426 protein-coding genes, 9 tRNA genes, 1 rRNA gene, 1 other RNA gene, 2 pseudogenes and 1 riboswitch (1 of these 440 only partly in view) are annotated in these 461,373 nt (G+C 64.7%); of the genes and pseudogenes, 262 read left to right on the top strand and 177 right to left on the bottom strand.

Annotation, left to right across the window (positions count from 1 at the left end; translation table 11 throughout):
- Positions 1-97: ribosomal RNA gene (rrf, locus tag CH294_RS18550) — 5S ribosomal RNA — on the top strand; the annotation flags it as partial.
- Positions 98-866: 769 nt separating this feature from the next.
- Here the strand turns inward: rrf and CH294_RS18555 are convergent.
- Positions 867-2,456, bottom strand: coding sequence for an adenylate/guanylate cyclase domain-containing protein (locus CH294_RS18555; protein WP_032402505.1), 1,590 nt, complete (start codon positions 2,454-2,456; stop codon positions 867-869).
- Positions 2,457-2,498: 42 nt separating this feature from the next.
- Between CH294_RS18555 and nucS the strand changes: the two genes are divergently transcribed.
- Both nucS and CH294_RS27875 read left to right on the top strand, forming a co-directional pair.
- Positions 2,499-3,170 (top strand): endonuclease NucS, encoded by a 672-nt coding sequence (gene nucS, locus CH294_RS18560; RefSeq protein WP_032375951.1) that lies wholly within the window; start codon positions 2,499-2,501, stop codon positions 3,168-3,170.
- 41 nt (positions 3,171-3,211) lie between these two features.
- On the top strand, positions 3,212-3,529 hold the full coding sequence (locus tag CH294_RS27875; protein WP_032375952.1) for a hypothetical protein: 318 nt from the start codon (positions 3,212-3,214) through the stop codon (positions 3,527-3,529).
- Positions 3,530-3,557: 28 nt separating this feature from the next.
- On the opposite strand, the gene CH294_RS18570 is transcribed toward CH294_RS27875, so the two are convergent.
- Positions 3,558-4,508 (bottom strand): hypothetical protein, encoded by a 951-nt coding sequence (locus CH294_RS18570; protein WP_094738795.1) that lies wholly within the window; start codon positions 4,506-4,508, stop codon positions 3,558-3,560.
- A gap of 59 nt (positions 4,509-4,567) precedes the next feature.
- Positions 4,568-5,044 (bottom strand): methylmalonyl-CoA epimerase, encoded by a 477-nt coding sequence (gene mce, locus CH294_RS18575; protein WP_032376025.1) that lies wholly within the window; start codon positions 5,042-5,044, stop codon positions 4,568-4,570.
- Between the two features lie 111 nt (positions 5,045-5,155).
- Here mce and CH294_RS18580 point away from each other — a divergent pair, with 111 nt between their 5' ends.
- The 3 genes from CH294_RS18580 to CH294_RS18590 all read left to right on the top strand — a co-directional run bounded on the left by CH294_RS18580 (position 5,156) and on the right by CH294_RS18590 (position 7,777).
- Positions 5,156-6,346, top strand: a complete 1,191-nt coding sequence (locus CH294_RS18580) for an acetyl-CoA C-acetyltransferase (RefSeq protein ID WP_032402285.1) — start codon at positions 5,156-5,158, stop codon at positions 6,344-6,346.
- Between the two features lie 67 nt (positions 6,347-6,413).
- On the top strand, positions 6,414-6,785 hold the full coding sequence (locus CH294_RS18585) for a DUF3817 domain-containing protein (protein ID WP_170944783.1): 372 nt from the start codon (positions 6,414-6,416) through the stop codon (positions 6,783-6,785).
- A gap of 104 nt (positions 6,786-6,889) precedes the next feature.
- A complete protein-coding gene (locus tag CH294_RS18590) occupies positions 6,890-7,777 on the top strand; it encodes a tetratricopeptide repeat protein (protein ID WP_094610108.1) in 888 nt (295 codons plus the stop codon).
- 5 nt (positions 7,778-7,782) lie between these two features.
- Here CH294_RS18590 and CH294_RS18595 read toward each other — a convergent pair whose 3' ends face one another.
- From CH294_RS18595 to CH294_RS18605, 3 genes are read right to left on the bottom strand one after another with little or no spacing between them, the layout of a single operon-like run.
- On the bottom strand, positions 7,783-9,231 hold the full coding sequence (locus CH294_RS18595; RefSeq protein WP_032375956.1) for a metallopeptidase: 1,449 nt from the start codon (positions 9,229-9,231) through the stop codon (positions 7,783-7,785).
- The gene (gene glgB / locus CH294_RS18600) at positions 9,232-11,433 is read right to left on the bottom strand and encodes a 1,4-alpha-glucan branching protein GlgB (RefSeq protein WP_032376027.1); all 2,202 of its coding nucleotides are present in this window, start codon (positions 11,431-11,433) and stop codon (positions 9,232-9,234) included.
- An 11-nt stretch (positions 11,434-11,444) separates the two neighbouring features.
- Complete coding sequence (locus CH294_RS18605) at positions 11,445-13,451, bottom strand: alpha-1,4-glucan--maltose-1-phosphate maltosyltransferase (RefSeq protein ID WP_094738960.1); 2,007 nt, start codon at positions 13,449-13,451, stop codon at positions 11,445-11,447.
- Positions 13,452-13,656: 205 nt separating this feature from the next.
- Here CH294_RS18605 and glgP point away from each other — a divergent pair, with 205 nt between their 5' ends.
- Complete coding sequence (gene glgP, locus CH294_RS18610; protein WP_094610030.1) at positions 13,657-16,179, top strand: alpha-glucan family phosphorylase; 2,523 nt, start codon at positions 13,657-13,659, stop codon at positions 16,177-16,179.
- A gap of 11 nt (positions 16,180-16,190) precedes the next feature.
- On the opposite strand, the gene CH294_RS18615 is transcribed toward glgP, so the two are convergent.
- Both CH294_RS18615 and CH294_RS18620 read right to left on the bottom strand, forming a co-directional pair.
- Complete coding sequence (locus CH294_RS18615) at positions 16,191-18,239, bottom strand: ATP-dependent DNA helicase (protein WP_094738796.1); 2,049 nt, start codon at positions 18,237-18,239, stop codon at positions 16,191-16,193.
- 50 nt (positions 18,240-18,289) lie between these two features.
- Positions 18,290-19,546, bottom strand: coding sequence for a nicotinate phosphoribosyltransferase (locus CH294_RS18620; protein ID WP_230592419.1), 1,257 nt, complete (start codon positions 19,544-19,546; stop codon positions 18,290-18,292).
- 150 nt (positions 19,547-19,696) lie between these two features.
- On the opposite strand from CH294_RS18620, the gene clpS reads away from it, so the two are divergent.
- The 8 genes from clpS to CH294_RS18660 all read left to right on the top strand — a co-directional run bounded on the left by clpS (position 19,697) and on the right by CH294_RS18660 (position 25,548).
- Positions 19,697-20,056 carry an ATP-dependent Clp protease adapter ClpS gene (gene clpS, locus CH294_RS18625; RefSeq protein WP_170944785.1) on the top strand — a complete coding sequence of 120 codons (360 nt, stop codon included), beginning with the start codon at positions 19,697-19,699 and terminating at the stop codon, positions 20,054-20,056.
- Positions 20,057-20,096: 40 nt separating this feature from the next.
- Positions 20,097-20,666 carry a DUF2017 domain-containing protein gene (locus tag CH294_RS18630; protein WP_094738797.1) on the top strand — a complete coding sequence of 190 codons (570 nt, stop codon included), beginning with the start codon at positions 20,097-20,099 and terminating at the stop codon, positions 20,664-20,666.
- Positions 20,667-20,675: 9 nt separating this feature from the next.
- Positions 20,676-21,761 carry a P1 family peptidase gene (locus CH294_RS18635; RefSeq protein WP_094610031.1) on the top strand — a complete coding sequence of 362 codons (1,086 nt, stop codon included), beginning with the start codon at positions 20,676-20,678 and terminating at the stop codon, positions 21,759-21,761.
- Between the two features lie 59 nt (positions 21,762-21,820).
- Entirely contained in the window at positions 21,821-22,450 is a 630-nt protein-coding gene (locus CH294_RS18640; RefSeq protein ID WP_032402509.1) for a rhomboid family intramembrane serine protease, read from the top strand.
- Positions 22,451-22,562: 112 nt separating this feature from the next.
- A complete protein-coding gene (locus tag CH294_RS18645) occupies positions 22,563-23,321 on the top strand; it encodes a cyclic nucleotide-degrading phosphodiesterase (protein WP_176457261.1) in 759 nt (252 codons plus the stop codon).
- A 21-nt stretch (positions 23,322-23,342) separates the two neighbouring features.
- Positions 23,343-24,128, top strand: a complete 786-nt coding sequence (gene rph / locus CH294_RS18650; RefSeq protein WP_032375961.1) for a ribonuclease PH — start codon at positions 23,343-23,345, stop codon at positions 24,126-24,128.
- Positions 24,121-24,735 (top strand): RdgB/HAM1 family non-canonical purine NTP pyrophosphatase, encoded by a 615-nt coding sequence (gene rdgB, locus CH294_RS18655; protein WP_094738798.1) that lies wholly within the window; start codon positions 24,121-24,123, stop codon positions 24,733-24,735. Before rph ends, rdgB begins: the two co-directional genes overlap by 8 nt.
- 3 nt (positions 24,736-24,738) lie before the next feature.
- Positions 24,739-25,548 carry an alpha/beta fold hydrolase gene (locus CH294_RS18660; protein ID WP_094738799.1) on the top strand — a complete coding sequence of 270 codons (810 nt, stop codon included), beginning with the start codon at positions 24,739-24,741 and terminating at the stop codon, positions 25,546-25,548.
- Between the two features lie 2 nt (positions 25,549-25,550).
- On the opposite strand, the gene CH294_RS18665 is transcribed toward CH294_RS18660, so the two are convergent.
- From CH294_RS18665 to CH294_RS18680, 4 genes are all read right to left on the bottom strand, one after another.
- The gene (locus tag CH294_RS18665) at positions 25,551-25,904 is read right to left on the bottom strand and encodes a DUF3817 domain-containing protein (RefSeq protein ID WP_032375964.1); all 354 of its coding nucleotides are present in this window, start codon (positions 25,902-25,904) and stop codon (positions 25,551-25,553) included.
- Complete coding sequence (locus CH294_RS18670; protein WP_032375965.1) at positions 25,901-26,302, bottom strand: glucitol operon activator; 402 nt, start codon at positions 26,300-26,302, stop codon at positions 25,901-25,903. Before CH294_RS18670 ends, CH294_RS18665 begins: the two co-directional genes overlap by 4 nt.
- An 88-nt stretch (positions 26,303-26,390) precedes the next feature.
- Complete coding sequence (locus CH294_RS18675; RefSeq protein ID WP_094738800.1) at positions 26,391-27,050, bottom strand: maleylpyruvate isomerase family mycothiol-dependent enzyme; 660 nt, start codon at positions 27,048-27,050, stop codon at positions 26,391-26,393.
- 71 nt (positions 27,051-27,121) lie between these two features.
- Positions 27,122-27,203, bottom strand: a tRNA-Leu gene (locus CH294_RS18680).
- An 83-nt stretch (positions 27,204-27,286) separates the two neighbouring features.
- Here CH294_RS18680 and CH294_RS18685 point away from each other — a divergent pair.
- Positions 27,287-28,075, top strand: a complete 789-nt coding sequence (locus CH294_RS18685; RefSeq protein WP_094738801.1) for a TetR/AcrR family transcriptional regulator — start codon at positions 27,287-27,289, stop codon at positions 28,073-28,075.
- Here the strand turns inward: CH294_RS18685 and CH294_RS18690 are convergent.
- On the bottom strand, positions 28,042-28,773 hold the full coding sequence (locus CH294_RS18690; RefSeq protein WP_141216527.1) for a hypothetical protein: 732 nt from the start codon (positions 28,771-28,773) through the stop codon (positions 28,042-28,044). The two genes, CH294_RS18685 and CH294_RS18690, sit on opposite strands and share 34 nt — an antisense overlap.
- Positions 28,774-29,206: 433 nt before the next feature.
- On the opposite strand from CH294_RS18690, the gene CH294_RS18695 reads away from it, so the two are divergent.
- On the top strand, positions 29,207-38,509 hold the full coding sequence (locus CH294_RS18695) for a type I polyketide synthase (RefSeq protein ID WP_094738803.1): 9,303 nt from the start codon (positions 29,207-29,209) through the stop codon (positions 38,507-38,509).
- On the top strand, positions 38,509-38,901 hold the full coding sequence (locus CH294_RS18700; RefSeq protein ID WP_032375969.1) for a holo-ACP synthase: 393 nt from the start codon (positions 38,509-38,511) through the stop codon (positions 38,899-38,901). The genes CH294_RS18695 and CH294_RS18700 overlap by 1 nt, the downstream gene beginning before the upstream one ends.
- A gap of 75 nt (positions 38,902-38,976) precedes the next feature.
- On the opposite strand, the gene CH294_RS18705 is transcribed toward CH294_RS18700, so the two are convergent.
- Positions 38,977-39,696: a TetR/AcrR family transcriptional regulator gene (locus CH294_RS18705; RefSeq protein WP_032402295.1), complete on the bottom strand. Its 720-nt coding sequence runs from the start codon at positions 39,694-39,696 to the stop codon at positions 38,977-38,979.
- 271 nt (positions 39,697-39,967) lie between these two features.
- On the opposite strand from CH294_RS18705, the gene CH294_RS18710 reads away from it, so the two are divergent.
- A complete protein-coding gene (locus CH294_RS18710) occupies positions 39,968-41,296 on the top strand; it encodes a hypothetical protein (protein WP_249305383.1) in 1,329 nt (442 codons plus the stop codon).
- Between the two features lie 74 nt (positions 41,297-41,370).
- Positions 41,371-42,735 carry a dipeptidase gene (locus tag CH294_RS18715; RefSeq protein WP_094738805.1) on the top strand — a complete coding sequence of 455 codons (1,365 nt, stop codon included), beginning with the start codon at positions 41,371-41,373 and terminating at the stop codon, positions 42,733-42,735.
- Here the strand turns inward: CH294_RS18715 and bcp are convergent.
- A complete protein-coding gene (bcp, locus tag CH294_RS18720) occupies positions 42,724-43,197 on the bottom strand; it encodes a thioredoxin-dependent thiol peroxidase (RefSeq protein ID WP_094738806.1) in 474 nt (157 codons plus the stop codon). The genes CH294_RS18715 and bcp overlap by 12 nt on opposite strands.
- A gap of 77 nt (positions 43,198-43,274) precedes the next feature.
- Between bcp and CH294_RS18725 the strand changes: the two genes are divergently transcribed.
- Both CH294_RS18725 and CH294_RS18730 read left to right on the top strand, forming a co-directional pair.
- The gene (locus CH294_RS18725) at positions 43,275-43,496 is read left to right on the top strand and encodes a DUF3618 domain-containing protein (protein ID WP_032375974.1); all 222 of its coding nucleotides are present in this window, start codon (positions 43,275-43,277) and stop codon (positions 43,494-43,496) included.
- A 92-nt stretch (positions 43,497-43,588) separates the two neighbouring features.
- Positions 43,589-43,662, top strand: a tRNA-Lys gene (locus tag CH294_RS18730).
- Between the two features lie 200 nt (positions 43,663-43,862).
- Here CH294_RS18730 and CH294_RS27540 read toward each other — a convergent pair.
- Both CH294_RS27540 and CH294_RS18735 read right to left on the bottom strand, forming a co-directional pair.
- Positions 43,863-44,027, bottom strand: a complete 165-nt coding sequence (locus CH294_RS27540; RefSeq protein WP_170944786.1) for a hypothetical protein — start codon at positions 44,025-44,027, stop codon at positions 43,863-43,865.
- A gap of 24 nt (positions 44,028-44,051) precedes the next feature.
- Complete coding sequence (locus CH294_RS18735; protein ID WP_094738807.1) at positions 44,052-44,291, bottom strand: DUF6461 domain-containing protein; 240 nt, start codon at positions 44,289-44,291, stop codon at positions 44,052-44,054.
- 90 nt (positions 44,292-44,381) lie between these two features.
- Between CH294_RS18735 and CH294_RS18740 the strand changes: the two genes are divergently transcribed.
- Positions 44,382-44,855, top strand: a complete 474-nt coding sequence (locus CH294_RS18740; protein WP_094738808.1) for an SRPBCC family protein — start codon at positions 44,382-44,384, stop codon at positions 44,853-44,855.
- Positions 44,856-45,000: 145 nt separating this feature from the next.
- On the top strand, positions 45,001-45,471 hold the full coding sequence (locus CH294_RS18745) for a hypothetical protein (RefSeq protein ID WP_094738809.1): 471 nt from the start codon (positions 45,001-45,003) through the stop codon (positions 45,469-45,471).
- 152 nt (positions 45,472-45,623) lie between these two features.
- On the opposite strand, the gene CH294_RS18750 is transcribed toward CH294_RS18745, so the two are convergent.
- A complete protein-coding gene (locus CH294_RS18750) occupies positions 45,624-46,808 on the bottom strand; it encodes a DUF6461 domain-containing protein (protein ID WP_094738810.1) in 1,185 nt (394 codons plus the stop codon).
- Positions 46,809-46,946: 138 nt separating this feature from the next.
- On the opposite strand from CH294_RS18750, the gene CH294_RS18755 reads away from it, so the two are divergent.
- From CH294_RS18755 to CH294_RS18785, 7 genes are all read left to right on the top strand, one after another.
- Positions 46,947-47,948, top strand: a complete 1,002-nt coding sequence (locus tag CH294_RS18755; RefSeq protein WP_094738811.1) for a barstar family protein — start codon at positions 46,947-46,949, stop codon at positions 47,946-47,948.
- 57 nt (positions 47,949-48,005) lie between these two features.
- Positions 48,006-48,749, top strand: coding sequence for a DUF6226 family protein (locus CH294_RS18760; protein WP_094738812.1), 744 nt, complete (start codon positions 48,006-48,008; stop codon positions 48,747-48,749).
- 27 nt (positions 48,750-48,776) lie between these two features.
- The gene (locus tag CH294_RS18765) at positions 48,777-49,259 is read left to right on the top strand and encodes a GNAT family N-acetyltransferase (RefSeq protein ID WP_094738813.1); all 483 of its coding nucleotides are present in this window, start codon (positions 48,777-48,779) and stop codon (positions 49,257-49,259) included.
- A 143-nt stretch (positions 49,260-49,402) separates the two neighbouring features.
- Entirely contained in the window at positions 49,403-49,735 is a 333-nt protein-coding gene (locus CH294_RS18770; RefSeq protein ID WP_094738961.1) for an antibiotic biosynthesis monooxygenase family protein, read from the top strand.
- Between the two features lie 60 nt (positions 49,736-49,795).
- Positions 49,796-50,977, top strand: coding sequence for an alpha/beta fold hydrolase (locus CH294_RS18775; RefSeq protein WP_094738814.1), 1,182 nt, complete (start codon positions 49,796-49,798; stop codon positions 50,975-50,977).
- A gap of 352 nt (positions 50,978-51,329) precedes the next feature.
- Positions 51,330-51,500 (top strand): hypothetical protein, encoded by a 171-nt coding sequence (locus CH294_RS27545; protein WP_170944782.1) that lies wholly within the window; start codon positions 51,330-51,332, stop codon positions 51,498-51,500.
- A gap of 83 nt (positions 51,501-51,583) precedes the next feature.
- Entirely contained in the window at positions 51,584-52,612 is a 1,029-nt protein-coding gene (locus CH294_RS18785; protein WP_094619775.1) for an LLM class flavin-dependent oxidoreductase, read from the top strand.
- A gap of 7 nt (positions 52,613-52,619) precedes the next feature.
- Here the strand turns inward: CH294_RS18785 and CH294_RS18790 are convergent, their stop codons facing one another.
- Together CH294_RS18790 and CH294_RS18795 are read right to left on the bottom strand one after the other, a co-directional pair.
- The gene (locus CH294_RS18790) at positions 52,620-53,327 is read right to left on the bottom strand and encodes an enoyl-CoA hydratase-related protein (RefSeq protein WP_094738816.1); all 708 of its coding nucleotides are present in this window, start codon (positions 53,325-53,327) and stop codon (positions 52,620-52,622) included.
- Positions 53,328-53,386: 59 nt separating this feature from the next.
- Positions 53,387-54,505 carry a hypothetical protein gene (locus tag CH294_RS18795; RefSeq protein WP_094738817.1) on the bottom strand — a complete coding sequence of 373 codons (1,119 nt, stop codon included), beginning with the start codon at positions 54,503-54,505 and terminating at the stop codon, positions 53,387-53,389.
- A gap of 112 nt (positions 54,506-54,617) precedes the next feature.
- Here CH294_RS18795 and CH294_RS18800 point away from each other — a divergent pair, with 112 nt between their 5' ends.
- Entirely contained in the window at positions 54,618-54,899 is a 282-nt protein-coding gene (locus CH294_RS18800) for a Rho termination factor N-terminal domain-containing protein (RefSeq protein ID WP_032379277.1), read from the top strand.
- A 1-nt stretch (position 54,900) separates the two neighbouring features.
- On the opposite strand, the gene CH294_RS18805 is transcribed toward CH294_RS18800, so the two are convergent.
- The 3 genes from CH294_RS18805 to CH294_RS18815 form a co-directional block, all read right to left on the bottom strand.
- Positions 54,901-55,389, bottom strand: a complete 489-nt coding sequence (locus CH294_RS18805) for an SRPBCC domain-containing protein (RefSeq protein ID WP_094738818.1) — start codon at positions 55,387-55,389, stop codon at positions 54,901-54,903.
- Between the two features lie 96 nt (positions 55,390-55,485).
- Complete coding sequence (locus CH294_RS18810; protein WP_249305386.1) at positions 55,486-56,421, bottom strand: ABC transporter substrate-binding protein; 936 nt, start codon at positions 56,419-56,421, stop codon at positions 55,486-55,488.
- A gap of 59 nt (positions 56,422-56,480) precedes the next feature.
- Entirely contained in the window at positions 56,481-58,169 is a 1,689-nt protein-coding gene (locus CH294_RS18815; protein WP_094738820.1) for a nitroreductase family deazaflavin-dependent oxidoreductase, read from the bottom strand.
- A 112-nt stretch (positions 58,170-58,281) separates the two neighbouring features.
- On the opposite strand from CH294_RS18815, the gene CH294_RS18820 reads away from it, so the two are divergent.
- Both CH294_RS18820 and CH294_RS18825 read left to right on the top strand, forming a co-directional pair.
- The gene (locus tag CH294_RS18820; RefSeq protein ID WP_249305388.1) at positions 58,282-58,875 is read left to right on the top strand and encodes a TetR/AcrR family transcriptional regulator; all 594 of its coding nucleotides are present in this window, start codon (positions 58,282-58,284) and stop codon (positions 58,873-58,875) included.
- Between the two features lie 98 nt (positions 58,876-58,973).
- Positions 58,974-60,587 (top strand): MFS transporter, encoded by a 1,614-nt coding sequence (locus CH294_RS18825; RefSeq protein WP_249305389.1) that lies wholly within the window; start codon positions 58,974-58,976, stop codon positions 60,585-60,587.
- On the opposite strand, the gene CH294_RS18830 is transcribed toward CH294_RS18825, so the two are convergent.
- The 3 genes from CH294_RS18830 to CH294_RS18840 all read right to left on the bottom strand — a co-directional run bounded on the left by CH294_RS18830 (position 60,580) and on the right by CH294_RS18840 (position 63,074).
- Positions 60,580-61,476: a glucose 1-dehydrogenase gene (locus CH294_RS18830; protein ID WP_037151112.1), complete on the bottom strand. Its 897-nt coding sequence runs from the start codon at positions 61,474-61,476 to the stop codon at positions 60,580-60,582. The two genes, CH294_RS18825 and CH294_RS18830, sit on opposite strands and share 8 nt — an antisense overlap.
- 112 nt (positions 61,477-61,588) lie before the next feature.
- Positions 61,589-61,951, bottom strand: coding sequence for an STAS domain-containing protein (locus tag CH294_RS18835; protein ID WP_032402344.1), 363 nt, complete (start codon positions 61,949-61,951; stop codon positions 61,589-61,591).
- 193 nt (positions 61,952-62,144) lie between these two features.
- Positions 62,145-63,074 (bottom strand): aldo/keto reductase, encoded by a 930-nt coding sequence (locus CH294_RS18840; RefSeq protein WP_094738822.1) that lies wholly within the window; start codon positions 63,072-63,074, stop codon positions 62,145-62,147.
- A 153-nt stretch (positions 63,075-63,227) separates the two neighbouring features.
- Between CH294_RS18840 and CH294_RS18845 the strand changes: the two genes are divergently transcribed.
- Genes CH294_RS18845 through CH294_RS18870 form a run of 6 tightly spaced genes read left to right on the top strand, consistent with a single transcriptional unit; the run spans position 63,228 to position 69,384 of the window.
- Positions 63,228-64,244: a LacI family DNA-binding transcriptional regulator gene (locus CH294_RS18845; protein WP_094738823.1), complete on the top strand. Its 1,017-nt coding sequence runs from the start codon at positions 63,228-63,230 to the stop codon at positions 64,242-64,244.
- Positions 64,241-65,248 carry a 2-hydroxyacid dehydrogenase gene (locus tag CH294_RS18850; protein ID WP_094738824.1) on the top strand — a complete coding sequence of 336 codons (1,008 nt, stop codon included), beginning with the start codon at positions 64,241-64,243 and terminating at the stop codon, positions 65,246-65,248. The genes CH294_RS18845 and CH294_RS18850 overlap by 4 nt, the downstream gene beginning before the upstream one ends.
- Complete coding sequence (locus tag CH294_RS18855; RefSeq protein ID WP_249305391.1) at positions 65,245-65,388, top strand: hypothetical protein; 144 nt, start codon at positions 65,245-65,247, stop codon at positions 65,386-65,388. The genes CH294_RS18850 and CH294_RS18855 overlap by 4 nt, the downstream gene beginning before the upstream one ends.
- 4 nt (positions 65,389-65,392) lie before the next feature.
- Positions 65,393-66,910, top strand: a complete 1,518-nt coding sequence (locus CH294_RS18860) for a mannitol dehydrogenase family protein (RefSeq protein ID WP_094738825.1) — start codon at positions 65,393-65,395, stop codon at positions 66,908-66,910.
- Positions 66,911-66,963: 53 nt separating this feature from the next.
- Entirely contained in the window at positions 66,964-68,328 is a 1,365-nt protein-coding gene (locus tag CH294_RS18865; protein WP_094619788.1) for an MFS transporter, read from the top strand.
- 6 nt (positions 68,329-68,334) lie between these two features.
- On the top strand, positions 68,335-69,384 hold the full coding sequence (locus CH294_RS18870; protein WP_094738826.1) for an L-idonate 5-dehydrogenase: 1,050 nt from the start codon (positions 68,335-68,337) through the stop codon (positions 69,382-69,384).
- Between the two features lie 15 nt (positions 69,385-69,399).
- Here the strand turns inward: CH294_RS18870 and CH294_RS18875 are convergent, their stop codons facing one another.
- The 10 genes from CH294_RS18875 to CH294_RS18920 all read right to left on the bottom strand — a co-directional run bounded on the left by CH294_RS18875 (position 69,400) and on the right by CH294_RS18920 (position 81,320).
- Positions 69,400-69,984 carry a hypothetical protein gene (locus CH294_RS18875; protein ID WP_032402346.1) on the bottom strand — a complete coding sequence of 195 codons (585 nt, stop codon included), beginning with the start codon at positions 69,982-69,984 and terminating at the stop codon, positions 69,400-69,402.
- Between the two features lie 107 nt (positions 69,985-70,091).
- Positions 70,092-71,177 carry a glycosyltransferase family 4 protein gene (locus tag CH294_RS18880; protein WP_094738827.1) on the bottom strand — a complete coding sequence of 362 codons (1,086 nt, stop codon included), beginning with the start codon at positions 71,175-71,177 and terminating at the stop codon, positions 70,092-70,094.
- Between the two features lie 39 nt (positions 71,178-71,216).
- Positions 71,217-72,482, bottom strand: a complete 1,266-nt coding sequence (locus CH294_RS18885) for a hypothetical protein (RefSeq protein ID WP_052058440.1) — start codon at positions 72,480-72,482, stop codon at positions 71,217-71,219.
- Positions 72,469-73,578 (bottom strand): glycosyltransferase, encoded by a 1,110-nt coding sequence (locus CH294_RS18890; protein ID WP_094738828.1) that lies wholly within the window; start codon positions 73,576-73,578, stop codon positions 72,469-72,471. The genes CH294_RS18885 and CH294_RS18890 overlap by 14 nt, the downstream gene beginning before the upstream one ends.
- The gene (locus CH294_RS18895; RefSeq protein ID WP_094738963.1) at positions 73,568-74,800 is read right to left on the bottom strand and encodes a hypothetical protein; all 1,233 of its coding nucleotides are present in this window, start codon (positions 74,798-74,800) and stop codon (positions 73,568-73,570) included. Before CH294_RS18895 ends, CH294_RS18890 begins: the two co-directional genes overlap by 11 nt.
- 276 nt (positions 74,801-75,076) lie before the next feature.
- The gene (locus CH294_RS18900; RefSeq protein WP_094738829.1) at positions 75,077-76,603 is read right to left on the bottom strand and encodes a flippase; all 1,527 of its coding nucleotides are present in this window, start codon (positions 76,601-76,603) and stop codon (positions 75,077-75,079) included.
- On the bottom strand, positions 76,603-77,655 hold the full coding sequence (locus tag CH294_RS18905) for a glycosyltransferase family 1 protein (RefSeq protein ID WP_037151095.1): 1,053 nt from the start codon (positions 77,653-77,655) through the stop codon (positions 76,603-76,605). Before CH294_RS18905 ends, CH294_RS18900 begins: the two co-directional genes overlap by 1 nt.
- On the bottom strand, positions 77,565-78,938 hold the full coding sequence (locus CH294_RS18910) for an O-antigen ligase family protein (RefSeq protein WP_094738830.1): 1,374 nt from the start codon (positions 78,936-78,938) through the stop codon (positions 77,565-77,567). The genes CH294_RS18905 and CH294_RS18910 overlap by 91 nt, the downstream gene beginning before the upstream one ends.
- 40 nt (positions 78,939-78,978) lie before the next feature.
- On the bottom strand, positions 78,979-80,457 hold the full coding sequence (locus CH294_RS18915) for a sugar transferase (RefSeq protein WP_170944787.1): 1,479 nt from the start codon (positions 80,455-80,457) through the stop codon (positions 78,979-78,981).
- A gap of 155 nt (positions 80,458-80,612) precedes the next feature.
- Positions 80,613-81,320 carry a GAF domain-containing protein gene (locus tag CH294_RS18920; RefSeq protein ID WP_094738831.1) on the bottom strand — a complete coding sequence of 236 codons (708 nt, stop codon included), beginning with the start codon at positions 81,318-81,320 and terminating at the stop codon, positions 80,613-80,615.
- A gap of 147 nt (positions 81,321-81,467) precedes the next feature.
- Between CH294_RS18920 and CH294_RS18925 the strand changes: the two genes are divergently transcribed.
- Positions 81,468-82,580: an endo-1,4-beta-xylanase gene (locus CH294_RS18925; RefSeq protein WP_094738832.1), complete on the top strand. Its 1,113-nt coding sequence runs from the start codon at positions 81,468-81,470 to the stop codon at positions 82,578-82,580.
- A gap of 36 nt (positions 82,581-82,616) precedes the next feature.
- Complete coding sequence (locus CH294_RS18930; protein WP_094738833.1) at positions 82,617-83,540, top strand: alpha/beta hydrolase; 924 nt, start codon at positions 82,617-82,619, stop codon at positions 83,538-83,540.
- On the opposite strand, the gene CH294_RS18935 is transcribed toward CH294_RS18930, so the two are convergent.
- On the bottom strand, positions 83,534-87,700 hold the full coding sequence (locus tag CH294_RS18935) for a bifunctional nitrate reductase/sulfite reductase flavoprotein subunit alpha (RefSeq protein WP_094738965.1): 4,167 nt from the start codon (positions 87,698-87,700) through the stop codon (positions 83,534-83,536). The two genes, CH294_RS18930 and CH294_RS18935, sit on opposite strands and share 7 nt — an antisense overlap.
- 261 nt (positions 87,701-87,961) lie before the next feature.
- On the opposite strand from CH294_RS18935, the gene CH294_RS18940 reads away from it, so the two are divergent.
- A complete protein-coding gene (locus tag CH294_RS18940; protein WP_094610116.1) occupies positions 87,962-89,155 on the top strand; it encodes an Ig-like domain-containing protein in 1,194 nt (397 codons plus the stop codon).
- Positions 89,156-89,174: 19 nt separating this feature from the next.
- Here the strand turns inward: CH294_RS18940 and CH294_RS18945 are convergent, their stop codons facing one another.
- From CH294_RS18945 to orn, 3 genes are all read right to left on the bottom strand, one after another.
- Positions 89,175-89,936, bottom strand: a complete 762-nt coding sequence (locus CH294_RS18945) for a M23 family metallopeptidase (protein ID WP_037177223.1) — start codon at positions 89,934-89,936, stop codon at positions 89,175-89,177.
- Between the two features lie 315 nt (positions 89,937-90,251).
- Positions 90,252-90,327, bottom strand: a tRNA-His gene (locus tag CH294_RS18950).
- A gap of 78 nt (positions 90,328-90,405) precedes the next feature.
- A complete protein-coding gene (orn, locus tag CH294_RS18955) occupies positions 90,406-91,017 on the bottom strand; it encodes an oligoribonuclease (protein WP_080730668.1) in 612 nt (203 codons plus the stop codon).
- 94 nt (positions 91,018-91,111) lie between these two features.
- Here orn and CH294_RS18960 point away from each other — a divergent pair, with 94 nt between their 5' ends.
- The gene (locus CH294_RS18960) at positions 91,112-92,836 is read left to right on the top strand and encodes a helicase HerA-like domain-containing protein (RefSeq protein ID WP_037151309.1); all 1,725 of its coding nucleotides are present in this window, start codon (positions 91,112-91,114) and stop codon (positions 92,834-92,836) included.
- On the opposite strand, the gene cmrA is transcribed toward CH294_RS18960, so the two are convergent.
- Genes cmrA through CH294_RS18975 form a run of 3 tightly spaced genes read right to left on the bottom strand, consistent with a single transcriptional unit; the run spans position 92,833 to position 96,229 of the window.
- Positions 92,833-93,636 (bottom strand): mycolate reductase, encoded by an 804-nt coding sequence (cmrA, locus tag CH294_RS18965; RefSeq protein ID WP_094738834.1) that lies wholly within the window; start codon positions 93,634-93,636, stop codon positions 92,833-92,835. The genes CH294_RS18960 and cmrA overlap by 4 nt on opposite strands.
- Positions 93,637-93,659: 23 nt before the next feature.
- Positions 93,660-95,705 carry an NADPH-dependent 2,4-dienoyl-CoA reductase gene (locus tag CH294_RS18970; RefSeq protein ID WP_094738835.1) on the bottom strand — a complete coding sequence of 682 codons (2,046 nt, stop codon included), beginning with the start codon at positions 95,703-95,705 and terminating at the stop codon, positions 93,660-93,662.
- On the bottom strand, positions 95,702-96,229 hold the full coding sequence (locus CH294_RS18975) for a PadR family transcriptional regulator (RefSeq protein ID WP_032402359.1): 528 nt from the start codon (positions 96,227-96,229) through the stop codon (positions 95,702-95,704). The genes CH294_RS18970 and CH294_RS18975 overlap by 4 nt, the downstream gene beginning before the upstream one ends.
- Before the next feature lie 83 nt (positions 96,230-96,312).
- Here CH294_RS18975 and CH294_RS18980 point away from each other — a divergent pair, with 83 nt between their 5' ends.
- The gene (locus tag CH294_RS18980) at positions 96,313-97,635 is read left to right on the top strand and encodes an MFS transporter (RefSeq protein ID WP_094738966.1); all 1,323 of its coding nucleotides are present in this window, start codon (positions 96,313-96,315) and stop codon (positions 97,633-97,635) included.
- On the opposite strand, the gene CH294_RS18985 is transcribed toward CH294_RS18980, so the two are convergent.
- Both CH294_RS18985 and CH294_RS18990 read right to left on the bottom strand, forming a co-directional pair.
- Positions 97,632-98,450: an alpha/beta hydrolase gene (locus CH294_RS18985; protein ID WP_032402526.1), complete on the bottom strand. Its 819-nt coding sequence runs from the start codon at positions 98,448-98,450 to the stop codon at positions 97,632-97,634. The two genes, CH294_RS18980 and CH294_RS18985, sit on opposite strands and share 4 nt — an antisense overlap.
- 35 nt (positions 98,451-98,485) lie before the next feature.
- Complete coding sequence (locus CH294_RS18990) at positions 98,486-99,136, bottom strand: TetR family transcriptional regulator (protein WP_230592413.1); 651 nt, start codon at positions 99,134-99,136, stop codon at positions 98,486-98,488.
- Between the two features lie 171 nt (positions 99,137-99,307).
- On the opposite strand from CH294_RS18990, the gene CH294_RS18995 reads away from it, so the two are divergent.
- The 3 genes from CH294_RS18995 to CH294_RS19005 all read left to right on the top strand — a co-directional run bounded on the left by CH294_RS18995 (position 99,308) and on the right by CH294_RS19005 (position 101,926).
- Positions 99,308-100,420, top strand: coding sequence for an FAD-binding oxidoreductase (locus tag CH294_RS18995; RefSeq protein ID WP_032402360.1), 1,113 nt, complete (start codon positions 99,308-99,310; stop codon positions 100,418-100,420).
- A gap of 61 nt (positions 100,421-100,481) precedes the next feature.
- Positions 100,482-101,666 carry an acyl-CoA desaturase gene (locus tag CH294_RS19000; protein ID WP_032402361.1) on the top strand — a complete coding sequence of 395 codons (1,185 nt, stop codon included), beginning with the start codon at positions 100,482-100,484 and terminating at the stop codon, positions 101,664-101,666.
- Between the two features lie 23 nt (positions 101,667-101,689).
- Positions 101,690-101,926, top strand: coding sequence for a hypothetical protein (locus tag CH294_RS19005; RefSeq protein WP_032379604.1), 237 nt, complete (start codon positions 101,690-101,692; stop codon positions 101,924-101,926).
- A 55-nt stretch (positions 101,927-101,981) separates the two neighbouring features.
- Here the strand turns inward: CH294_RS19005 and CH294_RS19010 are convergent, their stop codons facing one another.
- The 3 genes from CH294_RS19010 to CH294_RS19020 form a co-directional block, all read right to left on the bottom strand.
- Positions 101,982-103,091, bottom strand: coding sequence for a class I SAM-dependent methyltransferase (locus CH294_RS19010; protein ID WP_094738967.1), 1,110 nt, complete (start codon positions 103,089-103,091; stop codon positions 101,982-101,984).
- A gap of 13 nt (positions 103,092-103,104) precedes the next feature.
- Complete coding sequence (locus CH294_RS19015; RefSeq protein WP_094610057.1) at positions 103,105-104,247, bottom strand: N(5)-(carboxyethyl)ornithine synthase; 1,143 nt, start codon at positions 104,245-104,247, stop codon at positions 103,105-103,107.
- 74 nt (positions 104,248-104,321) lie between these two features.
- Positions 104,322-105,785: an MFS transporter gene (locus CH294_RS19020; protein WP_032402363.1), complete on the bottom strand. Its 1,464-nt coding sequence runs from the start codon at positions 105,783-105,785 to the stop codon at positions 104,322-104,324.
- A gap of 95 nt (positions 105,786-105,880) precedes the next feature.
- On the opposite strand from CH294_RS19020, the gene CH294_RS19025 reads away from it, so the two are divergent.
- Complete coding sequence (locus tag CH294_RS19025) at positions 105,881-106,480, top strand: helix-turn-helix domain-containing protein (RefSeq protein ID WP_032402364.1); 600 nt, start codon at positions 105,881-105,883, stop codon at positions 106,478-106,480.
- 61 nt (positions 106,481-106,541) lie between these two features.
- Here CH294_RS19025 and CH294_RS19030 read toward each other — a convergent pair.
- Positions 106,542-106,614 (bottom strand) — tRNA-Arg (locus tag CH294_RS19030).
- A gap of 145 nt (positions 106,615-106,759) precedes the next feature.
- Here CH294_RS19030 and CH294_RS19035 point away from each other — a divergent pair.
- Both CH294_RS19035 and CH294_RS19040 read left to right on the top strand, forming a co-directional pair.
- Positions 106,760-107,917: an XdhC family protein gene (locus CH294_RS19035; protein ID WP_094738968.1), complete on the top strand. Its 1,158-nt coding sequence runs from the start codon at positions 106,760-106,762 to the stop codon at positions 107,915-107,917.
- Between the two features lie 44 nt (positions 107,918-107,961).
- Positions 107,962-110,025 (top strand): cytochrome c oxidase assembly protein, encoded by a 2,064-nt coding sequence (locus CH294_RS19040; RefSeq protein WP_037151078.1) that lies wholly within the window; start codon positions 107,962-107,964, stop codon positions 110,023-110,025.
- 10 nt (positions 110,026-110,035) lie between these two features.
- Here CH294_RS19040 and CH294_RS19045 read toward each other — a convergent pair whose 3' ends face one another.
- On the bottom strand, positions 110,036-110,461 hold the full coding sequence (locus CH294_RS19045) for a MarR family transcriptional regulator (protein ID WP_032402367.1): 426 nt from the start codon (positions 110,459-110,461) through the stop codon (positions 110,036-110,038).
- A gap of 98 nt (positions 110,462-110,559) precedes the next feature.
- Here CH294_RS19045 and CH294_RS19050 point away from each other — a divergent pair, with 98 nt between their 5' ends.
- The 8 genes from CH294_RS19050 to CH294_RS19085 all read left to right on the top strand — a co-directional run bounded on the left by CH294_RS19050 (position 110,560) and on the right by CH294_RS19085 (position 122,070).
- Positions 110,560-112,356, top strand: a complete 1,797-nt coding sequence (locus CH294_RS19050; RefSeq protein WP_094610058.1) for an ABC transporter ATP-binding protein — start codon at positions 110,560-110,562, stop codon at positions 112,354-112,356.
- 10 nt (positions 112,357-112,366) lie between these two features.
- Positions 112,367-112,999 (top strand): YigZ family protein, encoded by a 633-nt coding sequence (locus CH294_RS19055; RefSeq protein ID WP_170944788.1) that lies wholly within the window; start codon positions 112,367-112,369, stop codon positions 112,997-112,999.
- Positions 113,000-113,168: 169 nt separating this feature from the next.
- On the top strand, positions 113,169-113,654 hold the full coding sequence (locus CH294_RS19060; protein WP_032402368.1) for a single-stranded DNA-binding protein: 486 nt from the start codon (positions 113,169-113,171) through the stop codon (positions 113,652-113,654).
- A 126-nt stretch (positions 113,655-113,780) separates the two neighbouring features.
- A complete protein-coding gene (gene ettA, locus CH294_RS19065) occupies positions 113,781-115,460 on the top strand; it encodes an energy-dependent translational throttle protein EttA (RefSeq protein ID WP_032402531.1) in 1,680 nt (559 codons plus the stop codon).
- Position 115,461: 1 nt separating this feature from the next.
- Entirely contained in the window at positions 115,462-115,887 is a 426-nt protein-coding gene (locus CH294_RS19070) for an acyl-CoA thioesterase (protein ID WP_032402369.1), read from the top strand.
- Between the two features lie 126 nt (positions 115,888-116,013).
- Positions 116,014-120,867 carry an NAD-glutamate dehydrogenase gene (locus tag CH294_RS19075; protein WP_094738836.1) on the top strand — a complete coding sequence of 1,618 codons (4,854 nt, stop codon included), beginning with the start codon at positions 116,014-116,016 and terminating at the stop codon, positions 120,865-120,867.
- A 56-nt stretch (positions 120,868-120,923) separates the two neighbouring features.
- On the top strand, positions 120,924-121,388 hold the full coding sequence (locus tag CH294_RS19080; RefSeq protein WP_052058437.1) for a thioesterase family protein: 465 nt from the start codon (positions 120,924-120,926) through the stop codon (positions 121,386-121,388).
- Positions 121,381-122,070: a hypothetical protein gene (locus CH294_RS19085; RefSeq protein WP_094738837.1), complete on the top strand. Its 690-nt coding sequence runs from the start codon at positions 121,381-121,383 to the stop codon at positions 122,068-122,070. The genes CH294_RS19080 and CH294_RS19085 overlap by 8 nt, the downstream gene beginning before the upstream one ends.
- Here the strand turns inward: CH294_RS19085 and CH294_RS19090 are convergent.
- A complete protein-coding gene (locus CH294_RS19090) occupies positions 122,067-123,650 on the bottom strand; it encodes a glycoside hydrolase family 13 protein (RefSeq protein WP_094610060.1) in 1,584 nt (527 codons plus the stop codon). The genes CH294_RS19085 and CH294_RS19090 overlap by 4 nt on opposite strands.
- 211 nt (positions 123,651-123,861) lie before the next feature.
- Between CH294_RS19090 and CH294_RS19095 the strand changes: the two genes are divergently transcribed.
- Positions 123,862-124,326 (top strand): cupin domain-containing protein, encoded by a 465-nt coding sequence (locus tag CH294_RS19095; protein ID WP_032402373.1) that lies wholly within the window; start codon positions 123,862-123,864, stop codon positions 124,324-124,326.
- A gap of 12 nt (positions 124,327-124,338) precedes the next feature.
- On the opposite strand, the gene CH294_RS19100 is transcribed toward CH294_RS19095, so the two are convergent.
- On the bottom strand, positions 124,339-124,734 hold the full coding sequence (locus CH294_RS19100; RefSeq protein WP_032402374.1) for a globin: 396 nt from the start codon (positions 124,732-124,734) through the stop codon (positions 124,339-124,341).
- Between the two features lie 63 nt (positions 124,735-124,797).
- Complete coding sequence (locus tag CH294_RS19105; protein WP_094738969.1) at positions 124,798-125,757, bottom strand: mechanosensitive ion channel family protein; 960 nt, start codon at positions 125,755-125,757, stop codon at positions 124,798-124,800.
- 231 nt (positions 125,758-125,988) lie between these two features.
- Between CH294_RS19105 and CH294_RS19110 the strand changes: the two genes are divergently transcribed.
- The 3 genes from CH294_RS19110 to CH294_RS19120 all read left to right on the top strand — a co-directional run bounded on the left by CH294_RS19110 (position 125,989) and on the right by CH294_RS19120 (position 127,448).
- Positions 125,989-126,651, top strand: a complete 663-nt coding sequence (locus CH294_RS19110; protein ID WP_170944789.1) for an HNH endonuclease — start codon at positions 125,989-125,991, stop codon at positions 126,649-126,651.
- Positions 126,652-126,733: 82 nt separating this feature from the next.
- A complete protein-coding gene (locus tag CH294_RS19115; RefSeq protein WP_032379229.1) occupies positions 126,734-126,985 on the top strand; it encodes a hypothetical protein in 252 nt (83 codons plus the stop codon).
- Positions 126,972-127,448: a DUF5130 family protein gene (locus CH294_RS19120; RefSeq protein WP_032402376.1), complete on the top strand. Its 477-nt coding sequence runs from the start codon at positions 126,972-126,974 to the stop codon at positions 127,446-127,448. Before CH294_RS19115 ends, CH294_RS19120 begins: the two co-directional genes overlap by 14 nt.
- Before the next feature lie 90 nt (positions 127,449-127,538).
- On the opposite strand, the gene pepN is transcribed toward CH294_RS19120, so the two are convergent.
- Complete coding sequence (gene pepN / locus CH294_RS19125; RefSeq protein ID WP_094738838.1) at positions 127,539-130,112, bottom strand: aminopeptidase N; 2,574 nt, start codon at positions 130,110-130,112, stop codon at positions 127,539-127,541.
- 157 nt (positions 130,113-130,269) lie between these two features.
- Between pepN and CH294_RS19130 the strand changes: the two genes are divergently transcribed.
- Entirely contained in the window at positions 130,270-130,887 is a 618-nt protein-coding gene (locus CH294_RS19130; RefSeq protein ID WP_032402378.1) for a DsbA family protein, read from the top strand.
- 62 nt (positions 130,888-130,949) lie between these two features.
- On the opposite strand, the gene CH294_RS19135 is transcribed toward CH294_RS19130, so the two are convergent.
- The gene (locus CH294_RS19135; protein WP_080734395.1) at positions 130,950-131,612 is read right to left on the bottom strand and encodes a DUF429 domain-containing protein; all 663 of its coding nucleotides are present in this window, start codon (positions 131,610-131,612) and stop codon (positions 130,950-130,952) included.
- Positions 131,613-131,628: 16 nt separating this feature from the next.
- On the opposite strand from CH294_RS19135, the gene CH294_RS19140 reads away from it, so the two are divergent.
- Together CH294_RS19140 and CH294_RS19145 are read left to right on the top strand one after the other, a co-directional pair.
- Positions 131,629-132,108 carry a ribose-5-phosphate isomerase gene (locus tag CH294_RS19140; RefSeq protein ID WP_032379225.1) on the top strand — a complete coding sequence of 160 codons (480 nt, stop codon included), beginning with the start codon at positions 131,629-131,631 and terminating at the stop codon, positions 132,106-132,108.
- Positions 132,109-132,903 (top strand): DNA-formamidopyrimidine glycosylase family protein, encoded by a 795-nt coding sequence (locus CH294_RS19145; protein WP_094738839.1) that lies wholly within the window; start codon positions 132,109-132,111, stop codon positions 132,901-132,903.
- On the opposite strand, the gene CH294_RS19150 is transcribed toward CH294_RS19145, so the two are convergent.
- Entirely contained in the window at positions 132,900-133,721 is an 822-nt protein-coding gene (locus CH294_RS19150; protein ID WP_094738840.1) for a hypothetical protein, read from the bottom strand. The two genes, CH294_RS19145 and CH294_RS19150, sit on opposite strands and share 4 nt — an antisense overlap.
- Positions 133,722-133,831: 110 nt before the next feature.
- Positions 133,832-133,905 (bottom strand) — tRNA-Gly (locus tag CH294_RS19155).
- Between the two features lie 170 nt (positions 133,906-134,075).
- On the opposite strand from CH294_RS19155, the gene CH294_RS19160 reads away from it, so the two are divergent.
- From CH294_RS19160 to clpX, 5 genes are all read left to right on the top strand, one after another.
- A tRNA-Pro gene (locus tag CH294_RS19160) sits at positions 134,076-134,149 on the top strand.
- A gap of 113 nt (positions 134,150-134,262) precedes the next feature.
- Entirely contained in the window at positions 134,263-135,642 is a 1,380-nt protein-coding gene (gene tig, locus CH294_RS19165; protein WP_032379222.1) for a trigger factor, read from the top strand.
- A 100-nt stretch (positions 135,643-135,742) separates the two neighbouring features.
- Complete coding sequence (locus CH294_RS19170; protein ID WP_032379221.1) at positions 135,743-136,375, top strand: ATP-dependent Clp protease proteolytic subunit; 633 nt, start codon at positions 135,743-135,745, stop codon at positions 136,373-136,375.
- Positions 136,376-136,421: 46 nt separating this feature from the next.
- Entirely contained in the window at positions 136,422-137,063 is a 642-nt protein-coding gene (locus tag CH294_RS19175) for an ATP-dependent Clp protease proteolytic subunit (protein ID WP_008715342.1), read from the top strand.
- A gap of 294 nt (positions 137,064-137,357) precedes the next feature.
- Positions 137,358-138,638 carry an ATP-dependent Clp protease ATP-binding subunit ClpX gene (clpX, locus tag CH294_RS19180; RefSeq protein WP_032379220.1) on the top strand — a complete coding sequence of 427 codons (1,281 nt, stop codon included), beginning with the start codon at positions 137,358-137,360 and terminating at the stop codon, positions 138,636-138,638.
- A 68-nt stretch (positions 138,639-138,706) separates the two neighbouring features.
- Here clpX and CH294_RS19185 read toward each other — a convergent pair whose 3' ends face one another.
- From CH294_RS19185 to CH294_RS19195, 3 genes are all read right to left on the bottom strand, one after another.
- Positions 138,707-139,504, bottom strand: a complete 798-nt coding sequence (locus tag CH294_RS19185) for an N-acyl homoserine lactonase family protein (protein WP_032402381.1) — start codon at positions 139,502-139,504, stop codon at positions 138,707-138,709.
- Positions 139,505-139,510: 6 nt separating this feature from the next.
- Complete coding sequence (locus CH294_RS19190) at positions 139,511-140,872, bottom strand: MFS transporter (protein WP_052065833.1); 1,362 nt, start codon at positions 140,870-140,872, stop codon at positions 139,511-139,513.
- 174 nt (positions 140,873-141,046) lie between these two features.
- Positions 141,047-141,724 carry a TetR/AcrR family transcriptional regulator gene (locus CH294_RS19195; RefSeq protein WP_032402382.1) on the bottom strand — a complete coding sequence of 226 codons (678 nt, stop codon included), beginning with the start codon at positions 141,722-141,724 and terminating at the stop codon, positions 141,047-141,049.
- A gap of 110 nt (positions 141,725-141,834) precedes the next feature.
- On the opposite strand from CH294_RS19195, the gene CH294_RS19200 reads away from it, so the two are divergent.
- Both CH294_RS19200 and CH294_RS19205 read left to right on the top strand, forming a co-directional pair.
- On the top strand, positions 141,835-142,734 hold the full coding sequence (locus CH294_RS19200; RefSeq protein WP_094738841.1) for a shikimate dehydrogenase: 900 nt from the start codon (positions 141,835-141,837) through the stop codon (positions 142,732-142,734).
- A complete protein-coding gene (locus CH294_RS19205) occupies positions 142,731-144,620 on the top strand; it encodes a sugar phosphate isomerase/epimerase and 4-hydroxyphenylpyruvate domain-containing protein (protein WP_094738842.1) in 1,890 nt (629 codons plus the stop codon). The genes CH294_RS19200 and CH294_RS19205 overlap by 4 nt, the downstream gene beginning before the upstream one ends.
- Before the next feature lie 34 nt (positions 144,621-144,654).
- Here CH294_RS19205 and CH294_RS19210 read toward each other — a convergent pair whose 3' ends face one another.
- Genes CH294_RS19210 through pcaH form a run of 6 tightly spaced genes read right to left on the bottom strand, consistent with a single transcriptional unit; the run spans position 144,655 to position 150,563 of the window.
- Positions 144,655-145,866, bottom strand: a complete 1,212-nt coding sequence (locus tag CH294_RS19210; protein WP_094738843.1) for an acetyl-CoA C-acetyltransferase — start codon at positions 145,864-145,866, stop codon at positions 144,655-144,657.
- Entirely contained in the window at positions 145,859-146,680 is an 822-nt protein-coding gene (locus CH294_RS19215) for an IclR family transcriptional regulator (RefSeq protein ID WP_094738844.1), read from the bottom strand. The genes CH294_RS19210 and CH294_RS19215 overlap by 8 nt, the downstream gene beginning before the upstream one ends.
- On the bottom strand, positions 146,677-147,846 hold the full coding sequence (pcaD, locus tag CH294_RS19220; protein WP_094738845.1) for a 3-oxoadipate enol-lactonase: 1,170 nt from the start codon (positions 147,844-147,846) through the stop codon (positions 146,677-146,679). Before pcaD ends, CH294_RS19215 begins: the two co-directional genes overlap by 4 nt.
- Positions 147,843-149,192 (bottom strand): 3-carboxy-cis,cis-muconate cycloisomerase, encoded by a 1,350-nt coding sequence (gene pcaB / locus CH294_RS19225; protein WP_094738846.1) that lies wholly within the window; start codon positions 149,190-149,192, stop codon positions 147,843-147,845. The genes pcaD and pcaB overlap by 4 nt, the downstream gene beginning before the upstream one ends.
- 23 nt (positions 149,193-149,215) lie before the next feature.
- Complete coding sequence (pcaG, locus tag CH294_RS19230) at positions 149,216-149,854, bottom strand: protocatechuate 3,4-dioxygenase subunit alpha (RefSeq protein ID WP_094738847.1); 639 nt, start codon at positions 149,852-149,854, stop codon at positions 149,216-149,218.
- Entirely contained in the window at positions 149,847-150,563 is a 717-nt protein-coding gene (pcaH, locus tag CH294_RS19235) for a protocatechuate 3,4-dioxygenase subunit beta (protein ID WP_032402390.1), read from the bottom strand. Before pcaH ends, pcaG begins: the two co-directional genes overlap by 8 nt.
- Positions 150,564-150,671: 108 nt before the next feature.
- Here pcaH and CH294_RS19240 point away from each other — a divergent pair, with 108 nt between their 5' ends.
- Positions 150,672-151,421: a CoA transferase subunit A gene (locus CH294_RS19240; protein WP_170944790.1), complete on the top strand. Its 750-nt coding sequence runs from the start codon at positions 150,672-150,674 to the stop codon at positions 151,419-151,421.
- Entirely contained in the window at positions 151,418-152,065 is a 648-nt protein-coding gene (locus CH294_RS19245; protein ID WP_032379210.1) for a CoA transferase subunit B, read from the top strand. The genes CH294_RS19240 and CH294_RS19245 overlap by 4 nt, the downstream gene beginning before the upstream one ends.
- Here the strand turns inward: CH294_RS19245 and fdhD are convergent.
- Together fdhD and malQ are read right to left on the bottom strand one after the other, a co-directional pair.
- On the bottom strand, positions 152,042-152,887 hold the full coding sequence (gene fdhD / locus CH294_RS19250) for a formate dehydrogenase accessory sulfurtransferase FdhD (protein ID WP_094738848.1): 846 nt from the start codon (positions 152,885-152,887) through the stop codon (positions 152,042-152,044). The two genes, CH294_RS19245 and fdhD, sit on opposite strands and share 24 nt — an antisense overlap.
- A 60-nt stretch (positions 152,888-152,947) precedes the next feature.
- Positions 152,948-155,098: a 4-alpha-glucanotransferase gene (gene malQ, locus CH294_RS19255; protein ID WP_094738971.1), complete on the bottom strand. Its 2,151-nt coding sequence runs from the start codon at positions 155,096-155,098 to the stop codon at positions 152,948-152,950.
- A gap of 183 nt (positions 155,099-155,281) precedes the next feature.
- On the opposite strand from malQ, the gene CH294_RS19260 reads away from it, so the two are divergent.
- The 12 genes from CH294_RS19260 to proB all read left to right on the top strand — a co-directional run bounded on the left by CH294_RS19260 (position 155,282) and on the right by proB (position 171,054).
- Complete coding sequence (locus CH294_RS19260) at positions 155,282-155,713, top strand: anti-sigma factor (RefSeq protein WP_032379208.1); 432 nt, start codon at positions 155,282-155,284, stop codon at positions 155,711-155,713.
- Positions 155,713-156,495 (top strand): SigB/SigF/SigG family RNA polymerase sigma factor, encoded by a 783-nt coding sequence (locus CH294_RS19265; RefSeq protein WP_032379207.1) that lies wholly within the window; start codon positions 155,713-155,715, stop codon positions 156,493-156,495. The genes CH294_RS19260 and CH294_RS19265 overlap by 1 nt, the downstream gene beginning before the upstream one ends.
- Positions 156,496-156,519: 24 nt before the next feature.
- Positions 156,520-158,511, top strand: a complete 1,992-nt coding sequence (locus tag CH294_RS19270; protein ID WP_094738849.1) for a prolyl oligopeptidase family serine peptidase — start codon at positions 156,520-156,522, stop codon at positions 158,509-158,511.
- A 9-nt stretch (positions 158,512-158,520) separates the two neighbouring features.
- Positions 158,521-161,190 (top strand): valine--tRNA ligase, encoded by a 2,670-nt coding sequence (locus CH294_RS19275; protein WP_094738850.1) that lies wholly within the window; start codon positions 158,521-158,523, stop codon positions 161,188-161,190.
- Positions 161,191-162,621: a folylpolyglutamate synthase/dihydrofolate synthase family protein gene (locus tag CH294_RS19280; RefSeq protein ID WP_052077517.1), complete on the top strand. Its 1,431-nt coding sequence runs from the start codon at positions 161,191-161,193 to the stop codon at positions 162,619-162,621.
- Positions 162,618-163,007 (top strand): DUF4233 domain-containing protein, encoded by a 390-nt coding sequence (locus tag CH294_RS19285; protein ID WP_094738851.1) that lies wholly within the window; start codon positions 162,618-162,620, stop codon positions 163,005-163,007. Before CH294_RS19280 ends, CH294_RS19285 begins: the two co-directional genes overlap by 4 nt.
- A 67-nt stretch (positions 163,008-163,074) precedes the next feature.
- The gene (gene ndk / locus CH294_RS19290; RefSeq protein ID WP_094738852.1) at positions 163,075-163,488 is read left to right on the top strand and encodes a nucleoside-diphosphate kinase; all 414 of its coding nucleotides are present in this window, start codon (positions 163,075-163,077) and stop codon (positions 163,486-163,488) included.
- Positions 163,489-163,990: 502 nt separating this feature from the next.
- A complete protein-coding gene (locus tag CH294_RS19295; protein ID WP_094738853.1) occupies positions 163,991-167,419 on the top strand; it encodes a translation initiation factor IF-2 N-terminal domain-containing protein in 3,429 nt (1,142 codons plus the stop codon).
- A gap of 234 nt (positions 167,420-167,653) precedes the next feature.
- Positions 167,654-167,965 carry a 50S ribosomal protein L21 gene (gene rplU, locus CH294_RS19300; protein ID WP_032394581.1) on the top strand — a complete coding sequence of 104 codons (312 nt, stop codon included), beginning with the start codon at positions 167,654-167,656 and terminating at the stop codon, positions 167,963-167,965.
- Positions 167,966-168,024: 59 nt separating this feature from the next.
- A complete protein-coding gene (gene rpmA / locus CH294_RS19305) occupies positions 168,025-168,288 on the top strand; it encodes a 50S ribosomal protein L27 (protein WP_032379202.1) in 264 nt (87 codons plus the stop codon).
- 172 nt (positions 168,289-168,460) lie between these two features.
- Complete coding sequence (obgE, locus tag CH294_RS19310) at positions 168,461-169,912, top strand: GTPase ObgE (protein WP_032368196.1); 1,452 nt, start codon at positions 168,461-168,463, stop codon at positions 169,910-169,912.
- A 2-nt stretch (positions 169,913-169,914) separates the two neighbouring features.
- The gene (gene proB, locus CH294_RS19315) at positions 169,915-171,054 is read left to right on the top strand and encodes a glutamate 5-kinase (protein WP_170944791.1); all 1,140 of its coding nucleotides are present in this window, start codon (positions 169,915-169,917) and stop codon (positions 171,052-171,054) included.
- Here the strand turns inward: proB and CH294_RS19320 are convergent.
- From CH294_RS19320 to CH294_RS19350, 8 genes and pseudogenes are all read right to left on the bottom strand, one after another.
- The gene (locus CH294_RS19320; protein WP_094738973.1) at positions 171,027-171,893 is read right to left on the bottom strand and encodes a Sir2 family NAD-dependent protein deacetylase; all 867 of its coding nucleotides are present in this window, start codon (positions 171,891-171,893) and stop codon (positions 171,027-171,029) included. The two genes, proB and CH294_RS19320, sit on opposite strands and share 28 nt — an antisense overlap.
- A 97-nt stretch (positions 171,894-171,990) precedes the next feature.
- Complete coding sequence (locus CH294_RS19325) at positions 171,991-172,389, bottom strand: ectoine synthase (protein WP_032379201.1); 399 nt, start codon at positions 172,387-172,389, stop codon at positions 171,991-171,993.
- Positions 172,390-172,429: 40 nt separating this feature from the next.
- A complete protein-coding gene (gene ectB / locus CH294_RS19330) occupies positions 172,430-173,707 on the bottom strand; it encodes a diaminobutyrate--2-oxoglutarate transaminase (RefSeq protein WP_052058464.1) in 1,278 nt (425 codons plus the stop codon).
- 48 nt (positions 173,708-173,755) lie between these two features.
- Positions 173,756-174,328, bottom strand: a pseudogene (ectA, locus tag CH294_RS27880) (diaminobutyrate acetyltransferase); the annotation flags it as partial.
- A gap of 103 nt (positions 174,329-174,431) precedes the next feature.
- Positions 174,432-176,549: a DEAD/DEAH box helicase gene (locus CH294_RS19335; RefSeq protein ID WP_094738974.1), complete on the bottom strand. Its 2,118-nt coding sequence runs from the start codon at positions 176,547-176,549 to the stop codon at positions 174,432-174,434.
- 72 nt (positions 176,550-176,621) lie between these two features.
- Positions 176,622-177,026 carry a VOC family protein gene (locus CH294_RS19340; RefSeq protein WP_032402394.1) on the bottom strand — a complete coding sequence of 135 codons (405 nt, stop codon included), beginning with the start codon at positions 177,024-177,026 and terminating at the stop codon, positions 176,622-176,624.
- A gap of 9 nt (positions 177,027-177,035) precedes the next feature.
- A complete protein-coding gene (locus CH294_RS19345) occupies positions 177,036-177,503 on the bottom strand; it encodes a helix-turn-helix transcriptional regulator (RefSeq protein ID WP_094738854.1) in 468 nt (155 codons plus the stop codon).
- Positions 177,500-178,327, bottom strand: coding sequence for a ribokinase (locus CH294_RS19350; RefSeq protein ID WP_249305410.1), 828 nt, complete (start codon positions 178,325-178,327; stop codon positions 177,500-177,502). Before CH294_RS19350 ends, CH294_RS19345 begins: the two co-directional genes overlap by 4 nt.
- 137 nt (positions 178,328-178,464) lie before the next feature.
- Here CH294_RS19350 and CH294_RS19355 point away from each other — a divergent pair, with 137 nt between their 5' ends.
- The 9 genes from CH294_RS19355 (at position 178,465) to CH294_RS19395 (ending at position 191,220) form a co-directional block, all read left to right on the top strand.
- The gene (locus CH294_RS19355) at positions 178,465-179,730 is read left to right on the top strand and encodes an aminotransferase class III-fold pyridoxal phosphate-dependent enzyme (protein WP_037151288.1); all 1,266 of its coding nucleotides are present in this window, start codon (positions 178,465-178,467) and stop codon (positions 179,728-179,730) included.
- Complete coding sequence (locus CH294_RS19360) at positions 179,727-182,639, top strand: FAD-binding and (Fe-S)-binding domain-containing protein (RefSeq protein ID WP_094738855.1); 2,913 nt, start codon at positions 179,727-179,729, stop codon at positions 182,637-182,639. Before CH294_RS19355 ends, CH294_RS19360 begins: the two co-directional genes overlap by 4 nt.
- Positions 182,636-184,099 (top strand): NAD-dependent succinate-semialdehyde dehydrogenase, encoded by a 1,464-nt coding sequence (locus CH294_RS19365; protein WP_037151033.1) that lies wholly within the window; start codon positions 182,636-182,638, stop codon positions 184,097-184,099. The genes CH294_RS19360 and CH294_RS19365 overlap by 4 nt, the downstream gene beginning before the upstream one ends.
- A 15-nt stretch (positions 184,100-184,114) precedes the next feature.
- Entirely contained in the window at positions 184,115-184,828 is a 714-nt protein-coding gene (locus CH294_RS19370; protein ID WP_230592415.1) for a GntR family transcriptional regulator, read from the top strand.
- Between the two features lie 224 nt (positions 184,829-185,052).
- Positions 185,053-186,231, top strand: a complete 1,179-nt coding sequence (locus tag CH294_RS19375) for a Xaa-Pro peptidase family protein (protein WP_170944802.1) — start codon at positions 185,053-185,055, stop codon at positions 186,229-186,231.
- Between the two features lie 2 nt (positions 186,232-186,233).
- Positions 186,234-187,526, top strand: a complete 1,293-nt coding sequence (locus CH294_RS19380; RefSeq protein WP_249305393.1) for a PLP-dependent aminotransferase family protein — start codon at positions 186,234-186,236, stop codon at positions 187,524-187,526.
- On the top strand, positions 187,523-188,719 hold the full coding sequence (locus CH294_RS19385; RefSeq protein WP_094738856.1) for a M20 family metallopeptidase: 1,197 nt from the start codon (positions 187,523-187,525) through the stop codon (positions 188,717-188,719). Before CH294_RS19380 ends, CH294_RS19385 begins: the two co-directional genes overlap by 4 nt.
- A 114-nt stretch (positions 188,720-188,833) precedes the next feature.
- Positions 188,834-190,261 (top strand): MFS transporter, encoded by a 1,428-nt coding sequence (locus tag CH294_RS19390; protein WP_230592416.1) that lies wholly within the window; start codon positions 188,834-188,836, stop codon positions 190,259-190,261.
- A 2-nt stretch (positions 190,262-190,263) separates the two neighbouring features.
- Positions 190,264-191,220 carry a D-2-hydroxyacid dehydrogenase gene (locus CH294_RS19395; protein WP_094738857.1) on the top strand — a complete coding sequence of 319 codons (957 nt, stop codon included), beginning with the start codon at positions 190,264-190,266 and terminating at the stop codon, positions 191,218-191,220.
- Between the two features lie 4 nt (positions 191,221-191,224).
- On the opposite strand, the gene CH294_RS19400 is transcribed toward CH294_RS19395, so the two are convergent.
- Positions 191,225-192,343, bottom strand: coding sequence for an NADH:flavin oxidoreductase/NADH oxidase (locus CH294_RS19400; protein WP_037151282.1), 1,119 nt, complete (start codon positions 192,341-192,343; stop codon positions 191,225-191,227).
- A 113-nt stretch (positions 192,344-192,456) separates the two neighbouring features.
- Between CH294_RS19400 and CH294_RS19405 the strand changes: the two genes are divergently transcribed.
- From CH294_RS19405 to holA, 11 genes are all read left to right on the top strand, one after another.
- A complete protein-coding gene (locus tag CH294_RS19405) occupies positions 192,457-193,737 on the top strand; it encodes a glutamate-5-semialdehyde dehydrogenase (RefSeq protein WP_032402400.1) in 1,281 nt (426 codons plus the stop codon).
- Between the two features lie 44 nt (positions 193,738-193,781).
- Entirely contained in the window at positions 193,782-194,663 is an 882-nt protein-coding gene (locus CH294_RS19410) for a MoxR family ATPase (RefSeq protein ID WP_032379195.1), read from the top strand.
- Position 194,664: 1 nt separating this feature from the next.
- Positions 194,665-196,080: a VWA domain-containing protein gene (locus CH294_RS19415; RefSeq protein WP_032379194.1), complete on the top strand. Its 1,416-nt coding sequence runs from the start codon at positions 194,665-194,667 to the stop codon at positions 196,078-196,080.
- Between the two features lie 98 nt (positions 196,081-196,178).
- Complete coding sequence (gene nadD / locus CH294_RS19420; RefSeq protein WP_254925422.1) at positions 196,179-196,901, top strand: nicotinate-nucleotide adenylyltransferase; 723 nt, start codon at positions 196,179-196,181, stop codon at positions 196,899-196,901.
- Positions 196,898-197,287 carry a ribosome silencing factor gene (gene rsfS, locus CH294_RS19425; RefSeq protein ID WP_032379193.1) on the top strand — a complete coding sequence of 130 codons (390 nt, stop codon included), beginning with the start codon at positions 196,898-196,900 and terminating at the stop codon, positions 197,285-197,287. The genes nadD and rsfS overlap by 4 nt, the downstream gene beginning before the upstream one ends.
- Positions 197,284-197,937, top strand: a complete 654-nt coding sequence (locus CH294_RS19430) for a histidine phosphatase family protein (protein WP_032402402.1) — start codon at positions 197,284-197,286, stop codon at positions 197,935-197,937. Before rsfS ends, CH294_RS19430 begins: the two co-directional genes overlap by 4 nt.
- Entirely contained in the window at positions 197,924-198,694 is a 771-nt protein-coding gene (gene octT / locus CH294_RS19435; RefSeq protein ID WP_037151028.1) for a diglucosylglycerate octanoyltransferase, read from the top strand. Before CH294_RS19430 ends, octT begins: the two co-directional genes overlap by 14 nt.
- Complete coding sequence (locus tag CH294_RS19440) at positions 198,691-199,539, top strand: DegV family protein (protein WP_094738858.1); 849 nt, start codon at positions 198,691-198,693, stop codon at positions 199,537-199,539. Before octT ends, CH294_RS19440 begins: the two co-directional genes overlap by 4 nt.
- Positions 199,540-199,648: 109 nt before the next feature.
- Positions 199,649-200,524, top strand: a complete 876-nt coding sequence (locus tag CH294_RS19445; RefSeq protein ID WP_094738859.1) for a ComEA family DNA-binding protein — start codon at positions 199,649-199,651, stop codon at positions 200,522-200,524.
- Positions 200,521-202,113 carry a ComEC/Rec2 family competence protein gene (locus CH294_RS19450; protein ID WP_094738860.1) on the top strand — a complete coding sequence of 531 codons (1,593 nt, stop codon included), beginning with the start codon at positions 200,521-200,523 and terminating at the stop codon, positions 202,111-202,113. Before CH294_RS19445 ends, CH294_RS19450 begins: the two co-directional genes overlap by 4 nt.
- 71 nt (positions 202,114-202,184) lie before the next feature.
- On the top strand, positions 202,185-203,153 hold the full coding sequence (gene holA / locus CH294_RS19455; protein ID WP_032379576.1) for a DNA polymerase III subunit delta: 969 nt from the start codon (positions 202,185-202,187) through the stop codon (positions 203,151-203,153).
- Positions 203,154-203,264: 111 nt separating this feature from the next.
- Here the strand turns inward: holA and rpsT are convergent, their stop codons facing one another.
- A complete protein-coding gene (rpsT, locus tag CH294_RS19460) occupies positions 203,265-203,525 on the bottom strand; it encodes a 30S ribosomal protein S20 (RefSeq protein ID WP_027497522.1) in 261 nt (86 codons plus the stop codon).
- 356 nt (positions 203,526-203,881) lie between these two features.
- Here rpsT and CH294_RS19465 point away from each other — a divergent pair, with 356 nt between their 5' ends.
- From CH294_RS19465 to CH294_RS19475, 3 genes are read left to right on the top strand one after another with little or no spacing between them, the layout of a single operon-like run.
- Positions 203,882-205,453: a circularly permuted type 2 ATP-grasp protein gene (locus CH294_RS19465; RefSeq protein ID WP_249305414.1), complete on the top strand. Its 1,572-nt coding sequence runs from the start codon at positions 203,882-203,884 to the stop codon at positions 205,451-205,453.
- Complete coding sequence (locus tag CH294_RS19470) at positions 205,454-206,428, top strand: alpha-E domain-containing protein (RefSeq protein ID WP_032379188.1); 975 nt, start codon at positions 205,454-205,456, stop codon at positions 206,426-206,428.
- Positions 206,429-206,436: 8 nt separating this feature from the next.
- Positions 206,437-207,267, top strand: coding sequence for a transglutaminase family protein (locus tag CH294_RS19475; protein WP_032402405.1), 831 nt, complete (start codon positions 206,437-206,439; stop codon positions 207,265-207,267).
- Positions 207,268-207,316: 49 nt separating this feature from the next.
- Here CH294_RS19475 and CH294_RS19480 read toward each other — a convergent pair whose 3' ends face one another.
- On the bottom strand, positions 207,317-207,886 hold the full coding sequence (locus CH294_RS19480) for a type II toxin-antitoxin system PemK/MazF family toxin (RefSeq protein WP_037151026.1): 570 nt from the start codon (positions 207,884-207,886) through the stop codon (positions 207,317-207,319).
- Between the two features lie 156 nt (positions 207,887-208,042).
- Between CH294_RS19480 and lepA the strand changes: the two genes are divergently transcribed.
- Together lepA and CH294_RS19490 are read left to right on the top strand one after the other, a co-directional pair.
- Positions 208,043-209,884: a translation elongation factor 4 gene (gene lepA / locus CH294_RS19485; protein ID WP_032379185.1), complete on the top strand. Its 1,842-nt coding sequence runs from the start codon at positions 208,043-208,045 to the stop codon at positions 209,882-209,884.
- 144 nt (positions 209,885-210,028) lie between these two features.
- Positions 210,029-211,036: a nitronate monooxygenase gene (locus CH294_RS19490; protein ID WP_032402407.1), complete on the top strand. Its 1,008-nt coding sequence runs from the start codon at positions 210,029-210,031 to the stop codon at positions 211,034-211,036.
- Positions 211,037-211,067: 31 nt separating this feature from the next.
- On the opposite strand, the gene CH294_RS19495 is transcribed toward CH294_RS19490, so the two are convergent.
- Positions 211,068-213,113, bottom strand: a complete 2,046-nt coding sequence (locus CH294_RS19495; protein ID WP_032402408.1) for a glycoside hydrolase family 15 protein — start codon at positions 213,111-213,113, stop codon at positions 211,068-211,070.
- A gap of 93 nt (positions 213,114-213,206) precedes the next feature.
- Here CH294_RS19495 and CH294_RS19500 point away from each other — a divergent pair, with 93 nt between their 5' ends.
- From CH294_RS19500 to CH294_RS19520, 6 genes are all read left to right on the top strand, one after another.
- The gene (locus CH294_RS19500; protein ID WP_032402409.1) at positions 213,207-213,440 is read left to right on the top strand and encodes a hypothetical protein; all 234 of its coding nucleotides are present in this window, start codon (positions 213,207-213,209) and stop codon (positions 213,438-213,440) included.
- Between the two features lie 176 nt (positions 213,441-213,616).
- A complete protein-coding gene (locus CH294_RS28085) occupies positions 213,617-213,706 on the top strand; it encodes an Ms4533A family Cys-rich leader peptide (RefSeq protein WP_310180897.1) in 90 nt (29 codons plus the stop codon).
- 203 nt (positions 213,707-213,909) lie between these two features.
- Positions 213,910-214,932, top strand: a complete 1,023-nt coding sequence (locus tag CH294_RS19505; RefSeq protein ID WP_032379181.1) for a sulfate ABC transporter substrate-binding protein — start codon at positions 213,910-213,912, stop codon at positions 214,930-214,932.
- A gap of 6 nt (positions 214,933-214,938) precedes the next feature.
- Positions 214,939-215,832 carry a sulfate ABC transporter permease subunit CysT gene (cysT, locus tag CH294_RS19510; RefSeq protein ID WP_212709818.1) on the top strand — a complete coding sequence of 298 codons (894 nt, stop codon included), beginning with the start codon at positions 214,939-214,941 and terminating at the stop codon, positions 215,830-215,832.
- Positions 215,829-216,629, top strand: coding sequence for a sulfate ABC transporter permease subunit CysW (gene cysW / locus CH294_RS19515; RefSeq protein WP_032379180.1), 801 nt, complete (start codon positions 215,829-215,831; stop codon positions 216,627-216,629). Before cysT ends, cysW begins: the two co-directional genes overlap by 4 nt.
- Positions 216,629-217,678, top strand: coding sequence for a sulfate ABC transporter ATP-binding protein (locus CH294_RS19520; RefSeq protein WP_032402411.1), 1,050 nt, complete (start codon positions 216,629-216,631; stop codon positions 217,676-217,678). Before cysW ends, CH294_RS19520 begins: the two co-directional genes overlap by 1 nt.
- Here CH294_RS19520 and CH294_RS19525 read toward each other — a convergent pair.
- From CH294_RS19525 to CH294_RS19545, 5 genes are read right to left on the bottom strand one after another with little or no spacing between them, the layout of a single operon-like run.
- Entirely contained in the window at positions 217,606-218,379 is a 774-nt protein-coding gene (locus tag CH294_RS19525; RefSeq protein WP_094738861.1) for a sirohydrochlorin chelatase, read from the bottom strand. The genes CH294_RS19520 and CH294_RS19525 overlap by 73 nt on opposite strands.
- Complete coding sequence (locus tag CH294_RS19530) at positions 218,376-219,680, bottom strand: GTP-binding protein (protein ID WP_032379177.1); 1,305 nt, start codon at positions 219,678-219,680, stop codon at positions 218,376-218,378. The genes CH294_RS19525 and CH294_RS19530 overlap by 4 nt, the downstream gene beginning before the upstream one ends.
- Positions 219,680-220,624, bottom strand: a complete 945-nt coding sequence (gene cysD, locus CH294_RS19535; protein WP_032402552.1) for a sulfate adenylyltransferase subunit CysD — start codon at positions 220,622-220,624, stop codon at positions 219,680-219,682. The genes CH294_RS19530 and cysD overlap by 1 nt, the downstream gene beginning before the upstream one ends.
- On the bottom strand, positions 220,621-221,331 hold the full coding sequence (locus tag CH294_RS19540) for a phosphoadenylyl-sulfate reductase (RefSeq protein ID WP_032379572.1): 711 nt from the start codon (positions 221,329-221,331) through the stop codon (positions 220,621-220,623). The genes cysD and CH294_RS19540 overlap by 4 nt, the downstream gene beginning before the upstream one ends.
- A complete protein-coding gene (locus CH294_RS19545; protein WP_094738977.1) occupies positions 221,328-223,046 on the bottom strand; it encodes a nitrite/sulfite reductase in 1,719 nt (572 codons plus the stop codon). Before CH294_RS19545 ends, CH294_RS19540 begins: the two co-directional genes overlap by 4 nt.
- A gap of 368 nt (positions 223,047-223,414) precedes the next feature.
- On the opposite strand from CH294_RS19545, the gene hemW reads away from it, so the two are divergent.
- Positions 223,415-224,626 (top strand): radical SAM family heme chaperone HemW, encoded by a 1,212-nt coding sequence (hemW, locus tag CH294_RS19555; protein ID WP_094610087.1) that lies wholly within the window; start codon positions 223,415-223,417, stop codon positions 224,624-224,626.
- A gap of 64 nt (positions 224,627-224,690) precedes the next feature.
- Here the strand turns inward: hemW and CH294_RS19560 are convergent, their stop codons facing one another.
- Positions 224,691-224,996 carry a type II toxin-antitoxin system VapB family antitoxin gene (locus CH294_RS19560; protein ID WP_008715485.1) on the bottom strand — a complete coding sequence of 102 codons (306 nt, stop codon included), beginning with the start codon at positions 224,994-224,996 and terminating at the stop codon, positions 224,691-224,693.
- A 133-nt stretch (positions 224,997-225,129) separates the two neighbouring features.
- Here CH294_RS19560 and hrcA point away from each other — a divergent pair, with 133 nt between their 5' ends.
- The 8 genes from hrcA (at position 225,130) to era (ending at position 232,981) form a co-directional block, all read left to right on the top strand.
- Positions 225,130-226,173, top strand: a complete 1,044-nt coding sequence (gene hrcA, locus CH294_RS19565) for a heat-inducible transcriptional repressor HrcA (protein WP_032379171.1) — start codon at positions 225,130-225,132, stop codon at positions 226,171-226,173.
- A 98-nt stretch (positions 226,174-226,271) separates the two neighbouring features.
- Positions 226,272-227,429: a molecular chaperone DnaJ gene (gene dnaJ, locus CH294_RS19570; RefSeq protein WP_032402415.1), complete on the top strand. Its 1,158-nt coding sequence runs from the start codon at positions 226,272-226,274 to the stop codon at positions 227,427-227,429.
- 3 nt (positions 227,430-227,432) lie between these two features.
- The gene (locus tag CH294_RS19575) at positions 227,433-228,206 is read left to right on the top strand and encodes a 16S rRNA (uracil(1498)-N(3))-methyltransferase (protein WP_094738863.1); all 774 of its coding nucleotides are present in this window, start codon (positions 227,433-227,435) and stop codon (positions 228,204-228,206) included.
- A complete protein-coding gene (locus tag CH294_RS19580; protein WP_094738864.1) occupies positions 228,203-228,958 on the top strand; it encodes a prolyl oligopeptidase family serine peptidase in 756 nt (251 codons plus the stop codon). The genes CH294_RS19575 and CH294_RS19580 overlap by 4 nt, the downstream gene beginning before the upstream one ends.
- 94 nt (positions 228,959-229,052) lie before the next feature.
- Positions 229,053-230,096, top strand: a complete 1,044-nt coding sequence (locus CH294_RS19585; protein ID WP_032402418.1) for a PhoH family protein — start codon at positions 229,053-229,055, stop codon at positions 230,094-230,096.
- A 47-nt stretch (positions 230,097-230,143) separates the two neighbouring features.
- The gene (ybeY, locus tag CH294_RS19590) at positions 230,144-230,686 is read left to right on the top strand and encodes an rRNA maturation RNase YbeY (RefSeq protein WP_094738865.1); all 543 of its coding nucleotides are present in this window, start codon (positions 230,144-230,146) and stop codon (positions 230,684-230,686) included.
- Positions 230,687-230,726: 40 nt separating this feature from the next.
- Positions 230,727-232,049, top strand: coding sequence for a hemolysin family protein (locus CH294_RS19595; RefSeq protein WP_094738978.1), 1,323 nt, complete (start codon positions 230,727-230,729; stop codon positions 232,047-232,049).
- Between the two features lie 17 nt (positions 232,050-232,066).
- Positions 232,067-232,981 carry a GTPase Era gene (era, locus tag CH294_RS19600; protein ID WP_032379164.1) on the top strand — a complete coding sequence of 305 codons (915 nt, stop codon included), beginning with the start codon at positions 232,067-232,069 and terminating at the stop codon, positions 232,979-232,981.
- Positions 232,982-232,999: 18 nt separating this feature from the next.
- On the opposite strand, the gene CH294_RS19605 is transcribed toward era, so the two are convergent.
- On the bottom strand, positions 233,000-234,421 hold the full coding sequence (locus CH294_RS19605) for an amidase (RefSeq protein WP_094738866.1): 1,422 nt from the start codon (positions 234,419-234,421) through the stop codon (positions 233,000-233,002).
- 73 nt (positions 234,422-234,494) lie between these two features.
- On the opposite strand from CH294_RS19605, the gene recO reads away from it, so the two are divergent.
- From recO to CH294_RS19625, 4 genes are read left to right on the top strand one after another with little or no spacing between them, the layout of a single operon-like run.
- Positions 234,495-235,328 carry a DNA repair protein RecO gene (recO, locus tag CH294_RS19610; protein WP_008715506.1) on the top strand — a complete coding sequence of 278 codons (834 nt, stop codon included), beginning with the start codon at positions 234,495-234,497 and terminating at the stop codon, positions 235,326-235,328.
- Positions 235,285-236,103, top strand: a complete 819-nt coding sequence (locus CH294_RS19615; protein WP_094738867.1) for an isoprenyl transferase — start codon at positions 235,285-235,287, stop codon at positions 236,101-236,103. Before recO ends, CH294_RS19615 begins: the two co-directional genes overlap by 44 nt.
- Positions 236,096-236,518, top strand: coding sequence for a hypothetical protein (locus tag CH294_RS19620; RefSeq protein ID WP_094610093.1), 423 nt, complete (start codon positions 236,096-236,098; stop codon positions 236,516-236,518). The genes CH294_RS19615 and CH294_RS19620 overlap by 8 nt, the downstream gene beginning before the upstream one ends.
- A gap of 49 nt (positions 236,519-236,567) precedes the next feature.
- Positions 236,568-237,560 (top strand): iron-siderophore ABC transporter substrate-binding protein, encoded by a 993-nt coding sequence (locus CH294_RS19625; protein WP_094610094.1) that lies wholly within the window; start codon positions 236,568-236,570, stop codon positions 237,558-237,560.
- 7 nt (positions 237,561-237,567) lie between these two features.
- Here the strand turns inward: CH294_RS19625 and CH294_RS19630 are convergent, their stop codons facing one another.
- Both CH294_RS19630 and CH294_RS19635 read right to left on the bottom strand, forming a co-directional pair.
- Entirely contained in the window at positions 237,568-238,008 is a 441-nt protein-coding gene (locus tag CH294_RS19630; protein ID WP_032402421.1) for a Fur family transcriptional regulator, read from the bottom strand.
- Positions 238,005-238,343 (bottom strand): metalloregulator ArsR/SmtB family transcription factor, encoded by a 339-nt coding sequence (locus tag CH294_RS19635; RefSeq protein WP_032379570.1) that lies wholly within the window; start codon positions 238,341-238,343, stop codon positions 238,005-238,007. The genes CH294_RS19630 and CH294_RS19635 overlap by 4 nt, the downstream gene beginning before the upstream one ends.
- A gap of 325 nt (positions 238,344-238,668) precedes the next feature.
- On the opposite strand from CH294_RS19635, the gene CH294_RS19640 reads away from it, so the two are divergent.
- Positions 238,669-240,054: a glycine--tRNA ligase gene (locus CH294_RS19640; RefSeq protein WP_094738868.1), complete on the top strand. Its 1,386-nt coding sequence runs from the start codon at positions 238,669-238,671 to the stop codon at positions 240,052-240,054.
- A gap of 65 nt (positions 240,055-240,119) precedes the next feature.
- Here the strand turns inward: CH294_RS19640 and CH294_RS19645 are convergent, their stop codons facing one another.
- Positions 240,120-242,150: a TPM domain-containing protein gene (locus CH294_RS19645; protein WP_249305395.1), complete on the bottom strand. Its 2,031-nt coding sequence runs from the start codon at positions 242,148-242,150 to the stop codon at positions 240,120-240,122.
- Positions 242,151-242,272: 122 nt separating this feature from the next.
- Between CH294_RS19645 and CH294_RS19650 the strand changes: the two genes are divergently transcribed.
- Genes CH294_RS19650 through dnaG form a run of 7 tightly spaced genes read left to right on the top strand, consistent with a single transcriptional unit; the run spans position 242,273 to position 249,755 of the window.
- Positions 242,273-243,187 (top strand): ABC transporter ATP-binding protein, encoded by a 915-nt coding sequence (locus CH294_RS19650; RefSeq protein ID WP_094738869.1) that lies wholly within the window; start codon positions 242,273-242,275, stop codon positions 243,185-243,187.
- On the top strand, positions 243,184-243,987 hold the full coding sequence (locus CH294_RS19655) for an ABC transporter permease (RefSeq protein WP_094738870.1): 804 nt from the start codon (positions 243,184-243,186) through the stop codon (positions 243,985-243,987). The genes CH294_RS19650 and CH294_RS19655 overlap by 4 nt, the downstream gene beginning before the upstream one ends.
- 46 nt (positions 243,988-244,033) lie before the next feature.
- Entirely contained in the window at positions 244,034-245,143 is a 1,110-nt protein-coding gene (locus tag CH294_RS19660; protein WP_094738980.1) for a sensor histidine kinase, read from the top strand.
- The gene (locus tag CH294_RS19665; RefSeq protein ID WP_094738871.1) at positions 245,140-245,748 is read left to right on the top strand and encodes a response regulator transcription factor; all 609 of its coding nucleotides are present in this window, start codon (positions 245,140-245,142) and stop codon (positions 245,746-245,748) included. Before CH294_RS19660 ends, CH294_RS19665 begins: the two co-directional genes overlap by 4 nt.
- A gap of 55 nt (positions 245,749-245,803) precedes the next feature.
- On the top strand, positions 245,804-246,520 hold the full coding sequence (locus CH294_RS19670; protein ID WP_032402426.1) for a YdcF family protein: 717 nt from the start codon (positions 245,804-245,806) through the stop codon (positions 246,518-246,520).
- Position 246,521: 1 nt separating this feature from the next.
- A complete protein-coding gene (locus CH294_RS19675) occupies positions 246,522-247,796 on the top strand; it encodes a deoxyguanosinetriphosphate triphosphohydrolase (protein WP_094619871.1) in 1,275 nt (424 codons plus the stop codon).
- Positions 247,797-247,838: 42 nt separating this feature from the next.
- Complete coding sequence (gene dnaG, locus CH294_RS19680; protein WP_032402428.1) at positions 247,839-249,755, top strand: DNA primase; 1,917 nt, start codon at positions 247,839-247,841, stop codon at positions 249,753-249,755.
- Here dnaG and CH294_RS19685 read toward each other — a convergent pair.
- Positions 249,752-249,997, bottom strand: coding sequence for a hypothetical protein (locus CH294_RS19685; protein ID WP_032379567.1), 246 nt, complete (start codon positions 249,995-249,997; stop codon positions 249,752-249,754). The two genes, dnaG and CH294_RS19685, sit on opposite strands and share 4 nt — an antisense overlap.
- Positions 249,998-250,146: 149 nt before the next feature.
- Between CH294_RS19685 and CH294_RS19690 the strand changes: the two genes are divergently transcribed.
- Positions 250,147-250,219: transfer RNA gene (locus CH294_RS19690), tRNA-Asn, on the top strand.
- A 224-nt stretch (positions 250,220-250,443) separates the two neighbouring features.
- The gene (locus CH294_RS19695) at positions 250,444-251,358 is read left to right on the top strand and encodes an AfsA-related hotdog domain-containing protein (protein WP_094738872.1); all 915 of its coding nucleotides are present in this window, start codon (positions 250,444-250,446) and stop codon (positions 251,356-251,358) included.
- Here CH294_RS19695 and CH294_RS19700 read toward each other — a convergent pair.
- Positions 251,336-251,977: a ScbR family autoregulator-binding transcription factor gene (locus CH294_RS19700; RefSeq protein ID WP_032379151.1), complete on the bottom strand. Its 642-nt coding sequence runs from the start codon at positions 251,975-251,977 to the stop codon at positions 251,336-251,338. The two genes, CH294_RS19695 and CH294_RS19700, sit on opposite strands and share 23 nt — an antisense overlap.
- Before the next feature lie 231 nt (positions 251,978-252,208).
- Between CH294_RS19700 and CH294_RS19705 the strand changes: the two genes are divergently transcribed.
- The 3 genes from CH294_RS19705 (at position 252,209) to CH294_RS19715 (ending at position 254,453) form a co-directional block, all read left to right on the top strand.
- Positions 252,209-252,676: an NUDIX domain-containing protein gene (locus tag CH294_RS19705; RefSeq protein WP_032402432.1), complete on the top strand. Its 468-nt coding sequence runs from the start codon at positions 252,209-252,211 to the stop codon at positions 252,674-252,676.
- A 75-nt stretch (positions 252,677-252,751) separates the two neighbouring features.
- Positions 252,752-252,931 carry a hypothetical protein gene (locus tag CH294_RS19710; RefSeq protein ID WP_141216528.1) on the top strand — a complete coding sequence of 60 codons (180 nt, stop codon included), beginning with the start codon at positions 252,752-252,754 and terminating at the stop codon, positions 252,929-252,931.
- Positions 252,932-252,986: 55 nt separating this feature from the next.
- Complete coding sequence (locus CH294_RS19715) at positions 252,987-254,453, top strand: MFS transporter (RefSeq protein ID WP_094738874.1); 1,467 nt, start codon at positions 252,987-252,989, stop codon at positions 254,451-254,453.
- A 10-nt stretch (positions 254,454-254,463) separates the two neighbouring features.
- On the opposite strand, the gene CH294_RS19720 is transcribed toward CH294_RS19715, so the two are convergent.
- Positions 254,464-255,186 carry a GAF and ANTAR domain-containing protein gene (locus tag CH294_RS19720; protein ID WP_094738875.1) on the bottom strand — a complete coding sequence of 241 codons (723 nt, stop codon included), beginning with the start codon at positions 255,184-255,186 and terminating at the stop codon, positions 254,464-254,466.
- A gap of 114 nt (positions 255,187-255,300) precedes the next feature.
- Here CH294_RS19720 and CH294_RS19725 point away from each other — a divergent pair, with 114 nt between their 5' ends.
- From CH294_RS19725 to CH294_RS19740, 4 genes are all read left to right on the top strand, one after another.
- Positions 255,301-255,768, top strand: a complete 468-nt coding sequence (locus CH294_RS19725) for a universal stress protein (protein ID WP_032379146.1) — start codon at positions 255,301-255,303, stop codon at positions 255,766-255,768.
- 104 nt (positions 255,769-255,872) lie between these two features.
- On the top strand, positions 255,873-257,663 hold the full coding sequence (locus CH294_RS19730) for a TIGR03767 family metallophosphoesterase (protein ID WP_094738876.1): 1,791 nt from the start codon (positions 255,873-255,875) through the stop codon (positions 257,661-257,663).
- Entirely contained in the window at positions 257,660-258,010 is a 351-nt protein-coding gene (locus tag CH294_RS19735; RefSeq protein ID WP_094738877.1) for a hypothetical protein, read from the top strand. Before CH294_RS19730 ends, CH294_RS19735 begins: the two co-directional genes overlap by 4 nt.
- A complete protein-coding gene (locus CH294_RS19740) occupies positions 258,007-258,591 on the top strand; it encodes a hypothetical protein (RefSeq protein ID WP_141216529.1) in 585 nt (194 codons plus the stop codon). The genes CH294_RS19735 and CH294_RS19740 overlap by 4 nt, the downstream gene beginning before the upstream one ends.
- 30 nt (positions 258,592-258,621) lie before the next feature.
- Here CH294_RS19740 and CH294_RS19745 read toward each other — a convergent pair whose 3' ends face one another.
- From CH294_RS19745 to CH294_RS19755, 3 genes are all read right to left on the bottom strand, one after another.
- On the bottom strand, positions 258,622-259,242 hold the full coding sequence (locus CH294_RS19745; protein ID WP_094738879.1) for a YdeI/OmpD-associated family protein: 621 nt from the start codon (positions 259,240-259,242) through the stop codon (positions 258,622-258,624).
- Positions 259,243-259,371: 129 nt separating this feature from the next.
- Positions 259,372-259,448: transfer RNA gene (locus CH294_RS19750), tRNA-Ile, on the bottom strand.
- 69 nt (positions 259,449-259,517) lie between these two features.
- A complete protein-coding gene (locus tag CH294_RS19755; protein WP_094738981.1) occupies positions 259,518-261,653 on the bottom strand; it encodes a molybdopterin-dependent oxidoreductase in 2,136 nt (711 codons plus the stop codon).
- Positions 261,654-261,736: 83 nt separating this feature from the next.
- Here CH294_RS19755 and CH294_RS19760 point away from each other — a divergent pair, with 83 nt between their 5' ends.
- The 3 genes from CH294_RS19760 (at position 261,737) to CH294_RS19770 (ending at position 263,734) form a co-directional block, all read left to right on the top strand.
- On the top strand, positions 261,737-262,540 hold the full coding sequence (locus CH294_RS19760; protein WP_094738880.1) for a serine hydrolase domain-containing protein: 804 nt from the start codon (positions 261,737-261,739) through the stop codon (positions 262,538-262,540).
- 144 nt (positions 262,541-262,684) lie between these two features.
- A complete protein-coding gene (locus CH294_RS19765; RefSeq protein WP_094738881.1) occupies positions 262,685-263,197 on the top strand; it encodes a DUF3145 domain-containing protein in 513 nt (170 codons plus the stop codon).
- A gap of 90 nt (positions 263,198-263,287) precedes the next feature.
- Positions 263,288-263,734, top strand: coding sequence for a cold shock domain-containing protein (locus CH294_RS19770; protein ID WP_094738982.1), 447 nt, complete (start codon positions 263,288-263,290; stop codon positions 263,732-263,734).
- A gap of 160 nt (positions 263,735-263,894) precedes the next feature.
- Here CH294_RS19770 and CH294_RS19775 read toward each other — a convergent pair whose 3' ends face one another.
- The 6 genes from CH294_RS19775 to aceE all read right to left on the bottom strand — a co-directional run bounded on the left by CH294_RS19775 (position 263,895) and on the right by aceE (position 272,487).
- The gene (locus CH294_RS19775) at positions 263,895-265,328 is read right to left on the bottom strand and encodes a carboxyl transferase domain-containing protein (RefSeq protein WP_032379132.1); all 1,434 of its coding nucleotides are present in this window, start codon (positions 265,326-265,328) and stop codon (positions 263,895-263,897) included.
- 131 nt (positions 265,329-265,459) lie between these two features.
- A complete protein-coding gene (locus CH294_RS19780; RefSeq protein WP_032403883.1) occupies positions 265,460-266,710 on the bottom strand; it encodes a KasA/KasB family beta-ketoacyl-ACP synthase in 1,251 nt (416 codons plus the stop codon).
- Between the two features lie 8 nt (positions 266,711-266,718).
- Positions 266,719-267,063 (bottom strand): meromycolate extension acyl carrier protein AcpM, encoded by a 345-nt coding sequence (gene acpM, locus CH294_RS19785; protein WP_052058428.1) that lies wholly within the window; start codon positions 267,061-267,063, stop codon positions 266,719-266,721.
- Positions 267,064-267,148: 85 nt separating this feature from the next.
- Positions 267,149-268,057 (bottom strand): ACP S-malonyltransferase, encoded by a 909-nt coding sequence (locus CH294_RS19790; protein WP_032379130.1) that lies wholly within the window; start codon positions 268,055-268,057, stop codon positions 267,149-267,151.
- A 128-nt stretch (positions 268,058-268,185) separates the two neighbouring features.
- Positions 268,186-269,580 carry a helix-turn-helix domain-containing protein gene (locus CH294_RS19795; RefSeq protein ID WP_230592530.1) on the bottom strand — a complete coding sequence of 465 codons (1,395 nt, stop codon included), beginning with the start codon at positions 269,578-269,580 and terminating at the stop codon, positions 268,186-268,188.
- Between the two features lie 87 nt (positions 269,581-269,667).
- Positions 269,668-272,487: a pyruvate dehydrogenase (acetyl-transferring), homodimeric type gene (aceE, locus tag CH294_RS19800; RefSeq protein WP_032404031.1), complete on the bottom strand. Its 2,820-nt coding sequence runs from the start codon at positions 272,485-272,487 to the stop codon at positions 269,668-269,670.
- Between the two features lie 258 nt (positions 272,488-272,745).
- Between aceE and CH294_RS19805 the strand changes: the two genes are divergently transcribed.
- The 4 genes from CH294_RS19805 to CH294_RS19820 all read left to right on the top strand — a co-directional run bounded on the left by CH294_RS19805 (position 272,746) and on the right by CH294_RS19820 (position 275,069).
- Positions 272,746-273,168, top strand: a complete 423-nt coding sequence (locus CH294_RS19805) for a DUF3052 domain-containing protein (RefSeq protein ID WP_032379129.1) — start codon at positions 272,746-272,748, stop codon at positions 273,166-273,168.
- Positions 273,169-273,199: 31 nt separating this feature from the next.
- A complete protein-coding gene (locus CH294_RS19810; RefSeq protein ID WP_032379128.1) occupies positions 273,200-273,661 on the top strand; it encodes a peroxiredoxin in 462 nt (153 codons plus the stop codon).
- Between the two features lie 87 nt (positions 273,662-273,748).
- Positions 273,749-273,820, top strand: a tRNA-Val gene (locus CH294_RS19815).
- Positions 273,821-274,085: 265 nt separating this feature from the next.
- Positions 274,086-275,069: a helix-turn-helix domain-containing protein gene (locus CH294_RS19820; RefSeq protein WP_094738882.1), complete on the top strand. Its 984-nt coding sequence runs from the start codon at positions 274,086-274,088 to the stop codon at positions 275,067-275,069.
- A 61-nt stretch (positions 275,070-275,130) separates the two neighbouring features.
- Here the strand turns inward: CH294_RS19820 and CH294_RS19825 are convergent, their stop codons facing one another.
- The 3 genes from CH294_RS19825 to CH294_RS19835 form a co-directional block, all read right to left on the bottom strand.
- Complete coding sequence (locus tag CH294_RS19825) at positions 275,131-275,901, bottom strand: SDR family oxidoreductase (protein WP_094738883.1); 771 nt, start codon at positions 275,899-275,901, stop codon at positions 275,131-275,133.
- A gap of 27 nt (positions 275,902-275,928) precedes the next feature.
- Complete coding sequence (locus CH294_RS19830; protein ID WP_094610135.1) at positions 275,929-276,360, bottom strand: nuclear transport factor 2 family protein; 432 nt, start codon at positions 276,358-276,360, stop codon at positions 275,929-275,931.
- Positions 276,361-276,600: 240 nt separating this feature from the next.
- Entirely contained in the window at positions 276,601-277,992 is a 1,392-nt protein-coding gene (locus CH294_RS19835) for an LLM class flavin-dependent oxidoreductase (protein ID WP_032404032.1), read from the bottom strand.
- Positions 277,993-278,162: 170 nt separating this feature from the next.
- Here CH294_RS19835 and CH294_RS19840 point away from each other — a divergent pair, with 170 nt between their 5' ends.
- From CH294_RS19840 to CH294_RS19855, 4 genes are all read left to right on the top strand, one after another.
- Positions 278,163-279,170, top strand: coding sequence for an ATP-binding cassette domain-containing protein (locus tag CH294_RS19840; RefSeq protein WP_094704677.1), 1,008 nt, complete (start codon positions 278,163-278,165; stop codon positions 279,168-279,170).
- Positions 279,167-279,871, top strand: a complete 705-nt coding sequence (locus CH294_RS19845) for a methionine ABC transporter permease (protein ID WP_094738884.1) — start codon at positions 279,167-279,169, stop codon at positions 279,869-279,871. The genes CH294_RS19840 and CH294_RS19845 overlap by 4 nt, the downstream gene beginning before the upstream one ends.
- 26 nt (positions 279,872-279,897) lie before the next feature.
- Positions 279,898-280,785: a MetQ/NlpA family ABC transporter substrate-binding protein gene (locus tag CH294_RS19850; RefSeq protein WP_094704678.1), complete on the top strand. Its 888-nt coding sequence runs from the start codon at positions 279,898-279,900 to the stop codon at positions 280,783-280,785.
- Between the two features lie 96 nt (positions 280,786-280,881).
- On the top strand, positions 280,882-281,556 hold the full coding sequence (locus CH294_RS19855; protein WP_037150945.1) for a nitroreductase: 675 nt from the start codon (positions 280,882-280,884) through the stop codon (positions 281,554-281,556).
- On the opposite strand, the gene CH294_RS19860 is transcribed toward CH294_RS19855, so the two are convergent.
- Complete coding sequence (locus CH294_RS19860) at positions 281,553-281,981, bottom strand: hypothetical protein (protein ID WP_094738885.1); 429 nt, start codon at positions 281,979-281,981, stop codon at positions 281,553-281,555. The two genes, CH294_RS19855 and CH294_RS19860, sit on opposite strands and share 4 nt — an antisense overlap.
- Before the next feature lie 44 nt (positions 281,982-282,025).
- Positions 282,026-282,967, bottom strand: a complete 942-nt coding sequence (locus CH294_RS19865) for an NAD(P)-binding protein (RefSeq protein ID WP_094738886.1) — start codon at positions 282,965-282,967, stop codon at positions 282,026-282,028.
- Positions 282,968-283,080: 113 nt separating this feature from the next.
- Between CH294_RS19865 and CH294_RS19870 the strand changes: the two genes are divergently transcribed.
- Entirely contained in the window at positions 283,081-284,490 is a 1,410-nt protein-coding gene (locus CH294_RS19870; RefSeq protein ID WP_032379118.1) for an amino acid permease, read from the top strand.
- Here the strand turns inward: CH294_RS19870 and CH294_RS19875 are convergent.
- Both CH294_RS19875 and CH294_RS19880 read right to left on the bottom strand, forming a co-directional pair.
- Positions 284,487-285,653 carry an iron-containing alcohol dehydrogenase gene (locus CH294_RS19875; RefSeq protein ID WP_032403893.1) on the bottom strand — a complete coding sequence of 389 codons (1,167 nt, stop codon included), beginning with the start codon at positions 285,651-285,653 and terminating at the stop codon, positions 284,487-284,489. The two genes, CH294_RS19870 and CH294_RS19875, sit on opposite strands and share 4 nt — an antisense overlap.
- Positions 285,654-285,686: 33 nt before the next feature.
- The gene (locus CH294_RS19880; RefSeq protein WP_094738887.1) at positions 285,687-287,180 is read right to left on the bottom strand and encodes a CoA-acylating methylmalonate-semialdehyde dehydrogenase; all 1,494 of its coding nucleotides are present in this window, start codon (positions 287,178-287,180) and stop codon (positions 285,687-285,689) included.
- A gap of 112 nt (positions 287,181-287,292) precedes the next feature.
- Here CH294_RS19880 and CH294_RS19885 point away from each other — a divergent pair, with 112 nt between their 5' ends.
- The 3 genes from CH294_RS19885 (at position 287,293) to CH294_RS19890 (ending at position 289,521) form a co-directional block, all read left to right on the top strand.
- On the top strand, positions 287,293-288,189 hold the full coding sequence (locus CH294_RS19885; RefSeq protein ID WP_032403895.1) for a LysR family transcriptional regulator: 897 nt from the start codon (positions 287,293-287,295) through the stop codon (positions 288,187-288,189).
- Between the two features lie 191 nt (positions 288,190-288,380).
- A complete protein-coding gene (locus CH294_RS28020) occupies positions 288,381-288,506 on the top strand; it encodes a hypothetical protein (RefSeq protein ID WP_254925408.1) in 126 nt (41 codons plus the stop codon).
- A gap of 46 nt (positions 288,507-288,552) precedes the next feature.
- Complete coding sequence (locus CH294_RS19890) at positions 288,553-289,521, top strand: cobalamin biosynthesis protein (protein WP_094738888.1); 969 nt, start codon at positions 288,553-288,555, stop codon at positions 289,519-289,521.
- Here CH294_RS19890 and CH294_RS19895 read toward each other — a convergent pair.
- Genes CH294_RS19895 through CH294_RS19905 form a run of 3 tightly spaced genes read right to left on the bottom strand, consistent with a single transcriptional unit; the run spans position 289,462 to position 291,560 of the window.
- Positions 289,462-290,379 (bottom strand): SURF1 family protein, encoded by a 918-nt coding sequence (locus tag CH294_RS19895; RefSeq protein ID WP_094738889.1) that lies wholly within the window; start codon positions 290,377-290,379, stop codon positions 289,462-289,464. The two genes, CH294_RS19890 and CH294_RS19895, sit on opposite strands and share 60 nt — an antisense overlap.
- A gap of 18 nt (positions 290,380-290,397) precedes the next feature.
- The gene (locus CH294_RS19900; RefSeq protein ID WP_170944794.1) at positions 290,398-290,871 is read right to left on the bottom strand and encodes a low molecular weight protein-tyrosine-phosphatase; all 474 of its coding nucleotides are present in this window, start codon (positions 290,869-290,871) and stop codon (positions 290,398-290,400) included.
- Positions 290,868-291,560, bottom strand: coding sequence for an HAD-IA family hydrolase (locus CH294_RS19905; RefSeq protein ID WP_032403898.1), 693 nt, complete (start codon positions 291,558-291,560; stop codon positions 290,868-290,870). Before CH294_RS19905 ends, CH294_RS19900 begins: the two co-directional genes overlap by 4 nt.
- A gap of 56 nt (positions 291,561-291,616) precedes the next feature.
- Between CH294_RS19905 and cobC the strand changes: the two genes are divergently transcribed.
- The 4 genes from cobC to CH294_RS19925 all read left to right on the top strand — a co-directional run bounded on the left by cobC (position 291,617) and on the right by CH294_RS19925 (position 295,792).
- Complete coding sequence (cobC, locus tag CH294_RS19910) at positions 291,617-292,678, top strand: Rv2231c family pyridoxal phosphate-dependent protein CobC (protein ID WP_094738890.1); 1,062 nt, start codon at positions 291,617-291,619, stop codon at positions 292,676-292,678.
- Between the two features lie 14 nt (positions 292,679-292,692).
- Complete coding sequence (locus CH294_RS19915) at positions 292,693-293,814, top strand: Nif3-like dinuclear metal center hexameric protein (RefSeq protein ID WP_094738891.1); 1,122 nt, start codon at positions 292,693-292,695, stop codon at positions 293,812-293,814.
- A 125-nt stretch (positions 293,815-293,939) separates the two neighbouring features.
- Positions 293,940-294,677 (top strand): C4-type zinc ribbon domain-containing protein, encoded by a 738-nt coding sequence (locus CH294_RS19920; protein WP_032403901.1) that lies wholly within the window; start codon positions 293,940-293,942, stop codon positions 294,675-294,677.
- Between the two features lie 5 nt (positions 294,678-294,682).
- A complete protein-coding gene (locus tag CH294_RS19925; RefSeq protein ID WP_094738892.1) occupies positions 294,683-295,792 on the top strand; it encodes a bifunctional RNase H/acid phosphatase in 1,110 nt (369 codons plus the stop codon).
- Here the strand turns inward: CH294_RS19925 and CH294_RS19930 are convergent.
- Positions 295,726-296,652 (bottom strand): helix-turn-helix domain-containing protein, encoded by a 927-nt coding sequence (locus CH294_RS19930; RefSeq protein WP_094738893.1) that lies wholly within the window; start codon positions 296,650-296,652, stop codon positions 295,726-295,728. The two genes, CH294_RS19925 and CH294_RS19930, sit on opposite strands and share 67 nt — an antisense overlap.
- A 119-nt stretch (positions 296,653-296,771) precedes the next feature.
- Between CH294_RS19930 and CH294_RS19935 the strand changes: the two genes are divergently transcribed.
- Positions 296,772-297,470 (top strand): SDR family NAD(P)-dependent oxidoreductase, encoded by a 699-nt coding sequence (locus CH294_RS19935; RefSeq protein ID WP_249305397.1) that lies wholly within the window; start codon positions 296,772-296,774, stop codon positions 297,468-297,470.
- Between the two features lie 97 nt (positions 297,471-297,567).
- Positions 297,568-298,041, top strand: coding sequence for a GNAT family N-acetyltransferase (locus CH294_RS19940; RefSeq protein ID WP_212709819.1), 474 nt, complete (start codon positions 297,568-297,570; stop codon positions 298,039-298,041).
- Between the two features lie 274 nt (positions 298,042-298,315).
- On the opposite strand, the gene CH294_RS19945 is transcribed toward CH294_RS19940, so the two are convergent.
- Together CH294_RS19945 and CH294_RS19950 are read right to left on the bottom strand one after the other, a co-directional pair.
- A complete protein-coding gene (locus CH294_RS19945) occupies positions 298,316-299,566 on the bottom strand; it encodes an SLC13 family permease (RefSeq protein ID WP_094738895.1) in 1,251 nt (416 codons plus the stop codon).
- Entirely contained in the window at positions 299,563-300,087 is a 525-nt protein-coding gene (locus CH294_RS19950; protein ID WP_094738896.1) for a DUF1697 domain-containing protein, read from the bottom strand. The genes CH294_RS19945 and CH294_RS19950 overlap by 4 nt, the downstream gene beginning before the upstream one ends.
- An 88-nt stretch (positions 300,088-300,175) precedes the next feature.
- Here CH294_RS19950 and CH294_RS19955 point away from each other — a divergent pair, with 88 nt between their 5' ends.
- The 5 genes from CH294_RS19955 to CH294_RS19975 all read left to right on the top strand — a co-directional run bounded on the left by CH294_RS19955 (position 300,176) and on the right by CH294_RS19975 (position 304,276).
- Positions 300,176-300,736: a TetR/AcrR family transcriptional regulator gene (locus CH294_RS19955; RefSeq protein ID WP_094738983.1), complete on the top strand. Its 561-nt coding sequence runs from the start codon at positions 300,176-300,178 to the stop codon at positions 300,734-300,736.
- The gene (locus tag CH294_RS19960; protein WP_094738897.1) at positions 300,733-302,136 is read left to right on the top strand and encodes an MFS transporter; all 1,404 of its coding nucleotides are present in this window, start codon (positions 300,733-300,735) and stop codon (positions 302,134-302,136) included. The genes CH294_RS19955 and CH294_RS19960 overlap by 4 nt, the downstream gene beginning before the upstream one ends.
- A 25-nt stretch (positions 302,137-302,161) precedes the next feature.
- Positions 302,162-302,603: RNase P RNA component class A (rnpB, locus tag CH294_RS19965), an RNA gene on the top strand.
- Positions 302,604-302,660: 57 nt separating this feature from the next.
- Positions 302,661-302,843, top strand: coding sequence for a hypothetical protein (locus CH294_RS19970; protein ID WP_032379104.1), 183 nt, complete (start codon positions 302,661-302,663; stop codon positions 302,841-302,843).
- Between the two features lie 2 nt (positions 302,844-302,845).
- On the top strand, positions 302,846-304,276 hold the full coding sequence (locus tag CH294_RS19975; protein WP_094738898.1) for an RNB domain-containing ribonuclease: 1,431 nt from the start codon (positions 302,846-302,848) through the stop codon (positions 304,274-304,276).
- On the opposite strand, the gene pip is transcribed toward CH294_RS19975, so the two are convergent.
- The 4 genes from pip to CH294_RS19995 form a co-directional block, all read right to left on the bottom strand.
- Positions 304,266-305,222, bottom strand: a complete 957-nt coding sequence (pip, locus tag CH294_RS19980) for a prolyl aminopeptidase (protein WP_032403908.1) — start codon at positions 305,220-305,222, stop codon at positions 304,266-304,268. The two genes, CH294_RS19975 and pip, sit on opposite strands and share 11 nt — an antisense overlap.
- 1 nt (position 305,223) lies before the next feature.
- Positions 305,224-305,673: a hypothetical protein gene (locus CH294_RS19985; RefSeq protein WP_032379101.1), complete on the bottom strand. Its 450-nt coding sequence runs from the start codon at positions 305,671-305,673 to the stop codon at positions 305,224-305,226.
- 31 nt (positions 305,674-305,704) lie between these two features.
- Positions 305,705-306,556 (bottom strand): 3-methyl-2-oxobutanoate hydroxymethyltransferase, encoded by an 852-nt coding sequence (panB, locus tag CH294_RS19990; protein ID WP_032379100.1) that lies wholly within the window; start codon positions 306,554-306,556, stop codon positions 305,705-305,707.
- A gap of 118 nt (positions 306,557-306,674) precedes the next feature.
- Positions 306,675-308,405: an NAD+ synthase gene (locus tag CH294_RS19995; protein ID WP_094738984.1), complete on the bottom strand. Its 1,731-nt coding sequence runs from the start codon at positions 308,403-308,405 to the stop codon at positions 306,675-306,677.
- A gap of 83 nt (positions 308,406-308,488) precedes the next feature.
- Here CH294_RS19995 and CH294_RS20000 point away from each other — a divergent pair, with 83 nt between their 5' ends.
- The 3 genes from CH294_RS20000 (at position 308,489) to CH294_RS20010 (ending at position 314,692) form a co-directional block, all read left to right on the top strand.
- Positions 308,489-310,057 carry an alpha/beta hydrolase gene (locus CH294_RS20000; RefSeq protein ID WP_094738985.1) on the top strand — a complete coding sequence of 523 codons (1,569 nt, stop codon included), beginning with the start codon at positions 308,489-308,491 and terminating at the stop codon, positions 310,055-310,057.
- A 102-nt stretch (positions 310,058-310,159) separates the two neighbouring features.
- Entirely contained in the window at positions 310,160-311,500 is a 1,341-nt protein-coding gene (gene glnA / locus CH294_RS20005) for a type I glutamate--ammonia ligase (RefSeq protein ID WP_032379097.1), read from the top strand.
- A 144-nt stretch (positions 311,501-311,644) separates the two neighbouring features.
- Positions 311,645-314,692: a bifunctional [glutamine synthetase] adenylyltransferase/[glutamine synthetase]-adenylyl-L-tyrosine phosphorylase gene (locus CH294_RS20010; protein WP_037150910.1), complete on the top strand. Its 3,048-nt coding sequence runs from the start codon at positions 311,645-311,647 to the stop codon at positions 314,690-314,692.
- A 13-nt stretch (positions 314,693-314,705) separates the two neighbouring features.
- Here CH294_RS20010 and CH294_RS20015 read toward each other — a convergent pair whose 3' ends face one another.
- The 6 genes from CH294_RS20015 to glnA (CH294_RS20040) all read right to left on the bottom strand — a co-directional run bounded on the left by CH294_RS20015 (position 314,706) and on the right by glnA (CH294_RS20040) (position 320,980).
- Positions 314,706-315,689: a glycine betaine ABC transporter substrate-binding protein gene (locus CH294_RS20015; RefSeq protein ID WP_094738899.1), complete on the bottom strand. Its 984-nt coding sequence runs from the start codon at positions 315,687-315,689 to the stop codon at positions 314,706-314,708.
- A gap of 35 nt (positions 315,690-315,724) precedes the next feature.
- Entirely contained in the window at positions 315,725-316,708 is a 984-nt protein-coding gene (locus tag CH294_RS20020) for a glycine betaine ABC transporter substrate-binding protein (RefSeq protein WP_094738900.1), read from the bottom strand.
- Positions 316,708-317,463 (bottom strand): ABC transporter permease, encoded by a 756-nt coding sequence (locus tag CH294_RS20025; protein ID WP_032379555.1) that lies wholly within the window; start codon positions 317,461-317,463, stop codon positions 316,708-316,710. The genes CH294_RS20020 and CH294_RS20025 overlap by 1 nt, the downstream gene beginning before the upstream one ends.
- A gap of 50 nt (positions 317,464-317,513) precedes the next feature.
- On the bottom strand, positions 317,514-318,713 hold the full coding sequence (locus tag CH294_RS20030; protein ID WP_032379093.1) for an ATP-binding cassette domain-containing protein: 1,200 nt from the start codon (positions 318,711-318,713) through the stop codon (positions 317,514-317,516).
- Entirely contained in the window at positions 318,706-319,356 is a 651-nt protein-coding gene (locus tag CH294_RS20035) for an ABC transporter permease (protein ID WP_032379092.1), read from the bottom strand. The genes CH294_RS20030 and CH294_RS20035 overlap by 8 nt, the downstream gene beginning before the upstream one ends.
- A gap of 187 nt (positions 319,357-319,543) precedes the next feature.
- The gene (gene glnA, locus CH294_RS20040; protein WP_032368128.1) at positions 319,544-320,980 is read right to left on the bottom strand and encodes a type I glutamate--ammonia ligase; all 1,437 of its coding nucleotides are present in this window, start codon (positions 320,978-320,980) and stop codon (positions 319,544-319,546) included.
- A gap of 167 nt (positions 320,981-321,147) precedes the next feature.
- Between glnA (CH294_RS20040) and CH294_RS20045 the strand changes: the two genes are divergently transcribed.
- On the top strand, positions 321,148-321,612 hold the full coding sequence (locus tag CH294_RS20045; RefSeq protein WP_032403913.1) for an RDD family protein: 465 nt from the start codon (positions 321,148-321,150) through the stop codon (positions 321,610-321,612).
- Positions 321,613-321,654: 42 nt separating this feature from the next.
- Here the strand turns inward: CH294_RS20045 and CH294_RS20050 are convergent, their stop codons facing one another.
- From CH294_RS20050 to sucB, 5 genes are all read right to left on the bottom strand, one after another.
- Positions 321,655-322,410, bottom strand: a complete 756-nt coding sequence (locus CH294_RS20050) for a DUF4191 domain-containing protein (RefSeq protein WP_032403914.1) — start codon at positions 322,408-322,410, stop codon at positions 321,655-321,657.
- Between the two features lie 61 nt (positions 322,411-322,471).
- On the bottom strand, positions 322,472-323,485 hold the full coding sequence (lipA, locus tag CH294_RS20055; protein ID WP_170944795.1) for a lipoyl synthase: 1,014 nt from the start codon (positions 323,483-323,485) through the stop codon (positions 322,472-322,474).
- Between the two features lie 10 nt (positions 323,486-323,495).
- Positions 323,496-324,275, bottom strand: coding sequence for a lipoyl(octanoyl) transferase LipB (gene lipB, locus CH294_RS20060; protein WP_094610153.1), 780 nt, complete (start codon positions 324,273-324,275; stop codon positions 323,496-323,498).
- Positions 324,276-324,296: 21 nt separating this feature from the next.
- Positions 324,297-325,187, bottom strand: a complete 891-nt coding sequence (locus tag CH294_RS20065; protein WP_032379087.1) for a TIGR01777 family oxidoreductase — start codon at positions 325,185-325,187, stop codon at positions 324,297-324,299.
- A gap of 150 nt (positions 325,188-325,337) precedes the next feature.
- Positions 325,338-327,113 (bottom strand): 2-oxoglutarate dehydrogenase, E2 component, dihydrolipoamide succinyltransferase, encoded by a 1,776-nt coding sequence (gene sucB, locus CH294_RS20070; protein ID WP_037177409.1) that lies wholly within the window; start codon positions 327,111-327,113, stop codon positions 325,338-325,340.
- Positions 327,114-327,498: 385 nt separating this feature from the next.
- Between sucB and CH294_RS20075 the strand changes: the two genes are divergently transcribed.
- Positions 327,499-327,834 (top strand): oxidoreductase, encoded by a 336-nt coding sequence (locus tag CH294_RS20075; protein WP_230592541.1) that lies wholly within the window; start codon positions 327,499-327,501, stop codon positions 327,832-327,834.
- A gap of 49 nt (positions 327,835-327,883) precedes the next feature.
- Here CH294_RS20075 and CH294_RS20080 read toward each other — a convergent pair whose 3' ends face one another.
- The gene (locus CH294_RS20080; RefSeq protein WP_094738901.1) at positions 327,884-329,407 is read right to left on the bottom strand and encodes a leucyl aminopeptidase; all 1,524 of its coding nucleotides are present in this window, start codon (positions 329,405-329,407) and stop codon (positions 327,884-327,886) included.
- A 129-nt stretch (positions 329,408-329,536) separates the two neighbouring features.
- Here CH294_RS20080 and gcvT point away from each other — a divergent pair, with 129 nt between their 5' ends.
- Both gcvT and CH294_RS20090 read left to right on the top strand, forming a co-directional pair.
- The gene (gcvT, locus tag CH294_RS20085; protein ID WP_032403919.1) at positions 329,537-330,637 is read left to right on the top strand and encodes a glycine cleavage system aminomethyltransferase GcvT; all 1,101 of its coding nucleotides are present in this window, start codon (positions 329,537-329,539) and stop codon (positions 330,635-330,637) included.
- 40 nt (positions 330,638-330,677) lie between these two features.
- The gene (locus CH294_RS20090; RefSeq protein ID WP_032403920.1) at positions 330,678-331,781 is read left to right on the top strand and encodes a branched-chain amino acid aminotransferase; all 1,104 of its coding nucleotides are present in this window, start codon (positions 330,678-330,680) and stop codon (positions 331,779-331,781) included.
- Here CH294_RS20090 and CH294_RS20095 read toward each other — a convergent pair.
- The 4 genes from CH294_RS20095 to CH294_RS20110 are packed head-to-tail and all read right to left on the bottom strand — an operon-like array spanning position 331,778 to position 334,873.
- Positions 331,778-332,539, bottom strand: a complete 762-nt coding sequence (locus CH294_RS20095; protein ID WP_094704694.1) for an adenosylcobinamide-GDP ribazoletransferase — start codon at positions 332,537-332,539, stop codon at positions 331,778-331,780. The two genes, CH294_RS20090 and CH294_RS20095, sit on opposite strands and share 4 nt — an antisense overlap.
- Before the next feature lie 2 nt (positions 332,540-332,541).
- Positions 332,542-333,594: a nicotinate-nucleotide--dimethylbenzimidazole phosphoribosyltransferase gene (gene cobT, locus CH294_RS20100; RefSeq protein WP_249305416.1), complete on the bottom strand. Its 1,053-nt coding sequence runs from the start codon at positions 333,592-333,594 to the stop codon at positions 332,542-332,544.
- Between the two features lie 44 nt (positions 333,595-333,638).
- A complete protein-coding gene (gene cobU, locus CH294_RS20105) occupies positions 333,639-334,208 on the bottom strand; it encodes a bifunctional adenosylcobinamide kinase/adenosylcobinamide-phosphate guanylyltransferase (protein ID WP_052077712.1) in 570 nt (189 codons plus the stop codon).
- 5 nt (positions 334,209-334,213) lie between these two features.
- On the bottom strand, positions 334,214-334,873 hold the full coding sequence (locus tag CH294_RS20110) for a DUF3043 domain-containing protein (protein WP_094738903.1): 660 nt from the start codon (positions 334,871-334,873) through the stop codon (positions 334,214-334,216).
- A gap of 101 nt (positions 334,874-334,974) precedes the next feature.
- Between CH294_RS20110 and CH294_RS20115 the strand changes: the two genes are divergently transcribed.
- The 3 genes from CH294_RS20115 to CH294_RS20125 all read left to right on the top strand — a co-directional run bounded on the left by CH294_RS20115 (position 334,975) and on the right by CH294_RS20125 (position 337,558).
- Positions 334,975-336,048, top strand: coding sequence for a glycerate kinase (locus CH294_RS20115; RefSeq protein WP_094738904.1), 1,074 nt, complete (start codon positions 334,975-334,977; stop codon positions 336,046-336,048).
- A gap of 66 nt (positions 336,049-336,114) precedes the next feature.
- Positions 336,115-336,480 carry an iron-sulfur cluster assembly accessory protein gene (locus CH294_RS20120; protein ID WP_032403924.1) on the top strand — a complete coding sequence of 122 codons (366 nt, stop codon included), beginning with the start codon at positions 336,115-336,117 and terminating at the stop codon, positions 336,478-336,480.
- 103 nt (positions 336,481-336,583) lie between these two features.
- Entirely contained in the window at positions 336,584-337,558 is a 975-nt protein-coding gene (locus CH294_RS20125; protein WP_094738905.1) for a carbohydrate kinase family protein, read from the top strand.
- Positions 337,559-337,648: 90 nt separating this feature from the next.
- Here CH294_RS20125 and asnB read toward each other — a convergent pair whose 3' ends face one another.
- Complete coding sequence (asnB, locus tag CH294_RS20130; RefSeq protein WP_094738906.1) at positions 337,649-339,577, bottom strand: asparagine synthase (glutamine-hydrolyzing); 1,929 nt, start codon at positions 339,575-339,577, stop codon at positions 337,649-337,651.
- A gap of 224 nt (positions 339,578-339,801) precedes the next feature.
- On the opposite strand from asnB, the gene CH294_RS20135 reads away from it, so the two are divergent.
- Together CH294_RS20135 and CH294_RS20140 are read left to right on the top strand one after the other, a co-directional pair.
- Positions 339,802-340,881, top strand: a complete 1,080-nt coding sequence (locus CH294_RS20135; RefSeq protein ID WP_032379552.1) for a cytochrome c oxidase subunit II — start codon at positions 339,802-339,804, stop codon at positions 340,879-340,881.
- Between the two features lie 18 nt (positions 340,882-340,899).
- Positions 340,900-341,316 carry a cytochrome c oxidase subunit 4 gene (locus CH294_RS20140; protein WP_094738907.1) on the top strand — a complete coding sequence of 139 codons (417 nt, stop codon included), beginning with the start codon at positions 340,900-340,902 and terminating at the stop codon, positions 341,314-341,316.
- Between the two features lie 165 nt (positions 341,317-341,481).
- On the opposite strand, the gene CH294_RS20145 is transcribed toward CH294_RS20140, so the two are convergent.
- The 5 genes from CH294_RS20145 to CH294_RS20165 form a co-directional block, all read right to left on the bottom strand.
- Positions 341,482-341,757, bottom strand: coding sequence for a helix-turn-helix transcriptional regulator (locus tag CH294_RS20145; RefSeq protein WP_032379074.1), 276 nt, complete (start codon positions 341,755-341,757; stop codon positions 341,482-341,484).
- A gap of 235 nt (positions 341,758-341,992) precedes the next feature.
- Positions 341,993-343,762 carry a cytochrome bc complex cytochrome b subunit gene (locus CH294_RS20150; protein WP_094738908.1) on the bottom strand — a complete coding sequence of 590 codons (1,770 nt, stop codon included), beginning with the start codon at positions 343,760-343,762 and terminating at the stop codon, positions 341,993-341,995.
- Positions 343,759-344,937, bottom strand: coding sequence for a ubiquinol-cytochrome c reductase iron-sulfur subunit (locus CH294_RS20155; protein WP_052065861.1), 1,179 nt, complete (start codon positions 344,935-344,937; stop codon positions 343,759-343,761). The genes CH294_RS20150 and CH294_RS20155 overlap by 4 nt, the downstream gene beginning before the upstream one ends.
- Entirely contained in the window at positions 344,934-345,782 is an 849-nt protein-coding gene (locus tag CH294_RS20160; RefSeq protein WP_052058424.1) for a cytochrome c, read from the bottom strand. Before CH294_RS20160 ends, CH294_RS20155 begins: the two co-directional genes overlap by 4 nt.
- Positions 345,783-345,865: 83 nt before the next feature.
- The gene (locus CH294_RS20165) at positions 345,866-346,477 is read right to left on the bottom strand and encodes a heme-copper oxidase subunit III (RefSeq protein WP_032379071.1); all 612 of its coding nucleotides are present in this window, start codon (positions 346,475-346,477) and stop codon (positions 345,866-345,868) included.
- A 151-nt stretch (positions 346,478-346,628) separates the two neighbouring features.
- Here CH294_RS20165 and CH294_RS20170 point away from each other — a divergent pair, with 151 nt between their 5' ends.
- Positions 346,629-347,105: a hypothetical protein gene (locus CH294_RS20170; protein WP_037150887.1), complete on the top strand. Its 477-nt coding sequence runs from the start codon at positions 346,629-346,631 to the stop codon at positions 347,103-347,105.
- 50 nt (positions 347,106-347,155) lie between these two features.
- Positions 347,156-348,217, top strand: coding sequence for an anthranilate phosphoribosyltransferase (trpD, locus tag CH294_RS20175; RefSeq protein ID WP_094738909.1), 1,062 nt, complete (start codon positions 347,156-347,158; stop codon positions 348,215-348,217).
- An 11-nt stretch (positions 348,218-348,228) separates the two neighbouring features.
- Here the strand turns inward: trpD and CH294_RS20180 are convergent, their stop codons facing one another.
- Both CH294_RS20180 and CH294_RS20185 read right to left on the bottom strand, forming a co-directional pair.
- Positions 348,229-348,504: an Lrp/AsnC ligand binding domain-containing protein gene (locus CH294_RS20180; protein ID WP_032379068.1), complete on the bottom strand. Its 276-nt coding sequence runs from the start codon at positions 348,502-348,504 to the stop codon at positions 348,229-348,231.
- 122 nt (positions 348,505-348,626) lie between these two features.
- Positions 348,627-350,342: a DEDD exonuclease domain-containing protein gene (locus tag CH294_RS20185; protein ID WP_094610236.1), complete on the bottom strand. Its 1,716-nt coding sequence runs from the start codon at positions 350,340-350,342 to the stop codon at positions 348,627-348,629.
- Positions 350,343-350,513: 171 nt separating this feature from the next.
- On the opposite strand from CH294_RS20185, the gene CH294_RS20190 reads away from it, so the two are divergent.
- The 5 genes from CH294_RS20190 (at position 350,514) to CH294_RS20210 (ending at position 355,561) form a co-directional block, all read left to right on the top strand.
- Positions 350,514-350,795 carry a hypothetical protein gene (locus CH294_RS20190; protein WP_032403930.1) on the top strand — a complete coding sequence of 94 codons (282 nt, stop codon included), beginning with the start codon at positions 350,514-350,516 and terminating at the stop codon, positions 350,793-350,795.
- A gap of 115 nt (positions 350,796-350,910) precedes the next feature.
- Positions 350,911-351,071, top strand: a riboswitch (cyclic di-AMP (ydaO/yuaA leader).
- A gap of 18 nt (positions 351,072-351,089) precedes the next feature.
- Positions 351,090-351,644, top strand: a complete 555-nt coding sequence (locus tag CH294_RS20195; protein WP_032403931.1) for a C40 family peptidase — start codon at positions 351,090-351,092, stop codon at positions 351,642-351,644.
- 387 nt (positions 351,645-352,031) lie between these two features.
- The gene (locus tag CH294_RS20200) at positions 352,032-353,009 is read left to right on the top strand and encodes an NlpC/P60 family protein (RefSeq protein ID WP_155291132.1); all 978 of its coding nucleotides are present in this window, start codon (positions 352,032-352,034) and stop codon (positions 353,007-353,009) included.
- Between the two features lie 30 nt (positions 353,010-353,039).
- Positions 353,040-354,413 carry a hypothetical protein gene (locus tag CH294_RS20205; RefSeq protein WP_094738910.1) on the top strand — a complete coding sequence of 458 codons (1,374 nt, stop codon included), beginning with the start codon at positions 353,040-353,042 and terminating at the stop codon, positions 354,411-354,413.
- Between the two features lie 23 nt (positions 354,414-354,436).
- On the top strand, positions 354,437-355,561 hold the full coding sequence (locus tag CH294_RS20210; protein ID WP_032403934.1) for a glycosyltransferase family 4 protein: 1,125 nt from the start codon (positions 354,437-354,439) through the stop codon (positions 355,559-355,561).
- A 25-nt stretch (positions 355,562-355,586) separates the two neighbouring features.
- On the opposite strand, the gene CH294_RS20215 is transcribed toward CH294_RS20210, so the two are convergent.
- Positions 355,587-357,395: a long-chain fatty acid--CoA ligase gene (locus CH294_RS20215; RefSeq protein ID WP_094738911.1), complete on the bottom strand. Its 1,809-nt coding sequence runs from the start codon at positions 357,393-357,395 to the stop codon at positions 355,587-355,589.
- 203 nt (positions 357,396-357,598) lie between these two features.
- Here CH294_RS20215 and CH294_RS20220 point away from each other — a divergent pair, with 203 nt between their 5' ends.
- The 6 genes from CH294_RS20220 to CH294_RS20245 all read left to right on the top strand — a co-directional run bounded on the left by CH294_RS20220 (position 357,599) and on the right by CH294_RS20245 (position 362,306).
- Positions 357,599-357,991, top strand: coding sequence for a hypothetical protein (locus CH294_RS20220; protein WP_032379061.1), 393 nt, complete (start codon positions 357,599-357,601; stop codon positions 357,989-357,991).
- Between the two features lie 134 nt (positions 357,992-358,125).
- Positions 358,126-358,560: an SRPBCC family protein gene (locus CH294_RS20225; protein WP_032379060.1), complete on the top strand. Its 435-nt coding sequence runs from the start codon at positions 358,126-358,128 to the stop codon at positions 358,558-358,560.
- Positions 358,561-358,592: 32 nt separating this feature from the next.
- Positions 358,593-359,834 carry an ArsA family ATPase gene (locus tag CH294_RS20230; RefSeq protein ID WP_249305418.1) on the top strand — a complete coding sequence of 414 codons (1,242 nt, stop codon included), beginning with the start codon at positions 358,593-358,595 and terminating at the stop codon, positions 359,832-359,834.
- A gap of 73 nt (positions 359,835-359,907) precedes the next feature.
- Positions 359,908-360,360, top strand: coding sequence for a hypothetical protein (locus CH294_RS20235; protein WP_094610172.1), 453 nt, complete (start codon positions 359,908-359,910; stop codon positions 360,358-360,360).
- Positions 360,361-360,424: 64 nt separating this feature from the next.
- The gene (locus CH294_RS20240) at positions 360,425-361,399 is read left to right on the top strand and encodes an ROK family protein (RefSeq protein WP_032404044.1); all 975 of its coding nucleotides are present in this window, start codon (positions 360,425-360,427) and stop codon (positions 361,397-361,399) included.
- 178 nt (positions 361,400-361,577) lie between these two features.
- Positions 361,578-362,306 (top strand): lysophospholipid acyltransferase family protein, encoded by a 729-nt coding sequence (locus CH294_RS20245; RefSeq protein ID WP_032379058.1) that lies wholly within the window; start codon positions 361,578-361,580, stop codon positions 362,304-362,306.
- Between the two features lie 5 nt (positions 362,307-362,311).
- On the opposite strand, the gene CH294_RS20250 is transcribed toward CH294_RS20245, so the two are convergent.
- A complete protein-coding gene (locus CH294_RS20250) occupies positions 362,312-363,508 on the bottom strand; it encodes a glycosyltransferase 87 family protein (protein WP_249305420.1) in 1,197 nt (398 codons plus the stop codon).
- Between the two features lie 179 nt (positions 363,509-363,687).
- Between CH294_RS20250 and CH294_RS20255 the strand changes: the two genes are divergently transcribed.
- Entirely contained in the window at positions 363,688-364,179 is a 492-nt protein-coding gene (locus CH294_RS20255; RefSeq protein ID WP_032379547.1) for a polyadenylate-specific 3'-exoribonuclease AS, read from the top strand.
- A gap of 45 nt (positions 364,180-364,224) precedes the next feature.
- Positions 364,225-365,610, top strand: a complete 1,386-nt coding sequence (locus CH294_RS20260) for a class II 3-deoxy-7-phosphoheptulonate synthase (RefSeq protein ID WP_032379057.1) — start codon at positions 364,225-364,227, stop codon at positions 365,608-365,610.
- A gap of 19 nt (positions 365,611-365,629) precedes the next feature.
- On the opposite strand, the gene pknB is transcribed toward CH294_RS20260, so the two are convergent.
- Positions 365,630-367,612, bottom strand: coding sequence for a Stk1 family PASTA domain-containing Ser/Thr kinase (gene pknB, locus CH294_RS20265; protein ID WP_094738913.1), 1,983 nt, complete (start codon positions 367,610-367,612; stop codon positions 365,630-365,632).
- 203 nt (positions 367,613-367,815) lie between these two features.
- On the opposite strand from pknB, the gene CH294_RS20270 reads away from it, so the two are divergent.
- The gene (locus tag CH294_RS20270; RefSeq protein ID WP_032403938.1) at positions 367,816-368,187 is read left to right on the top strand and encodes an Rv2175c family DNA-binding protein; all 372 of its coding nucleotides are present in this window, start codon (positions 367,816-367,818) and stop codon (positions 368,185-368,187) included.
- Here the strand turns inward: CH294_RS20270 and CH294_RS20275 are convergent.
- Together CH294_RS20275 and CH294_RS20280 are read right to left on the bottom strand one after the other, a co-directional pair.
- Positions 368,184-369,149, bottom strand: coding sequence for a phytoene/squalene synthase family protein (locus CH294_RS20275; protein ID WP_094738914.1), 966 nt, complete (start codon positions 369,147-369,149; stop codon positions 368,184-368,186). The genes CH294_RS20270 and CH294_RS20275 overlap by 4 nt on opposite strands.
- Before the next feature lie 10 nt (positions 369,150-369,159).
- Positions 369,160-370,716: an alpha-(1->6)-mannopyranosyltransferase A gene (locus tag CH294_RS20280; RefSeq protein WP_242640170.1), complete on the bottom strand. Its 1,557-nt coding sequence runs from the start codon at positions 370,714-370,716 to the stop codon at positions 369,160-369,162.
- Between CH294_RS20280 and CH294_RS27885 the strand changes: the two genes are divergently transcribed.
- Positions 370,706-370,855, top strand: coding sequence for a hypothetical protein (locus CH294_RS27885; RefSeq protein ID WP_242640169.1), 150 nt, complete (start codon positions 370,706-370,708; stop codon positions 370,853-370,855). The genes CH294_RS20280 and CH294_RS27885 overlap by 11 nt on opposite strands.
- A gap of 108 nt (positions 370,856-370,963) precedes the next feature.
- On the opposite strand, the gene crtI is transcribed toward CH294_RS27885, so the two are convergent.
- Positions 370,964-372,547, bottom strand: a complete 1,584-nt coding sequence (gene crtI, locus CH294_RS20285; RefSeq protein ID WP_249305399.1) for a phytoene desaturase family protein — start codon at positions 372,545-372,547, stop codon at positions 370,964-370,966.
- An 11-nt stretch (positions 372,548-372,558) separates the two neighbouring features.
- Positions 372,559-373,668, bottom strand: a complete 1,110-nt coding sequence (locus tag CH294_RS20290) for a polyprenyl synthetase family protein (protein WP_141216530.1) — start codon at positions 373,666-373,668, stop codon at positions 372,559-372,561.
- A 197-nt stretch (positions 373,669-373,865) separates the two neighbouring features.
- On the opposite strand from CH294_RS20290, the gene metF reads away from it, so the two are divergent.
- Positions 373,866-374,792 (top strand): methylenetetrahydrofolate reductase [NAD(P)H], encoded by a 927-nt coding sequence (gene metF / locus CH294_RS20295; RefSeq protein ID WP_032403941.1) that lies wholly within the window; start codon positions 373,866-373,868, stop codon positions 374,790-374,792.
- 5 nt (positions 374,793-374,797) lie between these two features.
- On the opposite strand, the gene CH294_RS20300 is transcribed toward metF, so the two are convergent.
- The 5 genes from CH294_RS20300 to CH294_RS20320 are packed head-to-tail and all read right to left on the bottom strand — an operon-like array spanning position 374,798 to position 379,831.
- Entirely contained in the window at positions 374,798-375,967 is a 1,170-nt protein-coding gene (locus CH294_RS20300; RefSeq protein WP_094738916.1) for a glycosyltransferase, read from the bottom strand.
- Positions 375,964-376,719 carry a DUF3153 domain-containing protein gene (locus CH294_RS20305; RefSeq protein ID WP_179278358.1) on the bottom strand — a complete coding sequence of 252 codons (756 nt, stop codon included), beginning with the start codon at positions 376,717-376,719 and terminating at the stop codon, positions 375,964-375,966. The genes CH294_RS20300 and CH294_RS20305 overlap by 4 nt, the downstream gene beginning before the upstream one ends.
- Positions 376,720-376,746: 27 nt before the next feature.
- A complete protein-coding gene (locus CH294_RS20310; RefSeq protein ID WP_032403943.1) occupies positions 376,747-377,604 on the bottom strand; it encodes a carotenoid biosynthesis protein in 858 nt (285 codons plus the stop codon).
- Positions 377,601-379,208 (bottom strand): NAD(P)/FAD-dependent oxidoreductase, encoded by a 1,608-nt coding sequence (locus CH294_RS20315; protein WP_094738917.1) that lies wholly within the window; start codon positions 379,206-379,208, stop codon positions 377,601-377,603. Before CH294_RS20315 ends, CH294_RS20310 begins: the two co-directional genes overlap by 4 nt.
- Before the next feature lie 5 nt (positions 379,209-379,213).
- Entirely contained in the window at positions 379,214-379,831 is a 618-nt protein-coding gene (locus tag CH294_RS20320) for a GNAT family N-acetyltransferase (RefSeq protein ID WP_094738918.1), read from the bottom strand.
- 196 nt (positions 379,832-380,027) lie between these two features.
- Between CH294_RS20320 and CH294_RS20325 the strand changes: the two genes are divergently transcribed.
- From CH294_RS20325 to CH294_RS20440, 25 genes are all read left to right on the top strand, one after another.
- Entirely contained in the window at positions 380,028-380,483 is a 456-nt protein-coding gene (locus tag CH294_RS20325) for an SAV_6107 family HEPN domain-containing protein (RefSeq protein ID WP_094704713.1), read from the top strand.
- Between the two features lie 227 nt (positions 380,484-380,710).
- Positions 380,711-381,148 carry a DUF3040 domain-containing protein gene (locus CH294_RS20330; RefSeq protein ID WP_032379047.1) on the top strand — a complete coding sequence of 146 codons (438 nt, stop codon included), beginning with the start codon at positions 380,711-380,713 and terminating at the stop codon, positions 381,146-381,148.
- Between the two features lie 516 nt (positions 381,149-381,664).
- A complete protein-coding gene (gene mraZ, locus CH294_RS20335; RefSeq protein WP_027497352.1) occupies positions 381,665-382,096 on the top strand; it encodes a division/cell wall cluster transcriptional repressor MraZ in 432 nt (143 codons plus the stop codon).
- Between the two features lie 219 nt (positions 382,097-382,315).
- On the top strand, positions 382,316-383,347 hold the full coding sequence (gene rsmH / locus CH294_RS20340; RefSeq protein WP_094738919.1) for a 16S rRNA (cytosine(1402)-N(4))-methyltransferase RsmH: 1,032 nt from the start codon (positions 382,316-382,318) through the stop codon (positions 383,345-383,347).
- 131 nt (positions 383,348-383,478) lie between these two features.
- On the top strand, positions 383,479-384,165 hold the full coding sequence (locus CH294_RS20345; RefSeq protein ID WP_249305422.1) for a hypothetical protein: 687 nt from the start codon (positions 383,479-383,481) through the stop codon (positions 384,163-384,165).
- Positions 384,162-386,018, top strand: a complete 1,857-nt coding sequence (locus CH294_RS20350; protein WP_094620020.1) for a penicillin-binding protein 2 — start codon at positions 384,162-384,164, stop codon at positions 386,016-386,018. The genes CH294_RS20345 and CH294_RS20350 overlap by 4 nt, the downstream gene beginning before the upstream one ends.
- A 159-nt stretch (positions 386,019-386,177) precedes the next feature.
- Entirely contained in the window at positions 386,178-387,779 is a 1,602-nt protein-coding gene (locus tag CH294_RS20355; protein ID WP_094738920.1) for a UDP-N-acetylmuramoyl-L-alanyl-D-glutamate--2,6-diaminopimelate ligase, read from the top strand.
- Positions 387,776-389,281, top strand: coding sequence for a UDP-N-acetylmuramoyl-tripeptide--D-alanyl-D-alanine ligase (gene murF / locus CH294_RS20360; RefSeq protein WP_094704716.1), 1,506 nt, complete (start codon positions 387,776-387,778; stop codon positions 389,279-389,281). The genes CH294_RS20355 and murF overlap by 4 nt, the downstream gene beginning before the upstream one ends.
- Positions 389,278-390,363, top strand: coding sequence for a phospho-N-acetylmuramoyl-pentapeptide-transferase (mraY, locus tag CH294_RS20365; RefSeq protein WP_032379042.1), 1,086 nt, complete (start codon positions 389,278-389,280; stop codon positions 390,361-390,363). Before murF ends, mraY begins: the two co-directional genes overlap by 4 nt.
- Positions 390,364-390,366: 3 nt before the next feature.
- Complete coding sequence (gene murD, locus CH294_RS20370; RefSeq protein ID WP_094738921.1) at positions 390,367-391,827, top strand: UDP-N-acetylmuramoyl-L-alanine--D-glutamate ligase; 1,461 nt, start codon at positions 390,367-390,369, stop codon at positions 391,825-391,827.
- Positions 391,824-393,440, top strand: coding sequence for a putative lipid II flippase FtsW (ftsW, locus tag CH294_RS20375; RefSeq protein WP_094738922.1), 1,617 nt, complete (start codon positions 391,824-391,826; stop codon positions 393,438-393,440). Before murD ends, ftsW begins: the two co-directional genes overlap by 4 nt.
- Positions 393,437-394,579, top strand: a complete 1,143-nt coding sequence (gene murG / locus CH294_RS20380) for an undecaprenyldiphospho-muramoylpentapeptide beta-N-acetylglucosaminyltransferase (RefSeq protein ID WP_170944797.1) — start codon at positions 393,437-393,439, stop codon at positions 394,577-394,579. Before ftsW ends, murG begins: the two co-directional genes overlap by 4 nt.
- 66 nt (positions 394,580-394,645) lie before the next feature.
- Positions 394,646-396,151 carry a UDP-N-acetylmuramate--L-alanine ligase gene (gene murC, locus CH294_RS20385; RefSeq protein WP_052058421.1) on the top strand — a complete coding sequence of 502 codons (1,506 nt, stop codon included), beginning with the start codon at positions 394,646-394,648 and terminating at the stop codon, positions 396,149-396,151.
- Between the two features lie 71 nt (positions 396,152-396,222).
- A complete protein-coding gene (locus CH294_RS20390; protein WP_242640167.1) occupies positions 396,223-396,942 on the top strand; it encodes an FtsQ-type POTRA domain-containing protein in 720 nt (239 codons plus the stop codon).
- 172 nt (positions 396,943-397,114) lie between these two features.
- Positions 397,115-398,368: a cell division protein FtsZ gene (ftsZ, locus tag CH294_RS20395; RefSeq protein ID WP_032403952.1), complete on the top strand. Its 1,254-nt coding sequence runs from the start codon at positions 397,115-397,117 to the stop codon at positions 398,366-398,368.
- On the top strand, positions 398,365-399,132 hold the full coding sequence (pgeF, locus tag CH294_RS20400) for a peptidoglycan editing factor PgeF (RefSeq protein ID WP_037150826.1): 768 nt from the start codon (positions 398,365-398,367) through the stop codon (positions 399,130-399,132). Before ftsZ ends, pgeF begins: the two co-directional genes overlap by 4 nt.
- A 19-nt stretch (positions 399,133-399,151) precedes the next feature.
- Positions 399,152-399,910 carry a YggS family pyridoxal phosphate-dependent enzyme gene (locus tag CH294_RS20405; protein WP_094738989.1) on the top strand — a complete coding sequence of 253 codons (759 nt, stop codon included), beginning with the start codon at positions 399,152-399,154 and terminating at the stop codon, positions 399,908-399,910.
- Between the two features lie 82 nt (positions 399,911-399,992).
- Complete coding sequence (locus CH294_RS20410) at positions 399,993-400,640, top strand: cell division protein SepF (protein ID WP_094738923.1); 648 nt, start codon at positions 399,993-399,995, stop codon at positions 400,638-400,640.
- A gap of 82 nt (positions 400,641-400,722) precedes the next feature.
- A complete protein-coding gene (locus CH294_RS20415; protein ID WP_032379036.1) occupies positions 400,723-401,010 on the top strand; it encodes a YggT family protein in 288 nt (95 codons plus the stop codon).
- Between the two features lie 159 nt (positions 401,011-401,169).
- The gene (locus tag CH294_RS20420) at positions 401,170-402,021 is read left to right on the top strand and encodes a DivIVA domain-containing protein (protein WP_032379035.1); all 852 of its coding nucleotides are present in this window, start codon (positions 401,170-401,172) and stop codon (positions 402,019-402,021) included.
- An 81-nt stretch (positions 402,022-402,102) separates the two neighbouring features.
- Entirely contained in the window at positions 402,103-402,279 is a 177-nt protein-coding gene (locus tag CH294_RS27550; RefSeq protein ID WP_032379034.1) for a hypothetical protein, read from the top strand.
- Positions 402,280-402,564: 285 nt separating this feature from the next.
- Positions 402,565-405,702: an isoleucine--tRNA ligase gene (gene ileS, locus CH294_RS20425; protein ID WP_094704795.1), complete on the top strand. Its 3,138-nt coding sequence runs from the start codon at positions 402,565-402,567 to the stop codon at positions 405,700-405,702.
- Positions 405,703-405,713: 11 nt separating this feature from the next.
- A complete protein-coding gene (locus CH294_RS20430; RefSeq protein WP_249305400.1) occupies positions 405,714-406,373 on the top strand; it encodes a peptide deformylase in 660 nt (219 codons plus the stop codon).
- A 2-nt stretch (positions 406,374-406,375) separates the two neighbouring features.
- Positions 406,376-407,743: a DNA polymerase IV gene (locus tag CH294_RS20435; protein ID WP_283164516.1), complete on the top strand. Its 1,368-nt coding sequence runs from the start codon at positions 406,376-406,378 to the stop codon at positions 407,741-407,743.
- 145 nt (positions 407,744-407,888) lie between these two features.
- Positions 407,889-408,431, top strand: a complete 543-nt coding sequence (locus CH294_RS20440) for a hypothetical protein (RefSeq protein WP_249305402.1) — start codon at positions 407,889-407,891, stop codon at positions 408,429-408,431.
- A 97-nt stretch (positions 408,432-408,528) separates the two neighbouring features.
- Here CH294_RS20440 and CH294_RS20445 read toward each other — a convergent pair whose 3' ends face one another.
- Together CH294_RS20445 and CH294_RS20450 are read right to left on the bottom strand one after the other, a co-directional pair.
- On the bottom strand, positions 408,529-409,272 hold the full coding sequence (locus tag CH294_RS20445) for a hypothetical protein (RefSeq protein ID WP_094738925.1): 744 nt from the start codon (positions 409,270-409,272) through the stop codon (positions 408,529-408,531).
- Positions 409,269-410,240 (bottom strand): hypothetical protein, encoded by a 972-nt coding sequence (locus CH294_RS20450; RefSeq protein ID WP_249305404.1) that lies wholly within the window; start codon positions 410,238-410,240, stop codon positions 409,269-409,271. The genes CH294_RS20445 and CH294_RS20450 overlap by 4 nt, the downstream gene beginning before the upstream one ends.
- 88 nt (positions 410,241-410,328) lie before the next feature.
- Here CH294_RS20450 and lspA point away from each other — a divergent pair, with 88 nt between their 5' ends.
- From lspA to dnaE, 4 genes are all read left to right on the top strand, one after another.
- The gene (gene lspA / locus CH294_RS20455) at positions 410,329-410,961 is read left to right on the top strand and encodes a signal peptidase II (protein ID WP_094620031.1); all 633 of its coding nucleotides are present in this window, start codon (positions 410,329-410,331) and stop codon (positions 410,959-410,961) included.
- On the top strand, positions 410,958-411,884 hold the full coding sequence (locus CH294_RS20460) for an RluA family pseudouridine synthase (protein ID WP_032379030.1): 927 nt from the start codon (positions 410,958-410,960) through the stop codon (positions 411,882-411,884). The genes lspA and CH294_RS20460 overlap by 4 nt, the downstream gene beginning before the upstream one ends.
- The gene (locus tag CH294_RS20465) at positions 411,884-412,543 is read left to right on the top strand and encodes a hypothetical protein (protein ID WP_094704725.1); all 660 of its coding nucleotides are present in this window, start codon (positions 411,884-411,886) and stop codon (positions 412,541-412,543) included. Before CH294_RS20460 ends, CH294_RS20465 begins: the two co-directional genes overlap by 1 nt.
- Before the next feature lie 147 nt (positions 412,544-412,690).
- Complete coding sequence (gene dnaE, locus CH294_RS20470) at positions 412,691-416,227, top strand: DNA polymerase III subunit alpha (protein ID WP_094738926.1); 3,537 nt, start codon at positions 412,691-412,693, stop codon at positions 416,225-416,227.
- Here the strand turns inward: dnaE and CH294_RS20475 are convergent.
- A complete protein-coding gene (locus CH294_RS20475) occupies positions 416,198-416,518 on the bottom strand; it encodes a hypothetical protein (RefSeq protein WP_349290437.1) in 321 nt (106 codons plus the stop codon). The two genes, dnaE and CH294_RS20475, sit on opposite strands and share 30 nt — an antisense overlap.
- A 114-nt stretch (positions 416,519-416,632) precedes the next feature.
- Between CH294_RS20475 and CH294_RS20480 the strand changes: the two genes are divergently transcribed.
- Together CH294_RS20480 and ilvA are read left to right on the top strand one after the other, a co-directional pair.
- Positions 416,633-417,067 carry a nitroreductase family deazaflavin-dependent oxidoreductase gene (locus CH294_RS20480; RefSeq protein WP_037150812.1) on the top strand — a complete coding sequence of 145 codons (435 nt, stop codon included), beginning with the start codon at positions 416,633-416,635 and terminating at the stop codon, positions 417,065-417,067.
- A 69-nt stretch (positions 417,068-417,136) separates the two neighbouring features.
- The gene (gene ilvA, locus CH294_RS20485; RefSeq protein ID WP_037151214.1) at positions 417,137-418,492 is read left to right on the top strand and encodes a threonine ammonia-lyase IlvA; all 1,356 of its coding nucleotides are present in this window, start codon (positions 417,137-417,139) and stop codon (positions 418,490-418,492) included.
- Position 418,493: 1 nt separating this feature from the next.
- Here ilvA and CH294_RS20490 read toward each other — a convergent pair whose 3' ends face one another.
- Positions 418,494-419,018 (bottom strand): TetR/AcrR family transcriptional regulator, encoded by a 525-nt coding sequence (locus CH294_RS20490; protein WP_032404059.1) that lies wholly within the window; start codon positions 419,016-419,018, stop codon positions 418,494-418,496.
- A gap of 137 nt (positions 419,019-419,155) precedes the next feature.
- Here CH294_RS20490 and CH294_RS20495 point away from each other — a divergent pair, with 137 nt between their 5' ends.
- Positions 419,156-420,703 carry an MFS transporter gene (locus CH294_RS20495; RefSeq protein ID WP_094738927.1) on the top strand — a complete coding sequence of 516 codons (1,548 nt, stop codon included), beginning with the start codon at positions 419,156-419,158 and terminating at the stop codon, positions 420,701-420,703.
- Here CH294_RS20495 and treZ read toward each other — a convergent pair.
- Genes treZ through CH294_RS20515 form a run of 4 tightly spaced genes read right to left on the bottom strand, consistent with a single transcriptional unit; the run spans position 420,676 to position 429,325 of the window.
- On the bottom strand, positions 420,676-422,466 hold the full coding sequence (gene treZ / locus CH294_RS20500; protein WP_283164517.1) for a malto-oligosyltrehalose trehalohydrolase: 1,791 nt from the start codon (positions 422,464-422,466) through the stop codon (positions 420,676-420,678). The genes CH294_RS20495 and treZ overlap by 28 nt on opposite strands.
- Positions 422,463-424,838, bottom strand: coding sequence for a malto-oligosyltrehalose synthase (treY, locus tag CH294_RS20505; protein WP_094738928.1), 2,376 nt, complete (start codon positions 424,836-424,838; stop codon positions 422,463-422,465). Before treY ends, treZ begins: the two co-directional genes overlap by 4 nt.
- A gap of 3 nt (positions 424,839-424,841) precedes the next feature.
- A complete protein-coding gene (glgX, locus tag CH294_RS20510; RefSeq protein ID WP_094738929.1) occupies positions 424,842-427,133 on the bottom strand; it encodes a glycogen debranching protein GlgX in 2,292 nt (763 codons plus the stop codon).
- Positions 427,134-427,189: 56 nt separating this feature from the next.
- On the bottom strand, positions 427,190-429,325 hold the full coding sequence (locus CH294_RS20515) for an acyltransferase family protein (protein ID WP_094738930.1): 2,136 nt from the start codon (positions 429,323-429,325) through the stop codon (positions 427,190-427,192).
- A gap of 257 nt (positions 429,326-429,582) precedes the next feature.
- Here CH294_RS20515 and CH294_RS20520 point away from each other — a divergent pair, with 257 nt between their 5' ends.
- The gene (locus CH294_RS20520) at positions 429,583-430,791 is read left to right on the top strand and encodes an MFS transporter (RefSeq protein ID WP_094738931.1); all 1,209 of its coding nucleotides are present in this window, start codon (positions 429,583-429,585) and stop codon (positions 430,789-430,791) included.
- A 529-nt stretch (positions 430,792-431,320) separates the two neighbouring features.
- Here the strand turns inward: CH294_RS20520 and CH294_RS20525 are convergent.
- Positions 431,321-432,124, bottom strand: coding sequence for a MerR family transcriptional regulator (locus tag CH294_RS20525; protein WP_094738932.1), 804 nt, complete (start codon positions 432,122-432,124; stop codon positions 431,321-431,323).
- 69 nt (positions 432,125-432,193) lie between these two features.
- On the opposite strand from CH294_RS20525, the gene CH294_RS20530 reads away from it, so the two are divergent.
- Complete coding sequence (locus CH294_RS20530) at positions 432,194-433,141, top strand: diguanylate cyclase (protein ID WP_094738933.1); 948 nt, start codon at positions 432,194-432,196, stop codon at positions 433,139-433,141.
- Positions 433,142-433,144: 3 nt separating this feature from the next.
- On the opposite strand, the gene CH294_RS20535 is transcribed toward CH294_RS20530, so the two are convergent.
- A complete protein-coding gene (locus CH294_RS20535; protein WP_094610198.1) occupies positions 433,145-433,741 on the bottom strand; it encodes a CHAP domain-containing protein in 597 nt (198 codons plus the stop codon).
- A 47-nt stretch (positions 433,742-433,788) separates the two neighbouring features.
- Here CH294_RS20535 and CH294_RS20540 point away from each other — a divergent pair, with 47 nt between their 5' ends.
- Complete coding sequence (locus tag CH294_RS20540; protein WP_283164518.1) at positions 433,789-434,568, top strand: NAD-dependent deacylase; 780 nt, start codon at positions 433,789-433,791, stop codon at positions 434,566-434,568.
- A gap of 48 nt (positions 434,569-434,616) precedes the next feature.
- Here CH294_RS20540 and CH294_RS20545 read toward each other — a convergent pair whose 3' ends face one another.
- From CH294_RS20545 to CH294_RS20560, 4 genes are all read right to left on the bottom strand, one after another.
- Positions 434,617-435,678, bottom strand: a complete 1,062-nt coding sequence (locus tag CH294_RS20545) for a hypothetical protein (RefSeq protein ID WP_094704731.1) — start codon at positions 435,676-435,678, stop codon at positions 434,617-434,619.
- Entirely contained in the window at positions 435,675-436,535 is an 861-nt protein-coding gene (locus tag CH294_RS20550) for an ABC transporter ATP-binding protein (protein ID WP_094704732.1), read from the bottom strand. The genes CH294_RS20545 and CH294_RS20550 overlap by 4 nt, the downstream gene beginning before the upstream one ends.
- Positions 436,532-436,933: a GntR family transcriptional regulator gene (locus CH294_RS20555; protein ID WP_032403970.1), complete on the bottom strand. Its 402-nt coding sequence runs from the start codon at positions 436,931-436,933 to the stop codon at positions 436,532-436,534. The genes CH294_RS20550 and CH294_RS20555 overlap by 4 nt, the downstream gene beginning before the upstream one ends.
- Before the next feature lie 81 nt (positions 436,934-437,014).
- Positions 437,015-437,596: a TetR/AcrR family transcriptional regulator gene (locus CH294_RS20560; RefSeq protein WP_094738934.1), complete on the bottom strand. Its 582-nt coding sequence runs from the start codon at positions 437,594-437,596 to the stop codon at positions 437,015-437,017.
- A gap of 76 nt (positions 437,597-437,672) precedes the next feature.
- Between CH294_RS20560 and CH294_RS20565 the strand changes: the two genes are divergently transcribed.
- The 3 genes from CH294_RS20565 (at position 437,673) to CH294_RS20575 (ending at position 441,023) form a co-directional block, all read left to right on the top strand.
- Positions 437,673-438,245, top strand: coding sequence for a dihydrofolate reductase family protein (locus CH294_RS20565; RefSeq protein ID WP_032403972.1), 573 nt, complete (start codon positions 437,673-437,675; stop codon positions 438,243-438,245).
- 74 nt (positions 438,246-438,319) lie between these two features.
- Positions 438,320-440,623 carry an accessory Sec system translocase SecA2 gene (gene secA2, locus CH294_RS20570; protein WP_094738935.1) on the top strand — a complete coding sequence of 768 codons (2,304 nt, stop codon included), beginning with the start codon at positions 438,320-438,322 and terminating at the stop codon, positions 440,621-440,623.
- Entirely contained in the window at positions 440,616-441,023 is a 408-nt protein-coding gene (locus CH294_RS20575; RefSeq protein WP_052077718.1) for an META domain-containing protein, read from the top strand. Before secA2 ends, CH294_RS20575 begins: the two co-directional genes overlap by 8 nt.
- A 12-nt stretch (positions 441,024-441,035) precedes the next feature.
- Here the strand turns inward: CH294_RS20575 and CH294_RS20580 are convergent, their stop codons facing one another.
- Positions 441,036-441,623 carry a TetR/AcrR family transcriptional regulator C-terminal domain-containing protein gene (locus tag CH294_RS20580; protein ID WP_032404063.1) on the bottom strand — a complete coding sequence of 196 codons (588 nt, stop codon included), beginning with the start codon at positions 441,621-441,623 and terminating at the stop codon, positions 441,036-441,038.
- A 123-nt stretch (positions 441,624-441,746) separates the two neighbouring features.
- Between CH294_RS20580 and bioB the strand changes: the two genes are divergently transcribed.
- Genes bioB through CH294_RS20595 form a run of 3 tightly spaced genes read left to right on the top strand, consistent with a single transcriptional unit; the run spans position 441,747 to position 443,580 of the window.
- Entirely contained in the window at positions 441,747-442,739 is a 993-nt protein-coding gene (gene bioB, locus CH294_RS20585; RefSeq protein WP_094738994.1) for a biotin synthase BioB, read from the top strand.
- A gap of 22 nt (positions 442,740-442,761) precedes the next feature.
- Positions 442,762-442,986: a hypothetical protein gene (locus CH294_RS20590; RefSeq protein ID WP_032403974.1), complete on the top strand. Its 225-nt coding sequence runs from the start codon at positions 442,762-442,764 to the stop codon at positions 442,984-442,986.
- Between the two features lie 6 nt (positions 442,987-442,992).
- Positions 442,993-443,580, top strand: coding sequence for a DUF2567 domain-containing protein (locus CH294_RS20595; protein ID WP_094738995.1), 588 nt, complete (start codon positions 442,993-442,995; stop codon positions 443,578-443,580).
- Between the two features lie 13 nt (positions 443,581-443,593).
- Here the strand turns inward: CH294_RS20595 and CH294_RS20600 are convergent, their stop codons facing one another.
- Positions 443,594-444,292, bottom strand: coding sequence for an NUDIX domain-containing protein (locus CH294_RS20600; RefSeq protein ID WP_094738996.1), 699 nt, complete (start codon positions 444,290-444,292; stop codon positions 443,594-443,596).
- A 79-nt stretch (positions 444,293-444,371) separates the two neighbouring features.
- Between CH294_RS20600 and nadA the strand changes: the two genes are divergently transcribed.
- The 5 genes from nadA to CH294_RS20625 all read left to right on the top strand — a co-directional run bounded on the left by nadA (position 444,372) and on the right by CH294_RS20625 (position 448,528).
- Positions 444,372-445,430 (top strand): quinolinate synthase NadA, encoded by a 1,059-nt coding sequence (gene nadA, locus CH294_RS20605; RefSeq protein ID WP_052065879.1) that lies wholly within the window; start codon positions 444,372-444,374, stop codon positions 445,428-445,430.
- Positions 445,427-446,995, top strand: coding sequence for an L-aspartate oxidase (locus CH294_RS20610; protein ID WP_094738936.1), 1,569 nt, complete (start codon positions 445,427-445,429; stop codon positions 446,993-446,995). The genes nadA and CH294_RS20610 overlap by 4 nt, the downstream gene beginning before the upstream one ends.
- Position 446,996: 1 nt before the next feature.
- Positions 446,997-447,872, top strand: a complete 876-nt coding sequence (nadC, locus tag CH294_RS20615) for a carboxylating nicotinate-nucleotide diphosphorylase (RefSeq protein WP_094738937.1) — start codon at positions 446,997-446,999, stop codon at positions 447,870-447,872.
- A 32-nt stretch (positions 447,873-447,904) separates the two neighbouring features.
- On the top strand, positions 447,905-448,279 hold the full coding sequence (locus CH294_RS20620; protein WP_037150788.1) for an RNA-binding S4 domain-containing protein: 375 nt from the start codon (positions 447,905-447,907) through the stop codon (positions 448,277-448,279).
- Between the two features lie 66 nt (positions 448,280-448,345).
- Positions 448,346-448,528, top strand: coding sequence for a hypothetical protein (locus tag CH294_RS20625; RefSeq protein ID WP_094738938.1), 183 nt, complete (start codon positions 448,346-448,348; stop codon positions 448,526-448,528).
- Between the two features lie 53 nt (positions 448,529-448,581).
- Here the strand turns inward: CH294_RS20625 and CH294_RS27890 are convergent.
- From CH294_RS27890 to CH294_RS20635, 3 genes and pseudogenes are all read right to left on the bottom strand, one after another.
- Positions 448,582-449,262: pseudogene (locus CH294_RS27890) on the bottom strand (DUF222 domain-containing protein); the annotation flags it as partial.
- A gap of 267 nt (positions 449,263-449,529) precedes the next feature.
- Complete coding sequence (locus CH294_RS27895; RefSeq protein WP_249305405.1) at positions 449,530-450,378, bottom strand: DUF222 domain-containing protein; 849 nt, start codon at positions 450,376-450,378, stop codon at positions 449,530-449,532.
- Between the two features lie 79 nt (positions 450,379-450,457).
- Entirely contained in the window at positions 450,458-451,441 is a 984-nt protein-coding gene (locus tag CH294_RS20635; protein ID WP_094738939.1) for a LysR family transcriptional regulator, read from the bottom strand.
- 105 nt (positions 451,442-451,546) lie between these two features.
- On the opposite strand from CH294_RS20635, the gene CH294_RS20640 reads away from it, so the two are divergent.
- Complete coding sequence (locus tag CH294_RS20640; protein WP_170944809.1) at positions 451,547-451,936, top strand: DUF5997 family protein; 390 nt, start codon at positions 451,547-451,549, stop codon at positions 451,934-451,936.
- Here the strand turns inward: CH294_RS20640 and CH294_RS20645 are convergent.
- From CH294_RS20645 to rhtB, 3 genes are read right to left on the bottom strand one after another with little or no spacing between them, the layout of a single operon-like run.
- Positions 451,933-452,316: a YchJ family protein gene (locus tag CH294_RS20645; RefSeq protein ID WP_094738940.1), complete on the bottom strand. Its 384-nt coding sequence runs from the start codon at positions 452,314-452,316 to the stop codon at positions 451,933-451,935. The two genes, CH294_RS20640 and CH294_RS20645, sit on opposite strands and share 4 nt — an antisense overlap.
- Positions 452,313-452,462 (bottom strand): hypothetical protein, encoded by a 150-nt coding sequence (locus CH294_RS27555; protein ID WP_155289322.1) that lies wholly within the window; start codon positions 452,460-452,462, stop codon positions 452,313-452,315. Before CH294_RS27555 ends, CH294_RS20645 begins: the two co-directional genes overlap by 4 nt.
- Before the next feature lie 11 nt (positions 452,463-452,473).
- Entirely contained in the window at positions 452,474-453,100 is a 627-nt protein-coding gene (rhtB, locus tag CH294_RS20650; RefSeq protein ID WP_032403982.1) for a homoserine/homoserine lactone efflux protein, read from the bottom strand.
- An 81-nt stretch (positions 453,101-453,181) separates the two neighbouring features.
- On the opposite strand from rhtB, the gene CH294_RS20655 reads away from it, so the two are divergent.
- The 11 genes from CH294_RS20655 to hisF all read left to right on the top strand — a co-directional run.
- Positions 453,182-453,649, top strand: a complete 468-nt coding sequence (locus tag CH294_RS20655) for an SRPBCC family protein (protein WP_032403983.1) — start codon at positions 453,182-453,184, stop codon at positions 453,647-453,649.
- A gap of 21 nt (positions 453,650-453,670) precedes the next feature.
- The gene (locus CH294_RS20660) at positions 453,671-454,189 is read left to right on the top strand and encodes a DinB family protein (protein ID WP_094738941.1); all 519 of its coding nucleotides are present in this window, start codon (positions 453,671-453,673) and stop codon (positions 454,187-454,189) included.
- Between the two features lie 89 nt (positions 454,190-454,278).
- Positions 454,279-455,631, top strand: a complete 1,353-nt coding sequence (hisD, locus tag CH294_RS20665; protein WP_032403985.1) for a histidinol dehydrogenase — start codon at positions 454,279-454,281, stop codon at positions 455,629-455,631.
- A complete protein-coding gene (locus CH294_RS20670; protein WP_094738942.1) occupies positions 455,628-456,758 on the top strand; it encodes a histidinol-phosphate transaminase in 1,131 nt (376 codons plus the stop codon). The genes hisD and CH294_RS20670 overlap by 4 nt, the downstream gene beginning before the upstream one ends.
- On the top strand, positions 456,755-457,378 hold the full coding sequence (gene hisB, locus CH294_RS20675; RefSeq protein ID WP_032379000.1) for an imidazoleglycerol-phosphate dehydratase HisB: 624 nt from the start codon (positions 456,755-456,757) through the stop codon (positions 457,376-457,378). Before CH294_RS20670 ends, hisB begins: the two co-directional genes overlap by 4 nt.
- Before the next feature lie 61 nt (positions 457,379-457,439).
- Positions 457,440-458,558 (top strand): MFS transporter, encoded by a 1,119-nt coding sequence (locus CH294_RS20680; protein WP_094738997.1) that lies wholly within the window; start codon positions 457,440-457,442, stop codon positions 458,556-458,558.
- The gene (hisH, locus tag CH294_RS20685) at positions 458,555-459,184 is read left to right on the top strand and encodes an imidazole glycerol phosphate synthase subunit HisH (RefSeq protein WP_032403988.1); all 630 of its coding nucleotides are present in this window, start codon (positions 458,555-458,557) and stop codon (positions 459,182-459,184) included. The genes CH294_RS20680 and hisH overlap by 4 nt, the downstream gene beginning before the upstream one ends.
- Positions 459,181-459,387, top strand: a complete 207-nt coding sequence (locus CH294_RS20690) for a hypothetical protein (protein ID WP_032403989.1) — start codon at positions 459,181-459,183, stop codon at positions 459,385-459,387. Before hisH ends, CH294_RS20690 begins: the two co-directional genes overlap by 4 nt.
- A 56-nt stretch (positions 459,388-459,443) precedes the next feature.
- Positions 459,444-460,178: a bifunctional 1-(5-phosphoribosyl)-5-((5-phosphoribosylamino)methylideneamino)imidazole-4-carboxamide isomerase/phosphoribosylanthranilate isomerase PriA gene (gene priA, locus CH294_RS20695; RefSeq protein ID WP_037150780.1), complete on the top strand. Its 735-nt coding sequence runs from the start codon at positions 459,444-459,446 to the stop codon at positions 460,176-460,178.
- 6 nt (positions 460,179-460,184) lie between these two features.
- A complete protein-coding gene (locus tag CH294_RS20700; RefSeq protein WP_032403991.1) occupies positions 460,185-461,015 on the top strand; it encodes an inositol monophosphatase family protein in 831 nt (276 codons plus the stop codon).
- Positions 461,012-461,373, top strand: partial view of an imidazole glycerol phosphate synthase subunit HisF gene (gene hisF, locus CH294_RS20705; protein ID WP_032378996.1) — the beginning only. 412 nt of this gene lie beyond the right edge of the window; only the first 362 of its 774 coding nucleotides appear in the window; the start codon lies at positions 461,012-461,014; its stop codon lies off the right edge, out of view. The genes CH294_RS20700 and hisF overlap by 4 nt, the downstream gene beginning before the upstream one ends.

Raw genomic sequence — 461,373 nt, forward strand, 5'->3', positions numbered from 1 at the left:
GGAAACGCCCGGTCCCATTCCGAACCCGGAAGCTAAGCCCTCCAGCGCCGATGGTACTGCACTCGACAGGGTGTGGGAGAGTAGGACACCGCCGAACACAACTTGGACCAGACAACCCCCGACCATCACGGTCGGGGGTTGTTTGCATTCGAAACCACTTACAGTCACAACAGTATTCGTGGCCTTGTCCGTCGTCGGTATCCCTGAATTCCAGGGCTCCGACATCTGCACCGCAAGTCCCATCATTGCGATGCGGCCGCGTGTCTGGCCCCCACCCGGGTCGCACACGCGAGCGCACTCGCCAGACGCGAGTAGAACAGCGACACCAGACCGCGCGCACCTGACAAACGCACGCGCATTCGCATAATCCAGAGGTGTCAGCACCGCCGGTTGCCTCCGATGGTGTCGGCCGTCGACTCGTCACTGTCACCCCCCCGTCGCACACGCGAGCGCATTTCCCGCAAACAAAGGGAATCAGTGATGCCCAGCTGGGTCGGCCGCCTGACTTGTCATTGCCAACCTCGGTCACAAACGCGCGCGCATTTGCGAGACGCGAGCAGAACAGCGTCACCAGACTGAGCGCACCCGCAAACGCGCGCGCGTTTGCGGGCCCCCGAACCGGACTGAACCCCAACAAGTCGAGTACTGCTATCGAAGCTTGGCGATCGAGGTTGGCGGGCTTACGCACACCTGGATTCTGCAGACGCGCTCGCCTTCGCGAGGCGCGCGCAGAATCGTCAGCGATGTGGTGAGCGTTCGACAAACGCGAGCGCGTTTGCGAGGGGACCGGGAAAGAACGGCCAAGTCGTCAGTGATGAAAACGGCAGGGACGCAGGGCACTACACCTTCTGAGCCCAACGATCGGGTCAGGCGTGAACAGCTTCGTGCTCATCCGCCTCGACCTTGACGTCCTTCGGATTTGCAAGAACTGTTTCCGCAGAGCGTCCGCGAAGAGTGACTGCATCACCGAATTCCCAACGATGTGCTTCCTCGTCAGCAGCACCGTCGACGGCAGTCTTGGAGGCGAGGATGGCTCCGGGCGCATTCTTTGCCAGTTCGGAGAGACGAGCGGCCTCGTTCACCGGGTCTCCGATAACGGTGTACTCGAATCTGGACTTTGCACCGACGTTGCCGGCAACCGCCCGTCCGGCAGCGACGCCGACGGCGGCGCTGCATTCGGGCACTTCCACCAACAACCGTCGAGAAATTGCTCGTGCTGCAGCAAGTGCGGAGCCGCAGTGGTCGGAAATTTCGTTCGGGGCCCCGAAGATAGCGAGCGCGGCGTCTCCCTCGAACTTGTTGATGAAGCCGCCGTGTTCGTCCACCTCGTCGACCACGACTGCGAAGAATCGGTTGAGTAGGTCCACGACCTCGGTAGGGGGCCGGGATGCTGCCAGCTCCGTCGATCCCACCAGGTCGATGAAGAACACTGCGACATCACGTTCTTGTCCGCCGAGTTCGCTGTCGGACTGCAACGCTTTCTCGGCAACTTCGTGTCCGACATGTCGTCCGAACAGGTCGCGGATCTTCTCTCGATCGCGCACACCGTCGGCCATACGGTTGAAGCCGCTCTGCAGTTCGCCGAGCTCGGTGCCGTCGTACACCGCGAGGCGGACGTCCATGTTGCCCTTCTCCACCTCGGCCATGCCCGCGCGGACATTGTTGATGGGTGAAGTGGTCGCGAAGCCGCCCAGCACGGTCAACGCGAGCCCGAACACGATCGTGATGCCACCCAACGCGAGGATGGAGATGGCCAACTGAGTCGATGTGGTTTCGGGGTTGATGAAGCGGAAGATCGCGATGATCATCAAGCCGCTGACCGGGACGCCCGTTCCCAGTAGCCACGACAGGATGGAGCGGCCCATGACTCCTGCGATACGAATTCGTCGAGGATCACCGGCTTCGAGGGCCCGAGCGGCAGCGGGACGAAGCGCGAATTCACTGAGTAGGTAACTGAACGCACAGACGACGGTGCCACCTGCGGCGATCGTGAAGGCAACCTTGGGAATCGACGCCGGGTCGATGATCCCGTCGATCGTGGGGAGCAGCAGCAAGGCTCCGATCCACAGCAGAATCTGGATTCGCGTCAGTCGCCAGGGCATAGCGAGCGTCGCGACCTGCTCCTCGCGGCTGGGTTGACGGTCCTCGATTGCCCACCGCAAGCTTCGCAGGGCGTGCGTGGTGCCCCAGACAGCACCGACGACGAATGCCACGAACACGTAGACCGGTACGACGATGTAGTTGACCCACCAGTACTTGCTCGGATCGAGCACGTCCGGCCCCGGCACGACAACGCTGATCAACACACCGACGATGACGGCGCCGATCAGGTTCGACAGGATGAGGAAGACCGTCAACAGCAGCTGAATGCGAACCCGTCGTCGGCGCGGGGACTCGGAGGTGTCGCCGAGCAGTCGGGAACCCAGGGGAGCGGCGGATCGTCTCAATTGCGGCATGGTCGTCACAGACTAACGGGGCGCCTGCCTTATGGTGGTCGAGTGCGTTTAGTTATTGCTCGTTGCCAAGTCGACTACGTCGGCCGTCTCACCGCACACCTTCCGTCCGCTCGCCGTCTGTTACTCGTGAAGTCCGACGGATCGGTCAGCGTGCATGCGGACGACCGCGCGTACAAGCCGCTCAATTGGATGTCTCCGCCGTGTTGGACGGTCGAGACCACCGAAGACGAGACGATCAAATGGGTCGTCACCAACAAGGCGGGCGAGGAACTTCGCATCACCATCGATGACGTCGAGCTCGACTCGAGTCACGAGCTGGGCATAGACCCGGGTCTGGTGAAAGACGGTGTGGAGGCACATCTTCAGGAGCTGTTGGCCGAGCACGTCAGCACCTTGGGCGACGGATACACCCTCGTCCGACGCGAATACATGACGGCTATCGGCCCGGTGGATCTGCTGTGCCGCAACGCTGATGGCGGAACAGTGGCCGTCGAGATCAAGCGACGTGGTGAGATCGACGGCGTCGAGCAGTTGACCCGTTACCTGGAGCTTCTCAATCGTGATCCGCTGCTGGCCCCGGTGAGCGGAGTCTTCGCTGCCCAGGTCATCAAGCCGCAGGCGAAGACGCTGGCCACAGACCGCGGCATTCGTTGTCTCACACTCGACTACGACGTCCTACGGGGAACCGACAGTACCGAGTTCCGTCTTTTCTGACGACTGTCGGCACGAGTCGGCCTGTTCTCTACACTGGACGGGTGCCCCGTCGTAACCAACCCCGCCGACCGAATCGGAGCGGCCCGAGTGATCTCGGTCCGGCAACCGACTCGGTGCTGGGTGGCAACCGGGTCGAGGTCGGTCCGGATGGAGACACGTACACGACGCGGATGATCCCGGGTGCCAAGGCCGTCAAGACGTATCGCTGCCCTGGCTGCGATCACGAGGTGCGGCCGGGCGTCGCGCATATCGTCGCGTGGCCGTCGGACGATTTCGGGGGCGCGGACAACCGCAGACATTGGCACACCGGATGTTGGAGCGGCCGAAACACACGAGGCCTCACCCGCAGGTGGTCGTAGCGGGGGAGGCCCAGCGTGTACTGCGAAATCAGGACGCCGAGTCGGCCGATTCCTTCTCGTCCTCGGCCTTCGCGGCTGCCTTCTCTTCTTCCTTCTTGAGGATTGCCGTCGGGTCGGAATTGTCGAGCAGTTCGCTCTCGCGGTTGACCGAGGCGAGCATGGCCGGAACCGAATCGAGCTGGCCACGGATTCCGAGCAGCTGAGCGAGCACGCGGCTGCGCAGCACACGCAACTCCTCGGCCAGTTCCTTGGAGTGGGCGATCCGCCGTTCGGCTTGTTCGCTGGCGGATTGAAGCCGTCGAGCAGCCTCGGTGGTTGCCTCCTCGATGCGGCGGGCAGCATCGGCCTTGCTCGACGCTTCGAGTTCTTCGAGCGCGGTCAGCACCTTGGTGCGGCGCTCGGCCATCGTGATCTCGAAATCTTCCTGAACCTCGGCGCGCTTGGCCTCGGACTCGGCGGCCAGCTTGTCGCGCTCGGCCTGCGCGGCCTCGACCACCCGGGCTGCCTCGGTGCGCGCCTGAGCCATCGTTTGCTGGTGCTCGGTCTCGAGCGCCGTCCGACGCTCTTCGAGTTCGGCCACCAGTGACTCGTGCCGTCCCCGCAGTCGCGCACTCTCTTGCTGCGCAACCGAAATCATTTCTTCGGACTCCGAGTGCGCCTTGGCGCGTACCTCGGATGCCTCGTCGGAGGCCAACCGCAGCATGCGCGAGATGCGATCACTCATACCCTCCGCTGTGGTGGGCGGAACCGACAGGCGATCGATGTCCTTGCGCAGTTCGTCGATCTCGTCACGCGCGTCGTCGAGTTGCTTGGCCAGATCACGAGCCTGGGCTGCGGCCGCATCACGATCAGCGGTCGTCAGCCGGAGCTCGGCGTCGAACCGCTCGAAGTAGTTGGTGACTTCGTCGCGATCGAACCCCTTCCGGACGATGGAAAAGGGAAGTTGCACCGCGGAAGTGCGCTCATGATCGATGGCCATGGCCGTCAATTTACCGGTGAGTCAAGTAGAGAGCCATACGGCTCGTTCACAGAGTTCGATCAGTGCGCGTCGGGGTTCGGCTCGACGAGTTCGATGAGCACGCCACCGGCGTCCTTGGGATGGACGAAGTTGATCCGAGAATCGGCAGTGCCCCGGCGCGGGGCGTCGTACAGCAGCCGAACGCCGCGGGCGCGCAATTCGGTCGAGATCTCCTCGATATCGGTGACGCGGTACGCCAACTGCTGTAGTCCCGGTCCGTTGCGTCCGATGAACTTGGCGATGGTGGACGACTCGTCGATCGGGGCGAGCAACTGCAGTGCAGCGGACTTCTCTCCGGCACCGGGGAACGAGAGCATCGCCTCGCGAACGCCCTGTTCTTCGTTGATCTCCTCGTGCACGGCGACCATGCCGAGGTGGTCGGTGTACCAGGCGATGGCGGCGTCGAGATCGGGCACCGCGACACCCACGTGGTCTATAGCCGTCACCAGGTCGGAGCGCAGCGGGGCTCCCGTGTAAGACTGCGTGCTGGAGGTCATGGCCATGACGTTAGCGCTAGCTGCGTTTCGGTGCTCCGCCCGGCCGGTATCGGTAGGGGGCGTCGGAGCGTTGATCTCGACAAGGCCGTCTTCACACTTTCGGAGGAAATCGTGACCACAACAGTCATCGTTGCCGGTGCTCGTACGCCCGTCGGGCGCTTCTCGGGCGCACTCAAGGACTTCTCGGGATCGGACCTCGGCGGAATCGCCATCAAGGGTGCCCTCGAGAAGGCCGGTGTTGCGCCGGATCAGGTCGACTACGTCATCATGGGACAGGTTCTGACCGCCGGAGCCGGCCAGATTCCGGCCCGTCAGGCTGCCGTTGCCGCCGGCATTCCGATGACCGTGCCTGCACTGACGATCAACAAGGTGTGTCTGTCCGGTGTCGACGCCATCGCGCTGGCCGATCAGCTCATCCGCGCCGGGGAGTTCGAGATCGTCGTCGCCGGTGGGCAGGAGTCGATGACCCAGGCTCCGCACATGCTCGAAAAGTCGCGCGCCGGGTTCAAGTACGGCGACGTCACGATGCGTGATCACCTCGCGTACGACGGTTTGTACGACATCTTCACCGACCAGGCCATGGGCGCACTCACCGAGCAGCGGAACCAGAGTGCCGAAGCCATCAGCCGCGAGGAGCAAGACGCTTTCGCTGCCGCGTCGCATCAGAAAGCCGCAGCCGCCTGGAAGAACGGCGTATTCGACAACGAGGTTGTCCCCGTGTCCGTTCCGCAGCGCAAGGGCGATCCGATCCAGGTCACGGAAGACGAAGGCATCCGCGCCGACACCACGGTCGATTCCCTCGGAAAGCTTCGACCCGCCTTCGACAAGGCCGGAACCGTCACCGCGGGATCGGCGTCGCAGATTTCCGACGGTGCTGCCGCCGTCGTCGTGATGAGCAAGGAAAAGGCCGAGTCGCTCGGTTTGACCTGGCTCGCCGAGATCGGTGCCCACGGAGTGGTGGCAGGGCCCGACTCCACGCTGCAGTCGCAGCCGGCCCGGGCGATTGCCAAGGCGTGCGCGAAGGACGGCATCGATCCGAAGGACCTCGACGTCGTCGAGATCAACGAGGCGTTCGCGGCGGTCGGAATCGCCTCGACACGCGAGCTCGGCATCGATCCGGAGATCGTGAACGTCAACGGTGGCGCGATCTCCATCGGACATCCCCTCGGCATGTCCGGTGCCCGCATCGCGTTGCACTTGGCCCTCGAGCTGCAGCGACGCGGCGGCGGAGTCGGCGCAGCCGCACTGTGCGGCGGCGGTGGACAGGGCGACGCCCTCATCGTTCGAGTACCGAAGAAGTAGGACCGCGGTGGCTCTGGTCGGGAGTGAGACCAGAGCCACTACGTTCTGTCGTAGCAAACCGGGCACAATGGCTGGCATGACCAACTTCTTCAACCTGAGCAGCACGGCCACCCGTTTCCGTTTCATCGCTGTACTCGAAGCGTTCACCTGGCTGGGACTGCTGATCGGAATGGCGTTCAAGTACATCCCCGCCGATGGCAACGAAATCGGCGTGAAGATCTTCGGGCCGATCCATGGCGGCGTGTTCGTCGTGTACCTGGGCATCGCGGTGCTGACGGCAGTGAAGTTGAAGTGGGACGTCAAGGCAACACTGCTGGCGCTCGTCGCAGCGTTCCCACCGTTCGGCACGGTGATCTTCGAGATCTGGGCCGCGCGCACCGGACGCCTCGCCGAGCTGAGCACAGGCCGACCCGTAGCCGACGCGAAGGTCCTGTCCTGACTGCCCGCCAGTGGATGACGCATCGGGTTAGTGACAAACTGTAGAACGTGACTCGACCCGGTTCCCGTCCTCCCGTCCGCCCGTCAGCTGCCGTCCCCGCCTCGATCGCCGGTGCTGTCGACCTGTCCGTTCTCAAGGACCGTCCGGCACCTGCTCCCGCGGCCGAGCCCGCCGGTGAATCCGGGGGACTCGCACCGATCGTGGACGTGACCGCGGCGACGTTCGAGGCCGAGGTTCTGCAACGATCCACTCAGGTCCCGGTGATCGTCGATCTCGGTTCGGCCCGCTCCCCGCAATCGCAGGCGTTGACGCGACAGCTCGGCCAATTGGCCGTCGAGGCAGGCGGCACGTGGGTGCTGGCCCGCGTCGACGTCGATTCCAATCCACAGATCGCGCAGGCGTTCGGTGTGAAAGCCATTCCGACTGTGGTTGCCGTTGCAGCCGGTCAGCCACTGGCCGACTTCGAGGGAACGCAGTCGGACGAGCAGCTGCGTCAGTGGCTACAGGCCGTCGAGCAGGCGACTGCGGGAAAGCTCACCGGGCCTCCCGGGGCGGCTGCTGCAGAACCGGAACCCGAGATCGAGGACCCCAGAATCGTCGCTGCCGAGGAAGCCATCGACGAGGGCGACTTCGACAAGGCGGCGGCCGCATACCAGGCGATCATCGACGCCGAACCGAAGAACACCGACGCCGTCGCGGCGCTGCGTCAGGTCAGGTTCTTGGCTCGGGTGCAGAACATTGCACCTGACGCCATCGAGATCGCCGACGCCGATCCCGCGAACGTGCAGGCCCGGATCGCGGCCGCAGACGCCGAGATGGCTGCTCAGCAACCGGAGCAGGCTTTCGCTCGGTTGATCGACGGCATCAAGATCAGTGCGGGCGACGACCGGACCGCACTGCGCACTCGGCTCCTCGAGCTGTTCGAGTTGTTCGACGCAGCCGATCCGCTGGTGGTGTCCGCGCGGCGCAAACTCGCGTCCGCTCTGTACTGAGTTCCTCAGCTGTAGCGCGAGTCGCACAGCTCCTTGCCGCCGAGAACTCCCGATCGGAAGGCGTCGACTCGGGAGAATCCGGATGGCAACGTCGTTCCGTTGACGTCGCTGGCTGCGAGTCCGTCGCTGAGTAGGCCCGACACCGCCTCGTCGAGATCGCCTGGGGAGAGAAAGACTTCGAGGCCCGTCGAACCGTTCTCGGCGCTCATCGCCGAGGTGATGACCCCGGACAGGCACGCCGAACGCAGAGCGGTCTGCGGGTCGTCGAGGGTCTGGCCGGCTTCCTTCTGCACCGCGAGCGTGTAGCGGGAGGCGAACAGCACGTACGCGCTGTAGTCACCGGAGACGTTGAGCGGCAATATGTCTCCGCGCTGCGGGGTCTCGGGCTGTCCGACTTCGGCCAGGGCCTCGACGTCGACGCCGATGGTATTGGTCGAGGGGCAGTACGACACCGGCGCAGTGGCTTCGGCGTCGGCGCATCCGACGTCCGAACCGGTGTAGTCGACGGCCGGGGGAGCTGTGACGGGCAGTACCTGCTCGAAGGATCGAGTGAAGGCGTCGAGGGAGTCCTCGGTGACCGGTAGTTCACCCGAGTCGTCCGGATCATCGAACTTCTGCGGCAACGATGCTCGACGCGAGTCGATTTCGGCCTCGTCGATGCTCGTGCAGGCCCCGGCACCGTCGGTGAAGCCGATCTGCACAGCCGTGACGCGCTCGAAGGCCGAGCCGTGCACCGATTCCGGATCGTTGGGATCGACATCGCGAACGGCGACGGTCGCGGCGAGAACGCCGTTGAGTCCGTCGGAGGTATTGATGGTGAAGTGCGGCGAATCGTCCTCTGCGACATGGCGAATGAACGCGCCGGCAAAACAGTCGGCCTGTTGCTCGGCCACGATGGTGGGAGTGTCGTCTCCGACCAGTCCCGATTGATGCTGGATGGCGTGACCGTATTCGTGGGCGATCACCATCACCACCGACATCGGTCCGAATGCGTCGACCAGAGCAGGAAGCAGAATGGTGCGATCCCACCCGATCGAGTCGTCGCGCGTGCAATACGCGGCATTGGGGATACCGCCGGTTCGATCCCCGCAGAATCTGACGCCGGATCCCTCGTCCTCGGACGCGTCCCACGAGACCACGTTCGAGATCGGCGTGAACGAGCCTTTGAAGAGGGCTGGGTACTGCTCGGCCCAGAACTGTTGAATGTCGTCGATCGCGTTGGTGGCGAGGATATCGGAGTCGGTGCCCTCGGCGTTCTCGACCTCGATCGTCGAATCGGGGACACCCGGTCGTGGCCCGCTCGGTCCGCTCGTGACCGGCAGTCCGGCGACGGTGAACGGGTTCTCGTAGATGGACACGGCGTTGCCGCCGACAGTCTGTGCGCACGAGGCGAGGAGAAGGAGTCCTGCAGTGGCGGCCGCGGCCAGTAGTCGGGGTGTGCGGCCGCCACTCATCTATCGCTCCAGTTTTATCCAGATCGCCCCGTTGGCGGGAAGTGCAACCTGGCCTGACGCCGGTCGACCGTGCCACGAGTGCGATGTTGCCGTCACTTCACCCAGGTTGCCCATTCCGGAGCCGCCGTATTCCGTTGCATCGGTGTTCAGGATCTCGATCCAACGGCCGGGTTCCGGTAGTCCCACACGATAGCTGCCGTGCTCGGAACCGGAGAAGTTGAAAATACACGCGATGACCGAACCGTCGGACCCGTACCGCAGAAAGCTCAGCACGTTGTTCTCGGTGTCGTTGGCGTCGATCCACGAGTACCCGCTCGGCGAGGTGTCGAGTGTCCACAGTGCCGGATGCGACTTGTACGTCGAGTTCAGATCGGAGACAAGGGATTTGACGCCGTTGTGCAGGGGCTCCTCGTCGATCTGGTACCAGTCGAGGCCGCGTTCCTCGGACCATTCACGGGTCTGGCCGAACTCCTGGCCCATGAACAGCAGTTGCTTGCCCGGGTGCGCCCACATGTAGGCGAGCATGCCGCGCAGCCCTGCTGCCTTGGTGTAGTCGTCACCGGGCATCCGAGTCCACAGCGTCCCCTTGCCGTGCACCACCTCGTCGTGGCTGATGGGCAGCAGGTAGTTCTCGCTCCACGCGTAGACGAGGGAGAAGGTGATCTCGTGGTGGTGGTAGCTGCGATGGATCGGATCACGCCCGAGGAATCCCAGGGTGTCGTGCATCCAGCCCATGTTCCACTTCATGTTGAAGCCGAGTCCGCCGACGTTCGTCGGGCGGGTGACGCCGGGCCATGCCGTCGACTCCTCGGCCACGGTGACCACGCCTCGGTGCTTCTTGTGCACCGTCGCGTTCATCTCCTGCAGGAACGTGACGGCCTCGAGGTTCTCCCGGCCGCCGTAGATGTTCGGCGACCAACCGCCCTCGGGGCGGGAGTAATCCAGGTACAGCATCGATGCCACGGCGTCGACACGGAGGCCGTCGATGTGGAACTCGTCGATCCAGTACAGCGCGTTCGCGACCAGGAAGTTGCGCACCTCTCGGCGGCCGAAGTCGAAAACAAGTGTGCCCCAGTCGAGTTGCTCGCCGCGCTGTGGGTCGCCGTGTTCGTAGAGCGGGCCTCCGTCGAATCGAGCGAGGGCCCATTCGTCCTTGGGGAAGTGCGCAGGCACCCAGTCGACGATGACGCCGATTCCGGCGCTGTGCAGGTGGTCGACGAAGTAGCGGAAATCGTCGGGGCTGCCGAAACGTGATGTGGGTGCGTAGTAGGACGTGACCTGGTAGCCCCACGACCCGCCGAAGGGGTGCTCCGCGACCGGGAGGAGCTCGACGTGGGTGAACCCTGTCTCGGTGATGTACTCGGCTAATTGCTCGGCCAGTTCGCGGTAACCCAGGCCCGGTCGCCACGACGCCAGATGGATCTCGTAGACACTCATCGGTGCCTGCGTTGGCTCGATTCCGGCCCTGGTGTCGAGCCACTTCTCGTCGTTCCACGTGTACGACGACGCGGTGACGACCGATGCGGTCGACGGCGGAACCTCGGTGGCGAAAGCCATCGGGTCTGCCTTGTCCTTGACCGAGCCGTCGGCACCGTTCACTCGGAACTTGTACAGGGCACCCGGCGCGATGTCGGGTACGAACAGCTCCCACACTCCGGTCGAGCCCAGAACACGCATGGGCCAGCTGCGGCCGGTCCAGCCGTCGAAGTCACCGACGAGGGTGACGCCCTGTGCTGCGGGGGCCCACACTGCGAACGAGGTGCCGACCACCGGACCGTCCGGCGTCGCGTACGACTGCTGATGCGCGCCGAGGATGTCCCACAGCCGCTCGTGCCGACCCTCACCGAACAGGTGTAGATCGAGCTCACCGAGAGTGGGGAGGAACCGGTATCCGTCGGCGGATTCGGAGACGTGCCCGCCGGGCCACGTCACGACGAGCCGATAGTCGATCAGGTCCTCGAACGGCAGCAGCGCCGAGAAGACTCCGTGCGCGACGTGAGTCAGCTCGTGGTCGACACCGCCGACTCGGGCGACGACCTTCTCGGCGTCGGGCTTGAGCGCTCGGATGGCCGTTCCGCCGGGTACCGGATGGGCACCGAGAACGGAATGCGGGTTGTAGTGCCGACCCGCCGCGATGAGTTCCAGATCGTTGTCGGACGGGGCTGCGACGGTGTCTTCGGGCGTCGTCGGATTCTTGGTCACGTTGAATCCACTCACTTTCGGTTGCCGCGGTAGGCCAGTTCGATTCGTGCCGGGTAGGGAATGTGGGGGAGCGTGAAGATGTGCGCCACCGACGTCCAGGGCTCGAGTCGGACGAAATTGGTGTGGCCCCAGTCGTAATGAACGCCGCTCACCTCGTCCTTGATCGTGAGGGTGTCCTGCCAGTCGTGGCCGAGGGCAGGCATGTCCAGATGGATGGTGCCTTCCTCGGCACCGAACGGGTTGAGGTTGATCACCACCAGGATCGAGTCGCCGGTCTGCGGGTCGAACTTCGAGTACCCGATCAACGCTTCGTTGTCGATCGTGTGGAAGTGGATGTTGCGGAGCTGCTGCAGCGCCGGATGCGCGCGCCTGATCGCGTTCAGCGTGGTGATCCAGGGCTCGAGCGACTCGCCTCGGGCGAGCGCACCCTCGAAGTCGCGCGGACGCAACTGGTACTTCTCCGAGTCCAGATACTCCTCGCTGCCCTCACGCACGGCCTGGTGCTCGAACAGCTCGTAGCCGGAGTAGACGCCCCAGGTGGGGGCCATCGTCGCCGCGAGAGCTGCCCGGAGAGCGAACATTCCTGGCCCACCGTGCTGCAGGCTCTCGTGCAGGATGTCCGGGGTGTTGACGAACAGGTTGGGCCGCGCGTCGTCGGCGCGTCGCGCATGCTCCTCGGCGAACTCGGTCAGCTCCCACTTGGCGGTACGCCAGGTGAAGTACGTGTACGACTGGGTGAACCCGCGCTGTGCCAATCCGTACATGCGCACCGGACGGGTGAAGGCCTCGGCGAGGAACAGCACGTCCGGGTCGGTCTTCTTGACCTCGGCGATGAGCCATTCCCAGAAGTCCGGTGGCTTGGTGTGCGGGTTGTCGACTCGGAAGACCTTGACCCCCAGCGAGATCCAATACCGGACCACGCGCAGTACCTCTTCGTAGATGCCGCGTCGGTCGTTGTCGAAGTTGACCGGGTAGATGTCCTGGTACTTCTTCGGTGGGTTCTCGGCGTAGGCGATCGTGCCGTCCGGCAGCACGGTGAACCACTCGGAATGCGTTGCTGCCCAAGGGTGATCGGGAGCGGCCTGCAGGGCGAGGTCGAGCGCCACTTCGAGGCCGTGCTCCTGTGCGGCAGCGAGAAAGGCGCGGAAGTCGTCCTCGGTTCCCAGTTCGGGATGGATGGCGTCGTGCCCGCCGTCCTTGGATCCGATCGCCCACGGCGACCCGACGTCCTCGGGGCCCGGAGTCAGCGTGTTGTTCGGGCCCTTGCGGTTGATGGTGCCGATCGGGTGGATGGGCGGCAGGTAGACGATGTCGAATCCCATCCGCTGGATGCGAGGCAACTGCTCGATCGACGTTGCGAACGTGCCGTGCCGCGGCGATCCGTCCTCGTTCCACCCGCCGGTCGATCGAGGGAAGAACTCGTACCAGGCACCGTTGAGAGCGAGATTGCGATCGACCCAGATGTTGACCGCGCGCGAGCGTGTCACCAGCTCGCGCAGCGGGTGCGCGAACAGCAGTTCGGCGACCGACGACGCGAATGCCGACGACACTCGGGCCGGCAGCGGTCGGTCGGTGTCGCGCAGCGCGGCAGCGACGTCGGCCAGCAGTTGCCTGCTCTCGGCAGGAACCCCGGTGGCGGCGCGCAGGAACAGCCGCGCCCCGATCTCCAGATCGTTCGCGAGTTCGTGCGCGCTCTGGCCCACTCCGAGCTTGGCTTCCACGGCATGGCGCCAGGTGCTGATCGGATCGCTCCACGCTTCGATGCGGCAGATCCAGTAACCCGGCCGAGAGGGGACGAACACCGCGTCGAACGTGTCGGGTTCGCGGCCCGGTGTCATCGGGATGCGTTCGAGTTTGCCTCCCGGTCCGCGCACCGACAGTGTCGCGGCCACCGCGTCGTGACCCTCGCGCCAGACGTCGGCGGAGACTGGAAACGTCTCGCCCACCACCGCTTTCGCGGGGTACTTCCCGGTCGTCGTATCTGGAAGGACATTGTCGATACCAAGTCGACCTGTCACTTCACACTCCATTCTTCGCTAGAGGTATGGCTGCGCGGGCGCAACCTCTGATCGAACCGATATTGGTGTGCTTCTATTCGTCAACCGTAATGCAGCAATGCAGATGGCGCGTGCGCCGACGCATACTGCCCGCGACGGGCACCGCGGAGCAGATTTCGTGCAAGCCGCCCATCGACACAGGTGTCCGTGGGTAGGGTTCGATCCTGTGAAAGCTTTGCGCCGATTCACCGTCCGAGCCCATCTTCCCGCCCGCTTGAATGCCCTCGCCGAGCTCTCGACAAACCTCAGGTGGTCGTGGCACTCGGCGACGCAGGATCTGTTCGAGCACATCGATCCACTGTTGTGGACCGAACTCGAGCGCGATCCGGTGGCTGTACTGGGAGCCGTCGCACCCGCGCGGCTCGAGGAACTCGCGGCCGACGAACGTTTTCTGGCCGAGCTGGACGCCGCCGAGGCGGATCTGCACGACTACCTAGCCCGTCCGCTCTGGTACCAGAACGAGCTGTCGAAGGGGCGGGCTCTGCCGTCGGGCATCGGGTATTTCTCCATGGAGTTCGGTGTCACCGAAGTGTTGCCGAACTATTCGGGCGGGCTCGGCATCTTGGCCGGGGACCACCTCAAGGAGGCCTCCGACCTGGGCCTGCCGTTGATAGGCGTCGGGTTGCTCTATCGCTCGGGGTACTTTCGCCAGTCGCTGACTGCCGACGGCTGGCAGGCCGAACGCTATCCGTCCCTCGACCCGCACGGTCTGCCGCTGCGGTTGCTCACCGACGACGGCGATTCTCCGGTGCTGATCCACGTGTCGATGCCGGGATCTCGCGTTCTGCGGGCGCGTGTGTGGATCGCCCAGGTGGGGCGCGTCCCACTGTTGTTGCTCGACTCCGACATCGCCGACAATGATCCCGAGCTGCGCGGGGTGACCGACCGGTTGTACGGCGGCGACCAGGATCACCGCATCAAACAGGAGATCCTCGCCGGTATCGGCGGAGTACGAGCGATCCGGGCATACACCCGTGCACACGGACTTCCCGACCCCGAGGTGTTCCACATGAACGAGGGCCACGCCGGCTTCTTGGGCGTCGAACGCATCCGCGAACTCGTCACCTCGGGAACTCTCGATTTCGACGCAGCGCTGGCTGCGGTGCGGGCCGGCACCGTCTTCACCACCCACACCCCTGTCCCGGCCGGAATCGACCGGTTTCCGGCCGATCTGGTGCGGCACTACTTCGGAAGTGCGGACGGCGGCGCGGACTCGGCGCTGCTGCCGGGTTTGCCGATGGATCGAATCCTCGCCCTCGGCGGCGAGAGCGACGCCTCGGTGTTCAACATGGCGCACATGGGATTGCGGCTCGGCCAACGAGCCAACGGTGTGTCGAAACTCCACGGCATCGTCAGCCGCGAGATGTTCAACGGTCTGTGGCCGGGATTCGATGCGTCCGAGGTGCCGATCGGATCGGTCACCAACGGCGTCCATGCCCCGACGTGGTCTGCTCGGGAATGGGCACAGGAGGGGGAGATGTCCTCGGAGCGCGTGTGGTCCACGCGTAACGCTCTGCGTGCGCAGTTGGTGGACGAGGTACGCCGCCGAGTGCGGCGGTCGGCACTCGAACGCGGTTCCACGCAAGCCGAGATCAATTGGACTGCAAGTGTTTTCGATCCGAACGTGCTGACCGTCGGTTTCGCTCGTCGCGTACCGACGTACAAGCGACTGACTCTGATGCTGCGCGAACCCGAGCGACTGCGGGCGATGTTGCTGGACCCGGAACGACCGGTCCAACTCGTGGTCGCAGGCAAGTCGCATCCGGCCGACGACGGCGGAAAGGCGCTCATACAGCAGATCGTCAAGTTCGCCGATCAAGCCGACGTGCGGCACCGCATCGTGTTCCTGCCCGACTACGACATGTCCATGGCGCGCTTCCTGTACTGGGGATGCGATGTATGGCTGAACAATCCGCTGCGGCCGCTCGAAGCGTGTGGCACCTCGGGCATGAAATCGGCACTCAACGGCGGCCTCAACCTCTCGATCCGCGACGGCTGGTGGGACGAGATGTACGACGGCGAGAACGGCTGGGCCATCCCGACGGCCGATGGTGTCACCGACGACAATCGACGGGACGATCTCGAAGCAGCTGCTCTGTACGAGCTGCTCGAACAGGCTGTGCTGCCCAAGTTCTACGACCGCGGCGAGGACGGCGTGCCCGGTCGATGGATCGAAATGGTGCGGCACACCCTCGAACAGCTGGGCCCGAAGGTGTTGGCGTCGAGAATGGTTCAGGACTACACGCTCGGCTACTACGCGCCTGCTGCCGAGTCCGCTCGCGCGGCGTCGGCCGACGGTCACCGCGGTGCCACGGACGTGGCGTCGTACCGTCGCCGCGTCGAACAGGCCTGGGGCGCAGTGAAAGTCACCCGCGTCGACAGTGAGGGGCTACCGGATACTCCGGTGATCGGTGCGGAACTGTCGCTGCGCGCGAACGTCGATCTCGGCGGCTTGGACGCGGCGGACGTCGTGGTGCAGGCGGTGGTCGGTCGCGCCGATGACGAGGAGAACCTCACCGACATCTCCGCGACGCCCATGACACACGTGGGCACGGAGGGCGGTGAGCACGTCTATGCCGGCGAGAGCACGCTGCCGCACAGCGGCGCAGTGGGATACACCGTGCGGGTGCTGCCGCATCACGACGGCCTGGCCTCGGATGCCGAGCTCGGATTGGTGTCCACTCCGTAGCGGTAGTGGCGCTACTTTCCCGCCAGCCGGGTGAGCGCCTTGCGCACCACCTCCGGGTCCGAGGTCTCCCAGAACGGAGGCAACGAGGCTCGGAGGTAACCGCCGTAGCGGGCAGTGGCCAGACGTGAATCGAGAACGGCGACAACGCCTTTGTCGTCCACGCTGCGGAGCAACCGGCCGACGCCCTGCGCGAGCAGCAGGGCGGCATGGTTGGCGGCGACAGCGAGAAACCCGTTGCCGCCGCGGGATTCCACGGCCTGCTGACGGGCTACGAGCAGCGGATCGTCGGGCCGCGGAAACGGAATCCGATCCAGAATCACCAGACTGAGCGACGGGCCCGGCACATCCACTCCCTGCCACAGCGACAACGTCCCGAACAGGGAGGTGGCCTCGTCGTCGGCGAACTTCTGCACCAGTGCGCCGGTGGAATCGTCGCCCTGGCACAGGATCGGCGTATCGAGTCGCTCGCGCATTTCCTCCGCGGCGGCCTTGGCGGCACGCATCGACGAGAAGAGTCCGAGTGTGCGTCCTCCGGCTGCGCTGACCAGAGACTCGATTTCGTCGAGGTAGGACTTGGAGAGGCCGTCGCGTCCGGGCGGTGAGAGGTGCTTGGCGATGTACATGATGCCGGCCCGGGCATGATCGAACGGTGACCCGACGTCGAGCGAATTCCACCGGATCGACCCGGTATCGGACGGCGGTTCCACACCCGACGCCATCGCGGTATCGCTCCGGGACGGCGTCTCCGCAGGCAGGCCCCAGTTGACGGCCAACCCGTCGAACGACCCGCCGACGGTCAAGGTTGCCGACGTCAGGACCACGGTGGACTCGGCGAACAGGCGCGCTCGGAGCAGTCCGCCGACCGAGAGCGGGGCGATACGGACCGTGCGTTTGACGTTGCCGCGGAAATCGTCGACCGCGTGCCAGACGACGTCCCTGCGTTTGGCCGGATCGGGTTCGTCGAAGGCCGTGAGAACTCGAACGGCGCTGTCGTGCACCTCGTCGACCGCGACGAGTGCAACGCTGCGAGCCGCGGCAGCCTCGGGGTCGCTTGCCGCCATGCCCTGCTTGTTGGGGCCGATCGCGGTGCGCACTGCCCAGGCGGCGTCGCGGATGGAGGCGAGGGCCGGCCCGACGCCGTCGGGCAGAGATTGCCAGCGACTCGGGGGCAGCTCGTCGAGAATCGCGGCCCAGTTCTCGGCTGCACCTTCGAGCTGGTCCACCGTCTCTTCTTCGATCAACTTCGCGCTCCGGCGAGCGGCAGCGGTGACGGTTGCTGCCGACAGCTCCTCTGTTGCAACGCCCGTCACTCGATCGACCAGTTCGTGAGCCTCGTCGACGACCACGACGTCGTGCTCGGGCAGGATCTGGATGCCGGTGATCGCATCGATCGCGAGCAGCGCGTGATTGGTCACCACGACGTCGACCTGGGCGGCCTCGGTGCGGGCGCGCTCGGCGAAGCAATCCTCGCCGACGGGGCACCGGGACTTGCCGAGGCATTCGCGCGCAGTGACGCTGACCTGGCGCCAGGCCTGATCGCTGACTCCGGGCACGACGTCGTCGCGGTCGCCGGTCTCGGTCTCGGACGACCACTTGGTCAGCCGCACCACCTCTCGGCCCATGCGCGAGACCGCGAACGGGTCGAACAGTTCTGCGTCCGGTGCCTCCTGCGCGGCACCGGTGTGGATCTTGTTCATGCACAAGTAGTTGTTGCGGCCCTTGAGGATCGCGAACTTCGGTCGTCGACCCAGAGCCTCGGTCAGTGCGTCGGACAGGCGCGGCAGGTCGCGGTCGACCAACTGCCGCTGCAGTGCGATGGTGGCCGTGGAAACGATGACGGTCTTTCCGGAGTCGACCGCGTGCCTGATGCTCGGGACGAGATAGGCGAGGGACTTTCCGGTACCGGTGCCTGCCTGCACCGCGAGATGCTCACCGGTATCGATCGAGTGCGCCACCGCCGACGCCATCGTCAGCTGATTGCTCCGTTCCTTGCCGCCCAGTGAGTGCACCGCTACCTGCAGTAGAGCGGGAACGGTTGGCAACTCGGTCTTCGACGGCACCGAAGAAGACTACTGCCGATTGCCCACCGGGTTCGGCATCGACACCGCCCCTAGCCTTCGACGAAGCGGGTGGGTATCGCCGGTTCGCCCTGAGACAGTTTCAGGCCCTCCCACGGGAGGCTGACCAGGCGCCCGGCCAGTAGTTCACGGCCGTCGGCCAGCGTCGGCAGGCCGGGGACGCGCTCGCCGCCGCGGACCAAAGGCGTGGTCAACGTCTCCACCGTCATATCGTCGCCGATGGTCGGGGGAGAGTCGAAGGGGTGCACGATCTCCTCGACGGCGGTGCCGGTGCTGCGCGCCGTTCGCACCGCGGCCTTGGTGCCCCCGCGCGATTCTTTGTGACTGCTGCGCTTGGCGACAGGGATGCCGTCGACCGTGACCAGCTTGTAGACCATGCCCGCCGTCGGGGCACCGGAACCGGTGACCAGTGACGTGCCGACGCCGTAGGAGTCCACTGGTTCGGCCCGCAGCGCGGCGATGGCGTACTCGTCGAGGTCGCCCGAAACGACGATCCTGGTCTTCGGCGCACCCAGGGCGTCCAGCTGGTCGCGAACCTGCCGCGCGAGCACTCCGAGGTCGCCGGAATCGATGCGCACCCCGCCGAGTTCGGGCCCGGCGACCTCGATGGCGTTGGCGACGCCCTGGGTGATGTCGTAGGTGTCGACGAGCAGCGTGGTGCTCACGCCGAGTGCTCGTACCTGCGCCGCGAATGCGGACCGTTCGTCCGGGCCGTCGACGGTGGTGTGCAGCAGGGTGAACGCGTGAGCCGATGTGCCGGCTCCGGGGACGCCGTGCCGGCGGACGGCTTCGAGATTGGACGTCGCGGTGAACCCGGCGAGGTACGCCGCACGCGATGCGGCGACGGCCGCTTCCTCGTGGGTTCGACGCGATCCCATCTCGATGATCGGCCTGGACTTCGCGGACGCCACCATCCGTGCTGCCGCCGATGCGATCGCGCTGTCGTGATTGAGGATCGAGAGCACGAGTGTTTCGAGGACGACGCACTCGGCGAAGGTTCCGCGGACGGTCAGCACGGGGGAGCCGGGAAAGTACAGCTCCCCTTCGCGATAGCCGTCTATGTCGCCGGTGAATCGGTAGTTGCGCAGCCACTCGACGGTGTCGGCGTCGAGAAATTCGGCCACGATGCGTAGCTCGTCCGGGCCGAAACGAAAGCGCGCGATGGCGTCGAGGATGCGGCCGGTGCCCGCGAGAACTCCGTACCGGCGGCCCGCAGGCAGCCGTCGCGCAAAAACCTCGAAGCTGCAGACACGATCTGCGTTACCGCTGGCCAGAGCGGCTGAGAGCATCGTGTACTCGTACTGATCGGTCAGCAGCGCGGTACTGACGTCGTCGGTGAAAATCGCGTGATCTGTGGTCGCGTCGTTGCTCACCTCGCCCACACTACGAGCGCAGGGGCGAGCGTGTGACGCTGGCCCGACACGCCGTACCCTGTGGACATGCCTTGGTTGACGGTGGATGGAACGCTTCTGCCCGTGGACGGCGTCTCGGCAGGTGATGTTGTCGCAGCATCACCGCAGGCGGTTCCGGCCCAGACCGAGGCCGTTGCTGCCGACGAGTCACACGACACTCCATGGGTCACGATCGTGTGGGACGACCCGGTCAACCTGATGCACTACGTGACCTACGTGTTCCAGAAGCTCTTCGGCTACAGCAAGGCCAAGGCCACCGAGCTGATGATGCAGGTGCACTCCGAGGGCAAAGCCGTCGTGTCTAGCGGCGAGCGCGACGCGATGGAGAACGATGTTCGACGCCTGCATGCGGCTGGTCTGTGGGCCACGATGCAGCAGGACAAGTAGTAGCTCACCACCTCTACGTCAGAGAAGGACATCAGCAACAGTGCGCACGTGGACGAGACGGAATTCGCTGTCCGGGGTCAAGATCAAATCCGAGATCGACGCGCGTGAGGCGGCAGTGCTTCGGTCTCTCGTCGGCTCGGTACTGGGACTGCTGCGCGACCGATCCGCCGACGCACCCACCGACGAGCTGGCCGCACTGACCGGTCTGCGTACCGGCCACAACACTCCGCCCGACGATGCCGCGCTGGCGCGGCTGCTTCCGGACTTCCACCGCGCCGATCCCAGCCGCGACGAGGAGGATCCGACCGACCTCAACGGCGCTCTGCGTGGCCTCCACGAGCCCGAGATCATCGACGAGAAGTTGGCGGCCGGATCGATCATCCTGGCCACGCTTCCCGAGTCCGGTGGCAAGATCGTGCTGACCCAGGAGCAAGCGGATGCATGGTTGACCGGACTCAACGACGTGAGGCTGGCGCTCGGCACGACGCTGGGGATCAGTGCGGACACACCGGACGTCCTCGACGAGGGTGATCCTCGCGCTCCGCATCTCGATGTGTACCACTGGCTGACCTGGATGCAGGATTCACTCGTACAGGTCCTCATTCCCTAGGACGCGCGCGTGACCGCAGCCTTCTCCAACCCCGGACCGCGGGACTCTCTGACCGACGTGGCAGGTCTTCTGGTCGGTCACCATCACGAACTCGACGACGACGCCACGATGGGATCCGGCTCGGCCACCGGTGCCACCGTGGTGCGTGCACTCGGTGGAGCGACGGCCGCAGTCGACGTCCGCGGCGGCGGGCCGGGAACGCGCGAGACCGATCTGCTCGATCCGAGCCATTCCGTTCAGCACGTCAACGCGATACTGCTGACCGCGGGCAGTGCGTACGGGCTCGCGGCCGCAGACGGAGTCATGCGATGGCTGGAAGAGCACGGTCAGGGCATTCCGATGGGCAGTCCCGATCACGTCGTTCCGATCGTGCCGGCTGCGGTGATCTTCGATCTTCCGGTCGGTGAGTGGACGGCGCGTCCGACCTCGGAGTTCGGCTATCTCGCGGCGGCAGCAGCGGCGGCCGAATTCGCGACGGGATCGGTCGGAGCAGGAGTCGGTGCTCGTGCCGGAGTGCTCAAGGGCGGCGTGGGCACCGCGAGCACGGTGATCGAAGGCGGTCCGGCCGACGGGGTGACGGTCGCGGCGCTGATGGTCGCCAATCCTGTGGGCGCGGTATTCGACCCCCGCACCGGATTGTTGTGGGGCACCGGCACACTCGGGCCCGCAGCGTTCGGCATGCGCAAGCCCGACGTCAACGAGGTGTGGACCGCCTCGGCGCTCGAACCCAAGGGCACTGCCCTGAACACCACGATCGGTGTGGTCGCCACCGACGCGACACTGTCGTCGGCGTCGTGCAAGAGGATTGCCGTCGCGGGTCACGACGGTCTTGCTCGGGCCATCCGGCCTGCGCACTCGCCCCTCGACGGCGACACGATCTTTGCCGTGTCCACGGGCACCCGAGCCGTCACTGCCGAGTCCTCGGTCCCCGCCGCGTTCTCGGCGGAGCTACCGGTCCTGGCGGCGGTCACCGAAGCCGCGGCGATCGTCGTCGAGCGGGCCATCGTGCGTGCCCTGCTCGACGCCACCTCGGTGGCCGGCATCCCTACCTACCGCCAGATCTTCCCGTCGGCGTTCGCCGCGTCGCGCACCTGAGGGCAGGTCTCGACCCGTCCCTGGCCGGTACCGTGGAGGAACCGAGGTTGGAGGCCACCATGAGTGATATCGGCAAGCTTCCCGGCAAGCGTGAGCGGCCGGTCTGGATGCAGGCCGCCGTCTACGTCGGGGCATTCACCGCTCTGCTGTGGATCATCGAGATCATCGATGTGGCCAGCGGGTCGAGGCTCGAACGCAACGGCATCGAGCCGCGTTCGGTCGAGGGTTTGTGGGGCATTCTGTTCGCGCCCGTGCTGCACGACGACTGGCAGCATCTGATCGCGAACACCGTGCCGATCATCGTGCTCGGGTTTCTGGTGTTGCTCTCCGGACTGGCGCGTGGGCTGGCTGCCACCGGGATCATCTGGGTGGTCGGCGGGTTCGGCACCTGGCTCACCGCCGGCTCCTACTCGAACACGATCGGTGCGTCGATTCTGATCTTCGGGTTCATCGCATACCTGTTGGTGCGCGGCTTCTTCACGCGCAAGCTCGGGCAACTCGCGATCGGTGTGGTGGTGTTCGTGCTGTACGGCAGCGCCCTGTGGGGCGTGCTCCCGAGTGATCCGAACATCTCGTGGCAGGGACATCTGTTCGGTGCGGTGGGCGGAGTGATCGCGGCTCGACTGTTGTCGGCCGACGCGCGCGCCGAGAGGTCGCGCGCGAAATCGCTCGATCGGCTCACTCCGTAGGTGCGAGGTAACTGCAGACACACCTGTCGTCGCTGGTGAATTTCGCCGACTCGCGCTGTGAATACTGCCCGAACGTTTCTGGTGATGCTCTCGGCGTGGCAGCATGGCTTTCATGCGAATTACCGTCCTGGGATGTTCGGGCAGCGTGTCCGGACCCGATTCACCCGCGTCGGGCTACTTGCTGGAAGAAGAGGAGACCGCTCCGGTCGTTCTCGACTTCGGTCCCGGCGTGCTCGGGGCGTTGCAGCGTTACGCCGACCCGGGGGATGTGAGTGTTCTGCTCTCGCATCTGCACGCCGATCACTGCCTCGATGTTCCAGGTCTGCTGGTGTGGCGTCGCTACCATCCGAACCCGCCGGAGGGTCGAGCGATCGTCTACGGGCCTAAGGACACGGCGTTTCGGCTCGGAGTCGCCTCGGCCGAGTGCGGCGGGCAGATCGACGACATGTCCGACACGATCGACCTGCGACGCTGGGTGGACGGCCGCACCGTGGAGTTCGGCAAGCTGTCGATTCTGACGCGGCAAGTGTTCCATCCGCCGGAGTCGTACGGCATGCGGATCACCACCGGTGAGGGCCGCACCTTCACGTACAGCGGCGACACGGGAATGTGTCAAGCGGTGCGGGATCTGGCGCACGGAGCCGATGTGTTCCTGTGCGAGGCATCGTGGACCGACAGTCCCGAGCGACCCGAGGGCGTGCACTTGTCCGGAACCGAGGCCGGCCGAATCGCTCGCGAGGCCGGGGTCGGAGAATTGCTGCTGACCCACATTCCGCCGTGGACGTCTCGCGAGGACGTCATAGCCGAGGCCAAAGCGGAGTTCAGTGGACCGGTGCATGCCGTTCTTCCGGGGGACGTATTCACCGTCTGAGGACGCGCTAGGCTTCGAGTCGTGTCCAGACGAGAAGACGGCAGGGCGGACGACGAGCTCCGCAACATCAAGATCACCCGTGGATTCACCAGCCATCCGGCAGGGTCGGTGCTGGTCGAGTTCGGCAATACAAGGGTGATGTGTACGGCCAGCGTCGAGGAGGGCGTGCCGCGTTGGCGAAAGGGATCCGGCCTCGGTTGGCTCACCGCCGAATACGCGATGCTTCCGGCCGCGACGCATACCCGCAACGGCCGCGAGTCCGTCAAGGGCAAGGTCGGCGGACGTACCCAGGAAATCTCTCGCTTGGTCGGACGTTCACTGCGTGCCTGCATCGATCTGGCCGCCATCGGTGAGAACACCATCGCACTCGACTGCGACGTACTCCAGGCGGACGGCGGCACCCGAACTGCTGCCGTCACCGGAGCGTTCGTGGCGCTCAACGACGCCGTCACCTACCTACGGGCAGCGGGACGCCTGGCCGATCCGCAGCCGATTTCGTGCATGATCGCCGCGGTCAGCGTCGGCGTCGTCGACGGACGGGTACGTCTCGACCTGCCGTACGAAGAGGATTCGCGCGCCGAGGTCGACATGAACGTGGTCGCCACCGACACCGGCACCCTGGTGGAAATCCAAGGCACCGGAGAAGGCGCGACCTTCCCGCGCACCACACTCGACAAGTTGCTCGACTCCGCGTTCGTCGGCATCGAGAAGTTGTTCGAGGTTCAGAAGGAAGCTCTGGCGCTGCCGTACCCGGGGGATCTGCCCGAGCCGGCCGCCGCGGGATCGAAGAAGAAATTCGGTGCCTGATACCAAGCTCCTGGTCGCGAGTCGCAACGCGAAGAAGTTGCGTGAACTGCGGCGAGTTCTCGACGCTGCCGGGCTCGTCGGCATCGAGTTGATCGGTCTCGACGAAGTGCCTCCCTTTCCCGAGGCACCCGAGACCGGAGCGACCTTCGAGGACAACGCGCTGGCCAAGGCTCGCGACGGAGCCGCCGCCACCGGATTACCTTGTGTTGCAGACGATTCCGGAATCGAGATCGATGCACTCAACGCGATGCCCGGGGTGCTGTCGGCTCGCTGGTCGGGTACACACGGGCAGGATGAGGCCAACACCGCGCTGGTGCTGGCTCAGTTGACGGACACGCCCGACGAGCGCCGCGGGGCGGCATTCGTATCGGCATGTGCGCTGGTGCTGCCGGGCGGCCGCGAGACCGTGGTCCGCGGGGAATGGCGGGGGGTCGTTGGGCGAGAGCCCATGGGGGAGAACGGTTTCGGCTACGACCCGATCTTCGTCCCCGAGGACGACGGCCGCAGTGCAGCGCAGCTGAGCCCGGACGAGAAGGACGCGGCCTCGCATCGCGGCCGCGCGCTCCGCAAACTTGTTCCCGCGCTCGAAGAACTGACGGGGCGGTAACTCGTGGGGGCGCGCGCAGTGCTGGGGCGTACGTCGGTTGCGCTCGCCGGCGTCGCGGTGGTTCTGACTGGTATCCCGGCCTCGGCCACACCTGCGGCAGGCTCGTTCGCCGAGGCTTTCGCGTATTCGATCGCGCACCCCGGAGTGACGCCTCCGGGCTCGAACGACTACTCGTGCGTCCCCAGTGCGCAGCACCCGGAACCGGTGGTACTGGTGCACGGTTTCCTGGAGAACTCGTACGACAACTGGGCGTCCTTGTCGCCGAAGTTGGCCGATGCCGGGTACTGCGTGTTCGCGATCGACTACGGCAACACCGGGCCGGTGCCCGCGCTCGGAGCACTCGAGTCCATCCCCGAGAGTGCTGCGGAACTGTCGACGTTCGTCGATTCCGTCCTCGCGGCAACAGGAGCCGAGAAGGTGTCGATCGTCGGCCACTCGAAGGGTGGCACGGTGCCCCGCTACTACGCGCGCTTCCTCGGCGGGGATCGCACGGTGGCACGGATTGTCGCGTTGTCGCCGCCGAACTATCCGACTGCGGGCCCGCCCGTGCAGGACGACGTGCTGCAGAGACTGAACGAGGGGAGCGACACCGTCACGGGGATCGAGTACACGACGATCGTCACCCGCTACGACCAGATCGTCGTTCCGTACACCGCGTCACTGCTGACCGGTGCAGGAAACACGAACGTGGTGTTGCAGGACGTATGCCCGGCCAACGTCGTCGAGCACACAGGGATCTCCTACGATCCGCTCGCCCAGCGGCTGGTGCAGAACGCACTGGATCCGGAGAACGCGCAGCCGATCAGCTGCTGACGTCAGACGGCGAAGTCGGCTTTGACCTGCTTGGTGCGCTTGTGCTCGATGTAGAACGACAGGAACGGGATGGTGCCGGCCAGTAGCGTGCCGATGGTGCGGCCGGCGGGCCAGCGCACCTTGATCGCGAGGTCGATCGTCAGGATCAGGTACACGAGATAGACCCAACCGTGCACGACGGCAATCCAATTCGGCACGTTCTCGGCCTTGAAGATGTACTTCGCGACCATCTCGGCCACGAGGACCAGCAACCAGATACCGGTGGCATAGGCCAGAACGCGGTAACGCAGCAACGCGGATGCAATCTTCTGGGTCTTGTTCGCAGATGCCTGCGCCTTCTCCGGTGCCGAACTCACGTGGTGCTCCTGTCGGTCCCGCGGGATTCGTTCAGCTCCGCGAGGTAGCTGTTGTATTCGAGTAGTTGCCGGGCCTCGGGATCGTCGAGATCGCTCGTATCCGCCGCCGGGGCATGCCGCTGGGGAAGCAGGTCGAGGGGCACCTCGGTGGGACCGTCGGGTCGCGCGGCTGCCGCTTCGTCCGGATCCTCGTCCTCGAGTCGGACGAATTTGCGGTAGGCGTACACCACGAACGCGGCGAACAAGGGCCACTGGAACGCGTACCCCAGGTTCTGGCCGTTGCCACCGACCGACTCGAAGCGTTCCCACTGCCACCAGCCGAGGCCGAGACAGACCGCCGCTGCCACCACGACCAGCGCGATCAACGCAGGTCGACGGTTCGGGCGGGAGGTGGTCACGCTTCGACGGTACCGGAGGTACTACTACTGGAGGTAGTCGCGTGCTGCGGCCCGGCGGTGATTCTCACCATGAACGGCCCTGGTGTTCCTACGATCGTCGCCGACTCGCCCGCGCCGCCGCGAGTCGGTCCGCACCCGGGCCGGTGACGTCGGCGAGCGCGCTGCTACGTCCGGTAAGAATCAGCGCCAGCGTGCCCGCCGATCCTTCGATGATCGGACCGTCGCCGCGGGTCCAGTCGAGATCGGTTGCGCGCCACTGCAATCGAAGCTCGGGGCCTTTGAACGGTGCCGCGCCGGTTGCGGGCACCAGGAAATCGAGCATCGTGATCATGCGGTGGTCGGGAACGTGGTGCTCGATGCCCAGCGGCCGACACATGTCCAATCCGTGCACGATGACGTCGGACAAGGGAGCCATCGGCCCGTGTCCCGGCGGGGTGAACTTCTTGTCTGCGTGAGCTGTGAGGAGCGTGGGTAATTCGGCGCCGTGCTTGCGACGCACACGCTGGGTCATCAGCTGATTGGCCCGGTCGAAGTTGCCTCGGGTTCGTGCCATGGCGAGGCCGAATTGCCAGAGGGGGACGATCAGCGGGACCACCAGATGGGCGGCGACGTCGCGCACAGTCCAGGCGTCGCACAGCGACGGGGTGTCCCATTGTTCGGGGGTCAAGGTCTCGAGTGTGCGCGCGATGGAGCGTCGTTCTTCGGAAATTTCGGCGAAGATCGCGTCGTCGTCGGGATCGCTGGGCATACGAGCCACCTTCACACGTCGGAACCTGCAAACCTGGGAGTCTCGAGAAGAGCCGGGCCGAACGACCGTTGTGCGCGAGGGGGGACTTGAACCCCCACGTCCTGAGACACTGGAACCTAAATCCAGCGCGTCTGCCAATTCCGCCACTCGCGCGTGCCGGTGAAGTCTACAACCGATGCTCCTGCGCGCGCGACGCGGTTCTTCGAGCCAGGTCGACCTCCGATTAGGCTCGCCGGGTGGTGAAGAAGGAGAACTCGTTCGACCCGGCGCGCATCCTCGAGTTGCTGTGGCGGGTGGGGGCGAAGCCGAGCCGAACAGGGCTGAGCGTGGACGCGATCGTCGACGCCGCCATCGAGCTGGCCGACGCGCACGGCCTCGAGTCCGTGTCGATGCGCAACGTGGCCGAGCATCTCGGGGTCGGCGCAATGTCGCTCTACACCCACGTTCCGGGTCGAGAGGAGTTGGCGGATCTGATGATCGACCGATCCCTCGTCGGCCTCTACTCGCATGTCGACGAACCGTCCTCTGTTCCCGGCGGGTGGCGTCCTGCTCTGCGGTTCGTCGCACAGCGCAATTGGTCTCTGTATCAACGGCATTCGTGGCTGCTGGAGGCGGAAGGGGCGCGGCCGGTGCTGGGTCCGCACACCAACGACAAGTACGAGGCCGAACTACGCCCCCTGGTCGGCACCGGCCTGACCGACATCGAGATCGACTCCGTGCTCACACTCGTACTCACGCACGTCTCCGGTACCGCGCGTGCCCTCGCGGGCGTCGTGCGGGTGAAGGAGCAGTCGGGAATGACCGACGCCCAGTGGTGGGCGGCCACTGCTCCGATCATCGAACGGGTGATGGACCGTGAGCGTTTTCCGGTGTCGTCTCGGGTCGGAACGGCCGCGGCGGCGTCGTACGACGCCGCCAGCGACCCTGTGCACGCCTACCGGTTCGGGTTGGAGTGCATTCTCGACGGTGTGGAGGCGCTGATGTCTCGCGGTCAGCCTGCCGATCGCAATTCCGCTTCGGAGTGACGCTGCTTCGCCCTGCGTGATTTGTGCTGGTATCGCCACACCGCGTGCTCGAGCGAGGCGAGGTCGGTGCCGAGTGCGTTCGCTGCCGCTGTGAGGATCGCGGGGGAGCGGTCTTCGGCAATTCCAGCGGCGAGGTTCTGGCGGAGGGGTTCGAGTGCGTCGGCGACGAACGAGTTCAGATGTGCGGTCGCCTTGTCGGTGCGCACCCCGAGATGCATGAGCATGCACTCCCAGGTGGTCTCGCCGAGGCCGGGGATCGCGCGGAACGCATCGAATTGTTCTTTCGTGTGCTGCTCGAAATCGGTCGAACAGCTCAGCCCCACCGAGATCAACGTCTGTGCCGCCACGGTTGCAGCTGCTGCCTTGGTTCGACTGTTGCCCGGAACGAACTGACGGTTGGACAGAATCTCGACGAGTACACCCGGGTCCGAGGTCAGTTCTGCGAGTGTTGTCAAGTCGTCGAGTCGGTTATCGCCACGATGCGATCGCCATCGCGCGAGCACTGCGCGGACCCCGCTGGTCGGTCCGCCGTACGGGGCGCGGGCGGAGAACAGTGCATCGAGCAGCGCGACCTCGCTCTCGCCGCGCCACCCGGGTGTCCAGTGCGGCGAACGTGATTGTGACGCAACCGATTCGATGTGCAGCAATACTGCGTCGAGTTCGTTCGGTGTGTAGATGTCTGTTACCGATGAATACATGAATTCCCCCCGAATTCTGTCGACCACCCTCGTGAGGAGTGGTTCGAGTGACGAAGCTAGAGGACCCCACCGACAGGATTGACTGGAGCTGATCTGTGCTCGAGATCACATCACGAAAAGATAACGAAAAATACGAGGGTTTCCTCATGTTCTGCGCGCCGAGGCGATCCCCTCGCCAGCGTGAATGTGGGTTACCGACGAGTTGGGTAAACAAAAAGTAATGCCGCGCGGCGGGGCGTACTCGCTGGTAGCACTCGGACGTCCGAGCAAACCTGAGGATTTCCTCATGATTTTGTGTCAATCTTGAGCAGCGCGGAGAGACCTGTCGACGACGACCGGCTCACTGCTTCTGCCTGTAGCCCACGACGCACTCGGGCAGCCATCACAGCGAGCGCCCCGACCCCCGAGGCGCCCACGAGAGGAATCTTCAGCCTTGACGATCAACGAGAGCACACCATCACACGGACGCGGCACGCGGGGCAACGGCAACGCAGGCAAATCCCCTAGAAGCAATGGCGGCTCTCGGACTCTGGCAGATCGTTTCGCCGCGGGTGAGCCCTACGCTCTGGCATTCGGTGGCCAGGGTGCACCGTGGCTCAGCTCCCTCGAAGAGCTGGCCCGCGACTCCGCACTCGAGCCCGAACTCACCGATCTCGTCAACGAGGCTGCAGCCGTACTCGCGCCCGTCTCCGACGAGCTACTGGTCGTCCGTTCCGTCGGATTCGACCCCATCGGCTGGATGCTCGAGCAGGATCTCGCCGACGACGACACCGTCGGCTCGTACGGACCGTCCGAGGCTGCGCTGACCTCAGCCGCAGTTTCGCTTCCCGGAGTGTTCCTCACCCAGGTCGCAGCACTGCGTGCGCTGAAGCTGCAGGGACTCGATCCCTCCCAGACTCCTCCCGTCAAGGTGGTCGGACACTCGCAGGGGCTCATCGCTGCCGAGTCCGTCGCTGCGGACGGCGCGCAGGATGCGAACTTCCTCGCGATCGCCCAGCTCGTGGGTGCAGCAGCGGGTCTCGTCGGCCGCCGCCGCGGAATCATCGGAGCCGGCGACCGTGCGCCGATGGTGTCGGTCGCCAACGTCGAGCCCGAACGCCTCCAGGCCATCATCGCCGAACTCGAGATCGTCGGAGCGCCGGAGCGATCCGCCGCGCTCGCCATCCGCAACGGTCGTCGTCGCGTCGTACTCTCGGGACCGCCGGCCCAGCTGGCCCGCGTTCAGGAGAAGTGCGAGCAGATCGCTGCCGAGGAAGAGCGTGAGCGCGACGCCAAGAAGCGTGGCGGAGCCGTGTTCGCTCCGGTCTTCGAGCAGCTTCCGGTCGAGATCGGCTTCCATCACCCCGCTCTCGAGGACGCTGTCGAACTCGTCAGCGCCTGGGCTCAGCGCTGTGGACTCGACGTCGAGCTTGCTCGCGGTCTCGCACAGAAGATCCTGGTCGACTCCGTGGATTGGGTCGACGCCATCGACGGCGTTGTCGACGCCGGTGCCGATTGGATCCTCGACCTCGGTCCGGGCGACCTGCTCACCCGCATGACCACTCCGGCACTGCGCGGACAGGGCGTCGGCATCATCGCCGCATCCTCACGCGGGGGCCACCGGAATCTACTCACTCCGGGAGCCGCACCCGAGGTGCAGCCCGCATGGTCTGCCTTTGCGCCCAAGCCGGTCACGCTGCCCGACGGCCGCGTTGTGGTCGAGACCTCCTTCACCAAGATGACCGGACGTTCACCGATCCTGCTCGCCGGCATGACGCCGACGACGGTCGACGCGAAGATCGTTGCCGCAGCGGCCAACGCAGGCCACTGGGCCGAGCTCGCCGGTGGCGGCCAGGTCACCGAGGACATCTTCACCGATCGCGTCGCGGAGCTCTCCACTCTCCTCGAGCCCGGCCGCGCCATCCAGTTCAACTCGCTGTTCCTCGATCCGTACCTGTGGAAGCTGCAGCTCGGCGGTCGCCGCATCGTGCAGCGCGCTCGCGCAGCAGGTGCCGCCATCGACGGCGTCGTCGTCACGGCAGGAATCCCCGAACTCGACGAGGCAGTCGCTCTCATCGAAGAGCTGTCCGAGGCGGGCATCAGCTACGTCTCGTTCAAGCCCGGCACCGTCGCGCAGATTCGCGCCGTCATCCGCATCGCCAACGAGGTGCCGTCCTACCAGGTCAACGTCCACATCGAAGGTGGCCGCGCAGGCGGGCACCACTCGTGGGAGGACCTCGACGACCTGCTGCTGACCACCTACGCGGAGCTGCGGTCGCGGCCCAACCTCGTCATCTGTGTCGGCGGCGGCATCGGAACCCCCGAGCGCGCAGCGGAATACCTCACCGGCACCTGGTCGGCCGTTTACGGCTACCCCAAGATGCCGCTCGACGGAATTCTCGTCGGCACCGCTGCCATGGCCACCCTCGAAGCCACCACGGCACCCGAGGTCAAGCAGCTTCTCGTCGACACACCGGGAACTCCCGACTGGGTCGGGGCCGGAACCGCCACCGGCGGAATGGCTTCGGGCCGTAGCCAGCTCGGTGCCGACATCCACGAAATCGACAACGCGGCATCGCGTTGCGGTCGACTGCTCGACGAGGTCGCCGGCAACGCCGACGCCGTGGCCGAGCGCCGCGACGAGATCATCGCCGCACTCGACGGCACCGCAAAGCCGTTCTTCGGTGACGTCGCCGAGATGACCTACCAGCAGTGGCTCGCCCGCTACCTGGATCTGGCCATCGGTACCGACTCGCGCAGCGACTTCGATTGCGGCGGTGAGTTCACCGATGCCGTGACCGAGGCACGTGAATCGGTATGGCTCGACATCACCTGGCGCACCCGCTTCCTGGAGATGTTGCAGCGCGCCGAGGCTCGTCTGCACCCGGTCGATCGCGGACCCATCCCCACCCTGTTCGCCGACGCCGAGGTTCTCGAACGTCCGCGCGCAGCACTGAAGTCGCTGCTCGCGCAGTTCCCCGACGCCGCCGATGTGGTGCTGCACCCGGCCGACATCACCTTCTTCACCTCGCTGTGCCGGATGCCCGGCAAGCCGGTCAACTTCGTCCCCGTCGTCGACGGTGACGTGCGCCGCTGGTGGCGCAGTGACTCGCTGTGGCAGGCACACGACGCCCGCTACTCCGCCGATCAAGTCTGCATCATCCCCGGAACCGTTGCCGTCGCCGGCATCACCCGCGTGGACGAGCCGGTCGGCGAACTGCTGAACCGATTCGAGAAGGCCACTGCGGATCAGCTCCTCGCCGAGGGTGTCGAGCCGGCGGCCATCGCCAGCCGTCGCCACGCCGAGATCGCGCCCGGACTGCTGGGCATCGTGCTGGCAGCTCCCGACGTCACCTGGGCTTCGCGTATGACGCAGAACCCCGTTGCACGCCTTGGTGATCCGGCCGAGTGGACCGTCGATTCCGATTCGGTCGCCTCGCATCCGCAGACCGGCTCCTCACTGACCGTGCTCGATGCCGAGCATGTGGAGCTGCTGGTTCCTCTCGCTCCGGGCAAGGAAGTACGCATTCGTCTGACGGTGCCCGCCTCCACGATCGACGGCGGCGCTCCCGTCGTCACCGCACAGGATGCCCAGCAGGCCATGTCGGCACTACTCGGAGTTGCTGCCGGCCAGGAGCTTCCGGCCGTCAAGGGCGGCGTTGCGCGGCTGAACATCGCGTGGATCCCCGACCTGATCGCCGACCACGCCGGCGTCACCGGTTCCGGACTGCCCGACACACTGACCGTCAGCGGCAAGGCCGTTCCCGACGTTCTGGTCGGTGCCTGCTGGCCCGCCGTCTTCGCCGTCCTCGGTGCTACCCGCAACGCCGAAGGCATCGACGTCATCGAGGGCATGCTCGACCTGGTGCACCTCGATCACAGCGTCAACCTGGTCGGTGAATTACCTACCGACACTTCGATTCTCGTCGTCAAGGCGGCTGCAGGAGAGGTGCTCGACACCGACCTCGGTCGCGTCGTCGAGGTCACCGTCGAGATCGGTGCCATGCTCGGCGAGGGCCTCGATGCTCCTTCTGTCGCAACCCTGGTGGAGCGCTTCGCGATTCGTGGACGCACCGGCAAGGGGGAGCTGTCCGATCCGGCTCGCGCCGGCGGATCCCTCAGCGCCGATGCCAAGGACACCCCGCGTCGTCGTCGCCGTCAGGCCACCATCGTGGCCCCGCGCAACATGGCGGCGTTCGCTCAGGTCTCGGGTGACCACAACCCGATTCACACCTCGGACGCCGCAGCACTGCTCGCCGGTCTCGGCAGCCCGATCGTGCACGGCATGTGGCTCTCCGCGGCTGCCCAGCAGACGGTCACCGCAGTCGACCACGCGGACACCAAGACTCCGCCGCGTCGCCTCACTGCATGGACGGCACGCTTCCTCGGCATGGTTCGTCCAGGAGCCGAGATCGACGTTCGCGTCGACCGCACCGGGTTCGACCAGGGTGCAGAGCTCGTCGAGGTGTCCTGCCGTGTCGCAGGCGAACTAGTCATGGTCGCCACTGCTCGCACCGCTGCGCCGAAGACCGTCTACGCATTCCCCGGCCAGGGCATCCAGCGCCCGGGCATGGGACTGGACGCACGGGCTCGGTCGAAGGCCGCACGTGAGGTGTGGGAGCGTGCCGACAAGCACACCCGCAGCGCACTCGGATTCTCGATTCTCGCTGTGGTGCGCGACAACCCGACAACTCTCAAGGCGCGCGGCGTCACGCACAAGCATCCCGACGGCGTGCTGCACCTGACCCAGTTCACCCAGGTCGCGATGGCCGTTCTCGGTGTCGCACAGGTTGCCGAGCTGCGCGAATCCGGTGCGTTCGTGGAGAACTCCATCCTCGCCGGCCACTCGGTGGGTGAGTACAACGCACTCGCCGCTGTCGCCGGTGTGCTTCCGCTCGAAGCCGTCCTCGAGGTCGTCTTCCAGCGTGGCTCGGCCATGCACGCACTCGTTCCTCGTGACGAGAACGGCCGCAGCGACTACCGGATGGCAGCCATTCGCCCGTCTCAGATCGGCCTGGCCGACGAGGACGTGCAGGGCTTCGTCGCCGGTGTCGCAGCAGAATCCGGTGAGTTCCTCGAAATCGTCAACCTCAACCTGCGCGGTTCGCAGTACGCCATTGCAGGCACGGTCGCCGGCCTCGGCGAGCTCGAGAAGAAGATCGCGATTCGACGGGCAGAATTCGGTGGCAAGGCCGCCTACATCATGGTTCCCGGCATCGACGTGCCGTTCCACTCGACCGTGCTGCGCGGGGGAGTCGACGACTTCCGCAACCGCCTGCAGACCCTGCTGCCCGAGCAGCTGGATCCGGCGATCCTGGTGGGGCGCTACATCCCGAACTTGGTGCCCAAGCCGTTCTCGCTCGACCGCGAGTTCGTCCAGGAGATCGCCGATCTGGTGCCGTCCGAGCCGCTGAACACCGTTCTCGCGGACTTCGATTCGTGGGCCGCACGGCCGAGCGACCTGTGCCGGGTGATTCTGACCGAGCTGCTGGCATGGCAGTTCGCCAGCCCGGTTCGATGGATCGAGACGCAGGACCTGCTGTTCGCGGACGAGTCCGACGGCGGCATGGGCATCGAACGCTTCGTCGAGATCGGCCTCGGTGCAACGCCGACCGTCGCCAACCTCGCGTCGCAGACCCTCAAGCTGCCCGGCCGCTTCGGTCACCCGGTCGAGGTGCTCAACCTCGAACGTGAAGCCGCGATCGTCTACGGCACCGACACCGACCCGGCTCCGGCCGACGAGGACGAGGCAACTCCCGCTCCCGAGACCGCCGCTCCTGCAGCCGCGGCTGCTCCGGCGGCAGCACCTGTTCCGGCAGCTGCACCGTCGGGCGGACCTCGCCCGGACGACATCGCCTTCGTCGCTGCAGACGCGACCAAGATCCTCATCGGCCTGTGGACCAAACTTCAGCTCGATCAGATCGGGCCCGCCGACACCATCGAGGCACTGTGCGACGGCGTCTCCTCACGTCGTAACCAGCTGCTCGTCGACCTCGGCTCCGAGCTCTCGCTCGGTGCCATCGACGGCGCAGCCGATGCCGACATGGGCGCGCTCTCGGGCACGGTCAACAAGCTGGCTCGTACGTACAAGCCGTTCGGCCCAGTGCTCAGCGATTCGATCAACGATCACCTCCGCAAGGTCTTCGGCCCCTCGGGTCGACGCCCGGCCTCGATCGCCGATCGCGTCAAGAAGACCTGGGAACTGGGCGACGGCTGGGCGCATCACGTCACCGCCGAGGTCGCTCTCGGCACACGTGACGGTGCCTCGGTCCGCGGCGGTGCACTCGGCGGCCTGGCCGACGGCGCTCTCGCCGACGGCACTGCTGTCGACAACGTCATCGATGCGGCAGTAGCCGCGGTGGCCGCACGTCGCGGCGTCGCAGTCTCGATGCCGCAAGCAGGCGGTGGAGCCGGCGGAACCGTCGACGCTGCTGCTCTGGGTGAGTTCACCGAGCACATCACCGGCCGCGACGGCGTTCTCGCCTCCGCAGCCCGGTTGGTGCTCGAACAGCTCGGACTGGCCGATGCCCCCAACTCGCTGCTGGCCGAGGACCCCGACGCCGCTCTGGTCGAGCTGGTCTCCGCCGAACTCGGATCGGACTGGCCCCGCCTGGTCGCTCCCGCGTTCGACGCCAAGCGCGCCGTGCTGATCGACGACCGGTGGGCAACTGCCCGTGAGGATCTGGCCCGGTTGTGGCTCGGTACCGCAGGCGATATCGCCGTCGAGTCCTTTGCAGGCGCAGGCAATGCTGTTGCAGCTCAAGCACAGTGGTGGAAGGCCAAGGCCGACTACGAGAACAAGACCGTGCTCGCCGAGACCTTCGGACGCATCGCGGACATCGCGGTCGCATCCGAGGACAAGGGCCAGTGGGCCGACGAGGTCGCTGTCGTCACCGGTGGCAGCAAGGGATCCATCGCAGCAGCGGTGACCGCCAAGCTGCTGGCCGGGGGAGCGACGGTCTTCGTCACCACCTCCAGGCTCGACGACGAGCGGCTCGGCTTCTACCGGGCGCTCTACCGCGACAACGCACGTAGCGGAGCGTCGCTGTGGGTGGTTCCGGCCAACATCGCGTCGTACACCGACGTCGAGGCTCTCATCGAGTGGATCGGCAGCGACTTCATCGACACTGCCGGTGGCGCAAAGACTCTGGTCAAGGCCGCCACCACGCCGACGATGCTGTTCCCGTTCGCCGCACCCCGGGTCATGGGCGAGATGTCCGACGCCGGTGCTCGCGCCGAGATGGAAATGCGCGTGCTGCTCTGGTCGGTCGAGCGTCTGATCACCGGACTGGCGAAGGTCGGCTACGACACCGACATCGACACCCACCTGCACGTGGTGCTGCCGGGATCGCCGAACCGCGGAATGTTCGGTGGCGACGGTGCCTACGGCGAGTCGAAGGCTGCACTCGATGCGGTTGTCGCCAAGTGGGGCTCGGAGAAGAACTGGGCCGAGCGGGTGTCCATCGCCCACGCTCACATCGGGTGGGTGCGTGGCACCGGCCTGATGGGTGGCAACGATCCCATCGTCGAGGCCGTCGAGGCCGAGGGTGTGCGCACCTGGTCGACCGAGGAGATGGCGACCGAGCTGCTCGAACTGTGCACACCTGCCGCTCGTCGTCAGGCTTCGCAGGAACCGATCACCGCCGATCTCACGGGCGGCCTGGCCAACACCAAGCTCAACCTCGTCGAGCTCGCTCGGGACGCAGCTGCGGCCGCGGCCGAGAAGACCGAAGAGGCAGTGGACAACTCGGTGATCGCGGCACTGCCCGCACCGCCGCGGCTGTCGACGTCGACCACGGCTCCGGCATGGCCGACCCTGGATGTCGATCCGAAGGACCTGATCGTCATCGTCGGTGCAGGTGAGCTCGGACCGTACGGTTCGGCGCGTACCCGCTTCGAGATGGAGGTCGACGAGCAGCTCTCTGCCGCAGGCGTTCTCGAACTCGCATGGAACACCGGCCTGATCGCCTGGGAGAACGATCCCAAGCCGGGTTGGTACGACATCGAGTCCGGTGACCTGGTGCCCGAGGAAGACATCGCCGACAAGTACCACGACATCGTGGTCGAGAAGTGCGGTATCCGCACCTACGGCGACGACGGTGCGATGGTCGGCAACACCGCTCCGCTGATGACCTCGATCTTCCTCGACAACGACCTCACCTTCGTGGTCGGAACCGAGATCGATGCCCGGTCGTTCGCGGCAGCGGATCCCGAGCACACGCTGATCACACCGGTTCCCGATTCGAGCGACTGGCAGGTCACCCGCAAGGCAGGCACCGAGATTCGCGTTCCGCGCAAGATGAAGCTCACCCGCACCGTGGGTGGACAGATTCCGACCGGATTCGATCCCACCAAGTGGGGCATCTCGCCCGACATGGCCAGCTCGGTGGACCGTGTTGCCCTGTGGAACATCGTCACCACGGTCGACGCGTTCATCTCCTCGGGCTTCAACCCGTCGGAACTGATGCGCTGGGTGCACCCGACGCTGGTCGCCAACACGCAGGGCACCGGCATGGGCGGCATGGAGTCCATGCGCTCGCTGTACATCGATACCCTGCTCGGTGATGCTCGTGCGAACGACATCCTGCAGGAGGCTCTGCCGAACGTCGTTGCTGCGCACGTGGTCCAGTCGTACATCGGTAGCTACGGCGCGATGGTTCACCCCGTTGCCGCCTGTGCCACCGCTGCAGTCTCGGTCGAGGAAGGCGTCGACAAGATCAAGCTGGGCAAAGCTCAGCTCGTGGTCGCCGGCGGATTCGACGACCTGAGCACCGAAGGTATCATCGGCTTCGGCGACATGTCGGCCACCGCGGACTCGGCAGCGATGTCCGCCAAGGGAATCAGCGATCGACGCTTCTCGCGGGCCAACGACCGCAGGCGCGGTGGATTCGTCGAATCGCACGGCGGCGGAACGATTCTGCTCGCCCGCGGCGATCTGGCACTCGAGATGGGCCTTCCGGTTCTGGGAGTCGTTGCCTACGCACAGTCGTACGGCGACGGAGTGCACACCTCCATCCCGGCTCCGGGACTCGGCGCGCTCAGTGCCGGTCGCGGAGGCAAGGATTCAGCCCTGGCGCTCTCGCTCAACGCACTCGGCGTCAGCGCAGACGACGTGGCCGTGATCTCCAAGCACGACACGTCCACCGCAGCCAACGACCCGAACGAGGCGGAACTGCACACCCGCCTCGCCAAGGCCATCGGCCGTTCGGACGGCGCTCCGCTGTTCGTCGTCTCGCAGAAGAGCCTCACCGGACACTCGAAGGGTGGAGCGGCTGCCTGGCAGCTGATCGGCCTGTGCCAGGTGCTGGCCAACGGCGTCATCCCGCCGAACCGCAGCCTCGACTGCGTCGACGACAAGATGACCGGCTTCGAGCATCTGGTGTGGGCACGGGAGCCGCTGCGCTTCGGCGACTCGGTTCCGCTCAAGGCGGGTCTGCTCACCTCGCTCGGATTCGGGCACGTGTCCGGACTCATCGCTCTGGTGCACCCGCAGGCGTTCATCGAGGCCGTTCCCGCGGATCGCCGTGCGGAGTACATCGCCAAGGCGAACGAGCGTCGAATCGCCGGTCAGCGCAGGCTGATCTCCGCAATGGTGGGAGGCGACTCCCTCTACGAGCGGCCCGACGATCGACGGCTCGGACATGACGGGACGCCGGCCAAGGCGTCGCGCGAACTGGAGGCAAACGTGTTGCTCAACGAGTCCGCTCGCCTCGGCGAGGACGATGTCTACTCCTCCGGTCTGCCGGGTGCCATCTGATGGCGATTCTCGGAGTGGGTTTCGACCTGGTGACGGTGTCCGACTTCGCCGAGCAGATGGAGAAGGTCGGCACGACGATGATTCGCGACAGCTTCACCGCGGGTGAGCGTCGACATGCCGCGACGAAGAGTTCCGATCCGACCCGCCACTACGCAGCACGGTGGGCCGCCAAGGAAGCAGTGCTGAAGGCATGGGCGACATCGCGATTCGCTCGGCCGCCGCAGATCGGTGACAACCCGTACCCGTTGATCGAGGTCGTCAACGATGCGTGGGGCCGTCCGTCCATCAAGCTGCACGGCATCGCGCAGGAGTTCCTGCCGACGGTCAAGATTCACCTGTCGCTGACGCACGACGGCGATATCGCTGCCGCGGTGGCGATCCTGGAGGAGTGAGTCTCCGCTGAAACGAGTAAGGCCCGTCCGATCCACGAGATCGGGCGGGCCTTTCGTCTGTGCGGGCTCGGTTGCTCAGGCCTGCTCGTTATCGGTCGCCGAGCCGCCGGAGCGCCTGCTCTCCTTCTCGGCGACGAGCAGATAGGCCATCATGATGCGTTTGAGTTCGGCGACGGCGTCTTCGTGGCTCTGGCCGTCCTGCACGGAGAAGTTGAGCATCGAGTAGACGATGTGCACCAGCACCTGAGCCATCAGGTTCCTGCGGTGCCGTGGTGTGCGCGGAGTCAACGGCCCGAGCATGCGCGAGACCTGATCGGCGAACTCTCGCTCGTGGATGACTCCGGTCGCACGCGTCGACGGCGTCGACTGCATGGCGAGCCACACCTCACGGCGCGACGGGTCGGTCATCCACATGCCCGCCATGTGGTCGACGAAGTTGTTGAGGAACCGCACCCAGTCCAGCGACGGGACCTCGCCGTCGAATTCGGCCAGCTCCTGTTGTACTCCGACGAGGTCCTGGCGATTGAGCTCGCAGACGATGACGTATTTGTTGGCGAAGAATTGGTACAGCGTGCCGATCGGCAGTTCGGCGCGCGACGCGACTTCCTCGCAGGTGAACGACTCGAACCCCACGTCGCTGAGCAACTCACGCGAGGCCTGCAGCAGGGCGTCGAATTTGCGTTGACTGCGTTCCTGGGTGGGTCGGCGGCGCGGCATCAGTTCCTGCGTCTGTGCCGTCGACTCGAGCGCGGCGTCGAGACGGCGCGAGGACTGAGCACGAGCAGAGGATTCCACCCGGTCAGGCTATCCGGCGGACGGGCCCGGTAGCCACACCTGGTCCGCTACCTGCGGGTCGGCAGCCGAGAGTTTCGAACGAACATGGGGTTGACGACAACGGCCGGTTCCAATCCCTGTGACAAACTCCAAGACTGATCTGGACCAATTTAACCGTCAACAGGTATGGTTCAGGGAACAGAATCAATTTCCGTGCAGGGTGATCGTCGTTCGGATCCGCTGGATGACGTTCATGGTCGGGTGCCTCCACCCTGAGCACAGGGAGACTGCCATGGCAACTATTGGTATAGCGATCGAATCTGGCTCGATGCAGACAATTCTTGTCGAGCCGACCTCAGGCGAGGTACTCGCCGATCGGACGACGCCACTGCACCCCGACGCGGCCACCGTACTGACCGAAGCGATCGAGATCATGCGTGCCGAGGCCGCGACCCTCGATACCGACGTCGACGCAGTAGGCGTGGTGTATCGATCCGAGGCGGAACGCGCCGAATTCAGCGGTGCTCTCGGCGACGAACCTGTGACGTTGTGTTCGGCGTCCGAGTCGTTCCTGACCTGGCTGGCCCAATCGGAAGAACTCGCCGACGCGAAGACAGTGCTCCTGTACTACATGGGTGAGGCTGGCGTCTCCATCTCTCTTGCGGATGCCGCAGAGGCATCGTTCACCCCTACGAGAACCGCCGAGCTGGATTCGATGTCGCCCGAACGCATCGGCAGCACCATTCCACTGGCGTGGGACGTAGTGGATCACTCCGGCAAGAAGCCCGAGTTCGTGGCCCTGTTCGGCGACTCGTCGAGCAATCGCGACCTCGTCGACATCCTGGCTCTCGGACTCGGTGTTCCCGTGGTGCGAGTGGGAGATGCCGATCAGATCGCCGCACGAGGGGCTGCGCTACTGGCGCTCGCGGACGGGCCGGCCCCAGTGGAAGAGGCAGTCGCAGCGCCGGCCGTCGCGCCGGTGGAGCCGTTGTCCGCCGAATCGGAGCCGGAGCAGACTGCCGAACCCGACGAGGCCGACGCTCAGGACACTGTCGCGACGCCACTACTCGTGACCGCGGTTTCTGCGTCCGCAGTGCCGACGGTTGCCGACTCGAAGCCATCACAGGCCGGGAGCTCCGGTCGCAAGCTCGTGTTTGCAGCCGTGCTGTTGGCGGGCGTGCTGTCGGCAGGTGTTGCGGTTGCTGCCACGTTGCCGGGTGACTCGGAATCCACCGCGGAGCAGAGCGTCGACCAGCGTGATGCCGGTGCCGATCTGGCCGGGGCAACCCGTTACGTGGACCCGATGACGACGACCGACCCGGCTGCCCTGGCCGCACCGGCCCTTGCACCGCTACCGGAGACGATTCCTCCGATCGTGGATCCGGCAACCGCTGCCACACCGGCACCGACAACGGACGCGTGGGCCACGCAGGATGCGCCGCAGGCCGTGGTCGCTCCGCAGCCGGTTCCCGCTCCGACGAAGGTCGACCCTCCGCAGTTCACCGTCCCTGTCGTTGTGCCGGAGCCGGGAAAGTCGCAGGAGCAGCTGGAGCAGGAAGCGTGGGATCGACACTGGCAGCAGACCGGTGAGTGGATTCATCAGGAGTTGGCCGGGGGCTGACAGCGGGCGCTCCGCGCTACGAGTGATGACAGACTGGCGAGAGCCTGTCTGTCATTTTCTCGTTTGGAGGACTCATGCCTGCCGATGCACCACCCGTGGACGTTCGATCTCACATCGAAGCGGCGATGCCCCGAGCGAAAGCGGAGTTGGCAGAGCTGGTTCGGTTCACGTCGGTACACGATCCCCGACAGTTTCCGGTCGAGGAATGCTTCGGTGCGGCGCGCTGGGTGCAACAGGCTTTCGTGGACGCGGGTGTTCCGGACGTCCAGTTGATCGAGACGGTCGACGGCTCACTGGCCGTTGTCGGCTCGCGTCCGGCACCCGTGGGAGCGCCGACCGTTCTGCTCTACTCGCACTACGATGTTCAGCCTCCGGGAGATCGAAGTCTCTGGGACAGTGAACCTTTCGAGCTGACCGAGCGCGACGGTCGGTGGTACGGGCGAGGCTCGGCCGACTGCAAGGGCAACGTGATCATGCATCTGCTGGCGCTTCGGGCGCTGGGGGAGTCCATCGGCGTGGGCGTTCGGATCGTCTGTGAGGGTTCGGAAGAGACGGGCACGGGTGGGCTCGAAGCGCTCGTGGAGCAGCGACCGGAATTGTTCGCCGCCGACGTGGTCGTCATCGGCGACACCGGGAACGCGCGGGTAGGCCTGCCGACGGTGACGACCACTCTTCGCGGTATCGCCAATGTGGTGGTACACGTGGAAACACTTGCAGGAGAGGTTCATTCCGGCATGTACGGCGGTCCAGCTCCCGATGCGCTTGCCGCGTTGGTGCAGGTGCTCTCCACCCTGCGCAATGAGCAGGGTGACACCGTGGTCGACGGTCTCGACGGAGTGCAGACTTGGGACGGAGTCGCGTACGAGACGGAGCAGTTCCGCTCCGATGCCGGGGTGCTCGACGGCGTCCGGCTGGCGGGCTCGGGCACTGTGGCCGACGCGGTGTGGGCGCGGCCCGCTCTGACCATTCTGGGTATCGACTGCCCGCCCGTCGTGGGGTCTGCGGCGGCGATCTCACCGCGTGCGTCCGCGAGGCTCAATTTGCGCGTACCGCCGGGAATGGATCCCAAGACGGCTCAGGATGCTTTGGTGGCTCATCTCGAGGCGCGAACGCCGTGGAATGCGCGCGTCACCGTTGAGCGTGAGGCTGTCGGATCGCCCTTCCGGGCCAGGACCGACGGACCGGGCTACGCAGCACTGTCCGAGGCGCTGGAAGCGGCGTTCGGGCATCCGATGGGGACGGCCGGGCAGGGCGGGTCGATTCCGCTGTGCAACGCGTTGGCTCAGGTGCTGCCGGACGCCGAGATCGTGCTGATGGGCGTCGAGGAACCTCGGTGCCGGATCCACGCTCCCAACGAGAGCGTGGACCCGACGGAGATCGAGAAGATGGCCGTCGCCGAGGCGTTGTTCCTGCAGCGGCTGGCCGGGTCAGACGGCTAGATCGCGGCGGAGCTTGGCGACGTGGCCGGTGGCGCGGACGTTGTACTGCGCCACCTCGATCTTGCCGGCCTCGTCGACGAGGAACGTGGAGCGGATGACGCCCTCGTAGACCTTGCCGTAGTTCTTCTTCTCCCCGAATGCGCCCCACGACTGCAACGTCGTCTTCTCCTCGTCGGAGAGCAGGGGGAACGTCAACTCTTCTTTGTCGCGGAACTTGGCGAGCTTGGCGGGCTTGTCGGGGGAGATGCCGATGACCTCGAGGCCTTCGCCGTTCAACTCGGCGAGACTGTCGCGGAAGTCGCAGGCCTGCTTGGTGCAGCCGGGGGTGCTCGCGGCGGGGTAGAAGTACACGATCACCTTCTTGCCTGCATAGTCGGCGAGGGAGACGTCGTTGCCGTCGGCATCGGGCAGGGTGAACGCCGGAGCGGTGTCGCCCGGCTCGAGCTTGCTGTATTCGGTCACCGCACGAGACTATCGAAATATCGTCGTGCTCTAGGCTCGACTGCGACCGAGACTATTTGCAACAAGTTGGAGGACACGTGGCCAAGGACACCGACCGAATCGAGCGCGAGATCGAGGCCGCTCGCAATCAGCTCGCCAGCACCCTGGACGAGCTGAGCGTCCGTGCCAGCCCCAAGAACATCGTCGCCAACACCAAGCAGTCCGTGGTGGCAAAGCTCAACGAGCCGGCAGTGAAGTTCACTCTGCTCGGAGTGGGCGCAGTGGTGGCAGTTCTCGTGGTTCGCAGGATCTTCAACTGACGCAACAGGCGCTTTGACCAGCCGATTTCACATCTGGCGGCATCTGCTGTTAATGTTTCTCCCGCACCGCAGAGAACACGCGGTGCGGATCGGCGCCATTAGCTCAGTTGGTTAGAGCAGCTGACTCTTAATCAGCGGGTCCGGGGTTCGAATCCCTGATGGCGCACACTGAAACGCCCGTTCACCAGAACCATCTGGTGAACGGGCGTTTTTTGTTGGGTGGCTGCCCAGTCGATTCGTCTCGGACGTATCCACCGACGAGTGCTTGGATTCAGTCGGGTATGCCGGTGGTCCGTTGGATGTAGTGCTTCGCCGCTGAGCGGACTACTCCTCGGTGGAGCTCGCGATACCTCGCATCAAGTTCCACTATTCGAGGGAGTCACCTATCTGAAACTGCGCGCTGCGCACGAGCTCCCGAGTCAGTTCGACGCCAGTGTGGTTGACGATCATCGCCAAATAGACCTCCGGCGTATGAAACAGGCCGTCGGGCATGGGGTCCTCGGTATCGGGGGCATCGCCGACGTCACGCATGCGATCTCGCCAGGGGCTGTCGAGTTAATCGAAACCCGGCCCATCCTTCAGCAGCGCATCGAACATCGCCGTTCGTACGCCGTCGACCCACTGGGCAAAATTGCTTTGACCCAACTGAGTCGCGAAGGTGAGGGCCTCGCCACCGACCGACAACGGTGCCATCAATTCATGGGCCAACCCTGCAACCGACGGTGCGACCACCAGAACCCAAGCACCCACCTGAACGACGCCAACGACCTCGACATCGGCATTGACACCCTCCAAACCGGTAACCGTGCCGGTCCTCGACGTACCGGATTCCGCCTGTGTGGAAGGCCGTCTGGATCAGCGAGAGTGTCCTGCGAAGCTGTGCGGATGTCTTTCATCATCAGGCTGACGACGTCGATCGACGCGGACCCGGCAGTGGTGTTCGATCTGGAATCGGATGCTGTCGTTCACGCCGAGTCTCAGGGTTCGTTCGATGAGAGTGTGCGGGTCGACTCGGGTCGAAGTGTTCTTCGTTCGGGCGATGAAATCGAACTCCGTTCCAGGCACCTCGGTGTGTGGTTCACCTTGACCAGTCGCATGACGGAGTACGAGCCCTCACGATATTTCGTGGATGAGCAGGTCACCGGCCCCTTTGCCTCCATGCGTCACGAGCATTTGTTTCTCGCACGACGTGAACACACGCACATGGTCGACATCATGTCGGTGACATTCCCTGGCGGACGACTCGGCGCTGTGATCCTGGACGTCCCCGGCAAGCTGTATCTTCGGCGCGTCCTGCGCGTTCGGAATGCATACATCAAGAAGCGTGCAGAATCGGAGCAGGGAACTGGTGGACGGTAGACGTCTGCAATCTGACACCGACACAACGGTTCTCGATCCTGTTTTGTGCGACCTCAGGCTGCATTCGGTTCGAAAGATGCTGATCGGTATTTTTTGAGGCAGACTGTCGAACCGGACGTAGTTCGCTCGAACGAGGAGAATTGCCATGCAATCGACCAGCCGACTTCTGCTCGGGGCTCTACTCTGCGCCCCAGCACTATTGGTGTTCCCCGCGACGGCATCGGCGGCGCAGTCGACAGATGTGACGTACGCGTTCGAGGTCGACGGGTCGACCGTGACAAACACGATTACCAACAATTCCGGTAGCGAACTGACTTGCGGCACATCGTTGGCTCCCGCACCGGGCGGAGTGCTGCCTCCAGTGTGGGAGGTCGTCGGCAACGGTCAGTCGCTGTACTCGACCGACGACGCGGGCCAGGTCGGAATCAGTACCCAACACGTCACCGATATCCCGGCCGGCACCTATGTTGCGCTCGCATCGTGCGTTACCGAAGGCACCGATCCCACAACAGCGTGGGTCTCGGACTACCCCGGCCTCCCCGATGTCCTCGCAACCCTGCCATGGACCTCGTACACCGTGCAGCAGGCTTCTCCCATCGTGACGATCGAAGAGTGAGTGCCCGAACCTGATTCGGTCCTCGGCCCTCGGATCGGGGAGGAAGACTGCCACGGTTGTGGTGGCAGGGTTCCGAGGTCTTTCGACGAGCGCGGCAAAAAGAGGGCAATGCCGTTTCCGGTTCGCGACAAAAGCCCGCGGTGGGTCTGTGATCAGTCTCCGGTGAAAAGCTCGTCGGCCAATTCTGTTCCGACGTCGAGGTGGGTGAACTCGACGGTCTGGAACGCCGTGTGCCATCTCAGCGCAATGCCGGTCTCGGAATCGAAGGCGACAGAACCTGGAAACCCCTGCCAGCCAGGCGGTAGTTCGAACTGCCATGCCGGCCTTCCGTCGATCTCGACAGCCGTACCCTCCGTCACGTCGTCAAGCAGAGTGCCGAAGTCGACATCCCAATTCTTGTGTGCCTCGACCAGCGAATCAGGATGAACCTTCAGACCCATCGGTGGAGCGTCCTTCATCAGAACTCCATCCACGCGTGACCAGATGTTCTGGCGGTAGTCGCTGATGTACCGGACTCCGTACTCGTCTTCGAGTCGGTACGAGCGAAGCGGGCGATACCAGAACCGAACCTCCGCTACTTCATCTGACCTTGTTTCCACCGCCCGCCCACGCCGCGACAGCCGGTACGAGTTCTCGTAACGGTCGACGACCGCGCCCCATGATGATTCGGAGTCGAACTTTCTAGCCTGAGCTGGCGGAAGAGCGGGACCTGTCCGAACCACGACTACTGAGAAGACGCCTGTCGCCAAAATTTCTGGACCTACTCGGGACTGGGTCAGATGGTCTGCCAATGCGAAAGACCCTGCCACGGTGGGAAAACCCTCGTTTCGAGGCGGCGGGCCATCGATTCCCACTCCGCCGATGGCGCGCGCGGCGTCGATTACCGACGCCGGTGCAATCCCTTCCTCGGGGTCGTAGTGGTACGGATCGAAGTCTGCTACGACCTGCCCATCCGACCACCATACGAACCGTTCCCCTGATCCAAGACTGCTGTGCGACAGAATGTCTCGGCCTGCGAACAATGGTGCCAAGTAGGACTCCGTCGCTGCTACATACTGGGAATTCTGCTGCACGAGGAGAACCTTGTCGTCACCGAGATCGATGACGCCGACGAGTTGCGTATCCAGGCCATCGGTTCTGTGGGCTGCGTCAAGATCCCATTCGGCAAACACGAGATCCCTGACGCCCGATGCGGTGACGCGTTCACTGTCGTCGGCTCGAAGCGCTCGAATGACGTCGGATGGTGATGCTGCGCAAACTATTGTCGAGACGTATCCGTTTCCGATCCAGCCTTCGTACTGAGCAGGGATGAACATGTAATCCTCGTACGAGCGCATACCGCACGGTCTCATGGATCAGGCAGTCGGACAATCCAAATCGAGAAATCGCGTGCCGACGCGCGAAAGTTGCAGACGCTCTGTCTATCGACACCAACACATCACGTCGGTCTTCGGGGCACATGAGATGCTCACATCATGCCCATGCCCCCAAGGCGGGACCAGCCGGCCAACACCTTCTACAAGCCTGCTCTCAGTAGAGGTCGTTCGGTCATCTTCGACCCAACCGATCACGAACTGTTCGTGGCACAGCAACAAGGCTTCGATTGGCAGTTACTTCAGAACGGGTCCGTTCATCGCTACGCGGATCGATTCAGCGTCGAAACGGCTACCGGACATCTGTCCGACCTGAATTATCGGATCCATTCGTTCGACGCCGGATCGTGGGGTGCCGTCTCCCAGATGTACTCGGCATTCGCAGCGAGCATGTCGTTTCCCGATAACTACGGCCAGGGCTTGGACGCCTTCAACGATGTGCTCAGCGACATCGGTAGCTATCGGTACGGGAGCGACCCGAATTGTCGTGGAACAGTATTGGCGATTGCCGACTTCGATTCTTTAGCTGAGCTCGATCGACACACCGCCATTGCACTGCTGGATATCTTCGCCCGCCAAGCTCGGTTGGCGGCGTTGTACGGACACGCAATGTTGTGTCTGATCGAGAGCGCAGACGAGAATCTCGGTCGCGTCGGAGGATCGGACGTTCATGCGGCCCGCGTGTTCGAGTTACCGCCTGATCCACCGGAGCCGTTCGACGAGTCGATCATCGTCGAGTTCGGCTTTCAGTTCTACGCAACGGATTCCGAATCCCGATCGATTGCAGCTGCTGTGGCATCTGCGGCGGTACCCGTGCTCGAGGAGGTGGGGCGCTACGAGACGCGGACCGCCTCGACCTCGGAGCGTGCAGGCCAATTCGACGAGATCCACTCCAGTTCTGGGCGTCGGCGACGCCCCGGGCAGCATCTGTTCGACATCAACATTGCCGTACGCGGGCGAGGTGACCGAAGTACGCTCGGGGAGGCCGTCTTCCACGCGGTGACCGCCGCAAGGCTCCCGTTCGAGCAGATGTACGAGACGGCCTTCAGCGGCCACACGTTGGACGTCGCATCGAAGCGTTACCCGTTGCTCGCGCTGCCCTGAGAAGTCCACAGACGCTTCGCGACCCAGGAGAGTAAAGCGCCAGGTAACGTTGGCTAGGTGGCCACAGAACTCGAAGAGCCCTGGTGGGTCCGATACAACAACGATATCAATGGTGTGATCGAATCCGGTTGGAATGAGAAGGCATCGTTACTCTCGCCCGAAATTTGCGTCTTGCTCGCAGAAGTGGACGCTGAATCCGCGGCCAAAGGTGGGGACTCTCGGGTTTGGCCGAACCCGCATGCGGATGGCACGTACTCGGACGAGTCGGAATTCGGACGCTGCCCCGATCCGAGCAAATTCTTGCTCGTCGCGATCCGTGCGCAGGCATGGGTGTCGGTACTACTCGAACGGGGTTGGGCCACCGTTACTTCCGACGTGGAGTGGGCACTCCCCCCGCTCGAGTCCGGGGGAGCGGATCTGGTGCTCGCACCGCTGGCTGACGGTGCCGTTCCGTTGGTATTGACGACGCACCAACCGTCCACCACGGAGCGCCCTGTCAACATCTCGGTAGCCGCCGGCAACCCTGCGGTCAGCCTGGCCTCGATTCCGGACTGCGCGTGCGACGGATGTGACGGCGGATCCGCAGCGTTGATCGAGGAAATCGACACGTGGATACTCTCTGTTGTCGACGGATCGATTTCCGTAGTTGCTTCGTTCGAGCACTATTCCTGCCGCACGTCGTTCCATGGCCAGAGCGGAACCGTCCAACACCTCGACAGGTCTGCGACATTCACCGCTACACCTTGGCCACAGAACTGGAGTGCGCGATCGCTGGTGGCCGAGCGACCTGATCAGCGTTGACGGCTATCGGTGCGGGATACTGGATCGATGGTGGTCGTCCGATCGAGAGATCCAGCTGACCTGCCGCGGTGTGTGGAGGCGCTGATCGACGTCCACAAATCCGACGACTATCCGCATCGTTGGCCACACGATCCGGCTGACTGGTTGACGCCCGAGAACATGGCGGCCGCGTGGGTTGCCGAGCATGAGAATCGCATCGTCGGACATGTCGTCATCGTCGACAAGGCGGGTGCCCTCTGGGTGTCCCGACTCTTCGTGCGACCGGGACACCGGGGCTCGCTCGTCGGAGATGCGCTGTTGCGGCAGGCGCGAATTGGAGGTGCGTCGATGCTCGATGTCATCGAGCGCTCCGGCAAAGCGATCGAACTGTACGAACGCACCGGCTGGACGCTGGTCGACAGGCGTCCGGCAGAGTGGATCATGTCTGACGGTCGTAGGCCGGTCGAGCGAATCTACCGCGCGGATTCGCACTCGACCGAGCACAACTCGACGGGCCCAACACTCCGATGATCGTTTTCGATGCCCGATCAGGAGCGTACTGGGATGCCTGGGGCTGATCGGACCGACTCACGGCCCTCTCACTCCACAGTCGAATGTCCGACCCATGGTGCATGATCGCGGGCATTGGATGCGTCAGCCGAAAGGAAACCGAGATGTCAACAGAACCCGAGGCCGGCTCCGGCGTCACCGTGGTCGTCTCTCACACGACCCTGCCGAACCAGCGCGACGCTGTCCGAGCCCTGTGGGAAAAGCACATGGCTCCGGCTGTGCTCGACAATCCCGGGCATCTCGCTTACTACTACTGTCTCGATTCCGACGATCCCGATCGCATCACTGCGTTTCAGCACTACCGCACCGCCGAGGATGCGGTCACATTTCTCCAGCATCCCGCTTATCGGGAGTACGAACGTGAAGTGGCACGGCTGTTGGCCGGCGCACCACAGGTACGCACCCTTGTCCCGACATGGATCAAGCCGGGAAAGTAGCGGGAAGACGGCAAACAGCGAATGCGGATCAGCACTCGGGGCCGCATACTTGGCCGCGAGATGAGACTCCTTTCCGTCACCTTCGCCCTCTCCGTCCTTGTCGGGTCCCTCGTTCTGTCGGCCGCACCCGTCTCGGCGGCACCGGGTAGTGCCGATTTCTACGGTGCTCCCGTTGCCGATTTGGAGGCGTACGCACCTGGGTCCATCGTGCGCCGAGAACCCGTACCGCAGCTCGACCTTCTGGGATCGCACACCGAGCGCATTCTGTACCGATCGGCCGATCCCCGTGATCGAGCGGTGGCGGTGTCGGGGCTTCTGGTCACACCCACCCGTGCGTGGACAGGGCCCGGACCCCGGCCCGTGATCGCTTATGCGCCGGGCAGTTACGGGATCGCCGACCGCTGCTCGGGCTCCTCCGAGTTGGGACTGACAACGACGATGCCGGCGCTGTTGCCGCTTCTGGCACAGGGGTATCAGGTGGTCACGACCGACTACCAAGGGCTCGGTACCCCCGGCGAGTACGAGTTCCTTGGCCGGGTCGCCAGCGCACGTGCCCTGCTCGACTCGGCGCGGGCCGCGGCACGTGAGACCGACGCGCCCGTCGTCCTTTACGGCTACTCGGCGGGCGGCGTCGCGTCGGCTGCCGCCGCAGAGCTCGCCTCCACATACGCGCCCGACGTTTCCGTGGTCGGGGCCTTCGTCGGTGCCGCACCGACCGATCCTGTGGTCCGCGTCGAACGCCAGGACGGCTCCGCGTGGGCCGCGACAATGCTCTATACGATCGACGGCCTGATCGGCGCGCACCCCGACCAGGCCGACCGAATCCGCGCTCTGTTCAATGATCGCGGACGGGCAGCTCTCGATGCGGCACTGGATTTCTGCAACACCGACGCGCTCGGGTACGGATCACTGCGGTCCGAGGACCTGACTGCGGACGGCACGTCGCTGAGCGCGCTGATGCTGGGTCCCGTACTGGGCCCACTGACGGCGGCGAACACCGTTGGATTCACCGCGCCCGTCGCGCCCGTGATGATCGTTCACGGCATCCACGACCGTTCTGTCGAGATCGAGCAGAGCCGACTCCTGACGCAGCGCTGGCGCGCCGCCGGAGGTACCGACATCACCGTTCGGGAGTTCGACTTCGGAACCGATCTCGTTCCCGCAGTCGACCATACGGCCACCAACATCGCTGCTTACCCCGAGTTGCTCGAGTGGATCGACCGACTTGTCGCGCAGGCCTAACGCGGTACCCGGTTGATAGTCAGTGATGTAGATCACACGTGAGCGATGTGTGCTTGCTCGTGTTCGAATCGACTTACTCGGCGCAGCTACCAGGTACAGGGCGTACCGGAAAGCCAGCTGCTTCCGAGAAAGGACCAACAGAACATGATCACCACTGGAAACAAGGCCACACTATGAGCAGCCGCAGAAGTCTCTCCAGCCGACTCTTCGAGGGTCTCGGCCGCATCACATGGGGCTACGGAAAGCGAAAGCTGGACGAACGGCGCGCACGTAAGCGCGGCGGGCGATAAGCCGAACGGCGAGTGTGCGTAGGTTGTCCGATTCCGGCAACCTCGATCGGTACGGTGCAGGGATGGACGGATTCGGAATAGGCGACGGCGTGACACCACTGAGTGGGCCCATGAGTGGTGTCTACGGAACCGTGGTTTGGTTCTACGAGGAGAAGCACCAACTGTTGGTTCGCTTCGGTGCCAGTCAACAGATGTACTTCGCGGGGGACGAGTTGAAACGCTGGGGAGAATAGACGCCCCTTCTGGTCTGCCGCGGAATAATTGAAGTTTCACCTACGCTGACGAATACGTCCACCACCGATCGAAAGGTCCCACCGTGCATCTGGGCGTCGACAGTTTCGTTTCTTCCGTGACCGACCCGACGGACGGCCGGGTGATCGCTCCAGAGGAGCGGATGAGTCACCTGCTCGAGGAGATCGCACTCGCCGATCAGGTTGGGCTGTATTCGTTCGGCATCGGCGAGCATCATCGCAGTGAGTACTACGACTCGGCCCCGTCGATCATCCTGGCTGCCGCTGCTGCGCGAACCCAGAACATCAGGCTCGGTAGCGCCGTCAAGGTACTCAGCGCAGACGATCCGGTGCGGGTGTTCCAAGAGTTCGCCACCCTGGACCTGATCTCGAAAGGGCGGATCGACCTGGTCGTGGGTCGCGGTTCCTTCACCGAATCGTTCCCGCTGTTCGGCCTGGATCTGGCCGATTACGACTCGCTCTTTGCTGAAAAGCTGGACCTCCTACTGCAGATCCGCGGCAACGTGGAAGTCACCTGGTCGGGTCGGCATCGTCCGGCGCTCAACCGGCAGGGGATCTATCCGCGCCCACTGCAGGACCCGTTGCCGATCTGGGTCGGTGTAGGTGGCACCCCTGAATCCTTTGCTCGCGCAGGACTTCTGGGACTCCCTCTGATGATCGCCATCATCGGCGGCGAGCCACGCCAGTTCGCTCCGCTCGTCGACCTCTACCGCCGCGCCGGCGCGCAAGCGGGCCACCCGCCCGAGCAGCTGAAGGTGGGTCTGCACGTGTTCGGCTTCGTCGCCGAGACAACCCAGGCTGCAGCCGACACCATCTATCCCGGCTGGAACGAGATGTTCACCAAGATCTCCCGTGAGCGTGGATTTGCCCGACCGAGCCGGCAACAGTTCGACGCCACCTCCGGTCCGAACGGCGCGTTCTTCATGGGCGATCCGCAGACGGTGGCAGACAAGATTCTGCGAGTGGGTGAGCAACTGGGCGGTGTGGATCGACTGTCGCTGCAGATGACCAATCCACGACTGGCGCACAGCGATCTGCTTCGCGGCATCGAATTGCTCGGCACTGAGGTCGCGCCCCTCGTGACTGGAAAATGAGGCCTACCTAGTTCGAGGCCCATTCCATCTCGTCGACGCCGGCAACCGGGTTGAGCAGTGACCGAATCTCGTTGGCGTACATCGTTCGCTTGATCTCGCCCAGAACGTCGCCTCGCGTTCCGGCCAGTTCGCCGGCGCGAGCGACGGCGTCGTCGAGTAGTGAGTCGGCGGGCGATACAGCATCGACCAGCCCGAGTGCCATGGCGTCACCTCCGCCGTAGCGGCGTCCGGTGGTGAGTGCCTCGTGGAACGCATGGGGTGCCAGTCTCGCTCGCACCATGTCGACGGTTCCCGGGCTGTAGGTCGCGCCGATGTTGACACCGGGGAAGCAGAGGAAGCCGCGATCGGATCGCATGATCCGGTAGTCGTGCGCCATCACGAAAAATGCGGCACCACCGAAAGTGTGTCCCTGCATGGCCGCGACTGTCTGCATCGGAAGCGTCAGAAAGCGCACCAACATCTCCTGAACGGTGCCGATGAATCGGTTGATCTGGTCGAGATTCTCCGCACCCCACGACAGGTCCACTCCGGTGGAGAAGTACTTGCCTGTCGCTGTCGTGACGAGCGCAGCGGCACCGGAACTGGCCTGGACTTCGTCGAGCAGAGTATTGATCTCGGCAACCCAATCCGGACTGATGCGGTTTTCGGTGTAGTCGACACCTCGGCTTCCGAGGTTCAGTACGAAGACATCGGCAACTCGTTCGAGATATGGCATATCCCGAACGTACCCACATCTGGTTGTTCTCACTCACAACGCCGAGGGTTCGACGGTCGTTACGAGGACGCGCTGGCCGACTCTCGACGAATCAGTTCGCGGTGACCGTAGGTGGCACCGAGAATGTCCTCGCGATTTGCCACGGAGGAGCCGACTGCGCCTGCCACCGTACCCAGCGAAGCGGCGAGCCATGCGAGGGAGAGATAGTCGCCAAAAGTCGCGTCGCGACCGATCTGTGTAGTCAGGAAGTCCGGCGAAATGACCACCGCTGCCGAGAACAGTACGACTGCGAACAGCAGCGCGTACATGCAGAGCGCACCGGCCAGGACCGTTCCGAGGGTGGCTGCGTTGTACATCCATCGGTCGATCGTCGAGCTTCGGAACGATCGTTTCTCCCACAGCCCGTTGGGGAAGACGACCCACACCGTCATGGCGATCACCGCGGTGACTCCGATCATTGCCAGTCGTCCTAGGCTCATCGACGCCGCCATCTGCCAGATGCTCGCGTAGAACACACCGAAGGCGGACGCTGCGCTCGCGGCTGCAAGCGCGCTCGACAACGTGGGAACCAATCGCCACGGACGATTGCATCGAATCATTCCCGATACCAACCTGATTCGCCCGAATATGCTCGACGTCAGGAGAACTTCGGCACCCTCCCCGGAATCACTCGGAGCCCAGCGAGAGCGAGAGTATCTCCGTGGTTGCCGTGAGGGGTCGTCGGCTTCGATCAACTCGTGCAACACCGCCAGTGCGGCCGAGACAGCGCGTCGCCGGACCGCCAGTGTTCCGAAGGAGGGCACGTACAGCGCGCCTGTCGTACCCCCGCGAATCTCGGCGATCACCGGGCGCGACCCGAGACGGCGAGGAACCTCCGACACACACAACACGATGTCGTAGTTGTCGGTGGCTTGCACCGATGCCAGCCACTGACCGAGTGGGGCGGCACCGGTTGCGGTGGGTGGGAGCGGAACCGATGCTCCGGACACCCGCAATTCTCGCCGGTGCCCGTCGATCATCGCGTGATCGGGCAACTTCTCGATGATGGCGGACGCGACGGTCGACGCAAAGCCGTCGTCACTGACCACGCCGACCGAGAGGGGCGCGACGTCTGCGTCGGTGGCATGTGTGTTGTCGGTGGTATCCGGGCCCGCTGAGGCCGGTCGATCCAAGTGCATCCAGTTCGCTTACCCGATGCCATCTGATGCACACCACGTCTAGATGGGTTTGTCGTCCTGCACACCGGGTAGGGCTCCGACAATCGATGTAGTCCAGCGAGAGGGAGTTCCGATGCCGGCGAAGAACAACGAAACCGACGACCAGCCGCAACTGAAGGATCAGGGCCTGTACGAGAAGCTTCGCGAAGAAGGCAACTCGAAGGAAAAGGCTGCTCGAATCTCGAACGCAGCCGCGAAAGAGGGCAGGGAGCAGATCGGTGAGAAAGGTGGGAAGTCCGGATCCTACGAGGACTGGACCGTGGACGAATTGACCGACAGAGCCAAAGAACTGGGCCTCGAGGGTTACTCGAAACTGAAGAAGGAGGAGCTCATCGACGCGCTCCGACACCACTGATTCACTGCGGGCGCAGCGATGAGTAGTACTCCTGCTGGGATGGGTAGTAGTCGTCGAAACTCGGGAGTGGGTCGCCGCTTCCGGCCGCGATGAACATGTCCAGGTAGTACTCCCACCCCGGTCCGATGTCGCCCAGACCGTCCGTGCTTTCGCAGCTGTGTACGAGCACGAGAAGGGTCGCTGTGCCTCTCTCGGTCAGGCGGACCTCGAGTGGCCACTGGCCCTCGCCGGTCATCCGTACTGCCAGGAGGCCCGGTGCCTCACACGTTTCGATGGTCATGTCCGAGGCCGGCTCGCCCTCCTCGAAACTCATGGTGACCCGAATGGTGTTGTCTGAAACGCGCTCCCATGGACCGAACCACAGTGCCGTCCGGGAAGATTCGGTGAGGTGTGCCCACACGTCCTCGCGTGGTGCCGAGATGGTTCTGCTCAATTCGAGGGCGAAGCCGGTGTCGGTGGTTCTCAGTGTCCCCGTGGGTATCGGTGCCATCGGGTGATTATGCGACTCCGGCACCACTGCCGTCGAGCACCATCGTCATTGCCGTTGCGCGGGCACGGTGCTCGATGAACTCGAGCGAGCAATCGATCAGCTCGGGGCGTAGAGCTTCTCCACCAAGCCGAGGGCCCACATGGCGGTGAGGGGACCACCGTCGTTGGTGAACTTGTCGGTCCGCACGATCCGGTCGCTGCGCACCGCCGGTAATCCGGTCCACAGTGGGTTGGCGTTCATCGCCTGCAGATCCTCCTCCGATGTGATCGCGGCGATCATTGCCACTGCGTCGGATGCGGCGGTGACGTTCTCGGGTCCGTATTCGATCTCCGGGGTGGCGGCGGTCCAGGCGGAGCCGAAGCGCGCTCCCACATCCTCGAGCGCGATGGATGTCACGCGGTCGCGTCCAATCGAGATCCCGCCTTGCTCCGATGTGCTGACCGGCAGGACGACGGTATCAGCGATCGCGCTGCCGTACTGCGTCGTGAGTTCGTCTGCGCGAGTGCTGTATTCGTCGACTATCGTTCGGGCCTCGTCCTGCAGATTCAGTGCCGCGCCGATCGTTGTCACGTCCTGCTGCCAGCTGACTCCGGTGCCGGTGGAGCCCACCGGCAGTACCGGCGCGATGTGGCTGAGCTGGTCGTAGATTTCTTCGATCACCTCGTCGCGCCCGATTATGAGGTCGGGATCCACGCGTGCGATGGCTTCGAGATCGACCGTGTTTCGCGGATACAGCTCGGGAACACCGTCTGCAAGCAGCATCCTGGTGGGCTCGGTCAGAGGACCCGGTATTTCGGGCGGAGCTTCGGTTTCCACCGGCATTCCGGCGATGGGCAGATCGAATGCCAGGGCGATGTCGAGGTCGCGTCGTCCGTCGATCACGACGACCGACTCGATTCGATCCGGTACCTCCACGGTGCCGAACTGCGTGGTGACCGCGTGGGTCGCCGGGTATTTCGCCGCCGGCCCGGTGTCCGAACCGCAGGACGAGATCAGGGCGGCAGCAAGGACCGCGCCGAGGGCGACGGACAAGTGGGGGAGTCTCTTCACAACTTAAGTAAACCAAACCTAAGTAAATTGCGAAGAACTGGTCAAACGTCGTACTCGACTCGCACCGAAACGGGGTCGGTCTGCAACGCACGGAAGCCGGCTCCGATGATACGTCCGAGTATCGGATTGTTCGAGAAGGATCGTGCTCGGAGGGCAACGTCGTCGTCGGGCGCGAACGTTGCTGTTCCGGTGCGCCACCGGCTACCCACGCGAATGCGGATCCTCGGCTCGTCGGTGATGTTGGCTCCCCAGCCGGATCTGGTTCCGTGTTGGGATATCAGCCACGCGCCGGAGTCGTCGAAGGACGCCGACACCGGCACGCGCCGGGCGAGTCCGGTTCTACGGCCCACTGTCTCGATGTCGGTCACCAGCGAAGTGGTCACACCGATGGATGTCAATCCGTTGACGATGGGATTCGCGACGTATTTGCCGATCAAGCGCTCGCGTCGAAACTTCGCAGCACTGGTAGCGCTGGTGGGATTGCCCGTGCCGCGACGGTTGCGGAACGCGTCCCAGCCGTTGCGCTGCACCATCGTGGCCGCAGTCTTCCACGCCGGACGACTCGAATTCGGTTGCCGCCCAGCACCGATGAGCTGCAACTGGTCGGTGTGCCACTGCAGATCGAGAGCGCCGTTGATCTGCTTGAACGCGCTGGACTTCGACGGGACGCGCAGAGCCACGCGCGGCGACTCGACCCGATCCAGCGTGCCGTCGACCAGAGAGTTCGCGACGGCCGGATCGAGGGCCGTGGGACGGCCGAGACCCACCATGTCGCACTCGCCCGACTGGACCGCCGAACTCATCACCGAACGGGTGCGGAATCCTCCGGTCACGGCCAGTGGCACCGTTCCTGCAGCGTCGCGTACCGTCCGCGCGTATTCCAGGAAGTAGGCCTCGCGCTCTCGGGTACTCGAGGTGCCCATCATTGCGGGGGATTCGTAACTACCACCACTGATTTCGATCAGATCGATGGATTCTCGGACCAGATGCTCGACGGTGATCCGCGATTCTTCTTCGCTGAACCCGCCGCGCTGGAAGTCTGCCGAATTCAGTTTGATTCCCACGGCGAAGCTGGGGGACACCGTTGACCTGATGGCGCGGACCACTTCGAGAACGAACCGCATTCGCCCGTCGAGGTCGCCGCCCCAGGCATCGTCGCGTTTGTTGGACAACGGCGACAGGAACTGAGACACCAGGTAGCCGTGTGCGCCATGGATCTGGACGCCGTCGAAGCCGGCCGACTCGGCCACAGCTGCTGCCGTGGCGAATCGATCGATGATGTTGCGAATCTCGTTCTCGCTCAACGCACGCGGTGCCGGAATGCCCGGGATGTTGGGGGCAATGGCGGACGGTGCGACGGGCTTGGTGCGGGTGACGATCGGATTGGCCTGCCGGCCCGGGTGATTGAGCTGCATCCAGATGGGTGCGCCGCCGTCGGATGTTGCCTTTGCCCACCGAGCAAGTGCGTCGCGGTCGCGGTCGTCTTCGATGACGACGTTGCCCGGTTCTCCGAGATGGGATCGGTCGACCATGACGTTGCCGGTCACCACGAGGCCGTAGCCGCCCGCACCCCATCGGCGGTACAGCGTCTCGAGGCGGGAGTCGGGTGCATGCTCGGCCGTCGCCAGTCCCTCGCTCAGAGCCGACTTCATCACGCGGTTCGGCAGGATCTGCCCGCAGGCGAGTGTGAGAGGGCTGCTCAGGTCGATGACCTCGGTGTCGGGGGACATGGCGTTGCTCCGATTCCAGTGGATAGCCGTTGCGGGTTATGCTCAGCAGCATAGACAACGCGACCCTAGATGTAACTCCGCGTTACGTCAATAACGGTCGAGGAGGGTTCGAATGGCCAATCGGAGTAGCGCGCGGGCAGACATGCTGCGCAGCGCCGCGCAATTGTTCCGTCGGCGTGGAGTGGAAGCCACCTCGTTGGCCGACGTCATCGATCACGCGGGGGCGCCGCGTGGCTCGATCTATCACCATTTCCCTGGCGGGAAGCCTCAGCTGGTGGAGGAGGCAACGCGAAACGCGGGTGCCGCGATGAGCGCGATGATCTCGGCCGGCCTGGCTTCGGCCGGTCCGGCGGCAACCGTCCGGGCGATCATCGACGGATTCCGCAGCGAGCTGCTGGCGACGGATTACGTTGCAGGGTGCCCGGTCGCGCCTGCTGCGCTCGAGGGGCTGCATGCGCCGGCCGCTGTCGCGGCGGCAGGTGAGTCCTTCTCGTCTTGGGAGGACGTGATCGCGGCGTCCCTGTGGCAGCGCGGATTGGCCCGCGAGCGGTCCTACACGTTGGCGACTATCTCGATCGCCGCCATCGAAGGCGCGCTGATCGTGGCCAAGGCGCAGCGATCCACCACCGCTCTGGACCGGACGGAAACCGAACTGTTGGCCCTGCTCGGAGCGGTACTGGACGCGTCGAACCCTCCTCGTCCATGAGTCGGTAGCGGTTGGTCCTGTTGCTATAACGCTCAGTTACAGTTACTTTTCCTTCGGGAACTATGCCGATCGTCATAGTCGAAGGGATCCTGATGTCGTTGCCTACAACTTCCCGTCACCGAGCAGATGCCCCGCCGCGGAGTCGGCGATACCTGGCGCTGCTCGTCATCTGCGCAGCCGAGTTGCTCGTCGTTCTCGACAACACCGTCGTCAACGTTGCGCTGCCCTCCATGGGGTTGCAGCTTCGTGCCGATATCAGCGGGCTTCAGTGGGTGGTCGACGCGTACACGCTGACGTTTGCCGGACTGTTGCTCGCATTCGGTCACCTCGGTGATCGCTATGGCCGCAAGAGAGTAATGATCTTCGGGCTGGCCGGTATCGCGGTCATGTCCGTCGGCGGCGCTCTTGCCGCGGATCTAGGGCAGGTCGTCCTAGCTCGGGCGGCGATGGGTGTGTGTGCGGCAGCAGTGTTCCCGGCAACGCTCGCGCTGATCATCAATATCTTCACCGACGCCAAGGAGCGGGCGCTGGCCATCGCCGCCTGGACCGCGATGGCAGGTTTCGCGATCGCTATCGGTCCCACAGCAGGCGGTTTTCTGCTCGAGCACTTCTCGTGGCACTCGGTGTTCTGGATCAATGTTCCTGTGGCGCTGTCGGTTCTGATAGCCGCTGTGTGGTGTGTTCCGGAATCGCGGGCCGAGCACGTCGGGAAATACGACCCGCTGGGTATCGCGCTGTCGTTGGCCGGTATCACGGTGCTGGTGTGGGCGATCATCGAAGCGCCGCACAATGGATGGTTGTCTGCGACGAGTGTCGTTGCCTATGTTGCCGGTGCCGTCGCCCTTGCCGGGTTCGTCTGGTGGGAGCTCCGGACACCATCCCCGGTGCTGGACCTGAATCTGTTTCGGAACAGGCGGTTCTCGTTGCCGGCCTTGGCAATTGCCGTCGCCTATTTCAGTATGTTCGGGTTCCTTTTCATGATCACCCAGTACTTCCAAGGCGTGATGGAGCTGACGCCGCTGCAGTTCGGCATCCACTCGTTGCCCTTCGCGGTGTCCATCGCGATCGGCGCACCCATGGCCACGGTGATCGCACAGCGCATCGGAACTACGGCCGTGATCGTATTCGGCTTGGTAGTGATGAGCGTCGGGATGTTCATCGCCGGCCAGGTGAAGGTCGAAACCCCTTATCTGGGACCGGTTGTGGTGTCGATGGTGCTGATGGGCCTCGGTTTGGCAATCGTGCAAGGCCCGGCCACCGAATCGATCATGTCTTCGGTGTCGCTCGACGAAGCAGGTGCCGGCTCCGCGGTGAACGACACCACCCGGGAGGTCGGCGGAACCCTCGGAGTTGCCGTCCTCGGATCCATCGTCGCGTCGATCTACACCGCACAGGTGAGTCCGAAGATCGACGCGATACCCGACGCGATCATGGAGCCGTACCAAAAAGCGTTCGCTCGCGAAACGGTTGTCAGCGTCATCGAGATCGTCAAAGCGCCCACCAACCCGATCTTCGCGACGCAGAAAGCGGACCTGATCTACGCGATGAAGGCGGCCTCGTTGGAAGGCTTTCAGCTCGCATCGTTCGTCACCGTCGGGGCCGCCCTGACGTGCGCGATCGCTGTTGCGCTGTTCCTGCCCTGGCGACGGCCCGAGGGTAGCGGTGTGCTTCTGGCGTGGCGCGACCACACCGGCGCCGACGGGGTCAGTTGAAGGGCGTGCCGCCGGTGACGGCGATGGTCTCGCCCGTGATGTAGCTCGACTCGTTCGATGCCAGGAACACGTACGCCGGAGCCAGCTCCGCGGGGTGGCCGGGTCGTCCGAGAGGAACGGTTTCGCCGAACTTCTCGTACTTCTCGGCCGGCATCGTGGCCGGGATCAGTGGGGTCCAAATCGGTCCTGGCGCAACGGCGTTGACTCGAATCCCACGTGGTGCCAGGTCGCCGGCGAGACCCTTGGTGAAGGCTACGATTCCCGCTTTGGTGGTGGCGTAATCCATCAGCTCCGGAGATGGATTCGATGCCTGAATCGAGGTGGTGTTGATGATGGTCGCGCCTGCGTCCATCGTTTCCGCAGCGCGTTTGGAGATCCAGAACAGAGCGTACAGATTGGTCTTGAGTACGCGATCGAACTGCTCGGTGGTGATGTCGGCGATGCCGCCCATCTGAGCCATCTGAAACGCGGCGTTGTTGACGACGATATCGAGTCCGCCCAGAACGTCGGACGCGGTGTCCACCAGCTGGACACACTGATCTTCGTCGGTCACGTCACACGCGATCGCCCTGCCTGCTCGGCCTGCACTCTCGATCAGGTCGACGGTGGCCTGAGCGTCAGGACCCTCGGACTCGAGATGAGCGATGACGACATCGGCCCCTTCGCGAGCAAAAGCCAGTGCGACGGCCCGCCCGATTCCCGAATCGCCGCCGGTGACCAGGGCCTTACGACCGTGCAGACGGTCCGATCCCCGGTAGGAGTTCTCGCCGTGATCGGGGGCGGTCACCATGTCGCGCGTCAGCCCGGGGTGGTCCAAGCGATTCTGCTCTGCCCGCTCCGGCATCGGGAATGCGGAAGTGGGGTCGGTCTTGCTGAACTGGTCGGACATTGTCGATCCTCGCCTCGGTGCATGAAGTGCTCCGGACGGCGATACGACAGCCGCCCCGGAGTCGCTGTCCACCGAGGGTTTGCCGGATGCGGCCTTCTGCAAACCTGGGCCGTCAGTACCGACGCGGATCCGTCACGATCGCCGCCGCGCCCAGGGCTTCGAGAATCATGCGCGCCGGCCGCGTCGGCGCGAAGACTTCGAGCCGGCCGGCGCTGCGGGAAGCGGCGTCGATGATCACGCTGGCTGCGCCGGAGTAGATGAACGACACCGCCGACAAGTCCAGCAGCACAACGGTTTCCTTGTGCAGGGCCTCCCGGATTGCGTGTTCCAGATCGGCACGGGAGTTCAGCTCGAGATCGCCGGTTGCCCGGACGACAGTCAGGTCTGCCGAGTACGACTCGGTCGTGATCGAGTAGCCGGGACGGCTGCGAACGATGGGTGCGATTCGAGATTCGAGGTGGTCGGTGACAGTCACGGTGCGAACCTCTCAGTTCGGATGGCCTAGCGACCGGCATGCTCTGGGTGGAACCCGAGGGCTACAGGTTCCTTCGTATGCCGTGCGGCAATCCTGACAGCGCAACGTCACCGAATCGAGGCCTCTCCATCACGGAGCGATAGCGAGTGAGTAACGAGATGGTAACGGTGGATGTGAGGCAGCTGAGCGACGCTCAGGGCAAGGTGTGACCTGCGGCGATGAAGAGCCGATACCACTCCTGCCTGGTCAAACGCAGGTCCGAACCAGCGGCGGCCTCGACCACTCGATCGGGATTCGTGGTACCCAGCACAACCTGGATGTTCGCGGGATGCCGAGTGATCCACGCTGTCGCGATCGCCGACGGGGTCGAGCCGTGCGACTCGGCAATCTCATCGAGTGCGGTGTTGAGTTCTGGATAGTTCACTCGGTCTCCTACGAAGACGCCGGAGGCGCTACCGCTCTGAAAGGGCGACCACGCCTGCAAGGTGATGCCGCGCGCCCTCGCGTAGTCCAACAATCCGTTGTCGCGATCGATCGATTGATCCTCCGAGCTCATGTTGGCGGTCAGGCCGGCCGCGATCAGGGGGGAATGAACGATGCTCAGCTGCACTTGATCGAACAGAATCGGTTGTTCCACAGCGGTCTTCAGTAACTCGATCTGTCCGGGTGTGTGATTGGAGACGCCGAAGGTCAGGACCTTGCCCGACGCGTGCAGCTCGTCGAACGCCGCCGCCACGTCCTCCGGTTCGACGAGGCTGTCCGGTCGATGCAGCAGCAACGTGTCCAGATGATCCACACCCAGTGCAGTGAGGGATTCTTCGACCGTGGTGACGATGTGATCCTTGGAGAAATCGAACCAGCCTTCGCGAATGCCAACCTTGCTCTGAATCTCGACGCGCTCGCGCTGGGCCGGAGTCAGCTTCACCGCATCTCCGAATCGCTTCTCGCACGTGTGCGGGGTGCCGCCGTAGATGTCGGCGTGGTCGAACACGGTGACGCCCACGTCGAGGGCGGTGTCCACCAGCCTTCTGATCTGGTTCTCGTCCAGATCGGTGATGCGCATGAACCCCAGCACGATGCTCGAGACGCTTGCGCCGGTCTGGGGGAGGGGAAAGGTGCGCACGGTGGATCTCCTGTTCGCCGGTCGAGCTGTCGGGTCGAGTCTGTCAAAGACGGGCGGGCCGCTACCTCCAGGCTTTTGCGCAAGGTGTTGACAATATTGCGCAATACCTGCAACTGTTGTGCTCAGCATCACAAACAACATCCGAGGTGAACCATGGCACCCACCCTCACACAGGTGGCGCAACAGGCAGGTGTGTCGTTGTCGACGGCGTCGCGCGCCTTCAGCAATCCGGACCGTATCGGTGCAGACACGCTGGCCCGGATCATCGCCGTCGCCGACGAGATCGGCTACGTCGCGGCCTCGGGCCGATCGTCGGACACCCGTGTTGCCGCGACCACAGTTGCTGTCGTCGTGCCCGATATCGGCCACACCGTCTTCGCGAGCTTCGTCAAGTCCGCTCAGGCTCAGGGCTGGCATCGTAGGCAGACGATCGTTCTGACCGATACCGACGGAAGCTCCGATCGAGAGCGCGAGGTGATCGGGGAGCTGCAGGATCGGGTCGACGCGCTGATCGTCTGTGCGCCGCGGCTGCCCGCGGAGGACATCGTGCAACTTGCCGGCGATACCCCGCTGGTGCTGGTCAACCGATCCTCGGAAGAATGCGACTGCGTCGTGGCCGATTCGGAGGATGGAATTCGGCAGGCCGTGGACTACCTCGCAGCTCTGGGTCATTCGCATCTGGCGTACGTCCAGGGTTCACCGCGGTCCTGGTCCAACGAGCGACGCGTCGAGGCCGTCGAACAGTTCTGTGCGGCAAGAGGAATCGTGCTGGACGTTCTGGGTTGGCAGCAGGAAACCCTGGCGGGCGGTCACGCTGCCGCTGCCAGCGTCGTCGCCACTGGAGCCACCGCGGTCATGACTCACAACGACCCCATGGCCATCGGCGTCATGAACGGAGTCCGGTCGATGGGTCTGACGGTTCCCGGGGACCTCAGCGTCATCGGCATCGATGATTCGCCTCTCGCCGAGCTGTCGCATCCTGCGCTGACGAGCATCAACGTTCCGATGGGCCGTGCGGGCCTCGTCAGCTCCGATCTGGTGTTCCAACGCGCGGCCGAGCCCGATTCCCCGGCGCGCACCATTCATCTCCCCACCCAACTCGTGGTCCGGGGCTCGTCCGGCCCCGTCCACAACCGCACTCTCGTTCCAGGAAAGGACGATTCGAAGTGAAGGTCGTCATCGCAGATTCCAACCTTCTGCCTCATCGCGGACGATTCGAGGATCGGGTCGCCCCCGGCGTCGACCTGTCCTGGCACGACAGTTTCGACATCGATGCGATTGCTGCCGACATCGCCGATGCAACCGTGTACGTCGGCGGGAAGTTCCCGGCCGCCCTGGCCGAGGCATCGCCTGAGCTGCGGTTGGTGCATGTCGCCGGAGCCGGCACCGACGGCGTGGACTTCGACGCCCTGAGTCCGCACACCCTGGTGGCCAACACCTTTCACCACGAACGTTCGATTGCCGAGTACGTTGCCGCAACGGCAGTACTGCTCCGACGCGGATTCCTCGAGCAGGACCGGCAACTGCGAGAAGACCGATGGTCGTCGCCGGTCTACGACCGGACACTTCGGCAGTCCAGTTCGTTGGGTTCGGCTACCGTCGGATTCGTGGGCTTCGGTCACATCGGCGCTCGATCGTGGGCCTTGCTGAGGGCGTTCGGGTGCACTGGCATCGCGGTCACCGGCAGTGGATCCGTGAATGCGGCCGAGAACGGATTGGCCTGGGCTGCATCGACGGACCGCCTCTCCGATCTCATGACCGAAGCAGACGTCGTCGTGGTGTCCGCGCCGCTGAACGAGCGCACCACCGGCATGATCGGTGCCACGGAACTCGCTTCCCTCGGACCCGACGGGGTACTGATCAACGTCGGACGTGGCCCGCTCGTGCAACAGGACGCGTTGTTCGAGGCGCTGTCCACCGGATCGCTCGGCAGTGCCGCCATCGATGTCTGGTACGACTACCCGTCGCCCGACGGCATCGGTGCACCCTCGCCGCGTCCGTTTCACACCCTGCCCAACGTCCTCATGACACCCCATTCCTCGGGCATCACCGGTGAAACATTTCAGGGCAGGGTCGACGACATCACTGCCAACATCGGTCGACTCGCAGCGAGCGAACCCCTGACCAATGTGGTTGCCGGAGAGAACTTCACCGCAGAGGCGCCGCGGACGTGATCGTTCACCTCGGAATGGCGACCCCGAACTTCGGCATTCAGGAATACATGGGCTACGACCCGCTGGCGGCGAGATACGCGTACGAGTCCGCATATCTACCGGTTGCGCGTCGCCTCGACGGCTCCATGACGGATTGGTGACGAGATGATCGAACCGAGGCTGTCCCGTTCGGCGCTCGCCGGTTCGGGACTCGTTCCCGTACGGCCGGACGGAACCGGAATCGTGCACCTGGGACTGGGCAACTTCCACCGCGCTCATCAAGCCGTGTACACCGCCGCGGCAATGGAGCGAGATGGTGGATCCTGGGGAATCCTGGGAGTCGCCAACAGATCTCGTACGGTCACCGATGCCATGCTCGCGCAGGACCTGCTGTACGGGGTCGTCGAGATCTCGCCGTCCGGCTCGCGGGTCGGTGTCCCCGGGGCACACACCGGAGTCATGGTCGCGGCCCACGACCCCGCCGCCGTCGTGGCTGCCATCGCGGACCAGAACGTCCGGATCGTCACGATCACCGTCACCGAGTTGGGCTACACTTTCTCGTCCAAGACGGGCGCGCTCGATCTGGAATCGAGTGCAGTGCAACAAGATCTGTCCCGGGCGGAGACCCCGACCACCACTATCGGACAGCTGGCGCGGTCCCTGGCGGTACGGGCTCGAACTCACGGTGCTCCGATCACGGTGGCCAGCTGCGACAACCTGCTGGGAAACGGTGATCGCACCGCCGCTCTCGTACGCCAATTCCTCACCCGGTGCGGTGCGGACGACGTGATCGACTGGCTGGCAACGGCGGTGACGTTCCCCAATTCCATGGTCGATCGCATCGTCCCGTCCAGCAGATCGTCGTACGACGCCGAGTCCACCGCCGGATTGGGCGCTGTGGACACCATTGCCGTACCGGCGGAGCCGTTCACGATGTGGGTGATGGAGGACAAATTCGCCGCGGGACGTCCCCGGTGGGAAGCCGGCGGTGCCGTGTTCGCCGAAGACGTCGAGCCGTACGAACTGATGAAAGTTCGACTGCTCAATGGAACCCACTCTCTCATCGCATATCTCGGCGCACTCGACGGCTGCGCGACGATTCCGGACTCGATCGGTCGCCCTTTCGTCGAGGCCGCGGCCCGAGCAGTGCTGGTCGACGAGTATCTCCCGACCGTGCCCGTGCCGGACGGGGTGGACATCGACGACTACATCGCCCAGCTGTTCGTGCGATGGTCCAACTCGGCTCTGGGGCACAAGACCGCACAGGTCGGTTCCGACGGCTCGGCGAAGCTCGCGCAGAGAATTCCGACCCCAGCGCTCCACCATCTGCGCAACGGTGCTGTACCGCAATATCTCTCATTGACCTTGGCTGCGTACCTCTGCTGCATGTGCCCGCCGGACGGTTTCGATCCAGGCCCGCACGCCCGTGCGATGGCCGACCCTGCACGTGCGCGTTTGGCAGGACTTGCCGCCTCGGCAGCGTCCAGTGAGGATTTCGTCCGTTCGGTTCTCGAGCGCGGCGACATTCTCCCCATCGAGTTGACGGAGTTTCCCGAATTCATCACACGCACTGCGGAATTGGTGGATACTGTTGTTCGTCACGGTCCGATGGCCGCAGTGGTCGAAGCAGCGAGCTCTTCGCTCCGCCCCGTCGGCACGGCATCCCGGACCACACTCGACTGAACCATTCTCCTTCCTTCGTTCGGCCGTGGCCGAAACTTCACCCGAGGACAATCATGGACACAACCACAGAACCGTCGGACTCTCCCCGAATCGCTCCGGCCAAGCACGATCCGTCTGCCGTACGACGTGCAGCGTGGGCCGGTCTCATCGGCACCACACTCGAGCAGTACGACTTCGTCATCTACGGCACGGCGTCGGCGCTGATCTTCAACAAACTGTTCTTCCCCAACATCTCTCCGGCCGCGGGCATCATCGCGAGCTTCAGCGCGTATGCCGTCGGCTTCCTTGCTCGCCCCCTGGGCGGACTGTTCTTCTCCCGATACGGCGACCGCCTCGGCCGCAAGTGGGTTCTGGTCGCAACACTGATGCTGATGGGTGGCGCGACGATGGCCATCGGACTGCTGCCGACCTTCGAGCAGGTGGGACTGCTGGCCCCGGTGTTGCTGGTGCTGTGCCGGTTCTTCCAAGGCTTCGGTGCCGGTGCCGAACAGTCAGGTGGCGCAACCCTTCTCACCGAGACTGCCGAGATAGGTAAACGCGGAAGACTCGCGGCCCTCGTCATGACCGGTGCGGCCCTCGGCACTGCGCTCGGAGCCATCGCCTGGATTCTGGCCCAATTGCTTCCCGACGATCAGTTGATGTCCTGGGGTTGGCGGATGGTGTTCCTCAGCAGCATTCTGGTCACCATTGCCGCGTTCATCATCAGACGCAAGCTCAACGAGTCCCCGGTCTTCCAGGAACTCAAGGCAGCTCAGGAGCGCCCCAAGGCACCGGTGAAGGAAGTGTTCACCAACGGCAAGCGCCCGCTGTTCATCGTCATGTTCATGACCGTCGGAATCAGTGCGCAGTCCTACACCTATCAGGTGTTCATGGCCTCGTACATGAAGAACGACATCGGCGTCGATGCCACGTTCATCCCGAAGGTATTGCTCATCGGCGCGATCTGCGGCGGCATCGCGGCGTGGGGCTTCGGCTGGCTCTCGGACAAGGTCGGCCGCAAGCCGGTGTACATCGGCATCGTCAGCCTGCTCGTCGTCCTGCCGATCCCCACCTTCATGGCACTGAACACCGGCTCGCACACGTTGATCACCCTCGTGATGATCATCGGATTCATCCTGGCGTGCCAGGGCGCAGTCGGAGTCACGATGAGCTACTTCCCCGAGATGTTCGGAGCCCGATACCGTTACGCCGGAGTGACTTTGGGCCGTGAGTTCGCATCGGTGTTCGGCGGCGGCATCGCTCCGCTGCTGTGTGCGGCTCTGATCACCGCATTCTCCGGATCCTGGGTTCCCGTCGCCGTCTACATGATGATCATGGCGATCTCGGTGCTCGTGGCCGCGTCGTTCGCTCCGGAAACCCGAGACAGGGACCTGACCGATCCGGCCAATGCAACCGATCCCGTACTCGGCAAGGTCTGAACCCCGATGACCGAAGCAGTGCAGGTTCCGGAGAAGACCGTTGCCCTGATTGCCCACGCCGCCGACGATCTTCGTCTCGACACCGTGGTCGTGACACCCGCGGCACCGAACGAGGCCGTCATTGCCGTCGCCTACGGCGGGATCTGCGGCTCGGATCTCCACTACTGGCAGCACGGTGCGGCAGGACAATCGGTGTTGAAAGCGCCGATGAGGTTGGGCCACGAGGCATCGGGAACGGTGGTTCGCCGTGCCGAGGACGGTAGCGGACCCGTCGAGGGCACCACGGTGACGGTCCACCCGGCAACACCGGGCGGAACGGGCGCGAAGTATCCGGCGGATCGTCCGAACCTGTCGCCCGGGTGTCGGTACATGGGCAGTGCCGCGCAGGTACCGCACAACGACGGACTCTTCATCGGGCACGTCGCCGTCCCGACACGGATGCTCAGAGCATTGCCCGAGGGACTCGATCTGAGGATCGCAGCGTTGGCCGAGCCTGCGAGCGTCGCTTGGCACGCCGTCGAGCGCGCCGCCGACGTCTCGGGCAAGACCGTCCTCGTCGTGGGCACCGGTCCGATCGGTGCCCTCATCGTGGCGGTCGCCGCGCGGGCGGGTGCGGCACACATCGTGGCGGCCGACCTGACGGAGTTCTCGCTCGACGTGGCACGTGCACTCGGGGCGCATCGAACTATCGATGCTCGCGAGTCCGCAGCGATCGCCTCCGTGGAGGCGGACGTCACGTTCGAGTGCTCGGGCAACCACCGCGGCCTCGCTTCGGCGATCGACGGCACCATGCGCGGCGGGCGAGTGGTCATGGTCGGGCTACCGCCGGCGGGGGATCAGCCGGTGCCGGTGTCGCTGGCGATCACCCGCGAGATAGACCTGGTCGGTTCCTTCCGTTTCAACGACGAGATGGACGATGTCATCGAGGCTTTGGCGGACGGCTCGCTCGACGTCGAAGCCGTCATCACAGCGGAGTATCCCGTTGCGGAGGCGCTCGACGCCTTCGCGCTGGCTGCGGACGCGTCTCGATCGAGCAAGGTCCTACTGACTTTCTGATCGAGTGTCCGGTCGTTACTCGAATTCCAGGCGCATGGATTGCGTCGTGGCCTGGAGTATCACCACGAAGCCGGTCAGCGTCACCACGATCGGTGCCCACAGAACAACCGCGACGAATATGTCCACGTCTCGCTCCATCACGATGAACACCGCAACGATGGACGTGCCGGCCAAGCACAGTGCGATGTGCGCGGCCAAACGCCACTTGTCGAAGAAGAAGCCGGCCAGCATTCCAATGGGGATGAGGAACGTGCATTTCCCGAGCGTGACCTCGGGTGCGAAGTTCGCTGTGATGGTGGCTCCGAAGATCGCGATGTCGGCAATGACGACGAAGGCGAACGCTTGCCCGAGTGTCGGCCACGGGCCGAACCACCAGAACGCGCCCATTATGTACGCGGCGATCATGGACGTCCATTGCACGATCGACGGGAGCGGTGTGGTGGCGCCGTAGCCGTATGCCAGCTCGAGGGTGACCACAAGGGCCATGGACAGAGCAGCCGCCGAGACGATGCGTTTGACCACAGTGGTGATGGCGAGAGACGTCATCACCCCGACGCCCCACTGATAATGCTCGTTCGATCTGGTCGCAGCGCGAGTCATTTCGGCCCCTATCGTTCCAATCGGCAACCGATTGAAACACAGCCGTGATTGCCGGGGATCGACTTTCGCCGAGTCCCCACTCGTATCCTGTCCGTTCGGTTTTTCGGTCAGCTGGTCAAGCGTGCCAATAGTTCGGGGAGCGTCTCACCGATGTCGTGGCGGCATGCGACTCGGTATCTCGCGGCGCTGCCGAGAGCGCGACGTCGATCCGAATCGCCGATGACGGTCGAGATTGCACCGGCGAGGGCGGCAGCGTCACCGGGTGCGACGAGAATCCCGGCACCGTCGGCGAGGAACTCGTGGGTGCCACCGTGGTCGGTTCCGATCACCGGAAGTCCGTACGACATTGCTTCGAGCACCGACAACGGACCGGCCTCCGGTGACGTACTTGCCGAGACGACCACATCCCATCTGCGCAGCGCCGATGGGGCGTCGGTGTGTCCGAGGAACTCGACACGGCCCGCGAGGTCGGGTCGAGATGCTCGCTCGTGGAGCTCCGCGACGTACTCGCGGTCACCGGGGAAGCTCCCCCCTGCCAGTTCGACACGAATATCGGGGAGGGTGGCCACGGCGTCGAGCAGTACTCGATGGCCCTTCCACGGCGTGAGGAGGGCGAGTATGCCGACAACCGGCGGGGAATGCAGCTCGCCGCCGAAACGCGGTACCGGCCACGCGACTCCGTTGTGTGAGACCACGACCGGAAGGCCGGCCGCACGGAGAGGTACCGCAGTGGCTTCCGATACGGAAACCGCTACCCGAATTGCGGAGCGGGCGTAGCGAACTACCAGACGTTGCTTGAGGGACGTCATGGTGTCGTGGACCAGCCATGAGGCACCGTGGGGCGGGCGGGACAATGCGGCGACCGGGAGGGCGAAGAGCGAGTTGACGACAGTGGCCGTACCCGGCGCGCGGGCAATTGTGCGCACCGAACGTGATGCGATGACCCACCTCGCGAACATGCGTATCGCCGCGATACCTCTGGCCGCTCCTCGTTCGCCACCCAGACCGAGTTCGCCGATGGGGATGTGTCGCGTCGTCCTGGGGACGCGATCGGCCAGTGGGCCGTTCGGACACGCGATCACAGTGTCGTGGCCGCGGCGCTCGGCCTCGTCGATCAAGTCCAGCAGGACCTTCTCGGCGCCGGAGACCTGCCCGGTGTGGGCCAGGAACAGCACTGTCGATTCTTCGGTCATCTGTAGGCCCGTCTGTGCAGCGAAGGTCGTTCCGGCAGATCAATACACATCGCGGAGCAGCGCCACTGGGTCTTCACACATTCTCCGCAGCGCTGCATCCATGACCGACACGTCGACCATCTTGCTGCAGAACGAGGCCGTGTAGGTTCGCCCACCGGCAACTTCGGCGATGAGCATCGTGCAGCCGTCCGGGCCGTCCGGTTCGAGTGATGCGGCCATCTGCGGGGGTCTGCCGTCATCGGTCCAGTCGAGGTGATCGAACACTCGCACTCGGCCGAGGTCACTGACGGCCAACCGCAACGTCTCTGGAACCTCGACGACCGAATTCTCGTAAGGCGACTGCGCCGAACGTCGAATACGCGACGCCACATCGCGGAGATGCGACATGCCCAGTACTGCGATGGGCCAGCCGGATTCGATCACCTCGCGCATTGCCGTAGCGATGGCGACGGGAGTCGTGCTGGCGGGGAGGTGAAGTGGAATGCCGACGGCAAAGTTCCCGTGCGAACTCTGCTGCGCCGGATCGAGATAGCGCCTGCTGTTGAACAACACCATGATGTGATCGTCGACGTCGACGGCTTCTGCTCGAAGTGCAGCGCTCCACAGGGCAATCGATATCGACGCAGGGGTCGCTCCAGGCAGGTTCTCGGCCGTCCAGTGCTTGAGTTCGTCGACTACGGCTCTGCTCATGTACCCGGCTCGGCTGACTTTTCCGGCTTCCCAGTTCTCGATCCGGCGCCGGGGACCGGACCCGCCGTTGGTCTCCGACCGATGGCGAGCGCGCAGTGCCCAGAAGTCGGCCAGTGTCTTCGGATTTCGAGAGTAGTGACGCCACAGAGCTTTCCATGTCGTGCTCGGCGGCAAGCCTGCGGCCAGTCCAGGAACCAATGACCCGTCGGCATCGTCGCAGAATGCCGCCAACATCAGGACGCCGATCTGGCCGTCCCCGATTCCGTGCGAATAGTCGACAGCGAGATGGTCGTCGAACACGACCACTTCGAGTGGACCGCGGGTACCTCTTCGAGATCGAATGTCGGTCAGCATCTGCCCCAGGTCTTCGGTGGGGCTGCTGCTCGAGATGACATTGTCGCCGGCGATGTCGCTGCGGTACCGCCACCGTCGGGCATCCGACCGCGGTTCCAGCGCGATGTGCGGTGCCGCGTCGACGTGTTCGGCGGCGGTGAGCGTTCGACGCGTGCGCTCGATGTCGAGTCCGCGAACGGGGCCGACCGCGGTGACTATTCGGGTATCGGCGAACACGCGATCCAGCGCGGTCGAGCGGTAACTACGTTCAGCGGACGGCATCGACGACCTCCTGCATACGACTGCGGAAGTTGGCACGCGAGAAGCCCTCGGCCCATGCGCGAATCTCACTGCGGTCGAAGTCTTCTGGAGTGAACGACCGCATGGCGTCGGCGAACCCGGCGACGACTGCCTCGTCGGTGCCCGGCTGCACATGCAGGCCGGTCTTGCCTGGAATCACGGAGTCCATGGCACCGCCGTCACCCAACGCGATGACCGGGGTTCCGGTTGCCATGGACTCGACGGGGACGATGCCGAAGTCTTCTACTCCGGGCATCAGAAGGGCACGCGTCGTTCGATGAAGTTCGAGGAGCTTCTCGTGTGAAACCCGTCCCAGGAAGGTCGTTCTCGGGCCGGCCAGCTCTCGGCAGGCGTCCATCGCACGGCCGTCTCCCGCCACCACGAGGGGCACGTCGGCCTCGGCGGCAGCGCGCACCGCGATGTCGGGACGCTTGTAGGGGACGAGTCGACCGGCGAGCAGGAAGAAGTTCTCACGCTCGATCGACGGGTCAGGAGTGAAGCCCTGGGTGTCCACCGGCGGATGAACCACCACGGCGTCGTCGCGGCCCCACCAGTCTTCGATCCGACGAGCGACCGCAGTCGAGTTGGCTACCACGGTCGTCAGTTTCGGTGCGGCAGCGATCTCGCATCGACGGGCCACGGCCGACAGCGCCGTCAAGATCGCCGCTCCGGCTCTGCCGCCGCCTTCGCCTGCGCGCAGTTCGGGGTCCCAGGCCCACCGTGCTGGGCTGTGTACGTAGGCGATCACCGGGGAGTCGGTGGCGAACACGGCCTGTGTCGCGAAGGCGTGATGGCTCACCACCACTGCATCGAAACCGCGGAGCGGCATGCGGCGAAAGGCCAACGGCATCAACGGAAGAACAGGTGCGTACGACCGTTGGCCCAAAGCGCTGTACACGCGATCGAGGCCGGACGTGTGCGGCTCGTGGCTGATTCCCGACGGAACCCCGGACGGCCGGGAGATGGGTGCGAACACCTCGGCCGCGGGCCAGTGCAGGGCAAGTTGTTCGATGACGTGCTCGGATCCGGCGATTTCGGTGAATCGTTCGTGAACGACGGCAATTCTGTCAGCTGGCATTGCGTTGGCCTTCCGGCGCGATCGTCTGCGAGGTCTGTTCCGCTCGTCGGGTCGAGGTCTTGTTCTGCAATACCAGGTGTACGGGAATGGCGAAGTCGCCCAGTCGCCGTAGCGCCGCAGTTGCTGCCTTCTTGTCTCGTCCACGTTTCGACACCAGCACCACGACGGTCTCGACATCACCCACGTCGGTGTCCTGCCACCACTGTTCCGACAGGCCGAATGCCGCTGTGGCTTCGTGATGTCCGGTTGTCGGCCCCTGACCCCGTGTCGACTCGAAGACCGCACCGTCCCCGACCAACAGGAGAATCACGCTGTCGCCCTTGGGAGCAGCGTGTCGCGCACTTCTGGACGCAGGCCGGTCGCCGCGCTCGATGGCCGCAATCCGTGAAGCGACGACGGGGGGCATGGTGTCGCCGGCTGCCTGGTCGAAGTGTGCACCGTACTTGCGGGACACGCGCCGCGCCCAGGAGCGAGAGGGCGTGCGGCCGAGTCGTCCTCGAAGCAACACGATCAGTTCGGCCGCGACGATGAGGGCAGCGAGAGCTGCGACGAGTGCCTCCGAGACCGGTTTCGGTGAGACCGGAGTGGTGCTCTGCTCGGGGTTCGACAACACAACCAGTCGATCTCCACTCGCAGCGGCCTCGAGTTCACTCTGGCGGGTGCGTAGTTCGGCCAGCTCGGACAGTGATGCAGCCCGATTGGGATCGTCGGCGGGGAGAGCGTTCACCTGCGCCTGTTTCGCGTCGATGGCGGACTGTCCCTCGTCTGTTCGCTCCTGCGAGTCGCGGATCGCATTGTCCGAGGCGGTACTTGCCATCGTCGACACCATCGCCTCGGCAAGATCGGCGGCGAGTTCGGGGGATCGGGTCGTCACGGTCACGGTCAGCAGCGCAGGCGAGGTACCGGGAGAGAGTTCTACGCTCGAGGCCAGTTCCGCCGCGTCCATACCGGCGTCCACCTGTGAGAGGACCTGATCGAGCACGCCGCGATCGGTTGCCAATTCGATGAACGGTGCACGCATCTGCTCGATGAACGCGTCACCGGGAACGAGGGCCTGGACCGGTTCGATCTCGGCGACGATCGACGCGGCGTACTGCTTGTCGGTGAGCTCGCTCCTGAGGTAGAACACGCCCGCACCGACCAGCGCCGCAATGATCACGGCGGGCAGCAGTGCCCGGCCGAGCTCACGCATGTGTCCCGCGAGGTCGATCGGTGGGGGCACGTCGCCCCGGTGTACGGCATCGTGGACGGACATCAACCGCGTACCCTTCCGTCGTCGATGCGAGCGGATGTACCGCTTCGGTGATTCGTGGAGCCGATGGGCTCGATGATAGCCGGGCACCGGCGCTGTTCGCGTAGCCGTGCCGTTCGTGAATGGAGCTGCATATCAACAACATTGGAATAACATGCGCAGCGGTCCGAAAAAATCGTGAAACCGAACTTCGACTCCGCAGCGCGCGGACCGAATCGGGTGATGTGTCCGATGTACCTGCCGGCCTCACTGGGAGCGTGCACGGTGTCGTCCTTTCTCGGCGGATCCCGGCAACGGTGACTCGACGAGTCCGATGGCGACGAACGCGTACAGCGAGATCGCGACCAGTAGGGCTGCCGCAACGGAAACGAGCAGCCACAGACCGGGGTAGTGCTGTACCAGGAACCAGCCCCCGACCGTCGTGGCGACGGTGATCACGACGACGATCGAAATGGACTGCAACGGAAACAGTCTGGGGACAGGCATGCTTCGAGCAATCACGATCCACAGCAGGACGAGGGTGGTTCCGATCGTCGCGACCGTGGACACAGCAGCTCCGTCGTACGACATCCGCGGGATCAATACGAGGTTCAACCCGATGTTCAGGGCCAGACCGACCAACGCAACCACGGGGTAGTGACGTTGCATTCCGGCCGATGCGAGCAGAAATATGCCCAGCATCACCAACGACATCAGCGCTGCGCCGATCACGAGCAGACGGGCAGCGTGAGCACCGTCGACGAATCTGTCGCCGTACAGCAGACCGATCAACGGCTCGGCCGACGGTACGAACGCCGCGACAGCCATCGCGCCGAACAGCGCGAACAGCAGTGCGGCCGAACGTGAGCGAGCTCGGAATGCTGTGGTGTCGTGGGGCCACGACGCGACGAGCAAAGTGCTGATCGGTGCCACCGCCGCCAACACGAAGGTGTCGATCATGTCGGAGAATTTGTAGCCGATGGAATACAGTCCCACGGCCTCGAAGGTGTCGAGGAGGCTGAGCATCAGCATGTCGATCTTGAGCATGGCGATGGTGAGGGCGAAGCCGATCGCCAGCGGCACGGCCTCTCGCAGATACGGCCCCCAGCGGCGCACTTCGATGTGTCTCGACGGTCGCAACCCCATGGAACGGTTGCCAATACCGAAACCCTTCGTGACCAGCTTGAACACTTCGTTGACCACTGCTGGAAGCACGAAGATGAGCAGGGTGGGGGCCAGCACGGCCGCCAGCACGGTCAAGGCCAATTGTATTGCCTGGCCCGCACTTTCGGCCACGGCCACCAGCACCAGGCGGTGACGGCTCTGGAAGAGGACGCTCAAGGCGTGGCCCGGTGTGGCGAACACGACGACCAATCCGCCGAGCGCTGTTGCGAGCACCACCTCCGCCGGATACTGCAGTAGGAGAACGTACGCGACTGCCAGCACGTACCCCACCAACCCGAGGACGGTACGCAGAGCCAGGAACGACGACGCCGTTCGACCGATCTCTTCGGGATCGTCGTCCATCAGTTTCGCCAGCACGACGCGTCCGACTCCCAGATCGGTGACGACGGACATCAAGCCGAGCAGTGCGAAGACGAAGCTGAACTGACCCCAGTCGTCCGGTCCGAGGGATCGCGCGATGACGACGCTGCCTGCCCATCCCAGGGCTGCGATGATCACTCGGCTGATCAGGACGGCAATCGTGGCTTTGGCCGCAGCTTTCGGATCCGCGGCGACTGCGCGGTAGTCGGGGGGCTGCTCGGTGCCGTCTAGTGCGAGGTCCTCGGCCATCAGACCGCGCCTGCGGCTCGATACGCGTCGGCAGTGAGTTCCGCTGTTCGACGCCAGCTGATCCGGCGTGAGGCTTCGGCCGCAGCTCCGACGAGGGCGGCGCGGGCGTCCTCGTCGAATGCGATGGGCCGCATGGCCCGTACCCAGTCGTCCACGTTCTCCGACTTCACCAGAACGGCACCGTCACCCACGACATCGGGTAGGGCTCCGACTGCGCTGGCGACCACGGCACCGCCGCACGCCATCGCCTCGACCGGTGGGAGTCCGTAACCCTCGTACCGAGAGGCGTAGGCGGTCACGGTCGCAGCAGCGTAGAGCGCCGGGAGGTCCGTGACGTCGACGTAGCCCAGACCGTGCGAATTGTGCGGGGCGCTCGGCCCGGTGGAACCGGCACCGGCCAACACGCACGGTAGTCCGATCTCCTCCGCCGCATCGGCCACCAGTCGAACGTTCTTGCGTGGCTCCACTGTTCCGACCTGCAGGACGAATCGATCCGGCAGAGCGAACTTGTTGCGGACGGCGTCCACCTCGGCGTCGGTGGGAACGGCCGCCCATGCGGCCGGTGCCAGCCCGACGACAGTGGCTTCGCGGCCGCTGACTGCTTCGATCCGATCGGCGGTGAATCGCGATACCGCTATCAACAGATCTGCACGACGCAGCGCATGGCGAACCAGCCGCTGTTCACCCGCCGCCCTGAATCGGCTCGATGCCGACGGCATGTCGATGACGGAAAGGTCGTGCACCGTCGCGACAGTGAAGGCTTTCGTGAGCAGTGGGAGATCGACGTCCAGCCCATGAACCACATCGCACGCTCCGAGGGGGAGTGCTCCGAGTACTGCCCGAGCCGCACCGCTCGAGACGGGTCGCTCGATCGGCCGCACCGAGGGCGGGAGCTCGCTCACTGCGTCGCGCTGCACCGATGCGGCGAGGTCGGCATTCGGCAGGCAGTGCGGTAGCTCGTTCAGTAGTTCGCGTATGTAGGTCTGTACGCCGCTTCCGCCCGGTCGGAGGGCGAGCGCCCCGAAGACGATTCGTGTTGCGCTGCTGCGCATCCCACCACTCCTAACAAGAGCCAGAAATAGACATCGATCGGAAAGATCTCGAAGTACGTCGAGACGAGACTGGCGAACATGGCTGCGACGATCGACGCACCGACTCCCAGCGCCAGTGCGCCGTCACCACCGGGCAGTGTCCGCGACAGGCGCGTGCACCACAGCAGCGACGTGACGAGTAAGGCGACCACGACCCACAGACCGATGGGGCCGAGTTCGAGCAGCGCCTTCACGTAGTAGTTGTCCGGCTGATAGTTGGTCGACAGACCGGATTGCGTGAACGCCGTGCCCTCGGCAGTGGAAATACGGTCTGCCGCAGAACCACTCGATCCCAGTCCTGTTCCGAAGGGATGAACCAAGATGCTCGCGATGATGTTGGCCCAGCCGTCTCCACGCTGACCGAGGCTGCTCGACGAGAAGAAGACCGACGTTATCTTCGGTACGAAGGGAACCGTGACCGCCACGGCCAGTGCCGCCAGAGCAAGAGGTGCAGCGAGGTAGCGGAAACGCACAGCGATCAAGTAGATGGCCCCGACCGCGAGCCCGAGAATTGCTCCTCGCACGATCGAACTGGACATGGCGACCACCATCATCGGAGTCGCCCAGAGGAACAACATGTTTCGGCGTCGGCGCGGATCGGCCAGGGCAACGGCTCCGCCCACGAGCAAGGCCAGCATCACGTACAGCCCGAACGGGAAGGGCAGGTTGAACGTGCTGAACGTTCGGAGCAGGCCGCCCGAGGTTCGCACTTGCGTGCCGTACTCGTACCCGAGCGACACCAGCGCAGCCGGTCCGGCCACAAGTTGTGCGATGCCCACCGCCGAGGTGAACACACCCATACCCATCAGGATGGAGACGAGGTGATCGCGATCCTTCGCGTCGAACGGTGCGAACCACATCACGGCAACCAGCAGAACGTAGAAGAACGTCACCTTGATACCGAATATGCCGACGATGCCGAACGTGGCGAACGCGGAGATGCTGCCGAGTACGACGAACAGGGCCGCCGCCGGCCACCACGGCATGAACACCCGAGGCGTCGAGCCACGGACGTGTCGCGGTCGGCGCAACCACGCACACAGAACCGTGAAGACGACAAGCCCCTCCTTCCAACCGGACACCACGCCGGGCAGGGGAACGAGAACCAGAAGGCCGTGCAGTGGAACGAATGCGGCGAGCAACAGTATTCCGCGCTGGGGTCGCCGGTAGATCGTCACAGCAACTGCGCAACCGAGCGCGACGACCACTACCGCGCCGAAACCGATGGCGACGTACGTGATCACGGGGTGACCCGAACGTGGCCGTATTCGGCGTAGACCACGATCAGTCCTCGGCGCGTTTCAGAACGGCCAGCACTGTGAGGAACAGGATCTTGATATCGAGCCAGACGGACCAGTTCTCGATGTAGTAGTTGTCCCACTCCGCGCGGTCCGCAATGGAGGTCTGGCCGCGAAGGCCGTGAACCTGAGCCCATCCCGTCACACCGGCCTTGACTCGGTGGCGTTCGCCGTATCGACGGATCTGCATTTCGAACAGGTCCACGTACTCGGGTCGTTCCGGCCGAGGGCCGACCAGACTCATGTCACCGCGAATGACATTGATCAGCTGGGGAAGTTCATCCAACGAGGTCTGTCGCATGATCTTTCCGATACGGGTGCGCCGATCGACTCCCTCGACGCCACCGGGCGCGTCCCCTGCCTTTCGCTCGAACGCGGCGTCCGATGCGCGCGGGGGCCGCATGGAGCGAAACTTCAGGCAATCGAAGGGCAATCCGTCCCGCCCGATCCGCTCCTGCGCGAAGAAGATCGGGCCGGGGGAGCTCAGGCGCACGAGCAGCATCAGCGTCAGAAAGACGGGGGAGAGCAGCAGGAGACCGAATGCCGTCAGGACTCGATCGAGAACACCTTTGAGGGCGAACTGCCACCCCTTGGGGTTCACGTGCGGCAGCACCATCAATGGCAGGCCGCCGATGTGCTCGACGCGAGTGTTGACACCGACGGCGTCGTACAACCTGGGCACCACCCACACCCGCATACCGAGCCGATGCGCAGTTCTGATCGCTCCGACCAGGACTCGGTCTTCTGTCGGAGCGAATGCAACGATCAGTTCTTCCGCACCGGTCCTACGCGCAACTGCCTCGAAATCGCCCGGCAGCCCTAGGTGTGGCAGATCGGGTAGCTCGCTTTGCGCCGAGACGTCGGCGACCGGGGCATCGCCGACGTAACCGACCGGAGCAAGACCGTACTCGGGAAATTGTCTTGTGCGAGAGACGAGTTGATGTGCGATCGGATCGTTGCCGAGCACGATGGCCGGCGCTGCGGATCCGAACTTGGTGCGAAGCAAGCGCTGGACGACGACGCGGATCAGGCGGGCGATCGCAATCGTGAGCGCGCTCAGCAACCACAGTCGCAGCACGACCGCGCTGGGCCGGTAGTCGGTGTCGGCCAGGAACATCACGACCGTCAAAGCGAGCGATGCGAACGCAACAGCCGTTTCGGCCGGCCCTATCTCGTCGAGGAAGTTGCGACGTAGGCTGCGCCGGTACATCGACTTGCCGGCCATGATTCCGATGAGTAGTGGCAGGAACAGCCATGGGAGCCAGCCGGTGTCGGTGAGACTGCCCGAATGCCACAGTAGCGCTCCGATCAAAGCAACGGCACCGGCGAGCACATCCACCGCGACGGTGATCGCGGTGTTGAGCGGATCGACCCGTAGTCGGTCCACCAGTGTGCGGCGGACCGCAGCGGTGTCGGGCTCGACAGACCGCGGGCGAGTGTGCGGTGATTCGAGTGTTTCGGGCACAGCTTCTTCCCGGTGGCTAGTTTCGGATGGGTAAGTCTTTGATATCCCATTGAATGTATACCGCTGAGAAAGAGGTCACCCGGTCGACTTCATGAAAAAAACCCGAGGTCGGTTGTAGGCCGAGAAAAGCTATTAGCAGTTGAGGAAAGTGGCCTTTATTCGAAAACTCGCTCGCGAATAATCCAGGCCAAGTCCTGCAGTATCTGAACGTGGCCGGTGGTCCACTGCCGCGGCTGTCGATCCCACACGCAGAGGGTGCCCACGGAATGGCCGTCGTCGTCGACGAGCGGAACTCCGAGGTAGGAAACGAACAGATTGCTCTGGACCGACGGATGATCCTTGAGTGCGTCGTTGAGTCTCGCGTCCTCTACCACCAGCGGCTGGCCCAGATCGATCGCATAACGGCAGATGGACGCGTCGAGAGGAACCTCCTGCGCGCCACCGAGTTCCGACGGAAGTCCGAGTGCACTCTTGAAGTACTGACGTCTGTCGTCGAGAAGCGAGAATGCGGCCGACGGAGCGTCCAATGCATCGGCGACCATCGCGACGATCCGGTCGTAGCCGGCGTCGGATCCGGTGTCCATCAACCCTGTCCGAGTCACTGCTGCCAGCCTCTCGGGGTCGTCGATCGGGGTACCGAATGCCCGCGTCACCTCGACCGGGTCGACGCCCTTCTCCGAGGCGGCCTGCAAGGCCCGCAGCAACGCACCCACGTCGGAGTCCTGGTCGTCGGACAGTTCGCGAACGAGTCGGTCCACCACTGCGCGCCGAATGAATTCTTCGGTGGAAAGACCGGATTTCTCCGCTTGCCGGGCGAGTAGCTCGTTCAGACGCTCGTCGAAACCGGGAAAGCCTGTAGTCATTGGGCAAATGGTAGTACAGGCAAAGTTGTCGTACCGATGACTGCCGCAAGAAGATATTTTTCGATTCTGAAACACGCCGCCTTTGCGACAATGCGTATGACAATCCATTCGTGAATGACTGCGCCCCGTTGTTGCTAGCATCTGTCGATGAGAAGGAATTCGACGCGACGAGCGAGTGCCGCACTGGTGATCATGCTGTTGGCGTTCGCTGCCGGGTCGGTACCCGCTGCTGCATCTGCTCTGCGGTCCCAGCAGGCCGAAAGTCCATTGTGTGCTCGGCAGTCCGATGCAGTTCGGATCGGGGTATCGCCGGGCGCGTCGATAGGCACACTGTCTCCGGCGGATCTGGATCGGGAACTCACTCTTGCTCGAGACGCCGGGGCTTTCGCCGTTCGTGTCGACATCGATTGGTCCGCAATCGAATCGACTCGGGGCCGCTTCGATTGGAGTCGCACGGACCGAGTTATCGACGCCGTTGTGGCCCACGGGATGTGCCCGCACGGCATAATCGCCTACACCCCGAGATGGGCACGAGTGGCGGCTGCCATCAACGATTCGCACTCCCGACCTGCCAATGCCGCCACCTTTGCTGCGTTCGCCAAGACCGTGGCGCAACGGTACTCGAGCCGAATCGGCATCTGGGAGGTGTGGAACGAGCCGAACATCGTGACGTTCTTCAAGCCGGCCCCCGATGTGACGGCGTACTCGGCGCTACTGCGCGCCAGCTATACCGCAATCAAGCAAGTGCAACCCGCATCCACGGTGCTGGCGGGTGGGATGGCGCCCTCCGAGGACACCAACGGAAACATCTCCGGTACGTCGTTCCTGTCGCAGATGTACGCGCAGGGGTCGAACAAGTACTTCGACGCCTTCAACGTCCACCCGTACACATGGCCGTATCTACCCAACGACCCCAGCACCGCGTCGTGGAACACCGCCATGAAGATGTGGTCCATGCGAGACACCATGATTGCCGGTGGTGACAGTGCCAAGCAGATCTGGATCACCGAGTTCGGTGCTCCTACCGGAACATCTCCCAACAGCGTCAGTGAGCAGGTGCAATCGGACAGCATCGGGATCGTGCTCGATGCTGTCCTCGGTAACGATTGGCTCGGGCCTGCCTACGTCTACAGCCTCCGCGACGCCGGTTCCAACACCGCCGACACCGAACAGAACTTCGGATTGGTGCACAGAGACTGGACGCCCAAGATCGCCTACGGACGCGTCGACGCATATGCCGCGGAGCACTCCGGTCGATGATCGACCGATTCTCCTGGTGTGGGCTACTGTCTGCCCATGACGTCGCAGCCGGGGGGCTCGTTTCCTGATCGTGTAGAGGTCTCGTTCGATTCGCATGGGGATTCCTGCGCGGCGTGGCTCTATCTTCCGAACGACCCGCGCCCAGCTCCGGTGATCGTCATGGCGCACGGTCTCGGCGGTACCCGGGAGATGCGACTCGACGCCTATGCCGAGCGCTTCTGTGCCGCCGGGTACGCCTGCCTGGTGTTCGACTATCGCTACTTCGGGGCCAGCGGCGGCGAGCCGCGCCAGTTGCTCGATATCGAGTCCCAGTTGCAGGACTGGGCTTCGGCCATCGCCCATGCGCGTTCGCGTACCGATGTGGACAACGGTCGAATCGTGTTGTGGGGCTCGTCGTTCGGCGGGGGCCACGTCATAGTCGCTGCCGCCCGAGACCAACAGGTCGTGGCCGTCGTGGCGCAGTGCCCGTTCACCGACGGCATTGCGTCGGGGCTGGCGTCGAACACGTGGACCTCGGTGAAGCTGTCCGGCCGGGCCTTGGCAGACCTCGCGGGATCGGTGATCGGGCGCCCGCCGCTGATGGTGGCGACGGCTGGGCGACCCGGGACGACCGCGCTGATGACCTCACCCGACAGTTACGACGGCTATCTGGCCCTCGCTCCTGACACCGACGAATCGTTCCACAATCGGGTAGCGGCCAGAGTCGCGCTGCAGATCGTGCGGCACCGGCCCGGACGTCGAGCCGAGGATGTTCGATGCCCCATTCTGTTCGTCGTCTGTGAGACGGACTCGGTCGCGCCCGCAAAAGCAACCCTGCGGTACGCACGGAAGGCTCCGCTCGGCGAGATCAGGACCTACGACGCCGGTCACTTCGAGATCTATCTGGGAGAGGCGTTCGAGAGGGTGGTGGCAGATCAGCTCGAGTTCCTGACGCGCACCGTGCCACTGCACCGTCAGTAAACGTCGCGCACGTAGCGCTTCTCGGCAGCAAGAGCTTTGACGTAGGCCTCGGCACTGCTGGGAGCGAGCTTTCCGTGCTGGGCCACCACGCCCTTCAGCGCAGCATCGACGTCCTTGGCCATTCGCGTTGCGTCGCCGCAGACGTAGAAGTGGGCGCCACGAGCAATCCAGTTCCACAACTCGGCCCCGTGCTCACGCATCCGATCTTGAACGTAGACCTTGTCTTTCTGATCGCGCGAGAAGGCAACGTCCAGGCGGCTGAGCGACCCGTCCCGCATCATCTCTGTCAGTTCGTCGCGGTAGTAGAAATCTGTATCCGCATGTTGCTCACCGAAGAACAGCCAATTCCGGCCGGTGTGACCCAGAGCCCGACGCTCGTGCAGGAACGCTCTGAACGGGGCGACGCCCGTGCCGGGGCCGACCATGATCATCGGGGTGGCGGGGTCGTCCGGTGGCTTGAAATGCGAGGACTTCTGCACGAAGATCCCCACCTCGTCGTTCGCCGCGTGGTCGGCCAGATACGTCGAGCACACGCCGCGTCGCGGAACTCCGTGCACGTTGTACCGTACCGCCGAAACAGTCACCTGTACCTCGTTGGGATTCTCCTTCGGACTCGAGGAAATCGAATACAGGCGCGGCTGCAGCGGTTTGAGAACTCCCAGCCAGTCTTCTACCGACGCCCTGACCGGATGGGCAGCGAGGACATCGATCGACTGGCGACCCCACATCCAGTCGAGCAACGCATGTTTGTTGTCGGGATGCAGCATTGCTTCGAGATCGTCCACCGCGGTCCGGCGGTGAATGAATTTCAGTAGATCCGGTGTTGCACGGGCGATCTCGAGGTGGCTGCGCAGTGCCGTGTGCAATGTCATGGCACCGGTGCCGCTGAGATCGACATTCGTGTCGCCGTCCAGTCCGGTTGCCAGCAACCACTCGTCGACGAAAGCATCGCTGTTGCGCGGCCAGACTCCGAGCGCATCGCCCACTTCGTAGTCGAGTGTTCCGTCGGGTAGGTGAAAGCCGAGTTGACGCACGTCCTTCATCGATCCGCGCGAATTCAGTACTCGGTTGCGTACGACAGTCGTCACGAGCGGAGACTTCTTGCTGAAGCGCGCCGGGGCGGCATCGTGTGTTGTCTGTTCGATAGGTCGTGTCTTCTCCACCGTCGTCGGCGCGACGAGGCCACCTGTGTTCGAGGGGCTGGCGGTGTCATCGTTACGAAGGCAGACCACCACCGCGTCGAGCCACGATGCGGCCTCGTCTTCGTAATCGGGTTCGCAGTCCACTCGGTCGAGGAGCCGGGTAGCACCCAATTCGGAGAGACGCTCGTCGATCCTGCGGCCGTGGCCGCAGAAGTCGGCGTAGCTCGAGTCGCCGAAAGCGAGTACTGCGTAACGGATTCCATTCAGACCGCGCACCGACTCGGCGACCAGGCTGTCCCAGAACGTCGCCCCGTTGTCCGGAGCTTCGCCGTCACCGGTGGTACTGCTGACGATCAGCACATCTGCCTCGGCGGGCAGTCGATCGACGGTGAAGGAGTCCATCGAGTGCTCCGCGACGGTCAGCCCTGCTCCCTTCAGATGTGACAGGCAGGTCTGCGAGTACTCCTCGGCAGTCCCGGTCTGCGAGGCCCACAGCAGAAGAAGCGGCCGCCCCGACGAGTCGGGGGAGAGGTCCGGTGCCGTGGTCGGCGCGCCGTCGAAGTCGATTCTGCGCGAAAACAATCCGGCGAGAACTCCGTCGAGCCAGGCGTGAGTCTCGGGGGACAGGGGTGTCTGCGCCGGCAGGGTGGGAGTTCCCGCGGCCGCACGGCCTGCCGCGCTACCCAGACCCTCCAGCAACCCGGCGATGTAGCTCTGCTCGACCGCGGTGAACGGTGCCGACGGGCGGGCGGGTCGGCCGACCATCTCGGCGAGTGCGTCGATCGGATCCTCGGTACCGTTCTCGACCACAGGCGACGGTGGCTCCACTGCAGCAACTTTGGTGAGTGTGACTGCGCACGCCTTGAACTCGGGTTGCTGGCTGTACGGATCGACCGCATCGTTGGTGACCGCATTGATCGCCAGATTTTCGCCGAACTCGTCGTTCCAGTGAAACGGAGCGAAACAGTTGCCCGGGAGAACTCGATCGGTGACGACTGCCGGGAGTACCGCTCGGCCCCGTCGAGATACGATTTCCACACTGTCGCCCTCGGTGAGACCGAGACGGTCGGCATCGATGGCATGTACCTCGACGAACGGGCCGGGATCGAGCTTGTTCAGCTTGGCGACCTTGCCGGTTTTGGTCATGGTGTGCCACTGATGGGGCAGGCGACCGGTATTGAGAACGAACGGGTAGTCGTCGTCGGGCATCTCGGCCGGTGCCATGCTCGGCCTGGCGAAGAACTGTGCTCGTCCGGTGGGGGTGGGGAAGGACAGTGCGGGAATCGATCCGTCCTCGCAGATGCGTTGTCTCTGGCTGACCCCGTCGTTGAGGTAGCGGATCGGGTTTCTTGTGGTCGTTGCATCGGGCGGGCACGGCCACTGGAGTGGATTCTCGCGCAGGCGCTCATAGGTGACACCGCGGATGTCGTAGCCGGTGTCAGGGTTCGAGAATCGCTTGATCTCCTCGAACACCTCCTCGGCGCTCGAATAGGTGAATGCCTCCGAATATCCCAGCGCGCAGGCCATGTCGGCGATGATCTTCCAGTCCGGCAGAGCCCCGCCCGGTGCCTCGACTGCCGGTTGGAACAGCGTCAGGTTGCGCTCGGAATTGACCATCACGCCCTCGGCTTCGGTCCACAGGGCCGCGGGAAGCATGACATCGGCGTAGCTGTTGGTCTCGGTATCGGCGAATGCATCCTGAGTGATCACCAACTCGGCGCGTTCCAGGCCGTCGATCACTGTCGTTCGGTTGGCCACCGAGGCAACCGGATTGGTGCAGATGATCCAGCAGGCCTTGATGTCCCCTGCGGCGAGCTTGGAGAACATCTCGATGGTTCCGCCGCCGACGTCGGTGCGGAGCGTCCCCTCGGGGATGCTCCATCGATTCTCGACGAATTCACGGTCGGCATCGCTGATCACCGATCGCTGCCCCGGGAGTCCCGGGCCCATGTAGCCCATTTCTCGTCCGCCCATGGCGTTCGGTTGCCCGGTCAAGGAGAAGGGTCCGCTTCCGGTCTTGCAGATGGCACCGGTCGCCAGATGAAGGTTGCACAGTGCGTTGGTGTTCCAGGTTCCGTGCGTCGACTGGTTGAGGCCCATGGTCCAGCAGCTCATCCAGTTGTTCGCATCACCGATCATCGCGGCCGCGGCGCGCAGGTCCTGCTCGTCGAGACCTGTTGCAGCACAGACTTTGTCCAGGGTGTAGTCGGCGAGGAATTCCGGCATCGCGTCCCACCCGTCGGTGAATTTCGTGATGAACTCGGGGTCGGTGTTGCCGTCCTCGACGATGAGCGCCAGCAACCCGTTGAGTAGGGCCAGGTCCGAGCCCGGCTTCAGTTTCAGATGCAGGTGGGCCTTGTCTGCGGTCGCGGTACGTCGAGGGTCGACGACGATCAGCTTCGCGCCGGCCTTGACTCGGTCCATCATCCGCAGAAACAGAATGGGGTGGCAGTCGGCCATGTTGGAGCCGATGACGAAGAAGACATCGGCGTGGTCGAAGTCCTCGTAGGATCCGGGCGGGCCGTCGGCACCGAGCGACTGTTTGTATCCGGTTCCCGCGCTTGCCATGCACAGGCGCGAGTTGGATTCGATCTGGTTGGTGCCGATGAACCCCTTGGCCAATTTGTTCGACAGATACTGAGCTTCGATCGACATCTGCCCTGATACGTACAGTGCCACTGCATCGGGACCGTGCTCGTCGATGATAGTGCGGAGCCGCCCAGCGGCGTTGTTGATCGCCACCGCGGTGTCCGTGCTTTCCGCGCTCTCGCCGCGGCGATGCCGAATCTGCGCTTTCTCGAGTCGACCGGGACCGGCCAGCATGTCTGCAGTGGTCGTTCCCTTGGTGCACAGGCGGCCGAAGTTGGCCGGGTGAGACTTGTCGCCGACGGACTTGGTGACGACGGACCTGGTGACGACGGGGCGTGCGTCCGCCGACGTCGAGAGGCCGCCGACCTGGAGCACCATGCCGCATCCCACACCGCAGTACGCGCAGAGTGTCTTCACCGTGGTGACCATGGATTCCACAGTGCCCGGCCCAAGGTGCGCGGCCATTACACGTCAGTTAGCCCGATATGACGTTGTCCTCACCGTGCTGTGCGGGGCTCGGTGATCTGGTGTCGTGAAGCGCATCGCATTGGGTGAGGAGGTAACACGAACTTTACGCCTCGCGATTGGTACTCGAACGTTATTCATCGAACGGGCTGTCGAGTGGAATGTGAAGATTCTCCGCTGGCACAATCGTGCGAGTCGGGCTCGAAGTGGGAAGTGGTGTGGTTGATGAGGGTGAATCGCGGATTCGTACTCGCCGCGGTGGGAGTCGTCGCTTCGGTGGCGGTCCTGTCGGGATGCAGCTCTGCGTCGGACATTTCCGAGCCCTCGGTGCCCATCGACTCCAACCCGATGACCGAGCTGATGAAGCCGAAGTTGACGTCGAGTGTCCTCGACGGAGCAGTCGGATTCTCGCCCGCCGACCCGGTGACCGTCTCGGTGGCCGACGGCAAATTGTCCTCGGTGACGATGCTCAATCCGGCTGGAGAGCCGGTGTCGGGGGCAATCGCGCCCGACGGTTTGTCGTGGACCAACACCGAGCCGCTCGGCTACGACCGCGAGTATCGCGTGCAGGCCGACGCATACGGACTCGGGGGAGCGTCGAGCACGATCACCAGCTTCACCACCAGCCAGCCCGGTAACTTCACCAAGCCGTACGTTCTGCCGAATCCCGGTGACGTCGTGGGTATCGGGCAGCCCGTCGCGGTCCAGTTCGACGAAGCCATCACCGACAAGCTTGCTGCACAGAACGCGATCACGGTGACCACGACGCCTGCCGTCGAAGGCGCGTTCTACTGGGTCAACAACAAAGAGGTTCGCTGGCGACCACAGAATTACTGGGCACCGGGCACCAAGGTCGACGTGGCGGTGAACGTGTACGGGCGCGACCTCGGTGACGACATCTACGGTCAGGAGAACGCGACGACGTCGTTCACGATCGGTGATGCCGTCATCGCCACAGCCGACGACAACACCAAGCAGGTGACGTTCAACGTCAACGGCCAGGACGTCATCACCATGCCGACGTCGATGGGCAAGGACAGCACCCCGACCGACAACGGCGTCTACATCATCGGTGACCGTTTCGAGCACCTCGTGATGGATTCTTCGACGTACGGCGTGCCGGTGAACTCGTCCACCGGATACCGAACGCCCGTCGATTGGGCGACGCGAATGTCCTACAGCGGCATCTTCTTCCACTCCGCACCGTGGTCGGTGGGGCAACAGGGGTACTCGAACGCCTCGCACGGTTGTCTGAATCTGAGCCCGACCAATGCCAAGTGGGTCTACGACAACACCAAGCGCGGCGACATCGTCGTCGTGAAGAACACCGTCGGTGGAACGCTGTCGGGTACCGACGGCCTCGGTGATTGGAACATCCCGTGGGACGAGTGGAAAGCGGGCAACGCCACCACGGTCTGATCGGTTTCGATCGGGTGGGTCAGCTTCGATCGCGGGTTTGATACAGCGAAGGATCTATGCCGAGTGTCTTCAGGTACGCCACCGGTTCGATGCTCGAGCCGTTGTTGCGTACTTCGAAGTGCAGATGCGGTCCTGTCGAATTGCCGGTGCTGCCGACTGCGCCGAGTACGTCTCCCGGTGCCACCTCGTCGCCGACCGACACCGCGAGGCTGGACTGATGGCCGTAGTAGGTCTCGGTATTGCCGCTCTTGACCCGAACGAGCTTGCCGTAGCCGTCGCCCGCGTCTCCGGCCTGAACGACGGTTCCGCCGGTCACCGCATGGATGGGGGTCCCGCTGTCGGCGGCCAGGTCCACGCCCTGGTGGTACTGCGCGCCGTTGCCGGTCGGGTTGTTGCGTCCGCCGTAGCCGGAGGTGATGCGGTATTTGCCTGCATCGATCGGCAGCACGGCACCGCCGAGACCGACGGTCGGCGGTGCGGTCGGTAGTTCGATCTCGGGAACATCGACAGTGCTCGGAGCGTCCGGCGAATCCGGTACCGACAGCACGTCGCCGTCGAGAACGATCGCCGCGACCTGGTTGATGAGAACACCGGTGGCGTCGAGCACCGCGGCGAGAATCGCGGCCCGCTGTTGGGCATCGGGCTGGGGGATCGGGATCTGAGGTAGTTCGATCGTGGGTTGAGCGGTGGCCACCGCTGGGCTGAGCAAGCCGGTTGTGCCGATGCACAGTGCTGCCGACAAGATCGAACCCGCTATGACTCTGTGCATTCTGCGACCCACGAAAAGCCTCCTCGTCTGCGTCCTCCGCGCACCGTCGGATGGGTGCGCGCAGGACGTAAGAACATGTTCGGTGACGCTTCGGGGCACGCTGAACTCACGTAGCAAAAAACACATGAATCACATTGGTACTTTTCTTCCCCAAAAGTGCCATTAGTAACCGTACGTCACATCAACCCCACAGGAAACCTGAAAGTTGAATTACAACAACGTAATTCGAGGTCAGGGTGGGTGCCTCGGCACCTCCGGCCGGTCTGAGACGTGTGAAATGAACGCACGAAAAAGGCCGGTCTCACGAGGAGACCGGCCTTCTTCGTATGGGGTGAGCGACGGGACTCGAACCCGCGACATCCAGGATCACAACCTGGTGCTCTACCAGCTGAACTACGCCCACCATTGCACGCGTCCGCAGAACCTTTTCGGGCTCTGCATCAGCAGCGTCGACAATACTAGCGGGTTGAATCCGCGGTTGCTAATCCGCCCCCGGTTGCGTGTCGAGATCCTGAACAACGGCCGCGATGTCGCTGGTAGACGGCCCCGGCGGAGCCACGAAGGCCGTCCGGCGGTAGTACTGCAGTTCTTTGATCGACTCCTTGATGTCCGCCAGGGCACGGTGCGCAAGGCCCTTGGCCGGCTGTCCGTAGTAGATCCGCGGGTACCACCGTCGGGAAAGTTCCTTGATCGAGCTGACGTCGATCATTCGGTAGTGGAGGTAGGTGTCGAGCGCGGTCATGTCGCGAGAGATGAATCCACGATCGGTCCCGATGGAGTTTCCCGCGAGCGGAACCGTGCCGGCCACCGGGACGTGCTCCTTGATGTACGCCAGTACGCGCTGCTCGGCTTCCTCCAGCGTCACCGTCGATGCGCGCACTTCGTCGGTCAAGCCCGACTTGGCGTGCATGTCGGTCACGACGGCAGGCATGTTCGCCAACGCGTCGTCATCGGCGTGGATGACGATGTCGACACCCTCTCCGAGGATGTTCAGCTCACTGTCGGTCACCAGCGCCGCAATTTCGATCAACTTGTCCTTGCTCAGGTCCAAGCCGGTCATTTCACAGTCGATCCACACGAGTTTGTCCTGCACGCGCTCCACACTAGTGCGAGCTGTGATGCCACTAGGGTTTGCGGTGGCGATCGAACCAGTTCAGCACCAGCACACGTTCACGGAGGACGCGGACATGACAGTCGACCCGACCCAGCCGGCACCCACACTCAGCCCTGCCGAGAGGGCGAAGGCGGCCAAGGCGGCGGCCGTCGAAGCCGCACGGGTGGCTGCCGAAGCTCTGGCTGCAGCGGACGCCGCCGAGGCCGAGGCGCTTGCCGCGGAACAAGGGTCGACACCGACAGCGAACGGCAAGGCTGCCGAGATTGCCGCCGGCTACGCATCATCAGGTGCCGCACTGGAACTGGGAACCGTGGTTCTCGACGGCGTCACCGACCCCGCTGCTCGCATCCGAATTCCGTTGGCCACGTTGAACAGGCACGGTCTCGTTGCCGGGGCCACCGGAACCGGTAAGACGAAGACGCTGCAGGGGATTGCCGAACAGCTCTCTGCGGCAGGGGTTCCCGTCGTCATGGCCGATGTCAAAGGCGATCTGTCGGGACTGTCCGCGCCGGGCGAGGACAACGAGAAAATTCGGAGCCGCGCTGCGGACACCGGGCTCACGGACTGGGCTCCGGCCGGACACCCGGTGGAGTTTCTTTCTCTCGGCACCGAGGGAATCGGAGTGCCGGTCCGTGCCACCATCACGGCGTTCGGTCCGATCTTGCTGAGTAAAGTGTTGGGGCTGAACAATACTCAGGAATCCACCCTCGGTCTGATCTTCCACTGGGCCGACTCCCAGGGGCTCGCCCTGCTCGACCTCAAGGACCTGCGGTCGGTGATCATGCACCTGACCAGTGACGAGGGGAAAGCAGATCTCAAGGGCATCGGCGGGGTCTCCTCGGCCACCGCAGGAGTGATTCTGCGCGCGCTGGTCAACCTGGAGGCAGACGGAGGAGACACCTTCTTCGGTGAGCCGGAACTCGAGACCGAGGACCTGCTTCGCGTCGGACCGGACGGCAGAGGGGTCATCACTCTGTTCGAGCTCGGGGCGCAGGCGTCGCGGCCGGTGATGTTCTCCACGTTCTTGATGTGGGTGCTCGCCGACCTGTTCCAGACGCTTCCCGAAGTCGGTGACATCGACAAGCCCAAGCTGGTCTTCATCTTCGACGAGGCACACCTGCTGTTCGCCGATGCGTCCAAGGCGTTTCTGCAGCAGGTGGAACAGACCGTCAAGCTCATTCGCTCGAAGGGCGTCGGCGTCTTCTTCTGCACGCAGTTGCCAACCGACGTTCCCAACGACGTGCTCTCACAACTGGGCGCACGTATTCAGCACGCTCTGCGCGCCTTCACGCCCGATGATCAGAAGGCGTTGAACAAGACGGTGCGCACGTACCCCAAGACCGACGCGTACGACCTCGAAAAGGCGCTGACGTCGTTGGGGACCGGCGAAGCAATCGTGACGGTGCTCTCGGAGAAAGGCGCGCCGACACCGGTGGCGTGGACGAAGATTCGTCCGCCCCGCTCACTGATGGACACCATCGGCAACGACGCCATCGCCGCGGCCGCATCGTCGAGCACCCTGTCCGCGAAGTACCGTGAAACGATCGATCGCGAGTCGGCCTACGAGCGGATGAACGCGCGCGTGGCGAACGTGCCCGCTCCGGCCGAGAAGTTCGACATCCCGCCGCTGCCTGCCGATCTGCCCGACCTTCCCCCGAGCGAGCCTGACGGCCCGTCGGCTGCCGAGCGCATCATGGGCAACCCGGCGGTCAAGAGCTTCCTGCGATCGGCTGCTTCGGCTGCCGGGCGGGAAATCTCGCGCAGTATCTTCGGAACCGGACGCCGGCGCCGGCGCTAGCTGCCGAGCTTCTTGTAGAAGCTGCCGATGATCGGTGCGGAGATGCTGCGTGGGCTGTACTGCCCGGCGACCGACATACCCTTGCTCAGCAGGCCCGGGACGACGCGCATCTTGTTCTTCGCGAGGCCGTCGAGGGACAGCTTCGCGGTGTAGGCGCTGTCGATCCACAGGAAGCCGGGAACCATCTTGTCCACGATCGAGGCATCGGCCGGGTCGGGTGTCTCGGTGCGGACCGGGCCCGGAGCGAGAAGCGTGACGTTGACGCCGGTGCCCGCGAGCTCGCCGCGCAGCGACTCGGAGAAGGTGTTGACGAAGGCTTTCGTCGCGGCGTAGGTCGCGTTGTTGGGGATGGCCATGTTGCCCGCCGCAGATCCGGTGATGAGGATTCCGCCTGCTCCGCGACCGATCATGCCGGGCATGACCGCGAGCGTGAGGTCGTGTACGGCAACGGCATTGAGCTCCACCTGATCGCGCTCGTACGCCGGGTCCAGACCGGCCACCGGTCCGAACGTCGCGATGCCCGCGTTGTTGCACAGGATGGAGATCTCGCGCTCGGACAGCTCGGTGACCAGTGCCTGCCGCTGCTCACGATTCGACAGATCCGACTGACGCACCTCGACGGCAACGCCGTGTTCGGCCGTGAGCTTCGCAGCCAACGCCTCGAGCAGCTCGCCGCGTCGAGCCACCACGATCAGCGAGTGACCACGGGCGGCGAGTTCGGTGGCCAGGGCTTCACCGATACCGGAAGAGGCTCCGGTGACGACGGCGCGGGCATCGGGGTTGGGCTTGGGCAGGCTCACGGTGAGACAGGCTAGCGGACAGATCAGATCGTCGCCGCGAGCCGGGTGCCCTGCTCTATCGCTCGTTTGGCGTCCAGCTCGGCCGCGACGTCCGCACCGCCGATGATGTGCGTGGTGGTACCCGCGGCCTTCAGCTCGTCGACCAGATCGCGAACCGACTCCTGGCCCGCGCAGATCACGATGGTGTCGACCTCGAGCAGACGCGCGCGCTCATGCTTCTCGCCGAACGAGATGTGCAGGCCCGCGTCGTCGATTCTCTCGTAGTTGACGCCTGAAAGCTGATGCACGCCTTTGGCTTTGAGGGCCGCGCGGTGAACCCAACCCGTCGTCTTGGCCAGCCCTGCGCCGATGCGTCCCGGCTTGCGCTGCAGCAGATACACCTCACGCGGTGACTGCGCGGGCACCGGTGTGGTCAACGCTCCTGGCGCGGCCTCGGGCTCGGTGACGCCCCACTCCTGCTTCCATTCCTTCAGGTCCAGCGTGGGGGAGGCGTCGGTGGTGAGGAACTCGGAGATGTCGATGCCGATTCCGCCGGCTCCGATGACCGCAACCCGATCACCGACCGGCTTGCCGTCCCGAACCAGTTCCGCATACGACAACACCGAGGGGTGTTCGATGCCGGGGATGCTCGGAATCCGGGGAGTGACGCCGGTAGCCAGCACCACCTCGTCGAATTCGCCCGCAATCAGCTCCGCGGCCGAGACTCGGCTGCCCAAGTGGACGGCGACGTCGGCGGTGCGGAGCGCGCTGGAGAAATAGCGGATCGTCTCCGCGAATTCTTCCTTGCCGGGAATCAGCCGCGCGATACCGAACTGACCGCCGATCTCGGTTCCGGCCTCGAACAGGCTGACCGCATGGCCGCGTTGCGCGAGATTGAGGGCTGCGGCCAAGCCTGCGGGCCCGGCTCCGACGACAGCGACCTTCTTCGTCTTCTTCGTCGGCAGCAATTGCAGGTCGATCTCGCGGCCCGCACGGGGGTTGACCAGGCACGAGACCTTCTTGTGGACGAAGGCGTGGTCGAGGCAGGCCTGATTGCAGGCAATGCAGGTGTTGATCTGGTCCGCGGAGTCGGTGGCTGCCTTCTGGACCCAGAACGGATCGGCCAGCATCGGCCTGGCCATCGCGATCAGCTGTGCGTCTCCGCGGGCGAGAATGTTCTCGGCGATCTCGGGCATGTTGATGCGGTTGGATGCCGCAACGGGAATGGTGACGTACTTCTCCAGCTTGCCGGTGATGTCCGCAAACGCTGCTCGCGGAACCGAGGTGACGATGGTCGGCACCCGCGATTCGTGCCAGCCGATGTCGGTATTGATGATGTTCGCGCCTGCAGCCTCGACATCCTCCGCCAGGGCAACGATGTCGTTCCAGCTCTGGCCCTGTTCCACCAGGTCGGCCATCGACAGCCGGAACACGATGAGGAAGTCCGGGCCCACTGCAGCCCGCGTCTGTCGCACGATCTCCACGGCCATCCGACGGCGATTCTCCGCCGAACCGCCCCACTCGTCACGCCGCTTGTTGGTGCGCTCGGAGAGGAACTGATTGATGAAGTATCCCTCGCCGCCCATGATCTCGACGCCGTCGTATCCGGCGCTCTGTGCGAGCCGGGCGCAACGCACGAAATTGCGGATCTGCCAGCGGACGCCCCTCGACGTCAACCGCCGCGGCCGAAAAGGGTTGATGGGGGCCTTGATCGAGGAAGCCGACACGCTGAACGGTTGGTACGAATAGCGACCGGCGTGCAGGATTTGCAGCGCGATCTTGCCACCCTCACGGTGTACCGCCGCGGTGATCCGGCGGTGCCGACGGGCCTCGAGACGATTGGTCAGCTTGGCTCCGAACGGCAGGAGCCAGCCGGTGCGATTGGGGGCGTAGCCGCCGGTGACGATAAGGGCGACGCCGCCGCGGGCTCGCTCGGCGAAGTAGGCCGCCAACCGGCCGGTGTCGCGGGCGCGATCTTCGAGGCCGGTGTGGATCGAGCCCATGATCACCCGGTTCTTCAGCGTGGTCGCACCGACGTCCAACGGCGACAACAGAATCGGATACGGGCCTGCGGTCTGCTCGGTCTTCACAGCTTCTCCAATACTTCGGTGCACCACTCGGTGAATCCTTCTTCGACGCGAATTCCGCCGCGTAGCACCAGGTATTGATGCAACGCGGTGCCGGTGAGGGCAGCGGGATCCGGAAAATCCTGCTTCTCGATCAGTCGGTAGACGTCGAGTCGGGTGGCATGAACATCGCGATGGCGGGCGACCTCGATCTTCAACGCGTCGATGTCACCGTTGGCGGCACCGCGAATCTTGACGGCGAGCTCCTCGCGTAGCTGCGAGGGGTCGGTCGGCGCAGCGATCCAGCGATCGAGCTCGGCGCGGCCCGCGGCGGCGACCGAGTAGACCTTCTTGTCGGGACGGCCGTCCTGTGCGACGGCCTCACCGGTGATCCACCCGGCCCCGTCCATCCGCGTCAGCGTCCGGTAGATCTGCTGATGTGTTGCGCTCCAGAAGAAGCCGATGGACTTGTCGAACCGTCGGGCGAGCTCGTACCCCGAGCCACTGAGCTCGGTGAGGGAAACCAGGATCGCGTGTTCCAAAGCCACAACCGAGAGTATGTATGCAACGTGGTGACTATGCAACTAGGTGCACCAAAGAATTCGGATTCCGCGGTCTAGTGTTGGCAATCATGGGAACCCAGCCGGAGGCCGCTGTCGTCGGAGTCGCAACCACTCGTAAACAGGTCACCGCCTGGGGATTCTGGGATTGGGGCTCGGCTGCGTTCAACGCCGTGATTCTCACGTTCGTGTTCTCGGTGTATCTCACCGACGCCGTCGGCGACGACCTGCCCGGCTCGATCTCGGCCACCACCTGGTTCAGCTGGTCCATCGCGCTGTCGAGCGTCGTCATCGCGCTCCTCGCGCCGGTCTGCGGGCAGTACTTCGACGCGCGCGGCAAGCGAAAATGGTTGCTGGGAGTGTTGACCGGACTGACGGTCGTGGCCATGGCCGGGCTGTTCTTCGTCAAAGATGACTACCACTATCTGTGGCTCGGCCTGCTGCTACTCGGTCTCGGATCCATCATGTTCGAGTTGGCCAGCATTCCGTACAACTCGATGCTGCGGCAGGTCTCCACTCCGGAGAACATCGGTCGCGTATCCGGATTCGGTTGGGCGATGGGCTATTTCGGTGGAATCGTGCTGCTTCTCCTGTGCTACCTGGGCTTCATCGTCGGCGACGGCGACACTCGGGGTTTGCTGGGGTTGACCACCGACGGTGGCCTGAACATCAGACTCGTCGCCGTACTCGCGGCCGTATGGTTCGCGGTCTCGGCCATCCCGGTGATGTTCGCCGTTCCCGAAGTGCCCAGGGCCGTTGCCGATCCCACGGCTGCGCAGGCCGGGTTCGCGGAGTCCTATCGCGTTCTCTTTCGCGATGTGCGCGAATTGTGGAGTGCAGACCGGCGCGCCGTCTACTACCTGATCGCCAGCGCACTGTTCCGTGACGGACTGGCAGGTGTCTTCACCTTCGGGGCCGTTCTCGCCGTCAGCGTCTACGGCATCGGCGCGGCGGACGTACTGCTGTTCGGCGTCGCCGCCAACGTCATCGCCGGCCTCGGTGCCATCGTCGCCGGCCGGTTCGACGACAGAATCGGACCCAAGAAGGTCATCGTCTTCTCGCTCACGTCCATGATCGCGGCCGGCACCGTTCTGCTGTTCGTGTCGGGACCGACGATGTTCTGGATCTTCGGGCTGATCCTGTGCCTGTTCGTGGGGCCCGCACAATCCTCTGCGCGTACCTTCCTGGCCCGACTGGCACCTCCCGGGCGAGAAGGTCAGTTCTTCGGACTGTTCGCGACAACGGGTCGTGCCGCGTCGTTCCTCGCGCCGTCCCTGTTCGGCCTGTTCGTGTGGATGTTCGACGCCGACCGGGCAGGTATCGCCGGGCTGATCATCGTCCTTGCCGCCGGTCTGCTGGCGTTGCTGAAGGTGCGGGCTCCGGAGCAGGTCTAAGCGGAGTCGATACGGGCCAGGATCTCGGTCGTGAGTTCCCCGGGGGCTTCCTCGGGGATCCAATGGGAGATGCCGTCGAGTTCGACGAATCGGTACGGCGCATCGACGAATTCGCCGCAGCGCTCGGCACCGGCTCGGCCGATGGCGGTGTCGCCGTTGCTCCAGACGTACGTGGTGGGGACGGTCACCGGAGGGAGGTTCGCGAACTCCCTGGTCATCGCGGCGTACCAACTCGATGCGGCCGTCAGTGCCCCGGGGACGGTGAGATGCCGAACGTACTCGTCGTCGAGGCTCTCGGCACCGAACATCGCGCGCAGACGCTGTGCGTCGTTCTCCACCAGAACTCGCTCGGCCTTCTCCGGCTTCCGGAGCAGGCCGAAGTACTGCGACCGCTCCTGCTGATCCGGATCCTCGCGGATGGCCCAGTTGAACGCCGCCGAATGCGGAACCGATGCCGCGGTGAGCGTGCGGACACGATCGGGGTGCTCGGCCGCCAGGTGCCAGGCAACCACCGCACCCCAGTCGTGTCCGACCAGGTGCGCCGACGGTAGATCGAGCGCGTCGAGCAAACCGAGGATGTCACCGGTGAGCTGCTCGATGCGATAGTGCTCGACCCCGATCGGCCGGGCTCCGGGGGAGTATCCCCGCTGATTGGGCGCGATCACGCGACAACCCGCGGCGACGAGTCCGGGGGTCACGCTGGTCCACGACGCGTTGGTTTGCGGAAAGCCGTGCAGCGCAACGACTGGAACTCCATCCGAGGGGCCCGCCATCGCAACTTCGAATACGTACGCGCCGACACTTACCTCGGACATGAACTTCCCTTCGTGGACGTGTTCTTCTCGAACGGTCAAGCCCGCCGTGGTTCCCATCGGCTCATCCCGAGCATGATCATGCGGATCTGCTTCTCGGTTCGCTCGATCAGATCCTTCTCGTTCTGACTACCCGGTCTGTCGATTTCCAACAGGCCGACCACCGCAGTGAGCATGGTCGAGACGAGCAGATCGGCGGTCATCTCCAGATCGGCGACGTCCCACTGCTCGAGACCGGGCATGCGGGAGAGATCGATCGTCAGCTCACTGACGAACAGTCGCAGCTCGGTGGCGAAGGCACGACGAACCTCGGTGACGCCGCCGTACCGCTCGCGACTGAGAAAACGGAACTGATCCTCGTGGCTGCGAACCTGGCGGACCAGGATGCCGAAGGATTCGGTGGCCGTCTTGGCGCTCGGGTTGCGACGGGCATCACGCAACATCTGCCGCAGCATGCGCATGCTGTCCTCGACGAGAGCGACGCCCAGATCCTCCATCGAGGCGAAGTGGCGGTAGAACGCAGTGGGAACGATGCCGGCCGATCGGGCGACCTCGCGCAGGCTGACACTGGCGAAGGATCGTTCGCGTAGCAGGTCGAGGGTGCCCTCGATGAGGGCTTGGCGCGTGCGCTCCTTGCGCTCGGCGCGGGTCCCCGGTTCTGTCACAACGTCCAGTTTATGGGCGCGCATCCTGTGACCTTCCTTCCGGTTCTACCCGGACCCCCGTCGACGGCCGTTTTTGCTGTGTAACGACGGTCACATAAACGTTGACAGGTACCGGTGTCGCTCTGTCACACTCATGTTAGTGCACAATCGTTCACTGAATGGGTCGTTGGTTTCGATCCGGTTAGGGAGGATGGAATGACGCTTCAAGAACGTCCGTCGCGAACGTCGGGTTCGCGCAAGTTCTCGCTTCTTTCCCTGTTCGAGGCCATGGCCACACCCCACGCGCTCGATCGGTACCTCGAGCTCGTCGATCCTATGACGACGGTTCGCGACCTACGCGGAGAAGTGACCGAGATACACCGGTCCACCGAAGACTCGTTGACGCTCACCATCCGCCCGACACGTCAGTGGAAGGGCTTCAAGGCGGGTCAGTTCGTCCAGGTCGGTGTCGTCATCGACGGTGTTCGGCAGACGCGCTGTTACTCGCCCGCCTGCTCGCAGTACCGCAAGGACGGCCGGATCGAACTGACGATCAAGGCGCATCCCGAAGGCCTGGTGTCGCAGTACCTGCACAAGAACGCGCATGTCGGCCTCGTGGTCAGCCTGTCGCAGGCGGACGGCACGTTCGAGCTTCCCCAACCACGCCCGGCCAAGACGTTGCTGATCAGCGGTGGCAGCGGCATCACGCCGGTGTTGTCGATGCTCAGGTCGCTGCTGGACGAGGGGTACAGCAGCGACCTGACCTTCCTGCACTACGCGTTCACCGAGAACGACGTCGCGTACAAGAAGGACCTGGAGAAGATCGCCGCCGAGCACGAGAACGTGAACATCGTCTTCGCGTACACCGAGCAGAAGACGGGCGGCGACCTGTACGGGTTCTTCGGCCAGGAGCACCTCGATGCCGTGGCACCGTGGTTCGCAGACGCGGACACGTTCCTGTGCGGCCCTCCCGGACTCATGAAGGGCGTGAGGTCCTTCTTCGACGACGCAGGCCTCGGCGAGCGACTGCACCTCGAGGAGTTCACGCCGTCGTTCGCCACCGTCGGCGACGACGTCACCGGAGTCACCACGTTCTCCGGGAGCGATGTGTCCTCGGAGAACGACGGCGAAACGCTGCTCGAGCAGGCAGAGGCCGCTGGTCTCTCGCCGGCCAACGGGTGCCGGATGGGAATCTGCTTCACCTGCACCTCGGTGAAGAAGTCCGGCTGCACCAAGAACATCAAGACCGGCGAGACCGACACCGAATCCGACAAGAAGATCCAGCTCTGCGTGTCCGTCGCCGTCGGCGACGTCGACATCGACATCTAGGTCCACCCAAGACATTTCGACACACAGACCATCTCGACCCGATCGAATTGGAGATCATCAGATGCTCGGAACGATTCTCTCGATCCTGCCCACCGCGGTCCTACCGTTTCGCCGCAACGAGACACTGCCGGACGCGCCTACCGTGCTGACCTACGAACAGGTCGAGGAGCTCGGCCGTGAGCTCGACGACCTGCGTGCCCGAACCGTCGCCAAGCTCGGCGACGAGGACCGCGAATACATCTACAAGATCATCAAAGCGCAGCGCGGCCTGGAGATCACCGGACGCGCGTTGATGTACCTGCCGTTCCTCCCGCCGGCATGGCTCGCCGGTGTCGGTGCCCTCGGCGTTGCGAAGATCCTCGACAACATGGAGATCGGCCACAACGTCATGCACGGCCAGTACGACTGGATGCGCGAGCCCGGTCTGAACTCCGAGGTGTTCGAGTGGGACACCGTCTGCCCCGCAGACCAGTGGAAGCATTCGCACAACTACATGCACCACACCTTCACCAACATCGTCGGTATGGACCGCGACATCGGCTACGGCATCCTGCGGATGGACCAGGAACAGAAATGGAATCCGTACTACCTGGGCAACCCGGTGTATGCGTTCCTGTTGATGACGTTCTTCGAGTGGGGCGTCATGCTCCACGACCTCGAGACCGAGAACATCGTCGCGGGCAAGCGCAAGTGGCACGACGTCAAGCCGCTGCTGCAGGGCATGTGGCGCAAGGCGGGCAAGCAGGCGCTCAAGGACTACGTGATCTTCCCGGCGCTGACCGGACCGTTCTTCGCGTCCACCGTGGTCGGAAACGTTGCTGCGAACCTGATTCGCAACGTGTGGACCTACTCGATCATCTTCTGTGGCCACTTCCCGACCGGAGTCCAGACCTTCAGCCAGGAGGAGACCGCCGACGAGAGCCGCGGCGAGTGGTACGTGCGTCAGATGTTGGGATCGGCCAACATCGAGGGAACCCCGCTGTTCCACATCATGTCGGGCAACCTCTCGCACCAGATCGAGCATCACCTGTTCCCGGACCTGCCCGCGCATCGCTACCCGCAGATCGCGCCCGAGGTCAAGGCGTTGTGCGAGAAGTACGACCTGCCCTACAACACCGGCGGCTTCTTCCATCAGATCGGTTCCGTGTGGGGCAAGATCTTCAAGCTCGCCCTGCCCAATTCGCTCACGGGGTCGGCAGCTCCGGCCAGTGTTATCGTCGAGCGTAAGAAGACCAGCGCAGCGTGACGACTTCGAAGGGGGCGGTCCTGTTGGTGGGAAAGTTCGAGCGCAACAAGGACACCGTGCAGGAGTTCACCGAATCTGCCGCCAATCACGTCGGCCGGATCGTGGTGATCATCACCGGAGCCGTCCGCGATGTCACCCGTGAAATCGGAGACCTGATCACCGATGGCATCGAAATGCGGGAAGCGGCGAAGAAAGCGGAGCGTGACGCCCCGCTGGGCACCGTGATCAACGGAGAGTTCGAGACTCGCGACCGTCGTTGAGGTAGAGCACTATCGACAAAGCCGCCCGAGTAATGCTCGGGCGGCTTCGTCGTATCTAGCGGCGGTGCAGTCTCCACAGTGACGTCGTCTCGCGCGAGCGGGCCTCGTGCAGCACATCGGAGGAGTCGGTGACTCGCGAGTGCGTCGGTGTGGTGTCGCTACGGTCGACAACCACCAGCCCTGCAGCGGCGAAAGCCCCGAGAAGGTCTGCGCGCGTGACCAATCCGAGCAGTTCGGCGAGATCGGACAGAACCAACCATGCTTCGCCGTTCGGTGTCAGGTGCCCACCGAGGCGGCTCAGGAACGACTTGAGCATCCGCGAGCCCGGGTCGTAGACCGCGTGCTCGATGCCCGACGTCGGCTTCGTGGGAATCCAGGGCGGATTGCACACGATCAATCCCGCGCGCCCGGTCGGGAAGATGTCGGTCTGCACCACCTCGACTCGATCGGTGCAACCGAGTGCGTCGATGTTCTCTCGTGCACAGGCGACCGCCCGCGGGTCCTTGTCGGTGGCGACCACCGAGCTCACGCCGCGGCGGGCGAGTACTGCAGCCAGAACGCCCGAGCCGGTACCGATGTCGAACGCGCGGTCCGTGGGAGGCAGTGGTGCGTCGGCGACGAGTTGGATGTACTCGCCGCGAATGGGGGAGAAGACCCCGTAGTGCGGGTGGATCGAGGCGTCGAGAGCCGGGACGAAGACGCCCTTGCGACGCCACTCGTGTGCGCCGACCATGCCGAGGAGTTCGCGCAACGAGAGCACGCACGGCGCGGCATCGGGGCCGATGGCCTCCGACACTGCGGCCTGGACATCCGGTGCCCGGCCGAGATCGAGGCGGGCACTCGAATCGAGTTCCACCAGAAGCATTCCGAGCACTCGAGCGCGGCGCGCCTGGTTTTGGCGATGCAGATGAAACTGCTCGGCGGGCGACGCATCGAGCGACCGTTTGGCGGGCGGAACCCGACGGGTCATCGCGGACAACAGTTGTCGCGCATTGTTGTAGTCACCGCGCCACAGCAGAGCTTCGCCGATCGTGGCCAGCTTGTAGGCCACGTCTGCGGTCGTCGAATCGTCGACGATGCGCACCGCACGAGGCGCGGGAGCGCCGTTCTCCGACTGCCAGCGGGAGGTGCGTGCGCTCCCGTCCTCGACCCAGGTGATGCTCATGTCGCGCTGTCGTTCACGCTGCAGTGTGCGGGTACTCCGCACTGCGATGTTGGAAGGCAAGGATATTGGGGTTGACGATGACGCCGCCCCGGATCTCGATCGATCGCTCGATGGTGGAATCGGCGCTCCACGCCGAGGGGCCGTCGAGCACGATCCGCAAGTACGGCAGCAGCGATTCGCTTATCTCCCAGGTGGCCGAATTCCACAGATAGGACGGACTGTGGTCGACGGCGTAGTACCGCACGTTGTCGCCCACTGTGAACATGGGATCGGCGAACGCCGTGGGCTTGGCCCACTCGAATCCCATACCCTCGTCGCAGGAGACGTCCACCACGAGGGTCCCCGGTGCGAGGGTGGGTAGGTCCTGGTTCGTCAGGAACGTCAATGGTGAATTGGTATCCTGTAGAACACAATTGACGATGACGTCATGGTCGGCCAGGAAGTGTGACAGTGGTACTCGACCGTCCGGAGTGAGTGCTCGACTCTGGCGAGGGTCGGCGTCGTCGAGATCGAAATTGACGATGTTGGCCGAATGGATCGGCGAACTGACCGCAGTGACTCCGCGTTGGGTGAGAACGTCCACATCGTGAATGCCGTGGGCGTTGAGTGCGGTGACCGCACCGCGAGCGGTGGCTCCGAAGCCGATGACCGCAGCACGCAACCGGCGGCCGTAGTCGCCGGTGGACCCGATCAGTTGCAGTGCATGCAGCACGGAGCAGTAGCCGGCCAATTCGTTGTTCTTGTGGAAGACATGCAGATTGAACGAACCCTCGTTGGTCCAGTGGTTCATGGCCTCGAAGGCAATCAGTGTCAGCTTGCGATCGACGGCGATCTGCGTGAGCTTCTCGTCCTGCACACAGTGGGGCCAGCCCCACAGTGTCTGCCCTGGGCGTAAGGATGCAAGATCCTCCGCCTGCGGCTTGGGCAACAGAATCACATCGCACTCGGCGATGAGCTCCTCGCGTGTGCGAATGCCTCCTACTTGGCCGGCCAGGTGCTCGTCCGAAATTCCGAACGGTTCGCCGTAGCCGGATTCGACGAACATCCGGGCGAGGATATCGGCGTCGATTCGATCGAAATGCAGTGGATGAATCGGTAGTCGACGCTCATCGGGCTTGCGCGAACGTGAGAGGACTCCGAGAGTGAGCTGATGCACGTGTGACCCTTCGTTACCTCCAAGTCAACCACAGCGAGCTGGGACGGATTACGTTCGCGCTGGTCAGGGCGTAGTCATCGTTCTCGAGTGAGCTCGGGTACCTCGGTTGCGATGACGGTACGCGCTGGTGCCGCACGCAACGTTGGGATGAAACCGGCCAGGACCAAAGACAGTACGGCGGCACCGGCCGCCACGCCCATTGTGACGTGGAAAGCCGCTTCCGACGGAATCTCCCGGCCGCCGGCACTGACGGTGAGCTGAGCCAGAATGACGCCGGCGACCGCGCTGGCGAACGATGTTCCGAGAGAACGCATCAGCGTGTTGAAGCTGTTGGCTGCCCCGGTTTCCGACGCCGGGACCGCGCCCATGATGAGTGCAGGCATCGCGCCGTACGCCAGGCCGATGCCTGCGCCGATCACCAACGAGATCAGGACCAGGAGCCAGACGGCACCGAGCGTGACAGCACCGACGAGGTAGCCGGCCGCGATCACCGCAGCACCCAGCATCAGTGTCGTCTTCGGTCCGCGCGTAGTGGTGATGCGGGCCGACAGCGGCGCGACGAACATCATGACGATGCCCGAGGGGGCCATGACCAAACCCGCGGCGAGAATCGACTGGCCCAGTCCGTATCCGGTCTCGGTGGGCAGTTGCAGAACCTGAGGGAAGACCAGAGACATTGCGAACAAAGCGAATCCGATGGCGATCGAAGACAGGTTCGTGAACAGGATCTGGCGCCGCATGGTCACTCGGAGGTCGACGAGGGGTAGCGGTGTGCGTAGCTCCCACCAACCCCAGAACAGAAACGCAGCGAGGGAGAGCGCGAGCATCCCCATCGTCGTTCCGCTGGTCCAGCCCCAACTCGAACCCTTCGATATCGCGAGAAGCAACGACACGAGCGCGATCGACAGTGCCGCGGCACCGGGGAAGTCGAAGCTGCCCCCCGCTCGTACCGTCGATTCGGGGACGACAAGAACGACGAGAACGGTAACGACGACGCCGAGAGCGGCCGACGTCCAGAACAGGAAGTGCCAGTCGGCGTACTCCGCGATCAACGCGGCGGCCGGCAGGCCGAGCGCGCCGCCGACTCCGAGCGAGGCGCTCATGAGAGCGACGGAACCGGCGAGTTTCTCTCGGGGCAGGACGTCGCGCATCACGCTTATGCCGAGGGGGATCACACCCGACGCGAGACCCTGGAGTACCCGGCCGACGATGAGGGGCAGGACGGTGTCACTGAGCGCACCGACGACAGAACCGAGCACGAGAAGGGCGAGTCCGACCAGGAGTAGGCGGCGTTTGCCGAACATGTCGCCGAGGCGACCCATCACCGGGACGGCAACCGCGCCGGCCAGAAGCGTTGCCGTCACGACCCACGCGGTGTTCGCTGCAGAGGCGTTCAGCAGTGTCGGCAGCTGCGGAATGATCGGAATGACGAGTGTTTGCATCAATGCGACGACGATGCCGGCAAACGCCAGGACTGCAACAATCCCGTTCGTGCCGAGGGTTTTCGGTGCCGTGTCGTCGGGTGAAATTGCAGACATGCCGCTCCTCTGGTAATTGGTTGGTAAAGTATTTAAACCGGCTGACTTAAATAAGTTAAGTCATGTGATTGAACATGGCAAACGGAAGGGTGCACATGCACAGCGACGACACACGCGAAGTGATCCTGGTGGCCGCCGAACGGCTGTTCGCCGAGCGTGGCGTGTTCACGGTGTCCAATCGTCAGGTCAGCGAGAGTGCAGGACAGCGGAACAGTTCGGCCGTCGGCTACCACTTCGGGACCAAGGACGACCTGGTACTGGCCATCGTCGAGAAACATGCGCGGCCTATCGAAGAGCGCCGCGTCCGGATGCTGACGGAGGTCGAGGGGTCTACCGATCTTCGTGACTGGGTGTCGTGCCTCGTCCTTCCCTACATCGAGCATCTCGCATCGATCGGTGAGTCCTCGTCCTACGCTCGGTTCAGTGCGCAGGTGATGACGGATCCGACACTGCGCGGACTGGTCTACGAGACCGCACTGGAATCGCCTGCCCTACGTGGGATTCTGGAGGGAGTGCGGAGCTGCGTCGGCGATCTCCCGGAATCGGTGCGCAGGACGCGCGGAGACATGGTGAGGCAGCTGATGGTCCACATGAGCGCTGAGCGAGAGCGAAGCAACCCCCGCGAGTGGACGGGCTTCGGGACGGATCTGGTGGATGCCATGGTCGGGCTGTGGCGCGCGTCGGTCACCCAGTGACTTCGCTGGGATCGGTCGCAGCGAACCGAAAGTGCGATGTGCATTTCGACTGGTCAGAGTGTGCCCCCGGCAGGATTCGAACCTGCGACCAAGGGATTAGAAGGCCCTTGCTCTATCCCCTGAGCTACGGAGGCTGGCACGTACGGGCGAACCCGCTCGAGCACGGTTGACGAGTGTACCTTTCCGTATACGTCGATCGCGCAGGCATGGGTTGGGCGACGGCCGTAGCGGGAAAGCAAAGGTCTCGGAAACGTTCCGATGCATGTCGAAGGAGGTTCGATGCACGACATCCTCGACGACGCGATGAGCGCATGGAAGTCCGACGACATCGCAGCGGTGGCAACCGTGATCCGCACGTTCGATTCTGCACCGCGTCCCGCCGGAGCGGCCATGCTGGTCGGCGCGGACGGCACGGTTGCCGGGTCGGTGTCGGGCGGCTGCGTCGAAGGCTCGGTCTACGAACTCGCACAGGACGTCCTGCGCACCGGAACTCCGGTTCTCACTCGATACGGAGTGTCCGACGACGATGCGTTTGCCGTCGGGCTCACCTGCGGCGGAACACTCGACGTCTTCGTCGAAGTGTTCTCCCGGCAGACGTTCCCGGAACTCGACTCGGTCGTGGCGGACGTGCGCGACAACATTCCCGTCGCGGTGGCGACCGTGGTGTCGCACACCGATCCGGAACGCATCGGCCGAAGGATGGTCGTCGGAGAGGAGGGCACCCGCGGCTCGCTCGGCAGTGCGCGGGCCGACTCGGCCATCGCTGACGACGCGAAAGGGCTTCTGGCATCGGGACGTTCGGCCGTACTGACGTACGGTCCCGACGGTCAGCGACGAGGTGAGGGCATGGAGGTGTTCGTGTCCAGCCATGCACCGCCGCCCCGAATGCTGGTGTTCGGGGCCATCGATTTCGCCGCTGCGGTGGCGCAGCAGGGCGTTTTCCTCGGCTACCGCGTCACCGTCTGCGATGCGCGTGCAGTCTTCGCCACCCCGCAGCGATTTCCCGCCGCCGAACAGGTCGTCGTCGCCTGGCCGCACGACTACCTGACGGAGCAGTGGTCGGCGGGGGAGTTGGACGCGCGCACTGTTGTCTGTGTGCTCACTCACGACCCCAAGTTCGATGTGCCACTGCTCGAGGTCGCGTTGCGCCTGCCGAGCCTGGCTTTCGTCGGTGCGATGGGCTCACGCCGTACTCATGACGACCGCATGGCTCGGTTGCGCGCAGCGGGGCTGACCGAGTCCGAACTCTCCCGGCTGGCCAGTCCGATCGGTCTCGATCTCGGTGCACGTACGCCTCAGGAGACCGCGGTATCGATCGCGGCGGAGATCATCGCACGTCGCTGGGGCGGCACCGGGGAACCGCTGCGGGCCCGACACGGTCGCATTCATCACGACGCGATCGACGACGGGCGCGGGGGTAAGTACGACGCTGTGTAGGACTCGCCTTTCGAGTATTCCCGATCACCTCCTACTCTGGTGGTATGGCAACACCGGATCTCGAGAAGACCGAACCCTCGACCGCTGAACTCTCGGCGGACGATGTGCGGACCGACGGGGAACCGCGTTCGGCCACCACAACGGTGTTCGTCACTGCCGGCGTGATCGCCGGTGTGGTGGCCGCCCTCATCGTGATGCTCTCCGCGTCCGACGCATTGGTGTTGCTCGGAATCCCGGACCCGGGCCCGGCCACCACCTACGGTCTGCCTGCTCTGCGGGCGATCGGCGAGATCGCGGCCGTCATCGCCATCGGGTCCTTCCTGCTGGCAGCGTTTCTGGTGCCGCCGCAGAAGAACGGCGTCCTCGATGTCGACGGCTACCGGGCGGTGCGCACCGGCTCGGTCGCATCCATCGTCTGGGCTGTGTGCTCGCTTCTCCTCGTGCCCCTGACGTTGTCCGACACCTCCGGTCAGCCGTTCACGGAGGCCATCAAGCCGGCGAACCTGTGGATCGCGCTCGATCAGGTGGAGATTGCCAGTGCGTGGCGTTGGACGGCGATCATGGCCGTGGTGCTGGCGATCTTCTCGCGCACGGTGTTGCGGTGGTCCTGGACCCCCGCGCTGCTCGGGTTCTCCCTCGCGACGCTGCTCCCGATCGCGTTGAGCGGCCACTCGTCGGCGGGCGGGTCGCACGATGTCGCGACCAACAGCCTGATCCTGCACCTGGGTGCTGCATCACTGTGGGCAGGCGGGCTGTTCGCGTTGCTGGCGCACGTACGCAGGGGAGGCGCGCACTCCGACGTCGCGGCGCGCCGGTTCTCCACCATCGCCGGCATCTGCTTCGTCGTCATGGGTATCAGCGGGGTCATCAATGCGCTGGTTCGGGTCTCGATCGCCGACCTGTTCACCACCACCTACGGCTTGTTGATCGTGGGGAAGATCGTCGCGTTGATCGTGCTCGGCGGATTCGGGTGGATGCAGCGTCGGCGGGCGCTGCCCGCACTGGTTGCCGACCCCACTGCACGCGGACCGCTGCTTCGCTTCGCCGGGGCCGAGGTGCTCGTTCTCGCCGCGACCATCGGCCTGGCCGTCGGGCTCGGGCGCACACCTCCGCCGGCCGAGATCGATCCCAACCTCACACCCGCGGAGGCGGCACTCGGATACGACCTGAGCGGACCGCCCACGTTCGCACGGATGGCCTTCGACTGGCGCTTCGACCTGATCTTCGGCACCGCCGCAATCGTGATGGCCGTGGTGTACCTGATCGGCGTTCGTCGTCTGCGGCTGCGCGGAGACGCGTGGCCGGTGGGACGAACCGTCGCCTGGATTCTCGGCTGCCTCACGTTGCTGATCAGCACGTCCTCGGGAATCGGTCGCTACTCCACCGCGGTGTTCAGCGTGCACATGACCGGACACATGATGCTCTCGATGCTGGCACCTGTCCTCCTCGCGCTCGGCGGGGCACTGACGTTGGCGTTGCGAGTCCTGCCCGCAGCAGGCAAGGACGGTGTCCCCGGAATGCGCGAGTGGTTGCTGCTCGGCCTGCACAGTCGCATTTCGCAGTTCGTGACTCACCCACTCGTGGCGGCGTTGATCTTCGTCGGCGGCTTCTACGTGCTGTACCTCGGCGGGATATTCGGAGCCGTGCTGGACAGTCACGGCGCGCACCTGCTGATGAATCTGCACTTCGTACTCAGCGGCTACCTGTTCTACTGGACGGTCATCGGCGTCGATCCGTCGCCGCGCAAGATCGCGCCGGTCACGAAGCTGGCGGTCGTGTTCGGATCACTGCCGTTCCACGCGTTCTTCGGGGTGGCCCTGATGAGCATGAACACCGTCATGGGTGCCTGGTTCTATCGGACCCTCGGACTGGATTGGAACTCCGACCTGCTCGGAGATCAGAAGCTCGGCGGCGGGATCGCCTGGGCAACCGGCGAAGTTCCGCTGGTGCTTGTCATGTTGGCGCTGCTGATCCAGTGGTCTCGGAGCGATGACAGAGATGCCAGGCGCGGCGACCGCGCCGCCGAGCGGGATCACGACGCCGAATTGGCGGCCCACAATGCGATGTTCGCCGAGCTCGCCCGACGAGATCAGACGGGCGGACGCTGACCGAACGGGGTCAGTCGCTCTCGGCAATTTTGCCGAGTAGTCGATTCAGCTCGACGCGTTCGGCCGACTCGAGGCCGTCGAACATCTCGGACGACACCTGACGACGTGCGTCGTCGATCCGGTCCAGCAGTGCGCGACCGGTATCGGTCAGCGTCACCAGCACGGCCCGCCGATCACTCGGATCCGGCTGCCGCATCACCAGCTGCGCCGCTTCGAGCGAGTCGACGATGTCGGTGGCCGATCGCGCCACGATGCGGAGGTGTTCGGCGAGATCGCGCAGACGCATCGATTCCGGCTCGCGGGCCAGGACGTGCAGAGCCCGGCTCTGTGAGGGATTGAGTCCGAACGGTTCGAGCGCACTCATATGGCTGCGCCGGATGCGCCGGGCGACAGCCATGAAACTTTCGCTCAGATTGGTCGAATGTCCGGGATCCATGGAACGGATCATAGCGAGGGTTGCTCGCAACCTCATAGTGAGGTAACCTCTGCATATTGCTTCAGTGACCCTGCTCGTCAACTTCCCCGGAGGTCTACTTGGAAAGCCGACCCGAACGTTCTCTTCCCGCATCCGATCCAGCACCCGTCAGTCGAGTCCTGGCTCTGTTCACGCCCTATCGGCGCAAGATCGCCATCGTCAGTGCGATCATCGTGGCCAGTGCGATCATCGCGCTCGCCTCTCCCTTACTCCTTCGCGAACTCCTCGATCATGCGATCCCCGACCGTGACGTCACTCTCGTCACTCTCATCGCGCTCGGCATGATCGCAGTTGCAGTCGCCACCAACACCCTCGGCGTCGTACAGACCTGGATGTCCAACGGCGTCGGCCAGCAACTCATGCACGACCTCCGCGTACAGGTCTACTCGCACCTGCAGCGGCAGTCCCTCGGATTCTTCGCTCGCACGCGCACCGGTGAGGTGCAATCGCGTATCGCCAACGACATCGGCGGTATGCAATCGGTCGTCACCAACACCGCGACGTCCATCGCTCAGAACGCGACCACCGTCGTCGCGACGGTGATCGCACTCTTCCTGCTCGACTGGAAGCTCGCGACCTTTTCGTTGATCATCCTGCCCGTTTTCGTTCGGGTCGCCCGCCGCATCGGCGACGAGCGTCGCAAAATTTCGACAAAGCGGCAGAAGCTGCTCAGCGACCTCTCGGTGCAGATCGAGGAATCCCTCTCTGTCAGCGGCATTCTGCTGGGTAAGACCACGGGTTCCGCACAGGTGCTGACCCAGAAGTTCGCCGATCGATCCCACGAAGTGGCCGGCGTCGAGCTCGCAGCGATGATGGCAGGAAAGTGGCGGATGGCCACCATCCAGATCAGCTTCGCAGTCATGCCTGCCCTGGTGTACTGGTTCGCCGGCATCACCATCGGCCAGGGGAGCGCGTTGACGATCGGAACTCTGGTCGCCTTCACCGCTCTGCAAACTCAATTGTTCCGGCCCACCATGCAATTGCTCAACACCGGAGTCGAGGTGCAGGCCTCGCTCGCCCTGTTCGGGCGGGTGTTCGAGTACCTCGATCTGCCGATCGACGTAGCCGAGCCGGCGCATCCGGTGGCGCTGCCCCGTGAGGCCGTGCACGGCGACGTCGCCTTCAGCGGCGTCGATTTCACCTATGCCGCGGCGACAGCTCCGACCTTGAGCGACATCGACCTCGAGGTCCCGGCCGGAAGCACTCTCGCCCTGGTCGGTGCCACCGGATCGGGCAAGACGACACTGGGCTATCTCGTTGCGCGACTGCATGATCCGACGTCCGGATCGGTGACCATCGACGGCATCGATCTGCGGGAGATGGCGTCGGAGAACATCGCCGACCTGGTCGGCGTCGTCTCACAGGAGACATACCTGTTCCACGCCACCATCAGGGAGAATCTGCGGTTCGCCAAACCCGATGCCTCCGACGAGGAGATTTTCGCGGCCGCCCGAACGGCGCAGATCCACGATTTCATCGATGGACTCGACGACGGCTACGACACGATGGTCGGTGAGCGCGGATACCGGTTCTCGGGTGGCGAGAAGCAGCGGATCGCGATCGCGCGCACCGTCTTGCGGAACCCGCCGATTCTGGTGCTCGACGAAGCGACCAGTGCCCTCGACAACCGCACCGAACGTGCAGTGCAAACAGCTCTCGACGGTCTGATGGACGGTCGAACGACCATCCTCATCGCACATCGACTGTCGACGGTGCGTTCCGCGGATCGCATCGCAGTACTCGATCACGGGGTCGTGCGTGAAGTCGGAAGCCACGAGTCCCTGTTGGAGCAGGGCGGCATGTACGCCCAATTGGTTCGAGCCGCAGACGATGTCGTGGACAGTGTGGCTGCATGAGTGAGACCGGGTGATCCCGCTGCGGACCATCGCGGGGCGCGTCGAGTGCGAGATCGAGATCAAGAAATCTCGCTTCGTCGCGGTCGTAGATCGTGCGGCCACCGAAGCAGACGCGCGAGTGCTGATCGAACGCGCCCGCAAGGCCGATCCTGCTGCTGGGCATCACTGTTCGGCGTTCGTTGTCGACGCGTCGTCCACCGATCAACGCATCGAGCGGTCCAACGACGACGGTGAACCCGGTGGCACGGCAGGGATGCCGATGCTCGAGGTGCTGCGTGGACACCACCTGACGAACGTCGTCGCAGTGGTCAGCAGATATTTCGGTGGAACCAAGCTCGGCACCGGTGGTCTGGCCCGCGCCTATTCCGGCGCGGTGACCGAGGCGCTGATCGGCGCGGCATTTCTCATCCGGGAGCGACGCGAGATACTGACCCTCGAACTCGATCACGCCGAGGTCGGTCGAGTCGAATCGGAACTTCGCGGGCACGGAGTGCTCGTGGTGGGGACTTCCTATGCAGCCCGCGCGGTCCTGACCGTCGCGGCCGCGGACGCCGATTCGGTTGCGACACTTGTTGCTTCGCTCACTGCTGGACGCGTGGCCCCGGTACGCAGCGGGCACATGTACGTAGAAATTCCGGACTAGCACAGCACACCGACATTCTGGGGTCCGACGAGCCCCGATCCGGGCCGTTCATCCACAGGGCACGCGTCTGTCCACATTTTGCGAACACGTTCACCACGGACGTCCTGCGCGTAGCAGTCTCGAATTCGATCGCAATCACGCGATACTCCAATCGAGAGGGCAGAGAACCATGTACGAAGCACAATGCGCCGTGGTCGGCACAGTCATCACCAACCCCGTCAAGCGGTCGACACCCACCGGCGACGAAGTCCTCAGCTTTCGGATGGCCAGCAACGCTCGGCGTCAGGACCGCAACACGGGTGAATGGACCGACGGCGGAACCCTCTACCTGACGGTCACGTGCTGGCGCCGTCTGGTGCGCGGAGTCGGAGCCTCACTGATGAAGGGCGATCCGATCATCGCCTACGGACAGTTGCGAACCAACGAATACACCAATCGGGACGGAGTCGAGCGCGCCGATCTCGAGATGAGCGCCAGCGCGGTCGGACCGGACCTCGCGCGGTGCAACGTCTCGATCCATCGGACCAAAGCAGTGGTGCCCGAGGCGGCGACGGACGGAGATCCGGGAGCGGCGGAACCCCTCGACCGCGATGGGGAGTCGATGGCGGACCGCGAATCGATCGACGAGGACGTTCGAGAGTCGGTACCTGCCTGAACGACTGCCGGCATCCGCCGTCCACGCTGCAACGGAAGCTGCGATCGAGTGTGGACGACGGATGCGGGCTCGGCACGTTCTCGGGCGATGGTGTTCGGACGCGCTCGCACCGATAAGCTGGGCCTCATGGCTGAATTCATTTACACCATGAAGAAGGTGCGCAAGGCGCACGGCGACAAAGTCATCCTCGACGACGTGACGATGAGCTTCTATCCGGGAGCGAAGATCGGCGTCGTCGGCCCCAACGGCGCCGGTAAGTCCAGCATCCTCAAGATCATGGCGGGAATCGATCAGCCCGGAAACGGTGAGGCGTTCCTCGCTCCCGGTGCATCGGTCGGCATCCTCATGCAGGAGCCGGTTCTCGACGACACCAAGACCGTTCGCGAGAACGTCGAGGACGGTCTCGGCGAAACGATGGTCCAGCTCAAGCGCTACAACGAGATCGCCGAGCTGATGGCCACCGACTACTCCGACGAACTGATGGAGGAGATGGGCGAGCTGCAGGAGAAGCTCGACCACGCCGATGCCTGGGAGATCGACTCTCAGCTCGAACAGGCGATGGACGCGCTCCGCTGCCCGCCGCCCGAGTCTCCCGTCACCAACCTCTCCGGTGGCGAGAAGCGCCGTGTGGCGCTGTGCAAGTTGCTCCTGAGCAAGCCCGACCTGCTGCTGCTCGACGAGCCGACCAACCACCTCGACGCCGAAAGCGTGCTGTGGCTCGAGCAGCACTTGGCCGCCTACGCCGGGGCCATTCTCGCCGTGACCCACGATCGGTACTTCCTCGATCACGTCGCGCAGTGGATCGCCGAGGTCGACCGCGGCCACCTGTACCCGTACGAGGGCAACTACTCCACCTACTTGGAGAAGAAGGCCGAGCGTCTCGAGGTTTCGGGCAAGAAGGACCAGAAGCTGCAGAAGAGGCTCAAGGACGAACTGGCCTGGGTTCGCTCCGGTGCCAAGGCTCGTCAAGCCAAGAGCAAGTCTCGTCTGGCTCGCTACGACGAGATGGTGGCCGAGGCGGAGAAGACCAGGAAGCTCGACTTCGACGAGATCCAGATACCGAACCCGCCGCGCCTGGGCGACGTCGTGGTCGAGGTCAAGAGCCTCGACAAGGGCTTCGACGGCCGCGTGCTGATCAAGGATCTGTCGTTCACGTTGCCCCGCAACGGCATCGTCGGCGTCATCGGCCCCAACGGTGTCGGTAAGACGACGCTGTTCAAGACCATCGTCGGGCTCGAGGAGCCGGACGGCGGCGAGGTGAAGATCGGGCAGACCGTCAAGCTCAGCTACGTCGACCAGAACCGCTCGGGCATCGACTCGAAGAAGACGGTCTGGGAAACGGTCTCCGACGGACTGGACTTCATCACCGTCGGCAGCTCCGAGTTTCCGTCACGCGCGTACATCAGCTCGTTCGGATTCAAGGGCCACGATCAGCAGAAGCCTGCCGGAGTGCTCTCCGGTGGTGAGCGGAACCGTCTGAACCTGGCGATGACGCTCAAGCAGGGCGGCAACCTGATCCTGCTCGACGAGCCGACCAACGACCTCGACGTCGAAACGCTCGGATCGCTCGAGAACGCGCTCGAGGAATTCCCCGGTTGCGCCGTGGTCATCTCGCACGATCGCTGGTTCCTCGACCGCACCTGCACGCACATCCTGGCGTGGGAAGGTGGCTTCGGCGACAACGAGGCAGCGTGGTACTGGTACGAGGGCAACTTCGAGGGCTACGAGGCCAACAAGGTCGAGCGTCTCGGGCCCGACGCGGCGCGTCCGCATCGCGTCACACACCGAAAGCTGACCAGGGACTGACATGTCGGGAAAGACCTTCACCTGCACTCTTCAGGTGCGGTGGGGAGATTCCGATCGCCTCGGCCACGTCAACAACACCAGGTTCGTCGAATACCTCCAGGAAGGCCGCGTTCAGTTCCTGAACGCGGTCTTGGGAGGTTCGGGGCCGCGGGGCGCAGCGGTGGTTCGTAAGCTCACCACCGATTTTCTGCATCCGATACTCGACGACTCGGGACCGTTGACGATCGAACTGTGGGTCACTCGGATCGGGAACACCTCGTACGGCGTCGAGCATGTGGTCACCGACCGCGATGGAACGGTCTGCGCGAGGGCGGAGGCGCTGATGGTCGCCTTCGATCTCGCAACCTCCTCGTCTCGTGCTCTGAGCGAGGACGAGCGACGTCTCCTCACGGAGTATCTCGTCGCCGGAATCGAGTCCCCGGAATAGTTCGCCGCGCTGGGTCTGCAAGGTCACTGCGGTAATCGAGTCTTCGACACTAAGGTCGAGGAGTCATCGACGACCGGCGATCGGCGGGCGTCGGGAAAAATCCTCACGAGGGAGTACTCGAACACCATGCCGCGCTCGCTGGACCTGACCGACAACGCCTGGGCCGACGGGCTCGACGACCGACTTCTGAGCGAGCTGGAGAAGCTGCGCGCCGAGTACTTCGAGCACGTGGACACCACCGCCGTCGGGGCGTCTGCACACGCGCCCGACATCACGTCGTTCCGCCGGCACGTCCGGCTCGCGGCCCAGCGTCGGCCGGAGACTGCGAACGTGGCCGTTCACCGACCGAGTGAGTCGGGTTCGGCAGCGCAGCAGGCCGCCGGAAGCTATCTGCAGATCGTCACGGACGACATGCCGCTCCTCGTCGAATCGATCATTTCGCTTCTTGCCCGTCTCGGCATCGAGTACACCGACGTTGTCCACCCGATTCTGTCGGTCGCCCGCGAGGCCGACGGCGTGCTGACGGGCCTGAGCTCGAGCGGATCGCACGAGTCCTGGATCCACGTTCAGCTCCATCCCTCCACCTCCGAAGATGCGGTTGCCCGGCTCGAGTCGGAGGCGAGCCGCGTACTCGCCGACGTTCGACAGGTCGTCGGCGACACCGATCGAATGCGTCGAGTACAGGCAGAGGTCGCCGATCGCCTGGACGAGGTTGCTCAGCGGGCCGACGCTGCGGATTCCGACGCTTCCGATACCGGCAGTGCCGTGGAACATCGCGACGCAGCAGCGTTGCTGCGCTGGCTCGGCGACGGCCACTACACGCTGCTCGGCTACCGGCGGTACCGCATCGATCAGGTCGACGGCGACCGGACAGCGACCGGCGACGAGTCGAGCAGCCTCGGGGTCCTACGCGACTCGGTGCACCACGTGGACGGCCCCGAACATGTGGGACAGCGCGATCTGGTGACGTTGACCCAAGGAGCAAGCCCGGCCACGGTGCATCGTGCCGTCTACCCCTACTTCGTGAGTGTTCTCGACGACGACGATTCCGCCGAACATCGCTTTGTCGGCGTCTTCACCGTGACTGCGCTGCACGAGAACGTACTCGATATTCCGGTCATCGAGCGGCGGGTGCGCTCGGTGATCTCCCGCGCAGGCCACGATCTCGGATCGTTCTCGGGTCAGGCCATGCTCGAAGTGCTGCAATCGATGCCGCGCTCGGAACTGTTCGCCACCACGGCGTCGTGGCTGTTCGAGACGGCGAGTGCCGTGCTTGCGCTCGGCCGTCGGCGAAAGGTCAAGCTGTTCGTCCGGCCCGACGCCAGCGGCTCGTTCGTCTCCGCCCTGGTGTATCTGCCGCGAGATCGGTACACCACCCGTGTCCGCCTGGCCATCCAGGATCGATTGCTCCGCGAACTCGGCGGAACTTCGCTCGATTACACGGCGCGCGTTACGGAATCGGATCTGGCACTGTTGCACGTCACCGTGCGTCGGGCACCCGGGACTGCGGCGACCGAACTGTCGGCCGAGGACATCACCCGGATCGAGACGGCTCTCACCGAGACCACCAGAACCTGGGAAGATTCGCTCGGCGACGCCGTCTCCCTCGACCGTACGGTCGATCCACTGCGGATTCAGCGGTACACCGACGCGTTCCCGGAGGCCTACAAGCAGGACTTCAGTCCGGCAAGAGCCGTGACCGACATTGCTCGCCTCGAAGCGCTCGGCGACGAGTCGATCGACATGCAGCTCTATCGCAACGAGCAGTCCGCAGTGGGCAGCTGGCGTTTCTCGCTGTACATCGGCGGCGCGGGCGTCTCGTTGTCTCAGGTGTTGCCCATTCTGCAGAGCCTCGGTGTCGAGGTGGACGACGAACGGCCGTACCCGGTGGTGCGACCGGACGGAATGTCCTGCTGGATCTACGATTTCGGGCTGTCGGCCTCGCGAGAGATGCTGCGCTCTGCGATCGACGGCGACATCGATGCAGAGCTGTCCGAGGCGGGTACCGCCGATCGTGAGAGCCGGGTTCAGCACCGCTTCACCGATGCATTCGCAGCGGTGTGGAGCGGTCAGGCCGAGGCGGACCGGTTCAACGAACTGGTGATGCGTGCCGGCCTGCACTGGCGGCAGGCAGTGGTGTTGCGTGCGTACGCGAAGTACTTGCGCCAGGCCGGTTTCCCCTACAGTCAGTTCAACATCGAAGGTGTACTGCTGACGCATCCGCGCACGGCGCGGCTGCTCGTCGGTCTGTTCGAGGCGCAGTTCGACCCCGAGGTGAGCTCGGAGGAGAACGCGCAGGCGATCGGCACCCAGCTGGGGGAGCTGATCGACCAGGTCGTCAGCCTCGACGCCGACCGCATTCTGCGCAGCATGTTCGAGCTGATCCGCGCGACACTACGCACCAACTATTTCGTGATGGGAGCCGACGGCGGCCGTCGTCAGTACCTCTCGCTCAAGTTCGACCCGCAGTCGATCGCCGAATTGCCCAAGCCGAAACCGAAATTCGAGATCTTCGTCTACTCGCCCCGCGTCGAGGGAGTGCACCTACGGTTCGGTGCCGTGGCCCGCGGCGGCCTGCGCTGGTCGGATCGACGTGAGGACTTCCGCACGGAGATTCTCGGGCTGGCGAAAGCGCAGATGGTCAAGAACGCCGTCATCGTCCCGGTCGGTGCCAAGGGCGGATTCGTCGTCAAACGTCCGCCGGTGGTCACCGGTGATGCCGATCGAGATCGCCAGGCATACGCCGAGGAAGGCAAGGCCTGCTATCGGTTGTTCATCGCCGGGCTGCTCGACATCACCGACAATCTCGATCGTGCAACAGGTTCGGTGTCGGTACCCGAGGGCGTTGTGCGCCGAGACGGAGACGACACCTACCTCGTCGTCGCCGCAGACAAGGGCACCGCGACGTTCTCCGACATGGCCAACGACGTTGCCGCGCAATACGGCTTCTGGCTCGGCGACGCCTTTGCCTCCGGTGGGTCGGCGGGCTACGACCACAAGGCCATGGGTATCACGGCCAAGGGCGCGTGGGAAAGCGTCAAGCGGCACTTCCGTGAGCTCGGAATCGACACGCAGAGTCAGGATTTCACCGTCGTCGGTGTCGGTGACATGAGTGGGGACGTGTTCGGTAACGGCATGCTGTTGAGCCGACACATTCGCCTGCTCGCCGCCTTCGATCATCGGCACATCTTTCTCGATCCCAACCCGGAGCGGGAGTCGTCGTTCGCCGAGCGAGAGCGTCTCTTCGCGCTGCCGAGGTCGTCGTGGGCGGACTACGACACCTCGCTGATCAGCGAGGGCGGCGGAGTGTGGGAGCGGACGCGCAAGTCGGTTCCCATCAGCGCGGCAGCACGTACGGCGCTCGGGCTGGGGGACTCGGTCGAGTCGTTGTCTCCGCCGGAATTGGTGAACGCAATCCTGAAGGCTCCCGCCGATCTGCTGTGGAACGGCGGAATCGGCACCTACATCAAGGCATCCACCGAGACCAACGCCGAGGTGGGCGACAAGGCCAACGACGCGGTTCGCGTCGACGGGAGCGATGTACGAGCGGCCGTCGTGGGGGAGGGTGGCAACCTCGGTGCCACCGCACTGGGGCGTATCGAATACGCCGCAGCCGGCGGCAAGATCAACACCGACGCCGTCGACAACTCCGCGGGCGTCGACTGCTCCGACCACGAGGTCAACATCAAGATCCTGCTGGAGACAGCCATCACCAACGGGAACCTGGCACGTGAGGACAGGGACGAGTTGCTCGCGTCCATGACCGACGAGGTGGGTCGACTGGTGTTGTGGGACAACATCATGCAGAACGAGCTGCTCGGCACGTCCAGGTTCGATGCGCCCAGTCTCGTCACCGTGCACAGTCGAGTGATCGAGGATCTGGAAGTACGTCGGGGACTCGACCGTGAGCTCGAGGCCCTGCCGACCGAGGCTGATCTACGACGACGAAAGCAGGACGGTCGAGGACTGACGTCGCCGGAACTCGCCACCTTGATGGCGCATGTGAAACTGGCGTTGGAAGCGGAGCTGCTCGACAGCGAGCTCCCCGACAGCGACGTCTTCGCTCCGCGCTTGCCCAAGTACTTCCCCGAACCACTGCGGGAGCCGTACGCCGAGGCGATCAAGGCGCATCCGCTCCGGCGTCAGCTGGTGGCGACGACACTGGCGAACGAGGCCATCGATTGCGGCGGAATCACGTTCCCCTACAGGCTGACCGAGGATTCCGGTGCGGCGGGCACCGACGCCATTCGGGCGTTCGCCGCCGCCACCGAGATTTTCGGACTCGACGAGGTGTGGAATTCCATCCGTGCCGCGGATGTGCCGACCGCAGTCTCGGCCGAATTGCTGCTCGAATCGCGTCGCATGCTCGACCGTGTGTCGCGCTGGCTGCTCGCCAACCGCCCACAGCCTCTGGCTGTCGGAGCGGAGATCAGTCGGTACGCCGGTCAGGTTCGGGCCCTGCAACCGTCGGTGTCCACGTGGATCTCCGGGCACCAGGCCAGTGATCTGGACGTGCGGTCGGCAGCCGCGATCGAACGAGGTGCACCGGCCGGGCTGGCCAGGCGCATCTACGGCCTGCTCGACGTGTACTGCCTACTCGACATCATCGATATCGCGGACATCGTCGATCGAGACGGAGCCGAGGTAGCCGAGCTCTACTTCGCTCTCGATGCGCACATCGGAATCGACTGGCTGCTGTCGGCCGTCTCCAAACTGGCCCGCGGAGATCGTTGGCACTCGTTGGCGCGCTTGGCTCTTCGCGACGACCTGTATTCCTCGCTGAGAGGAATCACGCAGGCGGTGCTGGCTGGCGGGGAACCGGACGAGTCGGTGGCAGAAAAGATCGCGGAATGGGAATCGACCAATTCCTCCCGCCTGGCGAGGTCGCGTGCTGCGTTGACCGAGATCGCCGAGTCGGGAACCCTGGACTTGGCAACGCTGTCGGTTGCCGCCCGCCAGGTCCGCAACATGATGCCCTGACCCGAATCCGGAGCAAGGGAATCCGCGACACTCGACCGAGAAGAGGAAACGACCACGTGAGTGTGCCCGACGACCATTTGTCCGACAAACGACCTGCAACCGAGCGAGTGGGCTTTCATGCCGCCGTGGACGTGCGGTGGTCGGATATGGATGTCTACCAACACATCAACCATGCCCGGATGGTGACGCTTCTCGAAGAGGCGCGCATCCCATGGCTGTTGGTGGACGGCAGGCCGACGGCAAATCTGCGCCACGGAGCAGTGATCGCGGATCTGCACGTGAAGTATCGAGGCCAGCTTCGGCACGAGGACGGTCCACTGGATGTCTTCATGTGGATCGATGCGGTCCGTGCAGTGGACTTCGTCGTGGGATACGAGGTGCGGGCGCGGGGTGCATCGCTCGATACTCCGGCGGCCGTGGTGGCCTCGACGCAGATCGCAGCCTTCGATATCGATGCACAGCGGCTGCGCCGGCTCACCCCGGAAGAGCGTGCGTTTCTGGTGAGCTGGCAGCGTGTATGAGCGCGTACTGACCGTTCCCGAAGCGGTCGATCGAGAGAATCTGGCGACGTTCTGCACCAAGGCATTGCGATTGGACGAGGCGGCGGTGATCCGTATGCGAACGCGTGCGGGCGGGGCCGTGTCCTGTTGGGCGATCACCGGATTCGATGCCCTGGCGGCGCGGGTCGTCACCGGTACCGTGGTGCCCGACGATACGTGCGCGGGTGCCGACGTGTTGGCTGCCGCGCTGCCGCACGCGGACGACGGCGTGGTGGACCCGGGATTCTCGATGGACTCCGCATGGCGTGGAGCACTGCCCCCGGACGGCGGATTCGAGCATCTCGACGATGTGCCTGCCCGGGTACTGGTCGGGCTTGCGCAACGCGGCGCGGCACTGGCGAAGGAGCACGGTAGCAGCCATGGCCCGCCGAGTTCGCTGCTCGAACAGGAGGTGCTGCACGTGGCCGGCGACGTCGACGAAGTGTCGATCTCGATGCGCACCGTATTTGCCTTGACGGCAATGGGATTCGTGCCCCACAGTGGCAGTGACCCCATGACGATCGACGTCGATCCGGATCGGATCGCCGCCGACGAGGTGGTGCGGGTGCGCATATCACCGGTGTGGTTACGTCTCGACGCCCGCTACGGTTCGGTGTACGTTCGCCGCGCCGGCCACCAGCTGTCGCTGACGGTGGAGCGCTAGACGAGCCAGGCTGCGGCGTTCGCGTCGAGTCGGCCGTTCACCAGTGGGGCACTGGCAAGCAGTAACTCGCCAGGGGGCAGGGGGATCGGTTCGTCGGATGCGTTCAGGGCGCAGATGAGTCCTCCGCGTCGACGGAACGCCAGGCAGCCGGGGGGCGCCCCGTACCAATCGATTCCGGCACCGGTGAATTCCGGACGCAGAGCTCGGAGCTCGAAGGCCGTGCGGTACAGGCTCAGCATGGAATCGACGTCTTCGAGTTGCGCCTCGGCGGTGTGTCCGTCCCACTCCCCGGGCATCGGTAGCCAGGTGCGGTCGGTGGAAGAGAACCCGAACGGGGGTTCGTGTCCTTCCCAGGGCATCGGCACCCGGCAGCCGTCGCGTCCCCGTTCGGCGTGCCCGGAGCGCTCCCACACCGGGTCCTGGAGCGCGCTGTCGGGCAGTTGCACGTTGGGCAGCCCGAGTTCGGCACCGTTGTAGACGAAGATCGTTCCGGGAAGAGCTAATTCGACCAGAATCATGGCGCGGGCGCGGGTGCGGCCGACGTCCCCGCCGCCGTACCTGGTGACCTCACGTTCGACGTCGTGGTTGGACAGCGTCCACGTCGGAGTGCCGTCGACGAGCTCGACGGCGGCGAGTGAGTTGGAGATGGCGTCACGGATGGTCTCGGCGTCGAAATCGACACTGGCCAAACGGAAATTGAACCCCAGGTGCAGCTCGTCCGGCCTGATGTACTCGGAGAACCGAACATTGTCCTGTACCCAGATCTCGCCGACGGTGACCGTTCCGGGAAACTCGTCCATGACCGTTCTGATGCGCCGGTGGAGGTCGTGGACGCGGGGATTGTTGAACCGAGGATCGTCGTCGTCGTTCTTCATGAGCGCGTTGAGTTCGAGACTCATGTCGGCCAGGTCTGCTGGCTTGGCCATGCCGTGCGCCACGTCGAGTCGGAATCCGTCCACGCCGCGGTTGAGCCAGAACCTCAATGTGCGCGCGAAATCCTCGAACACTTCGGGGTTGTCCCAGTTCAGATCCGGTTGCTCGGGCGCGAAGATGTGCAGGTACCACTGCCCGGGGGTGCCGTCGGGTTCGGTGATGCGGGTCCACGCCGGGCCGCCGAAGATGCTCGGCCAGTTGTTCGGCGGTTGTGAACCGTCGTCACCGCGGCCGTCGCGAAAGATGTAGCGGGCACGCTCGGCGCTTCCGCGTGGTGCCGTCAGAGCCGACCGGAACCACGGGTGCTCGACGCTGGTGTGGTTGGGCACCAGGTCCATCGTGACCTTGATGTCGCGAGCATGCGCCTCGTCGACCAGTGCATCGAAGATCTCGAGATTTCCGAACAGTGGGTCGATGTCGCGGGGATCGGACACGTCGTATCCGTGATCGGCCATCGGTGATCGGGTGATGGGGCCGATCCAGACGGCGTCGATCCCCAGCAATTCGAGGTAGCCGAGCTTGTCCCGAATACCGTCGAGGTCACCGACCCCGTCGCCGTTGGAGTCCGCGAAAGACCGGGGATAGATCTGGTAGAAGACGGCGTCCTGCCACCACAACAACTCGGAGCTCTCGATCGGATCGGTCACAAGTGGCAATAGTGCCAAACGACCGGCCGCGTAACGATTCAGGGGCGCTGGGGTCGATCGGACCGATCATTCCCGGTCAACGTCGAGTAAAGCTTTGTGCTCATTCACATGACCGACATGTGCCTGTTGCTTTGGAAAGTGTTGTATGTTCTGCATCGGAAACCAGTAGCGGCTTCAAGCCGCGCCCGACGGTGAGGACGCGACCCACGCCATGACTACGTCGACCATCGAAGCAGTACGGCTCGGAGACATCGCGCTCGACGACAGTCCCATCGAGCCGACGTGGATTCTCGAAGGGAACCCGCACGCACGCGTCGCCGAGTGGTCGAAGAGCATCGACGGCACAACGACCACCAATGTCTGGGACTGCACGGCCGGCCGGTTCCGCTGGTTCTTCGCAGTCGACGAGATCGTGCACATCATGGACGGTTCGGTGACTGTCTCGAGTGACGATCACGCACCGCGCACCCTGGTCGCAGGAGACGCGGCACTCTTTCGTGCGGGCACCTGGACCGAATGGCACGTGGAGAACTACGTGCGCAAGCACGCCATCCTCCGCCAACACCTGCCCCGGCCGGTGAGCTTCGCGCTCAAGCTTGCCGGTGCCCTGCGGAGCAGAGTCAGCAAGCGCAGAACGTCCAGGGGCACCAGTCCGCAGCGCGTCGGGTCGCTGTGACCACCCGCCTTCTCAGATAGCCGAGTTCACCATCGAATTCGCGGCCATGTCCATGTAATCGGTGAGCTGCGCACGGTGTGCAGCGTCCAACACCGACGGGTCGATGGACGCGATCGCGATGTGCATGCATCGAAGCCACGCATCTCGTTCGATCGGCCCGATTCGAAACGGGTTGTGCCGCATCCGCAATCGAGGATGGCCACGTTCGTCCGAGTAGGTCCGCGGACCACCCCAGTACTGTTCGAGGAACATTCGCATCCGCCGTTCGGCCGGTCCGAGATCCTCCTCGGGATACAGCGGGCGAACGATCTCGTCCTTGGCGACTTCTTCGTAGAACTTCGCCGTGAGTAACCGAAACGTCTCGGCACCGCCGACCGCGTCGTAGAACGTCTGCTGCGGTTCGGTCATCACACTCTCTTGTTTCTCGTCGTTTCTGCGGGCTCTCGATCGGCGTCCACCGCTCATTGTCCCTCAGGAGCCGGAGTCGGCCGCGACCCCACCCGGACGCCCCAATGCATACGGCGCTTTGATGTCGGCGTCGTCGAAGGCCTCGAGGATGTCCTGATGAAGGCGGCGCTGGACGGCCCACTGGCGTCCGGGGCGCGTTTTGATCGTGATGCGGATGGTGACGGTGTCTGCGCTGACCGCGTTGACTCCGAGCATCTCGGGCGGTTCGAGGATGTCGTTCTCGAAGTCGCCGGACTTCACCAACGACGCAGTGGTGCGTTCGGCCACCTCGCAGGCGTGCTCGATGTTCGCCGTGTGCGAGATGGGGAGATCGAGAACGGCGACCGCGAAGCCCTGGCTCATGTTCCCCACGCGCAGCACCTCGCCGTTGCGGCAGTACCACACCGTGCCGTTGATATCTCTGATCGTGGTGACCCGCAGACCCACGCTCTCGACGGTGCCGGTGGCCTCACCGAGGTCGACGACGTCGCCTACTCCGTACTGATCCTCGAGCAGCATGAAGATTCCGGACAGGAAGTCTCGCACCAGGTTCTGGGCACCGAAACCGAGTGCGACACCGACGATGCCCGCAGACGCGATGAACGGTGCCACGTTGACGCCGACGACGTCGAGAACCGAGAGCACGAACCAGGTGAGAATCATGACCGAGACGGCCGACTTGAGCACCGAGCCGATCGTGCTGGCCCGTTGTTTGCGACGCTCGTTGAGGATTGCACCCTTGACGGTGCCGGACGAGCGGTCGCGAAGCGGTCGCAGCAGGATCGGCGATTTTCCGCTGCTGTTGTCGGTGAAACGGTTGATCATCCGGTGCAGACACAGGCGCAGCACTATGGCGAGGACCAGATAACCGAGGACCTGCAGCGGCCGATCGACCAGCCAGTCGCGTCCGGTATCCGTCAGCTCGAAGGCTCGGGTGTCGAGCTCCCGCAGAAGCGACGGCTCGGAAAGGGGTGATGCGGACAGAAGGGTTGATACAGACACCCGAAAAGTCTACGGAGACCCAGAATTCTCGCCAGTCATGCAGCGCATGGCGGCGTCGTTCGGCCGTGCCGAGCGTGAGGATGCGAAATGTTCACCGATCGGCAACAGGAAATGCGGAGAAAAAGCCTGTGCGCGGGCGGTGCATTCGTGTTCCACTGTGAATCGTGTTCCACGCAAGCCATGCGCGGGCGCCGACTGCTTCTGGAGTAACGCATGAAGAACTCTCAACATCGCCATCGACAACTCCCGCCCACTGAGGGCCGCAGCGCGCACGACCAGCGTGAGACGGCCTCGGGGGCTTCTCCGCTGCGCGTGGTGCCGACGGCCCACGATGCCACGGGCGACGACGCCGTACCGGCGTGGGTCAAGCGCCGTGTGCTGCTCCTCAACGCCACATTCGAACCACTGACCGCGCTTCCGATGCGCCGGGCGGTGGTTCTTCTCGTTTGTGGGAAGGCCGACGTGGTGCACGACGATCCGGAAGGACCGTTCATTCGATCGGCCGGGTTCTCGGTGCAGGTGCCGTCGGTGATCAGGTTGCGGACCTTCGTTCGCGTTCCGTATCGGGCCCGTGTGCCCATGACACGCGCCGCGCTGATGCATCGCGACCGCTTTCGGTGCGCGTACTGCGGGAGCAAGGCCGAGACTGTCGACCATGTGGTGCCGCGAAGCCGCGGAGGCGGTCACTCGTGGGAGAACTGCGTCGCGTGTTGCGCGTCGTGCAATCACCGCAAGGCCGACAAACTCCTCAGTGAGATCGGGTGGACGTTGCGCGCGCAGCTGGTGCCTCCGAAGGGTCCGCACTGGCGTCTGTTGGCGACGACGAAGGAGTTGGACCCCAGTTGGCTGGCGTATCTCGGCGAGGGTGCGGCCTGACGGTCGACCTGTGTGACCATTTTGGTCACAACACCGGCCCCGACGTGGTCCGACGCGCAATTGTCGACTAACGTCACACCCTGTGAGCATTTTTGAGACCACGCTGATTTTCGGGGTGATTCCGGTTGCGGTGATCGGACTCATCGGCGCGTTGTCCTACCTGACCGACAAGCAGCCCGGTATGGATGTTCCTCCCTACCGACTGACGGACGAGTGGACACGCGAGCCATTGCTGTGGAGCGCAACGGACGAGGTGACTCCCTTCGGAGGCCACGGATCGCACGATGCCGACGCAGCCGACTCGATCGGAGGTGCTGCAAGTGGCAAGTGGTGAACTCGTCCGCAGCGACATCAAGGAAGAAGACCTGCCGTTCGGGGCTGCTGTGACGGCGAGTGGTCGCGTCTCGGCTGCTCACGAGTTCGGAACGGTCAATCCCGAGCACCTGCCTTTTGCGACGCAGGAACTGGTGGCCCTCGACGACGCGCTGACCGAGGCGACTCGGCAGACCAAGATTCGGTTCAACATCTACATCGGTGATCTCGGAGACGATCCGGCCGCTGGTGTCGAATCGGTGTTTCCGGGCACGCCCGACGCTGTTCGATCGATTCTGATCGCCGTCGACCCCAATCGGCACGCCCTGGAGATTCGCAGCGGTAAGCGCGTCTCGAACCGAGCGACCGACCGCGTTGCGCAGTTGGGTGTGACGGCTGCGCTCGGGCCGTTCCGCGACGGCAACCTGATCGACGGTCTCGTCGCTTCCGTGCGGGTGATGGCTGCGTCCATCCTCAGTCCCTAGCGGTCACCACCTGAGCGCGCTTTCACGACCAGGGCCGGTTGTTCCACCTCGCGGTGGAGCAACCGGCCCTGGTCGTATGTGCGGGAGCGATCAGCTCGCGTCGAACTCCCGTGCTGCGAGAGCCCGGACGACGCCTGCCCGTCCCTCGATCACCAGGCGACGGAGTGCCGGAGGCAGTTCGCCCTCCAGGAACCCGTCCGCGGCCGCGAGTGACTGTTCACTGATCGACCAGGAGGGGTACAGCCCGATCACGACGGTCTGCGCCACCTCGCTGGATCGACGAGACCAGACACCCTCGATGGCATCGAAGTAGCGGGCGACGTAGGGCTCGAGCAACTCGCCCTGGCCGGGCCCCGCGAAGCCGCCGATGATCGAGCGCGCCGTGATGTTCGGCACCGAGTCGTCGTCGACGACGGTTGTCCAGGCCTGCTCCTTGACCTCGGCGCTCGGTCGAGCGGCCCGCGCAGCCGCGGCCGACCTTGCCCCGGCGGCGGTGTTGTCCGCGCTCGCTTCTGCATCGATGACCGGCGAATCGAGCCCGTCGGAGTCGATCGCTCCGGCCGCGGCCAGCGCCGTGACGATTCGCCACCGCAGGTCGGTATCGACGCCGAGGCCGGACAGGGACTGACCGTCGGCGTCCCCGTCGAGCAGGGCACGCAGCACGTCGATGTGGCGGTCGTGGAGTTCGGTACCGGTGAGGGCGTTGACGAACGCCAGCTGGTGATCCGAGCCCGCCTCGGCACCGCGTGCCAGTTCCAGCAGTGCGTCGGCGAACTCGGGGGTGCCGTGCTCGGACGCCCAGGCGGGGTCGGCGTAGCTGGTGATGGCGGTCTGTGCCTGCAGCAGAAGGCGTTGCACCACACCCACTTCGGTCTCGCCGCCGATTCCGCGCTGGACGAGGGCAACAAAATCTCGGGCCTTCATCTCGGCCGATCGAGTCATCTCCCACGCTGCCGACCACGCGAGGGTGCGGGGGAGTGGTTCGGCGATGTCGCCGATCCGAGACAGGAGCGTCTCGAGCGAGTCCGGGTCCAGACGCACCGCGCAGTACGTCAGGTCGTCGTCGTTGACCAGCACCAGCTTGCCTCGCGAGACGCCGACCAGCGCATCGACATTCGTCGATTCGGCTGCATCGAGATCGAGCTCCACTCGGTCGGTGCGCACGAGCTTGCCGTCGACGTCGTCGTAGATGCCGACGGCGATGCGGTGGACTCGATGCTCGCCTGCACCCGGCGCGGCACCGCTCTGCCGAACCGCGAAGCGCGTGAACTTACCGTCGCCATCGACGTCGAAGTCCGGGCTCAGAGTGTTCAGGCCGGTGGTCCGCAGCCACTGCGTGCCCCAGTCGGACAGGTCGCGACCCGACGACTTCTCCAGGGCAGCAAGCAGATCCGAGAAGGTGGCATTGGCGAAGGCGTGGTCGACGAAATATGCCCGCAGTCCGGCCAGGAAGTCTTCCTTGCCCACGTAGGCCACCAACTGCTTGAGCACACTCGCGCCCTTTGCGTAGGTGATCCCGTCGAAGTTGACCTCCACCGCGGCCAGGTCGGGGATGTCCGCTGCGATGGGATGCGTCGAGGGCAACTGGTCCTGGCGGTACGCCCATGCCTTCTCGACGTTGGCGAACGTGGTCCATGCGTTCGAGTACTCGGTGGCCTCGGACTGGCAGAGAACAGAGGCGAACGTGGCGAACGATTCGTTGAGCCACAGGTCGTCCCACCACGTCATGGTCACCAGGTCGCCGAACCACATGTGCGCCATCTCGTGCAGCACCGTCTCGGCGCGACGCTCGTACGAGGCCCGTGTCACCTTGGACCGGAAGACGTAGTCCTCGAGGTACGTGACGGCGCCGGCGTTCTCCATGGCACCGGCGTTGAACTCCGGTACGAAGAGCTGGTCGTACTTGCCGAATGCGTACGGGGTGCCGAAGTTCTCGTGGTAGAAACCGAAGCCCTGCTTGGTCTCGGTGAACAGGCGCTCCGCATCCATGTGCTCCGCAAGCGTTGCGCGGCAGTAGATTCCGAGCGGGATAGTGCCGTGATCGTCGGTGTAGGAGTCGGTCCACTCCGCGTACGGTCCGGCGATCAGCGCGACGAGATAGGTACTCATCAGCGGGGTCGTGTCGAACACGTGCTCTCCCGCGGCAGGCTCGGCACCGTGCGCGGCATTGGAGATCACGGTCCAGCTCTCGGGAGCGGTGACCTTCAGGTCGAAGGTGGCCTTGAGATCGGGCTGATCGAAGCAGGCGAACATTCGCTTGGCGTCGGCGGTCTCGAACTGCGAGTACAGGTACACCGAACCGTCCGACGGGTCGACGAATCGGTGCAGGCCCTCACCGGTGTGCGAGTAGAGGCAGTCCGCGTCGATGACGAGCTCGTTGTGTTCGGACAGATTCTCGAGTGCGATACCCGTCGACTCGTCGTAGTTCTCAGTGTCGAGGGCGGTGCCGTTGAGCGTCGCGGAGCGAATCGTGCTCGCAATGATGTCCACGAAAGTCGACGATCCGGCGGTGGCCGCGAACGTGATGGTGGTGAGCGAGCGGAACGTCTTCTCGCCCGGATTGCCTTCGCCGTCGGTGAGATCGAGAACGATCGCGTACTTCGTTTCCCCGATGATCGCCGAACGTTCGGAGGCTTGGTCACGCGTCAGGTTGGGAGCAACCACTTCAGTCGACACCTCTTCGTGTAGTTATGGGTAGTGCTGTCCATCCCATCACGTCACGAGTGGCTCGCGCTGGCCGACCGGTAGTGCGGAATGTATGCGCGGTGGGCGGTTGTTATCGCAAGAAGAGATGTTGACCTCGACTTCCAAGGAGTAGACAGTGGCCGGTTCAGGACAGAAAGACACTGCGGATTTTTGGTTCGACCCACTGTGCCCGTGGTGCTGGATAACCTCGCGCTGGATTCTCGAGGTGCAGCAGGTGCGAGACATCGACGTGAACTTCCATGTCATGAGCCTGGCCGTACTCAACGAGGGCCGCGATCTGCCCGAGGAATACGCCACGATGATGAAGAAGGCGTGGGGTCCGGTTCGGGTGGCGATCGCCGCCGCGAAGCTGAAGGGTGACGAGATCCTCTCGCCGCTGTACACCGCCATGGGTACGCGAATCCACAATCAGGGCAACAAGGATTTCGACGTCGTCATCCGAGAGTCCTTGGCTGAACTGGACCTGCCTGCCGATCTCGCGACCGCAGCCGAGAGCACCGACTTCGACGAGGACCTGCGCACCAGCCATCACGCAGGAATGGACAAGGTGGGCCCCGACGTGGGCACCCCGACCATCCACGTCAACGGAGTCGCGTTCTTCGGCCCGGTGATCTCGCGAATCCCGCGTGGCGAAGAGGCGGGCAAGCTGTGGGACGCGTCGGTGATATTCGCCTCGTACCCGCACTTCTTCGAGCTCAAGCGCACGCGCGACGAGGATCCACAGTTCGACTGATCGCACGAGCATCTCGCGCGTGGAAATTCGTAGCAGGAGGCGAACTTTCACGCGCGGGGTGACTAGGCGACGATGCGATCCGACGCGTCGGCGGTACCGAAAGTTCGGTGCTCGCCGACGTGGAATCGCCTCGCCGACCACGCCGCTGCGGCCGCGTCGAGAAAGTCGTCGACGACCGGCCCGTCCGGGAGGTCGTCCAGGTCGAGATGCTCGCTCCACCGTCCCAGCGCAGCCAACCGCTGTCCGACGCCGCGGCCGCTCTTCTTCGATGCGAACGTCGTCGTCGGTGACATTGCCCGGAAAGAACATTCGGGATGGACCTCGACGTAGATGTCGGGATCGAAGTCCGCCTCGCGCCATGACTGCACAGCAGGCAGGATGTGCCACGTCTGCTTGCTGATCGCTTTGCCGGTGATGCTGCGCGAGAGTGCGCAGGCATGCTCGTATGTCGAGGCGTCGAGAACGTCGACAACGGGCGTGTGGAATATGGAGCTTCGCGCCCGGCCGAGAAACGCCTTCGCCTCGAGTTCGCTGATGCGATAGCCGTCCACCGGCAGAGACAGTGGCATGTCGACGCCCACTCGCGCGCAGTCTCGGGTGTGCTCCAACACCTCGGCCACGGAGGAGCAGCCGGTCCACGTCAGTCTCGAGCCGTCGAAGACTGCAACCACCCATGCACCCTTCGCGCCGTCGACACCGGCGAATTTCTCGGCTCGTGAGTTCACCTGTCAGACTCTAGGCATGCGCGTATACCTGGGTGCCGACCACGCCGGCCTCGAGTTCAAGAATCAGATCATCGAACACCTGACGGCGACCGGGCACGAGCCCGTCGACTGCGGTGCCTTCGACTACGACCCCGTCGACGACTACCCGGCCTTCTGCATCGACGCAGCACGGCGCGTCGTCGCCGATCCGGGCAGCCGCGGACTGGTGCTCGGCGGCTCAGGAAACGGCGAGCAGATCGCTGCGAACAAGGTGCCGGGCGCTCGCTGCGCACTGGCATGGAGCGTCGAGACCGCAAAGCTGGCCCGCGAGCACAACGATGCTCAGCTCATCGGCATCGGTGGCCGTATGCACACGTTGCCCGAAGCCCTCGCCATCGTCGACGCGTTTCTCGGCACTCCGTTCTCGGGCGAGGAGCGCCACCAGCGCCGCATCGACATCCTGTCCGAGTACGAGCGCAGTGGCGAGGCACCCGAGGTTCCGGGAAAGCCCGCGTAGGTGCCCGAAGGCCACACCCTGCACCGACTCGCTCGGCTGCATCAACGACGGTTCGGCGGGGCACCGGTCGAGGCGAGCAGTCCCCAGGGACGGTTCACCTCCGGTGCCGCGCTGATCGACGGGCTCGTGCTCGAAAGAGCGGAGGCCTGGGGCAAGCATCTGCTGCACCGTTACGAGACCGATCTGATCGTGCACATTCACCTGGGCCTGTACGGAAAGTTCACCGAACAGGCAGTGCCACTGGACGATCCGGTGGGCGCAGTACGTCTGCGCATGGTGGGGGAGAAGTACGGTGCCGACCTGCGCGGCCCCACCGCGTGCGAGATCTACACCGAGCAGCAGGTCGACGCCCTTCTGGCGCGGCTCGGGCCGGACCCGCTCCGCAAGGATGCAGATCCGGACGCGGCCTGGATGCGAATCTCCAAGTCGCGCACCGCGATCGGGACACTACTGATGGATCAGAAGGTGCTGGCCGGCGTCGGAAACGTCTATCGCGCCGAAATCCTGTTTCGCCACGAGATCAATCCGATGCGCCCGGGGAAGGACCTCGATCGAGCCGAGTGGGACGCGATCTGGTTCGACCTCGTCGACCTGATGAAGATCGGCGTTCGACGCGGTCGCATCATCACCATCCGGCCCGAGGACGATCACGGAGACACCTACGGTGCCCGTCGACCTCGCTCGTACGTCTACCGCAGGCAAGGCCTTCCGTGCCGCGTGTGCGGGACCGAAGTCCTGCACACGACGATGCAGGCGCGAAACCTGTTCTGGTGCCCGGTCTGTCAGGCAGCCTAGAACCCGCCGAAGTCGCCTCCACCGCCGAAGTCGCCTCCGCCGTCGAACATGCCCCCGCCGCCGTCCATGGCACCGAAGTCGGTGTCGCCGCCGCTGTAGTCGTCGCCGCCGGAACCGTCCCCGCCGGAACCGTCCCCGTTGTAGTCGTCACCGCCGGAACCATCGCCCGAGCCGTCGGCTCCCATGTCTCCGCCCGCTGCCGTCTCGTCCGGCACTCCCGCCATGCCGGAGAACATCGCCGAGAACAGGAACATCGAACCCATTCCCCACGCGCCGGCGACCAGGGCGGGCCGCCACCACGGCTCGGAGTACCAGCCCGCAGGGACCGGACGGCCTGCTACGCGGCCGCCCGGGTAGTAGTTCGGGGTGCGGTCCGACGGATCGGGTGACGCTGCGATCTCGCGGCCCTCGAAGTCGACCTTGCGCTCTTCGGTGACTCGTCCGGCCTGCTGCTGGCCGTCGATGCCCTGCACCTCCGGGCCTGGGTCCATGCCCATGGCCAGGCGTGCCGCGCGGATGTAGTAGAGCCCCTCGAGTGCCGTCTGCTTGGCCAGTCTGGCCTGTTCGGGGGTGGTGGCCTGGTCGATCTGCGACCCGGCGGCGATATTGCGCTCGGACGCATCGGCCAGGGCCTGCTTGGACGGTGTGTCGGTGCCGATCAGGTTGTAGACCTGACCGCCGAGGCGTTCGATCGACTGGCGGGCGTCGGCCTTGGCGTCGGCCAGTGCAGTTTCGGCCGCCGCAGCCGAGTTCTTCTTGCTTCGCAGCACCAACAGGGCCACTGCGGCGATGACGAGGACGATCAGGACTATTTCCACTTCGGGCCTTCCGCCGACGGTGCATGTCCGGTTCGTTCGGACAATTCGGACTCCGTTTCAGGGTACGCGGACACGAAAAAGCCCCGCACTGAAAGTACGGGGCTTTTCGATGGAGCCGATGACGAGAATCGAACTCGCGTAGCCTGTTTGGAAGACAGGGGCTCTACCATTGAGCTACATCGGCGTGCAAACAACAGTCGTGGGATCGCCAGTTCCGTCGCCTGCGTTTCAAGACTGTACCCAAAGCCGTCGCCGGATTCCAAACCGGCATGCCGCGCCGGGTTCGCCCGAACGCCATCGGTGGGGCGCCGATGAGGGGCTACTATCGGTTGCTGTTCAATGGTGTGGGTACGACGGGGTGTGGCGCAGCTTGGTAGCGCATCCGCTTTGGGAGCGGAGGGTCGCAGGTTCAATTCCTGTCACCCCGACAAATGAGGGCCGCAGGCACGGTTCGCCGTGTTTCGCGGCGAGCGAGGTAAGACCGCAAGCCAGCACCGTAAGCACCACCAGCAAGCAAGAATTACCAGAAGGAGCATGTCCCGTGAAGAGCACCGTCGAGCAGCTGAGCCCGACGCGAGTCCGTATCAACGTTGAGGTGCCCTTCGAGGAGCTCAAGCCTGATTTCGACCGCGCATACAAGGCTTTGGCTCAGCAGATCCGCCTCCCCGGATTCCGTCCCGGTAAGGCTCCGGCCAAGTTGCTCGAAGCGCGCGTCGGCCGTGGTGCGGTGCTCGAGCAGGTCGTCAACGACGCTCTTCCCGCCCGTTACTCAGAGGCCGTGACGAACGAAAAGGTCAAGGTCATCGGCCAGCCCGAGATCGAGATCACCAAGATCGAAGACGGTACGGAGCTCACCTTCACCGCCGAGGTCGACGTTCGTCCCGAGATCGCACTGCCGGACTACTCGACCATCAGCGTCGTCGTCGATCCGCTCGAGATCAAGGACGAGGCCGTCGACGAGCAGCTGCAGTCGCTGCGCCAGCGTTTCGGCACCCTGACCGGCGTCGATCGCCCGGTTCAGTCCGGTGACTTCGTCTCGATCGACCTCTCGGCCACTGTCGACGGCGAGAACGTGGAAGAGGCAACCGCGAGCGGACTGTCCCACGAGGTCGGCTCCGGCCAGCTCATCGAGGGACTCGACGATGCGATCATCGGGGTCTCCGCGGACGAGTCGAAGGAGTTCACCTCGACTCTGGTCGCCGGCGAGTACGCAGGCAAGGAAGCTGTCGTCACGGTCAAGGTCGTGTCCGTCAAGGAGCGCGAGCTGCCCGAGGCCGACGACGAGTTCGCCCAGCTCGCCAGCGAGTTCGACACCTTCGACGAGCTGCTCGCCGACCTGAAGACGCGCGTCGAGCGAGTCGCGAAGGTCGAGCAGGCCGGTCAGATCCGCGACAAGGTGCTCGAGACGTTGCTCGAGACGCTCGAGATTCCGGCTCCCGAGGCCGTCGTCAAGGCCGAGGTCGATTCCCAGGTGCACGAGGCCATTCACGGCCTCGATCACAACGAGGAAGCACTCGCCGAGCTGCTCGAATCTCAGGGTTCGAGCCGCGAGGAATTCGACAAGGACGTCAAGGAAGGTGCCGAGAAGTCGGTGCGTACCCAGCTCCTTCTCGATGCGATCGCCGAGGCCGAGAACACGCAGGTCGGGCAGGAAGAGCTCACCGAGCGGATCATCTTCCAGGCGCAGCGCTACGGCATGCCGCCCGAGCAGTTCATCCAGCAGGTGCAGCAGGCCAACCAGCTCGGCGCGGTGTTCGCCGACGTCAAGCGCGGTAAGGCCCTCGCTTCGGTCGTCGAGCGCGTCACCGTGACCGACACCAACGGCGCGAGCGTCGACACGGCCGAGCTGTTCGGTAGCCCCGCCGATGCTCCCGACGAGGTCGAAGCAGCTGATTCTTCCGAGGGCGAACAAGAGAAGTAACGCTCACAGCGAACGACGGCGGTTCCGGGACTCCGGAGCCGCCGTCTTTCGTTAGTGTCTGTGTCAGGAACCAACGATTTGTTATGAAAAGGCAGGTACCGTGACTGTTCAGAATCCGGCGGCTTCGCACGAGCAGAGTCCCGTCATGACTTCGGCCGCAGCAGGGTTGAATCTCAGCGACTCCGTGTACGAGCGTCTGCTTCAAAACCGCATCATTTTCCTCGGTACCCAGGTCGACGACGACATCGCCAACAAGTTGTGCGCCCAGATCCTGTTGCTCTCCGCCGAGGATGCCACTCGCGACATTTCGCTGTACATCAACTCGCCCGGTGGCTCGGTCACCGCGGGCATGGCCATCTTCGACACCATGGAATTCGCCGAGTGCGACATCGCGACCTACGGCATGGGTTTGGCCGCTTCGATGGGTCAGTTCCTGCTCTCGGCCGGTGCCAAGGGCAAGCGGTACGCCCTGCCGCACGCGCGCATCATGATGCACCAGCCCTCGGCCGGTATCGGCGGCAGCGCATCCGACATCGCCATCATGGCCGAGCAGTTCGCGCACACCAAGCGTGAGATGGCCGAGCTCATCGCTCAGCACACCGGCCAGACCGTCGAGCAGATCACCGAGGACTCCGATCGCGACCGGTGGTTCACCGCCCAGGCCGCCAAGGAATACGGGTTCGTGGATCACGTCGTCAGCCGCGCGCAGCAGGCCGGCGGAATCGGCGAGTAAATCGGCCTGTACCGGCGACCTCGATCACTCACATCTTGGAGAAACGATGACAAACCTGTTCGATCCCAACCAGTTGCCGTCCTCGCGGTACATCCTTCCGTCCTTCGTCGAGCACTCCAGCTACGGCGTCAAGGAATCGAACCCGTACAACAAGCTGTTCGAGGAGCGCATCATCTTCCTCGGCGTGCAGGTCGACGACGCGTCGGCCAACGACGTCATGGCGCAGCTGTTGGTGCTCGAGGGGCTCGACCCCGACCGGGACATCACCATGTACATCAACTCGCCCGGCGGATCGTTCACATCGCTGATGGCGATCTACGACACCATGCAGTACGTCCGCGCCGACGTTGCGACCGTCTGCCTCGGCCAGGCCGCCTCTGCCGCGGCAGTTCTGCTCGCCGCCGGTACGCCCGGCAAGCGTGCGGCTCTGCCGAACGCACGGGTGCTGATCCACCAGCCTTCCAGCGGTGGAATCCAGGGCCAGGTGTCGGACCTCGAGATCCAGGCTGCGGAGATCGAGCGCATGCGTCGTCTCATGGAGACCACTCTCGGTCGCCACACCGGCAAGGACCCCGACGTCATCCGCAAGGACACCGATCGCGACAAGATTCTCACCGCGGAGCAGGCCAAGGACTACGGCATCATCGACACCGTGTTCGAGTACCGCAAGCTTTCCGCACAGAAGTAGCACTGCGAGCACCACCGGTCGGGCCGTAGCGGTCCGGCTCGAGTTCCGGCGCCGGGCGCGAGTGAGAAACTCCGCCCGGCGATCGCGATCGACGGCCCGATTTCTGGTACAGACGAAATCGGGTGGCGAATCACCGGAAACAACCCGCCCATGTTCGGCGAACACGGGTAGCGTCGCACCCAAGAACTCGGGCGGTCGATATCGGCACGACGAAAGCCCGGGAAGTAGCCCACGGTGTCTCGGCACAGTCGGACGGCGTGGGGCGTACGCGGACAAGGAAGTAGGAACCTCCGAATGGCACGCATCGGTGACGGTGGCGATCTGCTGAAGTGCTCGTTCTGCGGCAAGAGCCAGAAGCAGGTCAAGAAGCTCATTGCTGGACCAGGGGTGTACATCTGCGATGAGTGCATCGACCTGTGCAACGAGATCATCGAGGAGGAGTTGGCCGAATCGAGCGAAGTCAAGCTCGACGACCTACCCAAGCCCTCCGAGATCAAGGATTTTCTCGAAAATTACGTGATCGGTCAGGACGCTGCCAAGCGCACGCTGGCCGTTGCGGTCTACAACCACTACAAGCGAATCCAGGCCGGTGACAAGGCCCGTGACGTGCGGGGCGAGTCGGTCGAACTGGCGAAGTCCAACATTCTGATGCTCGGACCGACGGGCTGCGGAAAGACGTATCTCGCGCAAACGTTGGCCAAGATGCTCAACGTGCCGTTCGCCATCGCCGACGCCACCGCGCTCACCGAGGCCGGATACGTCGGCGAGGACGTCGAGAACATCCTGCTCAAGCTGATCCAGGCCGCCGATTACGACGTCAAGCGCGCCGAGACCGGCATCATCTACATCGACGAGGTCGACAAGATCGCCCGCAAGAGCGAGAACCCGTCGATCACGCGAGATGTGTCCGGTGAAGGCGTCCAGCAGGCATTGCTGAAGATTTTGGAAGGAACTCAGGCCAGCGTGCCGCCGCAGGGCGGTCGCAAGCATCCGCATCAGGAGTTCATCCAGATCGACACGACGAACGTGCTCTTCATCGTCGCCGGTGCCTTCGCCGGTCTCGAGAAGATCGTGTCCGATCGCGTCGGCAAGCGTGGTCTGGGCTTCGGGGCCGAGGTTCGCTCGAAGGCCGAGATCGACACCCAGGACCACTTCGCGGAGGTCATGCCGGAGGATCTGATCAAGTTCGGCCTGATCCCCGAGTTCATCGGCCGGTTGCCGATGATCGCGTCGGTCACGAACCTGGACAAGGAATCGCTCGTCACGATTCTGTCCGAGCCGAAGAACGCGCTCGTCAAGCAGTACCGTCGTCTGTTCGACATGGACGGTGTGGAGCTCGAGTTCACTGCCGAGGCCTTGGACGCAATTGCCGATCAGGCAATTCTCCGTGGTACCGGTGCTCGTGGACTTCGCGCGATCATGGAAGAAGTGCTGTTGCCGGTGATGTACGACATCCCCAGCCGCGACGACGTGGAGAAGGTTGTCGTCACTGCAGAAACGGTCAACGACAACGTGCTGCCGACGATCGTGCCGCGCAAGCCCGAGCGGCCGGAACGCCGCGACAAGTCGGCCTGACCAGTCGCCGATTCGACGAAAGAGCCCCGATCATCGTAATGATCGGGGCTCTTTCGTCGTTCGGAAGGTCAGCCGAGGCTCACCACGTGGGGCTGTCGATCGACTGCCCTGAATCGTTCGGACACCAGTGGGTCGTGTCCGGGCACGATGTGATCGGGACCGTCGGCCAGTTCCTGGATTCGGTCGAAGGCTCCGAACATGTCCGGAAGGTAATGCAGGATCGCGAACGGGTTGTCGGACTCGATGTTCTCGTAGAAGTGGCTCGCGTCCGACGCCAGCACGATGTTTCCCCGCGCTGTGCGTACTCGGACAATCTGCATGCCGGCGGTATGGCCGCCGACGGAGTGCACCGACAGACCGTCCAGCAGTTCACGATCTCCGTCGACGAGGTCGAGTCGCGTGCTCGCGGCCACGTGATCGATGTCCGGTCTGGAGTGCAACCATCGCTCCTGTTCGATGCGCGTTGCCCACGGACCGTTCCAGTACTCGAGCTCGCGCCGCTGTACGACGTAGCGGGCTCGGGGTAGGTCTGCCACGACCCCGGTGTGGTCGTAGTGCAGGTGCGTCAAGACACAGAGATCGATGTCGCCGGGCGCGATCCCCAGACCGCCGATGATCTCGAGCGGGGAGCCGAAGTAGTCCAGTCCCTGCATTCCTTCGGCGGTGGAGGGGGCGAGCCCGGCGTCGATCAGAACGGTGTCGGTCTGCGAGAGGGCGAGCCACACGTAGTAGGCAGTGGGATGTGGCTCGCCGCCACGGTTATCGTGATAGTGGAAGTGTGTGCTGCGCAGTGCCGTTCGAGTCGCGTACTGCACGGCGAACACTCGCCACAACCCCGGGGTATCAGGCCGTTCTGCGTCGATCATCGACGGTCACTGCGAGTTCGCGGTGGCGGTTGCATCGACGGTACGAGGCTTTGTGCCGAGTTCGTCGGTGGGCGTGCGGAACGTTTCCTTGGACGTGGAGACGATGGCGACGTTGATGGCACAGAACACGGCGGTGACGATGGCGACCGGTAGCCAGGCACCGATCTCGGCACCGGCGATCGCTCCGGCGATGGTGGGCGCGAATCCTGCGATGGCGAAGCCGATCTGGGTACCGAGGGCGGTGCCGGTCAGACGCACCCGAGCCGGGAACATCTCGCCGTAGAACGAGGGCCAGACTCCGCCGGTAGCACTGTGGACGAATCCGAACATCACGATGCCGAAGACGAAGATCAGTGCGTAGCTACCGATCGAGATGGACCAGAGGTAACCGAACATGAGGATGGCGCAGCCGATCGATCCGAACAGGAACACCGGCTTGCGGCCGACGCGGTCGGAGAGCGAACCGAAGAAGGGCAGCGAGAACAGTGCGACCACGTTGGCGAGCACGCCGACCCAGAGCATCGGAGTGCGTTCGAGGCCAACGGTATTGACGGCATACGACAGGGCGTAGACGGTGAAGATGGTGCTGACCGAGGCGATCACAGCGGCGAACATGACGCGAAGAACTGCGCGCCAGTGGTCGGCCAGCAGTTCGGCCAAGGGCAGGCGCTGCGGTTCGTTGGAAGCAACCTCTTCCTCGAACACCGGGGTCTCGTCGAGCGAACGGCGGATGAGGAACGCGGCGACGACGACGAATGCGCTGAGGAAGAACGGGATTCGCCAGCCCCAGCTGAGGAGCTGCTCTTCGGGAAGCATCGCGACGGGGAGGAATACGGCGGTGGCGAGAATCTGGCCGCCCTGGGTGCCGCTGAGTGTGAAGCTGGTGAAGAACGCGCGGCGGTTGTCCGGGGCGTGCTCGAGTGTCATCGAGTTTGCGCCTGCCTGCTCACCGCCGGCAGAGAATCCCTGCGCGAGTCGAAGCAGAACGAGGATGATCGGCGCAGCGATTCCGATGGACTCGTAGGACGGGAGAACGCCGACCCCGAGGGTCGCGACACCCATCAGCAGGACGGTGGCGACCATGACCTTCTTGCGGCCGTAGCGATCACCGATGTGTCCCAGCACCAATGCTCCGAGCGGACGCGCAAGGTAGCCGACGCCGAATGTCGCCAGGGCCAACAGTGTGCCGGTGGCGGGATTCGATCCGGGGAAGAACACGCGGCCGAATACCAGGGCTGCCGCCGTGCCGTAGATGAAGAAGTCGTAGTACTCGAGCGCGCTGCCCACCCATGCTGCGGTGGCGGCTTTGCGCGGGTTCGCACCCGGTCGAAGGGGTGTGGGGGTCGGTCCGGCTGTAACGGGATCCATCGTCGTTCGTCTCTCTTCGTGTGACGGGGGGAGCTGAGGTGCCCTTCGACACTGCGATCCAGCCGACCGGATCGCTAATGTACGAAATAGTTAAAACGAGGCGCTCCTAGATACTGAACGTGATCCATGCCACGTGTCAACCCCGGATGAGATTCGAAGGACTCGGCGAGCGCGTCAGGGGGCCGGTTTGGTGAGAAACGCGATGATCATGTCGCCGAGCATGGAGCGCAGTCGTTCTCGGTGCGCCGGGTCGGTGAGGTCGCGACCGAACAGGGCCTCGAAGGTGTAGCGATTGGACAGCCGGAACACACAGAAACTGCTGATGGCCATGTGGATGTCCAATGCGTCGACGTCGGTACGAAACAGCCCGTCGGCCTGACCGCGCTCGAGAATGCTGGCCAACAGCTCGGCCGCGGGGTTGCCCAGATTGCTCAGTGCCTCCGAGGTGCCGATGTGCTCGCCGCGCAGGATGTTCTCGGTGGACACCAATCGGATGAAATCGGGATTTTGTTCGTGGTGATCGAAGGTGAGGGACGCGATGGCGCGAATGGCCTCGACCGGTCCGAGTCCTTCGACGTCCACGGCTCGTTCTCGCTCGCGAATGCGCAGGTATGACCGTTCCAGAACGGCCTTGTACAGGCCTTCCTTGTCGGTGAAGTAGTAGTACAACATTCGTTTCGTCGTGTGCGTCCGCTCGGCGATCTCGTCGATGCGGGCACCGGCGAACCCCTTGTCCGCGAACTCTTCGGTAGCTACCTCGAGGATGTTGTGCCGGGTCAGGTCGCTGTTGCGGCGCCGTTTGACGGCCGGTCCGCTGCTGTCGTCGGACGAGGCGGTTGCGCGCGGAGGCATGGATCAACTCTATCGCCGTCGATTGTGCGGAAACGGTTGGGCGCGGGGCGACGGCGTAGTACCGTCGATCTAACTCACCAATTAGTACATTAAATAGCTAGGAGATCGAGATGCCGGAATCCGTGCTCTGTGGACTGATCGGGACGGGTATCGGCAAGTCGCTCACGCCCGCGATGCACGAGAAGGAAGGTGTCGAGCAGGGGCTGAACTATCTCTACCGCATCATCGATCTCGACCGACGTGGGCTGACTGTCGAGGATCTGCCCCGCCTGGTAGCGACGGCCGCCGACCTCGGATTTCGTGGACTGAACATCACTCACCCGTGCAAACAACGCGTCATCGGTTGCCTCGACGAGCTCTCCGACGACGCGGCCCGACTCGGGGCCGTCAACACAGTGGTGTTCGCGGACGGCCGAGCCGTCGGACACAACACCGACTGGTCCGGATTCGATCGCAACTTCGGCCGCGGGTTGCCCGGTGCCGACCTCGCCGATGTGGTCCAACTCGGTGCAGGGGGAGCAGGCGCAGCCGTCGCGTACGCCATGGCGCGCCGCGGCGCAGCCACACTCACCTTGGTGGACGCCGATCCTGTTCGAGCGCAGCAACTTCGAGACTCCCTTGCGGCGATCTTCCCCGATGTCGAGATTCTCTCGGCCGGACTCGATCGGCTCGGCGCCGTCCTCGAAACCGCGACCGGGCTGGTGCACGCGACCCCGATCGGAATGGTGGAGCACCCGGGATCGGCCGTGCCCGAGCACCTCCTGGATCCGCGCATGTGGGTGGCCGAGGTGGTCTATCGTCCGGCGGAGACCGAGTTGCTCTCGGCCGCAGCCAGAGTCGGTTGTCGAACGCTCAGCGGAACCGGGATGGCCGTATTCCAGGCCGCCGATGCATTCGAGATCTTCACCGGCCGCACCGCCGATGCGGATCGAATGATCGCCCACATGAGCTCGTTGATCGAGCTGGAGGATCGCCTCGCTGCCACTGCGGTAGCCGGAGCGCTCGCATGAGCGCCGTCGCGACGTCCGTCGCCACGGTCTCGCTCAGCGGATCGCTCGACGAGAAGATGCGTGCCATCGCAGATGCCGGGTTCGACGGCTTCGAGGTGTTCGAGCCGGATCTCATCAGCTCACCCGACCTGCCCGAGGACATCGCGAAGAAGGCCGCCGATCTCGGCCTGACTCTCGATCTCTATCAACCGTTTCGGGACGCAGACTCGGCAGACCCGGATCAGTTCGCCCGCAACCTCGTTCGCATCGAGCGCAAGTTCGACGTGATGGAGCAATTGGGATGCGATCTACTGCTGGTGTGTTCCTCGCCGCTGGCCGGTGCTGTGCGCGAGGACGACCTGCTGATCGAACAGATGGCGATTCTGGCCGAGCGTGCGCACCGGCGCGGAATGCGATTGGCGTACGAGGCGCTGGCCTGGGGCACCCACGTCGATACCTACGGTCATGCCTGGGACATCGTTCGACAGGTCGACCATCCGGCACTCGGCACCTGCCTGGACAGTTTCCACATTCTCTCCCGCGGTGACAATCCCGCGGGAATTCGCGACATACCGGGCGAGAAGATCTTCTTCCTCCAACTGGCCGACGCACCTCACCTGGTGATGGACGTGTTGCAATGGAGCCGCCACCATCGGTGTTTCCCCGGGCAAGGCAACTTCGATCTTGCTCGCTTCGGAGCGGACGTGGTTGCCTCCGGCTACACCGGACCATGGTCGCTCGAGATCTTCAACGACGTCTTCCGGCACTCCGACACCGGGCGAACGGCATCCGACGCCCATCGCTCGCTGCTGTACCTGCAGGAGCAGGTGCGCGCCATCGAAACACCCTCTGCAGAAACAGATCTCTTCTCGCCTCCACCGCCAGGTCCGATCGAGAACGTCGTATCCCTACGGATAGCGGCGGGGCCGGCGAAGGCAGCGCAGCTGGGGACCGTTCTGCGCCAGTTGGGTTTCGACCTGACGGCCGCACACAGCGAACACGGACTGTCGTTGTTCACCCAGGGTCCACTGGCGGTGGCGGTCGACACGACCGTGGACACGTTGTGGACTGCGCCCGGCGTCCCGGCCCACTTGCCCGCGTTGGCTCAGATCGGCGTCCGTAGCGAGCGCCCCGATCTGTGGCTCACTCGGGCCCGCGCTCTCGGCGTCACCGCATCCACCGTCACCATGCCGGGTGTTGCGGACGCGACCGACGCGGTGGTGCGCCTTGCGGTGACCGGCGCAACCTCGCTCGACCTGCGCACCCGAGACAGTGCGGGTGCCTGGCAGTCGGCGTTCGACCTGGCACCTCGGGTGACGGAACGCCATGACGCCTGTGTCTCCCACGTCGACCACATCGCTCTGGCCGTACCCGCCGAGAGCTGGGACGGCGTGATGCTCTTGCTGCGTTCTGTGTTCGGAATGGTGCCCCGCGACGGGCAGGACGTCGTCGACGCGATCGGCCTGGTGCGGAGCCAGGCCCTCACACTGGACACCGCGGGCGGCACGATTCGGCTCTCGCTCAACATGGTTCCCGGCCGGCCGTCCGACTCGGACCCGCTGCCCGCCGCCCGCCGCGGAGGCGTCGGACACGTGGCGTTCGGATGCGAGGACATCTACGCTGCGGCGTCGGCGATGGTCGACCGCGGCCTCACCCCGTTGCGTATCTCTCCCAACTACTACCGCGATCTCGACGCGCGATTCGAACTCGGATCCGACACCTTGGACGCGATGCAACGCCTGGGAATTCTGTACGACGCGGACGCGTCCGGCGGGGAGTTCTTCCACTTCTTCACCGGAACCGTCGGCGACGATCTGTTCTTCGAGGTGGTCCAGCGAACAGGTAGCTACGAGGGCTACGGGGAGACCAATTCCGCGGTGCGACTGGCGGCTCAGCTGCAGGAGTGACGCCCGCAGGCAGCCGGCCGCCCGTCGCCGTGGGTCAGGTGAGGCGCTCGAAGACCGCAGCCAGGCCCTGGCCACCGCCGATGCACATCGTCTCGAGTCCGTAGCGGACCTCGCGGCGATCCATCTCGCGAAGCAGGGTGGCGAGAATGCGAGCTCCGGTTGCACCGACAGGGTGTCCGAGCGAGATGCCGGAACCGTGCGGGTTCAGTCGAGGGTCGTCGGATTCGATGCCCCAGGAACGGGTGACGGCGAGGGCCTGGGCAGCAAATGCTTCGTTGAGTTCGATGATTCCCATGTCGTCGAGGCTCAGACCGAGCCGTCCGAGTGCCTTCTCGCTGGCGGGGACCGGCCCGATACCCATGGTGCGCGGAGCAACTCCGGCGACACCCCATCCGGCCAGTCTGGCCAGCGGCCGAAGACCCAGTGCAGCAGCCTTGTCCGGAGTGGTGACGATCGCAAGCGCGGCACCGTCGTTCTGGCCGCTGGCATTTCCCGCCGTCACCGTCGATTCGGGATCGATCGACGCGCGAATAGCCTTCAGCTTCGCGAGTGACTCCACAGTGGTGTCGGCACGGGGATGTTCGTCGGTGGTGACGAGGAGTGGATCCGACTTACGTTGGGGGACAGTCACACCGACGATCTCTTCGGCGAACACCCCGCTGTTCTGTGCGGCGACCGCGCGCTGGTGGGATTGGACTGCCAGCGCATCCTGATCGGCTCGGCTGATCGAGAACTCGGCGCGAAGATTCTCTGCGGTCTCGATCATGCCGCCGGGCACGGGAAAGTTCTTGCCGCCTGCGGTCACTCGTGCCCGAGCGAGTCGGTCGGACAGGGCCACCGCCTCGGCTTTGACGCCCCAACGCATGCCGGTGGCGTAGAACTCGGTCTGGCTCATGCTCTCGACGCCGCCCGCCAGAACCAGATCGTTGCCGCCGGACTGAACCTGCATGCACGCGTGCAGAATCGCTTGCAGGCCGGAACCGCAGCGCCGGTCGACCTGCATGCCGGGGACGTCGATACCCAGGTCGGCGTCGAGTGCTGCGATACGTCCGATCGCCGGCGCATCGCCGTTGGGCGACGCCTGGCCCAGGATCACGTCGTCGATGTCGGCACCGGAAATGCCGGTTCGGGCAACGAGTTCCGCGATGACCGTGCCGGCCAGGGCTTGGGCGGAGATATCGCGGAACTGACCGCCGAAGCGGCCGACCGGGGTTCGAAGGGGCTCGCAGATCACGGCGTCAGGCATGGTTGTTTCCTCGCTTGTCGTTGGGTCCGGTACTCACCCGGAGCAGGTCGGTCTCGATGGCGCGGGTGGCGTCGAGCAAGGCCGGGAGTAGTTCGGTGCGGACTTCGTCCGCGGAATGACGCGCAGCTTGAGTCGAGACGTTCGCCGCCGCGACAACCACACCGTTGCTGTCGTGGATGGGTGCGGCGATCGATCGCAGACCCTCTTCGAGTTCCTGATCCACCAGACAGAAGCCCTCGGCTCGTACCCGTTCGAGTTCGCGTCCGAGGGCAGCCGCCGAGGTGAGGGTCTTACCGGTCAGTGCAGTCAGCTGGATTCGGTCGAGGTATGCCGCGAGCTCGTCGGCCGGTAGACCGGCCAGCAATACGCGTCCCATCGAGGTGGCGAACGCGGGGAATCGCGTACCGATGTTGATTCCGACGGTCATGATGCGGCTCACCGGAACTCGCGCGACGTACACGACGTCGTCGCCGTCGAGAATCGATACGGAGGACGATTCGCGTACCCGTTCTGCGAGAGCCTCCAGATGCGGTCCGGAGACTTCCGGTAGGGACAGACTCGACAGATAGCTGTACCCCAGTTCGAGCACGCGCGGGGTGAGCCAGAACAAGGAACCATCGGTTCGGACATATCCGAGCTCGACGAGAGTGAGCAGAAACCGTCGGGCGGTGGCCCGCGTGAGTTCGGTTGCCCTCGCGACATCGGACAGTGTTCGACGCGGATGCTCGGCGTCGAACGCTCGAATCACCGCAAGACCACGGCCGAGTGACTGGACGTAGTCCGAGGACGGTGCCGGCGATTCCCCGGAGTTCACGAGCTACCCGAATCGGTCTCGGCGATGGCCGCGTTCGCCAGGCCGAATGCGCTGTTGCTGTTCGGAACTCCCGCGTACACCGCGGTGTGCAGAAACACCTCGGCCAGTTCGTCCGGTGCCAGTCCTGCGCGGAGCGCTGCGCGAATATGCATATCGAGCTCGTGCTGGTTGCCTACGGCCGTCAGAATCGCCAGGGTCAGGAGTCTGCGGGTGTGGTGGTCGAGTCCGGGGCGGCTCCAAATGTCACCCCATGCGGTGCGGGTGATGAAATCCTGGAACGGCGCGGTGAATTCGGTTCGCGCGGAGATGCTTCGGTCGACGTGAGCGTCGCCGAGGACGCTGCGCCGCACCGCCATGCCGGTGTCGTGGGCCGCCGCCCGGCCCGCAGCGTACAGATCCGACCCGATGTGTGCGGCGATCGCTGCGGTGACGGGTCCGGCCTGCTCGACGTTGGCCAAGTGTGCTGCGGGGTCGAGCACTCGGAACGTCGATCCGGTGACACCGTCAGCGATGATCTTCAGATCCTCGGGGGTGGTCGAGGGGTCCTGACGACCTGCGATCACGAGGGTCGGGGAGCTGATTCGACCGAGGTCTGCGCGAGAATCCCAGTCGGACAACGCCTCACAGCATGCCGCGTAGCCCTCGTCGGAGGTGTCGACGATCATCCGCCGATGCCGTTCGACGAGATCGGCGTCGCGACCGGCGAGTTCGGGGGTAAACCACCGGTCGAGTACTGCGTCGGCCAACGAGGCCGTTCCGCCCGCGCGGACCGTGGCCGCGCGATCGAGCCACTGCGCGGGCTCACCGAACTTGGCTGAGGTGCACAGCAACGTCAGAGTTCGCACTCGCTCCGGTCGATGGATGGCGATCCACTGCGAGACGGCACCGCCGAGCGAGAGGCCGACTATGTGAACGCGCTGCAGATCCAATGAATCCAGCAGGGCCAGGACGTCTTCGGCCAGATCCGCGACGGAGTACGGGCCAGGGGGCACCGGGGATGCCCCATGCCCACGGAGATCGACGGCGAGTACTCGAAGCGACGCGGAGAGCGGACCGACCTGCGGGTTCCACATCGATCGATCGGAGCCGAGGGAGCCGATCAGCACGACTGTATCGGCGTCGGTGCCCGGTCCTTCGACGAGTCGGTGAGCCAGTGCGACGGTCATCGTGAGTCCTTCGAGTCTGAGGTGTTGTCGGTGTCGAGAGCGAGCTCGGCCAGGATGGTGTCGACCAGATCGGGTGCGTGGCCGAGATACCCGGCCGGGTCGAGCAATTCGCGCACCGTCGACTGTGCGAGAAAACCGGTGATCGCAGGGTCGGTGTCCAACGGTGCTCCGGCAGCACATCGAGCGGTCACGATGTCCCGGGCATCGTTCGTATGGTGCGACAGGGCTGCCGATACACGTTCGGCGAGAAGCGCTCCGCCCGTCGCGTCGAGATTACGAGCCATCATCTCGGGATGTACGTGTACGCCGCCGAGGCTGCTGGCGATGCGGTGTGCTGCGCCGCCGGTGAGGCGCAGCAGGTCGGTGATCGTCTCCCACTCGGCGTGCCATGCTCCCGCGGCGCGCTGGTACTCGTGATCCATGTTCGAGAGCACCGTCGATACTGCCCCCGGCACGCGGCGGGCCGCGGCGCGAGCCGTGATGGCCGCAACAGGGTTTCGCTTGTGCGGCATGGCCGAGGATCCCCCCGGCGCGTCCTCGGACAGCTCGCCGAGCTCGGTTGCGGACATGGACACGATGTCCCCGGCGATCTTCCCGATCGTCCCGGCGGCCGTGCCCAACGCGCACGCGAGATCCGCGATTGCCGTGCGCTCGGTGTGCCAGGGCGCGACCTGCGGAGCCAGTGACAGTTCGGCGGCCAGCGCGGCGGCTATGGCCGGGCCGTGCGGATACACGGCCGCGAGAGTGCCTGCGGCTCCGCCGTATTGAACCGGACACGCCTGTCGAGCGGCAGTCAGACGTGTGCGCGCGCGGTAGAGCCCCGATGCCCAGTTCGCGGCGACGAGGCCGAACGTGGTGGGGAGGGCCTGCTGGCCGAGAGTGCGCGCCGCCATGGGAGTGGTGCGATGTGCCAGTGCGAGATCTCGTGCAGCGCGGCATGCGTCGTCGAGCGAGGTTTCGATGGCGGCGAGCGCAGTGCTCGAGACCAGCATCAGTGCCGTGTCCATGATGTCCTGGCTGGTGGCGCCGGGATGGACTGCGCTGGGCGGAACTGCAGAGGGTGACACAGCCCTGCGAAGCATCGTCACCAGCGGAATGACGGGGTTCCCGCCGGCGGCCGCATCGAGCCCGAGCTGGGTGATGTCCGCAGACGTCCCGAGCTCTGCTGCCGCAGTGGTGACGACGTCCGCGTGGTCGGCATCGACCAGTCCGACCGAGGCCGCGGCACGCGAGAGTGCGGCTTCCACGTCGAACATCGCTGTCACCCAGGCGCGGTCTCCCACGAGTGGTGCGATGACGTCGCTGCCGAACGTGGGATCGAACAGTGCACCTCGCTCGGATGCCATTGTCCTCCTTCGCGAATCGCTCGTCACAGTTCGAAGAACGGAGTCTCGTCGCCGTCCGGGTCGGTGTTCTGCAGCACGATATCGAGGTGATAGCCGCCGTCGACCGACCGTGCGACGAGTCTGGCACGCTTGTGCTCGGGCAAGGCGGACAACACAGGATCGACGGCATTGGCCTCGGCCTCGTCGGGGAAGTACACCCGGGTCACGACCCGTTCGAGCATTCCGCGAGCGAAGATGCCGACGTCGATGTGCGGCGCCTCGACGGCACCGTTCTCGGCGGGCAACGGTCCCGGCTTGATCGTGGTGATCGTCATCGTCCCGGTCGCGTCGGCGAACGCTCGCCCGAATCCGCGAAAGCCCTCGACTCGTGGCGCAACTGCGCCCCGTGGGTCGTCGGAATGATCGAACCGGCCGTCGGCATCGGCTTGCCAGGTCTCGATCATGGCGTCGGCCATGGGGGTTCGGGAGCCGTCGATCAACGTGAACGTCACCGTGACGGCACCGTCCGTGCCCGGCGGCACCACATGTTCGCCGTCGGGCCACAACAGTCCGATGTGGACGTACGGGCCCACCGTCTGGGACGGGGTCTGTCCGAAGGGGGCGGTGGTGAAGTCGGCTCCGGTGACCACGGGGTAGCGAGGCGCGAATTCTGGGTCAGTCATCGTGGTCGTCTTCCTCGAAGGGGGTGGCGTTTCGGCCGCGCAGCACGATGTCGAATCTGAAGCCGAGTGCCCAGTTCTCCTGCGTTGCTTCGTAATCGAACGTGCTGATCATGCGAGCGCGAGCGTCTTCCGGTGCGGCGTTGTAGATCGGATCCTGGAAGAACATCGGGTCGTCCGGGAAGTACATCTGGGTCACCAACCGTTGGGTGAACGCCTGTCCGAACAACGAGAAGTGAATATGGGCGGGACGCCACGCATTGTGATGATTGCCCCAGGGGTATGCGCCCGGCTTGATCGTGGTGAATCGGTAACGGCCCTGCTGGTCGGTGAGCACTCGGCCGACTCCGTCGAAGTGCGGATCCAGTGGTGCCGGCCAGCGGTCACCGGTGTGTCGGTATCGCCCGCCCGCGTTGGCCTGCCACACCTCGACGAGCGTGTTGGGGATTGCCTTGCCGTCACTGTCGAGTACTCGGCCGTGCACGATGATGCGCTGCCCCTGTGCTTCACCGCCGTTCGCCAGAGTCAGATCGGCATCGGCGGCGGTGATCCGCCCCTCGCCCAGTACCGGTCCGGTGATCTCGGTGAGTCGCTGGGGAAGCAGCGTCAATGGCTGTGCTGGGTGTCGCAGAGCCGTGGTGCGGTACTCGGCGAAGTCTCGCGGGGCGTTGGTGCCCGCTTGATCCCGATAGTCGGGCGGGAGATGAAGCATCGAAGGTTCCTCACGATCGTGGTGATCTACGCAATAGCTACCCTACGGAAGTGTTCGCATAGTGGCAAGGTGTTCACATAACGCACGAATTCGGGTAGCGTGGATCTCATGTTGGACAAAGTCGTGGCCAGCGCCACCGAAGCCGTATCGGACATCCCGGACGGATCCTCGCTCGCCGTGGGGGGATTCGGACTGGTCGGAGTGCCGGAAATCTTGATCGACGCAGTACTCGCGCAGGGTGCCACCGATCTCGAGACCATCAGCAACAACTGTGGAACCGACGGATTCGGTCTGGGAGTTCTGTTGGCACAGCACCGCATTCGTAGAACGATCAGCTCGTACGTCGGGTCGAACAAGGAGTTCGCGAGGCAGTACCTGTCCGGCGAACTCGAAGTCGAACTCACGCCCCAGGGCACTCTTGCCGAACGACTGCGCGCCGGCGGTGCCGGAATCCCTGCCTTCTTCACTCCGGCAGGTGTCGGGACGCAGGTTGCCGACGGTGGACTCCCGTTGCGCTACGACGGCAGCGGCGGAATCGCCCTGGCCAGTCCGCCGAAAGAGACACGCGAATTCGATGGCCTGACCTACGTGCTGGAGCGCGGCATCGTCGCCGACTACGCACTCGTGCACGCGTGGAAGGGCGATCGACACGGGAACCTGGTATTCCACGCCAGTGCGCGAAACTTCAATCCACCTGCGGCAGAGTCGGGGCGGATCACCATCGCGCAGGTCGAGCATCTCGTGGAGCCCGGCGAGATCGGGCCGGACGAAGTGCACACTCCGGGCATCCACGTGCATCGGGTGGTCCACGTCGGACCGGTCGAGGTCGGCATCGAGCAGAGGACGGTACGAGCATGAGCGAGAAGATGACCCGCGAACAGATGGCCGCTCGGGTGGCACAGGAACTCGGTGACGGACAGTACGTGAACCTGGGCATCGGAATGCCCACGCTCGTGCCCAACTACATCGCCACCGACATCTCGGTGATCCTGCACTCCGAGAACGGAGTCCTCGGAGTCGGCCCGTACCCCACCGAGGACGAGCTCGATCCCGAGGTCATCAATGCAGGCAAGGAAACCATCACAGTCCTTCCTGGTGCCTCCTACTTCGACTCCGCGCAGTCTTTCGGAATGATCCGTGGCGGCCAGGTCGACGTGGCAGTCCTGGGTGCGATGCAGGTCAGCGCCACCGGTGATCTGGCGAACTGGATGATCCCCGGGCACATGGTCAAGGGCATGGGCGGCGCGATGGATCTGGTGCACGGAGCGCGGCGCGTGATCGTCATGATGGAGCACGTCTCGCGCAAGGGTGAGCCGAAGATTCTCGAACAGTGCACCCTGCCGTTGACCGGCAAAGGCTGCGTGCACAGGATCATCTCCGACATGGCCGTACTCGACGTCACCGAGAACGGTCTCCGTCTCGTCGAGACCGCACCGGGTGTGTCCGTGGACGACGTCGTGAACGCGACTGCAGCCGAACTACTGGTCGACGTGATCGCCTGACACCAGTACGCGGTCGGTGCAGGAGTAGAGGTTCATCGACCGACCGCGAAGGAATCCGATGACCGTCAGACCCGACTCGGTCGCCAGATCCACCGCCAGAGACGACGGTGCCGACACTGCCGCGAGGATCGGTATGCCGGCCATCACGGCCTTCTGCGCCAGCTCGAACGAGGCGCGGCCACTGACCATCAACACCATGCCGCGCAGCGGAATTCGATCGTTGGTCACGGCCCAGCCGACGACCTTGTCGACGGCGTTGTGGCGTCCGACGTCCTCGCGCAACACCAGCATCTCACCGTCGGCGGTGAACAGCGCCGCGGCGTGCAGACCGCCCGTCGCATCGAAGACTTTCTGCGCAGCGCGCAGTGTGTCCGGCAACCCGGCAAGAGTCTCCGAGGTGACGACGACCGTGTCGGCCGCGGGGGAGTGCTTGGTGCGCAGTCGAATTGCATCCAAGGATCCCTTACCGCACACCCCGCACGACGACGTCGTGTAGAAGTTCCGTTCGACGCCCGTCTCCGGGGGAGCGACGCCCAGGGCCAGCGTGAGATCCAAGACGTTGTACGTGTTCGCGCCCTCGTCGTCGACCCCGTCGCAGTAACGAGCTGCAGCGATGTCTGCTCCCGAGGCGATCACGCCTTCGGTCAGCAGGAAGCCGTGTGCCAGCTCCACATCGTGTCCGGGAGTGCGCATGGTCACGGCCAATGCCTTGCCGTCGACCCGCAATTCGAGCGGCTCTTCCACCACCAGGGTGTCCGGGCGCTCGACTCGGTGCCCAGCTCGGAGGCGGACCACCGGTCTACGAGCAGTGATGCGGCCCATCAGTACCGGCTGTCTTCACGGCGAATGCGGTAGTTCATCCTTCGATTGTGGACCTCGGCGTCATCGGTCCGTCGACTCGGTGGCCATAGCCGCTGCCAACGACACCATCCGGGGATGGTCGACGAGATCCTCGACCAGCACACGCCTGCCGTCTGCGTCGGCCAACGGAACCTTCCAGTTCTCGTACTGGGTTTCGTCGGTTCCTGGCTGGTTCTGAATGCGGTGTTCTCCGACAGCGTCCACGAGTGCGACACCGATCAACAGAGACGGACTCCGCTGCACGAGACGATGCAGAGCTTCCACCGTCCGATGATCGTCGGCGGCGGTGTCGGTGTGAAGCAACCCGCGTTCACGTGCCAGGTCGAGAACCGCCTCGCGCTTGCGTGCATCGACCTCCTTCTCGGCGTCGATGTCGCGTTCGAGCAAGCCCAGACGTGAACGCAGGTCGATGTGCTCACCCCGGAGATACCCGGCTGTGGGTGGTAGGTCGTGCGTGGTCACCGAAGTCAGGCAGAGACTGCGGTACTCCTCGGGCGCGATCGGCCCGGATTCGTCGGCTTCGAACCACAGGATCGAGGTGCCGAAAATGCCGCGTTCGGTGAGGTACTCCTGCACCATCGGTTCGAAGACCCCGAGATCCTCACCGACCACCACCGCGCCCGCACGCTCGGCCTCCAGCGCCAGAATGCCGATCAATGCTTCGTGGTCGTACTCGACATACGTTCCGCCGCCGGCATTCTCGGCCTCCTGCGGAATCCACCACAGACGGAACAGGCCCAGAATGTGGTCGACGCGGATGCCGCCGGCGTGACGAAGGATCGTGCGCAGCATGTCTCGATACGGGATGTACGCCATTTCTCGGAGGCGGTCGGGGTCCCACGGTGGCTGATTCCAGTTCTGGCCCTGCTGGTTGAAATTGTCCGGCGGCGCGCCCACCGTGACACCCGAGGCCAACACATCGCCGAGCGCCCACGCGTCGGCTCCGCCCCGGGCCACACCGACCGCAAGGTCGTGCATGATGCCGATGTCCATCCCCGCCTCGAGCGCACCGCGTTGCGCGGCGGCGAGTTGCTCGTCGCAGATCCACTGCAGCCACATGTGGAAGTCGATGCGATCGGCCAATTTCGCGCGTTGCTCTCGGACGAAGTCGGTTCGTGGATGCGCCGCCCGATCGGTCCAGACCGGATCCTGAGGCCCGAATTTCTCTGCAAGCGCACTCCATACCGCGAAGTCGCGCAGTCCGGTGCCCTCACGCTCGACGAATGCGCGGTACGCGGATTCGCGAGCCGGGCTGCGTTCGACCTTGTGAACGCGTTCGAGGGCACGAAGTTTCGCCGTGAACGTCCGGTCCCGATCCAGCTTCTTGGTTCGTGTGTTCGCCTTGTCGAACCGTCTCGCTGCGTCGTGGATCTTGCCGAATTGTTTCGGCGAGAGTTGTGCGGTCTCGCGAATGTTCTCGACTCGAATGTAGAGCGAGTTGAAGAATCGACGCGTGGTCGGCAGGTACGGGGATGCCTCGACCGGGGTGGTCGGTCGGTCGGCGTGCAGTGGATTGACGAGAAGGTAGTCGAATCCGTGCTCGCGGCCGGCGATGTCGGCCATGTCCTCGAGATCGGCGAGATCGCCGATTCCCCACGATCGTCGCGATCGCACCGAGTACAGCTGGGTGAGCAGTCCGGTCCGCTGTCGATCCGCCAGTTCCGCGTTGGGTGACAACGACTTCGGTGTGACCACCACGACCGCTTCCGATGTACGGACCGTGTTGTCCTCGCTGATCGTCGTCGCGGTCAGACTGTGCCAGCCGAGCGGGGCGTTGCCGGGAACGACGAAGGTGGCGCGACCTATCAGGTGGCCGTCGACCTCCCGTGGATCGACCCAGACGTCGGCCTGGGTGACGTCGATCGACTCACCGTTCTCGGAGACCATCGAGACTTCCACCGGATTGCCGTGCGGCACATGCACCCACACCGCGGAATCGGTGCCCTGCGTGGCCACGACCACCGGTGGTAACAGCCGTCGCCAGGGTGCGTTCTCGATGTCGGCCAGTGCTCGGTCGACGTCCTCGGCCGACTCGGTGGCGTAGCCGCGTGCGGTGAGCACCTGTTGCAGGGTGTCGTCGCTCACTTCGTGTTCGGTGTCGTCCCAGCCCCGATACGAGGTCGAAGTGCCGAGACGTCGGGCGAGAGTGCGAAGTGCCTGCGAGTGATCCACGGTGTCGATCGTGCCAGGTCGCCGCCCGTGCGTCATCCGGGCCACCGGGTCGTTCATCGATCGTTCGTCCGGCTGCGGTGCCGGAAGACCCGGTTCCCGAACTGTGAGGATTGAAACGTGGTCGGCTGGGTAGTCTTGCTCGGCAAACGGTAATTCAGTGCGCGGCGACGATGGGAAGTGCGGATGGCTGGGGTCAGCAAGATCGAAGAACTGGAGCGAGGTTCCGGTGCACCGGTCGAGCTGAGGGTGCGCGCCGAGGCCGACCAGCTTCCGGTGGTACGCGCCGTCGCAGAAACCCTCGTGGTTCTGAGCGACTTCACGCTCGACGACATCGCCGACGTCAAACTGGTCGTCGACGAAGTGTGTTCGCAACTGATCAAGGGCTCGGTGGCGGACTCGGAGCTCTCGTGCCTGTTCTCGGTGAGTGACTCCGGAATCCGGATCGTCGTCACGTCCACGTTGGCTGCCACGTCCGTGCCGAAGAAAGACAGCTTCGGCTGGCACGTTCTGCAAACCCTGACCGACTCCATCGAGCTGCGCGCAGACGACGCAGACGACAGCGATGCGGTTCGCACGGTTGCCATCGACGTGGTCAAGCGGAGGAGCACGATCTAGTGCCGGTGCACGAACGAAGCACGCGGCGAGAGTCCGACGACTACAGCGACGTTGTCGCGCTGATTCAGCAGATGCAGGCGCTCGACGAGAATTCACCGCAGCGCCGAGTGCTGCGCGATCGCATCATCACCCGTTGCCTCCCGCTCGCCGAACACATCGCACGCCGATTCGGCGGTCGTGGCGAAGCCCACGAGGACCTGCTGCAGGTCTCCCGTCTGGGCTTGGTGAACGCAGTCGACCGATTCGACATCGAGCGCGGATCGGACTTCGTCTCGTTCGCCGTGCCCACGATCATGGGCGAAGCTCGCCGCTACTTCCGCGACGCGGGATGGTCGGTTCGGGTGCCGCGGCGCATGAAGGAACTGAACTCGATGATCTCGCAGGCGGTGGGCTCGTTGTCGCAGAAGTTGGGCCGAGCTCCGACAGCCAGCGAGATCGCCGTCGAACTCGGAATCGACGTCAAGGAAGCGTCGCAGGCGTTGCTCGCGCGCAGCGCGTACCAAACCGTGTCGGTCGACTCGGTGGTCAGCGAAGATCGCCTCCCGCTGATGGACACCCTCGGTGCCGACGATCCCGAACTGGAAAAGATGGAGAGCTATCTCGCCGTCCGCCCTGCGCTGGAGAAGCTGCCCGAGCGGGAACGGCGCATCGTGGTGCTCCGCTTCTTCGGGTCGATGACCCAGACTCAGATCGCGGAGAAGGTGGGAATCTCGCAGATGCACGTCTCGCGGATCCTGGCTCGTACTCTCGCCCAGCTCCGAGAGGATCTCGGCGAGGATTGAGCCTGCTTTGGCTAGGCTCGGTGTATGAGTATCTACGACGACGTCGACGAGTACATCGGAGCCCGGCGAGTGACCGATGTGGCCGTGACCGCCGACTTTTCGCGAGCGGTGATTTCCATTGCTGCACTGGATGATTCGCGGACCGAGTACCGAACGTCGTTGTGGGAGCTCGACGTCGACGGCAGTTCACCTGCCCGGCGCATCACCCACGGCGAGTGGGGTGAGAGTGCGCCGGTGTTCACCGCTTCCGGTGATCTGTTGTTCTCGCGTCGATCGAACAAGGACGATCCGGCCAGGCTGTGGATTCTGCCTGCCGCGGGCGGCGAAGCGCGACTGCTCGAGACCCGATCCGCCGGGCTGAGCGGGATCAAGGCCGCTGGTTCGGAGGCCGTACTCGTCGGATTCTCCCCGGTATTCGGCTCGTCGAGCACCGAGGAGGACGACGACGCTCTGCGCACCGAGCGCACGGCCAACAAGGTGAATGCGATTCTGCACACCGGTGTTCCGGTGCGCTACTGGGATCACGATCTGGGTCCGGCGACTCCACACCTTTTCGTGGGATCGGCGGACGGTTCGACAGGACTGCGTGACCTCACCCCGGATGCGCGCACAGGACTGCACGAAGCAGCCTTCGATGTCAGCGCCGACGGTTCGTTCGTCGTGTCCACCTGGGTCGTTCCCGGCCCGCTCGGGACTGTGCGGACAGTGCTGGTGCGCATCGAGATCGAGACGGGGGAGCGGACGACGATCGTCGACGATGCCGATGCCGATCTGGGAGCCCCGGCGATTTCACCCGACGGCGGGTCCGTGGCGTTCGTGCGCGAGTCGATCTCCACCCCCGAGGACGCGCCGCGAATGACATTGCAGCGGTACGACTTCGGCGACTCTTCGGTCTCCGATCTCGCGACCGGTTGGGATCGGTGGCCGAGCGACCCGGTGTGGCTGCCGGACGGATCAGGATTACTGGTGACCGCAGACGACGACGGCCGGTCGCCGATCTTCGTCGTCCGCGACGGTGCGGAACCGCGTCGGCTCACACAGACCAGCGATGCCTACACACATGTGCACGTGTCCTCGGACGGCACCAGGGTGCTGGCGCTCGCCGCCTCGTATCTGGCTGCGCCGCATCCGGTGTCGATCGACCTGTCCGACGGTGCCGTCACTGCATTCGACACCGGCATCGACCACAGTCCGTTGCCCGGAACTCTCACCGAGATGGACACGATCGTCGCCGACGGTGCCCGGGTACGCGGTTGGCTGGCACTGCCGGTCGGGGCATCCGAGCTCGAGCCCGCTCCTTTGTTGCTGTGGGTGCACGGGGGCCCGCTGAGTTCGTGGAACACGTGGTCGTGGCGCTGGAATCCGTGGCTGATGGTCGCTCGTGGGTACGCGGTGTTGCTGCCCGATCCGGCGCTGTCCACCGGTTACGGCCAGGAGTTCGTGCAGCGAGGTTGGGGCGCGTGGGGCAAGGCCCCGTTCACCGATCTGATGGCGTTGACCGACGTTACCGTCGCACGGCCGGATATCGACGACACTCGCACCGCTGCGATGGGCGGGTCTTTCGGCGGGTACATGGCCAACTGGATAGCGGGCCACACCGATCGGTTCGACGCCGTGGTCACCCATGCGAGTCTGTGGGCACTCGATCAGTTCGGACCCACGACGGACGCGCCGTGGTACTGGGCGCGGGAGATGTCTCCGGAGATGGCCGTGGAGAATTCCCCACACCTGTTCGTGGCGGACATAGCAACGCCGATGCTGGTGATCCACGGCGACAAGGACTATCGCGTGCCGATCGGCGAGGGCCTGCGGCTGTGGTACGAGCTGCTCAGCGAGTCGGGTCTGCCGGCCGACGACGAGGGCAACACCGAGCATCGATTCCTCTACTTCCCCGCCGAGAACCACTGGATCCTGAGTCCTCAGCACGCCAAGGTCTGGTACGAGGTCGTGCTGGCATTCCTGGCGCAGCACGTGCTGGGCGAGAGCGCGTCGATGCCGCGAATCCTCGGCCACTAGAATCGCCGCGTGACCAGTTCCGTGCCAGAGACACCCGACAATCCAGCAGACCGCTTGCCCAAGAACTGGGACCCGAGCGAGGTAGAGGCCGAGCTGTACCGTTCCTGGGTCGACGCCGGGTACTTCGAGGCCGATGCCACCAGCGGCAAGCCGCCGTACTCCATCGTGCTGCCTCCGCCGAACGTCACCGGCAGCCTGCACATGGGGCACGCTCTGGACCACACGCTGATGGACGCGCTGAGTCGCCGCAAGAGGATGCTCGGGTACGAGGTGCTGTGGCTACCGGGCATGGACCACGCGGGCATCGCCACGCAGACCGTGGTGGAAAAGCAGCTCGCCGCAGACGGTAAGACCAAGGAAGAGTTCGGCCGCGAGCTGTTCATCGACAAGGTCTGGGACTGGAAGCGCGAATCCGGCGGAACCATCGGCGGCCAGATGCGACGGATCGGCGACGGTGTCGATTGGAGCCGCGAGCGGTTCACCATGGACGACGGTCTGTCCGAGGCTGTGCAGACCATGTTCAAGCGGATGTTCGACGACGGCTTGATCTACCGCGCGGAGCGGCTCGTCAACTGGTCCCCGGTGCTGCAGACTGCCATTTCCGACATCGAGGTCAAGTTCGAGGATGTCGAGGGCGAACTCGTCTCGCTCCGTTACGGCTCCCTCGACGATTCCGAGCCGCACGTGATCGTCGCGACCACGCGAGTGGAGACGATGCTCGGCGACACCGCGGTTGCGGTGCACCCCGAGGACGAGAGGTACAAGGCTCTGGTCGGCACCACCCTCGAGCACCCGTTCACGGGTCGGCAGATCCCGATCATCGCCGACGACTACGTCGATCCCGAATTCGGCACGGGCGCAGTGAAGATCACCCCCGCACACGACCCCAACGACTTCGAGATGGGTGTGCGGCACTCGCTGCCGATGCCGTCGATCATGGACAAGGCCGGCCGAATCACGGACACCGGAACACAATTCGACGGGATGGACCGCTTCGAGGCGCGCGTCAAGGTTCGTGAAGCTCTCGCCGAACAGGGCCGCGTGGTCGCCGAGAAGCGTCCGTACCTGCACAGCGTCGGCCATTCCGAGCGCAGCGGCGAGCCGATCGAACCGCGGCTGTCCCTGCAGTGGTGGGTCAAGGTCGACGGCCTCGCGAAAGCTGCCGGTGACGCAGTGCGCAACGGCGATACCGTCATTCACCCCAAGAGTCAGGAGCCACGCTGGTTCGCCTGGGTCGACAACATGCACGATTGGTGCATCTCGCGCCAGTTGTGGTGGGGACATCGGATTCCGATCTGGTACGGACCCGACGGTGAGACCGTCTGCCTCGGACCGGGAGAGAGTGCGCCCGAGGGCTGGGAGCAGGATCCCGACGTCCTCGACACCTGGTTCTCGTCCGGCCTCTGGCCTTTCTCGACGATGGGGTGGCCGGAAGCCACGGCTGATCTCGAGAAGTTCTATCCCACCGGCGTTCTCGTCACCGGGTACGACATCCTCTTCTTCTGGGTCGCCCGCATGATGATGTTCGGCACCTACGTCGGAGCCGACGACGCGATCACCGCGGGCAAGCAAGGGCCGCAGGTTCCGTTCCGAGATGTGTTCCTGCACGGATTGATTCGCGACCAGTACGGCAAGAAGATGTCGAAGTCGCGCGGCAACGGAATCGATCCGCTCGATTGGGTCGATCGGTTCGGTGCAGATGCGCTGCGCTTCACGCTCGCTCGCGGTGCCAACCCGGGTGCGGACATGTCGGTCGGTGAGGACCACGCGCAGTCCTCGCGCAACTTCGCGAACAAGCTGTTCAACGCCACCAAGTTCGCCCTGATGAACGGTGCGGCACCGGCAGACCTACCCCCGCGTGCCCAGCTGACCGACGCCGACCGGTGGATCCTGGATCGACTCGAACAGGTTCGTGCAGAGGTGGATTCGGCCTTCGACCGCTACGAGTTCAGTAAGGCCTGTGAGGCGCTCTACCACTTCGCCTGGGACGAGGTCTGCGATTGGTACCTCGAGATCGCCAAAGTGCAGTTCGCCGACGAAGCCATCGCCGCCACCACGCGCGGAGTGCTCGGAAACGTGCTCGACGCGTTGCTGCGCCTGCTGCATCCGGTCATTCCGTTCGTGACCGAGACGCTGTGGAAGGTGCTCACCGGCGGCGAGTCCCTGGTGATCGCGACGTGGCCTGCCCCTGCCGCTGAGCCTCTCGATCACGTTGCGGCACAACGGATCGCGGACATGCAGCGCCTGATCACCGAAGTCCGCCGATTCCGCAGCGATCAAGGGCTCAAGCCCTCGCAGAAGGTCGCGGCCCGCATCGTCGGAGTATCCGAGGCGGATCTGGACGGACAGATTTCGGCGGTCACCGCTCTGGCCCGACTGACCGAGCCGGCCGAGGACTTCGCGGCCACGGCGTCGGTCGAGGTTCGACTGAGCAAAGCGACCGTGGTCGTGGAACTGGACACCTCGGGCACCGTCGACCTGGTCGCCGAACGAGCTCGACTCGTCAAGGATCTCGCCGCTGCCGAGAAGGAGTTGGCGCAGACCACCGGAAAGCTCGGTAACGAGGCGTTCCTCGCGAAGGCTCCTGATGCTGTGGTGGACAAGATCAGAACGCGACAGTCCATCGCGCAGGAAGAAATCGCCCGGATCAACGCGCGCATCGAATCGATGGGGAACTAAGTGACCGAGCCCGACGCCGCACTGCCGACGCCGCCGCCGAGTCCGGTCGACCTCGCCGAACTGGCGCTGGTCGAGGCCGAGCTCGACAAGCGTTGGGGCGAAACGAAGATCGAGCCGTCGACGGATCGAATCTCGGCGCTGATGGACCTTCTCGGTTCGCCGCAGAAGGCGTACCCGTCGATTCATGTGGCCGGCACCAACGGCAAGACCTCGGTCACACGCATGATCGATGCTCTGCTCACGGCCTTCCACCGACGCACGGGCCGCACCACCAGCCCGCACCTGCAGATGGCGACCGAGCGGATCAGCATCGACGGGCGGCCCATCTCGCCGCGGCTCTACGTCGACACCTACAACGAGATCGCACCGTTCGTCGAGATGATCGACGCGCAGTCCGAAGCCGCGGGCGGACCGCGAATGAGCAAGTTCGAGGTGGTCACGGCAATGGCGTTCGCGGCGTTCGCCGAGGCACCGGTGGAGGTCGCCGTCATCGAGGTCGGGCTCGGCGGACGCTGGGACGCCACCAACGTCGTCGACGGTGAGGTCGCTGTGATCACCCCGATCGGGCTCGATCACGTCGAATTCCTCGGCGACGACCTCGCGACGATCGCAGGGGAGAAGGCGGGGATCATCAAGAAGGCACCGGAATCGCTCGTGCCGCGGGACACCGTAGCGATCCTTGCGCAGCAGAAGCCCGAGGTATCGGATGTTCTGCTGCGGGCGGCGGTGCAAGCAGACGCTGCGGTGGCGCGGGCGGGATCGGAATTCACCGTGCTCGGCAGGCAGATCGCGGTGGGCGGTCAGCAACTGGAACTGCAGGGGCTCGGCGGGGTCTACACCGACATCTTTCTTCCGTTGCACGGCGAACATCAGGCTCACAATGCGTCCCTCGCGCTGGCGGCGGTCGAGGCGTTCTTCGGTGCCGGCCCGGATCGTCAACTCGATCAGGACACCGTCCGCGCCGCGTTCGCGACGATCGTCAATCCAGGGCGACTCGAGCGGGTCCGCAATGCCCCCACCGTGTTCCTCGATGCCGCACACAACCCGCACGGAGCGGCAGCCCTCGCTGCCGCCCTCAACGACGAGTTCGACTTCCGCAAACTGGTCGGCGTCGTCAGCGTCATGGCGGACAAAGACGTCGGAGCCATCCTCGACGAACTGGAGCCGGTCTTCGACGACATCGTCGTCACCCACAACGGGTCGGCACGGGCGATGGATGTGGACGCTTTGGCCGACATCGCCGTGGCCAAGTTCGGCGACGAACGCGTCGTGGTGGCGTCGACCCTGCCCGATGCCCTCGAGACAGCCATAGGCCTGGCCGAGGAAGTCGCCGAGCCGGGAGAAGCAGTCTCCGGTGCCGGAGTTGTCGTCACCGGATCCGTGGTGACCGTCGGCGCAGCTCGCACTCTGTTCGGAAAGGACCCCGCGTGAGCGAGCCAGAGTTCCGACCGCCCACGAACGACCCGTGGAAAGGCTTCCGCGGGGTCGTGGCGGGAACCCTCGTCCTCGAAGCCATCGTGACCCTGCTGGCGCTGCCGGTGGTGGCGACCCTCGGCGGCGGTGCGACCTGGTTCTCGACGACGTACATCGTGGTGCTGGCCGTCGTGATGATTCTCGCCGCAGGCAAGCAGGGGGAGCCGTGGGCGATGAAGCTCAATCTGATTCTTCAGCTGTTCGTGCTGGCCGGGGCCGTGTTCCACCTCTCCATCGGGGCGGTCGGCCTGATCTTCATCGCGGTCTGGCTGTATCTGCTCTACCTGCGCCGGGACATCACCGAACGGATCCGGCGAGGAATGCTGCCGGGGCAACGGGACTGACAGAGGACGCGCCTGCTTCGGCGATGCGACGCGCGCGCCTGCGCTCGCGTCCATTACTGTCGTCGACGTGACCGACCGCACCCTTGTACTGATCAAGCCCGACGGAGTTGCCCGGCGTTACGTAGGAGAGATCCTCGGCCGCGTGGAGAAGAAAGGTCTGAGCATCGTCGCACTCGAGCTCAAGACCGTCTCCCGTGAACTGGCCGCGGCTCACTACGCGGAGCACGAGAGCAAGCCGTTCTTCCCCGACCTCCTCGAGTTCATCACGTCCGGACCGGTCGTGGCCGCAGTTCTCGAGGGCCCCCGTGCCATCGCCGCGTTCCGGCAGATCGCCGGTGGCACCGACCCCGTGGCCAAGGCGGTCCCCGGCACCATCCGAGGTGACCTCGCGCTCGACGGTCAGCAGAACCTGGTGCACGGGTCGGATTCCGTGGAGTCGGCCGAACGCGAGATCGCGCTCTGGTTCCCCGGCCTGGCCTGACGGTTCCATCCTCGGCACTACAGCAACGCATCCACGCAGCCACGCCGCAACCGCTCGGTACTCGATCGGTGCGGCGTGGCGAGTACGCATCATCGCGTGTGGGATACTCGACGGAGATCGACTCCACTGCACGAGTACGTACAGGTTTCACGCTCCACCGAAGTCAAGGCTTCACCGAAGTTCGCTAGACCGGTGTTGTGGATTCGATCGGATGACTGTCGTCTATCCGCTGCCCGTCATCGCAGATGCTCGAACGAGAGACAGGCTCGTTCGCGTTCTTGCTTGATGATCAGGCGCTCGGATCGCCGAGACACCACCATCCAGCCAGGCACTGCACGCGCTGTCGTCGACCATCGAGAACTCCGACGTGGTCATCGGCTCGGGTGCGGAGCGAGACAGAACAGCTGACGTCCAACCCGACGTGAGTACACAAGGATTGCCCTCGCGTGGCCGCGTCACACCCGACATCGGATGAACGCGCCCGGGGGCCCGAGGAGACTACGTGGCCGATCAAAGCCCGCCCGAAGATGTACAGAACGAGAACGTGGGAGGTCCGGAGCGCGACGAAGCGGTGCCCCCTGTGGAAACAGGTGCGGTGTCCCAGGCGCAACCCGACACCATCGAACTGCCCACCAGGCTGCGCGTACACGCACTGGCCAAGATCCTCGGTGTCACCAGCAAGCAGTTGCTCGTCACACTGGGTGAACTCGGCATCGAAGCGCGCAGTGCCCAGTCGAGCTTGAGCCGCGACGTTGCGGAGTCCGTCCGCGACTCGGTGAACGCGCCTGCTGCACCGGTGGTCGACTCGCCCGCCGAACGGTCCGAGCCGAGCGCTCCGTCCGAGGTGCCCTCCGCGGACGTACCGTCGGCCGAGACCTCGTGGTCCGACCCGCAACTGTTCACCAGTGCACCCGCGGCGGAACCCGAGCCTGCCCAGGCCGCGGCAACGACCGACCAGGCCACGGCAACCACGTTTGCCACTCCGCTCTTCCTGCAGCCCGCCGCCGTGGATGCTGCTGCTCCGGAGTCCACGGAGTCACCGGCAGAGCCCCCGGCCCGCCGTCGACGCAGTCGCAAGGCAGCGCCGAAGGACGAGGCCGCGAACGCCGACAGCACCGAGAACACAGCCACGGTCGAGAACAGAGCCACGACCGAGACCACCGAACCTCGAGCCGACGAGACCGAGTCCGTCGTACCCGCGGTCGACGAGTCGACTGCGTCCGACGGCTCTACCGACGATGACGGCGACGACGATCAGTCCCAGCCACGACGCCGCAGGCGAGGGCGTCGCGGCCGGGGCCGTGGTCGCGGGGAACAGTCCTCGGACGAGAACTCGACCGACGAGAATTCGGACGACGATTCCACGAGTGACTCCGACAGCACCGATTCTGCCGACGCAGAGTCGTCCGACGGGACCGACGCGGACTCGGACGAGTCCTCCGCCGGTGACGACCAGCAGTCGGGCTCGAGCAGGCGTTCGCGTCGGTCGCGCACCCGAAACCGATCCTCGGACCGGCAGAACTCCGACTCGAACGATGCCTCGGACGACACCCGCGCAGCGGACTCCTCGGCCGAGGACAAGGACGACGAGTCGGATTCGGATGCGCAGGACAACTTCGACGACTCCGACAACGGTGGTTCGGAGGGAGACGGCTCCAGCCGCCGTCGCCGCCGTCGTCGCCGTCGTAAGACCGGAGCCGAGGTAGCGGCCGAGGCTGCAGCGTCCGAGGACGACCCGCCGAACACGGTCGTGCACGAGCGGGAGCCGCGGAACAAGAGCCGCGCCCCCAGGGACGAGGTCCAGGGGATCACCGGTTCGACACGTCTCGAGGCCAAGCGTCAGCGACGGCGCGACGGCCGCGATGCCGGTCGTCGTCGACCGCCGATTCTGACCGAGTCCGAGTTCCTGGCGCGGCGTGAGTCCGTGGACCGGGTCATGGTCGTGCGCGAGAAGGCCACCCCTGACCACCCGTTGACCACACAGGTTGCCGTGCTCGAAGACGGCGTGCTCGTGGAGCACTTCGTCACCAGCAGCGCGACCGCGTCCATGGTCGGAAATGTCTATCTCGGGCGCGTCCAGAACGTGTTGCCGAGCATGGAAGCAGCATTCATCGACATCGGCCGTGGCCGCAACGGTGTGCTGTACGCCGGTGAGGTCAACTGGGACGCTGCCGGCCTGGGTGGCAATTCGCGGAAGATCGAGCAGGCCCTCAAGCCGGGCGATCAGGTTCTCGTCCAGGTGAGCAAGGACCCCGTGGGGCACAAGGGTGCTCGCCTGACGACGCAGCTCTCGCTCGCGGGACGCTTTCTCGTGTACGTGCCCGGCGGCAGCTCCACCGGCATCAGCCGCAAGCTGCCCGACACCGAACGCAAGCGTCTGAAGGACATTCTCCGAGACATCGTTCCTCCCGAGGCGGGCGTCATCATCCGCACCGCGGCCGAGGGCGTCAGCGAGGAAGAGCTCGCCCGCGATGTGACGCGACTGCAGGCGCAGTGGGCGAGCATCGAGGAGCGCTCGGCCAATGCCGAGACCGGAAAGGGTGTGCAGCCGCAGACCCTCTACGAAGAGCCCGACATGCTCGTCAAGGTCATTCGTGATCTGTTCAACGAGGACTTCTCGAAGCTCGTCATCGAGGGCGACAAGGCGTGGACGACGACGTCGAACTACGTCGAGACCGTCGCTCCCGACATGGTGGAGCGGCTGCAGCGCTACGAGGCCGACGGCAGTTCTGTCGACGTCTTCGCCGCGCATCGTATCGACGAGCAGCTTGCCAAAGCGCTCGATCGTAAGGTCTGGCTGCCTTCCGGAGGCACCCTGGTGATCGATCGCACCGAGGCGATGACCGTCGTCGACGTCAACACCGGCAAGTTCACCGGTTCGGGCGGCAACCTCGAAGAGACGGTCACTCGCAACAACATCGAGGCGGCCGAGGAAGTCGTCCGTCAGATGCGTCTGCGCGACATCGGCGGAATGATCGTGGTCGACTTCATCGACATGGTGCTCGAATCCAACCGCGATCTGGTGCTGCGCCGACTGACCGAGGCGCTGGGTCGCGACCGCACGCGCCACCAGGTCTCCGAGGTGACCTCGCTCGGGTTGGTGCAGATGACTCGAAAGAAGCTCGGTACCGGGCTCGTCGAGGCGTTCTCCACGACCTGCGAGCACTGCCAGGGACGCGGCATCATCGTGCATCCGTTCCCCATCGACGCCAAGCCGGACAACGACGGCCGCTCCAATTCGTCGCGCTCGGAGTCGAGCAGCTCGGGCACGAGCAGCAGGCGGCGACGAGGCAAGGACAACAAGGCCGACGGGAACGACGGCAGCGAGCGCACCACCTCGAACTCCCAGTCGGGAGCCGCGGACGGGGCCGATCATCCCGCAGTCGACCCGTCGATCAAGAGGGCGCACCCTGTCGCCCTGGCGATGGCGGCACACCACGACGACGTGGTTGCCGACGTCAGCCCCGCCGACGTCGAGACATCGCCTGCGAGTGAGACTTCGGACGCAGGTGCTGTCGTGACGGTTGTCTCCGTCGAGGATGTCGACGTTGCCGCCGCGTCGGTCGCCGATGCGGAGTCGAACGTCGCTCTCGTTGCCGAGACCACCGAGTCGGCAGCCGACCAGCCTGCCGCCGAGCCGCCCGTCGAGGTCGAACCGGTGGCACCGAAGGCTCGGCGTGGACGCCGGGTTGCGCGGAAGGCGGCTGCTCCGACCAGTGCGGCACCGGACGCCGGTGTGGTTCTCGTGGTGCCGGTTTCGGGCGACGCCGCCCCTGCCGGTGCGGCAGAGGCCACCGAAGCCGAGGTGTCGGAACCATTGACGTCGGCGGCCGAGCAGCCCGTCGAGCCGGTGGAGGTGCCGACGGCACGTCCTCGCAGACGGCGCGCAGCAGCGCGGCCTGCAGGTCCTCCGGTGGACATCGATGCCTAGCAGTTCAGGCAGTTTGACCCTGGCCGTCTCTCTGCCGTAACCTTGATAAGTCGCTCCCGGTGACACCGTTCTGCTGTGCCGTAGTGGTCCTGCAGGGAACAACGGTTCTCGAGCGGGTCGAGATGATCATCATCCCGGCCGGCCGATAGGGAGCAAGCAAACACGTTTTACCAGACCAGTCGTGTTGCCATGTGCAACGCGAGCAAGTTCGAAGAAGCAAGGGGTAGCCCTCCGATGGCAACGTACGCGATCGTCAAGACCGGCGGAAAGCAGTACAAGGTCGCTGTTGGTGACCTCGTCAAGGTCGAGAAGATCGAGGGAGCGCCCGGCACTGCTGTCTCGCTTGCTCCGGTCCTCGTCGTAGACGGATCCGACCTGACCACAGATGCAGACAAGCTGGCGAAGATCTCGGTCGCCGGTGAGATCGTCGAGCACACCAAGGGCCCGAAGATCCGCATCCACAAGTTCAAGAACAAGACCGGATACCACAAGCGTCAGGGACACAGGCAGAAGCTGACTGTCCTCAAGGTCACCGGCATCAAGTAACCAGGTCTCACCGGACCCGCGTTCTTTTCAGCTGATTAACCCCGAGGAGGGTATGCAACATGGCACACAAGAAGGGTGCATCAAGCTCCCGTAACGGTCGCGACTCGAATGCACAGCGCCTCGGCGTCAAGCGCTTCGGCGGCCAGACCGTAGGCGCAGGCGAGATCCTGGTCCGCCAGCGCGGCACGCACTTCCACCCCGGCGTCAACGTCGGTCGCGGCGGCGACGACACCTTGTTCGCACTCGCTCCCGGCGCAGTCGAATTCGGTGCCAAGCGCGGACGCAAGACGGTGAACATCGTTCCGGTCGCTGTAGAGGCCTAGTCCTTCTGCAGCGCTCGCGCTCGTAGATGATCCGATCGAGCAGCAACTGCTCGATCGAACATTCACGGCGTACGTTCACAGCTCCCGATAGGGGCGGACCAGGGTCACGAGACCGGTCCGCCCCTATCGCTTTTTTTCTCCCGCTTTTTCTCAGAAAGGATCGAAGACAGCTATGTCACGATTCATCGACCGCGTGGTGCTGCACGTCAGCGCCGGCAAAGGTGGCAACGGCTGCTCTTCGGTTCACCGCGAAAAGTTCAAGCCTCTCGGTGGCCCGGACGGTGGAAACGGCGGGCAGGGTGGCGGTGTCATCTTCGTCGTCGACAGCAACGTCCACACTCTGCTCGACTTCCACTTCTCCAGCCACGCCAAGGCGGGCAACGGAACTCAGGGCATGGGTGGCAACCGAGAGGGTGCCAACGGCGAGGACCTGATTCTCAAGGTCCCCGACGGCACTGTCGTTCTCGACAAGAAGGGGAACGTCCTCGCCGACATGATCGGTGAGGGAACACGTTTCGATGCGGCACCGGGCGGACGTGGTGGCCTCGGCAACGCTGCACTCGCGTCCAAGGCTCGCCGGGCACCCGGATTCGCGCTGCTCGGCGAAGAAGGCATCGAGCGCGAGCTGGTGCTCGAGCTCAAGTCCGTCGCCGATGTCGGTCTCGTCGGTTTCCCGTCGGCCGGCAAGTCGTCGCTGGTCTCGGTGCTCTCCGCAGCGAAGCCGAAGATCGCCGACTACCCCTTCACCACACTGGTACCGAATCTCGGAGTGGTCTCCAGCGGAGACACCACGTTCACCGTCGCCGATGTACCCGGGCTGATCCCCGGAGCGAGTCAGGGCCGCGGTCTCGGGCTGGACTTCCTGCGGCACCTCGAGCGTTGCGCTGTGCTCGCACACGTAGTCGACTGCGCGACACTGGATCCGGGCCGCGACCCGATCTCCGACGTCGACGCCCTCGAAGCCGAGTTGGCGGCATACAAGCCGGCACTGTCCGGCGATGCCAGCCTCGGCGACCTCGCCGACCGACCGCGCATCGTCGTACTGAACAAGGCGGACATTCCCGAGGGTGCCGAGCTCGCGGAGATGGTGACCGCCGAGTTCGAGTCCCGCGGCTGGCCGGTGTTCACCATCTCGGCGGTGACGCGCGCCGGCCTCAAGCCGCTGACGTTCGCGCTGGCGAAGCTCGTCGAGGACTACCGCACAGCTCACCCGGCCCCTGAGCCGCGGCGTCAGGTGCTGCGTCCCGTCGCTCGAAACGACGACAGCTTCAAGGTCGTCAAGGATCCGGACATCCCGGACGGTTTCATCGTTCGGGGTACGCGCCCCGAGCGGTGGGTTCGCCAGACGCAGTTCACCAACGACGAGGCCGTCGGCTACCTGGCGGACCGGCTCGCGCGCCTCGGCGTCGAGGACGCGTTGATCAAGGCCGGTGCTCAACCGGGTGCCTCGGTCACCATCGGCGACGTCTCGTTCGACTGGGAGCCGCAGACACCGGCCGGTGTCGAGATCACCATGACCGGCCGCGGCACCGATGCTCGACTCGATCAGGTCGAGCGCATCGGCGCATCCGAACGTAAGCATGCCCGCCAGGTACGCCGCGGGCTCGATACCGAACAGGAGTAGACGTGGTGTCGGTGCGTGAATCCGATTCGCCCGTAACGGCTCTCACCGATACCCGTCGCACGATTGCCGACGCCAAGCGCATCGTGGTCAAGATCGGATCCTCGGCGCTCACCAGTCTCGACACCGGTCTCGATCTGGGCCGACTCGATCTGCTCGCCGATGCCATCGAGTCGCGGATGCGTAGCGGCACCGACGTGGTGGTCGTCTCGTCCGGCGCGATCGGTGCAGGCATGGCACCGCTCGGCCTCACCAGACGTCCGCGCGATCTGGCAACGAAGCAGGCCGCGGCGAGCGTAGGACAGCTTGCTCTGGTCAACGCCTGGAGTTCGTCGTTCCATCGGTACGGACGCACGGTGGGGCAGGTGTTGCTGACAGCCGAGGACATCGCGCGTCGAATCAATCACCGCAATGCGCAGCGCACGTTGGATCGACTGCGCTCGCTCGGTGCGGTCGCCATCGTCAACGAGAACGACACCGTCGCCACCGCGGAGATTCGCTTCGGCGACAACGATCGCCTCGCAGCTCTGGTGGCACATCTCGTCGGTGCGGACGCACTGTTCCTGCTCTCGGATGTCGACGGGTTGTACGACGGCGATCCCCGCAAGGGTTCCGCCACGTTGATTCCGGATGTCTCGAGCCCAGAGGATCTCGACGGCGTGGTCGCCGGGTCCGGGGGAGCGCTCGGTACCGGCGGAATGGCCTCCAAGCTGTCCGCTGCCCGCCTGGCGGCCGACGCAGGTGTGCCCGTGCTGTTGGCTGCGGCGTCCGACGCTGCCCAGGCGCTGACGACGTCCGAGGTGGGTACCGCATTCGCAGCTCGGCCGACACGGTTGTCCGCTCGCAAGTTCTGGGTGCGGCATGCCGCCGATGCAGCGGGCGAACTGCACCTGGACGCTGGGGCCGTGCGAGCGGTCGTGGAGCGTCGACGGTCGTTGCTGTCCGCTGGGGTCACGTCGGTGACGGGTGCCTTTCACGGTGGAGATGTGGTCTCGCTGATGGACCCGGACGGCACACTGGTGGCCCGCGGGGTCGTCGCATACGACTCGGGAGAACTGGCCGGCATGCTCGGCCGGTCGACGGGGGAGTTGGCCGCGGAGCTACAGCGGCCGGTGGTTCACGCCGACGATCTGGTTCCCGCCTGATCGAGTGTGTCGGCCAGCGCTGTCGCGGTTTCGGAGCAACCCGCATGCACTGTGAGAGAGGCGAATTCGTCGCCGCGAGTGGTCCCGCGATTGACGATGACGATCGGCTTTCCGGTCTTGGACGCGTGCCGGACGAAACGTAGGCCGGACATGACGGTCAGCGAGGAGCCGAGCACCAGCAGTGCATCACTCCGGTCCACCAGATCGTAGGCCTCGGCAACGCGCGGCTTGGGTACGCTTTCGCCGAAGTAGACGATGTCGGGTTTGAGTATGCCGGAACATGTTTCGCAATCGACCATCCGGAAGTGTGCGGTCGAGGAGATGATGGCGTCGGCGTCGGGAGCGATCTCGACACCGTCCGCAGGTGCGACGGTTTCGAGAAAGCCGGGATTGGCGCGATCGAGCCTTCGGGCCAACTCGAACCGCGAGATCAACCGCTCGCAGTTCAGACAGCGCACCCGGGCGTAGACGCCGTGCAGGTCGATGACGTTCCGGCTGCCGGCCTTGGTGTGCAGCATGTCGACGTTCTGGGTGATGATTCCGGTGACGACGCCTGCACGTTCGAGCCGGGCGAGCGCTCGGTGTCCGTCGTTGGGCATTGCGGCGTCCATGTGCCGCCATCCGACGTGGTTGCGGGCCCAGTAGTGACGACGGAACTCGGCGTCGCCGATGAACTGCTGGAACGTCATCGGGTTGCGGGGCGGCGACTGCGGGCCGCGATAGTCGGGAATACCCGAGTCGGTGGACATGCCTGCACCGCTGACGACGGTGATCGTCCGACCGTCGAGCAGCGAGGTGAGTTGCTCGTACGTAGTCGCGGACGCGGTGGGTGCATTCACTTCGTCCAGGGTAGCGACCGATCGCACTACGGGCTACCGACACGAACGGCCCGCACGGACGCGTGTGCGTCGGTGCGGGCCGATGTACGAGTGAGGGTTACGCAGGTACCTCGACGAGTGGGTACACGCCGTTCTCGTCGTGGGTCTCGTTGCCGACGACGGGAGGATTGAACACGCACAGCATGCGCATCTGGGTACGCGGCTCGACCGTGTGGCGCTCGTGTCCGTTGAGCAGGTACATCGATCCTGCACCGAGCTCGTAGGTCTCTCCGGTCTCGCGGTCGGTGAGCGTTCCTTCGCCTTCGATCAGCCAAACGGCCTCGACGTGGTTGGCGTAGTGGAAGTTGTTCACCGTGCCGGCTTGGATCGTGGTCTCGTGGAACGAGAATCCGACCTTGTCGCCGCCGAGAATGATTCTCTTGCTGCGCCAGTTGCCGTCTTCACTCGAGATGTCACGGTCGGTGCCGGTGATCTCCTGTGTGGTGCGAACGATCATACGATGTCCTCCTTCGATATCGGTGTGTGCGAACTGGTCTCTAGGAGAGAACCTTTGCCACTGCACTTTCGATGATGTCCAGGCCGCGGTCGAGCTCGTCGATCGTCGTGGTCAACGGGGGAAGAAGCTTGACGACCTCGTCCTTGGGGCCTGCGGTCTCGACGAGCAGACGCTCGTCGTAGCAGAGCTGAGACACCTTGCCGGCCAACTCGGCGTCGTCGAACACCAAGGCCTGAACCATGCCGCGACCGCGGGTCGAGATGCCGTCGAACTTGGCGCACAGCTTGATGAACCGATCCTGGATGTGCTCGCCCTTGGCGAGGGTTTCCTTCTCGAACTTGTCGTCGGACCAGTAGTGGTCGATAGCTGCCTTCGCCGTCACGAACGACGGGTTGAAGCCGCGGAAGGTGCCGTTGTGCTCACCCGGTGCCCAGACGTCCAGCTCGGGCTTGAACAGTGTCAGCGCCAGCGGCATGCCGTAACCGCCGATGGACTTCGACAGGGTGACGATGTCCGGGGTGATGCCGGCTTCCTCGAACGAGAAGAACTGGCCGGTGCGTCCGCAGCCCATCTGCACGTCGTCGACGATCAGCAGAATTTCGCGTCGCGAGCACAGTTCGGCCAACGCGCGCAACCACTCCGGACGTGCGACGTTGATTCCGCCCTCGCCCTGAATGGTCTCCACGATCACCGCGGCCGGACGGTTGAATCCACTGCCCGAGTCGTCGAGAACGCGCTCGAACCACTGGAAGTCCTCGGTGACGCCGCCGAAGTAGTTGTCGTACGGCATCGGGGTGGTGTGCACCAACGGAATTCCGGCGCCAGCTCGCTTCATCGAGTTGCCGGTGACCGACAACGCGCCGAGTGTCATGCCGTGGAATGCGTTGGTGAAGTTGATGATCGCCTCGCGCCCGGTGACCTTACGAGCGAGCTTGAGGGCCGCCTCGACGGTGTTGGTGCCCGTCGGGCCGGGGAACTGAACCTTGTAGTCCAAGCCGCGCGGGTCGAGGATGTTCTTCTTGAACGACTCGAGGAACTCACGCTTGGCGACGGTGGACATGTCGAGTCCGTGGGTGATGCCATCGCTGGTGATGTAGTCCACCAACGCGCTCTTGATCATGTCGTTGTTGTGGCCGTAGTTGAGTGCGCCTGCGCCACCGAAGAAATCGAGGTAGTCGTTGCCGTTCTCGTCGGTGATGACCGAGTTCTTCGCGGTGGTGAACACGGCGGGCCACTGGCGACTGTAGCTACGCACGCCGGACTCGACGGTCTCGAATACATCGGGCTTCTCTGTTGTCACTGTGTTCTTTTCGGTCATGTTCTGCTTGTTCCTTTCGTAATTCCGCGACGCGTCGGGGCCCACTGTGTAGAGCTCTTCGGCTTCGTGGCTATCAGGGAAATCGTTGGGCGCGAACAAATCCGACCTGACGATGTCGGTGCCTCGCTTGCGTGCGAGGCTCGTGAAGGTTGCGATGGACGCTTCGTTGTCCGGGCTGATCGTCGTTTCCAGATGCGTGATGCCCTGTGGTTCGAGGCGGTCGAGCAGCTCCATCAGCATGCGACCGGCAAGTCCCTTGCCACGCTGGTCCGCATCCACGGCGACCTGCCACACGAACAGTGTGCGCGGGGCGTCCTGGCGGATGTATCCGGTGACGAAACCGACTGCGCGGCCGTCGATATCGGATACGACGGTGGTGGCCGCGAAATCACGGCACCACAACACGTACGAGTAGCTGGAATTGAGATCCAGAACTCGCGAATCTCTTGCGATCTCCCAGAGCCGGACTCCGTCGGAGATCTGTGGCTTACGAAACTTCACTGCGTCCGGCGCAGTGAGCGGGGTACCTCTCAGCAATGCGGGCTTCATAGGAAATACAAACGTAACAACGTTGCCCAGGCATATCGACTGCGCCGGGAAATCGACCCCGGAAACGGACATGCTTCCCCAGGTTAACCGCCGAATGTGATGGTGCTCACACGATCGGTGCCCGGCAGGCGTTACCCAGAAATGCGCGGTATAAACACCGGTTTGCCGAGAATCTCTATTTCGGTGTTGCGAGCGCAAACGGCAACACCGCCGAAGCACCCGCTGACGTCAGAGCAGACGTGGCACAGGTGAACGTCCACCCGGTGTCGGTCAGCAGATCGATCAACAGAATCGGCCCTGGCACGGACGATACGTCCGGAACCTCCCACGAGTCCACCAGCCCGGCGACCCGAAACGCCGAATTGGCGGCCGATACCGGCGGGTGACCGGGCCTGACCTGCATCATCCCCAGATCCTGCAACTTGCCGACGGCTGCCAATCGCGCGGCGATCGACCGCACCAGCAGCGGGTGGGTGGGTGAGTCGAGGGCGAGAACGGCAGCGGGCCGCTGCGTCCAGTCCCAATTGGCCAGCACTGTGATGCAGGCTTTCTCGAGAGCATCGGTGGCAGGGGCATCGGGCGCGTCCAGCAGAGCCCGCAAGCGGCTGCCCCAACCCAGGTCGGTCAAGCGACCCAACACACGTCCCGGCTCGTGTGGATCGGCGATCTTGCCCGAGAGGGATACACCCAGCTTCTTCATGCCGCTCGGCCACTGCTTTCTCGGCTGCAGGTCGATGCCCGGCCGATCCAGCCGTGCTCTTGCCGAATCGACCGAGGCCGCGTCGACGGAAGCGGACAGGTGCTCACCCGTGCAGTTGTCACACCGTCCGCAGCGATCGGACTCGCTGCCCGGTGCGCCGAGGTCGGGATCGTCGAGCTGCCGACGCAGGAACTCCATCCGGCACCCGTCGGTGCTCTGGTAGTCGAGCATGGCCTGCTGTTCGCGGTCCCTCGCTTGTTCGAGGCGCTCGTAACGGTCCGCGTCGTACGACCACTGCTCCCCGGTGACCATCCAGCCGCCACGAACGCGTCTGACCGCTCCGTCGACGTCGAGGACCTTGAGGACCATTTCGAGCCTGCTGCGGTTCAGCTCCACCAGCGGCTCCAGTGCCTGCGTCGACTGAGCCTTCTCGGTGTTCAAGGCCTCTATGACCTGCCGCACCAGATGTTCGCGGGGGAAGGCGACCGAGGCGAAGTAGCTCCAGATCTGCCGATCCTCGTGGCCGGGAAGCAGCACCACGTCGGCTCGTTCCGTAGCGCGCCCGGCACGGCCGACCTGCTGGTAGTACGAAATCGGAGACGATGGAGCCCCCATGTGCACCACGAAACCGAGATCGGGCTTGTCGAACCCCATGCCGAGCGCGGACGTGGCGACGAGTGCTTTGACTCGGTTGGAAAGCAGATCACCTTCGAGCGATTCGCGCTCCGTGGGGTCCGTTTGACCGGTGTACGACGCAACGACGTGGCCCTGATCGGTCAACAGGGCCGCGAGGTCCTTGGCCGCCGACACCGTCAGGGTGTAGATGATTCCGGACCCGGGCAGAGTCTTCAGGTGATCGCCGAGCCAGGCGGCCCGTTCGGTGGCGTTGTCGATTTTCACCACCGCCATGCGCAGCGAATCGCGGGCGAGCCCGCCGCGCAGTACGAGCGTGTCGCCACCGCCGACACCCAGCTGTGCCGCAACGTCGTCCACCACGCGGTCGTTGGCCGTTGCGGTGGTCGCGAGTACGGGAATACCGTCGCGCAGCTCGGCGATCAGGGTGCGGATACGCCGGTAGTCCGGCCTGAAATCGTGGCCCCAATCCGAGACGCAGTGCGCCTCGTCGACCACGACCAAGCCGGCGTCCCCGGCCAGGGACGGAAGCACCTGATCGCGGAAATCGGGGTTGTTCAAACGCTCGGGACTGACCAGCAACACATCGAGCTCACCGGAGTTGACCTGCTGGTGAATGTCGTCCCATTCGGTCATGTTCCCCGAGTTGATCGTGGCTGCCCGAACGCCTGCGCGCTCGGCGGAGGCCACCTGATTACGCATCAGCGCCAACAAGGGGGAGACGATGACGGTAGGACCCAGGCCCTGAGCGCGTAGCAGCTTCGCGGCGATGAAGTACACGGCAGACTTTCCCCAGCCTGTTCGCTGCACCACCAGAGCACGTCGACGGTGCACCACCAGGGCCTCGATCGCCGTCCACTGGTCGTCTCGCAGCACAGCGTCGGGGCCGGCGAGCTCGCGCAACAACCTCTCGGCGTCATCGCGCAAGTTGCCCACGGTCGCGTGCGTCGCTGTCGTCATACCGTCCATCGTGCAGCATCGGTACGACAAGGAACCGTGCTGCGTGCTCCTCGTTCGTTCCGCAGGCTCCAGTCAGGCTTGGCTGACGCGCACCATGTTTCCGGCCGGATCGCGGAAGGCTGCGTCGCGCGCACCCCACGGCTGACTCGTCGGTTCCTGCAGAATCTCGGCGGTACCTGCCGCTCGGATCTTTTCGAACGCTCCGTCGAGGTCATCGGCACGGAAGAGCAAGCCCGGCATTTCGCCTTTGGCGAGCAGAGCCGCGATCTGATCGCCGAGCTCCTGCGAGCGGCCCGCGTGCGGCTGCGACAACACGATCTCGATCTCGGGTTGATCACTGGGAGACAACGTGATCCAGCGATAGCCGTCGTTGGCGACCTCGCTCTTCACCTCGAGACCGAGGGCGTCGCGATAGAAGGCCAAGGAGGCATCGGGGTCGTCGGTGTAGATGTGTACGTGGCTCAGTGAGAGTGTCATGACGCAAGGCTAGAACGCCCCGGTCGTCGTCGCTTCTCCGATTCTGCTCGGTTCGGTGCCGGCGTCGGCTGCAGCGGTGCCACGCATCGGCCGGCCGAGAACCATGGCTCGGCAACTCGGTACCGCTCGGCTGTCGCGGTGATCACGGGCGCGATATGCGCTGGGCGTCTCGCCGACGATCTCGGTGAACCGTGAACTGAAGGAACCGAGGCTGGTACAACCCACCGCGAAGCACGCTTCGGTGACGGTCATATCTCCGCGGCGCAGCAGGGCTTTGGCGCGCTCGATTCTTCGGGTCATCAGGTGGGCGTACGGCGTCTCCCCGTATGCCTCGCGGAAGCGGCGGCTGAAGTGCGCGGTGGACATCAGTGCCGTGCGGGCGAGGGTCGGCACGTCGAGAGGTTCGGCGAAGTCGCGGTCCATCCGATCACGTGCGCGGCGCAACAGTCGGAGTTCGTTCACGTCCGGAGCGTTCATCGAGCGGCCGCATCGCGGAGTGTGTCTATCTCGGCCCGGGTGCCTGACGAAGCGCTCGCCCCGGGTCTCGTGGCTGCGAAAGAACCTGCAGTGGTTGCCCATTCGACTGCCACGCGTGGTCCGGCGGACCACGATGCAGCGAGCGCCCCGGCGAACGCATCTCCGGCACCGGTGGTGTCGACTGCCTCGATCCGTGGTGCCGACACCTCGAACGATTCGGATCCGCGGTACCGGGCACCCTTGGCCCCCAGGGTGGTCACCACTTGATTCACGTCGTCCGCTCGGTGTCCGATGCGGGCTTCCTCGGCCTCGTTGACCACGAGTACGTCGGTGGCTGCAATCAGGGCGTCGGGTAAGTCCTGTACCGGTGAGGGATTGAGCATCGTGATCACACCGCGAGCGTGCGCGTACTCGAATGCGGCGACCACGGTGTCGATGGGAATCTCCAACTGGCACAGTAGGATATCGGCGTCTGCGATGACGGTGCGGTCGTCGTCGGTGAGATCGCGGACGGTGCCGTTGGCGCCGGGGACGACGACGATGCTGTTCTCGGCACGGTCGTCGACGGTGATGGTGGCGATGCCACTCGAACCAGCGGCCGTACGCACTGCAGTGTCGTCGATGCCTGCGGCCGTGAGCGTGTGGCGCAGCGTTACTCCGAATTCGTCGTCTCCGACTGCTCCGAGGAAGGCGACCGACGATCCGGCTTTCGCAGCAGCAATAGCCTGGTTGGCCCCTTTACCGCCCGGGGTGGTGGTGAAGGACGTTCCCATCACGGTCTCGCCCGGATCGGGCAGGGACGGAGTGCGGGTGATCAGATCCATGTTGATGCTGCCGAGAACGACGATGCGGGGGTTCGAGGCGGACACGAACGAACTGTATCTCTCCACGAGTCCGGCTCGATAAAAATGCTAATTGCAGATTGTTGACAATCGGAAAGGCGTGAGTGACGATGGCAGTCATGACAGCGTCGACTCGTACCCACCTCAGCCCGGCACTCAAGCAGGCGACCCCGATCGTCGTCGATCACGGAAAGGGCAGCTGGATCATCGGTACGGACGGGCGCAAGTACCTCGACTTCACCACTGGAATCGGTGTCACCAGTACCGGGCACTGCCATCCGCGCGTGGTCGAGGCCGCGCGTGAGCAGGTGGGCAAGATCATTCATGCGCAGTACACGACCGTCATGCACCAACCGCTACTGGAGTTGACCGACAAACTCGGCGAGGTACTGCCGGCCGGGCTCGACAGCGTGTTCTACGCCAACTCCGGCTCCGAGGCCGTCGAGGCGTCGATTCGATTGGCACGCATGGCAACCGGGCGACCCAACATCATCGCCTTCCACGGAGGATTTCACGGACGCACGGTAGCGGCCGCATCGTTGACCACCGCTGGAACCAAATTTCGCTCCGGCTTCTCGCCGATCATGGGGGGAGTGCACATCGCACCGTTCCCGTACGCGTTCCGGTACGGCTGGGACATGGACACCGCGGTCGCGTTCGCGTTGAAGGAACTCGACTACCTGCTGATGACGATGTCGAGCCCCGCCGACACCGCCGCGTTCATCATCGAACCGGTTCTCGGTGACGGTGGATACCTGCCCACGCCGCCCGAATTCCTCGAGGGACTGCGGGAACGCGCCGACACGCACGGCATCGTCCTGATCGTCGACGAGGTGCAAGCAGGTGTGGGGCGTACCGGAAAATTCTGGGGGCACCAGCACTCGTCGATCACTCCGGACATCGTCATCACCGCGAAAGGGCTCGCCAGCGGTTTTCCGATCTCTGCCATCGCGGCATCGACCGAGCTGATGAGCAAGGCATGGCCGGGTTCTCAGGGCGGAACCTACGGCGGCAACGCCGTCGCCGCCGCTGCCGGCGTCGCCACCCTCGATGTGGTGCGCGACGAGGGTCTTGTCGCCAATGCAGCCGTCCAGGGCAAGGTTCTGCTCGACGGCCTGCTCGCACTGAAGGCAGAGCACTCGGCCATCGGTGATGCACGTGGACTCGGACTGATGCAGGCGCTCGAATTCGTCGACAGTGCAGGCAATCCCGATGCTGCCGCCGCCCTCCGCGTACAGCAGGGCGCGATCGACGAAGGGCTGTTGCTGCTCACGTGCGGGGCGCTCGGCAACGTGGTCCGGATCATTCCCGCGCTGATCGTGAACGACGACGAGATGCGGCAGGGTATCGACGCGCTGTCGCGAACGCTGAAGAACGTGCTGTGACGTCTGCGCCCATCCGATCCGATGTCCCCGCACTCGTGCATCGAGTGCGGGAGACGGGGATCGATATCGACGACTCGCCTCGGCGCCTGGCAGAGTATTCCTACGACGCCTCGAACTACCGAATTCCGCCTGCAGCGGTCGTGTTCCCGCGCAGCGCCGACGACGTATCCACCGTGGTGTCGCTGTGCACCGAGGCCGGAGTCGCTGTGATCGGCCGCGGCGGCGGAACGTCGATGGCGGGCAACGCCATCGGCCGCGGAATAGTGCTCGACTTCTCTCGTCACATGAATCGGGTGATCTCGGTCGACACGGATTCGCGGACCGCCGTCGTGGAACCGGGCATCGTGATTTCGGAGTTGCAGCGTGAGCTGGTGACACGCACGTCGGGGGCCTTCACGTTCGCCCCCGACCCGTCCAGCAAAACACGCGCCACGGTGGGCGGTGCAGTCGGCAACGACGCATGCGGTAACCACTCGGTTCGCTACGGTCGCACCTCGGACCACACGGTGGCGATGGACGTGGTGACAGCCGAGGGGCATCTACTGCGGGTCACCCGTAGTGGCGTGTCGGCCGTGCATGCCGAAGATGCGGCAGCAAGCATTGCGGCCGAACGCATTTCGCACGAGTTGCGCACACTTGCGGCCGACAATCTGGCGCTGTTCAGGGTCGAGCTGGGCCGCATTCCGCGACAGGTGTCCGGATTTCATCTGTCGCATCTGCTGCCCGAGAACGGGTTCGACGTCGCGCGTGCGTTGGTCGGCAGCGAAGGCACCTGTGCAGTGATCGTCTCGGTCACCGTCACGGTCGTGCCCGTACCGCCTGCCGCGTTGCTGCTCTGCCTCGGCTACCAGGACGTGGTCGCAGCTGCAGCCGACGTCATGGCGATTCTGGAATTTTCGCCGGCTGCGGTGGAGGGGATCGACGACAACATCGTGCGGACGATGGAGTACCGGCGTGGGCCGGACTCCGTGCGCGGCTTGCCGGCAGGAAATGCCTGGCTGTACGTCGACCTCGACGGGGCCGACGCGGCCGAGGTCGAGGACAAAGCGGCAAGGCTGCTCGGGGAGCTCGGCCGGCTCGGACGGTTGAAGGAAGGTCTCATCGTCACCGACCCGGCCGATCGAACAGCGCTGTGGCGGGTACGTGAAGACGGAGCGGGCCTGGCCACGCGGATGGCCAGTGGAGTCGAGTCCTGGGGCGGGTGGGAGGACGCCGCCGTGGCACCGGAAAACCTGTCGGCGTATCTCGCCGACCTGAATTCGCTACTGGCCGAGCACGAACTGACGGGAGTGATGTACGGCCACTTCGGTGCCGGCTGCATGCACGTGCGCATCACGTTCGATCAACGCACCGACGCCGGGCGACGGGTGATGTACGACTTCCTTCGCGCCGCAGCGCGGGTCGTCGTCAAGCACGGCGGCAGCCTGTCGGGCGAACACGGAGACGGTCGGGCACGCTCGGAACTGCTGCCGGTGATGTACTCGCCTCGCATGCTCGACGCGTTCGCGCGATTCAAGCGCATCTGGGACCCCAGCAGCATTCTCAACCCGGGATCGATCACCGAGCCCGAGCCGATGATGGACAACCTGATGCTGCAGGGTATTCCGCAACGAGAGTGGAAGACGACGTTCGATCTGCACCAGATCGGAACGCGAGAGGATCTGGATCCTTTCGTTCACGCCACCCAATCGTGCGTCGGTGTCGGTAAGTGCCGCACCACCTCCGGAGGCGTCATGTGCCCGAGCTTCCGAGCGACGGGCGACGAGAAGGATTCCACTCGGGGCCGCGCCCGGGTGCTGCAGGAGATGGTGCGCAGCTCGCCGACCGTCGCCGACGGGTGGGCCTCGAAAGACGTGGCAGAGTCGTTGGACCTGTGCTTGTCGTGCAAGGCCTGTTCCTCGGACTGCCCGGTCGGGGTGGACATGGCGACGTACAAATCGGAGTTTCTCGACCATCACTATGCGGGTCGGTTGCGACCGCTCTCGCACTACTCGCTGGGATGGTTGCCCCGCTGGCTGAAGGTGACGCAGCGAACGGCACCGCTGCTCAACCGTCTGCTCATCCCGCGCATCGCGGCACTGGCGGCTCGACTCGGTGGTCTGACCACCGAGCGGCCGTTGCCGCGCTTCGCGTCGGCGAAGGAACTGGCTCACGAAATACGGATGGGCGGAGGCCGCGCCGCCGACGTGGTGCTTGTCGTCGACACCTTCACTCAGGGCTTTCGCCCCGAGGTCGCGGGCGCGGCGCAGCGCGTGCTCGAGGATTCCGGCCGCAGCACCGAATGCCGGACCGACGTGTGTTGTGGTCTGACGTGGATTTCGACGGGCCAGTTGAAGGCCGCCCGCAAGCACCTCACGAAAGCCGTTGCTGCGCTCGACGACGGTACCGATCGGCCGATCGTCGTCACCGAGCCGAGCTGTGCCGCGGCATTCCGCAAGGACATGCCCGAGTTGGTACCGACGGCTGCTGCGAGAAGGGTTGCGGCGCGGGTGCAGAGTTTCGCGGGAGCGGTGATCGATCAGGCCGCGGCGGGGTGGGTGCCCTCGGCCGAGGTTCCTGCGTCGGTGACGGTCCAGACCCACTGCCACGAATATGCCGTGTTCGGCAACGCGACCCAACGCAACGCTTTGGCCTCCGTCGGTGTCGAGGCAGTGCGGGAAGCCACCGGATGCTGCGGAGTGGCAGGCAATTTCGGCTTCGAGAGCAGTCACTACGAGCTCAGCATGAAAGTCGCCGAACAGGCTCTCGCACCGGCTGTTCGTGCCACCGAGCCCGACACTCCGATTCTGACCGACGGATTCAGCTGCCACATGCAGGTGCGACAACTCACCGGTGAGCTGACCAGTGATGCGTCCGTGCACCTGGCTCAAATACTCGATCCACGTTCGACGAAAGGACCGCGGCAATGACGACCAGCCTCACTCGACCCCCCATGACGACCCCCACCGACCTGTTCATCGGAGGTGTCTGGACAGCCGCAGCCTCGGCTGCCCGGTTCGACGTGATCGACCCTGCCAGCGGTGACGTGATTGCCACGGTGGCCGACGGTGGCATCACCGATGCCGAGAATGCGATGGCTGCGGCAGTCGACGCCGCTGCCGAATGGGCCGCGACTGCGCCCCGTGCCCGCAGTGAAATCCTGCGTAAGGCTTACGAATTGATCATGGCGCGGTCGGAGGAACTCGCCGCGATCATCACCGCGGAAATGGGGAAACCGCTGGCCGACGCGCGTGGTGAAGTGGCGTACGGCGCGGAGTTCTTCCGGTGGTTCTCCGAAGAAGCAGTGCGTATCTCGGGTGATCACACCCTCACCGGAGACGGGAAGAACCGCATCGTGGTCACCCGTGCGCCCGTGGGACCGTGCATCCTCGTCACTCCGTGGAACTTCCCGCTGGCCATGGGAACCCGGAAGATCGGCCCGGCGTTGGCGGCGGGCTGCACCGTGGTGTTCAAGCCGGCCGAACAGACTCCGCTCACTGCCCTGGCTCTGGCCTCGATTCTGCACGACGCGGGTGTCCCGGCGGGCGTCGTCAATGTCGTGACCACCACCGATGCAGCGGGTGTCGTGGGCTCGTGGATGAGCAGCGGTGCGGCCCGCAAGATCAGTTTCACCGGTTCGACTGCAGTGGGAAAGATCCTGCTCGAGCAAGCTGCATCGACGGTGATGCGCACCTCGATGGAGCTCGGTGGCAACGCACCCTTCATCGTCATGGAGGACGCGGACCTCGGCCGCGCCGTGGACGGAGCGATGGTTGCGAAGATGCGCAACATGGGCGAGGCCTGCACCGCAGCCAATCGATTCTTCGTACACCGCAGTGTCGCAGCGCAGTTCGCGGACGAGCTCGCCCAGCGTATGGGTGCGTTGACGGTGGGGGCAGGTACTGCACACGGCACAGAGGTGGGGCCGCTGATCGACGATGCGGGCCGGTCGAAGGTGCAGAGACTCGTCGACGACGCACTCGGTCGTGGCGCGCGTGCGATCGTCGGGGGAGCGGCACCGGACGGGCCCGGCTACTTCTACCCGCCGACGGTGCTCACCGACGTCGACTCGAATTCGGATCTGATGTCGCAGGAAATCTTCGGGCCGGTGGCGGCGATCGTGCCGTTCGACACCGAGGACGAGGTGATCGCGCTCGCGAACGACACCGAATGGGGACTCGTCGGATACGTCTTCACTCAGGACATCGATCGGGCGCTACGGATGGGGGAGCGGCTCGAGGTGGGCATGGCCGGTCTCAACACCGGTCTGGTCTCCAACCCCGCGGCACCGTTCGGTGGCGTCAAACAGTCCGGGCTGGGTCGCGAGGGCGGAAAAGTCGGAATCGACGAGTTCCTGGAGTACAAATACTTTGCCATTCCCCGAGGCTGAAGGAGGCTTTCGATCATGCCCAGTTCGAGAAGACTGACGCCCATCGACGCACGCAACACGTCGATGGTGATTGCCGACCAGATTCGCGATCGCATCATCGACGGGTCCTATGCTCCGGGGGAGCAGATCAACGAGGCGAACGTGGCGGCCGAACTCGAAATTTCGCGGGGCCCGGTGCGTGAGGCGCTCCAGCGCCTCAATCAAGAGGGTCTACTGGTCAGCTACCGCAACCGGGGCGTGTTCGTCGTCGAACTGAGCAGCGACGATGTCACCGAGATCTACGAGTCCCGTGCGGCGATCGAGGTCGGTGCTGCGTGGACGTTGGTACACGGTGATCGCGGCCGGCTGATCACCGCTGCCGACGAGCTCTCTGCCATCGTGATGCAGATGCAGCCGTTCATCGACCGGGCGGACTGGCGAGGTCTGGCCGAACGAGACCTCGCATTTCACACCGCCCTCGTCGCAGCGACGCGCAACAGCCGAATGTCGCGGATGTACGCCACGCTCGCTGCGGAGGCGCGTATCTGTATGGCCAACCTCGAAACCGCGTACTACCGGCCAGAGGCGTTGGTGGAGGAACATCAACTGATCGTCGATCTTCTGCTCGGATCCGATTGGGACGCACTGGAAAAGGGCGTACACGAGCACATGGACACCGCCATCCACGACTTGACCCGGGCGATGGTCGAGGAGCATGCCGAACACTCGGTTCTGGCCACTCCGGGATAGATCGCTCGGCGTGCAACACAGCATTTACATCTGAAGTCTTGCGTACCTCTGGCGTAAGCGCCTAGCCTGATTGTCAACAATCTACTAAATCTCCACGATCGAAGGGGGTGCCCGTGAACGACTCATCCGACTCCGCATACGTCACCGCAATCGGACCCGAAGACACCGCAGGACGGGCCGCTCCCGGCCTGGCGCGGTACCCCGATGTTCCGAACAGCACGCCGATCACGTTCACCGACGAGGAGTACGCCGCCCGGCTCGCTGCCGTCCGTGAGCGGATGGCAGCGCAGAACCTCACCGCACTCATCGTCACCGATCCCGCCAACCTCTACTACCTGCTCGGGTACAACGCGCTCTCGTTCTACACCCCGCAGATGTTGTACGTCCCGCTCGAGGGCGACATGTATTTCTTCGCCCGCGAAATGGACGCCAACGGCGCGTTTCGCACGTCGTGGCTGCCGCAGGATCGAACGTTCGGCTACCCCGAAACGTTCGTGCAGCGCAAGGACACTCATCCCTTCGTCTGGGTCGCCGCGAAGCTGCGCGAACTGGGGCTGGTGAACAACTTCGAGCACGGCCAAGTGGGTCTGGAGATGGACTCGTACTACTTCAGTCCCAAGGCATTCGAAGCTCTGGTGAAGTCGCTGCCCGAGTACCGATTCACCGACTCCTACGAGCTCATCAACTGGGTGCGAGTGGTCAAGTCGCCCGCGGAGATCGCCCTGATGCGCGGTGCTGCACAGGTGTGCGAATCGGCGATGTCGGCGGCCTACCAGTCGATCTCGGTGGGTGAGCGGCAGTGCGACGCGGCCGCGGCCATCATGAACGCACAGGTGCGGGGAACCGCGGACTTCGGCGGCGATCATCCGGCAATCGTGCCGATGCTGCCCACCGGTGCCGGGGCCGACACCCCGCACCTGACCTGGTCGCATCAACCCTTCGTGCGGGGCGAGACCACCGTCGTCGAACTGGCCGGAGTGTTTCGGCGCTACCACATCCCGATGGCACGCACGATCGTGCTCGGAAAGCCCAGTCCGCGTTTGGATTACCTCGCCAAGTCCACCGGGGAAGCATTGAACGACGTGCTCGCAACCGTGCAGGCAGGCGTCACCGCCACCGAGCTGGCGCAGGTGTGGAACACCAGCCTGGCCAAGCACGGACTGCACAAACCGTCGCGCATCGGCTACTCGATCGGCATCGCCTACGCACCCGACTGGGGTGAGCGCACCGTGAGCCTGCGCACCGACGACGAGACGGTGCTCGCCGAGAACATGACATTCCACATCATCGGCGGAATGTGGATGGACGACTACGGATACGAGGTATCCGAGGCCGTTCGCGTCACCGAGACCGGCCTCGAAACCTTCACTGCATACCCCCGAGAACTACTGACGAAGGAGTGAGCATGACCGCATCCACCCAAGGTCGTTCCGCAGGCTCCACTCCTGCCACACAAGGTCGTTCCGTAGGCTCCCCTCCCAGCATTCCGTGGGCCCTGCGAACCGACAAGCTGGTGGGATCGGTGATCGATTCGTCGACATCGCTCCTTGCGGCGCAGAAACACGACATCGTGCGCTTCGCGATGGGATCTCCTGCCGCCGAGACGGTTCCGGCTGCTGCATTCACCGAGATCGCCGCCGGCGTGCTCACCGCGGACGCGTTCGACTACGGTGCCACCGAGGGTGACCCCGGCCTTCTCGACGCATTGCTCGCCTACCTCGAGTCGGTGGGCGAGCCCACGTCCGAGGAGCGAGTGGTGATCACCTCGGGCGGGATGCAGGGCCTCGACATCGCGTGCAAGTTGTTCGTCGATCCGGGCGACCTGGTGATCGTCGAAAGTCCCACGTACACCAACGGAACCGCCACCGTACTCAGTTACGGGGGCGACATCCTCGAGGCCCCGATGGACAGCAACGGTCTCATCGTCGAGGCATTGCCCGAGCTCGTCGAGCGCGCGGGGCGGTTGCCGAAGATGATCTACGTGATCCCCAACTTTCAGAACCCGTCCGGGGTGACCCTGTCGCTCGAGCGCCGTCGGTTGCTCATCGAATTGGCACACCGTTGGGGATCGGTGATTCTCGACGACGATCCCTACGGTCTGCTCCGTTTCTCGGGTGAGTCGATCCCCAGTTTCGGCACACTCAGTCCCAACGACCCGTTGATCTTCTCCGTGCGCACGTTCTCGAAGATGATCGCGCCCGGCCTACGGGTGGGATGGGTGGACGCCGCCCCCGAGGCGCGGCAACTGATCGTCAACGCCAAGCAGGCAATGGACACGTGCACCAACCTGCCTGCGCAGCGGATGGTCGCCGAGTACATCCGGCGCGGACTGCTCGACGAGCACCTTCGGTCGTTGGCGTCGGTGTACCTGCCGCGCAAGGTCGCGATGCAGAACAGCATCGCCAGACACTTCGGTGACTCGATGTCGACGACCGACCCCGAGGGCGGATTCTTTCTCTGGGCGACGTTGCGCGGCAACGACGTCGACTTCTCTACTCAGGACCTGTTCGAGACGGCGCTCGCCGAAGGAGTGGCTTACATCCCGGGACCGGCACTGTCGGTGGGCGGCAAATTCCACGATTCGCTGCGCCTGTGCTTCGCCTCGTCGACTCCCGAACGCATCGACGAGGGAATCAGAAGACTGGCGGTGGCAGTGGAGAAGTCCAAGCACCTGCTCGCCTCCGATCCCACTCGATGACGGTCACGAGTTCCGAACGTGCCCTTCTCGATTCGATCGACGAGCACGAAATTGTCGGTCTGACAACCGCTTTGATCGATGCGGGCGGTGAGAATCCCGGGGACACCGAGGAGAAGACCGCGAAGGTCCTCGCCGAACACTGTCGCGCACTGGGTTTCGATGTTCGGACCGTCGAGGTCGCTCCTGGTCGGCCCAACGTCTTCGTGTCCATCGGATCCGACAAGCGGCCAGGGGTGCTGTTCGTGGGCCACTCCGATGTGGTCCCCGCTGGTACGGGCTGGACCACCGATCCCTTTTCCGCCGTGGTTCGGGACGGTCGCATCGTCGGCCGCGGGTCTTGCGACATGAAAGGCGGCCTGGCCGCGGTGGTGGCGGCCATGGCCGCCGTCCTGCGTTCCGGTCTCGCGGACGAGCACCCCATGACGTTGGCGTGCCTGGTCGACGAGGAGGACACCGGACTCGGTATCCGAGCTTTCGTCGCCGAACCTCAGCACCGCACGTACAGCTGTTGCGTGGTGGCGGAGCCTACGGATCTGGTCACCATCTACGGCTGCAGAGGGGCGGCGAACCTGGAGATCGAGGTTCGGGGCCGTTCCGCGCATGCGGGGCAGCCGCGCAACGGAGCCAACGCCATCTCTGCTGCAGCACGCATCATCGGAATCATCGAGGGCTCCCAGGCGGAATTGGATGCGAACCCCGACCCCGAACTGGGGCCGGCCACCTGGAATGTGGGGACGATAGCGGGAGGTACGGGCACCTCGATGGTCGCCGACCGGTGTGTCGTCACCGTCGACCGCCGTCTGTTACCCGGCGAGAGCGCCGCCCGAGTCGTAGGAGATCTGCGATCCCGCATCGAATCTGCGGAACTCACCGGGTCCGGTATCGATGTCGAGATCGGTATCGCGATGGAAATGCCGGGCTTTCTGACCAGCGTGAACAACGGATTGGTCACTACCGCAGTGCAATCGGTTATGGACAACGGATTTGGCCGTTCCACTGACATCTGGACGGCATCGTGCGATGGTGGTTTTGTGGCACAGCAGATGGGAATACCCACCGTCGTGCTCGGTCCCGGGGAGATCGAAGAACAAGCACATCGGCCGGACGAGTCCGTCGCCGTGCGGCAATTGACCGACAGCGCAAGGGCGTACGCGTTGATCGCCACCAGAATTGCTGCACTACCAGGACTTTAGCGCTGCACGAGGGGGTTGGCCGAAACGTATGTTCTGTATCGCCGTAATGTCGAACGCTGCGAAGTACCACACCGACGCTCCACTTTGTCCACAAAAGCGAGAGGTATTTCGACCGTGACCGAAAATTCAGGGTCGGCAGCATCGCCGACCGGATATCCCCCCAGTACCGACACCCTGAGCCCGGACGAGACCAAGATTCTCCACCGCGCCATCGGCGGATCTGCACTCGGCAACGCAGTCGAGTGGTTCGACTACGCGGTGTACGGCTATCTCGCCGTCTACATCGCCGCCAACTTCTTCCCGTCCGAGGACGGGGGAGCGAGCCTGCTCTCCACATTCGCCGTGCTGGCCGCGTCGTTCATCATTCGTCCCATCGGCGGCATCGTGCTCGGCCCACTCGGCGACCGCATCGGTCGTCAGAAGGTCCTCGTACTGACCGTCTCGATGATGACGTTGGCCACGGCGGCGATCGGTGTGCTGCCGACATTCGACACCATCGGCATCGCCGCACCGTTGCTGCTGCTCGTCTGCCGTTTGGTGCAGGGCTTCTCCACCGGTGGTGAGTACGGCGGCGCAGCTGTGTTCATGGCCGAGTACGCGCCCGACAAGCGGCGCGGATTCTTCGGATCGTTCCTCGAATTCGGCACCCTCGCAGGCACGGTGGGCGGTGCCACCCTGTGCACCCTGCTCAACGTCGGGCTCGGTGACGAGACCATGGAGGCCTGGGGCTGGCGAATCCCGTTCCTGGTGACTCTCCCGTTGGGCATCGTTGCGCTGTGGTTGCGAACCCGGCTCGAGGATTCTCCGGTGTTCGCCGAAGCGAAAGAAGACGGCGGCACGGTCGAAGAGGGTGCAGGCGGAGCCGTCACCTCACTCAAGGCCACCATGACGTACTGGCAGCGGATCCTGATTCTGATGGGATTCGTGCTGCTACTCAACATCGCGTACTACACGGTGCTGACTTTCTTGCCCTCGTACCTGAGCGACACGTTGGGGCACAGCACGACTCAGTCCAACTTCACCCTCGTGGCGATCATGATCATCATGATGGCGATCATCAACCCGATCGGTGCTCTGTCCGACAGGGTGGGCCGAAAGCCGTTGCTGCTGGCGGCCTGCGTCGGGTACTTCGTGTTCAGCGTTCCGCTGTTCCTGTTGATCATCAACACCGGACTGATCGGCCAGAGCATCGGCCTCCTCGGCCTCGGAGTGCTGCTGGTCATCATGTGCTCCTGTGTGTCGTCGACACTGCCCGCACTGTTCCCCACTCAGGTGCGCTACGGAGCGTTCGCCATCGGATACAACGTCTCGACGGCGCTCTTCGGCGGTACGGCACCGCTGATTCTGACGTTCCTGATCGACCGAACCGGTTCCAACCTGATCCCGGGTTGGTACATGATGATCGCGGCTGCCATCGCGTTCGTTCCGATTCTGTTGATGCCCGAGACGGCAGGGCGATCACTGCGCGGAACTCAGTGCCCTGGTGACAACGACGACGAGGTCGCTGCGTCCGGCGTCGAGCTCGTCGGCTACAAGAAGTAGAAGTGGCACCGGTTCTCGTCGTTCTGCACGCCGGCGACCTTCCCGGCGGACTAGAGTCCGTCGCGGAGGTTGCCGACGTCAGGTACGCCACGGCCGACACCCTGGCGGATGCAGTCGACGGTGCCGACGCGTTGCTGCTGTGGGATTTCTTCTCGCCTGCAGTCGAATCCGCGTGGCCGCGCTGCGGGTCTCTGAAGTGGATCCATATCGCCGCTGCCGGCGTCGACTCGTTGATGTTCGACGAGCTGGTGGAATCCGATGTGGTCGTGACCAATTCGCGTGGCGTCTTCGATCGACCGATCGCGGAGTTCGTGCTGGCTCAGATCCTCGCGTTCGCCAAGGACTCCGAACGTTCACGTGCACTGCAGCATTCGAAGATCTGGCAACACCGCGAGACCGAACGTATCGACGGTGCACACGCGATGATCGTGGGCACCGGAGCGATCGGTCGCGCCATCGCCGCTCTCCTGAGTGCAGTGGGAATGTCGGTCTCGGGTGTGGGTCGAACAGCACGAGAAGGCGACCGAGACTTCGGTACCGTGTACGCCAGTGATGATCTGGCGGACGAAGTAGCACGGGCCGACTACCTGGTTCTGGTTGCGCCGTTGACCGAACAGACGAGAGGTTTGGTCGACGATTCCGTGTTGACCGCAATGAAGCCCGGCGCGCGGGTGATCAACGTGGGCCGCGGTGAGCTGCTCGATACCGAGGCACTGTTGAAGCATCTCGGCAGCGGACACATCACCGGTGCCGCGCTGGACGTGTTCGAGACCGAGCCGCTCTCGGCCGACCATCCGTTGTGGACGGCCGAGAACGTGATTCTCACCCCACACATGAGCGGCGACGCGTCGGGGTGGAAGCAGCGACTCGCAGAGGTGTTCGCAGACAACGCACGTCGATACTTCCGGGGCGAACCCCTGCTCAATGTCGTGGACAAGAAGCTCGGCTTCGTGGTGTGAGACCTCAGTAGGCCCGCTCGTACTGCGGTGCCACGGCCGGAGTCATCTCCACACCGAGTTCGCGGGCAGCGCGCCGTGGCCAGTACGGATCACGCAGTAGCTCGCGCGCAAGCAGCACGGCCGTCGCCTCGCCCAGCGAGACGATGTCCTCCGCCTGCTTGGGTTCGGTGATCATGCCGACCGCGGCAGCGGGCATCGTCGTCTCGTTCTGAATTCGCCGTGCGAACGGAACCTGGTAGCCGGGACCGACCGGAATCTTGGCGTGCACGTTTCCTCCGGTGGAGGTATCGACCAGATCCACCCCGTGTTCGGTGAGGATCTGGGACAACGCGACGGTCTGATCGGAGGTCCAACTCGGAGCCTCCAGTTCGGCTGTGCCCTCAGCATTGTCCGGCTCGTCGAGCCAGTCGGTTGCCGACAGACGAACGAACACCGGAAGCTCGGCCGGCCACACCTCACGGACCGCGTCGACCACCTCGATCAGTAGCCGGGTACGGCCGGCGAAGTCGCCGCCGTAGGCGTCGGTGCGGGTGTTGCTCGCAGGCGACAGGAACTGGTGCAACAGGTATCCGTGCGCGCCGTGAACTTCGGCCACCTTGAACCCGGCCTTCAGTGCGCGCTGCGCCGCAGAGCGAAAGTCGTCCACGATCTTCGTGATGTCGTCGTCGGTTGCCTTGCGGGGCGTCGCGTAATCACCGAAGGCGACCGCGCTCGGACCGACGGTCTCCCAGCTACGGGGATCCTCCGCGGGTAGCGACTTGCCGCCGAGCCAGGGAGCAGCTGTGGAACCCTTGCGGCCCGCGTGTGCCAGCTGGATGCCAGGAACGCTTCCGAAGGACGCGATCTCGGCGACGATCTTCGCCAATGCATCGGCCTGGGTGTCGTTCCAGATGCCGAGGTCCGACGGGCTGATGCGACCCTCCGGGCTGACTGCGGTGGCTTCGGTGATGATGAGCCCTGCCCCGCCGACCGCGCGGCTGACCAGATGGGTGCGGTGCCAGTCACCCGCAACGCCGACGTACTGGCCCGCGTCGTCGGCCGAGTACTGGCACATCGGTGCCATCCATACCCGGTTGGGAAAGGTGACCTCGCGCAGGGTCAGAGGCTCGAACAAGGCACTCACAGGTGGTTCCTCCGGTCTGTCGGTATCGACGTCGATGACGTCGGTGATCTCCACGTCGTGCTGCAACGACACGGCGACACCGCTTCATTCCCGGCCCCATTAGTGTGTAGTTCATGACTGCTTCCGTCTCGGCCGAATCGGTGCCCACGACGCTCGACGAGCGTGAGAGCGTGCATGCGGCCGCTCGTCGTGCGCGGATCGCCTCGCGTGCGCTGGCGTTGCTGACGACCGCCGAGAAGGATTCGTTGCTGCATTCCGCCGCCGATGCCGTGGTTGCTGCTGCAGATTCGGTCCTGGCTGCGAACGCGGCCGATATCGAGATCGCGCGGGCAGCGGGTACCGACGAGGGTCTGCTGGATCGACTGCGTTTGACCGCATCGCGCATCGAGGGCATCGCGGCGGGCCTGCGACAGGTCGCCGCGCTGCCGGATCCGATCGGCGGGGTCATCCGCGGTTCGACGCTTCCCAACGGGCTCGAGATTCGGCAGGTGCGGGTCCCGCTCGGGGTGGTGGGCATGGTGTACGAGGCGCGCCCCAACGTCACCGTCGATGCGTTCGGTCTCGCGTTCAAGTCCGGCAACGCGGTGTTGCTGCGCGGTTCGTCCTCGGCGGCACAGTCCAATGCAGCATTGGTCGACGCCCTGCAAGGGGCGTTGCGCGAACACGGTCTGCCCGAGGCCGCCGTACAACTGCTGGGCAGTGCGGACCGTGCCACGGTCACCCACCTGATCCAGGCGCGCGGTCTGGTGGACGTGGTGATCCCGCGCGGGGGCGCGGGACTGATCGCTGCCGTCGTTCGCGATGCCACGGTCCCGACCATCGAGACCGGAGTCGGAAACTGCCACGTGTACGTCCACTCCTCGGCCGATCCGGACGTGGCCGAGAAGATCGTGCTCAACGCCAAGACCCGCCGAGTCAGCGTCTGCAACGCCGCCGAGACCGTGCTGGTCGATGCTGCGATCGCCGACACGATGGTGCCGCGGCTGCTGCAGGCGTTCCAGATGCACAGCGTCACGGTGCACGGCGACCTGCCCGGGCTGGTCCCCGCTCATGACGAGGACTGGTCGCAGGAGTACCTCTCACTCGACATCGCGCTGAAGGTCGTGGGCGGCATCGACGAGGCGATCGAGCACATCGATCGATACGGAACCGGACACACCGAGGCGATCGTCGCATCCGATATCGGTGCCGCGCGCGAGTTCACTCGACGCGTCGACGCGGCTGCCGTGATGGTCAATGCCTCCACCGCTTTCACCGACGGCGAGCAATTCGGCTTCGGTGCCGAGATCGGCATCTCCACCCAGAAGCTGCACGCCCGAGGGCCCATGGGATTGCCCGAACTGACCTCGACCAAATGGACCGTGTGGGGCGACGGACACGTCCGAGATGTCTGACGCCTCTGCCGTACCGGCCAAATCCGATCATCAGGAGTTGTGACGTGGATCGTGCCCTACCGACGACACCCCCGCTGTTCGCGAGCGTGAACGACGTCCTCGAGCGTCTGGCAGAAACGGGCTATCTGGCCGACAAGGCCACGGCCACCTCGGTCTTTCTCGCCGACCGCCTCGGCAAGCCGCTGCTGATCGAGGGCCCAGCAGGTGTGGGCAAAACCGAACTTGCTCGTGCCGTGGCCCAGACGACGGGTGCCGAGCTGGTCCGGTTGCAGTGCTACGAGGGCGTCGACGAGGCCCGCGCCCTGTACGAGTGGAACCACGCAAAGCAGATCCTGCGGATCCAGTCGGGAACCGGTGGCGATTGGGATTCGACCAAGCTGGACGTCTTCTCGGAGGAGTTCCTGCTGGCGCGGCCGCTGCTGCAGGCCATTCGGCGTAGCGACCCCACCGTGCTGCTCATCGACGAGACCGACAAGGCCGACGTCGAGATCGAAGGACTGCTGCTCGAGGTGCTCAGCGACTTCGCCATCACCATTCCCGAGCTCGGCACCATCACGGCGGAGCGCACTCCGTTCGTGGTGCTGACCTCCAACGCCACTCGCGAACTGTCGGAGGCCCTCAAGCGCCGCTGCCTCTTCCTGCACCTCGATTTCCCCGACGCGGACCTCGAGCGTCGCATCCTGGCCAGTCGGGTTCCGGAACTGCCCGAGGCGATCGCCGAGCAGATGGTCAAGACCGTCCGTGTGCTGCGGGGCATGCAGCTCAAGAAGTTGCCTTCCGTGGCCGAGACGATCGACTGGGGTCGCACGCTGTTGGCCCTCGGTATGGACACCCTCGACGACGATGCGGTCCGGTCGACGCTGGGAGTGGTGCTCAAGCATCAGTCCGATCAGGTGCGTGCTGCCGCCGAACTGCGGCTGAACTGACATGTTGGCCCCGCACGGAATTCCCGGGCATCTGGTCGGCTTCGTCGAGGCTTTGAGAAAGCGCGGAATCTCGGTGGGGCCGTCGGAAACCGTCGATGCCGGACGCGTCCTGTCGGTCCTGGATCTACTCGACCGGGAAGCCGTGCGCGAGGGGCTGGCCTGCTCGTTGTTGCGACGACCGACGCATCGCGGGGTGTTCGACGCCTTGTTCGACCTGTGGTTTCCGGTGGCGTCGGGCACGAGGGACTCGGGACAGATCGACACTGCGCTGCCCCGCACGGACGGCGGCGAGGTCGACATCGATGCGCTCCGAGAGTTGCTGGTGGATCTGCTGTCCGACGATTCGGCCGAGGCCGCGGAGTTGACCCAGATGCTGGCGGCGCAGATGGTGGAGGAACTCGGTCAGTACAAATCCTCGAACGGGCCGTCGTTCTCGGCCTATCAGGCCCTGCGCGATGTTGCCCCCGATACGTTGTTGCGCAAGATCCTCGACGGGCTACTCGGCCGCGCCGACGACACACCGGATCGGCCCACCGACGACTACGAATCGGAAGTGGCCAAACGTACTGCAGCGCAACGAATCGCAGACCTTCGCAAGATGGTCGAGAACGAGACGAGGCGGAGGTCGGCCGAGAAGCTGGGCCGCGAGCGGGTGGCGAGTTACGGTGTGCCCAAGCTGGCCGAGGAGGTCGACTTCCTGCGGGCCTCGGACACGGAGATGGCGGCGCTGCGACGCAACGTCACCCCGCTGGCCCGGCTGCTTGCCTCACGACTTGCGGTGCGGCGCAGCAGAAGCAGGCACGGCTCGATCGATCTGCGACGCACCCTGCGCAAGTCGATGTCCACCGGCGGCATTCCGATCGACTTGGTGGAGCGCAAGCCGCGTCGAGCACGCCCCGAATTGGTTGTGCTGTGCGATGTCTCTGGCTCGGTGGCGGGATTCAGTAACTTCACCCTGTTGTTGGTACACGCACTGCGAGAGCAGTTCTCGCGCGTTCGAATCTTTGCCTTCATCGATTCCACCGACGAGGTGACGCGATTCTTCGACTCCGGCTCCGACCTCGGTGCCGCGATGAGCCGCATCATCCGAGAGTCCGATCTGGTGACGTACGACGGCCACTCGGACTACGGACACGCGCTGACGACGTTCGACGAGAAGTACGCGCATGCGGTCACCAGTCGCAGTTCGGTGTTGATTCTCGGCGACGCCCGCACCAATTACCGCGAACCCAAGCTGCCCGCGTTGGCACACATCGTCTCGGTGGCCAAGCATGCGTATTGGCTCAATCCCGAACCGAAAGCGCAGTGGGGATCCGGCGATTCGGCGGCCAAGGTGTACGCCGACGTGATCGCCATGCACGAGTGCCGATCCGCCCAGCAGCTCGCCACCGTGGTCTCACGTCTGCTGCCGGTGTGAGGCGTGTGACGCCCGGCAACGCCGCGGACGTAGAATCGACGGTTGTGCAGCACGAATACGACCCCGGTGACGACACAGGGAAGCAGTCCGTTCGCCGCTTGGGCGTGATGGGTGGCACCTTCGACCCGATACACCACGGGCACCTCGTCGCTGCCAGCGAAGTGGCGAACAAGTTCGGTCTGGACGAGGTCATCTTCGTCCCCACCGGAAACCCCTGGCAGAAGGAAGGGACCTCGGTCAGCCCAGCGGAAGACCGCTACCTGATGACCGTGATCGCGACCGCGTCCAACCCCCGATTCTCCGTCAGCCGCGTGGACGTCGATCGCGAGAAGTCGACGTACACCGTCGACACTCTGCGCGATCTGCGGGCGCAGCACCCCAATGCCGAGCTGTTCTTCATCACCGGCGCGGACGCCCTCGAGTCGATCCTGACGTGGCAGAACTGGGAGGAGCTGTTCGAGCTCGCCAAGTTCGTCGGAGTCTCGCGTCCGGGGTTCGAGCTGGGCGTCGAACATCTGGCCAACCACCTCCGGTCGTTGCCTGCCGGCACCCTCACATTGATGGAAATCCCGGCACTCGCGATATCGTCGACGGACTGTCGACTTCGAGCCGGTGAGAATCGGCCGGTCTGGTATCTCGTACCGGACGGCGTCGTGCAATACATCTCGAAGAGAAATCTCTACAGACCACGAGGCGCGCTGCGCCTCGACGGATCCGTCACCATGTCGGAGCCGGCACCCCAGAAGAAGCAACCGGAAGGGCCGGTCACCAGCGCAATGACCGCGAACCCGAACCATACGAGTGGGAGTACACCCAAGTGACTGCAACAGCCGAAGCCGCCGAGATGGCGCGTATCGCCGCGCTCGCAGCCGACGACAAACTGGCCAGCGACGTGGTGATCCTCGACGTCTCCGACCAGCTCTACATCACCGATTGCTTCGTGATCGCCTCAGCGCCCAACGAGCGTCAGGTCAACTCGATCGTGGACAACATCGAGGATCAGCTGCGTGAAGCCGGACACAAGCCGGTCCGCCGTGAGGGCACCAAGGAAGGTCGCTGGGCGCTGTTGGACTACTCCGACATCGTCGTCCACGTCCAGCACAACGAAGAGCGCAACTTCTATGCCCTCGAGCGGTTGTGGAAGGACTGCCCGACCATCGAGGTTCCCGGTCTCGGACAGCACCCGGCTGCGGAATCGGAGCAATGATCCGACGGCTCATCCTGCTTCGGCACGGTCAGACGGAATACAACGCCACCGACCGCATGCAGGGTCAGCTCGATACCGATCTGTCCGAGCTCGGTCGCACCCAAGCCAAGACGGCCGCTGCCGAGCTGGCGACGCGTGAGCCGATTCGGATCGTCTCTTCCGACCTCCGCCGGGCTCTCGACACCGCCGTTGCCCTGGGCGACGCTGCCGGTGTTTCGGTGACGCAGGACGAGCGCCTGCGCGAAACTCATCTCGGCGAGTGGCAGGGTCTCACCCACACCGAGGTCGACGACATCGCACCCGGCGCTCGGCCGGCATGGCGAGCCGATGCCACCATCGCTCCACCGGGCGGGGAGAGCCGTATCGACGTCGCCCGTCGCAGTGTTCCCCTGGTTCGCGAGCTGCTGAGCGGCGTCCCCGAGTGGGGTGCCGATGGCGACCAGCGGCCACTGGTACTCGTGGCGCACGGGGGCCTGATCGCGGCACTGACGGCAGCGTTGCTCGATTTGCCGACGGACCGGTGGCCGGTGCTCGGCGGGCTCGCCAACACCAGCTGGGTGCAGCTCGGCGCGCACGGAGCGGGCGTTCAGCCGTCCTGGCGTTTGGACGTGTGGAACGCCTCGGCGCGAGTGGCCAGTGACGTCCTCTGACGAGACGGCGGTGCGCCCCACGCTGCTCGTGCTCGCGGACTCGCTGAGTTATTACGGACCCGAGGGCGGGCTGCCGGTGGACGATCCGCGGCTCTGGCCCAATCTGGTTGCAGCCGAACTCGGTTGGACGGTGGATTTGGTTGCGCGCATCGGCTGGACGAGTCGTGACGCATGGTGGGCTCTGACTCAGGATCCGCGAGTGTGGGCCGCGATTCCCCGTGCCGGTGCCGTCGTGTTCGCCATCGGTGGCATGGATTCGCTTCCTTCGCCGTTGCCTACCGCGCTGCGGGAGCAGATCCGGTACATCAGACCGCCGGCTCTGCGACGCGTCGTTCGCGCGGGATATCAAGCGGTGCAACCAGTTCTGTCGCATCTGGGTTGGCCGGTTGCACTGCCGCCGCGGCTCAGCGTCGACTACCTGGAGCAGGCCCGCGCGGCCTTGGCCTACGTACGTCCCGAGCTTCCCGTCGTCGGCACCTATCCGTCGGTGCACCGCTGCGATGCCTACGGGCGGGTGCACTCGGGCCGCGAGCCCGCGGTACGTGCGTTGCGGGCGTGGAGTACGGACAAGAACGTTCCGATGGTCGATCTCGCCGACGCGGTGCGCCCGAACATCGAATCCGAGAACGCGAACCCCGACGGCATCCACTGGGGGTGGGACGCGCACCGTGCGGTGGCAGAGGCGATGCTCGAGGCGTTGCGACCGGTGGCTGCCTCGGCGTCGACCGCGAACCCTGCAGCGACCCCGAAGCCATGACCGTCGCCGTCGTCACCGACTCCTCGTCCTGCCTGCCCGCCACGCTTGCGGCCGAGCGGGGAATCTCGGTGGTGCCCTTGCACGTACTGGTGGACGGAATCGACCATCGTGAGGGTGTCGACGAGATCCCCGAGCACTCCGCCTCGGGAAGTCCGATGACCACCGCCGGCGCGTCACCGGGCGAGCTGGCCGAGGTGTACGCCGCGGCTCTCGAACACAGTCGAGGGGACGGTGTGGTTGCGCTGCACATCTCCCGGGGGCTCTCGAGCACGTGGGAAGCAGCGCGCCAGGCCGCGGACGAGGTCGGCCCTGCCGTTCGAGTGGTCGATTCCGGTTCTGCAGGAATGGGATTGGGCTTTGCCGTGCTGACGGCTGCCGGTTCGGCTGCCGGGGGAGCAGACCTGGACACGGTTTACCACTGCGCCGTCGCTGCGTCGACGACCTCGAGGTGCTTCATCGTCGTCGATCGCCTCGACCATCTGCGACGCGGAGGTCGAATCGGCACTGCCGCAGCACTCCTCGGCACCGCACTGGCCATGAAGCCGGTGTTGCACATCAGCGGCGGTGCGCTCGTGCTGCGGGAGAAGACGCGGACCTCGTCCAAGGCGTTGCACAAGCTGGTCGACGCAGCCGTCGCCGCCGCATCCGAGGTCGGTGACGATTCGGGGGTTGCGCTCGCCGTGCACCATATGTTGTGCGCGGAGCGTGCCGACGATGTCGCTGCGATGCTGACCGCCCGCATTCCGGGCTTGACCAGCATCGACGTGTATCCCTTCGGTGCCGTGCTAGGAGCGCACGTCGGCCCCGGTGCCGTCGGCGTCGTCGTGGCACCGGGACACCGATAGTCGCGCCGATCCCACCGATCATCCACAGGTAGCGAGTTGTGCACAGGGCAATTCGCGACCAGCGTCTCGTGGCGTGTGAGCCCGACCGCCGGAACTAGCGTTCTGATGCATGGGCGGTGACGACGATCGGGCGCACACGGTGGCGCGACTGAATGCCGTGCGCAGACAACCTGATTCCGCACGCCCGGATGGGATACCCGCGCGCGTCGAGACACAGGAATCCAGCCCTGACGTGACGACCCCGGAACCGGATTGGCTGATCTCGAGTTCGCCGAGGCTCGGTTCCCCGTGGTCGTCCGTACTTCCACAGCGATGGCGTTCCGCTCGGGTGGACCCGGGAAGGCAGGGTGCCATCGCCTTGGCAGCAGCCGGAGTCTTTGTCGTGCTCGTCGCGGCATTCGCGGTGTTTCGAGATGCGCCGACGCCTGCACCCGCTCCACCGCTGGCCGTGGTTGCATCCGATACGAAGAATTCGGACGTCCTGGCCAAACCGGTACCGGCAGTGGAAGCCGAGCTGGTCGTGAGCGTCGTCGGCCTGGTGGTACAGCCCGGACTGGTTCGGCTGCAACCGGGTTCGCGAATCGCCGACGCGGTCGCCGCGGCGGGAGGACCTGTCGAGGGTGCCGATCTGTTGGCGCTCAACATGGCCGCGCGAGTGGCCGACGGTGATCAGATCGTCGTCGGTGTCGTGCAGCCACAGGCTGCCCCGCCGTTGAGTAGTACGACCTCGGTAGACGGCCCGGTGACCGCGGGCGGGGCGCAGGCCGCTCCCGAAGGCTCCGCACCGGCCGGGACGGTGGACCTCAATGCCGCCACCGCCGCCGAACTGGACGCCCTGCCCGGTGTCGGACCGGTGACCGCAACCTCGATCGTGAGTTGGCGAGAGACCAACGGCCGCTTCGTCTCTGTCGATCAGCTCGCCGAAGTGGACGGAATCGGGCCCGGGAGGCTGGCGAAGATCCGCGATCTCGTGCACATCGGATGAGCACCGACGCCGCATCGACCGCCACAGCTCAGGCCGAAGAGTTTCTGCCGTTCGATATACGTCTGGTTCCGGCTGTGGTGGTGTGCTGGTCGATCACCGCGGTCGGAATTCTCGGCGGCCCCGGCGCGGCGGTAGCGGCCACGGCGTCGACCTCTGTGGTGGTGCTGCTCGGTTCGCTGGCGCTGCGACGGCTGGCGGCACGATGCGCCGCGTCCGGTCCCAGCTGGGCAGGAGTGGCCACGGTGATCGCACTCGCGCTGTGCTTCGGCGGAGCGATCTGGCTTCAGATGTGCGCAGTAGCAGATCATCCCTTGGTTGCTGCCGCGGAGAAGCGTGCGTGGATCACCGCGTCGGTGCGGCTTGAGGAGGACCCACGACGACTGACGTCCGCAGGACCCTCGATGGTGATGACGAAGGCCGAGTTGATTCGCGTGGACGTCGGAGGTGAGGCGCTGTACGTCGGCGGACGCGTCTCGATCATCGCCCCGGAGTCGAGTTGGTCCACTCTGCTGCCGGGTCAACAGATCACCGTCCGGGGCAGGCTCGGCGAACCGATTCGACCGGACATGACTGTGGCGGTGATCCGCGTATCGGGACCACCCGTCACCGTCGGTGACCCCGGGGCGATCTCTGCCGCAGCCGGCACCTTCCGGTCGAATTTGGCTGCAGTGGCGCAGAATTCGATGCCACCGGATCGTGCAGGTCTGCTACCCGGTCTCGTGGTCGGGGATGTGTCCCGATTGGACGAGACTGTGGCCGAGAACTTCCGGGCGGCCGGACTGACGCATTTGACCGCTGTGTCGGGCGCAAACTTTTCCATCGTGATCGGTGCGGTTCTGCTGGTGTTGCGAAGCATCGGGATCGGACCACGAGCGACGGTCGCAGTTGCGTTCGTCGTGCTCGTCGCGTTCGTGATCGTGGCTCGCCCATCGCCGAGTGTGCTTCGTGCGGCGGTGATGGGTTCGATCGGGTTGTTGGCCCTCGTCACCGGCAGGCGGCGGCAGGCCGTTCCGGCCCTGTGCGGCGCAGTGTTGGGCTTGCTCGCATGGTGGCCGAGGCTGGCGGTGGACGTCGGGTTCGTCCTGTCGGTGTTTGCCACCGCCGGACTCGTCCTGATCGCGCCGATCTGGGTCGACTGGCTCCGAGCCCGCGGCTGGCCGAGGGCAGCCGCGGAGGTATCGGCCGTCGCTGCAGCCGCGCACGCGGTGACGGCACCGGTGGTCGCGGCGATGACGGGAACGATCAGTGTGGTGAGCGTCGTTGCGAACGTGTTGGTGGCACCGGTCGTCGCTCCGATCACGGTGGTGGGCATCGTGACGGCCGTGATCGCCACCGTCAGCACGTCTGTCGCCGAGCTGACGGCGCAGCTGGCGTCGGCACCACTGTGGTGGTTGATCACGGTGGCCGAGCGGGCCGCGTCGGTGCCTGTTGCCGGCATCCGCGTCCCCGACGGTCTCCTGGGTGCAGAACTACACGCCTTGGGAACGGCCGCACTGCTCGTGGCGTTGCGGTTTCGGGTGCTGCGGTGGGGTGCTGCAGTGGTGGCGATAACGGCACTGGCCATGTGGACTGCGCACCTGCTGTGGTGAGTGCTGGGGCTGTGCTGCTCGAAAGGAAGCGGATGCCCGAGCTGTCGGCCCCACATGGCACGATCACGGGTGTGACTTCGAGTGTGGCTCCTCTGCATCTGGTTCTCGGCGACGAGGAACTTCTGATGGATCGCGCGGTAGCGTCGATCGTGGCGCAGGTGCGTGCCAATGCGGCGATTCCGGGGGAGGACCTGCCGGTCACACGGTTGCGCACCGGAGACGCCAGTGCCCCGGAACTTGCCGAACTGCTCAGTCCGTCGCTGTTCGCGGAGGATCGCGTGGTTGTGCTCGAGGCAGCGGCCGAGGCAGGCAAGGATGCTGCAGCTCTGGTGCTCGACGCCGCAACCGATCCGCCCGAGGGCGCGGTCGTGGTGGTCATGCATTCCGGCGGCGGTCGGGCCAAGGCCATGGTCGGTGCTCTGCAGAAGTGCGGCGCTCAGGTACACGAGTGCGTCAAGCTCACCAAGCCCGCCGAACGCATCGACTTCGTGCGCGGTGAATTCCGTGCGGCCGACGTGCGAGTGAGCGGCGAGGTGATCGAGGCTGTCGTCGAATCGGTCGGCAACGAACTCCGCGAATTGGCCTCGGCCTGTTCGCAGCTGGTCTCCGATACCGGCGGCAAGGTCGATCTTGCCGCAGTGCGCCGGTACTACTCGGGCAAGGCGGAAGTCTCCGGCTTCGACGTCGCCGACAAAGCGGTGATCGGAGACAGAGCCGGCGCGCTCGAGGCTGTTCGCTGGGCGATGCATCGGGGAGTGGCGCACGTGCTGTTGGCCGACGCCTTGGCCGATGCCGTCCGCACCATTGCGCTCGTGGGTTCGGCCGGGCGCGGCGACCCGTTCCGAATGGCAGGTGAATTGGGCATGCCGCCGTGGAAGATCAAGAAGGCGCAGGGTCAGGCCCGAGGCTGGAACGGTCGATCCATCGCGCAGGCGTTACGGGTTGTGGCGCAACTGAACGCCGACGTCAAAGGTCAGGCAGCGGACGCGGACTACGCGGTGGAAAAGGCGGTGTCAGAGGTCGCGGGGCTGGGCCGGTAGCGCTCGGGGCCCCAGCGTTGTGACAAGTCCAGGGCACGAAAAATCCCGGGCACGAGAAAGCCCGCTGCCTCCGTGTCGGATGCAGCGGGCTCGGTCGAGCTCAGCGGTGACTCAGAGCTTGTTGACTGCGAGAGCCAGTGCCGACTTCTTGTTGGCAGCCTGGTTCTTGTGGATGACGCCCTTGCTGGCGGCCTTGTCGAGCTTGCGGCCTGCGTCGAGGAGAATCTCGGAAGCCTTGTCCTTGTCGCCCGCAGCCTGTGCCTCGCGGAACGAGCGGATGACGGTACGAAGGGAGGACTTCACCGACTGGTTGCGCAGGCGTGCACGCTCGTTGGTGAGAATCCGCTTCTTCTGGGACTTGATATTGGCCACGCGTAAAATCCTTCTTGTCTTCGTCGGTATTCCGGTCAGGGCGATCCATGCTGGAATGCCCGAAGTCTGCTGCAGAGCTTTGGAGCCCTGCGCCGAAGATCGAGAATACCAGCCCGGCGGGGCAGAACCCAATTGGGTGCACCCGTGACGATGCGTTTCAAGAATTTAACGCTTCTACCGCGCCTAACTCCAGTCTCTGTAGCAACATGACCAGAATGAGTCCGCGATCGGCAACGCATGCCGCCACCAAGGCCAAAGCGACCAAAACCAAGTCAGCGGATCGCGTCGAACCCGAGGTCGACGGGGTGTTCGGGGGTTATTCCGACGTCGGAAAGTACAGTCTCGCCTTCGACGAGATGTTCGACGCGGACGGACGAACCAGGACTCCCTACAAGGGCATTCACACAGCCCTTGCCCCGGCGAACGCGTCCGACCTGGACGCGAGATCCGACGCACTGGGACGCGCATTCGTCGACCAGGGCATCACGTTCTCCCTGTCCGGCCAGGAGCGCCCGTTCCCGCTCGACCAGGTTCCCCGCGTCATCGCCGCAGGGGAGTGGTCACGGCTCGAGCGCGGCATCAAGCAGCGCGTCAAAGCGCTCGAGATGTTTCTCGCCGACATCTACGGCGATCAGGAAATCCTCCGCGACGGTGTGGTGCCGAAGCGACTGATCACCTCCTGTGAGCACTTCCACCGCGAGGCCGTCGGCATCACGCCACCCAACGGCGTGCGCATCCACGTCGCCGGAATCGACCTGGTCCGTGATGCACAGGGCACGTTCCGCGTCCTCGAAGACAATCTGCGTTCGCCCTCCGGTGTGTCTTACGTCATGGAGAACCGGCGCACCATGGCCCGGGTGTTCCCGGATCTGTTCGCCAGCCACCGCGTGCGTGCCGTCGGCGATTACGCCTCGCATCTGTTGCGCGCACTGCGCTCCGCCGCGGCTCTCAACGAAGCCGACCCCACAGTGGTGGTGCTGACCCCCGGTGTGGCCAACTCCGCGTACTTCGAGCACTCGTTGCTCGCCCGGCTGATGGGCGTCGAACTCGTCGAGGGACGCGATCTCTTCTGCCGGGACAACATCGTCTACATGCGCACCACCGAGGGCGAGCGCCAGGTGGACGTCATCTACCGACGCATCGACGACGACTACCTCGACCCGATGCAGTTCCGGCCGGATTCGGTCCTGGGCGTGGCAGGCCTCGTCAACGCCGCCCGTGCAGGCAACGTCGTGATCTCCAGCGCCGTCGGAAACGGCGTCGGCGACGACAAGCTGGTCTACACGTACGTGCCCACGATCATCGACTACTACATGGGCGAGAAGCCGTTGCTGGCCAACGTCGACACGTTCCGGTGCTGGCTGGACGACGAGTGCGAGGAAGTCCTCGACCGCATCGACGAACTGGTGATCAAGCCGGTCGAAGGTTCGGGTGGTTACGGCATCGTCTTCGGCCCCGACGCCTCGCCGAAGGAATTGGCGACCATCAGCAAGAAGGTTCGCGCGGATCCGCGTGGCTGGATCGCGCAACCCGTCGTGCAGCTCTCGACGGTGCCCACCAAGATCGGTGACCGGTTGGTTCCTCGGCACGTGGACCTGCGGCCGTTCGCAGTCAACGACGGCGACGACGTCTGGGTGTTGCCCGGGGGTTTGACGCGAGTTGCACTGCCGGAGGGTTCGTTGGTGGTCAACTCGAGCCAGGGCGGCGGCAGTAAGGACACCTGGGTGCTCGCCACCCGAACCTCGCAGGAGGAGCAGGAACTGGCAGGCGAGGAGATCGTCAGCGTTCCGCCGGAGTCGCCCATGGTCGAACAGGGCCCGGAGCTGACGATGGACCAGCAGATGAATCAGCAGCAGCAGCAACAACAGCAACAACAGCAGCAGCAGCAGCAGGCAACGAACTCGGACTCGAACGGCGGTGGACAGTAAATGCTCGCGCGCAACGCAGAGTCGCTCTACTGGATCGGACGGTACGTCGAGAGAGCGGACGACACGGCCCGCATTCTCGACGTCACCGTCCACCAGCTTCTCGAAGACGCCACGGTCGATCCCGACCACATCTCGCGAGTGTTGTTGCGAGTACTCGGTTTCAAGCACGAGCCGGACGTCTCGCTCGACGTGTGGTCGCTCACCGAGTTGGTGGCCTTCAGCCGTGACGGGCTCGGCTCCATCGTGGACTCGCTGTCGAGTGCACGCGAAAATGCCCGTGGCGCTCGCGAAGTCACGTCGAGTGAGATGTGGGAGTGCCTCAACACCACGTACAACGGACTGAACGAGCGCATCAGGGCGTCCAAGCGCACCGGCCCGGCCGAGTTCTTCAGCTACATCGAGGAACGGGCCGCGATGTTCGCCGGTCTCGCGGATTCCACCCTCAGTCACGACGACGGCTACCGCTTCCTGTTGCTCGGTCGCTCGGTCGAGCGCATCGACATGATCGTTCGGCTGCTGCTCTCGCGCGCCGGCGATCGACCGTCGTCACCGGCCTGGGTCACTGTTCTGCGATCCGCAGGTGCTCACGACACCTACCTGCGTACCTACCGCGGCGCGCTCGACGCCCAGCGAGTTCTCGAATTCATGTTGCTGGACAGGCTCTTTCCGCGTTCGGTGTTCTATGCACTCAACGAAGCGGAACGGTCGCTCGATCAGCTCGACCACCAGCCGAACAGTCGAGTCGGTGCGCGGGCCGAAGCTCAGCGGCTACTGGGTCGCGCGCGTAGCGAACTCGAATTCCTGCGTCCCGGTGAAATTCTCGACGATCTGCAGGAGCGCCTGCTCTCTCTGCAGGAAACCTGCCGTGAACTCGGGGAGGCGATCTCCAAGCAGTACTTCCACGCCGCTCCGTGGGTTGCGTGGACGGACGCCGGCTCCGGAACATTCGAAGATCAATTGGAAGGTGAACTGTGAGCTGGCGTATGCGTGTCGTACACACCACGGGCTATCAGTACGACGCACCGGTGACCTCGTCCTACAACGAAGCTCGGCTGACGCCGCGAAGTGACAACCGGCAGAACGTGATTCTGAACCGAGTCGAGACGAACCCGGTGACGCGGTCCTACCGCTACACCGACTACTGGGGTACGGCGGTGACGGCGTTCGATCTGCACGCACCGCACACCGAGCTCGAGGTCACCGGATCCTCGGTGGTCGAGACCGATCCCTTCGTCTATCCGGACGAGAACGCGTCCTGGGAGGAATTGGCCAGCGAGCCGGTGACCGACCGCTTCAACGAGGTGCTCGACAACACGGTCTACGTGCCGAAGAACCGTCAGCTCGCGTCGGTGGCGAAGAAGCTCTCGAAGGGATTGCCGCCGCAGGAATCGGTGGTCGAGATCTCGAACTGGGTCAACCAGGAGATGTCGTACGTCCCGGGGACCACCGGGGTGCACACCTCGGCCGTCGAGGCGTGGTCGGAGAAGAAGGGCGTCTGCCAGGACTACGCCCACCTGACTCTGTTGATGCTGCGCAGCATCGGTATCCCCAGCCGGTACGTCTCGGGATACCTGCACCCGAAGAAGCAGGCGGCGATCGGCGCGACCGTCGAGGGCCAGAGCCACGCCTGGATCGAGGCGTGGACCGGTGCCTGGTGGGGCTACGACCCGACCAACGCGATCGCCGTCAACGAGCAGCACGTCTCGGTGGGACTGGGCCGCGACTACGCCGACGTGCCCCCGCTCAAGGGCATCTTCTCCGGCGGCGGTTCGACGGCACTCGACGTCGTCGTGGAAATCACGCGACTGGCGTAGCGAAGTGCGCGTTGTGCGTATCCGCGGGTACGCACAACGCGCGCCGAGGTCAGTTCCAGCCGAAGTCTCGACGCAATCGAGCTGCGACGGAGTCGAATTGGGGTTTGCTCAGAATCGCGCCCTCGCGGCGGATGCCGTCCTCGGGCACGTCGAGAACGCGATCCAGACGAATCCAGCTCGGTCGGCCCTCGGCGTCCCAGGAACCGGATCCGATCGACTGCCAGTCGCGGTCGCCGTCGCGACTGCTCTGGCTCGACAGCATCAGACCGAGTAGATCGTTGCCCTCGCGCCCGATGACCAACACCGGGCGATCCTTGCCCTGACTGGCGTCTTCTTCGTATGTCACCCAGGTCCAGACGATCTCACCCGGATCGGCCTTGCCGTCCAGATCGGGGGAGTACTCGATGGTGCGGGCGCGCTGGGCCGTCGGCCTTGTCTGTGACGCCACCGGGCGGCCGGGACGCGGAGCCGGAGCGGACGTGTTCGACGTCGTGCCACTGATTGCGTCCTTGCCCTTCTGCAGGGCGCCGGACTTCTGCAGTTGACGCAGCAGCCGCGGGCCTTCACGCATCGCGATCTTGCCCAGTTCTTTGCCGAATCTGCTCCAGTTGCCAGCCATGCGGCGAGTGTAGCCACCCTGACGTTGCTGCTCACAGCCCAGACCGAGGCGACGTAGAAGCCGGAGTCGGACAGCCGGGGACGGCGCATCGTTCTCGGCGTGGGACGATGGACACACCCGTTCGCTCATTTCGAACACGCCAGCCGAAGGATACGAGTGCCCAGCTTCGCCGACACGACGTTCACCGATCCGTCCAGGATCAGGAACTTCTGCATCATTGCCCACATCGACCACGGTAAGTCGACGTTGGCGGACCGGATGCTGCAGCTCACGGGCGTCGTCGACGACCGGTCGATGCGCGCGCAGTACCTGGACCGGATGGATATCGAGCGCGAGCGCGGAATCACCATCAAGGCACAGAACGTACGGCTGCCGTGGGTCGTCGACGGTGAAGAATTCGTCCTGCACCTCATCGACACTCCCGGCCACGTCGACTTCACCTACGAGGTCTCCCGCGCCCTCGAGGCCTGCGAAGGAGCAGTGTTGCTCGTCGACGCCGCGCAGGGCATCGAGGCGCAGACGCTGGCCAACCTGTATCTGGCTCTCGACAAAGAGCTCACGATCATTCCGGTGCTCAACAAGATCGACCTTCCCGCTGCCGACCCAGATCGCTACGCCGCCGAGATCGCGCACATCATCGGGTGCGAGGCCGACGACGTACTGCGCGTATCGGGTAAGACCGGTGTGGGCGTGGAGGAACTGCTCAACGAGGTCGTCAAACTGGTCCCGGCTCCGGTCGGCAACCCGGACGGCCCGGCCCGCGCGATGATCTTCGACTCGGTCTACGACACTTACCGCGGCGTCGTCACCTACGTGCGAGTGGTCGACGGCGCGCTCAACCCGCGCGAGAAGGTCACGATGATGTCGACCGGCTCGACGCACGAGTTGCTCGAGGTCGGCATCGTCTCGCCCGATCCCAAGGCCACCAAGGGCTTGGGCGTCGGCGAGGTCGGTTACCTCATCACCGGAGTCAAGGACGTCCGTCAGTCGAAGGTGGGCGATACCGTCACGACCTTCCGGAAGGGCGCAACCGAGCCGCTGACCGGCTACCGCGAGCCTCGGCCGATGGTGTACTCCGGTCTCTACCCGCTCGACGGTTCGGACTACCCGGACCTGCGTGATGCTCTCGAGAAGCTGCAACTGAACGACGCGGCCCTGACCTACGAGCCGGAGACCTCCGTTGCTCTCGGCTTCGGATTCCGCTGCGGATTCCTCGGGCTGCTGCACATGGAGATCACTCGCGAGCGGCTCGAGCGGGAGTTCAACCTGGACCTGATCTCGACCTCGCCGAACGTGGTCTACCGCGTCGAAATGGAAGACGGTGCCGAGCACATCGTCACCAATCCGTCGTACTGGCCCGAGGGCAAGGCGCGGGAAGTGTTCGAGCCGATGGTCAAGTGCACCATCATCTCGCCCAGCGAATTCATCGGCTCCATCATGGAACTCTGCCAGGGACGACGTGGCGAACTCGGCGGCATGGACTACCTGTCCGAAACCCGCGTGGAGCTGCGCTACACGATTCCGATGGCCGAGATCATCTTCGATTTCTTCGACATCCTCAAGTCCCGTACCCGCGGATACGCCAGCCTCGATTACGAGGAGATCGGCGAGCAGGCCGGTGCGCTGGTCAAGGTCGACATCCTGCTGCAGGGTGAGGCCGTGGACGCGTTCTCGGCGATCGTGCACAAGGACAATGCCGCGGCCTACGGCAACAAGATGACGACCAAGCTCAAGGAACTGATTCCGCGTCAGCAGTTCGAGGTGCCGATTCAGGCCGCCATCGGATCGCGGATCATCGCCCGCGAGAACATCCGTGCGATCCGAAAGGACGTGCTGGCCAAGTGCTACGGCGGCGACATCAGCCGTAAGCGCAAGCTGCTCGAGAAGCAGAAAGAGGGCAAGAAGCGCATGAAGACGATCGGTCGCGTCGAGGTGCCGCAGGAAGCCTTCGTCGCCGCACTGTCCTCGGAATCTTCGTCGGACAAGCCCAAGAAGTAGCGCAGGGGCCGGAAGTAACCTCACACCCTTTTTACCGACCGCGCGCCCCCGCTCGCATCGGAACGGGGGCGCGCAGTCGTCAACAGGGGCGCGCGGTCCCCACCGAAGCCTGTCGCGAATGGTGGGCGAGTACATTTCGAACCTGTGACTACGCCGATCCTGAAGCAGCTGCGTGTGCCCGTCGTCGGTGCGCCCATGGCGGGTGGCCCGAGTACTCCCGAGCTCGCTCGCGCGGTCTCGGAGGCGGGTGGGCTCGGCATGATCGCGGGCGCATTGCTGACACCTGAAAGCTTTGCAGCGCAGATCGATTCGGTTCGAGGACTGCCGTTCGGTGTCAACCTCTTCCTGCCGGAGGAGCCGTCCGGTGCCGACGTGGCGTCCTATGCCGAACACCTGGCATCCTGGTTCGAGCGGTTCGATGCCGAACCGGGGGAGCTGCTGCGACGAGACGACTTCTACGCCGAGAAGTTCGCCTGGCTGCTCGAGCACCCGGTACCGCTGGTCTCGAGCACATTCGCGACGTTCGATGCGGACGAGGTAGCGCAACTGCACGCCGTCGGGACCGAGGTGTGGGCCACCGTCGCCACCGCGTCCGACGCGTCGGTGGCCACCGCCAACGGCGTCGACGCTCTCGTCGTGCAGGGACCGGAAGCCGGTGGGCATCGAGGTACGTTCGACGGGTCGGCCCCGGAGGAGCCGTTGGCCGAGCTGCTCGTTGCGGTCCGCGAGATCTCGGAGCTCCCTCGTATCGCAGCCGGCGGATTGATGGACGGCAACGACATTGCGCCACTGTTGGATTCGGGTGCAGCTCATGCCGTGCAGCTCGGGACGGCCTTCCTGAACACGCCTGAGGCCGGCACCAAACCTGTGCACCGCGAACAGCTGACACTGGCTCCGAACACCGAAGTGACGAGGGCCTTCTCCGGCCGTCCTGCGCGGGGTCTGGTGAACGAGTTCATGCACGCGAACTCGGACGCCGCTCCGCTGGCGTATCCCGATCTGCACTACCTGACCGCGCCGATGCGCGCGAAGGCCGCAGCAGCGGGCGACCCGTCGGGACTGTCGATGTGGGCCGGGACCGGCCATCGCCGCGCTCAGGCCAAGCCCGCGGCCGAGCTGATCGCCGAATGGGCGAGACAACTCGGCCGCTGAAACCACACGCGGCGACTACCGAACTTCCCGCTCAGGGGTTGGCGTGGGCGGGCTGGAAGTGTCCGGACGCCTGGGCTTCCTCGGCCCGGATGACGTGCACTACTGCGTTGATGAGGGCAAGGTGGGTGAACGCCTGCGGGAAGTTGCCGAGGTGACGGCCGGTGCGGTGGTCGATTTCTTCGGCGTAGAGCTTGAGTGGGCTCGCGTAGCCGAGTAGCCGTTCGCAGAGGTGCTTCGCGCGGGGCAGTTCGCCGATTTCCACCAGGGCAGAGACCAGCCAGAACGAGCAGATCGTGAACGTTCCTTCCTCGCCGGCCAATCCGTCGTCGGTGGTGTCGGTTCGGTAGCGCAGAACCAATCCGTCCTCGGTCAACTCGTCGGCGATGGCGAGCACCGTGGCACGGATTCGCTCGTCGTCGGCCGGCAGGAATCGCAGCAGCGGTGCCAGCAGCAACGACGCGTCCAGCGACGGGTCGCCGTAGCGCTGCGTCAGCACTCCGCGTGAGTCGGTGCCGTTTTCGAGAATGTCGGCCTTGATCTCGTCCGCGATCTCGTTCCACTGGTCGGAGTAGTCCTGCTCGCCGTGGATGTCGGCGAGCTTGGCACCGCGATCGAGCGCGACCCAACACATGAGCTTCGAAGACGTGAAGTGCTGCGGTTCGCCGCGCACCTCCCAGATGCCACGGTCCGGTTTGCGCCAGTTGGCGATCGCTTCCTCGACCTGACGTTTGAGTAGCGGCCACAGGAATTCCGGGACGTGCTCACGCGACTTGACATGCAGGTATACCGAGTCGAGCATGGTGCCCCAGATGTCGTGCTGCTCTTGGTCGTAGGCCCCGTTGCCGATGCGTACCGGCCGCGCGCCGTCGTATCCGGACAGGTGCGGTAGCTCGCTCTCGTCGAGGGTCTTCTCGCCGCCGATGCCGTACATCACCTGCAGCGGATTGACCTCGCCGTTCGCCGTCGTCGCCACATCGGACATGAACGCGAAGAAGTCGTTGGCTTCGCGGTCCAGTCCGAGCGTGTAGAGGCCCCACAGTGCGAACGTCGAATCGCGGACCCAGGTGTAGCGGTAGTCCCAGTTGCGTTCTCCGCCAGGTGTTTCCGGGAGCGACGTGGTCGATGCCGCCAACAGGGCACCGGTGGGCGCGTAGGTCAGGCCCTTGAGTGTCAATGCGCTGCGCTGCAGGTAGCCCCGCCACGGGTGGTCGGGGAACCGGCCGATCGTGATCCACTGCCGCCAACATTCGGAGGTGCGCCACATCTTCTCCGCTGCTTCCTCGAATGTTTGCGGCGCAGGAAGGTCGGACCAGGACAGAGCGACGAAAACATTGTCGCCCTCGGTCATTCGGGTTCGGGCCCGAGCCTCACGGCCCTCGATGCCGATCCGAAGATTGGTGGTCAACTTCAGCGTGGGCTGGTCACCGTCCGCGCTCGCCTCGCAGGTTGCGGTGGTCTCCTCGTATACCTTGCCGGTGTACTCCCAGTTCGCGGGTGCCCGGTGGTAGTCGAAGGCCGGCTCGCAGCTCATCTCCAATTCGACTGTGCCGCTGACGCATTTGATGGTGCGCAGCAGTATGTGTTCGGCATCCCAGTCGCTCGGTGCGCGCTTGTGGGTGCGAGAGCGTTGATCGGTGTTGTGCCACGGTCCCATGATGAGGGCGTCGCGCACGATCAACCAGCCGGTCTCGGTCTGCCATGTGGTCTCGACGATCAGACCGCCGGGCAGATAGCGCCGCGCCGCGGGGACCGACTGACCGTAGGGGCCGACGCGAAAGTGGCCGGCACTGCGATCGAGAATCGCTCCGAAGATGCTGGGGGAGTCCGGCCGGGGCACGCACATCCACTCGACGGATCCGTTTCGCGCGATCAGACAGGTGGTCTCGCAGTCCGAGAGGAATGCGTAGTCGTCGATCGGCGGAAAGGCGCTGCGGTAGGACGTCAGGGTGGACACCGGTGCGTCGGTACTGCCCAATACTCCCTGAACTTCGATCCCGCCCAACTCTGGGTGTCCAGATCCCATCGCGGGCTCGTCGGCCACCGGAGGCACGGGCGAAACATCTTCGAATGCCGTCATGGCGTAATCATCGACTCATCGGTGGCAGTCGTCCACTGCTGGTCGTCGATCGGCGTGGCGTGGGCACCGGACGCGCTGGTTTAAGCTGCGAGGGTGGAACCGGTTGCGCGTTGGTGGGACGGCGTCGAACTGTGGGTGACGGGCCTGCCGTTCGTACCGCAGGCGATCGTCGTGCTGCTGGTCATCGTGCCGACTGCGTTCCTGCTGGCACGGGTGTTCGATCGCCTTCTTGCGGTGGTCCTACGCCTGCTCGGTCGCGACGCGCGCGCTGCTCGCGAGGCGGAGTCGACGGCTGGTGCCTCCACCACGACGAAGGATGGACAGTAATGCCACGGTCTCGGGTAACGCTAGCGCTCATCGCGCTGCTGGTGCTGGTTGTCATCGCCTGGCTGCTCACTCGGTAGGGCCTCGTCGCCACGGCTCGGCCGACGGCTGCGCCGTCGAGTCACCGGGCGCGTCCGCTGAATTAGAGTCCGTCCGAAACCTCTGCTAGATTTCTGACCGTGTCTTCTGCCGCCGAGTACCGCGTCCGCCATCAGTTGGCGTTGATTGCTGTCGGCATGTTGGCAGTCGCCGATATCGACTGTTGTTGATTCTTTCCTCAGTCGAATCGATTCCTCGGGTCGCCTAGGTCTTGCCGTGCTGTGCGCCTGCTCGGGGCCCAGCTCTCCCCGGCCCTGGGCTGGGAGGATTTCTGGAATCTTCGTTGCGGGTTTCGGTCTCGTCTCGGTTCGACAGTCCTCCTGTCCGTTCTTCCCAGTCTCTTCTTCGTCACATCACGAAAGGCCACTCCACAATGAGGCATAGTTCTCGTTACCTTCTGACCACGTTCGCGGCTGTGGGAACTCTGCTACTGACTGCCTGCGGTGGCGGCTCGAGCGATGCTGTCGGTGGCGGATCGGACACCGCCAGCGGTCCTGCCTTGACTCTCGTGGGATACGCCGTCCCCAAGAACGGTTGGGACGCAATCGGTCCCGCTTTCGCAGCCACCGAGGACGGCGAAGGAACCGCCATCAACGCCGACTACGGCGCATCGGGCAACCAGTCTCGCAAGGTGGCCGACGGTGCACCCGCCGACATCGTCAACTTCTCGGTCGAACCCGATGTCACACGACTCGTCAAGGCCGGCAAGGTCGATGAGGACTGGAACCAGAACGCTTACGGCGGAGTGCCGTTCGGGTCCGTGGTGACCATCGTCGTGCGCGAGGGCAACCCGAAGAACATTCGTACCTGGGACGACCTGATCAAGCCCGACGTACAGGTCATCAGTCCCAGTCCGCTCAGCTCCGGCTCGGCCAAGTGGAATCTCCTTGCTCCGTATGCGGCGAAGAGCAACGGCGGCCAGGACAAGCAGGCCGGTCTCGATTTCGTCCGAACCCTCGTCTCCGACCATTTCCCGGTTCAGCCCGAATCCGGCCGCGCGGCAACCGAAGCCTTTCTGCAGGGCCAGGGTGACGCACTGTTGAGCTACGAGAACGAGGCGCTGCTGATCGAGGAACAAGGACAGAAGGTGGAGCACGTCGACGTTCCCGTCACGTTCCGCATCGACAATCCCGTGGCAGTGATCAACAGCAGTGCCAACCTCGATCGAGCCAATGCTCTGAACGATTTCATCTACACCGACGAGGGGCAGAAGATCTGGGCCGAGGCAGGCTTCCGGCCGACGAACCCGGACATTGCTTCGGAGTACTCCGACAAGTTCTTCACCCCCGAAAAGCTCTACACCATCGACGATCTCGGTGGCTGGACGCAGGTCGACGCCGACCTGTTCGGCGACAACGGCGCAATCACGACGATCTATCAGGAAAGTACTCGGTAGAGATCGATGCCATCTTCGACCACCGAAACCGCAGCTGCGGGTTCGCCAGTCCCGCCCGGTACGAGACCTCGGTTTCGTGCCGGGCGGGAAGGCCGAAAGTTCAGGGGCCCTGGGTCAGTGGGGCCGCTCGGTCTCGGGGTCGCCGTGTTGTGGCTCAGCGTCATCGTGCTGCTTCCGTTGGCCGCGTTGACGGTTCAGTCGTTCGACGACGGTCTGGCCGGCTTCTGGGATGCGATAACCGTGCCGCGTGCCCTGGCCACATTCAAGGTCACCCTCTTGGTGTCCGTTGCGGCCGCAGTGATCAATCTGTTCCTGGGCACCCTCATCGCGTGGGTCCTGGTGCGGGACGAGTTTCCGGGTAAACGATTCGTCAACGCCTTGATCGATCTGCCGTTCGCATTGCCGACCATCGTCGCAAGTTTGGTGTTGCTGTCTCTTTACGGACCGGCGAGTCCGATCGGGCTGGTATTCAACGCAACCAAGCCCGCGGTCATTGTCGCTCTGCTGTTCGTCACGTTGCCGTTCGTGGTGCGTGCGGTGCAACCGGTGCTGATCGAGTTGGACAAAGACGTCGAGGAGGCGGCCGCGTCGCTCGGAGCCAACAACTGGACCATCTTCCGACGCATCGTTCTGCCGGTGTTGTTGCCGGCAGTGCTGTCGGGCGGGGGCCTCGCGTTCGCCCGCGCGATCGGGGAGTTCGGCTCGGTGGTGCTCATCGGCGGCAACATCCCCAACGACACTCAGGTGGCGTCGCAGTACATTCGCGAGCTGATCGAGTACGACCGCCCGATCGACGCTGCAGCTATCTCGGTGGTGCTGTTGGCTATTGCGTTTGCAGTGCTGTTCGTGCTTCGCATCATCGGAAACCGGCTGGCCAGACGTGAGGAGCAGCTCTCGTGAAGATCAGCCTCCCGGTCAAACTGTCCCTGCGCACGATTGCGTTGATCTATCTCGCCGTACTCGTGCTCTTTCCGCTCGCCGCGATCCTGTATCGAACTTTCGAGGACGGCGTCGTGTCGTTCTTCGAGCAGATCACCACTCCTGCGGCACAATCGGCCTTGCAACTGTCACTGCTGATCGTTGCCATCGTGGTACCGATCAACGTCGTCTTCGGTGTGGTCACCGCGCTGGCGTTGGTACGAGGGCGGTTCCGCGGTAAAGGCGTACTCGAGGCGATCGTCGATCTGCCTTTCGCGGTGTCGCCGATCATCACCGGTGTCGCGCTGATTCTGCTGTGGGGTGCCAACGGGTGGTTCGGAGGAGTGGAGAGTCTCGGCTTCAAGGTGATTTTCGCACTTCCCGGCATGGTGATAGCGACCATCTTCGTGACGCTGCCTTTCGTCGTCCGCGAAGTGGAACCGGTTCTGTACGAGATCGGCGAAGAGCAGGAAGAAGCAGCATCGACCTTGGGCGCAAGCTCCTGGCAGACGTTCTGGCGCATCACCCTTCCGGCGATCCGATGGGGCCTGACCTACGGTGTCGTACTCACAGTCGCTCGTTCGCTCGGCGAGTTCGGTGCCGTCATCATGGTCTCGACCAACCTCCCCGGCATTTCGCAAACACTGACGTTGCTGGTCAATTCACGCTACGAGGACTTCAATCAACAGGGCGCATACGCCGCGTCCACACTGCTGATGGCGATCGCCGTCATCGTGCTGTTGCTGATGACGGTTCTCGACAAGAAGAGGACGAAGTAATGACCGAGAAATCCTCCGAGATCGAGATCTCCGTTGTCGGTGCCAACAAGCACTACGGCGATTTCGCTGCTCTCGACAACGTCAGCATCGACATCCCCAAGGGATCGTTGACGGCGCTGCTCGGCCCCAGCGGCTCGGGCAAGTCCACTCTGCTGCGCTCGATCGCCGGCCTCGAACAACTCGACTCCGGTCGGGTGGTGCTCGCAGGCCAGGACGTGACGTGGGTCAGCCCGCAGCGACGCGAGATCGGCTTCGTCTTTCAGCACTACGCGGCGTTCAAACACCTCACGGTGCGAGACAACGTCGCGTTCGGTCTGCAGATCCGCAAGCGGCCCAAGGCCGAGATCGCCAAGAAGGTCGACGAGCTGCTCGAGATCGTCGGGCTGGCCGGCTTCCAGAGTCGCTACCCGGCGCAGCTCTCCGGTGGACAGCGCCAGCGCATGGCGCTGGCTCGCGCCCTCGCAGTCGACCCCCAGGTGCTCCTGCTCGACGAGCCCTTCGGCGCGCTCGACGCCAAGGTCCGCGCCGATCTACGGACGTGGCTGCGCCGCCTGCACGACGAGGTGCACGTCACCACGGTCCTGGTGACTCACGACCAGGAGGAGGCCCTCGACGTCGCGGATCGGATCGCGGTGCTCAACAAGGGCCGTATAGAGCAGGTCGGCACCCCGGAGGATCTGTACGACCGTCCGGCCAACAACTTCGTGATGTCGTTCCTGGGCCAGGTCGCGAAGCTGAACGGACTTCTCGTGCGGCCGCACGATATTCGCGTCGGGCGTGATCCGTCGTTGGCGCAGGCCCAAGCCAGTGGTACCGCAGAATCGGCCGGTGTGACGCGTGCCGTCGTCAAGCGCGTGGTGCATCTCGGCTTCGAGGTGAAGGTCGAGCTAGAGAACGCGGCCACGGGTGAACTGTTCGCCGCGCAGATCACGCGCGGTGACAGTGAGGCCCTCGGTCTTCGTGAGGGCGAGACCGTCTACGTGCGAGCGACTCGGGTGCCGACGATCGCCGACGCCACCGATGCGGCGCGGGCAACTGCCGAGTCGTAGCGCCGCGATACCAGTTCGGCCAGAGCTGGGTGAGCTCCGATCACGTCGGCGTGCACCACATCCGGTCGGTCCGACAGTGATGCTTCGATCCGATCGGTGAGCAGTCCCGGAGCCAGGAACCACGGTGCCACGACGATTCGAGTGGCACCCATCGCGCACAAGTGCGCGACGGCGTCCTCGGGGGACGGCTCGACGGACGTGGCAAAACAGGTCACGGCGCCGGCCCAGCCAGTCCCGGCGAGCAATTTCTGGGCGACCACTCGGGTGCGCTGATTCGCCGGTGACACCGAGGATCCGACCGCAGCCAATGCGATGCCCACAGTCGGATCGTCCAGTGCGACACCGGTATCGAGGATGCGATCACGCACCGCCTCGATCAGGAGGCGGTCGTCGCCCAGCACGTCGGCCTGCACGATCGACACGTGCCGATGCCGGGAGCGTGCGTCGGCCAGCAGCTCCGGCAGGTCGACCTTGGCGTGAAAGGCCTTGCCCAGCAACAACGGGACACTGACGATGCGGGTGTGTCCAGCGTCGACCACGGCGTCCACGACGTGCCCGACGCCGGGCTCGGTGAGGTCCAGGAACGCGACGCGTACGTCCAGATCCGGCCGCCGCCGACGGAGGACGTCGACGGCGCGGTGGATCGCCGCGCCGGAGCGCGGGTCACGACTGCCGTGGGCAACCGCGATCAACGCGGTCACGCCGGAACTGCCGACCCCAGCTCGACTGCAGCCAGAGCATTGCCGACGAGCCCGGCGGCCAGGGTGTTGCCGCCCGCAGGATCGATCAGCAAGAAGCTGCCCGTGTGCCGGTTGACGGCGTAGTCGTCTGCCACGATCGGTTCGGCAACCCGCACCGAAATGCGGCCGATCTCGTTGAGCTCCAACGATTCCGGGCTTTCCTGTGCGGTGAGCTGCTGTTCGTCGAACCGCTCGATCAGAGTCCCGACGATGGCCTGGGTGGTGCGGGTTCCGTGCTTGAGCAACAGGCGAGCGCCTGGGCGAAGCGGCTTCTCCGCGAGCCAGCACACGGTGGCCTCGAAATCGCCGATCGGCTCGGGTGCGTCCTGCGGGGAGGCGATGGTGTCGCCGCGCGAGACGTCGACGTCGTCGGCGAGGACGAGTGTGACACTGCGTCCAGCGTGAGCTGTGCGCAATTCGCCGTCCGCAGTATCGATGCGCTCGACCGTGGTTCTGGTACCGGAGGGCAGAATGACGACCTCGTCGCCGACGTCCACGGTGCCGGCCGCCACCTGCCCGGCGTACCCGCGATAGTCGGGGAAGTCGGCTGTGCGAGGCCGGATCACGTACTGCACAGGGAAACGAAGACCGACCCGGTGCGGTTCGGCGTCGACCGGAACCGACTCGAGGTGTTCGATGAGGGTGGGTCCGTCGTAGTACGGGGTCTTGTCGGACTTCACCGCGACGTTGTCGCCGTGCAGTGCGGACACCGGAATCTCGATGACGTCCTCGGTGGACCAGCCGAGCGAGGAGGTCAGCGAATTGAACTCTGCCGAGATCTCGGCGAAGACGGTCGCGGGGTCCTCGACCAGATCGATCTTGTTGACGGCCAGCACCAGGCGCGGAACGCCCAGGAGGGCCAGAACCGCTGCATGCCTGCGGGTCTGGGTGATCACGCCTTTGCGGGCATCGACGAGCAGGATGACCAACTGAGCCGTCGACGCGCCCGAGACGGTGTTGCGGGTGTACTGCACATGGCCGGGAGTATCGGCCAGCACGAAGGAGCGATTGGGCGTCGCGAAGTAGCGGTAGGCGACGTCGATCGTGATGCCCTGTTCACGCTCGGCGCGCAAACCGTCGACCAGGAGGGACAGATCCGGTGTGGCCAATCCCTTGTCCACCGACGCGCGAGTGACGGCGTCGATCTGGTCTGCCAGAACGGATTTGGTGTCGTACAACAGCCGTCCGACGAGGGTGGACTTACCGTCGTCGACGCTACCTGCGGTGGCGAGGCGAAGAAGCTGCGTTCCTGTGCTGCTCATCAGAAGTATCCTTCTCGTTTGCGATCTTCCATGGCAGCCTCGGACACGCGGTCGTCGCCGCGAGTGGCTCCGCGTTCGGTCAGCCTGGACGCGGCGACCTCGGCGAGGATCGCCTGGTTGTCGGAGGCTTCGGACAACACGGCACCGGTAGTGGATCCGTCGCCGACGGTGCGGTAGCGCACCGAGAGCGTCTGCAGCTCCTCGTTCTCGGCCGGTCCGCCCCACACACCCGGGGTCATCCACATGCCGTCGCGCTGGTAGACGGGGCGCTGGTGTGCGTAGTAGATGCTCGCCAGTTCCACGTCGTCACGCGCGATGTAGCGCCAGATGTCGAGCTCGGTGAAGTTGCTGAGCGGGAACACGCGCACCTGCTCGCCGGGGGAATGCCTGCCGTTGTACAGATTCCACAGTTCGGGGCGCTGCTTCTTCGGCTCCCACTGACCGAATGCGTTGCGCAGAGAGAAGATTCGCTCCTTGGCGCGGGCTCGTTCCTCGTCCCGTCGCGCACCGCCGAAGACTGCGTCGAATCTGTTCTCGGAGATCGCGTCGAGAAGAGGCACGGTCTGCAGCGGGTTGCGGATGCCGTCGGGACGCTCGGTGAGGCGGCCGTCGGCGAGGTACTCCTCGACGCTGGCCACGTGCAGGCGCAGGTTGTACTTCGCGACCACGTGATCGCGGAAGTCCAGCACCTCCTGCAGGTTGTGACCGGTGTCGACGTGCAACAGCGCGAACGGGAGGGGAGCGGGCCAGAACGCCTTGATCGCCAGGTGCAGCAGTACGGTCGAGTCCTTGCCGCCGGAGAACAGAATGACGGGGCGCTCGAACTCGCCCGCCACCTCACGGAAGATGTGGATGGCTTCGGATTCGAGTGCGTCGAGGGTGTCGAACCGATCTGCATCGAGATGGGTTCGACCGACGGTGGCCGAGGTGAGATCGAGTGTCATGAGGCGTGCAACCCACATTCGGTCTTGGCCTTGCCGGCCCATCGACCGCTACGTGGGTCGGCGCCGGGGGCTGGTTTGACGGTGCACGGTGCGCACCCGATGGACGGATATCCCTCGTCGACGAGGGGATTGACCAGAATCGAATGTTCGTCGATGTAGGCCTGCATCTGCTCGTCCGACCACGGTGCGATCGGGTTGATCTTCACCAGGCCGAAGGCGTCGTCGAAAGAGATGAGCGGGGCGTTGGCCCGGGTGGGGGCCTCGACCCGACGGATGCCGGTGACCCACGCGCTGTAGTTCGCCAGCTCCTTCTTCAAGGGCGCGACCTTGCGCATCGCGCAGCAGCGATTGGGCTCGCGGGCGAACAGGTCCTTGCCCTCGATCGAATCCTGTTCTGCGACAGTCTTCTCGGCGCGGGCGTTGACCACGTGAACACCGTAGACTGCCTCGACGGCGTCGCGCGTTCCGATGGTCTCGGCGAAGTGGTAGCCGGTGTCGAGGAACAGCACGTCCACACCCGGGTGAACCTGTGCAGCGAGGTGAACGAGAACCCCGTCCTGCATGTTGGAGGCGACGATGAAGTCGTTACCGAAGTTGTCCTCGGTCCACTGCAGCAGCTCCAGTGGGCTGGCACCGTCGAGTTCGCGGGCACCGCGCTCGGCGATGTCCTTCAATTCCTCTACCGTCAAATTCAGCCTGGTACTCATCGCAAATCCGCCTCGTCTGCTCGCACGGCCCACTGAGCGAACCGTTCGCCGTCCTCGCGGTGCTTGTCGAAATTGCGCACCACTCTGTCGATGTAATCTCCCAGCTCGGAGCTGTTGACCTTGTGCTGGCGCAACTTCCGGCCGAACGCACTGTCCAGACCGAGGCTGCCTCCGAGATGAACCTGGAAACCCTCGATCTGATTCCCGGCTCCGTCGTCGACCAACTGACCCTTGAAGCCGATATCTGCGATCTGCGACCGCGCGCACGAGTTGGGGCAGCCGTTGATGTTGATCGTGATCGGAACGTCGAGTCGGCTGTTGATGTCGGACAAGCGCTCTTCGAGCTCGGGGACGAGAACCTGTGAGCGCTTGCGGGTTTCGGCGAACGAGAGCTTGCAGAATTCGATGCCGCTGCACGCCATCAGGTTCTTGCGCCAGTGCGAGGGCCGGGCAGGCAGGCCCAGCGCATCGAGGTCGGAGATGAGCTGATCGAGCGTCTCGTCCGGAACATCGAGGACGATCAGCTTCTGGTACGGCGTGAACCGGACGCGATCCGACCCTGCCTTCTCCGCAGCGTCGGCGACGGCGGCGAGGATAGTGCCGGACACGCGGCCGGCGATGGGTGCAACACCGACGGCGTTGAGCCCGTTCTTGAGCTTCTGGATCCCGACGTGATCACGGGGCCGAGCGGGCTTCTCGGGCGCCGGGCCGTCGATGAGCTTGCGGTGCAGGTACTCGTCCTCGAGGACCTGGCGGAACTTCTCGATGCCCCAGTCCTTGATGAGGAACTTCAGGCGCGCCTTGGTGCGAAGCCGGCGGTAGCCGTAGTCACGGAAGATCGAGACGACGCCTTCCCAGACGTCGGGAACGTCCGCGAGCGGAACCCAGACGCCGACTCGCTGCGCGAGCATGGGGTTGGTGGACAGTCCGCCGCCGACCCACAGGTCGAGGCCTGGTCCGTGTTCGGGATGTACGACGCCGACGAATGCGCAGTCGTTGATCTCGTGCACCACGTCCTGCAGGCCCGAGATCGCCGTCTTGAACTTGCGCGGCAGGTTGGAGTACTCCGGCTTGCCGATGTAGCGCTCGACGATCTCGTCGATGGCGGAGGTGGGGTCGAGGATCTCGTCGACGGCTTCGCCCGCGAGCGGGGAACCGAGCACCACGCGCGGGCAGTCGCCGCACGCCTCGGTGGTCTTCAGGCCGACGGCTTCGATCCGACGCCAGATCTCGGGGACGTTCTCGACCTCGATCCAGTGGAACTGCACGTTCTCTCGATCGGACAGGTCGGCGGTGTCGCGACCGAACTCCTGAGAGATTCCCGCGAGCACACGCAGTTGCTCCAGGTTCAGTGCGCCCGCGTCGCAGCGGATGCGCATCATGAAGTACTTGGCCTCGAGCAAGTCGATGTTGTCGTCACCGGTGAAGGTGCCGTCGTACCCCTGTTCACGCTGGGTGTAGAGGCCCCACCAGCGGAAGCGGCCGCGAAGGTCGCCCTTGTCGATGCTGTCGAAGCCCTGCTTGGAGTAGATGTTCTCGATGCGGGCACGCACGTTGAGCGGGTTGTCGTCCTTCTTGGACTGCTCGTTGGCGTTCAGTGGCTCCCGGTAACCCAGTGCCCACTGGCCCTCGGCTCGACGCTTGGTCGGCCGCGGCGTGCGCTCCCGTGGTGTGGCGGAGGCAGCGTCGGTGGTCGCGTCGCTGGTCGACGACATGCATTGCTCCTGCATCTTCTGTGCTGGCCGGCTTCCGTGCTGGCATCCTTCGGGTCGTCGCGCGAGGCGCTCGCGACACGAGTGGGAAGCCGGTGGATCGAATGGACGTGCTCGAAGGAGGCTGGGTCAGCAGCCGGTCGTGTGTCGACACGACGCGCTGCAGACACGGCCGAGATCGACATGGCGGCGCGCCACGAGTCGAATTCCTGAGTCGGTCACGGGTGCCATTGTGCCACGTCATCGGGGCGACGGAAGACCGCGGCGGCTATTTACCCCGATTTCGGGGTAAATAGGCTGGCAGGGCTGCTGCGATTGCTCTCGGCGGCGGGTGGGGAGAAGGGCCTGCACTCTCTGGGAGACTGGAGACCGTGAATACCGTCGTACCCGTCCCGTCCACCTTCGAGTTGCCGACCGAGGCGTTCGACGGCGTGGGGGACCGGGCGTTCGGGATCTACGTGCACGTTCCGTTCTGCGCCACGCGATGCGGCTACTGCGACTTCAATACCTACACGGCTGGGGAGCTCGGTACGTCGGCGTCGCCGCAGTCCTGGTTGGAGGGCTTGCGCCGCGAACTCGACATCGCCGCGGGTCTCATCGAAGCGGGAACGGGTCGCGTTCCGACGGCCGACACCGTCTTCGTCGGCGGCGGCACACCGTCGCTGCTCGGGGGCGACGGGTTGGCCGACGTACTCGGGGCGGTCCGGTCGAGTTTCGGCGTCACCGACGGCGGCGAGGTGACCACCGAATCGAACCCGGAATCGACGTCTCCGGAGTTCTTCGACCGACTCCGCACCGCGGGCTTCACCCGGGTCTCGCTCGGAATGCAGTCCGCCGCACCGCATGTGCTCGCAGTTCTCGATCGCACCCACACGCCAGGTCGAGCGGTCGCTGCGGCGAAGGAGGCTCGCGCGGCCGGGTTCGAGCACGTCAACCTCGACCTCATCTACGGCACTCCGGGCGAGCGAGACAGCGACCTCGATCAATCTCTTGCCGCCGTGCTCGAGGCCGGCGTCGACCACGTCTCGGCGTACGCGCTGATCGTCGAGGACGGTACGGCCATGGCCCGCAAAGTGCGCCGCGGTGAGCTGCCCGCCCCGGACGACGACGTGCTTGCGAGTCGATACGAACGCATCGACACGGCTCTGAACGCAGCCGGCCTTTCCTGGTACGAGGTGTCGAACTGGGCCACCGATGCCGACGCGCAGTGCCGCCACAACATCGGCTACTGGGACGGCGGCGACTGGTGGGGCGCGGGTCCGGGCGCACACAGCCACATCGGCGGCACTCGGTTCTGGAACGTCAAACACCCGGCGGCATACGCCGATCGCCTGGCCACCGGGGTACTGCCGGTGCACGGCAGCGAATTACTCAGCGCCGAGGATCGACACCTGGAGGAGCTGATGTTGACCGTCCGACTCCGCACGGGAGTGCCGGTGAGCGTGCTCGGGCCGGCCGAGCGCGCCGCTGCCGAACAGGCGGTCGTAGACGGGTTGATGGCGGCGCGGGGGGACCATCTCGTGCTGACCGACCGAGGACGATTGCTCGCCGACGCGGTAGTGCGCAGCATCGCAGCGGCGTAGCGCAGACCTACTCAGGCACTCAGCGCCTACTCAGGCACTCAGCGTTTCCAGGACCTTCGTACCCTCAGGCACCCAGGGCGTCGTAATCGAACACTCTGGCGTGCAACACCGTTCGGTTCCGCAGTGCTGCACGCACGGCTCGGTGCAGGCCGTCTTCGAGATAGATGACGCCGCGGAATTGCACGGCGTGGGGGAAGAGGTCGCCGTAGAAGGTGGAGTCCTCGGACAGCAATCGGTCGAGTTCGAGCACCTTTGTCGTGGTGACGATCTCGTCCAGACGGAGCTGGCGTGGCGGGATTCTCGACCAGTCGCGGATGGACAGGCCGTGCTCGGGGTACGGCTTACCGTCACGAACACCCTTGAAGATCATCGCGAGGCCTGAGCCGCTGGACCGAATCGAAAGAACGTTTCCACCCGGACCACAGTAAGGCCTTGCACGAGCATGCGTGCCTCGGCTACTAGACTCGAGCGACGATTGGAAACGAGAACGGAGGTGGGCACCGATGTCGAGCACCGACGACAGGCGGTTCGAGGTTCTACGAGCGATCGTGGCGGACTACGTGTCCACCCAGGAACCCGTCGGTTCACGGGCGTTGGTCGAGCGACACAACCTCGGCGTGTCGAGTGCCACCGTGCGCAACGACATGGCTGTGCTCGAGGCCGAGGGGTACATCGCTCAACCGCACACCAGCTCCGGACGGGTACCGACCGACAAGGGGTATCGCCAGTTCGTCGATCGGATCGCCGACGTCAAGCCGCTGTCGGCCGCCGAACGCCGGGCCATCCTGGAATTCCTCGAGAACGGCGTCGACCTGGACGATGTACTGCGGCGCGGCGTCCGACTGCTGGCTCAGTTGACCCGTCAGGTTGCCGTGGTGCAGTACCCCACACTGTCGGCGTCATCGGTTCGGCACCTCGAGGTGGTGGCGCTCACCCCGGCTCGGTTGCTGCTGGTGCTCATCACCGACTCGGGTCGGGTCGATCAGCGCATCGTCGAGCTCGGTGACGTCCTCGACGACGAGAACCTGTCGCAGCTGCGTCGCCTGCTCGGCAGCGCGCTGGAAGGAAAGCGACTGGCCGCCGCGTCCGTCGCGGTGGCCGAACTCGCCGAGAACGCTCCGGCCGGGCTACGGGACGCCATGATCCGATCGGCCACGGTGCTGGTGGAATCGCTGGTCGAGCACCCCGAGGAACGCCTGGTACTCGGCGGAACGGCGAACCTGACGCGCAACGCCGCGGACTTCGCCGGCGACGCGGGGTTTCCCGGATCGCTCCGAGCGGTACTCGAGGCGTTGGAAGAGCAAGTGGTGGTGCTCAAACTGCTCGCAGTGACGCAGGACACCCGCACCGTGACCGTGCGGATCGGTGAGGAAACGCAGGTCGAGGAGATGCGTGGAACGTCGGTGATTTCCACCGGCTACGGGTCGGCTGGCATGGTCCTCGGAGGAATGGGTGTTCTGGGGCCGACCCGGATGGACTACCCAGGAACAATTGCATCGGTCGCCGCGGTTGCCAGGTACATCGGCGAGGTCCTGGCCGAGCGCTGAGACGAGCGAGAACCGATCGAAGACCGGCAGCGGGGGCACGGGCCGCCGGCACGCAGCATCAACGAACGAGATTCATCTTCTAGGACGAAAGAGACGACGTGGCACGGGATTATTACGGGACTTTGGGCGTCGGCCAGCAGGCGACTGACCAGGAGATCAAGCGCGCCTACCGAAAACTGGCGCGAGAACTGCACCCGGACGTCAACCCGGACGAGGCCGCACAGGCCCGGTTCAAGGACATCTCCACCGCCTACGAGGTGCTCTCCGATCCGGAGAAGCGTCGCATCGTCGACCTCGGCGGCGACCCGCTGCAGCAGGGCGGCGGAGGCGGCGGCGGTGGGTTCGGTGGAGCCGGATTCGGCGGTGGCCTGGGGGATGTTTTCGAGGCATTCTTCGGCGGCGGTGCCGGTGGGGCCCAGCGCGGGCCCAAGGGGCGTGTGCAGCCGGGAGCGGATTCGCTGCTGCGGACCAAGCTGACCCTCGACGAGTGCGCCACCGGCGTGACCAAGCACATCACCGTCGACACCGCGATCCTGTGCGACCTGTGCACCGGCTCGGGCACCAACGGCGACTCCAAGCCGGTTCGGTGCGAAACCTGCGGCGGTGCCGGTGAGGTGCAGTCGGTGCAGCGCTCGTTCCTCGGCCAGGTCATGACCAGCCGCCCGTGCCCCACCTGCCGCGGTGCAGGCGAGACCATTCCCGATCCTTGCCGCAAGTGTGGCGGCGACGGGCGGGTGCGCTCGCGTCGCGACATCTCGGTCAAGGTTCCCGTCGGCGTGAGCAACGGCATGCGGATCCGTCTTGCCTCGCAGGGTGAGGTAGGTCCGGGCGGTGGCCCCGCGGGAGATCTGTACGTGGAAATCGTCGAACAGCAGCACGAGGTGTTCGTCCGCGACGGCGACGATCTGCACTGCACCGTCCGCGTTCCGATGGTCGACGCCGCACTCGGCACCTCGGTGAACATCGATGCGATCATCGACGGGCCTACCGAGATTTCGATAGAACAAGGCACACAACCGAATTCGACGACCGTGTTGCGCGGGCACGGTATGCCCAAGCTACGTTCCGGTATTCGCGGTGACTTGCATGCCCACCTCGAGGTCATCGTGCCGACCAAGCTGGACAGCAAGCAGACCCAACTGCTCGAACAGCTCAAGTCGATGCGAGATCGCGACTCGGCCGAGGTCGTCACCACCGGTTCCGCACACAGCGGTGGACTGTTCTCGCGGTTGCGGGAAGCGTTCAGCGGTCGTTGATCCATGGCCCCCACGGTCTTCTATCTCTCGCCGCTGCCGAAGGTCGGCGATATCGCCGTGCTCGACGGTAAGGAGGGGCATCACGCCGCGACGGTGCGACGCATTCGCGTCGGAGAGCGGGTGCTTATCGGTGACGGCGCGGGCGGCTTGGCCGATACGGTCGTCGTCGCAGCGGAGAAGAACCGACTGGAACTGACCGTGCAGTCGCGCAGCGAGATGCCGCGTTCCACTCCGGTGGTGACGCTCGTGCAGGCATTGCCGAAGGCGGACCGATCGGAACTCGCCATCGAGCTGGCCACCGAGGCAGGCGTCGACGCTGTGGTGCCCTGGCAGTCCGCGCGATGCGTCGCACGGTGGGAGGGCCCGAAGGCAGCCAAGGGTGTCGCGAAGTGGCGGAGCACCGCAGCGGAGGCAGCCAAGCAGTCGCGTCGGGCATTCATCCCCGAGGTCGCGGAGCTGCACGATTCGCGTGCCGTGTATGCCCTGGTCGGCGCGATCATCGCGCGCGGCGGGGTTGTTGCCGTGCTGCACGAGGGTGCCACCTCGGCGTTTCGGGACCTGCCGTTCGACTCGGTTCCCGAGGTTGCGCTCGTCGTCGGACCCGAAGGTGGCCTCGACGACCGCGAAGTCGCTGCTCTCACCGAAGCCGGGGCGACCCCGGTGGTGCTGGGACCCACGGTGCTGAGGACGTCGACGGCAGGAGCCGTGGCACTCGGCGCGCTAGGGGTGCTCACCTCTCGTTGGACGCAACTGCCTCCGGATTTTCGGAACGCATGAGCGCACGGATCAAGCTTGCCTACGGCGATCATGCCGAGCAATTCGGCCATCTCTACCTGCCGCCCGAGCCCGTCGATGCGTCGACGCCGGTCGTCGTGGTGATACACGGCGGATTCTGGAGCGGGCAGTACGGATCGAACCTCGGCACCCAATTCGCGCGCGCTGTCGCGGCAGCTGGGGCGGTGGCGTGGAACATCGAGTACCGACGCGTCGGCGCAGGTGGACACTGGCCGGAGATGCAGTCCGATGTGACCGCAGCACTCGACGTGGTGGCCGGGGAACTGCAGCACCACGCCCCGGCCGGCATCGACGACGTTCGCGTCATCGGACACTCCGCAGGCGGACACCTGGCAGTGTGGCTCGGCGGCGAAACGAGTACGACAGTGCGGCCGTCGCGCATCGTCTCGCAGGCCGGCGTCCTCGACCTCGAGCCGCGCGGTGCGTCGGGTCGAACCAATCCGGCGGTCGAGGCGTTGCTGCAGGCTCGATACGAGGACGACCCCGCGCTGTACCGATCGGCGTCGCCTGCTGCCCGTGTGCCCATCGGTATCCCGACGATCTGCCTGCACGGGTCCGAGGACGTCCAGGTCCCGGCGGTGCAGAGCGAGCGGTATGTCGAGACGGCAAGAGCAGCCGGAGACGACGCGCAGCTGACGGTAGTCCCGGGCGAGGACCACTTCGCGTTCCTGAATCCGGATTCGCGGTGTTGGGCACTCTCGCTCGACGCCGTGCTGGGCGGGAGCGGCGAGTAACAGGAATGCGCATCGATGCTGCGGCGTTAAACTTCATTCGAACACCGATCCATGTCTCCACAACCGAAACAAGAGAGCAGGCCATAGCCACCACGTGAGTGAACACAGCGAATTTCCCGCCGAGCGTGATGTTCGGTCCACCTTGGAGCTCGCCCCCGAAGCAGTGATGCCTCTGCTGGGACAGTCCGACGAGAACCTGCGGGCGCTCGAGCAGATGCTGACGGCAGACATCCACGTACGAGGAAACGCCGTGACGCTCACCGGAAAAGTGGCCGATGTGGCGCTGGCCGAACGGGTGATCTCCGAGTTGGCCGCGCTCGCCAAGCGCGCCCAGCCGCTGACTCCCGACGCCGTCCGCCGCTCGATCGCCATGCTCACCGAGGGCGTGTCGGATTCGCCGGCCGAGGTCCTGAGCTTGGACATCCTCTCGCGTCGCGGCAAGACGATCCGGCCCAAAACGCTGAACCAGAAGCGGTACGTGGACGCGATCGACTCCAACACCATCGTGTTCGGCATCGGACCTGCCGGTACCGGCAAGACGTACCTCGCGATGGCCAAGGCCGTTCAGGCATTGCAGACCAAGCAGGTCAGCCGCATCATCCTGACGCGTCCGGCAGTGGAAGCGGGGGAGCGCCTCGGTTTTCTGCCCGGTACCTTGCACGAGAAGATCGACCCGTACCTGCGCCCGCTGCACGACGCGTTGCACGACATGATGGACGACGAAGCGATCCCCAAGTTGATGCAAGCAGGGGTCATCGAGGTCGCCCCGCTCGCGTACATGCGCGGTCGTACGCTCAACGACGCGTTCATCATTCTCGACGAGGCGCAGAACACCACGGCCGAGCAGATGAAAATGTTTCTGACGCGTCTGGGGTTCGGCTCGAAGATCGTGGTCACCGGCGACGTCACCCAGGTCGACCTTCCGGGTGGCGCAAAATCGGGATTGCGTGCCGCATCCGAGATTCTCACCGACCTCGACGACATCCACTTCGCGCAGCTCACCAGCAGTGACGTGGTGCGGCATCGCCTGGTGTCGGAAATCGTCGACGCATACGAGCGCTTCGAGTCGGCATCGGAAGGTGTGATTCCCAACCGCGAGCAACGCCGCAGCGGTGGACCGCGTTCGGCGAGAAGATGATTCAGGTGTACGAAAAGACAGGCAACGAGAGCGTGGGTAGTGGCTAGATGAGTATCGAAGTGTCCAACGAGTCGGGGATGGACATCTCCGAACCCGAGCTGGTGTCGGTCGCACGGTTCGCGATCGCCGGCATGGACGTGCATCCCGCCGCGGAACTGTCGATGGTGCTGGTGGATTCGGCCACGATGGCGGACCTGCACATGCGGTGGATGGATCTGCCCGGCCCCACCGACGTGATGTCGTTTCCGATGGACGAGCTCGAGCCGGGCGGTCGTCCCGATGCGCCCGAACCCGGACCGGCGATGCTCGGCGACATCGTGCTGTGCCCGTCGTTCGCTGCGGATCAGGCTGCTGCTGCGGGCCATTCGCTCGAGCACGAGCTCGCATTGCTGACGGTGCACGGAGTGTTGCATCTGCTCGGCTACGACCACGCCGAGCCGGACGAAGAAAAAGAAATGTTCGAGCTGCAGAACCGTCTGCTCGCCGAATGGTACGAGGATGCCAGGCGGGCCGAGCAGGCCGCAGAACAGGCTGCCGCCGATGCACGGTTGCTCGGCAAAGCCGGTTTCGTCGACGGTGTCGATCGGTGATGTCCTTGTTCGGACCGGTCGAAGTGCGGGGTTCCGACGCGTGAGCAGTGCTGTTGCACTCATCGTTTTCGCTGTCCTTCTGGTGCCTCTCGGTGGAATGTTCGCCGCCGTCGATTCCGCGCTGAACACAGTGTCGCGCGCGCGGATCGACGACATGGTCAAGGACGAGCGACCCGGTGCCACTGGCCTCGTCGTTGTGGTCGCCGACCGTCCTCGCTACGTCAACTTGATGGTGCTACTGCGCATCCTGTGCGAAATCGGCGGCACCGTCCTGCTCGCGGGCGGCCTGACACAGCTGATCGATTCCACGACGGCCCTGGTCATCACCGCAGTGGTCATGGTGCTGGTCAGCTACGTCGTGATCGGTGTCGGACCGCGAACCCTCGGCCGGCAGAACGCGTACTCGATCGCTCTTGCGGCAGCGTTTCCGCTGCGCGCGCTCGGTTGGCTCCTCGGACCGATCAGCAGGCTGCTCATTCTCATCGGTAATGCGATCACCCCGGGTAAGGGATTTCGCAACGGCCCGTTCGCATCCGAGATCGAACTGCGCGAGTTGGTGGACATGGCCCGCGAGCGCGGCGTCGTGGCCGACGACGAGCGGCGGATGATTCAATCCGTGTTCGAGTTGGGGGACACCTCCGCCCGTGAGGTCATGGTCCCGCGGCCCGAGATGGTGTGGATCGAGTCGGACAAGTCGGCCGGCCAGGCCACGTCGTTGGCTGTACGCAGTGGACACTCGCGCATCCCGGTGATCGGCGAGAACGTGGACGACGTGGTCGGCGTCGTCTACCTCAAAGACCTTGTGCAGCAAACGTATTACTCCACCGATGGTGGCCGCGGGGTGCAGGTGTCCGAGCTGATGCGTCCGGCCGTGTTCGTTCCCGACTCCAAGGCGCTCGACAGTCTGCTCGCCGAGATGCAGCGCGATCGAAACCACATGGCCCTGTTGGTCGACGAATACGGAGGCATCGCAGGCCTTGTGACCATCGAGGACGTCATCGAGGAAATCGTCGGTGAGATCGCCGACGAATACGACTCCGACGAAGTTGCGCCCATCGAGGAGCTCGACGACGGACGGTATCGGGTGTCCTCGCGAGTGCCGCTCGAAGACCTCGGCGAGATCTTCGGGATCGAGATCGAATCCGAGGAGGTCGACACCGTCGGCGGACTGCTCGGACACGAGCTGGGCCGCGTGCCGCTGCCCGGTGCTCAGGTGATCACACACGGACTGCTGCTGCGCGGTGAAGGTGGGGCCGACCCCAAGGGGCGCGTCCGCATCACCACCGTGCTGGTCGAAAAGATCGAACCCGACGAAGAATCCACCGAGGACGACGACTCGTCGGACGTCACTCACCAACACTGAAATCTGGAGGTGCTCTTTTGTCCGAGCAGAACAACGGTGAGTTCCGATCCGGATTCGTCTGTTTCGTAGGCCGACCCAACACCGGCAAGTCCACCCTGACCAATGCGTTGGTGGGGTCGAAGATCGCCATCACGTCCTCGCGTCCGCAGACGACGCGGCACACCATCCGCGGCATCGTCCACCGCGAGCACGCGCAACTGATCCTCGTCGACACACCTGGATTGCACCGCCCCAGAACGCTTCTGGGACAGCGACTCAACGATCTGGTGCAGGACACGTACTCCGAGGTCGACGTCATCGGCCTGTGCATCCCGGCCGACGAGAAGATCGGACCGGGGGACCGATGGATCCTCGAGCAGGTTCGCCACATCGCCCCCAAGACCACCTTGATCGGCATCGTCACCAAGATCGACAAGGTCAAGAAGGAACGCGTCGTGCAGCAGTTGATGGCGCTGTCGAAGCTCCTCGGCGACTCCAGCCACGTGATTCCGGTATCGGCCGAATCCGGTGAGCAGGTGGAGAAGCTGGTAGATCTGCTGGCGTCGGAACTGCCACCGGGACCCGCGTTTTACCCCGACGGTGAGCTGACCGACGAGCCGGAGGAAATCCTCATGGCCGAGCTCATTCGGGAGGCCGCGCTCGAAGGCGTCCGCGATGAGCTACCTCACTCGCTGGCCGTCGTCATCGAAGAAGTCGTGCCCCGCGAGGGTCATGACAACATGCTCGACGTGCACGCGATTCTCTACGTCGAGCGGTCGAGTCAGAAGGCCATCATCATCGGCAAGGGCGGCTCGCGACTCAAAGAGGTCGGCACGGCGTCGCGATTGCAGATCGAGAAGTTGCTCGGCACCAGGATCTATCTGGACCTGCACGTGAAAATCGCCAAGGACTGGCAAACCGACCCCAAGCAGATGGGCAAGCTCGGCTTCTGACCTTCCCAGGTGAGCAGGCTACGAAGTTTCACTCACCTGGGTCCACCACGGTTCGGGGCGCTTGCGGTGCCACTGCAGCACGTTCTCGAGTTGAGCGGCAACCGACACCAGCAGTGGCTCCGATGATTCGTGTCCCATCAACTGCAGTCCGATGGGAAGGCCGCTCTTCGTCAGACCCGCGGGGACGTTCACGCTCGGCCAGCCCAGGACGTTCCACGGCCACGTGTAGGGGCAGTGCTCGGTGATGACCCGATCGGTGTCGGTGTTGGAGATGCCGTCGATGGCGTCGACCCGCGGCGGGGGAGTTGCCGTGGTCGGGGCGAGCACGATGTCGTAGTCGTCGAAGAACCGGCCGATGCGGCGCCCGATGCGCGGTTCGGCCGCGCGGGCTGCGCGCAACGGGGCTCCGGCGAGGGCCCGGCCGCTCTTGGCGTTGGCTCGGGTCCTTGGGTCGGCGAGGGCCGGATCGGGAAGGCGATCGAGCCACGTGGCAACGCCTGCCAGCGAGCGCGGTAAGAAGTTGAGCCCCAGCAACATTCCGTATGCGGGATCGTCGACGACCACCTGGTGTCCGAGCAATCGCAGCACCGCGGCCATCTCGTACGCCGCGGCCGCGATCTCCGGGTCCAGCGGGGCAGGCGTCGGGATGAACGGCTTGCGCAGGCTCAGCGCTATTCGCAGCGAGCCGGGGTTGCGTCCGACAGCATCCGAGACGGTCAACGGAGCCGGGCGATGCAGATCGCCGTCGTGGCCACCGGAGACCACGTCGAGGAGAAGAGCGGCGTCGGCCACCGTGCGCGCGAGCGGGCCGATGACAGTGATGCCGTTGAAGGCCTCGGCGTCCGGCCACGTCGATATCCGTCCCCGTTGTGGCTTGATGCCCACGAGATTGGTCCACGACGCCGGGATCCGAACCGAGCCGGCACCGTCGGAACCCAGTGCAGCCGAGACCAATTCGGCGGCCACCGCTGCAGAACTGCCACCGGAGGAGCCACCGGGGGTGCGCTCGCGGTCCCACGGATTGCGGGTGTGTCCGAAGGTGCCGCCGGTGAACGGCCATTGGCCAAGCTCGGGGCTGTTGGTCTTGCCCACGATCACCGCTCCGGCCGCGCGCAGTCTGCGCACCACCTCCGAGTCTGCGGTGGCAGGCGGAAAGTGCCCGGCGCAGCCGAAGGCGGTGGGCTCGCCGGTGATATCCACATCGTCCTTGACGGCGATCGGAACGCCGAGCAGGGGCGCGGTTCCACCGGCGGCGCGCAGTCGATCCGCCTCGGCGGCCTCGGTGAGTGCGGCGTCGCGGCGCACTATTCGGAAGGCGTTGAGAGTGGGTTGGCTCTTCTCGATCCGGTCGAGCGATTCGGTGACCGCCTGTACCGAGGTGATGCGACCCGACGCGAGTGCGGCGGCCTGGGCAACGAGAGTCGACCGATGAAAATCCACGTTCGCACAGTATCGACTTCTCTCCAGCGCGGGAAGCGGCCACCGATGCGGCACCCGTGGGAGACTGGAAGCCGTGAGGCCATACCGTGACAACGCAGTCGTCCTGCGCCAGCACAAGCTGGGTGAGGCCGACCGCATCGTCACGTTGTTGACCAGGGAGAACGGTATCGTACGGGCCGTCGCCAAAGGGGTGCGTCGTACCAAGTCCAAGTTCGGTGCACGGCTGGAACCGTTCGCGCACATCGACGTACTGCTCTATCCGGGACGCAACCTCGACATCGTCACCCAAGTGCACACCGTCGACGCGTTCGGCGGAGACATCGTCGCCGATTACGGCCGCTACACCACCGGTTGTGCCGTTCTCGAGACCGCCGAACGGCTGGCGGGCGAGGAGCATGCACCGGCGCAGCGACTGCATCAGCTGACCGTCGGAGCGCTTCGAGCGCTTGCCCAGCACGTCCGCCCTCCCGAGCTGGTGCTCGACGCTTATCTGCTGCGCGCCATGGGCTTCGCCGGATGGGCGCCCGCACTGACCGATTGTGCGCGCTGCGCCGCAGTCGGGCCACATCGCGCATTTCATGTCGCCGCCGGTGGAGCGGTGTGTGTGCACTGCCGCCCGCCGGGATCGGCGACGCCGTCGACCGGGGTCCTGGATCTGATGGTCGCGCTCGAACGAGGCGAGTGGGACTACACCGTCACCACCTCCGATGCGGTTCGCAAGCAGGCCAGTGGACTGGTGGCGGCGCATCTGCAATGGCATCTGGAACGGCAATTGCGCACGCTTCCACTCATCGAACGCTCGCACCCGCATCAGGTGCCGCTGGCGCAACCTGACTCCGTGTTCGCCGATACCGTCGGGCAGGATGGGGACCGTGATTCGACGACGAGAGCCGCAACCCCGGCCTGACGGACAGTCGGCAGTGCGCCCTCCCGATCCGCACCCGTCGGGTGCTCGGCCGCCGATTCTGCAGCCGGAACTGATACCTCGCCACGTCGCCTTGGTGATGGACGGCAACGGTCGGTGGGCGCAGGATCGCGGTCTGCCGCGCACCGCGGGGCACGAGCAGGGCGAAGCGGTGCTCATGGACACCGTCTGCGGATGTATCGAGATCGGTGTGCAGTGGTTGTCCGCGTACGCCTTCTCGACGGAGAACTGGAAGCGCAGTCCCGACGAGGTCAAGTTTCTGATGGGCTTCAACCGTGACGTCATTCGTCGTCGACGCGACGAAATGAACGAGATGGGCGTCCGGGTCCGCTGGGCCGGTCGGCGACCCAGGTTGTGGGGCAGCGTCATCAAGGAACTCGAAGTGGCCGAGGAGCTGACGAAGCACAACACCGTGATGACGTTGACGATGTGCGTCAATTACGGTGGGCGTGCCGAGATTGCCGATGCGACAAGGGAAATTGCCCGACAGGTTGCCGCAGGCAAGCTGAACCCCGAGAAGATCACCGAGGCAACCGTCGCGAAGTACCTCGACCAAGCGGATATGCCGGACGTGGACTTGTTCCTGCGACCGTCGGGGGAGCAGCGAACGTCGAACTTCCTGCTGTGGCAATCCGCATATGCGGAGTTCGTGTTCCAGAAGAAGCTCTTCCCGGATTTCGACCGCCGGGACCTGTGGGAGGCGTGTATCGAATTCGCTTCGCGTGATCGACGATTCGGCGGAGTGAAATATGAGTGACGAAGTACAGGGTATCGACAGCTCCGATCAGTTGACGTTGCAGACGCGTGCTCGGCTGGCGCTGTCGCAGTTCGCCACGGTGACCGTCGGCGAGGAGGGGTCACTCGGTTTCGACTACGCCGGTGCCCTGTGCTCGTTGCGGGCCGTACAGCTCTCGCCCGAACTCGAGGTGCTCTCGCTCACCGCGGTGTTGGCGTGGGACAGACCGCTCAAGGCGGCGCTGCACAAGAAGGTCTCGGACCGCAATGCGGATTCGCAATTCGGCGCGATCTCCGTCAATACTCACGACAAGCTCGCAGATGTGTTGCTGCGCTACACCTTTCCGGCGAACGGGCTGGACGACGAGGCCATGTTGACGATGCTGATCCTGGTGCTCGCCGGCGTCGAGAAAGCACGCGAAGGCCTGCTGCCCTGATCGGTCAGCTAAGGTATGCCTGTACTTACTTCGAGTAGAGGCGGATGCAATGACAATGCGGTCGACCCGAATGCTGACGGCAGTGGTGGCGGTGATCGTCCTCGGTGTATCCCTGACGGCCTGCTCGACCGCAGATACCGGCGAATCGGGTACCCCGTCGGCCGACGGTGTCTTCCCGGTCGTCATCGACCACATCTACGGCAGCACGACCGTTCCGGAGAAGCCCACTCGCATCGTCACACTCGGAGTGTCCGACGCCGACGCCGTCATTGCCCTCGGCACTGTGCCGGTCGGGAACACCGGGTACACCTTCTACGAGACCGGACTCGGTCCGTGGACCGACGAGTTGGTGGGCGACGCACCACTGACACTGCTGGGCTCGGAGTCCGAACCGAACTTCGAGCTGATCGCCTCTCTGGCACCGGATTTGATCACCGGGCTGAACGCCGGCTTCGACGAGGCCACCTACACAAAACTCAGTGACATCGCCCCGACGATCGCTCGACCGGCGGGATCGGCGGCATATGCCGTCGATCGAGAGGTGGCCACCGACACCATCTCGCGCGCGATGGGCGAATCCGAGCGTGGCGAGGAGCTCAATGCGCAGACGACCGCGTTGCTCGAGCAGGTTCGCACGGAACACCCCGAGTTCGCGGGCAGGACTGCCGCCGTGGTGCTTCCCTACGACGGGCAGTTCGGTGCGTTCCTACCCGGCGATGCCCGCGGTACGTTCGTCACCTCGTTGGGATTGAAGGTTCCGGAGCCCATTCTCGCTCAGGACGACGGCACGAACTTCTTCGTACCGGTCTCGCTGGAGAACATCTCGATGCTCGACGCCGATGTGGTGCTGTACCTTGGCACGGGTGAGCCCATCGACGTCGTGGCGGAAAATCCGATCTTCGGGACATTGAAGGCAGCGCGCAACGATGCGATCCTTCCGCTGTCCACCGATCAGCGCGGCGCGATCACGTACAACTCGGTTCTGTCGATACCGTTCGCGATCGACGCGGTGGTGCCTCGCGTGGCCGACGCCCTGACGTGAGCGAGGTTCAGCGACCCGCCGCGCTGCACTGACTGCAGGTGCCGAAAATTTCGATGGTGTGACTCACGTCGGTGAAGCCATTGGACTCTGCGACAGTCTGGGACCACTTCTCGACGGTGGGCCCCTCGACCTCGACGGTGAATCCGCATGCTCGGCACACCAGGTGGTGATGATGGCCCGAGGAGCAACGCCGGTAGACCGACTCGCCGTTGTCGGTGCGAAGCACGTCCACCGTGCCGGCGTCGGCCAGCGTCTGGAGCGTGCGATAGACCGTTGTCAGGCCGATTCCCTCACCGCGCTTACGTAATTCGTCGTGCAGGTCTTGTGCAGATTTGAATTCCTCGATGGTGTCGAGCAAGTCCGAGATCGCACTGCGTTGTTTCGTGGCTCGTACTCCGACCACGACGGGTCGTCTCGGCGTTGCGGTATCGGTGGACTTCTCGGTCACAGGTTCCGGCCTTCCTCGGCGTGGGCCACGGCGTCGACGACGATGTGGGAGAGGTGATCGTCGACGAGTCGGTACAGGACTTCGCGGCCGTTGCGTTCTCCACGCACCACACCCGCAGCCTTGAGTACCCGGAGGTGCTGGCTGATCAACGGCTGCGTGACACCGAGGGCGACCACGAGTTCGTGGACGCATCGCTCGGACTCGCGCAGCTGCAGCACGATCGCGATCCGCACCGGGGCCGCAAGCGCGCGCAGAATGTCGCCGGCCGCGGCCAGGGTCTCCTTCGGTGGAATGTGCGCCGGGGGAGCGGCGGCGAACGGGTCGTTCTCGTGCATCGGATGCTCGGGGTCCTGCCGATCCGACGAATCTGTGTGAACGGCCTGCTCGGTGGACACGGTTGCGGCTCCTTCGGTTGCCGACTCGTTCTCGGCGAACTCTCTCTGCACAATCGATGTCATGGCATCAGGTTAGTGCAGTTATCGCTATTGCAAATCGTATTCATTGTGATATGCACAAGTACGCATGTCAATTCCGAACTCGACCGGTGTTCGGATTCGCCCGCCGAGCCAGATAGTCTGATCAGGGCGAAAACCGCCCGCGTCACCCCTCGAGCGATGTGACCGAGAATCACGATGTAACCGAAGATGGAGAGCTCCGCCAGTGGCACCCAAGTCCAAAGTCGAAACCGTCGCCAACCTCGCCAAGCGCAGAGGCCTCGTCTACCCGTGCGGCGAGATCTACGGCGGTACCAAGTCGGCCTGGGATTACGGCCCGTTGGGCGTCGAGCTCAAGGAGAACATCAAGAAGCAGTGGTGGCGCAACATGATCACCAGCCGGGACGACACCGTCGGGCTCGACTCGTCGGTGATCCTGCCCCGTCAGGTGTGGGAGGCGTCCGGTCACGTCGAGACGTTCTCGGACCCGCTGGTGGAGTCGCTGCACACACACAAGCGGTACCGCGCCGATCACCTCATCGAGGCCTACGAAGAGAAGCACGGCCATCCGCCGGAGAACGGCCTGGCCGATATCCGCGACCCCGAGACCGGCGAGCCCGGTTCGTGGACCGAGCCGCGTGCGTTCTCGGGCCTGCTCAAGACGTTCCTCGGCCCGGTCGACAACGAAGAGGGTCTGCATTACCTGCGTCCAGAGACTGCGCAGGGCATCTTCGTCAACTTCGCCAACGTGTTGACCACCTCGCGCAAGAAGCCGCCGTTCGGTATCGGCCAGATCGGCAAGAGCTTCCGTAACGAGATCACTCCCGGAAACTTCATCTTCCGCACCCGCGAGTTCGAGCAGATGGAGATGGAATTCTTCGTCAAGCCCGGCGAGGACGACGAGTGGCATCAGTACTGGATCGACTACCGCATGAAGTGGTACACCGATCTCGGTATCGATCCGGAGAACCTGCGGCTCTACGAGCACGCCAAGGAGAAGCTGTCGCACTACTCCAAGCGCACCGTGGACATCGAGTACAAGTTCGGTTTCCAGGGCAGTGCGTGGGGTGAGCTCGAGGGTGTCGCGAACCGCACCGATTACGACCTGTCGGTGCACTCGAAGGCGTCGGGCCAGGACCTGAGCTACTACGAGCAGTCCACCGACACTCGCTACACCCCGTATGTCATCGAACCGGCGGCAGGCCTGACGCGTTCGCTGATGGCGTTCCTCGTCGACGCGTACACCGAGGACGAGGCTCCCAACGCCAAGGGCGGTGTCGACAAGCGTGTCGTGCTCAAGCTCGATCGCCGTCTCGCCCCGGTGAAGGTAGCGGTGCTCCCGCTCTCGCGTAACGCCGATCTGACGCCGAAGGCGAAAGATCTTGCGCAGCAACTGCGTCAGTACTGGAACGTCGAATTCGACGACGCCGGAGCGATCGGTCGCCGCTACCGACGTCAGGACGAGATCGGTACCCCGTTCTGCATCACCGTCGACTTCGACACCCTCGACGACCACGCCGTCACCATCCGCGAACGCGACACGATGGCGCAGGAGCGCGTGGCTCTCGATCAGGTCGAGGGCTACATCGCGTCCCGACTGATCGGCGCATAGAGCTCACAACACGACAGGGCCCGATCTCCTCGTGAGATCGGGCCCTGTGGCATATCGGGGTCGAATCAGAAGCGGCCGCCGCCACCGCCGAAGCCGCCGCCTCCACCACCTCCACCGAAGCCCCCACCTCCACCGAAGCCCCCGCCGAAGCCACCTCCGCCGCCGCCGCGCAGCACGCTGTTGATCAGGATTCCGCCGAGCACAGCGCCTGCAACGTTGCCGCCGCTACCGCCGCCGCGTGGACCGTGACGGTTTTCCCAGTTCTGCACGTCGGACTGGGCGATCTGCGACGCGCGCGAGGCCAACTGGCTGGCGGCATGCGCGTGCTTGAGCGCCTCGTCAGGGTTCTCGGGTTCGAGTTGACGAGCCGCGCCGAGATGCCGTTCGGCTTCGGACAACCGCGTTCGAGCATCGGCACCCACGCCGCCGCGCCGCGTCGAGATGTAGTCCGCTGCAGCGGTGATCTGCGCCTGAGCAGCCGCGATATCGCGTTCCAGACGCGCCCGCAGCTGATCCTCGGCGGCCTTCTCCGCCGACGCTTCGTCGACGATCTTCTCGAGTTCGGAATCTGCTGCGGCAAGGGCGGTGTAACTGCCGAGCGGGTCGCTCGACTGCGCTGTCTCCGCATTCTTCAACGCAGTCTGTGCCGCGGCCATCGCCGCCTGCAGTTCGGCACCGCCGTGTTCGGCCAGTCCGCGGGCCTGCTCGATGTCGCGTCGGACGTCGGCGATGGCGTCGGGCAGGGTGGCAATGGCGTTCCCGATGTCGTCGCGGGCGTGGTCGACTCCGTCGAGCAGGGACTTCGCCTGATCGAGGGCTCGTTCTGCGGTCCGAATCGCGGTGACGGCCGGACCCTGCTTTCCCGGCGGCAGCGCTGCGGCCTTGCGGCCGGCTTCGATGTTCTCCTCGGCCAGCGCAACTCGATCCTTGGCCATCGTGACGTTGTCGGCGATCGATTTCAGTGCGGTCTCGGAGAATTCCGAATGCAGCTGAGCGAGTACGGTTTCGGACTGTGGAATGCGCACCGTCAAGCCGATGATGGCTTGGGTGAGCTCGTCGAGATGCGCGCCGGCATTCATCACGAGGTCGCGGAAGCCGTCGAATTCCTCGACCCTGGAGTCGAGCTCACGATCTGCCTGGCCGCACGAGGAGATGATCTCGACGAGCATGGCCCGCCGCTGATCGGGGGTTTCGGGAATGGCGTCGTCGAGGCGCTGACGGATCTCGAAGGCAGAGGCCAAGGCTTTCTTTGCGTTGTCGTACGCGGTGATGAACGGTGCGGCTGCCGAATCGCCGAATTCGCCTCGGGCAAGGGTCAATTCTTCCTCACTCGCCCGCACGGCGTTGTCGGTCTCGATCAGAATTTCCTTGGCGCGGGTGTCGAGAACGTCTATCGGGAACTTGGCCAGTGCGGCCGGGTCGCTCGGGTCGATCATCGCCACGGCGGCTACCTCGGCGGCCACCCTGGCCTTCTTGCGCCGCGAGGAGTAGACGACAGCGCCGCCGCCTGCAACCGCCAACACGCCGACACCGATCAGCAGCGGTGCCGATGACCCACCGTCGCCGCTCGACGCATAGGCCTCGCCGAGGGCGCCGGCAGCCGCTATGGCCGCTCCCGACCAATCCTCTTCGCCCAGTGCGGGTTCGACGTCGTTGACGCGAATGTCGTCCTGCTCGGCCGTGGTGATCTGCGAGAGTCCGGTGTTGACGGCGAGGTAGTACGAGCGATCGACGGTCGCGACTGCGAGCAGGACGTCACGCTGACCGAGGTCGCTTCGTTCATATGTCTGCTTGGCCCAGTTCGTTGCCGACATGTTGTCGAAATCTGCCACGTAGGTGACCCACAGCCTGAGCTGGCTGCTGCTGTAGAGGTCGTCGATGGAGGTCTGCACCTCGGCCAGCGAATCAGGGTCGAGAGCCTGGACGTTGTCGGTGATCTGGGTGGCCAGCCGCGAGGGAGCCTCGGCGGATGCAACCCCCGGTGCGAGCAGGACCGCGGCGAACAGGGTCAGAGCACCCGTAGCGGCGAGACGACGAAATCGATGGACCGACCTACGGACTGTGGCGCTGGGGTGCCGCCGGTGCTGGACTGCCATGCGATGAAATCTACCGGCTGGGTCGTGTCCGAATCGAGCAGGTCGATCCATGACAGTTGTCATCGTGCAATCGTGACGCTCGGTCGAGGTGGATGGGCTCGGACCGCAGCAGAGTAACTGTCATGACCACAACGAAGGCAGTCGAACTGCGAGGCGTGACCAAAACATACGGATCGGTCCGTGCGGTGGACGGGATCGACCTGTCGATCGAACCGGGCGAGGTCGTCGCATTCCTCGGACCCAACGGAGCCGGAAAGACGACGACAATCGACATGATGCTCGGCCTGGCAACACCCACCACCGGGACGGTGTCGGTGTTCGGAGGAACGCCCGCCGACGCCATCGCCCAGGGGCGAATCTCGGCCGTCATGCAGACCGGTGGGTTGCTCCGCGACCTGACCGTCCGCGAAACCGTCGAGCTGACGTCGGCACTGTTCGCCCACACCCGGTCGGTGAAAGAGGTGCTGACCCGGGCAGGCATCGCCGACATCGGCGACCGTCGAGTGGCGAAATGCTCCGGCGGCCAGCAACAGCGACTGCGATTCGCACTCGCTCTGTTGCCCGACCCGGATCTGTTGGTGTTGGACGAGCCGACCACGGGCATGGACGTCGAGGGTCGTCGCGATTTCTGGAACGCCATTCGCCACGACGCGAGTACCGGCCGAACGGTGCTGTTCGCGACGCACTATCTCGATGAGGCCGATGCCTACGCCGACCGGATCGTGCTGGTGCGGCACGGCAAGATCGTCGCCGACGGTAGCGCCGCCGAGGTGAAGAACCTGGCTGCTGGACGCACCGTCACCGCGACCTTGCCCGGCGTCGATCGGTCGATGTTGCTCGCTCTGCCCGGGGTCGACCGCGTGGAGACTCGCGGCGACCGGGTGATCGTGCACGGCCGAGACTCCGACTCCGTGGCCCGGTACCTACTGAACGACGCGCATGCGACCGATCTGGAGATCGTCTCGCGGAACCTCGAGGACGCCTTCCTCGCCCTGACCACCGATGCCGACACCGAACTCGCCGGGAGTATCCGATGACCACCACCACGCAGTCCGCAACCGCCCGCACATCCGCCAGAGCCGTTGCCTGGGGCGGATTCTCGCCCACCTTCCTCGGACTCGAAATCCGCAGACTGTTTCGAAACAAGCGGACGCTGATCTTCACGTTGGTGATGCCGCCGGTGTTCTTCGTCATCTTCGGTACGCAGTCGGACTTCAAGACCGACTACTCCTTCGCGCACGGCAACGTCACGGGATACATCGCTATCAGCATGGCCGTGTACGGAGCCATGCTCGCCACGACCAGCGGGGGAGCGATGGTATCGGTCGAACGGGCGCAGGGGTGGAGCAGGCAGCTGCGGTTGACCCCGCTCAAGCCCGTGGCCTACATCATCACCAAGGTCCTCGTGGCCATGACAATGGGTGCTGCAGCGATCGTCGTGGTATTCGTCGTCGCCAAGTTCTTCGGAGCCGATATGCCGATCTGGGTGTGGCTCGCGTGCGGAGTGATCGCGTGGCTCGGATCTGCGGTGTTCGCCGCATTCGGGTTGTTCATGGGGTACCTGCTGCCCTCGGAGAACGTCATGCAGATCCTCGGACCTGTACTGGCCTTCCTCGCCCTGGCCGGCGGGTTGTTCGTCCCGCTCGGTGACAGCGGCTGGTTCCCGATGCTGGCCAAGTTCACTCCGCTCTACGGCCTGGCCACGGTGGCCAGAGCGCCGTTCACGTCCGCCGACGCGGGCACTCTGGTGATCGCCGTGGTGAACCTGGTGGTGTGGGCCACGGTGTTCGTAGCCGGAGCTGCCCTGCTGTTCCGAAAAGACACCAAGCGTGCCTGACGCAGAAACCACCGGTCATGTCGCCCACGGAGATACCGTGGGCGACATGACCACGTTCACCGCCGACCTGCCGGAGGGGCGGGTCTGGCGATACGGCTGGATGTTCGGAGCCATCTGGCTGATCTACCTGATCTATCCGTTGAACGAGATCCTGGCCTTGGAGTCCGTGACGACCAGGGTCTTGGGGATCGTTGCGATCGTCGGGTTCGGTGTGGTGTTCACGACCACTTTCTGGCGGTTCCGCAACGGTCACCGCCGCGGGCGTCCGCTGCCCACGTCGCAGGCATGGATCGCGCTCGGGGCGATGAGTGTCCTGACCGTCGCGATGAGTGCGCTGATCGACACCACCGGTTTCGGTGCGACCGTCTACATCGCGGTGCTGGCGATGATGACGTTGCCGGTCCGGCAGGCGTGGGGATTGGTTGCGACGATGGTGGTGGTCATCGAAGTGGCACCCCGCGTCATCCCATCCTGGGAGCCCGACAACTTCTTCGCGTTCCAGTTGCTGATCAGCTCGGCCGCCGCCTGGGGCATCACTCAGGTATTTCAGCGCAACCACGAATTGGCCGTCGCCAGGCAGCAATTGGCAGATCTGGCGATCGTCGCCGAACGTGAGCGGATGAGCCGGGACGTACACGACATTCTCGGGCACTCCCTGACAGTCATCACCGTCAAGAGCGAACTGGCCGGACGGCTGCTCGAGATCGATGCCGCCCGAGCGGCAGTCGAGATCGCGGAGGTGGAAACCCTTGCCCGGCAAGCACTCGCCGATGTTCGCAGCACCGTCGGCGGCATGCGCCAGATCGACATCGGCACCGAATTGGCCAGTGCAAGAACAGCACTGGTGGCCGCAGCCATCGATGTCGACCTGCCCGCCGATGCCGATATGGTGCCGCTGAGACACCGCGAACTGTTCGGCTGGGTCCTGCGTGAAGCGGTGACCAACGTGGTTCGACACTCGCACGCGCAACACTGCCGAGTGACGCTGACGCCGTCGAGCATTTCCATCGTCGACGACGGACGCGGACCTGCCGAGGACACCTGCGGAGGAAACGGGCTTCGCGGGTTGGGCGAACGCGTGAGCGCCGGTGGTGGTTCACTGACGGTCGCCCGGGTTCCGGCCGGCGGATTCAAGGTGGAGGTCGCGGCACCATGAGTATCAGACTGTTGCTGGCCGACGATCAAGCTCTGGTGCGTGGAGCCCTCGCAGCACTGCTCGGGCTCGAACACGATCTCGACGTCGTGGCGGAGGTGGGGCGAGGAGACGAAGTGGTCGCTGCCGTGCTCGAACATCGACCCGACGTCGTACTGCTCGACGTCGAGATGCCGGGCAAGAACGGAATCGACGTGGCCGCCGAGCTGACCCTCGTGGCACCCGAGTCGAGAGTGCTGATCGTCACTACGTTCGGCCGCCCCGGATATCTACGCCGCGCGATCGATGCGGGGGCATCGGGTTTCGTGGTCAAGGACACTCCCGCCAAGCAGCTGGCCGATGCAGTTCGGCGAGTGCACATGGGGCTTCGCGTCGTCGATCCGACGCTGGCGACCGAGACCTTGACCGACGGCGTCTCGCCTCTGACCGCCCGTGAGCAGGAGGTTCTCCGCGCAGCAGCGCAGGGTGGGACGGCCGGCTCCATCGCTGCCGCGGTGCACCTGTCGGAGGGAACGGTGCGCAACCACCTGTCGTCTGCAATAGGCAAGACCGGTACCAGTACTCGCGCGGAAGCTGTCCGAGTGGCCGAGGACCGCGGGTGGCTGTAGCTCCTACGAGGCGCGCCGTGACCGAGCCGATGCGCGGGCCTGGCAAACTCGAGGGGTGAATTCAACTCTCGACCGAGACCCGTACGGCGACCCGTACGACGATCGGTATGCCTCGGACCCCGGTCCCGAGCGCCTCGGCTTCTTCGGAACGCTGGGACGCTGGACCGGTCGGCTGGTCGCGGGAGTGGTCCTGATGGCGGTGGTGCTGGTCGCAGGGACTGCGGTCCGGGTGTGGCAGGTTGCTCGCATCGACGACTACTCCAAGGCCGACGCCATCGTCGTACTGGGTGCGGCGCAGTACAGCGGGACACCCTCGACGGTGTTCGAGGCCCGACTGTCCCAGGCCGCGGCGCTGTACGAGCGAGGCATCGCCCCCGAGATCGTCACCGTCGGCGGCAAGCAGGAAGGTGACCTGTTCACCGAGGCCGCGTCGGGGCGCAACTATCTGATCGAGCAGGGAGTGCCGGCGGACGCCATCGTGGCCGTCGAGACCGGCTCGGACACGCTCGAGAGCATCGAGGCCGTGAGCGACACACTCCGCGACGAGGGCAAGTCGTCGGTGGTGCTGGTCAGTGATCCGTGGCATTCGCTGCGCACTCGAACCATGGCGCGTGACGCCGGGCTCGATGCATGGACCTCACCGACGCGTACCGGACCGGCCGTCTACACCAGAGAGTCACAGGCACACGGAATTGCCAGGGAGACAGGCGCACTGCTGTGGTACCAGCTGACTCACTTCACGGCAGACTTCTCCTACACGGCAGGCCAGTGACATGACCGGCACCTACTCGGCGCACGACGTCGAACGATTCGTCACCGAACCCCCGAAGACCGCCGGCCTGAAACCGGGAACGAACAACGCCTCGCATCGAAGTGCTTTCGCGCGCGACCGGGCGCGGGTGCTGCACTGCGCCGCACTGCGCCGCCTCGCGGACAAGACCCAGGTGACCGGGCCCCGGGACGGAGACACTCCGCGGACTCGGCTCACCCACTCGCTGGAAGTCGCGCAGATCGGCCGCAGCATCGCCGAAGGCCTCGGCAGTGACCCCGATCTGGTCGACCTCGCGGGCTTGGCCCACGACATCGGCCATCCGCCCTACGGCCACAACGGCGAACGGGCACTCGACGAAGTGGCCACGGACTGTGGTGGGTTCGAGGGCAACGCGCAGAACCTTCGCATTCTCACCGGCCTCGAGCCGAAGATCCTCGACGCCGATGGGCGCAGCGCGGGATTGAACCTGACCCGAGCATCTCTCGACGCCGCGACCAAGTATCCCTGGATCCGGCCGGCACCAGGCGCGAAATTCGGTGCCTACGACGACGACTCCGCGATTCTGGGCTGGGTACGTGACACTGCACCGGACAAGCACAAGTGTCTCGAAGCGCAAACCATGGATTGGTCCGATGACGTTGCCTACTCGGTACACGATGTCGAGGACGGCGTCATCGACGCCCGCATCGACCTACGCGCGCTGTCCGACCCGATCGAGCAGCGCGCACTCGCCGAACTCGGTGTCTCGGAATTCCGCGGACTCGATGTCGACGAGTTGATCGAAGCTGCGAGCCGGTTGTCGAGGATGCCCGTCGTGATCGCCGTCGGACGCTACGACGGCACCCTCGAAGCATCCGTTGCACTCAAGCACATGACGAGTGAACTGGTCGGGCGCTTCGCGACAGCTGCCATCGAGGGCACCCACGAGAGGTACGGCACCGCGCCGTTGAGCCGGTACGACGCCGACCTGGTGGTGCCTTCGATCGTCGGCTCGGAAGTTGCATTGCTCAAAACCATGGCGCTGAGGTACGTGATGTCCGACGCCGGACACAAGATCCGCCAGGAGCGCCAACGTGACCGAATCCACCGCGTCGCCGAGTGGTTGCTGCGCTCGGCACCGGGGGAGCTGGACCCCATCCTGGTCCCGGCCTGGCAGCGCGCAGAAAGCGACGCCGAACGAACCCGAGTTGTCGTCGATCAGATCGCCTCGTACACCGAAAGTCGACTCGAACTGATCGACAAGCGCTCGCTGGGAGCTCAGGCCAGCTGGGGTTGATCGGCGGGTGTCGGGTGTCTGGTTCGACGCTAGACTGCACACGTGGCCGGCCGAATTCCTGAACGCGACATCGCCGCCATTCGCGAACGCACACGGATCGAAGACATCGTCGGCGACTACGTCTCCCTCAAGCGCGCGGGCGGCGACTCCATGAAGGGGTTGTGCCCCTTCCACGACGAAAAATCGCCGTCGTTCCATGTTCGACCCAATCACGGTCATTACCACTGCTTCGGTTGCGGCGAGGGAGGTGATGCCTACTCCTTCCTCCAGAAGATCGAACACATTTCCTTCGTCGAGGCCGTCGAGCAACTCGCCGACCGGCTGAACTATTCGATCTCCTACGAGGGCGGAGGGCCATCGGTTCAACGTGACCGCGGCACCCGAGCGCGTCTGATCGCTGCCAACGCGGCAGCGCAGGAGTTCTACGCAGGGAGGCTCAGCGGCCCCGACGCCCAGACCGCACGTGACTACCTCACCGAACGTAACTTCGACGGCCACGCTGCATTGGCTTACGGCTGCGGATACGCACCCGACGGTTGGGACACTCTCACCAAACACCTGCTGGGCAAGGGCTTCGAGGCCAAGGAGATCGTGGACGCGGGCCTGGCGACACCCGGCAAGCGCGGCACGCCCATCGACCGTTTCCGACGCCGATTGGTGTGGCCGATTCGCAGTCAGAGCGGCGACGTCATCGGTTTCGGTGCCCGCAAACTGTTCGACGACGACACGATGCCGGGTAAGTACATCAACACCCCGGAAACCATGCTGTACAAGAAGTCTCAGGTGTTGTTCGGTCTCGACCTGGCGCGCAAGGAGATCGCGAAGTCGCATCAGGCCGTCATCGTCGAGGGCTACACCGACGTGATGGCGATGCATCTGGCCGGGGTCAAGACGGCGGTGGCGTCCTGCGGTACCGCATTCGGCGAGGACCACCTGGCCATGCTGCGCCGATTGATGATGGACGACAGCTACTTTCGCGGCGAAGTGATCTACACCTTCGACGGAGACGATGCCGGGCAGGCCGCCGCCATGAAGGCATTCGAGGGTGATCAGAAGATTGCCGGACAGACTTTCGTCGCCGTTGCGCCCGACGGCATGGACCCGTGCGACCTGCGTTTGAAGTCCGGCGACAACGCTGTTCGCGATCTGGTCGCCCGGCGTACCCCGATGTTTGCCTTCGTGGTCAAATCGCTACTGCGAGAACATGATCTGGATACCCCCGAGGGACGTGTCGAAGCCCTGAAGAGAACCGTGCCCGTGGTCGCGCGCATCAAGGACGCGTCGCTGCGGGACGAGTACGCACGGCAGTTGGCCGGCTGGACCGGCTGGGATGACACCGCGATGGTGCTCGCCCGCGTGCGCGACGAGGCGAAGAAGGGCGCTCGGGGCGACACCAGCGGTAAGCGTGTGCCGTTCGAGAAGCGTCAGGCGACGCCGACCGAGGCTCCGGCAGGGCCGCCGCGTCCGAACCCCACCGATCCGTCCTTGTGGCCGCAGCGGGAGGCTCTCAAGGCGGTACTGCAGATGCCTGCGATGGCGGGCACGGTGTTCGACTCGCTCCCGCCGGAGAGCTTTCATCACCCGGCATACGCGGCCGTGCGTGACGCGGTGGCTGCTGCCGGGGGTACAGCCGCGGGACTGGGCGGAGGGGAGTGGGTCGACGCCGTGGCCAAGCAGGCCAAGGACGCCGTAGTGGTGTCGTTGGTGACCGAGCTGGCCGTCGACCCGATGCGTGTGGCCGACGACGCACTCACGCGCTACATCTCGGGTGTACTCGCGAGGCTGCAGGAAGTGTGGGTCGGCCAGCAGGTGGCAGAACTCAAGTCGAAGCTGCAGCGCATGTCACCGGTCGAGAAGCCCGACGACTACAACGCGCTGTTCGGCGATCTCATCGCCCTCGAGCAGTACCGCCGCAGTCTGCTCGAGCTCGCCGTCGGAAGTGTCGCCGAGGTCGGTTAGCGACGTAGCTGATCGCGGGGCACGTAGACCTGGGTCTCGTCGTCGATCGGCTGCATCGGCTCGAGCCGGGGCTGGGTGTTGAGGGAATCGGAGAGCTTCTGACGGCCGACCTCGATGGCCTTCTTGGTCGCCGGAGACGACGCAACGGCGCTTGCCGTCTTGCGAATCTGCTCGTACCGGCCCCGGCCGGCCTTGGCACCGAGCACATATGCAGCTCCAGCCGCCAGTACCAAACGAATCATCAGTGGGTCCTTCCGTAGAGCGTGCGGCTGTAGGTCCATCTTGCCCGACGGAGCTCCGGCGACGCTCGAGCAGGGCGATTTGGTACTCACCAGGGTGTGTGCGCTATTGTTTCCAACGGCTCGCACGAGAGTGTGACGCCGCGAGGTAATCCCCCATAGCTCAATTGGCAGAGCATTCGACTGTTAATCGAAGGGTTCCTGGTTCGAGTCCAGGTGGGGGAGCGCAATCCCCGTCCGGTTCTCCGGGCGGGGATTTTTGTCGTCCGGGTCGGTGGTACCAGGGTCTCGGTCGGTTATCAGATCGTGACTCTCCTGGCTGTATATCGATTGAATGAATCCATTCGACCGATGCCGGTTTTGTCGGTCGTTCGCGACATACTGAACGAGCGGTCCGGGAGGCTCAACAGTGCTATAAAAAACCGGATCGGTCGGTTTTAAGGGGCTTCATGAGTTTGAGTTACGCAGCAACCGTTCCACGTCACCTCGTGCATCGGCGTTCTCCGGCCGACGTGTTGTTGACCGATTACGAAACGGTGGACGGAACCCACCGGGCAGCTGTTCAGTTCCCGACTTCCCATCGGATGTTCGCTCCGGTCCGTCGCACCCACGACTCGTTGATGGTGGCAGAGGCTCTGCGCCAAGCGATCAGCCTCTTCTGCCACGTCAACCACGGAGTGCCACTCGACCACATCGTCTTCATCGAGCACTCTCGCTTCGAGATTCTCGATCCGCTGTCGGTCGACGAGATCGACGATTCGCTCGTCGCCGAGTCGATCACGACCGACGTGACGTTCGACGACACGTCGATGGACAACATGAAGTTGTCGGCCAGGTTGTTGAACGGTGACCGACTCGTTGCGTTCGGAACGGCGTCGGTACGGTCGCTCGGCCCCGAGGTGTACTCGCAGTTTCGCACCTCGTCGATGGCCGACCCCCACTTCCGGTATCTGCCGGCCGGGACCGAAGTGGTCGAGGCCTTTGCGGTCGGACGGCTCGATCCCTCCGACGTCGTGTTGGCACGGCACACCTCCGACGGCTCCATCGTCGTGGCACCGGATCCTCGTAACCTGGCGATGTTCGATCATTCCGTCGAATATCTTCCCGGCGTGACCATGCTCGAGGCCGCGCGTCAGGCCTTGCGTCTGGCGACCGGAACGCCGACGCTGGACTTCACGTCGTGCGAGGTGCGCTTCATGGGGTTCGCCGAGTGGGCGAACCCGTGCTCGGTCATCGTCGACACCGACTCCACGGATGGCGTGCACCGCATCCAGTTCGAGCACGACGGTGCTGTGCTGTCGGCGATGTCGGTCACGGCAACGTCCGAACCGTGGCTGGCTCCTACCGATCGCTCCAGTCGATAACGGGGTCCTCTGCGAGCGCGAGAAGTCGCGGCAGGCGTCGACGCGGGACGACGGCGGGGAGCAATATCTGCCACATCTCGGTCAGTCGCTGCTGGAGATCGGCGCGCCCGGTCACCATTTCCGAGACAGTGTGCACGCCGGTGAACGACGACACGATGTACCGACCCACTGCGGTCGGGTCGACGCCGTCGACGATGTCCCCCTCGGCTTGGGCACGCTCGATCAGATCGCCGATCTTGACGATCCACTCCTCGAACGCCCCCGCGTGTGGACCGTCGGCGATGGCCGATTCCAGCGTCAACCGCATGCCCCCACGCGATATCGACTCGGTCTGCAGCTGACGTCCCAGCTCCTTGGTGACGAGAATCAACGCATCGAGCGCCTTGGGGGTGTGGTCGACAATGACGGCAGTGGCAGTTGCCGCCATCGTCAGTTGCGCGTCGATCACGGCCTGCGCCAACTCTTCCTTGGACGAGAAATGGAAGTACATCGCCCCTTTGCTCACCCCGGCGTGAGCGATGATGGTGCTCAAACTGGCTGTGCCGTAACCGAACTTCTCGAAGCTGGCGGCCGCTCCTTCGAGTACGGCCTGCCTGGTGGACGCTGCACGCTCTTGCATCGGTAGACAATAGCTGTTACGCGGGTTCACGGCACGGCGTGTGGAGTTACCGGCGATTCACCGGTAGTTGGTGTCGGAACCCATGGGGCGAGCGGCCCGCACCTGATCGAGTCGATCCTGAAGGTAGGTCTCGATCCACGCCTTCCGGGGGGCGGGATCGATCGCGAGCCGCGACAACGGTAGTGACGGGAGACGACGGGGAGCAAGCGAATTGATGGCACCCTGTTTGCCATGGTCAATACGAGTGCAGGAATCCTGTTGTATCGCGTGGGTGCCGACGGTCCGGAGGTCCTGATCGCACACCCCGGCGGACCGTTCTGGGCGCGCAAGGACGACGGAGCGTGGTCGATCGTGAAAGGGCTCCCGATCGAAGGCGAAGACCTGTGGACTGCGGCCCGCAGAGAGTTTCGGGAGGAAGTCGGGATGGACGTGCCCGCCGGAGAACACTTCGAGCTCGGCACCGTCACGCAGCGCGGTGGAAAGATCGTCACCGCTTTCGGCGTCGAAGCCGATCTGGACGTCTCGAATGCGGTGAGCAACACATTCGAGATCGAGTGGCCGCCGAAATCCGGTGTGATGGCTTCGTTTCCCGAGGTAGACCGCATCGAGTGGTTCGGGCTCGAGCAGGCGAGAGCGAAGCTGTTGGCGGCGCAGCACCCGTTTCTCGACGCTGTGGAGACGATCGTCGCATCGCGATAGTTTCGGCACGCGGGCCCGGGGTATCCAGCGGCCGGAAATGACGAGATTCGCAGATGCAGGGTGGGGAAGTGGATCATGATGCCGACGGATGCGTCCAGCGCACAGACCATGGTGGAAACGTCTCCGGTGGAAACGGCTGTTGTGGACGCCTCGCTCCTGGAGACACGGTGGGGCGGACGCGTCGTCGCGTCCGCGTTCGTTGTGTTGGCCGCGGGGCTGTCGTGGGTGTTCGCAGCCACCGCCATGATCGGCTAGCCTCCATCGGTCGGTGGGCCGATACTGCTCAGCTACGACTACGAAGGGCAGCACAGTGACCGACCGCAGTGTCTCCGCAACTCCACCGGCGATCGAGGTGCCCAAGCGCGCCTGGCAGGCGCTGGTGGTTCTGTTGCTGGGTATGTTCATGGCACTGCTCGACACCACCATCGTGAACGTGGCTCTGCCGACCATCAGCACCACGTTGGATGCGTCGGAATCGGTTCTGTCGTGGATCATCTCGGGGTACGCACTGGCATTCGGCCTGGCTCTGATTCCAGCGGGCAAGGTAGGCGACCGCGTCGGTCACAAATGGGTGTTCTTCACCGGCCTCGCGTTGTTCACCGTCGCGAGCTTCGCGTGTGGTCTCGCGCAGGACGACCTGCAGTTGGTCGTCGCCAGGGTCGTACAGGGCCTGGCGGGCGGCATGTTCGTACCCGCGGTCACCGCATTCATACAGCTGCTGTTTCCGGGGCCTGTGCGAGGCAAGGCTTTTGCCATCATGGGTGCCGTCATCGGAGTGTCGACTGCGCTGGGGCCCATCGTCGGCGGCCTGATCATTCAGGCGTTCGGCGACGAGAACGGGTGGCGGTTGGTCTTCTGGGTCAATCTGCCCATCGGAATCGTCGGTCTGGTCGCTGCCGCTGTATTGCTACCGAACAAGGATGATTCCACTCCCACGTCCCGCCCCGGAATCGATTGGCTCGGACTGGTTCTCATCTCCGCAGGACTGATAGCCCTACTCGTTCCTCTGATCGAGGGCCAAGAACTGGGTTGGCCGCTGTGGACTTACATGACGATCGCTGCTGGTCTGGGGCTGATCGCAGCGTTCGGGTGGTGGGAGGTGATCCACACCGGCCGTGGACACAGTCCGCTGGTGCCACCGCGGCTGTTCACCCGCCCGGCGTTCACCGGTGGTGTGATCCTCGCCCTCGTCTACTTCGCGGCCTTCACCAGCATCTTCTTCACCATCTCGCTGCTGTGGCAGACCGGACTCGGTAACACTGCCCTGTCGTCGGGCCTGGTGTCGATACCGTTCGCCATCGGCAGCATCATCGCCTCGTCGCAGAGCAACAGGCTGACCGTCCGTCTCGGTCGCACCGTTCTGATACTCGGAGCCTCGCTCGTCTCGATCGGGTTGATCTGGCTGTGGCTCATCCTGGCCACCAGCTCGGCCGACACCATCTCGCACTGGACGCTGTTGGTTCCGCTGTTCATTGCAGGTCTCGGCAACGGCGCATTCATCGCACCCAACGCGCAGTTCATCGTTGCGACGGTAGATCGTGATGACGCGGGAGCGGCGAGCGGAGTCATCTCCACGATGCAGCGTGTCGGCTCCGCGATCGGCATTGCCGTGATCGGCAGCGTCTTGTTCGGGAGTTTGGACATCACCGGGCCCGATACCGTCGGATCGGGATTTCTGCACGGGGCAGCGATGGCGATGGCAGTCAGTGCAGCATTCAGTGTGGTGGCGCTGGCGCTGGTCTTCGCACTCCCCAAGAAGGTTCAGGGTGCGCGCTGAGCACTCTTGCTCAGCTCTTCAAGCCCTTGCTGTGCCGATCGACGACAGACGCTGCGAGGTCGGCAATCTTGACGTTCAGGTCCTGGGAAGACTTACGCAGCAAGGCGAACGCCTCGTCGCCTGACACGTCGTGCAGAGCCATGATCAAACCGATGGCTTTGCCGATCTCCCTGTTGCTTTCGAGTCCGTCACGAAGCGTCGACGCTTCCTGCCCATTCATGACCGCGGCAACGGTGACCGCTGTGAACGCCGTCAGAATGATCGCCTTGCTCGCGCTGTCGGTGTCGAACACGCCCGGCTGGTCGGTGAACAGGTTGAGCGCGCCCACCTTCTGATCGTCCACCTTGAGCCGAAATCCCATGGCACCTCGTACCGGCGTGCGGTTCAACACACCGCGAGCCATCGCAGGCCACTGGGTGGGAGTGCGGAAGTCGGCTTCGAGCTGGGCCGCCTCGCTGGTGATCGCGTCCAGGCACGGGCCCTCGCCGGTAGCGCGCTCGATATCGTCGACAACGCGAGCGATGTCGTCCGAGGCTGCGACAGTGACGGGCTTCCCGTGGCGCATCAGCATCAGGCTGGCGTGATCGCAATGCGGAACGATCAGTACGGCGGCGTTGCAGATCGCGGTGTAGATCGCCTCGGCGCTGCTGCCTCGGTACACGATGTCGGCCAGAGCGGCGAACACAGTTGCCGGGTCGGTCGACGGGCTGTCGTGCTGCGAGACGTCGTTCACTGTGCAACTCCCGTCCTGTGTGATCGTTCGAGCAACCGGTACTCGATGTGAAGCAACCGTACCGCCACCGCATGGGGTGTTCGAACGGGCGGGTACCGGCAGTAGCCTCAGGTCGTGAGCGATGCGCAGGAGTCCACCGGGTTCGAGTACGGCCACGACGGACCGAAATCGATCGTGGTGGGCGTCGATGGGTCCGATTCGTCCTGGCGTGCCGCCGCCTACGCCGCAGGACTCGCGCGTAGACAGCGATCGCTGCTGGTACTGGTGTACGTACAACCCATCGCCACGGCGTCCTGGGGCCAGGCCGGCATCTCACTCGTCGAAACGGGTCAGCAGATCGCAGACGAGTTGCTCGACTACATCAGAACGTCGGCTGCCCGGTTCGGGGATCGAGAGCATGTGCGCTGGGAGTTTCGTACCGCGCAGGGAGATCCGTACAACGGGCTGATCGCCGTGGCAGAACAATTGCGCACCGACGCCGTCGTCGTGGGGGCGTCGGAGAACGCGGGACATCGAATAGCAGGCTCGGTGGCGGTGCGGTTGGTCAAAGCAGGCCGGTGGCCGGTGACCGTGGTGCCCTGAACGAGGCGAAATCGAGCCGATCTGCGGCCTGCCCTGTAAAAATAGGCAGTCACCTCGTCGGATGCGAGGCGCACGTGGTGCCGTTTTCGGATCCGAGGAGTTCCATGACCGGGCTTTCGCGTAGACAATTCGTGGCGCGCGTGGGGACTCTCGCGGCGGTGTGGGGAATCGCACCCCACGTGTTGGGTCAGGCTTTGGTTGCCCGCGCTCAGCCTGCGGGTGCTGCCGCGACCGGAACGCTGGCGCAGACGATTCTTCGATCCTCGAGCGGGCCGGGGCAGTATCGCGTCCTGGGTGCCGGGCCCGGGGAGCCGTATGTGCCTCGGCTGGACATTCTGGGCCGAGCACCCCAGCCGTCACGGGTGCAGTCGCGGCGGTCGTTGCTCTACCTCGGGCACCTGTCGGACATGCATGTCATCGACGCCCAATCGCCCGGCCGGATCGAGCCCATGATCGTCTCCGATCACGTTGCGTGGGGGTCGGCATTCCATCCGCAGGATCCGCTGACCGTGCACGTCACCGCAGCGATGGTGAAGGCCTTCGCCGATGCACGGATCAGCCCGGTCACCGGGGCACCGATGGGAGCCGCGGTGGTCACCGGAGACAGCGCCGACATGCATTCCCATCTCGAACTGCGCTGGTACATCGATGTTCTCGACGGTGTCCCGGTGAGGCCCACGAGTGGCGCGGCGGACGTCTTCGAGGGTGTTCAGGCGTGGCCGGAGGCGCAGTGGGCCTATCGGCCGGGCGATCCGTCGGGAGGGTCGTTCGGCGACTACGGATTCCCGACGCTTCCCGACCTTCTCACCCAGGCGATGTCGGGAACCGTCGAATCGGTGGGACTCCCCGTGCCGTGGTACTCGGTCTACGGAAATCACGACACCCTCTTGCTCGGCACGTTCGATCTGTCCTCGCAACTGCACGCCCTCGCCGTCGGTGGTCGCAAGGCGTACACCCTGGAGGCGACGGCCACCTCGGCTCTCGCCGGCTATGCGTCGACCGCAAGTCCGTTGCAGCGAATGGTCGACGCGCTCGGCGTCGGATCCGGTGCGCGACCGGGCTTTCGGGCGGTGTCGGCCGATCCGGCGCGATACCTGTTCGAGCAACGCGAGTTCATGGAGGAGCACTTCGACACCACCCCGACGCCGGGTCCGATCGGCCACGGCTTCACCCAACACAACCTCGATTCGGGCGAGACCTGGTGGACGGCAGACCCCACCCCGAACATCCGCACGTTCGGACTCGACACCTGCAACGCCGTCGCCGGGCCCGACGGTGCGGTGCCCGAGAATCAATTCGACTGGCTCACCGCCCAATTGGAGCAAGCGCAGGCCGAGAACAAGCTCGTGCTGATCTACACCCACCACAACAGCCTCACGCTGGAGAACCGGGCGCAGCGGCCAGGTCAGTCGGTGAAGCTCTACGGCGCAGACGAATTCGTCGATCTGCTGTTGAAGTACCCGGTGGTGATCGGCTGGCTCAACGGCCACACCCACCAGAACCAGATATTGGCGCATTCCAGCGGCGGACGCGGATTCTGGGAGATCACCACCGCGTCGTGCATCGACTTTCCGCAGCAGCAGCAAGTGGTCGAGATCGTCGACAACCGGGACGGAACCCTGTCGCTGTTCACGACGGTGCTCGATCACGCATCTCCGGTCACGCCCGGAAACAGCGGCGGTTACCTGGATCTGGCGTCGCGCAGCCGTGAACTTGCGGCCAACGACTGGGCCGAGAATCCGCTGATGCGACGAGGATCGCGTCTGGATCGCAACACCGAACTGCTCCTGCCTGCACCGTTCGATCTGAGCAGCATCACCGACGCCGCCCTCGAAAAGCAACACCTGGACGAGCATGCGCGACTGATCGCCTACGAGACGAGGCAGGGCCGATGAACAGTTTTCGCAGGAAGATCCTTGCCCTGTCCGCGGTGATGGTCTGCGCGGGGTGCTCGCAGACCGCAGCGCTTGCGCCGGTCGGCGGAGCCGAGCTCGGAAACCTGCGTTACGCAGTCAACGACGTACTGGTCGAGCAGGATATCGAGATACTGGTCGCGCCGGTGTGCTCGGGTACAGGTGCCGATATCGAATGTGCCGGAAAGACAACCGGTAACGAGACGATTACCGGTTCGGCTACCTCGGACGACGCGAGCACCGTCGAGATCAAGGTCGGTACGAACGTTCTCTACTCGGGCTCCGTGCAGGACGTGCTCGATCGCAATTCGACGGTCGGTGCGCCGTGAGGGGGAGTGTGGTTCTGGCTGCCGTGGTGGTCGTGTCGGCACTGATTCAGGCGCTGACTGTGCTGGGGGATCCGGTTCCGACGTCGTCTCTCGGCTTCGCGGGATTGGTTCTGGCTTCTGTTGCCGCGGTGATACTTGCACTGTGGATCACCGCGTCGACGGCACTCGATGTGGTGGACGGCAACGCATCCGGTGCGCTGAGCCGGGCGTGGCGACGGCCGCTCGCCCTGGTGTGGTGCGTGGTGCTGACCGGGGTGGCCGTTGCGCTCGCAGTCCTCTTCCCGCTGCTCCCGGTTATCGTGATTCTGGTTGCGTTGCTGGTACTTCCGGCCGCGGTCGACGGGCACCGAAATCCGTTCCACGCAGTCTTGGCTATTGTCAGGAGGTCTCCAGGGCGGTGCGCAGTCGCGGCTGTCGTCACGATTCTGGCCTTCGTCCTCGCCTGGGTGGTGGCCCTCGTACTGGGTTTCTTCGTCACCGGTGTGGTGGCGGCGTTCCTCACGTGGTTGTGGTTCGGAACCACTGCCGCTGTGCTGCTGGTCTATTGGTCGCGGCTGTACCGAAGGGCAACGCTGCTGTGACCGCCGGCTTTCGGCCGCTCGGACCCGGATTCAGCCGCGAGCTCGTCGACCTGCCGCGGCCTCGGCGACGACCTGAGTGATTCGTCCTGCGCGAGTGTCGTCTCGCACGGCGCTGACAATCCACCAGAGCATCTGCTTGCGAGCGCTTGGTGGAAAGCCGTCCCAGGTGCTCCGAGCGCTCGGGTTTCGGTCCAGCGCCGTGGTCAGTTCGAGAGGTTCCTGGAGGTCTTCGACCTGATCGGCGATCGTCCACCAGCCGTTGGACTTCGCGGCAGCGATGGCACGGCGACCTGCTTCGGTCATGAGGCCGCTGTCTTCCATATCGGCTGCGCGTTGTCGGTTCAGACGGGTCCACGGGCTCTTGGGCCTGCGCGGCGTGAACAGCTGCAGGCTGCGCTCGTCGTCGAGGTTGCTGCCGGTGGAATCGATCCAACCGAAGCAGATGGCTTCCTCGACGGCATCGGGGTACGGGCAGCGCGGGCGGTCGGTGGTGTTACGCCACGAACACAGCCACATGCCTCGGGTCGAAGCGTGATTGTGTTCCAGCCAGGTGCGCCACTGTGCCCGACTTTCGGCGTGAAAAATCGGGTAGTCGAATTTCCACGTTGCCGGGTGATCGGATGCCGACGAAAAAGATTCCGACGCAGTCACGTGCTCGCGCAATCGACTCGTGCCGGTGTTGCCCCGCTGCAGTTCCGCATTTCCTCAGTGTGCTCGTTGTCGAGGGCGTGTGCTGCCGCATTGTTGGGTGAAGTTCCCGAACACCGGACTTCGACACCGTGGTGGGGCGGGCGGGGCTCGAACCCGCGACCAATGGATTATGAGTCCACGGCTCTAACCGACTGAGCTACCGCCCCATGCGCGTACTAGGTACGAGCCTGCAGAATCGTACAGAATCGCGTCGCCTCGACGGTGCATCGGGGGAGCTATTTCCCCCGGACCTGCACCGGGACGCCGTTGAGGATCGCATTGGCCGAGACGGCATCGACGCGGCCGGGGTCGGTGATGTCGTTGACACTCGGTCCTTGCACCGTCGTCGCGACCGACAACTGGACACCGGGGCGCTGATGACCGAAGCCGTGCGGCATGCTCACCACACCCGGCATCATCTTCTCCGATGCCGCCACCTCGATATCGACGGTTCCGGCAGCGGAGGTGACCGACACCATCGACCCGTCCTCGATACCGCGATGCGCGAGGTCGTCCGGATGCGCCAGAAGCTGATGTCGCGCTTTGCCTTTGGTGAGCCGGGCAGTGTTGTGCATCCACGAGTTGTTGCTGCGTAGGTGCCGCCGTCCGATCATCAACAACTCGTCACCACTCGGAACAGCGCTGGAATGCATCAGGTCCACCAACGCGGGAAGTTCGGTGACCACCACGTCCTGAATCAACTGGACACGCTTGTCCCGCGTCTTCAACTTCTGCGGAAAGCCGGGACGCAGTGGACCGAGATCGATGCCGTGCGGATTTGCCCGAAGCTTGCGCAGCGACAAGCCTTTTCGTCGGCTACGGAGCAAGATGTCCAGAGTACGAGCAGGGGACAGGCGCAGGCGTGCCTCTCCGATGATGCTCTTCGGGCTCACTCGTGCTTTCAGCCGATCGACCGTCGAACCCGCCATGCGGTTCTTGTAGCGGAGCGACAGATCTCGGAAGATCTCCCAATCATGCTTGGCGTCAGCCTGCTTGGGCAGAACCGCGGGCATGTATTTCGCGGTGTTGTGTACCGCGAAAGAATTGAAGATCAGGTCGTAATGATCGCGTTCCAGCGACATCGTCGGCGGCAGAATCACGTGTGCGTGACGCGAGGTCTCGTTGATGTAGAAGTCGAACGACACCATGAAATCCAGTGCCGCGAACGCGTCGTTCAGGGTGGTGCCGCCGGGCATCGACAACACCGGATTTCCGGACAGCACCGCCATCGCGCGGATCTGGTCTTTACCTTCGGTGGTGATCTCGTCGACAAGCGTCGAACAGGGGTATTCGCCTGCGAATTCGGGAAGATCCCGAACGCGGCTGCGCCACTTGTCGAAGTGGCCGCGGCCGACGATGCCCTGCGAGATCAGATCGATCGCGGGATCGGTCACCATCGCACCACCCGGGCGATCGAGATTGCCCGTCACGATGTTCAGCACCTGAATGGCCCACTGACACACGGTGCCGAATTGTTGGGTCGACACCCCCATGCGGCCGTAGGCCACGGCAGATTTCGCTGCGGCGAAATCACGAGCGAGAGTCGAGATCTCGTCCGCCGAGATTCCGACCACGGGGGCGACGGCCTCCGGGGTGAACTCCGAAACGAGATCCGCGAGTCGATCGGCCCCGTCGATGTAGTCGGCCACCTTCACGGCTCCGTCGACAACGATGGTGTGAATCATCGCGAGCAGCAGCAGTGCATCGCTGCCGGGCCGAACGAAGAAGTGAGTGTCGGCGATGTCGGCGGTCTCGGTCTTGCGTGGATCGACCACGACCAGGCGGCCGCCCCGTTTGCGCAGTGCCCGCGCTCTCTTGGCGAAATCTGGCACCGTCATCATGCTGCCGTTGGACGCCATCGGATTACCGCCGAGGACGAGAAAGAAATCGGTTCGATCGATGTCCGGAATCGGTAGCAGCAGCTGATGGCCGTACAGCAGATGGTCGACGAGCTGATGTGGCAGCTGATCCAGCGAAGTGGCGGAGTAGCGATTGCGCGTCCGCAGCAGCGAGGTGAACGAAATTCCGTGCGTCATCGCGCCCATCGAATGCACGTTGGGGTTTCCCTGATAGACGCCGACCGCGTTGCGCCCGTACTTCTTGCGCGTCGACACGAGACCCTCGACGACGAGGTCGTATGCCTCGCTCCACCCGATCTTCTCCCACTTGTCGCCCACCCGCTTGACCGGTGTGGTGAGTCGATCGGTATCGGCATGAAGATCGATCAACGACAGTGCCTTGGGGCAGATGTGGCCGCGTGAGAGTGGATCCTTCTCGTCACCCCGGATCGACACCACTGCGTCGTTCTCCACGGTGAACTCGAGCCCGCAGATCGCCTCGCACAAATTGCACGATCCATACACAACCGACATCGCATCTCCCATTCCTGTGGACCGAGAGTAGCCCGGCGGGGGACCGGGGCACCGTCATCGGCCGACAATTAGGCTCTGGAGTTGTGCCTACCCTCGATCTCACAGCCTCGTGGCCCGTCGATCATGTCAGTGCCGCAGTCGTCACCGACTCCGGTGTTCGGGAGAAAGTCGGCGACGCCGACAGTGTCTACGAACTCGCCTCGGTGACCAAGCTGCTCAGTGCTTACGCGGTCCTCGTTGCCGTCGAGGAAGGCGCGGTGGAACTCGATCAGCCCGCAGGGCCGGAGGGTTCGACGGTGCGCCATCTGCTGGCACACGCATCGGGGTTGGCGTTCGGCGACCGCACAGTCCAGGCACCGGCCGGCACCAAGCGGATCTATTCGAGTTCCGGGTTCGAGGTGTTGGCCGAATTGATCGAAACCGAGGCAGGCATTGCCTTCCCCGACTACCTGGACGAGGCCGTGTGCAAGCCCCTGCAGATGACGAACACGTCGCTGCCGGGATCGGCCGGTCATGGCGGCCGCTCCACACTCGCCGATCTGACGAGATTCGCGACCGAGTTGCTCGCGCCGACGCTCCTGGCGTCGCAGACACTGGCGTCGGCGACGGAGGTGCAGTTTCCCGGTCTCAACGGAATCGTGCCCGGTTACGGATCACACAAGCCCTGCGACTGGGGGCTCGGGTTCGAGCTGCGCGGTGAGAAGACCCCGCACTGGACCGGGAGCAACAACTCGCCGTCCACGTTCGGTCACTTCGGGCAAGCCGGAACGTTCCTGTGGGTGGATCCGGCAGTACGCACTGCGTGCGTGGTGTTGACCGACAGGGCGTTCGGAGATTGGGCCAAACCGCTGTGGCCGGAGCTGTCCGACGCCGTGCTGGCAGGGTGAAAATTGTCTGTTCCCAGATTGCACTGGCGCAACAGGGGCAACTCGGGGCACACTAGTACACACACGCGTTGATTCACTGCAGCCAGCCGAAGCATGTCGAGGTCGTTGGGGAAGACGTCCCTCGTCGAAGCTGGAGGTAGTGCAATGCGTGGATCGAATCAGTTCGCAGAAGCGACGTCGGGTGTTGTGTACATCCACTCGTCGCCCGCTGCTCTGTGCCCGCACGTCGAATGGGCGTTGACCGACGCCCTCGATTGTCGTGCGAATTTGAAGTGGTCTGCGCAGCCTGCCTTCGATGGTCAGCTCCGCGCCACCACCGACTGGGTGGGCCCGGTCGGTACCGGGGCCAAGCTCGCCGGCATCCTGCGCTCGTGGCAGATGCTGCGGTTCGAGGTGACCGAGGACGCCAGTGAGGGCGTCGACGGCGAACGGTTCTCGCACGTACCCGGATTGGGCCTGTGGCGCGGCACTACGAGCGCGAACGGTGACGTGGTACTCGGCGAGATGCGACTGCGCGCCTTGATGGAAAACAACCAGGGGAATTTCACTGCAGCCGTGGAGCATGCTCTCGGCTCGGACTGGGATGCTGCCCTCGAGCCGTTCCGCACCGGTGGTGCCGGAGCGGAAGTGACGTGGTTGAGTCGCGACGTCGGTTAGCCGACCGGGTTGCTGGGGCCTGGGTGTCGCGGTAGTTTCGCGGGCGTGCCTGGGTAGGCATGTGGGAACGACCGTGGAGTGGTGAGTTCGATGCTGTCGACTGGAAAAGTGATTCGATTCGACGAGTTCAAGGGGTACGGATTCGTAGCGCCGGACGAGGGCGGCGAGGACGTGTTCATTCACGTCAACGATCTGGACTTCGACAAGAGACTGTTGGCACCGGGGGTTCGAGTCGAGTACGTCGCCGTAGAAGGCGACCGAGGCCTCAAGGCCACCCAGGTACAGATCATCGACGTTCCGGCATCGACCGCTCTGGTCACCCGACGCAAGCCCGACGTGCCGTTCCACGACATTCCGGTCAGCGAACACCAGCAACTCGAAGACGTCATCTGCGACGTGCTGTCCGAGGGGGACTTCACCGCGGAACTGACCGAGGCTCTCCTGACCGCCAACGGCACCTTGTCAGCCACGCAGATTCTCGACATTCGATCAGCGATTCTGCGACTGGCGCACGACCACAAGTGGATCGAAAGCTGACCGACGCGTAGCCCGCCCACCCTAGAGCCCGCCCGGGCGCTGAATGAATGTGGCTTTGTTGCACTCAGAGCGCCTCGAAGTCGCATTGATCCCAACCGGGCGGGGTATTCGGTGGGGGGCGGGATGCCACCACACGAGGCGGCGGGGCACCCCGAGACGATCAGAGCGGAATGTTCTTGTGGTTGCCCCGTGCCGCGGGGGCAGCAGCGAGTGCTTTGGTGACCGTGCTGCGAGTCTTGCTCGGCTCGATGACCTCGTCGACTACGCCGATGGCAACGGCGCGCTCGACGCCACCGGCGATGCTCTCGTGTTCGACGGTGAGGCGATCGTGCAGTGCCTCGCGCTCTTCGTCGGGCGCGGCGGCGAGTGCCTTCTTGTGCAGGATGCCGACGGCTGCCTTGGCGCCCATCACGGCGACCTCGGAGCCGGGCCAGGCGTACACAGCAGTGGCACCGAGTGCGCGGGCGTTCATGGCGATGTACGCACCGCCGTAGATCTTGCGGGTGACCAGGGTGACGCGAGGAACGGTCGCTTCGGCGAAGGCGTGCAACAGTTTTGCTCCGCGACGTACGACGCCTTCCCATTCCATGCTGACACCGGGCAGGTATCCGGGAACGTCGACGACCACGATGAGCGGAATGCCGAATGCATCGCACAACCGCACGAAACGTGCTGCCTTCTCGGCGCTTTCGGAGTTGAGGCAGCCGCCGAGGCGAATGGGATTGTTGGCGATGACGCCGACGGTGCGGCCACTGATGCGTCCGAGACCGATGACGATGCTGCGGGCCCAGCCGCCCTGGAACTCCTCGAACGTCGATTCGCCTTCGACGTTGTCGAGCAGTTCGTGGACGATCGGGTGCACATCGTATGCGCGACGGTTGGATTCGGGCATCAACGCCCGGAGATCGGTGTCGCCGTGCTCGGCGGCGGCGATGTCGAATTCGCCCTGCTCGCAGAACATCGACACCAGACGGCGGGCGCGGGTGAACGCGTCCATCTCGCTGTCGGCGACGATGTGGCAGACACCGGACTTCTTGTGATGAGTGTCGGGGCCACCGAGCGAGGCCATGTCGACCTGCTCGCCGGTGACGCTGCGGACGACGTCGGGACCGGTGACGAACACGCGTCCCTCGGGAGCCATGATGACGACGTCGGTCAACGCAGGACCGTAGGCGGCACCGCCGGCCGCGAAGCCGAGGACGACGGAAATCTGGGGGACGAGGCCGGACGCTCGAACCATGGCCTCGAAGACGAGTCCTACGGCATGGAGAGCTTCGACGCCCTCGGCGAGGCGAGCGCCACCGGAGTGCCATACGCCGACGAGCGGAGCGCGCTGTTCTATGGCGGTATCGATGGCGGCGACGATGTGCTTGCAACCGTCGACGCCCATGGCACCGCCCATGACGGTGGCGTCGGAGCAATACGCGATGGTGTGGACTCCGTCGATCTCACCGGAGGCCGCGAGAATGCCGGACTTGTCCCGATCGTGCAGGGGGACAGTGGTTCCGGTGTCGAACAGGTTCTCGAGGCGGGCGAGTGGATCGCGGGGATCGGTAGAAGTACCGGATCGAGTGACGGGAGCCAGAATTGTCATCGCTTGTCCTTCTTCAGGGCCCCCGTGGGGGCGAGGCCCGAACCGGGGCCGTTCACGAGGAACGGTTCCCCGGTTCGGATCATGCACTGCGAGAGCGGGATTCGCTGAGTCGAAACGATCGACTCAGTGCATCACGCCTTTCCGAAGGCGAGCGCTACGTTGTGCCCACCGAATCCGAACGAGTTGTTGATCGCGTAATCGATCTGTCCGACGCGGGGCTCGCCCTTGACGACGTCGAGATCGATCTCGGGATCCTGATTCTCCAAATTCAGTGTGGGAGGGATGATTCCCTCACGCACTGCCAGCACCGTCAGAACCGACTCGAGGGCACCGACGGCACCGATCGAGTGGCCGAGAGCGGATTTCGGTGCGTACACCGCTGCGTGATTTCCGACGGCCTTGTTGATTGCCAGCGCTTCGGCAGTGTCTCCGATGGGAGTTGCCGTTGCGTGGGCGTTCACGTGGGTGATGTCGGACTTCTGCAGGCCTGCGGTCTCGATGGCGCGCTGCATCGCACGCGCGGCACCCTTGCCCTCCGGGTCGGGAGCCACGAGGTGGAACCCGTCGGAGGTGATTCCGGCACCGAGCAGGCGGGCGTGAATCGTTGCGCCGCGAGCCTTGGCATGCTCCTCGGTCTCGATGACCATGAGCGCACCCGCTTCACCGAAGACGAAGCCGTCACGATCCTTGTCGAACGGACGTGAGGCACCCTTCGGATTGTCGTTGTTGGTGCTCATCGCCCGCATCATGGAGAAGCTGGCGATCGGGACCGCGTCGATGTATCCCTCGACGCCGCCGGTGACGACCATGTCCGCGTCGCCCATCACGATCATTCGCCATGCGTGAGCGATGGCTTCCGATCCCGAGGAGCAGGCCGAGACAGGAGTGATGACGCCGGCCTGCGCTTTGAGTTCGAGTCCGACGACCGCTGCGGGGCCGTTCGGCATGACCATCTGAACGGCGAGCGGAGACACCTTGCGGTAGCCGCCGGCCTTCATCTTGTCGTTGGCGTCGATCAGAGAATCGCCGCCACCGAGGCCGGTACCGATCGACACGCCGAGACGAAGAGGATCGACGTCGGGGGTACCGGCGTTCTTCCACACCTCGCGACCGAGCACGGTGGCCAGCTGCTCCACGTAGCTCAGGCGACGAATCTCGACCCGTGAGAGCAGGCTCTGCGGGTTCACCGCGAGGTGTCCGCCGATCCGCACGGGCAGGTCGTACTCGGCGACGAAATCGTCTTCCAGAGTTGCAATCCCGCTGTCGCCGTTCAGCAGACCCTTCCACGTGGCATCGACGTCACCCGCAAGTGACGTGGTCGCAGCGAGGCTGGTGACGACGACACTGGGGAAGCGTCCGTTGGCGGTGGATGGGTTGGTCATGGGCCCTGTCACTCGCTCGCGGAGTCGTCGAGCTTGGCCTTGATAGCTTCTGCGGCTTCGGGGTTCTCCGCTTCGAGCTTCTGGATGTAGTTGACGGCGTCACCGACGGTGCGCAGACCTGCGAGGTCCTCGTCGGGGATCTTCACGCCGTACTTGTCCTCGGTCTGCACTGCAATCTCGACCATGGAGAGCGAGTCGATGTCGAGGTCGTCCACGAAGGACTTCTCGATGGTCACCTCGGACGGTTCGATGCCCGTGACCTCTTCGATGATCTCTGCAAGTCCGGCGATGAGGTCTTCCTGGCTGGCCACTGTTGTGGGTCCCTTCTCTTCTGTGTCGAACGCCGAAGTCATGTGCTTCGAGACGCGGTTGTGCATTTCTGCCACTCGGGGAGTGGAAGTAGATCCGCAGTGCTGAGACTGCGGTGTGGTTGCCGAGCTATCCGAGCTCGGCCAGTGCGGAAATGTCCGCCGGTGTCTTCAGGCCGAGGTTGGCGACGCCGCGTAGTTCACGCTTGGCGATGCCGACCAGTGCGCCTGCCGGGGGCAGTTCCACAAGTCCGGTGACCTGCGCGGTGCGCAGGTAGGCGTTGCACAGGTCCCATCGCACGGGGCGAGTGACCTGTGCGGCAAGTTTGTTCAGTGCGTCGGCACCCGAGGTGACCGGCTGACCGTCCGAGTTGGACAGCAGGGTCCGCGACGGCTCCGATGGCGTGATGGCAGCAGCGGCGGCGGCAACGGTGTCGCCCGCCGACGCCATGTACTTGGTGTGGAACGCGCCTGCGACCGGCAGTGCGCGAACCCGGGCCTTTTCGGGCGCGCTCTCGGCCAGCTCGGCAAGCTTGGTCAGCAGGCCGGCTGCGACGATCTGCCCGGCGGCGTTGACATTGGCCGGGGCGAGGTCGAGTTCTTCGAGTCGGGCGAGGACGGCGGCCTCGTCGCCGCCCAGGACGGCAGACATGCCGGTCGGCTCGAGCGCACAGGCCTTGGCCATGGCAGCGCCACGGACCGCGGCGAGGGAGACTGCGTCGTCGGAGGAGATGACGCCGGCGATGGCCGCGGCAGCAAGCTCGCCCACGGAGTGTCCGGCAATGACGGCATCTTCGGGGAACAGGCCGCGGGCTGCGATTTCCTCGAAAGCGAGCAAAGCGGACGCCACGACCAGCGGCTGTGTCACCGCGGTATCGGTGATCTCCTCGGCTGTGGCCGTGGTGCCGAGGCGAACGAGGTCCAGGCCGGAAGCCTTGGACCACAGGGCGAGGCGGTCTGCCGCACCCGGCAATTCGAGCCAAGGCAGCAGCATGCCGGGAGTCTGGGAGCCCTGACCGGGCGCAAGCAACGCAATCACAGGGTTAAGAGAACACTGTCGGGGCCCGTCCGAGTGATGTCGCGCTCGATGAACTCTCGACAAGCAATTTGTGGGAACCCTACAAATCGCCTCGTGGGGATCCGCTATCGCCGGAGGGTGGTTGCTCGTTACGTGACTACTTCTCCGAATGTGACCTGTGTGACAAATGGGGCAGGATGGGGCGGTTCGTGATGGGTTCGAGCCAACCTTCCTACTGTTGCTGCAACTCGGAGCACGTACGCATCGCGCGGGTTGGTGGGATCGCGCCCGGTTACCTCGGCAATGCGCTTGAGGCGATAACGGACGGTATTTGGATGAACAAACAGCTGCCGTGCGCAGGTTTCGACGGCGCCGCCGCAGTCCAGGTAGGCATCGAGCGTGTCGGCCAATCCGGAACCCGCCGCAGCCAACGGAACGACCACATGATCGTTCAGCGCCGATATCGCCGCACCGTCGTTCAGCAGCGCACGCTCGGGTAGCAGCTCGCCCGCATGCACCGGGCGCGGTGCGCCCCGCCAACCCGCCACGGCCTGCATCCCGGCGAACGCCTCGAGGGCGCTCGAGTGCGCCGCTCCCAAAGTGCGGGTGGTGGGACCGATGACGACGGGCCCGTCGGAGAAGTTCTGCAGCATGTCGTCGATGAATGCGTGGTGGGCAGACGAATCGGTGATCTGGCCGCTGACCACCATGACCAACCGCGTCCCCTGAACAACGGCCAGTGCTGCGCGCCCGTGCTTCTGCGCCACCGCGTGCACGGTTCCGACGACGGACACACCCCGATCGTCCGGGGGAGTGCCGACCAGCACAGTGGCGGGCGCGGTGGCGTCCCAGTTCAACGTGGCGGCGCGGGACAGCATGTCCGAGCCGGTATCTCCGCGCACGACGGCGTCGACCACGAGGGCTTCGAGCCGGGTGTCCCAGGCTCCACGGGACTCGGCGGCGCTGGCGTAGACCGATGCGGCCGCGAAGCCGAGCTCGCGTCCGTACCGCAATACGGCCTCGGTCAGGGCCACCAACTGCTGATCGTTACGTGCGAGAGCCGGAAGCCACTGCTCGAAGAACTCCATCGCCACGCGGACCATGTCGACCGTCTGGCGCAGAGTGAGGCGTCGGGCGAGGTCTTGGGGGATGACCTGAAAGGCATCGAGAGAGAAGCGAATGTCGCTGTGGGGATTCTTCAGCCACTCGAGAAAGTTGTCGACGGCTGTCTGAATCAACAACTGCACGCTCGCACGTTGGGCCGCGTCCAGATCGCCGAAGAACGGCAGCTGGCCCTGCATCGTCGTCACGGCCTCGGTCGAGAGTCGGCCGGAGAACTGTTTGACCCGTCGCAGCAGGGCGTCGGGCAAAGGGTCGCGCTTCTGGCGGGAGGGTGCAAGTGAGGCGACCGGAAGGTGCACCTCGTTGTCCGACGTCAGAGAATCGCGAGTCAACGAATCGCGCAACGCTTCGCGATAGGCGTCGCGTCGGGACACATCGCGTGCGGACGCGCTGCCCGGTGGGTCGGGTTTCGCATCGGACATAGGGAGAACCTACGCCCGACCCCCGCCCCTATCGCGACGGACATGCTTCGCGACGTGGGACGGGGGTCGGCCGAACAGGCGTGGAACCTACGCCGAACCGGTATCGGCGAACGACGTCGGAGCTGCAGTGACGTCGTCGATCTTGTACTTCTCCGCGGCCTCGACGGCCTTGGACTTGTCGATCTCACCGGATGCTGCAAGAGCGGACAGCGTGGCGACGACGATCGACTCGGCGTCGACGTTGAACACCCGACGCGCGGCCGGACGGGTATCGGAGAACCCGAAGCCGTCGGTGCCGAGGGTGACGTAATCGCCCGGAACCCACTGGCGAATCTGGTCCGGCACTGCACGCATCCAATCCGAGGACGCGACGACCGGGCCGTTGGCGTCGGCGAGCGCGGAGGTGACGAACGGAACGCGCTTGTCTGCACCGGGATTGCGCAGCGACTCCCGCTCGGCGTCGACGCCGTCGCGGCGCAGTTCGCCCCAGGACGTCACCGACCAGACGGCCGAGCGCACGCCCCACTCCTCGAACAGCAACTCTCGGGCCTTGCGGGCCGAGACCATGCCGACGCCCGACGCCAACAACTGCGCCTCGGGTCCGTCGCCTTCCTGCGGAGCAGCGAACCGGTAGATGCCCTTGAGCAGACCCTCGACGTCGAGGTTCTCCGGCTCGGCCGGCTGCACGTACGGCTCGTTGTACAGGGTGATGTAGTAGAAGATGTTCTCGCCGCCGAAGCCCTCGACACCTTCGGTGCCGCCGTACATCCGTCGCAGACCGTCCTTGACGATGTGCGCGATCTCGTACGAGAACGCCGGGTCGTAGGCCACGGCCGCCGGGTTGGTCGACGCCAGCAGCAGCGAATGACCGTCGGCGTGCTGCAGACCCTCACCGGTCAGGGTGGTGCGACCCGCGGTGGCACCGAGGACGAACCCACGAGCCATCTGGTCCGCGGCAGCCCACAGGCCGTCGCCGGTGCGCTGGAAACCGAACATCGAGTAGAAGATGTACAGCGGGATCATGACCTCGCCGTGCGTGGCGTACGAGGTACCGACCGCGGTGAACGACGATGTGGAACCGGCTTCGTTGATGCCCTCGTGCAGGATCTGGCCGACCGAGCTCTCCTTGTAGGCGAGCATCAGCTCCGAGTCCACCGAGGTGTACAGCTGGCCGTTGCGGTTGTAGATCTTCAGCGACGGGAACCACGAGTCCATGCCGAACGTGCGGGCCTCGTCCGGGATGATCGGCACGATTCGGTGGCCGATCTCCTTGTCTCGCAACAGCTCTTTCATCACGCGCACGAGCGCCATGGTGGTGGCGACTTCCTGCTTGCCGGAGCCCTTGCGGAGCGTCTTGTACGTGTCGTCGCTCGGCTGCGGGAGCGGCTTGACGTCGACGCGCCGCTCAGGGACAAATCCGCCGAGCTTGGCACGCCGATCGAGCATGTACTGGATCTCGGGAGCATCCGCACCGGGGTGGTAGTACGGCGGCATGTACGGATCCTTCTCGAGCTCCTCGTCGGAGATCGGGATGTGCTGAAGATCGCGGAACGTCTTGAGATCGTCGAGCGTGAGCTTCTTCATCTGGTGCGTGGCGTTACGGCCCTCGAAGTGCTTGCCGAGGGTGTAGCCCTTGATGGTGTGCGCCAGGATGACCGTCGGCTGGCCCTTGTGCGACATCGCGGCTGCGTAGGCAGCGTGCACCTTGCGGTAGTCGTGACCGCCGCGCTTGAGGTTCCAGATCTCGTCGTCGGACAGATCCTTGACGAGCTCCTTGGTGCGTGGATCGCGGCCGAAGAAGTGATCACGGACGTAGCTGCCGTCGTTGGCCTTGTAGGTCTGGAAGTCACCGTCTGGGGTGGTGTTCATCAGGTTGACGAGCGCGCCGTCGCGGTCTGCGTGCAGCAACGCGTCCCACTCGCGACCCCAAACGACCTTGATGACGTTCCAGCCGGCACCGCGGAAGAACGACTCCAGTTCCTGGATGATCTTGCCGTTACCGCGCACCGGGCCGTCGAGACGCTGCAGGTTGCAGTTGACGACGAACGTGAGGTTGTCCAGACCCTCGGTCGCAGCGACGTGCGCAAGTCCACGTGATTCCGGCTCGTCCATCTCGCCGTCGCCGAGGTAGGCCCACACGTGCTGATCGGAGGTGTCCTTGATGCCGCGGTCGTTCAGGTAATGGTTGAAGCGAGCCTGGTAGATGGCGTTCATCGGGCCGAGGCCCATCGACACCGTCGGGAACTCCCAGAAATCCTGCATCAGACGCGGGTGCGGGTACGACGGCAGTCCGCCCCCCTCGGTCTCGTGGCTGGCCTCCTGACGGAAGCCGTCCATGCGCTCGGCCGGGATGCGGCCTTCGAGGAAGGCGCGGGCATAGATGCCGGGGGAGGCGTGACCCTGGATGAAGATGTGGTCGCCGCCGCCCGGGTGATCCTTGCCGCGGAAGAAGTGGTTGAAACCGACCTCGTAGAGCGCTGCGGAGGACGCGTACGTGGAGATGTGTCCGCCGACGCCGACGCCGGGACGCTGCGCGCGGTGCACCATAATGGCCGCGTTCCAGCGGATCCAGGCACGGTATCGGCGTTCCATCGACTCGTCGCCGGGAAACCACGGCTCGTTCTCGGTGGGGATCGTGTTGACGTAGTCCGTAGACGTCAAGGACGGCAGCGCGACCCGGCGCTCGCCGGCGCGCTCGAGCAACCTGAGCATCAGGTAGCGAGCGCGGTTGGGGCCGGACCTCTCCAGCAAGCCGTCGAACGATTCGATCCACTCGTTGGTCTCGTCGTTGTCGATATCGGGCAGGTACGACGCGACACCCTCACGGATGACGCGGACCCGGCCGTCCGAGCCCTTCTTGCCTGCAGACGATGTGTTCTGCCGTTCGCCGCTGTTCACTTCGGACAACGTGTGCACTCCTCAATGTGGCGGACGCTCGGTGTGGCGCCCGGTCCCGGTAGACCCGCCCCTGTGACGGCGGTCTACTTTCCTCGGTCTCGTGATTCCTCCCCAATCCTGCTACATCTTGTTGGTTCTGGTAGTACAGAGGTCCAATACCCACCAGTAGAAATTTATGTACTCAATTTCGGCGCGGTCAGCTTGCGCGAACGGCTTCAACACTGTTCGCTTTGTCTACTGCACCCACAATTCAAGGAGGTCACCACCGTGGTCGCCGCGGCGGACGCTCAGAACTACGCTCAGAAACTTGGCATAACTCGCGACATGGTCGTACAGGAGCTGGGCTGGGACGAGGACACCGACGATGATCTGCGCGCCGACGTAGAAGATGCGATCGGTGGGGAGACCCTCGACGAGGATTCCGACGAGGTGATCGATGTTGTGCTGCTGTGGTGGCGCGACGGAGACGGTGACCTGGTCGATGCGCTCATGGATGCGATCGGTCCGCTCTCGGACGATGGCATCGTGTGGGTCCTCAGCCCCAAGACCGGCATGTCCGGTCATGTCGAACCCAGCGAGATTGCCGAATCCGCCCCGACCGCAGGATTGACGCAGACCTCTGCGGCAAATCTCGGCGACTGGATCGGAAGTCGATTGGTTCAGCCCAAGACTCCTGCCACCAAGCGGTAGGCCGATGCTCGACACAGGAAGACGGTTCTAGATGCCGATCGAGGTTGGCGCGGTTGCGCCCGACTTCACCCTCAAGGACCAGAACAACCAACTGGTCACGTTGTCGTCGTACAGGAACGTGAAAAACGTTCTGCTCGTGTTCTATCCACTGGCTTTCACCGGTACGTGCCAGGGCGAGCTGTGCAAAGTGCGCGACGAGCTACCGACGTTCGAGAACGACGACACCGCGATCCTGGCGATCTCGGTGGGTCCGCCTCCGACCCACAAGATCTGGGCTGCAGAACAGGGTTACACCTTTCCGCTGCTGTCCGACTTCTGGCCACACGGTGAAGTGGCTCAGGCGTACGGCGTGTTCAACGACAGCGCCGGATTCGCCAATCGCGGAACGTTCGTGGTGGACAAGTCCGGAATCATCAGATTCGCCGAGATGAACGGTCCCGGGGAAGCCCGAGACAGTTCATCGTGGTCCGAGGCACTCGCACAGGTGAGCTGACCTGCGGAATTGTAGTTAGAGATCAGACACGATAAATTTCTCCAAGCGTTCCGGTGGCCCGGGGTTGTCCCCAGGCCACCGGTACTCGGGCGTATAGCTCAGCGGTAGAGCTCTGGTTTTACACACCAGCGGTCGGGGGTTCGAACCCCTCTGCGCCCACCCTCGATCCAATGGCCACAGGTGTTGTCGTCCCTGAATCGGTCCGCCGGTCATCATCGGTCACAGTCGACCTCGTCCGTATCTACCCGTGTACGGCACGAGCTTTTCACGGCTGCCCCTCCATGCTCACGGTGTTTCACATCCGGTCCGTCGGCTGCGTGAGGTGACGGTTACTCGTCGACGCCTCACGTGCAACGGCCCGGAAACGGCAGCGCCGCATGATCGGTGGGACGAGCGCGAACTTCGATACGGGTGAGGCTTGACCATGGAGCATTGGACGACCGAAGACCTGCCGGTGACCGATCAATTCGGCTACTGGCGCGACGCAATCTGCGACGCGTTCACACCGTTGTTTCCCCGCCGCCCGGCCGCAGACCCGACAGCCTCGTCGACACCCGGCGGGATGAGCGGGTGGGTTCGCGCCGCGCCGGTCGGATCCATTCGGCTTGCGGAAATCGCGTCGGAGCCTCAACTCCATATTCACGGGCGATCAGAGGTAGCGAGAACCACGGAGGACGTGACGTTCGTGAATCTGGTCTTGGAGGGCACCTGTGTCGGAAGTCAGGCAGGCCGGACGTGTGTCGTGAACGCAGGCGATTTCGCGTTGTTCGATGCAACTCGACCGTTCGGACTCGATTACCGGAGCAGGTGGAGAGTGCTGTCGATGAAGGTCCCCAACGGCATGTTGAAACCGTTGATCACGGACTCGAACGGGAGAACCGCAGTATCTTTCTCTCCGGCCAATGCGTCTGCGCACGTAGCCGGTGCCGCGATGACTGCGGTGTGGCAGCGAGCCGATCGAATGGGGCGCGCAGATGTCCTCGCCACCAATTCGGCACTGCTCACTCTCATCGCATCAGCGGCCGGATCGAGCAGAGAAGAAGAGGCCGTCGACGGCCGGAGCATCCGAGCCGAGACGAGAGCCGCCATCAACACCTATGTGGCAGAACAGATTCGATTTGGATCGGTGCCTGCCGAGCACACCGCGCGGCGCTTTTCCATCTCCGTACGCAAGCTCCACCAGCTGTACGAGGAGACCGACCTCTCGTATGCCCGAACTGTCATGAAGTCGCGAGTCGAGGCGTGCGCGGCAGATCTCGATTCGGCGACCCGGCCGACGTCGATGTCCACCCTGGCAGCTCGGTGGGGTTTCGCGGACCTGTCGCATCTCAATCGTGTTTTCAGAACGCACAAAGGTTGTCTGCCTTCGGAATACCTCGGTCGACGAGCCGCGTCTCTGTCGTCATGACATCGACGGACGTGCTCACCGCCCGGTGCACTGTCTGCATCGGGGCGGTGAGCGCCGACGATCACATTCCGGTCATGCCGCCGTCCGCGGTGAAGATGCTTCCGGTGACGTAGGACGCCTTGTCCGAGGCCAGGAAGAGCACAACATTCGCGATCTCCTCGGGCTCGGCGTACCGCTTGATGGCGGTGCTGTCGGCGAACTGAGACTTCGCTGCCTCGGGGTTGTCGGCCGACAGGCCGTTTTCGATTCCGCGCATCATGCGAGTGTTCACCGGACCGGGACACACTGCGTTCACTCGAACACCGCTGTCTGCTGCTTCCAATGCAGCCACGCGCGTCAGGCCGATCACAGCGTGCTTCGAGGCGGTGTACACACCGAGGGCGGGAAAGCCGATCAATCCGGCCATCGACGACGTGTTGACGATGGCACCCGACCTCTGTGTGATCATCGTCGACAGGACGTGTTTGATGCCGAAGAACGATCCCTTGACGTTCACGTCGAGGATCGTGTCCACGGTTTCGGCGTCGGTGTCGACCAGGGCTCCGGTCTTACCTTCCACGCCCGCATTGTTGAAGAAGACGTCGATCCTGCCGAACCGCGTTGTGGCACCGGCGACGTATCCTTCGACTTCACTCTCGCTCCTGACATCGGCTGCGACGAGTAGCAGTCGGTTCTCGGGGAGGCCCAGATCGGCGGCGATCTTCTCGAGCGCCGATAGTGACAGATCCACCAACACCAGCGTCGCACCTTGTTCGGCGAACGCCTTCGTCGCAGCGTGGCCGATGCCGCCGGCTGCACCGGTGATCAGAACTACCTTGTCTTCGAAATCCATGATTGTCCTTCTTCGTTTCGCTAGTGGTCAGACGGATTCGGTGACGGCGGTGAAGTCAGCGATCTTGGTGTGCGCGGTGACGTCCCTGCGCGAGTACTTCCACCCGCTGTCCGTCTTTTCGAGCGCGTCGTTGTATTCGCAGATCGTCCCTTCGGTGCGTCCGTCTTTCGCCGAGAAGAAGAGGAGATAGCACTTCTGAGTGGCTTCGTTGCCGCTCACCGTGATGATCTCGTTGGTCGTGAGGTGGTGCATTCGCCCGAATGCCTCGGTGACGATGGGCATGAAGCGAATCAGTTCCTCTGTGCCAGTCGGGGTCTGGCCCGGAAGGAGGGCGTTGAACACGCCCGTGGAGGTGAAACAGTCAGCCCAGGCAGGACCGTCGGTTTCGTCCACCGCGAAGTTGTAACGAGCGTTGAGTTCTTGGATGGCGTGTACGTCTTCCACCGGTGAGTCGGTCATGGCACTCCTGTCGAAATGGCTGAGCCGCCGATGTGCAGCGGCACTGAGACTCGGAGGGCGACAGTGACCTCGCGAGGTACCCCACGGAGAGTTGTTCTCGGTCGAGTGGGGCGACAGAATTCATCCAAGCCCGAGACGGTTCAACTGCATCGAACGAGCGTGCACATGTTCTGGTACGGATGCGCACACCTCCCGACGCATCCGAGTCGGAAGGTATTCAGGGCCGCGTCCGATCGGGGGTCACGCCTGCGCGCGGTGGCTCTTGACCTCCCGAACGATCTGCTGTGCCCGGTGTTCCTCGGGCAGTCGGTCGCCTCTGCCGAAGAGCTTGTGGCGCAATGTGCCCGGCGTGTACTCGGTGCGGTAGACACCGCGGCGCTGCAATTCGGGGACGACGTACTGCACGACATCCTCGAACGTTCCCGGGGTGATGGCGTACGCAAGGTTGAATCCGTCGACGTCGGTCTCGTCCACCCACTCCTGCAATTGGTCTGCGACTTCGCCGGGGGAGCCGACGATGCGCGGACCGGCACCGCCGATGCCGCCCCACTCGGCGATATCGCGCACCGTCCATTCCTTGCCATCGGCTCCGATCGACTGGAACGACGCAACGAACGACTGAATCGCATTGCTCTCGACATTGCCGAGCGGCTCGTCGAGCGCATACCGCGACAGGTCGACGCCCATCCAGCCCGACATGAACACCAACGCACCCTCGGCACTCGCATACGACCGATACTCGTCGTGCTTGGCGTGGGCGAGTTCTGATGTCTCGTCGGTGACGATGGTGAGTAGCTGATAGATCCGCGCCGAATACGGATCACGGCCGGCATCGCGCAGGGCTCGACGAATGTTCGAAACCGTCTGCGCCAGAATATCCTTGGTGGGTGCGCCGACGAAGATCGCTTCGGCATTCTGCGCCGCGAACCGTACGCCACGCGGCGACGCGCCGGCCTGGAAGATCACCGGCGTCCGCTGCGGTGACGGCTCGGCCAGATGTATACCTGGCACCGTGAAGTGTTTGCCGCGGTGGCCGATTCGATGCACCTTGGCCGGATCGGTGAACACACCGGTCTCACGATCGCGGATCACCGCGTCGTCGTCCCACGACGCCTCCCACAACTTGTAGAGCACCTCGAGGTACTCGTCGGCGTGGTCGTAGCGATCGTCGTGTTTCAGCTGATCGTCGTGTCCCATGTTCTGCGCCGCTGACGGCAGGTAACCGGTGACGACGTTCCACCCGATGCGGCCGTTGGTCAGATGGTCGAGCGTGGAGAGCCGACGTGCGAACGGATACGGGTGCTCGAAACCGGTACCTGCAGTGATGCCGAAGCCCAGATGCTCGGTGACCGCGGCCTGGGCACTGACGAGCAGGAGTGGGTCCGACACCGGAATCTGCGCGCCGTGCCGAATGGCCGCGTCGTGGTTCCCGCCGTACACGTCGTACGTGCCGAGGACATCGGCGATGAACAAACCGTCGAACAGTCCTCGTTCCAACAGCTTCGCCAGATCGGTCCAGTAGCCGAGTTCCTTGTAGCGCCACGACTGATCGAGCGGATGACGCCACAGACCGGGGGACTGATGCGCGACGCAGTTCATGTCGAAGGCATTGAAACGAATCTCGCGTGACACGGGGGAACTCCTTCGGCAGGACGACCTGTCTTCGATATCGACAGCGGTGCGACGCTACCGACGGCCAAGGCCGGTGGGAACAGTTCGGATCGTGATGAGTCGATAGCTGGTCAGCAGCGCCCCGATACCTCAGTGTTGCGCCGTCACATCAGCGAAAAGAGCGTCGGAGCATGATCGAAATAGCGCAATTGACCAAGACGTACGGGACGGGGGAGAACACGACCGTCGTCCTCGACCGGCTGGATTTCACGGTGCAGTCCGGCGAGATCCTGGCCGTCGTCGGCCCCAGTGGTGCCGGCAAAAGCACGCTGGCCCAATGCATCAACCTCTTGACGCGTCCCACCTCGGGCTCGGTGATCGTCAACGGGGACGATCTCGCGCAGTTGAATGCCAAGCAGCTTCGAGTCGCGCGTCGCCGCATCGGCACGGTGTTTCAGTCGTCGAGCCTGCTCTCGCGTCGAACGGTGGCGGAGAACGTCGCCTTGCCGCTGGAGTTCCTCGGGGTCACGAAGGCTGAGACGGCCAGGCGTGTGGGAGAGCTTCTCGACCGAGTAGGTCTGTCCGACAAAGCCGCTCGGTATCCGTTTCAGCTCTCGGGCGGACAGCGTCAACGAGTGGGAATTGCGCGAGCGTTGGCGCTGCGGCCGTCGGTGCTGCTCTCCGACGAGGCAACCTCCGGCCTGGATCCGCAGACCACCGAATCGGTGGTCGAATTGCTGCGCGAACTTCGTCGCGACCTCGACCTCGCCATCGTGTTCATCACCCACGAGATGGATACCGTTCTGCGAGCCGCCGATTCGGTGGCCAGGCTCGATCACGGCCGCATCGTCGAATCCGGGAAGCTGGTCGATCTGTTGACCGACCACACGTCGGCGCTCGGCAACGAGCTGCGCCCCAGGCGAGACGACGCACAGGCGGCAGCCGGCGACGTGCAATGGAACGTCACCTACGACTCGCCCGATGTTCCGCAGGACTGGATCGGGCGGCTGGGCCAGGATCTCGGTGCGCCCGTCGCGCTGTTGGGAGCCTCCGTGCAGGTAGTGGCCGGAGTGGCTGTCGGCAGCGCGTCGATCGGCATAGGTGGCCACTTGAGTCCACGCGTCCCCGGTGCGCTCACGGCTCTCGGATTGTCCGGATCTACGAATACCGAGCAGCCGATCCTGGAGGTCGCGTCGTGATCGCGGTACTCGCGGCAGGCAACAAGGTTCCGGTAGACGAACTGCCGGCTCTGCTGTTGCCCGCGTTGGGCGACACCCTCACGATGGTCGGGATCGTGATGTTCATCGTGGTTCTCGTCGGTGTGCCCCTCGGTGCGGTGTTGTTCAACCTCGGCCTCGGCGGGTTGTTCGAGAACCCGGTGCTCCATGCTCCGATCAGCTGGATCGTCAGTATCGGTCGGTCGTTGCCGTTTCTGATCTTGATGGCTGCACTGGTTCCGGTCACGCGATGGATCACCGGAACAAACATCGGTATCGCAGCAGCTGTGGTGCCGATGTCGTTGGCGGGTATTGCATTCTTCACCCGCATCGTCGAGAACTCACTGCGCTCGGTTCCGACGTCGGTGGTCGACGTTGCCCGGGCGTCGGGTGGCTCCACACTGCAGGTCACCACCACGCAGTTGTCCGAGGCGGTGCCGTCGATCATCGGCGGACTGACCATCAACGTCATTGCCATGATCGAGTACTCAGCCATAGCCGGAACCATCGGTGCAGGCGGAATCGGTTATGTCGCAGTCACATACGGCTACCAACGGTTCGATCACACCGTCATGATCGCCACGATCGTCATCCTGATTCTCACCGTCGCCGCCGTCCAGCTCGTCGGCGATGCACTTGTTCGCTACACCACACCTCATCAGCGTGCCTTGCGCACTGCCTGATCCGCATTCGAAAGGTCCCATCCATCATGACAACGTCCACCGAAGCGCACGGCTTCGAGCTGAAGAACCGTCGAAAAGCGCCCTGGATCATCGGTGCCGTCGTGGTGCTGATCGCACTCGCCGTGGTTGTCCGCATCGCGTTCTTCGGCGACACGGCATCGGCCAACGACACCGAGGGTGCAACGCTCGTCGTTGCCACGGCCGAGGGGAACGCGTCCGAGCAGGCCCTCGTGAATTTCGTTGCAGAGCAGGTCGCTCCAAAGTACGGCATCTCGGTCGAGTTCCGCGGACTCGCAGACAGCAACACCATCAACCGCGCCGTCAGCGAAGGGGAAGTCGCGGCAACCGTCTACCAGCACAAGCTGTGGCTCGGCCAGGTACTCGAATCCAACCCCGACTTTCAGGAAGAAGCCGCAACCCCGGTGTTTCGTTGGGGCTTCGGATTGTGGTCCGAAAAGTACTCGGACCCAGCTCAACTGCCGGACGGCGCAACGGTCTCGCTCTACTCCGATCCGGCCAACGAGGCGCAGGGTCTGTGGGTACTCGAACGGGCAGGTCTGATCACCCTCGACCCCGCCGTCGACAAGTCGACGGCCACGCAGAAGGACATCGTCGGGAACCCGAAGAACCTGAAGTTCACGCTGCTGGACTTCGCTGCGCAGTCACGGGCATTGCCGGATCTCGATGCAGCAGTGGGCTATACCGAGTACTACCTCGCGGCCGGCATCCCCGTCGAGAAGCAGATCTTTGCACCGCCGGCACCGGACGAGTTTGCCGGACAACTCACGATCGGTAGCCGTTGGGCAGATACCGACAACATCAAGAACCTCGTCGCTGCGTTCAAGGACCCTGCGGTGCAGGAATTTCTGGCGACCGACCCTCGGGTGAAGGACATCCTGCTTCCTCTGCAGTGAGCAGTGCCCGCCCGACGGTCCAGCGCATGACCGTCGGGCGTGGCCGTGGTGTTACCTTCGATCCGCACCCGACAGCACTGACACGAGGCGGACGACGTGACCCGGTACGAAGCGCTGACAGAATTACTCGACGAGAGATATTCGTGCCGGCAGTTCCTGCCGAAGCAGGTATCTCGGGAAGTGCTCGAGCAGTTGTTGGCGGCCGCTCAGCGCACTCCATCGTGGTCGAACACTCAGTCGTGGCAGGTCATCGTCACCGAGGGCGATGCCACCCGGAAGTTTTCCGAGGCACTGGTCGAGCACGTCGCATCCGGCGTCCCGCAACCGGACTTTCCGTTCCCGGCCAGCTACAACGCCCTGCACCGCGCGCGGCGACGCGAATGCGGCGGTGCACTGTACGAGAGCATCGGTGTGGTCAAGTCCGACACCGAGGCGACGACGCGTCAGTTCATTCGCAACTACGAGCTGTTCGACGCCCCGCACGCGGCCATCATCACCACCGATGCCGATCTCGGTGTCTACGGGGCTGTCGATTGCGGGTTGTATCTGCAGACCTTTCTGCTCGCGGCGCAGAGCCTGGGTCTCGGGGCGATCGCGCAGGCAGCATTGGCGGCCTACTCACCGTTTCTGCACGAGTGGTTCGACATCCCGGACACCAGGCGAGTGGTGGCCGGCATTTCCTTCGGCTACCCGGACGAGACCCACTCGATCAACGGATTTCGTACCAACCGAGCGCCTTTGGACGAGACGGTGAGATTCGTCAGCAGCTAGGGCGCAAGGTGTGGCCCGAACTTGACTTCGATCTCGGCGAAGTAGGCGTCGGCCAACGCAACGAACCGCTCCTCGTCGAGCGCGATTCGATCGCCGACGGCGTATCCCAGAATGCTCTTGGCAGGATCCAAGTTTATGGTCGGATCGCTGGTCATGATGTCCTCAGCTGCTGTCATCGAGGCGGCGAGCACGCGGACCTCGTTGAGCGGATTGCCGTTCTTCTTCTCCTGCCCACGCATCCGGTGCAAGAAATACACCTCGAGCGTCAGCACGAGATTGTTGAAGAATGCGACGTCGAACGCCTCGTCCGCGTCGGTGGTCGTCGTTCGATTCGATGCGACCGCACGATAGGCGGCAAGCTGAGAATCCAGGCGCGCACGGCAGGCGTCGATGTATTCGCGTGGGTACGACTTGACGGACAGCACGGGGGAGATGTTAATCGGCGTCGTAGGTGGACGCAGGGCAAAAGTCATCCCTGAAGGCGACGAACCAGCTCGGTACCGACATCCGTGCCCGAACGCCATGCGCTTTCCACCCGGGGCGCTCCGGATGCACACCATTGATCGCCGGCGAACCCGACGAGTCGTCCGTCGCGCTGCTCGAGCGCAAAGGTGGAATCGTGCTGCGACGCAGGCTTTGCGAACGTCCATCGATGGGCGTGCGTCCAGCTGGGTGCCGTAGAGACGACCGACAGTTCGCGCAGCGCGTCGAGAACCGGGGCAATCACCGCGTCGGGATCGGCGAGATGCTGCTGTGCACGCTCCGAGGTCGTGTGCACCACCAGCACGGGTGCAGCGTCACCCCGCCGGGCACCGTCGTCGACGACGAACGCGATATCGGGATGATCGTTGACGAAGGCCGCGTCGCGGAACGGCGCATTCAACCCCTCGAATCCGCACGCGACCGCGATGACCGGTTCGTACTCGACGGCGTCGGGGACCGCGGTCAGTCGCGTCGCCTGAGGATCGGGCATCGCCACCACGACGTGGCCGTCAGGTGGGTCGGTCAACTCGGAGGATCCCTCGATGTCGAAGTCTCCCAGCAAGTCTCGTACCAGAGAACGAAGCCCGTTCGGGGTGGCCCAACGAACCGGGCCGGTGGTGGTGCACGGTGCCGTCTCGGGCTTGAGAATGCCGAACGTATTGGCCCACTGGCGCGCCAGCCCCCTCGACTCCCAGTCGGCTACCACCGTCGAGAATTCCTGATCCCGAACGGTGAAGTAGCCGGCACCCAGATCGACGCGTCGTCCGTGCAACTCGGGGGAGGACATCCGTCCGCCGGGAGCGCGTCCTCTGTCGACGATGCGAAACGGCACTGCTGCGTCGTGGAGAACCCGGGCACATGCCGCGCCGGCCATTCCGGCACCGACGATGGTGATCGAGTTCGTGGAGCGCTCAGCGTCGACATTCATGTCGTCAGTATGCCCGGAGGCGGCTTTTCATAAGCTGACCGTATGTACCACTAACTGTCTGGACAATTCGGTCACCCGCTGCGGTATGCCGGACCTTGTGTTGGACTATCTGGATGGCAATTACCGATAAGCCAGATACCGGAGAGCACGGACTCGGCACCAGTCTCAAACCGCGGCACGTAACGATGATCTCGATAGCCGGAGTGATCGGCGCCGGATTGTTCGTCGGCTCCGCCAACGCCATCGCAACCGCAGGACCTGCGGTGCTGTTGGCCTACTTCTTCGCCGGACTCCTGGTGATCCTGGTGATGCGCATGCTCGGGGAAATGGCCACCGCCAACCCCGACACAGGATCGTTCTCCACGTATGCCACACGCGCACTGGGGCATTGGGCCGGCTTCTCCGTCGGCTGGCTGTACTGGTGGTTCTGGGTACTGGTGATCCCCGTCGAGGCGACCGCCGCAGCCGCCATCCTGACCAACTGGTTGGGCGGCGCGCAATGGATGTGGGCACTGATCATCGTCGTTGCCCTCACCGCGACCAATCTGATCAGCGTCGGCAACTACGGTGAATTCGAGTTCTGGTTCGCGCTGGTGAAGGTGGTGGCCATCATCGCCTTCATCGGCCTCGGCATCGCAGCCATCCTGGGATGGCTGCCGAACTCCGAAGTCAGTGGCGTGGACCAACTCTGGGCTTCGGGCGGCTTCATGCCGCTCGGCTTCGGCGCGGTGATAGCCGCAATGCTCACCACGATGTTCTCGTTCATGGGATCGGAGATCGTCACCATTGCCGCGGCAGAATCCAAGGACCCGGCGAAGGGAATCACCCGCGCGACGAACTCGGTGATCTGGCGTATCTCGATCTTCTACTTCGGGTCCATCTTCATCATCGTCGCGTTGGTGCCGTGGAACGAACTGGATCCAGCAACGGGCTCGTACCAGTACGTACTTTCCAAGATGGGAATTCCCCATGCAGAGACCATCATGGACATCGTCATCCTGACCGCCGTCGCGTCCTGCCTGAATTCGGCGCTCTACACCGCGTCGCGCATGTTGTATTCGCTCGGTGATCGAGGGGATGCACCTCGGGCGGTCAAGAAGATCACGTCCAACGGAGTGCCGTGGATCGCAGTGATTGCATCGATGGTGCTCGGGTTCCTCGCCGTTGTCGGTAACTACATCCTGCCCGAGAAGCTCTTCACCTATCTGCTGGCAACCACCGGTGCCGTCGCACTGTTCGTCTACCTCGCCATCGCCAGCAGTCAATTGGTGCTGCGACGTCAACTCGACCGCGACGGAGAACGCCCTGCCGTTCGAATGTGGCTGTACCCGTGGCTCACCTACTTGGCCATCGGGTTCATCGTCTTCGTCCTGGTCATGATGGTGGTGCGGCCGGAGCAGCGTTCTTCGATCCTGCTGTCGGCCGTGCTTGCAGCAGTGACGGTGATCGGTGGAGTCCTCGTTCAACGCCGAAACACGCGGCGCGACACTGTGGCCGCCCGCGTGCCCGGTGACTCGGCCTAGATCCCGGCGTACACCTGGCGGTACAGATCGACGATCTGCTCCGCCGTCGGGACGACCGGATTGTTACCTGGGCTGCCGGAGGCGAGAGCCTGCTCGGCCATCAGTGGCAACAGGTCGTCCCACTTCGACTTGTCGATCCCGAACGTTTCCGGTGTGGGAACCTCGACCTCACGGCACAGGGTGACGATCGCATCCTGCAACTTGCCCCCGGCGACCTGATCCGAATCGCCTTCCGACGCCGCACCGAGCGCGCGAGCACAGTCGGCGTAGCGAGCCGGTGCCCCCGTGATCGAGAACGCCGTGACGGCGGGCAACAGCATTGCGTTCGACAGCCCGTGTGCCACATGAAAATGGGCACCGATCGGCCGGCTCATACCGTGCACCAGACAGACGCTTGCGTTGGAGAACGCCATGCCCGCTTGGGTCGAGGCGTGCATCATCGATTCCCGCGCTTGTCTGTCGTCACCGTCTCGATACGCCCGCAGCAACGACGTGCCGATCGTGCGAATCGCGCTGAGCGCCAAACCGTCGGAGATGGGGTTGGCCTTCTTGCTGACGTATGCCTCGATGGCATGCGTCAGTGCGTCGACGCCGGTATCGGCGGTCAGGCGTGCCGGCATCGACATCGTCAGCTCGAAGTCGATGATCGATGCGATCGGCAGAAAGGACAGGCCTGGGCACAACATCTTCTCGTCCGAGGCGACATCGGTGATGATGGTGAACTGGGTTGCCTCCGAACCACTTCCGGCTGTGGTGGGAATGGCGATGATCGGCAGGGCCGGGCCGGTCGAGAGTACGGGGGCTTTGAAGTCCCGCATCGTCCCGCCCTGCACCGCGAGAATGGCCAGCGCCTTGGCTGTGTCCATGGGACTGCCACCACCGAACCCGATGATCGAGTCGGCCGAATGCTGCCGCACCGCCTCGAGGCCGGCGACCAACGAGTCGGTGGTCGGATCCGGGACGGTGCCCGAGAACAGTGCCGGCGTCTTCCCGGCCTCGGTCATGATCTGCATCAAGCGATCCGCCGATCCGTTGCCCGCCATGAACGCATCGGTGACGAGCAGGGGCCGCGATACGGCGAGATCGCTCAGGACCGTACCCAGCTCTTCGACTGCACCGCCGCCCAGCTTGAGAAACCGAGGAAACGAAATATTGGCAACCATGGTGTGCTCCTTCCGCTCAGCTGTTTTCAGGGCTCAGCTATTTTCAGGGAAACCGAGATTGATGCCGCCGTGGCTGGGGTCGAGCCAGCGGCTGGTGACGGCCTTTCCTCGGGTGAAGAAGTGCACTCCTTCGGTGCCGTGTGCGTGGCTGTCGCCGAAGAGGGAGTTCTTCCAACCACCGAAGCTGTAATACGCCATAGGAACCGGGATCGGCACGTTGATGCCGACCATGCCGACCTCCACCTCGTTCTGGAAGCGTCGTGCTGCGCCGCCGTCGTTGGTGAAGATGGCGGTGCCGTTGCCGTAGGGATTGTCGTTGATCAGCTCGAGCGCGTCGGCGTAGGTGTCGACACGAACGACCGAGAGAACCGGTCCGAAGATCTCGTCGGTGTAGACGCTCATCTCGGGGGTGACGTGGTCGATGAGCGTGGGGCCGAGCCAGAATCCGTTCTCTCCACCATCGGCCTTCACACCGCGGCCGTCGACGACGAGGGTGGCTCCGGCGGCTTCGCCTGCATCGACGTAGGAGGCGACCTTGTCTCGGTGGGCCTTGGTGACGAGCGGTCCCATGTCTGCCCCGCGGGTGCCGTCGCCGGTGACCAGCGGTGTGGTGCGTTCGGCGATCTTGGCCACGAGTTCGTCGGCGATGTTGCCGACGGCGACGAGTGCGGAGATGGCCATGCAGCGTTCGCCTGCGGAGCCGAAGCCGGCGTTGACCATGGCGTCGGCGGCGAGGTCGAGATCGGCGTCGGGGAGGACGACGGCGTGGTTCTTGGCACCGCCGAGGGCCTGGACGCGCTTTCCGTTGGAGGTGCCGGTGGAGTACACGTACTGGGCGATGGGGGTCGAACCGACGAAAGAGATCGACTTGATCTTCTTGTTCTCGAGCAGCTCGTCGACGGCCACCTTGTCGCCCTGCAGCACGTTGAACACGCCGTCGGGCAGTCCCGCCTCGGCCCACAGCTTCGCCAACCAGATGCTGGCACTCGGATCCTTCTCGGAGGGCTTGAGGACCACGGTGTTACCGGCCGCGATGGCGATGGGGAAGAACCACATGGGGACCATGGCGGGGAAGTTGAAGGGCGAGATGATGCCGACGGGTCCGAGCGGCTGACGGATCGAGTAGACGTCGACCCCCGTCGACGCGTTCTCGGTGTATCCGCCCTTGAGCAGATGTGCCATGCCGCAGGCGAATTCGACGACTTCCTGGCCACGCGAGATCTCACCGAGGGCATCGGAGAGAACCTTTCCGTGCTCGGCCGTGATGATCTCGGCGAGCTCGTTCTTCTTGGCGTTCAGCAGCTCTCGGAACGAGAACAGGATGGAGGTTCGCTTGGCCAGAGAGGTGTCGCGCCACGCCGGGAATGCGGCGGCGGCGGCGTCGATGACCGCCCGAGCGTCGCCGGTGTCGGCCAGGGCGAGTGTGCCGGTGACCTCGCCGGTCGCGGGGTTGGTGACGGGGGAAGTCCGGTCGGACTTGCCGGAGTAGGTCTTGCCATCGATCCAGTGCGCAATGACGTCGGTCAACGTTCGATCCTTTCCATCGGTGTGTCTCGAGTCTCACTGGTATCGATGCACATGTCAAAGGCCAAAGTCGCAGATTGCCGTGCACAAATGCACAGAGGGATAAGCTGGACGAGTGTTCAACCCAGACCACCTCCGCTACTTTCTCGAAGTGTCGAGGACGGGACGCCTGACCGACGCGTCTCGCACTCTCGGCGTGGACCACACCACCGTCGGCCGTCGTATCACGGCACTCGAAAAGTCGGCCGGACAGCGGCTTTTCGACCGAACCCCGTCGGGTTGGCGATTGACCGAGGCGGGGCGGCGGCTCGTCGGATACGCCGAAACCGTGGAGTCGACGCTCATCGCGGCGTTCGAGGATCAGACGTCCGACACCGGATCGCTGCGTGGCACCGTCCGCATCGCGGCTCCGGACGGCTTCGGAGCCTTCGTCCTGACACCGAAACTCGGCGTACTGCGAGACAAGCACCCTGATCTCGATATCGAATTGGTCACCGCCACTGAGCACAACTCCTTGGCGACAAGGGAATTCGACATCGCAATCACGCTGGAACGGCCGTCGCCGAGATTTGTCGTCACGCGCAGGTTGGCGACGTACTCGCTCGAGCTCTATGCCGCCGAGGAGTATCTTGCGGCGACGTCGCCGATCCACACCGTCGACGACCTCCGGGGCCACACGCTGATTTCGTACGTCGATGCGCTGCTCGATGTTGCGCCCCTGCGAATCCTGGACTCGATCCTGCCCGAGGGTCGCGCGCAGATTCAGACCAACAACATCACCGGGCAGTGGATCGCGGCGAGATCCGGTGTGGGAATTGCGCCGTTGCCCAGCTACATCGGCGAGCCGGACGTGGCGCTCACGTCGGTGCTGCCCGGCGTCGTCTCGGTCGAGCGGACGTATTGGACGGTGGTGCCGCGAGAGCTGACCGGTTTGGCGCGGGTGAAGGCCGTCGACGAATTTCTGCGCTCGGTCGTGACCGACGAGCAGCATCTCTTTCCTGTGCCGCAGTAACTACGGGAGAACTGCACAGCGCGAGATAGCCGGTGGCCGTTCGATTTTGGACGTTTCGATGAGACGGGCGTCTCGTGACGACCGACACACGTGACGGCCACCTCAAACGAGTAGGAATTGGCCTACTGGCGGGTAACAATCGGGTACAGCCAAGTCCGCACTGCGGATCCACTCGAGATTCTGGGGGAATCATGACAATGTTCGTAATGGCAGCCGTCGGCTTCGTAGGAATGGCAATCGCCCTGCTCAACGACGGAAGCGACATCGACTTCCGCAACCGTCAACTCGCGAGCGCATACCGCCAGCGCTGGGCCTGACACACCGGTTCTCTGCACCGGATGGGCAGTTGGCAAGATTCGTGGGATGTGGACACACCCCCGAGCGATCGGCTTACTGATCGGCTACGGTCTCGATCGCGTGTTCGCAGACCCGAAGCGCTGGCATCCGGTCGCAGGGTTCGGCACTACGGCACTGCACGTGGAACGAGTTCTCTACCGTGACAGCAGAACCGTCGGAGTCATACATGCGTCGACGCTGATCGGTTCGGCGGCCGCTATCGGTATCGCCTCGAGCCGCGCCGCCGCCCGCATGGGTGCACCTGTCGAGACGGTTCTGGTCGCGGCCGCCACCTGGGCAGCGCTGGGTGGAACGTCGCTGTCCAGGGTGGGTGGGCAGATGGCCGATTGTCTCGACAGCGATGACCTGGCGGGTGCGCGCGCACTGTTGCCGTCGCTGTGCGGGCGCGATCCGGAATCACTCGACTCCGACGGGTTGGCGCGCGCCGCTCTCGAATCCATCGCAGAGAACACATCCGATGCCGCCGTGGGTGTCCTGGTGTGGGGCGCGTGTGCCGGCGTGCCCGGTATTCTGGCCTACCGCGCGAGCAACACGCTCGACGCCATGGTCGGCTATCGGTCCGAGAAGTATCTGCGCTTCGGTTGGGCCGCAGCGCGAATCGACGACGTCCTGAATTTGGTGCCCGCCCGGGCCACCGGACTGGCGACGGTACTGGCAGCACCTCTGGTACACGGCTCGCCCGTCGAGGCAGCAAAGATGTGGCGTCGCGACGCGTCGAAGCATCCCAGCCCCAATGCCGGTGTTGCCGAGGCCTCGGCTGCAGGGGCGCTGGGACTGCAACTCGGAGGCAGAACGCAGTATCGACACGGCGTCGAGAACCGCCCGACCCTGGGGGACGGGGCCTCGCCCACAGCGCGCGACCTTCGCCGTGCGGTCACGCTGTCGACCCGGGTGCAAGAACTATCGGTGATCGCGTCAGCGATTCTTGCCGTAGCGATCGGCCAGGCGAGGATCCGACGGCACCGTCGGACGTGACGCAGCGCGCGCTCTGGCGCGCTTCTCGCGTCGGGTGGGAAGACTGAATTCTTCTTCTTCGTCGGGTACGGGCTCGTTGTCGGGAGCGGGATCCGGTTCGCCGGACATCGCGTCGGCCATCTCGGCACGAGACATGCGACGCTCCCTGATCTCGGCGCGAACGAAGTACGCCAGACCCAGCGGTGCCATGATGCCGAACGCCAGCCACTGCAGACCGTAGGAGAGGTAGGGCCCTGCATCGGTCTGAGGCAATTCGATCAGGCCCAGTCCGCCCGGTTGATCGTCGTCGAGCTGGAGGTACCCGTCGATCGCATCGACGCCGACCGCTGTGCCGATCTGTTCCGGGTTGATGTTGTAGACCTGCAGGTGACCGTCTTCCTCGATCGGTTCCCGCGACGTGCCCTCGGCTTGGCGCACACGGGCATTGAGCGTTACCTGTCCCGTAGGTGCGGGCGCGAAGTCGGGTGGTCGTGTGCCCTCCACCGGCAGCACGTACCCGCGGTTGACCAGCACGGTGGGCCCACCGTCGATCTCGAACGGGGTGATGACCTCGTACGCGGGCTGTTCACGAATGCTGCGCAGCCGCACCAGCGCCTCGGAATCGACATCGTAGGAACCCGTCGCGATGACGCGGCGCCATTCGTCGTCGGCCGGGAAGCCGTTGGCGGTGAGGATGTCCGAGATGGGTACCGGATCAGCATCGACCGACCGGGTGATCAGGTCGTTGCGTGCAGAGGTCGAGGTGTTTTTGCCGAGCTGCCACGGAGCGAGCACGCTGAAGCACAGAAATGCGAACGCCAGCGCGACGGCGGCCAGCACCAACCACTTCGGACGCAGCAAGAACCCTAACTTCTCCACCCCACCACGGTAGCCGGGTCAGCCGGGGAGCTGAGACCGTGCCCAGTTCAACAGCCCGGGAACCGCACTTTCGATCTGCTCGCGCACCTCGGTGAACGCGGAGTCGGACGAGTAGTACGGGTCGGCGACCGACGAGTCGTCGGCGTCGGGATCGAACGATCGCAGCAGGGCCACTCGATCGGCCGGCGCGCCGAGCTGCAGCAGCGCCTTCGCGTGGCCGGTGTCGAGCGCGACGATCAGGTCTGCCTCCAGATGGTCCGGTCCGACCTGCGCGGCCTCGTGCTCACCGTCGTAGCCATGGGCAACGAGCTCGGCGACGGTGCGGGGATCGGCACCGTCGCCCACATGCCAGCCGCCGGTGCCCGCACTCGACACCCGCACTTCATCGGCGAGACCGGCATCGCGCAGATGCGCGGCGAAGACCTTTTCTGCCATCGGCGATCGGCAGATGTTGCCGGTGCACACGAATGTCACATGCAGTGGCTCGTTCACTGCCCTGCCACCGTGTTCTGCTCGAGCACCGCAGCCAACTCGTCCATGTTCGATGCGGTGAACGCAGCGTCGTCGCTTTCGCCGTCGATGCCGTAGCCCCACTCCACGTACACCGTGGGAATGCCGAATCGTGCTGCACCGTGCACGTCGTGGTCACGATCACCGATCATGATCACCCCGTCGGTGCCACCGTCCGCGTGTTCCACCGGATCGATGCCGAGATTGGACAACGAGTGCGCGATGACATCGGACTTCGCTCGTCGGGTGCCGTCGTTGCTGGCACCTCCGATGAACTCGAAGTATCGAGACAAACCGAAGTGGTCGAGAATGCGAACGGCGAAGCGCTCCGACTTCGACGTCGCCACACCGAGGCGCACTCCTCGGTCCTGCAATCGAGTCAGCACCGTCTCGATGCCGTCGAACGCGGTGTTCTCGGCCCAGCCCCGCTCGTCGTACCGCTCGAAGTACGCCGCCAACGCGCGCTGTGCGGCGTCCTCGTCCAGACCCAGCCCGCGCAAGGTGTCGATCAACGGCGGCCCGACAACCAGTGACAGCTGCTCTTCGGTCGGCTCGGGGGCGTCCACGGAGGCCAACGCATGGCGAAAACCGGCATGAATTCCCGGTGCGGAATCGGTCAACGTCCCATCGAGATCGAACAGGACAACGGACGCGGGGGTAACGGCAGACATGTTCGAAGCCTATCGGTGCGGCCTGCTCGGGAAAGCCTGCGGCTACGCTCGTCGCGATGTCCGATACAACTGCCGAACCCGACGCGCTCCTCCGTCACAGGCCGGATGAGCTCCTTCGTCACCATGGTGATGTGGAGGTCGAGTCCGGATTCGTAGACTTCGCCGTCAACGTGCGCGGCGACGGCCCGCCGGCATGGCTTCGGGACCGGCTGGCCACGGCACTGAGTTCGCTGGGTTCGTACCCGAGCGCTGCGGCCGAGTACGCCGCACGAGAGCAAGTGGCCGCACACCACGGCCGCTCCCCGGACGAGGTGCTGCTGCTCAGCGGCGGGGCCGAGGGCTTCTCGATGCTGCCGCGCTTGGAGCCCTCCCTCGCGGCAACGATTCATCCGTCCTTCACCGAGCCCGATTGGGTGCTGGAACAGGCGGGTGTACCGGTGCATCGGGTTGTCTTGCCGCCGCCTTTCGAGCTCGATCCGATGCTCGTGCCCGATGCAGCCGACATGGTGATCATCGGCAACCCCACCAATCCGACGTCGGTTCTGCATCCATGCGAAGCGGTCCTGAGCCTGCGTCGGCCCGGCCGAACGGTGGTGGTCGACGAGGCCTTCGCCGACGCAGTGCTCGGTGCCGGAGAATCGGTTTCGTCGCAGCGCTCGGATGACGTGGTGGTCCTGCGCAGCCTGACGAAGACGTGGGCGTTGGCGGGGTTGCGGTGCGGATATGCGCTGGGGCACCCTGACGTTCTCACGAGGATGCAGCGCGGCCGCGCGCACTGGCCGCTGGGGAGTCTGCAAATCGAAGCGATCCGCGCCTGCACAGAACCGTTCGCCATCGATCAGGCACGTGCCGAATCCGAACGAATCGATCGCGAACGATCTGCGATGATCGGCCGACTGGGCGCTCTCGGTTTGGACGTCACCGGCCCGGCCCGAGCGCCGTTTCTGCTGGTGCGCTTCGAGGGTGCCGATCTGGTTCGAGAACGCCTGCGCACGATGGGTATTGCGGTTCGGCGCGGCGACACCTTCCCAGGGCTGGATCGCCACTTTCTACGCGTGGCGGTACGGGACTCGCAGCAGGTCGACATACTGGTGAATGCGTTGAGCACCGTTCTGTGAGGAGAGCAACGAATATGGCAGTGACACTGGCGGACGTCATCCAGGTTCTCGACAATGCCTACCCACCACGGCTGGCCGAGAGCTGGGACTCGGTGGGTCTGGTGTGTGGAGACCCGAAAGCTGTTGTGCAGCAGGTTCTGTACACCGTCGACGTCACCGAGGCGGTGGTCGACGAGGCCATCGCCTGGGGTGCCGATCTGATCGTGGCGCACCACCCCCTCCTGCTCAAGGGCGTCGACACCGTGGCGGCCGACACCGCGAAGGGGTCGGTGATCCACCGTTTGATCAAGGCCGACTGCGCACTGTTCACCGCCCACACCAATGCCGACTCCGCCGATCCCGGCGTCTCCGACGCACTCGCCACCGCCCTCGGCGTGATCGACACCAGGCCCCTCGACCCCATTCCTGCTCCTGCACACGACAAGTGGGTGGTCTTCGTACCGACCTCCGACTCGGCCGCGGTACGGCAGGCCCTGTTCGACGCCGGAGCCGGACAGATCGGCGACTACAGCGAAGCCAGCTGGCAGGCGACCGGTCTCGGCCAATTCCGTCCCGGCCCGAATGCGCACCCGACAGTCGGCATTCTCGGTGAGGTGCACACGGAGACCGAGGATCGCATCGAGGTTGTAGCACCCAAAGCGCAACGCGCGCTGGTGCTTTCGGCTTTACGTCACGCCCACCCCTACGAGGAGCCCGCGTTCGACGTCTTCGAGTCCGCGGCTCTGCCGTCGTGTACAGGACTGGGGCGCATCGGAAAACTGCCGAGTCCGATGACACTCGCCGAGTTCACCGACGTCGTTCGGGACGCGTTGCCGGCTACCAGCTGGGGCGTGCGAGCCGCCGGTGACCCCGACGCCACGGTCTCGGTGGTCGCGATGTGCGGGGGAGCAGGCGATTCGTTCCTGTCTGCAGTCGCGCGAACCGACGCCGACGTGTACGTCACCTCGGATCTGCGGCACCACCCTGTCGACGAACATCTGCGTGCGGGTGGGCCCGCGGTGATCGACACCGCGCACTGGGCGTCGGAGTTCCCGTGGTGTGAACAGGCGCGCACCATCGTCGACGCCGCGTTCGGTGACACGGACGGGTGGAGAAGCAGTGTCACCGATGTGCGCACCGACCCCTGGACGCTGTGATCGGTGACCATCGTGACTTGTGAACCCCTGGCGACAGGCGGTCGGAGTCGATCCGGCTTTCTCGGTTTCGAGCAGCCGGTAGGGTGATCTCTTACCAACTTCCATAGTCGCAGGAGTCATCAAGCGTGAACGTCGATCCCAAAGTCCAGGCCTCGCTGCTCGAATTGGCCGGTGTGGATACCGAACTCTCGCAGATCGCCCACCGCCGCAAAAGCCTCCCCGAGCAGCAGGAGGTGGACAAGCTCGAGACCGAGCGCATCACCCGCAAGGACGCGGCCGTGACGGTGCAGATCTCGATGGACGACCTCGATCGGGACATTCGCAAACTCGAGGGCGAGGTCGACGCGGTTCGTCAACGCGAGGCTCGCGACAAGAAGATGCTCGAGAGTGGCACCATCGCACCGAAGCAGATGACGGAGTTGCAGCACGAGCTCGGCAGCCTCGAACGTCGCCAGGGCATCCTCGAGGAGGAATTGCTCGAGGTCATGGAGCAGCGTGAGGCCAGCGAGCGGGACTACGAGCACGCCGGTGCGCAGCTGACGCAGATCGAGGACGAACTCGTCGACGCCGGCCGTCGCCGCGACGACGCCGTTGCAGACCTCGACACCGCCGAGAAGCGCAGCGCCGAGCGCCGCGAGTCCCTGGCTTCGGGGTTGCCCGCGGATCTGCTTGCTGTTTACGAGAAGCAGCGAGCTCTCACCGGCCGCGGTGCGGCGTTGCTGCAGGCTCGCCGCTGCGGTGCTTGCCGGATCGAGCTCGACCGCAACGAGATCGCGAGCATTGCCAACAAGCCGGCAGACGCTCTGATTCGTTGCTCGGAATGCAACGCAATCCTGGTGCGCACCAAGGAATCCGGAATTTGAGCCAGATGTCGCGGGTTGTCGCCGAGGCCGACGGAGGATCGCGGGGGAACCCCGGGCCGGCTGGATACGGCGCAGTGGTGTTCAGCGCCGATCGCTCGCAGGTGCTCGCCGAGCGTCGGGCGTCGTTGGGGGTGGCCACCAACAACGTCGCCGAGTACAACGGCCTGATCGCCGCACTTAGCGCCGCACGTGACGTCGGGGCCCGTGAGGTTGCCGTCCGCATGGACTCCAAGCTCGTCGTCGAGCAGATGTCCGGGCGCTGGAAAGTGAAGCACCCGGACATGATTCCGCTTCAGCGGAAAGCGGCCGAACTGGCTCGCAGCTTCGATTCCGTCACCTACGAGTGGATTCCGCGCGCGCAGAACTCGCACGCCGATGCGCTGGCCAACGAGGCGATGGACGCCGCGGCCGAGGGTGTGGACCTGTCGGAACTGCCCGATGCCGAGCCGGCCGCGAAGAAGCCCGAGTCGCCCGGGTGGACCGGTGCGATGGGGGAGCCCACGCGCCTGCTGCTGTTGCGGCACGGGCAGACCCCCATGTCGGTCGATCGGCGATACTCCGGCCGCGGCAACCCTGACTTGACGGAACTGGGGCAACGCCAAGCAGATTCTGCCGCAACGGTTCTCGGTTCACGGACAGACATCGACGCCATCGTGGCCTCGCCGCTCGCGCGCGCCCAGCAGACGGCCTCAGCGACAGCCGACCGCCTGGGATTGCCCGTCACCACTGTCGACGGTCTCATCGAGACCGACTTCGGCGACTGGGAAGGACTGACGTTCACCGAGGCCATGGAACGTCACCCTGAGGTCCACAAGGCGTGGCGCGGCGACACCTCCGTGGCACCACCGAACGGGGAGAGTTTCGACGCCGTACGTGTCCGCATCGAAGCGACCCGCGACCAGCTGCTCACCGAGTACGCCGGAAAGACCCTTCTGGTGGTCACCCATGTCACCCCGATCAAGATGCTGCTGCAACTTGCTCTCGACGTCGGCCCGTCGCTGCTGTATCGACTGCACCTCGATCTCGCGTCGCTGAGTGTTGCCGAGTTCTACCCCGACGGCGGGGCCTCGGTGAGATTGGTGAACGACACCTCGCACCTGGCTTCGCCGGCCTGAACCGAGGCTCGGTTCCGTGCACGGGATCCGGGCGACAACAGTGACAACAGTCTGGACTCATCTCGTGAGCCGGGTGCTGCGGTGTAGACGATCACCCGCACGTCGGAGCCTGCCGGCTGGAACACGTCCCCATCGAGGACCATCGACCCCACCAGGGGATGGTCGATGTTCTTGCGTGCTCCCCGGTAGGCGGTAGGCCGAGCGTGGTGCCAACGATCGGAGAATTCGTCGCTGCGCGCTCGAAGGTCATGGACGAGGTTGTCGAGCTCGGCGTCGTCGGGATGCGACATTTGTGCCACGCGGAGGTCGCCGACCAGCGCGTCTCGATACTGTTCCCGTTGCCCGGGGTCGACCCACATGGTCGACGTGTCCTCGGTCATCTCGAACCAGACCTGGTTGCGTGAATGTCCGGACAGGTCCATCGGATTGCCCATCAGAGCGGACCATGCCGCGTTCCATCTCAGCAGCCACCAATCGGCCGCGTACACGGCCGTAGGCCACTCGTCGGCTCGGGCCAGCAGCCGGTCGACGCTATCCGGTACCGATCGATCGACGGCCGACGACGGTGCCGCGAGTCCGGCAGCTCGATACAACACTCCGGCATCGGCGAGGTCGAGGCTCAATGCCCGAACGAGAGCAGCGACCACCGCCGCCGCCGGATTCGACGCGCGACCCTGCTCCAGCTGGACCAGGTAGTCCACCGAGATTCCGGCGAGTGTGGCGAGTTCCTCGCGGCGTAAGCCCGAAGACCTCCGAGGCCTGACGGCCGAGTCGGAGGGGACGGGTGCGCTGCGGTCACGCCAGCCACGGAGCACCGACGAGAAACCCGCCGGCCGGCGTCCCTGCTGCTCTACGGTCATCTCACCACTGTGCCACCTCGGCCACGGGCGTCTTCTCGATGAGGACGTGGGTGGTACCGGCAGACCTACCGACAATCGGCATCTTCTCGATCGGGCCGCCGCGCCTTAGCGTCGACGTCATGAGCACAATCACGATGATCACCGGCGGCAACAAGGGAATCGGCCACGAGACGGCACGGCGCTTACAGCGTGCCGACCACACCGTGGTCATCGGTGCCCGTAACCGTGAGCTGGGTCGCGCTGCTGCCGCCGACCTCGGCGTCACTTTCGTCCAACTGGACGTGACCGATCAGGGCAGCGTCGACGCTGCTGCGCGCCAGGTGCGTGCGGACCATGGACGCCTCGACGTCCTGATCAACAACGCAGGAATCACCGGCGCGTTCGTTCCGCTCGAACAAGGATCGGCGGATGACGCCCGAGACGTCTTCGACACCAACGTGTTCGGCGTCATTCGAGTGACCAACGCATTCGTGCCACTGCTGAAGGTCTCGAACCATCCACGAATCGTCAACATCTCCTCGGGTGTCGGATCCATTCAGGACACCATCGAGCACGACTACTTCGACTGGCAGGTGGTGCCGCCGATCTACGCGTCGTCCAAGACCGCCCTCAACATGCTGACGGTGAAGTACGCGCGCGCTCTCCCGATGATGCGAGTCAATGCCGCCGACCCCGGCTACACCCGCACCGATCTCAACGCAGGCAAGGGTGCACACGACGTCACGCAGGGCACCGACGAAATAGTCCGACTCGCCACGATTGCCGACGACGGACCTACCGGCACCGTAGGAAACAAGCAGGGTCTGCTTCGCTGGTGAATCGTGTACCGAGAACACACAGTGCCGCGGCTCGCCATCACGGTCGTCACCGCGGTAGTGCTTCCGGCGTTGCGGACATCCGCTCTATGGTCGAGGTGTGGGAGATATCGAAATCCGGTTGGCGAGGTCCGACGAAAACGAGACGATCTCGGCACTCGCACTTCGGTCGAAGGCCTACTGGGGATACTCCGAGGACTTCCTGCAGGCATGTCGTGTGGAGTTGACGTACGACTCGGCGGTGTGCGGATCGGGTCGGATGTGGGTGGCCGTCGTCGGCTCGTCCGAGCCTGAAAGCTCCGTCGTCGGTTTCAGCTTGCTCGGGGGTGAAGCCCCCGCCGGTGAACTGACGGCACTCTTCGTGGATGCGAGTTCCATCGGAACCGGCTGTGGTCGAAAATTGCTCGAGCACACGATCAGTGAGGCTCGTGCGCAGGGATTCGAGCGTCTGACGCTCGACGCGGATCCCGGAGCCGAATCGTTCTATCTCCACTTCGGTGCCGTCCGCATCGGTACTGCTGTGAGTGGGTCGATCCCCGGGCGAGAACTGCCACGGCTCGAGATTGTCTTGTGACGAGGAGCGTGCGGGCACCGTTGGCAACAGTCGAGAATCCTCGGCCGGTCGACAACTGAAGATGTAGGCACGGTGCCCCGGCTCGTTGGGGGCCGGTTCGGTCACATCAGCACACCACGGGGCACCTCGATGCGCTCACCCGTTGCCCAGCGGAACTCGTGGGATACCGAGGCCGAAATTGCGTCGTCGATGTCATCCGAGTTGCCGACCCGCCCGAGCGCGGTGTGCTCGGACGACCTGTGCTCCCGGGGATGGCCGGATGGCACGACGAGGCTTAGATCTGCAACGCGAGCCACAGGCCCGCCACTGCGCCGATGATGGTCAGTGGAGTGGTGATGACGCCGAGAACGGTGAAGGTGCGCAGGTCTGCCGGCTCGTCGTTGGCCGATGCGACGCGTCGCCACAGCATGATCGCCAGCGACCCGACGTAGGTGAGGTTGGGGCCGAGGTTCACCCCGATCACCATGGCCAACAACAACGCTGGGGGAGCGTCGGCACCGAACGCGGCCAGTAGCAGCAGGGTCGCGGGCAGGTTGTTGACGATGTTCGACGCCACCGCCGCAATGGCAGCCGCGGCCAGCAGGGACACGAAGGTGGTGTCGGACGGCAGAATTCGCGCCAGCCAGTCGCCGATCGGGCCCGTCGTCACGCCGAGGACGACGATGCCGAGCAGAAAGACGAAGCCACAGAACGGCAGATCGGCACCGCGCAGAATGGCGCGAGGTGTGGTGTGCCGAGCTCGAAAAGCCGGGATCGCGAGCGCAATGGACCCCACCGCAGCCACCCAGAACGGTTCGATGTCGAACAGTCCCGCCACGGCGAAGCCGACGAGTGTCGCACCGAGGATGAGGAGCGTACTGCGAGGTGCGGGCACGTCGTCGGTGCTCTGCGCGGTCGGGGTGTCCGTCGGTGTCGCGGTGCCGGTCAGATCCTTGCGGAAGAAGATCAGGAACACCGCCAGTTCGATGGCGACCGCGAAGATCCACGGCAGTGCCATCAGGGCCGTGAAATGCAGGAAGGTCAGTCCGGTCGCAGCGAAGGCCAGCAGGTTGGTCAGATTGGACACCGGCAGCAGAGTCGACGCCGAATTGGACAGGTGCGCAGTGGCATAACTGTGCGGACGCGGCGACATCCCCAGGATGCGAGCGGCACCGATGATGGCCGGTGTCAGTAGAACCACGGTCGCGTCGAGGCTCAGTACGGCTGTGGTTGCCGCAGCAGCTGCGAACACGAGGGTGAGCAGTCTGCGGGGGCTGCCCTTGGATCCGCGTCGTAGCTTCGCGGCGATCCAGGTGAACACGCCGAGGGCATCCGACAGATGCGCCAGGATCAGGATGAACGCCAGAAAAACGACGGTGGGAGCGAGTTCGAGTACCTGCTCCCGAGCGGCGTCGAGGCTGACGAGCCCGACGAGAAGAACAACTGCTGCCGCTGGAAGTGCGGCGACGATTTCGGGGAGACCGCGCGGGCGAACGATGGCGAAGACGAGAACGGCGGCGACCAGTGCCGCAGCGAGAACGGTCACGCGAGAATTTTCACGAGAGTGCGAACGTTCCGTGTGGTGGTCGTGGCCTTGTACTTCGCCTTCGCCGTGGCTTTCCCGAACGTGCTGTCGGTGGTGTTGCCCTTGCGCACCTCCCAGTAGAGCACGCTGTTCCCCTCGGCAATCCTCTCGAGCTCGGGGTCGAGTTTTCCTGCAAGAGCGGACAATTCGGTCAAATGGGTATCGTCGCTACCGAACACCACATAAGGATGCCAGCCTTCCCGTTCGGCGTCGAACGGGTATGACTCCACCATCGCCCCCAGCGCTGGGACGTCGAGTACGACAACCCAGGCTTGGTAGCCGAACACCTCGGCGAGCGTGCTCTCGACTTGTGCCTTCAAAGCGGCAGCGCTCAGCGGCGACTGCAGCAGTACATTGCCGGTCGCCAGAATCGTGCGGACATTCGTGAAGCCGGCCGAGGCCAAAGCAGCACGGAGATCGACCATCTTGATGTTGATACCGCCGACGTTGATGCCGCGCAGCAACACGACCCATTCACTCATGGACAGAACTGTAGTGATGCGCTCGAGAAAACCATTGAAGTCAGTAGTTAGTAACCAGTAACTTGAAGGCATGGCGCAGCGAGGACGGATGACAGGCCCGCACCGACGGCAGCAAATACTGCGGATAGCGGCAGACGAATTCGCTTCGTCCGGACTGCACGGCGGTTCGACCGACAGGATCGCCCGCGAAGCAGGTATCACCCAGGCCTACATCTTTCGAATATTCGGAACCAAGAAGGCACTGTTCTCAGAACTGGTCGTCGCGTCCTTCGATCGGTTGGCGGACGGAATGCGCGAAGCTGCCGGAACGGACACCGGGCAACAGGCGTTGGCCGCGATGGGGGAGCGCTATTACTCCATGCTCGAGGATCGAACCTCACTCCTGCTTCAGCTGCAGGGGATCGCCGCGTGTGGCGACTCCGAGGTGAGGGACGCCGTTCGAGAGGCATTCGGCCGGATGTGGAACACCGTCGTAGAGGTCACCGGTCTCGACGCAGTGACCGTCAAGGCATTTCTGGCGTTCGGCATGCTGCTCAACAGTGGCGCGGCCATGCAGATTCATGAGGTCGACCAACCCTGGGCGAACGGAGTGGGCACTCGCATCCACGCCGGATTGTTCGACCACATCACCAGCGATACGAACCGATGACCGCGGACGCCGACGGCCGCGGAGAGCGCCTGTTGGTACCCGCGCTGGTGTTCGTCGGAGTGGTCGTCGCTGCTGTCGGTAGCCTCGGTGCCCCGCTGATCACCAGTGTCGCAACCACATTCGATGTCTCGCTGTCGAGTGCACAGTGGACGTTGACGCTGGCCTTGTTGACAGGCGCCGTGACCACGCCGCTGCTCGGTCGGCTGGGTTCCGGTCCGTATCGACGTGCGGCCATCCTCGTCACGCTCGCCGTCGTGTCGGTCGGCGGAGTTCTGACTGCACTGCCGCTGTCCTTCGCTTGGTTGCTCCTCGGCCGCGCGGCCCAGGGAGTGGGGCTGGCACTGACCTCGATGCTGATGGGTGTTGCACGAGATCATTTGTCCAGCAGTCGGTCTGGTTCCACCATCGCGCTGCTGTCGGTTGCATCGACCGCGGGTGTCGGTGTGGGCTACCCGATGTCCGGGTTTCTGACCGACCACGGTGGGATTCGCGCCGCCTACGGATTCGGTGCTGCACTGACGGTCATGGCGCTGGTGGTTGCTCTGAAGGTGATTCCACCCTCGCCGCAGAAGCGCTCGACTGGAATCGACGTTCCAGGTGCACTGCTGCTCGCGGTCGCCCTCTCCCTGGTGCTGATTCTTGTCAGTGAGACTGCGCTGTGGACGAGCCACCCATGGGCGGTGGGGACACTGGCCACAGTCGCGGTCGTCAGTGCGGGCATGTGGGTCCGCGTCGAACTCGAGAGCTCGGCACCGCTCGTCGATCTCCGGTTGCTCCGCCATCGAGCTGTGGTCGGTGCGAATGGAGCGATGTTTCTGGGCGGCATCGGCATGTATCTCCTGCTCACCATCGTGACGCGGTTCGCGCAGACGCCTGCCGGCGCCGGATACGGCTTCGGGCTCGACGCCTTCGCCGCCGGACTGGTCCTGGTTCCGTTCTCGGTGTTCGGGTTTCTTGCGGGCAAGCTGGTTCCCCGCGCATTACGTCGGGTGGGGTCTGCCCACGCTCTGACGTTCAGCGCGCTCGTCGTTGTGGGAGCCCTCGCCCTGTTCGCTGGAACCCGCACCAGCGTCCTGGAACTGTGTGCGGCGATGGCTGTTCTGGGCTTCGGCGTCGGTAGCTTCTCGGCTGCGCTGCCGGCCGTCGTTCTCTCCGTCGTACCTTCTGAGGAGACCTCGAGTGCAATGAGTATCACCCAGGTGGTGCGCAGTGTCGGATTCGCGTTCGGTAGTGCGATCGGTGGGCTCGTGTTGGGCACGGGGACCAGTGCAGGGTCCATCTTTCCCTCGGAGGGGGCCTACACGTCGGCAGCCTGGGTGGGCGCAGCCGTCACCGCTGCCGCGGCCGTCGTGAGTGCCACTGTTCTTCGTGGCCGGGCAGTCGCCGGACATCCGACGTGAGCCGGGTAGAGTACGCAACCGCGAACGAGTTGGCCGGACGGCTGCGGCTCGGAGGACCGGCGGATCAGTTCCGTCGCGCTTCGGGCCGAGGAAAGTCCGGACTCCACAGAGCAGGGCGGTTGTTAACGGCAACCCGAGGTGACTCGCGGGACAGTGCCACAGAAAACAGACCGCCTGCGGATCGGTTCTTCGGAATCGAACTGCAGGTCAGGGTGAAACGGTGCGGTAAGAGCGCACCAGCACCCCAGGTGACTGGGGTGGCTAGGTAAACCCCGCCCGGAGCAAGGTCGAAGGCTGCACCGCGCAAGGGGTGCAGCTGCGCAGGTGCTCGAGGGCTGCTCGCCCGAGCCTGCGGGTGGACTGCTCGAGGTACCCGGCAACGGTGTGCCCAGATGGATGGTCGTCGAAGTCGAACCTGCGAAAGCAGGAACGGCAGACAGGATCCGGCTTACAGGCCGACTCGTTCGCACTCACTTTTCTCGCAGTTCTCCTGCCGCGTCGCTCCATGGGGCACACTGGAAGTCATGACCGACGACGACACCTCCTGGTACTACGACATCAGCACCAAGCAGGTTGTGCAGGGCAAGGAGACCAACGCCCTCGACCGCATGGGCCCGTATCCGGACAAGGCCACCGCAGAGCAGGCGCTGAAGATCGCAGCCGCGCGCAACAAGGCCGCCGACTCCGACGACGACTGGAACAACTGACGGTGCTGCTCACCCGGCTGAGGGCTCCGAACTTCGATTTCGAGGCCATCAGATCCGAGTTCGGTCTGTCCGATGTCTTCGAGGCAGCGGTGTTGCGCGAAGCGCAGGACGCCCGAGATCTGCACGCCGACAACAGGATCGACCGCACCGACATTCCCTTCGTCACCATCGACCCGCCCGGCTCGAAAGACCTCGATCAAGCCGTCCACATCGAGAAGACGTCCAACGGATTGGTGGTGCACTACGCGATCGCCGACGTGGGTGCGCTGGTGATGCCGGGGGGAGCGCTCGACGTGGAAACCCGCCGACGTGGCCAGACGTTCTATCTGCCCGACGGATCTGTTCCGCTGCACCCACGCGAGCTGTCGGAGGGCTCCGGAAGCCTGTTGGAGGGACAGACTCGCTGCGCCGCGCTGTGGACCATCGAACTCGACGACGTCGGCGAAGCAGCTGCCTGGACGGTCACCCGCGCGCTGGTGCGATCTGTCGCCCGGCTGGACTACGCCGGAGTGCAAGCCGACGTCGACGCGGGAACTCCGCATCCCTCGATCGCCGCCTTGGCAGAATTCGGATCGCAACGGGCGAACGCGGCCAGACGCCGCGGAGCAATCGACATCACGCTGCCCGAGCAGGAAGTGGTGCCCGACGGGCCGGGCTGGCGGATCGTCCTGCAACCACGCACGGCGGTGGACGGTTGGAACGCCGAGGTATCGCTGTTGACGGGAATGTGCGCCGCCAGGATCATGCTCGACGCCGGCATCGGCATCGTTCGTACCCTTCCACCCGCCCCGGGCGAGGCCGTCGAAACCTTGAAGAGTACCGCTACTGCCCTCGGAATCGATTGGCCTGCTGGAGCATCTGCGGGCGCGGTACTGGCCGGCCTGCCCGCCGACGAGCCGTCGACACTGGCGATGATGAGCCAGGCGACCGGGTTGCTGCGCGGAGCGGACTACCTCGCGTTCGATCGCACGACCAGCGCTGCCGCCGGTGACGCAACGGTCGAGCATTCGGGAATCGGTGCGCCGTACGCCCACGTGACAGCACCGCTGCGACGGCTGTCCGATCGCTTCGCCACCGAGGTATGCCTGGCCGTCGTAGCCGGATCGGCGGTGCCGGAATGGGCGACGCAGGCCCTACCCGAGCTACCGGCGATCATGCGTGGATCCGATTCTGCAGCGTCGAAGGTCGACCGTGCATGCGTAGACCTCACCGAGGCACACGTACTGAAAGATCGAGTGGGCGAGACATTCGATGCGGTCGTACTTCGCGGTGCCGAGGGCAAGCGAGATGCCGAGGTACTCGTGTCGGATCCCATCGTCATCGGCAAGTGCGACGGCGAACCTCCTGCGGGGGAGTCGGTGACGGTCCGGTTGACCCAGGCCGACACCGACTCGCGCAGGATCGCTTTCGGCTACGCGCCCGTCACGGCCTGAAGCGGTCGGTCGCCTCGACGAGGTGGTGCACGATGCCCGGCTCGGCCGCTGAGTGCCCTGCATCGTCGACGATCACCAGATCTGCACTGGGCCATGCTTTGTGCAGGGCCCACGCACTCGTTGCGGGGCACACGACGTCGTAGCGGCCCTGCACGATGACGCCCGGAATGTCGCCGAGCAGGTGCGCGTCGCGCAGCAATTGATCTTCGTCGAGAAAGGCATGGTTTCGGAAGTAGTGGTTCTCGATGCCGGCGAATGCGCGCGCAAATCGGGGGTCCGAATTGTCCTGCACTGCATCCGGTTTCGGCAGCAAGTAGCTGGTGGCTGCCTCCCAGGAGGACCACGCCACCGCGGCCCTCGTCGCTACCTCTGTGTCCTCGGACATCAGCTGTCGGTGATACGCCTCGACGAGATTGCCGTCGCGCTCGCTCTCCGGAATGGGCGCGAGGAACTGCTCCCACAGATCGGGGAAGATGTTGCCGGCACCGCCGCCGTAGTACCAGTCGATCTCCGACGGCCGTACGAGAAAGATTCCTCGGAGGATCAGTCCGCGCACGCGATCGCGGTGCGACTGGGCGTACGCCAGTGACAGAGTCGAGCCCCACGAACCGCCGAACACCAACCACGTGTCGATGCCCAGATGCTCCCGGAGCTTTTCCATGTCCGAGATCAACCGATCGGTGGTGTTGACCGACAGATCGGCACCGTCGGCGATGTGCGGGGTCGACTGCCCGCAACCCCGCTGATCGAACAACACGATCCGATAGGCCTTCGGATCGAAGTAGCGCCGCTGCAACGGATTGGTGGCACCGCCCGGACCGCCGTGCACGAATACCACCGGCGCACCGTCGGGATTGCCCGATGTTTCCCAGTAGATCCGTTGGCCGTCGCCGACATCGAGGTGGCCGGTCTCGGTGGGGTCGATCTCGGGGTAGAGAGAACGCATCCTAGAAGCCCACCAGACCCGACGCCAGGTCCGGAATGTCGAGCGAACGGATGGCCTCGTCTCGAACGTCCGAACACGTTTCCTTCGTGACGTCGTCGACGATCGCTCGGTTCTGCACCACCTGCAGGTTGATGACGCCACTCTGCGCCGCCCACGTCTGCACCAGAATGTTCAACCCGCCGCGGCCGAGCGTGGGCCCCTGCACGCGCCAATTGGACAGCTGCGCTTCCAGATCGGTGCACAACTGCTGCTTCTGGGCATCGGTGATCACCGCTTCCGCGGGAGTCGTGGTGACCGTAGTGGTCGGCGCGACCGTTGTCGTCGAGGACGACGAACCGGTGTTGGTGGTGTCGGTGCTGCAGGCGCCCACGAGAGTGAGCAGCGCAGCCGCACCGGCCAGTGCGACTGCGCTTCTACCTGCGATGGACGTAGTACCCCGTCTGGTTGTCATGGCCTCGAGTGTGCCATCCGAACCGGAAAGATCAGTAGCTGTGTTCGGGTCCGGGGAACACGCCCGAGCGCACCTCGGACAGGTACGTGGTTGCCGCAGTGCGCAGTGAGTCGCCGACGTCGGCGAACTTCTTGACGAACTTCGCGGTTTTGCCGTTGGTGTATCCGGCCATGTCCTGCCACACCAGGACCTGTGCGTCGCATTCGTTGCCCGCGCCGATGCCGACCGTGGGAATCGTCAGCTTTCGGGTGACCTGACCGGCGATGTCGGCGGGAACCATCTCCATGACGACGGCGAACGCACCGGCCTCCTGAACCGCGATTGCGTCGGCCACCAGCTGCTCGGACGCGTCGCCGCGGCCCTGCACCCGGAAGCCGCCGAGGGTGTTGACACTCTGCGGGGTGAAGCCCACGTGGGCCATCACCGGAATACCCGCAGCGGTGATGGCGGCGATCTGCCCGGCGACGCGCTCGCCGCCTTCGAGCTTGACCGCGCCTGCGAGGCCTTCCTTCATGAACCGAACTGCGGTCTCGAGAGCCTGCTGCGGTGAGGCCTCGTAGGTGCCGAAGGGCAGGTCGGCTACAACGAGAGCGTGCGGCGCACCGCGGACGACTCCGCGGACCAGCGGAAGCAGTTCGTCGACCGTGATCGGGACGGTGGTGTCGTAGCCGTAGACGACGTTCGCTGCGGAATCGCCGACGAGGAGCACCGGAACACCGGCTTCCTCGAAAATGCGCGCACTGGAGTAGTCGTACGCGGTGAGCATTCCCCAGCGCTCACCCTCTGCCTTCATCTGCAGCAGGTGATGGGTGCGGGTCTTGCGGGTCAAACCGGTGGCGGGTACGTCCTGAGAAGAGCCGCCGTACACAGCAGTTTCGGACATCTTTGTCCCTTTCTGGTCCTCGAGGCCCGCTCGGCGGGTCCCCGGGATGGGGTGTGATGACATCGAGAAGTCTGCCACCGCGCACGACCTGCCGGAGCGCTCCGGGCAGTGCAATTCGTCACACTCGATCGGGTTCCGCGTAGTCCCGCCATCCGTTGGTGATCGGCATCCGGCGATCGCGCCCGAAGGCGCGCGAGGTGACCTTGCTGCCGATCGGATACTGACGCCGCTTGTACTCCGACGCATCGACCTTGCGGAGAATATCCGCGACCACCACCGCGTCGAAACCGGCCGCGACGATGTCGTCGAACCCCTGATCGTTGTCGACGTACCTGAACAGGATCGCGTCGAGTTCGTCGTAGTCGGGCAACGAGTCGGTGTCGAGCTGCCCCGGTCTGAGCTCGGCGGACGGCGGCTTGTCGATGCTCGATTCGGGGATAGGAGGAATGTCTCCGCGGTCGGCAGCGGACTTGTTCCGCCACCGCGCCAACTCCCACACGAGCGACTTCGGTACGTCCTTGATCGGCGCGAAGCCGCCGACCGCATCGCCGTAGATGGTCGAATAGCCAACGGCCAGTTCGGATTTGTTGCCGGTGGCCAGAACCAGATGGCCGAATGTGTTCGACAGTGCCATCAGTGTCATGCCGCGGCAGCGCGCCTGAATGTTCTCCTCGGCCAGTCCGGTCAGGTGCAGCTGGTCGACGAAGGAGGCGACCATGTCGGCAATGGGCTCGACGCTGAAGTGGATACCGGTGCGCGACGCAAGATCTTCTGCATCGGTGCGGGAGTGACCCGAGGAGTACGTCGACGGCATCGCGACGGCGTGCACTGCATCGCTACCGAGGGCGTCGACGGCGATGGCCGCAACCACCGCCGAGTCGATCCCACCCGACAGTCCCAGAGTCACCGAACGAAAGCCGTTCTTGTGCACATAGTCTCGCAAGCCGGTCACCAGAGCGCCCCACACCTGTTCCTCCGCGCAGGCAACGTCGGAGAGGAACGGCTCGGCTCGCTGCCAGCCGGTGATCGCGACGTCGGGAAGCGGTACCCGATCGATGCTCCAACCGGGTACAGCTTCGGCGTTCGGACGTGGATCGGTGGGCGCGTCCACGTCGACGATCAGCAGATGCTCGACGAATTGCGGGGAGCGTCCCCACGTGGAACCGTCGGGACCGATGACGAAGCTCGCCCCGTCGAACACCAGCTCGTCCTGTCCGCCGACCACGTTCACGTAGGCGATCGGGACGCCGATCTCGTTGGCCCGGCGCGCGGCGATGGAGTGCCGTACCTCGTTCTTGCCCTGCTCGAAGGGGCTGGCGTTGAGGCAGAGCAACATGTCGACACCCGCTGCCCCGTAGGCCGCTACCGGCCCGCCTGACTGCCAGATATCCTCGCAGACAACAACTCCGAGCCTGAGCTCGTTCACCTCGACGATGCTCAAGCGCGATCCGGGAGCGAAATAGCGGGCCTCGTCGAACACTCGGTAGGTGGGGAGGGAGTGCTTGTCGTAGCGAGTTGTCACCCGTCCGTCGACGATCACCGCGGCGCTGTTCCGCGAGCCCTCGGCATCGCGATCGAGGTAGCCCACCACCACGATGCGGTCGCCGCATCCGGCGGCATCGAGCGCAGTGGCCAATTCGGTGAGTGCTCGGGCGGATGCGGCGGCGAACGACGGCCGCAGAGCCAGATCCTCGACCGGGTATCCCGTCAGAGCCATCTCGGGAAACAGCACCACGTTGGCACCGTCGTGAGCGGCGCGGACCGTCCACTCGACGATTGCGGCGGAGTTCGCCGCGAGATCGCCGACGACGGAGTTCGTCTGGGCAAGGGCGAGTCGGAGGGCCTGCACCACGTAGACGCTAGTGCTCGGCGGCCGTCCCTGCCGGGCAGCGAGAATGGAGTGTGGTCGGAAAGACCTGGCACGATCGTGCCATGAGAACGCGCACCAGGAACACGGCCGTGGCGCTGTCCGCAGTTGCCGTGTTGCTCGCAGGCTGCTCCGGCTCCGAGCCCACCGCCGCACCGGAGTCCTCCGCCGGGCCCGAGGCATCATCGCCGGCATCGGTTGCCGGTCCGGTTCCCGCAGGTCTCGAGGCGTTCTACAACCAGACTCTCCAGTGGGAGTCCTGCGATCGGTACAACACCGACGGTAGCGAGCTGGGCGACTCCGTCGAGTGCGCGATGGTCACCGTGCCGCTCGACTACGCCGATCCCGCGGGCACGACCATCGAGGTCGCCATATCCCGGACCCGGGCGGCAGGCGAGAAGATCGGATCGATCCTGATGAACCCCGGCGGTCCCGGCTCGTCGGGTTTGTATCTGGCCACGCAGGCAGACGGCACCGCCGTTGCGGACCGCTTCGATCGCGTCGGGTTCGATCCTCGCGGAATCGGGGCCTCCGAACCCGAAGTGCGCTGTCTGACGTCCGAGGAGGTCGACGAGGAACGCCGCGAGCCGGACGTCGACGTCAGCCCCGAGGGCATCGCGGCCACCGAGGCCGAGCATCGGGACTATGCCGCCCAGTGCGTCGACCGCACCGGAGCCGATGTGCTCGAGCACGTCGGCACCAGGGAAGTGGTGCGCGACATGGACGTCATCCGGGCAGTTCTGGGGGACGAGAAGCTGACCTACGTCGGCTACTCCTACGGCACTCGCATCGGCACCGCGTACGCCGAGGAATTCCCGTCGAACGTTCGGGCGATGGTGCTCGACGGTGCGCTCGACCCCGATCAGTCACCCGTCGACGAGGCAGTCGCCCAGGGCGCGGCGTTCCAGACCGCGTTCGATCAGTTCGCCGCCGACTGCGCACAGACCGACACCTGCCCGCTCGGAACCGATCCGGCTCGAGCTGTCGCACAGTTTCGATCCTTGGTCGACCCACTGATCGACCGGCCCGCCGAGACGACCGATCCACGTGGCCTCAGTTACGACGACGCGATCACCGGGGCTCAGCAGGCTCTGTACTCGCAGCAGCTGTGGCGGCTGCTGCGGGCGGGATTGAACGAACTACGCGACGGTCGAGGCGATACCTTGCTCCGTCTCGCCGACACCTACTCCGGGCGGCTGGAGGACGGTAGCTACACCAACATCGACGACGCGTTCAATGCCGTCCGATGTGTGGACGGACCGCCGACCACGGACCGAGCAGCGGCCGACGAGGCCGACGCCAGGTTCCGCGCCGCCGCGCCGTATCTGGACGACGGCCGAGCCACGGGCAACGCGCCGCTCGACCTGTGCGCGTTCTGGCCGGTGCCGAATACGAGCGACCCGCACATCGTCGATGTCGAGGGCCTGCCGACGCTGGTGGTGGTGTCGACGACCAACGATCCGGCCACTCCGTATCAGGCCGGAGTGGAACTGGCTGCGCAGCTGCGAGGCAATCTCGTGACCTACGACGGCACCCAGCACACGGTGGCGTTCTCGGGCGTGGGCTGCATCGACGATCCGCTGGTGAATTACCTCGTCGATCTGGTCCCGCCGGGTGACGGATTGCGCTGCTGACCTGCTACCTCACCTGCCGCGATGTGGGCAGAGAGTTTCACGAAGTGAGACTGAATTCACGATGTAACACAGATTTAACTCCGTTTGCTTACTCTCGCGTTCATGGATCGTCAAAAGGAATTCGTGCTCCGGACTCTCGAAGAGCGCGACATTCGTTTCGTCCGCCTCTGGTTCACCGACGTCCTCGGGTATCTGAAATCGGTGGCCATCGCCCCAGCCGAGCTCGAAGGGGCGTTCGACGAGGGGATCGGCTTCGACGGTAGTGCCATCGAAGGGTTCGCTCGAGTCTCCGAGGCCGACACCGTCGCCAAGCCCGATCCCTCGACGTTCCAGATCCTGCCGTGGTCCACCAGCAAGGGCCACCAGCACTCGGCGCGGATGTTCTGCGACATCGCCATGCCCGACGGTTCGCCGTCCTGGGCCGACTCTCGCCACGTGCTGCGTCGCCAGTTGAGCAAAGCCGCAGACCTCGGATTCAGCTGCTACGTGCACCCCGAGATCGAGTTCTTTCTGCTCAAGGATGCCCCGCAGGACGGCTCACCGCCGACCCCTGCCGACAACGGCGGTTACTTCGACCAGGCCGTGCACGATTCGGCCCCGAACTTCCGCAGGCACGCCATCGATGCGCTCGAGTCGATGGGCATCTCGGTCGAATTCAGCCACCACGAGGCCGCGCCAGGACAGCAGGAGATCGATCTGCGGTACGCCGACGCGCTGTCGATGGCCGACAACATCATGACCTTCCGCTATGTGGTCAAGGAAGTCGCCATCGAGGAGGGTGTGCGTGCGACGTTCATGCCCAAGCCGTTCAGCGACCAGGCCGGCTCGGCGATGCACACACACATGAGCCTTTTCGAGGGCGACGCCAACGCCTTCCACAACCCGGACGACCCGATGCAGCTCTCGGAAACCGGCAAGTCTTTCATCGCAGGCATCCTCGAGCACGCCAACGAGATCAGCGCCGTGACCAACCAGTGGGTCAACTCCTACAAGCGTCTGGTGCGCGGCGGCGAGGCACCGACCGCCGCATCGTGGGGACCGGCCAACCGCTCGGCCTTGATCCGCGTGCCGATGTACACCCCGAACAAGGCTTCGTCTCGGCGCGTCGAGATTCGCAGCCCCGACTCGGCCTGCAACCCGTACCTCGCCTTCGCGGTGCTGCTCGCGGCCGGTCTTCGCGGAATCGAGAAGGGGTACACCCTGCCGCCCGAGGCCGAGGAAGACGTGTGGGCACTGACGTCCGCCGAGCGTCGCGCCATGGGATACAAGGAACTGCCGGGCAATCTCGATCAGGCGTTGAACGCGATGGAAGGGTCCGAACTGGTCGCAGAAGCGCTGGGCGAGCACGTGTTCGACTTCTTCCTGCGCAACAAGCGTCGTGAGTGGGAGGAATACCGCAGCCACGTCACGCCGTACGAGCTGAAGGCCTACCTGGGTCTGTAGAGCAGCGGGGTCTTTTGACAGACCGGCGTCGTCATGGGCTACGTTCTACTCGATCGTGAATGTAGTTCCGATGCCGGCGCGGGCACCCTCGCGTCGCATTACCGACGACGGGGTAAAACTGTGGCACGCCGAGGTGGACTGTAGATGGTGCGTCCTCCGACTTCCAGATCCGTCGTTCCTGGACCGGGCCGTCTCGGTTTGGTCGAAGAAACTGCGCCGTCCGATCTGCGCACTCTCGGTTGGACCGATGAGGACAGCCTCGAGCTGCTCTGGTCGCTGTCCCGCGCGCCCAATGCCGACCTTGCGCTCCGCACCCTGGTACGCTTGTACGAGTCGCTCGGTGCCGGTTGGTCGGAGTTCGACACGGCGCTGCGCACGGACAAGGGATTTCGCGGGCGCATCCTCGGGCTCGTCGGCGCATCGAGTGCGCTCGCCGATCACCTCGTTGCAGACGACAGCACCTGGCGTTTGCTGCTGACCAAGGAAGGTCAGGGCACTGGGGTCTCGGCGAAGATCGAACTCCCCAGCAAGGCGACACTGGTTGCGGAGCTCCTCGAGGTGGTCGGGGCCGAGCCCGAGACCGGACCCCATGCCGCACCCGATCTGTACCGGGCGTCGATCACCGGACCGCCCGCCGTGATCGCTCTGCGCAAGAAGTACCGCGACCAGATCATGGTGTTGGCCGCGTACGACCTCGCCGCGACTGTCGAGAACGAGCCCGTCCTGCCGTACACGGTGGTCGGATCGCAGCTCTCCGACATGGCCGACGCGGCCCTCACCGCGGCACTTGCCGTCGCCGTCGCAACCGTGTGCCCCGATGCGCCGTGTCCGACGCGCTTGGCCGTCGTCGCGATGGGCAAATGTGGTGCGCGCGAACTCAATTACGTCTCCGACGTCGATGTCGTGTTCGTCGCCGAGCCGGCAGACTCGCAGGCGAGCCGCATCGCGGGTGAGATGATGCGCATCGGATCCTCGGCCTTCTTCGAGGTGGATGCCGCGCTGCGACCCGAGGGCAAGCGCGGCGAACTTGTCCGCACCTTGGATTCGCATGTGGCGTACTACAAGCGGTGGGCCAAGACCTGGGAGTTCCAGGCTCTGCTCAAGGCCAGGCCGATGACCGGTGACATCGCACTGGGCAACGATTACGTCGACGCGGTCAACCCGATGGTGTGGCTGGCGAGTCAGCGCGAGGACTTCGTTCCGGAAGTGCGCGCAATGCGTCGTCGCGTCGAAGAGATGGTGCCGCCGGAGCTCCGCGAACGCGAGATCAAACTCGGACGCGGCAGTCTGCGAGACGTCGAATTCGCCGTCCAGCTACTGCAATTGGTGCACGGTCGAACCGACGAGTCGCTGCGCGTGCTCGGTACGACCGACGCCCTGACCGCGCTCACCGAGGGCGGGTACGTCGGCCGCGACGATGCCGCGAATCTGACGGCGTCCTACGAGTTCCTCCGACTGATCGAGCACCGCCTGCAGATGCAGCGAATGCGGCGCACACACACCCTGCCTCCGCAGGACGACGAGGAAGCGCTGAGGTGGTTGGCCCGTTCGGCGCACATGCGGCCCGACGGCAATCGCGACGCTCTCGGTGTGCTGAACGCCGAGATCAAGAGGAATGCCCAGCGCATCAGGCGGCTGCACGCCAAGCTCTTCTACCGGCCGCTGCTGGACTCGGTGGTCAAGTTCGACTCCGAGACAGTGCGTCTGACACCCGACGCGGCGACGCGTCAGCTCGCGGCCCTCGGCTACGCGACCCCGCAGAACGCACTGGGGCACTTGCGGGCGCTCGTCGGCTCGGGCACTCGGCGCGGCCAGATTCAGGCCGTGCTGCTGCCGACGCTGCTGGAGTGGCTCGCCGACACCCCCGATCCGGACGCCGGTCTCCTCAACTACCGCCGACTGTCGGAATCGGCAGGGGAGCAGACGTGGTTCCTGCGCGTGTTGCGCGACGAGGGCGCAGTTGCTCAGCGGCTGATGATCGTGCTCGGATCCTCGGCCTACGTACCGGATCTGTTGATCAAGGCCCCCGAGGTCATTCGTTTGTTCGCCGACGGCCCCACCGGTCCGCGCCTACTCGATGTCGAGCCCGAAGAGACCTATCGCGCCATCCTGTCTTCCTCGGCCCGCTACGAGGATCCGGTACGGGCGATCAACGCGGCTCGGGCGCTACGACGCCACGAACTGGCCCGAGTGGCCTCGGCAGACATCCTCGGCATGCTCGACGTGCCTGCGGTGTGCCGGGCGCTGTCGTCGGTCTGGGCCGCCGTCATCAATGCCGCTCTGGCAGCTGCCATCCGGGCCAGCGAGATCGAGCGCGGCGAACCGGCACCGGCAACTCTGGCCGTCATCGGTATGGGAAGACTCGGCGGCGGCGAACTCGGGTACGGCAGCGACGCCGACGTGCTGTTCGTGTGCGAGCCGGTCGATGGAGTCGACGAGACCGTTGCGGTCAAGTGGGCCAACACCATTGCCGACCGCATCCGCAAACTGCTCGGCGCGCCCAGCACCGACCCGCCCCTCGAGGTCGACACCGGACTGCGACCGGAAGGCCGCAGCGGACCGGTGGTGCGCACCCTGTCGTCCTACGCCGCGTACTACTCGCAGTGGGCCCAGGCCTGGGAAGTCCAGGCTCTGCTGCGGGCGCACCAGGTGGCCGGCGACCAGGATCTCGGCATTCGGTTCCTGCTGATGGCAGACAAGGTGCGGTACCCCGAGGGTGGGGTGTCCGCCGACGCGGTCCGCGAGATCAGACGCATCAAGGCGCGCATCGACTCCGAACGTCTGCCCAAGGGGGCCGACCCCTCCACCCACACCAAGCTCGGGCGCGGGGGATTGGCCGACATCGAGTGGACAGTCCAGCTGATTCAGCTCCGGTATGCGCACAAGGTTCTTTCGCTGCACAACACCTCGACCCTGCAGTCGCTGGACGCGATCGGCGCGGCCGAGCTCATGAGCGAAACCGACGTGGAGTTGCTGCGCGAGGCGTGGATCCTCGCGACGAAGGCCCGCAACGCACTGGTTCTGGTGCGCGGCAAGCCGACCGACCAGCTACCGGCACCGGGCGCAGTACTCTCCGCCGTGGCGCAGGTCGCGGGCTGGGAAGACGGCGACGCCGGTGCGTTCCTCGACAACTACCTGCGTGTCACGCGTCGGGCAAAGGCAGTGGTGGAGCGGACCTTCGGCGGCAGCTGATCACTGTCTCCCCCTAATCACTTCCGGCGGTGACGAATCCCTGCTTCACCATCCAGTCGCGCGCGACATCCGCCGGCTCGCGTCCGTCGATGTCCACCTGCCGGTTGAGCTCGGTGATCTCGTCGTTGGTCAAGGCCGCGGAGATCGGAGCGGTGACCTCGGCGATCTCCGGGTATTGCTCGGCAACGGGCGTGCGAATCACGACCGTGGCGTTGTAGCGGGGAAAGAAGCTCTTGTCATCTTCGATCACGACCAGGTTCAGACCTTTGATACGGCCGTCGGTGGTGAACACCTCACCGAATGTGCATTGCGAACCGTCGGCCGTTGCTTGATAGATGATGCCGCCCTGCAACACCTGCCGCGGAACGACGTTGGGGTCGAAGCCGTAGGCAGCGGCCATACCCGGAAACCCGTCCTGTCGTGAATTGAACTCGGTCTCCACGCAGGTCTGTGCCGCTGCCGGATCGGTCGTGGCGAGCGCGGCGTAGTCCGAGAGCGTCTTGATGCCGGTCGCGTCTGCCGTCGCCTGATTCATCGCGAGTGCGTACGTGTTGTCCATCGGTGCAGGGTTGACCCAGGTGAGTCCGTTGGCTGCGTCCTGGTCGCGCAAGGCTTCGAACTGCCCGAGGGCGTCCGGGATGGCGGTTTCGTTTCCCAGGAAGTTGATCCAGGCCGTACCCGTGTATTCGTATGTGACGTCCACCTGGCCGGAGACCATGGCTTGGCGGGTGCTGTTGGACCCCGAAATGTTGGTGAGGTCTCGGACGTCCGCTCCGGCCGCCACCAGCCCGAATTCGAGTATGTAACCCAGGATCACCTGCTCGGTGAATTCCTTCGAGCCGACGATCATTTGTGCGCCTTCGAGACCCGGTACAGGTTGGATGCTGCCGGGTCCCACGGACAGCGGCACCGCACTGCCCGACTGCAGACCGCAACTCGTCACTGCCGTCATCATGACGGCGCACAGGGCAATCAACCCTCGTGTCGTCTGCCGCATCAGCTTCGGTCCTCACGGCTCGGTGTAAGAGACGGCTAATCCGCGCCTGCGGTGACGAAACCCTCTTTGACCATCCAGTCACGTGCGACGTCGGCCGGTTCGCGCCCGTCGACGTCGACCTGCTTGTTCAGTTCGGTGATCTCGTCGTTGGTCAGCTTTGCCGAAATCGGCGCCGTCACCTCGGCAATTTCCGGATACTGCTCGGCGATCGACGAGCGGATCACGACGGTGGCGTTGTACCGGGGGAAGAAGCTCTTGTCGTCTTCGAGCACGGCGAGATTCAGACCCTTGATTCGGCCGTCGGTGGTGAACACCTCACCGAACTTGCATTGCGAACCCTCGGCCGTCGCCTGATAGATGATCCCGGTCTGCAGAATCTGACGGGGAACGGCGTTGGGGTCGAAACCGTACGTTGCCGCCAGGCCGGGAAATCCGTCCTGCCGCGAATTGAACTCGGTCTCCACGCACAACGCCGACGCGGCCGGGTCGCGCGCCACGAGAGCTGCGTAGTCCGACAGTGTCTTCACTCCGGTCTGGTCCGCAGTCGCCTGGTTCATCGCCAGGGCGTACGTATTGTCCATCGGTGCGGGATTGACCCACGTCAGCCCATTGGCGACATCGGCGTCGCGGACCGCATCGAACTGCTCGGTGGCGTCCGTGATGGGACTTTCGTTGCCCTGGTAGTTGATCCAGCCGGTCCCGGTGTATTCGTAGGTGAGATCGACCTGCCCTGAGACCATGGCTTGACGCGTGCTGTTGGACCCCGAAATGTTTGTCAGGTCGCGAACGTCTGCGCCTGCAGCCGACAACGCGAATTCGAGGATGTAGCCCAATACGATCTGCTCGGTGAAGTCTTTGGAGCCGACGGTCAGTTCCGCGCCCTCGAGACCTGGCATCGCTTCGATGCTGCCGGGCTCCACCGACAGCGGCACTGCGCTGCCCGATTGCAAACCGCAACCTGCCAGTGCGATCGTGCTGATCGCGCACAGAGCTATGAGTTGTTGTGTCGAGCGCCGCATCAGCGGAGTCCTTTCGGGCCGAGATAGGCCTCGGCGAGTGCCCCGAGCCAGTCCACGAACAACGCGAGGGCTACGGCGAGAACGCCTCCGACGACGAGGATTAGTGGCTGGTAGAGCTTGTATCCGGTATCGATCAGAACTCCGAGACCGCCCGCTCCCACGAGGAAGCTCAAGGTGGCGGTACCGACGGCGAGCACCAGCGACGTTCGTAGACCGGCCAACATGTACGGCACGGCGAGTGGAAACTCGATACGCCAGAGGATGCCGCTACTCGACATGCCTTGTCCACGTGCAGCATCGATGTAGCTCGGGTCGACCTGCTGGAAGCCGAGCATCGTGTTTCGGAGAACGGGAAGCAGCGAGTAGAACGCGATGGGCAGTACGCCGATCCAGAAACCGGTCTTGCCGGTCGCGAGGAACAGCAACACCAACAGGCCTACCGCCGGAGCAGCCTGACCGATGTTGGCGATACCGATGAAGATCGGTGCCAACTTTCGGTAGCCGTTGCGGGTCAACAGGATTCCCAGAGGAACCGCTATGGCAAGCACGAGCGCCGTGACGACGATCGTGATCAAGACGTGCTCTTTCAACGCCTGGAACAGCGTGGCCGCGTTCAACGTCTCCGCTTGTGTAGCAGTCAGATCGCGGGTGAACGTATAGGCAAGAAGCGCGACAACTACTATCGCGATGAGGGCCGGTTGCACCAGTAGCCGAACACGTTCCGCTCGCTTGGCAGCCTGCTTCGCCGCCTGCACGCCGCTGTCGTCCCCTGCTGCATCGACGACCGAGGAATCCGCAGCGGTCGTCACGACGGACTTCCTGCAGTCACGTCTTCCGCTGAGGTGTCCTTGTCGTGGTCGTGAGCATGCTGCGAACGGATGGTCTTGATGGTGTCGATCAGTTGCTCGATGGTGATCGTGCCGGCGTATTCGCCGCGCTGACCGGTAACTGTGGCGGTCGCGTTGCCCTCGGCGAGAAGCGCTTCGAGTGCGTCCTGCAGCGTCGACTGAGTCGAGACCATTTCGCCCATCGGAACACCGACATCGCGCAGGCTGCCTACCCCCGCGAGATGACGGCGATCGGTCCAACGAATGGGCCGCTTACGCGCATCGAGAATGATTCCCCATGCCTCCGGGTCGTTTCCGAGAGCCGCGTTCATCGACTCGACCGGCTGGTCTTCGCCCATGACAGGAACATCGGACAACTCGATGTCGCGCACTCTCATCAGTGTCAGTTGCTTGAGCGCTGCACCGGCACCGACGAATCCGGCGACCGTCTCGTCGGCTGGGTTGGCCAGCACCGCTTCGGGGGTATCGAACTGCAGGATTCGGGACTGATTGCCCAGCACGGCGATTCGATCACCGAGTTTGACGGCTTCGTCGAAGTCGTGCGTGACGAAGACAATCGTCTTGCCCAGTTCGGCCTGCAGACGCATCAATTCGTCCTGAAGCAAACCGCGAGTGATGGGGTCGACGGCACCGAAAGGCTCGTCCATCAACAGAACCGGCGGATCGGCGGCCAGGGCGCGCGCAACACCGACACGTTGCTGCTGACCTCCGGACAGCTGGCGTGGGTAGCGTTCGCGGTACAACGCTGGATCGAGACCGACGAGATCGAGCATTTCGTCCGTGCGGTCCGAGATCCTCTTCTTCTTCCAGCCGATCAGCCCTGGAACCATGCCGACGTTCTCGGCAATGGTCATGTGCGGGAACAGCCCTGCTTGCTGGATGGAGTACCCGATGGTGCGGCGGAGCTCGTTCGGGTTGATCGACAATGCGTCCTTGCCGCCGATGGTGATGCGGCCCGACGTCGGTTCGATCAATCGGTTGATCATTCGCATGGTCGTCGTCTTGCCGCAGCCCGACGGTCCGACCAATACGACCACTTCGCCGGCCGGGATCGTCATCGACACGTTGTCGACGGCGGCGTCCTTCTGGCCCGAGTAACTCTTGGTCACGTTCTCCAGCACGATTTCTGCACCGGATACGGTCGTTTTCTCACTCACGGATACCCCTCGAGGTGGTCAGTTTGCCGATCACGACGTAGATCCCATCGAGGATCAACGCCAGCAGGACGATGAGGATGGTGCCGGTCAGTGCCTGTGGAACGGCGGTGGGGCTGCCGACCCGTGCGAGCCCGGAGAACAGAAGATTGCCCAGGCCAGGGCCTTTGGCGTAAGCAGCGATGGCCAGGATGCCCATGGCCAGCTGTGTACTGACTCGCATCCCGGTCAGAATGGAGGGCCACGCAAGTGGAATCTCGATGCGCCGCAACACGAGAATGCGGCTCATGCCGATTCCGCGGGCGGCATCGGTTACTGCCGGATTGACCGCGTCCAGGCCGACCACCGTGTTTCGGATGATCGGGAGCAGTGAGTACAGGACCAGAGCGGTGACTGTCGGTCGAACACCCAGCCCCAGGATGGGGATCAGCAGACCCAACAGTGCAAACGACGGAATCGTGAGGACGGTGCTCGCCAGGGCCGTGGCGATAGCGGAGCCGGCCGGACTGCGATAGACGAGCACACCGATGGCGACGCCGATGACGGTAGCGATGACGACGCATTGGATGACGGCCGACACGTGCAGATAGGAGTCGATTGCCAACTGCCTTCGCCGTCCGACGATGAATTCCCACAGTGCATCCATGCAGTTGTCGTCCTCTGTTCGCCGGTAGCGGATAAATATCTTTACCCCGCGTACCACTTATCAAACGCCGACCGGTCTGAATTCTTTGCGTATTGCCGCAAAAGTTGCCGATCGGAAACCATGGAGAACGCACAAACGCCCGGCCGAAAAGATTCGGCCGGGCGTTTTGGGTGTGAAATTTATCGACTCACACGTCGTAGTACAGCGAGAACTCGTACGGGTGCGGACGCAGGTTCACCGGAGCGATTTCCTGCTCACGCTTGAGCGAGATCCAGGTCTCGATCAGGTCGGTCGTGAACACGCCACCCTCGGTGAGGTAGTCGTGATCGGCCTCGAGACGGTCGATGACCGCGTTGAGCGAGGTGGGTGCCTGAGGAATGTTCTTGGCTTCCTCGGGCGGCAACTCGTAGAGATCCTTGTCGACCGGAGCCATCGGCTCGATCTTGTTCTTGATTCCGTCCAGGCCCGCCATCATCTGAGCAGCGAAGTTCAGGTACGGGTTGCCCGAGGAGTCCGGCGCGCGGAACTCGAGGCGCTTGGCCTTCGGGTTGTTGCCGGTGATCGGGATGCGCACCGCCGCGGAGCGGTTGCGCTGGCTGTAGACCAAGTTGATGGGGGCTTCGTAGCCCGGCACCAAGCGGTGGTACGAGTTGATCGTCGGGTTGGTGAAGGCCAACAGCGACGGCGCGTGGTGCAGGATGCCGCCGATGTAGTGGCGTGCCAGATCCGACAGTCCGGCGTATCCGGCCTCGTCGTGGAAGAGGGGCTTTCCGTCCTTCCACAGCGACTGGTGCACGTGCATGCCCGAGCCGTTGTCGCCGAAGAGCGGCTTCGGCATGAAGGTTGCCGACTTGCCGTTCTGCCACGCGGTGTTCTTGACGATGTACTTGAACAGCTGCAGATCGTCGGCCGCGCGGAGCAGCGTGTTGAACTTGTAGTTGATCTCCTGCTGCCCGCCGGTGCCGACCTCGTGGTGGGCACGCTCGAGCTCGAAGCCCGCGTTCTGCAGGTTGGTGGAGATCTGGTCGCGCAGGTCCACGTAGTGGTCGTACGGAGCGACGGGGAAGTAGCCACCCTTGAATCGAACCTTGTAGCCGAGGTTCGGGCTGCCGTCTGCCTCGGTCTCGGCTCCGGTGTTCCACCAACCCGAGGACGAGTCGACCTCGTAGAACGCGCCGTTGGCCTGCGAATCGAAGCGGACGGAATCGAAGATGTAGAACTCGGCCTCGGCACCGAAGTAAGCGGTGTCGGCGATGCCGGTGCTGGCCAAGTACTCCTCGGCCTTGCGAGCGACGTTGCGCGGATCGCGGCTGTATGCCTCACGCGTGAACGGATCGTGGACGAAGAAGTCGATGTTCAGCGTCTTGGCGTTGCGGAACGGGTCGACCTGAGCGGTGGCGTAGTCCGGAAGCAAGATCATGTCGGACTCGTGGATGGACTGGAAGCCGCGGACGGACGAGCCGTCGAACGCGAGACCGTCTTCCAGGGTATCCGCCGTGAACGCCTTCGCGGCGATCGAGAAGTGCTGCTGTGCACCCGGCAGATCCGTGAATCGGATGTCGACGTATTCGATTCCTTCATCTGCGATGAACTTGATGACCTCTTGGGCCGTGGAAAACGCCACGCTTTTGCTCCTTTGTTGAGTCCGTCGAACTGACGGTATGGACTTGGTGTTGCCCGCCCGTCAAGGTCGTGTTTCGCCCGTGTTACGCGTCCTGGTTCACGAGTGGCACGAACAACAGTACGTCCGCGTGTTTTCCCGTGTGTCCGGTCGCGCCTATCCTGGAAATCATGGCACGAATGACAGGGTCCTGGTTGTCCGGACCGGCGGCCGCGAACCCACGACAACCACAGAACTTTCGCGGCGAAGAACTGGGCCTGCCTCAGCAGGGGGTCGGCGCACTGGCAGGTGCAGGCCGCAGAATTCTGGCCCTGATTCTGGACTGGACCATGGCGACCGGCGTCGCGTCGCTGATACTCGGCGGTTACACCACGAGTGGGTTGATCTCGACGATCGTGCTTGCGGTGTGGTTCGCAGTTGGACTGGTGACCGTCTCGCTGTTCTCGTTCACCCCGGGGCAGTTCGTGGTCGGTATCCAGGTCGGTCGCATCGACGCCCATGCCCGAGTCGGCTTCGTCCGGGCGCTGGTTCGTCAGCTGATTCTGCTGTTCGTCGTGCCGGCCGTCATCACCGACATGGACGGACGCGGAATGCACGACCGCGCAACGGGAACAGCCCTGCTGCGGACCCGCTGAGGGAGCGCACCAGGGCTGCTGCTGTGGAGTGTCGATCGGGATCTAGCGGCGCTTCATGGTCCGCTGGACGCCCTTCATCTTGGCCCCGCCGGGAACGGGTCCCTTCGGCATTGCCGGGCCGCCCTTCGTGCCGAGCGCGGAGAGCCGTGACTCGATGGTGTCCATGCGCTTGCCGTCGATGTTCTTGGGCAACTTCGACAGATACTTCTGCAGACCCGACAGAGGAATCTGGTTCTCTTCGTTTCCGACGATGACGTCGTAGATGGGGGTGTCACCCACCAGGCGGGCGGTCTTCTTCTTCTCTTGTGCCAGCAGTGCTTTCACGCGCTGCGGTGCACCCTCGGCAACGAGGATGACCCCGGGCTTTCCGATCACCCGGTGCACGGCGTCGAGGTGAGTGGTGCCGGCGATCGCGTTGGTCACCCGCCACGAACCCTGCAGGTTGTCCAGGGCCCAAGCTGCAGCACCGGCCTGGCCGTCGGCTTTTTTGTACACCGACTTCTGCACCCGGCGACCGAAGATGATGAAGGCGACCAACACGCCGAGCAGCAAGCCGATGGGGAGCAAGAACCACTGGAAGCCGAAGGCGAGGCCGATGAGGAAGCCGACGAGCCCGAGCCCGACCACCGCCCCGATCATCAGCGGAAGGAGAGCCTTGTCGTCCTTGCGCTGCATCTGGAATGCCTGCCACAGCTGACTGCGGCGTTCCTTCGATGCCTTCTTGCGGGCCGCTTTCGCGGCTGCTTTTGCTTCCTTGCTGGGCTTCCCTGCTTTGCCAGCCTTACTGCCGTTCGCCATACCTCACAGGATACGTCCTGTGCCGGCGCTCACGTGCACCCCTCCGGATTGGGAACGAGGATCAGCGAGCGGCCAGACGTGCCATCAACGAACTGGCCTCCTGTGAGGCTTCGCCGCCGTCGGTCAGATGGCTCATGCTCTCGGGCAGTTCGCGACCGTGGTGCGCCATGGCCTGCGCGTACAGGCGCCCGGCACGGTAGGACGAGCGGACCAACGGGCCAGCCAGCACACCGGCGAATCCGACCTCGGTGGCGTAGTCGGAGTGCTCGACGAACTCCTCCGGCTTCACCCACCGCTCGACGGGGTGGTGCCGCGGTGAAGGCCGCAGGTACTGGGTGATGGTCAGGATGTCGCAGCCCGCCTCGTGCAGGTCGCGAATCGCTTCCTGCACCTCTTCGGGCGTCTCGCCCATACCGAGGATGAGGTTGGACTTGGTGACCAAGCCGTCATCGCGCGCCGCAGTGATGACGTCCATCGACCGCTGGTATCGGAACGCAGGACGAATGCGCTTGAAGATGCGCGGCACGGTCTCGACGTTGTGGGCCAGCACCTCCGGTCGCGAGGAGAAGACCTCGGCCAGCTGATCGGGCTTGGCGTTGAAATCGGGGATGAGCAGCTCGACACCGGTGTTCGGGTTCAGCTTCTTGATGAAGCGCACCGTCTCGGCGTACAGCCATGCTCCGCCGTCCTCGAGATCGTCACGGGCGACGCCGGTGATCGTGGAGTAGCGCAGACCCATGGCCTGCACGGACTCCGCCACACGGCGCGGCTCGTCTCGGTCGAGGTCGTCCGGCTTGCCGGTGTCGATCTGGCAGAAATCGCAACGGCGGGTGCATTGCTCACCGCCGATGAGGAAGGTCGCTTCGCGATCTTCCCAGCATTCGTAGATATTCGGGCAGCCGGCTTCCTCGCACACCGTGTGCAGACCCTCACGCTTCACAAGACCTTTGAGCTCGGTGTATTCCGGGCCCATCTTGGCTTTGGTCTTGATCCAGTTGGGTTTGCGTTCGATGGGGGTCTCCGCGTTTCGGATCTCGAGGCGGAGCAGCTTGCGTCCTTCTGGGGCCACAGTCACAGATTCGATGCTACGCGCCGAACCGAACGGTGGTGAACTGCGGGTTGATCGACGCGCCGACTGTCGCCGGATGCTCGATGTCGTGGTCCTGCACCGGCATCGAACCGTCGAGGGCAGCCAGTATTGCGGTGGTGACGGCCGCGAGGACGTCGTCGGTCGTCACGTCACGTCCCAGTTCGAGCGACAGTGACGTGACGCCCGCATCGGCGATACCGCACGGCACGATCGCATCGAACCCGGTCATGGCTGCATTGCAGTTGAGCGAGAAGCCGTGCAGTGTCACCCCGCGCTGGACTCGGACCCCGATCGCGGCGATCTTGCGCTCGGGAAGCCAGATGCCGTCGCGCATTTCGGCTGCAAGCCACACCCCTGAGCGGCCGTCGACGCGTCCGCACACGATGCCGTATCCGGATACGACGGAGATCAGCGCTTCTTCGATACGGCGCACGTACTTAACGACGTCGATGGGCTGCGCGAGCTTCACGATGGGATATCCGACCAATTGGCCAGGACCGTGCCAGGTGATCTTGCCGCCGCGGTCCACCTCGACGACGGGAGTGCCGTCCCGGGGCATGTCTTCCTCGGCGGTGCGTCGCCCCGCGGTGTAGACGGACGGATGCTCGAGCAGCAGCAGGGTGTCGGAGCCGACGCCGTCGGCCCGGGCACCCGCCAGGTCGCGCTGCAAAGCCCATGCCTCGGTGTACTCGACGGTGCCCAACTCGCGGACCACGACAGGCTCGGTGCTCGCGCGTGCCGATGCTCGGACCGACGAAGAGTTCGCGTCACTCATGATTCGGAACGGTACGCCGCGTCAGCTACCCACAGCTACTCGCAGTGCCTCTCCCACGGTGTTGTGCTCGAACGAGTACCCCGCGTCCTCCAGAGCCTTCGGAATGGCGCGCGGGCCGGTGAGAATGGCTTCCTCGGCGAATTCGCCGATCACTGCCTTGAGAGCGAAGCCGGGGACGACCCACGGGGCTGGGCGGTGCACCGCACGGGACATCGCACTGTTGAACTGCGCGTTCGTCACCGGGGTCGGACCCACCATGTTGACCGGTCCACGCAAGGAATCGCTCTCGATGCCGTGGACGATGGCACCGATCTCGTCTTCCAGAGAAATCCACGGGAAGTACTGACGTCCACTGCCGAGCCGCCCGCCGAGGGCGAACAAATACAGCGGTCGAAGTTTGCCGAGCATTCCGCCGCGCTGCGACAGCACGACGCCGCTGCGGAGCATGATCGTGCGTACACCCGCATCGGACGCCGCAGACGTGGCGTTCTCCCAATCACGACACACCTCGGCCAGAAAACCCTCACCGACGGGAGCGGTCTCGTCGACCACTCGGTCGCCCGTGTCGCCGTAGAAGTTGACGCCGCTGGCGTTGATCAATGTCGGTACTCCCGCATCGGCGGCAGCGCCTGCGAGCACCTCGGTGGGAGCGATTCGACTGTCGCGCACCAACTGCTTGTAGGCACCGGACCATCTCTTGTCGCCGATTCCGACACCACACAGGTTGACGATCGCGTCGGCACCGTCGAGGGTGGCCGCGTCGATGCTCCCGCGCGACGGGTCCCACTGCGACTCGTCCGGGCCTGCCGGTGAACGCCGTACGAGGCGGGTGACGTCGTGGCTCCGACCCCGCAGTGCTGCGACCAGGGCTGTGCCGATCAATCCCGATGAACCTGCAATGACTACGCGCATATGAACGAAAGCCTCCTTGACGCAGTCCGGGGCATCATTCGCGAACGAATGATGCCCCGGATGCTCGGTTCGTGCCCCACTTGTCGAGACTCCGATGCGAATGTGTCGCGCTCCTACGAGAATACGTGAGGCGCGAAACTCGCCGGTTGTCTACAGGCCGAGATCGGCCTCGAACGACGCTACTTCGAGACGCTGCTTGATCGTCGTCAGGAAGCGCCCTGCGTCGGCTCCGTCCACCAACCGGTGGTCGTAGGTGAGCGGCAGGTAGCACATCGAGCGAACACCGATCGACTCGTTGCCCGAGTCGTCCTTGACGACCACGGGACGCTTGACGATCGCACCCGTACCCAGCATGGCCGCCTGCGGCGGAACCAGGATCGGGGTGTCGAACAGCGCACCCTGGCTGCCGATGTTGGTGATCGTGAACGTGCCACCGGACAGCTCGTCCGGCTTCAGCCCACCCGAACGTGCGCGGGTCGCGATGTCGTTGATCGCCCGAGCCAACCCGGCCAGCGACAGGTCACCGGCGTTGTGGATGACGGGGGAGAGCAGACCCTGCTCGGTGTCCACAGCAATGCCGAGGTGGACATCGGCGTGGTAGGTGATCTCCTTGGCGTCCTCGTTGATGCTCGCATTGACGTTGGGGTGCGCCTTGAGGGCCTCCACGACGGCCTTCGCGAAGAACGGCAGGTACGTCAGATTGACGCCCTCGTTCTCGGCGAACTTCGCCTTCGCCTTCGTTCGCAGACCGGCGATCTTGGTGACATCCACCTCGAAGGTCTGCGTGAGCTGCGCAGAGGTCTGCAGCGACTCGCGCGTCTTCTTCGCGGTGATCTGACGGATCCGGTTGATCTTCTGCGTGGTGCCACGCAGATGTGCGAGCTCCGGGCGAACACCGGCAGTAGCCGGCGCAGCAGGCTTGGCGGCAGCTGCGGGCGCAGCCTCGGCGGCCGGAGCTGCCGGAGCCTTCTTGGCCTCGGCAGCCGCGAGCACGTCCTGCTTGCGGATACGTCCACCGACACCGGTGCCCTTGACCGTGGAGAGATCGACGTCGTTGTCCGACGCCAGCTTCCGGACGAGCGGTGTGACGTACGGGCTGGAATCACCCGACGGTGCCGACTCCTTGGCCGGAGCGGCCTTGGGAGCCTCCTGCTTCGGCTCGGGCTTGGGCTCGGCCTTCGGGGCTTCCTGCTTGGGAGCCTCCTTCTTCGGCTCTTCCTTCTTCGGCTCTTCGGCCTTCGGGGCCTCGGGCTCCGGGGTGGCCTCGGGCTCGGGAGCCTTCTCGGCGGGCGATCCGGATCCGATGACGGCGAGCTGGCCACCGACGGCAACCGTGTCGTCTTCCTCGGCGGAGATTTCGAGCAGTGTTCCGGCGACCGGAGACGGGATCTCGGTATCGACCTTGTCGGTGGAGACCTCGAGCAGCGGCTCGTCGACTGCAACCTCGTCGCCGACGGCCTTGAGCCATCGGGTCACGGTGCCCTCGGTGACGGACTCACCCAACTCGGGCATCGTCACGGGCGTACCGGATCCTGACGAGTCGGACGATGCACTCGCTGCGGGTGCCTCCTCCTCTGCCTGGGGCTCGGGCTCGGCTGCGGGAGTGGGCTCCTCGGCAGCTTCCTCGGGTGCCGATTCCTCGGCGGGGGCAGCGTCCTCGGCCGGTGCGTCGGACGAGGGGGCCTCGCCTGCGTCACCGATCTGGGCGAGCTCGCCACCGATCTCGACGGTGTCGTCTTCCTGAGCGACGATCTTGGTGAGAACACCGGCAGCAGGCGACGGGATCTCGGTATCGACCTTGTCCGTGGAGACTTCGAGCAATGGCTCGTCGACTTCGACGGTGTCGCCTTCTTGTTTGAGCCACCTCGTGACAGTTCCCTCGGTGACACTCTCACCGAGAGCTGGCATCTGGACGGAGAAGGCCATGTCTGTTGACTCCTCGACAGTTGTATGCGGGTGATGTAGTTCTTACGACTTGTGGTCGCAGACCATTGTGCTGGCGGAACAGGGTTCATGGACGAGAGTTGGGTGATTCGATTCGACGGAGGCACCGGTGCGATCGACACTCACCGAGCATGTTCGGCTCGATCCAGCGCCCACGTCGACACTCCCTCTCGGCAACTCACTTACTCACTTCACGAGCCTTGGTTCACTATCAAGAGAGCTGAACCCTCTACAGTCATCCTTCCATTGTTGTCGCCTCGCCGTTCCCCTAGGGCGCACAACACGCCTGGCAAACTGGCGGGTAACAACATTTCCGGCATCCGTGCCGGCGATCCATAGGCCGTACGAAAAGGATGTTCTCGTGGGATTGTTCGATCGACTCAAACGAAGCGGCGGGGCCGCCAAACGTGGCCCCGAAGGGTCGGTCGCCCAGTACCTGGCCGATTGGACCGCCGCGCGAATCGGTGTCGAGGCCTACGTCGAGCCCAAGACGACGGTGACCCCGCTGACCGTCGTACTGGTCGCGAACGACGGCGAATGGACCCGGCGGCCGCTGGATGAAAAATATGCACGAAAGATCGGACCCGACCTGAAGATCCCGGTGTACGACGTCCGCAAGACCGGGTATCCCCAGCGAATGCGCGACCACGACGCGCGCCAGAAGATCATCAAGAAGCGCGAACAGCAGCAGCGCGACGTGTGATCGAAGTCCGTGCGCGAGGACGTTGCTCCTCGCGCACGGACGGTCCGAATCAGCCGTTCTCGACTATGTCTTCGAGAACCGCGAACATGGTCCGCACGGGAACTCCGGTGCCGCCCTTGCCGGTGTAGCCGAAGGGGCCTCCGGTGTTGTAGGCCGGGCCCGCGACATCGATGTGTGCCCATTCGACGCCGTCGGCCACGAATTCCTTCAGGAACAGAGCTGCTGCCAGCATTCCTCCGGCCCGGCCGTTGGTGACGTTCGCCAGATCGGCCACCTTGGAGTCGAGTTCGCGTCGAATCTCCTTCGGAAGCGGCATGGCCCAGCCGTTCTCGCCGATGGCCTGGGAGATTTCGGCAACCCGGTCGCGGAAGTTGTCGGTACCCATCACGCCCGGCGTTCTGTTGCCGAGCGCTACGACCTGAGCCCCGGTGAGCGTTGCTGTGTCGATGAGGTAATCCGGATCGTCCTCGCAGGCACGCACTATCGCGTCGGCCAGCACCAGTCGACCTTCGGCGTCGGTGTTGATGACCTCGACGGTGATGCCGCCGTACTGCGTCAACACATCGCCGGGACGCTGCGCGGTTCCCGACGGCATGTTCTCGGCCATCGGCACCGTCGCGATGACATCGAGTGGCAGGCCGACCTTCGCGGCGAGGATCACCGTCGCGATGACCGCAGCCGCGCCGCCCATGTCCGAGGTCATGTTCTCCATGCCCGCAGCGGGTTTGATGGAGATGCCGCCGGTGTCGAACGTGATTCCCTTGCCCACCAGGGCAACCTTCTTGGTGCCACGCTTGCCGCCGGCGTGGGTCAGGCGAACCAATCGCGGCAACCGCGAGGATCCCTTACCGACTCCGTGAATGCCGCCGTAACCACCCTTTTCCAAGGCCTTGTCGTCGAGGATCTCGACTTTCAGTCCTGCTGCGGTGCCGAGCGATTTGGCTCGGTCCGCGAATTCCTCCGGATAGAGGTGGCTCGGTGGGGTGTTGACGAAATCGCGCGCCACGGCGACGGATTCGGCAATGGCGACCGAGCGCGCCAGCTCGTTCTTGGCATCCTTCGAGCGAGAGTCGGCAACGAGCAATTCGACGCGGGCGAGGGGAAGACCGTCGGCCTTCGGTGCCGACAGTGCGGACTTGAATTCGGTGAACTGATACGCGCCGAGGAAGAACCCCTCTGCGGCCGCTCCGAGATCGAGTGCGGACAACGTCGTCGCGACCGTATCGACACCCTTGAGCGAGCGTGCCGCGGTACCGGCCGACTGACGAACGCGTTCGCTGTCGATGTCGGCAGCGTTGCCGAGGCCCACTGCCAGGACACTGGAGACGGGCAGTCCGGACGGAGCCGGTATCCGAACGAGCTCGTCGGCTTTGCCGGTGGCACCGACGGATTCGAAGGCGTCGAGGAGTTCTGAAGCAACGGCGTCATCCGAAATGTCATCGGTGATGGCGAGCTCGAGGCCGTCGTCACTGGTACTCAGCGCGACGACGAGAACGTCGACTTTCTTGCCGAGCTTGCCCGCGAGGACCAGGTCGGGTCCGAGAGTGCGGGATAGCGTCGAAGGTGAAGGCACGTGGCTGCTCCTGTAGGGGTTGACGTGTAGGTACCTCGATCCTAATGACGATCGATGGCGCAGCGGACCGAGGGACGAACTCGGTCCGCAGGGCCCGCACGAGCCGTGATGTGAGCTAGCGTGACCGCCATGACCGACACCGACCTGATCGAGGGACCGCTGCACGCCGTACACACCGAATTGGGTGCGACATTCGCGCCTTTCGGCGGTTGGACCATGCCGGTGTCGTACGCCGGTGTGGTCGTCGAGCACACCGCGGTGCGGGAAACCGTAGGTCTGTTCGACGTCGGCCACCTGGGCAAAGCGTCGGTCACCGGACCCGGCGCTGCCGCCTTCGTGAACTCTGTTCTGACCAACGATCTCGGCCGCATCGAGCCGGGTAAAGCGCAGTACACCCTGTGCTGCACGGAATCCGGCGGGGTGGTCGACGACCTCATCGCGTATTACGTCTCCGACGACGACGTCTTCCTGGTGCCGAACGCGGCCAACACGGCCGAGGTCGTCGCCGCGATGGCAGCGCAGGCACCCGACGGCGTGTCGGTGGTGAATCAGCACCGCGAGTTCGGAGTGCTGGCCGTGCAGGGGCCGAAAGCGGCCGAGGTGCTGCAGGAACTGGGCCTGCCGACCGACATGGACTACATGGCGTTCGAGGACGCAACCTGGAATTCGGTGGCAGTGCGGGTGTGCCGAACCGGTTACACCGGCGAGCACGGCTACGAACTCGTTCCACCGGCGGGCGATGTGGAACCGCTCTTCCGCGCACTGCTGGCCGCCGTGCGGTCTCGTGGGGGACAGGTGTGCGGGCTCGGAGCACGCGACACTCTGCGCACCGAGATGGGATACCCGCTGCACGGACACGAACTGTCACTGGACATTTCGCCCCTGCAAGCCCGGTGCGGTTGGGCGATCGGCTGGAAGAAGGACGCGTTCTGGGGCAAGGAGGCACTGACCGCGGAGAAGGCCGATGGGCCGGCGCGAACACTGCGCGGACTGAAAGCTCTCGACCGCGGCGTACTCCGCCCCGGTCTCACCGTGCGGGCGTCGGGTCAGGACATCGGGACGACGACCTCTGGAACTTTCTCACCGTCGCTCAAGGTGGGTATCGCCCTGGCCCTGCTCGACGCCGAGGCAGCTCCGGCGGTCGGTTCGGAGGTCGAGGTCGATGTTCGCGGGCGTGCGTTGCGCTGCGAAGTGGTCGCGCCACCGTTCGTCGCTGCCAAGACCAGGTGACCGCGCGAGAGCGGGTGACCTCCACGATAGGATCTCGGGCATGACAGGTGTTTCCGAATTCGCGTACGTGCAGCATCCCTCGCCCGCTACACCGGCGGAGCGCGACGCCGTGCTTGCCGCACCAGGATTCGGAAAGCACTTCACAGATCACATGGTGTACATCGACTACACCCGAGACCGTGGCTGGCACGACGCGACGATCGCTCCGTACGGCCCGATCGAGCTCGACCCGGCGGCGATGGTGCTGCATTACGGACAGGCCATCTTCGAGGGCCTCAAGATCTACCGTCAGCCGAACGGTGACCTCTCGACGTTCCGGGTGGAGTCCAACGCCGAGCGGTTCCGGTCCTCGGCTCGCCGGCTCGCGATGCCGGAACTCTCGGACGAGCTCTTCGTCGGATCGATCGAGAAGCTGCTCGAACTCGACCACGAGTGGGTGCCCGCGGCCGGCGGTGAGGACGCGTTGTACGTCCGTCCGTACATGTTCTCCACCGAAGCCGGCCTGGGCGTGCGCCCCGCCGACTCGTACCGGTACATGCTGATCGCCTCGCCTGCGGGCGCGTACTTCCCCAGGGGAGTCAAGCCGGTGAGCGTCTGGCTGTCCACCGAGTACGTCCGGGCGGCACCGGGCGGTACTGGAGCTGCGAAGTTCGCAGGCAACTATGCCGCGTCACTCCTCGCCCAGGCGCAGGCCAGCGACGAAGGATGCGATCAGGTGGTCTGGCTCGACGCCACCGAGCGCCGCTACGTCGAGGAGATGGGCGGGATGAACCTGTTCTTCGTCTTCGGCTCGGGCTCCGATGCGCGACTGGTGACGCCATCGCTGTCCGGATCACTCCTCCCCGGCATCACGCGTGACTCGCTGCTGGCGCTGGCGACGGACGCCGGCATCCCCGTCGAAGAACGCCGAATCTCCACCGAGGAGTGGCGCAAGGGTGCCGACTCGGGCGAGATCACCGAGGTGTTCGCCTGTGGCACCGCAGCCGTCATCACCCCGGTGGGCAGCGTCAAGTCCACCGAGGGAGCATTCGAGATCGCAGGCGGTGAGCCCGGCGAGATCACGCTCGCACTGCGAGACACGCTCACCGGCATCCAGCGCGGCACGTTCGCCGATACCCACGGTTGGATGACCACACTGCGCTAGCTCCCGACGAGAATGCCGATCGCGGCCAGGGCGGTGGTGGTCTCGATTCCGGCCCCGAGCACGTCGCCGGAGAGACCGCCGAAGCGTCGGACGCAGTGCCGAGTCAGAACCACGGCAAGGGCGAGCACAACGACGACCACCAGAGGGCCGTGCCACGGGCGGTCGGGCCTGATGTACACGGACATGGCCGTTGCCACGCCTGTCCACAACGCCACGAGTGCGGTCGACTGAGTGCCTGCCACCAGCGCGCCGAAGCCGGTCGGTGCCGCCGCGTCGATCCCTCGGCGGCACGCGAGCACCACCGACACACGTCCGATGACCGAGACGAACACGATGGCCCACCACATGTGCAACTGAGCGAGCTGGCCCACGCTTGCAGCCTGTATCCCCAACACCAGAGCAAGCGCTGCCACTCCGAACGGGCCTGCGCTGCCGGACTTCATGACTTCTCTCGCGCGCTCGGGCGGGCCGTAGCAACCGAGTCCGTCTGCGGTGTCGGCCAGGCCGTCCAGGTGCATCCCCCTGGTCAGCAATGCAGCAGCCGCGACGCCGACCAGTCCGCTGAGCAGCGGCGACAGTCCGACGGTGATCGATGCCCACACCAGCGCCGCGCAGGTGCCGCCGAGAGCGAGACCGACGATCGGAGCACGAGCTATCGCCCGTCCGGCCGCGTGTCGATCGACGTTCTCGGGGCCGCGTACGGGCAGTACGGTCAGCCAGGAGAACGCGAGCAACAGTCCATCGGCTCGCCCGCGCACCGTCAGTGGTCTTCGGTAGTGCTGTCGGCTTCGTTGTCGCCGGTGCTGACACCGGAGTCGGCGAAAGTCGCCATCGAGTTCAACGTGCCGACGCCCGCACGAACCAGAGGCAGTGCCGCGAGGGCACCGGACCCTTCACCCAGTCTCATGGCCAGCTCGACGACCGGTTCGAGACGCAGATGACGCAACGCAAGTGTGTGAGCGGGCTCGGCCGAGCGGTGCCCGGCAACCCACCAGTCCCGTGCCCCGGCCGCGCCGTCCTCTGCCACCAACGCGGCCGCGGTCACCACGAGGCCGTCGAGAATTACCGGGGTGCGACGATGCGCGGCCTGTGCGAGAAATCCGGCCAGCGCCGCGAAGTCGGCACCGCCCGCTACCCGGAGCAGATCGGTTGGGTTCTTGGCGACCGGTCGCGCTCGACGCATGGCATCCCGGATTGCGGCGGTCTTCCTGATCCACCCCGCGTCGTCGATTCCGGTGCCTCGGCCCACGGCCGCAACAGGCTCGGTGTCGGTTAGGATTGCGGTCAATACTGTTGCGGGAGTGGTGTTTCCGATACCCAGATCGCCCGCGATGAGCAGATCCGCCCCACCGTCGACCTCCTCGTCTGCGATGGCTGCTCCCGCGGCGAGCGCTGCTCGAACCTCGGCTTCGCTCAGTGCATCCTCGCGGTCGATCGATCCGCTGGAACGTCGTATCTTGAACGCCGACACCGACGAATCGGTCTCGGCGTCCACCGCGATATCGACTACCCGCACCGTGGCGCCGGCGATGTCAGCGAGCACATTGACTGCCGCCCCGCCGCCGCGAATGTTCTCGACCATCTGAGCTGTCACCTCCGGCGGGTACGCAGAGACTCCATGCGCTGCGATCCCGTGATCGCCGGCGAAGACGACGACGCGCACCCGATCGAGCGAGCGTGGAGGGCAGCTGTCCTGGCACGCCGCGATCCATTCACCGAGCTTCTCCAGGCGGCCGAGGCTGCCGGCGGGCTTGGTGAGTTCACGTTGGCGATCCTCGGCGGCCGAGCGAGCCGAATCGGACGGAGCGGTCACCGGACGAAACGGCGACGACGCCGAATCTTCTGCCGAAAGAGTTGTCACACTTCGCCTTTCGCGGTGATGAAGTCTGCCGGTGGTTCCTTGAGGGTCATCGCGAGTCCCGCGACGACCAGCAGAACCCTGTCACACACTGCGGCGAGTCGAGAGTTCAGCAGTCCGAGCTCGTCTCGGAAGAGGCGTCCGGAATGCGATTCGGGAACCACGGACAGACCTACCTCGGGACTGACCAGCACAAGGGTGGACGTGCAGTCCGCAACCGCCCCGACAAGATCGTCGACGGCCGGCGTGATCGTGCCGCGCGGTCGCTCCCACGCCCGAGCGTCGTCGAGCATCCCCGTCAGCCATGTTCCGAGGTCGTCGACCAAGGTGGTGCCGTCCCAGGGCTCCGAAATCGACGAGGCCAGCGCGGTCACCGTCTCGACGGTGGACCAATGCTGCGGTCTCGACGCCCGATGGAGGTCGATGCGACGCTGCCAATCCTCGTCGGTGTGGTCGCGCCTACCGGTAGCGAGGTAGCGAACCGGCTCCGTGACGGCACACGACTCGGCGTGCGCGGACTTACCGGAGCGGGCACCACCGAGTACGAGGGTTCGAGTCGGTTCACCCACCGACGTCAGACAGCCGCGCCGGCGCTGACTCGCGGCTTGGGTGCGCGCATCTTGCGAATCTGGGACGCGCGGACGAACGCGTACCACCCGATCTTGAAGCCGCCGTCCGTGGTCTCGGGGAATCGGACTCGGATCTTGTTGTTGATCATCTTGCCGAGGTAGATGCCCTCGCCGACCATGAACAGCATCATCACGAACATGCCGAGAGTGACGTACTGCTGCACCGCAGGCTGCAGGAACAGTGCGAAGATCAGGATCAGTGCGAGCGGCATGAACAGTCCGACGAGATTGCGCCGCGCATCGACGATGTCGCGAACGTACGCGCGAACCGGACCCTTGTCGCGGGGGAGTAGGTACTTGTCGTCACCGGCCAGCATGCGCGCACGGCGCTCGGCTGCAGCGGCGCGGCGCTCGTTGGACGCGGCCTTGCGGTCTTCCTTGCTGCCCTTGTTCGCCTTGCGGCGCTCGCGAGCCTCTTTGCTCGTCAGGGGAGCCGGAGCGACCGGACCACGCCGACGGGACTCGGCGTCACGGCGCTTGGGTGTCGGCCGGCCCTTGCCGAGGGACACCGGAGATGCGGCCTCGTTCCCGGACGCAATCGACTCGGATTCGTTCGAGTTCTGTTCGTCCGAATTGTCGGAGTTTCCACGGCGTAGCAGCTTCACGCATCCAGAGTATGGGATGACGTATCGATCTCGAACACCGGCCAGGTCAGCTGGCAGATCAGCAGATGCCGTTCGCATGGTGCGGCCCTAGACTTTCCACGATGCGAGTGATGATTGCGCCCGATTCCTTCGGAGACACCCTGACCGCCGCGAGCGCGGCCCATGCAATCGCGAAGGGATGGGCGTCGGTTCGACAGCAGGACCAACTCGAGCTCGCCCCCCAATCCGACGGCGGGCCCGGATTCGTCGAGGTGCTGGCCTCGCGCATCGGCACTGTGCAGGTCGCCGACGTCGACGGACCGCTCGGCACCCCGGTTCGGGCCCGCTGGCTGCTCGACGGCCAAGCGGCATACATCGAATCAGCGCAGGCGTGCGGGCTGCATCTGCTCGACGGTCCGCCGAGCCCCCTGTCCGCACTGAAAGCCAGCAGTTACGGCGTCGGGCAACTGATCGATGCAGCGATCGGCAGCGGGGCTCGAACGATCTTCGTCGGGCTCGGCGGCAGCAGTTGCACCGACGGCGGCCGTGCACTGATTCGCGCAATGGGTGGACTTGGATCGGCGGTCGCTCGATTGGCGGGAATCGACCTCGTTGCCGCGTCGGACGTGGAAAATCCGTTGTTGGGCGAGTGGGGTGCGGCTCGGGTGTTCGGCCCGCAGAAGGGTGCCGACGCCGAGACGGTCGAAAGACTCGAGGAGCTGAACACCGACTGGGCCGCAGTTCTGTCCGCAGCGGGTCACGACGTGGCGAATCGGCCGGGTGCAGGAGCCGCGGGCGGCCTCGGTGCCGCCCTGTTCGCACTCGGCGGCACACAGCAGCCGGGGGCCGTCGTGGTGGCCGAGCGAACCGGACAGCAAGAACTGCTCGAGACCGTCGATCTGGTGTTGACGGGTGAGGGAAAGTTCGATTCACAATCGCTGCGCGGCAAGCTGGTGACCAGAATCGCGGCCGCCGGTGGCGCGACCGGGGTGGAGACGATCGTGCTCGCGGGACAGGTCACGTTGACCGAGGACGACCTGGCCTCGGCCGGTATCGAGGCCGCACATTCGATCAGCGAGTTCGCGGGATCGGTGGAGTTGGCGATGTCCGATGCAGCCAACCAGCTCGAACTGCTGGCCGCACGTATCGCCGGCGAGGTTGCCGACTCTGCCGTGAATCCGAGGCGGCGAGCGTGAGGAATAGAGGCACCGAGAGTACGGTTGAGTAGTTCACGGGTTTTGTACGACTGATAGGGAGAGCCCATGACCGTTTCAAGCGAGACCACAACAACCGAAACCACGGCGCACAAGGTCACCATGACCGACACCGCGTCGGCCAAGGCCAAGGCGTTGCTGGATCAAGAAGGCCGCGACGACCTCGCGCTGCGCATCGCGGTGCAGCCGGGTGGTTGTGCAGGATTGCGTTACCAGCTCTTCTTCGACGATCGAAGCCTCGACGGAGACCTCGCGGTCGACTTCAACGGCGTCACCCTCGCAGTGGACCGGATGAGCGCCCCCTACGTCGAGGGTGCATCCATCGACTTCGTGGACACGATCGAGAAGCAGGGCTTCACGATCGACAACCCGAACGCCACGGGTTCGTGCGCGTGCGGCGACTCGTTCAACTGAGCTGACCCGTTTTCGACTGTGACCGATACACGCATGCGTGTATCGGTCACAGTCGTGTCTGCCTGTCAGCAAACCAGGACCTCCATTCGAAAGGCTCTCCTTCGTGACTCTCGCGGTATCCGGCTCGATAGCGACCGACCATCTGATGCGATTCTCCGGACGGTTCGCCGAGCAGATCGTCGCCGACCAGATCTCGAACATCTCGTTGAGCTTTCTGGTCGACGACCTGGTCATCCGCAAAGGAGGAGTAGGCGGCAACATCGCCTACGCGCTCGGGGTCCTCGGCGGCTCGCCGCTGCTCGTGGGGGCTGTGGGACCGGACTTCGCCGAATACCGCGGCTGGCTCGAAGAACACGGCGTCGACTGCAGTGGCGTGAGCATCTCCGCAACCGCCCACACGGCGCGTTTCGTCTGCACCACGGACCAGGACATGGCGCAGATCGCATCGTTCTACCCCGGGGCCATGAGTGAGGCTCGCGATATTTCCATCGAAGCGCTGGCGACCCAGCACGACCTGGATCTGGTTCTGATCGGTGCCAACGACCCCGATGCGATGACAGCGCACACCGCCCAGTGCCGCGCTGCGGGCATCCCGTTCGCAGCCGACCCGTCCCAGCAGCTCGCTCGCCTCGATGCTGCGCAGGCAATGGAGATGATCGACGGAGCCGCGTATCTGTTCACCAACGAGTACGAATGGGCTCTGCTCAAGCAGAAGACCGGCATGTCCGACGAAGACATCGCCGCGAAGGTGGATCTGCGTGTCACCACATTGGGCAAGCGCGGCGTGGACATCGTCACCAAGGACGGTGCGCATACCCACATCGGTGTCGTACCGGAAACCAGCAAGGTCGACCCGACCGGCGTCGGCGACGGCTTCCGCGCAGGTTTCCTCACCGCGCATCTGGCGGGCGCAAGCATCGAACGTGCAGCGCAACTCGGCTCGCTCGTCGCCGTTCTGGTGCTCGAAACCACCGGAACGCAGGAGTGGAGCCTGAACCGCGACGACGCGATCAAGCGTCTGAGCGCGGCGTACGGCACCGAGGCGGGCGAGGAGATCGGCGCGCTGTTGCCGGCCTGAGATCGGTCTCCCTCAGCGGGATCAATGCGGCTTTGTTGCAATCTGAGCGACTGGAATCCACATTGATCCCGGGGGAGACGGGTGTACCGGTCAGATGTTGACCGGGTATTCCGGTTCGGCGATCTGCGGCACGATGCGCTTCTCGACGAAGATGCCGTGCCACACCATGAAGATCAGCAGCGTCCACAGACGTCGGCTGTGATCGGATTTTCCGGCGCGATGGTCGTTGAGCATCGCGACTATGGCGGGCTTGTTCAGCAGGTGATCGGTCTGCGAATCGGCGATCTGCTGGCGCGCCCAGTCGAAGAGTTCCGTGCCGCGCAGCCAATGGCGCAGTGGCACAGGGAATCCCAGCTTGGCGCGATGCAGTACGTGACCGGGAACGATTCCCTCGAGCGCCTGGCGCAGAGCGTACTTCGTGGTGCTCTTGGTGATCTTCTGCTCGAGCGGGAGCTTCTCGGCGACCTTGTAGACCTCGGAGTCCAGGAACGGGACTCGCAGCTCGAGCGAGTTCGCCATGGTGATCTTGTCGGCCTTGACCAGAATGTCGCCGCGCAACCACGTGAACAGGTCCAGGTGCTGCATGCGAGCCACCGGATCCCAGCCCTGCGACTGCGCATAGATCGGCGCAGTGACGTCCTGGTGGGTCCATTCCGGTCGGAATTCGCGCAGTACGGACCGCAGTTGTGCGTCGTTGAAGCTGCGAGCGTTTCCGTAGTACCGCTCTTCGAGAGTCATCGATCCACGGTTCAGCAGGCTTTTTCCGCGGGTACCTTCCGGGATCCGCTCGCTCAACGACCCGGCAGCGCGTCTGAGGAATGCCGGAAGCGACTCGAACGGCTTCAGTGACAGCGGCTCGCGATAGATGGTGTACCCGCCGAACAACTCGTCCGCGCCCTCGCCGGAGAGCACGACCTTCACGTGCTTGCGCGCCTCCTTGGCGACGAAGTACAGCGGTACGAGGGCCGGATCCGCCACCGGGTCGTCCAGGTACCAGACGATCTCGGGGATGGATGCTGCGAACTCCTCCGGCCCGACGACCTTGACGATGTGGCGAGCACCGATGGCAGCCGCCGACTCCGCGGCGACGTCGACCTCGGAGTACCCATCACGTTCGAAACCGGTGGTGAAGGTGATCAGATCAGGATTGTGGCGGATTGCCAGCGCCGCGATGGCCGTCGAATCGATACCGCCCGACAGGAAGGACCCGACTGTCACATCGGCGCGCATGTGCTTGGCGACCGAATCTTCGAGCGCCTCGGCGATCTCCTGGTAACGAGCCTTCTCGCTGCCGGGCGCGAACGGTTGGACCGGAAACTTCGGCGTGAAGTATCGGGTGACCTTCGGCGCGGTACCGGGGGAGAGGGTGGCGTAGCAGCCGGATTCGAGCCGACGGATCCCCGCGTGGAGGGTCTCGGGCTCGGGGACGTACTGCAGCACGGTGTAGTGCTCGATGGCGCGCTGATCGAGATCGTCGTCGACCCCGACCAGGTCCATCAACTCGAGCACGCTCTTCTTCTCACTGCCGAATGCGGTGCCTCCCGGGCCGGTGGCCAGGAACAACGGCTTGATGCCGAAGGGATCGCGTGCAATGAACATCTGGCGGGTCTCGGTGTCCCAGACTGCGAACGCGAACATGCCCCGCAGTCGCTGCACTGCGGCAGGACCCCAGTAGTGGAATGCGGCGACGATCGATTCGCTGTCGCCCTCTGTGGCGAACTCTGCCCCATGATCACGCGCCAACTCCGCGCGCAACTCGAGGTAGTTGTAGATCTCGCCGTTGAAGACGAGCGCGTACCGGTTCGGCGACTCGGGCGGACCCCATCGCATCGGCTGATGCGAGTGTTCGATGTCGATGAACGACAACCGGTTGAAGCCGTAGACGACGTCGTCGTCGTGCCACGTGCCGCCGGGCTCGTCCGGGCCTCGGTGTCGCATGCAGTGGGTTGCCGAGCTCACCAGCTCGACTCCGGCGGCGGTCGTTCCGTGAGACGTGAGTACTCCGAGCAGTCCACACACAGCGTCTGCTACCTCTTCTCGCAGTTGGGGACAATGCAGCGGTCCGAGTCTCCGCGAGCGGCGTCAGCGGGACGGCAGATCAGGAACCGAGTATGCCGCAGACACGCACGAGCGTAGGTAACGACCCAAGGATGGCTATCCGTCGGCTTTGGTCTACGCTGCGTAGTACTCGGGCATCTCCATGTGGAAGCCCTTATTCTTCAGTGGTGGGCAATCAGGAAGGCGTGAACGTGGCGCATAGTCGGATCCTTCGGCGAGCGGGGCTGACAGCATTTCTCGGTGTAGCCGCGTTGATGCTGTCGGGCTGTTCCATCAGCAGCGACAACGTACTCAATTTCGGTTTCGCCTCTGGCGTCACTCCTCAGGGGCGACGCATCGGCGACCTGTGGACCTGGTCGGTTATTGCCGCCTTGGTCATGGGCATCGTCGTGTGGGTCCTGATCTTCTGGGTGGTGCTCTTCCACCGTAAGAAGAAGAGCTCACCGGAGTTCCCCCGCCAGACGGCGTACAACGTTCCGCTCGAGCTGTTCTACACGGCCGTGCCGTTCGTCATCATCGCCGTCCTGTTCTACTTCACCGTCGTGGTGCAGAACTACGTCGACGAGAAGCAGGCCGACCCCGACGTACAGGTCGACGTCACTGCGTACCAGTGGAACTGGAAGTTCGGCTACCGGACTATCGACCTCAAGGACGGTGCCGCCAAGTACGAGGGCACCGACGAAGAGCAGCAGGCCGCAGCGGAAGCCGCCGCTACTCCCGGCGAAGGTGCCGAGGGAAGCGAGGACGGTGAATTCGTTCCAGGAGCGATCCATGGAGCGATCCCGCAGGACCTGTCCTACCTGCACTACAACAAGATCGAAACGGTCGGATCCAGCGACGAGATCCCGGTACTGGTTCTCCCGACCGGTAAGCGCATCGAGTTCGTGCTCGCGTCCTCGGACGTCATCCACGGCTTCTGGGTACCGGAATTCCTGTTCAAGCGTGACGTTCTTCCGAACCCCGAGGAGAACCACTCCGACAACGTGTTCCAGATCAGCGAGATCGAACGCGAAGGATCGTTCGTCGGCCGGTGCACCGAAATGTGTGGCACCTTCCACTCGATGATGAACTTCGAGGTTCGCGCTGTGTCACCGGACAAGTTCGAGCAGTACATCGAGCTGCGCAAGCCGGTGTCCGAGGGCGGCGAAGCGCTCACCAATGCGCAGGCGCTCGACGCCATCGGTGAGAGCCCGCTCGCAACGAGTACCTCGCCGTTCGAGACCGATCGCACCGTCCGTACCGCCACTGTCGCCGAAGGCAACTGACCAAGGAAGCATGCTGATATGAAAATCGAAGCCAAGATCTTCGAGATCCTCACTGTCTTCTTCCTCCTGGTCGGCATCGTGTACGCGTTGTTCACGGGCCTGAGCCGCACCGGAGTGGAATGGGCCGGCGTCACCGCGATCTTCCTGTCGGTGGGTCTGACGTTGATCGTCGGTACGTACTTCCGGTTCGTCGCCCGACGCCTCGACACCCGCCCCGAAGACTTCGACGATGCCGAGGTCAGCGACGGCGCAGGCGATCTGGGCTTCTTCAGCCCCGGCAGCTTCTGGCCGATCGTGCTCGCCGGCGCTGCGTCCATCACGGCTCTCGGATTCGCTTTCTTCCAGCCGTGGCTCATCGCTGTGGGCGTCGTCTGCGTCATCGCATCTGCCGCTGGATTGGTGTTCGAGTACCACGTCGGAGCCGAGCGTCACTGACTGCATACACCTGGGAAGGGCCCCAATCGTTCGCGAGAACGATCGGGGCCCTTTTTTGTACCCGTGTGAGATCAAGAGCCTCCGCGACGGCACGTGTAGCGATGACGGCCCAAGAAAGGTGCGCGACGAGGGGTGGGGGGCGACCAGGAGTGGGCGTCCGCGACGTCAGGAGGCGTCGGCCTCGGAGTGTCTCGCTATCGAGTCCGAGGTCGAGTCCGCCAAGGCGTCCAACGAGATGCTCAGCGCCTCGCACAGGGCCGCGACGGTAAAGAATGCTGGAGTCGGTATGCGTCCGGTCTCGATCTTTCTGAGCGTCTCGACCGAGATGCCGGCAGCGTCGGCGACATCGGTCATGGTGCGGCTGCCTCGGTAACGACGCAGTGTTGCGCCGAGCCTGGCACCGCGAGCGAGTTCGCCGGGGGTGAGGGGGATTCGGACCATGTGCCGATAGTAATACCGGTGAGGCCGATCTGTTGCGACCCAGTGGTGCGCTCGCACTGAGACGGTCCGCCGACTGTTCGAGCTCGGCGTGTGGGGACGCCGGAGGCCGGGGGAGGGGAGAGGCACGAAGGTCCCTGTCCGTCGGTGTGGACGCTTCGTCTTGTCCAAGTGCAGTGGACGCAAAGAAGGGCGGCACCGTTGCCGGTGCCGCCCTTCTTTCGTGCTGTGTCAGATATCAGTGATCGCTGTCGCTGTCCTGACGACCCGACGTGATCGCCGCGTCTTCGTACCCGTTGCCATTCGCGTGGCCGTTGCCGTTCCCGTTCGAGTGGCCGTTGCCATTTGCGTGGCCGTTGCCGTTCCCGTTCGAGTGGCCGTTCGAGCCGTTGCCGAGAATTCCCGCCTGGTAGTTGCGGAGCATCGCGAGCTGCTCGTGTTCGCCCTTGTGCAGTGCATCTTCGAGAGCCTTGCTCTGAGCCACCGGGTCCGGGGTGAACAACGATCCGGAGCCGGGCTTACCGGCCGAGCCGAGCTTGTTCATCTTCTTGGGTACCGGTGCGCCCTGGTAGTCGAGCGGAATCGGATGTCCGTGATCGTCGACCGGTCCGAGCGGCTGGTGGATTTCCACGTACTGGCCGTGCGGGAGACGCTTGATGATTCCGGTTTCGATGCCGTGCTCGAGTACCGCCCGGTCGCTGCGCTGCAGACCGATGCAGAACCGGTAGGCAACGAAGTAGGCGATCGGAGGCAGGATCAGTACGCCGATTCGACCGATCCAGGTCATGGCGTTGAGCGAGATGTCGAACTTGTACGCGATCAGGTCGTTGACGCAGGAGAGCGTCAGGACGACGTAGAACGCGATGGACATCGCGCCGATGGCCGTACGGACCGGTACGTCGCGGGGGCGCTGCAGCAGGTTGTGGTGTGCAGTGTCGCCGGTGAGGCGCTTCTCGATCCACGGGTAGGCGATCATGACCGTGAATACGAGGCCCATGATCACTGCCACCCAGAACACGGCCGGGATGGTGTAGCGACCGGCGATGTAGATGTCCCATGCGGGCCAGAGTCGAGCCAGGCCGTCGGTCCACATCATGTAGAAGTCGGGCTGCGAACCTGCCGAGACCTGCGACGGGTTGTACGGGCCGAGGTTCCAGATCGGGTTGACCTGAAGCAGACCACCCATTGCTGCCAGAACACCGAACGTCACGGCGAAGAATGCACCGGACTTGACCGCGAAGACCGGGAGAATACGAACGCCGACGACGTTCTTCTCGGTACGTCCCGGTCCGGGGAACTGCGTGTGCTTCTGGTACCAGACCAGGGCGAGGTGAGCTGCGATCAACGCCAGGATGATTGCCGGCAGCAGCAGGACGTGAGCCACGTACAGGCGAGGAATGATGATGGTGCCCGGGAAGTCGCCGTCGAAGATCAGCCAGTGCATCCACGTTCCGACAATCGGGATGCTCATCGTGATGCCGGAGAAGGCGGCGCGAAGACCGGTGCCCGAAAGCAGGTCGTCGGGAAGGGAGTATCCGAAGAAGCCCTCGAACATCGCCAGGATCAGCAGCAGGCAGCCGATGACCCAGTTGGCCTCGCGGGGGCGACGGAACGCACCCGTGAAGAAGATGCGGGCCATGTGCACGATGATCGACGCGGCGAACATCAGCGCAGCCCAGTGGTGGATCTGTCGCATGAACAGACCACCGCGGACCTCGAACGAGATGTCGAGGGCAGTGGCGTACGCACGAGACATCGTCACACCGTTGAGTGGGAGGTACGAACCGTCGTAGACGACCTCGCTGAGCGACGGATCGAAGAACAGGGTGAGGAAAACGCCGGAGATCAGCAGGATCACGAAGCTGTAGAGCGCGATCTCACCGAGCAGGAACGACCAGTGGGTGGGGAACACCTTGTTGATCTGACGGCGCAGTCCCGGTGCCAAGTGGTAACGACTGTCTACGTCGTCGGCCTGCTTGGCTGCGAGAGTTTGCAGTGAAGGACTCATGAATCACGCTCCGGTCGACGTTCCCAGAAGGCGGGGCCCAGTGCTTCGTGGAAATCGGCTTGTGCCACTAGGTATCCCTCCTCGTTGACTGTGATGGGAAGCTGGGGCAGCGCGCGCGCGGCCGGTCCGAAGATCGGCTTGGCGTACTCGAGCGCGTTGAACTGCGACTGATGGCAAGGGCAGAGAATGCGGTTTGTCTGCTGCTCGAACAACGATGTCGGGCAACCCAAGTGCGTGCAGATCTTGGAGTAGGCGTAGTAGTCGCCGTAGTTGTAGCTTTCCTGGCCCTTGCGCTTGACGACCGTGCTGGCATCGTCGGGACGCAGGCGGATGAGCATGACGGCGTTGCGAATTCCGCGCAGAGACACGAGAAGTTCGTGCTCGCTCTCGCGGTCCGATTCGCGGAACGGGAATACAGTCTCCATGGCACCAGCGTCCAAGTCCTCGGGCCGAACGAGAACGACATCTTCCGGTCGCCCGGTGTCTCGTCGGAGGTAGATGGTCTCTCCATCGTAGCGAGGAGTCCAACCGGATACCCACAACGGAGAATCTTCGCCCTTGGCCCAAGGGTTCTTGATCAGGCCGCCGAGCGGGAGAAGTGCCATGATGCCGAGTGCGCCACCGCCGAAGAACAGGGAACGCTTGATCACCTTGCGGCGACCGATGGTCGACGTGTCGAGAGAGTCGCCCAGTTCGGCCACCAACGTCTTGCGGTCCGTCTCCGACGAACTTCCGTCGTGGCGATCCTGGATGGAGACCTCTTCGGGAATGAACTTCTTGGTGAACTGCACCGCACCGACGCCGACGGCGAGGATTGCCAGACCCATCGTGCCGCCGATCAACGGCGTGTACAGCGAGTAGAGGTGGTAGTTCTCGTCGCCGATTCCGGCGTACTGCCAGGGCCAGAACAGGTAGACACCGATGAACGCGACGGCCGAAAGACCGGCGATGGCGAACCAGATCGCCACACTGCGCTCAGCGCGCTTCTCTGCCCGGGTGCCCTCGACAGCCCAGCGGTTTCTGCGGAAAGCGACGTCGACGCCGTCGAGGTTGGTACCGAGCTCGACCAGCTGGTCGCGGCTCAGTGAAGCCAGTTCCTCGTCGGTGTACTTCTTGTCGGCATCCACACCACTGGTGTTTGCCGCGTCCTTGCGGCCGGAATCGCCGTCGCTCATGACCTAGCTCCGATCCACAGTGTTGCGCCGACGACTGCGGCGATTCCGACAACCCAGAGTGCAACCATCTCGGTACCGGGACCGAAGCCCGCGAGACCCCAACCGCCCGCGGCCTTGGTTTCCTGAGCCGACTTGACGTACGCGATGATGTCCGACTTCTCCTCGATCGTCAGCTGACGGTCGGAGAACTTCGGCATGTTCTGGGGACCGGTGACCATCGCGGTGTAGATCTCCTGCTCGTTCGCAGGACCGAGGTCGGGTGCGAACTTGCCTGAGGACAGGGCACCGCCCTGGCCGGTGAAGTTGTGGCAGGACGCACAGTTCAACCGGAACAGCTCACTGCCACGTGCGATGTCGTCGCCGCGCAGAGATTCCTGGGCAACCTCGCCGTTGTCGTCGAGGATGACCGTGGGTCCGCCGCCGTTGGCCTGAATGTAGGCACCGAGGGCGTCGATCTGCTTGTCGTCGAACTTCGGTGGCTTGCGGAGTGCCTGCGCCTCGTTACGCACAGCAGGCATACGGCCACTGGACACCTGGAAGTAGACAGCCGCTTCGCCGACGCCGATGAGGCTCGGTCCGCGATCCTGAACGCCCTGCAGGTTGGCACCGTGGCACGTCACGCACGACGTGTCGTACAGCTGCTTGCCTTCGCGAATGAGCGCAGCCGAGTCGGTGTCGGCGGTAGCGACCTGCGGAGTCGGTGTGAGGGCCGAAGCGAGGAAACCCGCGCTCAGAAGGCCCATCATCAGAACGAGAGCACCTGTGATGCGTCGGCGCGTCTTACGCTGCCGTCGCGTCTTGGCGGCGGCCTTGTCGACGGATGCTGCTGGGGGAGATGTACTCATCTTCTATCCCTTGTCGTGTCGGGACGGACCGAACGTCGGGGGCTGAATCCGTTCGTTCGTTATCTTTGGCGTGCTGACTGTCACTAGCGGATGAAGTAGATAGTCGCGAAGAGGGCAATCCAGACGATGTCGACGAAGTGCCAGTAATACGAAACGACGATGGCGGCGGTGGCCTGCGCGGGAGTGAACTTACTGACCAGGGTTCTGGTGATCAGGAAGACGAACGCGATGAGTCCGCCGATCACGTGCAGTCCGTGGAAGCCGGTCGTGATGTAGAAGACCGATCCGTACACGCTGCTCGACAACGTCGTGCCCTCGTGCACCAGGTGGTAGTACTCGTACGCCTGGCCGGACACGAAGAACGCGCCCATGGCCAGCGTGATGATGTACCACCGTCGAAGGCCGAAGACGTCTCCGCGCTCAGCGGCGAACACGCCCAGCTGGCACGTGAACGACGACGCGATCAGCACGGCCGTCACCGGTACGGCCAGAGTGAGGTTCAACTCGGTCGGTTCCGGCGGCCAATTTCCGTTCGCCTGGGCTCGCGCGACGAAGTACATCGCAAACAGCCCGGCGAAGAACATGAGTTCACTCGACAGCCACACGATCGTGCCGACGCTGACCATATTGGGACGGTTCAGCGAGTGCACGCGTTGGGTGATTGCCGATCCTTGAGTCCCTACAGCGCTCGTCACAGAAAGAAGTATGACCCGTCGTAGTACGGAAGGCATATCCGGGTCCGCTCTGGGCGCGTCGCAACACAACGAATCCAGGAGCGTCCTTGTTCCCACGCTGGTCAGGAGGGCTGTACGGGCCGGTAGGGTCCAGTCGTGCAAGGCTGGCCTCATGGCAAAGAGCACCGAAGGTGGGTGGTTTCGGCGGCTGTTCTCGCGGTCGACCGCAGAACGTCTGGACCCCACGCGCGAGGATCTGGTGATAGTGGCGAGTTGCTTCGACGACGCACAGGCGTGTTCGGCTGTGCTCGACGACGCAGCCCGAACTCCGCCGGTGTGGACGGCGGCGTCGGATGTGTTGCTTCGGCATCATCTGCTGCTGCCGGCACACGAAGTAGAGGACGCTGCCGCGGTCGCGGCCCAGGACGACTACGAAGTGGGGCCCGCGGCCGAATTGTCGGACATCGATGGATACCGCCCACACGTGGACGACGGCGTTCCTCTGGTTCTGCAGCGCGTGCAGGTGCTCGACGCGCTTCATTGTTCACAGGAGCGATCTCGAATGGCGGGCCTCGCCCAACGCCGGGGTGGCGCTGTGCTCGGGTGGGATGCGCTGCAGCCGGCGCAGGCCGACCCGGCGTCTGGCTAAGCTTCCACCGCACCAAGGCCGCGGCCACGGATCGACGAACGGAACCAGCCATGAACGCACCGACCGCAGACGAGCAGCCACGAACCTGGCGTCGAATTCTCGGCGCGTTGACGACTCGTACCGACCTTTCCAGCGCAGACACCGGCTGGGCGATGGACGAGATCATGGCCGACAACGCGACGGCGGCGCAGATCGCAGCGTTCGGAGTGGCCCTCAGGATGAAGGGGCCGACTCCGGCGGAGGTGAGCGGTCTCGCCGAATCCATGCTTTCGCACGCGGTGTTGGTGGACACCGATACCGACGCCGTCGACGTCGTCGGAACCGGTGGTGACGGAGCCGACACCGTCAACATCTCCACCATGGCCGCCATCGTCGTAGCGGCCAGTGGCATCCGGGTGGTCAAGCACGGCAACCGCGCGGCGTCGTCCAAGAGCGGCACGACCGACGTACTCGAAGCGCTCGGCGTCCGGGTGACTCTGGGAGCCGACGCGGTCGCGGCGAGCGTCGAGCAGGTCGGTATCGGGTTCTGCTTCGCGCCGATGCACCACCCCGCACTGCGCTTCGCCGCGGCACCGCGCAAGGAGATAGGCATCCCGACGGTCTTCAACGTCCTGGGGCCTCTCACCAATCCGGGCCGCCCGCGCGCGGGTCTGATCGGCTGCGCCTTCGAAAGTTTGGCTCCCGTCATGGCCGACGTGTTCGCCGGCCGTGGCAGCTCGGTGCTCGTCGTGCGCGGCGACGACGGACTGGACGAGATCACCCTGTCCACCTCGACAACGGTGCACGTGGTGTCCGGCGGCTCGGTGACCATCGAGACGATCGATCCACTCGACTACGGAATCGACCGGGCACCCATCGAGGCCCTCGGAGGCGGCGATGCGGAGTTCAATGCCGCAGTGGCGCATCGTGTGTTCGCCGGCGAACACGGGCCGGTCCGTGATGCCGTGCTGCTCAACGCCGCCGCGGCCATTGCCGCGCATCAGGGCGTCTCCGGGAACCTACACGAGCGCATCGAAGCCGGATTGGCAACTGCTGCAACGGTTGTCGACAACGGTTCCGCGTCGCGGCTACTCGCCGACTGGGCTCGCTGCACCACTGCATTGGCCGACTGACGAACTGTGCCCTACTCGCCGATCGAGAACCCTGCATCGACGTCGGCGCTCGAATAAGACTGGAACGCAATGTGAGTCGTGGTGCTCCGAACGCCACGCACACGATTGATGTGTCTGGTGACGACGTCGGCGATCGAGGCATGGTCGCGCACTTTGACGATGGCGATCAGATCGACATCCCCAGCGCACGAATAGACCTCCGTCACACCATCGACGTCGGCAACGGCCTGCGCTGCCTCCGGAATCAAATCGGCCTCGGCGTCGATCAAGACGATGGCATTGATCATCTGTGCTCCTCATGCATCTCGAGCTCGATGTACGACGAGCTCCCACCCAACCCTAGTTCCACCGATCATTCCGCGGGCTCCACTCCTGCACTACCGGTCGTTCCGCGAGCTCCACTCCTGCACTACCGGTCGTTCCGCGGGCTCCACTCCTGCCGCGCGGCTTCTCTCGCCGTTCGGCACCAGTCCTCCCACGAACCCGCAGCGCGAGCCGGGCTGCAGTAACCACTGCTGGTGCGCACGATGCGAACCCCATCGGTGCGTAGCCAGGATGCGATGAGGCCGACCTCTTCCGGCGGCGCACCTCGCAGCGGTGTCGGATCGGGCATCACCGTCTCGGCGGACGCGGTGATGGCATCGACGACGGGCATCGGGTGCACTCCGCGGGGAGCCACCGCAGCACCGGCCAGACGGCCGAATCGCACCACGATCAACTCCCATCCTCCGTCCGCGGTCCGTCGCGCCGCCACGAGTTCCGCGATGGCGGCCACGGCCGCCGACCGATGCATCCGGCGTAGCGCCTCCACGGTGATCGCGATCCGGTCGCGCAGGCGCGCGGCAGTCTCGTAGAGCTCCCTGTCCGCGAGTTCGGCGACCCGCCGGCGCATGGAATAGAGGATCGCGTCGTCCTGGCCACACACGAGCGCAAGAAACTGCGCAGGTGCGCCGGAGTACTCGTCGGCCGTCATCGGCCCGGAGAGCGCCGCTGGGCAGCCGCCGACGTCGGTTGCCGGGCAGTCGTCACCGTGCCGAACCGAACGAGCCAGCCGGCGGGTGCACGTGCGCAGACGGCAGAACTCCGCCACGAGCGCCGAAGCCTCCGCGGCGTCACCGCGAACCGAGAACGGTCCGAGACTGTTGGGCGTCGGCGTACGGACTATCGACAGTCGTGGGAACGCCTCGTCGGTGAGGGTGATCCACCAGCCCTTCTTGGGAAACTTCGAGCGACGGTTGTACGGCGGGATGTGCGCCGAGAGCAGGCGCAGCTCTCTGACACCGGCTTCGAGTGCGTGCGCGCACTCGACGTGGTCGACACGCGTGGCGAGGGAGACCATCTCCTTCATCCGGCCCCTGGTCTCGGACCCGGTGAAGTAGTTGCGTACTCGGCGCTTGAGGTTGTTGGAGGTGCCGACGTACAAGACCTCGTCGGACGGGCCGCGGAAGAGATAGACGCCGGGCGTGCCGGGCAGGTGAGCGGCCAGCCCGCGTTTGGCGCGCTGGCCGGCCGACACCGCAGGAAGGTAGTCGACCAACTCGGCATAACTGTGAACGCCCTGATTGCCCACTCGTTCGATGAGGCCGTGCAGAACGTCGACCGTTGCACGGGCGTCGTCGAGAGCCCGGTGAGTCGGCCGGGTGCCGGATCGGAACAGTGTGGACAGCGCGGAGAGTTTGACCGAGGGTGCCTCGTCGCGCGTGAGTACCCGTCGAGCCAGCTTGACGGTGCACAACACCTGGAACCGGGGCCACGCTATGTCGAGACGACTGGCGGCGGCCTTGAGGAACCCGGTGTCGAAGCCCGCGTTGTGGGCCACGAGCACCGAGCCGCGGGCGAACTCGAGGAAACCGGGTAGCACTCGTTCTATCCGAGGCGCGCCGATCAGCATCGCCGACGTGATTCCGGTGAGTTCGACGATGTACGGGGGAATGGACCTGCCCGGATCGACGAGGGTGGCGAATTCGCCGAGAATTTCGCCTCCTCGAACCTTGACCGCACCGATCTCGGTGATGGCCTCCGTGTCTGCGCTGCCGCCGGTGGTCTCGAGGTCGACGACGACGAACGTGGTCTCGTGCAGTGGGGTGTCCAGTTCGTCGAACGTCAGCTGGATGGGCAGGCTCACCGGGACGACGGTAGGTCCGACCTCCGACAAGAACGCGCATGGCGGCGTCGTCGGTGACCGTGTCGTCGCGCCCGGACCGTGAAGTGTCACGAAACCTGTCGGTGGCGCGCGCTACCTTTCGCTCGATCGGCTGATTCGGCCGCCTGAAACAGCAAAGAGACAAGGATCACAATGATCATCGACTGCAGTGACTGCCTGGTCCGTGACATCGCCTGCGCCGACTGCGTCGTGACGGTGCTTCTGGGGCCGCCGGGAATGCCATCGAGGTCGGACGGACGGTGGGTCGGACCACCCTCGCCGATAACGCTCGAGCAGGAGGAACTGGGTGCGATGGGGGTGCTCGCGGATGTCGGTCTCGTCCCTACGCTCAAGCTCGTGACGAACGCGGACGAGACCGCCGAAGTTCCGTCGTTACCGACTCGTGACGCACCGGGGGATCAGCGCGCTGGTTAGCGAAATTCGGGTCGAATTCGGTTGCGTCGGCGCGTTGGGGTCGACACAGGGGTATGCCATTTCGTAACCTTCCTGAGACCTTGCGGAGTCTCGCCAGTCCAAACCGGAGTGGCGTCGCAAGTCACCGCCTAATCGATCACTCGCGAGAGTGTTCGTACCGGGAACCCGATATCTACTGGGGTGAATCCCGCTGAGCCACCCACGGTGGCCGGTGGGTAGGGCTGCTCTTCCCAGCCCGAACCCGTCAGCTAACTCGGTCGGCGGACGATAGGAAGAAACGGAGCACCATCTTTCGTGGCGTCACAACTTTCCAACCGATCATTGCGGCGAGTTCTCGTAGCCGGAGCGCTCACGGCAGGCGTGGTCATTCTTCCCGCTGCACCCGCGATGGCGGCCCCCCTCACCATCCCCGGCGTCGGAACCTTCGAGATTCCCGACATCCCGGGCCTCCCTCCCCTCAACATTCCGGGTATCCCCGCACCGGGCGCGCCGCTGGCTCCCCAGGTCACGCCCGCAGCGAAGGCCGTTCAGGCTGCTGAGTCCAAGATCGGCGCTCCGTACGTGTACGGCGCCTCGGGTCCGGATTCGTTCGACTGCTCGGGTCTGATCCAGTGGGCGTACAAGCAGGCCGGCGTCAGCCTGCCCCGCACGAGCTACGACCAGGCAGCCGCGGGCACTCCGGTTTCGCGTGACAGCCTGATGCCCGGCGACGTCGTCTCGTTCTACGGCGGCTCGCACTCGGGTATGTACATCGGCGACGGCAACGTCGTGCACGCATCCACGTCCGGCGTGCCGGTCAAGGTTGCTCCCGTGGACTCGATGCCGTTCGACGGTGCTCGTCGTTACTGATTCGAGCGCAGACGTTCGCTGTGATCGACCGACAGGGTCGAGCCGTACCCCGGCTCGACCCTGTCGTCGTCTCCGGACACGGCATGCGACACGCCGGTCCGGTGGACAGCGGACGCCCCAGTTCGTAATCTGATCGAGACCTGGTCGATGTTTACTTTGTGACCTGTCACCGACGAACCCCATCGATTTCAGACGGTGTTCACCTCCGCGCCCGCAAGAGCATGGGTATGGTTCGTTTCCGGGCTGCTAATCCAACCGTCGCCTCGTGTAGGCGACAGATGTAAGGACGGAGAGTCGCTTTCCGTGGCGATATCGAGATCGAACCGAGTGTGGCGGCTGGCCCGTAACTCGGTGGTTGCTGTCGCGTTGGCCGCAAGCATCGCCGTAGTGCCGACGCAGACTGCGATCGCTCAACCGGGATTCGACTCGGCGTCCGACGCCCAGACCAAGCTTGCGGAGCTCTCCCGAGATTCCGAGCAGACGAACGAATCTCTGCACAACGCTCAGATCGACCTCGATGCCAAGACTGCGCAGCAGCTCGATGCCCAGGCCGCCGTCGATCGGAGCCGCGCCGCTCTCGACGCAGCGCAGGCGCAGCTGACTCAGCTCAAGCCGGCCATGGACAAGGTAGCCAACGTCAACTACCAGGGCGCGCGTACGAACCGCCTCTTCGCTGTCATGGTCAGCGACTCGCCTCAGCAACTGCTCGACCAGATGTCGGCTCTCGATGTGATCTCGGCCGAGACCGCAGGCCAGGTTGCCCAATTCCAGCAGGCGAGTTCGGATGCCGCTGCGGCCGAACAAGCGGCAACGACGGCCGCGGACCAAGCTCGTGTCGCGGCCGAGCAGGCCAAAGCGGTCAGTGACGATCTCCAGGCCAAGCAGAGCGAACTGCAGGGCCAGATAGCCGAGGTGATGGCCGCCTACAGCGCGCTGTCGTCGTCCGAGCAGCTCTCGCTCGCTGGATCGGCATTGCCCGACGGTTTCGATCCCACGACAATTCTGCAGAATCTGACGCCAGGGTCGGGTACCAGCGCGTTGCAAGCCGGTCTGACGCAGATCGGCAAGCCGTACGTCTGGGGTGGAACAGGCCCGGACGGCTTCGACTGTTCGGGACTGGTGGTGTGGGCGTACAAGCAGGTGGGAAAGACGCTCCCTCGGTCGAGTCAGGCTCAGGCCGAAGGCGGTACACCGGTGGATCAGAAGGATCTGCAGCCGGGAGATGTGGTGCTGTTCTATCCGGACGCCTCGCACGTCGGTATCTATGCAGGTAACGGCAACGTGTTGCACGCGTCGACATTCGGGGTCCCCGTCAAGGTGCAGTCGATGGCATCGTTCCCGTACTACGGGGCGCGTCGATACTGAGGTGTGCCTCGACGATCGACGCCTGCGCGTATGAGCGGGCCGAACCAGCCCGCGGGGATCCGCCTCCTGGTCCGATCGGCGCGGCTTCGGTGGACGGCACTTGTTCTCGTTGCTGCAGTAGCGCTCTCGGTGGTCGTCTTTCACAACGTCTACAGCACTGACGGTGAATCCCGAGCTACGTCGACCGACACGTCCGTCGGCCAGGCCCCGCCGACCTACGATCAGCAGCGCCGCGCCGATGTGACCGTCCTTCTCGACCGATGGGCCGGCGCAGTTCGCGCTGGAGACGTCGACGGTCTGCGGGAATTGATGGATCCGCGGGCCGATCCTGATTTCGTCGAGGCGCAGGTACGTCGGGCCGCGTCGGTTCCGGGCGTACCGTTCTCCGAATTCGGCTACGTCCTGGGCGACGAGCCGGAAACACCGGTTCCTCCTTCGATTGCAGAGCCACTGGACGCCACCGACATCTGGGCACCGCCGGTGTATCTGCGCTACGCCGTGGCGGGGCCGGACGCGTCGCCGACGAGTCGGCCGGTCTCGCTCGTCGTAGCCGAGCGGGACGGTCGATGGCGGCTCGTCGACGATGCGGACCTGCCCGAGTATCGACGCCACACCTGGCGTGGGCCGTGGGACTTCGGATCGTTGACGACACGATCGGTTCCCACAACTTCGGGGACATCGGTGGTCATGGGGCATCCGGACCGGGAGCAGTTCGTCGATGCCCTGGCAGCCGAGCTCCCGTCGGCAATCGATGCCGTCACCGACTTCTGGGGAGACGACTGGGCGCGAGACGGTCTGGTATTCGTTGCATCCTCCGCGGAGGAGTTCGCCGAGCTGACCGGATCCGATCCGTCGACGGACGTGGCTGCGGTGACCGTGTCCGACGCGGTGGCGGGGGACGGTTCGCGTCCGACCGGCCAGCGGGTGGTGTTCGGTCCCGATGCCGCGGCCCGCTTGACGCCGTTCACCGTTCGCTCGGTTCTGCGGCACGAGTTGACCCATGTGGCGGCCAGGGCGCGGACGGCGGACGGTACGGCGTTGTGGGTGGCGGAGGGGTTCGCCGACTACTCCGGGTACCGCAATTCCGGTGCCGATTTTTCGCAGCTCGCTCCTACCCTCGCCGCGATCGTGGCGTCGGGTGGACCGCCGACGGTGCTGCCGAAGGACGAGGATTTCGGTGCCGGAGGGGCACGGTCGAGTGTGGCCTACGAGTCGGCGTGGTCGGTGTTCGCCTTCGTGGCCGATCGGTTCGGCGAGCCGACACTGCGCAGGCTGTACGAGGCGTTGGCGGCTGGGCCTGCCTCGGACGGCTCCACCGATGCCGCCTTCGCGTCGGTACTGGGATTGGACCGCACCCAGTTCGTCGCCTCGTGGGGCAACTGGGTGGCTGATCGGGCGCGCTGACCTCGAGCGCTACGGTTGACGCCATGCGTCGTACTCTTCTCGTGACGAACGACTTTCCGCCTCGCCCGGGTGGAATCCAGTCATACCTGCACAGTTTCGCCTCGCAACTACCCGCAGACGAGCTCGTGGTCTATGCACCGCGGTGGCGCGGTGACTCGCACGAGAAGTTCGATGCCAAGCAGCCGTTCGAGGTGATCCGGCATCCGACGACACTGATGCTGCCGACTCCGCTCGTGGCGCGCCGGGCAGCTCGAATCCTCAAGTCGCATCGGTGCGACTCGGTGTGGTTCGGGGCGTCGGCTCCGCTGGCCGTGATGTCGTCGCACCTGCGCAAGGCTGGGGCAGAGCGCATCGTGGCCAGTACACACGGTCATGAGGTCGGCTGGTCGATGGTGCCGGGCGGACGGGCGACCCTACGCACGATCGGCGAGAACACCGATGTGGTGACCTACGTCAGCAAGTACACCCGGGGTCGGTTCAGCTCGGCGTTCGGTCGGACCGCAGCCCTCGAGCACCTGCCGCCCGGTGTCGATACGGATCGTTTCGTTCCCGATGACGCCGCGCGAGCGGAACTTCGCGCGCGCTACGGCCTCGGCGACCGACCCACCGTTCTGTGTCTCTCGCGGCTCGTACCCCGTAAGGGACAGGACTTCCTGATCCGAGCGCTCCCGGGAATTCGGCGAGCCGTCGACGGTGCCGTTCTGGTGATCGTCGGAGGAGGGCCGTACGAGAAGACTCTGCGCGAGCTCGTTCGATCCACCGGAATGGAGCAGCACGTGGTGTTCACCGGCACGGTGCCGTCCGCGGAGCTTGCCGCCCACCACACCATCGCCGACGTGTTCGCCATGCCGAGCCGCACCCGTGGCGCGGGTCTCGACGTGGAGGGCCTCGGAATCGTCTACCTCGAAGCGTCGTCCTGCGGTGTGCCCGTCGTAGCCGGAACGTCCGGGGGTGCGCCGGAAGCTGTGCAGCACAACAAGACCGGGCTCGTGGTCGACGGAACTTCGGTCTCGTGCATCACCGATGCGATCGTGCGAATCCTGTCCGATCGCGCGCTGGCAACGCAGATGGGCAACGCCGGCCGTGCGTGGGTCGACGCCGAGTGGCGTTGGGACGTGCTGACGGAGAAGTTGCGATCGTTGATCTAGCGTCCGTAGTTCGAGGCCGTTGGCCTCACCGGGCGTAGATGGATTCGATCTCGTCGGCGTACGCCTTGGTGATGACGTTGCGCTTGAGCTTCATCGTCGGGGTCAGTTCGCCGCTTTCCTCCGAGAAATCATGGGGGAGCAGTCGATATTTCTTGATGGACTCCGCGTGCGAGACGGACTTGTTGGCGTCGGCGACGGCAGCATCGATCTCGGCGACGAGATCGGGGTCCTTCTGCAGATCCGCCGCCGTGGCGTCTGCGGCCTTGCCGTGCGCGGACTTCCACCGATCGAACGCCTCCGGGTCGAGAGTGATGAGCGCCCCGATGAACGGTTTCTGATCGCCTACGACAACAGCCTGGCTGATCAGAGCGCCCGCACGAAGTCGGTCCTCCAAACCGGCGGGCGAGACGTTCTTGCCGCCGGCCGTGACGATCAATTCCTTCTTGCGACCCGAAATCGTGATGTACCCGTCGTCGTCGACGCTGCCGAGATCTCCGGTGCGGAACCAACCGTCGTCCAGTGACTCGGCGGTTGCCTCCTCGTTGCGCCAGTAACCGTCGAACACCACCGGCCCGCGCAGTTGAATCTCTCCGTCTTCGGCGATGCGAACGGTGTTGCCGGGCAACGGACGCCCGACGCTGCCCACGCGTTGGAATCCGATGGTGTTGACCGCGAACGCCGCGGTGGTTTCGGTCAGCCCGTAGCCCTCGTAGATCGTCACACCGATGCCCCGGTAGAAGTGGCCGAGACGGGAACCGAGAGGCGCGCCGCCGGAGATGGCGAGTTCGCACTTGCCGCCGAGCGCTGCCCGCAGTTTGCCGTAGACCAACTTGTCGAACACGGTGTGCTTGGCGCGCAACACGATTCCCGGTCCGCCGGTGTCCTGTGCCTCGCTCCATTCCACCGCACATTCGGTGGCCAGATCGAAAATCTTGCCCTTGCCGTCGGCGTGCGCCTTCTGCTTCGCAGTGTTGAAGACCTTCTCGAACACTCGCGGCACCGAGAGGATGAAGTCCGGCTGGAACGTTCCGAACGTCGCGACGAGATTCGGGATGTCGTTGGTGTGACCGAGCGTGACCCCGGCGTCGAACGACGCGATACTCACTGCCCGTGCGAGTACATGGGCCAGGGGGAGGAACATCAGGGTGCTTCGACCCTGCGTCATCAGTGACTTCAGCGACGTCTCGCGAATACCGAGAGACTCCGCGAGCAGATTGGCGTGGGTCAGTTGGACGCCCTTGGGGCGACCGGTGGTGCCCGAGGTGTAGATCAACGTTGCCGGATCGGACGAGCTCGAGGCCGAAACCCGTCGGTGCACAGAGTCCTCGGTGACATCTGCGCCCCCGTCGATCAGTGCCTGCACCGCGGCGGTGTCGGTGTCGGCCGACTCGATCACGAACGTCCGACGCACGGACTGTGCCGCTGCCACAACATCTTTCGTTTCCTGCACGTGCGCGTCGTTCTCGAGCACGAGCAGTACCGGCTCGGCATCTTCGAGAATCCACTCGACCTGCCCGGCGGAGGATGTCTCGTAGATCGGCACGGTCACCCCGCCCGCGGCCCAGATCGCATAGTCGACGACAGACCACTCGAACCGCGTCGACGACATCAATGCAACGCGATCACCCTGTTCGATGCCTGCTGCAATCAGACCTCGCGCCACCCCGACGACCAGTTGCTCGAACTCGGCCGCGGTGACGTCGGTCCAGCTGCCGTCCACGAGCCGTCGGAACACAACGGCATCGGGCGTGTTGCGAGCACGGAGGAAGACGGTGTCGACAGCCGAGTCGGTGTCCTCGATGGCGTACTTTGCAGCGGCGGTGTACTCGCGCACGGGATTACCTCCGGATAGAACTGGGAGAACGAAAGTCGATAGCTCGGCTTCACAGATACTCTAGACCCGGCTCGAGGACGCTTGAATGCGCCTCGAGTGGAGCCTGCAGGAACGAGCAGTGAAACCTCGAGCGGAGCCTGCAGGAACGAGCCGTAAAAGAGGTGACGTGCGCGGCCTGCGACCCGATATGTGAAGCTCTGTCGATGAGCAGTATTCAAGTTGCGGATCAGACATTCGTGGCCGCCCCCGGGGAACGGGTGGCGCAGGCGTTCGCCTCACCCGAGCGGTGGCGTCGGTGGTGGCCGGATCTGAACCTGACCATCACCGAGGACCGGGGTGAGAAGGGGATCCGCTGGGCGGTGCGCGGCGGTGTGGTCGGAACGATGGAACTGTGGCTCGAGCCCGCGCTGGACGGAGTCGTCGTGCACTACTTCCTGCATGCGGAGCCCTCCGGTTCCGGCGAGATCGCGTCGCAGCAGCATGCTCGTCGGGTGGCGGGCCGCGCCATGACCTTCGAGCTCAAACGCGAGCTGGAGGCCGGTCGGTCTGCGGGTGAGGCACCGAGCCACGTAGCGTCGAGTTCAGCTCGCGATTGAACCGCGCGGTACGGTCGGCCGGTTCGCGATTGTGCGTCCGCGGATCGATCGTGTGAGATAGATCTGCCCCCTGTTCCACGGCTCAACAGCGAACGAATCGATCGAAGTACCCGAGAGGAAGCGGACGAGAAGTCATGGCGGAGAAAACCCAGAGATCGATCGTCGTCGAAGCCCCGCCGAACCAGGTCATGGACGTCATCGCCGATTTCGACGCGTACCCCACGTGGGTCTCGGCCGCGAAATCCGTCGAGGTACTCGACGTCGATGCGGACGGACGCGGTAAGCGCGTGAAGTTCGTGCTGGACGCCGGGATGGTGAAGGACACCTACGAACTCGAGTACGACTGGGCCGCCGACGGCAGCTCCGTGTCGTGGAACCTCGTGTCGGGTGAAATGCAGAAGTCACAGAAGGGCTCGTACACGCTGCGCGAAACCGGTAGCGGCACCGACGTGACGTACGAGCTCACCGTGGACCTGAACATCCCGATGATCGGCCTGTTCAAGCGCAAGGCAGAGAAGGTCATCACCGACACTGCACTCAAGGAATTGAAGAAGCGGGTCGAAGGCTGAGCGAAGCTCGCACCGAACCCCGCACCACGGTGATGCTGTTCCTCGGCAAAGGTGGTGCGGGGAAAACCACGCTGGCGGCGGCGTCGGGCCTGCGACTGGCGAAGGCCGGACAGCGGGTGTTGATTGCCTCCGTGGATCAGGCACAGTCGCTCGTCGACGCGTTTTCGGGGCTGCCCGACGGCGCTGTCGACGACGAGTCCGTGGAGCTGTCCCGAGTCCGACCCGTCACGGCGGGCCTGGACATCGTCGAGATCGACACGCTGAGACTGCTCGAGGCGCGGTATCGAGGACTCGGTTCCGTGGTGGCCATGGCGTCGGCGGGCCACGAGCACGGGGTGAGCTTCGGGGCGATAGAGCCGGAGGAACTACCGGGCTTTCCGGGAATCGAAGAGTTGCTGGGGATGCACGAGATCTGTCGTCTGGTGGACGAAGGTCGCTGGGACACAGTGATAGTGGACATGCCTGCATCGGCTGATGCGTTGAAGACTCTGCAGTTGCCCGACACCGTGGCCGCGTATGTGGAGCGGATCTGGCCGCGCCACGATCGGATGGTGGCCGGCACCGGTTCCGACGTGCGGCTCACGCTCGTGGTGGCGATGATCGAGCGAGTGCTTGCCCAGGTCGACTCGGTTCGATCGCTGATCACCGACCCTGCGCGCACCGGCGCAACCGTGGTCGTCACTGCCGAACAGCTCTCGGTCGTCGATGCCGAGCGAACACTGTCGGCCGCAGCACTGCTCGGAATCAGAATCGATCGGGTTCTCGTCAACAAGATTCTGCCGGGGCTCAACTCCTCGTCGATCGGTCTGGTCGGTGCCCATCCGGCGGTGTTCTGGTTCGAGAGCTGGCGGGCAACGCAGCTCGCCGCCGTCGCCGAGCTGCGACGACGTATCGGCACCGTATCGATAGTGGAGGTGGAGCGAGTTCCTGGTGAACCGGTAGGGTTGGGGCCCTTGCAGGACGTGGCCGATCGCCTGGAACCGAGCTTGCTCGAACGGCGCGCGCCGGAGCGGGGTGAGCAGCCCTCCGTGGTACTCGAGTCCGGGAGCGGACTCGAATCCGTATATGCGATGAGAATGCTGCTGCCGGTAGTGGATTCGACGACCTTGGGTGTGGGGCGAGTGGAGGACGACTTGATAGTCACTGCCGACGGGAGGCGACGACGCATCAGGTTGGCGTCGGTGCTTCGTCGGTGCATCGCAGACTCCGCCGAGCTCGACGGGCCCTGCCTGGTGGTGCGCTTCCGCCCGAATCCCGACGTGTGGCCACTGTGACAGAACGTGTAGCCATGGTGACAGAACGTGCGGCCACGGTAACGACTTCGCTCACTACGTTCGGGGTGCAGCGATGACCTCCGGGCATTCCGAGCTGGGGGCCGATCTGTTGGCCCTGGCCGACACCGTGCTCACTCGGCTCGACCCCATCCTGCGCCGGGTTGCAGAAACTCAGCAGGAACGTGATCAACAGGGCTGCAGTTGGTGTCCGGTATGTGCACTTGCTGCACTGGTGCGCGGCGAGCGGCACGATCTGGTCGAACTCGTGGCCTCCGAGGGCACGGTGATCATCGCGTTGCTGCGTCAACTGCTCGCCGACCACACGAACACCGGAACCGGTCACACCGCCGCGGCTCCCGCGGAAGCCTCTCCGCCAGAGCCCGGGCCGGACCCAGCGTCGACCGAACCGGTCGACCTCTCGAACGTGTCGGTCGACACGAATATCCCGGGCGAACGTCGGGCGGCGTTCGTTCCGATTACCGTTCGAGTGAAGAATTCACGATCGGACACGCAGGATCGTCCGTGACGGGTGAGCGCGCGGATCGATCGGTGACAGCCGTGTGGGGGACGGCGGAGAAAGGCATCAACGAATGAAACGACACCAGCAGCGACTGACGGTCGGCATCGACGTGGGCGGGACGAGCCTGCGGGCCTCCGTCGTCGACGCCGAGGGGCAAGTGCTGGATTCGACGGCTGCTCCCACTCCGCACACCGCGCGAGCACTCGAGCGCGGGCTCGACCGTGCCGTGCAGGAGCTGGCCGGGCGACACGACATCGCCGCCGTCGGGCTCGCGGTTGCAGGATTCATCGATTCCGAGCGCACGACAGTGCGGTTCGCTCCGCATCTGCCCTGGGTGAACACCCCCGTCGCAACCGAGATGAGCAAGCGCATCGGACTGCCGGTGCTGCTCGAACACGACGCCAACTCGGCGGCGTGGGCCGAATATCGATTCGGAGCCGCATCCGGTGGTCGCAACGTGGTGATGGTGGCCATAGGTACCGGAATCGGCGCTGCGCTGCTGATCGACGGCAGGATCTACCGCGGCAGCCATGGCGTGGCACCGGAACTCGGCCACATTCAGGTGGTTCCGGACGGCCGGGCGTGCCCCTGCGGCAAGCGTGGCTGCTGGGAGCGGTACTGCAGTGGCACTGCGCTGGTGGATACCGCAGTCGAGTTTCTCGCCGCCGACCCGTCGTCGTCGACGACTCTGGCCCGTGAGGTGTTCCTCGATCCAGGCTCGTTGACAGGTCGTCGGATCGCCACTGCCGCGCAGGACGGTGATTCGATCGCCCGACGGACGATGGAGGATTTCGCGCAGTGGCTCGGGGTCGGCCTGTCGATGGTCAGTGACGTGTACGACCCCGATCTGATCGTGTTGGCCGGGGGAGTGGCCACGTCGTCGAGCCAGTTTCTCGCCCGTGCGACCGACAAGTACGCGGAGCTGGTGACCGGCACCGGCCATCGACCGTTGGCTCGTATTCGAAGTACGCAACTGGGCGAAGCGGCGGGCATGATCGGGGCAGCGGAGCTGGCCCGGGCCCAGTTCGTCACCGGCGTGCGCTGACCGTATCGACCCATATCGTGTGAGCTCGGTCCCGGAGTCGCAGATGATGTGGCTGGTGTCATAAACCGTGGGTACAGTTCACTACGCGGCACGGTTCCAGGACGCACGGCCGCGGTCGATTCTCGCTCGCGGGAGCAGGCACCAAATGATTTCCGGACCATCATCAGGGAGCGCGTCAATGTGGTACTGGCTGTTCAAATTCGTCATCGTCGGGCCCCTGCTCATCGCCTTGGGTCGGCCCACGATCGAGGGTGCGGAGAACATTCCGACGCACGGTCCGGTCATTCTGGCGAGTAACCACAAAGCCGTTCTCGATTCTTTCTACCTCCCGCTGAAAACGCCTCGCCGCATCACCTTTCTCGCCAAGAGCGAATACTTCACCGGTCCCGGACTCAAAGGTGCCTTCCAGAAGTGGTTCTTCACTGCGGTGGGGCAGGTGCCGATCGATCGCACCGGAGCCGACGCGGCACAAGACGCTCTCAACGCCGGTGTTCGCGTGATCGAAGCGGGCAAGGTTCTCGGCATCTACCCCGAGGGCACGCGCTCTCCCGACGGCCGGTTGTACAAGGGCAAGACCGGCATGGCGCGTCTGGCACTGCAGACCGGAGTCCAGGTCGTACCGGTCGCGATGGTCGGTACCGAGAAGATGAACCCCATCGGTTCGCGCGTCTGGCGGCCGGCCAAGGTCACCATCCGCGTCGGGAAGCCCATCGACTTCTCACGTTTCGAGGGAATGGCAGGCAATCGGTTCGTCGAGCGCGCCGTCACCGACGAGGTGATGTACGACCTGATGCTGCTGTCCGGTCAGGAATACGTGGACGTGTACGCCGCGTCTCTGAAGAAGGCTGCACCGGTGGAAGATTCGGCTCCCGCGGCGCGCCGTATCCCCGACTCCAAGGCCAGCTGAACCCGCTATCGCTGAACCGCAGCGGCTTCGTTCGATGTGTTCGAGCGGTCGGAGAAGCTGATCGCGGCCAGGGCAACGATCGAAGCCAGAGCCCACCACACGTAGGCGGAGGCCGCGAATTGGTCCAGCAACGGCCAGCCGAGCCCGCTCCATCGTCCCTCGCCGAGCTTCCAATGTGGCGGATACACCATCAGTGCCAGTCCGACCGCAACCAGAGTCAGTAGCAATGCACTGCGGCGGCGATAGCCGAGGACGGCCAGCACGATGGTGAACGGAACCGCCCACACCCAGTGATGCGACCAGGATACCGGTGAGACCAGCAGGCCGAACATGGCGTTGATCGTCAGGGCCAGCGCAATCTGCCCGGCCGCGAACGCCTTTCGCATTGCGACTGCCGCTATGCCGAGTACCACCACCGACAATGCGATCCACAGGATCGACCGGGGCAGCTCGTCCAATCCCAGGCGCGCGAGTACGCCCGTGATCGACTGGTTCGGCGGGTAGGCCGGGCCACCGATCCGGTCGGAATCGACGATGGTCTGTGTCCAGTACTTCAGCGAGTCCGACCACGTCAGCGCGAAGCCGATTGCGGTGAACACGGCAAAACTCAGAACCGAGATCACAGCGGCGCGAAAGTCTTTGCGCAACAAAAAGAACAACACGAACACGGCGGGAGTGAGCTTGACGGCGGCCACGAGACCGATCAGAACCCCTCGCGGCCACGGAGTCTTCTTCGGCAGGCAGTCGAGTGCCACGAACGCCATCAGCACGATGTTGATCTGTCCGTAGTTCAGCGTCGAGGTGACCGGCTCCAGTACGAGCACCGACAACGCGAACACTGCTCCGGCAGTCCACCACACGAGCGTGCGAGGACGAAGTCCGAGCGAGGTGAGGGTGACTACGACGGTGACCAGCAGCAGCAGCATGGACAGCACCGTGACCGCGATCGACGCGGCGTACAGCGACACCGACGACAACGGGCTGAAGATCGCCGCGGCGATCGGGGGATAAGTGAACGGCAGGGTCGTACCGGTCGCGATCGGCGGCAACTGCCCGTAGAGGTCCCCGCCCTCGGCGAACACCTGACCACCGAGTCGATACACGTCCAGATCGAGTCGGTAGTGCTCGCCGAGAGCCCGCAGACCCGGAAAGCCGTTCAGGTGGAACAAGACGCCGACTGCGGCGGCGATCAGGACCACGATCCTGCTCGACGCGGTAGCCCACCACGGCCACCGACGTGGCGTCGGCCCGGCCGGCTCCGATGCCTCGGCGATCGGACGGTTGGTGTCGGGCGATGTCACAACGTGGGCCTTTCGGGGCTGTTCGGATTCGGACTACCGGTACGTGGGGAGGTGTCGGGCCACGCGCTAGGGTGAGCCGCGTGCGCTACTTCTACGACACAGAGTTCATCGAGGATGGTCGCACAATCGAGTTGGTCTCGATCGGTGTGGTTTCGGAGGACGGTCGCGAATTCTATGCGGTGTCCTCCGAGTTCGATCCGGAGCGCGCAGGCCGCTGGGTTCGGCGCAACGTGCTGCCCAAGCTGCCACCGTACTCGTCACCGCTGTGGATGAGTCGGTCTCGAATCCGGGACGAACTACTCGAGTTCCTGGTGCCGCACTACGGTGCCGAGGTCGAATTGTGGGCGTGGGTGGCTGCGTACGATCACGTAGCGCTGTGTCAGCTGTGGGGTTCGATGACCGAGCTGCCCCGTTCTCTGCCGCGGTTCACCCGGGAGTTGCGCCAGCACTGGGAGGATCGAGGCAGCCCCGAGCTGCCGTCGGTTCCCGACGATGCGCACGATGCACTGGCCGATGCACGGCACAATCTGGCGAAGTTCCAGGCGATCGAGGAGTACTCGCACCGCGGGTGAACACCCGTTGTCCTGCGATGACAGTGGTGCGAATATCCTGTACCCGTGAACTGGACTGTCGACGTACCCATCGATCGCTTGCCCGACCTGCCGCCGTTGTCGCCGACGATGCGCACTCGATTGGACGATGCGTTGGCCAAGCCGGCTGCGCAGCAGCCGCAATGGGACCCCGAGCACGCAGCGGACATGCGCAAGGTGCTCGAGAGTGTTCCGCCCATCACCGTCGCCGGTGAAGTGGAGGCGTTGTCGGACAAGCTTGCTGCCGTTGCGCGCGGTGAGGCCTTCCTGCTGCAGGGCGGCGACTGCGCCGAGACGTTCGTGGACAACACCGAACCTCACATCAAGGGCAACATCCGCACGCTGTTGCAGATGGCAGTGGTGCTCACCTACGGAGCGAGCATGCCGGTGGTGAAGGTGGCGCGGATCGCCGGACAGTACGCCAAGCCGCGCTCGTCGAACATCGATGCGCTCGGTCTCCAGTCCTACCGCGGCGACATGATCAACTCGCTGGTGGCCGACGAGAGCGTCCGCGGCCACGACCCGTCGCGACTGGTGCGCGCCTACGCCAACGCCAGTGCCGCGATGAACCTGGTTCGCGCACTCACCGGCGCGGGCATGGCGGATCTGCACAAGGTGCACGATTGGAACCGAGAGTTCGTCGCGCAATCGCCTGCCGGTGCGCGCTACGAGGCGCTCGCGGGTGAGATCGATCGCGGGCTGCGGTTCATGGATGCCTGCGGCGTCTCCGACCCCAACCTGCACACCGCGCAGATCTTCGCGAGCCACGAAGCGCTCGTTCTCGACTACGAGCGGGCAATGCTGCGCCTGGACAACACCGACGATCACCCCAAGCTGTACGACCTGTCGGCTCACTTCCTGTGGATCGGCGACCGCACCCGCCAGCTCGACGGGGCGCACATTGCCCTGGCCGAGCTGATCTCGAACCCGATCGGTCTCAAGATCGGACCTACGACGACCCCCGAGATGGCCGTCGAGTACGTCGAGCGCCTCGACCCGACCAACAAGCCGGGCCGTCTGACGCTGATCTCGCGCATGGGCAACGGCAAGGTCCGCGACATCCTGCCTGCCATCATCGAAAAGGTGCAGGCCACCGGACACCAGGTCATCTGGCAGTGCGACCCGATGCACGGCAACACCCACGAGGCGTCGACCGGATACAAGACGCGGCACTTCGATCGCATCGTCGACGAGGTGCAGGGCTTCTTCGAGGTACACAACGGTCTCGGTACACATCCGGGCGGAATCCACGTCGAGCTGACCGGCGACGACGTCACCGAGTGCCTCGGCGGTGCACAGGACATCTCCGATCTGGACCTCGCCGGCCGCTACGAAACGGCCTGCGACCCGCGGCTGAACACGCAGCAGAGCATCGAGCTGGCCTTCCTCGTAGCCGAGATGCTCCGCGACTGACTCGGTCGCTACATCCGGCTCAGGGCAGCGAGACGACCATCACCTCGGAGCCCGGTTCCACGTGGGAACCGGCTCCGGGGCTCTGGGTGATCACCAGCGAGCCATCCGTGTCGACCACCTGACGGACGTCGATGGTCAGGCCGAGGGCAGCGAGCGTGGTGCGCGCCGAACCGACCGAACGCCCGAGCAGCGAAGGCACGGTGACGGCGTTGGACACCTCGAGCACGGCGGTGGTTCCCGATCTGACCGTCTGCCCGGCCTCCGGCGTCGTTCCGATTGCCTTGCCGCCGTCGGTCTCGTCGTCGAACGTCTCCCGAACCTCGCCGACGGTGATTCCCACCGATTCGAGCGTTGTGCGGGCCTGGTCGACGCTCTGGCCGCGTACGTCGGGCACCTCGACCGGCGGTGCGCCTTTGCTGCGCAGTACCGTCACCGAGCTTCCGGTGGTCAGAACGGTGCCCGGTGGTGGGTCCAGTGCTGCGACCCCGCCGATGGGAGCGGTGGTGCTGAATGCCTCGCCGCCGTCGACGGGAGTGAAGGTCCGGTCGCGGAGTTGCTGTTCCATATCGGCGACGGACGCGCTCGCGTCGATCGAGGGGACACTCGGGCTACCCAATGAAACCAGCAGAAACACTGTGTCGCCCTTGGCGATTCGTGATCCACCGGCGGGGTCGGTGCCGATGAGAAGGTCGGTGTCCACCGAGTCGGAGTAGGTTCCGCGCACCGCCGCCTCCAGTCCGGCGGCCTCGACGGCGCTGGTGGCACCGGTGGTGTCGAGCCCGTCGACCATCGGGACGGCGGTGTAACGACCTGACCCCATCCACCAGCCGCCGAAGCCGACGAGCACGGCGAGCAGGGCGACGACGAGCAGCCAGATGACGATCGCACGGCGCGAGCGCTGTCGATCCGCCTCGAAGTCCGGGAAACGGTACTGCCCTCGGCCGGTCGCAGGTGGCTCGGCGGGCGGCGCATCGTCGTCTTCCGGGGCGTACTCGACACCGCGGGAGGTCGGTGACGTGACCACACGGGTGTGGTGCACCCCGTGTTGCGGGGGCGGGGGCGGGGAATCCTGGACCACCTGGGTGCGAGCGGAAGGCGCACGATCACCGGCCACCGTCGTCGGTGCTCCTGCGGCCGCGGAGCTCAGATGCTCGGCCGACCGCTTCGGCGCGGGTACTCGGTAGTCGGGCAGCGCCAGCGCCGACGCGGCCCCGCGCAGCGCGCGCGCCATGTCGTCGGCGTTGCGATACCGGTGTTCCGGGGCGCGGACGGTCGCGTGCTGGACCACCTCGTCGAATTGCGGCGGAACGCCCGCGATGAAGGTGGAGGGAAGCGGTACGTCGTTGTCGATGCGCTGATAGGCGATGGACAGCGAGGTGTCGCCGGTGAACGGGGTGCGTCCGGTCAGCAGCTCGAAGAGCACGATCCCGACGCCGTAGACGTCGCTGCTCGCGGACGCCGAGCCGGTCGTGACCTGTTCTGGAGACAGGTACGCGGCGGTGCCCAGAATCACACTGCTGGACGTGACCGTCGAGGCTGCGATGGCACGCACGAGTCCGAAATCGGCGATCTTCACGTCGCCGTCGTCGCTGATCAGAATGTTCTCGGGTTTGATGTCGCGGTGCACCAATCCTGCTCGGTGGGCGACCGCGAGCGCCTCGAGAACCGGCCGAACGACGGCGACTGCCGCGTGCGGTGGCATGGGGCCACGCTCACGCAGGAGCTCGCGTAGGGTTCCGCCCTCGACGAGTTCCATGACCAGGAAGGCGTGCTCGCCGTCCCGCCCGTGGTCGTAGACGGCGACGAGGCCTGGATGGCTGAGCCTGGCCACGGCCCGTGCCTCGAACTCGAATCGCTGGACGAACTGCGGATCCTCGGCGAACTTCGGATCCATGATCTTCACCGCGACCGGGCGATCGAGCCTGGTGTCGAGGCCGCGATAGACCGTCGACATACCGCCCCGTGCGATCGGTCCGTCGATACGGTATCGACGATCGAGCATCGAACCCGGTATCACCGAACCTCCTCTCGTCGTCCACTGCTCTGGCTGCTGTGCTGTCCGCTTCGGTGCCGGACCTCTTCTGTGCGGAACTACGACGCCGATCGTATCGGTGCGTCGACCGACCATCGGCGATCGTGTCGTGCTGTCCCTGCCGGGTCTGCCGTTTTTGAAGTCTGGACGCCGGACCCGTTAACGTTACCTGCGTGAGTGCCATTCCCTATGCCGACGACGTGCTCGATCCGTCGGTGTCTTTGCTGCAGTTCGCCGACGTCGCGAAGATCCTCGACGTTCCCAAGACCCGCGTCGAGCAGCTCGTTCGAGACCGCCAGCTGCTGGCTCTGAAGCGTTCGCGTGTGCCCGGCGTTCCCGAGCAGTTCCTCGACGCGAGGACGGGCTCCATCGTCAAGGGTCTGCCCGGCTTGTTGGCCGTACTGCACGACGGCGGCTACGAGGACGAAGAAATCCTGCGGTGGCTGTTCACCGAAGACGAGAGCTTGCCCGGTGCTCCCGTGGCCGCACTGCACGGTGATCTGATGCGCGAAGTGATCAGGCGCGCACAGGCCATGGCCTTCTAGCGAACGGTCGCACGCTTGAAGCCGGTGACCGCGAACTGTGGAAGTGCGATTCGAGCTCGAGTCCACTGCGGCACCGTCGCCCGCTGATAAAGCACGCGGTAGCCCTGCGACTCGACCTCGTCCAGAATCCGGCCGTAGAGAATCGACGCCGTACGCATCGACGGACGCACTCGCGGGTCGAGCATGTCGATACCGGCATCGGACGTGCGATAGATCGAGCGGGTGACGGCGATCAGGTGCGCGAGAGCTCGGGTGACCCGGGCATCGACAGTGCCCTTCGTGCGACACCACCGGAGCAGTTCTTCGTCGACTCCGAAGGCAGCCAGCTCGTCGGTGGGGAGATAGATTCGATCGCGATCGAGGTCCTCGCCCATGTCCCGAATGAAGTTCGTCAGCTGGAATGCCTCGCCCAGGGCTGCGGCAGGAGGCTCGGCCTCGGACCGTTCGACGACGGTTCCCAGGATCGGCAACATCTGCAGTCCGATGACCGCAGCGGAGCCGTACATGTACTCGCGCAGTTGCTCCATCGTTCGGTAGCGCGAGACGAACACATCGCTGCCAGGAATGTCCATGCGCATCGAGTGCATGAACGCGAAGAAGTAGTCGTGCGGAATGTCGTACCGCAACACGGTGTCGCACAGTGCGCTCAGTACCTGGTCGGTCACGCTGTGCGGCAACGGCTTTCCGGTCAAGGCGTCGCGTACTCGGGATTCGATCGCGTCGAGCTCGACGATGCGGCGAGCGTTGAGCTCGTCCGATCCGACGGCGATGTCGGTGCCTTCGAGGTCGACGATGTCGTCGACCATGCGGGCGAATCCGTACAGCGCGTGCACTGCTGCGCGCTTGTCTGTCGGCAGCAGGCGGGTGGCGAGGAAATAGGTCTTACCGTGCTGGGCGTTGAGCTCGCGACAGATTCGGTACGCCTCGTGCAGCGCCGGATCGATGCCGTCCAGTTCCTTCATCGCGGGAGTCTCATGACGTGGACTCGTCTCCGGATGGTTCGGGTGCGGTGTTCTTGGGCGCGTTCGGCACGGCACGGTGTTCCCTGGATCGGTCCGATCGTAAACGCAGCGGGTCGACGCGCGTCAACGCGAGGGCGGCAACCACGGCCGCGATGACGGCCAGTGCCACGTGCACGATGTTGTACAGGCCGATGGCGCCGTCGGGTTGGAAGACGAGCATGAGCCATGTCGACAGGCCGGTCAGGACCATGAGCGTCGTTCGAGACAGTGCGAAGCCGGCGGCGATCGCCAGCGGCCACGAGTAGTACCAGGGCAGGGCAGCGGGGGAGAGAACGACCGTGGCGACGAGGGCGATCAGAATGCCCTTGACGGCGTTTCGCTCGGACTTGCGGCCCCACCACCAGGCTGCAGCGAGGATGACCACCAGGGCGATCGAGCACAGCAGCCGCATGACGTAGAGAACCGGGTCCAGTCGAAGATCGAGGAACCAGGAGGTACCGACGGTCACCAGGTGCGCGAGAATCGTGGGAAGCGAAAGCCAGTTGATGATCTTCGCCGATCCCGAGAGCGCTGTCAGCCACCCGATTCCCACTCCGGCGACCAGCGAAGAGACCGCGAACACCGCAACGAAGACCGAGGCTCCGATACCCGCGGTCTTCGTGAACACCAGCACCGGCGAGGGCGGCGTTCGACCTTCGGCGCGGGCCTTGTCCCGTACGTGCAACATCCAGATCCAGACCAGGAAGGGCAGTGCCAGGCCGGCGGTCGCCTTGATCGCCACCGCGATCGCCACCAGCGCGATGCCTGCCACGTGGCGATGTTCGAGGGCCAACACGATGCCGGCCGTCATCAGGCCGACCATGAGCAACTCGTTGTGCACCCCGCCGATCAGGTGGATCAGGACCAAGGGGTTGAGCACTGCGAGCCACACAGCCGTGGTCGCTCGGCCGCCGAGGTGCTTTGCCAGCCGCGGAACCGCCCACATCATCAGCGCCAGACCGGGCAACATGGTCAGGCGCAGGAGCATGGTCCCCGCGATGACGTTGTCGCCCGTCAACGTGGTGATACCGCGCCCGAGTAGCAGGAACAGGGGGCCGTAGGGGGCCGTCGTCGTGGTCCAGACATTGCTGACGTTGTCGAGCAGAACCCCCGGATTGGCAACGGGGCCAACGCCGTACGGATCGAAACCGTCACGGAGCAGGGCACCCTGAGCCAGGTAGGAGTAGGCGTCGCGGCTGAACATCGGTACCGACAGCAACAGCGGTGCCGTCCATGCCGGAACGATCCACCTGAGCTCGCCGACCGTGGTGCGACCGTGCAGGGTCGCTCGCCCGAGCCGGACCCAGGCGGTGATCATCAGCAGTACGCCGACCCAGACGATGATGGTCGACAGTACGAATCCGTGGCCGAATCGCAGCCACGACAGGTGCATCTCCTCGAGCAGTGGATCGCGTCGGCGCACGCTACCTGCGCCGAACCCGCCGAACGTGATGCAGACGGCCCCGACGACACCGAGGATTGCCGCTTTGCCCTCCGGGCTGCGGAGAAAGTTTCCCGTGGCGGTCATTCTCGACGGTCGTGGTGAGGTCGACGACGCGGAGGCGTCGTCCGAGGATCGATCCTCGGAGGTGGAGTGCGACGAAATCGAAGACATTGCCGCCTACTCCTCCTCTGCAACGAATTTGTTGTTCGCGATCCACATCTGAAGCCGATGCGTTTTCGCCCGACGCCGAACGATCATGGTCGCAGCAATGAACGCGACCGGCAAACGATCGCGTTCAGCTTAGTTGGTCCGTGCAGTGAATCGAACGAAGCTACCGCCCCGAGCGTCCTGTCACCCGTTCGGCGGCGAGCTTTCCCGACACCAGAACCGTCGGAACGCCCACACCCGGCGTCGTACCGGAGCCGGCGAGAACCACGTTGTCGAGTCCGGCGACCATGTTCTTGCGTCGGAACGGTCCGGTCTGCCGGAACACGTGAGCGGACGAGAACGGCGATCCTTCGATCATGCCCTTCTGCGCCCAGGTCTCGGGTGTGTCGATGTGGTCGAGAACGAATCCGTCCAGAAGTCCCGTGTACCCGCGACCCTCCATCGTCGTCAGTATTTCGCGGAGATAGGGGTGCGCCAATTCCGCCCACGCCAGCGGGGCGCTGTCCAGATTGGGACACGGTGCCAATATCGACACCGGCTCACTGCGAACACCGCCGCGCACCACTTCGAGGTTCGGATCGCTCACCGAAGGCCGGGTGATGAGCAACGAGGGATCGGCCATCAACGATCCCTTGCCCGCTTTGGCGGTGATCCTCCGGAACGTCTCGGCCCATTCGTCGCCGAAGTCGATGGTGTGATGCGCGCGAGCGGGCCACTTCGCGGTCTGTTCGACGGGAACGGTTCCGTGCGCGACGACCGCCGACGGTGAGACGACGCCGTAGCCGTTGCGCCTGCCCTTCTTCGACACCGACGCCCGGTCCAGGAGTCGATCGACCACGGGCAGGTCGGCGGTGAGAACGAGTGCGTCGCAGGCGATTCGATGGCCGGTTGCGGTCAGCACGGAGTCGGCACGCCCGCGGTCGACGGTGATGTCGACGATCTCGGTGCCGAGGTCGAGTGTTCCGCCCGCGGTGACGAACGCGTCGGCCATGGCCCTGGCGATGGCCGCCATGCCGCCCTCGGGGAAGAAGACGCCGAGCGAGGTGTCCATGTGTGCGATGGCCCCGTAGACCGCAAGAGCCTTCTGCGGTGCCATGCCTGCGTAGAGCGCTTGAAAGGTGAAGACGCGGCGCAGCCGGGTGTCTTCGAGGAAGCTGTCGACACGCGGTCCGAGTCTGCCGAAGCCGCCCAGCTTGATCAGCGTGGCGGTGTCGCGAACGGCGGCCTTCGAGCCCACGAGATCGAGCGGGGAATCGAAGTTCGAGTCGATGTACCGGTCGAACTCGGCATCGAAGATGTCGGCCAGCCACCGACGCAGGTTGCGGTATCCCTGCGCCTCGGCGGGCCCGCAGGTCCGTTCGACCTCGGCCGCCATCGCCTCCGGGTCCGAGTAGACATCGATCGACGTACCGTCGGCGTACCGCGTGTGATAAGACGGCGACAGCGCCCTGAGACGGATCTGCGGAGTCGTCGACTCGAAATCGGCACCTACCGCGGCCAGAGCCTCGAGCACCAGGTTCGGCATGGTCAACACGCTTGCGCCGTTGTCGATGTCGTACAGATGCGAGCCGTCGGTGTCGGACACCGGATACACCCCGACTCGGCCGCCCACGGTCTCGTCTCGTTCGACGATGGTGACCTTCTTGCCTGCTCCGAGCAGATGCAGACCGGCAGCCAATCCAGCCAATCCGGCTCCCACCACGACGACCCGGTCGGTGGGTCCGGCGACCGTGCGAATCGAAGACATGACGCTCACTTTCAGTACTGCCGCTTGATTGCGGCGGTTGCCATGGCGCGCAGGTGCGCGGCAGCGGCCGGCTCGATCGAACTGTTGTCGAGGGTCGCAACCGCCCGAGCGCCGAGCTCGTCGATCTGCCGTTCGACGGCATCGACTGCTCCGAGTTCGACCAGAATCGAACGAATATCGGCCACTGCCTCGGCGTCCAGTTCGGTGCCGAGGCTGGCCCGGATCGTGGCTGCAAGATCGGGCCGGTTCTCGTCGGCGTGCTTCAGTGCCGACGCGATGAGCACGGTGCGCTTGCCCTCGGTGATGTCGTCGCCCGACGGCTTGCCGGTCACCTCGGGATCGCCGAACACTCCGAGCAGGTCGTCGCGCAACTGGAACGCGATCCCGATATCGGCCCCGAAGCTGCGATAGGCAGCGATCAGGTCTTCGTCGGCATCCGCAAGAACTGCGCCGAGGTGCAGCGGTCGTTCCACCGTGTACGCGGCGGTCTTGAAACGATTGACCCGCATTGCAGCCGCCACCCCCTCGTCGGTGCCTGCTTCGGCCTCGATGTCGAGGAGTTGGCCACCCAGGACCTCGGTGCGCATGGCCGACCACACCGGCTGGACCCGGCGTGCCGCGTCGTTGTCGATGCCCGATTCGCGGAGTAGATCGTCGGCCCAGCACAGGGCGAGATCACCGACGAGAATGGCCGCCGACTCGCCGAAGTGGTTCGAGGAGCCGGACCAGCCCGCGTCCCGATGTCGCTGGGCAAAGCCGACGTGCACGGTCGGAAAGCCTCGCCGGGTGCTGGACGAATCGATGATGTCGTCGTGGATCAGGGCACAGGCCTGAATCAGTTCGAGCGCCGAGCAGGCCCGAAGCACTGCGTCGGATCGCGGACCGGTGGGTTCGCCACCCGCACCGAGCCATGCCGTCCAGGCGAACGCGGGGCGCATGCGCTTGCCGCCGCGCAGCACGAACGCTTCGAGATCTGCCACGGCTGCGGGGTAGCCACCGCCGACGGTGTCGACGACCTCGCGGCGCGTGGCGAAGAACTCGGCGAGCTTCGCGTCCACGGCAGCACGCAGCGCCTCCGGTCCTATTGCAGCGGTGGGGGTGTCGACGACGGGCGAGGACAAGTCTCCGGACAGGACGATCCTCCAAGGTGTGCGGTGGGTGCGTCGGAATATGGTTCCCAGACTAGTAGCCGCCCACACCCGTGCGCCGACGTGCAGCGAACACCGACGCCCGGGAGGCCCGACGGGCTGTCCGACGCGCAACCTATGATCTTCGGGTGAGCGAAGAATCAGTCCGGGGGCGGGCGAGCCGAGGGTTCGTGACGAACACGCCGTCCATCGTCGACCGACTGCGCACTGAACCGGACGCCAGAATCCCGTTTTCCGTCGAGTTCTCGCCGCCGCGCGATGCTGCAGCCGAGGCCAGGTTGTGGCGTGCAGTCCGTGAGTTCGAGCAGCTTGCCCCCGCCTTCGTATCGATGACGTACGGTGCCGGAGGCTCGACGCGTGACCGAACGGTGCGCGTCACCGGGCAGATTGCGGAAGAGACCACGCTGCTCCCTGTGGCGCATCTCACTGCCGTTTCGCACAGTGTCGACGAGTTGCGGTCGATGGTCGGGTCATACGCCGACCGCGGCATCACCAACATCCTCGTGCTGCGCGGAGACCCGCCGGGAGATCCGCTCGGTGACTGGGAGAAGCATCCGGACGGAGTCGAATACGCGGAGGAACTCGTTCGGTTGGTGCGCGATCTCGGCGACTTCCACGTCGGAGTGGCGTCGTTCCCCGAAGGACACCACCGCGCCGACGACCTCGAACAGGACACCAGGTGCCTGGTCGGCAAGCTCCGTGCCGGGGCCGAGTACTCGATCACCCAGATGTTCTTCGATGTGGACGACTATCTGCGTCTGCGCGATCGGGTGTCTGCGTACGACGCCGAGCAGGGTGCAAAGCCGATCATTCCCGAGATCATGCCCATCACCTCACTCCGGTCGGTTCGCCGGATGCTCGAGCTCTCGGGCACCACGCTGCCGTCCTCCCTGGACGAGAAGTTCACTCGCGCAGCCGGATCCGGGCCCGAAGAGGATCGCGCCGCCGTCCGAGAGGTGGGCATCGAACTCGCCACGAACATCGGCGAGCGGCTGATCTCCGAAGGTGCACCCGGTTTGCACTTCATCACGTTGAACTTTGCCCGCGCCACCCGTGAGGTGTTGTGCAACCTGGGTCTCGCGCCCGCGCGGGTGTAGCCGCGTCAGTGCTGCGGTGAGGGCGAGGGGCGAGACTTCCACGTCAACGATCCGCGTCGCCTGCGAACGTGGGATTCCGCGACGAGCCCGGTGAAGGCGAGAATCGACACCGGATGCAGCGCAGCGTCCACCACGTCGTCGACGCCGAACCGCGGTCCCGATTCGCGTCGACGCGCGGCCATTCGAGACACGGTGCCCGCGAGGTATCCGGCCCAGCCGAGGCGACGCACCGATCCCGAAGCCGTGAGTGCCGCTATCGGCGGCACCAGGTAGATCGCGGCCGACGCCACTGTGGCGGTGGCCGAACCGACCGGGCCGCCGAACTCGTTCCACAGCCACCGGCTGTACCCGGACCGCAGGTCGACAACCGACTGGTACATCCGGCAGCTGACGAACCCCGCTCCCGACACCACCACCGTCGACATGCCTTGCCGGCGCAGGGTGCGTGCCAGATCGAGATCCTCCGTTGCGCTGGCCGCGACGCAGCCGTGGCCCCCGATGGCGCGATAAGCGGCGGCGTCGAATGCCATGAACTGACCACACGCCACTGCCATCGAGGGCAGCAGCATCGAGTTGGCCAACGGCACGGGAAGAGTGGACATCCAGGACCAGGCGAGCAGCGGTTGAACGAGTCGCTCGGCGACACTGCCGACCAGCTGTTCGGGCCACGGGCACAGCAGCGCCGCAGCGTGCTGTCGTAGCGTCCCCGCAGCGGCAGCCACGGCATCGGGCGCGAGTCGCACGTCGGCGTCGACGAACATGATCAGTGACGCCTGTGCGTCGCCTTCGTCGGCCAGTCTCGCCAGCTCGGCGCAGGCGGCGGCCTTGCCGGTCCAGCCGGCCGGGGGAGCGGCATCGGAGGTCACGACGCGAATTCTCGGGTCACCGGCGGCGGCCGTGCGGGCAGCCGACGCCGTTCCATCGCTCGAGTCGTCGTCGAGGACGATGACGTGCAGATCGGTGCACGATCGCTGACGGGTGAGATCGCCGATCAACGAGGGCAGTGTCGTCACCTCGTTACGGGCGGGAATGCAGACGACGATCCGTTCGGTGATGTCCCGATCCGGAGTTCGCAAGCCGGGCGTGAAGCGCGCATTGAGCAGCGACACTGCAGCCGACGCCGTTGCCAGGCCGGCGGCGGTCGCCGTCGTTCGTGCGAGGAGTCGGTCGGTCACACCGACGTTCTGTCGGTCGGACTGTCCGCCTCGGGTCCTCGAGGCTGCCGATTGCGCAGCGGTGGGTTGCGCGAGACCCAGGCCATGGCTCCGATGATGGCCGCGACGCCGACGGTCACACCACCGACGATGCCCGCCCAGCCGGCGAAGCTTCTGGTGTTGGGATCGGGGTAGTTGACCTCGGCGCGCACCGACGTCACTTCGCCTGCCGGCAACTTCCAGGAGATGGAGTTGTCGCTCTCGCGGGTGCCGTTCGTGGTTCCGATGCGGGCAGGGAATGCAATGGTGAACTGCACGTCCGAACCCTGAGCCGGAACCGAGGACAGGTCCGCGTTGCCCGCCAGGGTGACGGTGTCACCCGAGCGCTGCAGCTCCAGCTGGAACGATCCGGCAGCGTTCTGGAAGATGGACCCGAGCGTCTGCACATCGCCGAACGAGAGATCGTCGAAAATGGCCTGTGAGCCGACGTATCCGTCCTGGTTGTACGGCTCGACGCGCACCTTGTCCTCGATCGAGGACGGAACCACCAGCTCCGGGCCGGTATCGGAGTCCGATGTCGGCACGCTGGCCGCCACGATCTGGCCCGCCACCCGGTCGTTCGCCGACACCCCCATCGTGACCTGTACCCGCAGGCACCCGGCCAGCAGCGGCGCGACCAGCAGCGCCAGTGCGACCACCGAGAGAATTCTTCGGCGATGGGTTCGGTGAGATGTTCGCGATGTCGACTGCACAGCGACATCGTGCCAGGGCATCGAGCCGATGTCAGTCGGCAGGGGTTGTCAGCGAGGCGTGTCGGTACCGAGACCGGAGACTGCTGCGCGTGATCGTGGGCGACGCTCGCGGCCACCGATCCACACCAGCGGTACGCCGACCGCGCCCATCACCAGGAACCCGTACACCGCCGAGAATCGAAGTTCCGGACCGTCGAGGAATACTGCATGCGCGAGCGCCGACCCCAGCCACGTCCACAGGAACAGCCCGATCGGTACCGCATCGTCGAACGGTTGCAGCCGGGTATCGGACGGGCGAAAGCCTCCGATGGCACGGTCGAGCGACTCCATGACCGCCGCCATCAGCGTGGCCACCACGAGCCAGCCGAGGTAGTTGGTCAGCGGGATGGACGGCACCCCTGGCAGGCCGACGGCACCGGCCGTCCACGTCCATTGGCCGTCGGTGACCATCTGCGGATCGAGATAGAGGTCCCAGCCGACCATGCCCACCGCTACCGCCGCGATCCGGAGGCCGGCGGCGCGGACCTGTGTCGTGCCGAGACGGCGAACGACGTAGGTCACCGCGCACCAGATCGGGTAGAAACCGGCCGTCCAGGCCAGCGGGACCACCACGGGCACCTCGAACAGACTGGGACCCAAGCGATTCTGTGCGTAGAAGTATTCGCCGAAAGGGATGCCGGTGGCGGTGCCCACCAGTTCGGATGCGAAACCGGTGCCTGCCGTCACGAGGACCAGAACGGTGGCCCACACCGCTCCTCGGTGCAGCACGGCGTGCAGGATCGACGCGAGTGCCAGCAAGGCGACCACAGCAACCGTCACCGCGTCTCGGGTCGTGCCCGACACCAGTGGGTAGACGATCTGGCAGCCGACAGCAGCGACCGCCACGACGATCGGTGCGATCCTCATACTCGCCTCCTCCGGAAGAACTCGCGACGGCGTCCGGCGCGGGCGTCGGCGATCGCGATTCGTGCTGCCGACCGACCACTGGCTGCGGTGACCCCGCCACCGGGGTGGGTGGATGCGCCGGTGAGATACAGCCCGTCCGCCCCCGGGACTCGATGACCCGCCAGTTGTGGGTGCGGCCGCCACATCATCATCTGGTCGAGTGACATGTCCAGGTGCATGATGTTGCCTCCGATCAGCCCGAGCTCACGTTCGATGTCGAGCGGAGACTGGACGTGTCGATCCAGCACTGCACCGGCGAACCCGGGTGCGTACCGATCCATTTCGGCCACGATCCGGTCCGCCTCGAACTCGGCCAACGAGCGTTCGCCCGGAACGTCCGAACGCCATTTTCTGCCGTCGGCGAGAGTGTGCGGATGCCACTGCGACCACAGCGAGATCTGATGCTGTCCTGGCGGCGCGATGGTGGGGTCGATGGCACTGAACGACATTCCCAGCACGGCCGGAGTCGGCGGCAGATCACCGGCGAGTGCATGGCCGTGCGCCAGGCGCAGCTGGCTGCGATCGCGCACCAGCAGCGCAAGGCCGTGGGTGCCGTCCTCGATTCGGTCGGCACTGGGATACACCGGAAGGGCGTCGGTGGCCAACCGGACCGCAGTACCGAGTCCCGGACCCACCCGAATCGTGCTGCGCCACCGAGCGATCTGCGTCGCGTCGTGCCCACCGTCGGCGAGCAGGTCGAGCGTGGTCAGGATATGACAACCGGCAACGACGACACGGCTGTCGATCTCCCGACCCGACGCGGTCCTGGTGGTCCAGCCGTGCGGCCGGCGTACGAGCGAGGTCACGGCGTCGCCGAGAGTGAGTTCGGCCCCGTCCCGGTGCAGGCGGGCGATCATCGCCTCGGTCAGCGCACCACTGCCACCGACGGCGCGGCCGGGCGGAAGGGTGTGCATGAGAGCGGCGAAACCGACCATCGGTGCGGTACCCGGCTCGGACATGGGCGGGCCCGACTGAGCACCGAACCATGCCAGTGCGGCCTTGAGGCGTTCGCTCGAGAACATCTCGTCCAGCAACGAATCGCCGGTGGCGAGAAATTCGCGGGAGAGCATGCTGCCCCCGTCCGGAGCCCCGAGACCCCAGAAGGAACGGAGCAGCTTCGCCCCGGTCGGCGGCCCGCCGAACGCGCGCATGGTTCGTTCACTACGGGGACCCCAGACCGAGACGAACGTGCGGTAGGCGTTGGCGTCCGCGGCCCCGCACGCGGCGGCGATGGAGTCGCAGGTGCGATCGAGGTCGCGATGGAAGACGAGGGCGCGCTCGTCGGTGTCGACGGCTCCCGGTGCGAACGCCCAGGGATCGCAGTCGATGTAGCGCAGGCCGAACTCTGCGAGGTCGAGCTCCTCGACGATGCCGGTGTGGCGAATCATGATGTGTGCCGAAGAACCGCGATCCACTCGATGTCCGGGAAAGCGCTCCACGGTGGATACTGCGCCACCGGCAACGGTGTCGCGTTCGAGAACCTCGACAGACCACCCGGCATCGGTCAGGTAGCAGGCGGAGGTCAGGGCATTGTGGCCGGAGCCCACCACCACAGCGTCGATCACATCTTTCAGGCTACTGGCCCGTCCAGCGGCAACTGGCGACCCAGGACGGCGAAGGGCCGTCGATCGCCCGCGAACCTGAAGTCCCGCAGCACGTCCGCAAAGCCCAGCCGCCGATAGAGCCGCCAGGCTCGATTGTCCTCTCGCGCCACCTCGGGTGTGGACAACATCACGTTGTCCGCGCTCACACCGTCGAGCAACCGACGGCACAGTTGCCCGCCGAGGCCATATCCCTGAGCGCTCGGGAGGACGTGGAGCTCGGTCAGCTCGAAGTAGTTCCCCAACGCGTTCTCGACGCTGTGCGGAGGGTGCCCCGAGCGGCGCAACCCGTCACGAACCTGTTGATGCCACCACTGATGGGGTGCACCGTGGTAGCCGTAGGCAACTGCGACCAGTGAATCGGGCTGGTTCGGGTCGGAGTTCGGGAGCAGCGCTCCGACCGCTCGCCAGCCCGGACGATGCAGATGTTCGCTCCACATCGGTGCCCGGCTCTGCTCGGTTCCGCGTGGGTAACCCATGGCTTCGACGTAGATCGACAGTGCTTCGAGCAGCCGCAGGCGGAATTCCGGGGGCGTCAGATCGACCAGGTACGGCGTTGTCCGCGCATCGGTGACGACTGTCCTCAACCTTTCTTCGGAAACTTGTCGGTGGGCACAGCTATATTGAAAAGCGTCGAACGGGTGTTCGATGATCGGGGCCGAGTGCGCCGGTGGCTTCGACTCGAATCAGGGGTCGAATACTCCGGAGTTCGACTGTAAGGCTTCGTCACGGTTCCGGGCGCGTCAGGTACGCACCGGAGATTCGAACTGGAGGTGTTCGAGTATGACGATCACGAAGGCATTCGATGCCGGCGTGCGGTCGCCGGTGCCGCGTCAGGCCCGGGTTCTGCTCGGTCGGGCCGATGCTCTGTTGTCCGAGTCCATCGGGGAGAGCGATGCGGGTGATCGGTTTCTCGGAAGCTACGCCGCGGCGCTCAAAGGGGCGGCGGCAGTACTGGCGTCGTTGCCGAACTCGATCGGTGCGCGCCCGCGCTCGCGCAACGCGTGGGTGCTGATGGCGAAGGCAGCACCCGAACTCGCAGTCTGGTCGGAGTACTTCGCATCGTTCTCGGCCACCCGCGCCGCGGTCGAAGCGGGCGCGTCGAGCACGATCGCCGATCTCGATGCCGACGATTTCTATCGGCACGTGAGTCGTTTCTTGAACTCGGTCGACGATCGACTCGGCGGTCAGTCACGGTTCGCCTCCGTCGATCCGATGGCCACACCGTTGTCGGCGTAGCTCACCGAGCTGGTCGACGGGTGTGAACTGCCACGTCACGCGGTGTTCGGTCGTAGTTTCCGGGACGCCCGTCTCGAAAACTTCGGCGTTTCTCAGGAACACATCGTGCGAGTAGGTGGTAAGCAGCGGATTCAGCTCGTATCATCGTCACTAGGTAGCCGCCAAGGTCAGCTTCCCGTCGTTTCGCAACAGAAACGACCTTCAATATCAGTGCAGGGGGAGGTACCGTGCCACTCTCCGAGCACGAGCAGCGCATGCTCGATCAGATCGAGAGCGCTCTCTACGCCGAGGATCCCAAGTTCGCGTCTCATGTGAGAGGCGGTCGCGTTCGCGCGGCGTCGAGCAGGAGGCGCTTTCAGGCTGCCGCGCTGTTCGTCGTGGGACTCGTGTTGCTCGTCGCCGGTGTTGCTTTGTCGACGAACAGCTTGGCTTTTCTCGTCGTCAGTCTCATCGGCTTTTTGTTCATGTTCGGTGCCGGGGCACTGTTCCTGTTCGGTGGCTCCAAGAAGGGAGCCGCAGCGACGCCGGACGAAGGTGGCACAACCAACAGTGCTGCCGAAGCCTCCGGTCGTGGTTCCGGACAGAAGTCGAAGGGTGGCCGCAAAGGCGGCAGCTTCACCTCTCGCATGGAAGATCGGTTCCGTAAGAGGTTCGAGCAGGACTGAGTCGTCCGGGTTCCGAACAACCCGCCCGATATCGGTTCGCTCCCACAACTTCACGCGTCACGCACAGCAGCACCTCACCTTCGGGTGGGGTGCTGTTGTCGTTTCCGCCGCTATCGGACCACGTTCCGCGGCCGCCTCTGCCGACCGGCGTCGGAGGCCCGGTGGGGATGGTCGTAGCCGGCGCATGTCGAGCCGCCTCCCCACTTCGCCCCACGATCAACAAAAGTCCCCACTTTTCCCCACCTGAGCCCCACTGGGTGCATCGAAGCGATGCTTCTCGGCCGCCGGTGGCGTGAAATGCCTGGTCGTACCGCTGGATCGGAGGGGTCTGGGTGCCCGCCGTCGGTTCGTGGCTACTTTCCATGGTCGGGTGCTGACCGGTAATTCCAGCAGTCTTGCTGTCGCTGAGCTGCGGATATGTGCATTTGCCCAAAGTTTTCACGCTGCGAATGGTTCGAAGTGGGGGAGAGTGGGGTAAAGTGGTCCGCAGCGGAGAGTCGAGGCTGGAGGTGGCGAGTGTTTCTCGGTACCTACACGCCGAAGCTCGACGACAAGGGTCGACTGACGTTGCCGGCCAAATTTCGGGACGCGCTTGCAGGAGGTGTCATGGTGAGCAAGGGGCAGGATTTCAGCCTCGCGGTCTACACCGCGGCAGACTTCGCGGAGCGTTCTCGGAAGCTGACGGCGGCGTCTCGTGCCAACCCGAAAGCCCGCGCCTACGTTCGTCAGTTCTTTTCGGGAACCGACGAGCAGCGGCCGGACGGACAGGGACGCATCACCATCAGCCCAGAGCACCGTCGCTACGCGGGACTCGAACGTAACTGCGTCGTGATCGGTTCGATGGACTTCATCGAAATCTGGAACGACGAAGCATGGGCCCGTTACTCCGCTGAAAACGAGCAGGACTTCTCCGACGCATTCGACGAATCCCTCGGAGGAATCTTGTAGCCCGCCCCGGTCGCCTGCGAGTGCAGCGAGGCCTCTGCCCGATCAGAACCCTGACGTTCTTCCCCAACGCCAGGTTTCGCAGATCAGGACCCTGACGTTCTTCCCCAACGCCAGGTTCCCTATCGGACAGGGACCTCGAAGCATTCGCACCGGCGTCCGTGGGCAACCCGCACGGCCCGGACCCGGGCGAGACGTACGTACGCACGACCGGGAGGAACCATGACGGAGGGCGACGGGCAGGACGAGAGCGCATCGTCCACCGACCGACCCGATCGTCGATCCGCAGGTCCGTTGCACGTACCGGTTCGACTCGACCGCGCCGACGAATTGCTCGGCCCCGCACTCGATTCCGCGGACGGCCCCCGCGTCATGATCGACGCGACCCTGGGACTCGGCGGTCATGCCGAACACTTCCTCCGAACCTATCCACATCTGCACCTCATCGGACTCGATCGCGATCCCGATGCACTCCGACTCGCCGGATCTCGGTTGGCTCCGTTCGCCGATCGAATCACGTTGGTACACACAACGTACGACGGTATCGCCGAGGCACTCGACGAAGCCGGTCTGCCGGCACTCGATTCCGTGCACGCCATTCTGTTCGATCTCGGAGTGTCGTCGATGCAGCTTGACGAGTCCGATCGCGGGTTCGCCTATTCTGTCGATGCGCCACTGGACATGCGGATGAATCCGACGGTGGGCATCACTGCTGCCGACGTGCTCAATACCTACTCGCACGGTGACATCGCGCGGGTGCTCAGTACCTACGGCGAGGAGCGGTTCGCCGGCAAGATCGCCTCCGCTGTTCTGCGACGACGTGAGCACACGCCGTTCACCACGAGTGGTCCGTTGGTCGAGTTGCTCTACGCCGCAATCCCGGCCGCAACGCGGCGAACCGGTGGGCACCCGGCCAAGCGCACCTTTCAGGCCCTGCGTATCGAGGTCAACGGCGAGCTGGACTCGTTGAAGTCTGCGGTGCCTGCCGGGCTCGAGGCCTTGGCTGTGGGTGGCCGGGTGGTCTTCATGTCGTATCAGTCGCTCGAAGACCGAGTAGTCAAGCAGGAGTTGGCCCCTCGGATCAAGTCCCGCAGCCCCGAGGGGCTGCCGGTCGAGCTTCCCGGAATGGGTCCGGAGTTTCGGCTCCTGACCAGAGGTGCCGAGCGTGCCTCGGATGCAGAAATCGACGTCAACCCACGCTCGGCTCCGGTGAGATTGCGCGCCGCCGAACGGATTGCAAGGAGAGCGGAATGACGGTTCCAGGCACAACCGTTGGAACACAACGCAATCGGATTCCCGCGACGCGCCCTGAACGTACGGGTAAGGGCGGTGGACGATCGGGCGCCGCGCTTCGTGCGTACGAGCGCAGGCAGCAGCGCGCCTCGATTCACACGTCGGACTCCGCTCGTGGTTCCGGCCCTCGTCGGTCGATCGACGGAGGTGCCATCGCTGCGCGAATTCCGTTCGTTGCCTTGATCATCGGCTTGCTCGCCCTCGGGCTCGGCTTGACGTTGTTGCTCACCACGCGGTCTGCCGGCGACTCCTACGACCTCAGCGCCGCCAAGGCCGTCAACACCGAGCTTGCTCAGCAGCGAGCAGCATTGCAGCGCGATGTCGAGTTGGCGGAGTCGGCTCCCGAATTGGCACGCAAAGCCGCCGGGCTCGGAATGGTTCCGGCCAAGAATCCTGCGCGCCTGATCGTCGCCCCCGACGGCGGCGTACAGGTCGTCGGTACCCCGGCTCCGGCCGACGGTGCGCCGGTTGCTCCGCTCGATCCGGTCGCTCCCGCCGCTGCAGGCGAGGGCACCGTCCCCACGTCGGGATCACAGTCGCAGCAACAGACGCCGCGCAGCGCGTCGCAGCCCAACCGGACCTCGGGAACGGTCGATACTCGTGCCGCCACGCCGAGCGCAAGCAATGGCGCTGGAAACACTGCGCTTGCTGAACAATTCATTCCCATGAGCATCCCCTCGCTCGAGACACCGTCGGCCGAAACTCCCTCGGCAGCTACCACATCGTCCGCTACCCCTGCGGCTCCGGCCACACAAGAAGCCGCGGGTGACGGGCAGTGACCAGGCCTACGCCTGCTCCGAGTCGACGGCCACCGAGCCGAAAGCGTCTCGACTCGTCCACTTTTCGGTTCCGTCACGGAACCGGCAGAATTCTGATGTACGTGGCGCTGGCCGTCGCGGCAGCGCAGTTGCTGTGGATTCAGGGCTTCGACGGTCCGAGACTGTCGGCCGAGTCGGCGTCGCAGCGCACCACCACCCTTGTCGATCCCGCGATGCGCGGGTCGATCCTCGATCGCAACGGAAATCCGATCGCCTTCACGATGGAGGCGAAAGCGCTGACGTTTCAGCCGGTTCGGGTTCGTAAGGAACTCGACGAGGCCAGGGCGAAGGATCCCACTGCGCCGGAGACCGAGCAGTACCTCGAGGACATTGCCGCGCGCATTCACAACGATCTCGGTGACGTGATCAGCGAGAAGGATCTGCTCGCGAAACTGAAGAGCAACGACGAATTCACCTACCTGGCACGGGGTGTGGATGCCACCGTGGCGTCGAAGATCAGTGCGGATTTCAAGCAGGTAGGGCTGGAGCGTCAGGACATTCGGGAGTATCCCGGCGGATCTCTGGCCGCCAACATCGTCGGTGCCACCGGTTGGGACGGACACGGTCTGCTCGGCCTGGAGGATTCACTCGACGCGACTTTGGCCGGAACCGACGGTTCGCAGACCTACGACCGTGGGTCCGACGGTGCTGTCATTCCCGGCAGCTGGCGTGACAAGCAGCCTGCAGTCAACGGTTCCAGCGTCGAACTGACCATCGACGCAGACCTTCAGTACTACGTGCAGCAGCAGGTGCAGTTGGCGAAGGACCTGTCCGGAGCCAAGAATGCGTCTGCCTACGTGCAGGATTCACGCACCGGTGAAGTGCTGGCGATGTCGAACGACAACACCTTCAATGCCGGGATCGGTGTCGGTAACAACGAGCGCACCAAGGAGATGGGCAATCTCCCCGTCACCACCCCGTTCGAGCCGGGTTCGGTGAACAAGATCATCACGGCGGCTGCGGCCATCGAATACGGACTCACCACCCCGGACGAGGTGTTGCAGGTTCCGGGCAGCATCTTCATGTCCGGTGTGTCGGTCAAGGATGCGTGGGACCACGGTGTCGCGCCGTACACCACGACCGGCGTGTTCGGTAAGTCCTCCAACGTCGGCACGCTGATGCTGGCGCAACGCGTCGGCGAGGACCGATACGCCGACATGCTCAGCAGGTTCGGCCTGGGCCAGCGCAGTGATGTCGGTCTGCCCAACGAGAGCGCCGGAAGCGTGCCAAGTCGGGATCAATGGTCGGGCGGTACGTTCGCCAACCTTCCCATCGGTCAGGGCCTGTCGATGACGCTGCTGCAGATGACCGGGATGTACCAGGCGATCGCCAACGACGGCGTGCGCATCCCCCCGCGCATCGTCGAGGCGACGGTGGACGCGAACGGTCAGCGGACCGAGACCCAGCGGCCGGACGGGGTGTACGTCGTCAGCCCCGATACCGCGAAGACCGTTCGCAACATGTTCCGTTCCGTCACCCAGGACGACACGGGTAACCAGCGCGGGACTGGTGTGGCCGCAGGCGTCGAGGGCTACCAGATCAGTGGCAAGACCGGTACGGCGCAGCAGGTCGATCCGGAATGCAAGTGCTACTCCAACTCGAACTACTGGATCACGTTCGCGGGTATCGCACCCGCCGACGATCCTCGCTACGTGATCGGCATCATGCTCGACGCCCCGACACGCAGCGCCGACGGCTCGGGCGGTCAGTCGGCAGCCCCTCTGTTCCACAACATCGCCAGCTGGATGCTGCAACGGGACAGTGTGCCCATGTCGGCAGACCCCGGACCCAAGCTGGTTCTGCAGGCAGACTGAGTTCCGAACCCGCCGGTTCTTCGAGTCGGGGCGGCAACATCGCGATCCCGGTCGCCGGTAATCTGACACATCGGTTCGGGCGCGTTCGTTCGGCCGCCGCCGCGGCGTGATCGAGCCGGGGCAGGCGCGCGCCCTGCAGTAGAGAGGAAGGGAGCAGGAGTGACTGTCTCAGCGGATTCACAACCGGCTCCGGGTTCACGTCCGGCGCATCCACCGCACACCGAGGTCTCCGAGGTGGCGACCGCGGCCGGAGCCACGATCGGTGCCGGAGACCCCGCAGGCGTGCGTGTGACCGGCATCGATCTGCGAGCACAGTCCGTCCTGTCCGGCGATCTCTTCGCCGCGCTGCCCGGTTCGTCTCGCCACGGAGCCGAATTCGCAGCGGACGCGGTCGGTCGCGGTGCCGTGGCGGTTCTCACCGACCCCGCCGGACTCGACATCGTGGTGCGCGCCCTCGCCGACGTCGACCGACAGGTTCCGGTGCTCGTGCACGATTCTCCGCGTCAGGTGTTGGGTGCGGTATCCGCGCTGATCTACGGCAATCCCTCGTCGAAGATGACCGTCGTCGGGATCACCGGTACATCGGGAAAGACGACGACGTCGTATCTGGTCGAAGCAGGCCTGACGGCTGCCGGTCGTCGGTGCGGGTTGATCGGCACCATCGAGACACGCGTCGCAGGTCGGTACGTACCGAGCGCCCTCACCACGCCCGAGGCACCGCAGTTGCACGCGCTCTTCGCGGTGATGGTGGAGGAGGGCGTCGACACGGTGGTGATGGAAGTGTCCTCGCACGCGTTGTCTCTCGGCCGCGTCGACGGAACCCGCTTCGCGGTCGGAGCGTTCACCAATCTTTCTCAGGACCATCTCGATTTCCATGATTCGCTAGAGGATTACTTTCTGGCCAAGAGTCGGCTGTTCGCGGCCGACTCTGCTGTTCGCGCCGACACCGCGGTCGTCTGTGTCGACGATGCGTGGGGTGTGCGGATGGCCGACATCGCTCGCGCTGCCGGTTCGACGGTGGTGACCGCATCGACCGGTGACGATTCGCAATGGACGGTGTCGGACTGGGCCAAGCACGACGACGGCACGCAGTCGTTCGTCGTCGCGGATCCGAACGGTCTGTCGCTGCCGGTCTCGGTCCGACTGCCGGGCCGCTACAACGTGGCCAATGCCGTGCTTGCGCTGGCGACCTGCGCGGCGGCCGGTGTGGACGCGCCGACAGCGGCGGCTGGGCTCGCGACGGTCGATGTGCCGGGACGTGTACAGCGCATCGATCGAGGTCAGAACTTCCTGGCCGTGGTGGACTACGCGCACAAGCCCGCGGCCGTCGAGGCCGTGCTGGCGACGTTGCGTGAATCCTCCCGTGGCCGGATTGCGGTGGTGCTCGGGGCGGGCGGAGACCGCGACACCGCCAAGCGCCCGCTGATGGGTGCAGCCGGGGCGCGGGGAGCCGATCTCCTCGTGGTGACCGACGACAACCCGCGCAGCGAGGACCCGGCCGCCATTCGGCGGGCCGTGGAAGACGGAGCGCTGTCGGTGCCGGACGATGTTCGTGGTGAAGTGAGAAATGTGGCAGGCCGCGCGGCGGCGATCGAACAGGCCGTGGTGTGGGCGCGCGAAGGGGACGTTGTGTTGATCGCAGGAAAAGGACACGAGACAGGCCAGGAGATCGCAGGGGTGAAACACCCGTTCGACGACAGAGTGGTACTCGCCTCGGCTATCGACGCGCGGTTGGTCGGCACGAGCGCGGGCGCACGGTGATTCCGCTGACGATGGGCCGTATCGCCGAGATCGTCGGAGGCACACTGCACGACGTGTCGGATCCGACGGTCGTGGTGCCAGGGCCGGTGGAGTTCGATTCCCGCAAGGTGACCCCCGGCAGTATCTTCCTCGCCCTCCCCGGAGCCAAGGTGGACGGGCACGACCACGCCGCCGACGCGGTTGCCGCAGGTGCGGCACTGGTGCTGGCCGCGCGTCCGGTGGGCGTACCGGCCGTGGTCGTCCGTCCGGTCCCGCACGACAGTCGTGCGATGGCGCTCGAGAACGACCCTGACGGCTCCGGTTCGGCCGTGTTGACCGCACTCGGAGCTCTGGCCCGGGCCTCGGTGCTCGAGTTGACCGCCGAGCACGGCCTGACCGTCGTCGGCGTGACGGGATCGTCGGGAAAGACCTCCACCAAGGATCTGATCTCCGCGGTTCTCGAACCGCTCGGCTCGGTGGTGGCCCCTCCCGGATCGTTCAACAACGAACTCGGCCACCCGTGGACGGCTCTGCGGGCCGACGCCGATACCGACTTCCTGTGTCTCGAGTTGTCGGCCAGGGGAATCGGCCACATCGCCGAACTCGCCGAGCTCGCGCCTCCGCGGATCGGGGTGGTGCTCAACGTGGGGACAGCGCACCTGGGCGAGTTCGGGTCGCGTGCCGCCATCGCGTTGGCGAAGGGCGAACTCGTCGAAGCGCTGCCCAGTGCCGCCGACGGGGGAGTGGCGATTCTCAACATCGACGATCGTCTGGTTGCCGAGATGGCAACGCGCACAACGGCATCCGTCGTGACGGTAGGGCGCAGTGCCGATGCGGACGTCAGGGCGGTCGACGTGCAGGTCGATACCGACGCTCGCGCGTCGTTCACGCTCGAATGCGCGTCGGGCACGGTAGCGATCACCCTCGCGGTGCACGGTGAGCATCAGGTCGGCAACGCGCTCGCGGCAGCGGCCGTCGCGCTCGAATGCGGAGCAACGTTGGCGCAGGTGGCCGACGCATTGTCGACCGCTGCTCCGACGTCCATCAGGAGGATGGACGTGCGTACTCGTGCCGACGGGGTCACGGTCGTCAACGATTCCTACAACGCCAATCCCGATTCGATGCGCGCCGCACTCAAGGCCCTGGTGTCGATGTCGCGCCGTGACGACGGGCCCAAGCGTCGCAGCTGGGCGGTTCTCGGAGAGATGGGCGAACTGGGTGCCGACTCGGTGGTCGAGCACGACGCGATCGGCAGGCTGGCCGTACGACTCGATGTCGATCGGTTGATCATCGTCGACTCGGGGCGTCCCACTCGGGCGCTGCATCAAGGTGCGGTCATGGAAGGTTCGTGGGGCGAGGAGTCGATGCTCGTACCCGACCGCGAGTCGGCGATCGCGGTGCTCCTCGACGAGGTGCGTCCCGGCGACATTGTTCTGGTGAAGGCGTCACAGTCCGGGGCCATGTGGACAGTTGCCGACGCCGTCCTGGCCGAGTCGAACGCCGTCACGGAGGGCGAGCAGTGAGGCAGATCCTGTTCGCCGGTGGTATCGCGCTCGCCGTCGCAATTCTGCTGACCCCGATACTGATCAAGACCTTCTCGAAACAGGGCTTCGGTCAAGAGATTCGAGTGGAAGGTCCGGCGAGTCACCAGTCCAAGCGTGGTACACCCACGATGGGCGGCGTGGCGATTCTGGTCGGAATCTGGGCCGGTTACTGGGGGTCCCACCTGATCGGGATCGGATACGACGCCGACGGTCCGTCGGCCTCTGCTCTGCTGGTCCTCGGACTGACGACGGTGCTCGGGCTCGTCGGTTTCCTCGACGACTTCATCAAGATCCGCAAGCAACGCAACCTGGGCCTGAACGCCACCGGGAAGTACGTCGGTCAGATAACGGCGGCCGTGCTGTTCGCGATTCTGGTACTGCAGTTCCGCAGCGACAGTGGTCTCACTCCCGGCAGTACTCAACTTTCCTACGTCCGAGACATCGCCACCTGGTCGATGTCGGCTGTCGTGTTCGTGTTCTTCGTCTGCCTACTGGTGATCGCGTGGTCCAATTCGGTCAACCTCACCGACGGTCTCGACGGCCTTGCCGCCGGGTCGATGACGCTGGTGCTCGGTGCCTACACCGTCATCACGTTCTGGCAGTATCGGCAAGCCTGCGCAGGGCCCGCCGGGCCTGCCCCCGGATGCTACGACGTTCGAGACCCACTCGACCTGGCTCTGGTCTGCGCCTCCGCAGCGGGCGCATGCATCGGTTTCCTGTGGTGGAACGCGGCCCCGGCCAAGATCTTCATGGGTGACACCGGATCTCTCGCCCTCGGCGGCCTGATCGCAGGTCTGTCGGTGGTCACCAAGACCGAACTGATCATGGTCGTCATCGGTGCGCTGTTCGTCGCCGAGGCTGCATCGGTCGTCATTCAGGTCGCGGTGTTCCGCTCCAGTCGCCGACGCGTGTTCCGCATGGCCCCGTTCCATCATCACTTCGAGTTGGCGGGATGGGCCGAGACGACGGTGATCATCCGGTTCTGGTTGCTGGCCGCCATCGCGTCGGCCGTCGGACTCGCCCTGTTCTACAGCGAGTACCTCGCTGCCGTCGGCGGATAGGGCATGAACGAATCTTCGACCGACCTGACGTGGTTGCGCGGTAAGTCGGTGCTGGTGACCGGTGCCCGCGTGTCAGGCCTCGCCGTGGTGCGCCCATTGGTGGATCTCGGGGCCGTCGTCACCGTCACCGACTCCGATCGCGGTGCGCTCGACGGGGCGTCGAGCATCGGTGCCGCGGTGGCGCTGCAGGACGACCTGCTCGGCAATCCTGCAGCGCTGGCAGCGTTTTCGCTCGTCGTCACCAGTCCCGGCTTCCGTCCCGATTCTCCGGTGTTGGCCGCTGCCGCAGAACAGCGCATTCCGGTGTGGGGCGATGTCGAGTTGTCCTGGCACGTGGACCGGGCCGAGCTGTACGGCCCCAGAACTCGCTGGCTGGTGGTCACCGGAACCAACGGGAAGACGACCACCACCTCGATGCTGGCGTCGATTCTGGAGGCGGCCGCCATCGAGTCGGTGGCCTGCGGAAACATCGGACTCCCCATCGCCGACGCGTTGCGTCGCACCCCACATCCGAGTGTTCTCGCCGTCGAACTGTCGTCGTTTCAGTTGTTCTGGGCTCCGTCGGTGCATCCGGCAGCCGGGGTGGTGCTCAACATTGCCGAGGATCACCTCGATTGGCACGCCGGCATGGACGGATATGTCCACGCCAAGGCTCGAGCGCTGTCCGGTGACGTCGCTGTCGTCGGGCTCGACGATGAGCGAGCGGCGAGTCTGGCCGCGGGCTCGCCTGCGGTCGACGTCGTCGGTTTCCGGTTGGGTGAACCCGCCTCGGGCGAGCTGGGAGTGCGGTCCGGCGTACTCGTGGACAACGCCTTCGGTGAGAACGTCGAACTCCTCGCAGCCGAGGACGTCGAGCCGAGTGGACCCTCCGGCATTCTCGACGCGCTGGCGGCCGCCGCGCTGGCTCGCTCGATAGGGGTGCAGGCAGACGCGGTTCGTACCGGTCTGCAGAGCTATCGGGTGGGACCGCATCGCGCGGCGGTGGTGCGCGAGCTCGGCGGAGTGACGTTCATCGACGATTCGAAGGCGACGAATCCTCATGCCGCGCGTTCGTCGATCCTGGCGCACGAGCGCGTCGTGTGGATCGCGGGCGGGTTGCTCAAGGGTGCCGTGATCGACGATCTGGTCGTGGAGATCGCCGATCGACTCGTTGCTGCGGTGGTGCTCGGCCGCGATGGGATGCAGATCGCACAGGCTTTGGCGCGACACGCGCCCGATGTTCCGGTCGTCAGGCTCCCTTCGGGAGACGATGCTGGTGTGACTCATGGTGCTGAAGATGCTGATGCGGTGATGCGGGCGGTTGTCGCCCATGCGGCCGGACGCGCTGCGCCGGGGGACACCGTCCTGCTGGCTCCCGCGGCTGCATCACTGGACATGTTCGTCGACTACGGCCACCGCGGCCGCAGCTTCGCCGAGTCGGTCCAGCGCCTCGATGCCACCGATATCGGATCGCTGCGCTCGTGACCACCGCTGCTCGGCCGCCGCGCTCTCCTCGCCGCACCTCGCCGCCCCGCACTCGAATCGGCCTGTGGTTCGGCCGTCCGTTGGCGTCGTTCCACCTCATCGTCACGATCGCCGTACTGCTGACGGTGCTGGGCTTGGTGATGGTTCTGTCGGCGTCGTCCGCCGAGTCCTTCGCGGCCGACGAGTCCGGATACGCGCTGTTCACTCAGCAGTTGATCGGCGTGGCACTGGGAGTCGTCGCGTTCTACGTCGCTCTCCGACTCCCGGTTCGGTACCTCAGGAAGCTGTCTTTTCCGCTGTTCCTGGTCTCGATCACGATGTTGATGCTCGTGCTGATTCCGGGAATCGGTGCCGAGCGTCAGGGTGCGCGGCGTTGGTTCGACTTCGGCGTCGTCTCGTTCCAGCCGTCCGAGCTGGCCAAGGTGGCGCTGGTGCTGTGGGGTGCGCACCTGTTGGCTTCGCGTCGCAGCGAACACGGCAACATCAAGTCGTTGCTGGTGCCGCTGCTGCCTGCTGGTCTGCTGATGTGTCTGCTGGTGGTGTTGCAGCCGAACCTGAGTACGGCCATCGCCCTCGGCATCATCCTGGTGGCGCTGCTGTGGTTCGCCGGCCTCAACGCCCGTTTGTTCGGTGCGGTGCTGATGACGGGTCTGGCGCTGGCGACTGTGCTCGCGTTCACCGCCGGCTACCGCTCCAACCGCGTGAAGGCCTGGCTCAACCCGGGAGAAGACACCTCGGGATTGTCCTATCAGTCGACCCAGGCGAAATACTCGCTGGCCGACGGCGGTTTGTTCGGCCGCGGGTTGGGGCAGAGTCGTGCGAAGTGGAGCTATCTTCCCAACGCGCACAACGACTTCATCTTCGCCATCATCGGTGAAGAACTCGGCACGATCGGCTGCCTTGCGGTCATCGGCCTGTTCGGCCTGTTCGTCTACACGGGCCTGCGCATCGCCATGCGTTCGGTCGATCCCTTCCTGCGCCTGTTGACGGCCGGTGCCACCTGCTGGGTGTTCGGTCAGGCCATGATCAACATCAGCTATGTCGTTGGTCTGCTACCGGTGACCGGTCTGCAGCTGCCACTCGTGTCGTACGGCGGTACGTCGACGGCGATCACCCTGTTGATGTTCGGCATCATCGCCAGCGCTGCCCGCCACGAGCCGGAAGCGATCGCGGCCTTGCACTCCGGGCAGGAGGGCCGGATTGCTCGTGCCCTCAAGCTTCCGTTGCCCGCGGTGTTCTCGCCGCAACGGGCCGCGATGGCTCGCTCGAAGTCCACTCGCCCCACCCTGGCCGCTCAGGACCGCAAACGTCTCGAGGCCCGCAGGGGCAAAGACGGACGAGGAGCGCGGGCACCCGAGCCAGGTCGTACCCGAGTATCGAGTTCTCGGGCCGACACGATGTCGCACGCAGCGACCGACCGACGCGGCGATTCGCTCCGTGGCCGGGCTCGCCGCACCGAACCGCAGCGTCGTGAGCCGTCCGCCGGGTACCCCGCAGGATCCCGGACGTCCCCCCGGCCCCGTCCCGAACCTCAGACTTCGTACCGTCCGCGTCCGGAACCACAACCCGGTCGCCCACCCGTTCGTTCGGGTGAGCGAGGATATCGACGGTGAAGCAGACCTCTCGACCGATCTCAGTCGTGGTCGCCGGAGGCGGAACCGCCGGGCACATCGAGCCGGCGCTCGCCGTGGCCGACGCCCTCCGCGTCCTCGACCCCACCGTCACCGTCACCGCTCTCGGCAGCAGCCGCGGCCTGGAGACGACGCTCGTTCCGGCCCGTGGGTACGCCCTCGAACTGATCCCGCCGGTGCCCCTGCCGCGTAAGCCCACCGTCGACCTGTTGAAGCTGCCGGTCCGCGTCGTGCGGTCGGTACGTCGAACCAGGGAGATATTCGCGGCCGTCGAGGCCGACGTGCTCGTCGGATTCGGTGGTTACGTCGCGTTGCCCGCCTATCTCGCCGCGCGTGGACGGCTGCTCGGTCGCGGTGGCCGACTTCCCGTCGTCATTCACGAAGCCAATGCCAGAGCAGGCATCGCCAACAAGGTCGGGGCTCGGTCCGCTCGACGGGTGCTCGCGGCCGTTGCAGGATCGGGTATCGCGGCGCGCGGTGCAGCCGACGCGGAAGTGATCGGAATTCCCGTGCGCCCCACCATCACCGAACTCGACCGCGTGGCGGTGCGCGCACAGGCCCGGGAACACTTCGGTCTGCCCGAGCACGGCCCGGTGCTGCTGGTGTTCGGTGGTTCGCAGGGAGCCCGATCACTCAACGACGCAGTCTCCGGTGCCTCGTCTGCCCTGGCCAAGGCGGGCATTTCGGTTCTGCACGCGCACGGACCGAAGAACTCGCTGGACGTCGAGCAGCGCAACCCGAACGCTCCTTACGTCGCGTTGCCGTACATCGACCGGATGGATCTGGCGTACGCGGCCGCGGACCTGGCCATCTGTCGTTCCGGTGCCATGACGGTCGCCGAGGTGTCCGCGACCGGTCTGCCCGCGGTGTACGTACCCCTGCCACACGGAAACGGCGAGCAGGAGCTCAACGCCCGTCCGGTCGTCGACGCCGGAGGTGGCATCCTGGTGTCCGATGCGACACTGACCGAGCAGTACGTGACCGACACGGTGATCGCGCTGCTGAACGACACGGAAAAGATTGCTGCTATGTCCCGGGCCGCGGCCGGTGCCGGGCACAAAGGAGCAGCAGCGGCCGTAGCGCAGATCGTGCTCGATACTGCGCACGCGGCGAGACGCTGATCCGGGCGGTGTCGCGCATGCGAAGAGAACGAGGGAGACGTCCGCGTGACAATTGACGGTGCGGCGATGTCGGAATTGCCGGCAGAGCTCGAGCGAGTGCACATGGTGGGTATCGGTGGTGCCGGAATGTCCGGTATTGCGCGCATCCTGCTGGCTCGCGGCGGGCAGGTATCGGGATCGGACGCCAAGGAATCACGTGGTGTGCTCGCGCTCCGTGCACGTGGTGCGCAGGTTCGCATCGGTCACGACGCCAGTGCGCTCGACATGATCGACGGCGGCCCCACCGTCGTGGTGACCACCCATGCCGCTATTCCCAAGACCAATCCGGAGCTGGTCGAGGCCCGGATGCGCGGAATTCCGGTGGTTCTGCGCCCGGCCGTGCTGTCCTCTCTCATGCAGGGCTACCGCACATTGTTGGTCTCGGGCACCCACGGAAAGACGTCGACCACCTCGATGCTGGTGGTTGCGCTCCAGCATTGCGGGTTCGATCCGTCGTTCGCCGTCGGGGGAGAGCTCAACGAGGCGGGGACCAACGCGCACCACGGAAGCGGCGACGTTTTTGTGGCCGAGGCGGACGAGAGCGACGGTTCGCTGCTGCAGTACACGGCCGACGTGATCATCGTGACCAACATCGAGGCCGATCACCTGGACCACTTCGGCACCACCGAGGCCTACGTGCAGGTGTTCGACGACTTCGCCGCTGTGCTGCGCCCCGGCGGCGTGCTCGTGGCATGCATGGACGATCCGGGTTCGGCGGCGCTCGCTCGCCGGGTGGTCGAGAAGAACCTGCCCGGCGTGACCGTGCTCGGCTACGGTTCGTCCGACGTCGACGCCGGACCGGTCGAGATGGCCGTTCGTCTGTTGGCGTGGGAGCCCGAGGACATCGGCGGCGTCGCGCAGCTGCAGATCGCCGGTGAGGATGCGGCGCGCACGGTTCGGCTCGGTGTTCCTGGACGGCACACCGCGCTCAATGCGCTTGCGGCGTTCGTCGCGGCGCGTCAAGTGGGTGCCGGTACCGAGGAACTGTTGGCCGGGCTCACCGGCTTCGGCGGGGTTCACCGACGTTTCCAGTTCACCGGTCGAGAGCACGGCGTCCGAGTGTTCGACGATTACGCACACCACCCCACCGAGGTCCGTGCGGTGTTGACGGCAGCGCAGGCTCTCGTCGCCGGCCAGGACCGCGCAGGTCTCGAGCGAGGGCGCGTCGTGGTGGTGTTCCAACCGCACCTGTATTCACGGACCGCGACGTTCGCCGAGGAGTTCGGTGCTGCGTTGTCGTTGGCGGACGAGATCGTGGTGCTCGATGTCTACGGTGCGCGCGAGGAGCCGTTGCCCGGTGTGACGGGAGCACTGGTTGCCGCCTCGGTGACCAAGCCGGTGAACTATCAACCGGATCTGTCGTTGGTGGCCAAGCAGGTCGCTCATCTGAGCAGGCCGGGCGACGTGGTCATCACCATGGGTGCCGGTGACGTGACGATGCTCGGTGGTCCGATTCTGGACGCACTTCGCTCGAAAACCGATTTCGGTGCCGCGACCGGCCGCGGCGTACCGAAGGATCGGCCGGCGCAGTGAACCGCCGCTCCGATCGAGTTCGTTCTTCGAGGTCGGGAACAGCTGCAGCAGAGGATGATTCGCCATCGCCGATGAGCGACAAGCAAGCGCGCGCCCTGGCCAGGGAACACGAGCGCGCTCGGGTGAAGCGGTCGCGTCGCAAGGCCGTCCTGATTGCGCTTGCCGTCGTCGTCGTGGTGGTGGGATCTGCTGCGCTGGTGTACTTCACGCCGCTGCTCTCGGTTCGGAGCGTCACGGTCGCGGGGGAGTCCTCGGTGTCCGAGCAGGAGATCCTCGATCTGCTCGACGTTCCCGCCGGTCTTCCGCTGGTTCGCGTGGACACGGCTGCGGCGGCGCAGCGGGTGGCGACGATTCCGGCGTTGGCGACGGTGCGCGTGCAGCGTAAGTACCCGTCGACCGTGCAGGTGACTGTCGAGGAGCGAACGCCGGTGGCGTTCTTCGATTCTCCGGACGGCACCCATCTGCTCGATTCCACCGGCGTGGATTTTGCGATCGCACCTCCGCCGCCCGGGGTTGTGCGGCTGGTGACCGAGAATCCGGTGTTCGGTGATGCGGTGACGAAAGATGCTCTGGCGGTGCTCGATACGCTGCCGCCGCTGTTGCGAGATCAAGTGGGAGAGCTGCGCGCGAGCACCTTGTCCGACATCTCGGTTCTGTTGCTCGACGGACGAACCGTGGTGTGGGGTAGCAAGGACAACTCCGAACGCAAGGCCGCGGTGGCGATCGCGTTGCTGTCGCAGCCCGGTCAAATTTTCGATGTGTCGAGTCCGGATCTACCCACCACGAAGTAGTTTCGGCGCTAGTGACGCATATTTCCGGCGCGGCGTCGGCGCGCCTAATGGCGATAGCCGTCGGGGATGAATAGCGTTCCGAGCAGTTCAGTACTTGACATAACTCTAAGCCTGTGGTTTAGGTTGAGGGTTTTCCACATTTCACGCAACAACCCATGGAAGGCGAGAGCCCATGACGCCCCCGCACAACTACCTCGCCGTAATCAAGGTCGTCGGCATCGGCGGCGGCGGCGTGAACGCGGTCAACCGCATGATCGAACAGGGACTCAAGGGAGTCGAGTTCATCGCGGTCAACACCGACGCTCAGGCCTTGCTGATGAGTGACGCAGACGTCAAGCTCGACGTGGGCCGCGAACTGACCCGCGGACTCGGCGCAGGTGCCGATCCCGAGGTGGGTCGCCGCGCAGCAGACGATCACAAGGACGAGATCGAAGAGGTGCTCAAGGGTGCCGACATGGTCTTCGTCACCGCAGGAGAGGGCGGCGGCACCGGTACCGGCGGCGCTCCCGTCGTCGCCAACATCGCTCGCAAGCTCGGCGCACTGACCGTCGGCGTCGTCACTCGGCCGTTCTCCTTCGAGGGCAAGCGTCGTGGCGGACAGGCCGATACCGGCATCCAGCAGCTTCGTGAATCCTGCGACACGCTCATCGTCATCCCCAACGACCGCTTGCTCCAGCTCGGCGATGCAGCGGTGAGCCTCATGGATGCATTCCGCAGCGCCGACGAGGTTCTGCTCAACGGTGTCCAGGGCATCACCGACCTCATCACCACCCCGGGCCTGATCAACGTCGACTTCGCCGACGTCAAGGGCGTCATGTCCGGCGCAGGCAGTGCGCTGATGGGCATCGGTTCCTCCCGCGGCGAAGGTCGCGCGATCAAGGCCGCCGAATCGGCGATCAACTCGCCGCTGCTCGAAGCGTCGATGGAAGGCGCACGCGGAGTGCTCCTGTCCATCGCCGGCGGCTCGGACCTCGGTCTGTTCGAGATCAACGAGGCTGCGTCGCTGGTGCAGGAAGCAGCCCACATCGACGCCAACATCATCTTCGGAACGGTCATCGACGATTCGCTCGGCGACGAGGTTCGGGTGACCGTCATCGCCGCCGGCTTCGACGGTGGCACCCCGACGCGCCGCCCGGTCGAAGCGGCCACGTCCACGCGCGGTCCGATCGGATCGGCCCGCTCCGGTGAGGTGTCCTCGCGCACGAACGAGAGCTCCGAAGGTGCTGTGTTCCGTGACCCGGTCGGTGCACCGAGTGGCAGCAGCCTGCCGCCGCTGAACTCGTCGAGCTCGTCCAACCGTGAGTCGTCCAGCCGGGAATCCGGCGGCGGGCAGGGCCGCGAGGGTGTCGGCTCCGGCCGTCGAGTGCCGATCGCCGAGGACGAGGGCGAAGACGAAGTCGACGTACCGTCCTTCATGCGGCGGTGAGCGGTACCGCACCCGCTGGTCCGTTCCGCGTTCGACGCGTCTCGACAACGAGAGCGGGCGGTGTCTCGGCACCCCCGTTCGACACCTTCAATCTCGGTGATCACGTCGGCGACGACCCGTCGGCCGTCGAGGCCAACCGCCGTCGTCTCGGCGAGAGATTGGGAATGGGCGTCGAGCGGCTCGTCTTCATGGAACAGGTCCACGGACGCACCGTCACGGTGGTCGACGGTCCCGTGGCCGAGCCGGTGCCGATGACCGATGCAGTGGTGACGACGCAGCGTGACCTCGGGCTGGTGGTGTTGACCGCCGATTGTGTACCGATCCTGCTCTCCGACGAGGAAGCCGGAGTGATCGCCGCTGTGCACGCAGGTCGGGTCGGTGCCCGTATCGGCATCGTGCCTCGGGTCGTGGCGGCCATGGTCGAGCTCGGTGCGGTGCCCGCGAGGATCGGTGCATTTCTCGGCCCGGCCGCGAGTGGACGCCAGTACGAGGTGCCCGCAGCGATGCGCGCGGACGTAGACAAGCATCTCCCCGGCAGTGCGACGACGACGGTTCGCAACACGCCGGGACTCGACATCCCCGCCGGTGTCCGGGCCCAACTGCTCGCGGCGGGAGTGTCGGCAGTGGCGCAGGATCCGCGCTGCACCATCGAGGACAGAACTCTGTTCAGCCACCGCCGGGAAGGGTCGACCGGCCGGATCGCCAGCGTGGTGTGGATGGACAGTGCATCGACGGACGATCGGCCCGCAGCGGTCGATCGCTGAGTCGGCAGAAGGGGATGTCATGAGCGAACCCATCGATGATGGCGGGCCGGTCGCGGACCGTGCGGTCGAGATCGAGACGGCGTTGACGTCGGTGCGGGAGCGGTTGCGCCGCGCCTGTGTCGATGCAGGCCGGACGCCCGCTGACGTGGCTCTGCTGCCGGTGACCAAGTTCTTTCCGGCGTCGGACGTGCGCACCCTGTACCGGCTCGGTTGCCGCGACTTCGGCGAATCCCGAGAGCAGGACGCATCGCCGAAGGTTGCCGAGACGGCCGAGGATTTTCTCCCCGATCCGCCGCGGTGGCACATGATCGGGCATCTGCAGCGAAACAAGGCGAAGTCCGTCGCGGCCTGGGCCCATTCCATCCATTCGGTGGACAGTGCGAGGCTCGTGGCGGCATTGTCGAAAGCGACCACATCCGCTCTGGACGAGGGCGTGCGTCGGTCGGAACTCGACGTGCTTCTTCAGGTCAGTCTCGACGGCGATGTGCACCGCGGAGGCGTCGAACGTGACGAACTCCGCGAGCTTGCCGAGGCTGTGTCGAACGCAGCAGGGTTACGTCTGGCGGGGTTGATGGCGGTGCCGCCTCTCGACGCCGAACCGGAGGCCGCGTTCGCCGACCTCGAGAATCTTCACCATCGTCTGTTGCTCGATCATCCCGAGGCACTCGAGCTGTCTGCCGGTATGACCGGAGACCTGGAAGCTGCTGTGCGCCACGGATCGACGTGCGTGCGTGTCGGTACCGCAATACTCGGGGCCCGGCCGATAACCTCGCAATAACAGTCCACGGATCACATCAGTCACAACAGACACTTGCGAACCTGGGGATCGACGGTAGACACACTCCACGGAAGGCAGAACGATGAGCACCCTGCACAAGTTCAAGGCGTACTTCGGCATGGTTCCGCTCGCCGACTACGAGGACGACTACCTCGACGATCCGGACGCGCGACGCAGCTCCCGTGGTGGGCGTGACAGCTACGACGACATCGACGAGCGTGAGTTCGTGAAGCCGTCGTTCGGTGGATCTCGGCACGCTCAACTCGACGACGACTACGACGACTACGAGGCTCCCCGGCCGGCCGCCACCCTGGCCCCGATCGGCAGCCGAGGACGTACATCGGCGCCGTCGACCCGAGGTACGGCCACTCGCGGAGCCCTGGCCATGGACACCCGTATGGATGTGCGGGCGGAAACTCGACGCAGCCCGATCGTCGACGACGGAGGTCCGCTGTCGAAGATCACCACGCTGCGTCCGCGCGACTACAGCGAGGCCCGCACCATCGGCGAGCGCTTCCGCGACGGCACTCCGGTGATCATGGACCTGGTGGAGATGAGCAACGCGGACGCCAAGCGACTGGTCGATTTTGCTGCCGGTCTGGCCTTTGCGCTCCGTGGTTCCTTCGACAAGGTAGCGACGAAGGTCTTTCTGCTCTCGCCCGCCGATGTCGATGTATCGCCGCAGGAGCGCAGGCGTATTGCTGAGACCGGTTTCTACAGCCAGCAGTGAGAGTTTCTCTGTTCGGAGCGGTAGTTCGAGGCTGTGACCAGCGCACTTTGCTCAGCCTGGCGAAGTCAGGCAGAGTATAGCCGTGATCGTGTTCACGGTGATCAACATCGTATTGTTTCTTTTCTGGCTCCTTCTCATCGGTCGAATCATCGTCGAGTTCATCAGGACTTTTGCGAGAGATTGGCAACCGACGGGAGTGGTCGTCATCTTGCTCGAGGCGATCTTCACGGTTACCGACCCGCCGGTGAAGTTTCTCCGCAGGATCATTCCGCCGCTCAACCTCGGTGGAGTTCGGCTGGATCTGTCCATCATGGTCCTGCTGTTCGTCGTCTTCATCGCGTGGAATGTGACCAGCGGTCTCGCGGCCTGAGGCCGAAGATGGAATGTTAGAACGTAGGACGCGCGCAAGCTGCGTGTCCTGTGTGACAGAATGGACGCCAGTTACAGTTTGATTGTTCTGCACTCGCGCGGAATGGCATATAACTGAATGCTTGCTCTACCGCCCCAAGACGCGTGAAGGGATCCTTCCATGCCGCTGACTCCAGCTGATGTGCACAACGTAGCGTTCAGCAAGCCGCCTATCGGTAAGCGTGGTTACAACGAAGACGAGGTCGACGCTTTCCTCGACCTCGTCGAGCAAGAGCTGTCGCGACTGATCGAAGAGAACGCCGACCTCCGCCAGCGAGTCGGTGAGCTCGATCAGGAGCTCGCGGATGCCAAGAGCTCGGTTCGGCAGAACCCGCAGCCCGCTCAGGTCGCGGCACCGAAGGTCGAGCCGCCGCGCCCGGTGGATCCCCCCAAGCCCGCGCCTGTGGTCCAGCAGCCTGCACCGGTCGCACCCGTTGCCGCAGCCCCGCAGCAGAGCGGCGACTCCAACATGCAGGCCGCCAAGATCCTCGGCCTCGCTCAGGAGATGGCCGATCGTCTCACCGGTGATGCCAAGTCGGAGTCCGAGCAGCTGCTCGGCAATGCTCGCACCAACGCCGAGCGTCTGGTGTCCGATGCCCGCACGCGCTCCGAGTCGATGATGTCCGAGGCTCGGCAGAAGTCCGAGTCGCTGCTCTCCGACGCACAGACTCGCTCCGAGACCCAGCTTCGTCAGGCCAAGGAGAAGGCCGACGCACTGCAGGCCGACGCCGAGCGCAAGCACACCGAGATCATGGCGACGATCAACCAGCAGCGCTCCGTTCTCGAAGGCCGCATCGAGCAGCTCAAGACGTTCGAGCGCGAATACCGGGTGCGCCTCAAGTCGTACCTCGAATCTCAGCTCGAAGAGCTCGAGAATCGTTCGTCGGCTCTGCCCGTCGACAACGGCCAGGACAACTTCAATCAGGACAACCAGTCGTCCGGGTACAGCCAGTCGTACGCCAAGGGCAACTGACGCTCGACTGCGTCCGCCGACGCTGCCGATGACGGCAGCGTCGGACCCGGTTGTCATGGCGAATGGTGAGCGAGGAATCCCGTGTTGGTCCTGACTCTCGGCGCAGCGGCGATCGGTTTCGGATTCTTGGTTCTCGCCCTGATGACGGGGTCCGTCGTGTGGGCCTGGGCGTGCATAGTGGTGTGCATCCTCGGAGCGATTCTGCTCCTGGTCGGCGCGCTCACCGGCCGTCGACCACCGCCAGAACTCGACAGGTAGCATCACCTTCAGGACAGGTAGGTTCAGGCGTCGATCCGGCCATCACCGGGGAGCCTTCGGAAGAACGACGTCGATGCGAAGCGCCGAGGTGTTTCGGATTGACGTTCAGTAGAACCGAACGGGTGAGCCCGTCACAGCTCACGTGGAGTGGCTCGCTCCGACGGCAGGAACGTCGAGTGCGAGCAAGCGGGGTGGTACCGCGGTATCGGCGTCCAGATCGTCGAATGTCGTCCCCGTGCCAACGGATGTCGCGTCTCGTACGCGTCCGGCACGGAGGAGACAGATATGACTGATTCGAGCTCACGTCCCACGAGCGAGTCGTACCCGCTGGTGGACCTGGCCGAAGGTCGATCGGGAAGTGTTCCGTTCCCCGATCTCGAGCGCATCGTGCTGCACGAGTGGGCCGAGGACGGTACGTTCCGGGCCAGCATCGACAACCGCGCAGATGCCGAGGAATTCGTCTTCTACGACGGCCCTCCGTTCGCAAACGGCCTGCCCCACTACGGACATTTGCTCACCGGGTACGTCAAGGATCTCGTCCCGCGTTTCCAGACCATGCGCGGCAAGAAGGTCGAGCGTCGGTTCGGTTGGGACTGCCACGGTCTGCCCGCAGAGCTGGAAGCGGAGAAGCAGCTCGGCATCAAGGACAAGTCCGAGATCGACGAGATGGGCCTGGCGAAGTTCAACGCCTACTGCAAGCAGTCGGTACTGCAGTACACCGACGAGTGGCGGGACTACGTCACCCGGCAGGCGCGGTGGGTCGATTTCGACAACGACTACAAGACCCTCGACGTCGACTTCATGGAGTCGGTCATGTGGGCGTTCAAGACGCTGCACGACAAAGGCTTGATCTACCAGGGCTACCGAGTTCTGCCGTACAGCTGGTACGAGCAGACGCCCTTGTCCAATCAGGAGACCCGCCTGGACGACGCATACAAGATGCGTCAGGATCCCGCGGTCACCGTCACGATGCCGTTGACGGCTCCCGGCTCACCGCTGGACGGCGCGAACGCACTGATCTGGACCACCACTCCGTGGACCCTTCCGTCCAACTTGGCGATCGCGGTGCACCCCGATGTGCACTACGTGCAGGTGCGAGGCACGGACGGCGAGCGTTACGTGCTTGCCGCTGCGCGTCTTCCGCACTACGCGAAGGAACTGGGGGAGGAGCCGGAGGTGCTCTCGGAGCACACCGGCACCGAGTTGGTCGGACTCACCTACGCACCGCCGTACGACTTCTTCCTCGGCCACGAGAACGCACACCGCGTGCTGCAGGCCGACTACGTCACCACCGATTCGGGCACCGGAATCGTGCACCTCGCACCAGCTTTCGGTGAAGAGGACATGGACGTCGCCACCGCGAACGGTATCGAGGTGGTGCAACCGCTCGACGCGGGCGGAAAGTTCACCTCGCTGGTGCCGCCGTACGAGGGTCTGATGGTGTTCGATGCCAACCCGGTGATCATCAAGGACCTCAAGGCCTCGGGCCGCCTGCTGCGGCACGAGACCATCGAGCACTCGTACCCGCACAGCTGGCGCAGCGGTCAGCCGCTGATCTACATGGCGGTTCCGTCGTGGTTCGTCGCGGTCACCAAGTTCCGTGATCGGATGGTCGAGCTCAACCAGGAGATCACCTGGGTGCCCGAGCACATCAAGGACGGCCAGTTCGGCAAATGGCTCGAAGGTGCACGAGACTGGAACATCAGCCGAAACCGATACTGGGGCAGCCCCATTCCGGCCTGGACGTCCGACGACCCCGCCTACCCTCGTCTCGACGTGTACGGCAGCCTGGACGAGCTCGAGCGTGACTTCGGTGTGCGTCCGACGGATCTGCATCGTCCGTACATCGACGACCTGACGCGACCAAACCCGGACGACCCGACCGGTAAGTCCACGATGCGTCGCGTTCCCGAGGTGCTGGACTGCTGGTTCGAGTCGGGCTCGATGCCGTATGCGCAGGTGCATTTTCCGTTCGAGAACGAGGAATGGTTCTCCACGCACAACCCGGGTGATTTCATCGTCGAGTACAACGGGCAGACCCGCGGCTGGTTCTACACGCTGCACGTGCTGGCGACCGCGCTCTTCGATCGGCCTGCATTCAAAACTGTTGCCGCACATGGCATCGTGCTCGGCGACGACGGTCTGAAGATGAGCAAGTCCAAGGGTAACTACCCGGACGTCAAGGAGGTCTTCGACCGCGACGGCTCCGACGCCATGCGGTGGTTCCTGATGTCGTCACCCATCCTGCGCGGCGGCAACCTGATCGTCACCGAGCAGGGCATCCGCGAGGGAGTGCGGCAGGCACTGCTGCCGATCTGGAATGCGTGGAGCTTCCTTCAGCTCTACGCCTCGACCCCCGGCCAGTGGCGTACCGACTCGCCGCACGTGCTCGATCGCTACGTTCTCGCCAAGCTGTCGGCCACCCGCGACGCGATCACCGATGCGCTCGAGGGCAACGACATCGCCGGTGCCTGCGACGAGCTGCGCACGTTCTGCGATGCATTGACCAATTGGTATGTGCGACGGTCTCGTTCGCGGTTCTGGAGCGAGGATGCCGACGCGATCGACACCCTGCACACCGTACTCGAGGTGCTCACGCGCATCGCAGCTCCGTTGCTGCCGCTGATCAGTGAGGTGGTGTGGCGGGGCTTGACCGGTGGCCGCTCGGTGCACCTGACGGATTGGCCCGAGGCCGACGAACTGCCGTCGGATCCGGAACTCGTCGAGAGCATGGACGAGGTTCGTACCGTGTGCTCCACCGTGCTGGGTCTGCGTAAGGCGCAGAACCTGCGAGTGCGGTTGCCGCTGCCCGAGGTGACGGTTGCCGCCGCCGATGCGGAGCGCTTGCGTCCGTTCGTCGACATCATCGCCGACGAGGTCAACGTCAAGAAGGTCGACCTCACCGACGACGTTGCCGTACACGGAAAGTTCGAGCTCGTCGTCAACGCGCGTGCTGCGGGCCCGCGTATCGGCAAGGACGTCCAGAAGGTGATCAAGGCCGTCAAGGCAGGCGATTGGGAAGAGGATGCCGACGGTGTCGTGAGCGCAGCGGGAACAGCACTGCTGCCCGAGGAGTACACCCGCAAACTCGTTGCTGCCGAGCCGGAGTCGACGGCGCCTCTGCCCGGTAACGCCGGCCTGGTGGTGCTCGATTCCGCCGTGACCGAGGAGCTCGAGGCGGAGGGCTGGGCCAAGGATCGCATCCGCGAACTGCAGGACGCGCGTCGTAATCACGGACTCGACGTCTCGGACCGCATCGACATCGTCATCGAGGTGCCCGAGCACCGACAGGCGTGGCTGGACACTCACCGGGATCTGATCGCGCGCGAGGTGCTCGCACTCTCCCTCGTCGACGGACGCGTCGGAGACGACGGCAGCGATCTCGGTGAAGGAGTTCGGGCAGCGGTCACGAAGTCGTCGTGAGTGGAGGACATGTGGGCGAAGGGCATATGACCGAGAAGGCGGTGGTCGGTGCCGTTCACGAGCTCCTCGCCGGAGCTCGCGGTGGCGTCGTGCCGATCGTCGCCGCCGGTGACCCGGTTCTTCGTTCGCAGGCAGCGGCGTACGACGGGCAACTCGACGCCGACACGTTCGCGGAGTTGGTCGAGGTGATGCGGGCGACGATGCACGCCGCACCGGGCGTCGGTCTCGCTGCGCCGCAGATCGGCATTCCGCTGCAGATTGCTGTGATCGAGGATCTGTTCGATGTCGGCGAGGCGGTCGCTCGTGCGCGAGAGCGCACGCCGCTGCCGTTCCGAGTGTTGGTCAATCCCCGGTACGCGCCGGTGGGGTCGAGGACGGCAGGTTTCTACGAGGGCTGTCTCAGCGTTCCCGGATACCAGGCCGTCGTGACCCGGGCAGCCGAGGTACGGCTCGAGTGCACCGACGAATTCGGTCACGAGATCGACGAGGTGGTCCGCGGCTGGCCGGCCCGAATCGTGGCTCACGAGACCGACCACCTCGGCGGAACGCTGTACATCGACACCGCGCATACCCGATCGTTGACCACGACCGAGAACTACGGTGAACTGTGGTCGGATCCGACACCCGAACGCGCTGGTCAGGCGCTCGGCTTCACCGTCGATCCTCGCTGACCGTGCCGAACATCGCCGACGACACCCTGCGGAGTCGCCGATGGGTGCTGCACCTGGACATGGATGCGTTCTTCGCCTCCGCCGAGCAACTGACTCGGCCCACGCTCCGGGGCCGCCCGGTTCTCGTCGGCGGAGCAGGCGGGCGAGGTGTGGTGGCGGGCTGCAGCTATCAGGCGCGTGCGTTCGGAGCCCGATCGGCGATGCCGATGCATCAGGCACGTCGGCTGGTCGGTGCGAGTGCGGTGGTCCTGCCGCCGCGGTTCCCGCTGTACTCGGAGTTGAGTCGGCGGGCGTTCGAGGCACTGCGGGGGCGGATGCCCGTCCTCGAACAGCTCTCGATCGACGAGGCGTTCGGTGAGCCGATCGAACTGGGCGGCGCGAAAGTGAGCGAGGTCGAGCAGTTCTGCGCGGATCTGCGCGCCCTGGTGTTGGCCGAGACCGGTTTGGTGGCCTCGATCGGTGCCGGATCGGGAAAACAGATCGCCAAGATCGCGTCGGGCCTGGCGAAGCCCGACGGAATCACCGTCGTCGCTCCGGGAGTGCAGGCCGAGCTGATGGCTGCCCTGCCGGTGCGGAAGCTGTGGGGGATCGGCCCGGTGGCTGGAGAGCGGTTGCGGCGCTTGGGAATCGATACGATCGGCAAGTTCGTGGCCACCCCCGAGTCCGAGGTGGCGTCGATTCTCGGTGCCACGATGGGGCCGAGCCTGCATCAGCTGGCGCGCGGCATCGACAATCGAGTGGTGGCCGAGCGCGCCGAGGCCAAGCAGGTCAGCGCCGAAACCACGTTCGCGCAGGATGTCATCTCTCTCGCTCAGCTGCGCCCTGCCATCGAGGCCATCGTCGAGTCGACGCATCGCAGACTGCTGAAGGACGGTCGGGGTGCCAGGACGGTAGTACTCAAACTGCGCAAGTCCGACATGAGCATCATCACCAGATCGGCGACGTTGCCCTACGCGACCGTGGACAAGCAGACGATCGTGGCCACCGCACAGCGACTGGCGGTCGATCCCGTCGACGTCGGACCGATCCGGCTGGTCGGGGTCGGTCTGGCCGGGCTGTCGGCCGTTCGGCAGGGGTCGCTGTTCCCCGAACTCGAACACGAACCGGTCGTGGATGCATCAGACGCGACCGAGGAGTCGGCCGTGCCGGTGGCGGCCGCCGCGGACGTCGTCGTTCCGGACGGCCCGCGGTGGCAGCCCGGCATGGACGTCAGGCATCCCGAATTCGGTCACGGCTGGGTGCAGGGTGCCGGGCACGCGGTGGTGACCGTGCGATTCGAGACCCGCACCACCGGGCCCGGGACCGCGCGTACCTTTGCCGAATCGGACGAGAACCTGGTCGTCGCCGATGTTCTCGACAGCCTGAAGTGAGTTGTGGCAGAGCTGAGGAAACTCTGTGAGGTTTCACAGGTAGGCGTTACGGGTTGTGTCTCGACCGATCCGAGCTGACATAGTGGACTCCGGTCCGAGACGACCACTACCCGCAACGACCGACGAGTCACAGAACGATCGAGACGTGACTCAGAGTGAAAAGGACAAGCACTTGAAGCTTCGCAACACCCGACGGGCAATGGTTGCCGGTATCGCCATCGCCGCAGCCCTCACCATGACTGCCTGCAGCTCCGAAGAAGGCGGCACGACTGCTACGACGACCACGGCCGCCACGACTTCGGCATCGACGGCTGCACCCGCGGGCGGCGCGTACCCGCCCGCACCCACGGTCGAGGAGCTCAACACCCAGCTCATGCGCGGACTCGATCCCAACGTCCCGGTCGAGGAGAAGGCGGCTCTGATCCAGGGCGCGTCCGAGGACCCGGATCTGATCAACCAGGTTGCCGCCGCTGCTGTGGCCAACAACGCTCAGATCGAGATCACCAGCATCGACGACCTCGGTACCGGAGTTCTCAACGCGGGCATCACCATCACCCTCAACGGGCAGGCCAACCCGGGCACGTTCCAGTTCGTCCCCGAGGACGGCGTGTGGAAGCTCTCCAAGGAGAACGCCTGCGGCATCGTTTCGCTCGCGCAGCTGACCAGCCCGGCGTGCCCCGCACCCTGAGTCCTGCCGATCGTCTCTGACCGAACCTGAACTGCCGGTGACATCTCCCCTCGGGGACATGTCACCGGCAGTTCTTCGTTCGGAGGCTCGTACCGACTCAGGCGCTGGGCGTGGCCGTTCGGATACGGTCGGCGGCGGCCTCGGCCACGGCTGTGACAGTCGCGGGCTCGAGTCCACTCTGATCCGATACGACGATCTGCAGGACGGTCGAATCGACTACGGCCACCACGACGTCGGAGATCAACGTGAATCCCTCGCTGCTGGTGGTCAGACGAATGGAGGCGGACGCGTCACCGATCTGCGGCTGCTCGCGGCCCGCCAACGCGTAGTCGACGCTCACCCCGTCGGCACCCGTGCCGGTGAACTCGGCGCACCCGGTCCACGCCTGCTGCACCGATGCGAACGCCTCTGCTGTTCCGGTGCCCGTGTAGCTCGCCGCGTCCTCGTCGATCGACGAGAAGTTCGGCCCTGAGAAGCGAGCCACCGCGGACGACGCCGCACCGCCGAGTTGTTCCGAGACCGGTGCCAGTACGGCCGCGCACGCAGCCGGGTCGGTGCTGGACTTGTCGGGTGAGTCGTAGTCCGGGGCTGGGTCCAGTCCCAGGTCCCGGACCGGGTCCGGAATCGAGGAGAAGCCGTCCGGCAAATCGCCCAGCCCCAGCATCGATGCTGTCAGAACGGCGCTGTCGGTGATGGGTACACCGAGCAGGGGATCCGGAGCGGCGACGGCAGTGGGTGCAGGCGCGGTGGCCTCCGACGGTTCGTCCGAGCTGCATCCGGCGGCTGCGGCGAGTCCGACCAACGACAGCCCGGCCAGTAGACGCGTGGTGGTTCGTGTCATCGGTCACCCCAGGTGATCGAATCTCCGACCGTCTGCCGCAACACGGTCGTGCTGTCGGGATCGGTGTACATCTGATCGCCACCCGCGGTGATCGACCCACCGACGGGAAGCGGTTGTGTCAGGTCGATGTCCAGGGTTCCCGAGCCCGTATAGGTGTACGACGCGATGTTCAGCGTGCCGGAATTGTCGGGGAGGTTCCACACCGGTGATTCGGGTGTCTGAGTGATCGCGATATCCACGGTCGCCCGGTCGCCGTCGAGTGCTCGCAGCGTGACCGTCGTGCGCTGGTTCAGAGTGATTCCGCTCAGCACCTGCTGATCGACGGTCCACACGGCACCGACACCGACTTCTGCGTCGGGAAAGGCGACGGAGCGGTACACCGCGGCGTTGAACGAGCGTTCGATCGCTGCCCTGGCGGTATCGAGCGCGGCATCGGCCGGAGTGATGTGCAACGCAGTGATCGCTCCGGACTCGGTGGCCGCCAGCCGCGCCGTGGAGCCCTCCGACGCGGACAGTGCGTCGGTCAGGCCCTCGTCGGGTGAGGTGGCGGCCCCGATGGTCAGGTCGATCGACCGCGTCGCCCCGGTCGAGGCGTCGTCGTCCGGCACGGCATCGGCCGTCGACGCGCTCAGGGGCACCGTCAATTCGGGACTGGAGAAGTCCTGCGCCGCCCCGACGTCGATCTGTTGTTGGACGGTGGACGTGGTCGTGAGGTCGATGTTCTGCGAGTCCGTATCGACCGTGTCGAACGCCAGCACGCGGCGTGGCTCGGCCCCGGGGTCGACGACGGTGGTGGTCGTCGGCGTCACCGCGATCGTCACCTCGTTCGTGGACGCTGTCTGCTCGGCTGCGGGTTCGGTGTCGGTGCTCGAACATCCCGCCACCAGAGCCACCGCGCAGCATGCAGCGAGGAAACCGGCACGGACGGTGCTGGAGTGGACAGTGCTGGCGCGATCGGTCGACTTCACGGCCACCAGGCTACTGACAGCCCGGCCGGTAGCCGTATCGCGCGGCACGGATGAGTGTCCGCCGCCGCCGATGCGCCATGATGGACAGGTGAGTGAAGACCGCGCCGACGACCCGACACCCGAGAGCAGCGGTGTCTCGGCACCGAACGAGACCGCGGACCCGAAGGGGACCGATTCCGACAGCGCTGTCGCCAGGCCCGTGAAGCCACTGAAAACTCGACTGCTGATCGCCATCGCGGCGGTGATTCTGCTGTTCGATCTGGTGACCAAGATTCTGGTCGTGCACTTCGTGAAGCCCGGAAACCCGATCGAGATCGTCGGCGACGTGGTGACGCTGCGGTTGGTACGCAACCCCGGCGCGGCGTTCTCCATGGCGACCGGCATGACGTGGTTGTTGACGGTGGTGGCCGTCGCTGTCGTCATCGGTGTGATCAAGATCGGCCGGACGCTGCGATCACCGTGGTGGGCGCTGGGATTGGGTCTGGTTCTCGGCGGCGCACTGGGCAACTTGATCGACCGCTTCTTTCGCGCTCCCGGTCCGTTCCAGGGCCACGTCGTCGACTTCGTGTCGGTGGGCTGGTGGCCGGTGTTCAATGTCGCCGACTCGTCCATCGTCTGCGGGGCGATTCTGCTCGTCGTGCTGAGCCTGTTCGGCTTCGAGCCGAACGGCGAACGCGTGACCAAGTCCACGTCCGATGCCCCGGAGAAGGCCGACTCGTGAGGGAATCTCGTTCCATGCCGGTGCCCGACGGCTTGGACGGAATGCGGGTCGATGCCGGGCTCGCGCGATTGCTGGGGCTCTCGCGTACCGTCGCCGCCGCACTGGCCGAAGAGGGGTCGGTTCTGGTCGATCACGGTGCCGTGGGCAAGTCCGATCGTTTGGCCGCAGGCTCGTGGCTCGAAGTGACACTACCCGAGCCCGCCCGTGAATTGACGATCGAAGCCGAACCGGTCGAGGGGATGGAGATTCTCTACGCCGACGACGACGTCGTGGCCGTGGACAAGCCCGTCGGTGTCGCTGCTCATGCCAGCGTGGGCTGGACCGGCCCGACGGTGATCGGCGGTCTGGCTGCTGCCGGCTTCCGAATTTCCACCTCCGGTGCACACGAGCGTCAGGGAATCGTGCACCGTCTCGATGTCGGAACATCCGGGGTGATGGTGGTCGCGACGTCCGAGCGGGCGTACACCGTGCTCAAGCGTGCGTTCAAAGCGCGGACCATCGACAAGCGTTATCACGCTCTGGTGCAAGGACATCCGGATCCGAGCAGTGGAACCATCGATGCCCCGATCGGGCGACACGGCAGCAACGACTGGAAGTTCGCGGTGCGCGCGGACGGCAAGCCGAGCGTGACCCACTACGACACCGTCGAGGCGTTCCAGGCCGCGAGTTTGTTGGACGTGCACCTGGAAACCGGTCGCACACACCAGATTCGAGTGCACTTCTCGGCCCTGCGCCACCCGTGCTGCGGGGATCTGACCTACGGGGCCGATCCGCGATTGGCCGAACGGCTGGGCCTCGAACGCCAGTGGCTGCATGCCCGTTCGCTCGGCTTCGCGCATCCGTCCGACGGCCGCTGGGTGGAGATCGAGAGCAAGTATCCGGCCGACCTCGAACATGCGCTCGAGGTGCTCCGGAAGGCGTGATGCGCGGATTCTCGGGTGTGGTCGGTCTCGTCGCCGCTGCCACCTTGGTGGTCGGGGGCCTTGCCGTCGTCGGGAACCTGAACCCGCAACGGCAACTGGGTGTCGGTACCGACCGGCTCGGCCCGGACAGCGGTGAGCAGGTGACCGACTACCTGGCTCGCGCCGAGACGAGCCTGCTCCCAGGTGGTGCCGAACCCCGCTGGGGCTCTGTGTCGTTCGATCGCGCACTCACCGCCGAACAGGCCTATGCCGCAGCGAACGGCGTGCGCATCTCGCAGGTGCTCTTTCGAGTACCGCTCGATCGTGTGCAAACCCCGATACTCACGGTCGGCGTTCCGGGCAGTGAACGGTCGGTACTGAACGCGACCGCGCGCGCTGCCGGCCAGATCCAGGAATCGTTCGGCGCAGGGGACCGGCAGGCGCAGATAGAGGCGGTGTCGCAGCGCCGGTTGCTTGGCGGATGCGCGTGCGTGGTGACACTGGTGGTGCGGGGCACCGCGGCCGAGCTGAGCGAGGTGGCCGGCCGCGACGGAGTGCGGGCGGTGGAGGCGCTTCCACCCGACGCGGTGTCCGGGAAGTTCGCCGTCGAGCCGTTGCTTCCGGAGTACGTCGACATCGTCGGGCCGCTGCCGGACGACGGGCCGATTCCGGCGGAATGAGGGCAACTCCAGTCTCGTTCGTCACACGCGTCACGTCCTCCCAGGACACACCGACAGCTACGAAAATTCTGTCGGTTCCACCGCTTAGAGTGGGTGCATTCGCGGCTCGTATTTTCGAAAACGCACGACCTTCAGGAGAGAACCTTCGTGGCCGATTCGTTCGTTCATCTGCACAACCACACCGAATATTCGATGCTCGACGGTGCCGCCAAGATCGGGGCCATGTTCGCCGAGGCGGCGCGGTTGGAGATGACGGCGGTCGGGATGACCGACCACGGCAACATGTACGGAGCCAGCGAGTTCTACAACGAGGCCAAGAAGGCCGGTATCAAACCGATCATCGGTATCGAGGCCTACATCGCCCCGGAGTCTCGGTTCAACAAGAAGCGCGTGCTGTGGGGCGATCGGAGCCAGAAGTCCGACGACGTCTCCGGTAGTGGTGCGTACACGCACATGACGATGGTCGCCGAGAACGCCACCGGCGTCCGCAACCTGTTCAAGTTGTCGTCACTCGCGTCGATCGAGGGTCAGCTCGGCAAATGGGCGCGCATGGACGAGGAGATCATTGCCTCGCATGCGGAAGGCATCATCGCCACCACCGGCTGCCCGTCCGGCGAGGTACAGACTCGGCTCCGGCTCGGCCAGGAGCGTGAGGCGCTCGAAGCTGCAGCCAAGTGGCAGGAGATCTGGGGACCGGACAACTTCTTCCTGGAACTGATGGATCACGGCCTGTCCATCGAGCGGCGCGTCCGCGAGGGCCTGCTCGACATCGGTAAGAAGCTCTCCATCCCGCCGCTCGCTACCAACGACTGCCATTACGTCACCAAGGACGCTGCCGAGAACCACGAGGCGCTGCTGTGCATTCAGACCGGCAAAACGCTGAGTGATCCCACCCGCTTCAAGTTCGACGGCGACGGTTACTACCTCAAGTCGGCCGCCGAGATGCGCGCACTGTGGGACGACCAGGTGCCCGGTGCCTGCGACAGCACGCTACTCATCGCCGAGCGAGTCCAGCCGTACGACGAGGTGTGGGCGCACCGAGACCGGATGCCCATCTTCCCGGTTCCCGAGGGCCACACTCAGGGCACCTGGCTGCGCCACGAGGTCATGACCGGGCTCGAGCGTCGGTTCCCCGACGGCCCGGCCGAGGACTACCTCGCGCGGGCCGAGTACGAGATCAAGGTCATCCTGAAAATGGGCTTCCCGGCCTACTTCCTGGTGGTCGGCGACCTGATCAACCATGCCAAGGCCGTCGGCATCCGCGTCGGGCCCGGACGAGGCTCCGCGGCCGGATCGTTGGTGGCTTACGCCATGGGCATCACCAACATCGATCCACTGCCACACGGTCTGCTGTTCGAGCGATTCCTCAACCCCGAGCGCGTGTCGATGCCCGATATCGATATCGACTTCGACGATCGCCGCCGCGGTGAAATGGTCCGCTATGCCACCGAGAAGTGGGGCAGCGATCGCGTTGCTCAGGTCATCACCTTCGGCACCATCAAGACCAAGGCGGCCATCAAGGACTCTGCGAGGGTGCAGTTCGGTCAGCCGGGCTTCGGCATCGCCGATCAGATCACCAAGGCGTTGCCGCCGCCCATCATGGCCAAGGACATCTCGGTAGCGGGCATCACCGATCCGTCGCACGAGCGCTACAAGGAGGCCGTCGAAGTCCGTGCGCTCATCGATTCCAACCCCGACGTCGCGACGATCTACAAGACGGCCAAGGGCCTCGAAGGCCTGATCCGCAATGCAGGCGTGCACGCCTGCGCGGTCATCATGTCCTCGGAGCCGCTCACCGACGCCATTCCGGTGTGGAAGCGCGCGCAGGACGGCGCGATCATCACCGGCTGGGATTACCCGTCGTGCGAGGCCATCGGCCTGCTCAAGATGGACTTCCTCGGTCTGCGCAACCTCACCGTCATCGGTGACGCGATCGACAACATCAAGGCCAACCGCGGGATCGAGATCGACCTCGACGCACTGCCGCTCGACGATCCGGCCACGTTCGATCTGCTCTCTCGCGGAGACACACTCGGCGTGTTCCAGCTCGACGGAAGCGCCATGCGAGACCTGCTACGCCGCATGCAGCCCACCGGCTTCGAGGACATCGTCGCCGTCCTGGCTCTGTACCGCCCTGGTCCGATGGGAATGAACTCCCACAACGATTACGCCGACCGCAAGAACGGTAGGCAAGAGGTCAAGCCGATTCACCCCGAGCTCGAAGAGCCACTCAAGGTGATTCTCGGTGAAACGTACGGCCTGGTGGTCTACCAGGAGCAGATCATGCAGCTCGCGCAGAAGGTCGCCGGGTACACCCTCGGCCAAGCCGACCTGCTGCGCCGCGCCATGGGCAAGAAGAAGCTCTCCGAGCTCGAGAAGGCGTACGCCGGGTTCCGACAGGGCATGTTGGACAACGGTTTCTCCGAGGCGGCCATCAAGGCGCTGTGGGACACCGTGCTGCCGTTCGCCGGCTACGCGTTCAACAAGTCGCACTCGGCGGGCTACGGGCTGGTGTCGTACTGGACCGCGTATCTCAAGGCGAACTACCCGGCCGAGTACATGGCCGGCCTGCTCACCAGCGTCGGCGACGACAAGGACAAGGCCGCGATCTATCTCGCCGACTGCCGCAAGCTCGGCATCACCGTGCTGCCTCCCGACGTCAACGAATCCGAGTTGAACTTCGCGTCGGTCGGCAAAGACATTAGGTTCGGTCTCGGTGCAGTGCGCAACGTGGGCACCAACGTGGTCGCCTCGATCATCAGGGCGCGATCGGAGAAGTCGAAGTACACCGATTTCTCGGACTACCTGGGCAAGATCGACGCAATTGCCTGCAGCAAGAAGGTCACCGAATCCCTCATCAAGGCAGGCGCTTTCGACTCGCTCGACCATCCACGCAAAGGCCTGATGCTCATTCACGCCGACGCGATCGACGCGGTGATGGGCACCAAGAAGGCCGAGGCAATAGGTCAGTTCGATCTGTTCGGCGGCGAGGACGCCGACGAGTCCATCTCCGCGGTGTTCAACGTGCGGGTGCCGGACGAGGAGTGGGAATCCAAGCACCGGCTCGCCCTCGAACGCGAGATGCTCGGCCTGTACGTCTCCGGCCACCCGCTCCTGGGCGTCGAGCACATGCTGGCCGCGAAGTCCGACTGCAATATCCCGACCATTCTCGAAGGTGACATCAAGGACGGCACACAGGTCACCGTCGGCGGAATTCTGGCCTCGGTCAACCGGCGGATCAACAAGAACGGTCTGACGTGGGCGTCGGCTCAGCTCGAGGATCTGGCCGGTGGTATCGAAGTGCTGTTCTTCCCACAGGCGTACTCGGTGTTCGGTGCCGATGTCACCGAGGACTCGGTGGTACTCGTCAAGGGTCGGGTGTCGGTGCGCGACGACCGGGTCTCCTTGATCGCGAACGACCTTGCGGTACCAGATCTTTCGGCGATCGGTATCGACAAGCCACTCGCGGTCAGTCTGCCGACGCGGCTGTGCACGGCGGACAAGGTCGGTGCCCTCAAACGAGTCCTGTCCAGCCACCCGGGAACCTCGGATGTGCACCTTCGGCTGGTGAGCGGCGACAAGATCACCACGATGAAGCTGGACGACAGTCTGCGCGTCACGCCGACATCGGCGTTGATGGGAGACCTGAAGGCGCTACTGGGACCCGGCTGCTTGACGGGGTGACGCAGGCCGGGTCGGGTGTAGCTCGGTGAGGAGCAGCGTCCACCAGGCCGCGACCGCGATTGTGGCACCGGCGAGTACTGCGGCGTGCAGGGAGCCGGCGATGACGAGCGTCACGACGAACACGAATGATCCCAGCGCGAGGGCTTCCAGTTTGTAGACCGGCCATGCGATGCCTGCGACGTCGACGCTGCGCAGGGCAGCGGTGGGTCGGGGGCTCACCCGGGTGCTCGTGAAGGTCATCGTGTTCTCCTCTGCTGCGCCCGGGGTGGTGATGATTCGGCTGTCCGGCACGCGAAGTTCAGACTATACCCATCGAAAGATTCGGTCCACCGAACTTGGCATCTGGACCAGGCAATGTGGCTGATCTCGTGGCGTCACGCGCACAAGAGGTGTTCACTGAAAGTCATGCCATTGACAGGAGAATACGAACCGAGTTCATCCGACTGGGCCCGTGAGCAGGCCGAGCGATACGAGAACTCCGGCGGAACCGAGGGCACGACGATGAACGGGATGCCGGTCGTGCTGCTGACCACCAAGGGGAACAAGAGCGGCAAGCTGCGCAAGTCGCCGTTGATGAGAGTCGAGCACGACGGCGAGTACGCCATCGTGGCCTCGCTGGGCGGAGCGCCCAAGCACCCCGTCTGGTACCACAACGTCAAAGCCGAGCCGCTCGTCGAGTTGCGGGACGGAACCGAGAAGCACGACTACGTCGCTCGCGAGGTGACCGGCGACGAGAAAGCCGTGTGGTGGGAACGCTCGGTCGCGGCCTACCCCGATTACGCGGACTACCAGAAGAAGACCGATCGCGAGATCCCGGTGTTCGTCCTCTCGCGCGTCTGAACAGGATCCGTCGGTCCGTGGAACGGTCCCGAGTGGGTGACCGTTCCACTCTGGTGGCAGCATGTGCTGGTGTCTTCATCCCCTGACCTCGCCTCCCAGCTCCCATCGTCGGTAGCCGTCACCGCTGCCGATATCGATGCCGCTGCGGTGCGAATTTCGTCGGTGGTGGCCGCAACACCCCTGCAGTTGTGCGAGCGGTTGTCGGCGGAGACCGGCGCGAGGGTCTACCTCAAGCGCGAAGACCTGCAGATCGTGCGGTCGTACAAAATTCGTGGCGCGTACAACCTGATGGACCAGCTGACCGATGCCGAGCGTTCTGTCGGCGTGGTCACCGCGAGCGCAGGCAACCATGCTCAGGGAGTGGCGTTCGCGTGTCGCTCGATGCAGGTGCACGGTCGCATCTACGTCCCCGCGAACACCCCCAAGCAGAAGCGCGACCGAATCCGAGTGCACGGCGGTGACTTCGTGGAGCTCATCGTCATCGGCGATACGTTCGATGCCGCGGCGGCAGCCGCGGCCGCCGATGTAGCCCGCACCGGTGCCACCATGGTGCCGCCGTTCGACGATCCGCGAACCGTGGCCGGGCAGGGCACCATTGCCGCCGAGATGATCGATCAGCTCGGCGGGGCACCCGATGTCGTCGTGATGCCCGTCGGCGGAGGCGGATGCATCGCAGGCATCTCCAGCTACCTTCGTGAGCGCGCACCGCAGACGTCACTGGTGGGTGTCGAACCGTCCGGCGCGGCATCCATGACCGCCGCGCTGATCGCCGGTGGTCCGGTGACGCTCTCCGAGATCGATCCGTTCGTCGACGGGGCCGCCGTCCGCCGCATCGGCGACGTGCCGTACGCAGCGTTGCAGTCGCTCGGTGCCACGGTGGTGTCCCATGCTTCGTTGCCGCTGATCACCGCGCCCGTGTTCGACAGTTCCGGCCCCGGTGCATTCCTGATCACCCAGATCGACGAGGGCGCGGTCTGTACCGCAATGCTCGAGCTGTACCAGAACGAAGGCGTCATCGCCGAGCCTGCAGGCGCGTTGGCCGTTGCGGCGCTCGAGCATCTCGACATCGCGCCGGGAAGCACAGTCGTGTGCTTGGTGTCCGGCGGCAACAACGACGTCTCTCGCTACGGCGAAATTCTCGAGCGATCGCTCGTTCACCTGGGCCTGAAGCACTACTTCCTCGTGGACTTTCCGCAGGAGCCCGGCGCACTGCGTCGCTTTCTCGACGAAGTCCTCGGGCCCGAGGACGACATCACCCTGTTCGAGTACGTCAAGCGCAACAACCGGGAGACGGGTGCCGCGCTAGTCGGCATTCAACTCGGCGCTGCGGACGGCCTCTCTTCTCTCCTCGAACGTATGCGGTCATCGCACCTGCAGGTGGAGCAGCTGGAGCCGGGTTCGCCGGTGTACCGGTACCTGACCTGAGTCAGCGACCGAGCAGGCGGTCGACGACGCGTTTGTGCAGTTCGGGGTCCACGGCCGGCAGGTCGAGCACGGCACCGAGGTAGATTCCGTCGCCGACGAGCCGGATGATCTCGGCCTGCACGGGATCATCGATTTCGGTACGCAGACCCTCGTCCCACAATCGCATCATGTCGACGACGGCCTCCTGAACCTCGTCGGAATTGCCGTCCACGCTCCGCAACGCGGCCAATGTCGATCGATAGAGAGCGATCTCCTTTTCCGAGATCGAATCCGGCGGTTGCAGATACCACTCGGCCACGGACGTCCCGCCTGCTGCGGCGTCGGCGCGCTGCTCGTCCGCCTGGGCGCCGAGTCGTCGCACCATGGCCGCCACCAGAGCGTCCTTGGTCTTGAAGTGGTACAGCAGTCCGCCCTTCGATACGCCTGCAGCGGCAGCGACGCTGTCGAGGGTCACTTTGGTCATACCGTGCTCGATCAGCATCGATTCCAGTGCGTCGAGTATTCGGTCCCGCGTGTCCGATGACATGAATTTCACTTTACCGGCTGGACGGTTCGCGGTACTCTCAATCACTGTACCGGCTGGACGGTTGGTGCTCTCGAGCGTTTCGGACCCGGCGATCGCCGGCGCACCGGGCGCAGAACGTAGGAGATGTAGTGAGTGACATGCGCACCGGTTCGGTGCACGAGGTAGCCGGGGGATCCGAGCACCGGGCGACCCCGCGGGACTGGCTCGGTCTGGTGGTACTGGCGTTCGCCGTGTTGCTCATCGCTGTCGATGGCACTGTCCTCGACCTGGCATTGCCTTTCATCAGTTCGGACTTGGCACCGACCAGCAACCAGTTGCTGTGGATCATCGATGTCTACTCGTTCGTGCTGGCCGGCCTGCTCATCACCATGGGCACGCTCGGCGACCGAATCGGCCGTCGCCGATTGCTACTGATCGGTGCTGCAGGCTTCGGCATCGCCTCACTCGTAGCGGCCGTGTCGACCAGCGCGGAGATGCTGATCGCGGCCCGCGTGTTGCAGGGTATTTCCGGTGCGACACTGATGCCCGCGACCCTGGGCTTGATTCGCACCATCTTCCTGAACCCGCGTCAACGCGTTGCCGCGATCGGCGTGTGGGGCGCGATGGCCGGTGGCGGTGCCGCTGCCGGTCCGCTCGTGGGCGGTTGGTTGCTCGAGCACTTCTGGTGGGGATCGGTGTTTCTCATCAACATCCCTGTGATGCTCGTGCCGATCGCGCTGGGACCGCTGGTGATTCCGGAGTCGAAGGACCCGCACCCGGGTCGGTTCGACCTGACGAGTTCGGCGCTGTCGATGCTCGCCATCGTGCCGCTGGTATTCGCGGTGAAGGAGACCGCGGCACACGGCTTCGGCGTGGCCTACCTGCTGTCGGCGGTGGTCGGTGTGATCGCCGGATACGTGTTCGTCCGCCGTCAGCGCACCCTCGCGGCACCGATGATCGACCTGAGACTGTTTGCCAACCGGGCCTTCTCGACGGGCGTCGCAACGAACTTCCTGTCGGTGTTCGCCCTCGCCGGAGTCCTGTTCTTCGGTTCGCAGTATCTGCAGCTCGTGCTCGGCAACAGCCCGCTCGAGGCGGGTCTGCTGCTGCTGCCCGGTACCGCCGCCAGCATCGTCACCTCACTGCTGGTTGCGGTCCTGGTTCGATACTTCAGTGCGGGAACAGTTCTCGGGGTCGCAATGTTCGTCGCCGCCGCGGGTGCCGGGCTCCTGGTCGGCCTCGCAACCGACAGCGGCCCGGCCCTGTTCATTGCCGGGTTCGTCCTCGTGGGGGCCGGTGTCGGTGTCGCGCTGACGCTGACCTCCGAGCTGGTGGTCAGTGCCGTCGAACCCGAACGGGCGGGAGCTGCCTCGGCAGTGTCGGAAACCGCATACGAACTGGGTATCGCACTGGGCGTCGCACTACTGGGCACCGTTGTCATGGCGATCTTCCGTCGCGGCATCGACGTCACGCAGCTGACCCCCGAGCTGGGGGCCAGGGCCGGTGAGACTCTCGGCGGTGCCGACGCGGTGGCCCGTGAGCTGCCGGACTCGGTGGCGACGGTCCTACTGGACTCCGCGCATGCTGCCTTCGTCTCGGGCATGCATGTCGCGGCCGTCGCCACCGCGGTGGTGTTGGCGATCACCGCCGTATTCGTCCTGGTCAATCTACGCAGGCGTCAGGATTCCAGTACGACGACGGAGTGACCGGGAATCGTTGTGACAGAGCCAGTTTCGTCCGATGTCGTCGGCTCCCACTCGAGTAGTGGTGAGCCGCCGACCGGCACGGTCACAGCAGATTCGGACAGATTGCACACCACACTGAGTCGGCTGCGGCGAACGACGATCCATTTCGCGTCCTCGTCGTAGTCCACCTTCACGTGGTCCAGCCACGGGTCGGTCAGTTCGGTCCGGTCGCGGCGCAGCCTCAACAGATCGCGGTAGACGGCCAGCAGTCGTGCATGGTCGCCGTCGCCCAGTTCCGACCAGTTCAGCTTCGATCGTGTGAAGGTCTCGGGATCCTGTGGGTCCGGGATATCGCTCTTGTCCCAGCCATGTTCGGCGAATTCCGCCTTGCGTCCCTCGGCGGTCGCCTTACCGAGCTCGGGCTCTGGATGCGAGGTGAAGAACTGGAACGGCGTCGACGCTCCCCACTCCTCTCCCATGAACAACATCGGTGTGTAGGGCGAGGTCAACACCAGAGCAGCCTTGATTGCGAGCTGGCCGGGGGAGAGGTAGAAACCCGGTCGATCGCCGATTGCGCGGTTACCGACCTGATCGTGAGTGGTCGTGTAGGTCACCAGTGAACTGGCCGGAATTCGGCGCGTGTCCAGCGGGCGGCCGTGGATCCGACCGCGGAAGCTCGAATACGTTCCGGCATGAAAGAACCCCTGCCGCAGCGTGTTCGCCAAACCCTGGAGGGAACCGAAATCGCCGTAGTAGCCCTGCCGCTCACCGGAGACAGCCGCGTGGATCGCGTGGTGAATGTCGTCGTCCCATTGCGCGTCGAGTCCGTAGCCGCCACCCGACCGTGCCGTGATCAGCGAAGGATCGTTGAGGTCGCTCTCGGCGATCAGGGTCAGTGGACGACCGAGATGCGCTGACAGGGTGCGGGTTTCGATCGAGAGCTGCTCGAGCAGATGCACCGCAGTGTGGTCGACTATCGCGTGTACTGCATCCAGCCGCAATGCGTCGATGTGGAACTCGGAGAACCAACGCAGAGCGTTGTCCAGGGCGTATCGCCGAACCTCGCCCGAGTCTGCATCGGCATAGTTGATTGCCTGGCCCCAGCTGTTGGCCCCTTCGGTCATGTAGGGGCCGAAGCGTTCGAGATAATTACCGGACGGGCCGAGGTGGTTGTAGACCACATCGAGGACAACGCCGATGCCGCGGCCGTGGCAGGCGTCGACCAAGCGCTGCAACCCTTCCGGGCCGCCGTACTCCTCGTGCACGGTGTACCAGAGCACACCGTCGTATCCCCAGTTGTGCACGCCGTTGAATCCGTTGACCGGCATGATCTCGATGAACGACACGCCCAGTTCGACCAGGTGATCGAGCTTGCCGATGGCCGCCTCGAACGTGCCCTCGTCGGTGAACGTGCCGATGTGCAATTCGTAGATCGAGGAGCCGGGTAGTTGACGCCCGGTCCATGCCGCATCGGTCCACAGCGTGGGATCGACGTCGAACAACTGGGACAGCTCGTGCACGCCGTCGGGCTGCCGCGGTGATCGCGGATCGGGTAGTGCCTTGTCTGCGTCGTCGAGCAGGTAGCCGTATCGAGAGTTCGGTGTGGCGTCGACGTCGGCATGCCACCACCCGTCCGAGGAGCGCTGCATCGGATGCACCGAGTCGTCGAGTTGCAATCGGACCGTCTCGGGGGACGGTGCCCAGACCTGGAATCGTCGTGTCGTCGCCGAAGAGGTCGCTGCTGTCGATGTCGCTGCTGTCGATGTCGCTGCTGTCGATGTCACTGTGTCACCGCTTCTTCGTTGTCGCGCACCAGGAGTGCGACCGGGAGTGAGGCGAACATCTCGGCTACCGAGACGGTGCCCGTGTGTTCGGAGCCGGTGATGCGATCGCGCCAGCTGCCATCAGGCAGCGTCACGGATGTGTCGCCCCAGCCCGTCTCGGATACTCCGAGCGAGAGTCTGGTCGCCAGTGCGATCACGTCGGCGTTTCCGGGAACCGGTCCGCGTGCGAATCCGACGAGGTGCTCGGCCGCGGATCCGTCCGCAACGATCGGCGCGTAGGTGCCACCGACGAAGCTCTCCGGCCGTTCGCGGCGCACGTGCAGCGCGGAGCGAACCACAGCCAGCTTGGCAGCACCCGTATCGATCGAGAGCGCATCGGTGTTCGACGCGGCGAGCATCGATCGACGGACGGAGTAGTCGACGGGTCTGCGGTTGTCGGGGTCGACGAGCGAGTCCTCCCACAACTCGGTGCCCTGGTACACATCGGGGATGCCGGGCCCGGCCAGATTCAACAGTTTCTGACCCAGCGCATCGGAATGGCCATGGGGAGCGAGCTTGTCGACCAGCATCGTCATCGATCGAGCGACGGCACCGTCGAAGATGGCGTCGAGCCAGCTGTGTACCGCGGACTCGAACTCCTCGTCCGGAGCAGTCCACGTCGTGCGGAGGGCGGCCTCGCGGATTGCCTTCTCCGCGTAGGCGTGAACTCGCTCACGCAGCGTGGACGTGATCACTCCGTCGACCGGCCAGATGCCGAAAAGGTTCTGCCACAAAAACATTCCGGTTGTACCGTCGGGACTCGGGGTCAGTTCTTCCCAGTCCGTGATGCAGCGAGCCCACAGTTCGGGAGTCTGTGACAGCACGCCGATTCGCGCCCGTACGTCCTCGCCGCGTTTGGTGTCGTGAGTCGACAGAGTGGTCATCGCGGCCGGCCAGCGTCGCGCTCGATCGGCATTCGTCAGATGGTAATACGCTGTGCTGCAACCGAATCGGCTCGGGTCGCCGCCCACCTCCTGTAGGGAGATCAACCGGTTGGCGCGGTAGAACAGGCAGTCCTCTACGCCCTTTGCCGTGACTGCACCGCAGACCTGGTCGAAGCGGACCGGCGATTCTGCACCGGTGACGAGGGCGGTCGCCAGTGCGCCCAGACCGCCGGCCAGGTCCGGCTGCTCCTCGCCGACAGCAGCGATCACGCCCGGCAGCACGCCGGCGAGCGGCGCGTAGTCGGTCCGGTAGACCGGGACGGCCGCGACGACGGCAACGATCGCGTCGATGACGGACTCGAGGTCGACGGTGGTGCCGGACTCGCGAACCACGGCCCGAGCGAGGCGTCGCACCTCGGGGGACAGGTCGCCGCGCGCAACGGCGGTCTTGAGGTCCAACTCGGTCTCGTGCAAGGTCTCGGCGTCGTAGGCGATGCCCGAGCGCACCTGAGACAGAGCAGTGAGTGCATGCACGCCCGCGGGGTCGACGAACACTCCGCCGACCGCGGCCAACGCGTCGTACCCGGTCGTTCCGTCGACGGGAAGCGACTCGTCCAGCGGTTCACCGTCGGCCAGAATCTTCTCGATGACGAGCCACCGGTCGGGCCCGAGAAGTCCGCGCAGTTCGGTGAGGTAGCCGGCGGGGTCGGCCAGACCGTCGGGATGGTCGACCCGCAGTCCGTCGATCAGGCCGTCTTCGATCCAACCGGCCACCTGGCGGTGGGAGTCGGTGAAGACGTCGAGGTCTTCCTGTCGAATTCCTGCGAGGCCGTTCACGGAGAAGAACCGTCGGTATCCGATCAGCCCGTCGGACCAGCTCACCAATCGGTAGGCCTGACGGTCGTGTACGGCCTGCGCATCATCGCCGTCGGTGCCGTCTGCGATGGGGAAGCGGTGCTCGTAGAACGCGAGGAGAGGCTGCTCCTCCGAGCGGTCGACGGTGAGCTCACCGACGTCGCTCGCGCTGCCGAGCACGGGGATTGCAATCTTGCCGTCGACGCCGTTGTCGGCTCCGAAGTCGATGTCGAAGTACGTCGCGTACTCGGAGTCGCGACCGCGTCGCAGCACGTCCCACCACCACGCGTTCTGCCGTGGGTCCTCCACTCCGACGTGGTTGGGGACGATGTCGACGATTATCCCCATGCCCAGCTCTGCGGCACGAGAATGCAACTGCGTCAACGCTTCTCGACCGCCCAGGGCGGCCGACACCGTCGAGGTATCGGTGACGTCGTATCCGTGTGTCGATCCGTCGGTCGCAGTCAGGATCGGCGACAGATACAGGTGTGTGACCCCGAGGTCGTGGAGGTAATCGACCACGTCGGAGGCATCGGCCAGGGTGAAGGCATCGCCCCGCAGTTGTAACCGGTAAGTACTGGTGGGCAGCGGCATGTGTCAGGCAGTCTTTCGTAGAACGAGTAGGGAACGAGCGGTGACTTCCACCGGTGTACCCGCTTCTATCGATTTCTCACCCGCTCCCGTTCGGGCTGCTGTGTCCAAGGCGACCGTCCACTCCTTGGCGTAGTTCCCGTCCGGGGTCACGAACTCGAGCGTCTCGTGATGTGCGTTGAAGCACAACAGGAACGAGTCGTCCACCACGCGCTCACCGCGCTGATTCGGTTCCGGAATTCCTTCGCCGTTGAGGAACACGGTCAGCGACTTGCCGAAGCCGCTGTCCCAGTCCTCGGGCGTCATCTCTTCGCCCGCAGGGGTCAGCCACGCGATGTCTCGTGCCTGCTCGCCGGTTCGGATGGGACGGCCCTCGAAGAACCGGCGCCGGCGGAACACCGGGTGCTCGGCGCGCAATGCGATGGCGTTGCGAGTGAACTCGATCAGTTCGGCGTTGGTCTCGGCCAACGACCAGTCCATCCATGCCAGTTCGGAGTCCTGGCAGTAGACGTTGTTGTTGCCCTGCTGTGTTCGTGCCATCTCGTCGCCGTGAGCGATCATCGGCGTACCTTGGCTGAGCAGCAGGGTCGCCATGATGTTGCGGATCTGGCGGGCTCGGAGGTCCAGAATTTCCGGATCGTCGGTCGGTCCCTCGACGCCGCAGTTCCAGGATCGGTTGTGACTCTCGCCGTCGTTGTTGCCCTCACCGTTGGCCTCGTTGTGCTTGTCGTTGTACGAGACCAGGTCGTTGAGGGTGAACCCGTCGTGGGCAATGACGAAGTTGATGCTGGCTCCGGGGCGACGACCGTTCGACTCGTACAGATCCGAGGATCCGGTCAGCCTCGACGCGAACTCGCCCAGCGTCGCGGGCTCCCCGCGCCAGTAGTCACGCACGGTGTCGCGGTACTTGCCGTTCCACTCCGTCCACAGGCCGGGGAAGTTGCCGACCTGGTAGCCGCCCTCACCGATGTCCCAGGGCTCGGCGATCAGCTTCACCTGGCTGACGACTGGATCCTGCTGAACGAGATCGAAGAATGCACTGAGGCGATCGACGTCGTGCAGTTCGCGAGCCAACGTGGATGCGAGGTCGAATCGGAACCCGTCCACGTGCATCTCGGTCACCCAGTAGCGCAACGAGTCCATGATCAGCTGCAGCGTGTGCGGGTGCCGGGCGTTGAGACTGTTGCCGGTACCGGTGTAGTCCATGTAGTGCTCGAGATCGCCGTCGACGAGCCGGTAGTACGCAGCGTTGTCGATGCCGCGGAAGCTGATGGTCGGGCCCATGTGATTGCCCTCGGCGGTGTGGTTGTAGACCACGTCGAGGATCACCTCGATGCCGGCGGCGTGGAACGAGCGAACCATGGCCTTGAACTCGGTGACCGCCGCACCGGGGGACTGCAGTGAGGAATATTCCGCGTGCGGGGCCAGGAATCCGAATGTGTTGTAGCCCCAGTAGTTTCGCAGTCCCTTGTCCAGCAGAACCTGATCCTGCATGAACTGGTGCACCGGCATCAGTTCGATGGCCGTGACTCCGAGGTGGTTGAGGTGATCGATGATCGCCGGATGCGCCAGCCCGGCGTAGGTGCCGCGCTCGGCCTCGGGAATGTCGGGGTGGTTGATCGTCATGCCCTTGACGTGGGCCTCGTAGATCACGGTCTCGTGGTACGGGCGTTTCGGGGCGCGATCCGCCTGCCAATCGAAGAACGGGTTGATCACGACGGTGGTCATCGTGTGACCGAGCGAATCATGCTGGGGGAACTCGTTGTTCGGCGCGTCGTCGTGCGCGATGGGAGCTTCCTCGATGATCTCGTCGTCGGGATCGGCAAGATCGGTGGCGTCCTCGAACGGGGCCTCGTCGTCGAGTGAATCCGCGGATTCCTCGTCGATCTGTACCTCGGCCTCGGGTTCGGGAGCGGGCGCGTCCATGTTGTACGAGAACAGCGATCGGTCGCCGTCGAACGATCCCTCGAACGCCTTGCCGTACGGATCCACGAGCAGCTTGCTCGGGTCGCAGCGATGCCCGGCTGCCGGATCCCAGGGGCCGTGAACGCGGTAGCCGTAGCGCTGACCCGGTACCACTGTGGGCAGATATGCGTGCCAGACGTAGCCGTCGGACTCCTCGAAACGGATGCGGGTCTCGGTTCCGTCGTCGGCGATCAAACACAGATCCACGGCCTCCGCGACCTCGGAAAACAGTGCGAAATTGGTTCCTGCTCCGTCGTAGGTCGCGCCGAGCGGATAGGCGGATCCCGGCCATACTGCGATGGCAGGCGTGTCGTCGGAGGCTTCGTGCAGCATGGATCAACCCTACTGTGGCGGGTGGGCCCAGGCTTACCGAGCGCGAGGCGTTCGGCTCACGGTCCGGCCCACCACCCGGTGGCCGATCCGACCTGCCGTCCCAGCTCGGTGGTCAGAGTTCGCACGTAGGTCGCAGTGAGATGATGCTCGTCACGGTAGACGAGTACGTTGCCTTGCTCGACGCGGCACACGGTCGCGTCGCAGACTGCATCGGACAGGTCGAGAGCGGAGAACCCGGGGAGTCGGAACGAGGCCGCAAGCGCCGGATTGACGGGGTCGAGCGCTTCGTCCCGTGGAATGCCGCACGAGGTGGCATTGCCGCCGTCGGCCAGGCAATCGATCGCCCGGTACGCGAGCCACGGGGTGTCCCGAACACCCAGAATTCCGACACCGTCCGCAGCGAGTTGCTGCCACACCGCGGCGTACCAGGTAGGGGTGTAATCGCCGGGGAAGTCCTCCCGCGGGCGGGTGGCGGTGGTGAACACGTAGGCAGGTTCCATCGCTGCGACGTCGGCGAGCACGGTCTGCGTCCAGTCGAGGCAATCCGGGTATTCGTTGGGGCCGAGCATCGGCATCGTGTCGATGCTCAACGGGCAGCCCATCTTCAGGAATGTGACGACCTTGAACCCGTGCTGGAGTCCGAGCGCGTCGAGGGCCGTCACCCAGTGCTCGGCGTGTGAGCTGCCCGCCAGCACGATGGTTCGGTTCGCGTCGAGGTCGCCGTAGCTACACGAGACCGCATCGCGTGTTTCGAAGTCGGCGATGCAGCCTTCGAGGGTGGTGGCAGGGAGGTCCTCGGGAGCCGAATACAGCGGGGGACGGACGGAGGCCGGCTCGGCGCGAATCCCGTCGGTCAGTTCGAGCGCCCCCGGGTGAGTCAATTCGTCGACCGATTCATCGGCCTGTACCGCGGTGATCGACCGGTCGATGTAGACGTTCCATCCGACCGAACCGGCCGTGACGGAGAGCGCGGCGATCCCCGCGCAGGCAGTGACCGCGATCCGTCCCGGCGTGAACGTGCTCGACTGCGTGGGGCGCTCGACCAGACGCACGGTCAGCCATGCGAGTACGACCGACGCCCCGACGATGCCGAGACCCCCGAGCGCGTCTGCATGGGATCTGCCGGTGGCCGACAAGTAGAAGATCAGCAGCGGCCAGTGCCACAGGTACAGCGGAAATGCGATCGATCCGACCCAGGCGAAGAACCGGTTGGAGAGCGTTGCCGCGACGGCGGTCTCGGACCCGGCGACGATCAACGCGAGGGTCGCGAGCACCGGAATCGAAGCCAGGGGACCGGGAAACGCAGTCACACCGTCGACGACGAAACCGCACGCGACGATGACGGTCATGCCGAGAACGGCCAGGACTCCACGTGCCGTCGACGACCAGCGGGCACGTAAGGGCGAGGCGGCGGCCACCGAGGTGCTTGTTCGCGAGGCGAGCACTGCCGCCAGTGCCGCACCGAGCATGATCTCCCAGAGCCGCGCACCGGTGTCGTAGTAGTTCCACGCCTGATGCCGTCGAACACCGTCCGCCGCGTACACGAAGGACACCACAGCGATCACGGCGAAGATCACGGCAAAGGTGTGTGGTCGAAGACTTCGTGGCCCCTCGGGTCGGGCGATGCGTCGGAGCCATGCGAGACCGAACACGACGGCAATGGCCAGCAGATAGAACTGGAACTGCACGGCGACCGACCACAGATGCTGAACGGGGCTCACCGAGGGATCGGCCGCCAAGTAGTCGTTCGCTGTTGTCGCCAGCTGCCAGTTCACGTAATAGAAGACACCGGATACGAGTTGATCACCCAGGTCTGCCCAGCGGGTGCGCGGCAGCAGGAACACCGATGCGACGGCGACTGCGAGCAGCGTGATCAGCAGCGGTGGACCCAGTCTGCGGAGCACGCGCGTGATGCGGGTGATCGGATTCAGGCTTGCCCCGGCCTCGGCCGATCGCAGTAGGGATGCGGTGAAGAAGAAGCCGGACAGCGTCAGGAAGACGTCGACGCCACCCGACACGCGACCCATCCAGATGTGGAACACGACGACGAGTGCGATCGCGACGCCGCGCAAGCCATTGAGATCTCGCCGTTGCGGTGGTCGACCCTGTGGGCCGGGTGCCGGAGCGGAAGCGCCCTGGCCCGGTCTCGAGAAATCGATGGCCGAGTCGCTGTCGGTCGGGTGTACATGCATGAAGGAGAAGTGGCTCCGGCTGTCGATCGACTACTCGGTCGGATGTGCGATACCGGGCAAACAATACGTGTACGCGAGGTGAAGCACTTCTCGGAGTCTGCTTCGGGGCAATAGTCCCAGTTCGGGAGCGTAGAGGTTGATCCGGCGCATTGTCTTCTTGCGCGGATAGAGCGCGTGTGCAACTATTTGCCAAGCGCGTGCAACTACACGCGATAGCCAGATATTTACCTACGCCACTTCGTCTCAGGAGATTCGACATGCCTCTCGGCCTGCTCGCCCTCGCAATCGGAGGATTCGGCATCGGTTTGACCGAATTCGTCATTATGGGCCTACTACCGGAGGTCGCGGCCGACTTCTCGGTCACCGAAGCCACCGCCGGCTGGCTCATCACCGGATATGCGTTGTCCGTCGTCGTCGGAGCGCTGGTGGTCACCGCTGCGGTGACGCGACTTCCCCGCAAGACCGTTTTGCTTGCACTGATGTGCCTGTTCATCGCAGGCAACCTGATTTCTGCACTCTCGGGCAGCTACGACACGATGCTGCTCGGTCGTGTGGTCGCCGCACTGTGCCACGGAGCCTTCTTCGGAATCGGTGCCGTGGTCGCGGCAGGTCTGGTCGAGCCCGCAAAGAAGGCGGGAGCGATTGCCATGATGTTCGCCGGCCTCACCGCCGCCAACGTTCTCGGCGTTCCGTTCGGAACGTTCCTCGGTCAGAGTTACGGATGGCGGTCGGCGTTCTGGGCCATCACGGTGATCGGCATCGTTGCGCTGATCGGCATCGCGGCCCTCGTTCCTCGGGAAACCGGGATCGGTGAGGAGAGCGATCTGCGCCGCGAATTGCGTGCGTTCCGGTCTCCCCAGGTGTGGCTCTCCATCGCCACGACGGTGCTCGGATTCGGCGGTATGTTCGGCGCGTTCACGTATATCGCGTTCACCCTCACCGACGTCAGCGGGTTTGCGTCGAGCTCGGTGCCCTGGCTGCTCGTGCTGTTCGGTGGAGGTCTCTTCATCGGAAACTACCTCGGCGGCAAGGCCGCCGACCGCAACCTCACCGCGACGTTGCTGACGTTGCTCGGCGCGTTGACCGTCGTTCTCGTCTTCTTCGCGCTCACCGCAGAGAGTCGACCGGCGACTGTTGCCTCTCTCGTCCTCATGGGCGCTTTCGGTTTCGCGACGGTGCCGGGGCTGCAGATGCGGGTGATGTCGTTCGCGCCCGACGCCCCGACGATGGCGTCCGGTGCGAACATCGCCGCCTTCAATCTCGGAAATGCGTTGGGCGCGTGGCTCGGCGGCGTGACGATCTCGGCCGGCCTCTGCTACACCTCGCCCATCTGGGCCGGATCCGGTATCACCGTGCTCGCGTTGCTGGTCCTGTTGTTCGCAACTCGTCTGCTGCGCCGCTCCTCTTCGGGTGCCGCAGTGGACGGAGTGAGCGCAGCAACCAGTGCTGCGGGGTCGTCCACCTGAACACCGAACGAGTGAGCGAAGCCGGATATCCGCCATCGCTGCACGAGTGCGGGAACCACAACCTCTGCGGCACTGAACAGCTCGATGTCGACCGTGGTGCCGTCCTGGTTCGGTAGGACGAGCCGGCCTCCGTCCAGAGCGGGCGACACGACGCCGAACCGACGGTGGATGCGAACCGATGCGATATTCGCTCGGTCGACCCTCGCTACGACCGTGCCGGACATGCGCAGAACGAGGACTTCGGGTGAGAGAACATGCGGGTGCGCCCGAGCCAGGGCGACCGATGACGCGAGTAGCACCAGGGACGCAACCGACGCGGCTGCGACCAGCGCACTGAGCCACAGCCACGGAATCAGAAAGTGCAGAACGACCATCTCGATCACGGTGGCAGCACCGAACATCAGGGGTAATCCGAGTGTTCCGCGGGTAGCGGTGAACACGGTCGAGTCCGCGGCGATCGGCGCGTGCTGCCCGCGCGTCCAGAGCGCCAACGAGTGCCATCTACCGACCTGGACAGGGAAGTCGACCGTCATCGGGTGCCTCCGGACGGCGGGTGGTCGATGGTCTGCAGGCGTGCGGTGGCGCGGACGATCACGGTGCGCTGGGCCGGATCGGGGAGGATGTCGTCGATAGTCAGGGAGCTGATCTCACCGGTGTTCACTGCGGCGTCGGGTGCGGTGGAGGCGAGCGAATCGAGATCGAGCATCGACGCCAGTTCCGCTGCGAGCGAATCGATATCGCTCTCGGCCTCGTCCGGATCTCGGCCTTCGAGGGTTGCGAATCTGCGTAGTAGTCCGAGGTACTTCTGACGGAGGCCGTGATCGTTGAGTGTTGCGGTCACGGTAGAGAAGAACGATTCGGGAACGGTGCCCGATATCGCCATCACCTCGAGTAGATCGCGTTCACGGATCAATGCTTCTCGGTCCGCTTCCGCGGAAGCGTCGATCAGCGCGCTCAGGGCGTCGGCAACCTCGCGCGGAAGTGCGGTCAGCTGGCGATGGTCGACTGCGTCGTTCAGCAGTGCCGACAGGCGGATGTGCTTGCGCGCGAGCGCGGACTGCTCCCGTTCTATATCGACGAGAAGCGCCCTGAGATCAGCGACCACATCGGTCTCGCCCGCCGGAGACTCACCGAGGGCGGCGGCTATCTCGCCGAGTGGCATCCCGCAGTCGGCCAGCCACCGGATTCTCATCAGACGAACCACGTCGTCGATCGTGTACTCGCGATATCCGTTGGACAGACGGCGCGGCTCGTCGAGCAGGCCGAGGCGGTGGTAATGACGCACCGTTCGCGGTGTCGTTCCGACGGCCTCCGCCAGAGATCCGATTCGCATGTGGTTCAGTGTGAACCTTGACGCTACGTCAACGTCAAGTCCGTCTGCCTCGCCTTCCCAGGGCCGGGCGTGGTAGCGCGGCGTATCGTCGGGTCGTCGTGTGAGTCGTCGTGGCTCGCACCGTTCGAGGAAGAGACCTGGCTGAAGATGGTCGACGCCGATCGTTGGTACAGGGAAATGTTCGAGGCCAGCACGGTCGGATTGGCGCTTGCCGACGAAGACGGACTGCTCGTTCTCGCCAACGAGGCCTACGCAGCCATCGTCGGGTGTCCTCGTGAACGCCTGCCCGGCAGATCTTCTCGTGAGTTCACCCATCCCGACGACTTGGGCCAGCACGCCGCCATGGAGCAGATCATGGACGACGCGAAGTCTCGAGGGGAATCGGTTCACGTCGAGAAGCGCTACCTGCATGCCGATGGCACAGTGCGGTGGGGTTGGATCTCGGCCAGTGAGGTTCCGGGACCGGAGGGTCGAAGGTGGACGATGGCCGTTGTGCACGACATCACCGATCGAAGGCGCGTCGAGGACGACCTGCGCGTAGCTGCACAGACCGACGCCCTGACCGGACTGCTCAATCGGCGCGGATGGCGAGATCGGTTGCACCAGTTGACCACACCGCCGGGGGACGAGGGCGCGGTTGCGCTGGCCATGATCGATTTCGACCGCTTCAAGTTGTACAACGACAAGTACGGCCACGGCCGCGGTGATCAACTGTTGGTTCGGTTCTCCGCTGCTGCGGCAGATCTGCTCGGTGGCCGAGCCTCGATCGCGAGATGGGGTGGGGAGGAGTTCGCTCTCGCGATGCCGGGAGTGGGATCGACGACGATGGCCGCCGTGCTGACCGAGCTCGCCGCCGTCGTTCCCGACCAGCAGACATTCTCCGCGGGGCACACGACGTTGCGACGAGGCGAGTCCGTGGACGACTGCTTCGATCGTGCAGACATGTTGCTCTTTCAGGCCAAACGAGATGGTGGCGCGCGATCGTACAGCGACGGAAGCCGCCGATCCGGCGAGTGAGCGTCAGCTCGCCAGTCGGCCGAATCCGACCACGCCGGAGTCGGATCCGTAGTGCAGGGTGTGAACTCGGATCTTGCCGGCCTCGTTACCTCCGACGGTGATGGCCTCGTCTCCGTCGACCGCCACGATCACGTTGGTGTGCTGGCCGATCCAGCTGCTGTTGTCGTAGAGCACCACGTCACCCACCGACGGCGTGTAGCCACCGACGGCCTCGAATCGACCCTGCTCCTGGTAGTACTCCTGCAGGGTGTAGACGCCGGGTATGCGCCACGAACCGGAATTGGGGTTCGACAGCGGCATATCCGCTTCCTTCATGATCCAGCTGACGAAGTCGGCGCACCAGGCTTCGTCCACACCCTCGGCATAGAAGGTTCCCGGGCGCTGCTGCTCGTGCTCGGTGCGCAACAGTTCCACCACTCGGGCCTGATCGGCCGTCAGTTCACCGGTGTTCACCTCGGGAAATGCCTCGGTGTCCCACGGGAGGTATCGGCTCGGGGCCAGCCACAGAACACCAACGACCGCAACCACGACGACAGCCGTGCACGCCGCCACCCACAGAGGCCACCGTCGTCGAGTACGCGCGCTGGTGTCGATGCTCATGCCACCACGGTAGCGCGACCGGGCACACAGCTTGGCACAATGAGGACGTGACCTTCCCTCGTGACCTGCCGGCCCATGCTGTTCCAGAGCCTGTGGCGGACGCTGCCCGCGAAGCGTCGCGCATCACCGTTCTCACGGGTGCGGGGATGTCGGCCGAGTCGGGGATCGCAACTTTCCGTGACGCCCAGAGCGGGTTGTGGAAGGACTTCGATCCCAAGGATCTCGCCAGCCCCGAGGGCTGGATGGCCGACAGCGATCTGGTGTGGGGTTGGTATCGATGGCGAGCGGAACTGGTCAGACGCTCCGAGCCCAACGCCGGTCACGTGGCACTCGCACAATGGCAGCAGCGGGCGCACGTCGACATCGCCACCCAGAATGTCGACGACCTCCACGAGAGAGCCGGAGCCACGGTGTTGTCACATGTGCACGGATCTCTGTTCGAGCCGTATTGCAGCGACTGTGGGACACGGGCAGTGCTCGACGCCGGTGCCGCCGACGCACCGGCCGAGGCGGACCAGCGGGTTCCGCCGCCGGAATGTCCGTTGTGCGGCGGGCTGATTCGGCCGGGCGCGGTGTGGTTCGGCGAATCGCTACCCGAGGCCGCGTGGGACGCGGCCGAGGACGCCGTCCGACGTGCCGACCTCGTTCTCGTGGTCGGCACGTCGGGAGTCGTGTACCCGTTCGCGGGACTGCCGGCGATCGCTCGTAGCGCCGGAGCCACGGTCGTCGAGATCAACCCGGTCGAGACCGAGGTCTCGGACATGGCCGATCACCGGTGGCGCACCACTGCGGCGGCGGGGCTGCCGGCCCTCGTTGCGCGACTGTGAACACCGAAACATGCTGTCGCCTCAGCCGTTTGCACCGACCGCGCTACCTCAGGGCCGCAGTCTTTTGACCAGTAGCAGGGACAGTCCTCCGAGAAGACCGGCGATCAGCAGCGTCAGAGCTGTCTCGATCGCCTGGAACCGCCAGAACAGTCGATCCTCGTGGTACTTCGTCTCAAAGGCGTCGGCACCCTGAGCTCGGGTGCAGTCGATCTGTGTGCGAGCGTCCTCCGCGGCACGGAGATCGGCGTATTCCTCGTACTGCGCGACCGTCTCGAATTCGCTCATGTCCCGGTAGTTGTCGGGCCACGTGCACTTCTGCAGGTCGATCGCTACGGGTGTTCCCTGGCCGTCGACGTAATCCGCCGACACGTTCCATCGCGGATATATCGAGATCGATTCCAGTGGCCGGTAGTAGTCCGGTGTGCCGCCGTACATGTCGTTCATCTTCTGCTCGAGTGTCTGGGTCTCGACCGCGGGAGTCGCGTAGTGTTCGCGAATCTGCGTCGGCAGCAGCGCCAGGAAGGCAGTGGACAGCACGACAGTGGTGATCATCGCGGCGACGGTGTTCCGCATGGCCAGCGCGCATGCTGCGCCGAGCATCAGTCCGGCAGCCGTATACCCGCCCGAAACGAATCCCGTTGCGCCGAAGGTGGGGAAGTCCAGGCGTGATTCGCCGGTGCTGATGAAAGTGAACGACCCAGGCGAGGTGCGATATTTCGCCCAGTAGAGGGCGCATCCGAGCAACGCCATGGCGAGGATCGTCGGAACGAACACGACCAGTACGCGCACGCCGTACCACCGTCGTCTGCTCACCGATTGGGTAAGACCGAGTACGTGAGTTCGACGTTCGAGATCGCGGGAGAAGACGGTCACGCCGACGAAGGCACCGAGAACGACCGGCAGTGCGATCGTGAGCAATATAGCGATGGTCTGGGCGGTCTCGGCTGTGCAGTAATCCTCCTGGAACCCGAAGCATCCCCGAATCCCGGTAATCGGTGCGACGCCCCCAGCAAGTTTTGTGATCGCAATCGTGATGGTCGCCAACAGAAGTGGGGTCAGGACCCCGAGCAGAATTGTCGCGCGGAATTGTCTCCATGTCACCCAGATCATGCCGCTACCTCCGAACCGAGGTGTGCGAGTACAACGTCGTCCACGGTGGCGTCCTCGACGGTCCAGCCCGGTCGCGCTGTCTCCGGTCGAGTGCCGTGGACAACGAATACTGCTGCACTGGAACCGGATACGTCGGAGATGATGGTTCCGTTGTCAACGGTGGGTTCGGCATCGGTGCTACCGACGAGCAGGTAGTGCTCGGCGGTGACGGTATCCAGGTCACCGTCGAGTCGAATGCGGCCGTCACGCAACAGGAGTAGTCGGTCGGCGACGTCGACCAGTTCCGACAACACGTGCGACGACAGCACGATGCTCGTGCCGTTCTCGGCCGCGTCGCGCATCAATGTCCGGGCCACAGCGCGGCGGGCAACCGGATCCAGGTCTGCGAGAGGCTCGTCGAGCAGCAGTACCTCCGGGCGCCGACCCAGGGCCAAGGCCAGCGCGACCCGGGTGCGGTGGCCGGGAGAGAGTGACTTGACGCGTGCCGAGACGGCTATCCCCGCTGCGTCCACGAGTTCTGCCGCATACGCATCGTCCCAGTGCACGTTGGTGTTTCGGCCGAAGCGGAGAGTATCGGCGACGGTGAAGTGTGGATAGAGAGGTTTGTGCTGAGCGAGGTAGGAGAGGCCGGGCGCGATGCCGCGCTGGCCCACGGCTTCGCCCAGTACTCGAATGTTCCCGGAGTCCGGTGTGAGCAGTCCGACCGCCAACGACATCAGAGTCGACTTGCCTGCGCCGTTGGAGCCGACCAACGCTGTGACGCTTCCTCTTTCGATGGCAAACGAGCAGTGGTCGAGGACGGTCTTTCGGCGGAACGACTTGACCACCTCGTCCATGGTGAGAACTGCGTCGGTCATGATCCGTCTCTTTCCGGTCGGTCGAAGTGGGTGTCGAGGGCAGCGGTGACGATGGCCTCGAGGTCCGGTCTGTCCAGTCCTGCTGCCAGGCAATGGCGAATCCAGCGGCCCAGTTCGTTCTCGAGGGCCGATCGTTCGGCCATGCCGGGTTTCGCCAGGGAGGCGACGACGAAGGTTCCCGATCCGGTCCGTGGTTCGACCAGGCCTTCTCGTTCGAGTTCGCGGTAGGCCTTGAGCACGGTGTTCGGGTTGATGGCGAGTGCCGTGACCACGTCTTTCGCTGTCGGGAGCTTGTCGCCGACAGTGAGTGATCCGAGGCGCAGGGCCTGTTTGGTCTGCAGTATCAGTTGGACATATGTGGGGATGCCGGACTGACGATCGATACGGTATGCGATCACCAGGACCCTTTCACTAGTTGATTAGTGGAAGACGGTAATGCGGACTCGTCTGTTTGTCCAGGTTGTGCGGTCAGTGGATGGTCAGGGCATCGATGAGGAATGCAGAAGGCCCGCAACCAGGGCGTCGACAACCTCGTCTGTCGAGGTGTCCGGATCGATCGGGTACGTCAGGCGGTCGAGCAGAAGGCCGTCGATCGCGTAGTGGAAGAGTGCAACTTCCTGGCGCCCCCCGGGTAGTCCTGCGGCGAGGTTGAATTCGACGTCGGCAGAGAAATTCGAGCGCTGCCAGCTACCGAGCATCTCCTTGATCTCCGGTCGTCTCGATGCCTCGAGCCGCAGCTCGAACAGCGCGAGTGTCACGTCGCCGTTCGCGAGGAGTCGGGCGACGATGTCGCGGATGTACGCGCCGAACAGCTCGGGGCTGGGGGGTTGCGCGGCGAGTGGTTCGTGGACCTCGGCGTCGGGGGCGAGTCTCTCGCCGATCCGCTCGATCAGTCCGGCAATGATGTCGGCGCGGGTCTTGAAATAGTTCGATGCCGTTCCCTTGGGCACACCTGCTTCCTCGTCGATCGCGCGGTGGGTCAGTCCGCGCGCTCCTTCCGCGGCGAGCAGGCGAAGTCCGGCGTCGGCCAGTTCGGAGCGTCGGAGTGGGTTGCGAGCCATGGAAACAGACTAGCGGAACCACTACGGATGTCGTAGTCTGAAGCAACCACTACACCCGTCGTGATCGGAGAAGCTCATGCGTGAACTGGTCTATTACGTTGCCGTCAGTCTCGACGGCTACATCGCTGCCCCCGACGACTCCTTCGCCGACTTCCCGATGCACGGCGACCACATCGACATGATCCTGCGTGAGTACACCGACACCATTCCGACGCTTGGCCTTCGGGCGACGGGCCTGACCCCCGACCTGAGTCGTTTCGACACCGTGCTCATGGGGTGGAACACGTACAAGGCCGGTGGAATCCATCCCCCGGAGGGTCCGTACGGCCACCTGAAGCAGTACGTTTTCTCGCGCGATCACTCGGGCGTGGAAGCGGCCGTGACGCTCACCGGTGAAGATCCCGTAGCGGTCGTGCGAAAGCTGAAGAGCGAGAATGGAAGTGGGATCTGGCTGGCCGGGGGAGGGATGTTGGCGTCGGCTGTGGCGGGCGAAATCGACAGGCTGATCCTCAAGGTGAACCCGATCCTCCTCGGCTCGGGTAAGCGTCTCTTCGCCGAGCGTGCGTACTCACCGATCCGAAGTCGCCTCGTGGCCAGTACCCCCTTCGAGTCCGGGGTGGTGGTGAACGAGTACACGGTCGATCGATGATGGGGAACCGAGGACGACGTCACACTCGGTACTGTGGAAAGGAACGTTCTTTCTTTCTCAGGTAGGGATTGCACATGGCTTTGGGCTCCGACCGGTTCTGGCGTGTACTCGGACGCTCCGCGCAGAAGGCGCAGAGCACGTCCCGTCAGCACGTCGACCGAGCCCAGGAGCACGCCGAGTGGGCGGCCGCTCTGGACGACAGCGACTTGGCGACAGAGGCGACCGCACTTCGCGTCGACAACGCAGCGCGGCTCGATGTTCCGCGGTACCTCGCGTTGGTGCGAGAGGCGAGTGCGCGAACACTGTCCATGCGGCCCTTCGATGTACAGCTCCACGGTGCCGTGCGACTTCTCGCCGGCGATGTGGTGGAGATGGCGACCGGTGAGGGCAAGACGTTGGCCGGCGCCATCGCTGCCGTCGGGTACGTCTTGTCCGGGCGCGCGGTGCACGTCGTCTCGGTCAACGACTTCCTTGCGCAACGCGATGCACAGTGGATGAAGCCGTTGTTCGAGGTTCTCGGTATCACGGTCGGGTCCATCGGTGAGGCGTCGAGCGCGCAGGAGCGTCGCACCGCCTATGCCTGCGACATCACGTACGCCTCGGTCAACGAGGTCGGCTTCGACGTCCTGCGTGATCATCTGGTGAACGATCGACAGGATCTGGTCTCGCCCGTCCCGGACGTCGCACTGATCGACGAGGCCGACTCCGTGCTGGTGGACGAGGCGCTCGTCCCACTGGTGTTGGCCGGTTCGGTATCGGGTGACGTCTCGACCTCGACCGTGATGGACGCAGTCCGATTGTTGGACAAGGGTGTTCACTACGACACCGATGCCGAAGGGCGGAACGTTTTCCTCACCGACGAGGGTGCCCTGCGGATCGAGAAGGAGCTCGGCGGAATCGATCTGTACTCGGAACAGCATGTCGGATCGACCCTGGTGGCGGTCAACGTGGCGCTGCACGCCCAGGTGCTGGTGCAGCGCGACGTCGATTACATCGTTCGTGACGGACGGGTTCAGCTGATCAACGCCTCGCGTGGACGCGTCGCCGAACTTCAGCGCTGGCCGGACGGGCTGCAAGCGGCAGTCGAGATCAAGGAGGGGCTTGCTCCCACCGAGACCGGCGAGATTCTCGACACGATCACCGTGCAGGCATTGGTCAATCGGTACGCCACGGTGTGCGGCATGACCGGAACGGCCATGGCGGCGGGGGAGCAGCTTCGGACGTTCTACAGCCTCGGCGTCTCGGTCATCGAGCCCAACGTGCCGACGGTGCGCGTCGACGAAAACGACCGTGTGTACGACACGATCGAACACAAGAACGCTGCAATTGCCCTGCAGGTGAAGGAAATTCACGAGACCGGGCAGCCGATTCTCATCGGAACCCATGATGTCGCCGAGTCCGAGGCTTTGGCGTCGACTCTCACGGCCTCGGGCGTGGACGTGGTGGTGCTCAATGCGAAGAACGATGCTGAGGAGGCAGCGGTCATCGCCGCGGCGGGAGTGCACGGCGCGGTGACCGTGTCGACTCAGATCGCCGGTCGCGGAACCGATATCAAGCTCGGCGGTCCCGACGGTGCCGATCGCGAACGTATTGCCGAGCTCGGCGGACTGTTCGTTCTCGGCACCGGTCGCCACACAACCGAGCGCCTCGACAACCAGCTCCGGGGACGCGCAGGTCGGCAGGGAGATCCGGGTCGTTCACTGTTCTTCGGCAGCTGGGAGGACGACGTCGTCAAGAACAACATCGGTGACAAGGACGCACCGAAGGGTATCGACGACAGCGGAATGTTCACCTCGCCGGCAGCGGCCGACCGTGTCGATCACGCACAACGCATCGCCGAGGGCCAGATGCTCGAAATACATTCTCGTACTTGGCGCTACAACCAGTTGACGGCTCAACATCGCGAGATTCTGGATCGCAGCCGCGCGACGTTGCTCAACTCGGACGAGGCGTTGACCTTGCTCGAGGCGCACTCGCCGAAGCGCTCGAAAGAGCTTCGCGACACCGTCTCGGAGGAGACGCTGATCGAGGTCGCTCGCCAGATAGTTCTGTACCACCTCGATCGATCGTGGTCCGATTACCTCGCGCACCTCGCAGACGTGCGTGAGAGCATTCACCTTCGGGCATTGGGGCGCGAGAATCCGCTGGACGAGTATCACCGCATTGCGGTCGAAGCATTCAAGACGGTGTCGTCGAAGGCGATGGATCTCTCGCACGCCACCTTCGAGTCGGCCGACATCACCTCCGACGGAATCGATCTCGACGATGCCGGTTTGCGTCGACCGACGTCGACCTGGACGTACATGGTGCACGACAACCCGTTCGCGTCCCGCGGAAATGCCGGTGCGGCCGGCCTGGGGCCGATCTTCGGTGGCTGACGCGCGGCGCGCGTTGGTCGCTCTCGCGTTGGGCGTGGGCGCGGTGGCGTCCGGGTGTGCCGACTCGTACGGCGAATTTCCGGCCGACAAGATCTACACGTCCATCGACGCTTCCGACTCCTATGTGCCGGTGGACGGAACCACGATCAGGCTCGAATTCGCCGACGACCGAATCTCGGCGGAGGCCGGGTGCAACAGATTGTTCGGCACGGTCGACACCTCGCAGGGCAGGATCACCACCGATTCTCTCGGTTCCACCCGTATGGGCTGCCCACAGGCATTGATGGATCAGGACGCGTGGCTCTCGGAATTCTTGGCGTCCACGCCGCGGTGGTCTCGGAACGACGGCACCATGACCCTGGACAACGGAAGTGAACGGATCGTCTTCGCGGAGTCCTGATCGGCCGGACCTCTAGCGCCGGATCCGATCGGTTGTCGAGTGGCGGACTCCGTCGACGAAGAGCCGCAATCCGAAATCGAATCTGCTGGTTGGGTCCGGACTCTCGAAGATCGGGGACGCCTCGGGGGTGAGGGCTCCCGCGGAGTCCATCTGTAGACGCGATTGTTCGTCCACTGTCTGGCCGAGAACGTAGTACAGCAGGGTGTCGGCGGTCAGTTCCGCGTCGCGTCGCGGTAGTCCCGCGCGAATGCAGACGGCGGCAATGCGTTCGCGAATGCGATTGGTGGTCATCCTCGACGCGTAGGTCGCGGCGACGAGTTCGGCCCCGTCTCGACGGGAGAGAAGCGCGTCGCGCAGCCGATGCGCGATCTGCTCGATCTGCGTGTCCCACGCGCCCTCGGTGGGTGGGGCGTCGGCGCTGGACAGCAGATGGTCTGCGATCGCGCCGAGCAGGGTCTGTTTGTTGGGGAAGTGCCAGTACAGCGCACCGGGCTGCACGTGCAGGGACGTCGCAAGCCGTCGCATGGTCAGGTCGGCAAGGCCGTACTCGTCGAGAATGGCGATCGCGCCGTCCAGGACGTCTTGCCTGTTGAGTTGCACTGCTTCCCCCAAGTCGATCGACGCCTCGTCGCTTTGACAGTAGCCGAGGGCGGTGCCTAACGTGAACACCGTTCAACTTGAACGGTGTTCAATGTGTCGCCGTTCGACTACGAGGGGACCGGAATGGACATTTTGCGCACGGCCCGTACACAGGTGCTCGACGACGGCATCGCACTCGAACGATCTCAGGTTCTCGAGGTCCTCCAGCTCGGCGACGACCGTCTCGAGGAGGCGATGCTGCTGGCGCACGAGGTACGGATGAAGTGGTGCGGCCCCGAGGTGGAGGTCGAGGGAATCGTCAGCCTCAAGACCGGCGGATGCCCCGAGGACTGCCACTTCTGTTCGCAATCGGGGCTTTTCGCATCTCCGGTGCGCGCTGCCTGGCTCGACATCCCGTCTCTGGTCGAGGCGGCCAAGCAGACCGCGAAGACCGGGGCCACAGAATTCTGCATCGTCGCGGCGGTCCGCGGACCCGACGCCAGGCTGCTCGCCCAAGTCGCTGCGGGAATCGAAGCCATTCGAGGCGAGGTGGACATCGACATCGCGTGTTCGCTGGGCATGCTCGAGCAGGATCAGGTCGATCAGCTCGCAGGGATGGGCGTGCACCGCTACAACCACAACCTGGAGACCTCTCGCTCGTACTTTCCGAATGTTGTGACCACTCATACCTGGGAGGAACGGTGGAACACGCTTCGGATGGTGCGGGAGGCAGGCATGGAGGTGTGCTGCGGCGGCATCGTCGGGATGGGGGAGACGCTCGAGCAGCGAGCCGAGTTCGCGGCCGATCTCACCGCACTCGAGCCCGACGAAGTGCCGTTGAACTTCCTCAATCCGAGACCGGGAACCCCGTTCGGAGACCTCGATGTGCTGCCGGCATCCGATGCTCTGCGCGCCGTCGCCGCGTTCCGTCTCGCGCTGCCGCGGACGATTCTGCGATTCGCCGGCGGCCGCGAGATCACTCTCGGTGATCTGGGTGCACAGCAGGGAATTCTCGGCGGCATCAACGCCGTCATCGTCGGCAACTACCTGACGACGCTCGGTCGTCCGGCAGAGCAGGATCTCGATCTTCTCGGTCAGCTGCAGATGCCGATCAAAGCGCTGAACTCGACTATCTGATGGGCGTATTAGGGTGGGTCGAATGACGAGCGAGACCCACTACGACCCGTACACCGGTCGGCCTGTCGACGCCGGAGCCGAGGTGGGTGCGGATTCGTCGTCGGTCGCCGTCCGGCTCGGGTTGGAGCCGCCGCGGTTCTGCGCAGAATGCGGTCGCCGCATGGTGGTGCAGATAGTTCCCGACGGGTGGTCCTCGGTGTGCTCGCGGCACGGCCTGTTCGACTCGGCAGCGACGGGCAGGCGCTAGGTGTCCATGTCGGAACCGCTCGAAAGTCCGCCGCGACACAGCACCCGCCGGGTTCTGGCGGTGGTGGTAGCGATATCGGTGGCGCTGTCCGCACTGGGCGGCATGCTGTGGGGCCTATTGGTGCCCGCGCAGCAGTTGCTCGTGGTGGCGCAGGACCGCGGGGCGGCTCTGACCGGTGAAAGTCTGCACCGATTCGACGCCATCGCGATCTTCTCCCTCGTCTCGTTCGCGCTCGGTCTCGTCCTCCCGGTCGGTTGGTGGCTGTGGAAGTCGGAGCGGGGTCCACGCCTTTTCGTGGCAATCTTCGTGGGTGCGCTCGCCGGTTCGATCGCTGCGATTGTGGTCGGCAATGCTATTGCCGCCCTGCGGTTCCCGAAGGCCACCGACCCTGCAGTGGGCTCGATCGTCACGGTGGCACCGAGCATCGAGACCCCACTGGTGCTGATCGTCCAGGCGCTGACGGCGTCGTTGGTCGTCCTGCTGTTGGCAGCGATGAACCCCAACGACAATCTGCAACATACCGATCCCGAACCCGAGGACGTGGACGCCGAGCCGTTCCCGCCGCCGTCGTTCGATTCGAATCGGGCCGACTGACAGTCGGCCAGGTTCACGCCTGCGGAGGACGCAATGCAGCGAACTCGTCGGTGACCCGAATGCTGTTGTCGGCAAAGCGAAACAGAGCCGGCGGCCTGCCGCCGGCTCTGCCGGACGGTGCCCGACGGCCGGTGGGTTCGATGACGCCCCGACGGCTCAGTACTCGCTGCAGGTTGGTGGCATCCACCTGGTACCCCAGTGCCGCACCGTAGATTTCGCGCAGCGACGAGATCGCGAAGTCGACCGGAGCCAGTGCGAAGCCGATATTGGTGTACGACAGCTTCGCTACCAAGCGGTGTCGGGCGTGAGCGACGACGGTTCCGTGATCGAACGACATGTCGGGCAGCGCCGAAACCGGGTGCCACGCGGTGTCCGAGGGGAGTGTCGGCTCGGCCGATATCGGCACCAGGCCGAGGAACGTCGACGCGATCCGGCGATCTCCCGGGACACGGTCGGGTTCGCTGAAGATGGACAGCTGCTCGAGGTGCGCAACCGAGCGCACATCGACCTTCTCGGCGAGCTGACGGCGCGCGGACGCGGCGAGATTCTCGTCGTCACGCAGGGTGCCACCGGGAAGCGACCAGGTGCCGGCCTCGGGGTCGAGAGCGCGCTGCCACAGCAGCACCGCCAGTTCGGGGGTGTCCGGGTCGGAAAAGGCTCGAACTTGGAACACCGCGATGAGTACTTCGTGGACGGTGCTACGATGAATCATGTTTTCGATCATAGGTCGAAAACTTCCTCGGAGGAAATTCGGTCACCGACGACCGGATGATCGGTGAAGGAGAACCGTCATGACCAGCAGCGCTACCCGGGTGAACATCCTGGACTCGGCATTCGCCGGAGTTCGCGACATCGTCGACGGAGCAGGTGGCTACGGGGGAGTGGAGGCAACTCCGGAATGGGCGGCCGAAGTGCGACGGCTCGCCGATCTGCGCGGCGCGACGCTGCTCGCGCACAACTACCAGCTGCCCGCGATTCAGGACGTCGCGGACCATGTCGGCGACTCCCTTGCGCTCTCGCGTATGGCCGCCGAGGTCTCCGAGGACACGATTGTGTTCTGCGGAGTCCATTTCATGGCCGAGACCGCCAAGATCCTGAGCCCGCAGAAAACGATCCTGATCCCGGACCAGCGCGCCGGCTGCTCGCTGGCCGATTCCATCACCGCAGACCAGCTCCGCGAATGGAAGGCCGATTTTCCCGACGCCGTCGTCGTCTCGTACGTCAACACCACCGCCGAGATCAAGGCACTGACCGATATCTGCTGCACGTCGTCCAACGCAGTGGAGGTCGTACAGTCCATCGACCCCAGCCGCGACATCCTGTTCCTGCCCGACCAGTTCCTCGGCGCACACGTCAAGCGCGTGACAGGACGCGAGAACCTGCACATCTGGGCAGGAGAATGCCACGTGCACGCCGGCATCAACGGCGACGAGCTGGCCGAGAAGTCTCGCACCCACCCCGATGCAGAGCTGTACGTGCACCCCGAATGCGGTTGCGCCACGTCGGCTCTCTACCTCGCCGGCGAAGGATTCGTTCCGGCCGAAAAGGTCAAGATTCTCTCCACCGGCGGCATGCTCGACGCTGCCCGCACCACCGCGTCGAAGCAGGTTCTGGTCGCCACCGAGATCGGCATGCTGCACCAACTGCGCATGGCCGCACCCGACGTCGACTTCCTCGCCGTCAACGACCGTGCATCGTGTGGCTACATGAAGATGATCACCCCTGCCGCGCTGCTTCGCTGCCTCGTCGAAGGACGAGACGAGGTACATGTCGACCTCGAAACTGCGAACATCGCCAGCAAGTCGGTGCAGCGGATGATCGAAATCGGTACCCCCGGCGGCGGAGAGTGAATCCGTCCGTCGCGTGGGAAACCGGAGCTGATCTGGTCGTCGTCGGCGGCGGCATCGCCGGACTCACTGCGGCTCGTACCGCTGCCGCCCGCGGCCTCAGGGTGCTGACCGTGAGCAAGGGCAGCTCCACCGACACCGCGACGCAGTATGCCCAGGGCGGGATCGCTGTCGTCGGAGCACAATTCGGCGATTCGATCGAATCGCACGTGGCCGATACGTGTGCTGCCGGTGCCGGACTGTGCGACGAGGACGCCGTGCGCTCCATCGTTGCCGGCGGGCGTGCGGCCATCGCCTCGCTCGAAGCTGCGGGAGCAGAATTCGATCGCGCTGCCGACGGCTCCGTCGCACGCACCAGGGAAGGCGGCCACAGTGTTCGCCGCATCATCCATGCCGGCGGCGACGCCACCGGTGCGGAGGTGCAGCGCACACTCGACGGTGCAGTGCCGACGGTGCAGTTCGACACGACCGCGCTGCGGGTGCTGACCACCGACGGCGAGGTTGTCGGTCTGCTCGTCCGCGGGCCCGACGGCCTCGGAGTCGTTCATTGCCCGACGGTTCTCCTGGCCACCGGCGGGCTGGGGCAGCTGTACTCGTGCAGCACCAACCCGGCCGGCGCGACGGCAGACGGCATCGCGCTCGCCCTCGATGCAGGCGCGCGCGTGGCCGATCTCGAATTCGTGCAGTTCCATCCCACGGTTCTGTTCGCTGCCGGGACGACGGGACGCCGTCCGTTGATCAGCGAGGCGGTACGCGGCGAGGGTGCCCACCTGGTCGATGTCACAGGCCGCGCGTTCATGGCCGGAGTGCACCCGCTGGCTGATCTTGCGCCACGCGACGTAGTGTCCCGGGCCATTGCCGAACTGCTGCACGACAGCGGCGACGACCACGTGCTGCTGGACGCCCGCCGCGTGGAGCACTTCCACGAGCGATTCCCGACCGTGACCGCCTCGTGCCTCCAGGCCGGCATCGATCCGGCGACGGACCTGATTCCGGTGGCACCCGCAGCACACTATTCGTGCGGAGGAGTGGTGACGGACACCGCTGGACGCACCTCGGTTCCGGGCTTGCTCGCTGCGGGCGAAGTGGCGCGCACCGGCCTGCACGGTGCCAACAGATTGGCGTCGAACAGTCTGCTCGAAGGTCTTGTCGTGGGTGAACGTGCGGCAATTGTGGCTGCCGAACGGGTCGGCAGGAGGGTCGAGGTGACGGACCTCGCGTTACCCACCTATCGCCGCATCGACCGGGGCGTGCTGCAGCGCACGATGACTGCCGAGGTCGGTGTGGTTCGCGATGCAGTGGGACTCGCTGCGGCACAACGCGTCCTGGCTCAGGGTGTCGTATCGGAACCGCCGGTCGACGCCCGTGCTGTCGAGGATGCTGCGCTGACAGCCGCGGCGGAGGTCATCGTCCTGGCCGCGAACCACCGCCGCGAAAGTAGAGGGTGCCACACCCGACGCGATTTCCCCGAGAGTGCGCCATCGCAACGCCGAAGCCTGCACATCGAACGAGGTCCCGACGGACGGCTGGGGATCGTGAACGACGACGTGATGACGGGAGCAAGCTGACATGTCCGAAATCTCGACCGAGGTGAACCCGGGTGTCGACCGAGCCGAGGTGCTCGCACTGATCCGGACGGCGCTGGACGAGGACTTGCGGTACGGGCCCGACATCACTACCACGGCAACGGTTTCCGAGGACGCGGTGGCGACGGCCTCGGTCGTGTCACGCCAGTTCGGCACGATCGCCGGCCTCGACGTCGGCCTTCTGGTCCTCGACGAGGTGATCGGTCCCGAGGGGTATTCCATCGTGCATCGCGTCGAGGACGGGGCGAATGTGGAACCAGGACAGGCCGTTCTGACGGTTCAGGCCCCGACTCGGGGGTTGCTCACGGCCGAGCGCACGATGCTCAACATCGTGTGCCATCTCTCGGGAATCGCCACCGCGACAGCCGGCTGGGTCGCCGAGGTTGCCGAGACCGAGTGCAAGATTCGGGACAGCCGAAAGACGTTGCCGGGCATGCGTTCGTTGCAGAAGTACGCGGTGCGCGCCGGCGGTGGCGTCAATCATCGAATGGGGTTGGGCGATGCTGCGCTCATCAAGGACAATCACGTTGCGGCTGCCGGTTCGGTCGTCGCTGCGTTGAACGCGGTGCGGGCCGCTGCGCCGAACATCGCCTGTGAAGTGGAGGTCGACAGCCTCGAACAACTCGACCAGGTGCTTGCCGAGAACGTCGAACTCGTTCTGCTGGACAACTTTGCGCTGTGGCAGACACAGATGGCGGTTCAGCGTCGTGACAAGTTCGCTCCCGAGACCAAGCTGGAATCCTCGGGTGGGTTGACGGTCGACGTGGCACGGGATTACGCGCGGACGGGGGTCGACTTTCTTGCCGTGGGCGGTCTGACACACTCGGTGACAGTGCTCGATCTAGGTCTGGACATGTAGTCAGGCCCGCGATGTGAGGAATTCGTTCGAAGATGGAAGTACAGAGTGCCCGCCTCGACAGCTGGATCTGGGCGGTGCGGTTGTTCAAGACGCGGTCCGCGGCAGCCGCTGCCTGCCGTGGTGGGCACGTCCGCGTCAACGGAACCCCAGCCAAGCCTGGTCTGCGAATCGGCCCGAACGACGAGGTTCGGCTGCGGGTCGACGGCGTGGAGAAGATCGTCGTGGTCGTGCGGGCGATCACCAAGCGTGTCGGTGCAGCTGTCGTCCCCGAGTGCCTGATCGATCACAGTCCGCCGCCGCCTCCGAAGGAAGTTCTGGCCTCCGTACCGCGTCGTGATCGAGGAGCCGGCAGACCGACCAAGCGCGATCGTCGTGAGATCGACCGACTGCGGGGCCTGGGTCTCTAGTGCGCGCGAGCCTATTCGGTTACCTTAGGTAACGACAAGCGGCTCGTACGCGCAAGGAGGTGTGGCATGGACTCCGTCCTGTGGACCCCACGTTTCGCGGCGGTGTATCTTCTGGCAGCAGCGTCGCTGCTCATTCTGTTTCTGGCTATCGACGCGTCCCTCGCCATTGCCGCACCTCTTCTGTTGATTTCATCAGGACTCGGAATCGCAGTTCTGATTCGCAATCGAAAGCGTCACCCGGTTCGCTGAGGCGCTTCGGGGACTGTCTAGGCAGAGCTGTGCCGTGATGCTGGTGTAGGTCGTCATGCGGGTTGTCGTGGTTCCTCGTCTCCGGTGTCGTCGTGCTGGTCGGGTGGGTACAGGACTTCCTCTGGGTGGTGTGCGTGGTTGATCAGCCCGCGGCGCTTGGGGTCCGTTCCTGTGGGTGGGTGCCAGAGGGTGCGGCCCGGATATCGATGTGCTGCTGTGGTTTTGGTGGTCGCCCATTTTCCGGGGCCGGTGCCGACGAGGGCGTGGTGCATGTCGCAGCCGAAGGTGAGGGAGTCGATGTCGGTGGGTCCGCCGTCTGTCCAGTCGTCGAGGTGGTGGGCTTGGCACCAGGTAGCGGGGCGGGTGCAGGAGGGGAAGCTGCAGCCGCGGTCTCGGGCGATGAGCACGATGCGTTGGTCGGCGGAGGCGATGCGTTTGGACCGGCCGAGGTACAGGGCGCGTCCGTGGTCGTCGAAAATAGTCAGGTAGTGGTGGGCGTGGGACGCCATACGGATCGCATCGCGGATGGAGACGCGTGATCCGGTGGCGGTCATGGCGTACCCGGATCCGGCGTCGAGGTCTTTGAGGGTCATGGTGACGATGGCGGCGACGGGCAGGCCGCGGTGGGTGCCGAGAGTCTCGGAGGCGAGTGTGTGCCGGAGGGCCAGTTTCAGGGCGTCGTGACGGCGTTCGTTCTGGGTGCGTCGATCCCGCGCGGCGGCAGCATCCCGCTCTGCGGCAGCATCCCGCGTAGCGGTGTCCGGACCTGCATCGTCGCCGCCGGTGTCCGATCCCAAGGCGTTGTCTGCATCGGTTGCGTCGTCTGAGTCAGCAGGGTCGTCGGGTGCCGCGGTGTCATTGGGTGCAGATGTGCCGTCGTGCGTTGTCCCACAACGATATTCGGGATATTCATCACATTCGTCGTCGCACTCGTCGTCGCCGTCGTAGTTCTTCTCATCCCACAGGCCTGCATCGCTGGGGTCTGCTTCGTGGGTGGTCGGCTAGGGCTTCGGCGCTGTGGCACTGCCGTTCTCGTCGTCGTGGACGACCGACGTCGGGTCGGCCGGGTTATTCACTCCCGGCTTCGCAGCTTTCGAGAACAAAGCCTCGAGATAGGCCAGTAGTTCGGGGTCGACGCAGAAGCTTCCTTCCGACATCCCGTCGGCACCCTGCTCACCGAGGTAGAAGAACGCATCGCGTCGTTTGCGTGGCTTGGGCTTCCCGTCCTCGTCCTCGTCGTGATCGCCGTCGGGGTTGAGGATCGAGTCCAGGTGCGCCACCAGCGGTGCGAAGTCGTCAGGGAGTCTGGTCGAGGCGTAGCCCACCAACTGCTGTTCTGCGAGATCCCGGGTCTGCGGGTCGACACTGGCAGGCAAGTGCTTGAAGAATTCGCGGATCATCTGCACATGCTTGGTATCGAGCAACCCCGCCCGTAGTGCTGCCGCGGTGTGCGGCAGCAGCGGAGGGAGGACTTCACCCGACAATGCGGTGCGATCACCCAACTCCGCAGCCAGACGCACCCGTGCACCGGCTGCTCGTGGGGTGATCCGCAGCATCCACGCCACCGAGCACGGCACCGACCCCGGATACACATCGAGGCCGTGCTGAGCGATCAACTCGTTGAGCCAGGTGTACGAGTACGCCGTCACCGATCGGGTGAGTGTTTCCATCCGCTGGATCACCGCACGCCGGTCGGCGTTCGTCCACGACACCGACGCTTGCGCGGCCAATTCGGCGACCGCGGACTCGACACGATCCACCAACACCGACAACTCGGGATCGGACACGACAGGGGGAGGCGGCACCGTCTCGATGCCGTCCACCCCTGATCCGCCGTCCCCCGAAAGCATGAACAGAATCTACCGCGACCCACCGACAAGTTTTCGAACACACGTTCCCGCGAACCGGAAGCGACGTGGGGAGACCGACTCAGCGCCGTTTGCCGCTCCGTCGCGCGTTCGTCTTCGTCTTGGCAACCGGACGGGCCGGCTTGGAGGGGTGCGCCTTCTTTTTCTTGACCGGCGCGTCGTCTGCCGAACCTCGTGAGCTACGGGTCGACCGTCCTCGAACGATGCCGATGAACTCCTCGATGCGGTCGTCCTCGTGTTCGGCGACCCACGCCAATGCAATCTGGGAGTGCTCGAGGTCGGTCACCGGGCGGTAGACGAGATCTTTGCGAGCGTTGAATCGGGCCACCGAATGCGGCACGATCGCCACCCCCAGCCCGGCAGCCACGTACTCGAACGTCTCGGCAGTGGAATTCATCGGGGGCAGGGCAGGGCGATTGCCGACTTCGAGTTCCGTTGCAACAGCAGCCCATTCGGGGACCGTCGCGGGATCGGCCAGCAAATGCTCGTCGGCGAGATCGCTCGCGGTGACAGAATCGAATGCTGCGACGGCATGGTCTTTCGGGACCACCACAACCTGGACTTCCTGATACAGGCCGATCGCATTGAGGCCCTCTCTATCCAACGGCGGTCGAACGAAGCTCACATCGACCGTTCCGTCGTGCAGGGCCGACACCTGAGTTTCCGGCGTCGTAGCCGTTACGGACAGCGTGACGTCCGGGAACCGATCCGCCCAGATTCGCGTCCACTTCGTCAGCGTCACACCTTCGGCGTAGCCGATGGTGAACGTCGTCGGCTCGGCAGTAGCAACCTGAGCGAGCTCCGAGCGCCGATCGTCCTCGGCAATCTCCACCAGAGCCCGCTCGAGCAGAGCGCGGCCGTCCTCGGTGAGTTCGGTGGGGGAGACCCCCGGCACGAACAGGTCGGCGCCGAGCTGCTCCTCGAGTTCCACGATGGTCTTGCTCAGGCGGATTCGCGATATTCCGAGCGACTGAGCAGCGCGGGCGAAATGCAGTTGTTGCGCCACTGCGGCGTACCAGCGCAGTGTCTGCACATCGATGTTCACGGTGTCGAGCCTATTGGACGGCGCGCAACGTGCGGGACGGTGGCGTCGAGACCGCGGAATGCCGGATAAGCTGGTCCGGTGAGCCCGGAGAACAAACAGCAGACCATGAAGCCATTGACCGCGGCGAACAAGCTCGGCATCTACCTTCCCGCAGCGCCCGAGGAGTTTCAGAACTCGATGGTCAGCAGGTCCGACCTCGACGCGTTGCGTAGCGATCCGCCGCAGTGGCTGACCGATTTGCAGACCAACGGACCGTTTCCGCGCGACGTCATCGCGAAGAAGCTGGGCGTGTCCATCGCAGGCCTGGCCCGCGGCGGAGTCACCGAAGCGTTGACCAGTGACGCCATCGACGAGCTCGTCGCCAGCCCGCCGCAGTGGCTCGTTCGTGAGCGCCGCACTCAGATCCAGGTTCGCAAGGATGCCGAACGCATCAAGGAGAAGCAGGAAGCGCGTCGTACTGCAGGCAACCGGCCGACCAAGCTGCGCAACCTCTAGCGCGAGACCACTCCGTCGAGGTAGAGCCAGCGGCCGCCCACGCGGACGAATCGACTTACCTCGCTCATCGCGCCCGCACCCTCGGGGTGCTTGTAGTGCGCTCGGAACTCGACTGTTCCTTCGTCGTCGAACAGGCCGCCCGCGTCGACCCCGACGATGTCGAGTCGGTACCACCGCTGATCGGAATCGAGATCCAACTCGTGCGGAACCGTGTCGGGATGCCACGACGCGCGTAGGTAAGCCGCATGGCCGACGGCGAACGCAGTGAATCGAGATCGCATCAGCTTCTCGGCTGTCGGCGCGCTGGCATCGCCGCGCAGATACGGCTCGCAACACGCGTCGAACGTGTCACCACTCGAACACGGACACCGTCGACTCACTCGGCTGCTTCCACTTCGACTGTGTAGGTACCGAGTTCGTGCTCGTCCCGCTTACCGACATCCTGAATCCACGTGTTGGCTTCGAGGAGAGTGTCGAACAATCCCAACGGGATCGGGTCTCCGCCGAGCGCGTTCTTCATGATCACGCGGTACTTCCTCACGGTGTCACCCGACGAACAGTCGCGAGAAATGTTGCGGCAGCGAAGAACATCCCGGCGAACGTGCGATTCATCGTCTTCTGTTGGCGCTGTGAGCGCATCAGCCGCAGCACCCGAGATGCCAGCGAGGTGTATCCGGTCATCACCAGCATGTCGACCGCGACCATCGTGGCCGCGATGACCAGGTACTGAGCGAGCAGGGGCCGCGCCGGATCGAGGAACTGGGGAAGGACGGCGACCATGAACACGACGGCCTTCGGGTTACTGGCGTTGACCAGGAATCCTCGTGCCAGCATCGTCGTTCCGCGATCGGCCACCGCGGGGGCGTCGGCGACGTCGGTGGGAGCTGCGCGCCACTGACGGACACCCAGGTAGACCAGGTACGCAACACCGAACCACTTGATTGCAGTGAACGCCAGCGCCGAGCTGGCGAGGACTGCACCCAGTCCGACGGCGACGATGCCGATCTGCAGGAGCAAGCCGATCTGCAGACCGAAGATGTTCCAGTAACCGCGGCGCAGGCCGTAGCGAAGCCCGGTGGACATCGATGCGATGGCACCGGCACCGGGGGACAGACTGATGACGATGCTGGCACCGAGAAACGCGAGCCACACTGACCAGGACATGTGTTCATTGAACTATGCCCGTCAATTCACTTTCGTCTCGACCGGTGTGTCGAACGAGGCGCTGTGGGGTAGGCCGTGGGAATGGCAGACATCAGAACCATCGACACAGGTCCGCAGCAAGTCACCCGTCAGACCGAGGTGCGGGCGTCGGCGTCCGAATTGTTCGACATCGTCGCTGATCCCACTCGGCACGGCGAGCTCGACGGATCGGGCACGGTCAAGGACACCGTCCGCGGTCCCGATCGCCTCAGCACCGGCGCAAAGTTCTCCGTCGGCATGAAGCAGTACGGCGTGCCGTACAAGATCACCAGCACCGTCACCGAGTTCGTCGACGCCGATCGGCACAAGGTTGTCGAGTGGCAGCACCCGATGGGTCACAGCTGGCGCTGGGAGTTCGAGGAGACGCAGCCGGGCCTGACCACGGTGACCGAGAGCTTCAAGTACGGCACGGCCAAGGTGCCGAAGATGTTGGAGCTGTTCAAGATGCCACAGAAGAACGCGCAGGGCATCAAGAGCACACTGCACAACCTGGCTGCCCGCTACGCCTGACCTGAATCTATTCTGACCGGCATGCCGATCGATCCCGACACCAAGAACTGGACCTGGGTACTCGAGCGAGTGTGCCCGGATTGCGGGTTCGACTCGAGTGCCGTCGTTTACGACGACATCCCGAACCTGATCCGCGCCGACGTCGAGCGTTGGGATGTAGTTCTGCGGCGCGACGACGTCGCACTGCGGCCCGACGACTCGACGTGGTCTGCGCTCGAGTACGCCGCCCATGTCCGTGACGCGCATCGAATCTTTCGTACCCGACTGGAGCTGGTGCTCACCGAGGACGATCCCGAGTTCGCGAATTGGGACCAGGACGCCACCGCGGTGTCCGAGAACTACAACGACCAGAACCCTGCGGCGGTGGCGGCGGAGCTCGGTGATGCTGCCCGGGCCCTCGCCGATGATTTCGCCGCCGTGCCGCCGGAGAAGCGCCACCGGACGGGTCGACGCAGCGACGGGTCGAACTTCTCCGTCGAATCACTGGCCGCGTACTACATACACGATCCGATTCACCATCTGTGGGACGTGCGGGGCTGAGCCGAATTCGGTGGAACTATCCTGGGAGTTCGGACAACACTGATTCGACCGAACCCCGGCACCGAACCGACTTCACGAAGGGGCCCACTATGCCTGCCCGCATCGAGCTCGCCCGCGTCGATCTACGCGGACGAACTCCATCCACCGCCGAACTACGCGGCGCACTTCCCCGAGGCGGAGTGGATGTCGATTCGGTGCTGCATCAGGTTCGCCCCGTCGTCGACGCGGTCAAGGAGCGCGGTGCCGACGCGGCCCTCGAGTTCAGCGAGAAGTTCGACGGGGTCCGACCGGACCGCATTCGAGTTCCTCAGCAGGAATTGGTTCGCGCACTCGAGGAGCTGGATCCGGCCGTCCGGGCCGCGCTCGAAGTTGCCATCGAGCGAACCCGTCTCGTGCACTCGGATCAGCGCCGAACCGACCACACCACTCAGGTGGTACCCGGCGGCACCGTGACCGAGCGCTGGATTCCGGTCGATCGCGTAGGGCTCTACGTGCCCGGTGGCAACGCCGTGTATCCGTCGTCGGTCGTGATGAATGTCGTTCCGGCTCAGATTGCAGGTGTCGGTTCGCTGGTGGTGGCGTCACCGCCGCAGAAGAACTTCGGTGGCCTTCCCCACCCGACAATCCTTGCGGCCGCGCAGCTCCTCGGCGTCGACGAGGTCTGGGCTGTCGGCGGCGGCCAGGGTGTTGCGCTGCTCACGTACGGCGGGGTCGATACCGACGGCGGCGAACTGGCACCGGTCGATCTGATCACCGGTCCCGGCAACATCTACGTCACCGCTGCCAAACGGCTGTGCCGCTCGCTCATCGGAATCGACTCCGAGGCAGGCCCCACCGAGATCGCAATTCTCGCCGACGGCACCGCAGACCCGATCCATGTGGCAGCAGACCTGATCAGCCAGGCCGAACACGACGTCATGGCCGCCAGTGTGCTGGTGACCGACAGTATGGAGCTCGCCGAGGCCGTGGACGAGGCCGTCAATGCGCAGATCGCGTTCACCCGGCACGCGGAACGCGTCACCACGGCACTGAACGGCAGCCAGTCCGGCATCGTGCTGGTCGACGACGTCACGCAGGGGTTGGCGGTGGTCAACGCGTACGCCGCCGAACACCTCGAGATCCAGACGAAGGACGCGTCCGACGTCGCGGCTCGGGTGCGCAGCGCCGGTGCCGTGTTCGTCGGAGCCTGGTCGCCGGTGAGCCTCGGTGACTACTGCGCCGGGTCCAATCACGTGCTCCCGACCGCCGGGTGTGCTCGGCACTCGTCCGGCCTGAGCGTGCAGACGTTCCTGCGGGGCATCCATGTGGTGGACTACAGCGAAGCTGCGCTCAAAGATGTTGCTGCGCATGTCATTGCCCTGGCCAATGCCGAGGATCTGCCGGCCCACGGCGAAGCGGTGCGGCTGCGGTTCGAAGGGTTGCGCACCGGTGACGCGTCATGAGTGATGCTCTGGGACGGTCGGTTTCGCTGGACGACCTACCTCTGCGCGAGGCGCTGATCGGCAAGTCGCCGTACGGCGCGCCGCAGCTCACCGTTCCGGTTCAGTTGAACACCAACGAGAATCCGCATCCGCCGACGCAGGCCTTGATCGACGACGTCGCCGACTCGGTGCGGATTGCTGCTGCGCAACTGCACCGCTATCCGGATCGCGATGCCGACGAGTTGCGTGCCGACCTCGCGCGCTACCTCACCGACCAGACCGGCTTCGCGGTCGCCACCGCCAACGTGTGGGCGGCCAACGGATCCAACGAAATTCTGCAGCAGCTTCTGCAGGCGTTCGGCGGACCGGACCGCACCGCGCTGGGTTTCGTGCCGTCGTATTCGATGCACCCGATCATTTCCTCGGGAACTCAGACCGAATGGATTCCCGCGAAGCGTCGGGCAGATTTCTCGCTCGACGTCGACTATGCGGTGCAGGCGATAGAGGAGCGTAAGCCCGACGTCGTGTTCGTCACCAGCCCCAACAATCCGACGGGGCACAGCGTCGACGAGCAGGATCTGCGGCGGATCCTCGACGCCGCACCGGGAATCGTGGTGGTCGACGAGGCCTACGCCGAATTCTCTTCGGCAACAAGCGCAATCGGACTGATCGAGAGCTACCCCAGCAAGATCGTGGTCAGCCGAACCATGAGCAAAGCGTTCGCGTTCGCCGGTGGTCGGTTGGGATACCTCATTGCGGCCCCGGCCGTCGTCGACGCAATGTTGTTGGTGCGCTTGCCGTATCACCTGTCGGTGGTCACTCAAGCCGCCGCTCGCGCGGCGTTGCGGCATGCCTCGGACACCCTCGGCAGCGTGGCCGAGCTCTCCGCCGAGCGTGATCGGGTTGCACGTGCACTCGCCGGCCAGGGATACGACGTGGTGCCGTCCGACGCCAACTTCCTGCTCTTCGGCCGGTTCTCCGATGCGGCCGCGACCTGGCAGCGGTACCTGGACGAAGGCGTGCTCATCCGGGACGTCGGAATACCAGAATATCTACGCGTCACCATCGGACTGGCGCACGAGAACGACCGATTCCTCACCGTCAGCGCAGCACTCGCATCGACCGAAACAGCAGAGGCACAGAAGTGACCACACCCGCTCCCCGCATCGCCAAGATCGAGCGCACCACCAAGGAATCCGACATCTCGGTCGAGCTGAACCTCGACGGCACCGGCATCGTCGACATCTCCACCGGCGTTCCCTTCTACGATCACATGCTCACCGCGCTGGGCACCCATGCTCGTTTCGACCTGACGGTTCGGGCGAAGGGCGACATCGAGATCGAGGCACATCACACCGTCGAGGACACCGCCATCGTGCTCGGTCAAGCCCTTGGGCAGGCCCTCGGCGACAAGGCCGGCATCACCAGATTCGGCGACTCGTTCATTCCGATGGACGAAACGCTCGTGCATGCGGCCGTCGACGTGTCCGGTCGTCCGTACTGCGTGCACACCGGCGAGCCCGACTACATGGTGCATTCCGTGATCGGCGGCTACCCCGGTGTTCCGTATTCGACCGTGATCAACAAGCACGTGTTCGAGACGCTGGCCTCGAACGCTCGGATTGCGTTGCACGTCCGAGTGATCTACGGCCGCGATCAGCACCACATCACCGAAGCAGAGTTCAAAGCGGTCGCGCGAGCACTGCGTCAGGCCACCGAGTACGACCCTCGGGTGACCGGAATTCTGTCCACCAAGGGAAGTCTGTGATCGATCGACCGGCACTCGTACTTTGAGCGGTCTGCTGGCGATTCGCGGGCTTCCGGCCGCGATGGCAATGGGGGCAGCGTCGTTCGGTGGCTGGGGCTTGCTGCTTCCGGTCATACCCCTGGCAGTGTCGCAATCCGGGGCATCCGACGCGGTGGCAGCGGCCAGCACCGCGATCTTCATGACCACCACGGTGATCACTCAGCTGTTCGTGCCGCGGATGCTGATGAGCGTCGGCCACCGCGCTGTACTTGCCGCAGGGTGCTTGCTCCTGGGTGTTCCGTCTCTTCTGTTCATCGTGTCGGTCGATGCCGTACCGGCATTGGCCGTGTCGGCCCTGAGAGGAACAGGCTTCGGCATGCTGACGGTGGCCGGTGCTGCCATCGTCGCCGAGCTGGCCCCCACTGCTCTGCTCGGCCGTGCGACGGGCGCGCAGGGGATCGCCGTCGCATTGGCTCAGATGGTCACGCTGCCAATGGGTTTGGTGATCTTTGCGGCGAATCCGACGGCCGTGTTCGTGCTCGGCGCTCTCGTGCCTGCAGCAGGCTTGATCGGCGTGGCACTGTTACCGCCCACCAGACCCGCGCCGCAGCCGCCCAGAATCGAACGGGTTCGCCTCGACGTACGGCAATTCCTCGTGCCGTGTCTCGTCGTGGCCTCGGTGTCCGCGGCGTATGGCGGAATCACCAGCCTGTTGCCGATCGCGGAATCGAACCGAGCCGCCATGATCGGTCTTGCCTTGGCCGTCGTCAGTGCCGCGATGCTCGTCGGCCGGTACACCGCAGGATCGGTTGCAGATCGAATCGGCATCGGACGCTCCGTCGTTCCCGCGCTGGTCTCGGCTGCGATCGGCATCGCGCTGTTCGCGATCGCAGCGCTGGGGAACATGCCCGCTGCACTGTTCTTCGTCGCCGCCGTTCTGTTCGGAATCGGGTACGGAGCGTGCCAGAACGACAGTCTGGTGATGGCGTTCGACGCGGCCGGGCCCGCTCGCTACAGCAGCGCCAGCGCCGTGTGGAACATCAGCTTCGACGCGGGCACCGGTGCGGGTGCGCTCGCGCTGGGCGTTCTCGCCACGAGCGTGGGGTACACCGCGGGATTCACCGCGGCCGCAATCACGGTGGTCGTCGTTGCGGCGGTGGCGCTGATCGCCCGACCACGCCCCGATAGACTTCCCTCATGACTTCTGTGGTGTTGCTCGATTACGGCTCGGGCAATCTGCACTCGGCGAAGAGGGCGTTGGCCCGGGTCGGTGCCGACGTGACGGTGACCTCGGATTTCGACGAAGCCCTCGATGCAGAGGCATTGGTCGTTCCCGGTGTCGGCGCGTTCGCCGCATGCATGGAGGGTCTGCTGGGGGTGCGCGGTGACCGCATCATCGGGCGTCGCCTGGCCGGCGGACGCCCGGTGTTGGGAATCTGCGTCGGAATGCAGATTCTGTTCGATCGTGGCGTCGAATTCGGTGTCGAGGCCAACGGATGTGGGGAATGGCCGGGGACGGTCGAGCGCCTGCAGGCCGACGTGTTGCCCCACATGGGCTGGAACACCGTCGAGGCACCGGAGAAGAGCGTGCTGTTCGACGGCATCGATCCCGAGACCCGGTTCTATTTCGTCCACTCCTACGCTGCGCAGCAATGGGAGCTCGAACCCAGCGACACCATCGCCGCGCCTCTGCTGACGTGGGCCGATCACGGCGGCCGATTCCTCGCTGCCGTGGAGAACGGCGCGCTCTCGGCCACCCAGTTCCACCCGGAGAAATCCGGAGACGCCGGTGCCGCGCTACTCGAGAACTGGGTTCGATCGGTGTGAGCGACCGCGAGTTCTCGCTGGGCAGGTTGGCCGTCCGGGCACTCGGTGCGGCCGTCGCGGTGTTGGCTCTCGCCACTGCCCTGATCGCCGTCCTGCAACCGAGCGCCGGCATAGCTCTGTCCATTGCCTTGGCCGGTGTGGTCGGAGCGATCGCAGCAATGGGAGTGGTGTCCACGCGTATGACGCGCAGGGACCTCCGGTAGGACCACAGACGACCCGTTTTGGGTTCACGCACGCTCGGCCCGTAGCATAACCGCACGTGAGCCTGGTCTTATTGCCTGCTGTCGATGTCGCAGGCGGCGAAGCTGTTCGTCTCGTTCAAGGAGAAGCCGGAAGCGAGACCAAGTACGGGTCGCCTCGTGATGCCGCCCTCGCGTGGCAGAACGACGGCGCGGAATGGGTCCATCTCGTTGATCTCGACGCCGCGTTCGGGCGGGGTTCCAACCGGGAGTTGCTCGCGTCGGTCGTCGGCGAACTCGACGTCAAGGTAGAGCTGTCCGGTGGCATTCGTGACGACGAGTCGCTGCGCGCGGCGCTGGCGACCGGTTGTGCGCGAGTCAATCTCGGTACCGCAGCCCTCGAGGATCCGCAGTGGTGCTCCCGTGCGATCGGAGAGTTCGGTGATCGCGTCGCGGTCGGTCTGGACGTGCTGATCGTCGACGGAGCTCCGCGACTACGCGGCCGCGGCTGGGTCAGCGACGGCGGCGATCTGTGGGACGTGCTCGAGCGGCTCGAGCGCGACGGGTGTTCGCGCTACGTGGTCACCGACGTGACCAAGGACGGCACGTTGACGGGGCCCAATCTCGAACTGCTCGCCGACGTGTGTGCCAAGACCGACAAGCCGGTCATCGCGTCGGGCGGCGTGTCCACCATTGCAGATCTGGAAGCGATCGCCGGCCTTGTCGATCGCGGCGTGGAAGGTTCCATTGTCGGAAAGGCGTTGTACGCCGGACGTTTCACTCTCCCCGACGCCCTCGCCGCGGTGTCTCGGTAGCAACGAATGACCCTTCCCGAGGAGCCGACTCGTCTGCTCGAGATCGCCGGTGGATTGCTCGACGGCGTCCACGATCGGTTCGTTGCGGGCGTCGGCGCACCGAGTGCAGTGCAGAAGGGGCCCGACGATTTCGCCACCGCTGTGGATCTGGAACTCGAGCGTCGGCTCGGTGCGGAACTGTTCGATTCGACCGGAATTGCAGTTCACGGTGAAGAATTCGGCGGGCCGGATCTGAACTCCGGGCTCGTCTGGGTGCTCGACCCCATCGACGGCACGTTCAACTACTCGTCGGGGCTGCCTTCGGCGGGGACGTTGTTGGCGTTGCTCGACGACGGTGTGCCCGTCCTCGGCCTGACCTGGCTGCCGCTGGTGGACCAGCGTTTCGCTGCGGTGGCGGGCGGCCCGCTACTACTGAACGGTGTTGCGCTCCCGGCGCTGCAGCCGAAAGTGTTGCGCGAGTCCATGATCGGCTTCGGTGCCTTCAACGTCGCCAGTCGTGGCTCACTGCCCGGACGGTTCAGGTTCCGCATCCTCGAAGAACTGTCGATGCAGTCCTCGCGTCTGCGGATGCACGGTGCCACCGGAGTGGACCTGGCCTACACGGCCAGCGGTGTACTGGGCGGCGCTGTGGTCTTCGGCCACCGGGCCTGGGACAACGCTGCCGGTGCGCTGCTGGTGCGCGCCGCAGGCGGAATCGTCACCGACCTCGCGGGCGAACCGTGGACGGTCGACTCGACGTCGGTGCTCGCTGCCGGGCCCGGGGTGCACGATCAGCTACTGAAGGTGATCACCGAACTCGGTGACCCCGCCGACTATCTGGAAGGACCTGCGCGATGAGCGTCGCGGTCAGAGTGATTCCGTGCCTCGACGTCGATGCCGGACGTGTCGTCAAGGGTGTCAACTTCGAAAACCTCCGCGACGCAGGTGATCCCGTCGAACTAGCGGCTGCCTACGACGCACAGGGAGCCGACGAGCTGACCTTTCTCGACGTCACCGCGTCCACCTCGGATCGAGGCACGATGCTGGACGTCGTCAGCCGTACAGCCGAGCAGGTGTTCATTCCGCTCACTGTCGGCGGGGGAGTACGCACGGTCGCAGACGTCGATCGTCTGTTGCGGGCCGGAGCGGACAAGGTCAGTGTCAACACCGCCGCGATCGCCCGACCCGAGTTGCTGCGCGAGCTCAGTGAGCGGTT

This window comes from Rhodococcus sp. 14-2483-1-1 (genome assembly GCF_002259335.1).
Taxonomy (GTDB): domain Bacteria; phylum Actinomycetota; class Actinomycetes; order Mycobacteriales; family Mycobacteriaceae; genus Rhodococcoides.

Coding starts and splice junctions, on each gene's coding strand:
- CH294_RS20190 (WP_032403930.1), top strand. CDS start 350,514: ATGATCATCGACTGCAGTGACTGCCTGGTCCGTGACATCGCCTGCGCC.
- CH294_RS20325 (WP_094704713.1), top strand. CDS start 380,028: ATGACGATCACGAAGGCATTCGATGCCGGCGTGCGGTCGCCGGTGCCG.
- gcvT (WP_032403919.1), top strand. CDS start 329,537: ATGACCGACACCGACCTGATCGAGGGACCGCTGCACGCCGTACACACC.
- secA2 (WP_094738935.1), top strand. CDS start 438,320: ATGGCTTTGGGCTCCGACCGGTTCTGGCGTGTACTCGGACGCTCCGCG.
- CH294_RS20545 (WP_094704731.1), bottom strand. CDS start 435,678: ATGATCTGGGTGACATGGAGACAATTCCGCGCGACAATTCTGCTCGGG.
- CH294_RS19505 (WP_032379181.1), top strand. CDS start 213,910: ATGAGGCATAGTTCTCGTTACCTTCTGACCACGTTCGCGGCTGTGGGA.
- CH294_RS20520 (WP_094738931.1), top strand. CDS start 429,583: ATGCCTCTCGGCCTGCTCGCCCTCGCAATCGGAGGATTCGGCATCGGT.
- CH294_RS20225 (WP_032379060.1), top strand. CDS start 358,126: ATGGCGGAGAAAACCCAGAGATCGATCGTCGTCGAAGCCCCGCCGAAC.
- CH294_RS18870 (WP_094738826.1), top strand. CDS start 68,335: ATGACCGAAGCAGTGCAGGTTCCGGAGAAGACCGTTGCCCTGATTGCC.
- lipB (WP_094610153.1), bottom strand. CDS start 324,275: ATGAGTGACGCGAACTCTTCGTCGGTCCGAGCATCGGCACGCGCGAGC.
- CH294_RS19545 (WP_094738977.1), bottom strand. CDS start 223,046: ATGTCGTCGACCAGCGACGCGACCACCGACGCTGCCTCCGCCACACCA.
- CH294_RS19665 (WP_094738871.1), top strand. CDS start 245,140: ATGAGTATCAGACTGTTGCTGGCCGACGATCAAGCTCTGGTGCGTGGA.
- CH294_RS18765 (WP_094738813.1), top strand. CDS start 48,777: ATGGTGGTCGTCCGATCGAGAGATCCAGCTGACCTGCCGCGGTGTGTG.
- CH294_RS20670 (WP_094738942.1), top strand. CDS start 455,628: ATGAGTGATGCTCTGGGACGGTCGGTTTCGCTGGACGACCTACCTCTG.
- CH294_RS19020 (WP_032402363.1), bottom strand. CDS start 105,785: ATGTCTGCAATTTCACCCGACGACACGGCACCGAAAACCCTCGGCACG.
- CH294_RS18805 (WP_094738818.1), bottom strand. CDS start 55,389: ATGGCACCGATACCCACGGGGACACTGAGAACCACCGACACCGGCTTC.
- CH294_RS20305 (WP_179278358.1), bottom strand. CDS start 376,719: ATGCCCTGGCACGATGTCGCTGTGCAGTCGACATCGCGAACATCTCAC.
- CH294_RS20065 (WP_032379087.1), bottom strand. CDS start 325,187: ATGCGCGTAGTCATTGCAGGTTCATCGGGATTGATCGGCACAGCCCTG.
- CH294_RS20170 (WP_037150887.1), top strand. CDS start 346,629: ATGGCAAAGAGCACCGAAGGTGGGTGGTTTCGGCGGCTGTTCTCGCGG.
- CH294_RS19045 (WP_032402367.1), bottom strand. CDS start 110,461: ATGGATCCCGGACATTCGACCAATCTGAGCGAAAGTTTCATGGCTGTC.
- CH294_RS18645 (WP_176457261.1), top strand. CDS start 22,563: ATGCGAATTACCGTCCTGGGATGTTCGGGCAGCGTGTCCGGACCCGAT.
- nadC (WP_094738937.1), top strand. CDS start 446,997: ATGTCCGAAATCTCGACCGAGGTGAACCCGGGTGTCGACCGAGCCGAG.
- CH294_RS19240 (WP_170944790.1), top strand. CDS start 150,672: ATGTTGGACAAAGTCGTGGCCAGCGCCACCGAAGCCGTATCGGACATC.
- CH294_RS18795 (WP_094738817.1), bottom strand. CDS start 54,505: ATGCACTTGGATCGACCGGCCTCAGCGGGCCCGGATACCACCGACAAC.
- pcaB (WP_094738846.1), bottom strand. CDS start 149,192: ATGGCATCCGAGCGAGGTGCACTGTTCGATCCCACGTTCGGCAGCGAC.
- CH294_RS19025 (WP_032402364.1), top strand. CDS start 105,881: ATGCACAGCGACGACACACGCGAAGTGATCCTGGTGGCCGCCGAACGG.
- cobC (WP_094738890.1), top strand. CDS start 291,617: ATGTCCGATACAACTGCCGAACCCGACGCGCTCCTCCGTCACAGGCCG.
- CH294_RS19560 (WP_008715485.1), bottom strand. CDS start 224,996: ATGATCTTCAAGGGTGTTCGTGACGGTAAGCCGTACCCCGAGCACGGC.
- CH294_RS19775 (WP_032379132.1), bottom strand. CDS start 265,328: ATGACAATTCTGGCTCCCGTCACTCGATCCGGTACTTCTACCGATCCC.
- CH294_RS19985 (WP_032379101.1), bottom strand. CDS start 305,673: ATGACAACCAGACGGGGTACTACGTCCATCGCAGGTAGAAGCGCAGTC.
- rplU (WP_032394581.1), top strand. CDS start 167,654: ATGGCAACGTACGCGATCGTCAAGACCGGCGGAAAGCAGTACAAGGTC.
- glnA (WP_032379097.1), top strand. CDS start 310,160: ATGGATCGTCAAAAGGAATTCGTGCTCCGGACTCTCGAAGAGCGCGAC.
- CH294_RS19340 (WP_032402394.1), bottom strand. CDS start 177,026: ATGACACTCTCACTGAGCCACGTACACATCTACACCGACGACCCCGAT.
- CH294_RS19205 (WP_094738842.1), top strand. CDS start 142,731: ATGAGCGCCGTCGCGACGTCCGTCGCCACGGTCTCGCTCAGCGGATCG.
- CH294_RS19040 (WP_037151078.1), top strand. CDS start 107,962: ATGGCAACACCGGATCTCGAGAAGACCGAACCCTCGACCGCTGAACTC.
- CH294_RS20205 (WP_094738910.1), top strand. CDS start 353,040: ATGAGCGGGCCGAACCAGCCCGCGGGGATCCGCCTCCTGGTCCGATCG.
- CH294_RS18925 (WP_094738832.1), top strand. CDS start 81,468: ATGAGAAGGAATTCGACGCGACGAGCGAGTGCCGCACTGGTGATCATG.
- CH294_RS19480 (WP_037151026.1), bottom strand. CDS start 207,886: ATGGCTGGCAACTGGAGCAGATTCGGCAAAGAACTGGGCAAGATCGCG.
- ectB (WP_052058464.1), bottom strand. CDS start 173,707: ATGACCGAAAAGAACACAGTGACAACAGAGAAGCCCGATGTATTCGAG.
- CH294_RS19925 (WP_094738892.1), top strand. CDS start 294,683: ATGTCGCGGGTTGTCGCCGAGGCCGACGGAGGATCGCGGGGGAACCCC.
- ybeY (WP_094738865.1), top strand. CDS start 230,144: ATGAGTATCGAAGTGTCCAACGAGTCGGGGATGGACATCTCCGAACCC.
- clpS (WP_170944785.1), top strand. CDS start 19,697: ATGCCTTGGTTGACGGTGGATGGAACGCTTCTGCCCGTGGACGGCGTC.
- CH294_RS19830 (WP_094610135.1), bottom strand. CDS start 276,360: ATGACCGACTCACCGGTGGAAGACGTACACGCCATCCAAGAACTCAAC.
- CH294_RS19520 (WP_032402411.1), top strand. CDS start 216,629: ATGACCGAGAAATCCTCCGAGATCGAGATCTCCGTTGTCGGTGCCAAC.
- CH294_RS18700 (WP_032375969.1), top strand. CDS start 38,509: ATGGCGATTCTCGGAGTGGGTTTCGACCTGGTGACGGTGTCCGACTTC.
- CH294_RS20410 (WP_094738923.1), top strand. CDS start 399,993: ATGAGCACCCTGCACAAGTTCAAGGCGTACTTCGGCATGGTTCCGCTC.
- CH294_RS19645 (WP_249305395.1), bottom strand. CDS start 242,150: ATGGCAGTCCAGCACCGGCGGCACCCCAGCGCCACAGTCCGTAGGTCG.
- CH294_RS19450 (WP_094738860.1), top strand. CDS start 200,521: ATGAGCACCGACGCCGCATCGACCGCCACAGCTCAGGCCGAAGAGTTT.
- CH294_RS19870 (WP_032379118.1), top strand. CDS start 283,081: ATGGCAATTACCGATAAGCCAGATACCGGAGAGCACGGACTCGGCACC.
- pcaH (WP_032402390.1), bottom strand. CDS start 150,563: ATGCTTCATCTCCCGCCCGACTATCGGGATCAAGCGGGCACCAACGCC.
- CH294_RS19095 (WP_032402373.1), top strand. CDS start 123,862: ATGACTACGTCGACCATCGAAGCAGTACGGCTCGGAGACATCGCGCTC.
- CH294_RS19960 (WP_094738897.1), top strand. CDS start 300,733: ATGACCGCGGACGCCGACGGCCGCGGAGAGCGCCTGTTGGTACCCGCG.
- CH294_RS19335 (WP_094738974.1), bottom strand. CDS start 176,549: ATGACGACAGCGACGCACGCGACCGTGGGCAACTTGCGCGATGACGCC.
- CH294_RS19430 (WP_032402402.1), top strand. CDS start 197,284: ATGATCCGACGGCTCATCCTGCTTCGGCACGGTCAGACGGAATACAAC.
- CH294_RS20140 (WP_094738907.1), top strand. CDS start 340,900: ATGAAAATCGAAGCCAAGATCTTCGAGATCCTCACTGTCTTCTTCCTC.
- CH294_RS19185 (WP_032402381.1), bottom strand. CDS start 139,504: ATGATCGACGCAGAACGGCCTGATACCCCGGGGTTGTGGCGAGTGTTC.
- mce (WP_032376025.1), bottom strand. CDS start 5,044: ATGACCTCCAGCACGCAGTCTTACACGGGAGCCCCGCTGCGCTCCGAC.
- CH294_RS19865 (WP_094738886.1), bottom strand. CDS start 282,967: ATGAATGTCGACGCTGAGCGCTCCACGAACTCGATCACCATCGTCGGT.
- CH294_RS20420 (WP_032379035.1), top strand. CDS start 401,170: ATGCCGCTGACTCCAGCTGATGTGCACAACGTAGCGTTCAGCAAGCCG.
- CH294_RS18980 (WP_094738966.1), top strand. CDS start 96,313: ATGGGAACCCAGCCGGAGGCCGCTGTCGTCGGAGTCGCAACCACTCGT.
- CH294_RS18715 (WP_094738805.1), top strand. CDS start 41,371: ATGCCTGCCGATGCACCACCCGTGGACGTTCGATCTCACATCGAAGCG.
- CH294_RS20010 (WP_037150910.1), top strand. CDS start 311,645: ATGGTGCGTCCTCCGACTTCCAGATCCGTCGTTCCTGGACCGGGCCGT.
- CH294_RS18890 (WP_094738828.1), bottom strand. CDS start 73,578: ATGCCAGCTGACAGAATTGCCGTCGTTCACGAACGATTCACCGAAATC.
- CH294_RS18900 (WP_094738829.1), bottom strand. CDS start 76,603: ATGGCCGAGGACCTCGCACTAGACGGCACCGAGCAGCCCCCCGACTAC.
- CH294_RS19000 (WP_032402361.1), top strand. CDS start 100,482: ATGCTCGGAACGATTCTCTCGATCCTGCCCACCGCGGTCCTACCGTTT.
- CH294_RS20245 (WP_032379058.1), top strand. CDS start 361,578: ATGTGGTACTGGCTGTTCAAATTCGTCATCGTCGGGCCCCTGCTCATC.
- CH294_RS19260 (WP_032379208.1), top strand. CDS start 155,282: ATGGCTGGGGTCAGCAAGATCGAAGAACTGGAGCGAGGTTCCGGTGCA.
- CH294_RS19875 (WP_032403893.1), bottom strand. CDS start 285,653: ATGGTTGCCAATATTTCGTTTCCTCGGTTTCTCAAGCTGGGCGGCGGT.
- CH294_RS18675 (WP_094738800.1), bottom strand. CDS start 27,050: ATGCCCAGCGATCCCGACGACGACGCGATCTTCGCCGAAATTTCCGAA.
- CH294_RS20150 (WP_094738908.1), bottom strand. CDS start 343,762: ATGAGTCCTTCACTGCAAACTCTCGCAGCCAAGCAGGCCGACGACGTA.
- pip (WP_032403908.1), bottom strand. CDS start 305,222: ATGCGTTCTCTCTACCCCGAGATCGACCCCACCGAGACCGGCCACCTC.
- CH294_RS18710 (WP_249305383.1), top strand. CDS start 39,968: ATGGCAACTATTGGTATAGCGATCGAATCTGGCTCGATGCAGACAATT.
- CH294_RS19930 (WP_094738893.1), bottom strand. CDS start 296,652: ATGACCGTAGAGCAGCAGGGACGCCGGCCGGCGGGTTTCTCGTCGGTG.
- pcaG (WP_094738847.1), bottom strand. CDS start 149,854: ATGACTGACCCAGAATTCGCGCCTCGCTACCCCGTGGTCACCGGAGCC.
- CH294_RS19325 (WP_032379201.1), bottom strand. CDS start 172,389: ATGATCGTTCGCACCACACAGGAGATCACCGGCACCGACCGTGACATC.
- CH294_RS20020 (WP_094738900.1), bottom strand. CDS start 316,708: ATGCGGCGCTCGACACAACAACTCATAGCTCTGTGCGCGATCAGCACG.
- CH294_RS19705 (WP_032402432.1), top strand. CDS start 252,209: ATGGTCAATACGAGTGCAGGAATCCTGTTGTATCGCGTGGGTGCCGAC.
- CH294_RS20565 (WP_032403972.1), top strand. CDS start 437,673: ATGCGTGAACTGGTCTATTACGTTGCCGTCAGTCTCGACGGCTACATC.
- CH294_RS19840 (WP_094704677.1), top strand. CDS start 278,163: ATGATCGAAATAGCGCAATTGACCAAGACGTACGGGACGGGGGAGAAC.
- CH294_RS18885 (WP_052058440.1), bottom strand. CDS start 72,482: ATGCCGTCCGCTGAACGTAGTTACCGCTCGACCGCGCTGGATCGCGTG.
- CH294_RS19530 (WP_032379177.1), bottom strand. CDS start 219,680: ATGAGCAGCACAGGAACGCAGCTTCTTCGCCTCGCCACCGCAGGTAGC.
- CH294_RS18640 (WP_032402509.1), top strand. CDS start 21,821: ATGAGTGATATCGGCAAGCTTCCCGGCAAGCGTGAGCGGCCGGTCTGG.
- CH294_RS19765 (WP_094738881.1), top strand. CDS start 262,685: ATGCGTGGATCGAATCAGTTCGCAGAAGCGACGTCGGGTGTTGTGTAC.
- CH294_RS20230 (WP_249305418.1), top strand. CDS start 358,593: ATGCTGTTCCTCGGCAAAGGTGGTGCGGGGAAAACCACGCTGGCGGCG.
- CH294_RS18830 (WP_037151112.1), bottom strand. CDS start 61,476: ATGTCCGACCAGTTCAGCAAGACCGACCCCACTTCCGCATTCCCGATG.
- CH294_RS20515 (WP_094738930.1), bottom strand. CDS start 429,325: ATGCATGTACACCCGACCGACAGCGACTCGGCCATCGATTTCTCGAGA.
- CH294_RS20310 (WP_032403943.1), bottom strand. CDS start 377,604: ATGAGGATCGCACCGATCGTCGTGGCGGTCGCTGCTGTCGGCTGCCAG.
- CH294_RS19955 (WP_094738983.1), top strand. CDS start 300,176: ATGACAGGCCCGCACCGACGGCAGCAAATACTGCGGATAGCGGCAGAC.
- CH294_RS20405 (WP_094738989.1), top strand. CDS start 399,152: ATGAGCGAACCCATCGATGATGGCGGGCCGGTCGCGGACCGTGCGGTC.
- cysD (WP_032402552.1), bottom strand. CDS start 220,624: ATGACACTCGATCTCACCTCGGCCACCGTCGGTCGAACCCATCTCGAT.
- CH294_RS18930 (WP_094738833.1), top strand. CDS start 82,617: ATGACGTCGCAGCCGGGGGGCTCGTTTCCTGATCGTGTAGAGGTCTCG.
- CH294_RS20655 (WP_032403983.1), top strand. CDS start 453,182: ATGGCAGACATCAGAACCATCGACACAGGTCCGCAGCAAGTCACCCGT.
- CH294_RS18570 (WP_094738795.1), bottom strand. CDS start 4,508: ATGGCCATCGATCATGAGCGCACTTCCGCGGTGCAACTTCCCTTTTCC.
- CH294_RS19200 (WP_094738841.1), top strand. CDS start 141,835: ATGCCGGAATCCGTGCTCTGTGGACTGATCGGGACGGGTATCGGCAAG.
- CH294_RS19650 (WP_094738869.1), top strand. CDS start 242,273: ATGACCACAACGAAGGCAGTCGAACTGCGAGGCGTGACCAAAACATAC.
- CH294_RS19660 (WP_094738980.1), top strand. CDS start 244,034: ATGACCACGTTCACCGCCGACCTGCCGGAGGGGCGGGTCTGGCGATAC.
- glgX (WP_094738929.1), bottom strand. CDS start 427,133: ATGCTGCACGAAGCCTCCGACGACACGCCTGCCATCGCAGTATGGCCG.
- CH294_RS19140 (WP_032379225.1), top strand. CDS start 131,629: ATGCGCGTATACCTGGGTGCCGACCACGCCGGCCTCGAGTTCAAGAAT.
- CH294_RS19825 (WP_094738883.1), bottom strand. CDS start 275,901: ATGGATTTCGAAGACAAGGTAGTTCTGATCACCGGTGCAGCCGGCGGC.
- CH294_RS20590 (WP_032403974.1), top strand. CDS start 442,762: ATGACGAGCGAGACCCACTACGACCCGTACACCGGTCGGCCTGTCGAC.
- CH294_RS18800 (WP_032379277.1), top strand. CDS start 54,618: ATGCCGGCGAAGAACAACGAAACCGACGACCAGCCGCAACTGAAGGAT.
- CH294_RS20155 (WP_052065861.1), bottom strand. CDS start 344,937: ATGAGCGACGGCGATTCCGGCCGCAAGGACGCGGCAAACACCAGTGGT.
- CH294_RS19970 (WP_032379104.1), top strand. CDS start 302,661: ATGACCGACGACGACACCTCCTGGTACTACGACATCAGCACCAAGCAG.
- CH294_RS19405 (WP_032402400.1), top strand. CDS start 192,457: ATGACTGCTTCCGTCTCGGCCGAATCGGTGCCCACGACGCTCGACGAG.
- CH294_RS18905 (WP_037151095.1), bottom strand. CDS start 77,655: ATGCGCAGCAGCGCAACACGAATCGTCTTCGGGGCGCTCGCCCTCCGA.
- CH294_RS19035 (WP_094738968.1), top strand. CDS start 106,760: ATGCACGACATCCTCGACGACGCGATGAGCGCATGGAAGTCCGACGAC.
- CH294_RS19755 (WP_094738981.1), bottom strand. CDS start 261,653: ATGTCGGTTGTGTATGGATCGTGCAATTTGTGCGAGGCGATCTGCGGG.
- CH294_RS19380 (WP_249305393.1), top strand. CDS start 186,234: ATGACCGCATCCACCCAAGGTCGTTCCGCAGGCTCCACTCCTGCCACA.
- hrcA (WP_032379171.1), top strand. CDS start 225,130: ATGTCGAGCACCGACGACAGGCGGTTCGAGGTTCTACGAGCGATCGTG.
- CH294_RS19625 (WP_094610094.1), top strand. CDS start 236,568: ATGACAATGCGGTCGACCCGAATGCTGACGGCAGTGGTGGCGGTGATC.
- CH294_RS19635 (WP_032379570.1), bottom strand. CDS start 238,343: ATGCACGAGAACGACCCGTTCGCCGCCGCTCCCCCGGCGCACATTCCA.
- CH294_RS19210 (WP_094738843.1), bottom strand. CDS start 145,866: ATGCCTGACGCCGTGATCTGCGAGCCCCTTCGAACCCCGGTCGGCCGC.
- CH294_RS19355 (WP_037151288.1), top strand. CDS start 178,465: ATGACAGCGTCGACTCGTACCCACCTCAGCCCGGCACTCAAGCAGGCG.
- ettA (WP_032402531.1), top strand. CDS start 113,781: ATGGCTGAATTCATTTACACCATGAAGAAGGTGCGCAAGGCGCACGGC.
- CH294_RS20160 (WP_052058424.1), bottom strand. CDS start 345,782: ATGAGTACATCTCCCCCAGCAGCATCCGTCGACAAGGCCGCCGCCAAG.
- CH294_RS20550 (WP_094704732.1), bottom strand. CDS start 436,535: ATGACCGACGCAGTTCTCACCATGGACGAGGTGGTCAAGTCGTTCCGC.
- CH294_RS19615 (WP_094738867.1), top strand. CDS start 235,285: ATGGGGACCGTGATTCGACGACGAGAGCCGCAACCCCGGCCTGACGGA.
- CH294_RS19470 (WP_032379188.1), top strand. CDS start 205,454: ATGCTCGCGCGCAACGCAGAGTCGCTCTACTGGATCGGACGGTACGTC.
- CH294_RS18940 (WP_094610116.1), top strand. CDS start 87,962: ATGAGGGTGAATCGCGGATTCGTACTCGCCGCGGTGGGAGTCGTCGCT.
- CH294_RS19110 (WP_170944789.1), top strand. CDS start 125,989: ATGAAGAACTCTCAACATCGCCATCGACAACTCCCGCCCACTGAGGGC.
- hisH (WP_032403988.1), top strand. CDS start 458,555: ATGACTTCTGTGGTGTTGCTCGATTACGGCTCGGGCAATCTGCACTCG.
- CH294_RS19810 (WP_032379128.1), top strand. CDS start 273,200: ATGCCGATCGAGGTTGGCGCGGTTGCGCCCGACTTCACCCTCAAGGAC.
- CH294_RS19915 (WP_094738891.1), top strand. CDS start 292,693: ATGGCAGTGACACTGGCGGACGTCATCCAGGTTCTCGACAATGCCTAC.
- nadA (WP_052065879.1), top strand. CDS start 444,372: ATGACCAGCAGCGCTACCCGGGTGAACATCCTGGACTCGGCATTCGCC.
- CH294_RS20035 (WP_032379092.1), bottom strand. CDS start 319,356: ATGGATGCACTGTGGGAATTCATCGTCGGACGGCGAAGGCAGTTGGCA.
- CH294_RS20015 (WP_094738899.1), bottom strand. CDS start 315,689: ATGCGGCAGACGACACGAGGGTTGATTGCCCTGTGCGCCGTCATGATG.
- CH294_RS18820 (WP_249305388.1), top strand. CDS start 58,282: ATGGCCAATCGGAGTAGCGCGCGGGCAGACATGCTGCGCAGCGCCGCG.
- CH294_RS19655 (WP_094738870.1), top strand. CDS start 243,184: ATGACCACCACCACGCAGTCCGCAACCGCCCGCACATCCGCCAGAGCC.
- CH294_RS20620 (WP_037150788.1), top strand. CDS start 447,905: ATGGAAGTACAGAGTGCCCGCCTCGACAGCTGGATCTGGGCGGTGCGG.
- CH294_RS19070 (WP_032402369.1), top strand. CDS start 115,462: ATGTCGGGAAAGACCTTCACCTGCACTCTTCAGGTGCGGTGGGGAGAT.
- obgE (WP_032368196.1), top strand. CDS start 168,461: ATGTCACGATTCATCGACCGCGTGGTGCTGCACGTCAGCGCCGGCAAA.
- CH294_RS19700 (WP_032379151.1), bottom strand. CDS start 251,977: ATGCAAGAGCGTGCAGCGTCCACCAGGCAGGCCGTACTCGAAGGAGCG.
- CH294_RS19465 (WP_249305414.1), top strand. CDS start 203,882: ATGTTCGACGCGGACGGACGAACCAGGACTCCCTACAAGGGCATTCAC.
- CH294_RS19695 (WP_094738872.1), top strand. CDS start 250,444: ATGAGTTTGAGTTACGCAGCAACCGTTCCACGTCACCTCGTGCATCGG.
- CH294_RS20050 (WP_032403914.1), bottom strand. CDS start 322,410: ATGGCGAACGGCAGTAAGGCTGGCAAAGCAGGGAAGCCCAGCAAGGAA.
- CH294_RS19950 (WP_094738896.1), bottom strand. CDS start 300,087: ATGAGTGAATGGGTCGTGTTGCTGCGCGGCATCAACGTCGGCGGTATC.
- CH294_RS19190 (WP_052065833.1), bottom strand. CDS start 140,872: ATGGATCCCGTTACAGCCGGACCGACCCCCACACCCCTTCGACCGGGT.
- hisD (WP_032403985.1), top strand. CDS start 454,279: ATGCCTGCCCGCATCGAGCTCGCCCGCGTCGATCTACGCGGACGAACT.
- CH294_RS19540 (WP_032379572.1), bottom strand. CDS start 221,331: ATGAGTACCAGGCTGAATTTGACGGTAGAGGAATTGAAGGACATCGCC.
- CH294_RS19620 (WP_094610093.1), top strand. CDS start 236,096: ATGAGTGACGAAGTACAGGGTATCGACAGCTCCGATCAGTTGACGTTG.
- CH294_RS19685 (WP_032379567.1), bottom strand. CDS start 249,997: ATGATTCGTTTGGTACTGGCGGCTGGAGCTGCATATGTGCTCGGTGCC.
- CH294_RS19195 (WP_032402382.1), bottom strand. CDS start 141,724: ATGCCTCCGCGCGCAACCGCCTCGTCCGACGACAGCAGCGGACCGGCC.
- CH294_RS20480 (WP_037150812.1), top strand. CDS start 416,633: ATGCCATTGACAGGAGAATACGAACCGAGTTCATCCGACTGGGCCCGT.
- CH294_RS19010 (WP_094738967.1), bottom strand. CDS start 103,091: ATGAGCATCACCTGGGTCGAGGACGGGAGCGCACGCACCTCCCGCTGG.
- CH294_RS20525 (WP_094738932.1), bottom strand. CDS start 432,124: ATGCGAATCGGATCTCTGGCGGAGGCCGTCGGAACGACACCGCGAACG.
- CH294_RS19735 (WP_094738877.1), top strand. CDS start 257,660: ATGAACAGTTTTCGCAGGAAGATCCTTGCCCTGTCCGCGGTGATGGTC.
- CH294_RS18995 (WP_032402360.1), top strand. CDS start 99,308: ATGACGCTTCAAGAACGTCCGTCGCGAACGTCGGGTTCGCGCAAGTTC.
- CH294_RS19710 (WP_141216528.1), top strand. CDS start 252,752: ATGATGCCGACGGATGCGTCCAGCGCACAGACCATGGTGGAAACGTCT.
- CH294_RS19370 (WP_230592415.1), top strand. CDS start 184,115: ATGCCCAGTTCGAGAAGACTGACGCCCATCGACGCACGCAACACGTCG.
- CH294_RS19415 (WP_032379194.1), top strand. CDS start 194,665: ATGTTGGCCCCGCACGGAATTCCCGGGCATCTGGTCGGCTTCGTCGAG.
- CH294_RS18585 (WP_170944783.1), top strand. CDS start 6,414: ATGGCTGGCATGACCAACTTCTTCAACCTGAGCAGCACGGCCACCCGT.
- CH294_RS20640 (WP_170944809.1), top strand. CDS start 451,547: ATGAAGCCATTGACCGCGGCGAACAAGCTCGGCATCTACCTTCCCGCA.
- CH294_RS18985 (WP_032402526.1), bottom strand. CDS start 98,450: ATGTCCGAGGTAAGTGTCGGCGCGTACGTATTCGAAGTTGCGATGGCG.
- CH294_RS18595 (WP_032375956.1), bottom strand. CDS start 9,231: ATGAGTGGCGGCCGCACACCCCGACTACTGGCCGCGGCCGCCACTGCA.
- CH294_RS20465 (WP_094704725.1), top strand. CDS start 411,884: ATGCGCGGATTCTCGGGTGTGGTCGGTCTCGTCGCCGCTGCCACCTTG.
- CH294_RS20560 (WP_094738934.1), bottom strand. CDS start 437,596: ATGGCTCGCAACCCACTCCGACGCTCCGAACTGGCCGACGCCGGACTT.
- CH294_RS19475 (WP_032402405.1), top strand. CDS start 206,437: ATGCGTGTCGTACACACCACGGGCTATCAGTACGACGCACCGGTGACC.
- CH294_RS20600 (WP_094738996.1), bottom strand. CDS start 444,292: ATGATTCATCGTAGCACCGTCCACGAAGTACTCATCGCGGTGTTCCAA.
- CH294_RS18775 (WP_094738814.1), top strand. CDS start 49,796: ATGAGACTCCTTTCCGTCACCTTCGCCCTCTCCGTCCTTGTCGGGTCC.
- CH294_RS19175 (WP_008715342.1), top strand. CDS start 136,422: ATGACAAACCTGTTCGATCCCAACCAGTTGCCGTCCTCGCGGTACATC.
- CH294_RS19245 (WP_032379210.1), top strand. CDS start 151,418: ATGAGCGAGAAGATGACCCGCGAACAGATGGCCGCTCGGGTGGCACAG.
- CH294_RS20275 (WP_094738914.1), bottom strand. CDS start 369,149: ATGAAGGAACTGGACGGCATCGATCCGGCGCTGCACGAGGCGTACCGA.
- CH294_RS28020 (WP_254925408.1), top strand. CDS start 288,381: ATGACAATGTTCGTAATGGCAGCCGTCGGCTTCGTAGGAATGGCAATC.
- rpmA (WP_032379202.1), top strand. CDS start 168,025: ATGGCACACAAGAAGGGTGCATCAAGCTCCCGTAACGGTCGCGACTCG.
- cysT (WP_212709818.1), top strand. CDS start 214,939: ATGCCATCTTCGACCACCGAAACCGCAGCTGCGGGTTCGCCAGTCCCG.
- CH294_RS19100 (WP_032402374.1), bottom strand. CDS start 124,734: ATGACCGAACCGCAGCAGACGTTCTACGACGCGGTCGGCGGTGCCGAG.
- CH294_RS18990 (WP_230592413.1), bottom strand. CDS start 99,136: ATGCGCGCCCATAAACTGGACGTTGTGACAGAACCGGGGACCCGCGCC.
- CH294_RS19675 (WP_094619871.1), top strand. CDS start 246,522: ATGACCGGCACCTACTCGGCGCACGACGTCGAACGATTCGTCACCGAA.
- CH294_RS18770 (WP_094738961.1), top strand. CDS start 49,403: ATGTCAACAGAACCCGAGGCCGGCTCCGGCGTCACCGTGGTCGTCTCT.
- CH294_RS19780 (WP_032403883.1), bottom strand. CDS start 266,710: ATGACCAACCCATCCACCGCCAACGGACGCTTCCCCAGTGTCGTCGTC.
- CH294_RS19575 (WP_094738863.1), top strand. CDS start 227,433: ATGGCCCCCACGGTCTTCTATCTCTCGCCGCTGCCGAAGGTCGGCGAT.
- bioB (WP_094738994.1), top strand. CDS start 441,747: ATGGACATTTTGCGCACGGCCCGTACACAGGTGCTCGACGACGGCATC.
- CH294_RS27895 (WP_249305405.1), bottom strand. CDS start 450,378: ATGCTTTCGGGGGACGGCGGATCAGGGGTGGACGGCATCGAGACGGTG.
- rsmH (WP_094738919.1), top strand. CDS start 382,316: ATGACGGAGGGCGACGGGCAGGACGAGAGCGCATCGTCCACCGACCGA.
- CH294_RS20115 (WP_094738904.1), top strand. CDS start 334,975: ATGCGAGTGATGATTGCGCCCGATTCCTTCGGAGACACCCTGACCGCC.
- panB (WP_032379100.1), bottom strand. CDS start 306,556: ATGTCCGAAACTGCTGTGTACGGCGGCTCTTCTCAGGACGTACCCGCC.
- acpM (WP_052058428.1), bottom strand. CDS start 267,063: ATGACTTCGGCGTTCGACACAGAAGAGAAGGGACCCACAACAGTGGCC.
- CH294_RS19440 (WP_094738858.1), top strand. CDS start 198,691: ATGACCGTCGCCGTCGTCACCGACTCCTCGTCCTGCCTGCCCGCCACG.
- CH294_RS20495 (WP_094738927.1), top strand. CDS start 419,156: ATGCGCACCGGTTCGGTGCACGAGGTAGCCGGGGGATCCGAGCACCGG.
- CH294_RS19060 (WP_032402368.1), top strand. CDS start 113,169: ATGTACGAAGCACAATGCGCCGTGGTCGGCACAGTCATCACCAACCCC.
- CH294_RS20045 (WP_032403913.1), top strand. CDS start 321,148: ATGGCACGAATGACAGGGTCCTGGTTGTCCGGACCGGCGGCCGCGAAC.
- CH294_RS20445 (WP_094738925.1), bottom strand. CDS start 409,272: ATGACACGAACCACCACGCGTCTACTGGCCGGGCTGTCGTTGGTCGGA.
- CH294_RS19795 (WP_230592530.1), bottom strand. CDS start 269,580: ATGTCCGATGCGAAACCCGACCCACCGGGCAGCGCGTCCGCACGCGAT.
- CH294_RS19350 (WP_249305410.1), bottom strand. CDS start 178,327: ATGGATCTGATCACCCGCACTCCGTCCCTGCCCGATCCGGGCGAGACC.
- CH294_RS19270 (WP_094738849.1), top strand. CDS start 156,520: ATGAGTATCTACGACGACGTCGACGAGTACATCGGAGCCCGGCGAGTG.
- CH294_RS19890 (WP_094738888.1), top strand. CDS start 288,553: ATGTGGACACACCCCCGAGCGATCGGCTTACTGATCGGCTACGGTCTC.
- pcaD (WP_094738845.1), bottom strand. CDS start 147,846: ATGACCGTCGCACTGGCTCACCGACTCGTCGAAGGACCGGGCACCGAC.
- CH294_RS18845 (WP_094738823.1), top strand. CDS start 63,228: ATGGCACCCACCCTCACACAGGTGGCGCAACAGGCAGGTGTGTCGTTG.
- CH294_RS18750 (WP_094738810.1), bottom strand. CDS start 46,808: ATGCGCTCGTACGAGGATTACATGTTCATCCCTGCTCAGTACGAAGGC.
- CH294_RS20235 (WP_094610172.1), top strand. CDS start 359,908: ATGACCTCCGGGCATTCCGAGCTGGGGGCCGATCTGTTGGCCCTGGCC.
- CH294_RS18875 (WP_032402346.1), bottom strand. CDS start 69,984: ATGACTCGCGCTGCGACCAGATCGAACGAGCATTATCAGTGGGGCGTC.
- CH294_RS20145 (WP_032379074.1), bottom strand. CDS start 341,757: ATGGTCCGAATCCCCCTCACCCCCGGCGAACTCGCTCGCGGTGCCAGG.
- CH294_RS18555 (WP_032402505.1), bottom strand. CDS start 2,456: ATGCCGCAATTGAGACGATCCGCCGCTCCCCTGGGTTCCCGACTGCTC.
- CH294_RS18860 (WP_094738825.1), top strand. CDS start 65,393: ATGATCGAACCGAGGCTGTCCCGTTCGGCGCTCGCCGGTTCGGGACTC.
- CH294_RS19075 (WP_094738836.1), top strand. CDS start 116,014: ATGCCGCGCTCGCTGGACCTGACCGACAACGCCTGGGCCGACGGGCTC.
- murD (WP_094738921.1), top strand. CDS start 390,367: ATGAACGAATCTTCGACCGACCTGACGTGGTTGCGCGGTAAGTCGGTG.
- CH294_RS20390 (WP_242640167.1), top strand. CDS start 396,223: ATGAGCGACAAGCAAGCGCGCGCCCTGGCCAGGGAACACGAGCGCGCT.
- sucB (WP_037177409.1), bottom strand. CDS start 327,113: ATGGCCTTCTCCGTCCAGATGCCAGCTCTCGGTGAGAGTGTCACCGAG.
- CH294_RS27545 (WP_170944782.1), top strand. CDS start 51,330: ATGGACGGATTCGGAATAGGCGACGGCGTGACACCACTGAGTGGGCCC.
- trpD (WP_094738909.1), top strand. CDS start 347,156: ATGAACGCACCGACCGCAGACGAGCAGCCACGAACCTGGCGTCGAATT.
- murC (WP_052058421.1), top strand. CDS start 394,646: ATGTCGGAATTGCCGGCAGAGCTCGAGCGAGTGCACATGGTGGGTATC.
- CH294_RS18815 (WP_094738820.1), bottom strand. CDS start 58,169: ATGTCCCCCGACACCGAGGTCATCGACCTGAGCAGCCCTCTCACACTC.
- CH294_RS19770 (WP_094738982.1), top strand. CDS start 263,288: ATGCTGTCGACTGGAAAAGTGATTCGATTCGACGAGTTCAAGGGGTAC.
- CH294_RS18755 (WP_094738811.1), top strand. CDS start 46,947: ATGCCCATGCCCCCAAGGCGGGACCAGCCGGCCAACACCTTCTACAAG.
- CH294_RS19905 (WP_032403898.1), bottom strand. CDS start 291,560: ATGTCTGCCGTTACCCCCGCGTCCGTTGTCCTGTTCGATCTCGATGGG.
- CH294_RS18620 (WP_230592419.1), bottom strand. CDS start 19,546: ATGCTCTCAGCCGCTCTGGCCAGCGGTAACGCAGATCGTGTCTGCAGC.
- CH294_RS18920 (WP_094738831.1), bottom strand. CDS start 81,320: ATGACTACAGGCTTTCCCGGTTTCGACGAGCGTCTGAACGAGCTACTC.
- CH294_RS19365 (WP_037151033.1), top strand. CDS start 182,636: ATGACGACCAGCCTCACTCGACCCCCCATGACGACCCCCACCGACCTG.
- CH294_RS20120 (WP_032403924.1), top strand. CDS start 336,115: ATGACCGTTTCAAGCGAGACCACAACAACCGAAACCACGGCGCACAAG.
- CH294_RS19495 (WP_032402408.1), bottom strand. CDS start 213,113: ATGACGGCATTCGAAGATGTTTCGCCCGTGCCTCCGGTGGCCGACGAG.
- crtI (WP_249305399.1), bottom strand. CDS start 372,547: ATGTCTTCGATTCGCACGGTCGCCGGACCCACCGACCGGGTCGTCGTG.
- CH294_RS18960 (WP_037151309.1), top strand. CDS start 91,112: ATGACAGTCGACCCGACCCAGCCGGCACCCACACTCAGCCCTGCCGAG.
- CH294_RS20240 (WP_032404044.1), top strand. CDS start 360,425: ATGAAACGACACCAGCAGCGACTGACGGTCGGCATCGACGTGGGCGGG.
- CH294_RS19445 (WP_094738859.1), top strand. CDS start 199,649: ATGGGCGGTGACGACGATCGGGCGCACACGGTGGCGCGACTGAATGCC.
- pknB (WP_094738913.1), bottom strand. CDS start 367,612: ATGCTCGATCGTCGATACCGTATCGACGGACCGATCGCACGGGGCGGT.
- ftsZ (WP_032403952.1), top strand. CDS start 397,115: ATGACGCCCCCGCACAACTACCTCGCCGTAATCAAGGTCGTCGGCATC.
- CH294_RS27540 (WP_170944786.1), bottom strand. CDS start 44,027: ATGCGTGACGTCGGCGATGCCCCCGATACCGAGGACCCCATGCCCGAC.
- CH294_RS20700 (WP_032403991.1), top strand. CDS start 460,185: ATGACCCTTCCCGAGGAGCCGACTCGTCTGCTCGAGATCGCCGGTGGA.
- CH294_RS20680 (WP_094738997.1), top strand. CDS start 457,440: ATGGCAATGGGGGCAGCGTCGTTCGGTGGCTGGGGCTTGCTGCTTCCG.
- CH294_RS18690 (WP_141216527.1), bottom strand. CDS start 28,773: ATGTATTCATCGGTAACAGACATCTACACACCGAACGAACTCGACGCA.
- CH294_RS19580 (WP_094738864.1), top strand. CDS start 228,203: ATGAGCGCACGGATCAAGCTTGCCTACGGCGATCATGCCGAGCAATTC.
- CH294_RS20090 (WP_032403920.1), top strand. CDS start 330,678: ATGACAGGTGTTTCCGAATTCGCGTACGTGCAGCATCCCTCGCCCGCT.
- CH294_RS18865 (WP_094619788.1), top strand. CDS start 66,964: ATGGACACAACCACAGAACCGTCGGACTCTCCCCGAATCGCTCCGGCC.
- CH294_RS18745 (WP_094738809.1), top strand. CDS start 45,001: ATGCAATCGACCAGCCGACTTCTGCTCGGGGCTCTACTCTGCGCCCCA.
- CH294_RS18935 (WP_094738965.1), bottom strand. CDS start 87,700: ATGGTCACCACGGTGAAGACACTCTGCGCGTACTGCGGTGTGGGATGC.
- CH294_RS19345 (WP_094738854.1), bottom strand. CDS start 177,503: ATGAACGCTCCGGACGTGAACGAACTCCGACTGTTGCGCCGCGCACGT.
- CH294_RS20180 (WP_032379068.1), bottom strand. CDS start 348,504: ATGATCAATGCCATCGTCTTGATCGACGCCGAGGCCGATTTGATTCCG.
- CH294_RS20000 (WP_094738985.1), top strand. CDS start 308,489: ATGAGAACGCGCACCAGGAACACGGCCGTGGCGCTGTCCGCAGTTGCC.
- clpX (WP_032379220.1), top strand. CDS start 137,358: ATGGCACGCATCGGTGACGGTGGCGATCTGCTGAAGTGCTCGTTCTGC.
- fdhD (WP_094738848.1), bottom strand. CDS start 152,887: ATGGGCCGCATCACTGCTCGTAGACCGGTGGTCCGCCTCCGAGCTGGG.
- CH294_RS20660 (WP_094738941.1), top strand. CDS start 453,671: ATGCCGATCGATCCCGACACCAAGAACTGGACCTGGGTACTCGAGCGA.
- CH294_RS20535 (WP_094610198.1), bottom strand. CDS start 433,741: ATGAGCATCGACACCAGCGCGCGTACTCGACGACGGTGGCCTCTGTGG.
- CH294_RS19820 (WP_094738882.1), top strand. CDS start 274,086: ATGGAGCATTGGACGACCGAAGACCTGCCGGTGACCGATCAATTCGGC.
- treY (WP_094738928.1), bottom strand. CDS start 424,838: ATGCCGCTGCCCACCAGTACTTACCGGTTACAACTGCGGGGCGATGCC.
- CH294_RS20210 (WP_032403934.1), top strand. CDS start 354,437: ATGCGTCGTACTCTTCTCGTGACGAACGACTTTCCGCCTCGCCCGGGT.
- CH294_RS20280 (WP_242640170.1), bottom strand. CDS start 370,716: ATGACCGCCACGGGAAACTTTCTCCGCAGCCCGGAGGGCAAAGCGGCA.
- CH294_RS19385 (WP_094738856.1), top strand. CDS start 187,523: ATGACGGTCACGAGTTCCGAACGTGCCCTTCTCGATTCGATCGACGAG.
- CH294_RS18790 (WP_094738816.1), bottom strand. CDS start 53,327: ATGCCATATCTCGAACGAGTTGCCGATGTCTTCGTACTGAACCTCGGA.
- rhtB (WP_032403982.1), bottom strand. CDS start 453,100: ATGTCCTGGTCAGTGTGGCTCGCGTTTCTCGGTGCCAGCATCGTCATC.
- CH294_RS18880 (WP_094738827.1), bottom strand. CDS start 71,177: ATGACCGAAGAATCGACAGTGCTGTTCCTGGCCCACACCGGGCAGGTC.
- CH294_RS18740 (WP_094738808.1), top strand. CDS start 44,382: ATGTCTTTCATCATCAGGCTGACGACGTCGATCGACGCGGACCCGGCA.
- CH294_RS19850 (WP_094704678.1), top strand. CDS start 279,898: ATGACAACGTCCACCGAAGCGCACGGCTTCGAGCTGAAGAACCGTCGA.
- CH294_RS19730 (WP_094738876.1), top strand. CDS start 255,873: ATGACCGGGCTTTCGCGTAGACAATTCGTGGCGCGCGTGGGGACTCTC.
- ileS (WP_094704795.1), top strand. CDS start 402,565: ATGACTGATTCGAGCTCACGTCCCACGAGCGAGTCGTACCCGCTGGTG.
- CH294_RS20625 (WP_094738938.1), top strand. CDS start 448,346: ATGGACTCCGTCCTGTGGACCCCACGTTTCGCGGCGGTGTATCTTCTG.
- CH294_RS20595 (WP_094738995.1), top strand. CDS start 442,993: ATGTCGGAACCGCTCGAAAGTCCGCCGCGACACAGCACCCGCCGGGTT.
- CH294_RS19935 (WP_249305397.1), top strand. CDS start 296,772: ATGAGCACAATCACGATGATCACCGGCGGCAACAAGGGAATCGGCCAC.
- CH294_RS20490 (WP_032404059.1), bottom strand. CDS start 419,018: ATGTCATCGGACACGCGGGACCGAATACTCGACGCACTGGAATCGATG.
- CH294_RS20220 (WP_032379061.1), top strand. CDS start 357,599: ATGAGCAGTATTCAAGTTGCGGATCAGACATTCGTGGCCGCCCCCGGG.